Raw genomic sequence first — 379860 nt, 5'->3', positions numbered from 1 at the left:
CTGCTCGCCGGCCGGCGGAAAGGCCGCAAGCCCGCGCTTCAGCGCGCCGGCAGCACGATCCCTATCGTTCAATACGGCGTAAGAGCGGACGAGCCTGAGCCAGCCATTCAAGTCGTCCGGGCTTTCGGAAAGCTTTGCGTCCAGGCCCGTCACCATGGCTTCGATCGCCTGACGTCGATCCGCAGTCCCGGTGGCGATCAGCGGAACTCCGCCATTGGCGGCGATGTGCTGATTGACGAGAGGCAGCCACGGCGCGTCCGCTGGCGACAGCCTGGCAAGTGCCGCAAAGGCCATCAGCGCCTCATCGGGACGGCCCGCCTGCTCCATGCCGAGAGCGATGTAGAACAGGGCGCGCGGGTTTTCAGGTTCGAGCTGAACGATCTGTCGCAGGACGTCGACCGTCTCCTTGTCCACCGAACCCTGCGCCTCGGCTATCAGGGCTTCGGCAAGGCCACCCAGGCGATGAATGCCTGGGCCCAGCAGACGCAGGGCATTGCGGTAAGCCGACCGTGCGTCGGCGATCCGGCCGGCCCTGAGGTAGATTGGAGCGATCACATCCCATCCGCGGCCATCATCCGGCTGGCTCGCGAGGTGGCGCTCGGTTCTCGCGACCAGTATTGCAATGTCCTGGCCAGGATCCTCCAATCGCGCTTGCAACGGCAGCGACGGCATGTCGGGCGAACCCGCAAGACCATAGAGGCCAATGCTCGCCAAAGGCAGAAACGCGGCGATCGCCAACCTCAGCCACCTGTGCGGATGCGGCAACCTGCGGCATTCTTCTTGCTTCTGCTCGCTTGCCTTAAAAAGGCGCCGCGCTGTTTCAGCCCGCGCGTATTCATACTCGTTGCAGCCGATTTCGTTCGCCAGCAATTCCCTGTCGAGTTCGAGAAGTTGATCCCGATAGACCCGGCCGGCTGCGGCCGCACCATCGTTGAACCGGACACGGCCTGACGCAAGTGGATGAAGAAGAGAGGCGATGATGGCAGTCGTGATGACCGCGAAAACAATCCAAATAACCATAACGTCCAGACGCCCTTTTGCGCTTGAACATACCGAGGCCGGGGGTCGGCACATTGATTCCGGTCAACGACGACGAGCTCTTCCATCCCAATTTTTCGGGTTCAGCACGCTTCGCGAAGCAGGTCGACGCTATCGACCAGGACGACCTTGCCTCTGACTTCGACGCCCGATGCCGCGAGCGTCGCAAACGCTCGCGACAGGGCTTCCGGCGCCAGACCCAATTTGCCGGCCAGGATTCTCTTCCGGTAAGGGAGGCGGAACGAGACCCGCGAGGTGGACGCCGAGGCGGGGCAGCGGCTCATCAGGTAGTTTGCCACACGTTGCGCCGCCGTGAGCAGCCGGTCACCGGCAATACAATCCATCGCGCCGAGCAGATGCCTGACCATGATGCGCATGACGTTCCGGTGAATGACCGGATGTTGGTCAGCAAATGCCTGCAACTCCGCAAGCTCGAACAGCGCGACCTCGGCCCCGTCGGCCGACCACGCGCTATAGGCATAGGAGCCGCCGCCTGAGAGAAGATATTCGCCAAACGTGTCGCCCGGCTCGCACACGCAGATATCAGCCTCGCGCCCGGCGGATTCCGATTTTGAAAGTCGGACAAACCCGTTCGTGACGCAGTAGACGAATGATGCCTGCTGGCCCTCGCTTATGATCTTCTCGTCAGCAGCGAAGGTGCGAACCTCAGCCGTTGCGGTGAATTGCTCCACGGTCGCCGGATCCAAACCAGCGAACAGGTCGGACTGCAGAAGGACTGAATTTTTCGCAAGCATCCATCTTCCTTTCGTGTTTGGACCCGGTTGCGGTTAGGGTTTTCTTCGATCGGTTTCGTCCTCGGCGAGAATTCGCCAGGCGGCCCCTTGAAGATCGTCATACTGGCCGCTCTTCAGCGACCAAAGAAATGCCAGCAGTCCCATTCCTCCCATCAGCAGTGCGATGGGTATGAGATAGATCAACATGTTCATGCGGCCTTGACCTCCGCACTCCGGCCGACCCGCCCCCGAATCTGCATAGCCGGACGCTTGCCGAACGCGTTGAGGCGCAGTGCGTTCATCACGACGATGATCGAAGATGTCGACATTGCCACCGCCGCTATGAGCGGCGTCGCCAATCCGGCGATGGCAATCGGCACCGCCAGGACGTTGTAACCGATGGCGAGAGCGAAGTTCTGCCGGATGAGGCTGGCGGAGCTTCGCGCAACGGCGATCGCTTCCGGCACAGCGTCGAGGCGATCGTTAAAGAAAACGAGGTCGGCGGCCTGTCTGCCGATATCGGAGGCCGTGGCCGGCGCCATCGAGACATGGGCCGCAGCAAGGGCAGGAGCGTCGTTGATCCCGTCGCCAACCATGAGCACGCGACGCCCTTCGCCGTTCAGCCTCTGGCATTCATCGACCTTCCGTTTCGGCGTCAGAGAGCCCAAAGCCCTGCCGATGCCCAGAGCATGCGCCGTATTGTCGACGACGATCTGACGGTCGCCGGACACGATCAGCGTTTCAAGGCCGGCTGCGTCGAGCTGGCCGATGGCCTCGCGAGCGCCCGGGCGAAGCGTGTCATCGAAGAAGAAGCGGGCAAGATCGACGCCGTTCTGCGACAAGACCACTTCCGAGAACGGACTATCGGCGGTGCGGGGCACGAAGCTTGTTCCGCAGGCAAACGCCGTGTTGCCCAGCCGATAGACATCCGCGCCCTTCCTGGCTTCCAGTCCCCCGCCGGGGATTTCCGTGACGCTGTCGAAGGACATGGGGGCGGTTTCGGCGCCCCGCACCAGAGCCTGAGAAAGAGGATGCCGTGAATGCACGGCCAATCGGCGGGCGATTGCTGTGGTCTCTTCCATGGCGTCCACCTCGACAAGGCGCGGCCTGCCCATCGTCAAGGTGCCCGTTTTGTCAAAGGCCACAGTGTCGGTCTCGGCCAGTCTTTCGAGTGCCGAACCGTCCTTCACCATGATGCCCTTGCGGAAAAGCTCCCCCGCGGCGACGACCTGGACCACGGGCACGGCAAGGCCCAATGCGCATGGGCAGGTAATGATCAGGACCGCAACCGCGACCAGCATTGCCTGTTTCCAGTCTCCGCCGAGGAGGCCCCAGGCAAGAAAGGAGACCAGCGCCAACAGATGCACGGCCGGCGAATAGAGCGCCGCAGCGCGATCGGCGATCCTGCGATAGCGAGCTCTTCCACCCTCGGCGGCTTCCATCAGGCCGATGATCTCCGAAAGAAGCGAATTCTTGGCAATGCGCGTCGCGCGCAGGACGAGCGAGCCGGTCAGGTTCATCGCGCCCGAACTCACCTCGCTGTTACCGGCGACGGCGACGGGGCTGCTCTCGCCGGTGACGATGGAGAGATCCACGTCGCTTTCTCCGCTGACGACTACGCCATCGACGGGAACCCTTTCGCCTGCCGCTATCGAGATTTCATCTCCCACCGCGATCTCTTCTACCGCAATGTAACGTCGGGACCCGTCCGGATTGATCAGCAAGGCTCCGCGCGGCGCCAGCCTTGCAAGTCCGTTGATCGCCGCCCGAGCCTTTTCCCGCATGATATGATCGAGGGTCCTGCCGATCAGCAGGAAGAAGAGCAGCGAAACCGACGCGTCGAACCATGCATGTTCACCGTGATGGATGGTCTCCCACAGTGAAACGGCATAGGAGAGCGTCACGGCGAGAGAGATCGGAACGTCCATGTTGGTGCGCCCGTGGCGGAGCGCATTCCAGGCCGATTTGAAGAAGAAACGCCCGGCATAAACCAGCGCGGGCGCTGCTATCATCGCCGAGATCCAATGAAACATGTCGCGTGTTGCGGCATCTGCGCCAGACCAGACCGATACCGAGAGCAACATGATGTTGGCGGCCGCAAAGCCGGAAACGCCGATCGCCAGGAGAAGCTGATTTCTGGTTCTGTCGTTTTCGGCGGCCGAGGGGGTAAACAGATGCGCGCGATATCCGGCCGAGTTGATCGCTGCGAGGATCTCGGACGGATCGGCGGCATGTGTCTCCATCTCCTCCTGGTAGACGCAGGTTACCCTTCGAGCCGTAAGATTGACGCGCGCCGTCTTGACGAAAGGAAGTGTCAGTAACGCCCTTTCTATGGTCGAAATGCAGCCACCGCAGTGAATGTCGGGAACGCTCAAGTCCAACTGGCGCAGTCCGCCGCCGAGCGGCTGGCTGGCAAGGCGGACCTCTTCGGCACTGGATGACGTCGTGCTGAGAGCAAGCACGCTTTCCGCGTCCATGGTGCAGCAGGTCATCGGTCCAACTCCGTGGTATCGATGCGTTTGGCCTCATGCATGACGACCAAGCCGTCGTTTCGCGAGATGGCCTCGACGATCCAGTCACCCTCGGCCAGGTTGTGATCTGCTTCGAACCGTCCCTCGGCTGTTTTTCTGAGCGTGAGATGGAAGTCTTCGTGATCTCCGACGGGTCGCTTGAAATTCAGCACGACGTCGTCGACGGCCGCAGGCGCGCCGCTCTTGTCGTGAATGTCGTAGCGGATCTGATGCCCTCTTATGGAGAGATCGCCCGCGACGCCGGAAGCGGCCATTGCCTTCATCGCCGCCGCTTTGCGGTTGAACTCCTGACTGGCGACATAGGTATTTTCCACGACCAGACCGCTCCAGCTGGAGGAAGCATAGAAGGCCATGGTGACATTCACCGCGATCACAACAGCGAAGAAAGTCGAGGTCGCAACCAGCATGTGCAGGCCTGTAAAACCTTGGGCAGAGGTCTTCATTTGGTGTCTCCCGGTGCATTGAACGCCGCGCGGTAGGTTGCCCGGTCGGCGCGATCCGTATCTTCGATTACGAACAGAAATTCATTGATCGCGGCTCCGGTGGGCTTGCGTGTAACGAAGACCTTGAGCGTCGTGGCTGCGTCCGGTTCGGCATGGACGGTAAAGCGGCGAGCGTCTTCCTTGCCGAATTCGGGAATGCGCATCGTCGCCCCCTCCAGCCCGACCAGGCCTATGTTCACATCCCGCGGCGTCGGCACCATGTTCAGGATACGAAGCGTGTAGCCATTCCGCAGTGAGCCGTCGCTTTCCAGAACATATTGGGGGTTTCGGTCGTGAACGACGTTGAGTTCAAGGCGCTCGCGAAAGGCGAGGTGGACGAGCATGGCCACACCGACCGATGCCCAGGCGACCGCGTAAAAGACGATTCTCGGACGAAAGACGATGCGCCAGTTGAAGTGCCGGATCGCCGGGACGAAGCTTCCATCCTCGTTTCGAACCCTGGACGGCTGGACGGCCGTTCGCCCTTCGTCGGTCGCCAGTGACATGTTGCTCGCGTATTCGCTCAGCGTGGCATAGGCAATCAGGCCGCGAGGCTTTCCGAGCTTGTCCATGACACCGTCGCAGGCGTCGATGCAGAGCGCGCATGTGATGCACTCCATCTGCTGTCCGTCGCGAATGTCGATACCCATCGGACACACCGCCACGCAGGCATTGCAATCGACGCAATCGCCCACCGGCAAGCCTTTGGCTTGCGCCTTTTTCGCGTGACGCGACCGCTGCTCGCCCCGCCAGTCATGATAGGTGACGACGAGAGAATTCTCGTCGAGCATCGCACCCTGGATGCGTGGCCACGGGCACATATAGGTGCAAACCTGCTCGCGCATGAGGCCGCCGAGCACATAGGTCGTCGCAGTAAGGACGGCGACCGTGGCGTAGGCGGCTGCTGGAGCGCGGCCAGTGAATAGCGAAACAAGCAGGCTCGGCGCGTCGGCAAAATAAAAAATCCACGCTCCGCCCGTGGCGACGCCGATCAGCAGCCAGATCGAATGTTTGACGACACGCTTCCTCAGCTTGGCAAAGCTCATGGGAGCGGCGTCAAGCTTCATTCGCGCGTTTCGATCGCCTTCGATCGCGCGTTCGACGACGAGAAAGAGATCGACCCAGACGGTCTGCGGACAGGCGTAGCCGCACCAGGCGCGGCCGACCGCGGAAGTGACGAGAAACAGGCCGAACCCCGCCATGACGAGGAGACCAGCCACATAATAAAATTCCTGAGGCCAGATTTCGATGAAGAAAAAGAAGAAGCGTCGTGAGGAAAGGTCGATGAGGATTGCCTGGTCAGGCGCGTAAGGACCGCGATCCCAGCGAATCCATGGCGCGAGATAGTAGATGCCGAGCGTGACCAGCATGACGATCCATTTGAATCGACGGAATCGCCCCTCTGCACGCTTGGGAAAAACCTTCTTCCGAGGTGCATAGAGAGGCTGCCGATTGCGACGGGCGTTGACCGGCTCGACGCTGAGCCGTTCGATGCTGTCGGGATCTGGTGCAGTGTAGAGGTTCATGGGACCTATCCGATTTCACCCGACCTTGTCCCATCCGCCGCGCATCCTTTCCTTGATACAGATCAAGACGAAGGTCTTCCCGCCAATGGAAAAGGCCACGCCCTGGAGAGAGGGCGTGGCCTGGAGGAACCGCGGGGAACGAACACCGCTGGGACGTCCTCGACAAGTCTGCAGCTAGCGGCTTGTCTGCTCGTGGTCTTTGAGGCAGGTCAAACTGATGATCGAACTGCCGATCTTTGCCGGATCATCCTGATCGGACGGTGGCGGCAGGGCCTTGGCGCGCGCCGACACACGTGATCGTATCGCTGCGCGCGGCGTGCCGTAGAGATCGAGGATCGGATTGTGGCCGTGAGCCGCCATAGCTCTGCTCCTTACGTTCCGCCGCCAAGCGAATGCACGAAGATCGTCAGTTCCTTGACCGTCGTATCGCCGAGGCGCCCTGCCCAGGCGGGCATGACGCCATGCTTGGGAGAAGCGACCTGGCGGATGATCGCATCCTCGCCGCGGGCCTTCAGCCAGATCGCATCAGCGAGATCCGGCGCGCCCATTTCGGCTTTTCCTTTGGCATCCTCGCCGTGACATGCGGCACAGTTGTCGACGAAGACCTGTTTTCCCGCCTCTGCGAGACCGGGGTCCGACGGTGTATTGGTCAGCCCCCAGACGTAAGCCGCGACCTGCCTTGTCTGGATGGGATCCAGAACATCGACAAAGGGCGGCATCTCGGAAGCATGAGTGTCCGTATCCCCGTCGAAGCGAATCCCATGCGCGATCGTCGTCTGGATGGCATCCAGGTCTCCGCCCCACAGCCAATCGTCGTCGTTGAGGTTCGGAAATCCAGGACCGCCGCTTGCTCCCGAGCCGTGGCATGGCGCACAATTCACCTTGAATGCTGACGCGCCGCCGGCGATTGCGAATTCGCGAAGGGCAGAATCGGAATCGATTTCCTGTACCGTCTTGGCGGCGATCAGATCATGAAATTGCATTTGCGATGCCTTGGCCTGGTCCAGGTTCTGCTGCAGTTCGGCGCGGCTGGAAAAACCGAGCATGCCCTTCGTAGCGTCGGTAATCATCGGGATCGCGGGATATGCGATCGCATAGCCCAACGCCCAGACAATGGTGGCGTAGAAGGTCCACACCCACCAGCGGGGCATCGGATTGTTGAGTTCGCGGATGCCGTCCCATTCATGTCCGGTCGTTTCGACGCCGCTAAATTCATCGATATGTTTTTCCGACATCTCAATCATCCTTCAAGGGAATATCGGCGGCCTCTTTCGCCGTCTGCTTGCTGCCTGGGCGAAGGGTGAACACAACCACGCCGACGAAGAATGCCGCCATTGCCAAAAGGCCCCAGCTGTCGGCGAAGTGTCTCATTGCAGTGTAGGTTTCCATGGATCACCTCACCGGTAGCCGGTCGCATCGTCGTAGGTCGAGAAATCGACCAACGTTCCGAGCATCTGCAGGTAGGCCACTAAGGCATCCATTTCGGTCAGCGCAGCGGGATCGCCGTCGAAATCGCCGGTCTTCGTCTTCGGATAGCGGGCAAGCAGGGCCGTCGTATCTGCGTTCGGATCGGCTTGGGCCTTCATGTCGGCTTCCGCATTCGCCAGCATGTCGTCGTTATAAGGTACGCCCACGTCCTCGTTGGCCTTCAGGTCCATTCCCACGTCCTTGACCGTGACCCGTTGCTCTTTGAGGAAGGCGTAACTCGGCATGATCGACTCCGGCACCACTGCCCGGGGATCGGCGAGATGCTGGACATGCCATTCGTTGGAATAGCGTCCGCCGACGCGGGCCAGATCCGGCCCGGTTCGTTTGGATCCCCATTGGAAAGGATGATCGTACATGGACTCGGCCGCGAGCGAGTAATGGCCGTAGCGTTCCACCTCGTCGCGGAACGGTCTGATCATCTGGCTGTGGCAGAGGTAGCAGCCTTCGCGGATGTAGATGTTTCGTCCGGCCAGCTCGAGCGGCGTATACGGCCGCATGCCTTCCACCTTTTCAATCGTGTTCTGCAGGTAGAACAGCGGTGCGATTTCGACGATGCCGCCGATGCTCACGACGAGCAGCGAGCCGACGAGAAGAAGCGTCGCGTTCTTCTCGAGAATCTTATGTTTATCAAGTATCGATGCCATGTCTCACCTCACTCGGCAGGCTGTGCTTGGGGCACGAAAGTGGTTGGGATCGCAGCTTCGTCACGCACGCGGCCGCGGATCGTCATGAACACGTTCCAGGCCATGACGAGACCACCCGCCAGGTAAAGCGTTCCGCCCACCGCGCGCAGCACGTAGTAGGGGAACATGGCCGCGACCGTCTCCGCGAAGGAATAGACGAGGAAGCCCTGGGAATTGTACTCGCGCCACATCAGCCCCTGCTGGATGCCGGCAACCCAAAGCACGGCGGCGTAGATGACGATTCCGAGGGTTGCGAGCCAGAAGTGCCAGTTGACCATCCGCGGGCTGTAGAGGCGCTCGCGTCCCCATAGCTTCGGCGTCAGATAATAGATCGCGCCGAAGGTGATCATTCCCACCCAGCCGAGCGCGCCGGAATGCACATGACCGATCGTCCATTCTGTATAATGGCTGAGCGAATTGACTGTCTTCACCGACATCATCGGACCTTCGAAGGTCGACATCCCGTAAAAGGCGATGGCGACGATCATCATGCGAATGATCGGATCGGTGCGGATTTTGTCCCAGGCGCCCGAAAGGGTCATGAGACCGTTGATCATGCCGCCCCAGGAGGGCATCCAGAGCATCACCGAGAAAACCATGCCGAGTGTCTGGGCCCAGTCGGGCAGTGCCGTGTAATGCAGATGATGGGGCCCGGCCCAGATGTACATGAAGATCAGTGCCCAGAAGTGGATGATCGAAAGCCGGTATGAATAGACGGGTCGGTTGGCCTGCTTCGGCACGAAGTAGTACATCATGCCCAGGAAGCCGGCGGTGAGGAAGAAGCCGACGGCGTTGTGGCCGTACCACCATTGGGTCAGCGCGTCCTGTACGCCCGAGAAGGCGGAATAGCTTTTGGAGCCGAGAAACGACGCCGGAACCGCCAGGTTGTTGACCACATGCAGCATCGCGATGGTGACGATGAAGCCGAGATAGAACCAGTTTGCCACGTAGATGTGCGGCTCTTTGCGCTTGAGGATCGTCCCAAGATACACGGCGAGATAGGCGACCCAAACGATGGTCAGCCAGAGGTCGACGTACCATTCGGGTTCGGCATATTCGCGGGCTTGGGTGATTCCGAGGACATATCCGGTCGCAGCCATCACGATAAAAAGCTGGTAACCCCAGAATACGAACCAGGCGAGGTTCCCGCCGAAAAGACGTGCGCGGCAGGTGCGCTGCACGACATAAAACGACGTCATGATGAGGGCGTTGCCACCGAAGGCGAAGATAACCGCCGACGTGTGAACCGGCCGCAGCCTTCCGAAATTGAGATAAGGCGCAATGTTGAGGTCGGGAAAGGCCAGTTGCAGCGCGACGATCACGCCCACCAGGAAGCCGACCACGCCCCAGAACACCGTGGCGATCAAGCCATAACGCACCACTTCGTCGAAATAGCCGGATATGTCGACTTTGCGTTGCTGGCCTGCCGGTGAAAAGTCAACGTTCCTGACCAGCAGCAAAGCGCCGATGACGAGGCAGAGGCAAAGTATGCCCATATGGATCGCAAAGAGATGATCATGGGCGAATGCGGCTCCTAGCAACGCTAGAAACGCCGCGACCGTGATCACCATCGTTTCCGTTGTGTAATTCATGATGTCGTCCCCAGTGCACAGACGACCGCGTCGCGGCCGGCTTTCTCGGCAGGACTGTCACGAAGCTGCGAATTACTCCTTGATCTACATCAACGAGCGGACAGTAAGACCGGCGCGGACCGCCGCAGTTACAAACTGTTACAAACTTTCACCCGTTGGCACCGTCCGCTCATTCCGGTGTGACGCAGGGGCGTTCTAGTACATGTCCTGACAATGGGGGACACGACGATGCTGATGCAGAAAAACCAAGCGTTCGAACATGCCGAAATGACGAACGAAACGATCTATGCCGGTCGATCTTTGTCCGCGCTCTTCCTCTCCTCCGCAATGGAGTCCATTTCCGCCGGGAGAGCCATCTGCTGGGAGGGCGACGAGGCGAAACATCTCTTCCAGGTCGTGGAGGGGGTTGTTCGTCTCTATCGCATCGTCGGGGAGGGCCGCCGTGTGATAACCGCGTTTTGCTTCGCCGGCGACCTGATCGGTGCATCGCTGCAACGCGATTTCCTCTTCACCGCGGAAGCCGTGACCGAATGCCGGATTCGCCGCGTATCCCGGAAAAGCTTCCACGACGAAGTCGCCCGGTCGGATGCCCTTCACACCGCATACATTTCCCTGCTCTGCCAGGAGACGGCTGCCGCACACGAACAGATGGTACTGCTCTCGAAGAAGAATGCGGAAGAGCGCCTGTGCAGTTTCATCGCGAAGCTTGTATCCCGCCGCAATCCCCAGGCGCGGCAGAGCCTGCTGCGCGTCCCCATGAACCGGCAGGACATTGCAGACCATCTCGGTTTGACCATTGAAACCGTGTCTCGCACCCTCACCAAACTTGCATCGCGAAACGTCGTCGTTCCAGAGGGCAGGCATGACTTGCGAATCGTCAATCGCGCCCTTCTTAAGCAGTTGTCCGGCGACGCTGATGATTTTTCGGAGAAATCCTGTCATAGGGTCAGCTTGCACTGACGTAACGAAGCCGCAGGATCGACGTTCATGCCTCACCGCCTCATATCACCGCGAACCGTATCGTCCCAGGAACTGGATGCCATGGTGCACGTGCTGGACGGAGCCGACATCCTGATCCATCGTTTTGAGGGAACTGTCACGCATTGGTCCATTGGCTGCGAGAACATGTATGGCTGGGCAAGAGAGGAAGCGGTCGGGGAGGAGGTGCACGAATTGCTGGCGACGCAGTTCCCCGAACCGGTGGAAAACATCCGCAACCAACTGAAGTCGCGCGGCTTCTGGCAGGGTGAAATCATTCATCGTCACAAGAGCGGGCACGAGATTCATGTTGCCTCCCGTTGCGTGCTGGTCAATTTGCCGGATGGCGATCTTGCCGTCATCCAGACAAACAGCGACGTCAGCGCGTTGAAGCGAGCGCAAGAGGTAGTCAAATCCCGCGAAGCGCATCTGAGCTCGATCCTGGACACCGTGCCGGATGCCATGGTGGTGATCGATGACAAGGGAATGGTGCTTTCGTTCAGCAAGGCTGCCGAGAAGCTGTTTGGAATGTCTTCCGATCAAATTTGCGGCCGCAACGTGAGCAACCTGATGCCGAACCCCTATCGCGATGCCCACGACGGCTACATCGACCACTATATCGATACGGGCGAGAAACGTATCATCGGCTACGGCCGTGTCGTCACCGGTCAGCGGGCCGACGGTTCGCAATTTCCGATGGAACTCCACGTCGGCGAAGCGACGGCAAACGGAGAGCGGATATTCACCGGTTTTATCCGCGATCTCACCAGCCGTTACAAAATCGAGGAAGATCTTCGCCAGTCACAGAAGATGGAAGCTGTCGGGCAGTTGACCGGAGGCATCGCGCACGACTTCAACAACCTCCTCACCGTCATCAGCGGCAATCTCGAAATGATCGAGGACAAACTGCCGCCCGGCAACCTTCGTGAAATGCTGGGAGAGGCTCAGGCCGCGGCGGAGGACGGAGCTGTTCTCACGGCTCAACTGCTCGCTTTCGGTCGCCGACAGCCGTTGAATCCGAAGCACGCCGATCTTGGTCAAGTTGTGAGCGGCTTCTCGGATCTGCTCCGTCGAACGCTCGGCGAAAATATCAGGTTGTCGACCGTCATCGATGGATCTGGCCTGAACGTCCTTGTGGACAGCTCGCAGCTCCAGAATGCCATTCTGAACATCGCTTTGAACGCAAGGGACGCCATGCCCAGGGGCGGCAGTCTGACGACGACGATCTCGCGCGTCTATCTCGATGCCGACTATGCGAAAATGTATCCGGAGCTACGCAGCGGCAATTTCGTGCTGGTCACGATGACGGATACCGGTTCCGGCATGACGGAGGAGGTCAGGAAGCATGCGATTGAGCCATTTTTCACGACAAAGGAAGTCGGCTCGGGCACAGGTCTCGGACTGAGCATGGTCTACGGCTTCGTCAAGCAATCGGGTGGGCATCTGCAGATTTACAGTGAGGTGGGGCGCGGCACGACAGTCCGGATATATCTCCCCGCAACCAATGGCGGGAAGCCTCAAGAGGCGGCACCGGACCATGGCGCGGGTGAGAGCCAACTGCCGCAAGGGGACGAAGTCGTGCTCGTCGTCGAAGATGACGCCCGTGTTCGCCGCGTAGCCGTCGCCAGGCTCGCCTCGATGGGCTATACGGTGCGCGAAGCCGAAAACGGTCACCGCGCGCTCGATCTCCTCAAGGAAAACACTGACGTCGCGCTGCTTTTTACCGACATCGTGATGCCGGGCGGGATGACGGGTGACGAGCTCGCAAGAGAGGTGCGTATTTTACGGCCGGACATTGCCGTGCTCTTCACGTCGGGATATTCCGAACCGGGTCTCGCGGGCAATGATACGGTTCCGGGCGCCCGGTGGCTGCGCAAACCCTATACCGCCAAGGAGCTGGCGTTGAGGATCCGCGAACTTCTCGACGCAAGGTGACATCTGTCGGCGGTGCAAGCTCACCCGCTCTTGCGCCTTCGCCCGCGCGGTGCGTGTGGTTTCTCCCGCGTTTGACCCGCATCAAAGAACCGGCGTCCTGCATGTCTTAAAAAACGTCCGCGAGGCCGAACCGGACTCGGAGAACAGGAGATATGCAAATGCGTTTGAAATTCGGTCTGATCGCTGCAACGGCAGCCTTGATCGCTTCGGCTGCACCGTTGATGGCTGCTGACCACCAGGTTCAGATGCTGAACAAGGGCGCGGACGGCGCGATGGTGTTTGAGCCCGGCTTCCTGAAGATCGCTCCGGGCGATACTGTCACGTTCATTCCCACGGACAAGAGCCACAACGTCGAGACGTTCAAGGGTCTCATTCCCGATGGCGTTCCCGAGTTCAAATCCAGGCCGAGCGAGCAGTATCAGGCGAAGTTCGATATTCCGGGCGCATATGTCCTGAAGTGCACGCCGCATGTGGGCATGGGCATGGTTGCATTGATCCAGGTCGGCGACAACCCGGCCAACCTTGACGCGATCAAGATCGCCAAGGTGCCGAACATGGCGCGCAAGAGGCTGGATGCCGACCTCGCGCAGATCACCCCGGCTCAGATCACCCAGTGATTGACCGACAGGTGCGGACGGCACGCTTGCGCGCCGTCCCGCACCGTCGCGTTCAGCGCGTGCTGCTTCGCGATTATCGGCACGGCAGCTCGCGGCCGTGTCGCATTGCTCAGGCCGCCTCCGTTTGCGCAGCTGCATCGGGACGCGACGGCGGTTCGTCCTTCATTGCCCGTTGAAGCAACCTGATGATCTCCCGCTCCGACTTGATATGCCGGCGCATCGAACAGCAGAACGAACGCAGCTGATATCCTACGGCTTCCCAGGAGAGCCGGCAGCGCCCCTCGCTCAGGGTTTCCAGCGTGAAGACGAGGTGTTGAGCCGCATCATGATCGAATAGGCGACCGGCTTGCCGGTGTTCCCTCGCATCGGACAGCTCCTCGACCTCCATGATCAGTCCGAGCGCAGACGAGACCAAGTGCTCTTCGAGCTGGTGAGTCGTCAGCAATAGCGGGATCAGACCGCGTGAAAGACGGCGGCAGAGGCCTTCATCGATATGGCAAGGCAGAAAGTCGGCAATTGCCTGCAGCACGTCGCACCACGACATAAGCTGCTCATAGCAGCTCTCGAGTTCTCCGAAACTGTCCGGGATTGGGTTCTTCATCCTATTACCTCTGCAGCAACAAGCTGGCGGGCCATGGCAGCGCGCCGAGCAAGGGCTGGTTTCTCGCTCAAGCGGCCTTGCTGTGCGTGCGTCCGTGCGAACCGAAATAGGCGTCGAATGCCGCGGCAACGGCGCGGACCATGAACCGTGCGTCTTGAGACACGACAATCCGATCTCCGCAAATCGCCGCGACGCCATCGGCGACAAGCTCACTGAGCCGATCGTTTCGGTCGATGAGGAATTCGATGTCAAAACCCGACTCTTTGCTCAATCCTGCGAGATCGACTTCGAAATCACACATAAGCCGTTCGATTATTTTGGCCCGGAGCTTATCCTCCTCGGTGAGAAGATATCCCTTGGCTGTCGGCAGGATGCCGGAAGCAACCCGCTCCTGATATAGCCCCAATGGCACATGGTTCTGGACATAGCCGATCGGCAGCCGCCCGATCGCCGAAGCACCGAGGCCGATCAGCGTATCGCAGTCATCCGTCGTGTAACCTTGGAAATTCCTTCTCATCGTGCCGTTGCGCGCAGCGATCGCGAGTTGATCGTCCGGCAGCGCAAAATGATCGAGCCCGATGCGCGCATATCCGGCCTTCGCAAGCTCTTCCGCGATGGCTTCGGCCTGCTCGTTTCGCTGTTTTGCATCCGGAAGCGACGCTTCATCTATGAGGCGCTGGTGCTTCTTGAAGGTCGGTATGTGCGCATAACCGAAAACGGCGAAACGCTCCGGACGCAGCTGCGCGGCCAGTCTGACGGTGTCGATGCAGGATTGCACGGTCTGTTTCGGAAGGCCGTAGATCAAATCGAAGTTGATACTGGAGATGCCCACGGAGCGTAGCCCGCTGACCGCAATCTCCGTCTGTTCGAAGGATTGTGTTCGGTTGATCGCGGCTTGCACGATCGGGTCGAAGCTCTGAACGCCGAGGCTTGCGCGATCGACATCGCTTTCACCGAGCGCCTCGATCATTGGAGCAGCCAATGTGCGTGGATCGATTTCTACCGCGATGCTCGTATCTGCCTCAAACCGGAAGGCGCTCCGCAGCTTGGCCATGATTGCGGCAAACTCCTGCGGCTTCATGATCGTGGGGGTGCCGCCACCGAAATGAACGTTCTTAACGGGGACGTCGTTTCCGGCCGCGAAGGATACAAGCTCGATCTCCTGGCTCATGACATCCAGGTATTCGCGAACCGGACCATCCTGCCGGGTGATGCTCGTGTGACAACCGCAGTACCAGCACATCGAGCGGCAGAACGGGACGTGGAGATAGACGGAGACGGGTCCGGCTTTTGCGATGTTGGCGAGTCCCCTCGCATATTCATCCGGCCCCACCGTGGCTGAAAAGGCTGGCGCCGTTGGATAGCTCGTGTAGCGCGGGAACCGCGCGTCGCCATACTTGGCGACCAGACAGTCGGACATTGTCGCATCCTTTGACAAAACAGAATGGTTTATGACGTCGAAGCGCGCGATCTTCCTTGTTCTAGGTCAATGTTGGCGTCCACCGGGGAAATCGTCGTCCATCTCAGCTCGGCGTCAAAGTCGGCCCGCTGATCCATCCGCTCGCGGGCAACGCGTTCCGACACACGCCGTCATGCCCCCAAGTTCCATGAGTTGCCGCACGGCAAATGATGTGGAGTTGACCGAGGTCAAAGTGTCTTTGTGCTGATCTCGTACCTTGAGAGGGAGCAGCACTGGCCGGCAGCAGTTCATGCAACGCAGGCTCCTGCTCAACGGAGATGCCGGCTCAAAGGAGATGAAAGTGCCGCACGATGTCGTCACAGCAAGCCTGAATGCGCGAGATAAGTCTGGGCGCATCGATGTGCGTTTCGGCGCAGACATGAAAACCGTCATTGTCTCCAGGCGCGCGCTGCTCTCCGTAGCCTCGCCACCTCGCGCAACCGAAGTCCGTTTCCTTCAATATGTCGACGCGTTCTGCGAAATCGCGGCGAGCGGCCTCGGTTCAAAGGAGGCCGGCGGTGACGTGGTCATGATCACTGCAAATGATGTCCGCAGATGGCGTCGCGCGTGGCAATCGTCCGAAATGGCGGGGATACGAACCGCACATCGCTCGATGCCGCCGGACGCAGCGTCGTCAAAGCGCGTCGCATAAATTTGCGCCGCGCCGCTCGGCATTCCGGAAGTTTCATTCCGGCACTTTCGTCATTTCAGGATCATTGGCGTTGCCTTCCAGCGTAGGCGAGCAAGCCGCGTTCGTCGCCATCATATTCGTCATCGTCGCCGGAGAGTTGCACCAGCATTCCATATTTCACGATGCGAACGCAATGACGGCCGGCCGATACCAGGATCCCCTTGTTCGCCAGCTTCGTCATCATTCGCGATACGGTTTCGATCGTCAGGCCGAGATAGTCGGCAATGTCGAGCCGGGTCATCGGCAGCTCGACAATGGCATTGGACCGGCTATGGCCCGGGTCACGATGAAGCTGCTTCAGCAGGAAGCTGCAGACCCGCTCCTCGGCGTTCTTGCAGGACAGCAGCACCATCTGGTTCTGGGCGGCGGCCATCTCGTCGCGAAGGCGGGCAAAGACCTCTGGCCGCAGCGCCGGCGAGTTGCCGACTTCGGCCTCGAAAGCCTTGCGCGAGAGGCGGCGGACCCTGGTGTCGGTGATGGCTTCGGCGCTGTAGAGATAGTGGTTCTTCAAAGACACGCCGACGATGTCGCCAGCTTGCAGAAAGCCGGTGATGACCCGGCGGCCATCGGAGATGATCCTGAAGATGCGCAGGTTTCCTTCCACCACTTCGAAGAGGTGTTTGGCGGCGTCGCCCTCGAAGAACAGCGATTCCCCGGCTGCCAGACGTTCGACCGGCTGCTTGTTGAAAAGCGCCTGCAGGCAGCTCTGTTCGGAGCCGAGAAGCACCGCATTGGCGATTTCCAGCGCGTGATGAAAATTGGTTGTCTGCAGCATGACCGTTCCCTCTGTGCTGTCGATGAGGACAACTAACCCGACGCTGGTGACACGCTGATGCCACGCGTGTTAAAGACGGTGCCATTGGGTAACAGTCTGTAACAAGCAGCGGCTTGACGGATGGGCGATGGCAACACTTCAGCATGACGCGCATCTTCTCGTCGTTGACGACGATCCGCGCATTCGTCAGATGCTGACGCGCTATTTCGAGGGCGAGGGTTACACCGTCTCTTCCGCTTCTGACGGCATCGAGATGCGGGTACGCCTGCGTCAGCAGAGTTTCGATGCCATCCTGCTTGACCTTGTCCTTCCCGGCGGCACGGACGGGCTTGATCTTGCCCGCGAAATTCGCGCCCAATCCGATGTTCCGATCATGATGCTGACGGGCCGCGACGACGTCGTCGACCGGATCGTCGGTCTGGAAGTCGGCGCCGACGATTACATCGCCAAACCCTTCCATCTCAGAGAAGTCCACGCACGGTTGAAGTCGATCCTGCGCCGCCGGCAATCTTCGGCACGCAATGCCGAGCCGGTCAGCGAGGAGATCATCGGTTTCGAGGATTGGAAGCTCAATCTCAGCCGCCGGCAGCTTCTCGATCCCGACGGCGCGGAGATCGAGTTGACGACCGGCGAATTCGACATGCTGGCAACCTTCGTGCGGCATGCCGGCCGGGTGCTAACCCGTGACGTGCTGATGGATCTGACCCGGGGCCGAAACCTCGAAGCCTTCGACCGGACGATCGATGCCCAGATCGTCCGGCTGCGCCGCAAGATCGAAACAGATCCGAAGAGACCGCAATTCATCAAGGCCGTACGCGGCGTCGGTTACGTCTTTACTGCCAGGCTGGATTGACGAGTTCAGGACATGGTGACGCTTGCGGCGGCCACTTCCGTCGTCGTCCGCCGATGGTTTCGTGAAGCAGTTGCATCGTCAGATGTTTTTGCGCACGGGATAGGATGACTCCGGCCCGCACTCCTCGACATATCGCAAGAGACGAGATCAGGCCGGCGTGCGTAATGTGCCATGAACGTCGTCAAGAACCGCTTTGCGATGAATCAATGCGCCGCCGGGCGCCGCCTTCATCATCCCCGCCGAACAAACATCGCGAAGGGATGAGATCATGACGAACAAACTGATGAAGGCCGCAGTGGTGCGCGAATTCGGCAAACCGCTCGCAATCGAATGCGTGCCGGTGCCTGTGCCCGGGCCGGGCGAAATTCTGGTGAAGGTCGTCGCATGCGGCGTCTGCCATACCGATCTGCACGCAGCCGAAGGTGACTGGCCTGTCAAGCCGACGCCGCCCTTCGTTCCAGGCCATGAGGCAGCGGGCATCGTGACCGCCCTCGGTCCCGGTGTCACTGATTTCAAGGAAGGCGATGCGGTCGGCGTCGCCTGGTTGCACGATGCCTGCCTTCGCTGCGAATATTGCGAAACCGGCTGGGAAACGCTCTGCGAACACCAACACAATACCGGCTACAGCTGCAACGGCGGCTTTGCCGAATATGTCATCGCCTCCGCCGCCTTCGCCGCCCGCCTTCCCAAAAATGTCGACTTCGCCGAGATTGCGCCGATCCTCTGCGCCGGCGTCACGACGTATAAGGGCTTGAAGGAAACCGAGGCGCGCCCAGGTGAGTGGGTGGCGATATCGGGGATCGGCGGGCTGGGCCACGTCGCGATCCAATATGCCAAGGCGATGGGCCTCAAGGTGGTTGCGCTCGACGTCGCCGCCGCCAAGCTCGACCTTGCCCGCCAGGTAGGCGCCGATCTCGCACTCGATGCGCTTTCCGAAGACACGATCGAAAAAGTGCTGAAGGTGACGAGCGGCGGAGCGCATGGCGTGCTTGTCACCGCCGTCTCGCCGCCCGCCTTCTCGCAGGCCCTCAGTATGGTACGCCGCAAAGGCACCATTAGTCTTGTCGGCCTGCCGCCGGGCAATTTCCCGACACCGATCTTCGACGTGGTGCTGAAGCGCATCACCGTGCGTGGTTCGATCGTCGGGACACGCCGCGACCTCGATGAAGCGCTCGCCTTCGCCGCAGAAGGTCGCGTCCGAGCCGAGATCGCCACCGCGCCGCTCGATGACATCAACGACATCTTTGACGGGCTGAAGGCGGGAACGATCGAGGGGCGCATGGTGCTCGACATCGCCGGACAGGCGAGCGCAGTCGCAACTCCGGGGCAGTCCGCGGCATAGCCGGCCGCTGCGCAGCGTTCCCGCCGGCCGAAGCGGCGGGGACACAGGCGGCGCGTCGCCCAATACCCTGTTCATCTGCCCGCACCGTTTTCCTTGCCTTTTTGATTTTGACGCTGATCAAAGCATTTCGCTTTCATCGCAGTTACCTTCGTTCCACTGGTTTCGTCGGCAAATGCCGACGCGTTCGAAAGCTTCAGAGCGCCACCAGCATGATCCCAAACCTGTCTTTGTCAGGAGTTGAAAATGCTCGTTCAAGCCATCATGACCTCACCGCCGATCACCGTAACGGCATCCTGTTCCGTTGCCGACGCCGCGAAGTTAATGCTCGACAACAGGATCAGCGGCCTGCCGGTCGTTGATGCGAACGGAGCGCTCGTCGGCATCGTCAGCGAAGGCGATTTCCTGCGCCGCAGTGAACTGAACACGGAGCGCAAGCGTTCCTGGCTGCTCGAATGGCTGACCAGCCCCGGCAAGATCGCCGACGAATATGTCCGCGCGCACGGGCGACGGGTCGAGGAAGTGATGACCGCCCCGGTCAGCGCGATCGCGCCAACCGCCTCGATTTCCGACGCCGTCAGGCTGATGGAGCGCCAGGATATCAAGCGTCTGCCCGTCGTCGCCAATGGCAGGCTCGTCGGCATCGTTGCCCGCTCCGACCTGCTGCGCGCACTCTCGCAGGCCCTGCCGGCCGCCGCCGTTTCCGCAAACGATGCGCAGATCCAGGCGGCGATCGACGCCGAGCTTGGCCGGCAGAGCTGGAGCCGCAATGGCTTCATCCATTGCCGGGTGACGAACGGCGTTGCCGAGTTGAACGGCACCATCTTCGACGAACGCGAACGTCTCGCCGCGAAAGTCGCGGTCGAGAATGTTCCGGGCGTGACGTCGATCAAGGACCAACTCGTCTGGATCGATCCCTATTACGGCGTCGCAATCCCGCCGCCGGAGAGCGAAGCCAGACAGGCCTGAATTCGAGGGAAGATCATGGAACACCCGGCTCCCAACGTTCGCATGGCGCAGCTGCTGGCCACCTCGATGCTTGCAACGTCGGCACCGTTCGTACTTCTCGTTCCCGACATGGAAAAACTCGTCGTCGCATCGGAAGGGTGAGGGGTCAGGACGTCAAATGCCGAAAAACCTGTTCGGTTTCGTGCTCCTCATGGGTCGCCATCATCAGATCGCGATCGCCGCCCTTTCGATCCTCCTCTTCCTCGCCGGTACGGCGCCGCTTGAGGTGCAAAGGCGCATCATCAACGCGGCCACTGGGGGCGCTTCCTACCAGGCCATCCTGATTCTTGTTTTCGCTTACCTCGGCCTCGCCCTGCTGGAAGGTCTGACAAAGCTGGCGCTGAACCTCTATCGCGGATGGATCGGCGAGGTCGCGATCCGCTGGCTTCGCATGGGCGTGCTCGCCGCATCCGAGTGCTCTCGCGAATCTCCCGTCGATGCGCTCGCCGAAGGTGTCCAGCTTTCGATCGTCCTGGCCGAGGCGGAACCCGTCGGCGGCTTCGTCGGCACCAGCGTTTCGGAGCCCCTCCTGCAGGCCGGCATCCTGATTGCGGTTGGCGGTTACATGATCTACCTGCAGCCGCTGATGGCGCTTGCCGTCGCCGTCGTCTTCTTGCCGCAGATCGGCTTCGTGCCGCTGATGCAAATGGCGATCAACCGCCGGGTCGAGACCAAGATCACGGTGATGCGACACGTCAGCGAGGGCATGGTTCGGCACGTCGTCACCAGCGATGCTCTCGATGCCCAGAGCGGCCGGGTGCAGCGGCTCTTCTCGACCAATATGAGCATCTACCGGATCAAGTTCACCATGAATTTTCTGATGAATCTGATGACGCAGGTCGGCTATGTCGGCATCTTCGCGCTCGGGGGCTATTATGTCGTCACCGGCAAGACCGAGATAGGAACCGTCGTCGCCTTCATCTCCGGTCTGTCCAAGATCACTGATCCCTGGGGAGAACTGGTTGACTGGTATCGCGATCTCAAAGTCACTCAGGTCAAATACGCCCTGATCCGCGATGCGAGCGATGCCGCCACCACTTTGCGGGGCGAAGGCGTCTCCAGGGACGAAGTGCCGGCGCTGACGCGCTAAAGGCTTGAATCGCGGACAAGGTTGCCTGTTCGGGTGTCCTCCGCCTTCCCGATCTCGTTTCTACGAGTGTCACGGAATTTCTGAGGATGCCTTACGGCCACCTACGACAACATCCGTCCCGTTCGGCGCAGGTTATCGTGCCATCCCAAGGCTTCTTCGATCAGATGCGGCGTATGCCCGCCGCGCAGCAGCGCCCGCCGATGATAATCCGCGAGTAGCTCGCGGTAGCTTGGGTGCACACAATTGGCAATAATGACTTTGGCGCGTTCCCGCGGCGCCAGTCCGCGAAGATCGGCAAGACCGATTTCGGTAACGAGGATGTCGACATCATGCTCGGTATGATCGACATGGCTGACCATCGGCACGACGCGTGAGATCGCCCCGTCCTTGGCAAGCGATTTTGTCACGAAGATCGACATATAGGCGTTACGGGCGAAATCGCCGGAGCCGCCTATACCGTTCATCATGTGTGTGCCGCCGATATGGGTCGAGTTGACGTTGCCGTAGATGTCCAATTCCAATGCCGTGTTGATCGCGATGATACCGAGCCGGCGGATGACTTCGGGATGGTTGCTGATCTCCTGCGGCCGCAGCACCAGCCGCTGCTTGTAATGCCCGATCTCGGAAAGCACGCTGCGATGCCTTTGCGCCGAGAGCGTCATGGAAGATCCGGAAGCAAAGGCGAGCTTGCCGGCATCGATCAGATCGAAGGTCGAATCCTGCAGCACCTCGGAATAGAGGGTGAGATCGTGGAAGGGCGTCGCGGTGAAGCCATAAAGCACCGCATTGGCGATCGTTCCGATGCCTGCCTGCAGCGGCTGCAGCCTTTCCGTCAACCGGCCACGCCGCACCTCGTGCGACAGGAATTCTGTCAGATGGCCAGCGATCGCGTTGGTCTGCGCATCCGGCGGCGCCACCGTAGAGGCACTGTCGCTGCTTTGCGTGACGACGATTGCCGCAATCTTTTCCGCAGGGATAGGAATGAACGGTACGCCGATGCGGCAGTCGGGCGCCACGATCGGGATTGCCTCGCGGCTCGGCCGCTTGGTCGGAATGTAGACGTCGTGGAGTCCCTCGAGAGCTTCCGGCTGAGAGAGGTTGATCTCGACGATCACTTTCGGGGCGAGAATCGCGAAACTCGCCGAATTTCCGACGGAGGTGGTCGGCACGATGCCGCCATCTTCTGTAATCGCGGTTGCTTCGACGACGGCGACGTCGACTGGCGGGACTTGTCCGCTGCGCAGGGACTCGACGGTCTCGGAAAGATGCTGGTCGATGAACATCACCTCGCCGGCATTGATCGCCTCGCGCATGACCGGGTCCGATTGGAAAGGCAGGCGCCGCGCGACGGCATGCGCCTCGACGAGGGTTCGATCGAGATTGTGGCCAAGCGAGGCGCCAGTCATCAGCGTAATCCTCAGCGGATCGCGCCTTGCCCTTTCCGCCAGCGCCAGCGGCACGGCCTTGGCCTCGCCGGCCTGCGTAAAGCCGCTCATGCCGACGGTCATCCCATTGGTAATCAGGAGCGCCGCTTCCTCGGCGCCGACAATACGATCCCAGAGCTTCGCGCTGCGGAGACGGTTTCTGAACATAGCGAGCGATCCTCAATGCGACATTGGAACGGGGAGGTTGATGTCCCTGACGGCGTCTCGGCCGTCATGTCATTCTGGCGGCGTAGCGGCCTTGCACATTGACACGGCTCAAAAACCTGACGGGGATCGTGCGGGGGACATGGCGATACCTTCGCCGGCGTCACAAAACTCTTGGAATTCGCTTTATTGACCCGGATCAACGACGTCCCGGCTATTGCGGCCTATCGCTGTTCATGTCGATGAAACCAAGTGGAGAGAAGGCTATGAACAACATTGCGTTGAGACAGGCCATTCTGGACGAACTCGAATTCGAGCCAAGTGTCGATGCGGCCAATATTGGCGTGGCCGTTGATAATGGCATCGTTTCCCTCACCGGACATGTCCGCACGTATTCGGAGAAGGAGGCGGTCGAGCACGTGGTCAAACGCGTGAAGGGGGTTCGCGGCATCGCCCAGGAAATCGAGGTTCGTATCTTTGGCGCTCGCATCACCGACGACGACGATATCGCGCAGCGGGCGGTAAAGATGATCGACTGGAATGTCTGCATCCCGAAGGAAGCGGTGCAGGTGCGGGTCCTCAAGGGTTGGGTAACCTTAACCGGCGCGGTCGAGTGGCAATATCAGAAGGACGCTGCGTCAGATGCCGTCAAAGACCTGGCCGGCATTGTCGGCCTCTCGAATCTGGTCGAGGTTAGACCCAAGGCCAGCGCGGCCAACGTCAGGAAACGCATCGAGGATGCTTTCGAGCGCGATGCGGAGTTGCAGGCCGAGGCAATCCGAGTCGATGTTTCCGGCGGCAAAGTGACGCTGAAAGGCAAGGTCAGGACCTGGGCAGAACGACGCGCTGCCGAGCGAGCCGCTTGGTCGGCGCCCGGGATCACCACACTCGATGATCAGCTCTCGGTCGGTTGATCGACGTCTGACATCGATGGCGGCCCCCTGGCCGCCATCGGAGCGCTGAAACAGGTTATATTTGTCATGGACACGATACCCACCCGGACGGGAGAAGCACTGCTTGCGGCGGCGGGCAGCCCTCCGCCCTATCATTCCGACCGTGATTTCCGGCTTGAGCGAAGCACGGATGATGAATGGCGAATCGTCATTCTGTCGGCCCGCGCCCGAGCGTGGGTCCACGAACAGTTCTGTGGTCCGCTATGCCAATGTCTGGGTGACAGCATCGCCCTCGACATGCTGAGCGCCGATCGTTTTCTCAAGCAAGCGCACGATCAGGGCCTTCGAACGGAGTTCGTTGGGCGAAGCGGCAAAGATCTGTACTGATCAATGAAGAAGATCACTGTCTGATGCGGAAGAAAAGCTGTCGCTGTCGTCTGAACCGTTGACGGCAAAGCCGAAACCGGCGCCCGCGAAGGTTCTCAACACTTGCTCGCGAGAGAGCGTTTTCGCAAATTTCCTTGCCCAGAGGCACCGTCCTGCGCACCGGCGCCGTGCGATGTTGGCTCGTCCCGATCCACCTGCCTCAAAGCCTCGTGTTGCACCTATGCATGGGCGATTTTGCTCTGCCGTCTCACGGAGATTGCCCGGGCATCGCGGCGAAACACACATTGACGGCGATCAATGCCGCGTTGCCCGTTATCGGCTTTGATCGGTCCGTTGCCGAACGCGAAGTTCGGTTATTGCGGCGATCGTCTGCCGACCCCGCCGCGAAACGGTCCCACACGTTACGACAGAGGAGCAAGAACATGGCCAACACAGCCACCAAACTGCCGATCAAGACCGATGAGAAGAACAAGACTCCGCAGAGGGGCCTTTCCACCTTCGAGAGCCTGCGCTCGGAGATCGATCGGCTCTTCGACGATTTCACGCCGAGCTTCTGGCATCGCCCCTTTTCGAGACTGTCCTTCGACAAGGCGCTCTCGACGATCGTCTCTCCGGCCGTCGATCTCGTCGAGAGAGACAATGGTTATGAAATCACGGCTGAACTGCCGGGTATCGACGCCAGCAATGTCGACGTGAAAGTCACAAACGGCATTCTCGCCATCACGGCCGAAAAGCAGGAGACCAAAGAGGAGAAGGACAAGGAGTATCATCTTTCCGAACGCCGTTACGGCGCCTTCCACCGCGCATTCCAGCTTCCGCCGAGCGTCGACAGCGCCAAGATCGATGCGTCTTTTGCCAACGGTGTGCTGACGGTAAAGCTGCCGAAAAGCAACGACGCCCTGAAGAGCGAACGCAAGATCCCGATCAAGGCGGGCTGACTCTTCCGATGCGGGCGCGCCGTAACGGCGCGCCCTCTCTTGGGACGATTTCCTTGATGAAGATCAAGGCGAGGCTGCCGGACATCCCGTCCTATGAGGGCATGAACCACGCCGCTCAAATCCGCTGCGATGAGACAGGGCTTTCGCAAGCCGAAGCCGAAGCGCTGCTGCGTCGCTTCGGCCGCAACGAGTTGCCGAAATCAATTGCTCCCGGCTTCCTGCTCGTCTTCGCGCACCAGTTCCTGAGCCCGCTGATCTACATCCTGATCTGCGCCGCGGCGGTTTCCGCCATTGTCAGCGACCTAAAGGACGCGGCCTTCATTGCGGTAGTCCTCATTCTCAACGGCGCGATTGGCGCTTTCCAGGAATACTCGGCCGGCAAGGCTGCCGCTGCCCTGCGTAATCTCGAACAGCCCAGCACGCTGGTGATCCGCGATGGAATGCAGCAGACCATTGCCGCAACCGACCTTGTTCCGGGAGATCTTCTCGTGCTGGAATCCGGTAGGCGCGCGCCGGCCGATCTCACGCTCTTCGCCTGCGACGACCTTCAATGCGACGAATCCCTGCTGACGGGAGAATCCGTGCCGGTGCGCAAGTTCGCAAACGGCAGCGGCTCCTCCCAGGTCTTCGCCGGAACCATGATCGTCAGAGGGCGCGGTCGCGGCCGCGTTTCGGCGACAGGGTCGGCCACCGAACTCGGCAGGATTGCAACCAGTATCGGCGAAAGATCACGTTCGCAGCCACCGTTGCTGATCCGGCTTGAGTATTTCTCGCGCAACATTGCCTACTCGGTCGCCGTTGCCACGGCCTTGCTTCTTGCTGCCGGCCTGGCGCGGGGCCTTTCACTTCACGATCTTTTCCTGATGAGCGTCGGTCTTGCCGTCAGCGCGATTCCCGAAGGTTTGCCCGTCGCCATCACCGTTGCGCTGGCGATCAGTATGCGCCGCATGTCGAAGGCCAATGTCATTGTCCGCAACATGACGGCCGTTGAAGCGCTCGGCTCGTGCACGATGATTGCCACCGACAAAACCGGCACCCTGACCATGAACGAGTTGACGGTGACGGAAATGATCCTGCCGGAAGGAACCCGCCTCTTCTTCGACGCCGGCCATGACCTCGATCGCTGCGAGTTGCACGCACCCGGCGTCACCCGCGAAGTTGCTGCCGAAAGAGCCTTTTCGCTGCTGAAGGCTGCCGCCCTGCCGAATGAGGCGACCCTTCAGCAGCAAGCTGATGGCTGGAGCGGCACCGGCGACACCGTCGACATCGCACTGCTGGCGGCGGCCCGAAAGGCCGGCATCGATCACAGGCATCTGCGCGCCGATTTTCCCGCCCTCAGCGCCATTCCCTATGAGCCGGACCTGCGTTATGCCGCCTCCTTCCACGACGCGGAAGACAGCGTCCATGTCTTCGTCAAGGGCTCGCCCGAGACGGTGCTCGCCATGGCCGATCGAATGGACACAGGCAAGGGTTTCGTCGCTCTCGACAAGGCAGCGCTGATCAAACAGAAGGAAGAACTTGCCGGCCGCGGTCTGCGCGTGCTCGCCTTCGCCTATGGCGAGATGGCAGCGGCTTCCGACGACATCTATGGCCGCCATCATCTCGTCAACCTCGTCTTTCTGGGCTTCGTCGGTATGAAGGATCCGATCCGGCCCGAAGTACCCGATGCCATTCGTCGCTGCCGCACCGCGGGCATCGCGGTCGCCATGATAACCGGCGACGATCCCCGCACGGCGACCGCCATCGCCGCCGAAGCCGGCCTGGATTTCGACGACGACCAGATCGCAACCGGCGCCGAAATCGCCAAAGCGGAGCAGGAGGGGGCGGCGATCCTCGATGCTTTGACCGCCCGCACGCGGCTCTATGCGCGCGCGCAGCCGGCACAGAAGCTTTCGATCCTGCTGTCGCTGGCGCGGCAGGGCCATTTCGTCGCCATGACCGGCGACGGCGTCAACGATGCGCCGGCGCTGAAACACGCCCATGTCGGCGTTGCCATGGGTCACAAAGGCACGGATGTCGCCAAGGACAGCGCCGACATCATCATCACCGACGACAATTTCTCCTCCGTCGTCGCCGGTATCGGCGAGGGCCGGGTCGCCTATGCCAATATTCGCAAGGTGATCTTCATGCTCATCTCGACCGGCGCGGCTGAAGTGCTGCTCTTCATGCTGGCAATTCCGCTCGGCCTGCCGATGCCGCTGCTGCCGGTGCAATTGCTGTGGTTGAACCTGGTCACCAACGGCATCCAAGATGTCACGCTCGGTGCCGAAAAGGCCGAAGGCGACGAATTCTGCCGTCCGCCACGCAAGCCCTCGGAACCGATCCTCGACCGGCTGATGTTGCGCCGTGTGCTGCTTTCCACCCTCGTCATGGGTCTTGGTGGTTTTGCCATCTTTTACTGGCTGCTGCAGAACGGCTATTCGGAAGGGGCGGCTCGCAACATGCTGCTCCTGCTCTTCGTCCTCTTCGAGAACGTCCAGACCTGCAACAGCCGCTCGGAATATCAGTCTCTCTTCAGGCAAGGTTTTGGCGGTAACCTGCTGCTGCTTGCCGCTGTGCTCGTCGCCCAGGCGGTCCACATGCTCGCTATGCACCTCCCCTTCCTCAGCGACATACTCTCCCTGCAACCGGTATCTCCTAGCGAATGGGCAACGCTTCTGGCGCTCGCCTGTGCTCTGCTTGCGGTCTCCGAGGTGGACAAATGGTGCCGCAGGCAGCACCGCGACAACTGACGACAAGACGCGGCGGCCCGCCATAGCGATAAATGGCGTGCGTCCGTGAAATCCCATCATGCAGTGGCCAGCGATGACCCATCGGCTCAGGGCTTCAAGACAGCCGCCCCGCTCAATCGGCCGGCACGCAGGTCGTCAAGCGCCGTATTGGCTTCGGCAAGCGGATAGACGGTCGTGTGGGTCCTGACGCCTGCCTGTCGGGCAATGGGGAAGAATTCCTCCGCATCTTCACGCGTCAGATTTGCGACCGAAACAACGCTTCGCTCCCCCCAGATCAGCGCATAAGGCATGGCCGGAAGCTCACTCATGTGGATACCTCCGCAGACGACCCTTCCGCCCTTCCGCACCGCCTTCAGTGCAGCCGGTACGAGTTCGCCGACAGGTGCGAAGATGATTGCGGCGTCGAGCATGACAGGCGGAGCCTCATCCGAACCCCCTGCCCAGGCAGCGCCAAGGCCGAGCGCAAAACCTTGCGCTGCAGCGTCGCCGCTGCGTGAGAAAGCGTAGACCTGACGACCCTGCCAGCGGCATATTTGCGCGATGATATGGGCGGCTGCGCCAAAGCCGTAAAGCCCGATCCGGGCGCCGTCTCCAGCCTTCTTCAGCGAGCGCCAGCCGATCAGTCCCGCGCATAGCAGCGGCGCAAGAGCGACCGGATCGGCCTCGCTGTCGAGCGCAAATGCGTAAGCTGCATCGGCAACGACATGGGTGGTAAAACCTCCGTCGCGCGTATAGCCGGTAAATTGCGGCTGGTCGCAGAGATTTTCCTCTCCGCTGCGGCAGAACGAGCAGCGGCCACATGTGTGGCCGAGCCAGGGTACGCCGACCCTTTGCCCTATGCGTGACGCCGCGACACCTTCTCCGACCGCCTCGACGACGCCGACGATCTCATGGCCGGGAACGAGGGGAAGCTTCGGGTTCGGAAGATCGCCGTCACAGACGTGAAGATCCGTCCTGCAGACGGCGCAGGCTTCGACCTTCAACATCAACTGGCCTTTGCCCGGCGCGGGATCGGCGCGCTCCACCAGACGTAAAGGGGTCCCGATCGCCTCCAAAATCATCGCCTGCATCAGCGTCTCCTCATTTCGCAAACCGTTACGGTCTTGAAAACGCGACGATCGGCATGGACGAGCGTCAAGCCTACGTCCTGCCCATTCTCGTTCGCCGTTTTCGTCATGTGACGGTGGGGTAGATTGATCCTTCTCAATGCAACGGCAGCCCGATGTCACATGGTATATAATTGAAATGAAATATTGGGCGCGGAGGCCACTTATGAATGACCCTGTGAACGAGGCATGGATGCCGAGCATTTCCCCGGAGACCGTCCGCTATCTCATCCTCAAGGCTAAGGAGTTCGACGTCAAGGATGTCATCACCGAGCCGGATCCGGGCTCGAACCCGAGCGACGACAACATGATCGGAGTGCTGGAAGATCATGACGACGATCCCGTCGAGACCGAACTCAGGAGTGCAATCTGGGCTCTCAACGAAGACGAACAGATCGATCTGGTCGCCTTGGCGTGGCTCGGTCGAGGCGATGGGAATGTCAATGATTGGGATGAGCTTCGCAGCCGAGCAGCGGATGCGCACAATAGACGCACAGCGGCCTATCTTCTCGGCACGCCTCTCCTGCCGGATTATCTCGAGGAGGCGCTCGACCAGTTCGGTGAGACGTCCACAGACGATGCGCTGGGCCGGCTCTGACATTGCCGGCGCATGATTCGAAATGAACGGCAACGACATAGACGGCACAGGTACCTTCCGCGATGGATGGACCGGCACGTCTGGACCATCAGATGATGACATCATTGGTAACGACAGAAGCATTCCAGCGCCTCAGCCTCGCGCTTGCGATCGGCATCCTGGTCGGTATCGAGCGCGGCTGGCAGGATCGTGAGGCCGCGCCAGGCAAAAGGGTGGCGGGAATCCGCACCTATGGCCTGTCAAGTTTCCTGGGCGGCTTCTGCGGTTTCCTGCAGCCCGTCACGGGGCCAATTCTGCCGACGGCTATCTTTGTTTCCTTTTGCGTCACAATCCTCGTTTTCAGCCGCATGCAGGCAACACATGACGAAGACTACAGTGCAACCGGCACGATTGCCGCAATAACGGTCTTCGCACTGGGTTTCGGCGCGGTCGTTGCAGATATGACGGCAACGGCAGCAAGCGCGGTTGCAATAACGGCCCTTCTCGCCGCGCGGGAACCCTTGCATGGATTTCTTCGGCGCCTGACCTGGCTCGAGCTGAGGGCCGCCCTGATCCTGCTGACGATGACGGTCGTCATCCTCCCGATCCTGCCCAATGAGCCGGTCGATCCCTGGCAGGCGATCAATGTCTTCGAGCTTTGGATGATGACGATCCTGGTGGGAGCCGTTTCCTTTGTTGGTTATATCCTGATCAAGATTGGCGGCGCCCGTGCCGGAATCCTGTTGACCGGCGCCAGCGGCGGTATCGTCTCGTCGACAGCCCTGACGCTTTCCTTTGCCCGCCAGTCGATACAGATGCCCGCCCTCTCACCGCTCCTTTCAGCCGGAGCGATGCTGGCGGGAGCCGTTTCTCTCGCCCGGGTGCTTTTGATTTGCGGCCTCATTGCACCGGCTGTACTCAAGGAGCTGGCTCCATCGCTCGCTCCCGCTGCCATGATCTTCGCCATCGGAGGCGGCCTTGCCGCATCGTTGCGGCGCCCGGACGAGAGCACTGATTTTTTGCCGCGAAACCCGCTTGAGGTCATGGTCGTGCTGCGTTTCGCGCTTGTTCTCGCCGTCGTGACCGTCCTGACACGCTTGACCCTGATCGCCTTCGGAACCCAGTCATTGGTCGCCCTTGCGTTCATCACGGGACTGGGCGATCTCGATGCGATAACACTTGCCGTGGCGAAACTGTCATCCATCCAGGTGCCTGCAGATGCAGCCGCTCGCGCCATAGCGGTCGCGGCGTTCGCCAATATGCTTGCGAAGGCCGTTCTTGCGGCAAGTGTTGGGAGCATCGCCTATGCAATTCGTTTCGCGATCGCAGGCTGTGTCGCGACTTTTGCCGGGATTGCCGGCTTGGTTCTGGCATGAGTGCTTCTTCGCGTATCAATTACCGCCCCCCAATAACCTTCGCGGTTATTCACCGCATTTGGCCTCTTTCGCTCGCGGCTATCGCAATCACAGGCCTCATCGTCGGCGGTCTGTTGCGGTGGTGGCATGGCGATCTGCTTTTCTGGTCCACCACCGCTCTGGTCAGCGCGACGATCACTGTCATCGTCGCGCTTTCTGTTGATGTCGCACTCAGTTTGAGACGGGGCGACGTCGGCCTGGATCTCATCGCTGCCCTGTCCATGAGTGCTGCGCTCTGGTTTGGCGAATATTTTGCCGGCGCCATCGTTGCTGTCATGTATGCAGGTGGGCAGTTTCTGGAAAGCTTTGCTCAAAGGCGCGCAGAGAGCGGTATGAGCGAACTTCTGTCTCGCGCCCCCCGTAGCGCTGTTCGTGTCACCGCATCCGGCCTGTCCGAGGTTCCCATCGCGGCACTTGTCCCGGGAGACAAGCTGCTCGTCCGAAAGGGCGACGTGGTCCCTGCCGATGGCAAGGTTGTAGCCGGTCACGCGCTCTTGAACGAGGCGGCTCTCACCGGCGAGCCGTTGCCGGCGCGGCGGGAAAGCGGTGAATTGATCATGAGCGGGTCTTCCAATCTCGGCGATGCTTTTGAAATGATCGCCTCCGGCTCAGCAAGCGAAAGTACATATGCCGGAATAATCCGCATGGTGAGCCAGGCCCGAAGCTCGAAAGCGCCAATATCGAGATTGGCCGACCGCTTCTCCCTCGCCTTCCTGGCGATGACCCTGGTGATCGCCGGCCTGGCCGCGTGGTTGTCGGGCGATCCCACACGGATTGTTGCGGTTCTGGTCGTCGCGACACCTTGCCCGCTGATTCTCGCCGTTCCCGTCGCACTCGTGGCGGGAATGTCGAAAGCTGCCCGTGCAGGCGTCCTGGTCAAAGGAGCTCATGTCCTCGAGGTCCTCGCGACCATCTCGGTCGTCGTCTTCGACAAGACAGGCACGCTGACGACTGGAGAGCCTGCTGTTGTCAGAATCGAGACCGATCGGGATGCCGAGGAGATTTTGCGTCTCGCTGCATCCGTGGATCAAGCCTCTGGCCACGTGATTGGTCAAACGATTGTCGAAGAAGCGAAGCGACGTGGCCTGAGGCTTGCCAAACCCGCCCAACTCGCAGAAGTGCCAGGAGAAGGCATCGAGGGATATGTGGGCGGACACAAGGTAGCCGTTGGCGGATGGGATTTCATTGCCGGCAAGACAAGGCCCGCCACTCGCCCTGGCCCGAAGGACAACAGCACGGTCACAGCCTATGTCGCGATCGATGACGCTCTCGCCGGTACGATCGTCATGGCCGACCCGGTTCGCAAGGATGCTGTCCCGGCGATCGCGGATCTTCGACGTTTGGGCGTCAAGCGGCTTAGCCTTGCGACCGGTGACAGGGCCGAAGTCGCGGACGCCGTCGGCCTTGCTCTTCGTCTTGATCAGATCAGTGCCGAGCTTGAGCCGGCCGAGAAAGTTCAGAGGGTGACGGCGGAAAGATCCTACGGGCGCGTCATGATGATCGGTGATGGCGTCAACGATGCACCTGCACTTGCTGCTGCCGACGTCGGTGTTGCCGTTGGCCGGCGCAATCTTGCCGCCGCCGCTGAAGCGGCGGATGTCGTGTTGCTGCGGGATGACCTGGGGCAGATTGGAACTCTGCTGCAAACCGCGCGGCGGTCCCGTGCGATCGCTCTTCAGAGTGTCGCTTGCGGTGTCGGTCTATCGGTGATCGCGATGGTTTGTGCGAGCCTGGGATACCTCACGCCTGTCCAGGGCGCCCTTCTCCAGGAGGTGATCGATGTTGCCGTGATCGGCAACGCACTTCGTGCTCTCTAGTTAGTGGCAAAAGAGAGCGGGCATTTCAAGGCGCGTCAACAGTGACCGTGTGACCCCACCCAGAACGAATTCGCGCAGCCGCGAATGACCGAACGCGCCGGCGACCAGCAAATCAGCTTTGCGTTCCAGCGCCGCAGCTTGGATGACGCCGGCTGACGGTTCTCCGTTCGCCTGGACGGCCGTGACATCGACGGCAAGGCCGGCCTTTCGAAGTGCAGCCGCAAGGTGGTCTCGCCTGCGCTCGTCAATCTGCTTGTCGTCCGTCACGGAAATCAGGACGACACGCGAAGCCTGTTCCAGCAGGAATCTGGCACCTGTCAGTGCCCGCGCGACGGTGGCTCCCCCATCCCAGGCGACGGCGACAGCATCGATCCGCCCGCAGAAATTGTCCGTGGGAAAAAGCAGGAGCGGTCTACCGCTTTCAAACAGCACGCTCTCGATCAGCGGCCTCATTATTTCGGATGCTTCCAGAATCGAAAGATCATATGCGCGCGACAGCTCGGCAAGAGCTTGGGCGACAAACGGTTGCCTCGCGTCGAATGGCTGGATCTCAACCTCGATCTCGGCTTGCTTCGCATAGTCACGCAGCGTCTGCTCGAGAACGGCGCCATTGTCTCTGCTGACGTGCTCGGCATCCGCACGCATTTTTTCCACGTCAAGAAATGACGGAAGTCGCGGTTGCACGGGTTCAATTCTGACCAACGGTATACTTGCCGTTAAATCAGCCTTTTGGTGAAGGGAAACAGCGACAGCATTCTGAAGGAGCGAAAAGGAGCTTGCGTCGGGATAGGTGACGAGGGGTAAATGAAATTGCGCTTTCATGGGTGATGTCCTCCCGATGATTGGAGCTAGCATCGCCTGTTCGTGCGGCCCGCGCTTTGACGAAAATCAAGGTGATAAATCGCAGAAGCGCGAGCATGATTTGAATGTCCTCACGAAGGAGGGAGCCAGCGATGACTTTCAAATCCATCCTTACGCATTTCGATATCGATGCCCAGCCCGATCATCGCTTCACCTTTGCGATAAACCTCGCTGAGCGTTGCAATGCCGAACTCGCCTGCATATCCGCGGCCCAGCCGCTATTCGTGATCGAGCCAAGCATCGGACCGACATCCGGAACCAAAATCATGCGTGAAGAGATGGAGGCGGTCGAGACGCGACAACGCGACCTGCACGAGCGGATCATGCGACATGCGCCGTTCAGGAACCACGTCTCCTGGCAGACAAAGGCTGCCGACCCGGCAACCTTTGTCGTTGAAAATGCACGAGCGGCCGACCTTATTATCCTCTTTGATGTCGAGAAGGGTCAGGCACGCGATTACCGACGCACGGTTAACATACCGGACGTTTTGCTGTCGGCGGGCAGACCGGTGCTGCTACCTTCGGCCTCCCGGGCTCCTCTGGAAGCTCAGACGATTGTGATTGCCTGGAAGGACACGAAGGAATCGCGGCGGGCAATTGTCGACGCGATGCCTCTGTTGATCTTGGCGCAAGACGTGGTCGTCCTTTCGATCGAGGAGAGCCACCCGATCGATGAGCAAGCGCTGAATGATGTTGTTCGGTTTCTCTCCCGCCATTCGGTTCCAGCCCGGAGCATCATCGAGCCGCGACAGACAGGCGATGCAGGGATGACGATCATCGAAGCTGCAGATAGGTTGGCGGCAGATCTGATTGTCGCAGGCGCATATAGCCACAATCGATTTCGCGAACGTGTCTTCGGAGGGATCACCCGCACGCTGCTCCATAACAACGCCATCAACCGGCTTTTGTCGAATTAACCGGTACTCCAAGGCGGGGAGAGTCTCGCCTCTGTGGGAGTTTCAGTCATTGCGCTCCATCAACGACAGGGTGTGATCAGGTGGTAATATATGAACTTGTCGCGGCAAGGAGAGTTACCGATGAGCTACATCCTGAAAGACTTGACGCAAGCAGAATGCTTCGCCGTTCTTGAGCATTCCCGGTTTGGCCACCTGGCCTGTTGCAAGGATGACAAGCCCTACTTGGTGCCGATCTACTTCGCTTATGCAAAGGGTGTGATCTACAGTTTTTCCATGCCCGGCCGGAAGGTCGACTGGATGCGCGCGAACGAAAACGTCTGTTTGCAAATCGACCAGCATGGAACGGGCAAGGGCTGGACGAGCGTCGTCGTCGATGGGCGCTTCGAAGAGTTTCCGGATACAGACCTTTGGCGCAATGAAAGGCTGCAAGCCTGGTCGTTGCTGCAAAAACACTTCGATTGGTGGGAAATCGGTGCCTTGAAGCCGCAGCCGCAGGCAACGGCCTCGGAGTCCGAGCACATATTTTACGGCATATTTGTCCGTGAGGTTACCGGTCGAACGGCGCTTTCCGTTGATTGAAAGCCGGGCCATTGATTGAAAGCCGGGCCGTTGATTGAAAACCGGGGGAGGACGCCCGGGATGAACCCGGGCGTCTTGCTCAATGGGCGAGGAACAGGGGAATTTTTGTTTCCTCCAGCATCGATCGCGTTACACCGCCAAAAAGACGCTGCTGAAGCCGGGGATGATTATATGCGCCCATGACGATCATGTCGGCAGCGACATCGGCGGCATGCTGCCGCAGCACCTCATCGACGCGGCGGCCGCCGCTTGCGACGCAATCCACATCAACTTTCACCCCGTGGCGTGCCAGAAAGGTGGCAACGTCAGCGCCTGGTTCTTCACCATTCGCCGATGATGATGCCAGCGGATCGACGAGCGTGATATGCACCGATTCAGCAGCCTGCAGGAACTCGATCGACTGACGTGCCGCGCGCGAAGCCTCGTCGCTGGAGTCCCAGGCCAGCAGGATCGCTTTTGGAGCAAGCCCGACATTGGACTTTCTCGGGTTGATCAGCATCGGTGTCGGCGACCGGAACAGGGCACCATCGATAACCCTGCGCCGCAGTTCCTGGTCACGGGCGGCCTGAGGGCCGACCAGGACGAGATCGGCATAGAGTGCCCGCTCTGCAATATCTTCGTCCGCCCAGGCGAATTCGGTGTAGATCTCCTGCACCTCGAAAGAGACCTCGCTCCTTGCGAGGACTGCTTTGATCTCGGAACTCTTATCGGCCAGGCGATCGATTTCGCGCTGACGTTCTTCGACCCAGACCGTCGAGACAACCTCGTAGGAACCGATAGGGGGCGCTGCGCCCATCGAAATCGCCATTGCGGTGAGATGGGCGCCGTGGGTTTCGCAAAAGTCGATGGCGCCCTTCAAGTCTTCGTCGAAGTGATTGACGCCGAGGACGCTCAAAACAGTTTTGATGGTCATGACCAGTTGCCTCTCTTGTTGGAATTGACCAACCCTAATCTCCCTTGCTCCCCCATTCATTGATCTGCCGCAAAGCGGTCGGTGTTCCCGCCGGCTAGGATGTGTAAACAATTGGGGGCAGGCCATGTCAGATCCAGTTTTATATTTTCACGGTGCAGCCGGATCGGTGACCGGCTCCTGCTTTCTTTTGGACCATCGTGGTGTTCGGATCGTGATCGATTGCGGCATGTTCCAAGGATCGAAAACGGAGAAGGAGCTGAACTATCGTCCTTTCCCTTTCGAGCCGGCCGCCGTTGACGCTGTCATTTTGACCCACGCACATATCGATCATTCGGGCCTAGTCCCCAAGCTGGTGAAGGCAGGGTTTGCCGGACATATTTACTGTACCGCTGCCACCTTGGACCTGTGCGGGATCATGCTCCAGGACTCCGGCCATATCCAGGAATCGGAGGTCGAGCAGCTCAATCGCCGCAATCGCTGGAGATCACGCGACGCCATAGAACCAATTTACAACGCGGATGACGCACGAGTCGCGATGACGCAATTTCAAGCCGTCGCTCATAAGGAATGGCACGAGCTCTCTGGCCACCTCCGCTTCCGGTTCTGGGACGCCGGCCATCTTCTCGGCTCCGCATCGGTCGAAATCGAGCTTTCGGGAACGGATGAACCGACCCGAATGCTGTTTTCGGGCGATATCGGGCCTCAGCATAAATTGCTGGAGGCTGCACCCGAAGCGCCCCAGGGGTTCGACTATGTCATCTGCGAAAGCACCTATGGCGATCGCGAGCGGGACGAAGTTTCGGATGAAGCACGGCGCGGGCTGCTCCTTGAAATTGTGCTGAAGGCCCATCATCCAAGCGGCGCTTTGCTGATCCCGTCCTTTGCGGTCGAACGAACCCAGGAGCTTCTGGCTGATCTCAACATCCTGATGGACGAAGGCAGTCTGCCGCGCTGTCCGATCGTGATCGACTCGCCGCTCGCGTCGCGCGCCACTGCGATATTCAAGCGTTACGCGCGCGCCATGGCGAACGGAAATTTGCTGGTCAAAGCATTGAATTCGAAGAACGTGCGCTTCACGGAAACCGCCGAGCAATCGAAGGCGCTCGACCTTATCCGTGGCTTCCACATTATCATCGCGGCAAGCGGAATGTGCGAGGCGGGCCGGATTCGCCATCGGCTCAAGAACTGGCTTTGGCGCGATGAGGGCAGTGTTCTCATCGTCGGTTTTCAGGCGGAGGGAACGCTCGGACGTCTACTCCAAGACGGAGCGCGCACGGTCAGGATCCAAGGCGATGAAATCGTCGTGCGTGCAACCATTCACTCTCTGGAGGCGTATAGTGGTCATGCCGATGCGACCGAATTGATGCAGTGGGTGGCAGCGCGCAAACCGGTTCGAACAGGATTGTTCCTGGTTCATGGCGAAGATGCAGCGCGCGACCAGTTGAAATCCCGTTTGGCATTGGAGCAGCCGGATATCACGATCCTTATCCCCTCGCTCGATGCTTGTTACCGCCTGACGCGGCAAGGCGCGGAACTCTTGGGCCCTGCTTCCCCGCGCCCGCGTCTTGCACCACAAGAGGTTGGCCATCCTGATTGGCACAATGAGTACCAGTCGATCGTTATCGACTTGGAAGAGCGCTTGCGCCGTCGACCTGATCGGAAGGGACGAGCGGTGATCCTGCGTCGGGTGAAAAGAGCGCTCGATGATGAAATGGGAGAACAATGATGTTGGTTACAGATCGTGACTGCCAGAGCGGAGGAGCGCGATTTGCCGTGCCGACGCTCGGCGAAATCGAAGGAAAACTTCTGGTTTCGGAAGTGGTCGCTACCAGCTGCCTGCGGCACCTTTTCGCTCACACGAACGATGCCGTTGTGCCTGCCATCAAACGCCGGATCAGACGATCGCTCGAAACCCGCTGCCAGGCGGAAAAGCTCTGCCACGATGATACGGAAGCGGCCGTGGAATATGCTTTTCAACTGGTGGAGGCGGCGGCCGAAGCGGCCGGCAGGAAGCGGACGGTTTCATCGAAACCTGGCGGCTGCGAGACGATTCGTCGGCTGAGGGAGATGCATGGTCCTTCCGGTCGTTAGGTTGGAAGGGAGAATAACCGGCGTGCATATGTTCCATGCCTTCGACTGTTCTGGCGATACGAGTTCGGAGCCGTTTGCTCCGAATTCGATCGTTGAAGATGGCGTGCCAGTGCTCAATGCGACAGCAGGATAGGCAAGCTGATATTGGTCAGCACGGCTTGAGTAGCGCCGCCGAGCACGAATTCGCGCAGACGCGAATGGCCGAACCCGCCCATGACGAGAAGGTCTGCCCGCAATTCGAAGGCTTTGGTCTGCAGCACCTCTCCGACTGGTTCGCCGCGCGCACGCACGCGCGTCGCCTCCGCGACGACACCGCTCTTCAGCAGATTCTCCACCAGATAATCGCCGGTCTCGAATTCCACCGGCTTCTCGTCGATGACGGAAAGCAGGCAGACCTTGGAAGCCCGTTCCAGGAAAAACGAGGCATCATGTGCCGCCCGTGCGGCAGCGCGGCTGCCATCCCAGGCGATGGCGACGTGATCCATCCGGCCGCCGAAAGGTGCGGACGGATATAGGATGAGCGGCCGACCTGACGCAAACAGCACCGCCTCGACGATCGGACGGGAGATCCCGGCCGATTCCAGAAGCACGAGATCGTAGGCGCGCGATGCTTCCGAAAGGACCTCGACGACGAAAGGCTCCGCAGTCTTGATCTCGCGCGTGCGCACATCCACGGAAGCGCCTTTTGCCGCATCGACCGCCATCCGGGTCAGCGCCGAGGCACGCTTGCGGCTGAGCGCCCCGGCATCCCGCGCCATCTTCGCCGCATCGATGATCAGCGACGACAGGGCATTGGACACGTCGGGAACGGTAATCTCCACCGCACAGACGGTCAGCGTCGCCTGCATGTGGTGCGCAAGTGCGACGGCGTTGGCGATCATGAATTCCGAGGTTGCATCCGGATAGGTGAGGAGCGGAAGAAAGAGGTGTTGCTTCATGCTGATCTCCAAACGGAAAGAGGCGAGAGCTGATATTCGCCACACTCTCGCACCGCCCTGGAATTATGAATTGACGTACGTCAAAGAGGGCGCCTTCTGCGTGACGACGGTGTTGATCGATAGGCTTGCCGGCGCAAGCTATGGACCGATCAAGCTATGCTTGCCGGCTTGCTTTTGACATGCGCACTCTGCCGCCATGCAAGCAGATCGTCCGCGCCAATTCGGATGCGCCCATCCGGTTCGACGTCGCCGCAATCATATTTCGCGGAGGCAATCCGGCTGAACAAATCGATATTTTCCTGAAGCCGGCTTTCGTCGCAGCGTCGTGGTTCTGCGACCTCCTGAAGAGCTCCCCTGTCAATGACGACCATCTAATTTGCGCCGCCCGCATCCATCGCAAGCAACGCTTCCTCGCCGGACGACTTCATCATTCCACTGATCAGTTTTAATGGCATCACCCTATCTCCCGACCGATTGATCTCTTTGGAAAACCTGCCGCAGGAATGTTGTTGGACTGCCTGGGCAAGTTGCCGGACCTTATCCCTGCTCGAAAAGCATGCCTTGATACACATCAAAGGAGACGGCTTGCTGAACGAATGGCAAGGTCCTGCAGGGTGGGAGCTACGCGTGGGCGGCGGAACGCTTCCGGCAGGCCGCTTGCGCAGCCCGCCGGCGCCTCGCGCTCCTCACGCCTCAACGATCACAGCCGTCAGCCGCTTGACCACCGGCAGCACCAGTAGCAGGACAGGAAAGGCGATCGCCTAGGAGAGCAGCCATGCCGAGGGCCACATAGCAAGGGCAGGCGCGGTCAGGCCTTGGGCTCTCACGATACTGATCGCCGAGACGACTGACGTCATCAGCAGCGAGAGGATGAACGGCATGATGATCGTATTGTAACGTTTAGGGAGTTTGCCTTTGAGCATTTCGATCTCCGTAAGGTGCCGATCAGACAATTGCGCAGCGCCGAACGGCGGGTTGCGCGTTGATTGACGTAAACGCTTACGGAGCTTCGATCTGAAGCAACGCCGTCTCTATGGCCGAAAATGTCTTGCCGTTCAAGTCCGCCTCACCTCCTTCCGATCGTCTTTGCCAATTCCTCAACGAAAGGAATTATCCTTGTTGCCGCAATCAGCGATTCGGCTCCAGGACCTTCAGCCAATGACCAGAGCAAGACGCCGCCGCATCATCCGGACCAGACGAACCCTGACCGGGCTCGCCCTCGTCGGCTCGATTTCGTTTCTCGCCGGTATGACTGATGCAACCGGTCTTCTGCTCACCGGCGATTTCGTTTCCTTCATGACCGGCAATACGACGCGGGCCGCACTCGCCTTGAGTGAGGGCAATCTTTATCACGCGGCAGTCCTGGTCTCTGCCATCATCGTCTTCGTGCTCGGCAATGCGGCAGGCATCGTCATCTCTCATCTTTCGCAACGCCGCATCTTCGTGGTGCTTGGCTGCGTCGGCCTCGTCCTGGCGCTCGCCTCGATGATGACGGTGCAAAACATGCTCTTCGCCCGGTTCTACCTGATCGTTTTTTCCATGGGCATGGTGAACGCCGCCGTCGAGCACATCGAAGGCCTGCCGATCGGCCTGACCTATGTAACCGGTGCCCTGTCGCGCTTCGGCCGCGGGATCGGCCGCTGGATCATCGGTGATCGTCGTGTCGAATGGACGATCCAGATCGTACCCTGGGGCGGCATGGTGCTTGGTGCAATCGTCGGCGCCGTCCTGACGCGGCTGACCGGAGCGCATGCGCTGTGGCTGGTCTCCCTCTTTGCCATGGCGCTGGCGCTTGTCGCCATGCTCATCCCGCGGCCGCTCCAGCGCCGCTTCAATCAGAAGATCCCGCCGCACGGATCGGTCGTGCGGCGCGCGAAATAGACCGTCGCATTCCTGTTACCGTCGAATCGGATAGAAGGGACCGCCGCCAATCCTCAAGGAGTGGGTCTTGTTCCTGATTTCGAAGCTTGTCTGGATTTTTGCTCAGCCGCTGTCGCTGGCATTCTTCCTCGTCTTCTTGGCCCTCATTGCCGGCCTTCTGCGCTGGCGTATCTTAAGTATCCTCGGCGCAGCTGGTTCGGCCCTCATCCTTTTCGTTACGCTCTACACCACGGCTGGCAACCTCCTGATGCAGGGTCTCGAGCAGCGCTTCGCAAAGCCGACCGCCGATCCCGACAACCTGCAATGCATGATCGTGCTCGGCGGCGCCTTCGAAAACGAGGTGAACACGGCGCGCCACGGCATAGAATTCAATGGCGGAGCCGACCGCTTCGTCGAAGCTCTGCGGCTCGCGCAAAAATTTCCGCAGTCGCGCATTCTGGTATCGGGCGGCGACGGCTCGATCTCGGGCATCTACGAAGGCGATGCGGCGGCATCCGAGCGGTTCTTCCCGCTCTTCGGCGTCGGCAAGGATCGCCTGATCGAGGAGAGACAATCGCGCACGACCTTCGAGAACGCCGTCAACACCAAGGAATTCCTGGCAAGCCAGGGGCTTTCCCATTGCCTGCTGATCACCTCGGGTTTTCATATGCCGCGATCCGTCGGCATCTTCCGCAAGCTCGGCATCGATATCGTGCCCTGGCCGACCGATTATCGCACCGACGGCCAGGTGAGACTTGGATTGGATTTCACCCAGCCGAACCTCAATGCCCAGAACTTGGCAACCGCCATCCGCGAATGGTACGGCCTGGTCGGCTATTATCTCGCCGGCCGCACGTCGGAACTTTATCCGCAATAGAGCGCCGCGCGTCCAACAGGACGCGCCAAGGACGCTCGATCGCTTTGACTTTGCGCATGACCCGAATATCGATTCCGATTTCGGGTCATATGCTGAGCTATTTCTTCGAGATGGTGACGAATTTCGTGCCGCGGACGCGGGCCGTCACGATGCAGGGATCGCCCTCCGTGCGGTCGCAGAAACGCGGATGCATCTTCATCGCCAGCACCATGTTGCCGAAGCGCTGGACGAAGTCGTAACCATAGATCTGCGCCGTCGCGATCATGAAATAACCGCCTTCGGCAACCTGCAGGTAGAAATTATAGGTGCAGCCGTCGTCATTGCATTGCGGCCCCTTCTGCCCGTCGCAGGTCAGCTGACCCTCATTGACCACCGCGTCGATCAGACCGTCATTGTTGATGTCCTGCCGGGTGACGAAGCCGTCGGCAAATTCGGCCGTCTTGCACTGCTCCTGGAAATGTTTCTTCTCGTAGATCTCAGGATCGGAAATCAGCGATTGCTGGCCGAAGGCGACAGCCGGCATGACAAGCAGCAGGACGATATTCAGAACGGCGAGCACCAGCGTTTTCACGGCTTTCCTCTTTGGATAAAGGCTCTGTGGCCCAATGCATGTCGCCAAAACTGTGCAGCGGTTCTAGGACAACGACATGCATCACGTAAAGACTCTAGCTTTATGGCGCCCCCGCCTTGCGCCGCCCTTGCCGCCGTGGTTCTGTTCTCGAGAACAGAATGATTTTAGGCCTAATTGGCCTAAAATCTGAATCCTGTTGTCAATTCAAGAGTTAGAGCATGATGTCATGAGAAAACCGCTCACACTTTTCGGCATCATGCTCTGAACGTCTGCCGGTTCGGGGTTCGCATGTCCTTGCTCGTCTATCTCGATTATGCCGGCATTGCGCTGTTTGCCGCGACAGGCGCGCTCGCCGCGTCACGCAAGCAATTGGACCTCATCGGTTTTTTGTTTTTCGCCATGGTGACGGGAACGGGCGGGGGTACGGTACGTGATATCGTGCTCGGCCGCGTTCCGGTCTTCTGGGTGCTGAACCCAGGCTATATCCTCGTCTGCTGCATCATGGGCGTCATCGTCTTTTTCACCGCCCACCTGCTGGAATCGCGCTATCGTCTGCTGATCTGGCTGGATGCGATCGGCCTTGCCGCCTATTGCGTGATCGGCGCCGCCAAGGGCCTTGCCGCCACCGGCTCCCCGACCATCGCGATCGTCACCGGCACGCTGACGGCGACCTTCGGCGGCATCCTGCGTGATCTGATGGCAAACGAGCCTTCGGTGCTGTTGAGGCCGGAAATCTACGTGACCGCGGCCCTCATCGGCGCCGGTGTGTTCACGGCGGCCAATGCGCTCGGAATGCAGCTCTATCTGGCGTCTGCCTGCGGCGTCGTGGCGGCCTTTGCGGTGCGCGGCGGAGCCCTGTGGTTCGGCTGGACCTTCCCGACCTACAAGCACAAGCCCGGCCGGCATCCCGACGATGTCATGTGAAGCGGCGGTGTCGTCAGCCCTGCTTTGCCCGCAGCCGGATCACCACGTCGACATGAGCGATCTCCATGCCCTCTGGCGGTTCCGGCAGATTGCCGATCGTCAGGTTGCTGACGGGAATGTCGAGCACCTCGTTCTCGCCTTCGATGAAGAAATGGTGATGGTCGGACACATTGGTGTCGAAATAGGTCTTGGCGCTTTCGACGGCGAGGACGCGGATCAGACCGGCTTCCGTGAACTGGTGCAGCGTGTTGTAGACGGTTGCCAGCGAAACCGGCACACCGGCGGCAACCGCCTCCTCATGCAGTTCCTCGACGGTCAAATGCCGGTCGCCCTTGGCAAACAGGAGGTCGCCGAGCGCCACACGCTGGCGGGTAGGGCGCAGTCCTGCACCGCGCAGCCTTACCTCTATTGCGATCGGGAGCGTACCCGTCATCAAGACCAACTCCGGTTATTCTGGCATAAAGCAATCATGTTTCTTCAAGCGGTATAACTTTTGCACCGGAGCCTTTCAATAGTTCAATGAGGGCAAGAGCCTGATAAACGCGGCAAAAACCGGCTTTTGACGCAAATAGGTCTGGTCGCGGCCCTGGCCTTCCTGTATGCGACCACCAAATAATGGCGCAAGCCTGGTCCGGGGCGATGAATGAAGCTGCCTTGCTCGTGCTTCATTTTCTGAAGAACTTGGACTACACGTTCACATCCATCGGCTTCACGCGGGGGGAAAAAGAAACTTTATGACGACCAGACAGTCCAGCTTCTCGTACGACGAACTCATCGCTTGCGCACATGGCGAGCTGTTCGGCCCCGGCAATGCGCAGCTGCCCCTGCCGCCCATGCTGATGGTTCATCGTATCACCGACATTTCCGAAACCGGCGGAGCCTTCGACAAGGGCTACCTCAGGGCCGAATATGACGTGCGCCCCGACGACTGGTATTTTCCCTGCCATTTCGAAGGCAATCCGATCATGCCGGGCTGCCTTGGTCTCGACGGCATGTGGCAGCTGACCGGTTTCTTCCTGGGCTGGCTCGGCGAGGAAGGCCGCGGCATGGCGCTTTCGACAGGTGAAGTGAAATTCAAGGGCATGGTCCGGCCGCATACGAAGCTGATCGAATATGGCATCGACTTCAAGCGCGTCATGCGCGGCCGTCTGGTCCTCGGCACGGCCGACGGCTGGCTGAAGGCGGACGGCGAAACCATTTATCAGGCGGCCGACCTTCGCGTCGGTCTATCGAAAGACAAGACGGCCTGAAACCGCATTTCGAGCGACGGACGAAAACAACAAAGGTTTGATCAGATGAGACGGGTAGTTGTCACGGGTCTGGGTGTCGTGTCCTCGATCGGAAACGACGCGGCCGAAGTCACCGAATCCTTGCGGCAGGCAAAGTCGGGTATCTCCTTTTCGAGCGATTTCGCCGAACATGGTTTCAAATGCCAGGTATGGGGCAGTCCAAAGCTCGGTTCGGCGGAACTTGCCGAACTGGTCGACCGCCGCGCCATGCGTTTCCTGTCGCAGGGCGGCGCCTGGAACCATGTCGCCATGAAGCAGGCGATCGCCGATTCCGGTCTCGAGGACAAGGACATCGGCAACAACGAGCGCACCGGCATCATCATGGGTTCCGGCGGTCCGTCTACCCGCACCCTGATCGAGGCTGCCGAGATCACCGTGAAGAACAACAGCCCGAAGCGCATCGGCCCCTTCGCCGTGCCGAAGGCGATGTCCTCGACCGCATCGGCGACGCTTGCCACCTGGTTCAAGATCCACGGCGTCAATTATTCGATCTCGTCGGCCTGCTCGACCTCGGCGCATTGCATCGGCAATGCCGCCGAAATGATCCAGTGGGGCAAGCAGGACGTGATGTTTGCCGGCGGCCACGAAGATCTCGACTGGACGATGTCCAACCTCTTCGACGCCATGGGCGCCATGTCCTCCAAATATAACGACACGCCGGACAGCGCCTCGCGCGCCTATGACGTCAACCGCGACGGTTTCGTCATCGCTGGCGGCGCCGGTGTGCTGGTGCTCGAGGAACTGGAGCGCGCCAAGGCCCGCGGTGCAAAGATCTATGCCGAAATCGTCGGTTACGGAGCAACTTCGGACGGCTACGACATGGTTGCCCCCTCGGGCGAGGGGGCTATCCGCTGCATGCGCCAGGCGCTCGCCACCGTCAAAGGCGACGTCGACTACATCAATACCCACGGCACCTCGACGCCGGTCGGCGACAGCAAGGAAATTGGCGCCATCCGCGAGGTATTCGGCTCCAGGATTCCGCATATTCAGTCGACCAAGTCATTGACCGGCCATTCGCTGGGTGCTGCCGGCGTGCAGGAATCGATCTATTCCCTGCTGATGATGCAGCAAGGCTTCATCGGCGAAAGCGCCCATATCGCCGAGCTCGATCCGGAATTCGAAGGCGTGCCGATCGTGCGCAAACGGATCGACGACGCGAAGATCGACATTGCCCTCTCCAACTCCTTCGGCTTCGGCGGCACCAACGCCACGCTGGTCTTCCAGCGTTATAACGGATAACAACATGTCGGGAATCATGCAGGGTAAGCGCGGGCTTATCATGGGCGTCGCAAACAACCACTCGATCGCCTGGGGGATTTCGAAAGCTCTCGCCGCACAGGGTGCGGAACTCGCCTTCACCTATCAGGGCGATGCGCTCGGCAAGCGCGTCAAGCCGCTGGCTGCCGAGGTCAATTCGGATTTCGTGCTGCCCTGCGACGTCGAGGACATCGCCTCGGTCGATGCCGTGGTCGACGCGCTCGGTGAGCGCTGGGGCAAGCTCGATTTCATCGTCCACGCCATCGGTTTCTCCGACAAGAACGAGCTGAAGGGTCTCTACGCCGATACGACGCGGGAGAATTTCAGCCGCACCATGGTCATTTCCTGTTTCTCGTTCACCGAGATCGCCAAGCGCTGCGCTCCGTTGATGGAAGATGGCGGTGCGATGCTGACGCTGACCTATAATGGTTCGACGCGCGTCATCCCGAACTACAACGTCATGGGTGTTGCCAAGGCCGCGCTCGAGGCCTCGGTGCGTTATCTCGCCGCCGATTACGGTCCGCGCGGCATCCGCGTCAACGCCATTTCCGCCGGCCCGATCCGCACGCTTGCCGGCGCCGGCATCTCTGATGCGCGCGCGATCCTCTCCTGGAACCAGCGCAATGCGCCGCTGCGCAAGACCGTGACCATCGATCAGGTCGGTAATTCGGCGCTCTACCTGCTCTCCGACCTGTCCGCCGGCGTCACCGGCGAGATCCACTTTGTCGACGCAGGGTTTAACGTCACCTCCATGCCGACGCTGGAAACGCTGCGCAAGGCGGATGTCGAATAAACAACGACCCGATTGAAACTCAAAGGCCGTGCGCAGATGATGCGCACGGCCTTTTTGTTGTATCGGTTGGGATGATCGGTATCGAAGCCGCTTGAGCCCTATTTCTTCGCCCACAGCACCTTGAAGCGGGCGTTGCGGCAGGTTTCACCGCTTTCCCTGAAATTCGCTGCCAGAACCGGCTCGTAAGGCAGGCCGCGATTGGCGACGAGCATCAGGCGGCCGCCGCCGCGCAGGGCGGATGCGGCGGTCTTGATCATGGCCTGGCCGAGCGAAGGTTCGGCGGCGTGACCTTCGTGGAAGGGCGGGTTCATGATGACGAGATCGTATTTGTCCTTGACCGGTTCGCCCGCCAGATCGTGCCAGAAGAAGCGCGCAGGCGCGTTCGGGCAGTTCTCCGCCAGATTGTCCCTGGCCGCCTCCAGAGCCGCGTGATCGGCCTCGTAGAGGTCGAGGCGGGTCAGTCCACGCGATCTCCGCGCCAGTTCCACGGAGAGATAGCCCCATCCGGCGCCGAAATCCGCAACGTCGCCGGTGAAATCCTCAGGCAGGCGCGAAGCGAGCAGTTCCGATCCGGCATCGATCCGGTCATGCGAGAACATGCCGGCGGTCGCATGGAAACGGCCGTCGACGCGCACCGGCGCCTTTGCCAGCTTCGAGATGATCTCGCCGGCATCGGCAGGGCGGCCGAACCAGAAGGCGACACCGTGATATTTCGGCATATGGTCGACGGCGAGATTGAAACCTTCCAACCGCTTGCGCAGCGGCTGGATGCCGTCTTCCTTCGCACCGGCGACGACGATCAGGGCGCCGACCCGTGTGCGCGCGATCGCCGCGGCGAGGTTGGCTTCGTTCTCGCCCTTGTGCTTCGTGCAGAGCACCAGAGCCGCATCGTAGTCGTCGCCGTCGATCTCCGGCTTCGCTTCGATCCGCTGCGCCAGCAGCTGCCGATAGAGCGGCCGGAAGCCCTGGACGGCGCTGAGCGAGGCGGCAAAGCCGTCCGGCAGCGCAAAGCCTGCCTCGGCGCCGAGGAAGAGCACACGCTCGCCCTCGCCGGGCGCCTCGACAGTGCCGCTGGCAAAGGGATGGAACAGGGTCTTCAGCGTCTCGCGGCTCATGGATCTCGTCTCGACTTCGGATACAAAAAGGGCGCGGAAGATTCCCGCGCCCGGAATCAAATCTGGGAGATGCGGCTTATTCGGCCGCTTCTTCCTTCTTCTTGTCGTTCGCAATTTCCTGGCCGGTGGCCTGGTCGACGACCTTCATCGACAGGCGAACTTTGCCGCGTTCGTCGAAACCGAGCAGCTTGACCCAGACCTTATCGCCTTCCTTGACAACGTCCTGCGTCTTGGCGACGCGTTCGGAAGCAAGCTGCGAGATGTGGACGAGGCCGTCACGGGCGCCGAAGAAGTTCACGAAGGCGCCGAAGTCGGCGGTCTTGACAACAGTGCCTTCGTAGATCTGGCCGATCTCAGGTTCGGCAACGATCGAGTGGATCCACTTGCGGGCCGCTTCGATTTCCTTGCCGGAGGAGGAGGCGATCTTGACGGTGCCGTCGTCCTCGATGTTGATCTTTGCACCGGTCTTTTCGACGATTTCGCGAATGACCTTGCCGCCGGAGCCGATGACTTCACGGATCTTGTCGACCGGGATGTTCATGACTTCGATGCGCGGAGCGAATTCGCCGAGCTGGCCGCGGCTTTCGGTGATGGCCTTGGCCATTTCGCCGAGAATGTGGGCGCGACCGCCCTGGGCCTGGCCGAGGGCAACCTTCATGATCTCTTCGGTGATGCCGGCGATCTTGATGTCCATCTGCAGCGAGGTGATGCCGTCGGCGGTACCGGCGACCTTGAAGTCCATGTCGCCGAGGTGGTCTTCGTCACCGAGAATGTCGGAGAGGACGGCGAAGCGATCGCCTTCCAGGATCAGACCCATGGCGATACCGGCAACCGGCTTGGCCAGCGGAACGCCTGCGTCCATCAGAGCGAGCGAGGTGCCGCAGACGGTTGCCATCGAGGACGAGCCGTTCGACTCGGTGATCTCGGAGACGACACGCAGCGTGTAGGGGAACTGCTCAGGCGTCGGCAGCATCGGACGGATCGCGCGCCATGCGAGCTTGCCGTGGCCGATTTCGCGGCGACCCGGGGAGCCCATGCGACCGGTCTCGCCAACAGAGTAGGGAGGGAAGTTGTAATGGAGCAGGAAGCGCTCCTTGTACATGCCCGTCAGGCTGTCGACATACTGCTCGTCTTCGCCGGTGCCGAGGGTGGCAACCACGATCGCCTGCGTTTCACCACGGGTAAACAGCGCCGAACCATGCGTACGCGGCAGAAGGCCGACTTCCGAAACGATCGGACGGACGGTTTCGAGGTCGCGGCCGTCGATGCGGCTCTTGGTGTCGAGGATGTTCCAGCGGACGATTTTCGCCTGCAGATGCTTGAAGATCGCGCCGACTTCCTCGGCCGTGTACCTGGCTTCGCCTTCCTCGGGGAGGAAGTGTGCCTTCACCTTCGCCTTGACGGCATCGACGGCGGCGTAGCGGTCGGCCTTCTGGGTGATCTTGTAGGCTTCGCGAAGTTCACCTTCGGCAAGGCCGAGCATTTCGGTTTCGAGAGCGGAGTAATCTTCCGGCTGGAAGTCGCGCGGCTCCTTGGCGGCAACTTCGGCGAGCTTGATGATCGCGTCGAGAACCGGCTGGAAGCCCCTGTGGCCGAACATGACGGCACCGAGCATGACGTCTTCGTTGAGTTCCTTGGCTTCGGATTCCACCATCAGCACGGCGTCATAGGTGCCGGCGACGACGAGATCGAGGCTCGATTCGTCCATCTCGTCGAGATGCGGGTTGAGAACGTATTCGCCGTTGATGTAGCCGACGCGTGCACCACCGACCGGGCCCATGAAGGGAACGCCGGACAGCGTCAGCGCGGCCGAAGTGGCGACCATCGACAGGATGTCCGGATTGTTTTCAAGGTCGTGCTGGATGACGGTGACGACGACCTGCGTGTCGTTCTTGTAGCCTTCCGGGAAGAGCGGGCGGATCGGGCGGTCGATCAGGCGGGAAACGAGGGTCTCGTTCTCGCTCGGACGGCCTTCGCGCTTGAAATAGCCGCCGGGGATCTTGCCGGCTGCATAGGTCTTTTCCTGGTAGTTGACGGTGAGCGGAAAGAAGTCCTGGCCGGGCTTCGGCGCCTTGGCCGAGACGACGGTGGCAAGAACGACGGTTTCGCCGTAGGTGGCGAGAACCGCGCCGTCGGCCTGACGGGCAATCTTGCCGGTTTCAAGCTTCAGCGGGCGGCCGGCCCACTCGATTTCCACGGTGTGTGTATCAAACATGTCTTGTCCTTCAATGCGGGAGCACGCGCCATCGCCGATATCAAGGCGCAGCGCACAGTCGACCGCAATCAATGTGACGTATCACGGGCAAGACAACGGGAGGCTTTTCATTCCTCGGGTTCCCGGGAAATCCGAAGATTTCCAGCAACCCGAAGGTTCCCTGGGGAACCGGGCCAGCACTCACTGATGAGCCTTGGCCGAAAGCATCCGGCAATCCTGCCCCATGACAGGTCAACGGTTGGTTTGGCAGATCCGGCCCATCCGGGTCTGCCGGTCGTTCCACCGCTTAGATAGGGCGCGGCTGGAACATTTCATCGGGAGCCTTGTCCCGAAACAGATCCGGCGGACGCTCGGAAGCGCCCGCCGGACAATCTTAGCGGCGGATACCCAGGCTGGCGATCAGCTTGGAATAGCGGCCTTCATCCTTCTTCTTGAGATAATCAAGAAGCGAGCGGCGGCTCGAAACCATCGTCAACAGGCCACGGCGGGAATGGTTATCCTTCTTGTGGTCCTTGAAGTGTTCGGTCAGGTTGTTGATGCGTTCGGTCAGGATCGCGACCTGGACTTCCGGAGAACCGGTATCGCCTTCAACGGTCGCATATTCCTTGATCAGCGCAGCCTTGCGCTCAGCAGTGATCGACATCGGGTGATCCTTTCTAAGAGAGGAGATAAAGGTCGCCAAAAGCCGGGATGTCGTCCAGCTTTGGCCGCGAATGCAATCGGGCGTACCCGATGCTGGCGCTGCCTATAAACCATTCAGGCAGCAAAGGGAAGAGGCGTAAAACTGTGCCTCTCTAAAGCGCGTCGCGTCAATCCGGATTCATGCGACGCGCTTTAGGTCTTTGATTTATGCATGTCGTTATCCCCAAAACCGCTGCGCACTTTTGGGCGACATGCATTGGGATAGCCGATCAGCCGAAGACGCGCTTCGGGCGAAACTCGCCCTGGCCGATTTCGCCGATTGCGATCAGCTTGCCGCGGGCCGTCGCATAAGCTTCGCTTTCGGCAACCGGCGCATCGCGGCCACGCACCAGGATCGGGTTACCCATCTTCAGCCGGTGTGCCTGGTCGTCATTGATGACCAGATGGGGCAGGGACGAGAGCGCTTCGCAGGTGTCGATCAGCAGCGCGTCGAGGGCCGCAAGCCGCTCGTCCATATCCTCGATCGCCTCCAGTGCCACGAGATCGGCAAGCGGCACCATGGCCTCTTCCGCAAAGGGCGCGACGAAGGTGCGTCGCAGCCCCGACACATGGCCGAAGCAGCCGAGCTCTCGGCCGAAATCGCGCGCGAGCGCTCTGACATAGGTGCCCTTGCCGCATTCCACTTCGAAATGCGCGCGATCGGCATCCGGGCAGGCGAGCAACGTCAGCCGGAAGATATCGACCTCGCGCGACGGGATTTCGACGGCTTCGCCTTCGCGCGCCAGATCATAGGCGCGTTCGCCCGCTATCTTGATAGCGGAAAACTGCGGCGGCACCTGGTTGATGGTGCCGATATATCCAGGCAGGATATCGCGGATCTGCTGTTCGCTTGGGCGCTTGTCCGAGCTTTCGGTCACCTCGCCCTCGAGATCGTCCGTCGCGCGCTCTTCGCCCCAGCTCACGGTGAATTCGTAGATCTTGCGGCCGTCCATCACATAGGGAACGGTCTTCGTCGCATCGCCGAGCGCGATCGGCAGCATGCCGGAGGCGAGCGGATCGAGCGTTCCGGCATGGCCGGCCTTCTGTGCCTTGTAGAGCCACTTGATCTTGGAAACGGCTTCCGTCGAGCCGAAATCCACCGGCTTGTCGAGGATCAGCCAGCCGGAAATCGGCCGGCCCTTGGGTTTGCGTGGTTTGGACATGCGTCTCTTCTGTTTATTGTTCGTCATTATCGCCGTCGAGGTCGCGTTGGACCTCGGGCGAACGCAGCAGCTCGTCGATCTTCTTGTAATTGTCGAAGCTGGTATCGTCGCGGAAGCGCACCTCCGGCATGTATTTCATCTGCCGAAGCTGCGGCCCGAGCCGGCCGCGGATGAACTTCGCATGACGGTTCAACGCCTCGATGACCACGCTATGGTCGGAAACGCCGAGCGGCGTCACATAGGCGGTGGCGATCTTGAGATCCGGCGACATGCGCACTTCCGAGATCGAGATCACGGTCGCCTCGATGACGTCGTCGCGCACTTCGCCGCGTTGAAGCACCTGGGTGATAGCGGCGCGAACCTGTTCGCCAACGCGCAGCATGCGCTGCGAAGGCGCGGAGGAAGTTGGTCTGGTCATTGTTATCTCTATTTGCCGATGCGGCTGGGAATCGAACCCGTCAAAGGAGAGCGTCCATGACTCTTTTGTTCCAAAAGGTCAAGTCGGCAGATGCCCGAACGCCATCCGCCGGCTGGCGAATGGCGTTCGGGCTGATATATCGTGCGCAGCGGTTTAGAGCGTGCGCGTGATGTGTTCCACGCGGAAGCACTCGATGACGTCGCCGGCGCGCATGTCTTCGTAATTTTCGAAGGCCATGCCGCATTCCTGACCCATCGGCACTTCGGAGACTTCGTCCTTGAAGCGCTTGAGGGTCTTGAGCTTGCCTTCGTGAACGACGACGTCGTTGCGGATGAGGCGGACGCCCGCACCGCGTTCGACCTTGCCTTCGACGACACGGCAGCCTGCGACCTTGCCGACCTTGGTGATGTTGAACACCTCGAGGATCTCGGCGTTGCCGATGAAGGTTTCGCGGCGTTCCGGAGACAGCAGGCCCGACATCGCTGCCTTCACGTCATCCACGAGGTCGTAGATGATGTTGTAGTAGCGGATTTCGATGCCTTCGCGTTCGGCGAACTGGCGTGCCTGCGTATTTGCACGAACGTTGAAGCCGATGATGGCCGCGTTCGAGGCTTCGGCGAGCGAGATGTCCGACTCGGTGATGCCGCCGGCGCCAGAATGGACGATGCGGGCGCGGACCTCGTCGGTGCCGAGCTTCTCCAGCGCGCCGGCAATCGCTTCGATCGAGCCCTGCACGTCACCCTTGATGACAAGCGGGAACTCCTTGATGCCGGCGCTCTGGCGCTGCATCATCATCTGTTCCAGCGAACCGCGCTGTCCCGACTGGCGGGCAGCCGCCTTGTCGCGGGCCAGACGCTGACGGTATTCCGAGATCTCGCGGGCGCGGCTTTCGCTTTCGACGACGGCGAACTTGTCGCCGGCCTGCGGCGTGCCGGACAGGCCGAGCACTTCGACCGGCATTGCCGGACCGGCTTCCTTCACATGGTCGCCCTTGTCGGTGACGAGCGCGCGCACGCGGCCCCAGACGTCGCCGGCGACGATGATCTGGCCAGGACGCAGCGTACCCTTCTGGACGAGCACGGTCGCGACCGCACCGCGGCCGCGGTCGAGCTGGGCTTCGATGACAGTGCCTTCCGCCGTCCGGTTCGGATTGGCCTTGAGGTCGAGAATTTCCGCCTGCAGCAGGATCGCCTCGAGCAGCTTGTCGAGGTTCTTGCCGGTCTTGGCCGAAACTTCGACGTCGAGCACTTCACCGCCCATGGATTCCACGAAGACTTCGTGCTGCAGCAGCTGGTTACGGACCTTCTGCGGATCCGCTTCGTGCTTGTCGACCTTGTTGATCGCAACGATGATCGGAACACCGGCCGCCTTGGCGTGGTTGATCGATTCGATCGTCTGCGGCATTACGCTGTCGTCGGCTGCGACGACCAGGATCGCGATGTCGGTCGCCTGGGCGCCGCGGGCACGCATAGCCGTGAAGGCGGCGTGGCCGGGGGTGTCGATGAAGGTGATCTTCTGGCCGTTCTGCTCCACCTGATAGGCGCCGATATGCTGCGTGATGCCACCGGCTTCACCGGCAACCACGTTGGCATGGCGGATGGCGTCGAGCAGCGAGGTCTTGCCGTGGTCGACGTGACCCATGATGGTAACGACGGGCGGGCGCGAAACCAGTTCGCCATCTTCGTCGGACACGTTGAAGATGCCGAGTTCGACGTCGGATTCCGATACGCGCCTGACCGTATGGCCGAATTCGCCGGCGATGAGTTCGGCAAGATCGGCGTCGATGACGTCGCCCGGCTTCATCATCTGGCCTTCCTTCATCAGGTACTTGATGACGTCGACGGCGCGTTCGGACATGCGCTGCGACAGCTCCTGAATGGTGATGGTCTCAGGCAGAACGACTTCGCGGGAGATCTTCTCGCGGGTTTCCTGCATCTGGCTGCGGCGGAACTTCTCCTGCCGGCGGCGCATCGCCGAAAGCGAACGGCCACGAGCATTGTCGTCGCCATCTGCGTCAGCGGTGGTGATCGTCAGCTTGCCGCGGCGGCGCTCTTCTTCCGTCTTCGGACGCGTCGTGACCGGCTTTGCCGGTTCCGGGCGAACGACACGGCCACGGGCCGGACCGCCGCGCGCAGCGCCGCGATCGTCATCCTCGGTGTCGTTGCGACGGCCACGGACACCGGCCGGTGCGGCGGCGCCCGGCGCCGGACGGGCGTCAGCGGGTGTTGCGGCATCGGGCCGGCGCGCAGCAGGCGCCGATGATGCCGGCCGCGGAGCGTTGGAGCGAGCTTCGGCCACAGCAGGAGCCGGTGCGGCCGCGGCGGCTGCCGGTTCGGCAGCAGCGGGCGCTTCCGCCTGTCGGACAGCCTCTTCGGCGGCCCTGCGGGCTGCTTCTTCCGCTTCGGCCGCCTTGCGGACAACCTCTTCGGCCGCACGGCGCTTTTCTTCCTCGGCGCGGCGAATGGCGTCCTGGGCGTCGCGCGCCTGGGATTCGGCCAATGCGCGGCGGCGGGCGTCCATCTCTTCCGGAGACAGATGGTTCAGCACCACCGGACGCGGACGATCGTTCGAGCGCGGCTGCTGATAGGGCTGCTGCGGACGCTGATTGGTCTGGCTGTTGTTGCCCTGCTGAACCCGCGGTGCCGGCGTCGGCTGCTGCGGGCGTGCCTGCACGGGTGCAGGCGCCGGTTCGGCTGCGCGGACGGGCGCGGGAGCGACAGGTGTGATCGGCTTTTCGTCTTCCGGGCGCATCGGGCGCCGCTTACGGGTCTCGACGACGACCGCTTTGGTGCGACCTCGACCCATATCCTGGCGAACGGTGCCCTGGCTCATCCCCGATGGTTTCAGGGTAAGCGTCTTTTTGCCCGTCACGCTGATTGTCTTGTCGTCGTTACTATCGGTCATTCGTTCCCGTTCCTTCGGACAGGGAGCGATGACTAGATCAGACCCTGTCGTTCAATACTGTCGATCAATGAGAATGGGACCGGCCGATGCCGGTGACCACGTCATTGTTTTTGCCGGCCAGCGCCGCCCGCTGCCCGGGACTGACCGCCAATACGGTACTGTTCGAGCATCTTTGCGCGCTTCACTACACCCTCACCCGCCTGCCCTGCAAGCACTGCGGCATGGATAAAAGCATTCTGGCCCATCAGGCCTTCCATTTCGCTCTCCGAGAAGAGACGGAAGGAAGGTATCTCCTCCTCGGTCTCCATTCCGAGGTGCCAGGCCTTGCGGGCCTGGTCGATTTTCCGGACGCCGTCGTCCGCTGCTTCAGTCGAGTGGAACACCGCAAGCGCTGCTCCGCTTCTGACCGCGGCATCCACTTTCGCGGACCCGCTGACGAACTGGCCGGCTTTCCGCGCCATGTTCATCATCTGCATCAATTGCGCCGCAAGCAGCCGATCGACGCTCGCGCCGAGATCGTCCGCCGCCTTCACATCCATTTTCAGTGCGCGGGCGAAGAGCTTCTTCGCCACCGCCCGGTCGACCAGCGACCGGTCGATTTTCACCCAGCATCCGCGTCCCGGAAGCTCGCGCTTCAGGTCGGCGACAATAGTTCCATCGGGAGCGGCAACGAAGCGGATCAACTCTTCCGGCGATCCGCTTTCGCGCGTCACGATGCACATGCGTCCGTTCACGTCATAACCTGCAAGATCGTCGTCCTCATCAGGGAGAGCGTCCGGCTCATGCACGGTCATCATGCTTCTTGTTCGGCTTCGGTGACCTCTTCTTCGGTCCCCTTCGCCAGGTCCTCTTCGGTAATCCAGCCGGCCGAGAGGCGGGCCTGGACGATCATCTGTTCCGCCTCGACGCGCGAGACGTCGAATTTCGAGAACAGACCCTCGAACTTCTTCGTTTCGCCGTTCTTGCGCTCCGTCCAGCCGACGAGATCGTCGGCCGCACAACCGGCAAAGTCCTCGATCGTCTTGATGCCGTCTTCGCCGAGCGCCACCATCATCTGGGCGGTCATGCCGTCGATTTCACGCAGTTCGTCCTGGACGCCGAGCGCCTTGCGCTTCTCGTCCATCTCGGCTTCGAGACGCTCGAGGAATTCGCGGGCGCGCTGCTGGATTTCCTGCGCCGTCTCCTCGTCGAAACCGTCGATCGAGGAGATTTCGTCGAGATCGACATAGGCCAGTTCTTCAACCGCGGCAAAACCTTCGGAGGCCAGAACCTGGCCGACCATCTCGTCGACGTCGAGCGAATCCATGAACAGGTTGGTGCGCTCGTTGAATTCCTTCTGGCGGCGTTCCGATTCCTCGGCCTCCGTCATGATGTCGATGTCCCAGCCGGTCAGCTGCGAGGCCAGCCGGACGTTCTGGCCGCGGCGGCCGATCGCAAGCGACAGCTGCTCGTCGGGAACGACGACTTCGATGCGCTCGGCATCCTCGTCGAGAACGACCTTGGCGACTTCGGCCGGCTGCAGGGCGTTGACGACGAAGGTCGCCGGGTCCTGGCTCCACGGAATGATATCGATCTTCTCGCCCTGGAGCTCGCCGACGACGGCCTGGACGCGCGAACCGCGCATACCGACGCAGGCGCCGACCGGATCGATCGAGCTGTCGTTCGAGATCACCGCGATCTTGGCGCGCGAACCCGGATCGCGGGCGACCGACTTCACCTGGATGATACCGTCGTAGATTTCTGGCACTTCCATGGTGAACAGCTTCACCATGAACTGCGGATGCGTGCGCGACAGGAAGATCTGCGGGCCGCGCTGCTCGCGACGGACATCATAGACATAGGCACGGACGCGATCGCCATAGCGCACGTTTTCGCGCGGGATCATTTCGTCGCGGCGGATGATACCTTCGCCGCGGCCGAGATCGACGATGACGTTGCCATATTCGACGCGCTTGACGGTACCGTTTACGATTTCGCCGACGCGATCCTTGAATTCGTCGAACTGGCGGTCGCGCTCGGCTTCACGCACCTTCTGCACGATCACCTGCTTGGCGGACTGGGCGGCAATGCGGCCGAAATCCATCGGCGGCAGCGGGTCGGCGATGAAGTCGCCGAGTGCGGCGTCCGGATTGCGGTCGCGGGCCAGCTCCAGCGGGATCTGCGTCGAATAATCCTCGGCCTTGTCGACGACTTCGAGCAGGCGCTGCAGGCGGATTTCGCCGGTCTTCGGATTGATGTCGGCCCGGATGTTGGACTCGGTGCCGTAACGGGAGCGTGCCGCCTTCTGGATAGCGTCGGCCATTGCGGCCAGCACGATCTCGCGGTCGATGACCTTTTCGCGCGCCACTGCATCTGCGATCTGCAGAAGTTCGAGCCGGTTCGCACTGACTGCCATTGTCTTGTTTCTCCGTCTTTACTCCAGGGTTCCCGTCCCTGGAGCGGTCTGTTGATCGGTTATTCTTGGTCGTCCGCTTCGTTCTGGTTGGCGGCCTGTGCTTTTGCCAGCTTGTCGGCGCGCAACGCATCGCGGATCAGGTCGTCGGTCAGAATGAGCTTCGCATCGCTGAGCGCCGTAAAGGGAATGGTGACCTTCTGCTCTTCCCCATAGGCGACCTGGTCACGCTCGAGCGTGAAACCATCTGCGCCTGCTTCGACGATCTTGCCGCGGAAGCGCTTGCGATTGTCGATCAAGATCGACGTCTCGCATTTCACAAGGTGGCCCTGCCAGCGGACGAAATCGGATTTCCGCACCATCGGACGATCGATGCCGGGCGAAGACACCTCGAGATGATACTCTTTATCGATCGGATCTTCCACATCGAGGACGGGAGAAATCGCCATCGAGATTTCTTCGCAGTCCTGAACCGTCATCGTGCCGTCGTTGCGTTCGGCCATGACCTGCATCGTCGCGCCGTTCTGGTTCAGCATGCGGACGCGGATAAGCCGGAAGCCCAGGCCGACGAGGACGGGTTCGATGATATCGGCAAGACGCTGGTCGAGCCCGGTTTCGGTAATCAGCCGCGGCTCAAGTTCGTTGTCTGCGTTTGTCATGTCCGACAAGCGGTGCGCTCCTCGCAATTTCAAGCTGTTCGGGCGATCGCGCTAATAAAAAAGAGCGGGTCCTTGCGGCCCACTCTTCATCAAGCGATCAAGAATTTGAGAGGCATATAGTCGGGTTTTTCCGAAATTGCAAGGTCCGCGACCGATTCCGCCAATTCGCTTGCCGCGCGTGAACAGGCCTATGGCCAGCGCCGGTCTTGCGCATATATTGCCGCTGGGGCGCAATAACAAAAGCGGGAGAAATCGTGGCCTACACTTCCTCGACATTGGCGCCTTTGCGGCACGATACCTACCGCACCATCTGGTTCGCGAGCCTTTCCTCGAATTTCGGCGGCCTGATCCAGGCGGTGGGCGCTGCCTGGATGATGACGACCATTACCGCCTCGGAGGACATGGTCGCGCTGGTGCAGACCTCGACGGCGCTGCCGATCATGCTGTTTTCGCTGATATCGGGCGCGCTGGCCGATAATTATGACCGTCGCCGGGTCATGCTGACGGCGCAATGCATGATGCTCACGGTTTCGGCGCTGCTGACGGCCTCGGCCCTTCTCGGCTGGATCACACCCTGGTTGCTGCTCTTCTTCACCTTCCTGATCGGCTGCGGCACGGCGCTCAACAATCCCTCCTGGCAGGCCTCGGTCGGCGACATGGTGCCGCGCGCCGATCTGCCGGGCGCCGTCACCCTGAACAGCATGGGCTTCAACATCACCCGCAGCGTCGGCCCGGCGATCGGCGGCGTCATCGTCGCCGCTGCCGGCGCGGCCGCGGCCTTTGCGGTGAACACGGTGAGTTACTTCGCCTTGATCTATGCCCTGCTGCGCTGGCGGCCGGCCACGCCGGTCTCGACCCTGCCGCGGGAGGCGCTCGGCAGCGCCATCTTTTCCGGCCTGCGCTATATCTCGATGTCGCCCAATCTCGAAAAGGTCCTCGTCAGGGGCCTGCTCTTCGGCATCGGCGCCAGCTCGATCCTGGCGCTGCTGCCGGTCGTTGCCCTCGATCTCGTTGCCGGCGGGCCGCTGACCTATGGTTTCATGCTCGGCGCCTTCGGCATCGGCGCGATCGGCGGCGCGGTGATGAATGCGAGGCTTCGCCAGGTGCTTTCCAGCGAGACGATCATCCGCATGGCCTTTGCCGGCTTCGCGCTGAGCGCCGTCATCGCCGCCGTGAGCCCGAGTGCCGTCCTCACCTCCGCCGGGCTGCTCGTCTCCGGCGCCTGCTGGGTCTCCGCACTTTCGCTGTTCAACACCATCGTCCAGCTTTCGACGCCGCGCTGGGTGGTCGGCCGGGCGCTGTCGCTCTACCAGACCGTCACCTTTGGCGGCATTGCCGGCGGCAGCTGGCTGTGGGGCGTTGCCGCCGATCGTTATGGCGTTGCCGATGCGCTGCTGATGTCATCGGTCGTCATGCTGCTCGGCATCGCGATCGGCCTGCGTTTTTCCATGCCGGCCTTCGCTTCGCTCAACCTCGATCCGCTGAACCGCTTCATCGAGCCGGCCCTGAGCCTCGACATCACGCCGCGCAGTGGCCCGATCGTCATCCTTGTCGACTACGAGATCGCCGATACCGACCTTGCCGAATTCATGACGCTGATGGGTGAGCGCCGCCGCATCCGCATCCGCGACGGCGCCCGCAATTGGGCGCTGATGCGCGATCTCGAAAATCCCGGGCTCTGGACGGAGACCTACCATACGTCGACCTGGGTCGAATATATAAGACACAACCAGCGGCGCACGCAGGCCGATGCCGAAAACATCGACAGGCTTCGCGCGCTTCACCGCGGCGAAGGTTTGCCGCATGTTCACCGCATGATCGAACGCCAGGCTATTCCGCCTGATAACGACGTCTTCCACAAGGCGCCGATCGATCTGCATCATTGAGAACGGCCATGTACAGGTTCAGGCTCGCCCGCCAATCCGATCTTGCCGCCATCGTCCGGCTTCTGGCCGATGACGATCTCGGCGGCGCCAGGGAGATCGTTACCGATCCCGTCGACGCACGGTATCTCTCGGCCTTCGCGGCGATCGAGGCGGACGCCAATCAGCTGCTGGCCGTCGCAACCGACGCGGCCGATCGTGTCGTCGGCTGCCTGCAGCTGAGCTTTCTTCCCGGCCTTTCGAGAACAGGCATGTGGCGCGGTCAGATCGAAAGCGTGCGTGTTGCCAGCGACCTTCGCGGCTCGGGCCTCGGCTCTGAATTCATCGCATGGGCGATCGCCCAATGCGTCGAGCGTGGCTGCGGCCTCGTGCAGCTGACATCGGACAAGACGCGGGCGGATTCAATCCGCTTCTACGAGAAGCTCGGTTTTCTGGCCAGCCATGAAGGGCTGAAGCGCAGTCTCTGAAGCCGGTTACTTCAGCTTGCCCTTCATCGTCGCTTCGGGAAAACATGTCGGCTTCATGCCGTTCTTGGCCTGCCACTGGCCGATCGAACGCCGCGTCTTGTAGCCTGGCAGACCATCGGAACCGCCGACATCATAGCCCTGCCGTTCCAGCGCCTTCTGCATGGCGGCGACATCCGAGCGCAACATCTTGCCGACATCGCCCCATCTGCCCTCAAAGGCGCCGCCATTATAGGCGATCCGATCGGCGAGATTGCCGATATAGAGCGCGTAGAGATCGGAATTATTATATTCCTTGATGATGTAGAAATTCGGCGTGACGATGAATTCCGGCCCGTCGCGGCCGGCCGGCACCAGCATCATGCCTTCAGCCTTCATCTCGCTGGAGGGAAACCCCTTGCCGGAGATGCGGTCGATGCCGAGCGAGGCCCAGTGCGACAGCGGCTTTGCCAGATCGGGCCCCTCCTGCGCGCAGGAAACCGCCTCCGGGATCGACACCTCGAAGCCCCAGTCGCGGTCGCGCTGCCAGCCCTTCTTGACCAGGAAATTGGCGATCGAGGCGAGCGTATCGGGCACCGAGGTCCAGATGTTGCGATGGCCGTCGCCATCGAAATCCACGGCATATTTCAGATAGCTGGTCGGCATGAATTGCGGCTGGCCGAGTGCGCCCGCCCACGACCCCTTGAAATCGGCCGGTGCGACATCACCGCCATCGAGAATATGGAGTGCGGCCACCAGCTCGGTACGGAACATCTCCTTGCGCGTCGACATGAAGGCCTTGGTCGCCAACACCTCGATTGCCGAGTTCGGGATCTTCGCCGCACCGAAGCCTGTCTCCCGGCCCCAGATGGCCAGCACGATCGAGCCGGGCACGCCATAGGTCTTCTCGATGCGTTTCAGCGTTGAACCGTATTGCGCCGCAAAGCCGCGCCCCGTTGCGGCAAGCTTCTTCAGCCGGTCCTCGTTGAAATAGGGACCGGGCGAGGAAAATTCGGCCTGCGTCTGCTTCTGCTCCTTCGGCGGCGGGAAGCCGGGCGGGGCAAGATCGGGCAGGTTCCAGTTCAGCGTGATGCCGGAAAAGGCAGCCTGGAAGGTCTTCTCGGAAATCCCGCCCGCCTTCGCTTCCGGCCAGAGGTCTTTCCGTACCCATGTCTCGAACTGCGCTTCGACATCGGCTTTCGAAGGGGCTGCGAGGGCGGAGAGGGGGAGGAGGGCGGTCGCTAGGGCGAGTGCGAATAGCCGCCGTGGAACATCTTTCGGCATAGGCAAACCCCTCATATCACTGTCCGCGCCCGAAGGGCCGCCGCGAGCGTTCCCTCGTCGAGGTAGTCGAGCTCGCCGCCAACAGGCACACCATGCGCCAGCCGGGTGATCTTCACGTCCAGCCCCTGCAACTGGTCGGTGATATAATGCGCCGTCGTCTGCCCCTCGACGGTGGCGTTGACGGCGATGATCAGCTCGCGGATACCGCCTTCGCCGACCCGGTCGATCAGCCCGCGAATGTTGAGATCGTCGGGCCCGACCCCGTCGAGCGGTGACAGCGTGCCGCCGAGGACGTGATAGGCGGCGTTCATCGCGCCCGCGCGCTCCAGTGCCCAGAGATCCGATACGTCCTCGACGACGATGATGACGGATTGATCGCGCTGCGTGTCGGTGCAGACGGTGCAGGGATCGACCGTATCGACGTTGCCGCAGCGCGAGCAAATCTTCACCTTGTCATAGGCCTCGCCCATCGCATTCGACAGCGGGCCGAGCAACTGGTCCTTCTTCTTGATCAGATGCAGTGCCGCCCGGCGCGCCGAGCGCGGCCCGAGGCCCGGCACCTTCGCCAGAAGCTGGATGAGTTTTTCGATTTCGGGGCCGGTGACTCGTTTTGCCATGCGCCGTTCTTAACTGATATGGAACGGAAACGGAATCGCGGAAGGATTGGCCATCCCATGAAAATCCTGGCGCTGTGCACCGGCAATCCGGAAAGACTGCCGGGCAAGAGCTACAAGACCGGCATCTTCAAACATGCCGTCAACGGTGCGGTGATGATCGATGCCGAAGGTCTGGTCGGCGATGCCATCTGCAACCGCAAACACCATGGCGGTGTCGATCAGGCTGTTTATGTCGAGGGATCGCTGACGCTCGACTGGTGGAGCACCGAGCTCGGTCGGCCATACGAGCCCGGCACTTTCGGCGAAAACATGGTGATCTCGGATCTCGACAATCGCGATGTCGCCGTCGGTGACCGCTTCGTGATCGGCGCTCTCGTCCTCGAAGTCACCGCGTGCCGCATCCCCTGCGCCACGTTTGCCGCCAGGATGGCCGATCCGAAATTCGTCAAACGTTATACCGCCGCCGCCCGTCCCGGCATCTATTGCCGTGTCATCCGGAGCGGCGTGGCCAAGGCCGGAATGTCGGTGGAATGCACGCCCTTTCACGGAGCCAAGATCACCATGCCGGAGCTGATGGAGACTTTCGGTCGACGGCTTCGGGCGGCAGATCGGGCGCGATATCTCGCCGCCCCAATTCACTACAAACTGCGGGCTATGTTGGAATCCGAGAGCGACGAAGCGCGCTAGATCGGACTTTGGGCCTTGAATAGGTGCGCCCGTCTCAGAACGGCAGCTTGAAGCCCGGCGGGATCGGAAGGCCGGCGGTCAGAGCCTTGGTCTTTTCGGCGGCGAGCGCCTCGGCCTTGTCCTTGGCGTCCTTGTGAGCGGCGACGATCAGGTCCTCGAGGATCTCGACATCGTCTTCCTTGAACAGCGACGGGTCGATCTTCAGGCTCTTCAGCTCGCCCTTGCCTGACATGACGACGGCGACGAGGCCGCCGCCCGCCTTGCCTTCGGCCGTGAGCTCGGCGATCTCCGCCTGCATCTGCTCCATCTTGGCCTGCATTTCCTTGACTTTGCCCATCATGCCCATGATGTCGCGCATCGTCTCGCTCCTTGTTGAACTTTTAGAATTCTATGTCGTCGCCGGGCAGGATGTCACCTTCAAGGGATTCGGCGGCAGCCGGCGGCGTCGCCTCGCCTTCCTCGTCCGGTTCGGGCGCCCGCACGCGCACGTCGATGATCTTGGCGCCCGGAAAATGCGCCAGGATCGCCGCGACATCGGGATCTTGACGCGCATCGCTGACGCGCTGTTCCTGTGCCTTGGCTTCCGCCTCCACCATCGTCGGCCCGCCCTCTTCGCGGCTGGTGCTGACGATCCAGTGGATTCCGGTCCATTCCTTGAGCTTGACGGCGAGTTCGTTAAGCAGCGTGTTCGGGGCGCCCTCGGTGAGGTTCACGTCCAGCCGGCCCGGCTCGAGCCGCACCGGCCGCACGAAGTTGCGCACCAGTGCTTTCAATTTGACATCGCGCTTCTCGCCCGCGAGGTCGACGATGTCGCCGATCGAATTGACACGCACGAGCGGCTTCGGAGCCTCTGCAGGCTTTGCCTCGGTACGGCCGATATTCTGCGGTTCGGGATTGGGCACGGCGCGCAGCATCGCCGTCGGCCCTGAGGGTAGTGGCCGTGGTGTCGGCTCGGGTGCGCGCGCCGCGACACTGCTCTGATAGGGGACCCGCGTTCCGCTGCCGCCGCCGTTGCCGGAAGGCGAAGGGGAGGGCCGCGGACCGGCATTGTCGCCGGAAAATTCGGCAAGCCGCCGCGCCGCATCCTCGGGCGCTGGCAGGTGTGCGGCATGTGCAAGTCGGATCAGCACCATCTCGGCTGCTCCTGCCGTCCGCGACGAGCCTTCCGTTTCCGGAATGCCCTTCAGCAGCATCTGCCAGATGCGCGACAGCGTCGTCACCGCAACACCCTTGGCGAATTCCGCCGCCTTGGTGCGTTCGATCTCGCTGAGCGACGGGTCGTTTGCCGCATCCGGCACATATTTCAGCCGCGTCACCAGATGGGTGAAATCGGCAAGGTCGGTCAGCACCACCACCGGATTGGCGCCGGCCTCGTACTGGCTCTGGAACTCGCCGAGTGCGGCGGCCACGTCGCCTTTGATGACGTGCTGGAAGAGATCGACGATCCGGGCACGGTCGGCAAGTCCGAGCATGCCGCGCACGGCTTCCGCCTGCACGGCGCCGGCGCCATGGGCGATCGCCTGGTCAAGCAGCGACAGGCCGTCGCGCGCTGAGCCTTCGGCAGCACGCGCAATCATCGCCAGCGCATCCGCTTCCGCCTCGATGCCTTCCTTGGCGGCGATAGTTGAAAACAGCCCGACAAGATCGGAGGCGCTGATGCGGCGCAGGTCGAAGCGCTGGCAGCGCGACAGCACGGTGATCGGCACCTTGCGGATCTCGGTGGTGGCGAAGATGAATTTCACATGCTCCGGCGGCTCTTCGAGCGTCTTCAACAGGCCGTTGAAGGCCTGCGTCGACAGCATGTGCACTTCGTCGATGATATAGACCTTGTAGCGCGCCGAAACCGGTCGGTAGCGCACCTGCTCGATGATCTCTCTTATATCGTCGATACCGGTATGGGAGGCGGCATCCATCTCGATCACGTCGACATGCCGGCCTTCCATGATTGCCTGGCAGTGTTCGCCGGGCACGCGCAGATCGATCGTCGGCTTGTCGATGTCGGCTGTCTTGTAGTTCAGCGCCCGCGCCAGGATGCGCGCCGTCGTCGTCTTGCCGACGCCGCGCACGCCGGTCAGCATGTAAGCCTGGGCGATGCGGCCGGTTTCGAAGGCATTGGTGAGGGTGCGGACCATCGGCTCCTGGCCGACCATCAGGTCCGTGAAATCCTTGGGGCGGTATTTGCGAGCCAGCACCCGGTACCCGGTGCCCGTCGAGGCGGCATCTTTTGATTGTCGCTCGGTGTCGCTCATCGCCCTGCTTGTCGCCCGGATCGTCGGGCACTTCGTGGAGAGAAGGTGGGAGGCTGGCACGATGACCCGTGCCGGGCTCGTTAGGGCTGCTTCCTTCCGGACCTGACCCGGTTGGCGAGTGGCTCGTCCACCACCAACCTCCCGGATGCACATATCGGCAATATCGTCATCAAAAGCAAGCCAACATGCAAAAAAACTGCTAGTCGTTGGAAAACATGAGGAGAATGCCCTTTGAACGGTTTCGTGCTCGACCCCCGGCTGGAAAACGATAGCGTCAGCATCATGGTTACCGGTCTCTGCGATCTGAGATTGTCGAGGGATGCCCGCTGGCCCTGGCTCATTCTTGTGCCGCGCCGGGCCGATATCACCGAAATCTTCGAACTGACGCCGCTCGACCAGGTGCTGCTCGCCTTCGAGACGGAACTGGTCTCCAAAGCCCTGAAGGAGATCACCGGCGCGACAAAAATCAATGTCGGGGCTCTTGGCAATATCGTCCGCCAGCTTCATGTTCATGTCATTGCCCGCTTCGAAGGCGATGCCAACTGGCCGGGTCCCGTCTGGGGCTTCGGGAGCGCGGAACCCTACGAAGACGGAAAGAGAGATGAATTCACAGTGAAGCTGCGGGAAGCCCTTTCATCATGAGTCATTCGCTTTTCGATTCGGATGTGCCGCATCCGGAACCCAGCAATCTCACGGCCTTTGCCGCCAATGACCTCAATCGCGATTCCGAGCATCGCGACGAACAGTCCGTCGAAAAGGCGCTGGCCAAGGACGGCACCCATATCTTCGCCTTCGCCGGGGATAAGCTGGTGCTGAAGCATGACGGCCAGGTGCTTGATCCGCTCTTTGCCCGCTATGAGCTCCAGGAATTGCAGCCGGATTGGGATGAGACGGTGCTTCTCGGTTATCGTAAATCAGGCGAGCCGCGCCTTGCCGTTCCCGTCGGCATCGGCGTCGACGACCTCACCAGCCAATACAAGCCCGCCGATGGTCGCACGCTGTTTCGCGAAATGCTGATCGACGAGGTGTTGCTCGGCGAATTCGCCCAGGCCGCCAGCCTCATCCGCTGGAATGGCGACAACCGCTTCTGCGGCCGCTGCGGCTCGGCGATGGAGATCCACATCGGCGGCTACAAGCGTGTCTGCGCCGCCTGCCAACACATGATCTTTCCCCGCACCGATCCCGTCGTCATCATGCTGACGATCGACGAGAAACGCGACCTCTGCCTGCTCGGCCGCAGCCCGCATTTCGCGCCCGGCATGTATTCCTGCCTTGCCGGCTTCGTCGAACCCGGCGAGACCATCGAGAATGCCGTGCGTCGCGAAACGCTGGAAGAATCCGGCATCCGCACCGGCCGCATCCGCTACCACGCCTCGCAGCCCTGGCCGATGCCGCATTCCCTGATGATCGGCTGTTACGCCGAGGCGAAATCCACCGAAATCAACCGCGACGAGACGGAACTCGAGGATTGCCGCTGGTTCACCCGCGAGGAAACGATCGAGATGCTGGAACGCCCGAGCGCGACAGGCAAGGCCTCGCCGCCGAAAGGGGCGATCGCCCACCGCCTGATGCGCGACTGGGTGGAGTGGAAGCGCTAGCGTCATGCCGGTCGCCCGCTCGGAACGGCTGCTGACGCTGCTGCAGACGCTCCGGCGTTACCGCCGGCCGGTGACCGGCACGGTGCTGGCTGAGGAGACCGGCGTCAGCCTGCGCACGCTGTATCGCGATATTGCCAGCCTGCAGGCGCAGGGCGCGATGATCGAAGGCGAAGCCGGCATCGGTTATGTGCTGAAGCCGGGGTTCATGCTGCCGCCGATGATGTTTTCAGAAGAAGAGCTGGAGGCATTGGTGCTTGGCTCGCGCTGGGTGGCTCGCGCCGCCGAGCCGCGCCTTGCCGGCGCCGGCGCCGACGCGCTGGCCAAGATTGCCGCCGTGCTGCCGGCCGATATGCGGGAGATGATCGATTCGGCAGCCCTTTTCGTCGGCCCCAAACGCCGGGACGAGGACAAGGCCGATGTTTCGGCCATCCGCAAGGCGATCCGTCTGGAGCGCATCCTCGAACTGCATTATGGCGACGAGCAGGGCCGAATCTCGCGCCGTCGCGTCTGGCCTTTTGCGCTCGGTTATTTCGAGCATGTCCGTGTCCTCATGGCCTGGTGCGAACTGCGCCAGGATTTCCGCCATTTCCGCACCGACCGCATTATCGACATGGCGTTGCATGAGGTGCGTTATCCGCGCCGCCGCACGGTACTGCTCAAGGAGTGGCGTGAGACGCAGGACGTTCCGGTCGAGAACTAACGCTGCTGCCAGAAACTGTCAGTAGGCAGGGTTATTATGAGTACCATTCCACCAGGAAGGAGTACTGATCATGGTAACGCCTCCAGCCATTCATTTGACCAACGACCGCTTTACGGGCGACACCTTTGCCGATGTCATTTCGGCCGAAACTTTTGCCGATGTCCGCCAGTCGGCGCGCTCCGGCCTGCTGCATCTGGTCATCAATATTTTCAGGTTTCCCAAGGGGAACCGCACCAGCCTCGACCTTGAAGCAACGCCGGATTACCTAAAGCGCGACCTCGGCTTCATCGACGGACGCGGCCCGCACTGCGAGGACCGTTTCCCGCTTTAGGTCGCCTATCCCTTCCAACAATCTGCCTGACGAGAACGGGGCGTTGCGATCGCTACGCCCCGTCGCACCCTGCTGCCATGAATTGGCAGCAGGCGATCCCTCGCGGATTTATTTCACAACAACGGGAGAACCGAAATGACCAGCCCCAATCTCATAATCCTTTACGTCAAGGACCCGGCCGAAAGCGCCAGTTTCTACCGGAACCTCTTGAACCGCGAACCGGCCGTGGAAGCGCCGAATTTCGTCGCTTTTCCGCTCGAGGGCGGCTTCACGCTCGGCCTCTGGCGGCGCAGCAAGGTCGAGCCGCAGCCCTCCGCCATCGGCAACCGCGGCGAAGTGGCTTTCATGGTCGAGGGAGAAAATGCCGTCGCCAGGCACTATGAGGACTGGCGTCAACGCGGCCTGCCGATCGCCCAGGAACTGACCGAGCTGGATTTTGGCCCGACCTTCGTCGTGCTCGATCCTGACGGTCATCGCCTGCGCGTCTGTGAGCCGGATAAATAATCGCCGAATGACGAGGTCTGTTTAAGAACGGGGCCTGTTTAAAGCAGGCCTCGCATCGCGTGCCCCTTGTAGACGCCGAGAATCCTCACTTTCTCGGAGAAGAAGCGCAGTTCCTCCAATGCCCGGCGCACGTTCGGATCGTTCGGATGGCCTTCGATATCGGCGTAGAACTGCGTCGCCACGAATTTTCCGCCGAGCTGGTAGCTTTCCAACTTGGTCATATTGATATTGTTGGTGGCAAAACCGCCAAGCGCCTTATAGAGCGCGGCCGGAATGTTGCGGACGTTGAAGACGAAGGTGGTGACGACCTTTTCTTCCGCCGAATTCCGTTGTGCCCATTCTTCGTCACGGGACAGGATAACGAAACGGGTGACGTTGTTTTCAGTATCCTCGACATTCTCGGCGATGATCTCCAGACCGTAGAGATCGGCGGCAAGGCGCGGTGCCAAGGCGGCCATCGAGCGGTCGCCGGTTTCCTTCACGAGCTTTGCCGCCCCGGCCGTATCGCCGGCGATCACCGGCTTCCAGCCATTGGCGCGAACGATCTTGCGGCACTGGCCGAGCGCGTGGATATGGCTGTGCACCGTGCGGATCTCGTCCTTGGTCACCCCGGGCAGCACCATCAGCTGGAAACGGATCGGCATGAAATATTCGCCGATGATGTGCAGCCGCGATTCCGGCAGCAGATGGTGGATATCGGCGACGCGCCCGGCAATCGTGTTCTCGATCGGGATCATCCCGATGTCGGCGTCGCCGTTGTCGACCGCCGTGAACGCATCCTCGAAGGTCTGGCAGGGCAGCGGCTCCATGGTCGGAAACATGTCGCGGCTGGCCATGTCGGAATTGGCGCCGAACTCGCCCTGGAAGGCGATCCTGTTGGTCTTGATATTCATGATGGTTCCGTCAATTCGACTTTGCGGAGAGGATGCGCCGCGCTTTTTCGAGGTCGGCGGGAGTATCGACACCAAGCGGAACCGTGTCAACGATCTCGGCATCGATGCGCATGCCGGCCTCCAGTGCCCGCAATTGCTCCAGCGATTCGCGCTTTTCGAGCGTCGACGGACCGAGCGAGACGAATCGTTCAAGCGCTGCCCGCCGATAGGCATAAAGGCCGATATGGTGGTAGAGAGGCCCCTGACCGTAAGGCGCGGTTGCCCGGGTGAAATAGAGCGCATGCAGACGGGCGTCGGAAAGCGGCGAGCCGACGATCTTGACGATGTGCGGCGCGGTCTTGTCCTCCTCATTGTCGATTATGGTCGTCAGCGTCCCGATATCGACCGCCTCGTTTTCGAGAGGGCGCAAGGCTGCGCGCACCGTTTCCGGATCGATCGTCGGCAGATCGCCCTGGACGTTGACGATGATTTTCGCCTTTCCGTCCGGATCGACTTTCGTCAGCGCCTCGAAGATCCGATCGGAACCCGACTGATGATCCGTGCTGGTCATGACGACCTCGAAGCCGGCCGCGGCCACGGCATCGAACACTTGATCATCGTCGACGGCGACGACGACCCGGCCGATGGCCGCTTCCCTGGCGCGCAGCGCCACCTGAACGATCATCGGCAGGCCGCAAATATCGGCAAGCGGCTTGCCCGGAAGCCGAGTGGAGGCCATGCGCGCCGGGATCAATACGAGCACGCCGTCTAAATTTGAATCACTCATTGTTCGGGCCTTCTATTCCGGGCTGAAAAGTGTCAAAAAGTCTCACGCACAAGACCATTTAGACAGTTGCAACGATCCACCAAAAGACATAGGTTCCGCGCGATTTCAAGATGGTCCGGTTTATGGTCTGCCGGCTGCAAGGGGAGCATTGCAGATGAATTCATACGTCAATACGGCCGTGGGGGCGCTGCTCGGGACGATTTTCGTTCTGATGTCTGTCTCCATCGCGTCCGAAGGGATCTTCCATTCCGAAGCGCCGGAAAAGGAAGGTTTCGCGATCGTTGCCGAAGAGGCGCCTGCCGCTGGTGGTGAGGCTGCGCCTGCCGTTGCCGTTCCGATCGCGCAATTGCTCGCTTCTGCAGATGCCAAGGCCGGTGAAACGGTCTTCAAGAAGTGTCAGGCCTGTCATGACGGCACCAAAGGGGGACCGAACAAGGTCGGTCCCAACCTCTTTGGTGTCGTAGATCGCCCGATCGCCTCGCATGAAGGCTTCGCCTATTCCGCTCCCATGAAGGATTTCTCCAAGGGCGGCAGCGAGAAGTGGACTTTCGAATATCTCAACAAGTTCCTGCTGGCGCCGAAGAAGGACGTTCCCGGCACTGCGATGGGCTTCGCCGGTCTGGCGAAGGATCAGGATCGCGCCAACGTCATCCTCTACCTGCACACGCTGGCCGATTCGCCGGTGCCGCTGCCGGATCCGAAAACCGCGACGCAGTGACGCAGCAGGACAATCGCATGGTATGGAAGCCCGGCCCGCAAGCCGGGCTTTCGTTTTGCGGAGATCCGCCAAGCAATTCCAGGCAAAGCGCGAAGTGGTTTTGCCGGGAATCGCGTAAAAAAGCTGAACCGCTCTAGGCGCCGAGGAAATAGGCCCAGAGCGAGACCGTGATGGCGCCGAGCGCCGTCGTCACCGTGATAGTCGAGGCGGCAAGGCTGTGACCGACGCCGAAGCGGTTGGCGATCAGCCAGGCGTTGACGCCCGTCGGTACGGAGGAAGTCAGCACGATCGCTGCCGTCCATTCGGGGCTGAGGCCGAGGAGATGGCTCGCCGCCCACACGCAACCGGGCAGCAGTAGCAGCTTGCATGTCGAGGTGACGCTGGCGATGCCGACATTGCCGGAGACGCCGTATTTCTCCAGCGCCATGCCGAGCGATATCAGCGCCGCCGGACCGGCGATGCCGGCGATCTGCCCGACGACCGATGCCACCGCCGTCGGCATGGTGAGACCGGAAAGATGCACGGCCATGCCGGCCGCAAGCCCGATCACCAGCGGGTTGCGCACGAGATTGATGGCGATCTGGCGTAGCACGAACATCATGCTGCGGTCGCTTTTGCCGTCGATCTTGCGCTCGGCATGCTCCATCAGCACCGTGCCCGCGACCATCATGACAGGCAGATGCACGGCAAGCAGGATCGACAGCGCCACCAGCCCCTCGTCGCCGACGGTACGCTCGACCAGCGGCAGTCCGATAAAGACATTGTTGGCGAAGGCCGAGGAAACGCCGGCCAAGACACCGATGCGTTCGTCGCGGCCGAAGAGCCGCGTGGCGGCGAGATGGCCGGCCGTCCAGGTGATGGCGACGCCGGAAAAATAGACGATCCAGAGCCGGAAGGGCGAGGCGCCATGAAAATCCGCCTCGGCGATGGTGCGAAAGAGCAGCAGCGGCACGGCGATCTTGAAGACGAATTCGCCGAGCGCATCGCCGACATTCGATGCCATCAGGCCGCTGCGGACGATCACCCAGCCGATGAGAATCAGGAGGAAGATGGGAAGGACGTCGAGAATGATGGCTGACATGAGGGAGGTTGCTCTGCGCGGGGAGTATCCGACATCTACAGCGTCGCGCGCTTTTCAGATGCGCAAAGGACACTGCAGCACTTTGAATTCCTGCATAATTCCGTAAAGCGGAATCGATTTACGGAATTATTGAGTACCAGCAAACTGTTTGGATTGAAAAGGCCATCACCGCCCGATCCGGCAGCCGGGGCACCCAAAGGCAAAAAAAGCGGGCTCAGCCCGCTTTTCCGCTCCGGCCCTGCCGGATATCCGGATCACAAAGCTGCCAGTTCATCCGTGGTCAGCATCGCGCCGGTAAGATCGAAGGGTCATCCCTCGTGCGCCCGGCTGCAACTGAAAGCTGCTCATGCCGGTCTTCCTGCGAGTATTTCTAGATTTTGAAAATGACAGCGACATGACGAATAGGCGGCACTTTTGCGAAGAAATAGAAGCGTCGTCCCATTTATCCTTCCAAACCGCGGAAATTTCGCTAAGACCAAACCCCGGCTATCACAAATCCGGGGACTTCCCTTTTCATGACAAGATTCGATGTTCTGACAGTCGGCAACGCAATCGTGGATATCATTGCCCGTTGCGACGACCAGTTCCTCATTGACAACCAGATCACCAAAGCGGCGATGAACCTCATCGATGCCGAACGCGCCGAACTTCTATATTCGCGCATGGGACCGGCGCTCGAAGCCTCCGGCGGCAGCGCCGGCAATACCGCGGCGGGCGTGGCTAACCTCGGCGGCAAGGCTGCCTATTTCGGCAATGTCGCCGCCGATCAGCTCGGTGACATCTTCACCCACGACATCCGCGCCCAGGGCGTCCACTATCAGACCCGGCCCAAGGGCACTTTCCCGCCGACGGCGCGCTCGATGATCTTCGTCACCGAGGACGGCGAGCGTTCGATGAACACCTATCTCGGCGCCTGCGTCGAGCTCGGCCCCGAAGACGTCGAGCCCGACGTCGTCGCCGACGCCAAGGTCACCTATTTCGAAGGTTATCTCTGGGATCCGCCACGCGCCAAGGAAGCGATTCTCGACTGTGCCCGCATCGCCCACGAAAACGGCCGCGAAATGTCGATGACGCTGTCCGACAGTTTCTGCGTCGGCCGCTACCGCGGCGAATTCCTCGATCTGATGCGCTCCGGCAAGGTCGATATCGTCTTCGCCAATCGCCAGGAAGCGCTGTCGCTCTACGAGACCGATGATTTCGAGGAGGCGCTGAACAGGATCGCCGCCGATTGCAAGATCGCTGCCGTGACGATGAGCGAGCATGGCGCCGTCATCCTGAAGGGCAACGAGCGTTTTTACGTCGATGCGATCCGGATCAGGGAAGTTGTCGATACGACGGGCGCCGGCGACCTCTTCGCCTCCGGTTTCCTCTATGGCTACACCCAGGGGCGCTCTCTGGAGGATTGCGGCAAGCTCGGCTGCCTGGCCGCCGGCATTGTCATTCAGCAGATCGGCCCGCGCCCGATGACCTCGCTTGCCGAGGCCGCCAAACAGGCAGGGCTTATTTAAAGGCTTCGCCGGGATAGGCGCCCCAGATCTCCGACTGCGCCACCCAGCCGGAGGCACCTTCGGTTTCGGCCCGGCACCAGTCGCCGTTGCATTCGCCGATCGTGATCATCACGCCGGGTTCCAGCTTGGCGACGATCGAGGCGGAGGGCAGCGCCTCGCGGCGCAGATTGACATAGACGCCCTTGCCTTTCGTCTTCATCCAGGGGGCGGCGATCGCCGCGCGCTGACCCGATAGCAGCGACTGGTTGACCCAGCCTTCGGTCCCGTCGGCATCGCGGATGCGGCGCCAGTTGTCGTATTCCTGGATGATTTCCACCGGCAGGCCGGATTTCAGGTACATCCACGAGACGGCGTAATCCGTTCCCGGGCCGATGCGCAGATTGACGCGCTTGGATTTCAGGGTGACGAAACGCGGCAATGGCAATCCGCTTGGACCTTTGGCCGCCTGCGCATGGGCGAATTCGACGGTTCCCATGGATGTAGCCAGAGCGATGGCAAGGGCGAGGCAGGACTTCAGAACTTTGCTGCGCATGGAGGTTTCCGTTTGCTCGAATTCGCGGGCAGGCCCGGCCTGCTCGCGGTCCGGGCTCTGACATTCCCCGGCTGCACCGCGAGTTTTGTTTGTCTTCGCGTGCGGGTCTGGTAGAAAATGCCCGGAATGGGAAAATTATCACCCCTCTTGGTTAAAGACCTCTGAACAAGGCACCACAGCCAGCCATGACAGCGAAGAAAAAACCGAAGGTCTACATCACCCGCAAGCTGCCCGATGCCGTCGAAACCCGCATGCGCGAGCTCTTCGACGCCGAGCTGAACATCGACGATGCGCCGCGTTCCGTTCCCGAGCTTGTCGCCGCGGTCAAGACCGCCGACGTGCTGGTGCCGACCGTCACCGACCGCATCGACGCGGCGCTGATCGAACAGGCGGGGCCACAGATGAAGCTGATTGCGAGCTTCTCCAACGGCACCGATCACATCGACGTCGAGGCGGCGGCGCGCAAGGGCATCACCGTCACCAACACGCCGAACGTCCTGACCGAGGACACCGCCGACATGACCATGGCGCTGATTCTCGCTGTTCCGAGAAGGCTTGGTGAGGGGGCGCGTGTGCTGACCGACAAGCCGGGCGAATGGGCCGGCTGGTCTCCCACCTGGATGCTCGGCCGGCGCATTCACGGCAAGCGCATCGGCATCGTCGGCATGGGCCGCATCGGTACGGCGGTGGCCCGCCGCGCCAAGGCGTTCGGCCTGTCGATCCACTATCACAACCGCAAACGCGTCAATCCAGCCGTCGAGGACGAGTTGGAGGCGACCTATTGGGAAAGCCTCGACCAGATGCTCGCCCGCGTCGACATCGTTTCGATCAATTGTCCGTCGACGCCGGCGACCTTCCACCTGATTTCGGCGCGCCGTCTGGCGCTGCTGCAGCCGACGGCCTATCTCGTCAACACCGCGCGCGGCGACGTGGTCGATGAGGCTGCGCTGATCAAATGCCTCAGGGAGGGCCGGATTGCCGGCGCCGGCCTCGACGTCTTCGAAAACGAGCCTGCCGTCAACCCGAAGCTCGTCAAACTCGCCAATGAGGGCAAGGTCGTGCTGCTGCCGCATATGAGTTCGGCGACGATCGAAGGCCGCGTCGATATGGGCGACAAGGTCATCATCAATATCCGCACCTTCATCGACGGTCACAGGCCGCCCAATCGGGTGCTGCCGGGGCGTTGAAGCCGTGCATTTGATTTAGACGGGGCGAATCGTCGGCGCAATGGCCTTGCGCATCTCGATGAACGTCGTCCGGGCAAAGCCGGGATGCGCTTTCTCGGCGGTTCTGGAAAATCCCCAGGCGGCAAAGACGGTATGATTTTCCGTGAGCTCGATCCGCGTTTCCAGCCGCAAGGCGGGAAGGTCGAGCGATGCGGCCGTTTCCTCGGCAATCGTCAGCAGCCGCTTGCCAATGCCCTTTCCCTGCGCTTCGGGCAGAACGGCGAGTTTGCCGACATAGAGACAATCGGCCTCCGGCCGCAGGAAGAGGCAGCCGATCAGCTTTTCGCCGTCGATGGCGACATGGCCGATCTCGGCCCTGGCCTTTTCGGCTAGTGACTCGGTCGTGAGCTTGAGCGCCGAGGATGGCGGGTCGATCCTGCCGTTCATGGAAGCGAAGGCGGCGAGGATGAGCGCGAGCAGTTCGTCCCAGCGCGTGAAGCTCTGGTCGAGAGGGACGATTGTCATCCGGTCTGCCTCTCCCGCGTGCGGCGTCTTCTGTAGCGGACCGTGTCGAAGCGGGCCGAGAGCGCGTCGTAGAGCAGCAGCCGTCCGACCAGTGGTTCGCCGGTGCCCGTGATGAGCTTGATCGCTTCCATCGCCATCATCGTGCCGATGACGCCGGTCAGCGCGCCGATGATGCCGGCCTCGGCGCAGGCAGGAATGAGCCCCGCCGGCGGCGCTTCCGGAAAGAGGTCACGATAACAAGGGTAGAGTGTTCCGTCCTCGGTACTCTCATAGGGCTTGAGAACCGTCAGCGAACCGTCGAAACGGCCGACGGCGCCGGTGACGAGCGGAATGCGCGCTTCCTCGGCCGCATCGGCGGCGGCATAACGCGTGTCGAAATTGTCGGAGCCGTCGATCAGCAGATCGAAGCCGGAGAGCTGACGGCGGGCGGCCTCCGGGGAAAAGCGTTCCTCGAAGCGGATCAGCCGGACATGCGGATTGAGCCGGGCGATGGCGAAGGCAGCACTCTCCGTCTTCAACTCGCCGATCGTTCCGGAATCATGGATCACCTGGCGCTGCAGGTTGGAGAGCGACACCCGGTCGTCGTCGACGATACCGAGCGTGCCGACGCCGGCTGCGGCCAGATATTGCAGGATCGGCGCGCCGAGGCCGCCGGCGCCGATCACCAGCACGCGGGCGGCTTTCAGCTTCTGCTGGCCGGCGCCCCCGATCTCGGGGAGCAGGATGTGGCGGTGATAACGGGCGATTTCGTCCGAGCTGAGCGGTTCCATGGCACCGATGTTATCATGACGGCCGACGTCGGGAAAAGCTGCCTCGGTCATTCGAACACCCGTCCCTCCGCCACCGTGAAAAACTGCGCCCTGTCGCCCAGCGCCGAAAACATCGAGCGATCCGTTCCGGTCATGAAGGCCTGGCCGCCGAGCCCGTCGATGAGATCGAACAGCGCGGCGCGTCTATTCTCGTCGAGATGCGCTGCGATTTCGTCCAGCAGCAGGATCGGCGCATGGCCGGTGAGATTGCCGACGAGGCGCGCATGCGCAAGCACCAGGCCGACAAGCAATGCTTTCTGCTCGCCGGTGGAACAACGCTCCGCCTCCATCGCCTTTTCGCGGTGATGCACGATGAGATCGGCCCGGTGCGGCCCCTCGAGCGTGCGCCCTGCGCCGGCATCGCGATAGCGGCTCTCTGCCAGCATCGCCGCGTAATCGTCCTCGAGGTCGACCGAGGGGCGCGAAAATTGTCCGTCCATGAAGCCCGAGAGCTGCAGCGATGCCGAAGGGAAGGGCGAAGTCTCCCGCGTTTCTTCGATCAGCCGGGTCAGCAGGCCGAGCATCTCCTGGCGGGCGAGCGCCATGGCGATGCCGAGGCTTGCCATTTGCTCCTCGATGCCGGCGAGCCAGGAGGGATCGAAGCGGCCCTCGTCCAGCAATTTGTTGCGGCTGCGCATGGCGCGCTCGAAATCGCTGGCGCGGCGGCCATGGGCGGGATCGAGCGACAGCACCAGCCGGTCGAGAAAACGGCGCCGGTCGGAAGAGGCGCCGGTAAAGAGGCCGTCCATCGCCGGCGTCAACCAGAGAAGGCGCAGGTGGTCGGTCAACTCGTCGGCAGTCTTTGCCGGGGTGCCGTTGATGCGCAGCCTGCGGGTGGTGGTCTCCTCGCCTGTTTCGATGCCGGTGCCGATCTCGACGTCGCCCTCCATGCCGTCGAGTGCGGCGAAGATCGAAAAGCCGCCAGCCGCGCCGACCCGGGTTATATCGCCATAGGCGGCGCGGCGCAGACCGCGGCCGGGCGAAAGCAGCGAGACGGCCTCCATGAGATTGGTCTTGCCGGCGCCGTTGTCTCCCGTGAGCACGGCGTGTCGACCGTCAAGGGTAAGGGCCGCCGCCGCATAATTGCGGAAGTCGGTCAGCTTCAGACGGGAAAGAGAAACCTTGTGCGGCATCGAATGTCCGGAATCGTGAAGCGTGACAGCTAAGCCTAAGCGGCGTTGATGGCAAGGCTGACAGCTTGACGGCCGTGGATCGCGTGCCCTGGTGGTGTCGCACCGAGGCTTGGGGGCCACATGGGGATAAGTTCAGGGCGCGAAATACCGCGGGGGCATATTTTCCGGCAGATCCCGTGACCGAGGTCCTGGCGTCCGGCACCCTTCCGATGTAACGGTCAGCATGCCGCCCTCTAATCAGCTAAAAATACAACCTGAGAGAGGATGATCCGATATCGCTGGACCGATACCGTCGACGGTCACGCTCAATGTCGTCAAGCGCCAGATATTCGGGCTTTTGCCGCATTCCCTTGAGGCCACTGACGTAACGTAAGGTCCAAAAAAAGTCGGTTGAAATTTGCAACTGTAGGGTTGAGTTATCCCGTGAAAACGATATGGTAAACGAACCGTTTACGTATCAGAGAGTGATGAAGTGCCAGATCCGGTTGATATTATCGTTGGTCGCAACGTAAGACAGTTTCGCGCTCTTCGCCGTGTTTCCCAGCTCGAGCTTGGCGAAGCACTCGGACTGACTTTCCAGCAGATCCAGAAATACGAAAAGGGGACGAACCGCGTTTCCGCCAGCAAGCTGCATCAGATCGCGGTTTTTCTCGATGTCGATATCTCTGCTCTTTTCGAGGGAGCCGGCATATCGCAATTCGGCAGCCGTATCGAACTCAGCCCCGACGCCTATGCGCTTGCGCTGAGCTACGACAAGCTGAGCTCACCGGCAGGCAAGGAAGCGGTCAAGACCATTGTCACCCTCATGACAGGCGAAGCGGCAGAAACCGCCGTCTGATCCCCGCTGCCGGCTCACCGAAAAGCACGATCTGTTCCGGGCCTGAATTATGTCCGGATAGATATGGCTATGCAGCGGTTGGGGAACGGCGTGCATCAGGACAAAGACTGGACGCAGGTCACCTGAATGAGGTTCGATATCGCGTTTTAGTGAATCTCGCATTCGTGCAGCGCCATCAGCAGGTCGTCCTGCGTCTGGTGGCCGGCATGATAGAGGTCGATCGCGATGCTGGCGATCGAAAGGCCCTGCTGGCTGCGAAGCTTGATATTGCGCTCGGCGCACCATGTGTAGATGGCGCCGGCGAGAACGTCGACGTCTTCGGACTGAGAGGAAAAGGCTGGCGCCATGGTCGATACCCTTGGTTTGGTTGTTCCCACTAGAGCATTTCCGTTTTTCTCCGATTCACGGAAATGCTCTATCTTTTTGTTTATTCCCGGCAAAAGCGTTTCACGCTTTGCCTGGCAAAACCGCTGCGCACTTTTGCTGCAATTGCTCTAAAGCACGTCGCGTCGAGCAAAGGATGCTCTATCGCTTCGAACCTGGGCATCGTCCCTTCCGAATATCGCTTCCGGTTTTCGGTGTTGTGCGCTGACGGCAGAGACTGAATTCATTTGGAAAACTTGCAAGCGGCATCATCTGGCTGCGTTAATGCAAGTCGTCTTCCCTCGCGCCGCCGTGTCGTTCTGGAACAGATTTCCCGGCACGAACGGCGAATGTCGCAAATTGGGACTCGCGCAACAAAAAGCCGGAGACGTTTCCGTCCCCGGCTTTAGAGATAGGCGTGTCGATCGCCGCTCAGCCTTCGAAGAATTCCTTCATCCGGGCAAAGAAGCCCGTCGATTCAGGATTGTTCTCCTTGGAGGAAAGCTGCTCGAATTCCTGAAGCAGTTCGCGCTGGCGCTTGGTGAGCTTCTGCGGTGTCTCGATCTGGATCTGGATGTAGAGGTCGCCCGTCTGTGCCGAACGCAGCACCGGCATGCCCTTGCCCTTGAGGCGGAACTGTTTGCCGGCCTGCGTGCCCTCGGGCACGCTCACGCGCGACTTGGTGCCGTCGAGCGTCGCCACGTCGAAGGTGCCGCCGAGCGCGGCCGTCGTCATCGAGATCGGAACGGCGCAATAGAGATCGGCTCCGTCGCGCTGGTAGAATTCATGCGGTTTGACGGACAGGAAGATATAGAGGTCACCGGCCGGTCCGCCGCGGGCGCCGGCTTCGCCTTCGCCCTGCAGGCGGATGCGCGTACCGTCCTCGATGCCGGCGGGAATGTTGACCGAGAGCGAACGCTCTTCCGTCACCCGGCCCTGGCCATGGCACTTCGGGCAGGGGTCGGGAATGATCTGGCCGCGGCCGTGGCAGGTCGGGCAGGTCCGCTCGATCGAGAAGAAGCCCTGGGCCGCGCGCACGCGTCCCGATCCCTGGCAGGTGCCGCAGTTCTTCGGCTGTGTGCCGGGCTTGGCGCCAGAGCCCGAACAGACGTCGCAGGTGATCGACGTGGGAACGCGGATCTGCGCCGTCTTGCCGGAGAAAGATTCTTCCAGCGTTATTTCCATGTTGTAGCGAAGATCGGCGCCGCGCTCGCGGCCGCCCGACGAGCGCTGGCGCGCGCGCCCTCCACCCATCATCTCGCCGAAGATATCCTCGAAAATGTCGGAGAAGCCGCCGCCGGCAAATCCGCCGCCACCGCCGCCCATGCCGCCCTGCTCGAAGGCCGCATGGCCATAACGGTCATAGGCCGCCCGCTTCTGCGGGTCCTTGAGCATCTCGTAGGCTTCGTTGATTTCCTTGAACTTGCGTTCGGCGTCCTTGTCATCCGGGTTCTTGTCCGGATGGAATTTCATCGCCAGTTTGCGGAAGGCGCTCTTCAGCTCTTTCTCGTCCGCCGTCTTGGCTACACCCAGAGTTTCGTAATAGTCCGCTTTTGCCATTAAGGATTAAACCCCGGAAATGGATTTCCGGCTGCCATGGTGAGCAGCCGGATCAGGTGTTGAAGCATAACCACGCCGTCGCGGATTACGCGGACTTCTTGCGGTCGTCGTCCTTGATTTCCTCGTAGTCGGCATCGACGACATTGTCGCCGCCTTCCGCGGAGGCATCGCCGGCAGCGCCGCCTTCGGCCTGCTGTGCTTCATAGATCGCCTGGCCGAGCTTCATCGACACTTCCATCAGCGTCTGGGTCTTGGCCTTGATGTCGTCGGCATCCGGCTCGGAGGCTTCCGAAGCCGTCTTCAGCGCGGCGATCGCATCCGAGATCGCGGTGCGGTCGGCCTCGGAAACCTTGTCGCCGTAATCCTTCAGCGACTTTTCTGTCGAATGGATCAGGCTTTCGGCCTGGTTCCGGGCTTCGACGGCCTCGCGGCGCTTCTTGTCCTCGGTGGCATGGGCTTCAGCATCCTTGACCATCTTCTCGATGTCGGCGTCGGAAAGGCCGCCGGAAGCCTGGATGCGGATCTGCTGTTCCTTGCCGGTGCCCTTGTCCTTGGCCGAAACCTGCACGATGCCGTTGGCGTCGATGTCGAAGGTGACTTCGATCTGCGGCATGCCGCGCGGCGACGGCGGCAGACCGACGAGGTCGAACTGGCCGAGCAGCTTGTTGTCGGCGGCCATTTCGCGCTCGCCCTGCGAAACGCGGATGGTGACGGCCTGCTGGTTGTCTTCGGCGGTCGAGAAGGTCTGGCTCTTCTTCGTCGGGATCGTCGTGTTGCGTTCGATCAGACGGGTGAAGACACCGCCGAGCGTTTCGATGCCGAGCGACAGCGGCGTCACGTCGAGGAGCAGCACGTCCTTGACGTCGCCCTGCAGAACGCCGGCCTGGATGGCGGCGCCAAGCGCCACGACTTCATCCGGGTTGACGCCCTTGTGCGGCTCCTTGCCGAACAGCTGCTTGACGACTTCCTGGACCTTCGGCATGCGGCTCATACCGCCGACGAGAACCACTTCGTCGATTTCGGCGGCGGTAACGCCGGCATCCTTGAGGGCTGCCTTGCACGGCGCGATGGTGCGCTGGACGAGATCGTCGACCAGGCTTTCGAGCTTGGCGCGGGTCAGCTTCAGCGTCAGATGCTTCGGACCGGAGGCGTCGGCGGTGATGAACGGCAGGTTGATTTCGGTCTGCTGCGAGGACGACAGCTCGATCTTAGCCTTTTCGGCAGCTTCCTTGAGGCGCTGCAGGGCAAGCTTGTCGTTCTTCAGGTCGATGCCGTTGTCCTTCTTGAACTCGGCGACGAGATATTCGACGAGACGCATGTCGAAGTCTTCACCGCCGAGGAAGGTATCGCCGTTGGTGGACTTCACTTCGAAGACGCCGTCGCCGATCTCAAGGATCGAAATATCGAAGGTGCCGCCGCCAAGGTCGTAGACAGCGATGGTCTTGCCGTCCTTCTTGTCGAGGCCGTAGGCGAGGGCTGCAGCGGTCGGCTCGTTGATGATGCGCAGGACTTCAAGACCGGCGATGCGGCCGGCATCCTTGGTTGCCTGGCGCTGCGCGTCGTTGAAGTAGGCGGGAACGGTGATGACGGCCTTTTCGACCTTTTCGCCGAGATAGGATTCGGCGGTTTCCTTCATCTTCTGAAGGATCATCGCGGAAATCTGTGCGGGCGAATAGCCCTTGCCATTGGCTTCGACCCAGGCATCGCCATTGTCGCCCTTGACGATGGTGAAGGGAACGAGGTGCTTGTCCTTCTCGACGGTCGGATCTTCGTAGCGGCGGCCGATCAGGCGCTTGACCGCAAAGAGCGTGTTCGTCGGGTTGGTGACTGCCTGGCGCTTGGCCGGCTGGCCGACGAGGCGTTCGCCATCATCGGAAAATGCCACCATGGAAGGGGTCGTGCGTGCACCTTCCGCATTCTCGATAACCTTGGCGTCCTTGCCGTCCATGACTGCGACGCAGGAATTTGTCGTTCCAAGGTCGATACCAATTACTTTTGCCATGTCATTCTCTCCTTGAAGCAAGCTGTCGGAACCCCGAGAAGGCATTTCCCTGACAGCCCCTTACGGGATGGGTCTACTTAAGATTACGCAATCGTGATTGCGGTGATGCGGCGTATATAAGGAGCGGTTTTCTGGACTGCAAGGCGAGAAATGGCCCGGAATCCGGCAAAACGAATGTGTTGCATTCAATTTTGACAGTCGCCGGGAAAGAGCTTGCCTCATGTCCGCAAAGCGGTCGATATCTAGAGCATCGGCCTTGCGCCGGGCATGCAGCAAAGGATCTCACTGGCCCATGATCAGATCGAGCAGCGTCGTGCGCCGCGGTTGCACGGAAGAGGTCGTCTGCGGCCCGCCGACATCGCCCGGCGGCACCATGCCCTCATAGCCGGAACCGCCGCCTTCGGCAATGTCCGCAGGCGGAACCGGGCCGTTGCCGGAGGGCGCCGCCGGCTGCCGGGCAGGCGCTTGCGGATAGCGGTTTGCATTGTCGTTGCCGCCGAAGACGCCGGAAATGATGCCGCCGATCGTCGACGGCGGCGCCTCCGCCGTCATCGGTTGCCCGCCGCCCGACTGTGCACTACCCCCTTGTCCATCACCGGGGGCCGTCTGTGCCATCGGCTGACCACTGTTCGGATCGGCAGTCAACTGGCCGTTGCCGAAGAGCGGCGCCGGCGAAAGACCTTTGTGGGCGGCGATCATGAATTCCTTCCAGGCCTTTGCGGGCAAGCCGCCGCCGGTCACCTTCTTCATCGGCTTGCCGTCGTCATTGCCGAACCAGACGCCGGTGGTGAGGTTGCTGGTGAAGCCGACGAAGAGCGCGTCGCGCGAATTCTGCGTCGTGCCGGTCTTTCCGGCGGCCTGCCAGCCGGGGATCTTGGCGCTCTTGCCGGTGCCGTTGTCTATGACGCCCATCATCATTGCATCCATCTCGGCGACGATCTGCTCGGAGAGCACGCGCGGCGGGCTGTCATAGGTATTTTCGTACAGAACCTTGCCCTCGGCGGTCGTCACCCGGCGGATGACGTGCGGCGTCGCCTTGTAGCCGCCGTTCATGAAGGCGGCATAGGAGGCAGTGAGTTCCATCAGCGACACTTCGGACGTGCCGAGCGCGATCGAGGCGTTCGGCTGCAGTTCGCTTTCGATGCCGAGCCGGTGGGCAAGCTTGATCACCTGATCCGGCCCGTCATACATCACCAGCTGGGCGGCCACCGTGTTCAGCGACTTGGCAAGCGCGGTCGCCAGCGTCACTTCGCCATTGTATTTCTTCTCGTAATTTTCCGGTGTCCAGTCGCCGATCCGGATCGGCGCGTCATTGAACACCGAGTAGGGCGTCAGCCCTTTCTCGAGTGCGGCGGCATAGACGAAGGGCTTGAACGAGGAACCCGGCTGGCGCTTCGCCTTGACGGCGCGGTTGAACTGGCTCGTCGCATAGTCCCTGCCGCCGACCAGCGCCCGGATCGCGCCGGTGCCGTCGATCGAGACGAGGGCCGCCTGCGAGGCGTCGAGCTTGCCGCCCTCCTTGTCGAGCACGTCGACCAGCGATTGCTCGGCCTTCTTTTCCAGCGATTTGTCGATCGTCGTATCGACGATGACGTCTTCCTTGACGTCGCCTATCAGGCCCGGCAGCTCGTCCATCACCATGTCGGCGACATAGTGCCCGGCGCCCGACCAGTAACTCTTGGCCGAAGCCGGGGTCTGCGACATCGCGGTCTTGACTTCGGAATCGGTGATGAAGCCCTGTTCGCGCATTGCCGCGAGCACAAGCTGTGCGCGTGCATTCGCCGCTTCCGCATCGCGGGCCGGCGAAAGCCGCGACGGCGCCTTGAGCAGGCCGGCCAGCACCGCGGCCTCGCCGAGGTTCACGTCACGCGCCGATTTGTTGAAATAGCGGCGCGAGGCCGCCTCCACGCCATAGGCGTTCGATCCGAAGAACACCCGGTTGAGATACATCGCAAGGATCTGGTCCTTGGTGTATTTCTGCTCCAGCCAGAGCGAGAGCAGCACCTCCTGCACCTTGCGTTCCAGCGTCCTCTCAGGGGAGAGGAAGAGGTTCTTGGCAAGCTGTTGTGTCAGTGTCGAGCCACCCTGCACCATGTGGCCGGCCGTGAAGTTGGTCACTACAGCCCGGCCGAGGCCGAGCGGATCGACGCCGAAATGCGAATAGAAACGCCGATCCTCGATGGCGATGACGGCTTCCGGAATATAGGGCGACATGTTTTCGAGCGACAGCGCCTCGCCGCCGGTGGCGCCGCGATTGGCGATGACGCTGCCGTCGACGGCGGTGATCTTGACGTTCGGCGGCCGTTCCGGGATCGCCCATGTGCTGGCGCTCGGCATGCGCGAGCCATAATAAACCACCAGCCCGGCAACGCCGATGCCGGCCCAGATGAAAAGCACGACGCACCAGTAGATCACGCGGCGCATGAAACCGAAAAGGTCGCCGCCGTCACGCTCCCGCGGCTCGCGCCGCCGCCGGGGGGCGGCACGCTGCGGCGGCGGTTTTGAACCGCCGCGGCGCTGGGATCGGCTGCCGGCGATGCGATCGTCGGCATCGAGCGAAAATTCGTCATCGTCGCGTGCCGGGCGGCCGCTGAAGGACGGTTCTATTCTGTCGCCTGATCTGCCTCTGCCTGCCATCGCGGACCGGTCATACCCCATGTTCGATCGCGAAGCTTGGCTTCGCACAACGGTGCACTTGCGGGCGCCGTGATCATCCGACTGAACTGTAAATGCGGCGATTTAACGGGGTGTTAATAATGGAAATCAAAGCAGATCGCGCAGGTAAAGCGCGTCGCGTCAAACCGCATTGATACGGCGCGCCGTAAGTCCCAAACCGCCACAGATTTCTCTGCGACATGCATTGGCCTTCAAAACTGCCGGGCCTCGTAATCGTCGAGCGTTTCCGGGTCCTGCTTATATTCCCACTCGCCCAGATGAAAGCGGCGCCAGATCTGGCCGGAAGGATTGAGCTTCGCCCCATCGGTAAGGCGGACAGGCAGGAGTGGGTTGTGTTTATGCCAAACGGTAACATCTGTGGCGGCTGCCCGGGGGGCGAAAAGCCCCAGGAAAGCCAGGTAGTCTTGCGTCATCAGGGTCCAGCCTCGAACGGATTACGATCAATCCGCAACGCCACGAAATTGCAATAAACAACCCCGCAACACAAGAGCATCACGATACCCTCACATCAAATTGTCGTCGGCCTCTTGCGCGCATCCATGCCAATTTTCATGACTGTCGCAAATCTGACATAGCGCGCGCCGATTTGCGCTCGCCGGCGAGGCGGGCAGACGCACACAGGCGTCATATCTGCGCAGGCGGTAACGGTCGATTCGACAAAATTGAATGAAGCCGGCCTTGGAGAAATCCGGGGATGGAGGAAAGCCGGCTGAGGATGGCTCGTGGCCGTGACGCGGAAATGCACACGCTGCTTTCGGCGTTGCGTTGAACATCTTCCGTCTGGTCGGTGGAACCAATAGGCTCGGCGATTGTTTAAGGAGAAGCGGGACAACCCCTCACGTCCCGCGCATGATCGGCCGTCTCCCCTCAACACGCGCCGATCGACATCAGGCCCGGTGCATCCCTCATGGGAGCGCCGGGCTTTTTCTTGGATGGTTGCCTTGGCTGGCAAATCTCGAGAGAGGACGGCGCTGCCGCCCCTTCCGTTTCATTGGTCGCAGGAGGGATCGCCGGGGCGGCAATCAAAATCCCTGCGGCCCGGTCTGCGATCATCGCCTCTCCGGTCGGCTCCTTGCCGGTCGTACCTTTGCCGATCGTCTCGTTGCCGATCGTCCCTTTGATTGACGCCGCGCCGATCCCGGTCACCATCACGCCAATCTCGGTCGCGATCCCGCTCGCGCCAGTTCCGGTCGCGATCCCGGTTATCCCGCTCGCGATTTAGGTTATCCCGGTCGCGATCTACGTTATCCCGATCGCGATCCCAATCCCGGTTGTCGCGGTCGCGGTAATAATAGTCCGGACCGCGGCTCCAGCGGTCACGCTCGCGATAGAAATCGCGGTTGCGGTAATAGCGGTCCCAATAATTATCGACGCTGAAGCGGATAACCGGAATGCCCAGCGGACGGTAATATTGCGGACCGACATAGATGCGGCGTTGCTGGTAGAGGGCCTGCACGTACTGGCCGGAGACCCAGCCGCGGCCGCCGTAGAACTCGACGTCGCACCAGTTGACGTCGGAAAGGCATCCGCGGATCTCGACCGAGGAACCGGCCGGTATGACTGCGACGGCGGGATATCGGGTGCTCGGACCCGCACGCATGTTGACGTTCGCCGTCGAGTAGCCCTCGGCAGCCTGCGCTATGGCGGGCGCCAGCATGAACAGGCCGGCCGCTGCAATTTTAACAAAGAGATTTTTCACGCTTCTCAGTCCTCGTTGGCACGTTTTTCAGGCAGCAATTGGCCGTGTTTCCGTGGCATGTGCCCTTGAAACAAAAGATAGAGCGATCGCCCGCAGCTGTTAGGGCGCTATCATTCATCTTATCTTTCAATGACTTATATGTCGCCCGCGATGAACGTAGCTTGAACGGCAAATCCGCGGCGCCTGAAGCTGCAACCAACGTTTCCGACTGGAGTTGGTGCCGTTAACGCCCCGTTAACCTTTCGCGGGCAGTCTCATTGCAATACCGCTTTCTCCTTGACCACGGATGAACTGGCACTGAGATGAGCGGACGACGAAAGGCCGGTTCGAACCGGCCTTTTTGTTGTCGCGATTTTCGCATGGCGCATCCTGAAGGCGCGCCTTTCCCTCTCAGGCGGCGAGCGCCTGCAGGATCCGTACCCAGGAGCGGATGCCCTTGTGGTAGGAGACAAGCTCGTATTTCTCGTTCGGCGAATGGATGCGGTCGTCACTGAGGCCGAAGCCGACCAGCAGAGATTCCATGCCGAGCATCTTCTGGAAGTCCCCCACGATCGGGATCGACCCGCCCATGCCGATGACGATGGCGGGTTTCGGCCATTCGTCGGACAGCGCGTTCTTCGCCTTGGTCAGAACCGGCGAATCATAGGAAAGGTGGATCGCCGGCGAGCCCCCATGCGGATGGAACTCGACCGAGCAATCGGCGGGAATCTTCGTGCTGATATAGCTGCGGAAAGCCCTGCGGATGGCGTCTGGATCCTGCGTGCCGACAAGCCGGAACGAAACCTTGGCCGAAGCCTTGGCGGCGATCACCGTCTTGAAGCCTTCGCCGGTATATCCGCCCCAGATGCCGTTGATTTCGGCGGTCGGCCGCGCCCAGGTGAGTTCCAGCACCGAACGGCCCTTTTCGCCGGACGGAATGGAAAGGCCGACTTCGCCGAGGAAGCTCTCCGCGGTCCTGCCGAGCGTCTCCCAGGACGCCTTGATATTGTCGGGCGTTTCCTCGACGCCGTCATAGAAGCCGTCGAGCGTGATGCGGCCCGTCTCGTCATGCAGGCCGGCAAGAGCCTCGACGAGAATATGGATCGGATTGGCCGCAGCGCCTCCGAACAGACCGGAATGCAGGTCGCGGTCGGCGGCCGTCACGACCACTTCCTCGCCGACAAGGCCGCGTAGCGCTGCGGCGATTGCCGGCGTGTCGCGGTCCCACATGCCGGTATCGCAGACGAGTGCATAATCGGCCTTGAGCTCGGCGGCATTGGCTTCGAGGAAGGGCTTCAGGGATGGCGAGCCGGATTCCTCCTCGCCCTCGAAGAGAATGGTGATGCGGCAGGGAAGCTCGCCGTTGATCTCCTTATAGGCGCGGCAGGCCTCGACGAAGGTCATCAACTGGCCTTTGTCGTCCGAGGTGCCGCGGCCGGTCAAAATCTTGCGGCCCTCGCCGAGATCCTTGATCGACGGCTGGAACGGATCGTTTTCCCAGAGCTCGATCGGATCGACCGGCTGGACGTCGTAATGGCCGTAAAAGAGAACATGCGGTGCATCGGAAGCAGCGCCGGCATGGTGGGCGACCACCATCGGATGGCCGGGCGTGTCGCGCACCGAGGCCGTAAAGCCGAGCCCTTCAAGATAAGCGACAAGCCATTCCGCCGCCTTTCGGCATTCGGCCTTATAGGCGGGATCAGTGGAAATCGACTGGATGCGCAGAAGTTCGAATAGCTTGTCGAGGCTCGATGGAAGGTTCTGGTCCGCGCGCGCAAGCACCTGATTGATATCGGTCATTTTCGACTCCTTTTGAAATTCGGCCGGACGATAGACCAAACCAGGAAGGCAGGCGAGGCGGAAAAACGAAAAATCGGCGGCGCGAAAGCCGGCGCGGCATGGATCAATATCAGGAAGATTTACTGAATAATATAGAAGAGAATACTAATTCAATTTACGGTTATTTAGCATAACCTAAATAACCTGACCGAATTCAGCTGTGGGAGGGGCAGATGTTTTCGGTCATCGCATGTATTCGGGACAATCACGATTGGCGGCTGGTGATTGCGGCGGCAGCGGTCTGTCTGGTCGGCGCGATGGCGGCGATGCTGCCGCTTTCCCGCGCCCAGGAATGCGATGCCGGGCGGCGCAAACTCTGGATTGGCGCATCGGCATTTGCTTTCGGCACCGGCGTATGGGCAACGCACTTCATTGCGATGCTGGCTTATGACGGCGGCATGCCGATCGGCTACCAGCTGGGCCTGACGGCGCTTTCCTTCCTCTTGTCGGTTGCCGGTTCGTGGGCGGCGATCCTCGTCGCTTCGGAAAGCCGCGGCAGGTTTTCTCGCGTGCGCGGCGGCGTTCTGATGGCGCTCGGCATCGCCTCCATGCACCTGACCGGCATGCAGGCGATCGAAACGCCGGCGGTAATCGTTTATGATCCCTTCATGACGCTGACTGCGGTTCTCGCAGGAGCGCTGTTGTCGAGCGCCGCCTTCCACGCCTTTTTCGAATTGAAGGGACCGAGGCGGCTCCTCGCCTCGTCCATCACTTTCGTCCTCGCGATCTGCGCTCTCCATTTCATCTCGATGGCCAGCATCACCCTCGTACCGGATCCCGGCAAAGAGGTTCCGGCAACGGTGCTCGACGCCAGCCTGCTCGCCGCGATCGTCGTGGCGGCGGCGACGACGCTCATTCTGATTGCGCTCGCGGTGGTCTTTATCGAAAGCCACCTGACGGATCTGAGGGGGCTCGCGAATGCCTCGCAGGAAGGACTGCTGATCCTGCGGGAAGGCCGGATCATCGATGCCAATGAACGCTTTCAGGGGCTTTCCGGCTGGAAACTTGCCGATCTTGCCGGCAAGGCGCCCTCGGCTGTTTTGACCGCTATTCAGGGGGCTGGGCAGAACAAGCCAGGCGAAACGCTGCTCAACACCAGGAACGGCAGGGAGATCGCCGTCGAAGTGACCGCGAGCAGGATTGTTTATCGCGGGCACAATTGCGAGGTGCTGGCGGTGCGCGATCTCACCGAGCGCAGGCAGGCCGAGGAGATGATCGAGCACCTCGCCCACCACGACGTGCTCACCGATCTGCCGAACAGGTCATTGTTCGATACCCGCATCCGGCAGGCGTTGCAGATGGCCGAACGAAAGAACAGCGAGGTTGCCCTCTTCTATCTCGACCTCGATCGCTTCAAAGCCGTCAACGATATCTTCGGTCATGCCGAAGGCGACCGCATTCTCGGCAAGGTCGCCTCGATCCTGCGCCGCGTGGCCGATGAGAGCGATACGATCGCCCGCCTCGGCGGCGATGAATTCGCCATCCTTCAGCCCGCCGGACAGCAGCCGGCAGCGGCGCAAAAGCTTGCGGCGGCGATACTCGACGAATTCGCCGCCGAGATGGACACGGCGCGTGACCCCACAGCCGTTGGTGTCAGCGTCGGCATCGCACTCTATCCGGCGGACGGCGCTGCTGCTGAAGAACTCTGCAACAATGCCGATATTGCACTTTACCGCGCCAAGCATGACGGTCGCGGCAAGGTCTGTTTCTTCGACGCGGAAATGGATAAGGCGGCACGGAACCGCCGCCAGATCGAAAGCGAACTGCGCCATGCGATCATCCGCAACCAGATCCATGTCAGTTATCAGCCGATCCTCGATGCGCTGAGCGGCGAGATCGGCGGCTATGAGGCCCTGATGCGCTGGAACCGGCCAGGTCACGGCTTGACCGAGCCCGATATCTTCATCCCGATCGCCGAGGAAAGCGGCTCGATCGTCCAACTCGGTGAATGGGTGTTGCAGCAGGCCTGCAGGGAGGCCGTGCGCTGGCCGCTGCCGTTGATGATCGCCGTCAATCTCTCGCCGGTGCAATTCATGCTGCCGAACCTCTGTGAGCGGATCGAGGCGATCCTCGCCGAAACCGGGCTTGCACCCAGCCGGCTGGAGCTCGAGATCACCGAGGCGGCCCTCATGCGCGATCGCGACCGGGTGATGACGATGTTGCTGCGGCTGCACAAGCTCGGCGTGCACATCGTCATGGATGATTTCGGCACCGGTTTTTCCTCGCTTTCCAACCTGCGTTCATTCCCTTTCGACAAGATCAAGGTCGACCGCAGTTTCACCGGCCTGCTGGAACATGATGCGGCGGCGCGCTCGATCGTGCGCGCCATCATTGGTCTTGGCCACAGCCTCGGCATGCCGGTGGTGACGGAGGGCGTGGAAACCGAAATGCAGCGCCGGATCGTCGTCGAGGAAGGCTGCGCGCAAGTACAGGGCCTTTTGCTTGGCAAGCCGGATATCGAACCGAGCGTCAAGCTTGCCGCCCACGAAAACGTCCTGACCGCGCAGATTGAAACCGGCGTGTTCTCGTTGCGACACGCACACAGTGCCGGCGAATGAGCTTCTTCACAGCGCCTTGGCGTTTTCCAGAAGCCGCCGGATATATTCGAGCGTCAGCTCGCGCTCGAAGACCCGAAAACCTTTAAACAGCGCAAGGTCGGCCTCCCGCGCGATCTCGATCGCCTCGGCCTCCATGGCGCGGGCCTTCGGCGTCAGGAAGAGCAGTTGCGCCCGCCTGTCGGAGGGATGTGGACGGCGTTCGATCAACCCGTCGCGGACCATGCGCGAAAGCGTATTGGCCATGGTCGCCTGCTCGATATCGACCCGCTCGAGAAGCTGTTTCTGGGTCAGCCCGTCTTCGGCCCAGAGTTCCAGCAGAATGGGGAATTGGCCCGGAGAAAAACCCAGACCGACCGCGCGCTGGTGCAGCGAGCGGGCAAAACCCTTCGCCAGTTGGCTGGCAAGGTAGGCTCCCGAATCCATGCGGTTAAATCCCATGATTGCAAGTTAGGCTCAAAACCATGCTGGAGACAATGCAGCAAATCGCAGGCGATGCTTCATAAGATGCAAGCCGCGACGATAATTTCGAGTGGCTGGAAAAAACAAAAGTCGCCATGGCCTGGAGGTTGGCCATGGCGACTTTAAAGTGGGGACAAAGGCCCGGAGAGGGGGATAAGGCCTTTGTCCAAGCCTGACGCGGCGGGGGACAAGCCGGTAATCAGACCCGCGGCGCGATCAAGCGCCGGTGACATGGATTTGTGGCTGCGAATGTGGTTTTTCAAGGGAGAGCGATCGTTACAAATCGGTAACAGTTTGGTGAGCAGGAATAGACAGCGCTGCGCACGCTGAATCCTTTTTGCGCGCCGAACTTTATATGGACCTCGTCCAATGCCCGCGCTATCCATGCACGCATGAAAAAAGGCGATCACCTCTTCCTAATCGATGGTTCCGGATTCATCTTCCGGGCGTTTCATGCATTGCCACCGCTGACCCGCAAGACGGACGGCTTGCCGATCGGCGCCGTGTCCGGTTTCTGCAACATGCTGTGGAAGCTCTTGAGGGATGCACGCAATACCGATGTCGGCGTGACGCCGACACATCTTGCCGTCATCTTCGATTATTCTGCCAAGACGTTTCGCAAGGATCTCTACGACGCCTACAAGGCGAACCGCTCCGCCCCGCCGGAAGAGCTCATCCCGCAATTCGGCCTCATAAGAGAGGCGACCCGCGCCTTCAATCTGCCCTGCATCGAGACCCAAGGTTTTGAGGCCGACGACATCATCGCCACCTACGCCCGCCAGGCCGAGGCAGCAGGCGCCGATGTCACCATCGTCTCCTCCGACAAGGATCTGATGCAGCTCGTCAGCCCCAATGTCCATATGTATGACAGCATGAAGGACAAGCAGATCGGCATTCCCGATGTCATCGAAAAATGGGGCGTGCCGCCTGAAAAGATGATCGACCTGCAGGCGATGACCGGTGATTCGGTCGACAATGTCCCCGGCATTCCCGGCATCGGCCCGAAAACCGCCGCCCAGCTCCTCGAGGAATACGGCGATCTCGACACGCTGCTCGAGCGCGCCACCGAGATCAAGCAGGTCAAGCGCCGCGAGACGATCCTCGCCAATATCGACATGGCCAAGCTCTCGCGCGACCTCGTGCGGTTGCGCACCGACGTGCCGCTGGATCTCGATCTCGACGCGCTGGTGCTCGAGCCGCAGAATGGCCCGAAGCTGATCGGCTTCCTCAAGACGATGGAATTCACCACCCTGACGCGCCGGGTCGCCGAAGCCTGCGATTGCGATGCCAGCAGCATCGAACCGGCGGTCGTCCACATCGAATGGGGCGAGGCGGCCCACGGCCCCGATCTCAGTGCGGCGGAACCCGAACCCGTTGCCGGCGGGATCCCCGAAGTCTCGGGCGAATCCGTGCCGGTGCCGCCGCGCGCCAAGGCGAAGGCTGTCGTCGAAGGCGCCTTTTCGCCCGCCGATCTTGCCAAGGCGCGGGCTGAGGCCTTTGCGACGCTGCCCTTCGATCATACGGCCTATGTGACGATCCGCGACCTGGCGACGCTCGACCGGTGGATCGCCGATGCGCGCGCGACCGGCCTCGTTGCTTTCGATACCGAGACGACCTCGCTCGATGCGATGCAGGCCGAGCTCGTCGGCTTCTCGATGGCGATCGCCGACAATACGGCCGATCCCACCGGCACGAAGATCCGCGCCGCCTATGTGCCGCTCGTCCACAAGAACGGCGTCGGCGATCTGCTCGGCGGCGGCCTTGCCGAAAACCAGATCCCCATGCGCGATGCCCTGCCGCGGCTGAAGGCTTTGCTGGAGGACGAATCGGTTCTCAAGGTCGCCCAGAACCTGAAATACGATTACCTGCTGATGAAGCGCTACGGCATCGAGACCCGGAGTTTCGATGATACGATGCTGATCTCCTACGTGCTCGACGCCGGCACCGGCGCGCATGGCATGGATCCGCTCTCGGAAAAATTCCTCGGCCATACTCCGATCCCCTACAAGGACGTGGCCGGCAGCGGCAAGGCGAACGTCACCTTCGATCTGGTCGCCATCGACCGCGCCACCCATTATGCCGCCGAAGATGCCGACGTGACGCTGCGCCTCTGGCTGGTGCTGAAGCCCCGGCTGGCGGCGGCAGGGCTGACCAGCGTCTATGAGCGGCTGGAGCGACCGCTATTGCCGGTGCTGGCGCGCATGGAAGCGCGCGGCATCACCGTCGACCGGCAGATCCTGTCGCGCCTGTCCGGCGAGCTGGCCCAGGGGGCCGCGCGCCTCGAGGACGAGATCTACGTGCTGGCCGGCGAGCGTTTCAATATCGGCTCGCCGAAGCAGCTGGGCGACATCCTGTTCGGCAAGATGGGCCTTGCCGGCGGCAGCAAGACGAAAACCGGCCAATGGTCCACCTCCGCCCAGGTGCTCGAAGATCTGGCTGCCGCCGGTTTCGAGCTGCCGCGCAAGATCGTCGACTGGCGCCAGCTCACCAAGCTGAAATCGACCTACACCGACGCGCTCCCCGGCTATGTCCACCCTGAGACCAAGCGGGTGCATACCTCCTATTCGCTGGCATCGACGACGACGGGGCGCTTGTCGTCCTCTGAGCCGAACCTGCAGAACATTCCCGTGCGCACCGCCGAAGGCCGGAAGATCCGCACCGCCTTCATCTCGACGCCCGGCCACAAGCTGATCTCTGCCGACTACAGCCAGATCGAGCTGCGCGTGCTTGCCCATGTGGCCGAAATCCCGCAGCTGACCAAAGCCTTCGAGGACGGCGTCGACATCCACGCCATGACGGCGTCGGAAATGTTCGGCGTGCCGGTCGAAGGCATGCCGGGCGAGGTCCGTCGTCGCGCCAAGGCGATCAATTTCGGCATCATCTACGGCATCTCGGCCTTCGGCCTTGCCAATCAGCTTTCGATCGAGCGTTCGGAAGCCGGCGACTACATCAAGAAATATTTCGAGCGTTTCCCCGGCATCCGCGACTATATGGAAAGCCGAAAGGCCATGGCGCGCGACAAGGGTTATGTCGAGACGATCTTCGGCCGCCGCATCAACTATCCGGAAATCCGCTCGTCCAATCCGTCCGTGCGCGCCTTCAACGAGCGTGCGGCGATCAACGCGCCGATCCAGGGCTCGGCTGCCGACGTCATCCGCCGGGCGATGATCAGGATGGAGCCGGCGCTTGCCGAAGTCGGCCTTGGCGATCGCGTCCGCATGCTGCTGCAGGTGCATGACGAACTCATCTTCGAGGTCGAGGATGACGATGTCGAAAAGGCGATGCCGGTCATCGTCTCGGTCATGGAAAACGCCACCATGCCGGCGCTCGAAATGCGCGTGCCGCTGAGGGTCGATGCGCGCGCCGCCACCAATTGGGACGAGGCGCACTAATGCATGTCGCCCAAAAGTGCGCGGCGGTTTTGGGACAACGACATGCATCAAACAAAGACCCGAAGCACGTCGCATCAATCAGATTCGACGCGACGCGCTTAGCCACCTCTTCAAAATTGGCAAAGATTTTTCCGCTTAGCGCAAGCCATTGAAAGTGCAGCAATTTGCCACCAGGAGCCGTGTCGGAACGGTACGGAAGGAAGGAACTTATTAACCTTCCTTTTCTATCCCGGTAGGGTCGTAATTTGCCAAGCATGAGTGAGTAGCGGACGCATGCGTTTTCCCAGAACCAATTTGACGGACGCCGGGGACTTTTCCAGCGGGATTGAAACTGAGCTTCCGGAGGAAAATCCAGGAGAAAAGCCGGCAGCGCCCATTTGGCAGAGCAATTTTTCCCTCGCGCCGAATGTTCGTTTCACCCGCACGCCGGAAACGCTGATCAGCAAACGGCGCGCGCCGAATGAGCCCGGTCGCGATGATTCGCAGCTTGCACAGCAGGCGATACGGATAGAGCCGGTTGCCGTCGACGTGCCGTTCGATATCTATCTGCCGGAGCCGGAGGAAATTTCCACGGCACCCGACATGGTCGAACTGCAGCAGGCACCGTTGCCTGATGAGGTCCGCGCGCCTGCCTTCCGCGCCACCGCTGAGCTTTCCTCCATTTCGGATTTCGCCTTCTGGGAAGTCATGGCCTTCGAAGAGGCCGAGCCGGTTCGCGCGCCCCCCGTGATCTCGTTCCCGAAGGCTGAGGCCACGCCCGAATCGATCACTTCGCTGTTCAAGATCATGGAATGGCGCCCCGGCCGGCCGGCTGTCGCTCCCGTGCCCTCCCGCCCGGTCTCGCCGCCCGCTGCGATGTCCGCAAAGGTCGCCGTGCGTCCTCCGGCCGCCCCATCCCTGGAAAAGCCGAGGCGCATTATTGTCGAGGCGCCGGTCGTGCAGGCTCAGATTGCACCCGCACCCCAGGTCACGCCAGCCCCTCAAATTGCATCAGCCCCTCCGGCAGCGCCCGCGCCGCAGCGTACGCCGCCTGTGGCTGCGGTTCTACCGTCGCCGCGTCTGGCCGTGAGGCCCGAAAGGGTCGACGCATCCGGCTACGAATTCCCGCCGCGCGCCCTGCTGCAGGAACCGCCGGAACGCCTCGGCGAGATCATGTCGCAGGAGACGCTGGAGCAGAATGCCGGGCTCTTGGAAAGCGTGCTGGAAGATTTCGGCATCAAGGGCGAGATCATCCATGTCCGTCCCGGCCCCGTCGTCACCCTCTATGAATTCGAGCCGGCGCCAGGCGTGAAGTCGTCGCGCGTCATCGGACTGGCCGACGATATCGCCCGCTCGATGTCGGCGCTCTCGGCCCGTGTCGCCGTCGTCCCCGGACGCAACGTCATCGGCATCGAATTGCCGAATGTGACACGTGAAACCGTTTATTTCCGCGAGATGATCGAAAGCCAGGATTTCGAGAAGAGCGGTTACAAGCTGGCGCTCGGCCTCGGCAAGACGATCGGCGGCGAGCCGGTGATTGCCGAGCTCGCCAAGATGCCGCATCTGCTTGTTGCCGGCACCACCGGCTCGGGCAAGTCGGTCGCCATCAACACGATGATCCTGTCGCTGCTCTATCGCATGACGCCGGAACAGTGCCGCCTGATCATGGTCGACCCGAAGATGCTCGAACTCTCCGTCTATGACGGCATCCCGCATCTGCTGACGCCCGTCGTCACCGATCCGAAGAAGGCGGTGATGGCGCTGAAATGGGCCGTGCGCGAAATGGAGGAGCGCTACCGCAAGATGTCGCGCCTCGGCGTGCGCAATATCGACGGTTACAACGACCGCGTGGCGCAGGCCCGCGAAAAGGGCGAGGCCATCCACGTCATGGTCCAGGTCGGCTTCGACAAGGGCACCGGTGCTCCGATCGAGGAAAGCCAGGCGCTGGACCTGACGCCGATGCCCTATATCGTCGTCATCGTCGACGAAATGGCTGACCTGATGATGGTCGCCGGCAAGGACATCGAAGGCGCGATCCAGCGCCTCGCCCAGATGGCCCGCGCCGCCGGCATCCATCTGATCATGGCCACACAGCGCCCATCGGTCGATGTCATCACCGGCACGATCAAGGCAAACTTCCCGACCCGCATTTCCTTCCAGGTGACCTCGAAGATCGACAGCCGCACCATCCTCGGCGAACAGGGCGCCGAACAACTGCTCGGTCAGGGCGATATGCTGCACATGCAGGGCGGCGGGCGCATTTCCCGCGTCCACGGTCCCTTCGTTTCGGATTTGGAGGTCGAAAAGGTCGTCGCCCATCTGAAAACACAGGGGCGCCCCGAATATCTCGACACCGTCACCGCCGACGAGGAGGACGAGACGGAAGAGGAGGAAGCCGGCGCCGTTTTCGACAAGAGCGCCATGGCCTCCGAGGATGGCAACGAACTCTACGAGCAGGCGGTCAAGGTCGTCATGCGCGACAAGAAATGCTCCACCTCCTACATCCAGCGCCGCCTCGGCATCGGTTATAACCGCGCCGCCTCATTGGTGGAACGCATGGAAAAGGAAGGCCTCGTCGGCCCGGCCAACCACGTCGGCAAGCGCGAGATCGTTTCTGGGCGGGGCGACGGGGATTGATCGGCAGGAGCCGCGCCATCGCGGCTCAGCGTGAGGGCGCGGCATTCCAGTGGCCGAACATCACCCCGCGACTGCGGAACGGGCGGCGCGTTTGTGCACGATGGCAAGCAGGCCTCCGAGAAAGATCGTTCCGAGGATGAAGAGAAATGCCGCGGCAACGATGGCCGGGCTGATGTTTTCGCGAATGGACGAGAACATCTGGCGCGCGAGCGTCAACTGGTTTGGGCCGGCGACAAACAGGGTCAGCACGACTTCATCAAGCGAGGTGGCAAAAGCAAGCACCGCGCCCGACAGTACACCCGGTATGGCGAGCGGCAGCGTTATTTTCCAGAAGACCTTTGCTGGAGAAGCGCCCAGGCTCGTCGCCGCCCGTTCGACTCGATAGTCGATGCCGTCAAGCGACGCGGTGATGCTGATCAGCACGAAAGGTACGGCGACAACCGTATGCGCTATGATGACGGCCGCAAAGGTGTTCGGAAATCCGAGCTTGGCAAACAGAATTTGAAGCCCGACTCCGAGCACGACCGCCGGAACGACCATCGGCAGAAGGAACATTGTCCGCAGTGTAGAGCCGAAGACAATGCGCCTGCGCAATGCAAGTGAGGCCAGCATGCCGAGCACGGTTGAAAGCAGTGTGGTCCCCGTGCCGATCAGCAAGCTGTTGACGATGGACCGCCGCCAGGCGTCCGCGTTTGCGAGTTCCGCAAACCAGCGGGTCGAAAAAGAAGGGATGGGATAGGACAGGAAACTGCTGGAGGTAAATGCGATCGGAAGGATCGCCAAAAGCGGGGCCAGCAGAAAAATCACCGTTGCCGCACCATACAGAAATTTAAGCAAACGAACTGTCATGTCAGGCACCTGCCGTCTTCGTTGAGAGCCGGCCATAGACGCCGTAGAACACGATGGTCGCGGCGAGCAGCACGATGCCGAGCGCGCCGGCCATCCCCCAATTGGCGGAGCCGGTGGCATAGAAGGCAATCACCGAACTGATCATCTGGTCTTTGGGCCCGCCGATGAGCGCCGGCGTGATGTAGTAACCGAGGGCTGCCATGAAGACGAGCAGTCCACCGGAAGCGATACCGCGCAATGTCAGAGGCAACAGGATTTGCAGGAAGGCCCGGATCGGCCGCGCGCCGAGAGAGGCTGCCGCCGGCATGAGATTTCGGGGGATTGCGATGAGGACACTGTAGATCGGCAGGACCATGAAGGGCAGCAGAACATGCGTCATGGCGATAATGACGCCCGTTCGGTTGAAGAGAAGCGGCAACGGGTCGCTGAAGAGGCCGAGCGACATGAGGAAGGAATTGATAAGTCCCTTGTCCTGCAGGAGGATGTACCAAGCCGCGGTGCGCACCAGCAACGACGTCCATAGCGGCAGGAGCACCGCGACAAGGAGGAGCTGTCGCCGCCAGCCGCTGGAGGCTGCGATCAGCATCGCATATGGCAGGCCGATGAGGCATGTTGCCACGGTCACGACAGCAGCCACAGTGAATGTTCTGAGAAGAATCGCCTGATTGGCCGACTCCCCGGCCGGCATCGCCACGATCGCTCCCGATGCGTCATGCTGAAGATCGACTGCGGCTAGGAGATTGCGATCGGTATAAGGATAGGTCGCCTCGGCAATGGCCCGCCAGAACGAGGGATCGTTCCATCGTGAGTCCACCTCTCCAAGTTTTGTCGGTTCGGCGCTGCCTTCCACGGCGGCGACGGTCTTTCGCATCAGCGTGCGGAAGCCCGGCTGGGCGCTGTTAAGTCTTCGAACCACCTCGCCCAGATTCTGATCGTCGTCGATCGATTTCAGGTCTTCGACAAGCGCAATCTGCATCTCGTCGGAGGACTCGGAATTACGGTTCCAGGCGGAGATCGCGGCCGTCGTCCGGGGCAGGTTTTGGCTGACGACCGGATCGGACACCGCCTGCTCAAGCACCGTCAGAAGTGGCCAGATGAAGAAGACACCCAGGAACAGAGTAAGAGGAAGGACAAGAGCGAAGGTGCCGATGCTTTGACGGAACGGACTCATGCCGCAATCACCCAACAATCGTCCGGTGCGAAATGAGCCACCACATCGGCGCCCGCTGCCCACTCCGCCGATCGCCTGTCGGTCCGGACTATGAAGCGGAAGGCATCGTGGTCAAGCTGCACCCGCAGGTGATCGCCCTGGTACACGCTGTCGAGTATTTTCGTCGGCAAGGCATTCGTCGCAGACCCAGTCCCGCGGGCCGCAAGAGAAATCCGCTCAGGACGGACCGAAATATGGACGCGGGTTCCGACGGAGAGGGAGCCGCTGCCCGATACGATCAGATGCCGCCCATCGGCGAGCTCGACCGAGGCCCCGGTTTTTCCCGTCGCCGTCACCGTTCCTTCTATCAGATTGGTTTCGCCGATGAATTCGGCGACGACGCGCGTTTGCGGGCGATCATAAATATCGCGCGGCGAGCCGATCTGCTCGATGTTCCCATGATTGAAGACTGCAATCCGATCGGACATGGTAAGCGCCTCGGCCTGATCGTGGGTCACGAACACCACGGTCAGCTCCAGCCGCTTGTGCAGCGCGCGGATGTCGAGTTGCATCTGTTCCCGCAACTGTTTGTCAAGCGCCCCCAGCGGCTCGTCCATCAGCACAACGGCCGGCTCGAACACCAGAGCGCGGGCAAGTGCCACACGCTGCTGCTGACCACCGGAAAGCTGGGCCGGCTTTCGGTTGCTCATTGCAGACAGTTGCACCATGTCGAGCGCCCGTTTTACTCGACCTTCGATCTCGCTGCGTCCGATACCGCGCATCTTCAGCGGAAAGGCGATGTTGTCGGCAACCGACATATGCGGAAAGAGCGCATAGTTCTGGAAGACGACGCCCATTTCGCGCCGATACGGTGGCAGATGGTCGATACGGCGGCCGTCGAGAAAGATGCTGCCACCGGTGGGGTTTTCGAAACCCGCCGCCATCATCAGCAAGGTTGTCTTGCCGGAACCCGACGGTCCGAGAAGGCTGACGAATTCGCCCCTCTCGATGTCGAGCGACAGGTCTTTGACGACCTGAAGCGTGCCAAAGGATTTGGAGACTCTTTCAAAGCGTATGCGCGGCGTAGCCACGGCGGCCCTCCGTTCGGATTGTCTGTTCTCAAGGAGACGAAGTGACGAGGATAGGCGGAAGCCCCCATGGATCCTCGGCAGGAGCGATCCGTGGGGGCGATATCGTGCCGCTACTGTGCCAGCCAGGCGTCAAATCTTTTGGTCAGCGCTTCCGAATTGTCGATCCAGAAGTCCGTATCAAGGCTGACGGCTCCCTGCATGTTGGCCGGGGTCGTCGGCAGGTCGGCCAGTTGATCGGGCGGCAGGGTCTTGCCGGCTTCGGTGTTCGTGAGGCCGTAGGCGATATATTGCGGCAGCTTTGCCTGATTTTCCGACTTGCTAGCGAAGGCAACAAAGTCAAAGGCCGCATCCTTGTTTTCAGCGCCCTTCAGGACGACCCAACTGTCGACGGCGTAGATGCTGCCCGGCCAGACAACCTTGAACTTCCTGCCTTCCGAGCGGTTGATGCCGGTGATGCGGCCGTTATACGCGCTGGTCATGGCAACCTCGCCGGAGGCAAGCAGTTGCAGTGGCTGGGCGCCCGAGGTCCACCAGACCAGGCTCGGCTTCAATGCGTCGAGCTTGGCAAAAGCACGGTCGATGCCTTCCGGCGTCGCCAGGACCTCGTAAACCTTATCGGCCGGCACGCCATCGGCCATCAGCGCGGATTCGAGTGTGTATTTCGGCCCCTTGCGCAGGGCGCGCTTGCCGGGGAATTTCTTCACGTCCCAGAAGTCGGCCCAGGATTCCGGGCCCTTGGCAATCTTTGCGCCGTCATAGGCGATCGCAGTCGACCAGACGATGGAGCCGACGCCGCAATCGCTTACGGCGGAAGGGAGGAATGCATCCTTGCCGCCGAGCTTGCTCCAGTCCACCTTTTCAAAAAGACCGTCGGCACAGCCGAGCGCAAGCTCATCCGCCTCGACCTCCACCGCATCCCAGGAAGGATTGCCAGCCTTGACCTTCGCCTGAAGGACACCGATGCCGCCATCCCAGGCCTCATCGAGCAGAGGCTTTCCGGTATCCTCGGCGAAGGGTTGGAAAAAAATCTTTCGTTGAGCATCCTGAAAGTTGCCGCCCCAGGAAGCTATGGTGAGGTCCCTGGCCACGCTCGGCCCCGTAGCAACCGCCAGTGACAGCAATCCCAGAGCTGCAATCGTCGACGTGTTCTTGAGTTTCATTCGCTTTCCCCTGTTTGTTGAGCATCTGCCCGATGCTTGGTTGACAACCACGATCTTCGGGATCGGTGGCGATCGCCGGCCGCGTCCGTGGGGTAGGCAAGGCCGGCTTCAACGGGCTTGCCGTGTGTCATCTCCAACAGGCGGACGGTTTTGCTGCGAACAATGCTGGCGTATGTCCCAAGGGGCGGAAAGGCGCTTTTTGTTGCCCCCGGTGGACACGTCGATGCACCACTCCCAACCGGTGTTTCCGGCCAGGCGTTGCACCCGCCGGCAAATTCGACACGACTCGCCTATGAAAAGGTCGGATATGGCAATTGCCAATCGACAGGTTAGTGGTGCACCATATGCACCACCGTGCACCACTCTTCGTTACACCCAAGTTCCGAAGCCTATGGCATATGGATGTGTACACGGCATTCCGATTTTGGTTTTCCTTTGGGGGACGGGATTGCGCAGAGGGAAATCGTTAGCAGATGAACCGGAAGGTGCTCAGAAACGCGGACGTTTACCGCCGTTATCCATGGTGCGCGCCTTCGAGGCGGTCAGCCGGCTGGGCTCAATGCGCAGGGCCGCAGACGATCTCAATCTCAGCCATACCGTCATATCCCGCCACGTCCGTAACCTCGAAGCCTGGCTTGGCACGCGGCTTGTCGATGCCGGACCGCGCGGCATCAGGCTGACGGCGGAAGGCAGGGTTTTTGCCGAGACCGTGGGAACGGCTTTCGACCTCATTGCCAAATCGACGGCGGAATTGCGCCCAGCAGTCAACCGCACTGTCTTGCGCATCTGGTGCGTGCCCGGCCTCGCAACGCGTTGGCTGACACCGCGCTTCAATCAGCTCCAGCTTGCCTTGCCCGGGATCGATTTCGTGATGCGCGCGACCGATCTCGAACCGGATTTCACGCGCTATGAGGCCGATGTCGACATCCGCTACTCGGAGGAGCCAAGAGGGAATGTCCGTTGGATCCTGCTGGAAAGGCCTCGCATGTTTCCGGTCACAAGCCCCGAATGGATCAGCAGGAATGCGCCAATACGCACCCTCGACGATCTGGTGCGCCAACCGTTGATCCACGAGGAAAGCCGCGATCAATGGCGGCAATGGTTTCGCAAGGCTGGCTTCGAGCATGAAGTAATTTTGAATGGTCCACGGCTGTGGTCGGCCAATCTGACGGTCGACGCGGCTGTCGCAGGCCAAGGAATAGCCCTTGCCACGCGTTTGATCGCTGCAGACGACCTGCGTGCCGGGCGGCTCGTCGAATTGCTCGGAACGGATGTCCGGCTTGGAGGCTATTACTTCGTCGGATCGCGAGAGCGCTGGAATGAGGTGACATTGGCGCGTTTCCGCGCATGGATGCAACAGTCAATCGGTGAAACCATGGGCGGTCACGCCTCTGATGAAACCAGCCGGCCGGGGTGAAAGAGCAATCCAGCAAAAGTGTGCAGCGATTTTGCCAGGCAAAGCGTGAAACGCTTTTGCCGGGAATTGCGTGAAAACAAAAGAGATAGAGCAATTCCGTGATTAGAAGAAAAACGGAATCGCTCCAGGAGAGGGCCGGACACGCTTTGAAGATAGGGGCGCAGCTCAATTTCACAGCCTCAAGCTTGCCAGTCGCAGCGTCTCGCGAACAAACGTGGTCTTTCCGCCGGTGTAAAGGCCCCAATCGCCGTCTGCCTCCGCGGCCAGCCTACGTTTCAGATCGGCATAGGCTTTGGCTCGCTCCGGGTGATCCCTGAGATAATCGCGAAACAGAATGCGCTCTCGATGTGCGCGATTATCGGGTCCGCAAAGATAGAGCTTGAAGCCATAACCTTCACAATCGCGCGTGAAGGCCCATCGTTGTTCACCGGTATCGCCGTGGAAGACGAAATTCGCAGCGCGCACGGCCTCGATCGCCACCAGCAGGACGTCGTCGGATATCACGACGGCATCGAGGTCGATCTTCGGCTTGGCCGCCAGGCCGGGCACGGACGTACTGCCGATATGATCGGTGGAAAGCACGAGGTCGCCGAGCAGGATGGACACCTCGGCGCTGATTTCGGCAAAGAGCCGCGGCCAGGAAGGATCGTAGTCGACCACTCTGATGGCGCGCATGCCCTGCCTCTCCCGTCAGTGCGTCTCCGCCAGCAATCCCTCGAGGATCGCGATCATCTTCTGCTTGGCCTCTTCGAGCGAGCCGCTATTGTCGAGTTCCGTCACGTCATATTCGCCGCGCACCGTCAGCGGTCCGCGGGCGAGCCGGGCCATGATATCCTCATGCGTCTCGCGTCCGCGCGCCTCCAGCCGGCCGACGAGCACTTCGGGGCGGGCGGTGACGTTGATGACCTTCAGCCGCGGGAAGGCGGCCTGGAAACGGTGAAGCGCCGAGCGCGAGCCGTTGGCGACGACGACATGGCCTCTGGACAGCGCCACCGAAACCTCGGCGGGAATTCCATATTTCAGGCCGTGCGCCTCCCACCAGACGGCAAAGGAGCCTGATTGCTCCATGGCGGCGAAGCCTTCGAGGGAGATGGACAGATGATCCTCGCCGCCGGCGTCACGGTGACGGGTGATGACGCGGCGGGTGAAATGAACGTCGGTGCGGCCGGTGAAATGCCGGGCGGCAAGGTTCATCAGGGTATCCTTGCCGGCGCCGCTCGGCCCGACGACGACGACCATGATGCCGCGCTCGGCTCCGGCTCCGGGATGGGGTTCGTGCGGCATCATGCGACACGGCGTCCTTGGCGCCAGACGGAGCGTGTCACCGGCACGCCATGCGCGCGGTGGACGCGGACGAGATCGGCGCGCAGTCCCGTCGCGATCCGGCCGCGATCGTCGAGGCTGACGGTGCGGGCGGGCGTCGACGTCACCATGGCGATCGCCCTCGGCAGGCTGATGCTCTCCACCTCGTCGGCGAGGATGAAAGGCGCGTGCAGCAGGCTGAGCGGCACGTAGTCGGAGGAAAGCACGTCGAGCACGCCCATTTCGGCAAGATCGCGGGCGGCAATGTTGCCGGAGTGGGATTTGCCGCGCACGATGTTCGGCGCCCCCATCAGCACGCTCATGCCATGTCCGTGCGATGCCCGGGCGGCATCGAAGCTGGTCGGAAATTCGGCCAGGCGCACGCCGTTGTCGATCGCCTCGTCGACATGGGAGAGTGTGGCGTCGTCATGGCTTGCCACGGTGATGCCGCGCTCGGCGCAGACCTTGGCGATGGCGTTGCGGTGCGGCGTCGAATTGCGGGCCGACTCTGCCTGGCGCTTGGCGACAAAACGGGCGAAGGCCTCGTCGCTCAGGCCGCGCTTCTTCTGGTAGTAGAAGATATATTGGTCCATCGTCTGGAACTGACGCTGGCCGGGCGCATGATCCATCAGCGAAACGAGCCGCACATGCCGGTCGTTTTCGAAATCGGCGAAATGTTCGAGCACATTGTCGGCCGAGACCTCGCAGCGCAGGTGGAGCAGGTGCTCGGCGCGCAGCCTGCCCTCCTTCTCCGCCGACTGGATGGCATCGGCCATCTCACGCATCTCGCCATGTTCGAAGCCGCCGTCCTCATCCGCACCCATGCGCAGGCAGTCGAACACCGTGGTGATGCCCGAGGTGACGATCTGGGCGTCGTGCGCCTGGACTGCGGCGGTCTTGTTCCAGCGTATGCCGGGACGCGGCTGATAATGGCCTTCGAGATGATCGGTGTGCAGCTCGACGAGGCCGGGAATGACATAGTCGCCTTCGAAATCTTCGCCGGCTACCGAGCTGCCCTCGGAGATGTCGGCGATCTTGCCGTCTCGAATGAGGATCGATCCTGAGAGGATGTCATCCTCGAGAACGATGCGGGCATTGGAAAACACGGTCTCTTTGCTCATCTCGTCAGGTCTTTCAGCGTTTGGCGCCGGCAAGCGGCAGCCAGGAATGAACTTTGAACGGGGCACCGCGCGTCTCCTCGGTGAAGACGGCAAGGCCGGAAATCGGAAGCGGACGGCCGGTGAAATCGGCAAAACGCTCGGTCAGAATCGCTTTCATCACCGCGGCGCGCGCTTCGGGCACCTGGCCGGTCAGCGTCATGTGAAAGCCGAAATCCTCCATGACGTAGGGATAACCCCAGCGCTGCAGATGGGCGCGCTGGCTGTCGCTGAGCTTATCCGGGTTGCGCCGCGCCATATCGGCCTCGGAAAGCGCGGCACGGAACGGTTCGAACGACCTTACCACCTTCGCGGCGAAATCCTGAAGAGGTTGATGAAGAGAACCGGGAACGAGGGCAAAAAAACGGCCGAGCTGGCCGAGCACGAGTTCCGGAATCTCGAAGGCTGGCGTGCGCTGGGCAAAATCCTCGGCAACCCCCAGGAGATCCTTCTCGGTGACGGAGGCAGCGAGCGAAAACGGCGCCTTGATCGTGGCGTGAAAGCCGTAGCGGCGCGGGTCGGCGGTCAGCTCGAACTGCTCTGCCGCACCCAGTTGCTCATGGTCCGGTGCCGGATAGGTCTCGCCGGTGAAAGCGTCGCGGCCGAGCCAGAGCGAGGCCGCGCCGGTCAGGGGATGATCCTTCGGCGGCGAGAAATAGAGAGCGTAGCGCAAGGCTTTTATCCTGGGGATCTTCGAAACGGGGGAGCGCAATGTGCAGTGATTTGGCGGCGAACCGCAAGCAGGCTCCGGCTAAAAGATTTCCGTGACAGAATGATGATGGCGGCAGCGCCGCCACCGCCTTTGATGGGTGGATCAGTGGGTTTTCGTGCCCATCAGCTGGTGGCGCAGCGCGTTCGAGGCTGTGTCGAAAAGGAAGACGACGATCAGGATCAGGATGACCATATAGGCGACATTTTCCCAGTTGGCGTTGGTGCGCATGGCCTCCCAGAGTTTGAGGCCGATGCCGCCGGCGCCGACAGCGCCGATGATGGTCGCACCGCGCACGTTCGATTCCCACTGGTAGAGCGTCTGGCTGACGATGACGGGAACGATCTGCGGCATAATGCCGTAACGATGAACGAGCACCGTCTGAGCACCTGTCGATTTGATGCCCTCCCGCGGCTTGTTGTCGATATTCTCCAATCCTTCGGAATAGAGCTTGCCGAGCGTGCCGGTCTCGGTGAGGAAAATCGCGCCGCTGCCGGCAAGCGGGCCGGGGCCGAAAGCGCGCGTCAGGAACAACGCCCAGATCAGCATGTCGACCGAGCGCAGGAAATCGAAGAAGCGTTTCAGGATCTGGTTCAGCAGCCGGTTCGGCGTGATGTTGCGTGCTGCCATGAAGGCGAGCGGAAAGGCGGCGAGAGAGCCGAGCAGCGTTCCGAGGAACGCCATGACGATCGTCTGGAAAAGTTTGGTCCAGACGTCGCCGTGCTGCCATTCGCTGTTGTTCCAGATATCGTCGAAGGCGAGCGACAGGTTGGACTGGTCGGGCTTGATGCGCGGGCCGGAGACGATGAGGCTGACGACCTCGCCGACCGGCTTGTCGAAGAAGGAGGATTGTGTGTCGAAGATGAAATTCGCCCAGCCGATGAAACGCTTGCGGATCTTCACCCGGTCGACGGATATGCTGACATTGCCGGCAAAGCCGAGATCGGCGAGCACGTTGTCGTCATAAACCGTCATCCAGCCGGGCACCGGCCCGACGACTTTCGGCGCACCGCTGGAAAGCTCGACCGGGACGCTGACGCCGTGGGCGGTGACGATCGTCTCGCTCTTCGAGACGGAGATGCTGCGGCTGGTGCCGTTGATCGAAACGCTGATGCTGCCGTCGGGATTGTTGACCAGCCAATCCGGATGCGGATTGTCGCCGAGCGGCGAGAAACGCGGATAACGCACCTCGATCGAGCCGTCGTCCTGGATGCGGAGTTCCGGCTGGACGTCGTAGCTCACCCATTGGCTGAGATAGATGCCGACGCGCTCCCAATGCGCTTCGGCAAAGAGCTTGGGCAGGTCGAAGAACCAGACGGCGTAGAGGCCGTAGAGCAGCGTCGCCATAAGGATCATCAGCCCACCGAAACGCTGGCGGAACGAGCGATGGAAATATTCCGGATAGCGGGTCTCTATCTCGTGCATGCGGTTTGCGTCGATCACCGTCATGGCGGCCTCAATGTTGCAGGAGGAAGGCGTGCTCGCCGACAAGGCGGCGGCGCAGCCAGGCGGAGAACTGGTCGACGGCAACGATCGTCACGAACAGCAGGAGGACGAGCGCCATCGTCTTGGCGCCGAATCCCCGCGAGATCGAAAGCTTCAGCTCCTCGCCGATGCCGCCGCCACCGACGGCGCCGATGATGGTCGAGGCGCGCACGTTGATCTCCAGGCGTAAGAGCGCGTAGGAGGTGAAATTCGGCAGCACCTGCGGCAGGGCGGCGAAGCGCACGCGCTCCCACCAGTTGGCGCCGACGGCTTTCATGCCCTCATCGGGCTTCATGTCGATATTCTCGGCCACTTCGTAGAAAAGTTTGCCGAGCGCCCCGACCGTGTGCAGGCTGATGGCAATGATGGCGGCGACCGGTCCGATCGACAGGATCGCCGAAAACAACCCGGCAATGACGATCTCGGGGAAGGCGCGCAGGAACTCCATCAGCCGCTTGGAGAAGATGCGCAGCACCCATGAATTCGTCAGGTTGCGGGCGGCAAAGAAGCTCAAGGGAACGGCGAAGACGAAACCGATGATCGTCGAGATCAGCGCCACGTTGATGGTGACGATCATCAGCTCGAAATATTCGGGAATGTAGAAAGTGCCCCAGACGTAGACGCGGCCCCTGTCGAAATTGAATTCCTCGCCGCCCTTGTCGTTGACGCTCGCAATGTCGAACAGCGCCCGCCAGACGTCGTTCCAATCCTTGGGGATGAGCCAGCTCAGAAAGTCGAAGAGATGCGGTAGGCGGTCGAAGAAATGGCCGGCATTGCTCTCGTCGGCGAAGCGGACGGAGCTTGCGAAAGCCGCAATCAGAATGACCAGGCCGAGGATGGTGTAGAAGCGACGTTTGGCGACCATCCGATCCCAGGCGGTGCCGATCTCCTTGGTGCTCTGCATGTGCGGCTGTGCATCGGCAATAGTCATCAACGCCTCGTCCGGTTACAGGGCGGCCGTTTCCGGCCGCCCGCATTCAAAGATCCGATCAGCCGCCGATGGCAGCTTTGCGGACTTCAACGACAGCGTTGTAGAAGTCGTGCTTGACGGGCGAGTAGCCCTGGTAGTCGCCGCCTTCGATAGCCGCGAAGCACTTGTGATCCTTTGCCGGCAGAGCCGTGAAGAAGGCTGCAAGCTTCGTCTGCCACTCCTGACCGAGAGCGTTGCGAACGACGAGCGGGCCGTTCGGGATCAGCGGCGAACGCCAGACTTCGACCAGCTTGTTCGGATCGACGGCGCCCTTGTCGACTTCCTTGCGGAAGGTGCCGGAGGTGTAGCCGTCCTTGAAATCGCCAATGCCCGACGAGTCGTCGACGGCGATGTCGACCTTGCCGTCATAGGCGGCGAGCAGGTTGTTCTCATGGCCGCCGTTGAACTGGGTCGAGGCGAAGAACTTGTCGTTCGGCATGCCGGTGTCCTTCGGGATCTGCGTCAGCGGAACGAGGTAGCCCGAGGTGGAATCCGGGTCGGCATAGCCGAGCTTCTTGCCCTTGGCGTCCTTGATGGACTTGATGCCGGAGGACTTCAGCGCGAGGCCGATCGAATAGTAGCCCGTCGAGCCGTCCTTCTGCTGCGTCGTCAGGATCGGCGTGACAGCCTTCGGATCCTTGATGTAGACGGCGGCATAGCCGGAGGCGCCGAGTTCGGCGAAGTCGAGCGTGCCGCCGAGCAGGCCCTGGATCACGCCGTCATAATCGGCGGCCGGGAAGAGCGAAACCTTCTCGAAGCCGAATTCCTGCTTCAGGTGGTCGGCAAGGCAGGCATAGTTGCGCAGGCGGTCGGTTTCGTTTTCGCCGCCGAGGATGCCGATGCGGAATTCCTTGAGGTCGGCAGCATGAGCAGCGCCGGCGAGCGCGAAGAGCGCCGTTGCTGCAAAGAGTGCTTTCTTCAACATATGTCTCTCCTATTGACCGGTGTCCCCGGTCTTCCCGTTACGAAGAAGTGTGCCCTTGACGCGGGCGCTCGATCGCGGCCGCCTCTCTCAGAGACCGGCCAGCGCCAGCGGTTGGGTGCCGGCGGATTGATTGTCTGCCCGCTCGGGGGCGATATTGATGGATGTCGAGGTCACCGTTTCGTCGATGCCGGCGCCGTCCTTGTCCGTCCCGTAGATTTCCTTCACCGCCTCGGCGGTGAGCTCCGAGGGCTTGCCGTCGAAGACGACGCGGCCGCCGGCCATGCCGACGATGCGCTCACAATAGCTGCGGGCGGTATCGAGCGTGTGGAGATTGGTGATGACGGTGATGCCTTCGCGCTCGTTGATATCGCGCAGCGCATCCATGACGATCTTGGCGTTCAGCGGATCGAGCGAGGCGATCGGCTCGTCGGCGAGAACCATCTTCGGGTTCTGCATCAGCGCCCGGGCGATTGCCACGCGCTGCTGCTGGCCGCCGGAAAGCGTGCCGGCTGCCTGCAGCGCCGTCTGCTCGATGCCGAGGCGTTCGAGCGCGGCGATGGCATGCACACGTTCCTCACGGGTGAAGATGTTGAGCAGGCTCATCAGCGTCGAGCGGTGGTTGAGGCGGCCGAGCATGACGTTGGTCAGAACGTCGAGGCGCGGCACCAGGTTGAACTGCTGGAAGATCATCGCGCAGTCGCGCTGCCAGTTGCGCAGCGCCCGGCCGCGAAGCGCGGAGACCGCGACGCCGGCGAAATGAATGGAGCCGGAGCTCGGTTCCTGAAGGCGGTTGATCATGCGCAGCAGCGTCGACTTGCCGGCGCCGGAGCGGCCGATGATGCCGACCATCTGGCCCTGGGGAATGGCGAGCGTGACGGAATCGACGGCGAGCTTTTTTCCGAAACGACGTGTGACATTCTTCAGCTCGAACATCATGCTCTTCCCTTGCGATCCAGGCCTTGGTCAGCATCGCATTAGTCCCGCTTGATGAACCTCGCGTGTCACATTTGTGTAAGTCCTGTCACAATTCTCCGCCCCTATATCGGGGGTTTAGCCGCCGTAGCGGGACAGGAAATCTTCCGCGCTCAGGTTGCGAAAATCGGCTAGCGCCAGGCGCAGCCGATCGTGCTCCCAGTCCCACCATGCAAGCCTGTCCATCCGTTCGCCGATCTCTTTCGGAAAGCGCTCGCGAATGAGCTTGGCCGGCACGCCACCGACGATCGTGTAGGGCGCGACGTCTTTCGACACGACGGCGCCGGCGCCGATGACCGCACCGTTGCCGACGGTCACACCCGGCAGGATGGTCGCACCGTGGCCGATCCAGACGTCGTGGCCGATCGTCACCCGGTTTGCGCGGCGCCAGGCGAAGAAGTCGGTCTCCATGTCGCCGTCCGGCCAATAGTCGACGGCGCGATAGGTGAAATGATGCAGCGTCGCCCGCCAGGTCGGATGGTTGGTGGCGTTGATGCGCACGGCGGCGGCAATATTGACGAACTTGCCGATCGTCGCGCACCAGACGGAGCCGTCCTGCATGATGTAGGAATAATCGCCGAACGTAGCCTCGCTGATGCGGCACCGTTCGGAGACCTCCGTATACCGCCCGAAGGTGGAATCGCTGACGGATGCCGTCTCATGAAAGTAGGGTTCGATACCAAGCTTGCGGCTCATGCGGCGATCTTTCTCGGTGAGAACTGCTGGACGTCGAGGATCCGGTCGGCGACCGCCTCGCGCACTTCCTCGTCGTGGAAGATGCCGAGAAGGGCGACACCCGCCTTCTTCTTTTCCGCGATCATGCCAACGACGACGGCACGGTTCCTGGCATCGAGCGAGGCTGTCGGTTCGTCGAGAAGCAGGATCGTGTGTTCGGTGATGAAGCCGCGGGCGATGTTGACGCGCTGCTGCTCGCCGCCGGAGAAGGTGGCGGGCGGAAGCTGCCAGAGGGCTTCCGGCAGGTTGAGCCTGGCCAGCAGAGCGCCGGCCTTTTCCCGTGCCGTGCCGGCGTCCTCGCCGCGCGCCACCAGCGGCTCGGCAACCACGTCGATCGCCGCGACGCGCGGCACGGTGCGCAGGAACTGGCTGACATAGCCGAGCGTATGGCGCCGCACCTTGAGCACGGTGCGCGGATCGGTGGCGGCGAGATCGACGATGCGGCCGTCGTGGCGGATGAGAATCTGGCCGGTGTCGACGGCATAATTGCCGTAGATCATCTTGAGCAGCGAGCTCTTGCCGATACCCGACGGGCCGCCGAGCACGACGCATTCGCCAGACGCGACCGAGAAGGCGACATCGGAGACGACGGGCAGCCTGATGCCGTCGCGCAGATGCATGGTGAAGCTCTTCGAGACTTCGGAAACGACGAGGGGCGTTGCCATTTTTCTTCTTCCTTGGATTCGGAGCTCAGACCTGCAGGATCGAGGAGACGAGCAACTGCGTATAGGGTTCGCGCGGATCATCGAGCACGCGGTCGGTGAGCCCGTGTTCGATGACGTAGCCGTCCTTCATCACCATCATCCGGTGCGACAACAGGCGGGCGACGGCGAGATCATGGGTGACGATGATGGCCGAGAGACCGAGATCGTTGACGAGGCCGCGCACGAGATCGAGCAGGCGCGCCTGCACCGAGACGTCGAGGCCGCCCGTCGGTTCGTCCATGAAGACGAGGCGGGGGCCGGTGACGAGGTTGCGGGCGATCTGCAGTCGCTGGCGCATGCCGCCGGAAAAAGCGCGTGGCTGGTCGTCGATGCGATCGGCGTCGATCTCGACGCGCTCGAGCCAGTCGATCGCCGAGGCGCGGATCTTGCCATAGTGGCGGTCGCCGATCGCCATCAGCCGCTCGCCGACATTGGCGCCGGCCGAGACCGTCATGCGCAGGCCGTCGGCCGGATTCTGGTGCACGAAGCCCCAGTCGGTCCGCATCAGGAAGCGCCGCTCGGCCTCGTTCATCCGGTAGAGATCACGGTAGCTGCCGTCGCGCATGTGATACTCGACGCTGCCGGTGCTCGGCAGCAGCCGGGTGGAGAGGCAGTTGAGCAGCGTCGTCTTGCCGGAGCCGGACTCGCCGACGATGGCGAGCACTTCGCCGGGCCAGAGCTCGAAGGAGACGTCGCGGCAGCCGATGCGGTTGCCGTAGAATTTCGAAACGTCATGGACTTTGAGAAGCGGAATATCGCTCATTCTGCAGCCTCCCGGGCCAGCATCTCGCCGGCATGTCCCTGCGCCCGGCGGTCTTCGCAATGATCGGTGTCGGAGCAGACGAACATGCGCCCGCCCTTGTCGTCGAGAACCACTTCGTCGAGATAGACATCCTCGGCGCCGCAAAGGGCGCAGGGCTTGTCGAAGCGCTGGATATCGAAGGGATAATCCTCGAAATCCAGGCTGACGACGTCGGTATAGGGCGGAACCGCATAGATGCGCTTCTCGCGCCCGGCGCCGAAGAGCTGCAGCGCATCCGACATGTGCATCTTCGGATTGTCGAATTTCGGCGTCGGCGAGGGATCCATGACATAGCGGCCGTGGACCTTCACCGGATAGGCGTAAGTGCGCGAGATCCGGCCATTATGGGCGATGTCCTCATAGAGTTTCACATGCATGAGCCCGTATTCTTCGAGCGCGTGCATCTTGCGGGTTTCGGTCTCGCGCGGTTCGAGGAAACGCAGCGGCTCGGGGATCGGCACCTGGTAGACCAGCACCTGCCCGGCAGCGAGCTTTTCTTCCGGAATGCGGTGGCGCGTCTGGATGATCGTCGCATCCTTGGTATGGGTCGTCACCGCGACATTGGCGACCTTCTGGAAGAAGGCGCGGATGGACACGGCGTTGGTCGTGTCGTCGGCACCCTGGTCGATGACCTTCAGCACGTCATCCGGTCCGATGATCGAGGCCGTCACCTGCACGCCGCCGGTGCCCCAGCCATAGGGCATCGGCATTTCGCGCGAGGCGAAGGGCACCTGATAGCCGGGAATGGCGATCGCCTTCAGGATGGCGCGGCGGATCATCCGCTTGGTCTGTTCGTCGAGATAGGCGAAGTTGTAGCTGGCCAGATCGCTCATTCGGCGGCTTCCTTCATGTCTTCGCCGCCGTTGCGGGCGGCTTCGAATTCGCGGCGCATGCGGCGGACGAGATCGAGTTCAGCCTGGAAGTCCACATAATGCGGAAGCTTCAGATGCTCGACGAAGCCCGTCGCCTGGACGTTGTCGGAATGCGAAATGACGAATTCCTCGTCTTGGGCCGGCGCGGTGATATCCTCGCCGAGCTCTTCGGCGCGCAGCGCCCGGTCGACCAGCGACATCGCCATCGCCTTGCGTTCGCTCTGGCCGAAGACCAGGCCGTAGCCGCGGGTGAATTGCGGCGGCGCCTTGGCCGAACCCTTGAACTGGTTGACCATCTGGCATTCGGTGACCTGGATTACGCCAAGCGAGACGGCGAAACCGAGTTCCGGCACGTCGAATTCCACCTCGACATCGCCGATGCGGATTTCGCCGGTGAAGGGGTGGTTGCGGCCATAGCCGCGCTGGGTGGAATAACCGAGCGCCAGCAAGAAGCCCTCGTCGCCGCGGGCAAGCGCCTGCAGGCGCAGATCGCGGGTCATCGGGAATTCCATCGGCTCGCGGGTCAGGTCGCCGATTTCGTGATCTTCGGGCATGTCGCCATCGGCTTCGATCAGCCCCTCCTCACCGAGGATTTCGGAGACGCGCATGACGCGGCCGGTCTCGGCTGGGCGCAGCGCGGGCTCTTCGATCGCCTCGTCCGAAAGCAGCGAGGGATCGAGCAGGCGGTGGGTATAGTCGAAGGTCGGCCCGAGAAGCTGGCCGCCCGGCAGATCCTTGTAGGTCGCCGAAATGCGGCGCTCGATCATCATATCAGCCGTCTCGAGCGGCTTGGAATAGCCGAAACGCGGCAGCGTCGTGCGGTAGGCGCGCAGCAGGAAGATCGCTTCGATCATATCGCCGCGCGATTGGCGCACGGCGAGCGCTGCGAGCGTGCGGTCGAAAAGCGAGGCCTCGGCCATGACACGGTCGACGGCGAGCGCCAGCTGCGCCACGATCTGGTCGATGCCGACCGCCGGCAGCGAACGGTCGCCGCGGCGGCGGTCGGCGAGCAGCCGGTGGGCATTGGCGATGGCGGCCTCGCCACCCTTGACGGCAACATACATGAGCTCAGATCTCCGTTGCTGTGATCTTGGTGGTGCGGGGCAGGCAGAGGAAACGTTTGCCCGCCGTCAGCACGATGTCGATGCCGCGCGGAAAGAGCGCGCGGTTCTCGGTCCAGAGCCGCAGGAAGGTCTCCGGCAGACCAACGGGGGCGATCTCCGTCATGCTCTGAATGCCCGGACCCATCAACGCCAGCCTGCGGCCACCCTCGAGTTCGGCGAGCTCGATGACGACGGTCGTCGAGCGGTCGGGATATTCCTGCGTGCCGGATGCAAAGAGGCCGAAGGAGGAAAGGGTGATGCCGGCCTCGGTGAAGGCAAAGCGCGCCTCGGCCTTTTCCGTGGTCAGCGGCGCGCCGGTATGGAAGCCAAGCCATTCCGGCACGGCGGATTTCGCCAGTCCCTGCGAAAGCCAGACCGGCGTGTCGTGGTCGCAAAGCGTCAGCGCGATCGCGCCGGCGGCGATGCCGAGTGGCGTCGGCGGCGCGGCATCGGGCTGAACGGTCTGGATCGTGCCGGGGCGGGCCATGCCGTCCATCAGCATCTTGAAGACGCTCTGGGCGTGGAAGACCGGCTCGGCAAAGCCGCCGGTGAGAGCTTCTGTCTTCAAACCCATCAGTTGTCTCCCCGCACCATGGTGAAGAAATCGACGCGGGTGGCCGCCGTCTCGTCCGCCTTGCGGCGTTCGGCATCGGCGATCCGCTCAGTGATCGGCAAAAGCAGCGCCTGTTCGACGAAATCCTTGGTCGCGTCTTCCTGCCAGAGCGCGTCGAAGATCGCCGCCAACCGGGCCTTTTCACGGTCGGTGCCGAGCGCCTGGGCATGGCCGACCGCGCCGGATTCGAGCCGGACCGTGGCCCGCGTCACCGTCACCTCGCCAAGATTGAAGGGAGCGCCGCCGCCGCCGATGCGTCCGCGCACCATCACCAGCCCGGTCTCAGGTCCGCGCACCTGATGTGCTACGGGCTTTTCCGGCAATGCGTCCCAGACCGCCTGAAGTTCGCTGCGTTCCGCCCGCGCCAGCAGATCGGCGGCGCGTTTGCGCCCGGATGCCGTCTGTGACGCAGCGTCGTTTCTGTCCGCTGAGATCATCGCCGCTTCCCTTCAAATGTCTATTGATATAGACAACCATACAAGATACACTTAGCCTTAAATCGATGTCGTGACAAGCGTGTGACATCGTGGGTGTAAATGGCGGGGCGGAATGGCGGGATTGAAGCAGGTGCAAAGACAGACCGGCGTGGCGCTCTGGCGTCAGATCGCCGATCGGATTCGCGAGGCGATCAGCAGCGGAGCTTATGACGAAACGGATATGGTGCCGCCGGAAACTGTCCTGGCGCTGCAATTCGGCGTCAACCGGCATACGGTGCGCAGCGCGCTTGCGGCACTGGCGCAGGAAGGAATCGTGCGTGCGGTGCAAGGCCGCGGCACGCTGATCGAGCGCAAGGAGCGTCTGAATTTCCCGATCACCAAGCGCACGCGCTTCAGCGCCGGTATCGGCGATCAGGCGCGTGAGATGCGCGGCCTTCTGCTTGATGAGGCGAGGGAAGAAGCGAGTGCCGAGATCGCCCGTTGGCTGCACCTGAAACCGGGAGACCAGGTGATCCGCCTGGAAACCTTGCGTCAGGCGGACAAGCGGCCGGTTTCAAGGGCAACGAGCTGGTTTCCCGCCGAGCGTTTCGCCGGTATCGGTGCGGCCTATCGGAAGGGGGAATCGATCACCAAGGCTTTCGCCGAACTCGGCCTGTCGGATTATGTCCGCGCGACCACCGAAGTGACGGCCGCGCATGCGGGTGCCGCCGACATGGCCGACCTCGAACTCACCCCCGGCGCGATCCTGCTGATCACCAAGGCGATGAATACCGATCTTGAGGGTGTCCCGGTGCAATATTCGATCAGCCGCTTTGCGGCCGACCGGGTGCAGTTCACGATTGAGAACTGAGATCGGAAATTGAGGAAAGGCGTGCCGACCTGTTTCGGCGGCACGCCGTACCGAATTCAGTGTGCGCCGGACATGTCGCCGAGCACTTCCTTGGAGGCGACGGTGGAATCCGCCTTCAGCGTGTAGACTATCGGAACGCCGGTCGCGAGGTTGAGCGCGAGCACGCCTTCCTTGCTCAGCTTGTCGAGCACCATGACAAGCGAACGCAGCGAATTGCCGTGTGCGGCGACCAGCACCTTTTCGCCCCTGAGCACCCGCGGCAGGATTTCTGTGAGGTAATAGGGCCAGACCCGGGCGCCGGTGTCGCGCAGGCTTTCGCCGCCGGGCGGCGGCACGTCATAGGAACGGCGCCAGACATGCACCTGTTCCTCGCCCCATTTGGCGCGGGCATCGTCCTTGTTGAGGCCGGAGAGATCGCCATAGTCGCGCTCGTTCAGCGCCTGGTCGCGGATCGTCTGGAGATCGGGCTGGCCGACCTTGTCGAGGATGAGCTTCAGCGTGTGCTGCGCGCGCACCAGCGCCGAGGTGTAGGCGATGTCGAATTTGATCCCGTATTCGGCGAGCGCTTCACCGCCTGTTTTGGCTTCCTGGATGCCGAGCTCGGTCAGATCGGGATCCTTCCAGCCGGTGAAGAGATTCTTCAGGTTCCAGTCACTCTGGCCATGGCGAACGAGGACGAGGGTACCGCTCATGAATATGCCTCCGTAGTATCGTTATGAGGAAGAAAGCCCGAGCACGTCGAGCATGGAATAGAGACCCGGCTTCTTGTCGCGCGCCCAAAGCGCTGCCTTGATGGCGCCGCGCGCGAAAATCGACCGGTCGGCCGCACTGTGCGACAAGGTGACGATTTCGCCTTCGCCGGCAAAAAGCACGGAATGCTCGCCGATGACGGAGCCGCCGCGCAGCGTCGCAAAGCCGATCGTGCCTACCTCGCGGGAACCGGTATGGCCGTCGCGCACCCGGACCGATTTCGAGGCGAGATCGATGCCGCGCCCCTTGGCCGCCGCCTCACCGAAGAGAAGGGCGGTGCCTGAGGGCGCATCCACCTTGTGCTTGTGGTGCATTTCCAGGATCTCAATATCCCAGTCGGCCGGGTCGAGCGCCCGCGCTGCCTGCTCTGCGAGCACGCTGAGCAGATTGACCCCGAGGCTCATATTCCCCGATTTGACGATGCGGGCATGGCGAGCGGCTGCGGCGATCCTGGTATTGTCGTCGGCTGAACAGCCCGTCGTGCCGATGACATGAACGATGCGCGCCTGTGCGGCGAGGCCCGAGAATTCCACTGTTGCGGCAGGCGAGGTGAAGTCGAGCACGCCTTCGGCATCGAGAAAGGCATTGAGCGCATCGTCGCCGATGATGACGCCTGTCGGGCCGAGACCGGCGATCTCGCCGGCATCCTTGCCGACGAAGGGCGAGCCGACGCGCTCGACTGCGGCGTGCAGCCTCACGCCCTCGATCGAATGGATGAGCCGGATCAGCGTCTGGCCCATGCGCCCTGCCGCGCCAACCACCACCAGTTTCATCGCAGCATCGTTCATCTCAGTCTCACCAGGTCAGTTTGAATCGGAGGCCGAAGGCCTCTGCAGATTGTTGAGGCGAGCGTAAAGACCGTCGCTGACCTTCGCAAGCGTCTCGTGATTGCCTTCCTCGACGACGCGGCCCTGCTGCATGACGACGATCTTGTTGGCGCGCACCACGGTCGAAAGCCGATGGGCGATGACGACGACGGTGCGTCCGGTCATCGCTTCGTCGAGCGCCTTCTGCACGGCCGCCTCGGATTCGGTGTCGAGGGCGGAGGTCGCCTCGTCGAGAAGCAGGATCGGCGCATTGCGCACCAGGGCGCGCGCAATCGACAGCCGCTGGCGCTGGCCGCCCGATAGCGTCACGCCGTTTTCGCCGACCGGCGTCTCGTAACCCTGCGGTTGCGCCGAAATGAAATCATGCGCATAGGCAAGCCGCGCCGCCTCTTCCACCTCGGCATCGGTCGCTTCCGGCCGACCGTAGCGGATATTGTCGCGGATCGTGCCTTCAAACAGGTAGGGCTGCTGCGAGACATAGGCGAGCTGCTTACGCAGCGACTTCTTGGTGATGTGGGCGATGTCCTGGCCGTCGATCAGGATTTCTCCCTCGCGCGGATCGTAGAAGCGCGGAATGAGGCTGATGACGGTGGATTTGCCGGCGCCCGATGGGCCGACCAGTGCTGTGGTCGCGCCACCCTCGGCAATGAAGCTCACCCCGTTGAGCACGCTCTCATTGCCGTAGGCGAAGGACACATTGCGGAATTCGATCCTCGCCTGCGTCACCGTCAGCGGCTGGGCATCCGGCAGGTCGCGCTGGCGCGGTTCCATGTCGAGCAATTCGTAGATCATCCGCGCATTGACGACGGCACGCTCCATCTGCACCTGCAGGCGCGCAAGCCGGCGGGCCGGGTCATAGGCAAGCAGCAGCGCGGTGACGAAGGAGAAGAAGGCGCCGGGCGGCACATTGAAGTAGATCGAACGGTAGGCGGCGTAGGCAAGCACGCTGGCGACGGCAAAGCCCGCGAAGCTTTCCGTCAGCGGAGACGTGCGTTCGGAAAGCCGGGCAATCCGGTTCGCCCGGCTTTCGGCGCCCTCGATGAGTTTGTTGACCTTGCGCTCCAGTTCGTCCTCCATCGTGAAGGCCTTCACGATGGCGATGCCCTGGATCGTCTCCTGCATGGCGCCGAGAACGTGGCTGTTCAAATGCACGGCCTCGCGGGTGGCCGAGCGCAGCCGCTTGGACACATAGCGTAGGGCATACAGCAGCGGCGGCGCCATGATGAATACGGCAAGGCTGAGCAGCGGATCCTGCAGGATCATCACGCCGAGCAGCGAGATGAAGGTCAGCAGGTCGCGCACTGTCGAGGTGATCGTCAGGTTGAGCACGTCGCGGATGCCGCTGACGTTCTGGCTCACCTGCGCGGCGATATGGGCAGAGCGCGCCTCGCTAAAGAAGCCGACCGAAAGCGTCATCAGATGCGAATAGAGCCGGCGCTGGTAACGCGCGACGATATTGTTGCCGACCTTGGAAAGCGCCACCGCCTGGCCGTAGCTCGCAAAACCGCGCAGCACGAAGGCGATGAAGATCGAAAGACAGATGATCCAGACGACGTCGGCGCGGCGGTTGGCGAAGGCCTCGTCGATGATCGCCCGCATGATCCAGGCGGTAAACGCGGTCGAAAGCGCCACCACGATGAGACAGACGATCGCAAAGACATAACCCCAGAGATGGTCGCGGCCGTTTTCAGCAATGATGCGTTTCAGGATGCCGGTTACGGTATCGCTGCTGACGCTCTGCGCTCTGCTTTCCGCCGCTTCCAAAAATGAGGTTTCCTGTCTCGGACCAAGCGCCCCGCGAAGGCGACGCGCACTTTAGCCGGGGTCTATAAAGAGTTGGGACCGGTTTGGCTAGAGCGCCGCGCGTCCCCGCAGAGGACGCGCCAAGGACGCTCTAGCGCCGCCAGCGGCGGCCTTCCGTCGAGACGCCGAAGTTCGCCGGCATCCGTGCGTAGGAGGAAAGCCCGGCAAGTGCTGCCAGCGGATGCGTCACCACATAAGTCGGGATGGTGCGAAGCAGCGCGGTATGCGGCGCCTTGTCCTCGAAGGCAATGCGGAATTCCGGCTTCTTCAGCGCCGGGATGATCTTCTGCGAGATGCCGCCGGAGAGATAGACGCCACCGCGCGCCATGAACACCATCGCCATGTCGCCCGCCACGCGGCCGAGATAGGTGGCAAACAGCGAGACGGTCTCGATAGCCGCCTTGTCGGTGCCGGCAAGCGCGTGCGAGGTGATATCGGCGGGATCCTTCATCGTCGGCTGGATGCCATCGACGATGCAGATGGCATTGTAGAGATTGACGAGGCCGCGGCCGCAGAGGATTTGCTCGGCCGAGACGCGGCCCTCGATCGTCTCGATATGCGGGAAGATCTCATAGTCGCGCTTGCTGCGCGGTCCGAGATCGACATGGCCGCCTTCGCCGGGGACCGGGATCCAGCTGTGCTGGGCATGAACGAGCCCGCCGACGCCGAGGCCGGTGCCAGGTCCGAGTACGACGCGCGAGGCGATCATGTCGCCGGTGGCGTCGCCGATGCGTTCGCGGTTTTCATCCGACAGGGCGGCGATCGCCAGCGCCTGCGCCTCGAAATCGTTGACGACCAGCACGTCCTCCATGCCGAGGCCTTCGATCATCGTCTTTGGCCGCACCACCCAGTCGCAATTGGTCAGCGGGATCTCGTCGTCGTTGATCGGGCCGGCGACGGCGAGGATCGCCGAGCGCGGCTGTACGGCTGTCTTGTCGAGCACGCCTTTCTGGATCGCTTCGTCGATCGTGGCGAAGTCAGCCGTGCGTACGTTCGGAAACTGCTTCGGTTCGGCATAGGCATCGGTCAGGATGGAGAAGCGGGCATTGGTGCCACCGATATCGCCGATCAGGATCGGGAAAGGCAGCGGAGCGGTGCTGTTATTCGGTTTTGGCATGGCCGGTCCCGTGCTGATCAGGCTTCGAGTGTGGGAAGAAGTTTTATAGCGGTCGCGTGGTTGAGCGCCATCGGAATATCATAGACGATCGCAAGCCGCATCAGCGCCTTTACGTCGACATCGTGCGGCATCGGCGTCAACGGGTCGACGAAGAAGATCAGGGCATCCACCTCGCCGGTCGAAATCAGTGCGCCGATCTGCTGGTCTCCGCCGAGCGGCCCGCTTTTCAGCCTGACAACGTCGAGGTCGGGGGCGGCATCGAGCACACGTCCGCCGGTCGTGCCGGTGGCGACGATCTTCCAGCGGGAGAGAATGTCCCGGTTGGTGCGGGCGAATTCCGCCATGTCGTCCTTCTTCTGGTCATGCGCAATCAATGCAAGGCATTTGCCGCCGGCCATCAACCCCTCCGCCCGAACAATTCAATCGATTTGATGGCTTCTATACCAAGAGTTTGCGATTTGAAAGACAACGCACCCCAGGCCTGTTTCATTGGATCGCCGGCTTGTCGTTCGGAACCGGACCGACATCGGGCAAAGCGCCGTCCGTGCCGGCGGCGGGTTCCGCGGCCGGCGCGGCAGTGAGCGCGCTTGCAGCGGACGGTCCGCCATAGGTGGCGGCCTGCATCGAGGCGACGGAAGCACCATCGAGCACGGCGGCGCAGGCCTTCGGCAGGTCGGAGACCATCATCTCGCGCGGCGGCTTCGGCGGCTTGGCACCGGGCTTCGGCGGTTTCGGCGGCGCCCAGGGCGCCGGCGTGAACCACCAGGCGAGCGATTTGTCGCAGCCGTCGCCGGCAGGAACAGGAGCCTGCGGCGTGCATCCGGCAGCACCGGGCGGGCATTTGATGCGGATGTGGAAATGCGAGTCATGGCCATATTCCGGCCGGAGCTTGCCGAGATTGGTGCGGTCGCCCGTCCAGGTGTCGCACATCTTCTTCTTGATCGCCGGGTTGACGAAGATACGCTCCACCTCGGGGTAGCTTGCCGCCAGCATCAACAGACGCGCCCGCGATTGCGTCCAGACCTTCGGGTCGACGGTCAGGAACTTTTCCTTCTGCAGCATGGTGGTGAAGGGCAGATCCTCGCGCTCCTCGGCGGTCATCCGGCGCGCCGGCATCGGCGTAAACCAGACATCGGCATCGAGGCCGATCTGATGGGAGGCATGGCCGTTGAACATCGGCCCGCCGCGCGGCTGCGCAATGTCGCCCACGAGAAGGCCCGGCCAGCCGGCATATTTGACCCCATCCTCAGAAAGACGTTCGAGCAGCGCGATCATCGCCGGATTGCCCCAGCGGCGATTGCGCGAAAGCCGCATCGCTTCCCAGGTCGGCCCGTCGGCCGGCAGCGCCACCGCACCTGTCATGCAGCCCTTTGCGTAAAAGCCGATCGGCTGCGCCGGTCCCTGCGTCGGCAGGCTGGCGGCGCCGAACTGCCCCTTGGCGCTGCCCGGACTCGGTGTCTTCTGCTGAGCTCCGACATCGCCGGCGGCAAGGCTTGCGCCGATTGTGCCGGCAAGCGTCAGTTTGCCGAATGTCCTGAAAGCCTGAGCGAAGCCGAAAGCCATGCTATTTCCTTGAACCGCTGCCGAAGTGATTTGCGTCAAATCTATCGTGAAAAGCGATTTTGGTGAATCGATGTTTTGGCTGGTGGTGGGAAGCGGCGGTGACGGATCGCCGCAGAGTTGCGCCGCATATTGCGAAGGCGACGCATCGAGGCGAGACGATGGCTCAAAATTTCGCGAGCCCGGCAAAAACCAAACTCTCTCCTGTTTTTCGCCCCTATTTTTCGTATTGTCGAATCAATGAAAAAACAGGGGAAAGCGTGAATGACGGCTCTATGGTCGAAGATCGGTCTGTTTCTGTCGCTTGCTGCTGTGGCGCCACTGACGGCAACGGCCCAGGACCAGCCGTTTCAGATCGGAAGCTCGGTCGTCAGCCAGATGAAGTACAAACCGGGCTTTGCGCACTTCGACTACGTCAATCCCGATGCGCCGAAAGGTGGAGATCTCCGTCTTTCCGCAAGCGGCGCCTTCGACACTTTCAATCCTCTGCTTGCAAAGGGCCAGACAGCCGTAGGTCTGTCGCTTGTTTACGACACGTTGCTGAAGCCGGCCGATGACGAACTTCTCGTCTCCTACGGCCTGCTTGCCGAAGGCCTCTCCGTTCCCGATGACGTGTCGAGCGCGACCTTTCGGCTGCGGAAGGAAGCGAAATGGGCCGATGGTCAGCCGGTAACGCCCGAAGACGTCATCTTTAGTCTGGACAAGACCAAGGATTTGAACCCGCTTGCCGGCAATTACTACCAGCACGTTGTCAAAGCGGAAAAAACCGGCGAGCGCGACGTCACCTTCATCTTCGATGAGAAGAACAATCGCGAACTGCCGAACATTCTCGGCCAGTTGATGGTCGTCCCGAAACATTGGTGGGAGGCGCCCGGACCGGACGGCAAACCGCGCGACATTACCAGGACGACGTTGGAACCCGTGATGGGGTCCGGACCTTACAAGATCGCTTCCTTCTCGCCCGGCGCCACAATCCGTTATGAACTGCGTGGCGACTATTGGGGCAAGGACCTCAATGTGAATGTCGGCCAGAACAATTTCCGCAACGTCATCTACACCTATTTCGGTGATCGGGACGTCGAGTTCGAAGCTTTTCGCGCCGGCAACAGCGACTATTGGCAGGAAACCACCGCTGCCCGTTGGGCGACGGGATATGATTTTCCCGCAGTGAAGGAAGGACGGGTCAAGAAGGAGGAGGTTGCAAACCCGCTGCGCTCCACCGGCATCCTGCAAGCGCTGGTGCCCAATATGCGGCGTGACCTCTTCAAGGACATCAGAGTCCGCGAAGCCTTGAACTACGGGTTCGACTTCGAGGAACTGAACCGCACTGTCGCCTTCAACAGTTACAAACGCATCGACAGCTATTTCTGGAACACCGAGCTTGCCTCTTCCGGCCTGCCGCAGGGCAGGGAACTGGAAATTCTGCAGGGCATGAAGGACAAGGTGCCGGCAGAAATCTTCACCACGCCCTATACCAATCCGGTCGGCGGCGATCCGCAGAAGAGCCGTGACAACCTCCGCAAGGCAATCGCGCTACTGAAAGACGCTGGCTGGGAGCTGAAGGGCAATCGCATGGTCAACAGCAAGACCGGCCAGCCGATGAGTTTCGAGATCCTGTTGTCGAGCCCGATGTTGGAGCGCTGGGCGGTGCCTTATGCCAGCAATCTCAAGAAAATCGGCATAGATGCGCGGGTTCGGACGGTCGATGCCTCGCAAGCTGTCAACCGCGAACGCAGCTTCGACTATGATATGATCTGGAATGTCTGGGCTGAGACCATGAACCCGGGCAACGAGCAAGCCGACTATTGGGGATCCGGCTCTGTCAACCAGCAGGGCTCTCGCAACTACGCCGGTATTGCTAACCCGGCGGTCGATGAGCTCATTCGCATGATTATCTTCGCGCCGAACCGCGATGAACAGGTTGCTGCGATCAAAGCCATGGACCGCGTATTGCTGGCAAATCACTACGTCATCCCGCTGTTCTACCGTGATACCTATAACATCGCCTATTGGAACACGGTCACGCATCCGGCCGAATTCCCGGCCTACAGCCTTGGCTTCCCCGATGCCTGGTGGTCGACCTCGGCAAAATGAGCGGGCTTGCAATGAAGGGGCCCTCGGCTCCAAATGGCACGAGCGAATCACGACAAGCCGGCAGGGCCGGCAAGGGAAGGCTGGCGGATTGAGCGGCATTAGAGTGGACGGCGGGCAGACAGGAAAAACATTCCCGGAGGCTGAAGGCTGATGGGCGCCTATATCCTTCGCCGCCTGCTTTTGATGGTTCCAACCATTGTCGGCATCATGGCGATATCCTTCATCGTCATTCAGTTCGCCCCAGGCGGTCCCGTCGAGCAGGTGATCGCCCAACTGACCGGTCAGGCCGATAGTGCTGACCAGCGACTGTCCGGCGGCGGCGATCTTCTCGGCGGCACCGGCAGCGATGAAGGCTCAAAATATCGCGGTGCCCAGGGGCTTGATCCGGAACTGATCGCCAAGCTCGAAAAACAGTTCGGCTTCGACAAGCCGCCGCTGACCCGTTTCGGCGAGATGATGTGGAACTACATCCGCTTCGATTTCGGCGAGAGCTTCTTCCGCAACACCTCGGTGCTCGAGCTCATCAAGGAGAAGCTGCCGGTGTCGATCTCGCTCGGCATCTGGATCCTGATCTTCTCCTATGCCATCTCCATTCCGCTCGGCATCCGCAAGGCGGTCAAGGATGGATCGACCTTCGATGTCTGGACATCGGGCGTCATCGTCGTCGGCTACGCCGTGCCGAGCTTCCTCTTCGGCATTCTCCTGATCGTGCTTTTTGCCGGCGGCTCCTTCTACGACTGGTTTCCGCTGCGCGGCCTGGTCTCCGATAATTTCGACCAGCTGGCCTGGTGGCAGAAGCCGCTCGACTATTTCTGGCACCTGACCCTGCCGTTGATCTCGCTTTCCCTGTCCGCCTTTGCCACGACGACGCTGCTGACCAAGAATTCCTTCATCGAGGAGATCAAGAAGCAATATGTCGTCACCGCCCGCGCCAAGGGCCTGAACCAGCGCCAAGTGCTCTACGGCCATGTCTTCCGCAACGCCATGCTGATCATCATTGCCGGTTTTCCCGGCGCCTTCATTTCCGCTTTCTTCACCGGCTCGCTGCTGATCGAAAACATCTTCTCGCTGGATGGCCTCGGCCGTCTCGGCTATCTCTCGGTCATCAACCGGGATTACCCGATCGTCTTCGCCACCCTCTACATCTTCTCGCTGCTCGGCCTCTTCGTCAGCCTGGTTTCCGACCTGATCTACACCTGGATCGATCCGCGCATCGATTTCGAGCGGAGGGATGTCTGATGGACGCCGCCGCAAACCCTGCCGTCACCACGCCTGTCAAGCCGCCGCGCAAGGGCCTGCTGTCGCCGACCAACATCCGCCGCTGGCAGAATTTCCGGGCAAACGGCCGCGGTTATTGGTCGCTGTGGCTGTTCCTGGTGCTGTTCGTCCTCAGCCTGTTTGCCGAGTTCATTGCCAACGACCGGCCGATCATCGCCTCCTACAAGGGCGAGATCCTGTTTCCCGTGCTGGTCGACTATCCCGAGGAGAAGTTCGGCGGCTTCCTCGCCGAAACCGATTACCGTTCCTCGGTGATTGCGGATGAGATCGATGCCAATGGCTGGATGATCTGGCCGCCGATCCGCTATTCCTACCGCTCGGTCAATTCCAACATTCCCCATTCGGCACCCACCGCCCCGTTCTGGCTGATGACCAAGGAGGAGCGCTGCGCCGGTTATCCGCAAGGCGTGAACGATCCCGATTGCACCTTCGGCAATCTCAACTGGCTCGGCACCGACGACCAGGCGCGCGACGTGCTGGCGCGGGTCATCTACGGTTTCCGCATATCGGTGCTCTTTGGCCTGATGCTGACCATCTGCTCGGCGATCATCGGCGTGACGGCGGGTGCGGTGCAGGGCTATTTCGGCGGCTGGACCGATCTGCTGCTGCAGCGCTTCATCGAGATCTGGTCGTCGATGCCGGTGCTTTACATCCTGCTGATCATCGCGGCCCTCCTGCCGCCCGGCTTCTTCGTGCTGCTCGGCATCATGCTGCTCTTCTCCTGGGTCGGCTTCGTCGGCATCGTGCGCGCCGAATTCCTGCGGGCCCGCAATTTCGAATATGTCCGCGCCGCCCGGGCCCTCGGCGTCAACAATCGCACCATCATGTGGCGCCACCTGCTGCCGAACGCCATGGTGGCGACGCTGACCTTCCTGCCCTTCATCCTCTCCGGCTCGATCACCACGCTGACCTCGCTCGATTTCCTCGGCTTCGGCATGCCGCCGGGCTCCCCCTCGCTCGGCGAGATGATCGCCCAGGGCAAGACCAACCTTCAGGCCCCGTGGCTCGGACTGACGGCTTTCTTCGCCATGTCGATCATGCTGTCCCTGCTGATCTTCATCGGCGAAGCCGTGCGCGATGCCTTCGATCCGAGGAAGACGTTCCAATGAGTGACATGAAAGAACCGCTGCTTTCCGTCCGCGATCTCTCGGTTGCCTTTCATCAAGGCGGCGAGACCTCGCTGGCCGTCGATCACATCTCCTTCGATATCGCCAAAGGCGAAGTCGTGGCGCTGGTCGGCGAATCCGGCTCCGGCAAGTCGGTCTCGGCCAACTCGATCCTGCGGCTTTTGCCCTATCCCTCGGCAAGCCATCCTTCCGGCGAAATCCTGTTCAAGGGCAAGGACCTTCTGAAGGCGTCGGAGCGGGCGCTGCGGGAAGTGCGCGGCAACGACATCACCATGATCTTCCAGGAGCCGATGACCTCGCTCAATCCGCTTCATACGATCGAGAAGCAGATCGCCGAGATCCTTGCCCTGCACCAGGGACTCACCGGTGAGCCGGCGCGCCAGCGTGTGCTGGAACTGCTGAATCAGGTCGGAATCCGCGAGCCGGAGAAGCGGTTGAAAGCCTATCCGCACGAACTCTCCGGCGGCCAGCGCCAGCGCGTCATGATTGCCATGGCGCTCGCCAACCGGCCGGAGCTGCTGATCGCCGACGAACCGACCACGGCGCTCGACGTCACCGTACAGGCGCAGATCCTCGAATTGCTCCGGCAGTTGAAGGCCGTACATGGCATGTCGATGCTGTTCATCACCCATGATCTCGGCATTGTCCGCAAATTCGCCGATCGCGTCTGCGTCATGACCAAGGGCAGGATCGTCGAAACCGGAACCGTCGAGGAGGTTTTCGCCAACCCGAAGCACGAATATACCCGGCATCTTCTCGCTTCCGAACCGCGCGGCGAGCCGCCGCTCGCCGATCCGTCGAAGCCGGTGGTGATGGAAGGGTCCGATATCCGTGTCTGGTTCCCGATCAAAGCAGGGCTGATGCGTCGCGTCGTCGATCATGTGAAGGCGGTCGACGGCATCGATCTGTCGCTGCGCGCCGGCCAGACGCTCGGCGTCGTCGGCGAGTCCGGTTCCGGCAAGACCACGCTCGGCCTGGCGCTCACCCGGCTGATTTCCTCGCAAGGACGGATCGCCTTTGTCGGCACGGATATAGCCGGCTATTCATTCAGCGAGATGCGGCCGCTGCGCAACCAGTTGCAGGTGGTCTTTCAGGATCCCTATGGCTCGCTCAGCCCCCGCATGTCGGTTGGCGATATCGTCGCCGAGGGGCTGAAGGTGCACGAGCGCTCCTTGACCGCGGAGGAGCGCGACCAGCGTGTCTGCTGGGCGCTGGAGGAGGTGGGTCTCGATCCCCTGACCCGCTGGCGTTATCCGCACGAATTCTCCGGCGGCCAGCGCCAGCGCATCGCCATCGCCCGGGCCATGGTGCTGAAGCCCCGTTTCGTCATGCTCGACGAGCCGACCTCCGCGCTCGATATGAGTGTCCAGGCCCAGGTGGTCGATCTCCTGCGCGACCTGCAGAAGAAACACGATCTCGCCTATCTCTTCATCAGCCACGACCTCAAGGTGGTGAAGGCGCTCGCCAACGATGTCATCGTCATGCGTTTCGGCAAGGTGGTGGAACAGGGGCCGTCAGCGGAAATCTTCCGCGCGCCGAAGGACGATTATACCCGGGCGCTGATGGCCGCCGCTTTCAACATCGAGGCGGTGCCGACGCCCGCTGTGCAGCAATAAAGAAGATCATGTCCGCAAGTCCTCCTGTTCTCGTCGATATCAAGTTCAATGCCGAAGGCGTCGTCCGCGTGCTGAAGACGGCCTTTGCCGATCGCGGCAGCATCAATCTCGCCGATCCGGCCAATCAGGCACGCGATCTCCGCGCGGTCGAATACGCGCTTCTCTGGAAGCCGGATGCCGACCTTTTTGCGCGGGCGCCGAACCTCAAGGTCATCTTCTCGGGCGGTGCCGGCGTCGACCATATCATCGGCATGGCCGGCCTGCCCGAGATCCCGATCGTCCGCTTCGTCGACCGCAGTCTGACGACCCGCATGAGCGAATGGGTGGTCATGCAGTGCCTGATGCATCTGCGCGGGCAATACGCCCATGACAGCCATCAGCGGCGGCGCGAATGGGCCAAGCTGATCGCGCCTGAGGCAGCGGAGGTGACGGTCGGCGTCATGGGCCTCGGCATTCTCGGGCAGGATGCGGTCGCCAAGCTGAGAGTGATGGGCTTCAACGTCATCGGCTGGTCGCGCAGCCGCAAACAGATCGATGGTGTCGAAACCTTCGATGCCGGCGGATTGGATAGTTTTCTCGCAAGGACGGATATCCTCGTCGGTCTGTTGCCGCTGACGCCCGAAACCTCCGGCTTCTATAACGCAGGGCTGTTTGCCAAGCTGCGCCGCAACGGCGCGCTCGGGCAGCCGGTTTTCATCAATGCCGGCCGCGGCAAGAGTCATGTCGAGGCCGATATCGTTTCCGCCATTCGTGACGGTACCCTCGGCGGCGCTTCGCTGGATGTCTTCGAGGTGGAGCCGCTCACCGCCGACAACCCCTTATGGGAATTGCAGAACGTCTTCATCACGCCGCATGACGCGGCCGTCTCCGAAGAAAATGCGCTGTTTCGCCATGTCGAGACCCAGATCGCCCGTTTCGAGCGCGGCGAGCCGCTGCAATTCGTGGTCGACCGCGCCGTCGGCTATTAGAGCCGCGCGGAACCTTCCAGACGGCAACCCGTTTTCTCCTTCGAGTTCTTGACGGCCGGATCGGTCCGTCAAGACAGCCGAAGGAGACGATCATGGCGCATCAGACGGAAACACGCTGGGAAAAGTCCGATGGCAAGCTTCACAAGGAAGAGCAGATCCCGCCAGCAAAGGCCAGGCAGGGCCGCACGGGCTATCGCATCCTGCTGGTGCTGCTCGCGGCTCTGGTGCTCGCTTTCGTGGTCTGGATACCGGTCGAGATCTGGGGCCAGCGCGAGGCAAACGACGTGGCGCCGCAGCAGCCGGGCCAGCAGTTGCAGTCGCAACAGTCGGGCACCGCGCCAGCGCCGAGCCTTCAGAACGGCACTGCGGTTCCGACCGAGACTCAGAACACGACGCCGGCCGCCCCTGGTGTCGCGCCTGCGGCACCGGCCCAACCCGCCGCACCTGCCCAATAAGCGTGAGGATGCGCGCTCGCATCCCGCCGCCGTGCAGGCTGCGGGGTGCCTATTGTTTTATCTGGACTTTGTCTGCTGATTTTTCGATAAGAAGGCGCACGAGCCGGTTTCGTGCGCCGGCCGGGAACGTGGCACGACCCGGGAATTTGGCAGCGCCTGACCGGAGTGGACAGGGGCGGGAATTTCATGGCCAAGACGGATATCGCAAGACGCGTTTACAATCACGCTTGGAAACTTGATCCGATCATCCGCAGCCTGATCGATACCGATTTCTATAAGCTGCTGATGCTGCAGATGATCTGGAAGCTCTATCCGGACGTGAACGCCTCCTTCACCCTCATCAACCGCACCAAGCGCGTGCATCTTGCCGAGGAGATCGACGAGGGTGAATTGCGCGAACAGCTCGATCACGCCCGCACGTTGCGACTCTCGAAAAAGGAGATGATCTGGCTTGCGGGTAACAGCTTCTACGGCCGCGCCCAGATCTTCGAGCCGGAATTCCTTGCCTGGCTTTCCAATTTCCAACTTCCCGAATACGAGCTGTCGAAGAAGGACGGGCAATATGTTCTGGATTTCCACGGGCCGTGGAGGGAAACGACCATGTGGGAGATCCCGGCGCTCGCCATCGTCAACGAGCTGCGCTCACGCTCGGCGATGAAGGCGCTCGGCCCCTTCACCCTCGATGTGCTCTATGCCCGGGCCAAAGCGAAGATGTGGTCGAAGGTCGAGCGGTTGAAGGAACTGCCGGGCCTACGCATCTCCGATTTCGGCACCCGCCGCCGTCACAGTTTCCTCTGGCAGCGCTGGTGCGTCGAAGCGCTGAAGGAAGGCATCGGCCCGGCCTTTGCCGGCACCAGCAACGTATTGCTGGCTATGGATTCCGATCTCGAGGCCGTCGGCACCAATGCCCACGAGCTGCCGATGGTGGCCGCCGCCCTTGCCCAAACCGATGAGCAACTGCGCAACGCGCCCTACAAGATCCTGCGCGACTGGAACAAACTCTATGGCGGCAATCTTCTGATCGTCCTGCCGGATGCCTTCGGCACTGCCGCCTTCCTGCGCGACGCGCCGGAATGGGTCGCCGATTGGACCGGCTTCCGCCCGGACAGTGCTCCGCCGATCGAAGGCGGCGAGAAGATCATCGACTGGTGGAAGAAGATGGGCCGTGATCCACGCCAGAAGCTGCTGATCTTCTCCGATGGCCTCGATGTCGATGCCATCATCGATACCTACCGGCATTTCGAAGGCCGTGTGCGCATGAGCTTCGGCTGGGGCACGAATCTGACGAACGATTTTTCCGGCTGCGCGCCGATCGAAATCTCCGGCCTCAACCCGATCTCCGTCGTCTGCAAGGTCAGTGACGCCAATGGCCGTCCGGCGGTGAAGCTCTCCGACAACCCGCAGAAGGCGACGGGCGAACCGGCAGAGGTCGAACGCTACCTGAAATTCTTCGGCGCCGAAGACAGGGTCGATCAGACCGTTCTCGTATAGCTCCGGGACGAGGTGCCGCCATCCCGTGGCGCATTGGTATGCCCCGACATCGCATCCTCGATCGACCAACCGAAGCGCCAGGCGTCGAACATCGAGTACCATTCCTGAAAATCGGTGATCGGCAGGATATCCGGCTTCGACATCGGATTGTCGGCCAGGCTGCGGCCACGTGCACGGTCCCGTGCGCCACGCTCCTGCATCTCAAGCAGATTCTCGAACATCATTACCCCCCGGGTCTTCATCCGATGCATTTATGCAATCATGCTAATAAAGCATTGTCGAGTCCTGATGCGATGATTTGGGTTTTTCACAGGATTAGCCCCAATGCGGTAATCCAGGGATGGCGGAGCCCGAACTGGCCGAGCGTGACAACGCTCGGCTTGCGCTCCATGAACGCCTAGTGACGGGGAGGCTCGGCTTCCTGGCTGGGGTCCGCCGCCGAGCCTCCCGGCTTGCCGACCTTGAACCAGCCGGCAGCGCCGACAAACTGCCGCTTTCCGGCAGGCGTGATCCAACCCAGATGACATCAATGGCTAACGACAGGTTAATATCCACCGGCCTCGTCCCGATCCTACGCAATCCTGCAACGTAGGCTCGCGGCATTCCTCGGGGTTTCAGGCCGCCAATCTGCGAAACCGGGTTCTGATCCGGTCGAGATAGTAGTGGCCGGGAGACGGCGCTGCCGTCATCGCATGGGCTTCGGAGGAGGGCACGCCTTCGAACAGACGTTCCTCGCCATTCTTGAAACAAATCCTGAGCCGCCCGTCATCCTGGCTGAAATAGACGGATTTGATGATCTTCGACTTTACCGAAAGTTCTTCCACCTGTTTTACCTCTGTTTTTTTAAATTTGGCAGACGGTAAACCCAAACGTGCAAAGACGCGGTGAACTCGCATGGTAAAAAATCAGGAATCTTTCGACGTTTGAAACCCGCAGCACCATCGCAGCGCCGGGTTCGAAAGCCTCGAACGCACGCTTGTGAGCGGTGTACTTCGTTGCCCTCTCTCGCCCGCGTCCCGCACACGCAAAGGCCTGTGTCAGTCATTTGATCCGTGAAGCCGGAAACAAGATCAAGCCCGATCAGATTTTGCCAATCCGGCGGAGAACGCCGTCAGCAGAGCCCTTCCCGGGCCCCAATCCTCAAGGCCGCTTTGCCCGTTGATATGGCCGAAAGGGCCGATCTCGACAAGGCCGCTGCCCCACAGATCGGCTCGTGCACGGGCATAGCCTGGCGTGCCGAAGGGATCATCGGCGCTTGCGATAATCAGAGTGGGAAAGCGCATTCGTTGCAATGGCGGATCTGCGAATCCGGCGGCCTCCTCAGGGAATGATACGGACTGCGGATCGGGGACCGCTACAAGAAACGCTCCGGCAACGGCAAGTGAGGAAATCTGCTGCCAATGAGCGACCAGCAGACAGGCAAGGCTATGAGCGACGAGCAGGGGAGGGGTTGCCGATGCGCCGACGGCGCGCTCCAGGGCTGAAATCCAGTCCGCTAAGTCGGGCTTTTCCCAATCGGCCGGTCGAAAACGCCGCATTTTGGGGTTCGACCTTTCCCAGTGCGTTTGCCAATGAGCCTCGCCCGAACCGCCAATCCCCGGCAATATAATGATGTCCCTCATGTCTTTTCCTCTGATCATCCGTGCAGGTGAAAATGATGCATTTTCATTTGCTTCGGAATGAATGATCATCGGAAAACCGCGCCGCTCTCCGATGATTTCAAGGTGATCCCATGGCTTTTCAGGAAAACAATCGGGTTTTGCTCGACCCAACCGATATCGCCATTATTGAAGCGATGCAGGAAAACGGCCGCATTGCGATTTCCGAACTCGGCCGACGGGTCGGGCTCTCTCAGCCGGCGGCATCGGAACGGGTCAAACGACTGGAAGACCGCGGCATCATTACCGGTTACTCCGCTCGTATCGACCCTGCCGCTCTGGGAATTGGAATGACGGCTGTGCTTCGCCTGCGCACGACGCATGAGCATATCAAACCCTGTCTGAAACAGTTCGCCGAGATGCCGCAAGTCATGGAAGTATTGCGCCTGACCGGAGAGGACTGCTTTCTCTTGAAGGTGCTGGTTCCGTCGCCAGGAGAGCTGGAAACGATCGTTGACACGATCGCGCGTTTTGGGGCCGTGACGACATCCCTGGTGTTGCGCGGCGAGAATCCGAAGCCGATTGGACGCGCCCTGCTGCAGCGCGTTTGAGAATATGTGGACGACCAGTGAAGCGCGCCGCCAAAAACGCTGCCGCATCCCGCTCGCGATATGGTTTGAAATCTATATTGAGAAACGAGGATATGGCGGACAGGGTGGGATTCGAACCCACGGTACGCTTTCACGTACACACGCGTTCCAGGCGTGCGCCTTAAACCACTCGGCCACCTGTCCTTTTTTGGCGTTCGCGCCCGGATAGGAGCAAATCGTCGGAACGGCGCGATATATACCGATGAATTTTCGCCGATCAACCGAAATCTAACAGTTTTTTGACTTCTTTCGATAAAACTCGCCGCGGCCCGTCCATTGTGCTTCACCTCATCGATGACTATGTAATTCTCCGAGGTGGAGAATGGCGCGGCCGGCCGGAATTGTCCGGCATATCGAGCGTCGGAGGAATTGATGCGTTTCCTGTTGCGTCTGGCGAGTCTTGTCGCGCTTGCGGCGGCCGTTATTGCCGGGACCATCGATTCGATCCAATCGGTTGCGGCCTCCTCCGTGGTGATGACGCCGATCTCCGATGCCTGGGAGGATGTGAGCCCGACCACACTGACGTCGCTGCAAGCGGCCCTTTCCTATTATGTCCACCCGCGTTTCTATACCTTCATCTTCCAGTGGCTGATGCTCCAGCCGGCCTTTGCCGTTTTCCTGGTAATCGCACTGCTTCTGTGGATGATCGGCTACAAGAAGCCGCCTATCGCCGGTCGCTTCACCGCATAGAAAAGGCGGTTTCGCCCGCACCATCCGGCGAGAAATCCGCATGGGCATCGGCCCTCTACAGCCTCGATATTTGCCACCGGATTGGCTAGAAAATCTGCATCCTGACGGAAAGAATGTCCAAAAATCAGCCCCGAAGAGCGGATTTTCGGCAATTGTTGCAAATCTTTACCAGCTGAAAAATTTCTGGTGAATTTTTCCGTGAGCCATGCAAGGATGCGCGCAGCCAGGCCTCCGGGGGGAGGTCGGTGGTTCCGCAGACATGCCCGGAAAGGGCTTGCGGGAGGACCCCTAACGAATAGCAACAACAGGGCTGCACAATGAAAAAATCCCTTCTCACTCTCTTTGCCGTGGCTGCCATGTCGACGACGGCGCTTGCCGCCGATGTCAAGCCGGCGCTGGTTTACGGCACCGGCGGGAAGTTCGATAAGTCCTTCAACGAGGCGGCCTACAACGGTGCCGAGAAGTTCAAGGCCGAGACCGGCATTGCCTATCGCGATTTCGAGCCGACGGGCGACACCCAGGGCGAGCAGGCCATCCGCAACTTCGCAAGCCGCGGCTTCAATCCGGTGGTTGCCGTTTCCTTCGCCTGGACGTCGGCCATCGAGAAGGTTGCAGCCGAATTCCCGGACACCAAGTTCATCATCGTTGACTCCGTCGTCGACAAGCCGAACGTCCGCTCGGTTGTCTACAAGGAAGAAGAAGGCTCCTACCTCGTCGGCGTTCTCGCCGGCATGGCGTCGAAGTCAGGCAAGGTCGGCTTCGTCGGCGGCATGGATATTCCGCTGATCCGCAAGTTCGAATGCGGCTACGAGCAGGGCGCACGCTCCGTCAAGGCCGATATCGAAGTCTTCCAGAACATGACCGGCACGACGGGCGCTGCCTGGAACGACCCGGTCCGCGGCGGCGAACTCACCAAGAACCAGATCGACCAGGGCGCTGACGTCGTCTATGCGGCAGCCGGTGCCACCGGTCTCGGCGTTCTGCAGACTGCGGCCGACAACAAGAAGCTGTCGATCGGCGTCGACTCCAACCAGAACTACCTGCATCCGGGCTCGGTCCTGACCTCGATGGTCAAGCGTGTCGACCTCGCCGTCTACAATGCCTACAACGACACCAAGAACGACAAGTTCACCGGCGGCGTTCAGGCGCTCGGCGTCAAGGAAGACGGTGTCGGCGCTGCGATCGACGAGCATAACAAGTCGCTGATCACGCCGGAAATGCAGGCTGCCGTCGACAAGGCCAAGGCCGACATCATCGCGGGAACCGTCAAGGTTCACGATTACACCTCGGACAACGCTTGCCCGAAGTGATCCGCGCCCGAATGTGATCGACGATTGAGATCGGGCGTATGGCGGAGGGGATTTTCGCCATACGCCCTTTTCTTATTTGGAGCCTGCAGTGACAGATAAGCCCGCTATCGAGCTTGTCGGCATCGACAAGAAGTTCGGTGCCGTCCACGCCAACAAGGACATCAACCTCACCGTTGCCAAGGGGACGATCCACGGCATCATCGGCGAAAACGGCGCCGGCAAATCGACCCTGATGTCGATCATCTACGGTTTCTACCATGCCGACAGCGGCGAGATCCGCGTCAACGGCAATCCCGTCACCATCCGCGACAGCCAGGCGGCGATCGCCACCGGCATCGGCATGGTGCACCAGCATTTCATGCTGGTCGATAATTTTACGGTGCTCGAAAACATCATGCTCGGCGCCGAAGGCGGCATGCTGTTGGCCAGAGGCGTCGCGTCGGCCCGGGCCGAGCTCAAGCGGCTGGAAACGGAATATGGCCTGGAGGTCGATCCCGATGCGCTGATCGAAGAGCTTCCTGTCGGCCTGCAGCAGCGTGTCGAAATCCTGAAAGCCATGTATCGCGGCGCCGAGATCCTGATCCTCGACGAGCCCACCGGCGTGCTGACGCCGGCGGAAGCCGATCATCTTTTCCGCATCCTCAAAGTGCTGCGCGACCAGGGCAAGACGATCATCCTCATCACCCACAAGCTGCGCGAGATCATGGCGATCACCGACACGGTCTCGGTCATGCGCCGCGGCGAAATGGTCGCCACCCGCAAGACGGCGGAGACGACGGTGGAAGAACTCGCCGAGCTGATGGTCGGCCGCCGCGTGCTGCTGCGCGTGCAGAAGGGCGAGGCGAACCCGGGAGCCGCCGTCCTGTCCGTCCGCAACCTGACGGTCAAGGACAATCGCGGCGTCACCATGGTCGACAACGTCTCCTTCGACGTGCGCGCCGGCGAAATCGTCGGCATCGCCGGTGTCGCCGGCAATGGCCAGTCCGAACTGCTGGAGGCGATTGCCGGCATCCGCAAGCCGACCTCCGGCGAAATCCTTCTCGACGGCAAGACGATCGACAAGGCCGATCCCGCCCGCCTGCGCGACCTCGGCCTCGCTCATATCCCCGAGGACCGCCACCATATGGGCCTGGTGCTGAAATTCGAGGAGTACGAAAATTCCGTACTCGGCTACCATCGCCGCCCGGGTTACAGCAAAGGTCCGCTGCTCGATCTTGAAGCGATCCGCAAGGATGCGATGGAGAAGATCGAGAAATACGACATCCGCCCGCCGAACCCGCGTCTGAAGACGGCGAATTTCTCCGGCGGCAACCAGCAGAAGATCGTTGTTGCCCGTGAGATCGAACGCGATCCGAAGATGCTGATCATCGGCCAGCCGACACGCGGCGTCGATATCGGCGCCATCGAATTCATCCACCGCCGGATCATCGAAATGCGCGACGCGGGCAAGGCGATCCTGCTCGTCTCCGTCGAACTTGATGAAATCCGCGCCCTTTCGGACCGTATCCTTGTCATGTTTGCCGGCCATGTCGTCGGCGAGAAGACGCCCGATGCCGGTGAACAGACCCTCGGCCTGATGATGGCCGGCATTGCCGCGTGAGGCCTTTATGAGCACAGCTTCCGTTCCGCTACCAAACTGGATCAACTACGGCCTCATCCCGCTTTTGAACCTTATCGTCGCCTTCCTGATCTCCGGCTTCGTCGTCTGGCTGATCGGTGAGAGCCCGCTCGATGCGCTGTCGCTGCTGATCCAGGGCGCGCTCGGCAATGGCGAAGGCATCGGCTTCACGCTGTATTATGCGACGAGCTTCATCTTCACCGGCCTCTCCGTCGCGGTGGCGATCCACGCCGGCCTTTTCAACATCGGTTCCGAAGGCCAGGCCTATATCGGTGGCCTCGGCTGCGCGCTGGTGGCGCTTTCGCTCGATCGTTACGTGCCATGGTATGTGACGATGCCGATCGCGGTCGTCGGCGCCGGCCTGTTTGGCGCAGCCTGGGCCTTCATTCCGGCCTTCCTGCAGGCAAAACGCGGCAGCCACATCGTCATCACGACGATCATGTTCAACTATATCGGCGCCGCACTGATGGTATACCTCCTGGTGCATGTGCTGATCGTGCCGGGCAAAATGGCGCCGGAAACCCGGACCTTCCTCGACGGCGGCCAGTTGCCGAAGCTCGGCTGGGTCATGCAGCTGTTCGGCGCCAAGCTGGGGGCTGCCCCGTTCAATGTCTCCTTCATCATTGCGCTCGTCGTCAGCTATCTCGTCTGGCTGCTCGTCTGGCGCACCAAGCTCGGTTTCGAGATGCGCACGCTGGGCGTCAGCCCGACGGCTGCGGCCTATGCGGGTATCCCCTATGCCCGCACGGTCATCATCGCCATGCTGCTGTCCGGCGCGCTCGCCGGCATGATGGCGTTGAACCCCGTCATGGGCTCGTCGGCCCGCCTGCAGGTGGAATTCGTCGGCGGTGCCGGCTTCGTCGGCATCGCGGTCTCGCTGATGGGCCGCAACCATCCGCTCGGCATCATCATGGCAGCGATTCTCTTCGGCATCCTCTACCAGGGCGGCGACTGGATCTCCTTCGAAATGCCGAATATCACCCGCGAGATGATCCTCGTCATCCAGGGTCTGGTGATCCTTTTCGCCGGCGCGCTGGAATATATGTTCCGACCGGCGATGGTGCGTCTCTACCAACAGTTCAAGCGCGGTTAAGGAGCGGGCGATGGATTATTACGACATATTCATCAGCGTCCTGAGCTCGACCATCCGCCTGTCGATCCCGCTGATCTTCACCGCTCTTGCCGGTCTGTTTTCGGAGCGCGCCGGTATCTTCGATATCGGCCTCGAGGGCAAGATGTTGGGCTCGGCCTTTGCCGCCGCCTGCGTTGCCTATCTCACCGATTCGGCCTGGCTTGGGCTCGGCGCCGGCGTTATCTGCTCGGTGGCGCTGAGCCTGGTGCATGGCTTTGCCTCGATCACCAACCGCGGCAACCAGATCGTCTCCGGTGTCGCGATCAACTTCTTCATCGCCGGCATCACCATCGTGCTCGGCCAAGCCTGGTTCGGCCAGGGCGGCCGCACGCCGCAGCTGTCGCCGGATTCGCGCTTCGCGCCGATCATCCTGCCGGGCGCCGATGCCGCGCGCGACATACCGATCATCGGCCCGATCTATGCCAATGTCATTTCTGGCAACAATATCCTCACCTACCTCGCCTTTCTTGCCGTGCCCTTCTCCTGGTGGGTGCTTTACCGCACGCGTTTCGGCCTCAGGCTCCGCGCCGTCGGCGAAAACCCGGGTGCGGTCGATACGGCTGGTATCTCGGTCGCCTGGCTGCGGTACCGCGCCGTCATGTGTGCCGGCATTCTCTGCGGCTTTGCCGGCACCTATCTGGCAATCGCCCAGTCCGCCGCCTTCATCAAGGACATGTCGGCCGGCAAGGGCTACATTGCGCTCGCTGCTCTGGTCTTCGCCAAGTGGAAGCCGGTGCCGGTCATGTTTGCCTGCCTGCTTTTCGGCTTCCTCGATGCGCTGGCAAATTTCATGCAGGGAAAGCAGGTGCCGCTGATCGGGGAGGTGCCGGTTCAGGTCTTCCAGGCGCTGCCCTATGTCCTGACCTGCGTCCTGCTTGCCGGCTTTATCGGTGTCGCGACTCCGCCGAAGGCAGGTGGCGTGCCCTATACGAAGGAGCGTTGATATGTCTCACGATCTGTTCGAAGCCGCCCGCGGCGCCATGGCCTTTGCCCATGCGCCCTATTCGAAATTCCCGGTCGGCGCGGCGATCCGCGCCGAGGACGGCAAGGTCTATACCGGCGCCAACATCGAAAACCTCTCCTTTCCGCAAGGATGGTGCGCCGAGCCGACGGCGATCGGCGCCATGATCATGGGCGGCGCGAAGAAGATCGTCGAAATGGCGGTCATAGCCGAAAAACTGCCGCTCTGCCCGCCCTGTGGCGGCTGCCGCCAGAAGATCTCGGAATTCGCCTCGAAGGAGACGAGGATCTACCTCTGCGATGAGGCGGGCGTGAAGAAGACGATGACGATGGAAGAGCTTCTTCCCTTCAGCTTCGAGACCGAACTCGGATGAAGGCGACGGTCAGCCTGCTCGCTGCATTGCTTGGTGGGATCAAGCCGCGCCACGGCATCGTGCTCGGCTCCGGTCTCGGCTCTCTCGTCGGTGAGCTCGACGGCGCCGTGCGTGTTCCCTATCGCGACCTGCCGGGCTTTCCCGTCAGCGCCGTCTCCGGCCACGCAGGCGAAGTCGTCGCCGGCCGCCTCGGCGGTGTGCCTGTCATCATGCTCTCCGGCCGCGTGCATTATTACGAGAAGGGCGATGCCAACGCCATGCGCCTGCCGATCGAGGTGCTGAAGGCGCTCGGCGTCGAAGTGCTGATCCTGACCAATTCGGCCGGATCGTTGCGTGACGACCTGCCGCCCGGTTCGGTGATGCAGATCACCGACCATATCAACTATTCCGGCATGAACCCGCTGATCGGCGAGGAAAGCGATCAGCGCTTCGTCGGCATGACCAATGCCTATGATGCCGGCCTTGCCGCGGCGATGCAAAGGGCGGCGGCAAAGCTTAAAATCGACCTGGCGCAGGGTGTCTACATGTGGTTCTCCGGTCCCAGCTTCGAAACGCCGGCCGAAATCCGCATGGCGCGCATCCTCGGTGCCGATGCCGTCGGCATGTCGACGGTGCCCGAGGTGATCATCGCAAGAATGCTGGGCCTGAGGGTTGCCGCCGCCTCCGTTATCACCAACTATGGGGCAGGCATGACCGGCAATGAGCTCAGCCATGAGGAAACCAAGGACATGGCGCCCGTCGGCGGCGCCCGTCTCGCCGCCATACTGAAAGACATGATTGCCGCTAGAACAGGATGATTTTAGGCCGGGTCGGCCTAAAATCTGAATCCTGTTCTACATCATAGAGTTAGAGCATGATGTCATGAGAAAACCGCTCACACTTTTCGGCATCATGCTCGAGAGGAAGCGAAGATGAATAGCCATTCCAACCGGGAAACGGCGGCGGTCGCCCTTTCTCTCCTCGATCTCACCAATTTGAAGGATGATTGCACCGAGGCGCAGATCGACGCGCTCTGCGCCCGCGCGCAGACGCCCTACGGCAACAGCGCTGCAATCTGTATCTGGCCGCGGTTTGTCGCCCAGGCCCGCAATATCCTCGGCACCGGGCATGCCGTGCGTATCGCGACCGCCGTCAACCTCCCCTTCGGCGATATGGAAGTGGCCGATGTCGCCGCCGAAGCACGCGAGGCGATTGCCGATGGCGCCGATGAGATCGATCTGGTCATTCCCTACCGCAAGCTGCTCGCCGGCAACGAGAAGGCGGTGACCGACATGGTCAAGGCCGTGCGCGCCGAATGCGCCAACCCCGTTCTGCTGAAGGTCATCATCGAGACCGGCGAGCTGAAGGATGCGGCATTGATCCGCCGCGCCTCCGAACTCGCCATCGAAGCCGGCGCCGATTTCATCAAGACATCCACCGGCAAGGTTGCCGTCAACGCGACGCTCGAAGCCGCCGACATCATGATCCGCACTATTCGCGAAAGCGGCCGCAAGGTCGGCTTCAAGCCGGCCGGCGGCATCGGCTCGGTGGCCGATGCCGCACTCTATCTGAGCCTTGCCGAAACCATCATGACACCGGATTGGGCGATGCCGTCGACATTCCGCTTCGGCGCTTCCGATCTGCTCGACGATATCCTGGCGGTTCTGAGCGGAATCCAATCGGCCTCTGTTGCGGCGTCGAGTTATTGAAATGATTCCGCAGGAAATCATCCGGCGTAAGCGCAATGGCGACGAACTCGACGCCGCCGATATCAGCGCCTTCATCGCGGCGCTCGCCGCCGGCCGACTGTCGGAAGGCCAGGTCGGCGCATTCGCCATGGCCGTCTGGTTCAAGGGCATGTCGCGGGCCGAAACCGTGGCTTTGACGCTGGCGATGGCCGACTCCGGCGACAGGCTGCAATGGGCCGATATCGATCGCCCGATCGCCGACAAACATTCGACCGGCGGCGTCGGCGACAATGTTTCGCTGATGCTGGCGCCGATCGCCGCCGCCTGCGGCCTGGCTGTTCCGATGATCTCCGGGCGTGGCCTCGGCCATACCGGCGGCACGCTGGATAAGCTCGAATCCATTCCCGGCTATATGATCACCCCCGATGCGGACCTGTTCCACAAGGTCGTGAAGGAGGCGGGATGCGCCATCATAGGCCAGACCGGCGCCTTGGCGCCGGCCGACGGCAGGCTCTATGCCGTGCGCGACGTGACTGCCACCGTCGATTCCATTCCCCTCATCACCGCCTCGATCCTCTCGAAGAAACTTGCGGCCGGGCTCGAGACGCTGGTGCTCGACGTCAAGGTCGGCAACGGCGCCTTCATGGTCGAGCGCGACCAGGCGGAGATCCTGGCGCATTCGCTGGTGGAGGTGGCCAATGGCGCAGGCGTGAAAACCTCGGCCCTGATCACCGATATGAACCAGCCGCTTGCCGATAGTGCCGGCAATGCGGTCGAAATGCGCAACTGCCTGGATTTCCTGGCGGGCCGAAAAAGCGACACACGACTTGCGACCGTCGTTCTTGCCTTCGCCGGCGAAATGCTGGTGAAATCCGGCATTGCCGCTTCGTCTGATGAAGCCGAGAGGATGGCGCGTCAGTCCCTGTCATCGGGCAAGGCGGCCGAGGTCTTCGCGCGCATGGTGTCCATGCTTGGCGGCCCGGCCGATCTCATCGAAAACCCCGACCGGTACCTGGCCAAAGCGCCTGTGGAAAAACCTGTCCCGGCCGCCCGGTCCGGCTGGCTTGCTGCCTGCGATGCGCGTGGTATCGGCGTCAGTGTCATCGATCTCGGCGGTGGTAGACGCCATCCGGCTGACCGGATCGATCATCGCGTCGGCTTCTCCGACCTCCTGCCGCTCGGAACCCGCGTGACCGCCGGCGAACCGATCGCTCTCGTTCATGCCGCCGACGAAGCCGCGGCGGAGAGGGCAGCTGCAGCACTTGCCGCGCACTACCGCATCACCGAGGACAGACCGGAGTTGACGCCGGTGATTGCCGGCCTGATCTGATGCGATTTACTGCTTGAGGCTGAGCGAACCGTCGGCGACGGAATAGGAGGCGAGCTTCTGCAGGAAGCTCATGCCGACCAGCGTCGTCGTCAGCGCATCGTCCTTGAGGACGAAGGCTTCGACATCGCGCACACGAATACCGCCGATTTCGATCCGGTCGAGCGTCACATGCGCGGCTTTCGTCTGGCCGTTCGCAGTGTTCACCCCATAGCGGAAATCGAGCTGGCTGGCGGTGAAGCCCAATCGGCGGGCGAGCGTCTCGTTGAGCGCCACATAGGTCGCACCGGTATCGATCAGGCCCTGCACCGGTTTGCCGTTCATCTTGAAGCTGCCGGTATAGTGGCCCTGCGCATCGGCCTGCAGGCGGATCGCATTGCTGCCGGAGACCGGCGCGGATGTTGCGGGCTTGTCGCTCTCGGTCGATAGGTAATTGGCAGACAATGCATCAGCAGGCTGCTGGCTGGAGCCTTCGAGGAAGGAAGGCACTTGTGTGGCGAGCACCGCGGCGATGCTGGCGAAAAGGACGGTACGCACGAGCATGAAACAGAAATCCTTCCTGTATAAACCCGGCTTCATGCAGGGCCTCATGCTCCAAGCTTGCTAAGCCTCAAGTGCTGACAAGTTGCTAATATCGATAATGAAAAGGCCCGGAATGAACCAGCCGGGCCGTAAAGTCTTTCGATTTGGTAAAGAAAGGCTGAAACTATTTGGTGCCGTACATGCGGTCGCCGGCATCGCCGAGGCCGGGCACGATGTAGCCCTTCTCGTTGAGATGACTGTCGATCGATGCGGTGAAGACCGGAACATCGGGATGGGCGGCGCGGAAGTTGCGGATGCCTTCCGGGGCGGCAAGCAGGCAGAGGAAGCGGATATTGTGGGCGCCGCGCTCCTTGAGCTTGTCGATTGCCGCGATCGAGGAATTGCCGGTTGCAAGCATCGGGTCGACGACGATGATCAGGCGCTCGGCCACGTCCTCCGGCGCCTTGAAGTAATATTCGACCGGCTGCAGCGTCTCGTGGTCGCGGTAAACGCCGATATGCGAAACGCGGGCGGAAGGCACGAGATCGAGCATGCCTTCGAGCAGTCCGTTGCCGGCGCGCAGGATCGAGGCGAAGACCAGCTTCTTGCCCTCGAGGATCGGCGACTCCATCGTCTGCAGCGGCGTTTCGATCGTTTCCATCGTCAGTTCGAGATCGCGGGTCACCTCGTAACAGAGCAGCGTCGAGATTTCGCGCAACAACCGCCGGAAACTCCCCGTCGATGTCTCCTTGCGTCGCATGATGGTGAGCTTGTGCTGCACCAGCGGGTGATCGATGACCGTGACGCCGTCCATGGGGAAGCCTTTCATTCTTTCTATCGACTGTTTCTTTCACGGAAATCGGCCCGACTGCAAGAGTGGAGGCCAATCTTCCCCAGCCTCTCGTCCTTAAATCCGGGCAAGCAGGGCCTTGCGTGTCTCCTCGTCGACGAAGGCCGCTTCGATCGCCGTTTGCGTCATGCCGTTGATCTCGGCGTCGCTGAAGCCGAAGGCTCCGGCGGCAAGTTCGTATTCCCGCTCCAGCGAGGTATGGAAGAAGGGCGGATCGTCCGAGCTGATCGTCACCCTGACGCCTGCTTCCTTCAGCCGGCGCAGCGGATGGGAGGCGAAATCGGGAAAGACTCCGAGCGCGATATTGGAGCCCGGGCAGACCTCGAGCACGGTGCCGAGATCGGCAAGCCGCTTCACCAGATCGATATCCTCAACGGCGCGCACGCCATGGCCGATGCGCGAAGGACGCACCGCATCGAGCGCGTCGGTAACGCTGAACGCGCCGCAGACCTCACCGGCATGGATGGTCAGCCCCAGGCCGGCATCCCGGGCGATATCGAAGGCACGGGCGTAGTCGGCGACGCGCCCCATGCGCTCCTCGCCGGCAAGGTTGAAGCCTGTTATCAGAGGATTGCCGGCCTTAACAGCATATTCGGCAGCACCTATCACGCTCTCCGGGCCGAAATGCCGCTCGCCGGTGACGATCAGCCGAGCCTCGATGCCGCTCTTTTCCCTGGCCCGCCGGATGCCTTCGCAGATACCTGACATATAGGCGTCGGCCCCCAGTCCGATGCGCTTGCCGTGGTCGGGCGAAACGATGAGTTCGCTGTAGATCGTATTGATGCCGGCGAGTTCGTCGAGATAGGTCTCGGTTAGAAGCGCATAGTCCTCTTCGGTTCTGTAGACCTCGGAAATCTTGTCATAACATACGAGGAAGCTTGCGAAATCATGCCAGACATAGGCCCCGTCGCGAAGCTCCGCGCTGATGTCGACGCCGTATTTCCGTGCCTGCGCCGCGGTCAGAGCTGGCGGCGCCGCACCCTCCAGATGGCAGTGCAGTTCGACCTTCTTCAAATGCGATGTCACAGAAAACTCCTTCCGTGCGGTCCGGTTGGAATGCCCAGATGCCGTGCGATACTCTCGCCAATATCGGCATAGCTGCGGCGCACGCCGATCGAGCGCGACCGGATGCCGGGGCCGTAGGCGATGACAGGCACGCGCTCGCGCGTATGGTCCGTGCCACGCCAGGTCGGATCGCAGCCATGATCGGCGGTGAGCACGACGAGATCGCCAGGCTTCAGTTTCTTATGGACTTCGGGCAAGCGCGCGTCGAAAGCTTCGAGTGCCGCGGCATAGCCCGGCACATCGCGGCGATGGCCGTAGATCATGTCGAAATCGACGAAATTGGTGAAGACGAGATCGCCGTCCTCAGCCTCGTCGATGGCCGCGAGCGACGCATCCATCAGCGCCTCATTGCCGTTTGCCTTGATGACCCTGGAAATGCCCTGATGTGCGAAGATGTCACCGATCTTTCCCACAGCATGCACATGCCGGCCGTGTTCGATCAGCCGGTCGAGCAGTGTCGGCTCGGGCGGCAGCACGGAGAAGTCACGCCGGTTTCCGGTACGCTGGAAGGTAGAGGCGGACTGACCGATAAAGGGTCGGGCGATGACGCGGCCGATATTGTGGGAATCGAGCAGCCCCCGGGCCAAACGGCAAAACGCCAGCAGGCGATCGAGGCCGAAATGCTCCTCGTGCGCCGCGACCTGGAAGACGGAATCCGAGGACGTGTAGCAGATCGGCTTGCCGGTGCGGATATGGTCCTCGCCGAGCCGGGCGATGATCTCCGTTCCCGAGGCATGGCAATTACCGAGAATGCCGGGCACATCGGCCGCCATGCACAGCGCCTCGATGAATTCGGCAGGAAAGGCGTCGCCCTCCATCGGGAAATAACCCCAATCGAAACTGACAGGTGTTCCCGCGATCTCCCAATGGCCTGACGGCGTATCCTTGCCGCGGGAGATTTCGGTGGCGGCGCCATAAATGCCGTAGACCTTCTCCGGGATAGGCATGCCGGCCGGAAAACGGCCTGAGGCGGATCGCGCGATCTGCATGAGCCCGAGTTCCGACATATTGGGCAGGGAAAGCGGTCCTTCGCGCAAACCAGCGCGGTCTCCGGCTCCGGCGGCGCAGAACTCGGCGATATGGCCGAGCGTATCGGCGCCCTCGTCACCATAGGCCGCCGCATCCGGCGCCCCGCCGACGCCGAAGGAATCCAGAACGAAAAGAAAGGCACGCGCCATTTTACACCCGAAAGAGCCGATCGCCGCAATATCGAAGGCGGTTGAGATCCAGCCATATAATGCTGGGGCCGGCTTGGCAAATTGCAGCGCCGCGCATCTGTTTCAGACGCGCAAAGGACGCTTCAACACTTCGCAGAGAAGAAGGGAAGGGCGGTCAGCAGTCGCCGCAGGGGATCGAGTCGCCTTGCCGCTGGCGATAGTAATAGCTGCGGCTGATGGTGATCGTGCGCATGCCGTCCGGCATGAAGTTCGGCGCGAACAGGAACATCGTATAGGGAATGCTGACCTCGGTGCGGACCAGGAAGCTGTTTGCCGTCTTCATGTCAGACGGCACGTTGCTCACTGTGGCGTTCTTGGCATAGGGCACAGTCCCGTCCTGGGCCCAGGACCAGAGCACTTTCGCATTGGCGCCGGCGTCGATGGTAATCCCGGTGATCTTCATCGTCAGCGTCGTCGCGCTGTAGGGCACGAAGATCGTGGTTGCGACCGATGGCATCTGCGCGAGCGCGCTCTTGGTGACAGACTGCTGCTGGGTGATGAGGTCGGCCACCGACCCCGCGGCGCGCGTCACACGCTTGCTGACGCTGAGGCCGATCGTGATTTCGAAAGCACCGATATAGAGCATGACGAGTACGGGAAAGAGGATCGCAAATTCGATCGCTCCGGCACCTTTGCGGTCTCGGATGAGTCGCCGCGCCGTCAGTACGAGTCTGGTGAATGGGTTGCGCAGCGCCATTATGGATACTGCTCGTTCTGGAAGGCCGCGGTCGCGACGATCAGATATTGGCTGGGCATCGAACCGTCGGAGGGACGTATCGTGGTGATATAGGGCCTGACCAGATCCGTGATGATTTCCCAGCGGTAGTAGGCGCGCACCATGTTGATGGTGCCGGCGCCACCTGGCGCGTATTTGAAGGCAGCCGGGTTGATGTCGGCATATCTGTCGGTGGAAAGCTTGGGGATCGTCGTCGGAATGGCCGAGAAAGTGCTGAACGTCTGTACATCCAGATACAGCTTGCTCGGCGTGGCGACCTCGCTCGCCGAGCAGCTGATCAGGATCGAGATTTCATCGCAGAAAGCCTGGCGGAATTGCGCCTGGTTCATATCGGTCGTGCGGCCGAGATTGTAGGTGATCTGCCCGGTCCGCATCCGGCGGCTCATCGTATCGACGGCGTTGGACACGAGTTCCTCGGCGGCGAAGGCGACGAAGGTTTCGAGGATTGCGAAAATCACCAGAAAATAGGGAATGGCGAGCAGGGCGAATTCGATCGCCGCTGCGCCATCGCGCGAACGGGCGAGACCGCGAAACCATGAGAAACGGATTGGCGCGGAGACGCGCGCTTTATCCGTCTTCTGATCAATTACCGTCATTACCTGGATCCGAGCGACATTCTCCGTCCGCCACACTAGGAGCCGTTCGTTGATTTTCCGTTTCAACCTGACACGACGATTTTAACGAATGGTCGAAGAACTGAAGTAAACCGATCAGGGCGAGGCGGCGGCGGTGGTCGCTTGCTGTGCGTGCTGCTCGCAATTCGGCGTGCACGACAGCACGGAGCGCTCGGTCTGCCGATAGACGCGCACCGTATTGCCTTCGTCAATCGACACCAGGATGCGTTCGTCGAGGATCGCATTGCCGTCGGCATCGAGAAGGACCAGATTGGTGGTGCCGAAGCTGCGTCCCGTCAGCACGATGGTCTTGGCGTCGGCGACGGTCGCATCGGCGACCTTGGCGTTGCCGACGATGACCTTGCTGACGGGGCGGTCGAGTTTCAATACGCGCGCGTGATCCATATAAACACGCAGCATGTCATCGTCTGCGGCCGCGGAAACTCCCGAAACACCGAAAACGGCGATCATGCCGGCAAAGAAAATGGTTTTGCCGCTCGATGACATTTGGTCCTCTTTCACGATCACAGCGCAATATCCGCATAGAATGGAAAAAAATGGTGAACGAAGCCTTAAGCCTGGCATCCTGTTCCGAGATGAAGCGCAATGATCCGATTTGGCACGGGTTTAGAGTGGTACACGTCTCGGTTGGAGGTGGAATCTGCGCTATTTCCGGATGAACGCACCTGTTATTCCAGGAATATCATTAAATATTGAGGTAAGTGTGCAAGAAAATACTGACTCTACAAAGGCCTGTTGCCTCATTCGCATCTCGTTAACTCTTTTCCTTAAGCCGATGGAAACGGCCATTCGCTAGGTTGCAGTCATCCGATCAACGGCAACAGTTGGCGGACGTGCTGAACATCAACTGGAGTTAGGAGTTACCATGACCAAGCTTTTTAGCCGTTTTCTGAAGGACGAATCCGGCGCGACCGCAATCGAATACGGCCTGATCGCCGCTCTCATTTCCGTAGCGCTCATCACCGGCGCAACGAGCCTGGGCAACAGCATCAGCACCACGTTCAACAATCTCAGCACCAAGATGAATACCGGCGTTACCGCGTCGAACTAAGACAAAGGCCGTCGGGCGGCGACCAATAATACGGCCGGATTCGCTCTGACCGATCTATCGAGTGGGCTCACAGGCTGAACGGCCGTGAGCCTTTTCGCATCAAGTCACGATCGGGGTATACGCATGATCGCAACTGCAGTCTTCGTGATACTGCCATTCTGCCTCGCTATGGCCGCGTTCTCGGATCTGTTCACCATGACGATCCCGAACCGCGTATCTCTGATCCTCATTGTTTTCTTCTTCCTCCTTGCACCGCTCTCTGGCCTGGCCTTGGGTGCGATCGGCATGCATCTTGCGGCCGCTGCCATCGTCTTTTGCGTCTGCTTCGCTCTTTTTGCATTCAATGTGATGGGCGGCGGCGACGCCAAACTGTTGAGCGCCACCGCTCTCTGGTTCGGCCTGAACCAATCCCTCGCCTTCCTGATGCTTGATGTCGCCGCCATCGGCGGCCTGATCACCTTGCTGATCTTGCTGGTGAGAGCGCAATCGAACACCATCCTGGCCATCGGCCTGCCGGTTCCGAATTCGGTCCTTCTCGCCAAGAAGATCCCCTACGGCATCGCGATCGCGATCGGCGGCTTCATGGCCTTTCCTTCGTCGCCGCTGTTCCTCGCCGCGTTGGAAAGCCTGAAATAACGGCATTTTAAATGCTCGTTAACTTAAAATGTAAGCGTTCCATTAACCATAATTATACCAATTGCTGAGCATTCTGCAGGGCGAACATATCGTGCCCTGAGGAATGATCGATGAAACCGGCCCGCCTTATAATCCTAGCTGTCGCCGTGGTGGCGGCCGGCCTTGCCGGCCTCTTGGCGATGCAGATGGCAGGCCGTGGTGGTGTCGTCACCCAGGTCCAGTCGGTCATCGAGAAGGAACCGACCGTCAACATCCTCGTCTCGAGCGCCAATCTGCCGGTCGGCGCAAGGCTGGATGAAAAGTCGATACACTGGATGGCCTGGCCGCAAGGCGGTGTCGTCCCGGGCCTCATCACCGAAGCCGACAAGCCGGATGCGATCAAGGATCTGCAGGGCGCCGTCGTGCGTCTTCCGATCTTCGAAGGCGAACCGATCCGGCCGGAAAAGGTTGCCGATTCCAACAGCCGCATCCTCTCCTCACTGTTGCCGGCCGGCAAGCGCGCCGTCGCGACCGAGATATCGGTGGCAACAGGCGCCGGCGGTTTCATCCTGCCGAACGACCGTGTCGACGTCATCATGGTCCGCAAGGGCGCTGAGGCCGACAAGCTCATAACCGAAACCGTGCTGAGCAATGTCCGCGTTCTCGCCATCGACCAGCAGATCCAGGAAAAGGACGACGGTTCGAAATCGGTGGTAGGCACGACCGCGACGCTCGAGCTCACGCCCGACCAGACGAAGGTTCTCGCCGTCGCCCAGCAGATGGCGGACCGGCTGTCGCTGGCGCTGCGCTCGGTCGCCGATGCGCAGGAGCAGGATACCAGTGCAGCCGACTATCTCCTGAGCGGCGACAACGGCAGTGCGATCATTCAGGTCATCAAATCAGGCGCCATCGTCACGGATGCCAGCGCAGCACCGAAGGCGGAGTAAAAGGACGTGCAAATGGGCAATTCAACGCGGCGCGGCGGACTTCTCCTGACAGGTTGCCTCTCGCTGGTAATCGGCGTCTCCGGTATAGTGCCGGCCTCGTTCGTTCCAGTTCTCGGGGCAGGCGAGGCGCGTGCCGATTCCGAAAGTCTGATCCGCATCTCGCAGACCGGCCCTGATGCCCATCGTCGGCTGAAGCTCGGGCTGAACAAGGCCGTCGTCGTCGATCTGCCGGAGGATGCGCACGATATCCTCGTATCCGATCCGACCATGGCCGATGCCGTGACCCGCACCTCGCGGCGAATCTACTTGTTCGGCAAGAAGGTCGGCCAAACCAATATCTTTGTCTTCGGCGCCGGCGGGCAGGAGATCGTCAATCTCGACATCGAGATCGAGCGCGACGTCTCCGGTCTCGAAGTCAATCTCCGCCGCTTCATTCCCGACTCCCGCATCAACGTCGAAATCGTCTCCGACAATATCGTGCTGACCGGCACCGTGCGCACGCCGCAGGATGCCACGCAGGCAGCCGATCTGGCGCAGGTCTTCCTGAAAGGCGGCGAGGCGACGACCAGAACCGAGACGGCATCCGGCACCGGCGGCGACAGCTCGGTGGCGCTCTTTGCCGAAGGCCGTCAGACCTCGCAGGTCGTCAATCTCTTGCAGATCGAGGGTGAGGATCAGGTCACCCTCAAGGTGACGATCGCCGAGGTTCGCCGCGAGGTGCTGAAGCAACTCGGCTTCGACAATCTGGTTTCCAGTTCTTCTGGAATGACCGTCGCCCAACTCGGCAGTCCGAGCGCCGACGTCGCGACATCGACGGTTGGAGGCGGCCTGGCGGCGCTCTTCAAGAGCTCGATCGGCAAATACGACATTTCGACCTACCTCAACGCGCTGGAACAGGCCAAAGTCGTCAAGACGCTCGCCGAGCCGACGCTGACGGCGATATCGGGCCAGGCCGCGACCTTCAATTCCGGTGGCCAGCAGCTTTATTCGACGACCGACAGCGACGGCAACGTCACCGTCACGCCGTTCAACTACGGTATCAACCTGGCCTTCAAGCCGGTCGTGCTGTCCTCGGGACGAATCAGCCTGCAGATTAAGACCAATGTCTCCGAGCCGGTGGCCGGCAGCGGCAACGCCACCTACCAGCGCCGTTCGGCGGAGACTTCGGTGGAACTGCCGTCGGGCGGCTCGATCGCGCTGGCCGGCCTGATCCGCGACAATGTTTCTCAGACGATGGGCGGCACGCCCGGCGTCTCGAAGATCCCGCTGCTCGGGACGCTCTTCCGCCAGAAGGGTTTCGAGCGTCAGGAAACCGAGCTCGTCATCATCGCAACGCCCTATCTGGTGCGTCCGGTGGCACGCAATCAGCTCAACCGGCCGGACGACAATTTCAGCCCTGAGAATGACGGTGCGACCTTCTTCCTCAACCGTGTCAACAAGGTCTATGGCCGCCGCGAGGCACCCGTCGCCGACGCGCAGTTCCACGGCTCGATCGGGTTCATCTACAAATGAGCGGGGCACGATCGGCAGCAATGGCACAAAACAGAGATCAGGCGATGGCCCATATGAATTCGACGACACCCCGCCTCGGACTCTCGAAGGCGCTTCTGGCGGCAGCCGGCGTTTCGGTGGCGATCCTTTCCGGATGCGCCGGCCCCCATGACCAGCTGACAACAGGCGGCATCCCCGACGATTACCGCGCCCGTCACCCGATCATCGTGACGGAAGCGGAGCAGACGGTGGATATACCCGTCGCCTCGACCGATCGCCGCCTGACCATCGCGCAGCGCGACCTTATTCGCGGTTTTGCCGCAAACTACCGCATGCGCGCCTCAGGCCCGGTTTACGTGCTGTCGCCGCAAGGTTCGCCCAATTCGGCGGCGGCCTACCAGCTGCGCAACCAGGTCCGCGCCGAACTGGCCTCGAGGGGGATCGCAAGCTCGAAAATCGTCAACACCTCCTATGCCGCTGCCGGTTCAGGCGATGCGGCGCCGATCCGGCTGAGTTTTACCGGCACCACTGCGGTCACCACGCAATGCGGCCAGTGGCCGAAGGACATCTCGAGCGATCTGACCAACCAGAATTACTATAATTTCGGCTGCGCCTCGCAGAACAACCTTGCCGCCCAGATCGCCAATCCGGAGGATCTGGTGGCGCCCCGCGGCATGACCCCGATCGATGCGCAGCGGCGCAACAATGCCATCCAGGAATACCGGACGACGACGTCGACGATCGAAGATATCGCCGACAGCAACAGCGGCTTCTGAGGCGGAACGGGACGATGAGCGCGATCGAATACGAAATCAGGAATCCCAGCGAGCTTCGCATCGCCGATGAGGCGGTGCGCATGGCGGATCTGGAAAATATGCGGCCGCTGCCGCGTATCTCCGTCCACGCCTTCTGTGAGAGCGAGGCCCTGCAGCAGGTCATGGAACGCTGCGCCAATGATCGGCGCGTGGCGAAGGTCAGCATGCGCATCACCAGCGGCGGCATTGCCGCTGCCGCCAATATGTTTTCCGGCGCCCCGACCCCGAACCTCATCATCCTCGAGAGCAAGACCAATGCCGCAAACCTGCTCGGCGAACTCGCGCCGCTCGCTGCCGTCTGCGATCCGACGACCAAAGTCGTCATTATCGGTTATTACAACGATATCGGGCTTTATCGCGAGCTGATCCGCAACGGCATTTCCGAATACATGGTCCAGCCCGTCGCCATGCCTGATATCCTGGCGGCGATGGCCTCGATCTTCGTCGATCCGGAAGCCGAGCCGCTCGGCCGCAGCATCGCCTTCATTGGTTCGAAGGGTGGCACCGGCGCTTCGACCATCGCGCATAATTGCGCTTTCGGCATTTCCAATCTCTTCTCCACCGAGACGATCCTCGCTGATCTCGATCTGCCCTATGGCACGGCCAACATCGACTTCGACCAGGATCCGGCGCAGGGCATCGCGGAAGCGGTCTTCGCGCCTGATCGTCTCGACGAGGTCTTCCTCGATCGCCTGCTGACGAAGTGTTCCCAGCATCTTTCCCTGCTTGCTGCACCCTCGCTGCTCGACCGCGCCTACGATTTTGACGGCCAGGCCTTCCAGCCGGTGCTCGATGTCCTGCAGCGCAGTGCGCCCGTTACCGTGCTCGATGTGCCGCATGCATGGTCGGAATGGACGCGGTCGGTGCTGTCGAGCGTCGACGAGGTGGTCATCACAGCGGTTCCTGATCTCGCCAACCTGCGCAACGCCAAGAACATGCTGGATGCGCTACGCAAGATGCGGCCAAACGACAAGCCGCCGCATCTCATCCTCAATCAGGTCGGCATGCCGAAACGTCCGGAGATTTCGCCGTCGGATTTCTGTGAACCGCTGGAGATCGATCCGATCGCGATCATCCCCTTCGACATCAATCTTTTCGGCAATGCCGCCAATAGCGGCCGGATGATCTCGGAAGTCGACCCGAAATCGCCGACGGCGGAAACCTTTTCGCAGATATCGCACATCGTCACCGGCCGTGTCGCGATCAAGAAGGCGAAGAAGGGCGGCCTGCTGGGCCTCCTGAAGCGCAAGTAGACAAAGAGCAATTCCAGCAACAGCGGTTTTGCGTCCGGAATTGCGTGAAGACAAAAAGATAGAGCAGATTGGATCGAGCGGTATGTTTGGAAAACGCGGAAACGAAGGTTTCGGAAAGGCCGGAGGGGCGATTGCTCCCCCGCCGCCGGCTCCGGCCGCCGTCCCCGCGGCCTCTTCACCCTCCGTTCTGGTCGAACCGTCGCGCGAGCCCGCTCGCCAGCAGGTGACGCCGCCGCCGATGCAGACGCCGCAGCGCAAGCGCCCCGTCCGCACCGATGAATATTACGACACCAAGGCGCAGGTCTTTTCCGCGCTGATCGATACGATCGATCTCTCGCAGCTTTCCAAGCTCGACGGCGAAAGCGCGCGCGAGGAAATCCGCGACATCGTCAACGACATCATCACCATCAAGAATTTCGCGATGTCGATCTCCGAGCAGGAAGAGCTGCTCGAGGATATCTGCAACGACGTGCTCGGCTACGGCCCGCTGGAGCCGTTGCTGGCGCGCGACGATATCGCCGATATCATGGTCAACGGCGCCGGTCAGACCTTCATCGAAGTCGGCGGCAAGACGATCGAATCGGAAATCCGCTTCCGCGACAATGCGCAGCTTCTCTCCATCTGCCAGCGCATCGTCAGCCAGGTCGGCCGCCGCGTCGACGAATCGAGCCCGATCTGCGACGCACGCCTGCCTGACGGTTCGCGCGTCAACGTCATCGCGCCGCCGCTGTCGATCGACGGACCGGCGCTCACCATCCGCAAGTTCAAGAAGGACAAGCTGACGCTCGATCAGCTCGTCCGTTTCGGCGCGATCACGCCGGAAGGCGCGACCGTGCTGCAGATCATCGGGCGCGTGCGCTGCAACGTCGTCATTTCGGGCGGCACCGGCTCGGGCAAGACGACGCTTCTGAACTGCCTCACCAATTATATCGACAGGGACGAGCGCGTCATCACATGCGAGGATACGGCTGAACTGCAGCTGCAGCAGCCGCATGTCGTCCGTCTCGAAACGCGCCCGCCAAATATCGAAGGCGAGGGCGAGATCACCATGCGCGATCTCGTCAAGAACTGCCTGCGCATGCGTCCCGAGCGTATCATCGTCGGCGAAGTGCGTGGACCTGAAGTTTTCGACCTCTTGCAGGCGATGAACACCGGTCACGACGGCTCGATGGGCACCATCCACGCCAATACGCCACGCGAATGCCTGAGCCGTATCGAATCGATGATCGCCATGGGCGGCTTCACCCTGCCGGCAAAGACGGTGCGCGAGATCATCTCCACCTCGGTCGACGTCGTCATCCAGGCGGCGCGCCTCCGCGACGGTTCGCGCCGCATCACCCAGATCACCGAGGTGATCGGCATGGAAGGCGACGTCATCATCACTCAGGACCTTATGCGCTACGAGATCGAAGGCGAGGATGCGGGCGGCCGCCTGATCGGCCGGCACATGTCGACCGGCGTCGGTAAGCCGCATTTCTGGGATCGCGCCCGCTACTTCAACGAGGAAAAGCGCCTTGCCGCCGCCCTCGACGCGATGGAAGCGAAAACGAAGGAATAGGCGAGATATGTTCGGGTTCGATCCGATAGTGCTGGCAATCGTCGTCCTCGCCGCCGTCTCCGCGGCGGCGGTCGCCTATACCCTGATGTTTTCCCGGATCGAGGCCGACAAGAAATCGGCAAGCCGTATCAACCGCGTCAAATCGGCCGAAAGCGACCGGGTCAAGGTCAAGGCTGCCCGCGATCGGGTACAGGAGCTGTCGAAGCGCCGCAAATCGGTGCAGGACAATCTGAAGGATCTGGAAAAGCGCCAGCACGAAAAGACCAAGAAAACCCTGTCGCTGAAATCCCGGCTGGTGCAGGCCGGCCTGTCGATCTCGGTGGCGAAATTCTATCTCTTCAGCGCCATCTTCGCCTGCGTGTTGCTGCTCGTGGCCCTGGTCGTCGGTACTTCCTTGATGGTCATGGTCGGTATCGCCGTTGTCGCCGGTCTCGGCCTGCCGCGCTGGATCCTCGGTTTCCTGATCAAGCGCCGCCAGAACAAGTTTCTCAACGAGCTCCCCAATGCGCTTGACGTCATCACCCGCTCGATCAAATCGGGGCTGCCGCTCAACGATGCGATCCGTCTCATCGCAACCGAAGGCACAGAACCGGTCAAGAGCGAGTTCCTGCGGGTGATCGAGGCGCAGCAGGTGGGACTCAGCATCCCCGACGCCTGCGCCCGTATGACGACCCACATGCCGCTCCAGGAAGTCAACTTCTTCGCCATCGTCATCGCCATCCAGTCGCAGGCTGGCGGCAATCTGTCGGAAGCGATCGGCAACCTCTCCAAGGTGCTGCGTGAGCGCAGGAAGATGAAAGCCAAGGTCTCGGCGCTCTCGATGGAAGCCAAGGCGTCTGCCGTCATCATCGGCGCTCTGCCCTTCATCGTCGCGACTCTCGTCTACCTCACCTCGCCGAACTACATGATGATCCTTTTCACCGATCCGCGTGGCCATTTCATCATGGGCGTCTCTGCGATCTGGATGTCGATCGGTATCTTCGTCATGCGTAACATGGTCAATTTTGACATCTAGCCGGAAGGAAGCACCATGTCGCAGGATCTTGCCGCAACGCTGACCAATCCGAGCATGCTGATTGCGCTCTTCGTCGCGATCGCCGTCTTCGCCACCTTTTACACGATCGCCATTCCATTTTTCGAGCGCGGCGATCTCAACAAGCGCATGAAGGCCGTTTCGACCGAGCGCGAGCAGATCCGCGCCCGCGAACGCGCCCGCATGAACATGGAAACCGGCGCTGGCAAAGCCTCACTCAGGAGCCAGAACAACCGCTCGGTCCGCCAGATCGTCGAGCGTTTCAATCTGCGTAAGGCGCTCGTCGACGAGAATACGGTCAACAAGCTGCGCGCCGCCGGTCTCCGTTCGGAGAATGCGCTGAATACCTTCCTCGTGGCGCGTTTCCTGCTGCCCTTCCTCTTCTCGACGCTTGCCGCCGTCTGGGTCTTCGGCCTCGGCAATCTCGCCGGACGGGGCATGCCCATCCGCCTCTTTGCCGTCATCGGCATCGGTTATCTCGGTTTCTACGCGCCCAACATCTATATCTCGAACCGCATGGGCAAGCGCCAGCACTCGATCAAGCGCGCTTGGCCGGATGCGCTGGACCTGATGCTGATCTGCGTCGAATCCGGCATCTCGATCGAGGCCGCGATGCGGCGCGTGTCGGAAGAACTCGGCGAGCAGTCGCCGGCGCTCGCCGAGGAGATGGTGCTGACCACGGCCGAGCTCTCCTTCCTGCCGGATCGCCGCGTGGCGCTCGAAAATCTTGCCACCCGCACCCAGATCGAGCTGGTACGCTCGGTAACTCAGGCGCTGATCCAGGCCGATCGCTACGGCACGCCGGTCGCGCAGGCGCTGCGCGTTCTCGCCCAGGAAGGACGCGATGAGCGCATGAACGAAGCGGAAAAGAAGGCGGCCGCCCTGCCGCCGAAACTGACGGTGCCAATGATCCTGTTCTTCCTGCCGGTGCTGATCGCCGTCATTCTCGGTCCGGCTGGCATCCAGGTGGCAGACAAGTTCTGACGGTTGAGCTGGAAACAGGCTACCGCTTTCGGCAGAAGGCGATGTGCATCAAGGACTATTGGTCTGATCCGCAGTCAGCCAACGCGCGTGACCGGCGCCGGCATAGCTGGTAAACGGGATGAGAGACTATCGCAGGCGCGGATGCAACCGCAGGCCCCCTGGCGCTCATTCAATCCAAAGGGAGGTTCTCCGATGTCTTCTGCAGGCATTTTCATCAGCATCATGGCAGCCTTGGTGGTCGGTGCGATGAGCCCCGGCCCGAGCTTCGTCGTCGTTTCCAGGATTGCCATCTCGCGCTCACGGCTGGATGGTCTCGCGGCGGCACTCGGCATGGGCGCCGGCGGCGTCGTTTTTGCGGTCCTGGCGCTTGCCGGCCTGACGGCGCTGCTGTCGCAATTCGAATGGCTCTATGTCCTGCTGAAGGTCGCTGGCGGCGCCTATCTCGTCTATATCGCCGTCAATATCTGGAGGAGTGCCGGTCAGCCGCTCGAGATCTCCGATGCCGCCAACGGCAATCGCGCGCCCATGCGCAGCTTCGTGACCGCGCTGCTGACCCAGATCAGCAACCCGAAGACCATTATCGTCTATGCCAGCATCTTTGCCGCACTTCTGCCGAGGACGGTTCCGTTCAGTCTCATTGTGGCGCTGCCACTCGGTGTCTTCGCCGTGGAGGCGGGCTGGTATTCGATCGTCGCCCTTGCCTTTTCGGCACGCCACCCGCGGCGGCTCTATCTTGCCGCCAAGCACTGGATCGACCGCACGGCAGGTGCCGTCATGGCCGGCCTCGGCCTACGGCTCATTCTTGCGGGCGTGAGTGATCGGTAGGATGTCGCGCGATTGACTTCGGGTGCTCTCAAGCTTGGAGGAGATCCGGTCAGTTCGTATTGCTGTCGCCCGGCGTCTTGTCTTTGGCGGCGAGCTTCTGCCAGGAATTCTGCTGCGACAGCATCCCTCTGAGATAGGCGACGTTGGCATCGGCCTGCTGCGGCGAAAGTTCGCGCCGCGCGATCTGCTCGGCTTCCGGGAAGCGTCCCTGCAGGCCGACGACGAGGGCAAGGTTCTGCCGGACGCGGCTGTCGGCCGTGGGTTGGCCGGCGGCGGAGCGCAGGTAGGTTTCGGCCGTGCGCAGATCGCCGGTCAGCACGTAAGACATGCCGAGGTTGGACAGAATGGAAGGCTCGTTCGGCTGGATGTCGAGCGCGTCGCGGTAGCGCTGCCGGGCATCGCTTGCCCGGCCCATCTGATCGAGGATCGCGCCTTCGGCCGAGATCAGTCTCCAGTCCGGACGGTCCGGCGTCTGGGCGCGGCCGATCGTGTCGAGTGCCTGCTGGAACTGACCGGCCGCTGCCTGTGCCTTGCCATAGGCGGCCAGCACGGTACGGTCGCCCGGGTTGGCGATCGCCACCTGCTGCATGACGGCGAGCGCCTGCGTGTCGCGGCCGTTCATCCGCAGCAGATTGGCATAGCTGACGCCGGTGATGGGATCGCGCGGATTTTTTTCATAGGCCTGGCCGAGCCGGTCCGTCGCCGAGCGCAGTTCTGTCGCGTCCATCTCTTCAACCGGCTTGGTGAGCTTCGGCACCGAGCCTGTGGTCATCCGGTCCTTGGTCGTCGAACAGCCGGCAAGGGCAAGGACGAGCAGCGATGCCGCCGCACCCTGCAGGATACGATTCGTGAATGTGGTGGCGAGTGAGGCAGGCATGACGCGTTCCTGATTCCGAAATCGGCGCCTGACCTCGAAGCGGAACAGGGAAAGGTTTGACGCAATCTTCGCTCCAGCAATAGTCTGTTAACCCTAACAGACCGTTAAGGAACGATTCCTTACGACCGCCGAAGGACAATCATGGCCCCCTATCAGTTCATCGAAAGACCGACCCCATTCAACACGAAGGGCGGTTCGACGCTGCCGATCTTTGCCGTCACGCCTGCCCATATCGAAACCGGCACGATCGATCCGATCGCGCTCGATTGGGCGCGCAGGGCGGGCTATAAGGCCGAAAGCGGGTCGCTGCTGTTGATCCCGACGGCCGAAGGCCATCTCGGCGGCGCGCTTTACGGTCTCGGCACCAATCCCTCCGAGCAGCCTTACATCACCGGCAGGCTCGCCCGCACGCTGCCGGCCGGCGACTGGCACATCGAAACCGCGCCGCTGACGGCCAATCGCCTCGCTCTCGGCTTCGGGCTCGGCAGCTACCGTTTCGATCGTTACAAATCCGAAAAATCACCAGCGGCGACGCTGATGATCCCCCGCGATGCCGATGGCGCCGACATCAAGCGCCAGCTTGCCGGCGTCTTTCTCGCCCGCGACCTCATCAATACGCCGACGAACGACATGGGGCCGAACCAGCTCGAGGCCGTTTTCCGTGGCCTGGCCGCACATTACAAGGCGGAGGTATCGGTAATATCGGGCGACGACCTGCTCACGCAGAACTTTCCGCTGGTCCATACCGTCGGCCGCGCCAGTGCCGACGCGCCGCGCCTTCTCGAGCTGCGCTGGGGCAAGAAGGGTCATCGCAAGGTGACGCTGGTCGGCAAAGGCGTCTGCTTCGATACCGGCGGTCTCGACATCAAGCCTGCGGCCTCCATGCTCTTGATGAAGAAGGATATGGGCGGCGCGGCGAATGTGATGGGGCTTGCCCTGATGATCATGGACGCCAAGCTGAAGGTCGACCTGCGCGTCATCGTGCCCGTGGTCGAAAATGCCATCTCGTCCAATGCCTTCCGCCCCGGCGACATCTACCGGAGCCGCAAGGGTCTGACCGTCCAGATCGACAATACCGACGCCGAAGGCCGTCTGATCCTTGCCGATGCGCTGGCCTATGCCGATGAGGAAGAGCCCGAGCTGCTGATCGACATGGCGACGCTGACAGGTGCAGCCCGCGTTGCGTTGGGTCCGGATCTCCCGCCGTTCTTCACCGATGACGCCAATCTGGCGCATGACCTGACCGAAGCGAGCCTGGAAACCGATGATCCGATCTGGCGACTGCCGCTCTATTCCGGCTACGAAAAGGATATCCGCGCCAAGTTCGCCGACCTCACCAATGCCCCGGCCGGTGGCATGGCGGGGGCAATTACCGCGGCCCTTTTCCTCAAGCGTTTCGTCAGCAAGACGAAGAGCTGGGCGCATTTCGACATTTACGGCTGGGCCCAGTCCGAACGGCCGCATTCGCCGGGCGGTGGCGAGGCACAGGCGATCCGCGCACTCTTTCACCATATTCGTCAGAGCCTGCGCTGAGGCCATGCGCAAAAGGCGCTGAGGCGTCGCGTGTTCACGCGCTGCGCCTCGCCGCCGATCATTAAAATTTTATTCACCTTGCCATGCGGCAGTTCCCGGCCGCCCTTGCATGTGTATGGCAACTGCCGGAAAATGGAACGTTAGCGTAACGATCTTCCGGAGGGGCCGTGCCGATCGAACTGACCGCCTCGCAGGCGCTGGGGCTCTGGCATGGCGTGGCGCTCGATCAGGTCCGCCACGACGACCGCGATTTGACGTTGCGCCAAATGGCGATCCTGCTGCATATTTATCTGGTGCCGCCGCCGCACACGGTGCGCGGGCTTGCCGCCACGCTTGAGGTCACCAAGCCGGTCATCACCCGCGCCTTGGATACGATGGGCGAGATGGGTCTGGTCGATCGCGTGCGCGACGATGCCGACCGGCGCAACGTGATCATCAAGCGCACCGTCGGCGGCGCGCTTTATCTGGAAAAGCTCGGCGATCTCGTGCGGGATCAGGGCCGCCGGCTGCCGCTCTGAAAGGAATGCCAATGACGATGCTCGACCGCCGCCTGCATGCCTACAGGCCGGATCTCGCGGAAGCGGGGCTTGAAGGCAAGGTAGAGGCTTTGCGCTTCGTGGAAGGTGCGGCGGCGCGCGTCGCCGTTCCGGTGGCAGCGTTGCGGCCCGCACCGGATCTTGCGCGCGGCATCGATACCGAGCTGCTCCTCGGCGAAGAGGTGACGGTTTTCGATCGCGCCGACGGCTGGTGCTGGGTGAAAGCCGCCTCGGACGGCTATGTCGGTTATATCGAGGCAGACGCGCTCGTGGAAGGCAGGCCGGCGCCGACCCATATCGTCACCGTGCAGCGCAGCTTCCTCTATCCGGAACCGGAACTGCGCAAGCCCCACCAGGCCATCCTGTCGATGGGAAGCCGCGTTCACGTCGCCGGCGAGGCGGAAGCGCGCGGCAATCGCTATGTCGTGCTCGAGGACGGGACGGCGATCTTCGCCAAGCATGTCCAGCCGATCGGCGCGCTCGACGGCGCCGATTATGTCGGCATCGCAGCCCGTTTCCTGGAAACGCCCTATCTCTGGGGCGGACGGTCCGGCCTCGGCATCGATTGCTCCGGTCTCGTCCAGCTGGCGATGCTGATGACAGGCAGAGCCGCACCGCGCGATACCGACATGCAGGCGGCGGGCCTCGGCGAGCCGATCGACCGCTCCGACATCCGCCGCGGCGACCTGGTATTCTGGAAGGGCCATGTCGCCCTCTTCGAGGATCCGGAAACCATCCTCCACGCCAACGGCCATAGCATGACGGTGGCGCGCGAGAATTTCGAGGCTGCCGTCGAACGCATCGGCTGGCTCTACGAACAGCCGACCGGTTATCGCCGGCCGATCAGCTGATCAGATATCCGGCGGCTGCGGCCAGGATCTCACGCCGCCCGTCCAGTCCTCGAAGGCTTTCGATAGTCTCAGCACCAGCATGTCGTCGAAGCGCGGCCCGACGATCTGCAGGCCGATCGGCATGCCCGAGCGAGAGAAACCGCAATTGATCGAGGCGGCCGGCTGCTCCGACATGTTCCACGGCACCGTGAAAGCGATATGCTCGAAGGGCAGGGCCGGATCATTGGTCGGCGATGCCCATTCGGCCGGATAGGAGATGATCGGATTGGTCGGCGAAAGCAGGGCGTCGATCTCGGTGAACAGCCGTCCGCAGCTCTTGCGCATTTCGATCGTCTGGTTGAACCCCTTGACCGCATCGACGCCGCGGATGTCGGCGCCGCCCTTCGCCCAATCCCTGATATAGGGCAGGATGCTGTCGCGGCGTTCTTCGTCGAGATCGGCGATATCGCCCCAAAGCCGGGACCGCCAGAAATTGTCGAGCCCATCCAGCATCGCGCGTGTCAGCACCGGCTGGACTGATACAATGGTCGCGCCGGCCTTCTCGAAGCATCTCGCCGCCGCTTCGACCGAGACCCTGATCTCGTCCTCCACCGCAAGCCCGCAGCCGGCATCGAGCATCAACCCGATCGTCATGCCCGACATGTCGATGTCAAGATCCATCCAGTTGAAATCGTTCGGCGGCAGGCTGGTGCCGTCGCGCCAGTCCGGCCGCGACAGCGTTGCCATCGAAAAGGCCGCATCCTCGACCGTGCGCGCCATCGGCCCGACGCAGCGCCCGACATAATAGGGATCGGCCGGAATGCGCCCATGGCTCGGCTTGAAGCCGAAGATGCCGGTCCAGCCGGCGGGAAGGCGCACTGAGCCGCCGATATCGGTGCCGATATGCAGCGGCCCGTAGCCGGCCGCTGCGGCCGCTGCGGCCCCGGCGCTCGATCCGCCGGGATTCTGTGTAGTGTCCCAGGGATTGCGGCTGAGAGGATGAAAGCTCGAAAGCCCGGAGGACAGCATGCCGTAATCCGGGCAGGTGGTCTTGGCGAAGATCACTGCGCCATCTTCCCGCAGCCGGGCGGCGGCCGGCGCATCGGCGTCAGCCGGTATCAGTTCCATCGCCTTCGTGCCGAGCGGCACCGGTTGGCCCTTGGTGGCGATCAACTCTTTCAGCGTCACCGGGATGCCGTCGAGGGCGCCAAGCATTTCGCCCTTCGACCAGCGCTCGGTCGAAGCTTTCGCCTGCGCGCGCGCCGATTCCGGATCGTAGAGGTAGAGTGCCGAAATCGAAGGCTCCCAAGCGGCGATATGGTCTTCCAGGGCGAGCCAATAATCGAGGGGAGAGAGGCTCTTATCGGCGAAGCGCTGCCTGAGTTCGCGGATGGTAAGGTCGGTTTCGGTCATGGCATGGTCTTTCGGGCTTTTCGTCTTGGGAGGACATCAGCGGCTCGCCTCGCGCGGGTCGAGCAAATCACGCAAACCGTCGCCGAGCATGTTGAAGCCGAAGACGGTGAGCGCGATGGCAAGACCGGGCAGGATCGCCAGCCAGGGGGCGAGCGCCAGATAGGTTTGTGCATCGGCAAGCATACGGCCCCAGGTCGGCGCCGGCGGCGCCATGCCGAGACCGAGGAAGCTGAGACCCGCTTCGGTCAGGATCGCCAGCCCCAGCTGGATGGCGCCATGGACGATGATCTGGCTCATGATATTCGGCAGCACATGGCGCAGCGAAATGGTCAGGCGCGTATTGCCGATCGCGCGCGCCGCCGTCACATAGTCGCGGCTCCAGGCCTGTAGCGAGGTCGCAAGCGTCACCCGGGCAAAGACCGGGATCATGAAGACGGCGATCGCGGTGATTGCGGTGAACCGTCCCGGCCCGAGAAAGGCGCCGAGCACCATGGCCGACAGGATCGGCGGCAGGGCAAAGATGACGTCGCAGATCCGCATCAGCAGCGCTTCGAACGGACCGCGGATCGCCGCCGCCGAAACGCCGGCGATCGAACCCAGCGTCCCGCCGATCATAACCGCGGTAATGGCGATCGACAGTGAATTCCAGCAGCCTGCCATCAGCATCGACAGCACGTCGCGGCCGAACTGGTCGGTGCCGAGCAGGCCGAAGGCAAGCGGCGGCTGCAGTTTGTGGATGATCTGCATTTTCGCCGGCGGCAGCGGCGTCCACACAAGCGACAACAGCGCCACGGCAACCAGCAGGCCGATGATGACAGCCCCTGAAATCAGGTTCATTCGCCGGCTAAGTCTAAAGGTCCGGCCGCCGCTGGTGATGGCGGTGGATACGATCGGTGCCATCGTCAGGCCGCCTTTCTCATCCTGGGATCAATCGCCAGATAGGAGAGATCGACGACGAAGTTCATCACGATGACGAGGCCTGCGAAGAACAGCACGACATCCTGCATGACGATGATGTCGCGCTGGGAAAGCGCCTGCAGGGCGAGCCGACCGAGGCCGGGCAGGTTGAAGACGTTTTCCACCAGCACCGCGCCGGCAACGAGAAAGGTGAATTGCAGCCCGATCATGGTGAGGATCGGGATCAGCGCGTTCGGCACGATATGACGCCACAGCACCGCACGACGAGAGAGCCCTTTCGCCACGGCGGTGCGGGCAAAATCCTCATGCATGGTGTCGAGCACAGCTGAGCGCGCCACCCGCGTCAGCACGCCCGCCTGTGGCATCGCCAGCGCGACGGCGGGCATAACGAGCGCCTGCAATGCCTGTAGGATACCGGCGCTCCAGCCGGGGAAGCCGCCGGCCGGCATCAGCCCGAGCATCGTCGAAAACAGGATGATCAGGAGCAGCGCCACCCAGAAGGCGGGCACGGCGATGCTGATCTGCGAAAACAATGTTGCGATGATATCGAAGAGACCGCCGCGGCGCGAAGCGGCCAGCACGCCGAGCGGCAAGGCAATCGCCACCGAAAGCGCGATCGCCATCAGCGCCAGCGGCAGCGTCACCGTTAGCCGCTCGAGAATCAAACCCGCGACCGGCACGCCATAGGTGAGGGAATTGCCGAGATTGCCGGAGATCACGCCGGTCAGCCACTGCCCGTAACGCAGCAGCAGCGGTTGGTCGAGCCCGAGATCGTGGCGCAGTGCCGCAAGCGTTTCAGGCGTTGCCGAGGTGCCAAGCATAATCGAGGCGGGATCGCCGGGCAGAAGGTCCATGACTGCGAAGATCAGCAGCGAGACGACGACGAGCGTGACGAGGAGACCGGCGAAGCGGCGGGCGAGGAGGGTGATCATATCGGATCGAGCACCGCGGCAATCGAACGCGGCACGCCCCCTCCGCCCTCACGCGGAGCCCCCGACGCGCCGGCGGCGAGTTTGGCGAGAACGCCAACTCCACTCGTCATCCCAGGCCTTGAGCCTGGGATCCATGCCACTGCTGTTGATGGATGTGGTGTGGATGCTCGGGTCAAGCCCGAGCAAGACGGAGTTTGGAGTTGGCGGGAGGAGCCAATCAGGGCGCAGATCCCCGTGTCAGAAATGCCATCCACCAGCGAAACCAGACAATCCCGGCCCAGATTGACCTCACTTGGCGAGGGAGGGAGAGAGCTGCGCGCCATATCGACCAAATGTATGTCGGATCTCTCCAAGGCCTTCACCTCATCACATCCCGCCCCTAACCTACCGCTCTCACTCGTCCCAGGACACGCCCGAGAGTACGTTGGAGGGGATCGGCTCGTTCTCCCACAGCCCTTTCAGCTTTTTGTCCCAGACGCCGAGTTTCGGCATGACGAAGAGATAGAGCGCCGGCACGTCCTCGGCGAGGATCTTCTGCGCCTCGCCGTAGATCGCATTCTGCGCGGCGGGATCGGTCGTCTCCTGCACCTTCTTCATCAGCGCGTTGAAGGCAGGGTTCTTATAATTGAAATAATAGGGATCGCGGGCATAGATGTCGATGTCGAGCGGTTCGGCATGGGCGACGATCGTCATGTCGAAGTTGCGGTCCTTCATGATGTCCTGGACCCATTTCGCCGGAAATTCCGTCGGTTCGATATTCATCGTCACGCCGATCTCGGCAAACATCGCCTGCATCACCTGGGCGCTGCGCGGCGCATAGGCCATCTGCGGGGATTTGATCGTGAAGGTGAAACCGTTGGGATAGCCGGCTTCGGCGAGCAGCGCCTTCGCTTTCGCGACGTCATAGGGCAGCACATTGGTCATGTCCTGATAGCCCGGATCGTTCGGCGTGTAGTGGCTGCCGATCGGCGTGCCGAGGCCGGACCATGCGCCGTCGATCACCGTCTTGCGGTCGATCGCCATCATCAGCGCCTGGCGCACGCGTTTGTCGTCGAACGGCTTCTTGGCATTGTTCATGCCGGCAACGACCTTCAGCTCAGTATTGCCGATCCTGGTAACGAGCCTCGCATCGCCGTCGAAGGAGCTCATCAGCTCGGGCGCGGCAAATTCCGGAAATGCGTCGAGATCGCCGGATTTCAGCGCAGCCGCCTGCGCCTGCGGATCGGCGATGAAGCGGAAGGTCACCTTGTCGAGCTTGGCGGCCGCATCCTTGTTCCAGTAATCGGTATTCCTGGCGAGTTCGACCTTGTCGCCCTTCGCCCAGCTTGCGAATTTGAAGGGACCGGTGCCGATCGGCGTCGTCTTGTCGTCGGCCGCCGTCTTCGGGGCGACCATTACCGAGGCCGGCCAGCCGAGCCAGTAGATCAGGCTGCCGGTCGGCGCCGAGAGATGCAGCACCAGCGTTTCGGCATCGGGCGTATCGATCGAGGCGATCGAAGCGAAGAAGCGCTTTTGCGGATTGACCGAATCCGCGCCGCGGGCGCGGTCGAGCGAAAACTTGGCGCTCGCGGCATCGAAGGCCTCGCCGTCATGGAATTTGACGCCGGTCTGCAGCTTGAACGTATAGGTCAGGCCATCGGCAGAAATCTCCCAGCTTTTCGCCAGCTGCGGCTGGACCTTGCCGGCTTGGTCGATCGTCACCAGCCCCTCGAATACGTTCTGCCAGGTTACCTGACCGATCGCGACGGGTGCGGCGATCGTCGGATCGAGGCCGGTCGGCTCGACGCTCATGCCGAGATTGAGGGCGGTCTTCGCCGCTTCCGCCGGCGCCGTCGCCGTCATCACGAGGCCTGCCGAAAGCGCAGCACCGAGGGAAAGCCGCCTGATGAAACGCGAAGGCGCAAACGAAAGCTTGATCATCATGTCCCCTGTCTGGCCATGCTCGGTGGCGAAGGCCTTTTGCGAATAAAGTGGCATTATGCCAGTGCACACACAATGACGATTTTGTGTGCTCAGTGTAGCCGAAAAAGCTACACCTGAAATTCGCGGGCAATGCAAGCTTGGAGCGTCAGTCTTTCGTCTCGCCTCGGCGGTTCGTGCGCTCCCGCATGAACCTTTCGATGAAGTCGAGCAGTTTCGTCGCGGCAAAGGACAGCTGCCGGTCCGGCGCGACACAGAGATCGACATGGGTGCGGATGCCGGTTTTGCCGGCAAGCGGAATGGCGAGAAGCTGACCCGCTTCGATCTCGCGACGGACGGTGAGCGCCGGCAGCAGCGTCGCCGCAGCCCCGCTGAGCACGAGTTCCTTCAGCATTTCGAGCGAGCTGGTGACGAAGACGGGATCGAGGCTCAACCCCTCCTTCTCGAACAGCGCGTCGAAAGCCTGGCGGAAACCGAAGGATTGGTCGGGCAGCGCCAGCGCATGATCGGCGAGCTCCCGCACCGCGATCTCGGTATGCGCGGCGGCCGGATGCTGCGGCGTGACGATGAGATCATAGGCGATCTCGGAGCGCAGCCGCACCTTGGTGCCGGACATGGGAGGTGCAAACAGCGTCACCGCAATATCCGCCTCGGCGCTGTTGACGGCATCGACGGCCTGCCGCGCACTGGTGATCGTCACGGTAAAACGCAGCTTCGGATATTTCAGGCTGAATTCGGCAAGCGCCGGCGCCAGCAGATTGGCGACGGTGGCGCCATTGGCATAGATGCTGACACGGCCGCGCTGCAGGCCCTTCAGGTCTTCGATCAGCTGCTGCACGTGATCGAGTTCGCGCAGCGTCCGGCCGGCGCGGGCGGCAAGCAGCTCGCCGGCGGCCGTCAGCTTGACACCGCGGGCGCTGCGCTCGACGAGCGGCGCGCCGAAGTGATATTCGAGGTTCTCGATCTGCCGGCTGATCGCCGTCGGCGCGACATTGAGGTTCTCGGCCGCCTGGCGCATGGAATTGGTCCTGACCAGCTCGTCGAAATACATCAGCGCCCGGATCTGCATTCACGTCTCTCCGCCATTCGGCATATTCGGTCTGCCGGTTCGGACCCTATTCGATCAATGACCATTCGGATAGCGGTCGCACCAAGCCTTTTGCGCGCCTTCGACCGGCAGTGCGGTCGCCGCGTAGACGCCACGGGCGATCGCCCGCGCCATGACGATAGTGGCGAGATGGCAAAGCTCCATCAGGCTCGCCATGTCGTCTCTTCGATGCCTGGCCGTCGATGCGGCAAAGACGGTGTCGCCGTCGAGCGGCAGGTGCGCCGGCAGCAGTGCCCGGGCAAAACCGTCATGGCCGGCAAGCGAAAGCCGATGCGCCTCGGCCTTGGTCAGCTGCGCGTCGGTCACGACAACGCCGATCGTCGTCGCGGTCGTGTTCATGCCCTTGAGCCGCATCCGGTGGTCGGCCACCGCAGGCATGCCGAGCCCGCCGAATTCGCCGTCCTTTTCGAAAGGTGCGGCCCAGAAATGTGGACCGTCGCCGATCGTTGCCGAGCCGAGCGCGTTGACCGCGACAACAGCTGCAACGCGGTGTCCGGCGCTGCTGACGGCGCTGGCCGAGCCGAGCCCACCTTTGAAGGTGGCGGTCGTCGCCCCCGTGCCGGCCCCTGTCGTGCCGAGCGCGAAGGCGCCTTTGGCCGCTGCCTTCAATGCCGCATAGCCCATGTCGCGATAGGGCGAGTGGAGCCCCCAATCCTTGTCGCCGCCGTTCAGCAGATCCATCAGGATTGCCTGCGGCACGATCGGTATGCGCACCGACCCGACGGCAAATCCGCGGCCGAGTTCGCGCAGGCCCGCCTGCACGCCGCCGGCCGCATCCAGCCCGAAAGCCGAGCCGCCGGAGAGCACGAAGGCATCTACGGCATTGACGGTCATCGACGGATCGAGCAGGCCGGTGTCGCGCCCGCCAGGCGCCCCGCCGAGCACGGTACCGGAGGCGACGGCCGGTTCGTCGAAGACGATGACGGTGACGCCGGAACCGAGCGCAAGGTCGGTCGCGTGGCCGACGGAAACGCCTTCGATGTCGGTGATGAGGTTGAGAAGATCGGGCAAGGGCGGATCCTTATGCAGAAAGGCCGCCGATAGGACTGCAATTGCCCTCAAAAAACAAGACCGGCCCCATTTGGCGGGACCGGTCGGACATCGGGAAAAGCCGTGAATGTCAATCGTGGCCTCATGCCCTCAGGCATGAAGCGGCTTCGGATGACGGCGGGTCATCAGGTCATGAATGGCCAGCCGCACCTCGTCGGGCGAGCCGAAACGCTGCTCGTCGAGGTCGTGGACATGAAATTTCACGGCGATGAACTTCAGCCGGTCTTCATCGGGAATGACGATCCCGACGGGAACGCCTGCATATTCGATAACTTGCTTCTTCATAGATAGAACTCCTGCCGCGCGACATGCGCAGCCATGGCGAATTGACTTGTCTGGTACCGTTGAAAGGAGGACGAACGTCACATTCGACAGCTCGGGCGGGAGAGGGCGCCCGGACGGTCATTGCCAAGCACAAATCGCCCAGGCAGATCGGCGAGAATATCGATGTCTATCATGTCTCGTTCCTTGCGTTGGCGTTGCACTTGAGTGGTCCCGGAAGAGCCCGGGGCCGGTGATGGCTGTCTTCAATAATCCACTAACTTGGTAGAGATTACCCGATAGCCTGTCAGAAACATATTCCGAAACGTGTCAAAATATCGACGATCCGAATAAATTCATTCCGTCGTAACCCGAACTTACAGAAAGAAACATATCAGCTCTTCGTAAAATTCGCATGACAGAATCAGAGTTTGATCGATCACCGCGGCAGACATAGGAAGCCTTGCCGTATCAGGCAATGGCCCATTTCATTAAAAATCGAAACGCCTCGAAATGACCGATTTGGTTAACGCCGGAAGCGCTGTGTCACCAGCCTTCGGCGAGCACCTTCTCCAGCATGTCGGCGAAGAAATCCGCGCTTTCGATGGCGAGGCAGAGCGGCGGTTTGATCTTCAGCACATTCTGGTGATCGCCGGTCGGCTGCATGATGACGCCGAGTTCGAGAAGCCGGTCGCAGATGGCAGCGGTCTCTTCCATCGCCGGCTCCAGCGTCGTTCTGTCGCGGACGAATTCGAGGCCGAGATAGAGCCCCATGCCGTGCACGGCGCCCGCGATCGGATGGCGGTCGATCAGCGCGGCGAGCCGCGCCTTCAGATGATCGCCGACCGTCCTGGCGTTTTCCTGCAGTTTTTCCTCGGCCATGATGTCGAGCACCGTCATGCCGGCGACGCAGCTGACGGGGCTGCCGCCGGTGGAGGAAAAGAACGCGCCTTCTTTCTCCAGCGATTGGGCGATCTCCCGCGTGGTAATGACGGCGCCGAGCGGATGGCCGTTGCCCATGCCCTTGGCGATGGTGATGATGTCGGGCACGACCCCTTGCTGCTCGAAGCCCCAGAAATAATGCCCCAGCCTGGAATAACCGACCTGCACCTCGTCGGCGATGCAGACGCCGCCGCGGGCGCGTACCTGCGCATAGATGTCCCTGAGATAACCGTCCGGCAGCGGAATACCGCCGGCATTGCCGTAGACCGATTCGCAGATGAAGCCCGCAAGCCCGTCGCCGCTGGCGTCGATCGCCTCCAGCACCGGGGTTACGGCGCTGAGATAGTGCGCTGCCGTATCGGCACCGCGGAATGCGCCGCGATAGATATTCGGCGACACCACGGCATGCACCCAGTCCGGCCGAGTGGTGAGAGCCTGCGGGTTGTCGGCGATCGAGGTGGAGACGGCATCGCTCGCTGCCGACCAGCCATGATAGGCTTCGAGCAGGCACAGCATATTGCGCGCGCCGCTATGGGCTTGCGCCAGCCGAAGCGCCAGATCGTTCGCCTCCGAACCGCTGTTGACCAGGAAGACCGCGTCGAGTCCATCCGGCGAAAGGGCGGCGAGGCGTTCGGAAAATTCCGTGATCGCGGCATAGTGAAAGCGGGAATTGGTGTTGAGCCGCAGCCATTGCGCGCTGATCGCCGCCGCGAACTTGGGATGGCCATGGCCGAGAATGGTGACGTTGTTGACCATGTCGAGATAGGCGCGGCCCTCGACATCGAACAGGTGTTCCCGCCAGCCGCGCTCGATCTGCGGCGGTGCCGCGTAATAATTCTTCTGCGGCCTTGCGAGATGCGCCTGCCGCCTGGCGCGCAGTCCTGCAGTATCAGGTTTCGGCGCATCCGCTCCGGGGCTGAGAAGGAGTGACGGCGAAGGGCAGAGCACCGACCAAGCCGCCGCCTCGCGCGGTGTGGCAAAGAGCGGCGGTTCGAGACCGGCGACACTGCAAAACTGGACACGCAGCCCGCCGAGCGACGAAGCCTCTCCGAAAACCGTGCCGAGCGGATCACCGCCGGCAACCTCGGCGCCATCCTCGACCGAGAGGTCAAGCCCATCGAGATGCAAGGTGATGCTGTCGCCGGCGAGCGTCAGATGCTGGTCCTTCCAGCCGATCCGGCCGGCAAAGGGGGCCGCAACCGCGCTGCCTGCAGCAAGGCAGATATCGATATGCAGCGCGCAGGTCGCTTGTTCCTTCGCATTTCCCAGGCTCGCGCGGGAAAGCCGATATTCGCCGTAGCGCGTTGCCGCCGTGCCGTTTTCGGTCGCGGCGCGGGCAAGCAGCCGCCAGTCCATGTCGGCATTCAACCAGTTGCCGGCGGAAAAATGCGGGCTGCGCACTCCAAGATCGACATAGGCGATCTCGGCGGGATCGATGTCGGGCAGCAACGGCAGCCATCCCGATGCTTCCGGGGCGGCGACGTCGAGGCCGGCCGCTTTGAGGATTGCCGCTTCCATGAGTTCGAAGGGAACGGACATCGCCGCATCGAAGATCGCCCACTCGTGCGCGAGATTGCCGCGGACATAGTCATTATCGGGATCGACCGAAATCTGCTGCTCGCCGCTGGCGACGAGAATGACGGCGCGTGCGACGACTAATGGCCAGAGCGCCTTCAGCTCCTCCTCGGTCAGCGGATAGATCGCCTGATAGGCGGTGACGGCGGGCAGGACATGAAAAGGGTCGCCATCCGTCTGATGCAGCAGCGAAGCGCAGGTGACGGCGAGGTCGCCGACCAGCCAGCCGCGGATGATGTCGCCGAAATCGATCACCCCGTCAGGGACTATGTGACCACGGGTATTGCGGTGACCGACGACATTGTCGCCGGTGACGTCGTGATGCACGGCCTGCAGCCGGAGCGATGGCGCCAACGGCTGGATGCGACGAATGGCCATCACCATGGTCTTGGCGATCCGGTCGCGCGCCGCACTGTCGGTGATCGCAGACAGCAGCTGCACCGCGACCGGTCCGGCGCGCCGGAGATCCCATTGCAGGCTGCGGTCGAGACCGGGATGGTTGAAATCGGCAAGCGCCTGGGCCAGCCTCGCGCAGAGCGCACCAAGTGCTGCGACCGAAGCCGGCGCCAGATAGGTCAGCTCCGTCAGCCCCTGGCCTTCCAGGTATTCGAGCAGCCGCACCTGGTAGCCCTGCCCGCGCACGGTCAGGACGACGATCTCCCGCCCGTCATTCGTGGAGATCACGTTCGGAACGCGCGGCGCATCTTGCCTGCTTTTGAGATGATGGATCGCCGCGTTCTGCGCTTCGAGCTCGCGGGTCTCGTAGGCAGCATGGCAGATCTTCAGGACGTAGCGACCGCGATCGCTATCGACGCGGTAATTCCGATCCTGCTGGCTGCCGAGTTCGGTCAGCGTGCCGGACAGGCTGTAATGGGCAAGAAGGATCTCTTCCGCATCCGCAACGGTAACGTCGGGACGCGGCAGCGCCATGCGGTCAACCAGCACCTCGTCGGTCATGACACCCCCTCCCGCAGCATGATTCGATTACCTCACGCGATAATCAAATACTTGCTGCTGGCAGGCAACGGGAGATTGTCGTTTGCCAGCAGAAGAGATGTAGCTCTTTGCCCGCGCTCAACCCATGCGTTCGGAGGCGTAGCTTCCGGGGCTTGCCGGGAAGACCACGGTGCGGTTGCCGTTGATGAAGGTGCGGTGATGGATATGGGCGTGGATGGCGCGCGCCAGCACCTGACTTTCGACGTCGCGGCCGATCGAGACATAATCGTCGGGCGACTGCGCATGGGTGATGCGCGCCGTGTCCTGCTCGATGATCGGGCCTTCGTCGAGATCGGCGGTGACGTAATGCGCCGTCGCCCCGATCAGCTTGACGCCGCGGCCATAGGCCTGCTTGTAGGGATTGGCGCCCTTGAAGCTCGGCAGGAAGGAATGATGGATGTTGATGATCCGGCCGGACATCTTCTGGCACATCTCGTCCGACAGGATCTGCATGTAGCGGGCGAGCACGATCAGTTCGGTGCCGGTCTGCTCGGCCACCTCCATGATCCGGGCCTCGGCCTGCACCTTGTTGGCCTTGGTGACCGGGATATGGTGGAAGGGGATGTCGTGGTTGACCACGACCTTCTGGTAGTCGAAATGGTTGGAGACGACGCCGACGATGTCGATCGGCAGCGCGCCGATCTTCCAGCGGTAGAGCAGGTCGTTGAGACAATGGCCGAAGCGCGACACCATCAGCAGCACCTTCATGCGCTTCTCGCTGTCGTGAAACTCGTAATCCATCTCGAAGGGCGCGGCGACGGCTGTAAAACCGGCGTCGATATCGGCCCCCGAAAGCCCTTCTTCCGAAATGAAGCTGACGCGCATGAAGAACTTGCCGGTATCGAGATCGTCGAACTGCGAGCTGTCGATGATGTTGCAGCCCCTCTCCGCCAGATAGCTCGAAATCGCCGCAACGATGCCGCGCGTCGATTTGCAGGATACCGTCAATACATAGTTTCTCATGTCTCTCCCTCTTCCTTCTTCAAGGCCGCAGCCGTGCTTAGATCAAAGCCTGTGCCGCGAATAGGCCGGCGCGCTTTCATTCCTGCGACAAATTGCAAGAGAAACCATCACGCTTCTGCAAGTTCTCTCATTGCCAAGTCTGAAGCTTAGGAGAAGTTGCGCAAAAAACTGTACCGTCAGCGCCGCTTGGATGCGTATTCTCGCCTTCGGTACGGAAACAGCGCTAAAGCGCGGCAAACGAATCTGACAGAATCGATGCGCGTTAGGCCGGCGGGCGGCTCGCCACGGCCGCTTTCCGGCGCGGCGTGGTGATTTCATGGATGATCGCGCCGCCGATCGACGAGAGCACCAATGAGAGGATCACGAAGAGCACCGGCTGCTGCAGGATGCCGATCGGCAGGCGATCTGCTGCCACCCTCAAGAAGGCGAGCGTGAAGGCGTGGGTGATATAGATGCTGTAGGAGCAGTCGCCGAGATAGTTCAGCCATCCCAGGACCGGCAGCCTGGAAAAATCGATGGAGACGGCGCCGTAAATGATGAAGATCGCCGGGATTCCCCAGGCATAGAACCGGCTTTCCGGCTGCATCAGCGCCTCGTTGATGAAGAGAAACGCAAAGCCCATGGCGAGTGCCGCCCAAGCCCAGCGGTTCGGCAGAAGCATCTTCTGCCCATAGAGCCAGGCGAGCACGACACCGGCGAGAAATTCCAGGATGATCGGCTCGCCGTAGAACCGGGTCACCGTCGATTCCGGCAGCAGCCGGCAGGCCACCAGAATGACGGTAAAGACGGCAAACATCGCCGGGATGCGGCGGACTTCCGAAAGCGGCAGCAGCAGCGCGAACACGAAATAGAAGAACATCTCGTAATTCAGCGTCCAGCCCGGAACGACGACTGGAGTGATCGTGCTGGGATCGGCGGGATTGCTCCATGGCAGGAAGAACAGTGAGGCGACGAGGTGCGGCAGGTCGAACACCGTCGATTTCAGCAATGACGGGGCCACCAGCGCCACCGCGGCCGAAAACAATGTCGCCAGCCAGTAGAGCGGCACGATCCTTCTGATGCGCCGGCGGGCGAAATCGATCGGGCTCATTGCGCGACCGCTCGTCGTCAGCCACATCACGAAACCACTTAAAACGAAGAAGATATCGACGCCGGTTTCGCCATAGATGAAGGCGGTGGCGTCGACGGCCGGATTGACCTTGGCGAGCTGCAATATCGCATGGAAATAGACCACCATCAGCGCCGCGATGGCGCGCAGATATTGAAGCTGGACAAGCATCGAGCGTCTTGCTCCCTAGCATGATGCCGAAAAGTGTGGGCGGTTTTCGGACGACATCATGCTCTATTTCTTTGATTTAGAACAGGATTCAGATTTTAGGCCAATCCGGCCTAAAATCATCCTGTTCTAGGGCTCGCGCGGGCGCCGGTCTCAGCCGCGCCGCTGCGGTCAACTCAATACATTTGTCGGACGACCCTGCCGGATGCGCGGGTTGTCGTGGAAACGCATATATCCGACGACGAACCACAGGAGACCGGCGATCTTCATCGAAAAGACTGCGGTTCCCCCGATCATCATATTCAGAAAAATGAAAAGAGAAAGTGAATGGGCGCAGCGCCGCTGCGCCGCCGTGCGTCCGGCGGGAAAGAGGCAGACGAACAGCCACAGGGCGATGACGCCGAAGATCGTCGCGGCATAGATCAGGTAGACATAACCGCTATCGGCGAACTCGGCGACCCGGTCGACCGAAAGTCCGAGGATGGCGAGCGGATCGAGTTCCATGATCTTCTTCATCGTCAGGTTGATGCGGCCGGTGAAATTGTCGCCGGTCGCGTTGGGTTTCAGCACGTAGACGAGGAAGCCCGCGGCGACGATCAGCGGCATCAGCGCCAGATTGAAATTCTTCGGGATCTTCGGAAAGACGAAATAGCCGACGATGCAGGCAAAGCAGAAGATCAGCATCGTGCGCGTGTCGTTCGTCACCAGGATCAGGACTGCCGTGCTGATCATCAGCAACCGGTCCCAGCGGCCAAGCCTCTCCCACATCGAAATCAGGTAGACCGCGATCACCCCGCAGAAATTGGCCAGCGACACCTGTTCGAGGAAGATCGAGGAGGAACGATGGTCAATGATGCCGAAGGAGAAGCGTTCGGGAAAGCCGAGCGCATTCTGGAAAAGGCCTGTCGTGTTGTAGCTCAGCGGCAGCAGCCCGCGCGTATTGGCGAAATAGTCGGACGGATGGACGATGCTGACATAGAACGGCACGCTGACGATCTCGAAAATCAGGAAAATCATGACGACGAGGCTTGCCCAGCGAAAGACGAGCTTCATCGTCCTTTCGTTGCTCCAGCCGCCGAGCCCGGTGAAGCAGAAGATGATCAGCACGTTGCGGAAATGATCGATGAACAGCATGCGGTTGAGGACGCTGACATAGATGGTCACCACGAGCGTGAACAGCAGGAACAGGAAGGCTGGCAGGTCGGTTTCGTAGATCCCCTTGTGCAGGATGTAGATGATGGCGCTCGCCATGATCAGGCCTTCGCTGGCAGCGACATGCGTCAACGACAGCGGCATGATGTTGTGGTTGATGAAGGCGAGAATGCCGTTGTAGAGCACCGAGAGCAGGCCGAGCCAGAGCACCAGGTAATCGGTGCGCGACGCCGCCCCGGCAGCATCGAGCCGGTTGCCGGCGGCAGTAAAAGGCGCTGCCTTCTGGTCGACGACCGCCATGGTCAATTCCCCACAGGCTTGACGGCGGAACAAGTGCCGGCATCGGCTTTTGCCGATTGGGCGAGAAGCCGCATCTGCGGCCGCGCGGGGCCCTTTCGCGGCTGGACGTTGAACGGCTCGTTCGCGGGCCACCAATCGCCCGCCGCCCAATAGGACCAGCCGAGCCAGACGTCGCCATTACCTGTCATGGTGGCATAGATTTCGGTCAGCCCGCTCATGCAGTCCTTGTCGGCGGAGGCGCCGAATTCGCCGAGAAAGCCGCGTTTGTGGTTCCGCTTCAGCCAGGCGGTGACCCCGGCGATCGCCTCGACTGCGGCATCGGCACCTTCGCAGGTCGGATGGGTTCCGGAGGAATCGGCGTCGAGATACTGGTGGACCTCATAGGCGTAGAAATCCAGCGGATCGCGCACGCCGAGCATCACAGTGCCGTTGGCGCCGCCGATCACGTCCTTCTCCCAGCTTGCCGCGCCGCTCCATGCAGTGCCGGGCACCAGGATGAGGTTGCGCGCGCCGACCGCGCGGATACTGCGGATCGCGGCATTGGCCGCATCCAGCCAGTCCGTCGCCTTGATGTCGTGCGGTTCGTTCATCAGGCCGAAGACAATGCCCTCCTGATTGGCGAATTCGACGGCGAGCCTTGCCCAGAAGTCACCGAAGGCGGCATCCGTTGCCGGCGCCGTGCCGACCTGGGTCTTGTCGTAATAACCGAAATTATGCGGGTCGAGCAGAACGGCCATGCCGCGCTTGCGGATCAGGCCGATCGTGCCTTTGATCCGCTGGAGCTCGTCCTCGTCGAGCCGCCCGCCGAGTGCGGGCTGCAGCCGTTCCCAGCGGAAGGGCAGCCGGATGATCGTCATGCCCTTTTCGGCGAAATAGCCGATCGTCTCTTCACTGGGATAGGTGTAGTTGGTGCCGTAGGTACCGCCGCGCTCGCCATATTCACCGCCGGAAAGATTGACGCCGCGGTAGCAGGGCGCCCCGGCCGCAAGGGCCGGCGACGGGACGAGAGCCGCCGCAAGCAGCAGCGCTGTCAGATGTCGTGTCGTCCTCATGGCATCCTCGCAATCGCGGAAAATCGCAACGTCGGCGTCGCTCCAGATTATTTTAACGGTCCGTTAGCTAAGAATTTCTAAAGTCTCGGCACCTCGGCTTCAGTCTTTCACGCTGGGCGGGACACGAGTGCGCGTATGAACCAGTATGACAGGAACAGGGTAAGCCGGCTCCCTGGCTGGCGCAGTTATGAGCCGCCTCAGACTGCGCCGGAAGGCGTACGCATGCGCAGTCCTGTCGTCCGCCCGGATGATTACGCCCGTCCGGCGCCTGAACCGACCCCACCCCCTTTCGTGCCACCGGCAAGCATGGCGGAAAGCCGTCAATATGAGCGTCCGGCGCCTCCGCCTCCGCCGGCAAGAGAGCCCGTCGTCGACGCGCCGTCGAACGCAGCCTCCGCACCTGCCGCACCGCTTCTCGACCTCCGCTCCAGCATCGCCGCGATCTGGAGCCGGCGGCTGGTCGTGCTGGGTCTGGCGCTGCTCGGCGCGGCTGCCGGCGCTGTGGTGGCACCACGGATCGCTCAGAAATTCACCGCCGTCAGCAGCCTCTATTTCGATCCGCGCCAGATCGGCCTTGCCGATGCCGGCGCGCAATCCTCCGGACCCTCGCCGGAAATGATCTCGACTCTGATCGACAGCCAGGTGCAGATCCTGACCTCGGGCAATGTGCTGCGCCGCGTCGTCGAGACGATGAAGCTCGACCAGGATCCGGAATTCACCGGCGGCCGCACCGATGGCGCCGCCGTGATCGGCGCCCTGCAGAAAGCACTTGTGATCACCCGCCAGGCCAGCACCTATGTCGTCACGCTTGCCGCCACGACGAATGATCCGGAAAAATCCGCAAGGCTTGCCAACCAGGTCGTCACCGCCTTCACCGAGGAGGAGAACAACGCCTCGAACGGCATTTACGAAAACACCTCCTCGACGCTCGACGGACGCCTCGACGATCTGCGCCAGAAGGTGCTGGAAGCCGAGCAGGCCGTCGAAACCTTCCGCGCCGACAACGACATGGCTGCGACCGAGGGCAATCTGATTTCCGATCAGCGGCTCGTCTCGTTGAACACGATGCTGGTGACGGCACAGGAAAAGACCATCCAGGCGAAAGCGCGCGCCGATGCCGTCGCCAATCTCCGCGTCGAGGACATCGTCGCCGGCAACCAGACGGAAGGCGGCGTCACCTCGCCGCTCGTCAGCCTGCGTCAGCAATATGCCACCCAGGCGGCCGCCGTCGGCAGCCTCGAAAGCCAGATGGGCACGCGTCATCCGCGCCTGCAGGCGGCCCGCTCCTCGCTCCAGAGCATATCAGGCGAAATCAAGGGCGAATTGCAGCGGCTCGCCACCTCGGCACGGGGTGAATACGAGCAGGCAAAGGCCGCCGAAGACAGCATCGCCAAGGAACTTGCGGTGCAGAAGGCGCTGCAGGCGAGTACCTCGGACAAGCAGGTGGAATTGAACGAATTGCAGCGCAAGGCGACTGCGGCGCGCGATATCTACGAGACGGTTCTGAAACGCTCCAGCCAGACGAGCGAGGAGCAGAACCTCAGCCAGAGTAACATTCGCGTCATCTCGCCGGCCGAGCCGCCTGTTAAGGCCGATGGTCCGGGGAAGATGATCCTGCTGGTTGCCGGCATCATCGGCGGTTTTCTCGCCGGTTTCGTCGTCGGTGCCGGGTTTGCCATCCTTGCCGGCCTCTTCGGCCATCCCGTCATCAGAAGTTATTTCAGGAAGTCGCCGGCTTCGGCCGCTTGATGACGGTCTTCGGTTTTCCTACATCTGGAGAGCGCCCATAGTCGGCAGGAGAGCTCCGTGCGGCTTTTGATGATTCTGATATCGCTCGTTGCCGTGTCGAGCCTCGCCCCGGCATCCGCCTCTGCCGTCGACTGGACGAAATCCGTCGATTCCGGCGTTCAACCCCTCTATCCCTACAAGGGTCTTCCCGGCGTCAAGGCGCAGCCGGAGAAGAAGGAGGAAGAATCGTATAATTGCCGCACCGAAACCGTTCAGGTCCGCCGCCGTTATGATGAGATCTTCCGTTCGGGCGGCATGCCAACGCTGATGTATGTCTGCGAACGCGACGGCTTCATCTCGATGGACGACAAGGTGCCGCTGCGCGGCCATTATCAGCCAGTGCGCTGAGGGGATCTCCTCGGGCGGCAATGTCGTGCCGTTGTGTCAGATCCGCGTCGACGCAAGATCGATCAGCATCGCCGCCATTCGCTCGATATCGGCCTCGCTCATGTCGTGATAGCTCGACGGGTTGATCGCCCGCTTCGGAATACTCCAGGCGTTGACGTTCTCGGCCAACTCGCGGGTGCTGCCGGGCAGGGCCGAAAGCTCCTTATTAGATGTCCTGGTTGTGAAGCCAAAGGCCGCGAATGCGCGGCCTCTGCCGATGATCCCGGCGACTGGCGCGCAAAACCTCTAAAAACCGCCTCCGCCTCCACTGGCATTCTTCTTGCATTGTTACTAATATTCTAACTCTCAGGGAGAAAATGCCATGCAATGGAACACATCGGCGGATTTTGCGCCTCTTGTTCTCTTTCTCGGCGGCCGGCAAAAGTACAAGATCGTCAGGACGATCCGGGACGCAGCCGAAGTTCTGATGATGGACTGGCCGTTTGAAGATGGAGAGGAATACGTCGTGGCCGTAAAGGCCTGCGCCGATGCCATCACCGGGCAGATCGAGACGGGCGAGCTGAGGGAATTGCTCCTCAGCGCCGCCAGAGAAGCCGGCCTGGGCGTTTTGACCGTTATTCCCGACAGCGGGAAGACGACGCCCCACATGGCCGCCTGAAAAGCCGGAACCACGCCGCCATGCGTTGGTCGAAGCCGCGCTGATGCCTATCCGGATGCCGCTACAGCGAATCGCCCGATAAGGGAAACGGCCCTCGCATCCCTGGTTCGTAGACTGCGCTCTCCGCCGTTCGAGCGTCTCCCGAGTGCCGAAGGTGCATCCTTCCGCTTTACGAAGGGCGCCAAGCAGGCGCAGTTGATCCGAACAGAAGCGACTGATCCCGATAGGACGGTGCTGGATACCGATGGCCGATGGTTGCCGACAGAGGCTGGCGCCTCGCACCAAGAAAAAATCCCACTTCGGATTCCCGAAATTCCCCCGCTTCGGGATTCCGAAATTCGTGGCATTTTCAGCGGTCTCGCCGTGAGAAAATATTCAATAATTTCAATCCGGCAACCAATTTCGGGATTCCGAAGTGCTCTATAGATTATGGTGGGAGTTCCCATGATCGCGGTGCGAATGTCCTGTCGGGCTTGATGATTTCCGACAGATCAAAAGAGGGCGGTTCGCCCTCGGGTCGCGGCTTGAGTTCGCAACCGCGAGGTTTCCAGCGCCGGCGCTTCCGGCATCGGCAACATGGGACTAGGCATCTAAACTAAGCTGGAGCGAAGTGCCGTCCGCTTCGACCTTAGGCTTGCGTTTTGTTGCCGCACGGCGCGGCGGCTTGGGGGTTTTCGGTCGAGTGTCGGAGCCGATCTCGTCTGACTCGGGGCTGGGCGGTAGCAGACCGGCCGCAGGTGCGGTAACCGCTGCATCAATGATCGGCGTGAGGGATCGCATTTCAAGGGCCGGCTTGGCGGCTGACACCACGCGGGCCTGTGGAGGCTCAGGGCGGCTGTCAGCGGATGCGGCGTATCGGATCATCGGCAAGACTCCATTTTGTTCGCTTTATGTTCGCATTTGGGGATGAGGGAGTCAATGGAGGGCAGCTCTCCAGAGCGGCAGGATATGCATTCTGGAATTGAGGATTTCGGCGCGTTCTTGGGAGCTATCTAGCGGCCAAGCCCTAAGCGCATCGTGATTCGCCTTTGTTACAAGGCATCAAATGCGCAACCTATCTGAAAAGGCTTAACTCCTTGATCTTGGTAGCGATCAAGAATGGAATGGTGCCCAGAAGAGGACTCGAACCTCCACACCCTTTCGGGTACCAGCACCTGAAGCTGGCGCGTCTACCAATTCCGCCATCTGGGCGACGGAGAGCGATGTAAGGGGGCGGCTCCTGACTGTCAACTGGGTTTTTGAAGTTTTCCTGACAGTTGGCGAAAAAGCAGCCGATCACATGCGGGAGAGAGCCGCAGGATAGGCATAGCGCTCCGGTTGGTGCGCCCTATATAAAGGAAATACCGAAAGGATTGCATCATGGCCGTTTCTCGCACGCTTCTGCTCGCCGGTCTTTTGGCTGTTCTCGCACCCGCCATCGCCGGGGCCGATTCGCTGAAGCTGGGCAAGCCAGGGGTCGGTCCGCTCAACACCGGCTCCACGCTTTGCGATTTTCGCGGCTGCTTCGGTTTCGGGCCGCAGCAATGGCATCGTCCGGCCTATGTCCAGCCGAATTACCGGCCGAGGGGCGCGGGGCCGACCTATTACCTGCCGGGCGCTGCCGGACGGCCGCAACTGACCTATGATCCGCCGCCGGTGCGCCGCGTGCAGCCGAAGGATCCGAACAAGCATATCGCCTGGTGCACCAACGAATACCGCTCCTACAATCCGAGGACGGATCACTTCCTCACCTATGAGGGTGTCTACAGGGTCTGCCGCTCGCCTTTTCGCTGAGGCCGCTCGCGCTGGCGCCGAGCTCTGCTCAGCTTTCGAGCGAGGCTCGGTCGACGTGGCCGAGATCGCGGCCGGGCTCGACGATGTCGCGGACCCGCTGCTTCAGCTCCTTCGGCCCGGGAAAGCCGCCGTCGCGCTTGCGCTCCCAGATGAGATCGCCGTTGACGCGGATCTCGAAATTGCCGCCGGTGCCGGGGATCAGCGCCACTTCGCCGAGGCTGTCGGAAAAAGTATACAGCAGCTCTTGCGCCATCCAGCTGGCGCGCAGCAGCCAGTTGCACTGGGTACAGTAGAGGATCGAGACACGGGCTTTTTCGGTCATGGCGATTTCCTTTCGTTTGACGAGATTTAAGCTCTGTGGTGCGCATGCGCAATCGCCCCTTACACAAGCGTCTTGCGTGCTGCCCGCCGGCATGATCTCTTCCCGTCGTCGGCCATATCAGGGAAAGTCCATGCGCGTCGCAGTCATCGAAAACATGAGGAATACCGGCCTCGGCGCGCTTGCCCAGGCCCTCGACGAGGCGGGCGCTGACATCGAGTGGTTCCGGGTGTGGCAGGATGGCATCCTGCCGCGGGATGTAGTGGGCCATGACGCGCTGGTCGTTCTCGGCGGCGAGCAGAGCGCGCTGGATGATGAGACACACGCCTATCTGCCGGAGCTCGCGCGGCTCACGCGCCGCTTCGGCGATGCCGGCAAGGCGGTGCTCGGCATCTGCCTGGGCAGCCAGATCCTCGCCCGCGCCTATGGCGCCGACAATCATCTGGGAACCGCCCGCGAATTCGGCTGGCATAAGATCGGCGTTACCGCCGAGGGCCGGGCCGATCCGGTGCTGTCTTCGCTGGGCGGCGAGTTCACCATCTTCGAATGGCATGCCGACACGTTTTCCCTGCCCGAGGCGGCGGTCCGTCTTGCCTCGAGCCCCGTCGCCGAAAACCAGGCGTTCCGCATCGGCCGCGCCGTCTATGGCACGCAGTTCCATTTCGAGGCCAATTCAGCGGTCGTCGAACAATGGAAGGCTGAATTCCCCGAGACGATCGCGCGCATCGCCCCCGGCTGGCTGGAGAGCCACGCCGAACTGGCAGCAAGACATGGGCGTGCAGCCGATGCCGCCGGCCTTGCCATTGCGCGGGCCTGGGTCAGCCTGATCGAACGGCAAGAGGTCGAAATTCTGTCGCAGGCTTCGGCGTGAGGGAGTGATGTCATGCCGGCGAGCGAACGCGAGAAAATGGCGGCAGGTGAATGGTATTGCTGCCTCGATGACGAGCTCGATCACTTGCGCCGGCAGGCGCGCTTGGCCGTCCACGCACACAATACAATGCCGCCGGATGAGCGCGGCGCGATGGCGCCGGCCCTGAGGGCGCTGTTTGCGCAGGCAGCATCGGATGTCTTCATCGAAGCGCCGTTTCACTGCTCCTACGGCATCAACATCACCCTCGGCGAGCGCGTCTATTTCAATGCCGGCTGCACTATCCTCGATTCCGGCCGGGTGACGATCGGCGATCGCAGCATGTTCGGCCCCGGCGTGCAGATCTATTGCGCCGAGCACCACAAGGATGCTGCACTTCGCAGCACCGGCATCGAGATCGCCCGGCCGGTCACGATCGGCAACGACGTCTGGATCGGGGGAAGCGCTGGAATCCTCGGCGGCATCACGATCGGCGAGGGCGCGATCGTCGGTGCTGGCGCGGTGGTGACCAGGGATGTGCCGGCCGGCGCCACCGTGGTCGGCAACCCGGCCCGCATCCGGTAGTTCGGACGATGCAACATTAACTATCCCTAACGGTCGACAGAATTCGTTCGCCGGCTACAGACCATCGCTGGCCCGTTCGTCGTAGCGTTGCCGCGCGGCGATAATGCCGGCCTGGTTCTGCTCGGTCCACAGCACCAGCGAACGGATCGTCTCGTGCAGGGTGCAGCCGAGCGGCGTCAACGCATAGTCGACCTTCGGCGGCACGACGGGATAGACGGTGCGCTCGATGATGCCGTCTCGCTCCAGGTGCCTGAGCGTCGTCGTCAGCATGCGCTGGCTGATGCCGTCGATATTCCTCTTCAATTCCGTGAAGCGAAGCGTGCGTTTTTCGAGCAGCGCAATGACGAGCAGCGACCACTTGTCGGCGATCCGGTCGAGGATCTGCCGGACCTCGCACTCCTCGCGCGCATCCCATTGCAGGACGTCGTAGTCCTTGCCGGGCAGGACGCTATCGTCCTTGCCGGGCAGGACGTTGTCGTCCTTGCCGGTGCTGCAAATGTCACTCGGTGAGTTTGAAGTGCCTTCTTCCATGGGGCCGGATCATGTCTTAACTAAGCTTTGGTTACAAGAGGGAACTAAGGCATGAAAAGTAACTTCATGCCTCGCCCCGTTGTTTCAGCGTGTCAACCGAAGGAACGGATTTCATGTCCAACCCATCTTCCCAGACCAAGACAAGTGAAGGCCGCATGAACGCCCGCGTAGCCGGTGCGCTGATCGTGCTCTGCGGCGCGATCTTCCTCGAAGGCATCGATGTCGCCATGCTCAATATCGCGCTGCCGGCGATCCGCGCCGATCTCGGCCTGTCGACAACGACGCTCAGCGCCGTCGTCAGCGCTTATGTGCTGGGTTATGCCGGCTTCATGCTGCTGGGCGGCCGGGCCGCCGATATCTTCGGCAAGAAGCGGGTCTTCCTGACGGCGCTGACGATCTTCCTCGCCTTCTCCGGCCTCGGTGGTTTCGCGAGCGAGGGCTGGATGCTGCTTGTCGCGCGTTTCGTCACCGGCGCCGCCTCCGCCTTCATGACGCCAGCAGGCCTTGCGCTCATTACCGCCAATTTCCCGGAGGGGCCGCAGCGCAACAGGGCGGTGATGATCTATGCATCGACGGCCTCGGCCGGCTTCTCGCTCGGCCTCGTCGCCGGTGGCCTGCTTGCTGCCATCGACTGGCGCTGGGTATTCTTCGCGCCGGTGGTGCTGGCGGCGATCCTGCTTGCCGTCGGCCCTCGGCTGATCACAGACAGGGATGCGGGAACCGCCCGGGGAAAATTCGATATATCAGGCGCGATCGCGCTGACCGGCGCCATGCTGCTGGCCGCCTATGGCGTCATCCGGCTCGAGCATCCGGGCGAGGGTACGGAATGGACGATCGCCGCCTTTGCAGTGAGCGCGCTGCTCTGGCTTGCCTTCATCCTGATCGAGCGCGGCTCGTCCGCTCCGCTGGTGCGCCTTGGGATCCTGCGTTCGGCCGCGCTGATCCGCGCCAATCTCGGCGCCCTGCTGTTTGCCGGCTCTTTTTTCGGCTTCCAGTTCATCGCCTCGCTTTATCTGCAGGAACTGCTCGGCTGGACGCCGATGCAGACGAGCTTGGCGCTGATGGCGATCGGCATCGATGCGGTGGTCGCGCCGATCCTGACGCCGCGGCTTGTCGACCGCTTCGGCAATGTCCGCGTCATCCTCGCCGGTTTCCTGCTGGCGCTTGCCTGCTATGGGCTGTTCTTGCGCATGGGCTTCGATTGGACCTATGCCGCCATGTTCCCGTCGATGCTGCTGCTCGGCCTTGCCTTCGCGCTCGGCTATGGCCCGCTGACCATCGTCGCGACCGACGGCATTGCCGAGGACGAGCACGGGCTTGCCAGCGGGTTGGTCAATACAGCAATCCAGTTCGGAGCCGCACTCGGGCTTTCCGGCGTCAGCGCGATCGGCGCCTATATGCTGGGTGACGAAGTCTCTCCAGAAGCGCGGCTGGAATCCCTGCGTGTCGCCCTTCTGGTGCCGCTCGCCGCCGCCGCGCTTGGCGCGCTGGTGATGGCGACGGGCTTGCGCGGCCGTGACGGCTCCCGCCGCGAAGCCGTCGCTTAAGGCGCTCGACAAGGCCACCCATTTCGCGGCGGCCTTGCCGTCCGCAGTGGCCTTGTCATCTCGACAGCGGCGAAAGCTCCGCTAGATCAAAGGGCAAAACGGGAGGAAAATCATGAGCGAACTGAATCTACCCATGCAAGGCGGCTGCCGTTGCGGCCAGGTGCGGCTGAAGATCAGCGCCCCGCCGCTGCTGACCATGGCCTGCCATTGCACGGGCTGCCAGAGGATGACCGCGAGCGCCTATTCGCTGAGCGCCGCCATTCCCAGCGAAGGCTTCGAGGTCACGAAAGGCGAGCCGGTGATCGGCGGCCTGCACGGCGTTACGAAACATTATTTCTGCCCGCATTGCATGAGCTGGATGTTCACCCGGCCGGAAGGCATGGACTGGTTCGTCAATCTGCGCGCGACCATGCTCGACGACCCCAGCTGGTTCACGCCCTTCATCGAGACATGGACGAGCGAGAAGCTGTCCTTCGCCGAGACCGGCGCGGTGCACAGCTACGCGGCGCTGCCGGAGATGAACGCCTATGAGGGGCTGGTGAAGGAATATATGGGCAGGGGGTGAACGCTCAGAAGCCCTGGAAGAGAAAATCTACGGCGCTGGTGATGGCATCGCTTTTGCCCGATAGATCTGCGACTATTTTTCCTATTTCCGCCGTCGGGATCGATGCCATGCGCTGGGTGGCCATGACATAGGCTTCACCCTCGATGGCAAAGCGTGGGTTCAGTCGCGAGATCGACCAGCTCAGCTCTTGCACCGGATGCAGCGGGACCATGACTCGCGAAGGCAGATCGTCAAGCAGATTGGCTTGAAGATCGATGGCCAGGACATTCCCGCTTTTAAGGCGATAGACGTGAAAGCGTGCCATTAAAACTGACGGTATTTGGCGAATGGCAAGCCGTGCTTTTCAACATATTCGTTTTCCAGCCGGATAGCCTCGGCGTTCTCGATACGCCATAGCCGCTCGCGCTCGGCCTTTATTGCCTGTGCGATGCCATCTTCCGCCGCCCGAGATATGTTAATCTGGAGTTCGCGCGCCTCGGAGAGGAGACCTTCATCGAGGGACAGGTTTGCTGCTTTTCTTGGCCGCTGAGCCACAGCGATCTCCTCAATTTTATGCGCAGATCATATGCGCATAAAATGTCGTTGAGAAGCGTTATTCGTCGCCCATCTTCAGCGCCGCAATAAACGCTTCCTGCGGAATCTCCACCTTGCCGAACTGGCGCATACGCTTTTTGCCGGCCTTCTGCTTGTCGAGCAGCTTGCGCTTGCGGGTGGCGTCGCCGCCGTAGCATTTCGCGGTCACGTCTTTGCGCAGCGCCGAGATTGTCTCACGGGCAATGACGTTGCCGCCGATCGCCGCCTGGATCGGGATCTTGAACATGTGCTTCGGGATCAGCTCCTTGAGCTTCTCGCACATGTCGCGGCCGCGCTTTTCGGCGGCCGTCCGGTGCACCATCATCGACAGCGCGTCGACCGGCTCGCCGTTGACGAGGATCGACATCTTCACGAGGTTGCCCTCGCGGTGGTCGGTCAGCGCGTAATCGAAGGAGGCATAGCCCTTGGAGATCGACTTCAGCCGGTCGTAGAAATCGAAGACGACTTCGTTGAGCGGCAGGTCGTAGGTCAGCATCGCGCGCGTGCCGACATAAGTGAGCTCGATCTGGATGCCGCGCCGGTCCTGGCAAAGCTTCAGGATGCCGCCGAGATAATCGTCCGGCGTCAGGATCGTCGCGCGGATCCACGGCTCATGGATTTCGGAGATCTTGACGACATCGGGCATGTCGGCCGGATTGTGCAGTTCGCGCTCTGTGCCGTCGGTCATGTACATCTTGTAGACGACGGAGGGTGCGGTGGCGATGAGGTCGAGGTCGAACTCGCGCTCGAGCCGTTCCTGGATGATTTCGAGATGCAGCAGGCCGAGGAAGCCGCAGCGGAAACCGAAGCCGAGGGCGGCCGACGATTCCATTTCGAAGGAGAAAGAGGCGTCGTTGAGGCGAAGCTTGCCCATGGCGGCGCGCAGATCCTCGAAATCGGCGGCATCGACCGGGAACAGGCCGCAGAACACCACCGGCTGCGCCGGCTTGAAGCCCGGCAGCGCTGCGGCCGTCGGCCGCTTGTCCTCGGTGATCGTATCGCCGACGCGGGTATCGGCCACTTCCTTGATCGAGGCGGTGATGAAGCCGATCTCGCCGGGGCCGAGGCTGTCGACAGTGACCATCTTCGGTGTCAGCACGCCGACGCGCTCCACCTGGTATTTTGCATCGGTGCCCATCATCCGCACCGTCTGGCCCTTGGTCAGCACGCCGTCGATGATGCGCACGAGAACCATGACGCCGAGATAGGTGTCGTACCAGCTGTCGACGAGCAGCGCCTTCAGCGGCGCCTTGTCGCCGCCTGGGCTCTTCGGCGCCGGCAGCTTGTGGACGATCGCTTCCAGCACATCGGGAATGCCGAGGCCGGTCTTGGCCGAAATCAGCACCGCCTCCGAGGCGTCGATGCCGATCACTTCCTCGATCTGTTCCTTGATGCGGTCGGGTTCGGCGGCCGGCAGGTCGATCTTGTTGAGAACGGTGACGATCTCGTGGTTGTTGTCGATCGCCTGATAGACATTGGCGAGCGTCTGCGCTTCGACGCCCTGGCTGGCGTCGACGACGAGCAGCGAACCCTCGCAGGCCGACAGCGACCGCGAGACTTCATAGGCGAAGTCGACGTGGCCGGGCGTGTCGATCAGGTTGAGAATGTATTTCTCGCCATTGTTTGCCTGGTAGTGCAGGCGCACGGTCTGGGCCTTGATGGTGATGCCGCGCTCGCGCTCGATATCCATATTGTCGAGCACCTGCTCGGACATTTCGCGCTCGGCAAGCCCGCCCGTCGTCTGGATCAGGCGGTCGGCCAGCGTCGATTTGCCGTGGTCGATATGGGCCACGATCGAAAAATTGCGGATATGGGAAAGCGGAGTGGTCGAATTGGTGCTCATGCGCGCCATATAGCAGCGCCGCCCCTTGCCGCAAAGCGGTAATTAGCCCGCTGTTTACGCTATTTTGCAGCTTGTCGGACGCGTGTCAGACCGGCCACGTCTCCAGCCGCCAGGCCGAATCCCAGAACATCCATTCATATTGCGAGGCCCGCACGAAGACATCGGTCATCTGGGCACGCTCCACCGGCGATGCGGCGCGGGCGGCGATGTCGGTCAGCGCGATCACTTCACGGGCGCCGGCGGCAAATTGCGGATCGCCATAGGTGTTGATCCAGGTCTGGAAGGCATTGCCCTCGATAGCAGGCCGGTTCTTGATCGCTTCGCCAACGTGCCAGTAGATCCAGAAGCAGGGGAGGATGGAGGAAAGCGCAACCGCGTAGGAACTGTGATAGGCGGTGGCAAGCAGGAAGTTGGTATAGGCAAAGCCCGCAGGCGAGGGTTCTGCGGCTGAAACATCCGCCGACGTGATGCCGAACTGGGTGAGGAAGCCGGCATGCAGGCCCTGCTCGACGGTGATGGCCTTCTGCGCCGAACCGAGGAAGCGCAGCACCTGCGCATTGTCGGGCGCCTTGGCCGCAACGATGGCGAGGCATCGCGCATAATGCTTCAGGTAGAGCGCATCCTGAAGGATATAGTGCCGGAAGACCTCCGGCGGCAGCGTGCCGTCCGAAAGGCGCAGCAGCAGCGGCAAGGCCTCGATTTCAGCCATAACAGGGGCGATCCTGTCCCAGGCGGCAGCTGTGAAGCTTCCCGTCAGGTCCGTGCTCTGCGTGCTGGCGTCCATCATTGCCTCCTACCTCGATTGCGCCGTCATATATCGACGCTGCCGTGGTGAAAGCAAGGCGGGTTTCGCCGCGCGAGGAGACTTGATTCCATCATCGGATAATGTATTTCTCTTATAGTAGAATCATGGATTGAGAGATGGAACCGGAACTCGAACAGGCGATCGGCATCCGCATCCGCACGCTGCGGGTCAAAAAAGGTCTGACGCTGGATGATCTTGCCGCGGCCTCCGGCGTCAGCCGCGCGATGATCTCGCGCATCGAGCGGGCGGAGGCGAGCCCGACCGCCTCGCTGCTGGCAAGGATCTGTGCGGCGCTCGGCCTGTCGCTGTCGGCCTTCTTCGCGGAGGAGGGACAGCAGGCCTCGCCGCTTGTTCGCCGGCAGGAGCAGCAGGTCTGGCGCGACCCGGAGACCGGTTATATTAGGCGCTCGATCTCCGCACCCGGCACTGCCTCCGATGTCGATATCGTCGAGGTCGAATTCCCCGCTGGCGCGCGTGTCAGCTTCCCCCCGCATGCCGCCTCCCACGGCATGACGCAGCATATCTGGCTGTTCGATGGCGAGCTGGAAATGACGGCGGGTGAAACGGTCTACCGGCTGCGGCCGGGCGATTGCCTCTTCATGCCGGTCGGCGAGGGTCACATCTTCCACAATCCCGGCAACGCGCCGGCGCGTTATTGCGTCGTGCTCGATCGCGGCGGCCGATAACAGCATCTATTCAGGAGAGCAGCATGCCCGACATTCGTACCCTTTCCGCCGACGAGGCCCGAGCCGCCGTGCCGGCGCTGTCGCAGGTGCTGGCCGATTGCGTCGCAGGCGGCGCCTCCGTCGGCTTCATGCAGCCCTATGGGCCTGAAGATGCCGAGCCCTATTGGCGCGATGTCGCCGATGCCGTCGCCTCCGGCGGCAACCTGTTGCTGGTCGCCGAACTCGACGGCAGGATCGTCGGGACCGTGCAGGTGGGGGCCGCGCAGATGCCGAACCAGCCGCATCGCGGTGATCTGAAGAAGCTGCTGGTGCATCGTTCCGCCCGCGGCAAGGGCCTCGCCCGGCTGCTGATGGATGCCGCCGAGCGCGAGGCGGCCAAGCGTGGCAAGACCCTGCTCGTGCTCGATACGGCAACCGGCAGCGATGCCGAGGCGATCTATCCGCGCCTGGGCTGGCAGCGTGTCGGCGTCATTCCCGATTATGCGCTGTGGCCGGAAGGCGGATTCTGCGCCACCACCCTGTTCTACAAGCGGCTTGCCTGATTGCCCCGGCCTCGCTCAGGCCGGCCTGGCGAAGACGGGAAGCGCGCCGCCAAGCGTCGCGCCCGCCGTCCATTGCGCAGCATTCCAGCCGAACTGCCGCGCCGCTTCGATATTTTCGGCCATATCGTCGATGAAGGCGATTTGGCCGGGCGCCACGCCGGCGCGTTCGGTCGCCAGCCGGAAGAAATCGGGCGAAGGCTTGCTGTGCCCGAGTGCTGCGGAATAGATGATGTCGTCGAAATGCGCGTCCAGGCCGGCCTGCTCCATCAGGTAGCGCGCCCGCCTATGCTCCTGGTTGGTCGCCAGGAAAAGGGTGATGCCGCTTTGCCGGAGGATAGCGAGCTCTTCCAGCAGATTGCGGTCGAGGCGGGAATCGTTTTCGAACCAATAGTCGATCAGCGTTTCGGCGCTGAGATGCGGCGCGATCTTTGCGAGCACGCCGGTGAGCCTGGGTTCCAGCGCCGCGCGGCCGACAATGATCTCACGCCAGTGGGTCTGAAAGAATTCCTGCTGCAGCAGGTCGACACGCAGGCCGAGATCGCGTTCCAGATAGGTGAAGTGCGGCAGCCCGTCGGTCGGTCGACCATGAATGAGCACGCCGTCGACATCGACCATCAGCACTTTCATGCGGAAAATTTCCTCGTTCTCAAAACACCGGCGAAGGTGGCGTCATATAGCTTGACGATCAAGAGCGCCGTTCCGCTTTTTTGTCGCGGCCGAGCCGTGTAAGTCTCGATTGTCAATCAAGGGGCAGGATCTGAAATGCGCGTCATCTATTCCGAAGACCACAAGCTGCGCGATGCCAAAACGGAACTGCATGCCGGCCAACTGGTGACGCCCTTCGAGGCGCCGTTCCGTGCCGAATGGATCCTGGCGGCGGTCAAGGAGGCGGGCTTTACCGACGTGGTGGCGCCCGATGCGCACGGGCTGGAAACGGCGCTGAAGGTGCATGATCCCGCCTATCTGGATTTTCTCGCCAGCGTCTGGGATCGCTGGGTGGCCGCCGGCTTCACCGGCGAGGCGATCGCCAATTCCTTTCCCGTTCGCCGCACCAGCCAGCGCGTGCCCGACAATATCGTTGGCGCGATCGGCCATTATGCCAATGCCGCCGACACCTCGATCACCAAGGGGTCCTACGAGGCGGCGATCGCCTCCATGCGCTGTGCCGTCACCGGCGCCGACTGGCTGGCCGAGGGCAATCGTTTCGCCTTTTCGCTCTGCCGCCCACCCGGCCACCATGCCGGCATCGATCTCTTCGGCGGCTACTGCTTCATCAACAATGCGGGCGTCGCCGCACAGCGGCTGCGCGATCATGGTGCGGCGAAGGTTGCGGTGCTGGATGTCGATTTCCATCATGGCAACGGCACCCAGGATCTCTTCTATCACAGAGGCGATGTCTTCACCGCCTCTCTGCATGGCGATCCCATGCACGCCTTTCCCTATTTCCTCGGCCATGCCGACGAGGAAGGCGAGGGGGAGGGCGTTGGTGCCAACCGCAACTATCCAATGCCACCGGGCACGCCCTTTGATGTCTGGTCTTCGGCGCTAAACGATGCGCTGGCGCGGATCAAAGACTTCGGCGCCGAGGCGATCGTCGTGGCGCTTGGGGTCGATACCTTCGAGCGCGATCCGATCTCCTTTTTCAGCCTGACTTCCGATGATTTCACCCGCATGGGCGCGATGATATCAGCCGCCGGCCTGCCGGTGCTGGCCTGCATGGAGGGCGGTTACGGCGTGCCGGAAATCGGCATCAACGTCGCCAACGTCCTCAAGGGTCTGGAAGCCTGATCACTGCCGATGACCGATGAGACAGTTCCCTCCGACATCCCGACACCCCGCATGCTGAGCTGGGCGCGCAATTCCGCCATCTATCGCCTGGAGCGGCGGATGATGACGGAAAAGCAGCTGTTTGACGCCATCACCCGCAAGGCGAAGGAGAAATTCGAAGATATCAGCGCGGCGCAAGTGAAAGCCGTTGCCGATTTCGCCGTCAAATTTGCCTATGACAACAAGGTGCTCGACGATAGCGCCTATGCGGAGATCAGCACCCGCTCTGCCGTGCGCGGCGGCAAATCAAAACGCGCGATCGCCCAGAAACTTGCCGTCAAGGGCGTCTCCAGCGACAAGGTCGAGGCAGCACTTGAGCAGGCCGACGATCTCTATGCGGCCGCGATATTTGCCCGCAAACGCGCCTTCGGCCCTTTCCGCCGGGTCGAGCTCGACGACAAGCGAAAGGCTAAAGAGCTTTCAGCCTTCGCCCGCAACGGCTTCAGCTTCGACATCGGCAGGAGGGTCTTCGACATGAGCTTCGAAGACGCCGAAGAAGTCATCCTTGCTGGCCGCCGGTGATATTGCATCACCATCGGCGATCGCCTGGTTAAAGCGTGAACTCGATCTCCCGCATCACCTGTCGTTTCCTGGCATTCCCCAGCATCAGCGCTCTTGATCCCGGCATGAAAAGTTTGAATTTGGTTCTCCCCCGTCTTCGGCTTAGAACCGCGCCAGGATCGGGGGCCACATGGACATCAAGACTATCGAGACCGGGACGGATGGCGCAGCTTTGATGCCGCAGCCGGGTATGGCGTCGTCTTCGGGCGGCCTGGCGGCCGGTGTCGCGATGTGCCTGATGTCGATGTCTTCGATCCAGTTCGGCGCGGCGCTGTCGTCCCCGGCCATTGCGATCTATGGCGTTGCCGGCGCCACCTGGCTGCGGCTTGCTTTCGCGGCGATCATCCTGGCCGTTGTCGTCAGGCCTTCACTCCTGCGTTATAGCGGCGCCCAGTGGCGGGCGACCCTGCTGCTCGGCACGACGACCGCCGCCATGACGCTGTGTTTCTTCGCGGCGATCCAGCGGCTGCCGCTCGGCCTGGCGATCGCCATCGATTTCCTCGGGCCGCTCTCGGTCGCCGTCTTCGGCTACGGCCTGACCTGGCGCCTGCTCTGGCCGTTGATTGCTGCGGCCGGCATCCTCTTCCTCGCCCATGACGGCGAAGGCTGGGTCGGCAATCTCCCCGGCGTCCTCTTCGCTCTCGGCTCGGCTGTGGGATGGGCGGTCTATATCCTGCTGACGAAGAAGGTCGGGGCTGCCTTCAAGGGGCTGGAAGGCCTGTCGATGTCGCTGATCGTTGCCGGCCTCGTCGCAACCCCCTTCGGCCTTGCCGAGACAGGCGGCGCCTTCACGTTGAAGGGGCTGGCGGAGGTTCTCGGCCTCGCCATCCTCGTACCGCTCTTGCCCTATGCGCTGGAGATGGTGGCGCTGCGGCGCATGCCGTCGGCCTCCTTCGGCATCCTGATGAGCCTCGAACCGGCGCTCGGCGCGCTCGCCGGCTTTCTGATCCTGGCCCAGCCGATGACCGCGCTGCAGATGCTGGGTACCGCGCTCGTGGTGGCGGCCAGCGCCGGCGCCACCGCCTCGGCGGCGAAAACTTAGCATAAAGATTTAGAATATAGATCAGGCGGGTGTGCGCTTGGGATCGTCGAGCGCCGGATTGTAGAACAGCGAAAGCGTCAGGCTCTTGGCGATCCGCTCCGCCGTCGCCATGAACCAAGCCTTGGCCTCCGGCGATGGAGCGATGTCGTCCAGCGTTGCGGCAAACAGCGACAGCCATTTCGGAAAGAGCTCAGGCGTCAGGTTTGCAACACCTGTATGCGCCTGCACCGGCTTGCCGCCATAGGCGCCGCTGCGGAAGGCGACGGCCGACCAGAAGCTCTTCATCTTCGCCATATGCTGCGGCCAGCGGCCGGATAGCCTGGCGTCGAACACCGGGCCGAGATCGGGATGCGCCAGCACGCGGGCGTAGAAAGTCTCGACCAGCCTATCGATGAAGGCTTCGTCGACGCCCATTTCCCGCATTTCGGCCTCCGCCCTTTCGCGGATCGCCGCGATATGGGCGGGGCGGCCCTGAATGTCATTGTCCATTCGAAAACCCCGGCGCCGCGTGATGCGGCAGCCCTCATATAGGTGTTTATCGCAACGAGCCAAAGTCGTCCGTGCCCGCTTGCGGCAATCTGTCAGCATTCTTCCCCGCGCCCTTGACCGTCATCGCCTGCTTCTTTAGATTTAGAATAATTCTAAATTTTGGAGAAAGTCATGCTGGCGCGGTTTTTCAGATCCTCGAAACGATCTTTCGAATCACTGTCCGAGCAGGAGATCCTTGCCCTCGGGATTGCCTCCGAGGAAGACGATGCCCGCATCTATCTCGCCTATGCCGACAGGTTGCGTCGCGAATTTCCGGCTTCGGCCAAAGTCTTCGAGGATATGGCCGAGGTCGAGGATACGCATCGCAAGTCGCTCATCGAAATCCATCGCCAGCGCTTCGGCGAGCGCATTCCGCTGATCCGGCGCGAACATGTGCAGGGCTTCTACGAGCGCAAGCCCGACTGGCTGAGGGCAAATCTTTCGCTGGACGCGATGCGGCAGGAATCCGAGGCGATGGAGGAGCAGGCCTATCGTTTCTATGTCGAGGCGGCAAAGCGGACCTCGGACGCCTCGACGCGTGAGCTTCTCGGCGATCTCGCCCTTGCCGAACAGGGGCATGAAGATATCGCCCGCATGCTGGGCGACAAACATACGCCTGAAGACGTCAAGCGCGGCGAGGACGAGACGGTGCATCGGCAATTCGTGCTGACCTATGTGCAGCCGGGTCTTGCCGGGTTGATGGATGGTTCGGTCTCGACGCTGGCGCCGATCTTCGCCGCCGCCTTTGCCACGCAGGATACCTGGCAGACCTTTCTCGTCGGCCTGTCGGCCTCCGTCGGCGCCGGTATCTCGATGGGCTTCACCGAAGCCGCCCATGACGACGGCAAGATTTCCGGCAGAGGCTCGCCGGTCAAACGCGGCCTTGCCTGTGGCATCATGACCGCGCTCGGCGGCCTCGGCCACGCGCTGCCCTATCTGATCCCGCACTTCTGGACGGCAACGATCACCGCCGCCATCATCGTCTTCTTCGAACTCTGGGCCATCGCCTTCATCCAGAACCGCTACATGGAAACCCCCTTCCTGCGCGCCGCCTTCCAGGTGGTGCTCGGCGGCGGTTTAGTGCTCGGCGCGGGGATATTGATTGGCAACGGGTGAGTTGCGATCGGCGAAGCCGAGCAATCGATTCAGTGAATCGATTGCAGCGACGAACGCCCTGAGCCCAAAGCGAAGGGCCGGGAGACGGTGTGGCATCCCAAACCAACAAAACGAAAAAGGCCGGCAAACCGCCGGCCTTTCCATATTCTCTGTTGACCCTTAGCGCAGCGCGCCGACCAGAACGTCGCGGCCGTTCTCGATGGTGACCCAGCGGCCGGAATTGTAGCTCGACTGGCGCTTGACGAAGGAATAGGGCGTGCCGAACCACGGCTTGACGTCGGAGGCGAGGTTGTCGAGCACGAAATCGCCCTCGGCGGTGCGCAGCGTCAGCACGGCATGGCCCTCACCATCCGGCTTGCGCACGACGGTCATCAGCAGGTCGGCGGCCGAAAAGCCGCGCTGGATCAGCATGCGACGCTTCAGCAGCGCGAAATCCTCGCAGTCGCCGGCGGTGGTCGGATAGGCCCAGACTTCGTCCTTGCCGTAGATTTCCTTGTCGGTCATCGGCGTGATCGTGCGGTTGACCGTGGCGTTGACCGAGCGCACCAGCGACCACTTTGCCGGGGTCATTTCAACCGGGCCGGCGTTGCGGTTTGCGCCGCATTCATTGCGGTGGATCTGACAGAAATCATAGTGCCCGATGGGCTGTGAAGTGGCATTGCCCGTTACCATTGAAGCATTTCTGCTTGGGGCCGGTATGGCGGCCGTTGCCATCGCAAATACGGCCATCATGGCCACAAAGACACCCTTGATCCGCACGCCCGCTCTTTCCTTGCATCGCCCCTTATTTATTAACAAAGTGTTAATGGAGAGGGCCGGAAAGAGTCAATCGTTACTTATTGGGAGGACCTTGCGACCCGCCGACATGGTTAAAATGCAACGGGTTGGGAACCTGCATCAGGCGAATTTATACGCCGATGCCATTCAGGCGGGCATCTGCCTATTTGTTGATGAACGGATGATGCCTTTGACGGCGCTCAAGAGAAGCGCGATATCGCCGGGGCGCGACAGGCGGTGGTCGCCGTCGCGGATGAAGGTCAGCACCACGTCGTCGGCGGGAAGGTGTTCGACCAGTTTCATCGCATGTGCATGCGGCACGTCGGGGTCCTTCATGCCCTGGAGGATGTGCACCGGGCAGCCTGTCTCGATGATGCCGTCGAGCACCCGGTTTGCGCGGCCGTCCTCGATCAGCGCCCTGGTATAGATGTTCGGTTCCGGGCTGTATGGCGAACGCTCTTCGAAATAGCCGCGCTCGGCCAGCGACTTGCGCTCCTTGGCCTTGAGGTTCGGCTCGATCAGCTCGGAGGTGAAGTCGGGTGCGGGTGCGATCAGCACCATGCCTGCAAGCTTTGGGCCCTCGAGCTTCGGGCCGCCTTGCCGCGCAAGCTCCTGCGCCAGCCTGAGCGCGATCCAGCCGCCCATCGAGGAGCCGACGAGGATCATCCGATCGGGGGCGATATGGCGGATGACGGCAAGCGCCTCCTCCAGCCAGCGCGAGATCGTGCCGTCGCCGAAGCTGCCGCCGGAAAGTCCGTGGCCGGAATAGTCGAGGCGGATGCAGGCGACGCCCAGTTCCGCCGCCAGCCCGTCGAGTTCCACCGCCTTGGTGCCGCTCATATCGGAGCGGTAGCCGGACAGCCAGACGAGCGTCGGCGCGCCATTGCCGGCCTGCGCCGGGCGGACGATCATGGCGATCTCACGCGCTGCTTCGCCTTCGCCGACCGTCAAGAACTGCGGCTGGGCATCGGGCATCTGATCGGACATCGGCGAAACTCCTATTGTTTTGGCCTATAAAACAGATTCTTGGCAGGCTGACAGCGGGTGATTTTTCCGCTAAAGGATGATATTGACTCCGTTGCAGCGATGACGCGACACGTTTGTGCACCCTGATTGGGAGCGCGATGCTGCAACGTTCCGAAACAACGCGAGGAGAATACGACCATTCGCAGACCTTTTAAAACCGACGCGCCCGTGAAGGACGGACCGCGCTCGAACCGTGAAATCCGCATTCCCAAAGTTCAGCTGATCGCGGCTGACGGACAGAATATGGGCGTCGTGCCTACCGACCAGGCCTTGAAGATGGCGGAAGAAGCCGGCCTCGATCTCGTCGAAATTTCCCCCAATGCCGAACCGCCGGTGTGCAAGATCCTCGATCTGGGCAAGCTGAAATATGCCAACCAGAAGAAGGCTGCCGAGGCGCGCAAGAAGCAGAAGATCGTCGAAGTCAAAGAAATCAAGATGCGCCCGAACATCGACACCCATGATTATGAGGTGAAGATGAAGGCGATGGGTCGCTTCTTCGATGAAGGCGACAAGGTCAAGGTGACGCTGAAGTTCCGCGGCCGTGAAATGGCCCACCAGGAACTCGGCATGAAGCTTCTGCAGCAGGTCAAGGCCGATACGATCGAGTTCGCCAAGGTCGAAGCCGAGCCCAAGCTCGAAGGCCGTCAGATGATGATGGTGCTGGCGCCGAAGTAAGCGCCAGGCACTTTTTCGCCCAAGGCCGTCCGCAAGGGCGGCTTTTGTGCTTTCTGCCCTTATTGCTTCAAGAAGGGTGTTTTCGGAGGTTGCGAAGATTCCTCCGCGGCCCCGTTGCACTTTCAGGACGCTGCGGTTATAAGCGCGCGTCCGAACTGACCGGCAGGGCATGCCGTGGCAGTTTCGAATGCTTGCGGAACGGTTCGTCGCCGATGCCGCGGATCAACAACAAACGCTCCCGCACCTTGTTGCGACGGCCGGAGAACCGGACTTCGCGAGAAGGGCTTTTTTGATAAAGCGCGCAGGGAGGACAGAAGGAGTAGCAAAATGCCCAAGATGAAGACGAAGTCCTCTGCCAAAAAGCGGTTCAAGATCACCGCGACCGGCAAGGTCAAGGCTGCCGCTGCCGGCAAGCGCCATGGCATGATCAAGCGTACCAACAAGTTCATTCGCGATGCACGTGGCACCATGGTTCTCGCAGAACCGGATGGCCGCAAGGTTATCAAGAATTACCTGCCGAACGGTCTCTGAGACTCGTCCGCGAACGCTAGATTTAAGGAGATCATGATATGGCACGTGTAAAAAGAGGCGTCACCTCTCACGCCAAGCACAAGAAGGTTCTGAAGGCCGCAAAGGGCTTTTACGGCCGCCGCAAGAACACCATCCGTACCGCCAAGGCCGCTGTCGACCGTTCGAAGCAGTACGCCTACCGCGACCGCAAGGTCAACAAGCGCAACTTCCGTGCGCTTTGGATCCAGCGCATCAACGCCGCTGTGCGCGAATTCGGCCTGACCTACGGCCGCTTCATCGACGGCCTGAACAAGGCTGGCATCGAAGTCGACCGCAAGGTTCTCTCCGACATGGCGATCCACGAGCCGGAAGCATTCGGCGCGTTGGTCAACGCTGCCAAGAAGGCTCTTGAGTATCTCAAGGAAGCCGGCACGGCGAACGAGTTTGAAGGCGCGGTCAAGTAACCAGCGCTTCCCAAGCTTTGAATTTTTGATTTTGGGAAACCCGCGCTGGTTTGGGCTAGCGCGGGTTTTTCTTTCTTTATATTCCTGGCGCCGGCCGGCGCCGCCTGCCTCCCGATCGCCCGCCTGATACTGGACGGAAAGAAGTGACAATGTCAGATATCGACCAGCTCAACGCATCGCTGCTCGCCGAAATCGCCGCCGCCAATGACGAGATGGCGCTCGAAGCCGTGCGCGTTTCCGCCCTCGGCAAGAAGGGCTCGATCTCCGAACTCCTGAAGACGCTCGGCGCCATGACGCCGGAAGAGCGCCAGACCAAGGGCGCGGCGATCAACGTTCTGAAGAATGCGGTGACCGAGGCGCTCGCCGCCCGCAAGACAACGCTCAAGCAAGCGGCGATCAATGCCCGGCTGAAGGCCGAGACGGTCGACGTCAGCCTGCCGGTGCGCTCTTCGCCGGCCGAACGCGGCCGCATCCATCCGATCAGCCAGATCGTCGACGAGATCACCGCGATTTTCGCCGACATGGGCTTCTCGATCGCCGAAGGTCCCGACATCGAGACCGATTATTACAATTTCACCGCGCTGAATTTTCCCGAAGGCCATCCGGCCCGCGAGATGCACGACACCTTCTTCTTCAACCCGGATGAGAATGGCGAGCGCAAGGTGCTGCGCACCCATACCTCGCCGGTGCAGGTGCGCACCATGGAGACGCAGAAACCGCCGATCCGCATCATCATTCCCGGCAAGACCTATCGCCAGGACAGCGATGCCACGCATTCGCCGATGTTCCATCAGGTCGAAGGCCTGGTCATCGACAAAAAGGCCAATGTCGCCAATATCCGCTGGGTGCTCGAGGAATTCTGCAAGACCTTCTTCGAGGTCGACAGCGTGACGATGCGGTTCCGCCCGTCTTTCTTCCCGTTCACCGAGCCTTCCTTCGAGGTCGATATCCAGTGCGACCGTTCCGGCCCGATCGTCAAGTTCGGCGAAGGCACCGACTGGATGGAGATCCTCGGCTGCGGCATGGTTCACCCGAACGTGCTGCGTTACGGCGGCCTCGATCCGGACGAATATCAGGGTTTTGCCTGGGGCATGGGCCTCGATCGCATCGCCATGCTGAAATACGGCATGCCCGACCTGCGCGACTTCTTCAACGCCGACGTCCGCTGGATGACGCATTACGGCTTCCGCCCGCTCGACATGCCGACGCTGTTCGGCGGCCTCAGCGCTTGAACGGAGAATTGGGACGATGAAATTCACGCTCTCCTGGCTGAAAGAGCATCTGGAAACGGATGCCGGCCTCGATGAAATCTGCACGCGCCTCACCGAAATCGGGCTGGAGGTCGAGGATGTCGACGACAAGGCGGCATTCAAGCCCTTCGTCATCGCCAGAGTTGTCTCGGCGGAAAAACATCCGCAGGCCGATCGTCTGAAGGTGCTTATGGTCGATACCGGTTCCGGCGCGCCGGTGCAGGTCGTCTGCGGCGCGCCGAATGCGCGCGCCGGCCTCCTCGGCGCCTTCGCAGCACCCGGAACCTATGTTCCCGGCATCGATGTGACGCTCGCCGTCGGCAATATCCGCGGCGTCGAAAGCCGTGGCATGATGTGCTCCGAAAAGGAGCTTGAGATTTCCGACAGCCACGATGGCATCATCGATCTGCCCGAGGATGCGCCGGTCGGTCAGAGCTATGCGGCTTATGCCCATCTCGACGATCCGGTCATCGAGATCAACCTGACGCCCAACCGGCCGGATTGCACCTCGATCCACGGCATCGCCCGCGATCTCGCCGCTTCCGGCCTTGGCACGTTGAAGACGCGGCCCGCACCGTCCTTCGCCGTCGAAGGCGAGACGCCGGTGAAGCTGACGCTCGATCTCGACGATCTCAAGCTTTGCCCGGGCTTTGCGCTGCGCCTGGTGCGTGGCGTCAGGAATGGCCCAAGCCCGCGCTGGATGCAGCAGCGGTTGATCGCCATCGGGCTGCGGCCGATCAACGCGCTTGTTGATGTCACCAATTACATGACCTTCGATCAGGGCCGGCCGATCCACGTCTTCGATGCCGCCAAGATCAACGGCAACCTGACCGTCCGCCGCGCCGTCGATGGCGAGACGGTGCTGGCGCTCGACCAGCGCGAATACAAGCTCTCGCCGAACAACGTCGTCATCTCCGATGACGATGGCATCGAATCGATCGGCGGCATCATGGGTGGTGAACATTCCGGCTGCGACGAAAACACCGTCGACGTGCTGATCGAATCCGCTCTCTGGGACCCGATGAACATCGCCAAATCAGGCCGCAGCCTCGGCATCATCACCGATGCCCGCTACCGCTTCGAACGCGGCGTCGATCCGGAATATATGGTCCCCGGTCTCGAACGCACGACGGAATTGGTCCTGGAGCTGTGCGGCGGCACGGCTGCCAAGGCCGAGGTCGTCGGCTACGAGGGTTACCAGCCGAAGATCGTCGATTTCCCCTATTCCGAGGTCAAGCGCCTGACGGGCCTCGACGTTTCGAATGACGAAAGCGACACGATCCTCACCCGTCTTGGTTTCAAGGTTCTTGGGAATAGCGATATCGGCTCTTCGTCTGTCCGAGTCGCCGTTCCGTCCTGGCGTCCCGATGTCGACGGCAAGGCCGATCTCGTCGAGGAGGTCATGCGCATTCACGGCGTCGACAATATCAAGCCGGCGCCGCTCGAAAGCCATGCGGCCGTCAACGGCAAGATCCTGACGACGCTGCAGATCCGCACCCGCCTCGCCAAGCGGGCGCTGGCGGCGCGCGGCATGCTCGAAGCCGTCACCTGGTCCTTCATTCCGGAAGACCAGGCCAAGCTGTTCGGCGGCGGTTCGCCTGCCCTCAAGCTTGCCAACCCGATCGCTGCCGAAATGTCGGATATGCGTCCCTCGCTGCTGCCGGGCCTCTTGACCGCTGCCCAGCGCAATGCCGACAAGGGTTATGCCGACGTCGCCCTGTTCGAGGTCTCCGGCACCTATGAGAACGACAGGCCGGACGGCCAGCGCCGGGTGGCCGGCGGCATCCGCCGCGGCACGGCCTCGCTTGCCGGCGCAGGCCGCGCCTGGTCGAACGCCGCCAAGGGCGGCGGCAAGCCGGTCGATGTCTTCGACGCCAAGGCCGACGCGCTCGCCGTCATCGAAGCCTGCGGCCTGCCGATGGGCAATATCCAGATCGAGCAGGGCGGGCCGGAATGGTATCATCCGGGCCGCTCCGGCACGATCAAGATGGGGCCGAAGGTCGTGCTCGGCTATTTCGGCGAATTCCATCCGCTGACGCTGGAAGCGCTCGATGTCTCCGGCGCGCTCTGCGGCTTCGAAGTCTATGTCGACGCCATGCCGGACGCCAAGCGCAAGGCGACGCGCACCAAGCCGGCGCTCGAACTGTCGCCCTTCCAGGTGGTGCGGCGCGACTTCGCCTTCGTCGTCGACAAGACTGTTGAAGCCGGCGCCATCGTCAAGGCGGCGACCGGCGCCGACCGCAAGCTGGTGACCGGCGTCAATGTCTTCGACATTTTCGAGGGCGCATCGGTCGGCGACGGCAAGAAGTCGGTGGCGATCGAGGTTCAGATCCAGCCGGTCGAGCGCACGCTGACGGATGAGGATTTCGAGGCGCTGACGCAGAAGATCGTCGCCAGCGTCACGAAATTCACCGGCGGCGTCCTCAGAAGCTGAGCTTTACAGCCTTCGACAAAAGACAATGGACCGGTCGCGATAGCGGCCGGTCTTTTCACAGATGCAGATGGAAGAGTTTGCTGACGATCATCCAGCGGCCGTCGATCTTCAGCAGCGAGAGATAGTCGGTAAAGCGCATTCCGGCGAAATCGTCGGTCACCTTGACGCTTGCCGCATCGCCTTCGACATCGACGCTCTGGATATCCATGTAGGGCTGCGTGCCGGGCGGCGCCGGCTCCTCCGCCAGGATCGCAGCGATGAACTCGTCCCGCGTCAGCCATTCGACGGCATTCTCATAATGACCGATGATCGCGCTTTGCGGATGAAAGGCCTTTTTCAAGGCTGCCTCATTGGCGAAGGCCATGCCTTCGACATAGAGATGAACCGTCTGTTCGACTGCCTGCCTGTCCGACATGTTTTCATCCCGTTCTCCGAGATGGCGTTAGATAGTTTCGCCAATCCCGAAGACAAGCCCGGCCGGTTGCATCAGGCCGGGCTTGCCCGCTCACAGGTTTGTCATCGCAAGCGAGGCGTCCGAATAACGTTTGCCGGCAACCTGCCCGGCCGGGATGATCTCTTCAAGCCGCGCAAGTTCCGCCGGGCTGAGCACGATATCGGCGGCCGCGGCGTTCTGTTCGAGATGGTGAAGCTTGCGGGCGCCGGGGATCGGCACGATGTCGTCGCCCCGGCTTAACACCCAGGCCAGCGCCAGTTGCGCCGCCGTCACGCCCTTTTCGCCGGCAAGCCGCTCGAGTGTTGCGACGAGGGCGGCATTGGCGTCGAAATTTTCCGCCTGGAAGCGCGGCACCTGGCGGCGGAAATCGTCCGCGTCGAGATCCTCCGCCTTGCGGATTGCCCCGGTCAGGAAGCCGCGGCCAAGCGGACTGTAGGGCACGAAGCCGATGCCGAGTTCGCGGCATGTCGCAAGCACCTCCTCTTCGGGATCGCGCGTCCAGAGCGAATATTCGCTCTGCAGGGCGGCAATCGGATGGACCGCATGGGCGCGGCGGATCGTGGCGCTGCCGGCTTCCGAAAGCCCGAGGGCGCGGACCTTGCCTTCCCTGACCAGTTCCGCCATGGCGCCGACGGTCTCCTCGATCGGCACGTTGGGGTCGACCCGGTGCTGGTAGAGGAGGTCGATGGTCTCGATGCCGAGGCGTTTCAGCGAGGCCTCGGCGACATCACGCACATGCTCGGGGCGGCTGTCGACGCCGGTGATGGCAGCGGTGCCCGGCTTGCTGGCATCGATCTTGAAGCCGAATTTGGTGGCGATCACCACGCGGTCGCGGAACGGCTTCAGCGCTTTGCCGAGAAGAACCTCGTTGGTAAAGGGGCCGTAGACCTCGGCGGTGTCGAAGAAGGTGACGCCGAGATCGATGGCGCGATGCAACGTCCTGATCGATTCCGCATCGTCGCTGGCGCCATAGGCAAAGCTCATGCCCATGCAGCCAAGGCCGACGGCAGAGACCGTCAGTTCGTTTCCGAGTTTCCGGGTTTTCATGATGCGCTCCTTTTGAGCTGATTGTGAACCGCTTGATCGCTTGCGGTACGGGCAGACCATATTCCTGGCGCATCAATCAGAAAATACATGCAGTTTCTAACAGGCTGTTCTATCATTTCGATCAATGAACAGAACACAGCTCTCGCAACTCGCCGTTCTTGCCGCCGTCTCGGAACATCGCAGCTTCCGAGCTGCGGCGAAGGAACTCCTCGTCGCGCCCTCGGCCGTCAGCCATGCGATCTCCAGCCTCGAGGAAAGTCTGGGTGTCAGGCTTCTGGCGCGCACCACCCGCAGCGTCGCGCCGACCGAGGAGGGTCGCCTGCTGCTCGAAAGACTGCGGCCGGCGCTCGAAGAGATCGGCATTGCCTTGGAGGCCGTCCGCGACACGCGCGGCAAGCCCGCCGGAAATCTGCGCATCACTGCGCCGCGTTTCGCCTCCGATATCCTGCTTGCCCCTCGCCTCGGCGACTTCCTCAACCTCTATCCCGATATCACTTTGGAGATCGCCAACGAGGACGGCTTCACCGATATCGTCAAGGAGGGTTTCGATGCCGGCATCCGGCTGGAGGAGAGCCTGGAGGCCGATATGATCGCGGTCAGGATCTCTCCCCATCTGACGACGGTGATTGCCGCTTCGCCCGATTATTTCGAGCGCTATCCGAAACCGGAGCACCCGCGCGATCTCGTCCGTCACCGCTGCATCAAGCGGCGCTTCACCAATGGCTCGATCTATCGCTGGGAATTCGAGAAGGATGGGCAGGAACTGGTCGTTTCGGTCGACGGGCCGCTGATCGTCAGCGAGGATCGCCTCGCCTTGCTGGCAGCGCTGAACGGCGCCGGTCTTGCCTATCTCTTCGACATGCGGGTGCACGCCGAGCTGGCGGCCGGCAGTCTGGTGCGGGTGCTGGAGGATTGGTGCGCGCCCTATCCCGGCCCGTTTATCTACTATCCCACCCGGCGGCAGATGCGCCCGGCACTGCGCGCCTTCATCGATTTCTTCAAGCTTGCCGAGAAGGATTCGGGCGGCCGATAAATATTGGGACAGCCGCCCGTTGGCATCATGTCATCAGGCAGCTTTCGCCTTCTGGTTTGCTGCTGTCGTGGCGAGCTGGGAGAGGGTCTTGTCGGTGGCCGTTTCTTCCTGCAGCGTCTGGTCGAGCAGGCGGACGGCATCCTTGAGGCCGAGCGTTGCGGCCCAGGTCTTCAGCGTGCCGTAGCGGGCGATTTCATAATGTTCGACGGCCTGGGCAGCCGAGATCAGACCGGCATCGAGGGCCGATGTGCCCTTGAATTCCTCCATGATTTCTTCGCCCTCGGCCAGAATGCCCTGGATCGCCTCGCAGGTTTTGCCCTGTGCGCGTTTGCCGATCAGTTCGAAAACCTGCTGCAGCCGCTCGACCTGAGCTTCGGTTTCCTCACGGTGTTTTTCGAAGCCCGCCTTCAGTTCGGTGGATTGTGCGGCGCGCGCCATCTTTGGCAGGGCGCGCAAAATCTGCCGTTCGGCAAAGTAGATGTCCTTGAGTGTGTCGTGGAATAGATCTTCCAACGTCTTTTCCTTGGCCATTTTCTCGATCCTTGTTTTGGGAAAAACCGCGAATGCGGCGACACATTAAGAAGCGAGGATCGCGCTAATTGTTCCCGATCGATTTCGGGTGGACTGGAAAAGGGCTCCAGGCGATGATTCCGGCCATCGGTATGGGAGGAAGATAACGTCATGCGAAAGCCGGGTTCGATGAAGGGGCTGGAAGATCTTGGCCGCGTAAGGCTGTCGCAAAACTTCTTCCTTCGAGATTTCCTGCACTCCGAAATCGCCGATTTCTACCGCATCCCCAACATCCCCGAGGATCCCGATCTGGCGATCGAGGCAGGCAAGAGGCTCTGCGAGGAATTGCTGGAGCCGCTGCAGGCGACGTTCGGGCGCCTGCATATCCGCTCCGGCTATCGCTCGCCGGGGGTGAACAGGTTTGGCAACGAGAACAATCTGAACTGCTCGACCAATGCCGCCACATCAGCGCATCACATCTGGGATATGAGGGATTTTGACGGCTGCATGGGTGCTGCGGTCTGCATTGTCGTGCCATGGATGCTCGACCGCTACCGCGATGAAAGCGACTGGCAGCGGCTCGCCTGGTGGATTCACGACCACCTGCCTTATGCCTCGCTCTGCTTCTTCCCGAAGCTCTGGGCCTTCAATATCCAGTGGCACGAACGCCCGAAGCGGGTGATCCAGAGTTATGTCAGGCCACGCGGCATCCTCACCAAACCGGGCATGGCCAATTGGGAAGGCGATCACGCCGCTGTCTACGAAGGTTTTCCCCCGCTCAGAAACTGATGCCCCGCTCAGAAACTGATGCGGTAGCGGATGTGGCCGTCGCTTTCGACATAGCTGTCGTAGAGTGCCCGCGCCGTCTTGTTCTGCTCGCTCGTATGCCAGTAGAGCCGCGACCAGCCCTTGGCTTTCGAGGTGGCGATGAGATCGTCGATCAGCGCCCGCCCAAGGCCCTTGCCGCGCGCATCGGCATCGACGAACAGGTCTTCGAGATAGCAGTCTCTGCCGCGGATCCACGTGCCCTCATGCGTGAGATAGAGTGCAAAGCCCATCATCCTGCCATCGACCTCGGCGACGCGCATCGAAATTGCCGACGCCGGATCGAAGACCCGGCGCCATGTCTGATCGGTGATATCGGCATCGACCGTGACGTCGTAAAAGGCGAGATAGGCCGCCCAGAGCTCGCGCCAACGGGCTTCGTCCTCGGGGCGGGCATCGCGTATGGTCGCGGTCATGGGCTCTCCCTTTCTTCAGCCGCCGGCTTCGTCGAGCAGCGCCATCGCATCATCGGAAAGCGCCAGTGTCGCCGATTTCACCAGGCTTTCAAGCTGCGAAAGGCTGGTGGCGCTGGCGATCGGTGCCGTCACGCCCTTCTTGCGCAGCAGCCAGGCGAGCGAAATTTCCGCCGGGCTGGCGGCGGTCTCGGTCGAAACCTTGTCGAGCGCGGCCAGGATGCGCAGGCCCTTGTCGTCGAGATATTTCGAAACCCGGCCCTCGCGTGCGCGGCCTTCCGTATCGGCCTTGCTGCGGTATTTACCGGTGAGAAAGCCGGCGGCGAGGCTGAAATAGGTGATGACGCCGATATCCTGGGCGATGCAGAGCTCGGCGAGTGGCCCTTCGAAGCTTGCGCGCTCATAGAGATTATATTCCGGCTGCAGGACGTCGTAACGCGGCAGGCCGGCCTTTTCGGCCGCGTCGAAGGACGCCTGGAACAACTTTGCATCATAATTCGAGCAGCCGATGGCGCGGATCTTGCCCTGCTGCTTCAGCTTGGCATAGGCGCCGAGCGTTTCCTCATGCGGCGTATCGGCATCCGGCCAATGCGAGAGATAGAGGTCGATATAGTCCGTCTGCAGCCGGCGCAGCGAATCCTCGACCGCCTTCAGGATATAGGTCTCCTTCAGCGTCTTTCCCTGTCCCATGTCGGAGCCGACCTTGGTGACGATGACGGCCTTGTCGCGGGAAACCCTTGCCTGCCTCAGCCAGCGCCCGATGATTTCCTCGGAATCGCCGCCCTTGTTGCCCGGAACCCATGCGGAATAGACATCGGCCGTATCGATCGTGTTCAGGCCCGCATCGAAGAAGGCGTCGAGAATGGCAAAGGATGTTTTCTCGTCGGCCGTCCAGCCGAACACATTGCCGCCGATGACGATCGGCGCGACCGAAAGACCTGTTTTTCCAAGCCGGCGCATTTCCATGACGCTCTCCAGTAAGGTGATGTGATTGAAATCGCGGATACGGCAGAACGCCGCCCTCGCCCAAACTTAGCGCGATCGGCGCGTGAGGAAAGGCAAACTTCCGTGATTTGAGGTCTCGCCATTGCGCCGCAGCGAAGGCCTGCATATGGTTCGCCGAAATCAGTTCTGGGAGGCTTGGATCATGCTGCGTTTCGGTATCATTTCAACGGCGAGGATCGGCCGCGACAATGTCATTCCCGCGATCCAGGATGCGGAGAATTGCGTCGTTACGGCGATTGCGAGCCGTGATCTCACGCGCGCAAGGGAGGTGGCCGACCGCTTCTCCGTGCCGCATGCCTTCGGCTCCTACGAGGAGATGCTGGCCTCCGACGTCATCGACGCCGTCTACATCCCGCTGCCGACCTCGCAGCACATCGAATGGTCGATCAAAGCCGCCGATGCCGGCAAGCACGTGCTCTGCGAAAAGCCCATAGCGCTGAAAGCCGACGATATCGACGAAGTGATCGCCGCGCGCGACCGTAATCGGGTGGTGGTCACCGAAGCCTATATGATCACCTATTCCCCGGTCTGGCAGAAGGTCCGCGCGCTGATCGCCGAGGGCGCGATCGGTTCGCTCCGCCATGTGCAGGGCGCCTTCACCTATTTCAACCGCGACCCCGCCAATATGCGCAACGTTCCCGAGCTCGGCGGCGGCGGCCTGCCCGATATCGGCGTCTATCCCGTCATGGGCACGCGTTTTTCCACCGGCAAGGAGCCGCTCAGGATCCAGGCGGTCACCGAGCGCGATGCGGATTTCGGCACGGATATCTATTCGAGCGTCAAGGCCGATTTCGGCGATTTCGATCTGAGCTTCTATATCTCGACGCAGATGGCCAACCGCCAGGTCATGGTCTTCCACGGCACCGACGGCTACATCGAGGTCAAGTCGCCGTTCAACGCCAATCGCTGGGGGCCCGAGGAGATCGAGCTTGCCAACCGCAGCCACACCGAATCGCGCATCTTCCGCTTCCAGGACAGCCGCCAGTACAGGCGGGAGGTCGAGGCCTTCGCCCGGGCGGTGACGAACGGCAAGGAAGAGATCGTCACGCTCGAAAATTCGAAGCTGAACCAGAAGGTGATCGACGCGATCTACCGGGCCAGCGAGAAGGATGGCTGGGAAGCAGTTTAGCGCATAACCCCGAAAATCGAGATCGATTTTCGGAAAGGATTATGCGCCAATTTAAAGTGTTAGAGCGTCCTTTGCGCGTCCTCTTGGACGCGCGGCGCTCTAATCACTCAGCGCGGAAGACGAAGCGCGAATAGCCGAAGAAGCTGAAGACCATCGAGGCGGCGGTGGCGATCACCATCGCCGCAAGCGGCTGCAGGGATGGCAGCGACAGCAGAAGCGCTGAATAGAGCCCGTAATTGACGAGCGCTGCCGTCACCCCGACCGAGCCGTAGCGGAAGCCTTCGGCGGCAAGCGAATGGCCGGAGCGATCGAAGGTGAAGGTCCGGTTGAAAGCCCAGGTCGCCGCCATGGCGAAGGCGATCGCAATGAGCCGCGCCAGAAAAGGCCCGAGCGGCGTCAGATGGAGCAGCGCCGACAGGGTGCCGGCATCGACGACGAAGCCCATGCCGCCGGCAATCGCGAAGCGGATGAGCTTTCTCATGCAGCATCCGCCTTGCCGCGGCCGGCGCGCGATACCGGCGCGGCGTGGCTCAGCGGCGTCTTCATCGCACTCGGCGTCTCCAGGCCGATATAATGGATACGAAGCTGTTCGGCGCGGGCGCGCGCAACGGAATCCAGGATGACGCCGGCGGTGAACAGCATGAAGGAAATCATCATCAGCGCCGTCGACAGCACCCAGGTCGGCATGCGGCTGACGAGACCCGTCTGGAAATATTCCGCCAGCACCGGCGCCATGAAGCCGAGGCTCGCCAGCATGAAGGTGGCGCTGATCGCGCTGAAGAAGGCGAAGGGCCGGGTTTCCTTCATCAGCATCGCGAACATCCAGAGGATCTTGGCGCCGTCGCGGAAGGTCGACAGTTTGGAATGCGAACCTTCCGGCCGGCGGCCATAGTCGAGTTCCAGTTCGCTGACCGGCAGCTTCAGCCGGGAGGCATGCACGGACATTTCGGTTTCGATCTCGAAGCCGCCGGATACCGCCGGGAAGCTCTTGACGAAGCGGCGCGAAAAGGCGCGGTAGCCGGAAAAGATATCGGTGAAGTCGGGTCCGAAGATCGTCCTGTAGAGCAGGTTGAAAAGCCGGTTGCCGAGCGCATGGCCCTGACGGCCGGCATCGTCGTGCACGCCGCGCCGGGTGCCGACCACCATGTCGGCGCGCTCGGTCAGCAGCGTGCGCACCAGTTCTTCGGCATCATCAGGCGTATAGGTCCCGTCGCCGTCGGCGATGATGTAGATGTCGGCCTCGATATCGGCGAACATGCGGCGCACGACATGGCCCTTGCCCTGGCGCCGCTCGCGCACGACATGCGCCCCGGCAAGCATTGCCTGCAGCGCGGTGCCGTCGGTGGAATTGTTGTCGTAGACGTGGATCGCGGCATCCGGCAGCGTTGCCCGGAAGCCCCGGACGACAGGGCCGATCGTCGCGGCTTCATTATAGCAGGGAAGCAGGACGGCAATATTCAGATTGTCGGTACGCGATCGGGCCATGACTCTACTCGTTACACTTAAAAGCCGCGCTCAGCCTAAATCATCCGGCGTTAATAAGACCCTATGACGCAGGCAAAATCGGCGGTCGTCGCAACGGCTTTACACTTTCTTGATCGGCGGCGGCTAAGCTTGCCTCATCCGGAAACGAACCGCTAACCACAATGAACGCTGTGCAGCCGATCACCCATGCATCATCCGCGATCGATACCCCTCGGGGCAGGATACGCGACCTGCTGACGCGTCTCTGGCCAACTGTCATCGCTTATAGCGTCATTTTCGCCGCCGTCATTCTCGTCACCAGGCTTTCCGGCGCCACCGATTATGTCGGCCCGGACAATGACGACGGAATGCGTCTCGTCGAGGTTCGCGATTTTCTCGCCGGGCAGGGCTGGTTCGATCTGATGCAATACCGGCTCGGTCTCACCGGCGGCACGCTGATGCACTGGTCGCGGCTGATCGATCTGCCGATCGCCTCGCTGATCTGGTTCTTCGGTCTGTTTGCACCCCGCGAGACGGCCGAGGCGCTGGCGCTCGCTGTCTGGCCGGTATCGCTCATCCTGCCCGCCATGCTCGCCATGGCCGTGGCCGGTCGGCGCATTGGCGGTGTCGCCGGCATGCACATCAGCCTCGGCTTGACCGGCCTTGTCATCTACGCCGGCAACCGTTTCGCGCCGGGCGCCATCGATCATCACAATGCGCAGCTGGCGCTGGTCGCCACGATGATAGCGATGCTGCTGGATCCCGAGCGTCGCGCCTGGAGCTACGCGGTCGCCGGCGTCGCGGCAGCCATCGCCATTGCCATCGGCGCCGAGACGACCCCCTTTGTCGCCGCCGTCTGCCTGACCGTCGCTCTGCTCTGGGCCTGGGAGGGCGAAGATTTTGCCGCTGCTGCGAAGGCCTTCGGGCTGGCTTTGGCGCTGGCGATCAGCATCCTGTTCTTCGCAACGGTACCGCCCCGGCTTTATTCGATGGTCACCTGCGACAATCTCTCGCTCGGCTATTACAGCCTGGCGGCGATCGGCGGCGGTTTGCTGTTGTTTTCGGCGGTTTTTGCCAGCCGCCTCACCCGTCCCTTGCGTTTTGCAGCGCTCGCCGTCGTCGGCGCCGGTGTTTTCGGTTCGGCGATCGTGATCGCACCGCAATGCCTGAGCGATCCGCTGGCCAGTCTCGATCCGATGCTGGTCGAGCTCTGGCTGAAGAATGTTTCGGAAGCGCAGTCGGTTTTCGTCCTCGGGCGCACCGATCCTTTCTCTCTCGGCGCCTTCTATGCGGCCGGCCTCTTCGGCTTCGCCGTCTGCATCTTCCGCATCGTTCAGCGTGACCGCGTGCAAATCCATCTGGTCCTGCTCCTGCTGCTGACGACGAGCTGGGCAATCGCGTTGGTCCAGGTGCGCGGCGCGACCTTCTCGAACCTCATCTCCATCCTGCCGCTTGCGCTGCTGATCATCGATATCAGGCGCATTTCGAACGGCGACAGCGAGAATGTCGCCGCCGCCTTCGTCTACATCGTGACCGTGCTCGCAAGTGTTCCGGCCGCCTGGGCCGTCGGCGGCGGGCTTATCTCGATGCAGACGGAGAATGCCGCGCAGAAGAAGACGGCCGAGCCGGCAAAGAAGATTTCCTGCACATCGCAGGAGGCGCTGGCCCCGCTTGCCGGGCTTCCGGCCGGGCTGGTCTCCGCACCATCGGAAATGGGCGTCCCCATTCTCCGCTTCACCCAGAACCGGGTTCTCTCGGCGCCCTATCATCGCAATCAGGGCGGCATGCTGACGGAGTTGCATATCGGCCTGGCGGAGCCGCAGGAGGCGGAAGCTTTCTTGAAGGGGGCTGGGGTGACCGTGCTAGCCTTCTGCCCCAAAGACCCGCAGACGCGCGAGATCGCCAAGCTGAAGCCGGATGGGCTCTATGCTGCGCTCGGCAAAGGCAATATCCCGCGCTATCTGGAACCGCTGCCGAAACCGGCCGACGCAGGCGTGCAGTTCTTTCGCTATCGGCCGACGACGAATTGACGCGGGCCGTCCTCAGCATGGATGATTGTTAGTTCGAGACGCGCATGGCGCGACGAAGACGCTGGTTGGCATAGAGGCCAAGCACGAAGAGCATGAGGCCGCCATTATAGCCGAGCACGGCATAGACGAATGCCAGAATGGACACCGGACCGGGCGAGGTTATCGCCGCCAGCGCGAATGTCATTCCGATCAGCGCCGCGACCAACGCGATTGCGCTGGCCGAGCGCGTTTGCCCGGCGCTGATGCCCAATGCTGCTGCTGTGAGAATAATCATTTCAGCACCTTCCCAGAGATAACGAGGGGAAGAATAGGAAGCGCCAACTAACAAAGATTTACCGGCGATCTTGCCCGAAAAGCCTTTGTATTGCGGTGGTTAGCAATCCCTTTCGGGTAAAACGCGAATTGTACCTATCCGTTCCGCAACAAAACGGATTTATCGCGTTCGGTGTCGGCCGCCATCGCGGCCGAACTCAGCGGAGCGGCGATGACGTCGGCCCGTTGCCGAGTTCAAAGCCGGGAAAACGGCCTCTGCATCGATGCCGAGCTTCCCGTTTGCTGCTGATCGACATAAAAAGGTGAGATGAGCAACGTCTTCGACGGCGATTCGCCGACCAACCTTGCCGAGTATTCGGTTTCGGAGCTTTCCGGCTCGATCAAGCGCACCGTCGAAACCGCCTTCGACCAGGTTCGTGTGCGCGGCGAAATCTCCGGCTATCGCGGGCCGCATTCTTCGGGTCATGCCTATTTCGCGTTGAAGGACGACCGCGCCCGCATCGACGCCGTCATCTGGAAGGGCACCTTCTCGCGGCTGAAGTTCCGTCCGGAAGAGGGCATGGAGGTCATCGCCACGGGCAAGGTCACCACCTTTCCGGGTTCTTCGAAATATCAGATCGTTATTGAGACGCTGGAGCCGGCCGGTGCCGGCGCGCTGATGGCGCTGATCGAGGAGCGCAAGCGCAAGCTGGGCGCCGAGGGCCTGTTCGATGCCGCCCGCAAGAAGCGGCTGCCCTTCATGCCGAGGGTTATCGGCGTCGTCACGTCGCCGACCGGGGCGGTCATCCGCGATATCCTTCACCGCATCTCCGATCGTTTTCCCGTACATGTCCTCGTCTGGCCGGTGAAGGTACAGGGCGAGGGGTCCGGCGAGGAGGTGGCGAACGCCATCCGCGGGTTCAATGCGCTGGAGCCGGCAGGTACCATTGCGCGCCCCGATGTGCTGATCGTCGCGCGCGGCGGCGGCAGCCTGGAAGATCTTTGGAGTTTCAACGACGAAATCGTCGTGCGTGCTGCGGCCGAAAGCCGGATACCGCTGATCTCGGCCGTCGGCCATGAGACCGACTGGACGCTGATCGACTATGCCGCCGATGTCCGCGCCCCGACGCCGACCGGTGCCGCGGAAATGGCGGTGCCGGTCAAGGCGGAGCTCGAGGCGCAGGCCGCCGCTCTCGCCGCACGCCTGCAAGGCTGCATGAACCGGCAGATGGATCAACGCCGTCAGTCCGTCCGTGCCCTGATGCGGGCATTGCCGTCGCTCGATCAGCTTCTCGCCTTGCCACGCCGGCGTTTCGACGAAGCGGCTGCCGGCCTTGGCCGCGGGCTGGAACTCAACACCATCAACAAGCGCCGCGGCTTCGAGCGCGTCGCCGCGCATCTGCGCCCCGATGTGCTCTCCAATCGCATCGCCGAACGCCGCCAGACGCTGAACGAGCGGATCGTGCGGGCCGAGCGTATGGTCGAACGGCTGATCGACCGTTCGAAATCGCGCGTTGAGCGCGCCGAAGCAATCCTCGCCTCGCTGCCTGCCCGGCTGAAGACCCAGACCGACCGCGGCCGCGAACGGCTCGGCAATCTTTCGCGCCATGCCGATACGGCGATCCGTCACCAGCTGACCCGTGCGCGCGCCGAGCTTTCTTCGCAGGACCGCGTGCTGCAGTCGCTCTCCTATAAGAATGTGCTGAAGCGCGGTTACGCCGTCATTCGCGATGAGGATAACAGGCCGGTCTCGCAGGCTGCTCAAATTTCCGCCGGCATGGGCATCGCCATCGAATTCGCCGACGGTCGTGTCGGCGCGATGACCACGGAAGGCGGCACACCGCCGGCCGGTGCCAAGAAGCGCAGCGCAAAACCCGCAGAACCGCAGAAACAGGGAAGCCTGTTCTGACGATGCGGATCCTGCTGGTGCTTGCCCACCCATTGCCGGACAGTTTTGCCGCCTCCGTGGCGCGCACCGCCCGCCAAGCATTGGAAGCCGCCGGGCATGCCGTCGATTTGCTCGATCTCTACGCCGAGAATTTCGATCCGCGTTTGTCCGAGACCGAGCGCCGCGGCTATTTCGACGTGCCCTACGATAGTTCAGCCGTGGCCGGCATCGTGGACCGACTGAAGGCCGCCGACGGCCTCGTTCTCGTTTTTCCGCAATGGTGGTTCAATTTCCCTGCTGTCCTGAAGGGCTTCTTCGATCGCATCTTTGCGCCGGGGGTCGCCTTCACCCATGATGCCGCCGGAGGCCGTATTGTGCCGCAGCTCACCAATATCAGGCTGCTCTACGCGCTGACGACGACAGGTTCGCCCTGGTGGCTGGTGCGTCTCTATATGGGCGATCCGGTGCGCCGGCTGTTGAAGCGCGGCATCGCCGCCTTCTGCTCGAAGCGGTTGAATTTCCGGATGCTCAGCCTGCACGACATGGACCGTGCCACCAATGCAAAGCGGACGGCGCATCTCGATCGCGTGCGCAAGCTGCTATCGGCGATCCGATGACTCGGCGTCCGAAAGGAACTTGCGCGGCAGGCACCGTCGCGAGCCCTTTCAGTCAGCGTGATGAGCACGGTCCTGCGGTCAGCGCTTCATACTGTCAGCGTAGGATGACGCCGCTCAGGCCCATTCGCCCTGCCGCATCACCGGAACCCGCGAACCATCCGGCTTGATCCCGTCGATATCGACCTTGCCGGAGCCGATCATCCAGTCGATATGGATCAGGCTGGAATTGCCGCCCTGCGCCTTGATCTGCTCCTGGCTGAGCGTCGCACCGTTCAGGAAGCATTTGGAATAGCACTGGCCGAGCGCGATGTGGCACGAGGCGTTTTCGTCGAACAGGGTGTTGTAGAACAGGATGCCGCTGGCCGAGATCGGCGAGGAATGCGGCACCAGCGCCACTTCGCCGAGCCGGCGCGCCCCCTCGTCGGTATCGAGCACCTTGTTCAACACCTCCTCGCCGCGCGATGCCTTGGCCTCGACGATCCGTCCGCCCTCGAAACGCACCTGAATATTGTCGATCAGCGTGCCCTGATGCGAAAGCGGCTTGGTGCTGGAAACATGGCCTTCGACGCGCAACGCATGCGGCGTGGTGAAGACTTCCTCGGTGGGGATGTTCGGATTGCAGGTAATGCCGTTCTTGGCGGTGGAAGCGCCGCCATGCCATTCATGCCCGTCGGCAAGGCCGACCGTCAGGTCCGTCCCCGGTCCTTGGAAATGCAGCGAGGCGAAACGTTCGCCGTTCAGCCAGGCGGAGCGCTTGGCGAGATTGGCATTGTGTTCGGCCCAGGCGGCGACCGGATCGCTGACATCGACGCGCGAGGCGGCAAAGATCGCCTTGGCAAGCTTGGCGATCGCGATCAGTTCCGGATCGTCGGGGAAGACCACCTTGGCCCAGGACGGGTTGGGATAGGAGACGATGTTCCAGTTGATGTCGAAATTCGAGATCTTCTCCAGCGCCGGCTTGTAGGCGGTGGAGTTGGCGCGATTGGCGCGGCCGACCTTGCCGGCATCCTGCTCGGAAAGCAGCATCGGATTGTCGCCGGCGACGGCAAGACGGGCCGCCCCGTTGGCATAGGCCTTGGCCATGCCCTCGTAGAGCCAGCCGGAAGCGCGGTCGAAGCTCTCGTCGCCGCCATATTGATAGCGCGCCAGCGTCGTTTCCTCGTCGGAATAGAAGGCGGTGACCAACCCGGCGCCGGCCTGATAGGCGTGTTTGGTGATCAGGCGCACCAGCGGCAGCGCCACGACAGGCGCGGTGACCACCAGATCCTGACCCTTCTGCAGCTGCAGCCCGACCTTGACGGCGACTTCCGCAAGCTTTTCCAGCTTGTCGGGATCAACGGTGTTCTGGCTCTGGGGCATGAAAGTCATGGTTCAACCTGCCTTCTGTCATTAACGGTGAGAGGCTGGAAGACTTAGACCCGTTTGCGGCGAAAATGAAGCGTATCGCCGCCAAATTGCAAGCGGTCGGATGGACGTCCGGCCGCAGCGCGGGCTTCAGGCGGCCGCCTCCAGCCTGAGCAGGATCGAGTTATGCTTTTCGAGGAATTCGACCAGCCGCTGCGGGTAGTCCGCACTGACGGCGGCCTTGACGCTTGCCCGTTCGGACAGCGCCTTGCGCCAGTGCCTCACCCGCTCCAGCCCTTCGAAGATGCCGCTGTCGCCGAGCGTGTCGAAGAGATCGAAATAACGAAAGACCGGCGCGAACACGGCGTCGACCAGGCTGAAGCCGTTGCCGGCGAAATAAGGCCCGTCCGTCAGCACCGTCTCGATTGTCGCGAATTTGGCGATGAGCGCCTTGCGTTTGATTTCCAGCTGCGAGGCATCCTCGGCCGTTTCATAGCCCCAGAGATCGGAAAGCACGGACGAGCCGAATTCCATCCAGCCGCGATGGCGGGCACGCGTCAGCGCGTCTTTGGGATGCAAGGCGACGCCAATCTGCGTTTCCTCGAGATATTCGCAGATGACGCTGCTTTCGAACAGCACGGCCTCGCTGCCGTCCTCCTCTTCGATCCTGAGCAGCGGTACCTTTCCGAGCGGAGAGATCTTCAGGAACCAGTCCGGCTTGTCGGCAAGATCGATGTTGATGCGTTCGAAGGGCACGCCCTTTTCGAGAAGCGCGATCGCGGAACGCTGCACATAGGGGCAGAGGTGATGGCTGACGAGAGTAAGCTTGCTCATGGCGGTCTCCACGGGATGATAATAGATGTAATTGCATGTAATATCACTTGCGGCTGAATTCAAGGTAGATGTAATTGCATTTATGTCCGAAAAAACGCCGAATCCGAGCGAAGCTGTCACCTCTGCCTGGACGAGCATCATGCGCGCCCGCGAGCGCTTGCTTGGCGCGATTGAAGCCGACCTGAAAGCGGCAGGCCTCCCGCCGCTTGCCTGGTACGACGTGCTGTGGGAATTGGCGCGCTCGGAAGACGGCAGGCTGCGCCCCTACGAGATCGAGGAGCGGACCTTGCTGGCGCAGTATAATCTTTCCCGGCTGATCGACCGGCTGGAAAGCGAGGGCCTGGTCCGGCGCGAAACCTTCGCCAGCGATGGCCGCGGCCGCTGGGTGGTGATGACGGATGCCGGCCGAAAGCTTCGCGAGCGCATGTGGGCCGTCTATGCCAGATCGATCGAGACCCATATCGGCTGCAGGCTTGCCGAAAGCGAGGCGAAGACGATCGCCGGCCTGCTCGACCGCTTCTTATAGTTTCAATCGCCAGAGCATCGGCATCCTGTTCTGATCAGGCAATCAGCGGCGCGGCGACGGCCTTGAGCACCGTCAACGCATCCTTCGGATCGATCCGCACCTGCAGCCCGCGCTGCCCGCCATTGATGAAGACCAGCGGCTCGGCAAGGGCGGCTTCCTCGATCGCCGTCGGCACCGTCTTCTTCTGGCCGAACGGGCTGATGCCGCCGACATGATAACCTGTCAACCGCTCGGCATCGGCGGGCTTCATCATGTTGGCCGATTTGCCGTGAAAGGCGTTGGCGAGCTTCTTCATGCTGACCTCGCGGTCCGACGGTACGACGACGCAGACCGGTTTGCCGTCCACCTCCGCCATCAGCGTCTTCAGCACCCGGTGCGGCGCCTCGCCGAGCGCTTCGGCCGCCTGCAGCCCGACGCGCTCGGCATTGGGATCGTAATCATAGGCATGGACCGTGAAGGCGATACCTGCCTGCGAAAGAAGCTGTGTCGCGCGCGTGGTCTTGGACATCTCTCCCCCTGAGCTCAGCGAGCCGTCTGTCAGCCGCCGAACGTACCGGCGTAAATCTCCGGCTTGAAGCCGACCAGCAGCTTGCCTCTAGCCTCCAGCACCGGCCGCTTGATCATCGACGGCTGGTCGAGCATCAGGGCGATCGCCTTTTCCCGGGTCAGGTTCTCACGCTCGGCATCGGGCAGTTTGCGGAAGGTGGTGCCGGCGCGGTTGAGCACGGTATCGAGGCCGGCCTTGTCGATCCAGGCTTCGAGATGGGCACGGTCGATACCGAGCGCCTTATAATCGTGAAACTCATAGGCGACGCTATGTTCTTCCAGCCAGCTGCGGGCCTTCTTCATCGTGTCGCAATTCTTGATGCCATAGATGGTGACGGCCATGCCCGATCGATCTCCCTGTGATGACAGCGAGATAACATGCAGGCCGGCCGGCGCAAACGCCGTGCGACGTTTTATCCCCTGCGCGCCGATGGTCACCGCAGGCAAAACCCCGCTCAATTTTCCAGCGTCCCGGCCTTGCGCGACGCCTGGCTTGGGTTCTCGCAGGCGATCTTCATCAGGTCGCCGCGCCGCCGCACCAGCCGGTCGGAGGTTCGGGTCAGGATCAGCCCGTCCTGCGGCGCGGTGAGCTCGATGCTGCCGCCCGGCTGCCCCGGCCGGGTGAGGATCGTCGCAAGACGATCGCCTTCCGCAACCCTCTCGCCGATATTGCGATGGAAGAGCACGGCGCCACCTTCTCCAGCGCGAATGATCTCGACATTGTCGAGCGGCACGGCCGGCCCGTAAAACGTCGTTGACGCTTGCTTCCTGTCGCCGACGATCCCCCGTGCCTCCAGGAAGCGCCAGAGCCCGTCCGCATCCTTTTTCGCCAGCACCGGATCGACGTCGCGCTTGCCGCGCAGTTCGACGGTGACGGAGAGTTTGCCGGGCAATCGGGAGCGGCGCTCGCCGGGGACTTCATATTTCCATGCAAAGCCGACGGCCTCCTCGAAGGCCGAGCTTTCGCCATCCGAAAGCAGCACGGCCTCCATGTCGAGCGCGCTGGCGAGATCGGCCGCCTCAGGCCAGAAGGCCTCGTCGATGTAGGCATATTGCAGGGATTCGTCGTCGCAATGCAGGTCGAGCACGAGGTCGGCCCCGAGCGCCATATGCAGCAGTTGCCGCTTCAATCTGTCGGTAGCCGGGGTGTCATCGAGGTCCTCGATCAGTGAGGCCCGATCGACAAGGGAGATCAGCGGGAAATCCCGGTTGAAATTGGTGCGCGAGCCCAGGTCGAAACGGCCCTGCAATTCGCCGAAATGCGACTGCGCCGCACCGATCGGATTGGCCTGCGGCACGATGGTGACATCGCCGGCGATCCCGCCCTGGCTTTCCGCCTGCCGCAGCCGCTCGCAGAGGAAATGCAGCAACACCGTTCCAGGCAGCTCGCCGGCATGCAGGGCCGCCTGGATATAGGTCTTGGGCGCCTCCGGATCGTGGCCCGTAAAGCGCAGCACCGGCAGCCGCCACTCCGTTCCCGGCGTATCGCCCGGGATGATGATCTCTGAAATGTCCATGCCGCTTTCGCTCCCGTTTGCGTCAATGCCGGAACAGGCCTTCAGAGCTTTATGCGCGGAAATCAGGCAAGCGCAAGCCGCGATCCATCATTGCCCGCAGCCGAGCAGCGGCCAGCGATCGATGACCCGATGTTCGGTCTTTCCGAGAACACTGTGGACGAGCAGGAATTCGGCGGCCGTCCATGAAACCGGTCTGTCGAGGCTTGTCGGCGGCACGGCCTTGCGGTCGTAGAGCAGCGTCATATGTGGCGTGAAATGCCGGCTTATATTGTGCCGCAATCCGGCATTGTGCATGCCGACACCGAGTTGGACATGCAGCCGTGTGAGCGGCTTTCGTCCGCCTTCACCGCAAAGCACGAGTGGCCGCGCCTTGCCCTCCCGCTTGAAACTCATGATCCTGTCGAAGGTGATCGTGATCGGTGCGCTCTCCACCGTCGCGCCGGCCTGGCGCGCCGCAAAGACCGCGTCCTCCGGTAATTCTTCATAGTCATCGATGCCGATGATCGTCACGTGCAGCGTCGTCAGGCGTGGTCTTGCGGAAAGAGAGAAAGCTTTGCCATGGTCATCGGCGATCGCGGCCGCCTGCCGTTCGACGGCATCGGGAGGGCAGAGAGCGAAGAAAAGCCGGTGTCTGCCGGTGTAACTTTCGTTCGGCCGCTCGCGACGATTCTTGTCACACTCGAAATCGAGGGAAATCTGGTTCATAGGCCCTCACGGTCGTCATGACCTGACGCGTCGTTTCCAAAACGCGACGGAGGATATTCTCAACAGGACCGCACCTCAAGAACAAAAAGAGAACACAATGTCCCGATATGCTTGGCGTTAAATTCATCCGAACCCTTGCCCGGCGCCGGATGAAGTGGACTTTCGAAAAGCCCGGTACGCGCAAGAAACGGGTTGAAACAGCGGCCGTCTCATACGATTTTGAAGGCAATCGAACATGCGGAGGCTGTCATGGCTGAGACAACGCACCACTATCTCATCTTCGAAACCGCGGGCGGTTTCTGCGGCATCGCCTGGAGCGATGCCGGCATCACCCGTTTCCAACTGCCGACCAAATCAGCGGAAGCGACCGAACGGCTGCTGCTGCGCCGCCTACCGGATGCCGAACCCGGCGCGCCGACGCCAGCTGTGCTAGAGACGGTTGCCGCCGTGAAGCGCTATTTCCAGGGCGAGGAGACGGATTTTTCCGGAGTCGAACTCGATCTTGCCGGCCAGGATGCCTTCTTCCGGGATATTTATGCGGCGGCACGGCGTGTCGGCTGGGGCCGCACGACCACTTACGGCGCGCTGGCGAAGGAGCTTGGCGCCGGGCCCGAGGCCGCCCGCGACGTCGGCCAGGCGATGGCGAAAAACCCGGTCGCTCTGATCATCCCCTGTCACCGGGTGCTTGCGGCCGGCGGCAAGATCGGCGGCTTCTCCGCGCCCGGCGGTTCGACATCGAAGGCCCGCATGCTGGAACTCGAAGGCGTCAATCTCGCACCGCCGCCGCCCGCCCAGCAGTCCCTGGGTTTTTAGGCGGCGGAGGCTTTTCGTTTCCGCAATTCCGGACGCGAAACCGCGCTACACTTTTGCGGGAATTGCTTTGGCAGCAATCTCAGCCGCTCAATGCGGGCTGGCTGTCGGCCGGATGATGATCTCGCTGACATCGACGTCATCAGGCTGGCTGACGGCGTAGAGGATCGAATTGGCGATCGCCTCGGGGCTGATCGTGATCGCCCTGAAAGCCTTCATCGCATCCCGCGCGGTCGGATCGGTGATCGTCTCGGCCAGTTCCGATGTCGTTGTGCCGGGAGAGATGACGGTCACCCGGATGCGGTCGGTCTCCTGTCGCAATCCGTCCGAGATCGCCCGCACCGCGAATTTCGTCGCGCAATAGACGGCAGCCGTCGGAGAGACGCTGTGGCCGCCGATCGAAGACAGGTTGATGATCTGCCCCGACCCCTGCGCTTTCATGATCGGAAGCGCTGCGGCAATGCCGTAGAGAACGCCCTTGATGTTGACGTCGACCATCCGGTCCCATTCGTCGACCTTGAGGGCATCGAGCGGCGAGAGCGGCATGACGCCGGCATTGTTGACGATCACGTCCAGCCGTCCGAATTCGGATCTGGCAAAGCCTGCGAAGGCTTCCACCTGCGAGCGGTCGGTGACGTCAAGCTGTCGCAGGCGCACCGTCCCGCCCTTTGCGGCGATGTCGTCGGCAAGTTCCTTCAGCCGATCGGTGCGACGTGCGCCGATCACGATATGCGCGCCGGCCGCAGCCAGCACCCTGGCCGTAGCCTCTCCGATGCCGCTGCTGGCCCCGGTGATGGCAATGACTTTTCCTTTGATATCAGACATTTCAAGCTCCATTGCAGGTTGAGGTTTTCGTGGCGGTCAGCTTGGGAAATCGGCGCTGAGCGTCGTCTCCGCCCAGGTGTCGAAATTTGCGCGCAGCGCATCGAGCCGTTCGCGGGCGATTTTCAGGGCGGGTGCACCGAGCAGGAGGCGAAGCGGCGGCTCGTCCGCCTCGAATGCCGATAGGATTGCCGTTGCGGCTCGGGTGGGATCACCCGGCTGCTTGCCGGAGACCGAACGGGTGGCCTGGCGCCGCTTGCCTGCGGTCTCGGCGTAATCGTCGATGATCGTGGCGGATTCGACCATCGACCGGCCGGCCCAATCCGTTCGGAAGGCGCCGGGTTCGAGGATCGTCACATCGATGCCAAGCGGGTTGACCTCATGCGAAAGCGATTCCGACAGGGCTTCGACCGCAAACTTGGTGGCGTGGTAGTAGCCGGTCGCCGCAAACGCGACGAGCCCGCCAAGCGAGGAGACATTGAAGATATGCCCTTGCCGGCGTGCACGCATGCCCGGCAGAACCTGCTTGGTGACATCGATCAATCCGAAGACATTGGTTTCGAACTGGGCGCGTATTTCGGCATCCTCGCCCTCTTCGATCGCCGAGAGGTAGCCGTAGCCGGCATTGTTGACCAGGACGTCGATCGCCCCGAAATGCGTTTCGGCGTTACGAACCGCGCCGGCGACGGAGTTGCTGTCCGTCACATCGAGGGCAAGGGCAAGCGCACGGTCCCCGTATTCTGTCGTGAGATCTGCCAGGGTCTCGGGTCTGCGCGCCGTCATGGCGGCGCGCCAGCCTCGGGCGAGGACGGCTTCGGCGAGTGCCCGGCCGAGGCCGGACGATGCGCCTGTTATGAACCAGATGGGTGTTGGGGAAGACATGATCGTCATCCTTTCCGGCCTGTAAATGCGGCCTTACTCCTTGTGATGTTTCCTTGTCAGACGGCGCGTCATTTGCGGCGAAGCACCATGCCGGCGTGATGGAGGGTATTGCCGTCCACGAAATCGCCGTCGGCCGTAAAGCCCGTGTCATCCCAGTATTCGATGTGCCTTCCGGTGACTTCGTAACGTCCTCGGTAGGCGCTTTCACGGTTTCCGCGGGCTTCGTCGTAACGGCCATTGGGCAGAAGTTCGTGGCGGATACGGCCGTCATCCGTCACCCACATGCCGACATAGGGATGCTGCTGCATTCTGTTCTCGCTTGTTTGTTGCTGCTGAGGGGCTCGGTCATTCACGGCATCGGCGGCAGACGAACCGATCGCCGTGCCGGCTAAGGTGGTTGCGGCGAAAAAATGCAGAACAGGACTGTTGGAAATGTTGCGCATCGATTTTCCTCTCGAAACCTCCGTTGACCTCGACTTGAAAGATAGCGTGGCCATCCGCGGTGATTAAGTTGCCAATCCAGGATGCCTTGGTTAGATATGCTAACCAATGGCCGATGATCTCGAAGGCATTTCAGTCTTTCTTGCGGTGGCGGAGGCGCGGAACTTCCGGCTCGCCGGCGAGCGGCTTGGCGTCACCCGCTCCGCCGTCAGCCAGGCCCTGCAGCGCCTGGAGGATCGGGTCGGCGTTGCCCTGGTCCAGCGCACGACGCGCAGCGTCAGCCTGACGGAGGCCGGCGAGGTGTTTTTCGACGCGGTTCGTCCATCGGTCCGCCAGGTCAGGGATGCGATGCAAACGGTCAGGGAAATGCAGGCGCGCCCGAGCGGCTTGCTGAGGATCACCGTTTCCTCGATCGCCGAGAACTTCCTGTCCGGCACGTTGCTGGCCGGCTTCATGGAAGCCTGCCCCGACATCAAACTCGATATCACCATCACCGATGACGAATTCGATATCGTCGAGGCCGGCTTCGACGCCGGCGTCCGGCTCGGCGAAGTGATCGAACAGGATATGATTGTAATCTCCGTCTCCGAAGAGCAGCGGCAATGTGCGGCCGCATCCCCCAGCTATCTCGAGCGCCGTGGCCATCCCCGCCATCCCCGCGAACTGCAGGATCACGCCTGCATCGGTTGGCGGCCGCGCCCGGATACCGCACCCTATCGCTGGGAGTTCACCGAAAATGACCGTGACTTCGACGTCGCGGTCGACCCCGCCGTCACGACCAACGACATGGGAATGATGATCCGCATGGCCTGCGCCGGAGCCGGCATCACCTTCGGCATGGTGGAAACCTTCCAGCCCTATGTGGAACGCGGCGAACTCGTGCCGCTGCTGGAGGGTTTCTGTCCGCCCTTTCCGGGCTTCTATCTCTACTATCCCAGGCGCCAGAGGCAGCCACTGAAGCTGCGCGCATTGGTCGATTATATCGGCAGGTCCCGTAGGCGGTAATGCGGTCTGCGCCCCCTCAGGCTTCCCGCACCGTCTCGAAGCCTGCGGCTTGGGCTGCTTTCATAAATTTGCGGTCAAAGGTAACGAACTCTTCGCAATGGGCCGCTTTGGTCAGGTGCAACGCATCGGCAAAATCCATTCCGTTCTCAGTGAGATCGAAGGCAAGAGCAACGATCGCAGAATCCTCGATCGTCACCGTGGACAGCCCGCCGAAGGCGCGAAGGGCACGAGCGACCTCTGCACTGCTGTAGCCATAGACGCTGCGCAACACCCATTCGGCCTCCAGCACCACCGTCACGGCGACAAAAACGGCCTGTCCGTCAATGATGTCACGGGCGCGGACAGATTGATCCGGATGATCGCCCGTGAGATATCGGACGACGAGATTGGTATCAATCGCGATCATGACGGCGGCGGGCTTCGGCCAATAGGCCGGCTTCCATATCGTCCAGAGTTTTGGGCTCGCCGCTGAAGGGAAGCATGCTGAAGACATCGGCTGGGTCTGTCGGCGCAAAGGCAGGGGCCTGCTTCAGCAGCACCCCTTCCGCGGTTTCCTCAACAATCAGACGCGTTCCAGCGGCCCACGCCCGCCGTTGGCGCACGGCTTTGGGAAGAATGACCTGTCCCTTCGTGGAGACGGTGGTAATGAGGCTTTCAGCCCGTGTCATCTTTTGCCTTTCTTGGTAAGACGAAAGTAAGATAGGTGTATCGCTTTCGTTATTCAAGAACTATCGCGGATGCCAGCAGCAGCCGTCCGACAGGCGATTTACATAGTCTGTAGCCTGTGGCTGAAGATTGCCCACGGCACTGGGTTTTGGTATTCCCGAGCCTCGCGGATCAGCGGTCGTCTTCATGCCGGCTCTCCCGGTTGCCGCTCTGATCCACCCCATTGTCGGAGAACATATGCTGGACGACGTCTTTCCCGTTCCGACCAGAGCCTTGATCCGCCAGGGCGGGCGCGCCTGTTTCTTTCGGCTCGTCAACACCAGCCCCCTGTTGATACAGGTGCAATCGGGAACGAAGATCGTCATGGCCGATGATAAGGCTCTGCGCCTCGAGGCGGACGCTTATGGCTTGCTGCCCGACTATCGTCCCCTGACGATGGAGAACATTCCCAAGGCGCCGCAGAAGTATCAGACCCTGGCGCTGCCCGTTCCGCGCCAGCTTTTCGAGGAAGCCTATAGCAGGATGGGATCGATCGCCGTTCCATCGAGGCCTGTACCGGCAGGCACCTCGAAGCTGCCGGAGGAAGCCGCGGCATTGTTTGACTATTGCTGTCAGCCCGGCAATCTGACGAGGCTTCCCGGCGCGATTGCCAAGGCTCGTTTGATGGAGCTGATCACCTGGTTTGCGCTCTGTGGAGCGGTGCTCGGCCAGAACCAAAGTCCTCGGATCGAGGATCGGCTGCGGCAGATGATCGAAAGCGATACCGCCTTTGCTTGGACGCTGGGGCAGGCGGCGCGCTCGTTCAACATGAGCGAAGCGACGCTGAGGCGCAAACTGGCCGCCGAGAACACCGGCTTCAGTGAGATCCTGAGCGATACAAGGATGAACCGCGCCTTGGGCCTCATTCAAACCACAACCCTGCCGATGGCGCAGATTGCCTTTGAGGTCGGTTACGATTCGCCGTCTCAATTCGCGGCGCGGTTCAAGGAGCGGTTTGGCGTCAATCCACGCCATGTGCGCGGCGGCTCCGAGCGTTTTGAGCGGATCGGGGCAGAAGTTGAGCATACCGGGGCAGATATGGTCGCACGCTGACGGTAATTCTCCTGCATCATCAACCGCAGGAAAACAGCATGCGTTTCATCACAGCAGCACTTCTCGCCGCGTCCATCTTCGGCGCGACGGCCGCACAGGCCGAAATGAAGCTCACCTCGAAGGACTTGACCCCCGGCAAGGCGATGGCCGATGCGCAGGTCTTCAACAGCTTCGGCTGCTCGGGCAAAAACGTCTCGCCGGAACTGACCTGGTCGGGCGCTCCTCAGGGAACCAAGAGCTTCGCCATCATGGCTTACGATCCGGATGCGCCGACCGGCTCGGGCTGGTGGCATTGGTCGGTGTTCAACATTCCCGCAAATGCCTCGGAGATCGCCACCGGCGCCAGCGGTGACAAAAAGCTTCCCGTCGGCACTATCGAAGGTCACACCGACTTTGGGACATCAGGCTATGGCGGCGCATGCCCGCCGGCCGGCGACAAGCCGCACCACTACCAGTTCACCGTCTACGCGCTCTCGGTCGACAAGCTCCCGCTTCCCGATACTGCGCCGGCCGCCATGGTTGGCTTCTATGTCCGGGCAAACACGCTCGACAAGGCTTCCGTCGAGGTCACCTACGGCCGCTGAGGCCGGCTCAGGACCGCCGGCCGAGGTAACTGAACCTCGGCCGGTCGTTCCTATGCGGGCTTATTCTGCAAACCTAGGCCGTCACTGCTTCCCAACAAATCAACGGACCGTCTTCGGCATCGATACGCTCGCCGGTGCGGATGAATCCATTGCGTTGGAGGACACGCTGTGAGGCGATATTCTCCCACCCGGTCTCTGCAGAGATCAGCGCCACGCGAGGGTCGTTCCACGCCCACTCCAGCAATTGCGCAATGGCCCGCGTGGTGGATCCAAGACCCTGGCGGGACGGCGCAACCCCATAGCCGATATGGATGTTTCCATCTTGCGGAACCCGAACAATGGAGCAGAGGCCGACGATCTCGCCATCCTCGACGATCATCCAGGCCGACGGCGAAAATTCAGCGTTTATCTCAGTCGCGAGACGGTTCAACATCCCCAGTATCTCCGGAGGCGCAATCGCACTGTCCGGGACAAGGCGCAGATGACGCGGCGCAATGCCCTTCAGCAGCGCTTCGAAGTCATGAGTGGTTAGTTCGATGATCATGGTCTTCTCGACATTAGACATGCGCCAGCTTTGGGCGCGCTAAGGCCGAGCGGTAGAGTGAGGATCAGCTCTCGGTCACGATGCCGAGCGCCTTCATCCCTGCCGCCACAGCCGGTGAGTTCTGGATCGTTGCGACGGCAAACAAAGGCATTCTCCTCTAAGACTTAGATGCGAATAGCAGTCCGATGCGAGGACCGCAAGATATTCGGCGACCTCTCAAGCCGGCCGATAGATCTGTGCCACCGCGCCACCTGGAAAGGCCTTCGTGGCCGCGCTCGCCCTAGGAAGCGCCAGATCGACAAGGTCCGACAGCTCATGATCATTATTGCCGTCTGCCCTAGATAAGACTTGCGTGTAAGCGGTCGTTGGAAGTTTTCGCTAGTCCATGCCAAACCGCAAGATCGGTCGAGCACCTCATGGCCATCAGCGGCTAGATGGAGCCGCCACGGAGGAGGGACGATGAAGGCGACGCTTCAAAACTATCAGGCCCGGATGCGGCGGGTGCTGGACTATATCGACCGGCATCTCGACTGTGATCTGGACCTGGAAACGGTGAGCCGTGTTGCGGCCTTTTCGAAGTTTCATTTCCACCGGCAGTTTGCGGCGACCTTCGGATTGTCAGTGCATCGCTATGTCAAGCTTGCCCGGCTGAAGCGCGCTTCGCACCGGCTGGCCTACAGGGACGCCCAAAGCGTCACCGAGATAGCGATGGATGCCGGTTACAACGCACCGGATGCCTTCGCCCGCGCCTTTCGGCAACGGTTCGGGCAATCGCCTTCGTCGTTCCGGAAGTCTCCCGACTGGGAGCCGTGGCTTGCGGCCTTCGGGCCTCTCGACAACGCAAGGAGCAAGCTCATGCAGAAGACTTTTACCACGGACGATGTGAAAATTCGCGATGTGCCTCCCACGCCGGTGGCGATCATGGAGCACCGGGGCGACCCGGCGACGCTCGGCGCCACCATCCAGCGGTTCATCGCCTGGCGCACGGCCGCTGGCCTGCATCCCAGAACAAGTCCAACGTTCAATGTCTGGCGTTCCGAGCGGCGCCCTGCGTCGCCTGCCGATTACAGCGTGGATCTTTGTGTCGGGACCGGCCAACCGATCGAGGCGGACGGCGGAGAGGTCAAAGCCGGCGTGATTCCTGGCGGACGCTGCGCGGTGCTGCGTGTCGTCGGCAACACCGACAATCTGGAGCCTGCCGCACTCTATCTTTATCGCAACTGGCTTCCGGCCAGCGGCGAAGAAGCACGCGACTTCCCGATCTATTGCCAGCGGCTGAGCTTCTTCCCCGAAGTGTCGGAGCATGAGGCGGTGGCGGACCTGTTTCTGCCGCTGAAATAGTGCCCGGGGGCTTGGCTTTTGAAAGCATCTTCTTCCAAGGAAGAAGTAAGAAACGGCGCTACCCTTCCAGTGCCCCGATCATCTCCACCCGCGTCGCATGCCGGCCGCCCTCGAACTGGGCGGTCAGGAACGCATCCACTATATCGAGCGCCAGCCCTTCGCCCACTACGCGCACGCCGATCGACAGCATGTTGGCATCGTTGTGCTGGCGGATCATGCGGGCTGAGAATGTGTCGGCGCAGACGCCGCAACGGATGCCCTTTACCTTGTTCGCCGCCATCATGATGCCCTGGCCGGTGCCGCATAGGATGACGCCAAACCGGCAATCGCCGGAGGCGACGAGCCGCGCCGCCGCCTCGCCGTGCTCAGGATAGTGTGTGCTCTCCGGTGTCGTCGGTCCGATGTCGACCACCACCCAGCCCTGCGCTGCGATATGAGCGGCAATGACCTGCCGGAGCTGAATGGCGGCGTGATCGCTGGAAAGCACGATGCGATTGCCGGCTGTCATGGAGAAGTCGTTCCGTTTCCTGAGGCAATTGGGCGGCGGTCGGATCGGCTCGGCATCACTCCCACTCGATCGTACCGGGCGGCTTCGACGTGACGTCGTAGACCACGCGGTTGATGCCGCGCACCTCGTTGATGATGCGCGTTGCGGCGCGGCCGAGGAATTCCATGTCGTAGTGGTAGAAATCCGCCGTCATGCCGTCGACCGAGGTGACGGCGCGCAGCGCGCAGACGAACTCATAGGTGCGCCCGTCGCCCATGACGCCGACCGTCTGCACCGGAAGCAGCACGGCGAAAGCTTGCCAGATGGCGTCGTAGAGGCCGGCCTTGCGGATTTCGTCGAGGTAGATCGCATCAGCCTCGCGCAGGATCTCCAGCTTTTCGCGGGTGATGCCGCCGGGGCAGCGGATCGCCAGGCCGGGGCCCGGGAAGGGGTGGCGGCCGATGAAGCTGTCGGGCAGGCCGAGCTCGCGGCCGAGCGCGCGCACCTCGTCCTTGAAGAGCTCGCGCAACGGTTCCACGAGCTGCATCTTCATGCGCTCCGGCAGGCCGCCGACATTGTGGTGCGATTTGATCGTCACCGACGGGCCGCCGGTGAAGGAGACGCTCTCGATCACGTCGGGATAAAGTGTGCCCTGGCCGAGGAAATCGGCGCCGCCGAGCTTCTTGGCCTCTTCTTCGAAGGTCTCGATGAACAGCCTGCCGATGATCTTGCGCTTGGTTTCCGGGTCGCTGACGCCTTCGAGCTCGCCGATGAAGCGGTCGGAAGCATCGACGTGCAGCAGATGCAGATTGTAGTGCTCGCGGAACATGGCGACGACATTGGCCGCCTCGTCCTTGCGCATCAGCCCGTGGTCGACGAGGATGCAGGTCAGCTGGTCGCCGACGGCCTCGTGGATCAGCAGGGCTGCGACGGAACTGTCGACGCCGCCCGAAAGCGCACAGATGACGCGCTTGTTGCCCACCTGCTCGCGGATCTGCTCGACCGCCTTCTGGCGATAGGCCGACATCGACCAGTCACCCCTAATGCCGGCAATGTTGTGAATGAAGTTGCCGATCAGCTTGGCGCCATCGGGCGTATGCACGACCTCGGGATGGAACTGAACGCCGTAATATTTGCGCTTCTCGTCGGCGATGAAGGCGTAGGGCGCGTTGGAGGAGGTGGCGACCACCTCGAAACCATCCGGCAGCGCCGTGACGCGGTCGCCATGGCTCATCCAGACCTGATGACGCGAACCGGAGGACCAGAGGCCCTCGAACAGCTGGCAATCCTTGTCGACATCGAGGAAGGCGCGGCCGAATTCGCGGTGATGGCCGCTCTCGACCTTGCCGCCGAGCTGCATGCACATCGTCTGCTGGCCGTAGCAGATGCCGAAGACCGGCAGGCCGCTGTCGAAGATGATGTCAGGCGCTCGCGGCGATCCCTCGTCCACCGTCGAAGCGGGGCTGCCGGACAGGATCACGGCCTTCGGCTGCAGGCGCTTGAAGCCCTCTTCGGCCGATTGAAAGGGAACGATCTCGCAATAGACGCCAGCCTCGCGCACGCGTCGTGCGATGAGCTGGGTCACCTGGCTGCCGAAATCGACGATGAGAACGGAGTCGGGATGTGCTGTCTGGGTCATGGCGAGGCTTTAATGAAAAGCGCTTCGCCTTGCAATGCGGGAAATCGGCGGCATCGGGTTTTTATTGTTCCGATTGTCCCCGCGCGTCTGAAAGACGCGCGGCGCTTTGGGGCCTAGAACCAGAAAACCCCGTCCTCCAGCGCCGTGAACAGGCTGTCGACGCCGTAGGAAAGCTTGCGGTCGACGATGTGCAGATATTCGGTCCAGCCCGAAATATGCTGCAGCTCGACCGCGCCGTCGGAAATGCCGCGAAGGCCGATCAGCGGCAGCTTGTAGCCCTGGCAGGCGCGCAGCACCGCAAACGTCTCCATGTCGACCATGTCGGCGTCGATATTGGTATAGGCGGCGCCCGAGATGACGTTGCCGCCGGTGGAAAGGCTTGCTTCCGGAATGCCGGGAATGCGCAACGGCAAATCGAGCACCGCGGGCAGGTCGAGAAAGGGTGTCTTGCCCTTTTCGAAGCCGAGCGGCGAGGCGTCCATATCGCGGTAGGAAACCGAGGTCACCTGATAGATTTCGGTCTGCTCCAGTTTCGCCGAGCCGGCTGAGCCGAGCGAAACGACGAGATCGGGCAGGTCGTCGGCGGCATCCAGCCGCCCTAGCGCCTTGGTCAGCGCCACCGCCGCCTCGACCGGGCCGACGCCGGTCATCAAAGGTTCGATGCGCGAACGCAGGAAGGGACCGTATTCGGCCTCGGCCGCCATGACGAACAGGATGGATTTCCCCGCGACCGATTTCAGTTCGAACTTCATCCCGTTATTCCTTCCCTACCGCGGATCACCATCATCGTTCCGGTCATGGAGGCGATGAGTTTGGCCGGCCCGTCGCTGATCGCGTAGCCTCGCCCGTCGGCGACGATGATGGTGGAGCCGGGTTTGGTGATTTCCCCGCGAAACAGGAAACGATCGCCACGCCCCGGCGACATGAGATTGACCTTGAACTCGATCGTCAGGATCGAGGCTTCGGGGTCGATGACGCTATAGGCCGCAAAGCCGCAGGCCGAATCGAGCGCCGCGGAAATGATGCCCGCATGCAGGATGCCGTGCTGCTGTGTCAGTTTAACGTCGAAGGGAAGCTCGATCTCGACGACACCGTGCTCGACGCGCGTCAACTCCGCGCCGATCGTCTCCATCGCCGCCTGCCGCGCAAAATTACGGCGGATTCGTGCGCGGAAATCGCCCCTGTCAGTCTCGCTCATGTCTGCCCCTCTTGCAGCCGCGAAAGTGGCATGGTGCGCCGGATTCGACAAGCTGGACATTGCCGAAATCGGTCCGGGCGGCGATGGAAAGCTGCGTCCGTGTCGCCGAGGCAACCTTTCACCTTTCCCTTGCCGTGCAAGCCGGTACGGCTGGCCAGTACCGCTGGCCAGTACCGCTGGATTGTGGCGATCCGATGCGAAGACGATTGCAGCTTCGCGCGGTGCGCGTATTCTCCGCATCGGATCGCGAAATGATGGAGCGCCGGCATGACGACGATATCGCAATCGGTCCGGAATTTCGAGACCTGGCTGGCCGGCGAACTCGGCGACGATCTCGTCAAGGACGATCTGCGCGAGAAGCACGAGAAGATGCGAAGCGGGGATTTCGTCTTCCTGCGCGCCACCTATTGGCGCTGGTGCGAGATCATCCTCGATATCTGCCCGGAACTGTCAGGCGCGCCTGAGGTGCTGGCGATCGGCGATACGCATCTGGAGAATTTCGGCACCTGGCGAGATGTCGAAGGCCGGCTCGTCTGGGGCGTCAATGATTTCGACGACGCGGCGGTGATGCCCTATGCATTTGATCTCGTTCGTCTTGCGGCAAGCGCCATCCTGGCCCGCGGCGACGACGGTCCCTCGGCTCGCATGATCGGCGAATTGATCTTGAGCGGCTATCGCAGGGGCCTTGAAAATCCATTGCCCGTCATCCTCGAGCGCGACCACAAATGGCTGCGCAAGGCGCTGATGCTGCCAAATTCCGAACGCCGGGAATTCTGGGAGAAATACGAAATGTTGCGTCCCGGCAGCAAGCTGCCACCATCAGCCTATGTCATGGCGCTCACCGGCGCGCTGCCGTCCGGGACAGGGCCCTTCGTGCCGAAGCCGCGCAGCGGCGGCACCGGCAGTCTCGGCCGGCCGCGTTTCGTCGCCTATGCCGAGTGGCAGGGTGGGCCGGTGCTGCGCGAGGCAAAGGCGCTGCTGCCGTCCGTCTGGTCGCTTCGCCAGAGGAAGCAGGACGTGGCGATCCATGCGGACGAGATCGCCAATGGACGGGCGCGCTCAGCCGATCCTCACTACCGGGTCTCCGGCCGCATCCTCGTGCGCAGGCTCTCGCCGAACAGCTGCAAAATCGAAATCGCCCGGCATCCCGAGATCCTGCTTTCGCCGACGATGCTGGAACTGATGGGCTTCGAGATCGCCAATTGCCATTCCAACGATGCGGCGGCGGTTGCGGCGATCCTGAAGGACTTGGCGGTGCGGGGAAACGAATGGCTGCACGAGGCGGCCAGGGCCGCGGCATCGAGCGTCAGCGCCGAGCAGAAAGCCTATTCGCGCGCCGGCTAAAGCAATGCCAGCAAAAGTGTGCAGCGGTTTCGCGTCCGGAATTGCGCTTCTCTGATTTAGATCCGCACGATGTGCTGATCCCAGGCGACGTCGCTGCGGGTCGACAGGAAATCGCCATCATAGGAAGAAACGGCAAAGCCGCTTCTTGCCGGGGCGATGCCCGCCGCATCGGGAACGACGGTCTCGGCCAGCACCTTGCCCGACTTTGCGTCAAGGGTCACCGAGGCGCCGCCCTTTGGCGAGGTGATGCCGACGAGGCCCTCGCTGCGATTGACGGCGATCGCCCCGACGTAGTTGGCAAGCCGGCGCGTCGTCTCCTCCGGCAGATCGATGAAGGAGAGATCTTCGCCTTTGGCGAAATGGCCGACAAGCGGCGGCAAATCCTTGCGGTGGCCTTCATACTGGCAGGCGAACCAGATGCGGCCGTCGCCGTCGAGATCGACGTGGCGGGTGGAGAGTTCGGCCCATTCCGCCGGCAGCACATGTTTTTCGACCAAGGCCCCGGTCGCCGCATCGATCAGTGTCAGCGACGGCTGCATCTCGCCGAGATTGAGCTTGGTGCGGCCGAAATCCGGATGTGTCTCGATGCCGCCATTGGCGACGATCAGAAGGCGTCCGTCGTCGGACACGGTCATGTCGTGCGGACCGATGCCGTAGCTCTCGAATTCGCCGATGCGGGTGAAGCGGTCGGTGGCGTCGTAGAGGCCGATCATGCCGCGATTGCCGTCGAAGTCGTTCTCGCTGGCATAGAGCAGGCGGCCATCGGGGGAAAAGGCGCCGTGGCCGTAGAAATGCCGGTCCTCCCTGGAGTTGATGACAACAGGCTCGCTTTTATTCCAGGGATCGAAGACCATCGCAAAGGTGCCGGGCCGGCGCGCGAAGGCGACGGTCTTGCCGGTGGCAGCGCTGAAGGCCATGCCGTGGGCGCGGGCGGGAAGCGCCAGCTGATCGACGATCTCGCCGCGCTCGGTCACGGTCGCAATGGCAAAGGAGCCGTCGGCTGTACGAATGCCCGAGGCATAGACCGCGTCAGTCCGCTCCAGGGCCATCAGTGCCCGTGGCGTCAAGGCCGCAAGGAAGCCGAGGCCGGCTGCCTTGACGAAACTGCGTCGGTTGATCGCGGCACTTCGTATCATTGTCTCAATCTCCGTCCGAGAAGGAAAAGCCAGCCGAAAGACCGATCGCTGCGCCATATTCGTCGCTGATCCGGGTGATCAGGTCACGGCTCTCGGCAAGCAGCGTATCGAGCTTGGCCTTCTCCGCATCGCTTGTCGCCACGTCGATGTCGGGATTGAGCTTCGGCACGCTGTCGAGCAGCGATTTGAAGTCTTCGTCGATTGCGGCGGCGATCGGCTGCTTGTCCGGCGGCAGAAGCTCGGCCATGCCGGCCTTCTGCCAGAGCGTGCGCAGGCCCTCCAGATTGGCGGCCATGGATTTCCAGGTATTTTTGGAGCGCCAGTAGATCGCCATGCGCGGCCGCGGCGCGCTGTCCTTGCCCTTGTAGAACTGCTCCAGCCGCTGGTCGCGGACATTCTCCGCACCATGGACGAGAATGCCGAGCAGCGCCGTCACCGCTTCCTTGTTGTCCATGAAATCGTCGCTCTGCGGTCCGGGATGTTTCCAGCTCGCCTGCACGCCGTCGGGCTTTTCCCAGGCGGCGACGACTTCGCCGGCCTCACGCTGGATATTGCCGGCAACCGCCTGGCCGTAAAGGCAGCGGAATCCATTTTTCTGGCCGACGAGATCGTTGGAGCCGTTGCCGTAGAGCACATATTCCAGCGCCGTCAGGCCCTGCAAAGCGACGCTCTTGCCGGCGATCGCATCGACTGTCGCATCCTTCGGATCGGCCTTGGCGATCAGCGCCTGCACCTGCTTGAGGCCGACACCCTTGCGGTCGGGATAAAACAGGATGTGCTCGAAGAGATTGTCCTGGATGACGGGTCCGGTCTGGACGATCTCGACGATCGACCAGTAGCGGATCGTATCGTCGAAGGCGGATTTCGCCTTGTCGAGCGTCTGTTGCGTGCCGTCGGCGCAAAGATCCTTCATCGCCGTCGTCAGCCGGGCGGCAGATTGCTGCATGTTGCGATAGCCCGGGCGGATCACCTCGTCGACGGCGCGCTGCATGACGGCGGGAACGGCATCCTCGTTCAGCCCCGCCGGGGGAGCCGCGGTCTGGGCGGCCGCCGATGTGGCGAGGCCGATCAGAGTGAGGCAGAGCAGGGGGTGCCAAAGGCGCATCAAAGTGACTCCAGGAATGTAATCAGGGCCACCCTGTCGTCTTTAGACAGGGAGGAGAAAGCGTTGCGGGCCTTTTCAGCTTCGCCGCCATGCCAGAGGATCGCTTCGGTGAGGCTCCGCGCACGGCCGTCATGCAGGAAAAAGCTGTGTCCGCTGACAGTCCGGGTCAGTCCTATACCCCATAGCGGCGGCGTGCGCCATTCACGTCCGCTTGCAAGACCGACCTGCTGTCCGTCGGCAAGGCCGTCGCCCATATCGTGCAGAAGGAAGTCGGAATAGGGCCAGATCAGCTGGAAGGATTGGGCCTTTTCGGGCGTATCGCGGCGGGTGACGAACTTCGGCACATGGCAGGAAATGCAGCCGCTTTCGTAGAAGATCCGCTTGCCATGCAGCGTCTCGGGAAAGCTCGCCTTGCGGCGCGCCGGGACGGCGAGATTTTCGGAATAGAAGGTCACGAGGTCGAGAATGGAACCCGGCGCCTCTTCTTTGCCCAGACGTTTCTGCACACCGGTCGGCATAGCAAGGCACTTTTCTTCCGCCTTGGTGCAGTCGCCCTGCGCATTCGGCTGATCGGGTGTCGAGATGCCGATATCGTTGGCGAAGGCATCGGCACTCTGGTCGCGCACCGTGGCGTTCTGCGCCTTCCAGCCGAACCGGCCGAGGGCAATCTTGCCGCTGCGATGATCGCGCACGATCGCCGCCTTTCCCGAAATGCCGTCGCCGTCGGCATCGTCGGGATCGGCATGGGTCAGGATGTCAGCCTCGGGAATGGCCTCGATCAGCCCGAGGCCGATCATCGCCGAGGCGACACGCGGCGAAATCGTCGTCGCCGGATCAAGCGGCCCGTAGGCGGGATTGACGGCCGCATAGCTCGGCCGGCGCAGCGACACGATCTCGCCGTCGCTCAGCGTCACTGGTTCTTCCTGGTAGCTGATCGCCATCCTTCCTTCGGCGGCAAGGCCGGGAACAGCGAGGTCCTGCAGCTGGTGGCCGTAAACCGGATCGGGGAAATTGACGACATCAGATTGCACAATCGCCTTTTCTTCCGCCGGCGTCCTGGCCGCGCGGGAAAGCCGCAGCAGCATCGAAGTGGCGCTCGGGCCTCCTTCCGGCGGTTTGCCGCGGCCATCATTGACATGGCAGCTCATGCAGGAGCGGGCATTGAACAGCGGCCCGAGACCATCGGAGGCTTGCGTCGAGGAGGGAGCGGAAACCCAGAGCTTGCGGAAGAGCGCGTTGCCGAGCTTGAAATTCTGCTCTTCCTCGAAGGGGATGTTGGCCGAAATATGCGAGAAGCTATCCTCGGTGACAGGGTCGATCGAGGTGGTCGCACCCGCCTGCATCGCTTCGTATTGTTCTGCCTTGGAAAAATCCGCCGTCGGTCGGGTCACGTCGGCGACACGTTTCAGATCGGTTTCGGAAAGATCGGTGCGTTTCGCCGGCAGATCGAAACCGGCGGCGATGGCTGCGGAAAAACCGGCAAGCGTGGCGCAGAGGGCTGCGCTGGCGATCAATCGGCGGGCCGGGGCATGCGACATTTCAGGGTCCGGGCCGCTCCGGCTTCGAAGCGGCCCGCCTTTTTGCTTATTTGAAGACGGCGTTAGGATTATCCAAGCTGTCGGAACCTTCAAGCTGAACCGTACCGAGATCGAGTGCGGCAATAACGCGCTGCACCGATTTCGTCTGGTCGATCAGCCCGTCGATGGCAGCCTGGACGACGGCGTTGCCTTCCTTGTTGCCTTCACCGATCATCTGGTCGTACTTCTCGACCGTCTCGCCGCGCTTAGCCATGGCGTTCATCGCGTCGAGCGTCTTGTTGAGCTTGCCTTCCACTTCGGCATCGAGCGCCTTGTCCTTGGCGGCCACCAGATCGTGCAGCGACGGGCCGCTGAGCTTGGTGCCGTCGACGCGGGTATAGTTGCCGGTATAGGCGGCGGCGATGCCGATCGCGTCATTGAGATGCGAGTTGTAGGTATTGTCGGAGAAGCAGTCATGTTCTTCTTCCGGATCGTGCAGCAGCAGGCCGAGCTTCATGCGCTCGCCGGCAAGCTCGCCGTAGGACAGTGAACCCATGCCCGTCAGGATCGCCACCAGGCCGGCCTTCGGATCGGCTTCGACGTTCTTCGTCGCAGCGCCATCCGGCGTCCAGTTGTCGGTCATTTCCTGGAGATCGGAGACGAGCAGGGTGGAGGCGGACTTCAGATATTCGGCGCGGCGGTCGCAATTGCCGTGCGTGCAGTTCTTGAGGTCGTAATCCGTTGCCGGGCGGTCGCCGGCGCCGGGGCCCGTGCCGTTCAGATCCTGGCCCCAGAGCAGGAATTCGATGGCGTGATAGCCGGTCGCGACATTGGCTTCGATGCCGCCGGCCTCGGCCAGCGTGCCGGAGAGGAATTCCGGCGTCAGCTTGGAAGCGTCGACATCCTTGCCGTCGATCTTGATCGTCTTGTTGGCGATGACATTGGCCACATAGAGAGAATTTTCGTCGCTCTCGCTGCCGTAGGAGGCATCGACATAGTCGATCAGGCCTTCATCGAGGGGCCATGCGTTGACCTTGCCTTCCCAGTCGTCGACGATCGGATTGCCGAAGCGATAGACTTCCGTCTGCTGGTAGGGAACGCGCGCCTTGATCCAGGCGTCCCTGGCGGCTTTCAGCGTCGCGTCATCAGGCGCCTTCAGGAAGGCGTCGATGGCGGCGTCGAGCGCCTTTGCCGTCGTCAGCGAATCCTCGTATTTCGCATGCGCCACGTCGGCATAGTGTTTCACCACGGCGGCAGCATCGGTCTCGGCATGCGCGGGAAGGGCGAGCAGGGCGGCGGGGGCAATCGCCAGCACGGCTGCGCGGAATTTGCGGTTGAGCTTCATGATCCTCTCCTGTGACGGGATCTTCCGTCTAATCGGGCTCCGTCTCTTCGCGCAAAAGTAAACTGGTGTCAAACGCTCTAGTTTGGAATGGTTTTAAGGATGGATGGGTGTTGGCAAAGCCGCGCCTTTTGAACGGCATCTGTTTGAAAAGTCGGCAGCATCTGCGCCGTCTCGCCGTCCTGCGCAGCGTCATTCCGCCGCGGGCGTCACGATCCGCTATTGGCCCTGGCTGACCGTCTCAGCCCTTGCGCTGCATGCGGCAGAAGAAGAAGCCGTCCGTATCGGTGGAGGCCGGCGTCAGCGTCACTGTCAGGCCGTCGGAAGAATGCGGACGCTGGGCGTCTTTTCCAAAGAGCTGATCCCAGGCGGGCAGGGCGCTGACGATCTGAAAATCGGGATTGTCGGCCGTGAAGCGGCGCACCTGTTCCTCGTTCTCCTGCGGCAGGACCGAGCAGGTGACGTAGATCAGCTCGCCGCCCGATTTGACGAAGCCGCTCGCCTGCGTCAGCGCATCCTGCTGCTGGGCAGTGCGCTCGTCGAGGTTCTTTGCCGTCAGCCGCCATTTCGTATCGGGACGGCGGCGCCACGTGCCGGTGCCGGTGCAGGGCGCGTCGACCAGCACCTTGTCGCAGCGCCCGGCAAGGCCGGAAAGCGCCCTGGCGTCGTCATGCACCTGGACATTGCGCGTGCCCGCCCGCTTCAGCCGTTCGATGATCGGCGCCAGCCGTTTGCGGTCGGCGTCATAGGCGTGAACCTGTCCCTTGTTCTGCATGGCCGCCGCCATGGCGAGCGTCTTGCCGCCGCCGCCGGCGCAATAGTCGAGAACCTGTTCGCCGTCGCTGGCCAGCACCAGATCGGCGACGATTTGCGATCCCTCGTCCTGCACTTCGAACCAGCCTTTCTGGAACGAAAGCTCGGCTGTGACGTTAGGAAGACGCGAGGCGCCTTCGCCGGCGGCAATCCGGATGCCGTAGCGGGCGATCCTGGCTGCATGCGCGCCGGCCCTGTCGAGCGCCTTGACGACCTTGTCGCGGGACGCCTTGAGGCTGTTGGCGCGCAGATCGAGCGTCGGGCGGGCGGCAAGCGCCTGTGCCTCGGCCAGCCAGTCGGCGCCGAAGGCCTGTTCGAAGGAGGATTGGACCCATTCGGGAATATCGCCGCGGATATGCGGCGGCGCATCGCTAAGCGAGCGGCTTTCAAAGGCCGAGACGGCCTCGGCCGAAAGCGGCGGCGGCGCAAATTTGTCATCCGCCAGCTCGGTGGCAAGACTGTCGGGGGTAAAACCCCATTGGCGGAACATGACGGCATGGGCAATGGCCTGAGCACTGTCGTCGTCCATCAGCCAGGCATGGGAAAGCCGCATGCGCAGGGCGTCATAGACGATGTTGCCGATCGCAGCACGATCGCCGGAGCCGGCGAAGCGGTGCGCAAGGCCCCAGTCCTTCAGCGCGTCGGCGACAGGGCGCTTGCGGGCATCGATGTCCGCGAGCACAGAAATCGCCCCTTCGAGGCGGCCGCCCAAACGCATTCACATGTCTCCTGTTGCCGTGGCGTGCGATGATCCGCAACAGGCGCGACAGTCGCGGGCGGATTGTTCACAAGTCTCAACCGCGTGGTAGCCGCGATTGACGGCAAGAGCAAGGGTTGGGCTCAGCTGATGACCTGGTAGCAGACTTTCGCAGTGCCGGAGCTCACCATGCCGATATTCTGGGCGGCGGCGCGCGACAGATCGAGCACGCGGCCGCGGATGAACGGACCGCGATCGTTGATGCGAACGACGACGGTGCGGCCATTGTTGCGGTTGGTGACTTTCACCTTGGTGCCGAAGGCAAGCGAACGATGTGCGGCAGTCAAGATGGCAGGATTCATACGTTCCCCGGAAGCAGTTTTGGAGCGAAGTGCGTACCATGAAGCACCGCCGCAACCATTGCCAGCAAAACCTTCCGCCGGAAGCATGGAAGAACAGGCTGCAATAGTTGCCGCGGCGATAATAGAACGACGTATTTTCTTCAAAACAGAGTATCCCTCAACTATTGAACTCACGCCCTTGCAGGCGGCGGGGCTTAAATCTGTTAAAAAGTGGCGAAAAAGTGCCGCCATCGTTCACGGAATATTACAATCTGTAACATTCGTGAGTGTTTCGGCGAAATTTTAGAAATCGACGGCAATCGTCAATGTGGAAAAAACATAATGAAATCAGTTAAAATACGAACGAATTTTCCGAAGAAGTAGTTAACGCCCTGGCGTTCACGAAAATCGCAAAAATATTTTTCCGATTTCGCCATATTTGTTGCCACATTTGGGCAAATTCAAAGGCCGTTAACCATAGTATGCGGCGAAAATTGTCCCACCAAAGCGCGAAAGTAGGAATTTCCTACTCATTTTGGGTGAGTAACCCCTGTTTGCAAACAGCAGCCTGATCTAGAGCCTTTCCGGATTAGATTGAAGCATTCTGCCGGAGCAGGTTTTCGTCAGGACAGAGGCGATTGGCGAAGGGCATACCTCTTTGTACGGTCGAGCCGATCGCCTTTGTCCTGGCGCAAAGATGCCCGGCCCTTCGGGTTGGCTGAAACGGGCCGGCTGATCGACCGGCCGGCTTGGCCGTAGAGCTGGGCTACGACGCGCGCCGGCCGGTCGACCATCCGACTCCGTTTGAGCCAACAGAATGCTGCAATCTAACCCGGAAAGGCTCTAGCCGCGCCAGCGTCCGTCCTGCCACAATTGCGCAAGCGACATGGGATAGTTCGGGAAGGAGAATTGGAAGCCGGTGGCCTTGAGTTTCGCATTCGAGATGCGTTTGTTCTCGCCGTAGAAGGAGCGTGCCATCGGTGATAGTTCGGCGGTCTCAAAAGCCTGCTCCGGTGGCGGTTCGACACCCATCAGGCGGGCTGCCTCGACGATCACGTCTTGCGGCGGGGCGGGCCGGTCGTCGGTGACATTATATATACCGCCGAGCCCGCGCTCCGACAGGAAGCGGGTCGCCGCGCCGATATCTTCGACGCGGATGCGGTTGAATACCTGGTCCTTCTTGATCAGCCGGCGCGCCGTGCCCTTTTCCAGATTGCAGAAGGCGTTGCGGCCCGGCCCATAAATGCCGGAAAGGCGCAGCACGGCCGCCGGCACACCGCGCTCCCGGCCCATCGCCAGCCAGCCCTCTTCCGCCTCGAGCCGCTCCTTCGAGCGCCCGGAAACGGGCAGGCAGGGCGTTTCCTCGTTCACCCAGGCGCCCTTATGATCGCCATAGACGCCGACGGTGGAGAGATAACCGATCCATTTGAGACGAGGCAGCAGGCTTGCGCCATCTTTGCCAAGCAGCCGCAGCAGCGGGTCGGCCTGCCCGGGCGAGATCGACTGCACGAGGTGCGTGACATCGGCCAAAGCCCGGCGCAGCCCTTCTTCCATGGTCTCGCCGTCGAAAAGGAATGCGTCGATGCCGTTCTGGCGGAGCACGTCCATCTTGTCTGGCGAACGCGTCGTGCCGGAAATACGCACGCCGTCGCCTGATAAGGCCTTGGCGATCGCCGTGCCGGAATAACCGCAGCCAAAAATCATCACATGCATCAGCCCACTCCCGCCAATCGCCATTCGTTCAAGACGTCGTCATCTCTCTCGTGAGCCCTTTGTGCGGCAAAGGCAGAGAATTCGCCAGCCTCCATCAGCCGTGAAAGCGCCCAGACCGCCATGCCGCGCACGACAGGCGAGGGATCGCTCGCGAGCATGCGACATTGCCCGATCAGCGCCGTCTCGCCGGAATTGCCGGCGGCGATCAGCACGTTGCGGACGAAGCGGTCGCGGCCGATCCGCTTCACCGGCGAGCCGCTGAAGAAGGTGCGGAAGGCGGCATCGTCAAGCGTCAGCAGAAAGGCGATCGACGGTTCCTTCAGCTCTTCCCGCGCCTGCAGCTTCATCTCGGAGGCGGAGCTTGCGAACTTGTTCCAGGGACAGGCGGCAAGACAGTCGTCGCAGCCATAGATGCGATTGCCGATCAGCACGCGCAGATCGGCGTCGATCGGTCCCTTGTGCTCGATGGTGAGATAGGAGATGCAGCGCCGCGCGTCGATCTGGTAAGGCGCCGGGAAGGCAGCCGTCGGACAGATGTCGAGGCAGGCGCGGCAGGAGCCGCAATGATCGTTCTCCGCCGCGTCGACGGCAAGATCGGCAGTGGTGAACATCGTGCCGAGGAACAGCCAGGAACCGTGCGTGCGGCTGACGAGATTGGTATGTTTGCCCTGCCAGCCGAGCCCGGCGGCCGCCGCCAGCGGTTTCTCCATGACAGGCGCCGTATCGACGAAGACTTTCACATCGGCGCCGGCGCGCGCCGCAAAGCGCGTGGCGATCTCCTTCAGCCGGCCCTTGATGACGTCGTGATAATCGCGGTTGCGGGCATAGACTGAGATAGCTGCCTTATCAGACTTGTCGAGGATACCGCGCGGATCTTCCTCCGGAGCGTAATTCAGGCCGAAGACGACGACGGAGCGCACCTCGCTCCACAGTGTGCGCGGATCGCCGCGCCGGTCGCGCGTCTCCGCCATCCAGTCCATCGTCCCGTGGCGCCCGGCATCGATGAACTGGCCGAGCCGTTCCTTGGCTTCGGGGATCGCGTCCGGGCGCGTGATGCGGCAGAGATCGAAGCCCTTGGCGGCAGATTCCGCCCGAACGAACTCGGTCAAATTGTCGCGGCGGCGGCGCTCTTTGTCGTCATTCTTCGGTTCGGGCATGAAGAGCCCTCGTCAGAAATCCAGATCGGCATAGTGTGAAACCGGTGTCAGGCCGCGCACGCGCTCGGTCAGCATCGGCCGGAAAGAGGGACGCGACTTCAGCCGCTGGTACCAGTCCTTGACGACGGGCGCGTCCGCCCACTCGATTTCGCCGAGATAGTCGAGGATTGAGATCGACGCCGCAGCGGCAAGATCGGCATAACTCATCCGCTCGCCCGCCAGCCACTGACGCGAGCCGGCAAGCCAGGTGAGATAACGCATATGCTGGCGGATATTCGCGCGGGCCGTGCGCAAAATCTTCGAATCCGGGGCTCCGCCGCCCTGATCGGCGGTCATCTGCAACTTGTAGACACGCTCGCGGGCGAGCGGCTTGGTCACGTCGTTTTCCATCTTCTGCATGAACCATTCGGTCAGCCGGCGGATTTCCGCCCGCTGAAAGGGGTCTTCGGCGAGCAGCCGCCGGTCGCGTTTCAACACGCCGTGGGTCTCGTCCAGATATTCGGAAATAACGCTCGCGCCGCAGAGCGCGCGCATGCTGTCGTCGACATAGACCGGCAGCGTGCCGGCCGGATTGAGCGCCAGGAAATCCCGGCGCTTCTCCCATGTCTGCTCCTCGATCAGATCCGCCTGATAGCCGTATTCCGCCAGGATCAGCCGGACGAAGCGAGATGCGGATGACATGGGATGATGATAAAGCGTGGGCATCGATACTCGGGCTTTGTGATTGCTGTTACAGGACTGTGTGGCAGCTCAATTATAGCGCCCTAGTCATGACTCATTGGTTGAAGCTATAGGAGCTTGGCCCCGCCAATACAAGCGAATCGGATTTTACCCCATCTGACGATGGCGAAACACGGTCTAACGAACGAATGGAAGCGGCAGCCTGATCGACCCAAGCGCTCAGGCCCGGCCGAACTTTAAACCGGAGACGATGTATGGATTATATAAATGCTGCAATTCTCGGTATCATAGAGGGGATCACCGAATTTCTGCCGATCTCGAGCACCGGCCACCTGATCATCGCCGAGCAATGGCTCGGACACCGGTCGGACATGTTCAATATCGTCATTCAGGCGGGCGCCATCCTCGCCGTCACCATCATCTATTGGCGTCGTCTGCTGGATCTGGTGCTCGGCTGGCGCGAGCCTGAGAATCGCGATTATGCCGCCAAGCTGATCGTCGCATTTCTCATCACCGCAATTCTCGGCCTTGTGGTCAAGAAGCTCGGCTTCGAACTTCCCGAGACTGCAACGCCGATCGCCTGGGCGCTGATCATCGGCGGTATCTGGATGATCTTTGCCGAATGGGCGGCCGCACGCAGGCCACCGCACAAGGAGATCACCTGGCTTGTCGCCATCCTGGTCGGCATCGCCCAGATCGTTGCGGGCGTGTTCCCGGGAACGTCGCGCTCCGGCGCCACCATCTTCGTCGCCATGCTGGCCGGCACGGGCAATCGTGCTGCGGCAACCGAATTCGCCTTTCTCGTCGGCATCCCCACAATGTATGCCGCAAGCGGCTATGAATTGCTGAAGACGTTCAAGGATGGCGGCGCGGCTGGCGAAGACTGGACGGCGCTCGGCATCGCCTTCGTCGTTTCCACCATCGTCGCCTTCGTCGCGGTCAAATGGCTGCTTGCCTATATCAGAAGCAACCGGTTCACGCTGTTTGCCGTCTACCGCATCATTCTCGGTGTCTTGCTGCTCGGCATGGCTGCGACCGGCTTGATCGGTTGAGGCTTCCTTACGAGTCTGCATTCGCGCAAGTCCCGGCGCGAATGCAGTGCCTGTCGGAAGGTGGCGAACGAATACCCGCGCCCCGCCAAGCGTCGATTTTTCAGATAGCTATATTGAGAATAGGCGTCTGCCGCTGCTTTTGAAGCAGGCAATACCGAGCGTTCATTGTGGAGCGCCCTTGTTCGGCGTTCCCGACGGCTTGTCGTTATGAGATGCCGGCGCAGAGGGCCGACCTTTTCGTCAATGGCTGATCGAAGCCGTCGAGCAAGGATCGACGCCATAGGCCGGCGAGCAGTCACCCTTTACCGCCGCGACCGAACCGGGCGCAACGAAGGAGCCTGCCAGGATAATTAGCGCCGCACACGCAAAAAGGAGCGCGATTGACTTGCCCATCGAGAAATGCCTTTCACAGTGATTGCCGCACGCTATCGCAGGCGTTGAAACCGTCCGAAGACGCGCGGGTTTGGTAGTCAGTGGAATGACAAATAGCAATAAACGTTCCTGCTAAATTTGGCGTTAATTCCACAAAATTTCCGATGCGTCTTTTATGCAACGCCGCGTAATATGACCGGCAAACAATCATTTCAAACTTGCGCCAGCTTTGCGTGAAGCCACGACGGCAAAACGCCGTCCGCATTGTCTGCGAACGGCGTTGTCAGAAGGCTGTAAAATTGGTCAGGCGGCCTTGCCGGTGCCGGTGTACTGGCCGTGCGGGCGATAGTGGACGAGGTAGGAGCCGAGCACCGATGCCACCATGGTGGGCGTAATACCGAGGCCCTTCAGAGTGCGGCCTTGCGCCTCGGCTTCCCCGGAGACGACATTGTCGCGCTTCAGCATGCGCACCTGATCCGGCGTGATCGGTGGCGTCACAAAGGGGACCAGCGAGGCGATGCTGCCGATCATTGAAGCGATGCCGAAAGGCAGGGATACCAGTGGGTTCTTGCGGCACGTCACCTTCAGCATCGTCTCGAGACATTCGCGGAAGCTCAGCACCTCGGGCCCGCCAAGCTCATAGATCTTGCCGCCGGCGACCTTGCCGTCGACGGCGCGGGCGACGGCCTCGGCGACATCCTCGACATAGACAGGCTGGAATTTCGTCTTGCCGCCGCCGACCAGCGGCAGGATCGGCGACATGCGCGCCATCTCGGCGAATTTGTTGAAGAAGCTGTCCTCCGGTCCGAAGACGATCGACGGACGGAAGATCACTGCATCGGGCTTGACCGAGAGGATGGCCGTTTCGGCGCGACCCTTGGTGCGGCCATAGTCCGAATCGGATTTCGCGTCGGCGCCGATCGCCGAAATATGGGTCAGCGTCGCGCCTGCCCCGCGCGCAGCTTCGGCGACCGCACGGCCGCCGAATTCCTGCACGGCGTCGAAAGTGTTGCGGCCGGCCTCGTGCAGAATGCCGACGCAGTTGACGACATGGCTCGCACCGTCGACGGCGCGGTCGATCGAGTTGCGATAGCGCAGGTTCGCCTGCACGAAGGAGATCTGGCCGACATTGCCGAGCGGCTGCAGGAAGCCGGCGAGATCGGGACGGCGCACGGCGACGCGGATGTTGTAGCCGCGCTTGGCCAGCGCCCGGACCACGTGCCTGCCCACGAAGCCGGACCCTCCGAACACGGTGACGAGCGGCGGCAGGTTGGCAAGGGTCATGGCAGGCTCCTCGAGAGGCTTGGCGGGATGCTTAATTGGCTCTCGTCTTAGCCCAATCCCGACGCGACGGGAAGGCCCATCGTACCGTCAGTTTTGCGGGATGCGAAGCTGCTCTAGACGCCTTCGACGACGACCATTTCCGCATCGGCCACTTCCTGGCGGATTTTCGCGGCGATCTGGTATTCCGGCGAATTATAGCAGTCGACCGCATGCTGCAGCGAGGGAAATTCGATCACCACGTTGCGCACGCGCGCCTTTCCCTCGAGTTCGGTGAAGGCGCCGCCCCGCGCCAAGAAATTCGCCCCATATTTTTCGAAGGCCGGCTTGGCGGCCGCCACATAATCCTTGTAGCGCTCGGCATCGCGAACGTCGACGCGGGCGATCCAGTATCCCTTGGCCATGGTCTTCTCCCTTTTGTCGTTGAAACGATTAGCGGTTTGCCGGCCAGAGCGCACTCACCATCTCGCTGAGGATGGCGCGGGCGGCCTCTTTCGGATCGGGCGCCTTGACGATCGGCCGGCTGACGACGAGATGCGTCGCCCCCGCCTTCAGTGCGTCGAAAGGCGTCATCACCCGCTTCTGGTCGCCCTTGTCGCTGCCGGCCGGGCGAATGCCGGGGGTGACGATCGCCATGTCGGGGCCGACGATCTCGCGCACCTCGGCCGCTTCCGCCGCCGAACAGACGATACCGCCCATGCCGGCTGCGCGCGCCTGTTCGGCGCGGCGCAGCACCAGGCTGTGCGGATCTTGGCTGTAGCCGGCCTCGGCAAGGTCGTCGGCGTCCATCGAGGTCAGCACGGTGACGCCAAGCAGGCAGAGGCCGGAGCCGGCGGCCGCCTCGACCGCCGCCCTCATCGCTTTCGGATAGGCATGCAGCGTCAGCATCGACATGCCCATCTTGGCGATGTTCTCGACGCCGGAGGCAACCGTGTTGTCGATGTCGAGCAGCTTCATGTCGAGGAAGATCTTCTTGCCGCTTGCGGCAAGATCGCGGGCGAATTCCAGGCCGCCGGCAAAGACCAGCTGATAGCCGATCTTGTAGAAGAGAATGTCGTCGCCGAGCGTCGAAACCAGTCTTTCCGCCTCGCCGATCGTTGGAACATCCAGGCCGACGATCAATCGCTCGCGTGCGTCCATGTGAAGTCACCCCCGCCAGTCTTCGATGGGCGTCCAGTCGCATGTTAGGCCGAGATCCGCAAGGCCGAAAGCATAGAGATTGCCGCCGCCGCCCGGCTGGTCGCGGTCGCGCGAAATCGGTCGGCCGGCCAGATGGCATTTGAGCAGCGTGCCAACGCCGCCATGGCCGACAAAGGCGATGGGTGCAGCCGCATCATGCGTGGCAAGAACGGCGTCGAATGCCTCGACGATGCGGGCCTGCGCATCGACGGCGCGCTCCCAGCCCTTGAAGCTCTGTTCCGGATGGGCGAAGAACCAGTCGGCCGCCTCTTCGAATTGCGGCGGCGGCAGGAAGCCGGTGGCCGAGCGGTCGTTCTCGTGCATGGCGGGCACGACCTCGATGCTTAGACCGGAGGCGACTGCCAGGATCTCAGCCGTCTCGATCGCCTTCGTCTCGTCGCTGGAAATGATGCGGGTCAGCCGCTTGGCCCAATCGCTCGACGCAGCCTTACGAGTGCGTTCGGCGCCGACATCGGAAAGCCCCCATTTCGGCACAGGCACGTTCGCGTCGATCTTGACCTGCGGATGGGTGACATAGATCCCGAACATCTCAGCCTCGCTTGTAGATCCACAGCTGCGCCGGCGGAATGTTGCGGACGACGAAGTCGAAATGCTGAATGTGATAGCGGTCGGGATTGGCGGCGATCGGCGAGATCGCGCCGTAGGAGATTTGCACCACCGGCCGTCCGGCCGGTAGGCGGTCGAGCAGGCTTTCGAGCAGCGACACCCGCATCGCCATCGGGAAGTTCAGCAGCGGAATGCAGGAGATGACGCAATCGAAGGTCCGGTCGCCGTAGTCGCCGAGCGTGGCCTGAAGATCGAAGGCATCGCCATTGATGAAGTGCACGCCGGGATAGGTCCGCAGCAGATGTTTGTGGAAATCCGTCGAATATTCGATTGCGACGAGATTTTCCGGCCGGACGCCGCGGCCGAGGATGGCCTTGGTGATGGCGCCTGTGCCCGGTCCGAGTTCGAGCACCGGCAGCCCGGAATGGATGTCGACAACGCTTGCCATGCGCTTGGCGGTGATCGAGGAGGTCGGCACGATCGAGCCCACCGTTTTCGGCCCCTGCATCATGCCCCGGAAGAAGCGGATTTCGTCATCGAACTTCTTGCCCAGCCGTTCCTTCACCTTGACCCGTAAGCTCATTCTCCACCCATCCGCATGTTGATCGAATGCCCTTAATATGCCGCTTGTCGCTGAAGGGACAAGGATTTTCGCAACAAGGACATCGGCATCAACAACTCATGCCGCTTTTGGGTGGGAGCGAGGCATGAGATCGGCGAGCCTCTGGCTTAAGTGATCGGCGTCGACGGGCGCGCGCAGCTTCTTGTCGGTATTGTCGAAATAGAGATAGACGTCGCGGCCCTTGCTGCGCGCCGCAAGCGGCGCCAGCACCCGCGTCGCATTCTCCGGTTCTCCGCCGGTTGCCCAGGCGCGGATGCGTTGCGCCCAGATGTCGAGGGCTTCGTCCTCATAGCCGCTGACATAGAGCTGTTCGGAACCATGCAGGCGGCAATAGATGAAATCGGCGGTGATATCCATCAGCAGCGGCCATTTCACCGTATCGGCGCAGACGAGGGCGATCTGTTGGCGCCTCAGCATGTCGATGAAGGCGGGTGATCGGAAGCTCTCGTGGCGAATCTCCAGGGCATGGCGGATCGGCTGTCGTCCGTCGATTTCAAGCCAGGCTCGCCCCTTGACGTGTCCGTCGTGCCGCCGGGCCAGGTTTGCCGCCGCTTCGCCGTTATGCGGCAGCAACGCCAGGAAATTTTCGAAAAGATCGGGATCGAAAGCCATGTTCGGCGGGAATTGCCAGAGGATCGGCCCGAGCTTGGGGCCAAGCCGCAGCAGACCCGAGGCGAGGAAATTGGCGAGCGCCGTCTCGATATTCTGCAGCCGCAGCATATGGGTGATGAAGCGCGGTCCCTTGACCGCAAAGACGAAATCATCCGGCGTTTCGTCGCGCCAGCGGCCGAAGCTTTCAGGCCGCTGCAAGCTGTAGAATGTGCCGTTGATCTCGATCGAACGGAAATGCCGGGCGGCGTAGGAAAGCTCCTGCTTCTGCGGCAGGTCTTCCGGGTAGAATTGGCCGCGCCAGGGCGCATAGGTCCAGCCGGATATGCCGATACGCACCGTTCCCGTCTTTTTCGTCATCGGATCCTCCGCTTTGACAGGAGGAAAAACGGAGGCGGGCGGCCTTCGTTCCGGTCAGACGCGCATCGGCATCAGCACGTAGAGCGCATCGTCGCCTGCCGTGTCGCGGATCAGCGTCGGCGAGCCGGCATCGGCCAGCAGGAAGATCGCTTCTTCGCCGGAAAGCTGCGCGGTGATGTCGAGCAGGTATTTGGCGTTGAAACCGATTTCCATCGCATCGGTGTCGTAACCGACGGCGACTTCCTCGGTCGCACTGCCGGAATCGGGATTGTTGACGGTCAGCATCAACTGGCCCTCGGAAAGCGCCAGCTTCACGGCGCGGCCGCGTTCGGAGGAGATGGTGGAGACGCGGTCGACGGCCTGGGCGAAGCTCGTGCAATCGACGCGCATTTCCTTGTCGTTGCCTGTGGGGATGACGCGCTGGTAATCCGGGAAAGTGCCGTCGATCAGTTTCGAGGTCATGACGATCGAGCCGATCGTCAGCCGGATCTTGGCGTCGGAGACCTCGACCGTCACGACAGCCTCGGGATTGTCGACCAGCTTCTGCAATTCGCCGACCGTCTTGCGCGGAATGATGATGCCGGGCATGCCTTCGGAGCCGGAGGGCGCGTCGACATCGGCGCGCGCCAGCCGGTGGCCGTCGGTGGCGACCGCCCGAAGTTTCAGCTCGCCCTTGCTCTCGATCGTGTGGAAGAAGATGCCGTTGAGATAGTAGCGCGTCTCTTCCGTCGAGATCGCGAACTGGGTGCGGTCGATCAGCATCTTCAGGTCGGCCGCCTTCAGCTTGAAGCTATGCGTGAAGGTGCCGGCGGTGAGATCAGGGAAGTCCGATTCCGGCAGGCACTGCAGCGAGAATTTCGAGCGGCCGGACTGCACGGTCATTGCGCCGCCATCGGTGCTGGTGGCAAGCAGCACTTCCGAACCGTCGGGAAGCTTGCGGACGATGTCGTAGAGCAGGTGGGCCGGAACGGTGGTGGCGCCGGGCTGCTCGACGCTTGCCGGCGTCGCCTCGGTGATTTCGAGGTCGAGGTCGGTCGCCTTCATGTCGAGGTTCTGGCCATCGGCCTTGAGCAATACGTTGGACAGGATCGGGATCGTGTTGCGACGTTCGACCACCCGGTGGACGTGGTTCAGCGATTTCAACAGGTTTGACCGCTCAATAGTAATACGCATGGGATGCTACCGCTTTCGACCGTGACTGTCCGGGCGCATCGAGCACCCGAAGAATGCTGTCCCGACTTGAGGTCGGGGGAGTGGACGGGCAAAATGGCAGACTTCAGCATGGCTTTGCAAGAGGCATGCACGGTCGGGCGCCTGCATTTGCGGTTTTCCAGAGCAATGCTCACAGAAATCCGAACCCTTGCCGAAGTGGTGCCGCTCGCCCATAAGGGTTCGATGACGGCGGGACGAAAGCAAATGGCATGAATGAGGAAACCACAGCGGATGCCGCCACCCGGCGAAGCTTCCGCCTGCACAATGCGACGGTGCCGGCGCGGCCGCTGGAGCCGGCGCTCTATCTCGTCGCCACCCCGATCGGCAACCTCGGCGACATCACGCTGCGTGCGCTGGAAACGCTGGCCGGCGCCGATGTGCTCGCCTGCGAGGATACGCGCGTCACCCGCGTGCTGCTCGACCGCTACGGCATCCAGAACCGCCCTTTCGCCTATCATGAGCACAATGCCGACGAGGCCGGCCCGCGGCTGCTGCAGGCGCTCGAAGCCGGCCGGTCGGTGGCGCTGGTGTCCGATGCCGGCACGCCGCTGGTGTCCGATCCCGGTTACCGACTGGCGCAGCAGGCGATAGCGGCAGGTTACCGCGTCATTCCCATTCCTGGCGCCTCCGCGCCGCTCGCAGCCCTTGTCGGCTCCGGCCTGCCGAACGATGCGTTTCTTTTCGCCGGTTTCCTGCCGGCAAAGGACAAGGCCCGCCGCGATCGTCTGGGTGAGCTTGCCGCAGCCCCCGCGACGCTGATCTTCTTTGAATCGCCGCATCGCATCGGCGCTACGCTTGTCGCCGCTGCAGACGTGCTCGGAGCCACGCGATCCGCCTCCGTCTGCCGCGAACTGACCAAGACCTATGAGGAGTTCCGCCGCGGCACGCTTGCCGACCTTGCCGCCCATTATCAGCAGGTGGAAAACGTCAAGGGCGAGATCGTTCTCGTCATCGGTCCGCCGGAGCCGGTCGAGACGGATGAGGCCGACGTCGACGCCGTGCTCGCCGACCTGTCGAAATCAATGCCGACGGCAGGCGCCGCGACCGAGGCGGCCCGCCTCACCGGCTTGCCGCGCAAGGTGCTCTATCAGCGCCTGCTGGAGATCAAGAACGCCGATGGCCGATAGCGACCTCACCGCCATCAGGAGGAAGGCGCTGCGCCGGGGCCGCATGTCAGAATATGTCGCGGCCGCCTTCCTGATGCTGAAGGGTTACCGCATCCTGGCGCTGCGCCACCGCACCCGGCTCGGCGAGATCGACATCATTGCCCGCAAGGGCGATCTCGCCGTCTTCGTCGAGGTCAAGGCCCGGCGGGGCGAAGCTGCGGCGGTCGACGCCGTCTCCATCGCCGCGCAGAAGCGGATAAGGGCGGCAAGCGATCTCTGGCTCGCCCGCCAGGCGGATCAGGCCCGCCTTTCCCTGCGCTACGATATCTTGGCGATCATGCCGGGCCGGCTGCCGCGGCACTTCATTGACGCCTTCTGACCTCTTTCGACCCATCGGATTTCCGGATCGTTAAACTTTTAGTTCCCGCGTGAACCAGCTTCTTACGACTCTCTGCTACCCCAAATCTCGGTAGGGATAACAATTGGGGATTGTTTCATGGCCTGGAAGCTGATGCTTGCGAGTGCGGTCGCCATGGCCGCGCGCTCGGTGCCTTATGCCGTGGCGAAGCCGGCCGGGAAATCCTTCGTTGCCCATGCGAGCGGCCTGCTGCCGCTGAAGTCCACGCCGATCAACCCGGACTGGATCGTCAGCGGCAACCCGCAGGCCCGCACCGCCGAACATTCCCGCGGTCATGACGAGGCGTCGCTGACGGCGATCTGGGATTGCACGGCGGGCGAATTCCGTTGGTATTTCGGCTGGGACGAGACGGTAATGATCCTCGAGGGCGAGGTCCATATCACCGCCGAGGACGGCACCGAACGAACCCTCAGCACCGGCGACGTCGCCTTTTTCGCCGGTGGAACCTGGGCGAGCTGGCGGGTCGACAATTATGTCCGCAAGGTCGCCTTCCTGCGCAAGCCTTTCCCAAAGCCCTTGGCGATCGCCTACCGCCTCCGCAACATGCTGCGCAATGGCGGCAACCAGGGCATCGCCGCCTGAAGATCGACTTCGATTTTCGAGGTTAGTGCTTATCGGGCTGGGGCGGGGCGGTCGTTTCCCCCTTGAGAATCTCGCACGCAAACAGGATCGGATTGTCGAGATCAGGCGCAGTCTGCTTGTTCAACAGAACGGCGACCGCCGCTGCGGCCATGTCTTGAATCGGCTGCTTCACCGTCGTCAGGCGCGGCGTGGTCATGCTGGCGAGCGGGATGCCGTCGAAGCCCATGACGGAAAGGGCTGCCGGTATCGGGATCCCCAGATCATGCGCTGCCCGCATGCAGCCGATCGCCTGCTGGTCCGAACTTGCAAAGATCGCCGTCGGCCGCTCGTTGCGCGCCCGCGCCAGAAGATAATTTCCTGCCGAACGGCCGCTCTCATAGTCGAAAGCCGCCTCGGCAATCAGCGGTGATCCCGCCATTGCCGAGCGGCCGTCCGCCTGGCCGCCAGCCTGCTCGCCAGCCTGCTCGCCAGCCTGCTCGCCAGCCTGCTCGATAGCATCGAGGTAGCCTCTGAGGCGATCATTGGCTGGGACGGAGTGGCTGGGCCCGGAAATGAAGCCGATGCGGCGATGGCCGAGCTGCAGAAGGTGCTCGACGCCAAGGCGAACGCCATTGCGATGATCAGCGGCAATGCCGGAATATCCTGGCATCAGACGGTCGATGACGACGATCGGCAATCCTTTCGGCAGCTTGATCGTATGGAAATCGATGCTCGGAACCAGAATGATCCCGTCGACCTTTCGGCTTGTCAGCTGCTTGATGCGATCAGCCTCTTTGGCCGCATGATCGAGCGACGTCATGACGATGATATTATAGCCGTGATTGGCGGCTGCCTGTTCCACGGACTGGACAAGTTCCGAGAAGAACGGATTGGTCAGATCCGGAATGATGATGCCGATGAGGCGGCTGACCTTGCTGCGCATGCTTCGCGCCGACGGGTCCGGCATATAACCGAGCTCTTTGATGATCCCGGTAACGCGCGCGCGCAATTCCTTCGTCACCGAGGGATGATCGTTCAAAACCCTGGAAACGGTCCCGGTGGAAACGCCCGCAAGCTTGGCAACGTCTCTAATTCCGACCTTTGACATAACGGAAACAGTGGCCCTTCATCTTCGCCTTCACAACACGCCCGGGGCGTCTGATCGAGGCTTCCAGCTAATCGTCTTTGCGGCTCTCGTCAAAGGGCCGAATTTCATTGGGACGGCCCATCATCCATAGCATGAGCACCGCCACACGCAATGGAAACGGTTCATCGTTCACGCTTTTAGATGTTTTCGACGGGGTCGTCCTTGAGGTCATTCGGCCCGAATTCGGCAGCTTGACAATTTTTTGGAGCGTGTTACCCAGATGGCGTTGGAAACGGTTCATTGCCGCGGGCAACTCAGATGGAGCTGAGCCCAGAACCGTTCGGGAGGAGAAAAATGTCCCATTCTATGAAGCGTGAATCCGTCTTGATCAGTGCGCCGCGCCGTACGGCATTGAAGGTCGGACTTGCCGGCGCCCTGGCGTTGGCGCTGTCCTGCGGCGTGTCGCCCGCCTTTGCCGCCGGCAAGCCGAAGGTCGGCCTGATCATGAAGTCCTTGTCCAATGAGTTCTTCAAGCAGATGAAGGCCGGCGCCGACAAATATGCGGCCGAGAACAAGGACAAGTTCGACTTCAAGGCCGTCGGCATGAAGGACGAGCGCGATTTCGCCTCGCAGGTCGATGCCGTCGAAAACTTCGTCACGCAGAAATACGATATCATCGTCGTGGCGCCCGCCGATTCCAAGGCGATGGCGACCCCGCTGGCAAAGGCTGTGAAGGCCGGCGTCAAGGTCATCAATATCGACGTGCCGCTCGATGCCGATGCCAAGAAGAAGGCGGGGATCGATCTCGCTTTCTTCGGCCCCGACAATCAGGAAGGGGCAAAGCTTGCCGGCGATGCACTGGCCAAGGATCTGGGGCCGGGCGCCAAGGTCGTCATCCTCGAGGGCAATCCCGAGGCCGACAATGCCAAGGAGCGCAAGGAGGGCTTCGTGGATTCCGTCAAGTCGGGCAAGCTCGAGCTTCTCGACAGCAAGACCGCCCATTGGGAGACGGAAGAAGCCAATACCGTCATGACGAATTTCCTGACGAAATATAAGGATATTCAAGGCGTGATGGCCGCCAACGACTCCATGGCCCTCGGCGTCGTCAAGGCGCTCGATGCGGCCGGCCAGGCCGGCAAGATCAAGGTTGTCGGCTTCGACAACATCCCGCCGGTTCAGCCGCTGATCAAGGACGGTAAGATGCTTGCCACCGTCGAGCAGTATGGTGCGCAGATGGCGGTCATGGGCATCGACTATGGCATGCGGGAACTGGCCGGCGAAAAATTCACCGGCTGGGTCAAGACCGACGTCAAGCTGGTCACGGCAGCCGATCTGAAATAGTCGGATTGCCAGCCCCAAAAGCAAATGTGGCGCCGGCTGCGGCCGACGCCATTTCCACCAACCGATTGACGCGTTGATCGCTCCGGGTGAGGCTCGTTCGAGCCTCTCCGATGCGCGTTGAGCCGAGGTTTGAAGAGACCATGCATGAGGTCGACGTGTCAGACACAGCAGATGACGACATTCTGAGGCTGGAGGGGATCGGCAAGCGCTTCCCCGGCGTTGTGGCGCTCAGGGATGTCTCCATGCGGATCGGCCGCGGCAAGGGGCACGTTCTCCTGGGCGAGAACGGGGCTGGAAAGTCGACCCTGATCAATCTGCTCGGCGGCGTCTTCAGGCCGGATGACGGCCACATCCTGTTTGACGGCAAGCCATACCATCCTGCCTCGCCGTTGGAGGCGTTCAAGGCGGGCATCCGGGTCATTCACCAGGAGCTGCATCCGCTTTCCAACCTGACGGTTGCCGAAAACCTGCTCTTCGAGCATCTGCCGCGCCGCTACGGCCTGGTGAACTACAAGGAAATGAATAAGAGGGCAGCCGAACTCCTGGAAGAGGTCGGCCTCGATGTGGCCCCGACCACGCTGGCGAGCCGCCTCAGCGTCGCGCAGCTTCAGCTGGTCGAGATCGCCAAGGCGCTTTGTTACGAAAGCAAGCTTCTCGTTCTCGATGAACCGACGGCAACCCTGACCTCCAAGGAGGTCGATCGCCTCTTTGAAATTCTGAAACGCCTGAAGCAGCGTGGCGTCACCACGCTCTATATCTCGCACCGGCTGGAGGAGATCTTCGAAGTCGGTGACAATGTGACGGTGCTGCGCGACGGCCAGCACGTGATCACCCGGCCGCTGGCAGGACTGGCTATTCCCGACATCGTCGAGCTCATGGTCGGGCGGAAGCTTTCGGATCACGGCATCTTCCGCGGCGACAGCGTGGTCTCAGGCGAGGCGCTCGGCGTCTCCGGCCTGAAGGTGACGCGCCATAGCCCGGAACTGTCATTTTCCGTGGCAAAGGGCGAGATTGTCGGTATTGCCGGTCTCGTCGGCAGCGGCCGGACGGAGGCGGTTCGCGCCATATTCGGCGCCGACGCCAAGGCGGCCGGCGAAATTCGCCTGAATGGCGAGCCGGTCGAGATCCACTCGCCGCAGGATGCCGTTGCGGCGGGGCTCTGCCTGGCGACCGAAGACCGCAAGATGCAGGGCCTGATGCTCGATATGAGCTGCGCTGAAAATACCACTATCACCGATCTCGCCAAGATCTCCCGCAACGGCCTGATCAGGCGAAGGGCCGAGGAGGATCACGCGCAGCGCCTCGTGCGTGAGCTGCGGATCAAGACTCCGTCCATCCGTCAGGCCGTCAGGACCTTTTCCGGCGGCAATCAGCAAAAGGTCGTCATTGCCAAATGGCTGTTCCGCGGTCCCAAGGTGCTGATTTTCGATGAGCCGACCCGCGGGATCGACGTCGGTGCCAAGGCCGAGATTTATGAGCTCCTGTGGAAGTTTGCGGCCGAGCAAAAAGGTGTCCTGGTCGTGTCTTCCGATCTGCCGGAACTGATGGGCATCTGCCATCGCATCATCGTCTTTTCCGACGGCAAGATCGCAGGGGAAATAGCCCGGGACCAATTCGACGAGAGCAGGATCCTTTCGCTCGCCTACAAGGAGTACAGCCGTGTCCGCCAACATTGAAGAACAGACCGAGGCGAAAACTGGGGCGAAAGAGGTGAGCGTCTGGGACAAGCTGATCCGGATCTCGATGAAGGAAGCGGGCGTCGCCATCGCCCTCATCCTGATCCTGGCGTTTTTCTCGGCGACGGCGCCCTATTTCGCGACGCCGGAGAATTTTCTGAAGATCTTCGTGCAGATCGCCATCAACACCGTGCTGGCCGCGGGCATGACCTTCGTCATCCTCGTCGGCGGCATCGATCTCTCCGTCGGCTCGCTGCTTGCTCTTTGCACGGTCATCGGTGCGACGATCATGATCAATCCGGCGTTTTCGCCATGGCAGGCGATCGTTCTCGCCTGTCTGGCGTCGATGGGCACCGGCGCCATCCTTGGCGCGGTCAATGGCTGGATCTGCGAGAAGTGGAAGCTTCCGTCCTTCATCGTCACCCTCGGCATGCTGAACGTCGCCAGCGGCCTGGCCCGCGTGGTCAGCGACAACTCCACGATAACAGGCCTGCCGCAGCCTTTCGTCGATTTCGGCAACCTGATCTTCTGGGGCATCTTTCCGTCGATCTTCCTGATTGCGATCGTCGTCGTCCTGATCGGCTGGTTCGTGCTGCGCTACACCGTCTTCGGGCGCTTCGTCTTTGCGATCGGCACCAATGAAGAGGCGGTGCGGCTGTCGGGGCATCAGCCGAAAAGATACAAGATCGCGGTCTTCACGATCTCCGGGCTGACCGCCGGCATTGCCGCCATGGTCTATCTGCTCCGCCTCAATGTCGGCAGCCCGGTTGCCGGCATCGGCTATGAGTTGAACGCCATCGCCGCCGTCATCATCGGCGGGACCAGCCTCTCCGGCGGCAAGGGCTCGATCATCGGCACGCTGGTCGGCGCCTGCATTCTGCAGGTGCTGTCGACGGGACTGCAGTTGCTCGGCGCCGACGACAATATCAAGCCGATCGTCATCGGCGCCGTCATCGTGCTCGCCGTCATTCTCGACAGCTATCGCGGCCGGCTGATGCGCATCCTTGAGACGCGATGATCAGGGTGCCCCGGAAACCTTGATTGGCCGTTGCGTTTGAAATCTGGCCGACCTACATCTGTCCGGCAGTCAGGAAGGGACGGAAATGGCCAAGATCACCAATGTAGCGGTCCAGATGGATCATGTCGCCGGCATCAATATCGCAGGCGATTCCACCTTCGCCATGAGCCTGGAAGCCCAGGCGCGCGGCTACCGGCTCTTCCATTATACGCCCGACCGCCTGAGCTTCCGCGACGGCAAGCTCTTTGCCAGCGTCGAGCCGATGCTGCTGCGCGACGTCAGGGGCGATCACTTCGAGCTTGGCGCGCCGGAGCGCGTCGATCTCGCGACCATGGATGTCGTGCTGCTGCGCCAGGACCCGCCCTTCGACATGGCCTATATCACCTCGACGCATCTGCTCGAGCGCATTCACCCGAAGACGCTGGTCGTCAACGATCCGGCCTGGGTGCGCAATTCGCCGGAGAAGATCTTCGTCACCGAATTTTCCGACCTGATGCCGAAGACGCTGATCACCAAGGACCCGGCCGAGATCCGCCGTTTCCGCGACGAGATGGGCGATATCATCCTGAAGCCGCTCTACGGCAATGGCGGCGCCGGCGTCTTTCATTCAACCCGCGACGACCGCAACCTCTCCTCGCTGCTGGAGATGTTCGGCCAGCTGTTCCGCGAACCCTTCATCGCCCAGCAATATCTGCCCGATGTGCGCAAGGGCGACAAACGCATCATCCTGGTCGACGGTGAATTTGCCGGCGCCATCAACCGCGTCCCGGCCGAGCACGACAGCCGCTCCAACATGCATGTCGGCGGCCGCGCCGAGGCGACCGAACTAACGTCGCGCGAGCAGGAAATCTGCGCCCGCATCGGCCCGGCGCTGAGAGAACGCGGCTTCCTGCTCGTCGGCATCGACGTGATCGGCGATTACATGACCGAGATCAACGTCACCTCGCCCACGGGCATCCGCGAGGTCAAGAAGTTCGGCGGCGCCGATATATCAAGCCTGCTCTGGGATGCGATCGAACGCAAACGCGGCTGACCGGCAAATCATGCCCGTTTTGATCCCGCGGCCGGGTACAACCCGGTCGCCGCGGATATCCAGATATGTTCCTTGATTGTTCTTGTTTTATTCCTGCTTCCATGCCAGATTGCAACCGTTGGCTTTCAAGGGCCGGGGGCGGTATAAGAGTTTGCGGCAAGGGGATGGGTTTATGGTCGCGCGTGTCAGCACGGTGGCATTCCAGGGCATCGAAGGCGTGCCGGTTGAGGTCCAGGTCATGGTCGCGCCCGGCAAAGTCGGCATGCAGATCGTCGGCCTGCCCGACAAGGCGGTGGCCGAGAGCCGTGAGCGCGTGCAGGCGGCCCTCCATGCCTCCGGCCTGGCGCTGCCGGCCAAGCGGGTAACCGTCAATCTGGCGCCTGCCGATCTGCCGAAGGAGGGCTCGCATTTCGATCTGCCGATCGCCCTTGCCTTGATGGCCGCCCTCGGCGCCATTCCCGCCGATGCCCTGTCGGATTTTGTCGTCGTCGGCGAGCTCAACCTCGATGGCACGATCGCCGCCATCGCAGGCGCGCTGCCGGCCGCGATCGGCGCCAATGCGCTCGGCAAGGGGCTGATCTGCCCGGCCGAAAGCGGCGCCGAAGCCGCCTGGGCGGGCGCCGATGTCGATATTCTCGCCCCTCGCAGCCTGATTGCCCTTGCCAATCATTTCCGCGGCACGCAAGTGCTGTCGAGGCCTGAGCCGTCGATCCGCGCCAATGCCGCCAACCTGCCGGACCTTGCCGAGATCAAGGGCCAGGAAAGCGCCAAGCGGGCGCTGGAGGTCGCAGCCGCCGGCGGCCATAATCTCCTGATGGTCGGGCCTCCCGGCTCCGGCAAGTCGATGCTGGCGGCCAGGCTGCCGTCGATCCTGCCGCCGCTTTCGGCCGCCGAACTGCTGGAGGTGTCGATGGTCCACTCGATCGCCGGCCAGCTCTCCGGCGGCAAGCTTTCCGACCGCCGGCCCTTCCGCACCCCGCATCATTCCGCCACCATGGCCGCCCTCGTCGGCGGCGGCCTGCGCGCCCGTCCGGGCGAAGCCTCGCTTGCCCATCACGGCGTGCTGTTTCTCGACGAATTTCCAGAGTTCACGCCGCAGGCGCTCGATGCGCTGCGCCAGCCGCTCGAAGGCGGCGAGTGCGTCATCGCGCGTGCCAATCACCGCGTTTCCTATCCGGCGAAATTCCAGCTGATCGCGGCAATGAACCCCTGCCGCTGCGGCATGGCCGGCGAGCCCGGTCATAGCTGCGCCCGCGGCCCGCGCTGCATGAGCGATTACCAGGCCCGCATCTCCGGCCCGCTGATGGACCGCATCGATATCCGCATCGACGTGCCGGCCGTCTCCGCCGCCGATCTCATCCGGCCGATGGCGGCCGAAAGCAGCGCCGACGTCGCCCGCCGCGTCGCCCGCGCCCGCGAGATCCAGCAGGAGCGCTTCGAAAGTGCCGGCGCAAAAGGCATCGGCACCAATGCCCGCTGCTCCACCGCAATGATCGAGAAAATGGCCGAACCCGACGCCAGCGGCCTGCAGCTGCTGCGCGACGCCGCCGAAAAGATGAAATTCTCCGCCCGCGGCTACCACCGCGTCCTCAAGGTCGCCCGCACCCTGGCCGATCTCGACGGCAAACCGACGGTCGGCCGCATCCATCTCGCCGAAGCGATCTCCTACAGGATCGCCGGGGAGAGGCTGACGGCGGCGGCGTGAGGATGGAAGCGAATAGGGAGTAGCGTAGAGTTTGCTAATTGGCTTGCCTGAATGCCAAACCAGTTCGCATCCTATTCGCTATTCGCTATTCGCTATTCGCTATTCGCTATTCGCTATTCGCTATTCAGCTCCCCAGCCCCTCAAACAGCGCCGTCGAGAGATAACGCTCCGCGAAGGAGGGGATGATGATGACGATGTTCTTGCCGGCGTTTTCGGGACGGACGCCGACCTTGATCGCCGCCGTCAGTGCCGCACCCGAGGAGATGCCGACCGGTACGCCTTCGAGCCGGGCGACGAGGCGCGCCTGTTCGAAGGCTTCGTCATTGGTGACGGTGACGACCTCGTCATAGATGCCGGTGTCGAGGATTTTTGGCGCGAAGCCGGCGCCGATGCCCTGGATTTTGTGCGGGCCGGGATTGCCGCCGGAGAGGATCGGCGAATCCGCGGGTTCGACGGCGATGATCTTGATCTCGGGCTTGCGGCTCTTCAACACCTGTCCGACGCCGGTGATCGTGCCGCCGGTGCCGATGCCGGAGACGACGATGTCGACCGTGCCGTCGGTGTCGTTCCAGATTTCCTCGGCCGTCGTCTTGCGGTGGATCTCCGGATTGGCCGGGTTTTCGAACTGCTGCGGAATGACGGCATCGGGCAGCGACGCTGCCAGTTCCTCCGCCTTGGCGATGGCGCCCTTCATGCCCTTCGGTCCCTCGGTCAGCACCAGCTCGGCGCCGAGCAGCGCCAGCATCTTGCGACGCTCGACCGACATCGTCTCCGGCATGGTGAGGATCAGCCGATAGCCCTTGGCGGCGGCGGCAAAGGCAAGCGCGATGCCGGTATTGCCGGAGGTCGGCTCGATCAGCACCGTCTTGCCGGGGGTGATCTTGCCCTGCGCTTCCAGGCTTTCGATCATCGCGACGCCGATGCGGTCCTTGACCGAGGCGATCGGGTTGAAGAATTCGAGCTTGCCGATCAGGTTCGCCACGACGCCCTTTTCCCGCGCCAGCTTGTCGAAGCGCACGAGCGGCGTATCGCCGATGGTTTCGGTGATCGAGGAATAGATGCGGCCGCGGCCGGGTTTGTGCGACATGGGTGCTCTCCCTTTGAAATCCTGCCCCTGGAATCGAGGGGAGAATAGGGTCAAAGGCCGGTCTAGGCCAGAGCGCGTTCGGCCTGGAGATGCGGTCCGCGGAGAAAATAACCTTTGAAAACCGCTTCTTGCCGAATGTTTATTTCAGGCAGCCCGCGTGGCGATGAAGGCCGCCGTGCCCGCCAGAATACCGGCCGCAACCCGGTTCAGCGCCTGCAAGGCGCGCGGCTCTCTCAGCATCGTCCGAGCCCGCGAGGCAAGCAGCATATAGGGCACCAGCACGGCGATCAGCACCACGAAGGTAACAGCGAGCAGGAGCGCGTAGTCGCGCAAGCCGATATTGCCGATATCGATCAGCGTCGGCACCAGGGCGACATAGAACAGCATCGTCTTCGGATTGCCGAGCGTCACCAGCAGGCCGGAGAGGAAGGACAGGCCGATATTGCTGGATTTGCGCGCCGCGATATCCTGCGGCAGCAATCCCGTCGTCCAGAGCTTCCAGGCGATGTAGCCGAGATAGAGGGCGCCGGCCATCTTGATGGCGATGAACACCTCGGTGAAGGTCTGCGCCACGAAGGCGAGGCCGAGAATGACCGCGGTGAGATAGGTCATGTCGCCGAGCACCAGGCCGAGGCCCATGAAGAAGGTCTCGCGGAAATTCGAGCCGAGCGCGCGTGCGACGATCGCGGTGATCCCGGGTCCGGGAATGGCCGCGGCGATCAACAGCGCTCCGGCATAGGTGATCAGGACGGTGAGGCTCATCTTCTTAACCCACAGGGCTTCTGCCGCCCTCTATAGGCAAGCCTTGCTGCCGCATCAATGCTTTGGCGCTGATCTGTCCATAACCATAAAGAATAGGTTTGCTGAACCATGATCTACTTGGAAAGCGACCCCGCCTTGCTATCTCTCCCTCTGCAAATGCGCGATCAGCGTCCTCCGCGCCTCCCGAAAGGGAGCGCAACGCCGCGGAGATTTTCATCACCAAGGAGAAAATGAATGTCCCCCAGCTCAGCCGAAACCCGCAGGCTTTCGCCGCTCAAGACGCCGTCCAGCCTGTCGACCAACGCCATTACCGATATCTCGGCGGCGCTGACCGCCCTGCTTGCCGATGTCTTCACGCTTTATCTGAAGACCAAGAATTTCCATTGGCACATGTCCGGCCCGCATTTTCGCGACTATCATCTGCTGCTCGACGAACAGGCCGAGCAGATCTTCGCCATGACCGACGACATTGCCGAACGTGCCCGCAAGATCGGCGGTACGACGCTGCGCTCCATCGGCCAGATCGCCCGTCAGCAGCGTCTTTCGGACAATGACGCCGATTTCGTCACGCCCGAGGACATGTTGTCGGAATTGCGCGAGGACAATGCGCAGCTCGTTTCGCTGCTGCGCGAGGTGCATGGCCTTTGCGACGAGCATAATGACGTCGCGACCGCCAGCCTGATCGAGAACTGGATCGACGAGGGCGAGCGCCGCACCTGGTTCCTGTTCGAAACGACACGCCCGCAGAGGTAATAGCGGCAACCGGGCGTCTCAGCCGTCCCCGTCGGGGCGCCCGGCTCTCAGCCCTCGAGCGCCCGCGGCCGCAGCCAGCGCGGCGTCCAGCCGAGATTCATGCCGGCGGCGGCAAGCAGGATAATCGCCGCACCGGCAATCTGCATCGGCTGCAGCGCGTGGCCGAAAGCCAGCCGGTCGACGAGGATCGCGGCGATCGGATAGATGAAGGACAGCGCGCCGGTGAGATGTGTCGGCAGCCTCTGGATCGCGCCGTAGAGCAGCACATACATCAGCCCGGTATGGACGACGCCGACGGTGACGAGGATCGCCCAGCCGCCGACATCCTGCGGCGGATTTGAAAAATCGGTCATCGGCGCCAGCATCAGCATGCCGGTGGCGACCTGGATGAGCGCGATCAGATGCGGCGGCGTGCCTTTCAGCCATTTCGCGGCCAGCGCTGCCAGTGCGTAGAAGAAGGCAGCGCCGAGCGCCATCAGGATGCCGAGGCCGTAGCCCTCCGATATCGCTCCGCCCGCCTCCGGTTTTGCCTCGACGATGGCAATCATGCCGGCGAAGGCGAGCGTCAGCCAGAACAGCTTGGTGGCGGTGATCTTCTCGCCGAGGAAGAGCGCACCGAGCACCAGCAGCATGAAAGGCTGGGTGTTATAGACGGTCGTCGCGATCGAGATCGTCGCATGCGAATAGGAGGCAAACAGCAACAGCCAGTTCAAGACGATGGCGACGCCGCCAAAAATGGCGATGCCGAAGGCGCGCAGCGTGATGATACCGGGCCGCAGCAGCCCGAGAGCGCCGCAGATGACAAGCAAGGTGAGCGCGCCGAACAGGCAGCGCCAGAAGACCACGCCACTCACGGCTTGTCCCGACATGACGACGAACCAGCCAATCGTCCCCGAGATCAGCATCGCTGCCGTCATTTCCACCGTGCCCCGTCTGATGTCGCTGCCCATGATAACCTCCGCCTTCGATGGCATAAGAATATTGCGGCGGTGGGCAGTTTTATATAAAGATAGAAATGAAGATGATCGATATCACCTAATAATAATAGGAAAGCGGGTCGCCATGGCTAATGATGTGCAATTGATCGACGAGATCGACCAGGCCATCCTCGAAGCGCTGGCCGGCAATGCGCGGATCTCGCTGAAGGAGCTGGCACAGCAGGTCGGCCTGTCCTCGCCGAGTGCCGCCGAGCGTCTGCGCCGGCTGGAGGAGCGCGGCGTCATCAAGGCCTTCACCATCGATCTCGATCCTGCCGCCGTCGGTTATTCCCTGCAGGCGATCGTGCGCGTGCGCCCGCTGCCGGGACAGCTGCACATCGTCGAGCGCATCATCCAGGACATTCCGGAAATCGTCGAATGCGACAAGGTGACGGGCGAGGATTGCTTCATCGCCCGCCTGGTCATCCGCTCGATGGCGGAACTCGACGGCCTGCTCGACCGGGTTGCCGAAAGGGCGGAAACCAACACTTCGATGATCAAAGCCTCGCCCGTCAAACGCCGCCTGCCGCCGCTTTCCCGGAAAAGGTAAACGTCGGCAGAACCGGTCCCTTTGCTGGAACTGCTCTAAAAATCCGCCATCGGCGACAGCATCGCCGGAAAATTCGGAATGGCATCGCCAAGCCCGCGCAGCATCAGCCTCGTGCCGCTTTCCAACGGCTGCGCAACACCCGCCCAGCCGAGCTTGTCGGGACGGAAAAGCACCTCGACGGCGGCAGGCGCGATCTCCAGCCCGCCGAGGATTGCTGCAAGCGACGGTATCTCCGCTGCCACCACGTCGAGGAGACTGAAACGACCCGTCTCGTCGATCTTCCAGACGATCGCCGCCTGACGGTCTTCCAGGAAGCTGAGGCGGATATCGGGATCGAGCTGGGTATTGATCAGAAACATCGCCGCATTGACGGTGACACCGAGCGACGTCGAAATCGGGCTTCGTCTTTTCAGCAGCGATTGCAGCAGGGCAAGATCATCCGCATGCGTCGGTGCAAGCAGCCGGGCGGGTGCGGCTGATGCCAAAGGGGCGGGCGCCGCTCCCTCGTATCGGTGCAGCGGTATCGCGCGGAAACCATAGGGTTCGTAGAGAGACGGCTTGTCGGTATAGAGGATGACGGCTTCAAAGCCCTGCCGTTCGCACCAGTCGAGCGCCTTTACCGTCACGTCGCGATAGAGCCCGCGGCCGCGCCATGCCGGCCGCACCGCGCCCGATTGCAGCCCGGCGGCGTGGACGATCCGGCCGTTCAGCACGAAGGGCAGCGCAAAGGCCGAAATATTGGCCGCAAGCTCGCCCTCGGCAGTAAACCAGCCGAAGGGCATGCTGGTGGGATCGGGTCCGCCGAGCTGCTGCAGCGGCCCGATATCGATGCCGAAAATATCCTGAAGCAGGTTGACCAGCGCCGCCCAGCCGGCGGGATCGCCGAAATAATCCTGCCGGAAGGTCAGGCCAGCGCTGTCGAAGCGCCTGGTCATCACACCCCGGTGGAGCCGAAGCCGCCTGCGCCGCGCAGCGTTTCGCTGGCCTCGGTGATCTCCGCTATCCGCACCTGCGTCACCGGTGCGATCACCATCTGGGCAATGCGCATACCGCGCTCGATGACGAAGGGCTCCTCGCCGAGATTGGCGAGCAGCACCTTCACCTCGCCGCGATAGTCGCTGTCGACGGTACCAGGCGAATTCAGGCAGGTGATGCCGTTCTTGAAGGCGAGGCCGGAGCGCGGCCGCACCTGTCCCTCGAAACCCTCGGGGATCTCGAAGATAAAGCCGGTCGGCACCAGCGCCCGTTTGCCGGGCAGAAGCGTCAGCGGTGCTGCCTCGTCGACGGCGGCGCGCAGGTCCATGCCGGCCGCCCCCTTGCTTTCATAGGCGGGCAGGTCGAGGCCTTCCCCATTCGGAAGGCGGATAAGGTTCAGCGTCGGGCGGCTGTGGCTGTTCTGAATATTCATCGAGGTATTAACCTTCGGTCCGCTCAGGCCGTCAAACATGAATTGAAAGTTATCCACGGAGACGTTAGATACGCGGCAACTCAAAGGATTCACAAGTATGGCCGAAAGTCTCGCCGAGGCGGTCTCCCGCCGCCGCACATTCGCTATTATCGCCCACCCGGACGCGGGTAAGACGACGCTCACCGAAAAGCTGCTGCTGTTCGGCGGCGCCATTCAGCTTGCCGGCGAAGTCAAGGCGAAGAAGGATCGCATGCAGACGCGCTCCGACTGGATGAAGATCGAGCGCGAACGCGGCATCTCGGTCGTCACCTCGGTGATGACCTTCGAATATAACGATAATGTCTTCAACATCCTCGACACGCCGGGTCACGAGGATTTCGCCGACGACACCTATCGCACGCTGACGGCCGTGGATGCCGCCGTCATGGTCATCGACGCCGCCAAGGGCATCGAGCCGCGCACGCTGAAGCTCTTCGAAGTCTGCCGCATGCGCGATATTCCGATCATCACCTTCATCAACAAGATGGACCGCGAAAGCCGCGATCCCTTCGAGATCCTCGACGAGGTGGAAGAGAAGCTGGCGCTGGATACGGCGCCGATCACCTGGCCGGTCGGCCGCTCGAAGACCTTCTGCGGTTCCTACAATATTGCCGCCAACACGGTGCGCGGGTCGGATACCGAAATCGAGGGAACGCCGGTCAACGGCCCGCAGAGCGTTGCCGGCCGGTTGCCGGAAAACGAGCGCCAGGCATTCGTCGAGGAGACGGAGCTCGCGATCGAGGCCTGCCGTCCCTTCGACCGCCAGGCCTTCCTGGAAGGCCATATGACGCCGGTTTTCTTCGGTTCGGCGTTGCGCAATTACGGCGTTCGTGACCTCATCAACGCGCTCGGCGATTTCGCGCCGCCGCCGCGTGACCAGGTCGCTGATACCAGGACCGTGCATGCGACCGACGACAAGATGACGGCGTTCGTCTTCAAGATCCAGGCCAACATGGACCCCAACCATCGCGACCGCATCGCCTTTGCCCGCATCTGCTCCGGCAAGCTCGAGCGCGGCATGAAGGCCAGGCTCGCCCGCACCGGCAAGCAGCTCGGCTTGACGGCGCCGCAATTCTTCTTCGCCTCGCAGCGCCAGCTCGCCGACACCGCCTATGCCGGCGACGTCGTCGGCATTCCCAACCACGGCACGCTCCGGATCGGCGATACGCTGACCGAAGGCGAATCCCTGGTCTTCCAGGGCGTGCCGAACTTCTCGCCGGAAATCCTGCGCCGCGTGCGCCTGGAAGACGCGATGAAGGCAAAGAAGCTCAAGGAAGCCCTGCAGCAGATGGCCGAGGAAGGCGTCGTCCAGCTGTTTTCGCCGGAAGACGGCTCGCCGGCGATCGTCGGCGTCGTCGGCGCCCTGCAGCTCGACGTGCTGAAGGAGCGGCTGATGGCCGAATACGGCCTGCCGGTCTCCTTTGAAATGTCGCGTTTCTCCGTCTGCCGCTGGATCTCGGCCGAGCAGCCGGCCGATCTCGACAAGTTCCTCACCGTCAAGCGCGGCGACATCGCCCGCGATCTCGACGGCGACCCGGTCTTCCTCGCCCAGGACGGTTTCTCGCTGCGTTATGAGTCCGAGCGTTATCCCGCGATCAAGATGGTCGCCATCAAGGAATATCACGCCGCCAAGGCGGCGTGAGACCGGGCAATCGTCCGCCAAGCGATTGGGCAAAAACGGCTTGAACGCATGGCTGTCGCACCCCCGTGCTGCGATGGCCATTTGCCGTCAGCCGGCGGCGACGATCTCGATTTCGACCAGCCAGTCGTCGCTGAGCGTTTCGACGATGATGGCTGTGGTCGGTACGGCGCGGCCGCCAAGTGCCCGAAGGCGGGCATCCTGGTTCGCCTCCACAAAGGCACCGTCGCGCAGATAGCTCGTCAGCCGCACGATATTGTCGACGGTCATATCAGCCGAGGCGAGGATGGTGCGCAGATTGGACCAGATGAGCTCCAATTGCCCGTCCAGGTCGACGCCCGCCATTCCCTCTTGATCGAGACCCATCGTGCCGCTGACGAAGAGCAGCCGCGTGGGATGCCTGACCTCCAGCGCATGGATATAGTCGGGGCTCGCCGGATAGATCCCGCTTGCCGGATTGCGTTCGATCATCTCCATGCGATTTGCCTCCCCGAATATTCTGTTGAAGAATGCCAGTATCGGCGATTATTTTTCGGCAAGAAGGGGATTTTACCGAATGACGAAAAATACAGAGGATCTTCGGCAAAGACGTGCGCAGCAGCCGGCCATCGATGTCTTCGACCGAAAAATATTAGCCGCACTCGCCGCCGACAGCAGCCAGAGTTATGCCAGGCTTGGCGAAGCGGTCGGCCTGTCGGCGCCGGCCGTGCATGAGCGCGTGCGCCGTCTCCGGCAATCCGGCGCGATAAAAGGCGTGCATGCCGCGCTGGATGGCGCCGCGCTTGGCAAACCGTTGCTTGCTTTCGTGCATGTGGAGGCGGCCGGCTGGGGCAAGAGCGAGCGGCTGATGCAGGTCCTGCGGTTTCCCGAGGTCGAGGAGATGCATTCGGTCGCCGGCGATGCCAGCGTTCTCTTCAAGGTCCGCACGGCGAGCCCGCAGGACTTGGAGGCTTTTCTGGCGCAGATCCATGCCGTTCCCGGTGTCACCGGCACCCGCAGCTATATCGCCCTTTCCACCTATCTGGAGCGTCCGGTCCAGGCCGGCGTCACCGATAGCTGGCCTGATATGCCGCGGCCGGAATAGACAGGCGCTCTGGTTTCCCGGCTAAGCGTCCTGCCGCTTTAATCCTCGCCCTCGAAGCGCGGCAGGTGCTCGATATTCTCCACCCCTGCCAGGGCCGAGCGGCACCATATCTGTTTCTTGGGCGTCAGGTCCCGCCGCTGGTCGATGCTGCCGACGCGGATGCCGATCGCGCCGCCTTCGCCGTCGGTGCGGTAAAGCGGCGATCCGCAATTCGGGCAGAAGAATTGCCGGCTGAGACCGCCGCTGTCGCCATATTTTGCGTAGCCTCTCGGCTCGCCCGACAGGAGCGTCAAACTGTCCGGCCGCGCCGGTGCGGTGACGCGATAGGCCGAGCCGGTCAGCCGCTGGCAATCGGTGCAATGGCAGATCGAAATCCGCTCTGGATCGATCTCCGCCTGATAGCGGATTGCGCCGCAATGGCATCCCCCGGTGATATGCATCGGTTACTTCCTCAAAGCATGTCGCGCAAAAATGTACTGCGGTGTTGCGATCATGAGATGCGATAAACAAAGAACCAAAGCGTGGCAGGCGAACCTGAAAGATCGCCCCACGCCTCAGTCCGCCGGCTGCGCGCCTGGCCGTGTGGCGTAGAAGGCCTTGGCATCGGCCGTGAAGGCGGCCCGCTGATCGGCTTTGGTATAGAACATATGGCCGCCGCGATAAAGTTTCAGCCCGACGCGGCCGCCGGCGAGCGACGGCGGCAGATGATCGACGACATAGCGGCTGACGCTATAGGGCGTCACCAGATCGCTGTAGCCATGCGCGATCAGCAGATGGAATGCCGGGTTCGAGGCGAGCAGCTGCCGGATGTCGTCGGTGGCGCTGGCCTGGAGGCGGGATCCGCCGCCGCGTCCTCCGCCCCATTCCCAGCGCCGGCTGATATCGCCTTCGAGCAGCGTATAGGTCATCTCCGTCCTGAAGCCGAGTTGGTTGCGGGCGTAATCGGCAAAGGCGCCGCCATAGGCGCGGGTGAAGCCATCGAGGATGGCGTCGTCGCCGCGATCGTAGTCCGATTCCGGGTAGGGATCGGGGGCTGCAAAGGAGGCGTCGTAGGCGCTCATCACCTCGCCGCTGCCCGCGTCGGAATGTTTGACGAAGGAATTGCCGAGGAAGCCGCGGTTGCGGGTGACGATATCCTCGGGAATGCCTGTCAGCTTGGCGACCCTGCCATAGAAGGCGGCGGCCTCGGCACCCGTCGGCGGCGGTCCGGCCAGCGTCGTCAGATAGTCGCCGAGCGCGAAGGTCTCGGCCTGCTTCTGCGTCTCTTCGTCGAAAGCCTTATGCCGGTCGAGTTCGGCGGCCGCCAAAGACGGCAGTTCGAGGGCTGCGCCGAGCGCGAACTGGTCGGCATTGAACATCAGCTGGCCTTCGAGCAAGGGAGAAAGCATCACCGCGCCGGCGACGATGATGCCCTGGCTTTCCTGCAGCGCCGAGGCGACCTTGGCGGCGCGGAAGCCGCCATAGCTTTCACCGAGAAGATATTTCGGCGAGTTGGAGCGGTTGTTGTGCGCGACATAGAGCGCGATCGCCTTGGCGATGCTCTCAGCATCGGCATTGACGTTGTAATAGTTGGAGGCGTCGTCCGCCTTGACCGTCCGGCTCCAGCCCGTGCCGATCGGATCGATCAGCACGAGATCGGTGAAATCGAGCCAGCTCTGCTTGTTGTCGACGAGTTTCGCATTGGCGCCGTCGCGTCCATCCGGCCCGAAATCGAGCACCTCAGGCCCGACCAACCCAAGATGCAGGAAGGCGGAAGCCGCACCCGGGCCGCCGTTGAAGGCAAAGGTCAGAGGCCGGTTCGCCCCGCCATCCCCAGCGACATAGGCAGTGTAGAAGATCGCGCCGGTCTGCGCGCCGTCCTGGCCGAAGAGTTCAAGCGTGCCGGCGGTGGCGGTGTAGGCGAGTTTCCGGCCGCCGATCGTCAGCTCGTGCTCGGTGACGGAATCGGCCGGCAGCAGCTTCAGCACGCCCTCGCGCGCGCCGCTCTGAATATTGGCCCTCGGCTGACCGCTTTCCTGCGCATGAGACAGGGCAGGGGCCAGCATTGCCGCAAGCGCGGCAAGCAGAAACAGGGTTCGGATGCGCAAGATGTCTCCTCCGGCGATGGGAATGAGAGGCTGAGATAGCGTAGCATCCGCGGCCGGCGACGGGCATCAAGAGATGGTGATGGGCCAGTGAATGAACCAGTGAACGAGTGAGCTGAGCGTGCGGCTCAGCCTGTCTTCTCGACCGCATGGACGTTCACTTCGATTGCCCGGCCGGCCTTCCAGCCGTTGATCGCCGCGCCGAGCCCAAGCGCGACGAAGAGGGCGGCGCACCAGGAAAAACTTCCGGTCCAGCCGCGGATGAGACCGACGATGAGTGGGCCGATGGCGGCAAGCAGGTAACCGACGCATTGCGCCATGCCGGAAAGATGGGCGGCGACATCGGGATCGCGCGAGCGCAGCACGATCGTCGTCATGGCCGCGGCGATCAGCCCGCCCTGACCGATGCCCTGCAGCACCGCCCACAGCCAGACTGTCGACAGCGGCGCAAAGAGCAGGCCGAGCAGGGCGGTGACGGCGACGCCGCAGAGGCTCGCATTGATCAGCCGCTGATCGCGGCCGCGCACCGCGATATGCGGCACGATCAGGCAGGAGGCGGCCTGCACCATCACCGACAGGGAAACGATCGCCCCGGCGGTGACGCCGTCGAGCCCACGTTCGCGCAAGATAGGAACCAGCCAGCCGAAGACGCAATAGGCAAGTGCCGATTGCAGCCCCATGAACAGCGTGACCTGCCAGGCGAGCCGGTCGCGCCAGAGGCCTTTGACGTGGAAGCCATTTCGTCTTGCCTGCCGGCCGCTGCGAAGAACCTCAGGCAGCCAGAGCAGGCTGACGATCAGGGCGGGCAGCGCCCAGATGGCGAGCGCGCCCGCGAGAGACCCGCCCAATCCATGCTCGATCGGCAGCGTCAGCCCGGCCGCACTTGCCGCACCGGCGCAAAGCGCCATCGTGTAGAAACCGGTCATCAGCGCGGCGCGCCCGGCGAAATCCCGCTTCACCAGCCCCGGCAGCAGCACGTTGCCGACAGCGATAGAGGCGCCCGCAAGGGCCGTGCCGATGAAGAGCAGCGGCACGGAGGAAAGCCCGCGCAATGCAGTGCCGAGCGCGAGAAGCAGCAGAACGCCGAGCAGCGTGCGCTCAGTCCCGAGGCGCTGGGCAAGACGAGGCGCAAGCGGCGAAAAGGCGCCGAGGCAGACGACCGGAAGCGTCGTCAGCAGGCTTGCGCCCAGCGCGCTGAGGCCGAGCTCCGAGCGGATTTCCGGCAGCAGCGCCGAGGCGCTCGAAAAGACCGGGCGCAGGTTGAAGGCGATCAGCACCAGGCATGCGCCGAGCAGGAAACGACCCGCAGCTCCCCGCTTCGACGTTGCCTGCGGCGGCGGAAGGCTGCCGGTCTCGGCGTCGATCAGCAGTTCGTCGGCCGCCTCGAGCGTGCTGGCAGCATGGTTGAAAGGCGTGTTCATGACAGGATCATCCGGTCGAGTGCGGCAAGAACCGGCGCCATGAAACGGCGCACCGCCGCGTCCGCCTTGTCGGCATCGCCGGTCTCGATGGCGTCGACGATATCGGCATGCGCCTGCATATCGGGTTCCGGAATATCCTTGCCGAGCGTTGCGGCGATGGTGTCGGCGATCGAGGCCGAGAAGAAATCATAGATCTCGATCATCGCCCGGTTGCCGGAAGCGGCGATGACGGCCTTGTGGAAGGCGAGATCGCGTTCGATGAAGGCGGCCTGGTTGCCGCCATCGTAATTGCCGCGTTCGGCAAGCAGCCTGCGCAACTCGGCCACCGTCTCCGGGGTCTTGCGGATAGCCGTCAGACGCGCTGCCTCGACGTCGAGTGCGCATCGCGCCTCGAACTGGTCACGCAAGCTGGCGCGCCGCGCCATCGTCAGCGGCCGGCCGGCATCGCGGGTCGAACGGACATAAGTTCCCGAACCCTGGCGGGTTTCGAGATAACCCTGCGAGACGAGAACGCGCACTGCCTCGCGCACCGTGCCGCGGCTGACGGACAGCATGGCTGACAGCGAGGCTTCATTCGGCAGTTTCTCGCCGACCGCCCAGCGTTTGCCGAGAATGTCGCCGCGAATCGCCTCGATCGCCTCATCGGCGAGATTGGTCTTGCTGAGTGCCCGCATTCCATTACTCATAAAGTCATCCGATGACTTTATGAGTAATGGAATTTCGAAATTCCGTCAATTTGAAATCCGGGCATTAAAAAAGGGTCGCCTCAGCGACCCTTTCCATGAGTTTGGCCTCGAACTGGCCTGGACTGTCTATGCAGCCCCAGGAAGGCGGGGATTAGAGCGAGGGCTGCCTCGCCTTCTTCACCTCTTCCATGCCCATTACGAGGTCCGAAATCTCATTAGACATTGGATCACCTTCCTTTCGTTCTGTTGCTGATGACTTAAAGTTAGGCTGATTCTTCACAGATGCAAGAAGAAATTCCACAGAGGACGCAACCCTGGGCAATGCGGATGTTCACGAGAGAACACAGTGTTTCGCAGAATTTGAAGATGCCGGACGCCACGAAACTGTCATCTTGCGCTTGCAAACCGGCGGCGCGTTAAGCTGTTATTAGCCGCGAGATCAGACAATTTAGAGTATTCCCGTCGGTGCGGCGGCGGGTTCCGGAGCAAGAAAGCCATGTGTCGCTGGGCAGCCTATCGTGGAGACCCTCTCTATCTCGAGGAACTGGTATCCTCGCCTGCCCATTCCCTGATCGAGCAGTCCCATTGCGCCACCCGCGCCAAGACGGCGACCAATGGCGATGGCTTCGGCATCGCCTGGTATGGTGACCGGCCCGAGCCCGGCCGTTACCGTGATATCCTGCCGGCCTGGTCGGATTGCAATCTGAAGAGCCTGGCGCGGCAGATCCGTTCGCCGCTCTTCCTCGCCCATGTCCGCGCTGCGACCGGCGGCGGCACGCGGCGTGACAATTGCCACCCCTTCACCCATGACACCTGGTCCTTCATGCATAACGGCCAGATCTCCGGCTTCGAGCGCCTGCGCCGGCCGATGGAGGCGATGCTCGATGATGAGCTGTTCAATGCCCGCGGCGGCACGACCGATTCCGAGCTGATGTTCCTGCTGGCGCTGCAGTTCGGTCTGCGCGAGGCGCCGATCGCCGCGATGGCTCACATGATCGGTGTCGTCGAGGATCTGGCCGAAAGTGTCATCGGCTCGATCCTGCTGCGCTTTACCGCTGCCTTCTCCGATGGCAGCACGCTCTATGCGATCCGTTATGCCACCGATCGCAAGGCGCCGACGCTCTATGCCTCACCCGTCAGCGCCGGTTATTGCCTCGTCTCCGAGCCGTTGAACGATGATGTCGACGCTTGGGCGGAAATTCCGGACGGTAGCGCCGTCACCATCGGCAAAGACGGCATCGACGTCGCCGACTTCCGGCCGGAGAAGCGCAATGCGGTCAAGCCGCAGCGCCTGGCTATTCCTGCCTGAGCCGCTCTCGGCTAGCTGAGCCGCTCGCGATCAGCGGAGCCGCTGGGCGATCAGCGCTGCGAGCCTTTCGGCAACCTCTTCCTTCGCCAGGTCGGGCCATTGCTCGACGCCGTCGCGGCGGACGAGTTTGACGCTGTTGCGGCTGCCGCCCATGATCCCGGTGGCGGGAGAGACGTCATTGGCGACGATCATGTCGGCGCCCTTCCTCTCGAGCTTCGCCTTGGCATTGCTTTCCACGTCCTGCGTCTCGGCGGCAAAGCCGATGACCAGCTTCGGCCGCATCGTATGATGGCCGACGGTTTTCAGGATGTCCGGATTTTCGGTCAACGCCAGCGTCGGAATGGATTCGCCGGGATGTTTCTTCAGCTTCTGGTCGGCCGCCGAGGCGACGCGCCAGTCCGCTACCGCCGCCACCATCACGGCGACGTCGGCCGGCAGTGCTGCAAGCACCGCATCACGCATTTCCTCGGCCCGTTCCACGTGGATGACGTTGACGCCGACCGGATCGGCGATCGTCACCGGTCCCGATACCAGCGTCACCTCCGCCCCGAGCTTTGCAAGGGCTGCGGCGATCGCATGTCCCTGCCGGCCGGAGGAGCGGTTGGCGATGTAACGCACCGGATCGATCGGCTCATGCGTCGGTCCTGAGGTGACGATTGCCTTGCGCCCCTTGAGCGGCTTTTCTCCGTCGTCGAGCAGGGTTTCGGCGGCCGCCACGATCTCCAGCGGCTCCGCCATCCGGCCGAGCCCTGTCTCCCGGCTTTCCGCCATCTCGCCGGCCATCGGCCCGACGAAGCGGATGCCGTCGGCCCTGAGCATCGCGGCATTCCGCCGGGTCGCCGGATGCGCCCACATGGACGGATTCATTGCCGGTGCGGCAAGCACCGGCCTGTTGGTTGCCAGCAGCACGGTCGAGGCAAGATCGTCGGCAAGCCCGTTCGCCATCTTCGCCATCAGATCGGCCGTGGCAGGGGCGATCAGCACGAGATCGCAGTCGCGCGCCAGCCTGATATGGCCGATATCCTGTTCGTCCTGCCGCGAAAACAGATCGAGGAACACATGGTCCGCCGCCAGAGCACCGACGGCCAGCGGCGTGACGAATTCCTGCGCCCCGCGGGTCATCACCGGGCGCACGCTGGCGCCGCGCTCGCGCAGCCGGCGGATCAGATCCAGGCTCTTATAGGCGGCGATGCCGCCCGAGATGATGATGAGGATGCGTTTTCCGCTGAGAGCCATGGCTTTTTCTACCCGTCGCCTTTTCTGACCGGCCCCGACCCTAAGCCTTTGGCGGAGAACATGCAATCGCGCGGCGAAAGGCATCGGCCGCAGTCGGCGGATGCCGCCCCGTTCATGGACGTCAGCCGCCATTTTCGTGGGGTCAGAGGTTGCTCATCCCGCCGTCGATGACGAGTTCGCTGCCGACGATATAGGCAGCCTCATCGGAGGCGAGAAAGATGATCGTCTTCGCGACTTCGCTGGGGCTCCCGAAGCGGCCGACAGGGATTTGGGACTGGATCTGCGCGGTCATCGCCTTGGAATCGGCTTCCGACGCCCCGAGCTTGCTGTAGAGCGGCGTGGCGATCGGCCCCGGGCTGACGGCGTTGACCCGGATGCCGCGGCCGATCAGTTCGCCCGACAGGGTCTTGGCAAGCGTCAGCAATGCCCCCTTCGTCAGTGAATAGACGCTGGAGTTCGGCATGCCGATATGGGCGTTGATCGAGGTATTGAGCACGATCGCGGCCTGTTTCGAAAAGATCGGCAGTAGCGACTGGATCAGGAAGAACGGCCCCTTGACATTGATCGCTACCGACCTGTCGAAGGCGGCTTCGCTCCACTGTTCCAGCGGCCCGAATTCGGCGACACCGGCATTGACGAAGAGGATGTCGAGCGTGCCGAAAGCCTCTTTCACGGTATCGGCGACGGCCTTTTGGCCGGCCGCATCGCCGGCATCGGCCTGGATGACGATCGCTTTGTCGCCGAGTTCGCGACGGGCGGCTTCGACGCTTGCGGCACTGCTGCCGGTAACGACGACACGGGCGCCTTCGGCAATGAATTGACGGGCGGTTTCGATGCCGATGCCGCTGGTGCCGCCGGTGATGAGGGCTGTCTTGTTCGGAAGACGTGACATGATGCGTTCCTTCAATCGGATGTGGGGCCGCGGCCCCGGGGTCAGTGGGAGAATGTTCCGGAAAAGGCGGCGCGACAATCCGGAGCGGGTCATCGCGCTTGGCTTTCGTCAGGTGCGGGTGATCGAGGCGCCGCCGTCGACCAGCGAAGCCGTGCCGGTGACGAAGCTCGCATCGTCGGAGGCGAGGTAGAGAACCGAGCGGGCAAGTTCTTCGGGAGTTGCGACGCGCTTCAGCGCATGCAGGTTGGTGACGAAGGCCTGTTTGTCGGGCGTATCGTTCATGTCCCGATACATGTCGGTATCGACAGCACCCGGCAGGATGGCATTGACCCGCACGCCCTGCTGGCCGAACTCGGCGGCAAGCGCCTGCGTCAGCCCGATCAGGCCGGATTTGCTGGCGGCATAGGCGGCAACGCCCGGGAAGGCGAAGCTGTAGCCGACGAAGGTCGAGGTGAAGATCACCGAGCCGCCGCCATTTTCCACCATCGCGCCGATCTGGTGTTTGGCGGCGAGGAAGGAGGCCGTCAGGTTGATCGCCAGCGCCTCGCTGAAGCCTGCTTCGGAAACGGCGGTGCTCGGGCCGGCTTCGCCGAGCGTGCCGGCATTGTTGAAGGCGATGTCGAGCTTGCCGTAATGCGTCACGGCGGCCGCGACCAGCGCCTTGTGATAATCTTCCGAGCGCACGTCGCCGGCAATGGCGATGGCCTCGCCGCCCTCTGCCTTGATCTCCGCGACCAGGCTGTCGAGTTCACGCTCGCGGCGGGCGCCGACGACGATCCTGGCGCCTTCGGCGGCGAAGAGCTTTGCCGTGGCGCGGCCGATGCCGGAGCTTGCGCCGGTGACGATCGCGACCTTGTTGTTCAAGCGGTTCATGGTTCCATCTCCTGATCTTGAGGTGAGGCGGCCCCTGCCGTCCCTTTCGATGAAGGGAAGATGGCATTTTCCTTTCGTTCGGATTAGTCTCCAGATTGGGGAACTCGAATTCGGAAAAGCCGAACGATGATCAGGATCGAAGGTATTACGGCTTTCGTCGCCGTCGTCGAGGCGGGCTCGGTCAGCGAGGCGGCTCGGCGCCTGCGGCTGTCAAAATCCGTCGTCAGCGAAAGGCTGGCCGAGCTGGAGAAGTCGCTCGGCGGCATGCTGCTGCACCGAACGACGCGCAAGCTGAGTTTGACGGAGGATGGCGCGGTCTTCCTGGAGCGTGCCGCGCGCATCGTGCGCGAGATCGAGGCGGCTGCGGCCGATATGGCGGAGCGGCGCGGAAGCCTGTCCGGCCCGATCCGCATCGCCGCTCCGGTCACCTTCGGCCGCATGCATCTCGGCCCGGCGCTCTATCCCTTCCTTGCCGAACATCCCGAGATCGAACTCACCCTCGATATTGACGACCGACGCGTCGATGCCGCTTCGGACGGCTATGACGCCATCATCCGCAACGGTCCGATCGCCGATAACAGGCTGGTCGCCTGGAAGCTCGCGCGCAGCCGCCGTCTTGTCTGCGCCTCGCCGGATTATCTCGCGCGCCAGGGAGTGCCGTCGTCGCTTGATGATCTCAACAGCCATCGCGGAATCTTCTATACCAATCGCGGCGTTGCCGACTGGCGCTTCCAAACGCCGGAGGGCGCGGTCGTCGTCCGTGCGAAAATGGCGCTCGGCATCAACAATGGCGACATGCTCCGCGACGCCGCCATTGCCGGTCTCGGCATCGCGCTGCTGCCCGCCTTCATCGCCGGCCCCGCCATTCGCGAAGGCCGGCTTGCCGAAATCGATGTCGGTCACAAGCCGGAGGCCGAATTCATCTACATGGCCCATCCCGAGGGCCGAAACCCCTCCGCCAAGCTCCGCGCCATCGCCGATCACCTGAAGAAGAGTTTTGGCGATCCGCCCTATTGGGATCCGGCGGGCTAGAGCATGTCGCGCAAAGGTGTGCAGCGCTTTTGCAAAACGACATGAGCAAGAACAAAGACCAGAGCCTTTCCGGGTTAGATTGCAGCATTCCTGTTGGCTCAAATGGAGTCGGATGGTCGACCGGCCGGCGCGCGTCGTAGCCCAGCTCTACGGCCAAGCCGGCCGGTCGATCAGCCGGCCCGTTTCAGCCAACCCGAAGGGCCGGGCATCTTTCCGCCAGGGCAAAGGCGATCGGCTCGACCGTACCAAGAGGTATGCCCTTCGCCAATCGCCTCTGCCCTGACGAAAACCTGCTCCGGCAGAATGCTGCAATCTAACCCGGAAAGGCTCTAAAGCGCGAAGAGCGAATCTGAAGGATCGCGACGCGCTTTAGCTCAGCAGGCTCATCAGGTTCTCGGTGACCGGCGAGCGACGTGTCTTCAACATTGCCAGCGCCAGGCGCGCCACAGCCGGCGGCCCCTCGATCGGCCGGTAGGCGACGCCTTCGAGCCTGATCTGCGAAATCGAGGCCGGCACGATCGAGACGCCGAGCTCTGCCGCCACCAGATTGACGACGGAGGAAATCTGCGGCGCCTCCTGGGCCACGGTCAGCTCGAATCCCGCCTTGCGGCAGGCCAGCACGACATCGTCGTAGAGGCTCAAGCCGACGAGCCGGGGAAAGAGGATGAAAGGTTCGTCCGCCAGTGCCGCAAGCGGCAGTTTGCTGCGCCGTGCCAGAGGATGGCTGGCGGGCAGGGCGATCACCATCGGCTCATCCGGCAATCGCCGCAGCCGGACGCCGGCGGGGTCGTCGAGGCTGGGGCGCATGAAGGCGGCGTCGAGCTCGCCGCCTTCCAGCTTCTGCATCAGCGCCAGCGTATTCATTTCCGTCAGCGCCAGCCGGACATCGGGCCAGCGGGCACGAAATCGTCGGATCGTCGCGCTGACCACGGGGTTGAAGGCGGAGGATGCGGTGAAGCCGAGCGACAGCCGGCCGGTCTCGCCGCGATTGGCGCTTTGCGCCGCAAGCTTTGCCTTTTCCGCAGCCGCCAGCGACGCCTTTGCCTCGCCGAGGAAGGCAGCGCCCGCCGCCGTCAATTCGGCGCCGTGCGGCACGCGGTGAAATAGCGCCGCACCCACTTCCCTCTCCAGATCGCGGATCTGCTGGCTGAGCGGCGGCTGCCCGATGCCGAGCTTGGCGGCCGCACGGGTGAAATTGCCTTCCTCCGCCACCGCCAGGAAATATCGCAAGTGCCGCAACTCCATCGTCATCTCCAAAACCTATCGAAATCGCCAGTTTCATATATTGGACAAATGGAGCGGCGTTGACTAGATCGGAGACCGGAAGGATGAAGAGATGCCGACGTCAGCGCATGTATTAAAGACCTCCGAGATATCAGCGACCCCAGGGCAGAAGCACTATCTCGCGCGTGGAACCGGCGCCTATCGCCGCGCCAGCCTGGCGCTCTTCCTTTCCGGTTTCTCCACCTTCTCGCTGCTCTATTGCGTCCAGCCGCTGCTGCCGATCTTCTCGCAGGAGTTCTCCGTCAGCCCGGCCGAAAGCTCGCTGTCCCTCTCGCTCTCCACCGGTTTCCTGGCACTTGCCATCGTCTGTGCTGCCGCCGTCTCGGAAGGCCTTGGCCGCCGCAGCCTGATGTCGATATCGCTGGTCGGCGCGGCATTGCTGACCATTGCCACCGCTTTTGCCCCGAACTGGCACCTGCTGCTTGTCATCCGCGCCTTGCAGGGCCTCGTTCTCGGCGGCGTGCCGGCCGTCGCCATGGCCTATCTCGCCGAGGAAATCGATCCGCGCGGCCTCGGCACCACCATGGGCCTCTATGTCGCCGGCACGGCCTTCGGCGGCATGTCCGGCCGCGTGCTGACAGGTATCTTCGCCGAATATTTCAGCTGGCGTCCGGCGCTCTTTCTGATCGGCGCCATCGGCCTTGCCGCTGCGATCGGCTTCATCGCCCTGCTGCCGCCGTCACGCAATTTCGTCCGCCGGCCGGGCTTCGATCCGCGCTTTCATCTCAACGCGTGGCGCGGCCATCTCAGCAGTCCGGCGCTGCCCTTCCTCTTCGCCATCGCCTTCCTGGCGATGGGCTCCTTCGTGACGATCTATAATTATGCCGGCTTCCGCCTCGTGGCGCCGCCTTACGGCCTCAACCAGACCGAACTCGGCCTGATCTTCACCGTCTATCTCTTCGGCATCGGCGCCTCCTCGATCGGCGGCCTCCTCGGAGACCGGATCGGCCATTTTTCCGTGCTTCTCTTCGGTCTGGCACTCACCGCCGCCGGCAGCGCGCTGACGCTCTTTGCCTCGCTCCCGGTCATCATCCTCGGCATCATCGTGCTCACCACCGGCTTCTTCATGAGCCATTCCATCGCCAGCGGCCTTGTCGGCAGGCTGGCGCATGGCACCAAAGGCCACGCCTCATCGCTCTATATGCTTGCCTATTATGTCGGCTCCAGCTTGATGGGTTCGGCGGGCGGCTGGTTCTTCGCGGTTGAAGGCTGGACCGCCGTCGTTATCTTCACGCTTGCCATGCTGGCGCTGGCCTTTGTCTCCGCCTGTCTTGCAAAGCACCTCGCGAGGAGAACAGCATGATCCGCATAGACCGCCTCGACCATCTGGTGCTGACCGTCGCCGATATTGCCATCACCTGCGATTTCTATGCCCGCATCCTCGGCATGTCGGTCGAAACCTTCGCGGAAGGCCGCAAGGCGCTGAAATTCGGCCGGCAGAAGATCAACCTGCACCAGGCCGGCCGCGAATTCGATCCCAAGGCGAGTCATCCCACAGCCGGCTCCGGCGACCTCTGCTTCATCGCCGAGACGACGCTCGCCGATGTCATCACGCATCTGCAGGCCTCAGGCGTTGCGATCGAAGAGGGTCCGGTCGAACGCACCGGCGCGACCGGACGTCTGCGCTCGGTCTATTTCCGGGACCCCGACGGCAATCTCCTCGAGGTCTCCAATCTGATTGCCTGATGCCTGATAATTCTGGAAAGGGTCTGGATGTCTGCTCCCGCACATCAGCCAAGCCGGAGATAGGGCACGTCTTTCTTCGCCACTTCATCCAGCGCCTCCTCGTAACCGGCATCGGCATACCGCATGACGCCGAGTGCGGTATCGTTGGTCAGCGCATGGTCGAGCCGTTCGTCGGCGGCATCCGTGCCATCGGCGATGACGGTGGCGCCGCAGCTCGTCATATAGCCGGCATAGCCGCCGCCGCCGGAATGAATGACGACGAGATCGGCCATCGACGAGCAGAGCATCATCGCATCGATCAGCGGCCAGTCGGCGATCGCGTCGGAGCCGTCCTTCATCCGCTCGGTCATGATGTTCGGGTGCGCCATGGCGCCGGCATCGAGATGGTCGCGGGAGAAGGCGACCGGGCCTCTCAGTTCGCCGCTCGCAACCAGCGTGTTGACGCGCCTCGCGAGTGCCGTGCGTTCGCCGTGGCCGAGCCAGGCGATGCGGGCCGGCAGCCCTTCGAAGGGAACATGCTCGCGCGCCAGCCGGATCCAGTTGGTGATGATCTTGTTGTCGGGGAACATCTCGAGCAGCAGGTCATCGATCCGGGCGATATCGCTCTCCTCACCCGATAGCGCCATCCAGCGGAAGGGGCCGATCGCCCGGGCAAACAGCGGCCTGAGATAGGCTTCGGTGAAGATCGGAATGTCGAAGGCATTGGCAACGCCGCCCTCCTTGGCCTGCGTGCGGATCAGGTTGCCGTTGTCGAAGACTTCAGAACCCTTCTTCTGGAATTCCAGCATCGCCGTCACATGTTCGACGATCGAGGCGCGGCTTGCCGCCATCAATTGCCCCTGGCCATCGTCGCGCAGGCCCTTGACCTGATCGAGGCTCATGCCTTTCGGCACGTAGCCATAGACGAGGTCATGCGCCGAGGTCTGGTCGGTGACGATGTCGGGCACGATGCCGCGCCGGGCGATTTCGGGATAGACCTCCGCCGCATTGCCGACCAGCCCGACGGACAGCGCCCGTTTCTCCCTCACTGCCGCATCGATCATCTGCAGGGCGGTATCGAGATCGGGTGCGATTTCCTGGAGATAACCGATCTGCTGGCGTTTGCGGGCGCGCTCCGGATCGATGTCGACGCAGAGGATTGCCGCCCCCGCCATGCGGCCGGCCAGCGGCTGCGCCCCGCCCATGCCGCCGAGGCCGGCGGTCAGCACGAAGCGGCCGAGGAGATCGCCGCCGAAGCGCCGCTCGGCAATGCGCATGAAGATCTCGTAGGTGCCCTGGATGACCCCCTGGCTGCCGATATATTGCCAGGCGCCGGCCGTCAGCCCGCCCCAGCAGATCAGCCCCTTGCGCTGCAGCTCGTAGAACACCTCGGCCTTTGCCCATTGCCCGACGATATTGCAGTTCGCCATGATGACGAGCGGCGCCTTGGCATGCGTCCGAACGAGCCCGATCGGCTTGCCGGACTGGATGAGCAGCGTCTGGTCCTCGTCCATTTCGGTCAGCGCCTTGACGATGCCTTTGTGGGCCGCCCAGTTGCGGGCCGCCTTGCCGAGCGCGGCATAGACGATGAGGTTGTCGGGATCCTCGCCGACGGAGAGCACGTTTTCGAGCAGCCGCAGCAGCGCCTCCTGCCGCCAGCCCTTGGCGCGCAGCTCCGGCCCGCCGGGAATCGGAAATTTCGGATGACGTGGATTGGCCTTCGGCATCGTGGGTTCCTCGTTTTGCTCTGCCTTCGATCGTCACTTACTCGGCAGCGATTCCACATAGGCAAGTGCCGCATCGAGCAAACGCCGTCTCAGGGCATCGTCGCCGTAAACCTCGGCACCACCGCGCACCCAGCCATGCATCACCCGCTCGCCCGACAGCATCTGGATCACGCCTGGCAATGCCAGCGCCCAGCCGTCATTGCCCTTGCCGAGACGGATCAGCATGCCGTCATGGCGCGCGCAGCAGAGGAGATTGCCGTTCAGGATGAAGGCCCAGCCGCCGAACATGGATTTTTCGGTAAGGCCCGGCCGATCGCCGAGTTCCTCGCGCATCAGTTCTTCGAGACCGGGATCGCGCGCCATGGCTCAGGCTTTCGTTGCCAGCGCATAACGTGCGATCTCGATCCCCATCGCCTTTTCGACGACGGGATAGACGGTTGGATCGAGCACGCTTGCCGAGAGCGGAATGATGTCCATCGGCACATGCAGGATGAAGACGTGCATGCCGTCCTGAAGCTGGCCGACGCTGAGCGGTTCGCCCTCCGGCGAAAGCGTGGTGATGACGGCCGGGAAAGTGGCAAGCCGCCCGCCATCCGCATCGTCCACGGCCATATATTCGTTCATCACATGCAGCGTCACCGATTTTTCGCCCGTGCCGACGGTGATCGTGCCGATGTCGAAGGCTTCCTTGGTGTAGACGACGTCCTTGCGAGTGATGATCCCCTCGGCAAGGATATGTCCGCCCGTCGTCTTGCAGATCGCGTCGATGACAGCTGATCCGCCGCGTTTCTCCGCCGCGATGATCGCCTCGCCGAGCGCCAGCGCCATCGAGATGCCGCCGAGTGCAGCATGGCTCCTGACATAGGAAGCCCTCAGCGGATTGCGGCAGCTGGCGATGAAGCCGCCGGATTGATCGGCGGCGGCGCGCAGCACCGGCGAGATCTTCGCCGTCGCGCCCTTCACCACCAATTCGATATAGCGATTCTCCGCCCGATTGCCGCCGACGGCGGTCTGGATCATCTGCTCGGGCGAACCGGCCATGCCGATCGAGCCCATGTCGCCCGTGGGATGCGCCCGGATGTCGCCGACCGCATCGACCACCTTGGTGCCGAGGATGGCCGACGGCAGCCAGCCGTTCAGCGTCGAGGATTTGCCGTTCTGGCCGATGATCAGCCCGGAAAGCTTTTCCCCAAGCGCCTCCTGCAGCAACTGCACTGCTTTCACATAGTCGATGCCCTGCATTTCCCAGGGGGTGGTGGAGGCCGGCGCGCCGATTGCGGCCGCGGTGGCGATCCAGTCCTCATCCTGCAACTCGTCGATCGAGACCAGCTCCGGCTTGCCGACATTGACGGCGGCAAGCCCAAGCATCCGTCCATGATCGGCCCAGCCGCCGCCGCCGGCGGCATAGACGGAGCCGCCCTTGACGGCTGCTTCCACGTCCTTCTCAACGAGTATGCGTCCCATCGGTCCTCTCCTGCCTCAAGCTCGTGTCCATCTCGCGCACCGCTTCGAACAGCACGGCGGCGCCAAGCGCGATATCGTCATTCTCGGCCCATTCGTCGGCCGAATGGCTGCGGCCTTCCCGGCAGGGCACGAAGATCATCGCCGCCGGCGCCACCTTGGCGATCCAGGCCGTATCGTGTCCCGCGCCTGAGGCGATGCGCCGGCTTTTTGCGCCGACCCGCTCGCAGGCCGCCTCCAGTGTCGACAGCAGCCCGGCATCGCCTGGCGTCGGCAGATTGTCGGAAACCCGGTTCGGCGTCTTGATCGTCACGCCGTAGGCTCCTGCCAGCTTTTCGACATGGCCGTCGAGCCAGCGGCAGAAAGCCTCCATGTCGGCGCGGATCTCCGCGCGCCCATCGATCAGCAGCGTGACCTTCGACGGCACGACATTGGCGGCATTTGGCTCGATGCGGAATTCCCCGACCGTCGCTGCAAAATGCCCCGGCGTTTTGGCAAGCTCTGCGGCGGCATTGCGGATGTCGAGCACCAGCTGCGATGCCGCCACCAGCGCATCCGCCCGTCGGTCCATCGGCGTCGTGCCGGCATGGTCGGCCCGCCCTTCGACGGTAATCTCGATCCGGGTGATGCCCGAGATCGCGGTGACGATGCCGATATCCTGCCTCTCGGCTTCGAGCACCGGACCCTGCTCGATATGGAGCTCGAGAAAGCCTGCTATATCGGGCCTGTTCTGCTGCATCAGCACATCGGGCCTGCCGCCGACCTCAGCGATGCCCTCGGCCAGGTCGCGCCCGTCGCTGACGCGCGAAAGCCAGGCCTCCGGCAGTTGGCCGGTCATGCCGCGGCTGCCGATGCAGGACACGCCGAAGATGCTGACCTCCTCGGCCAGGAAATCGACGATTTCGAGATCGTGATCGAGCTTGATATCCTGCTCAGCAAGCGCCCGCGCCACCTCCAGCGCCGAGATCACCCCGGCGATGCCGTCGAAGCGGCCGCCGTCCGGCACGGTGTCGGAATGCGAGCCGATCATGATCGTGCCGAGCCATGGTTTCTGGCCTGTCCGCCGGCCGACCAGATTGCCTGCGGCATCGATCCGCGTTTCCAGTCCCGCCGCCTTCATCCGCGCTTCGATATAGGCCCGGCCATCGAGGAAGAGCGGCGAGAAGGCCCGCCGCGTCCAGGGACGCCCCGGCTCGGTCATTGCGGCCAGCGCCTCGATATCGCCAGCGATCCGGCCGGCATTGACGGGAAGATTGCGGCTCATGCGGCAGTTCCTGCCATGACCTGGCGCGGCAGCGGCCGCACGAACCGGCCGGTGCCGGGCTCGGCCAGCACCTTTCCGCCCTCGGCGATCTTTTCGCCGCGCAGATAGGTGGCCGAGACGGTCCAGGGCAGGCGGATGCCGTTATAGGGGCTCCAGCCGACGACGTTGTTGCCGCTCGCGGCGGCATCATAGACGCTGTCGTGCGGCTCCAGCACGGTGATATCGGCGTCCTTGCCCGGTGCCAGCGCGCCCTTGATATGCTCGAGCCGGAAATGCTTCGCCGGGTTCTCCGCCATCAGCTTGGCCGCCCATGTCAGGGGAATGCCGCGCTCGGTGGCGCCTTTGACGAACAGCGGCACCATCACCTCCAGGCCGGGAACGCCGGATGCGTTGGCGAGCATGTCGGGATTGATCTTGCGGTTTTCCGACCAGCTGACGTGATCGGTCGAGACCAGCCAGACATTGCCCTCGGCCACCTTCCGCCAGAGCGTCTCCACCTCGGCGCGCGCCCGTAGCGGCGGATTGATCTTCGCCTTGCCGCCCAAGCGCTTCACGTCGTTTTCCTCGTCGAGCGTCAGGTAGTGGATGCAGCATTCGACCGTTGCCGCAAATCCGTCGCGGCGATAGGCGCGGGCGATATCGTAGCCGCGCCCGAGCGAGCAGTGCACCACATGCGCCGGGCAGCCGGTGGCCGCACCCGTCTCGAAGATCGTGTGCATCGCCAACAGCTCGGTAATCGCAGGCCGCGACAGGCCGTGCGCCCGCCAGTCGGTGATGCCGCTCGCCTTCACCTGCTCCATATAGGTTCGCACCGCCTCGTCGTCTTCATTGTGCACGCCCGCCGTCAGCCCTGTCGGCGCGATCGCCGCAAAGCAGGCGTCGAGCAGGGCCGGCGGAATGCGCGGAAAGCGCTTGGGATCGGTGCCGAAGGTCGAAAACTTGAAGGCGGCAACGCCTGCCTCCACCATCTCGCGGATCCGAGCCGGGCCTTCTTCCGGATCGATGGTGCCGTAAAGCGCGAAGTCGACGCGCGCCTGCGGGCCGGCATGGTCGATCTTCCGCTGTAGCGCCGCAGCCGAGCAGACGAGATTGCCCTCGTCATAGGGCATGTCGACGATTGTTGTCACGCCGCCGGCCGCCGCCGAGCGCGTCGACCAGATGAAATCCTCCTGGTCTTTCTGCGAGAGTGAATGCACCTGCGCGTCGATCGCGCCGGGCAGGATCAGCGCTTTTCCGAGCAAATGCCGTTCGCGGCCCGCCGGCGGCACGCCGAGGCCGACCTCGGCGATCTTGCCGTCGCGCACGGCGACATAGCCCTGTTCAAGAATGCGGTCCGGCAGCACCACCGTGCCCTGCAGAACGAGATCGAAGTCCATGCCGCTTCCTCCCTAAACTGAAATCAGAGTGCTGCCGGCTCGTGATGGGTCAGCCGCTCTTCGACACGCTCCAGCGAGCCGAGGGCGAAGAAGTCGTCGAAGGAGGCGATCGGAACCTGCTCGGTCAGCTTCGAGACGAAGTCGTCCGAACCGAGCTCCTCCTCGATCGCCTCCACTTCCGCCGAAAGCGGCCGGTCGACAACATAGAAATCCGCATGTTTGCGCACGACCTCGTAGAGCATGGCGGCAACACCCTTCGGTTCATCGCCGAGTATGTCGATCGCCTGAGCCGACAGCAGCGCCTCGAGGGCTGCGAGGCGTTTCAGCGCCCGCATCTGCCGGTCGAAGCGCTCGATGACGAGCGGCAGGAAGGCCGCCTCGTCCTCCAACCCGGCTGCGACGACCAGCGACTGGGCCGAAACAGGATTGGACATCGACAGCACGCGCGAGAAGATCTCGCCGGCAAGCTTGATGATCGGCCCGAAACCTGTGGCGATCCGCCCCGGCGGCACGAGATTGACCGGCAGGTCGCGCCGCTGGCCGTTGCCAAGAATGACGCAGCGATTGAAGGCGTTGCGCGCCGCATGCGCCATGCAGAGCGCGGCCGATTCGAGCAGGATCGTTACATCGAGCGGCAGCGAACCGCCCGACGTCATCACCCGGCCCTCGACGACGACGGGATTGTCGTCCGAGCGGCCGGTGGCGGCAAGGATCTTGTGGCCGGTCGACAAAAGGTTTTCGATCACCGCGCCGAACACCTGGGCGATCATGCGCAGGCTGAGCGGATCCTGCACATGGGTTGCGACCGGCCAGTTCCATTCCTCGGAGGCATTGCAGAGCCAGGCGCCGATCAGCGCTTCGCGCGCCGTGCCGACATGGCGGACCGCCTTCCAGGGATCGCGGGAAGCGCCGAGCGCGCCGGCCGCCATCATCGCCGTCGCCAGCAGGATGCGGATCGAGGCCGCGGCATTGCGCGTTGTTTCCGCCGCCGAGGCAAAGCTCACTGCATTGATGCTGAGCGAGGCGAGGCTGTCGCGCGGCGCCATCCGCATCGGTTCCAGCCCGGCCGCCCGGAAGGCCTCGGCCGCCTGCATCCGGTTGCCGCGGTAGATCGCTTCGCCGACGCCGGTCAGCACCGCGCCGATCTGTCCCATCAGCCCGATATCCGCACAGCCGATGGAGCCGGTGCGGCGCACGACCGGGATGAGATCGGCCTCGAGCATCCGGATATAGGCCTCGATCAGCTCCGGCGTGCAGCCGACCTGGCCGGTCAGCGCCGTATTGATGCGGATCGCCATGGCATTGCGCACGATGTTGCAGGAAAAGGGTGTGCCGGTGCCGAAATGATGGGCCCGCACCAGGCCGAGATTGAAAGTGTCGAGTTCGTCGGCCGACCACTCCACATCCTTCATGGCGCCGACGCCTGTCGTCGAGCCGTAGACGGGCATGCCGGAGGCAATCGCATCCTCGACGATCTCGCGGGCGATCGCGATGCGGGCCATGCCTGTCGCCGAAGCCGAAATCGCAGCCTTGCCCGCACCAATCGTCACCATCTCGGCAAAACCGAGCGGTCGTCCGGAAAGTTCGATGCCAAGGCGTTCGTGCTTCATGTGCCTATCTCCTTGAAAATGAGACTAAGCGAGCCCTCCGTCACATGGGATATCCCAAATGCCGAACACAGCATGTTTTTGGCAGACGGTCAGCTCAGCATCCAGGCAATATAGAGAAGCGTCAATGCGATGATCCACAGCGCGATCCTGGCCGAGCGATTGTGGCGCGCCTCGGTCTTGCCGATCGCATCCGCCGTCTGCGCATCGAAACGCAGCCCGTGCTCGCTCATATGCAGAAGCTGGTGGTGGAATTTTTCGGTCTTCGCCGCAATTTCCGGCACGGCTTCGGCGAGCTTGACCGCCGCCTTCAGCCCGTCCTTGATATCGGTGGCGATCCGCTTCGGCCCGAGATTGGTGCGGATCCAGTCGCCGACGACGGGCTCGGAGGCCTTCCACATGTTGAAGCGCGGATTGAGCATGCGCGACACGCCCTCGACCACGACCATGGTCTTCTGCAGCATCACCAGTTCCGGCCGCGTCGCCATGTCGAACAGTTCGGTCACTTCGAACAGCAGCGTCAGCAGCTTGCCCATCGAGATCGTCTCGGCCGGCTGCCCGTGGATCGGCTCGCCGATCGCCCGGATCGCCTGGGCAAAGCTCTCGACATTGTGATGGCCGGGCACATAGCCCGCCTCGAAATGCACCTCGGCGACGCGGATATAGTCGCGGGTGATGAAGCCGTAGAGGATTTCGGCGAGGAACCGCCGCTCCTTCTTGCCCAGCCGCCCGACGATGCCCATGTCGACGGCGACGATCATGCCGTCGGCATCGACGAAGAGATTGCCCGGATGCATGTCGGCATGGAAGAAGCCGTCGCGCAGCGTGTGGCGCAGGAACGACTGGATCAGTGTATCGGCAAGCAGGTTGAGATCGTGGCCGGCCGCCCGCAGGCCCTCGACGTCGGACATTCTCGTGCCGTCGATCCACTCCATGGTGATGACGTCGCGCCCGGTGCGCTCCCAGTCGACCTTCGGCACCCGGAAGCCCGGGTCTTTTTCGGTATTCTCGGCGATCTCGGAAAGGGCGGCCGCCTCCAGGCGAAGATCCATCTCCACCTTGGTCGTCTGCTCCAGCGTCTTCGTCACCTCGACCGGCCGCAGCCGTCGGCTGAACGGCAGGAAACGCTCCTGCATATGGGCGACGAGATACATCGCCTCGATGTCATGGGCGAAGCGCTGGCGCACGCCCGGCCGCACGATCTTGACGGCTACCTTCTTGCGGCCCGCCGATGTCTCGACCTCGGCCGGATGCACCTGGGCGATCGAGGCGGCGGCGATCGGCTCGCCGAAGCTCGCATAGAGCTCGCCGATCGGCCGTCCAAGCGAGCCTTCGATATTGGCCTTGGCGGCGGCCGAGGGAAAGAAGGCCATCCGGTCCTGAAGCTGCGACAGGTCGTTGGCAAATTCGACGCCAACGACATCCGGCCGCGTCGCCAGGAACTGCCCGATCTTCACATAGGAGGGGCCGAGCCGCTCGACCGCCTGCGCCAGCCGGTCGCTGCGGGCAATCGCCTTGGCGCGGTTGCGCGCAAACACGCCGACGAAGGATTTGGCAAGGCTGATCGGGGGCGGTAGGCCCTCCGACGGCAGCGCCGAGATCACGCCTTCGCGCACAAGAATCCAGCCGACCCGAATGAGCCTGAAATATGCCCCGAAAGTGCTCATGTCCTGTGTGATTCTCGCGCGACGCTATCCGAAAACCGCTCTACATTTTTCGCCGTCATGCGTCAGAGCTTCCAGCCGGAATGGAGAGCGGCGATGCCGCCGGTATAATTGGTGTAGGTGACGCGCGAAAAGCCGGCCTGGCGGATCATGGCCGCAAAATTCTCCTGGTTCGGGAACTTGCGGATCGATTCCACCAGATATTGGTAGGGTTCGGCATCGCCGGTAATCGCCTTGCCGAATTGCGGAATGGCATTGAACGACCAGGCGTCGTAGATCTTGTCGAGAAGCGGCATATCGACTTCGGAAAATTCCAGCACCAGCAGCCGTCCGCCGCGTTTCAAGACGCGATAGGCTTCCGACAGCGCGACGTCGATCCTCGGCACGTTGCGGATGCCGAAGGCGATCGTATAAGCATCGAAGCTGCCGGCCTCGAAAGGCAGTTCCTCGGCATTCGCCTCGACGAAGGTGAGATTGCCGGAAAGCTTCTTCTTTTCCGCCCGCTCGGCACCGACGCCGAGCATCGAGCCGTTGATGTCGAGCACGGTGGCATGCGCCTGCCGGCCCGAAGCCTCGACGATGCGGAAGGCGATATCACCCGTGCCGCCGGCGACGTCGAGCACCTTGTAACCCGGCTCCTTGCGCGGGTTCAGCGCCGAAATCATCGCATCCTTCCAGGCGCGGTGCATGCCCATCGACATGACGTCGTTCATGATGTCGTAGCGCTTGGCGACCTTGTGGAACACCTGGTTGACCAGGCCCTGCTTCTCGCCGTCAGGCACCTCGCGGAAGCCGTAGGAGGTCTCCATGCCGCCATCGGCGGAAGTGCGGCTTTCTGACATCAGACTGCTCCATTCCTGAAGATTCAGGCGCGGCGGCCATAGCGAAAGACCGTGCGCGACGTTATCTATGGACCGCGTTCTCCGCGGCACACTGGCGCTATAGCGCACATCGTCGTCGGTTGAAACACGTTAGATATAGATGGGTTAAGATGCCGGAATTGCCAGAAGTCGAAACGGTGAAACGCGGCCTGACGCCGGCGATGGAAGGCACGCGCATCACCAGGCTGGAACTGCGGCGCGGCGATCTGCGCTTCCCCTTTCCCGACGCTTTCGCCGACAGGGTTTCCGGCCGCACTATTGTCGGCCTTGGCCGCCGCGCCAAATATCTGCTGGTCGACCTCGACGACGGCAACACGCTGATTTCCCACCTCGGCATGTCCGGTTCCTTTCGCATCGAGGAGGGCCGCATCGAGGAGGGGGTTGCCTCCGCTGCGCCAGGCGAATTCCATCATGCCCGCTCGAAGGACGAGAAACACGATCACGTCGTCTTCCATTTGCAGGGTGCAAGCGGCCCGCGCCGCGTCGTCTATAACGATCCGCGCCGTTTCGGCTTCATGGATATGGTGGGGCGGGCCGATCTTGCCGCCCATCCCTTCTTCCGCGATCTCGGCCCGGAGCCGACGGGAAACGAACTCGGCGCCGCCTATCTCGCCGAACGCTTCCGCGACAAGGCGCAGCCGCTGAAGAGCGCGCTGCTCGACCAGAAGAACATTGCCGGTCTCGGCAATATATATGTCTGCGAGGCGCTGTGGCGCTCGCATCTTTCGCCGGTCCGCGCCGCCGGCTCGCTGGTGACGGCGGCCGGCAGGCCGAAGGCGCAGCTCGACCTGCTCGTCGCCTCGATCCGCGACGTCATCGCCGATGCGATCGCGGCCGGCGGATCGTCGCTGCGTGACCATATCCAGACCGACGGATCGCTCGGCTATTTCCAGCATTCCTTCTCCGTCTACGATCGCGAAGGTCAGACTTGCCGCACGCCCGGCTGCGGCGGTACGGTCGCCCGCATCGTCCAGGCGGGTCGCTCCACCTTCTATTGCGCCGCCTGCCAGAAGTAAGAGTGAGAAACCGGGAGAACAGCATGACCTACGAGACCCTGATCGTCGAAACCCGAGGCAATGTCGGCCTCGTCACGCTGAACCGTCCGCAGGCGCTGAATGCCCTGAACTCCACCGTGCTGAAGGAGCTGAAGGAGGCCTATGCCGGCTTCCACGCCGATGAGACGGTCGGCGCGATCGTGCTCACCGGTTCCGAGCGCGCCTTTGCCGCCGGCGCCGATATCAAGGAAATGCAGGCGCTTCAGTTTGCCGACATCTATAAGAGTGATTTCATCAGCGGCTGGGATGATGTCGCCAAGGCGCGCAAGCCTGTCATCGCTGCCGTCAGCGGTTTTGCGCTCGGCGGCGGCTGCGAGCTCGCCATGATGTGCGATTTCATCATCGCCTCGGAGACGGCGAAGTTCGGCCAGCCGGAAATCACCCTCGGCGTCATTCCCGGCATGGGCGGGTCGCAGCGGCTGACCCGCGCCGTCGGCAAGGCGAAGGCGATGGACCTCATCCTGACCGGCCGGATGATGGATGCGGCGGAAGCCGAACGATCGGGACTCGTTTCGCGTGTGGTGGCGCCCGAGCGTCTGCTCGACGAGGCTTTTGCCGCGGCCGAAAAGATCGCCTCGCTGTCGCGTCCCTCGGTCCTGATGGCCAAGGAGGCAGTCAACCGCGCATTCGAGACGACGCTGGAGGAGGGCTTGCGTTTCGAGCGCCGGCTGTTTCACAGTCTCTTTGCCACCGACGACCAGAAAGAAGGCATGGCGGCCTTCGTCGAGAAGCGCAAACCGGCTTTTACGCACCGTTGAATGTTTTTCGGCGCTTGCCGGTGGTAAAGCTTGAAAATCCGCGTTGACGTGGGCCGGCTTTAGAGTTATATGCCCGCCCACGGTTCGGAAAGCCGGTTTGGTTTTCCGCGATTGCTCCCGCATTGCTGGATTTTGTGGCCGCAGGGCCCGCGGTAATGGCGGAGTTTGTTCGAATTCTTGAGAGAGGCATCCATGGCCAATACAACTTCGGCGAAAAAAGCGACCCGCAAGATCGCCCGCCGTACCGACGTCAATAAGGCTCGTCGCTCGCGCGTTCGTACTTTCGTTCGCCAGGTCGAAGAGGCCATCGCATCCGGTGACGCCGCCAAGGCGAAGGAAGCTTTCCTGGCGGCTCAGCCCGAGCTTGCCCGCGCCGCCAGCAAGGGTGTGCTGCACTCCAATACGGCATCGCGCAAGGTTTCGCGCCTGGCTGCTCGTGTGAAGGCTCTTTCGGTCACCACGACCGCATAATCTTCCTTTAACGACTTCCTCTTTATGATTAGCCCGGTAATTTTACCGGGCTTTTTCGATTCCGCCAATCAGCCCCTGCATGGTTAATCTCACGACTGTTTCGTGTCAGTGCCATGACAGGAAAAATTGTTTAAAAACAATGGCTTGCGCTAGGATGCTTTCACGCCGCGCGACTCTACCCCACGCTTTCGGGGTCAGGGGTGAGTCAAGAAGATTTTTATTTTTTTTCTTTCCATGCGTGTCAAAATAGCCCGAACGGGGAATCTCCTTGATTCAAAAGCGATTCTTTTTTGACGCTGGTGTGACGCCCGAAAAGGGCAGGCGGAGTCAATGGCCGCTTCTTAATTTTGCGTAAAATTCATCGTTGATATTGCCTTTTGATCCTGCCTAAATGGCTTTCAACAAAGGGCGCGGACATCACCTGCAGAGGCTCGGTCTTAACTGCCACGTCGGCAGGGCGATAAGTTTGTGCCCTTTGTTACGGAGCATTGCGTTTCCGTTTTTTCAAGCACTTGACGGATTTGGGCCGTAACGTGGCTGTTACGGAGCGGAGATGTTTTGTGCCTTCAGCGGCCACACGTTTAAGGCGAGACCGCAGGAGAGGGTTAAAGTGATATTGCGTTCGGGCTGGTCGGCCGAAAACGAGGATCGACCGCCAGCCTGGCACGGAAAGCCGCTGAAGGTTCCGCATGAATGCGGTCCCTGCAACGGAATTCTGTTGCCGGTCCCTTCGGGGGCAGTGTTTGAGTGAACCGGCAGGTGAGCGGCTTCATGAGGATGCCGTCAGCCCGCCAAAGCGGGGAATGATCGGGCGGCTATTTTAGCGGAAGCCGCCCGGTGGAATTGAAAGGCGGCATTATGCACATGAATACGATGACGACGGGCGGGCTCGACAATGGGGATGCGGCACCGCAGACGTTCGGCACCATTCGCCTGGAAGTGGGGGAAGCAAAGGCGGACATGAAGCACAGCATCTTGTTTGAGCGCGTCAGCGCGCGCTTGAAGGCCCAGGTCGGTCCTGACGTCTATGCCAGCTGGTTCGCCAGGCTGAAGCTGCATTCGGTATCGAAGAGCGTCGTTCGTCTCTCGGTTCCCACGACCTTCCTGAAGTCGTGGATCAACAATCGTTATCTCGATCTCATCACCGGTCTGTTCCAGGCCGAGGACCCGGAAATTCTCAAGATCGAAGTCCTGGTGCGCACGGCAACGCGCAGCGGCACCAAGGCGCTCGACGAGGCGGTTCAGCCCGAGCCGGTCGTTGCCCCCCAGATGCGCCGCCCGACGAGCGCCCAGCCGGCCGGTCAGGCCGTCCAGCAGGCGGTGTCGGCTGTTGCTGCGGCAAGGCCCGCAAGCTTCGGTTCGCCGCTCTTTGGCTCGCCGCTCGATAGCCGCTTCACCTTCGATACCTTCGTGGAAGGCAGCTCGAACCGGGTCGCGCTTGCGGCTGCCAAGACGATCGCGGAAGCCGGTTCCGGCGCCGTGCGCTTCAATCCGCTCTTCATCCATTCGACGGTCGGCCTCGGCAAGACCCATCTGCTGCAGGCGGTCGCCAATGCGGCGGTGCAGAACCCGAGAGCGCTGCGCGTCGTCTATCTGACGGCCGAATATTTCATGTGGCGCTTCGCCACCGCAATCCGCGACAATGATGCGCTGACGCTGAAGGATTCGCTGCGCAACATCGATCTCCTGATCATCGACGACATGCAGTTCCTGCAGGGCAAGATGATCCAGCATGAATTCTGCCATCTCCTCAACATGCTGCTCGACAGCGCCAAGCAGGTCGTCGTTGCTGCTGACCGTGCGCCCTGGGAGCTGGAGTCGCTCGATCCCCGCGTCCGTTCGCGCCTGCAGGGCGGTGTCGCGATCGAATTCGACGCGCCGGATTACGAGATGCGTCTCGAAATCCTCAGGCGTCGCCTTGCTGCAGCCCGGCTCGAAGATCCATCACTCGAAATTCCGGCCGAACTGCTCCAGCATGTCGCCCGCAACGTCACGGCCAGCGGCCGCGAACTCGAAGGCGCCTTCAACCAGCTGGTCTTCCGCCGCTCCTTCGAGCCGAACCTGTCGATTGAGCGCGTGGACGAACTGCTCGCCCATCTGGTCGGCTCCGGCGAGCCCCGCCGGGTGCGCATCGAGGATATCCAGCGCATCGTCGCCAGGCACTACAACGTCTCGCGCCAGGAACTGGTCTCGAACCGCCGCACCCGCGTCATCGTCAAGCCGCGCCAGATCGCCATGTATCTGTCGAAGACGCTGACGCCGCGCTCCTTCCCGGAGATCGGCCGCCGTTTCGGCGGTCGTGATCACACGACCGTGCTGCATGCCGTGCGCAAGATCGAGGAACTGATTTCGGGAGACACCAAGCTTTCGCACGAAGTCGAGCTTCTGAAGCGGCTGATCAACGAATAATCGACGATTCTCTTCTGAATTCGACGGCCGGAAGCGATTCCGGCCGTTTTCCTTTATAAGTTTTTTATTCTATACCTCCGGCGCATCCAGTGCATGTCAAAGACTGAAGCGCTGAAATGAGCGCGTGGGAGGAATGAATGAGTTTCGAAAAGATCGCCGTTCTCGGCCTGGGCAAGGTCGGACGGCTGGCGGCGACGCTGTTGCATGAAGGCGGCTTCGAGGTGATCGGCGTCGATGCGCAGCTGCCGCTGAGCGACGTCCCCTTCAAGTGCCGCACCGGCGATATTTCAGATCCCGCGGTGATCGGCGAACTGCTCTCCAGTGTCGAGGCGGTGCTCTCCTGCCTGCCTTATCATTTGAACATCGAGTTGGCGCGCGCCGCCCATCTTGCCGGCATTCATTATTTCGATCTGACCGAAGATGTTCCCACAACCAATTTCATCATCGAACTGTCGAAGACCGCCCGCGGCCTGATGGCGCCGCAATGCGGCCTGGCGCCGGGTTTCGTCGGTATCGTCGGCGCAAGCCTGGCCGACGGCTTCGATCGCTGCCGTTCGATCCGCATGCGCGTCGGCGCCCTGCCGCAGCACCCGACCGGGCTGCTCGGCTACGCCTTCAACTGGTCGCCCGAGGGCGTCGTCAACGAATATCTGAACGACTGCGAGGTGATCGAGGGCGGTGTCCGCAAGCTGGTCTCGCCGATGGAATGGCACGAGACCGTCTATGTCGGCGGCGTCAAGCTCGAAGCCTTCACCACCTCGGGCGGTCTTGGCACCATGTGCGACACCATGCTCGGCAAGATCGACAATCTCGATTACAAGACGATGCGTTATCCCGGCCATATGGAGCTGATGAACTTCTTCTTCCACGAACTGCTGATGCGCGACAAGCGCAAGCTCGCCGGCGAGATCCTGACCAACGCCAAGCCGCCGGTTGAAGACGATGTCGTCTATGTCCATGTCGCCGCCGAAGGGACGGAGAATGGCAGCCTGCGCCGCAAGGAATTCGTGCGCGCCTATTACCCGATCGAGATTGCCGGCGCCCGCCGCACCGCAATTGCCTGGACGACCTCGGCCTCGGTCGTGGCCGTCATCGAAATGGTCCGCGACGGCCTGCTGCCGGCGACCGGCTTCCTGCACCAGGAGCATATTCCGCTGGAGATGTTCTTGAAGACGCCGACCGGCAGCCTGTTCAAATCAGGCGCGACCAGCCACGGCTGATAAATGCGCTCCAGCGCGGCGGCGATATCGATGCCGCCGCGTTGTAAATTCGCACGTCGTATTGATGTCAGCAGGCGAGATCGGCGACGACGGAGTCGAGGATCAGCATGCCGGACGGCGTGCAGCGCAGGCGTGAATTGCCGATCCGCTCGATGAATTTGTGTTCCAGCAGGAATTCCTCGCGTTTCGGGTCGAGGTCGCGGCCCGAAAGCTGCTGCCAGCGGGCAAGATCGACACCTTCCCGGAGCCGCAGCCCCATCAGCAAGAGCTCGTCGGACTGTTCCTCGAAGCCGAGCCGCTCCTCGTCGAGAATGCCGTGGCCGTCGCGCTCGACCATGTCGAGCCAGGCTTCCGGCTTGCGCTCGGTCGCCGTGGCGATCTTCTCCGGGCCGCGTGTCAGCCGGCCATGGGCGCCGGGGCCGATGCCGGCATAATCGCCGTAACGCCAGTAGGTCAGGTTATGCCGGCTTTCGGCACCCGGCCGGGCGTGATTGGAAACCTCATAGGCCGGCATGCCCTCGCGCGCGGTGATCTCCTGCGTCGCCTCGTAGAGCAATGCCGATTGCTCGCCGTCCGGCACGACCAGCTTGCCCGCCTTGTGCAGGCCGTAGAAGGGCGTGCCTTCCTCGATGGTCAGCTGATAGAGGGAGAGATGGTCGACCGCATAGGAGATAGCCTCCTTCAGCTCTTTCTCCCATTCCTCGACCGTCTGCTGCGGCCGGGCATAGATCAGATCGAAGGACATGCGGGGAAAAATGTCGCGCGCCAGCCGGATTGCTTTCAGCGCGTCGGCGACATCATGCAGACGGCCGAGGAATTTCAGGTCCCGATCATTCAGCGCTTGCACGCCGAGCGAGACACGATTGACGCCGGCGGCCCGATAGCCGCGGAAGCGGTCGGCCTCGACGCTCGAAGGGTTGGCCTCCATGGTGATTTCGATGCCGGCAGGCACGTGCCAGTGCCGGGCAATGCCGTCGAGAATGGCCGAGACCGTTTCCGGCTTCATCAGCGAGGGCGTGCCGCCGCCGAGGAAGATGCTGGTGACCGTCTTCGGCCCGCTCATCGCCCGCACCGTTGCCATCTCCTTCAAGAAGGCAGCGGTGAAGCGCTCCTGATCCACCGGCTGGTGGCGCACATGGCTGTTGAAATCGCAATAGGGACACTTCGCCGCACAGAAGGGCCAATGCACGTAGACGCCGAAGCCGGGCTCACCGGTATCGGGCAAAAGTGCTGCATCGCGCGAGCTGCTTGGCGTGTCTGATGTGCCCACGTACCGACCTTATGCCTCCAGGCAGGTTTCGACGAAGAGTTTGAAGGCGCGGGCCCGGTGCGACAGCGCTTGCGGCTTGCCGACGTTCCAGCCGTGTTTTTCCTCGCCGCTCATTTCGCCGAAGGTGATGTCGTAACCCTTAGGCTGGAAGACCGGATCGTAGCCGAAGCCCTGGGTGCCGCGCGGCGGCCAGACGACGCTGCCTTCCACCTCGCCACGGAACAGCTCCGTGTGCCCGTCCGGCCAGGCGAGGCAGAGCACGCTGATGAAACGTGCGGTGCGCTGTTCCGGCTTCGTCGCGCCGGCATCCTGCAGCGCCTTTTCCACCTTGGCCATCGCCATGTCGAAATCGCGCGTGCCGTCGGCCCTCTCCGCCCAGTTGGCGGTGTAGACGCCGGGATCGCCGCCGAGCGCGTCGACCACCAGTCCGGAATCGTCCGAAAGCGCCGGCATGCCGGCGGCATTGGCCGAGGCCACCGCCTTGATCGTCGCATTCTCCTCGAAACTCGTGCCGGTCTCGTCAGGCTCGACGAAATTCAGCTCCGCCGCCGATTTGGCGGTGAAGCCGAGCGGCCCGATCAATTCCTGGATCTCGCGGATCTTGCCGGCATTGTGGCTGGCGACGACGATGGTCTTCGTTTCAAGCTTGCGCATTCAGATATCCTGTTCGATGCCCCAGATTTTAGCCTCTGCGCATTCCAGGCTGTTGCCGGCCGGATCGCGGAAATAGATCGAGCGGCCGCCGTTCGGCCAGCGCACCTCGGATTCGATCGCCACATCAGCCGCCGTCAGCTTCTCGGCCATGGCGTCGATATTGCGGCCGGATACCCGGAAACAGGCATGGCCCTGGCCGGTGGTGCCGTGCGGCGGCACCTGCAGGGCATCAGGCGCCGGCGGCTTCACCGTTTCCTCGGGGTTGAAGATTAACAGAACGCCGGGCCCGCAGCGGAAGAAGACATGCCGGTTGGCGGCGCGGGCGATCTTCTCCAGTCCGAGGACGTCTTCGTAAAACGCCTCGGCCTGATCGAGATCCCGCGCATAGAGCGCCGTTTCCAACATGCCTTCCAGCATGGGGTTCATCCTTCGACGGCTTGCTTCTGCAGCGCCACCAGTTCGCCGATGCCGTTTCTGGCAAGCTGCATCAGCGAGGTGAATTCGCCCTCGCTGAACGGCGTGCCCTCGGCCGTGCCCTGGATCTCGACGATCCCGCCGGTGCCGGTCATGACGAAGTTCGCATCGGTCTCGGCCGAGGAATCCTCGAGGTAATCGAGATCGATCACCGGCTGGCTGGCGAAGATACCGCAGGAGATGGCGGCGACATGATCCTTCAGGACCCGGTCAACCTTGATCATGTTGCGGCTTTCCATCCATTTCAGGCAATCGTAAAGCGCAATCCAGCCGCCGGTGATCGAGGCGGTCCGCGTGCCGCCATCGGCCTGGATGACGTCGCAGTCGAGCGTGATCTGCCGTTCGCCGAGCGCCTGCAGGTCGACGACGGCGCGCAACGACCGGCCGATCAGCCGCTGAATTTCCTGGGTGCGGCCGCCCTGCTTGCCGGCGGCGGCCTCGCGCTTCATCCGTTCGCCGGTCGCCCGCGGCAGCATGCCGTATTCGGCGGTGACCCAGCCCTTGCCGGTATTGCGCAGCCAGGGCGGCGTCTTTTCTTCAAGGCTGGCCGTGCAGAGCACATGCGTATCGCCGAACTTGACCAGGCAGGAGCCTTCCGCATGCTTGGAAAAATTGCGCTCGAACGAGACCTTGCGCATCTGGTCGATTTTTCTGCCTGAAGGCCGCATTCTTATCTCCTGGGGTTTGTTGACCGCTTCTACGATTGGCGGCGCCTATTTGCAAATTCCCTTTTGCCACGGGTGCGAGTTTGACTTACTTTTCGGGAAGTATCATCAGCGCGGGTTCTTAAGCTTCATGGGCATCAGGTCGACGTCGGTTTCGGATGCTGTTGCCGCACTGGACGAGCGCTCCAGGGAAATTTTTCGGCGCATCGTCGAAGGCTATCTGGAAAGTGGCGAGCCGCTCGGTTCGCGCAACCTGTCCCGTCTTCTGCCGATGTCGCTGTCGCCGGCCTCGGTGCGCAACGTCATGAGCGATCTCGAAGAACTCGGCCTGATCTATTCGCCGCACGTCAGCGCCGGACGGCTGCCGACCCAGATCGGCCTGCGTTTCTTCGTCGATGCCTTCATGCAGGTCGGCGACCTCTCTGCCGAGGAGCGCGCCAACATCGACCGGCAGGTGCGGGCCGAAAGCGGCGGCAATCCGGTGGAATCGATGATGAACGAGGCAAGCCGCATGCTGTCCGGCATTTCGCGCGGCGCCGGCCTCGTCATCACCTCGAAAAGCGATCCGGTGCTGAAACATGTCGAGTTCATCCGGCTCGAACCGACCAAGGCGCTGGCCGTGCTCGTCGGCGATCACGATCAGGTGGAAAACCGCATCATCGAGCTGCCGGCGGGCGTCACCTCCTCGCAACTGACCGAGGCGGCGAATTTTCTCAATGCCCATATGTCCGGCCAGACGCTGCCGGAACTCCGCAAGCAGTTGAGCCGGCTGAAGGATGACGTCCGCCACGAGCTCGATGCCCTGTCGCGCGATCTCGTCGAGCGCGGCATCGCTGTCTGGGCCGGCAGCCCGGACGAGGGCAAGCCCGCGCAACTGATCATCCGCGGCCGCGCCAACTTGCTCGAGGGGCTGGCCGGCGCCGAGGATCTCGACCGGCTGCGCTTGCTGTTCGACGATCTCGAGAAGAAGGACAGCCTGATCGAGATTCTCAATCTCGCCGAAACCGGTTCCGGCGTGCGCATCTTCATCGGTTCGGAAAACAAGCTCTTCTCGCTGTCCGGCTCGTCGCTGATCGTCGCGCCCTATCGTGACGATGACGATCGCATCGTCGGTGCCGTCGGCGTCATCGGCCCGACGCGGCTCAATTATTCCCGCATCGTGCCGATGGTGGATTACACCGCCCAGCTCGTCTCCCGCCTTTCGCGCAATCAGCTTTGACGCCGCAACTGGCGAACGTGCGGAATTTTCGCTTCTTTGTCACGCAGACTTGATTTTTTTCGGTCAAACCTCGATATCGGGCGCATCTGAAGACACCAACCGGAGACCGTCATGACCGATGACACGACGAAAAACGGACCTGACGCAACTGCGGCCGATGCCGCAGCCGACGCTGCCGCCTACGTCGAGAACGATATTGCGCAGGAAGAGGCTGCCCAGCCGGACCCGCTCGAGCTTCTGAAAGCCGAAAACGGTGAGCTGCGCGACCGCTATCTGCGCCTTGCCGCCGAGATGGACAATCTGCGCCGGCGCACCGAGCGCGAAGTGAAGGACGCCAAGTCCTATTCCGTCGCGGGTTTTGCGCGCGACATGCTCGCCGTCTCGGACAATCTGCGCCGCGCGCTTGATGCCATCTCTCCGGAGACCAAGGCCGCGGCCGATGCCGGCCTCAGCACCCTGATCGAAGGTGTCGAGATGACCGAGCGCGCCATGCTGTCGGCTCTTGAGCGCCACGGCGTTCGCAAGCTGGAGCCGGTCGGCCAGAAGTTCGATCCGAATTTCCATCAGGCGATGTTCGAGGTGCCCAACCCCGACGTGCCGAACAATACGGTCGTCCAGGTCGTGCAGGCAGGCTTCACCATCGGCGAACGCGTGCTGCGCCCGGCCATGGTCGGCGTCGCCAAGGGCGGCCCCAAGCCGGCCGAAGCCGAAACCAATTCCGTCTTCGACGAGAAGGACGCTTAAGGACGTTTCCCTTCCGCTCAGGAAGGGAAACCAAAGCTTCAGATGCGGGCGAAACGTTCGATCAGCAGATCGAAGAAGCCGTCCGCATCGACATGGCGCATGACCTTGGCATTGCGCTTGCGCTCGGTCACATGCCACCAGTCGACGACGGTCATGCCGACGGTGAGTTCGGACCGGACCTCGATCTCGACATTGCAGTCCCGACCCCTGAAGAGCTCCGGCTTCAGCAGATAGGCGATCACGGTCGGGTCGTGCAGCGGCCCGCCGTCGGAGCCGTATTTCTCGATATCGAACCGCTCGAAGAATTCCAGCATCTCGACCATGGCCTTAACAGGCGCCGTGCCGATTTCGGCCATGCGCTTCACCCGGTCCTTGCGGGTCAGCAATTGGTGAGTGACGTCAAGCGGCATCATCACGATCGGCACGCCTGAGCGAAAGACGATATCGGCGGCCTCGGGATCGACATAGATGTTGAATTCGGCGGCCGGCGTGATGTTGCCGCCCTCGAAGAAGCCGCCGCCCATCATCACCAGTTCGCGGATGCGGGGAACGATGTCGGGCGCCTTCTGGAAGGCCAGGCCGATATTGGTGAGCGGCCCGAGCGTGCAGAGCGTCACCGTGCCTGTCGGCTCGCGGCGCAGCGTCTCGATGATGAAATCGACCGAATGGTCGGGCTGCAGCGCCATCGTCGGCTCGCTGAGGTCGGGCCCGTCGAGGCCGGTCTTGCCGTGCACATGTTCGGCCGTCACCAGATTGCGGGCGATCGGCGCGTCGGCGCCGGCGAAAACCTTTGTCTCCCGCCGGCCGCAGAGCTCGCAGACGATGCGCGCATTGCGGCTGGTGAAGGAAAGCGGCACGTTGCCGGCGACCGTCGTGATCCCCAGCACCTCCAGCTCCTCGGGACTGCCGAAGGCCAGCATGATGGCGGCCGCATCGTCCTGGCCGGGATCCGTGTCGATGATGATCTTTCTTGCGCTTGCCATTCCGATCGTTCCATCCTCGCGGGTGCGCTTTGCCTCGGCATGCACCGATTTGTTCATTTCCCGTCACAAATCAGCACAGTCCGTGCGGGCATGTTTTGATGCGAGGCAGCCGCCGCTTTGTCAAGCAAGCAGCCGGCGGCACCGCTTTAAAATTGTGAGGTGGCGCCGGCACGTCGCACCGTGCCTTGCAGCACTGGACTGCTCTCCCCATATTAGCGGCATCCGGACGCTGCGTTTAAGGTCCGGGATGGTCGCTTGCATCAAGGACTTGAAAAGAGATGAGCCGCATTACCCCTTTCGCCAGCCCGCTGCTTCTGGGCTTCGATGCCATGGAAAAGACGCTGGAGCGCATTTCCAAGGCGAGCGACGGATATCCGCCCTACAATATCGAGCGCATCGCCGCCGACAACGGCGCCCCGGAACGTCTGCGCATCACCCTTGCCGTCGCCGGTTTCAGCGAGGAGGAACTCGATGTCTCCATTGAGGAGAACCAGCTTCTGATCCGCGGCCGCCAAGTGGAACAGGGCGAACGGGACTATCTCTACCGCGGCATCGCCGCCCGCCAGTTCCAGCGCACCTTCGTTCTTGCCGACGGCATGCAGGTGCTCGGCGCCGGCCTGAAGAACGGTCTGCTCTCCGTCGATCTAATTCGTCCGGAACCCGCGCGCATGGTCAAGAAAATTAACATTTCGGTTTCACAGTAGCACAACGGTTTGTCGAACCGTTGGTCCCTTCTTCCGGAGGAACAGGAATGTTGATGAAAGAAGCCACGTCTCACTTGACCAAATCCGAGCTTGCCCACATCGGCAACGGCGAGGTCGCCTACATCAGAAAAATGCGCACCGAAGAGGTCGCCAAGTGCTTTCCCGAGGCGCCGGATATCGATCCGAACGTCGATCTCTGGGCACTCTTCGGCGCCGACGGCACGCCGATCCTCTTGACGGACAACCGCTCCAGCACCTTTTTCAAGGCTGCCGAGGACGAACTGAAGACGGTCAGCCTGCACTGACCGTCAGATGGTGTCCGTCGCGTTTCACCGCTCTTGCAGTGCGCGGTCGCTTATCCGATTTTGCTGCGGTCGGGGCTGATGTCACGATATATGCGCGTAGCCTGCTTTCGACGTTTTCCGTGCGATGATGTTGGAAGCTCCAGGATTCGGTATCAAATCCCACCAGACTGACAGGGTTATGGCAACTGTGCGCCAGTAGGAGAGATTGGCGTCGGGTTGGATTAGTGACCGCATTGGGGCCGTAAGCCGACTGGCAGCTTTTTGGCGCTCACACGCGATAACAGACATCCAGCGAGGAAAGATCAGCGCCATCCCTGACCGATGCGGACGCTTGATCACTATGAGCGTTTCTTCCGCTTTGCGGCCAAAAGCGGTGAGCAAGCGGTAACTATGCGACCAAACACCAACTGTTCGAGTAAGATCTTCAGCTTCGACGGATTTGGGTCTAGAGAGCATTTCCCCGACATCTGAGTTAGTATTGCGACTGAGGAACCGAATTCAGCCACAGGAGAGCTGGTGTGGACGTTGCCGCTTGGTTGCGAGGAATCGGTGTCACAGCCCTTGAATAGCGTCGACCTCTGATAGTGGTGAAGCCTGCCGTCCACTTTTGCCTCGCGCTCCTTGATCGGAAAAGTCGAGATGGGTCGATACCCGAAATTCGAGAATGCTGAACAAGATTCGGGAGCACGCCAACAAGCAGAAATCGCATGAGCTTGATCTCTGCTATGGAATTTCAGCATAGCGGATGATGCTCTGATTTTGGACGTTGGCGACTAATTCATCAGAGCGAGACAAAAATCGGCGGAGCAAAGGTGAGGAATTTGAATCGTTGTATCCTAAGGTGAGATCAATTGTCGGAGGCACACCCTCAAGTGCTCTAGCAACGACATTTGGCGTCAGCATATTTTGCGCATAAAGCGGAATAAGCGTTATTCCACCTGTAGACACGACGAGCGACATTGCTGACGGCAGGCCTTCGCCTTCGTACTCTGCCTTGAGGGTGATCCCAACGTTCGACGCGTAATCTTGGATCACGGATTGCAATACGGGAGAAATTCTAGCCGAACTGACGTAAGTTTCGCGGGCAAGGTCCTGCGGCCGGATCTTTTTGCGCGACGTCAAGCGATGGTCCGCCGGCAGTACGGCGATCAGTGGCTCCTTGGCTAAAAACTTGAAGGACACACCAACACTCTGCGTCTCGGGGCGAAGGAACGCGACGTCCAGCTTGCCTCGCATCAGTGCCAGAGCAAGGTCCGGGGAAGACTGACTGGACAATATGATTTCAACCTCCGGCGCTTCCTCACGAATAATGCGCAATGCATGGGGTAGCCACACGACCTCTTGCCCTGCGAGAAAACCGATAGTGAACGACTGCTTTTCTGGCCGTTCTGCCCGCCGGGCCCCTTCCGCAGCCGCCTCGACTTGCAATAACGCCAGCCGCGCGTGATCAAGAAACACTTTACCGGCGGCGGTGAGCGTCACGCCGCGCGACTGCCGTTCCAGCAGCTTTACACCGACTTCGGTTTCCAGATCGCGAATTTGCCTGCTGAGTGAGGGCTGGGACGTGTGAAGCCGCCGCTCTGCTGCGGTCAGTAAGCTTCCCTCCTCCGCAACAGCAACAAAATAGCGCAAATGCCTCAGCTCCATCGGATCCTCGCTATACCTTTAAGGCATAGCTCGAACGTACAAGGTATTTGTCTTCGATAGAAGGGGGATTTAATTAACGTCGCAATTTCGGGATACAATCGAACGCGCCTCACCGGAGTATTTCGCCTGCGCTTCGAAAAGAAAGATGAGGCATGCGTGGCAATATTGCGTTGATTATTGCAGTGGCGCGTGGATGAATGGCTCTAATTGATTATTTTGACCTTCAAAGGAATGTTTAACAGCGCAGAGGGAGAGACTCGATGCCTACAATCACTACCACGGACGGCGTAAACATCTTCTACAAGGACTGGGGCTCAGGCCAGCCGATCGTTTTCAGCCACGGCTGGCCGCTGTCGGCGGACGATTGGGACGCCCAGATGACCTTCTTCCTTCGCCAGGGCTACCGGGTGATCGCCCACGACCGGCGCGGCCACGGCCGATCCGACCAGCCCGGCACCGGCAACGACATGGACCACTGGGTTGCCGACCTCGCGGCCCTGACCGAGCACCTCAACCTGCGCGACGCGATCCACATCGGCCACTCCACAGGTGGCGGTGAGGTGGCTCGCTATGTCGCTCGCCACCCGGAGCGCGTCTCGAAGGCGGTACTGGTCGCTTCCCTGACGCCGAACATGTACCGGAGCGAGGAAAACCCGTCCGGTCAGCCGCCGGAGTGGTTCGATGCGATCCGAGCGGGCGTGCTGGGCAACCGGTCGCAGTTCTTCCGGTTCGTCCCTGAGAACCCGTTCTACGGTTACAACCTCGACGGGGCCGAGCCTTCGGAGGCGATCATTGCGAACTGGTGGCGCCAGGGCATGGCCGGTGGTGCCCTGGCTCACTACGCGACTGTCGACTCTTGGCTGGAAGATTATACCGAAGACCTCAAGAAGATCACCGTGCCGGTGCTGGTGATGCATGGCGAGGCCGATCAAGTCGTCCCCTTCGCAAGTTCCGTGCCGCGTGCGGTCGACCTGCTCAAGAACGGGTCGCTGAAGACCTACCCGGGCTACCCCCATGGCATGCTGACCACACATGCAGATGTCCTCAACCCCGACCTGCTCTCGTTCATCAGGTCTTGACGACATCGACCGGACCGCGGCCTTCATCCAACGTCGGCCGGACGATCTGTCACCCGGCAGTGCCGGGTGACACCTGTTGGTGCTGGTACGTGGAGCGTCCCCGGAGGGTGCTTCCGACAGTGGCAATTTGCTTGGCGCGTAGTGAAAGATGCAACTTGTCGCGCTTAAATTTTTCGTTGCGGTGGCCGATTACTCCACCGGCCGAAATGGCTCGGCGTCTCGGCTTCGACATCTGGGAATTAAGAGCGGGGGGATGTCCGTCGATTTAATGTCGGAAGTACCACCGGCTTCCGAAGTGCTCATTATAGGCGCTCAGCTCGATGGCAGCTTTTGGAACACTGACCATAGTGTCTGAACGGCTGAAATGAGGCGCAAAGCGGTCATGAATGCAGAGAGCGCCAACGGCAGCTGAGAGCCATCAGCAGTCATTGGTGCCACTTGTGACGTGACGGAATACCAGAAAGTTCCAGCAGCCCCGGGCAATCCTTCGCGCCGCCGAACATTGCGTCTGTCCGCCGACTTTCCTTGAGCCTCAGATCTTCCTGAACGTCAGATAGGCCGAAGAGCGGCCCTCGCGCCGGGCCTTGGTCTCGTAGCGCGTGCTCGGCCAGCCCGCATAGGGGGTGAGCCAATCCGCTGCATTCTCGGCCACCCAGTCGAAGCCGCCATGGTCGCGGCATTTGAGCAGCGTCCAGTTCACATAGGTGTCGATGTCGGAGGCGAAGCAGAACAGGCCGCCGGGCTTCAGCACGCGATGAAAGCGGTCGAGATTGGTCTTCGAGACGAAGCGCCGCTTCCAGTGCTTCCGCTTCGGCCAGGGATCGGGATAGAGCAGATCGATCTGATCGAGCGAGGCGTCCGGCAGCCAGTCGAGCAGCTGTGTCGCGTCGTCATTATAAACGCGGATATTGGACGTGCCGGTCTCGCCGATGCGCGACAGCAGCTTCTGCATGGAATTGACGAAGGGCTCGACGCCGATGAAGCCGGTCGACGGCGTCTCCAGGGCGCGGTGGATCAGATGTTCGCCGCCGCCGAAACCGATTTCCAGCCGCAAGCGCTCGACCGGAACCGGGAAGAGGGACGTCAGCGGCGCCGGGGGCGCCGCCGAGAGATCGATCAGGAATGCCGGCAGCAGGCTGTTCAGCGTCTCGGCCTGCTGTTCGCGCAGAGCCTTGCCTTTGCGGCGACCGAAAAAGGCTTCGGTCGCCCGGCCGCGACGTTCCATATCCGTCATGCTTTATCTCAGGCCTTTACGCTTTCCTTGAGCGCCTTCACGAGGTCGGTGCGCTCCCAGGAGAACGAGCCGTCGCGGCCGGCCTTGCGGCCGAAATGGCCGTAAGCGGAGGTCTTGGCGTAGATCGGCTTGTTGAGGTCGAGATGGCGGCGGATACCGGTCGGCGAAAGGTCCATGTTCTTGCGGATCGCTGCCTCGATCTGATCCTCGGTAACCTTGCCGGTGCCGTGCAGGTCGACATAGATCGACAGCGGCTGGGCGACGCCGATCGCGTAGGAGATCTGGATCGTGCAGCGGTCGGCAAGGCCGGCGGCGACGACGTTCTTGGCAAGGTAACGGGCGGCATAGGCGGCCGAACGGTCGACCTTCGTCGTGTCCTTGCCGGAGAATGCGCCGCCGCCATGCGGAGCGGCACCGCCGTAGGTGTCGACGATGATCTTGCGGCCGGTGAGGCCCGCATCGCCGTCCGGTCCGCCGATGACGAACTTGCCGGTCGGATTGATGTACCACTTGCAATCGTCAGCGATCTTCAGCTCGCCCAGCGCTTCGCGGATATAGGGCTCGACGACGGCGCGAACCTTGTTCGAATCCCAGCTCTCGTCAAGATGCTGGGTCGACAGCACGATCGAGGTTGCTTCCGACGGCTTGCCGTCGACGTAGCGCACGGTCACCTGGCTCTTGGCGTCGGGGCCGAGCTTGGCGACTTCGCCGTCGCCCTTCTTGCGGGCGACTGCCAGCAGCTGCAGGATCTTGTGGGAATAATAGATCGGGGCCGGCATCAGGTCCGGCGTTTCGCGGCAGGCGTAACCGAACATGATGCCCTGGTCGCCGGCGCCCTCGTCGCCCTGCTGGTCGGCGGCGCTGTCGACGCCCTGCGCGATGTCGGCCGACTGCGAATGCAGCAGCACGTCGATCTTGGCCTTCTTCCAATGGAAGCCGTCCTGCTCGTAGCCGATATCCTTGATGGCGCGGCGCGCGGCGGCCTTGAACTTCGACGGGTTGATGACGTCCTTGCCGTCCTTGTCCTTCTTCATCAGGCTCGGCGGCAGGCGGACTTCGCCGGCGATGACGACGCGGTTGGTCGTCGCCAGCGTTTCGCAGGCAATGCGCACGCCCCACGGATTGACGCCGGTCTTGGCCGCTTCGCGGTAGACCAGATCGACGATCTCGTCGGAGATGCGGTCACAGACTTTGTCCGGATGACCCTCGGCAACAGATTCGCTGGTAAAGAGATAATTCGCGCGCATTTCGGGATTCCCCTCAAAGAATAAAAGCCAGCTAGTAGGTACTCAGTTCGAGGCTTGATGACAAGCGCAGAAGGACATAAATATATCTTTATATCTGCGGCAAAGTGACAAATTTTGCCCCAAAAACGCAGAAAAGGCGGCCTTTCGACCGCCTTTCGAATTCCACGCCTGATGTGGTTCAGTCGGCGTCGGCTTCAGCCGCAAGCGCCTTCACCAGCTCCACGACCTTGCGGCGAACCTTGGGATCGGAAATCTTGACGAAGGCGCGGTTGAGCTGCAGGCCTTCCGAGGAAGACAGGAAATCGACGACGTAATTCGAGCTGGAGGCCTCGGCCATGCCGCCCATGGAGCCGGTATGTTCGCCGGGCGCGTCCTCGAAGAAAAAGGAAACCGGAACATTGAGAATGTTCGAGATGTTCTGCAGGCGGCTTGCGCCGACGCGGTTGGTTCCCTTCTCGTATTTCTGGATCTGCTGGAATGTAATGCCGAGACTTTCGCCCAGTTTCTCCTGGCTCATGCCAAGCATCGTTCGGCGGAGACGAATACGGCTGCCAACGTGGATGTCGATGGGATTTGGCTTCTTCTTGTTTTCAATCATGGTCGTGCCCTAGCTAAGAATTTCAACTGTTTCTAACCGGCATGCCCCTGATCCATCCCAAAACGCCACGTTGCAGGCGGTAAGAACCCACCTTCAAACATACGCTAAGAACGCCGATTGTCATCACTATGCAATTTTAGGGGTTTTTGGTCAATTCAACCCGGAAATAAAACCTCTACGAGAAATTAGCGCAATCAAAATGAGCAGCGACTCGGTCAACCAGAAGTATGTTTGCCGGGGGATTGGCGTTCCGTCCCCTTCGCCGAGCCTATCAAGAGTTGCATCGATAAAGCCGGTTTGCTCGAGATCGAGACCGGCGATAATTTCCCCATGTGCGTTCACCAGCGCCGAAATGCCGCTATTGGCATCACGAATCAACGGCAGGCCGGTTTCGACAGCCCGGACCCGCGCCTGCTGGAAATGCTGATAGGGTCCGGGTGTCGCGCCGAACCAGGCATCATTGGTGATATTGAGGATCGCATTGGCGTCTTTGATGTCGCCGGTCATTTCATCGGGGAAAATAATCTCGTAGCAGATCAGCGGATAGAGATTGAGCCCGCCGGGCAGCGCCAGCAGGTGCCGGCTTGCCGCGGCCGAAAATCCTCCCGGTATCTCGACGACATTCTGGATGCCGAATTCGGTGAGCACGTCCTCGAACGGCAGATATTCGCCGAAGGGCACCAGATGCACCTTGTCGGAGGCGGCGATGATCTGGCCGCGGCCGTCGATCACGTAGATGGAATTATAGTAGCGCGCAGGCGTGCCCGGTCCCATCTCCTCGGCGCGGACGGCGCCGGCGATCAGGATCTGGTTGTCGTCGAGCGTATCGGCGATCCGCGTCAGCGCATCCTGATTGTCTGTCAGGATGAAGGGGATCGAGGTTTCCGGCCAGACGATGATGTCGGGCTTGCGTCCGCCATTCCTCGGCGCTTCGGCCGACAGCTTCAGATGCGTCTCGAAGATCGCATTGCGGTCGGCGTCGTTGTCCATCTTCGCCGCCTGATCGATATCAGGCTGCACCAGCCGCACCACCGGCCGCTTGTCCTCGGGCAAGGCTTCCGGCCGCGGCGCGAGATGGAGGGCATAGGCCCCGTAACCGAGATGGGCGGCAAACAGCGCCACGGCGAGCGCGATGCCGCCGCGTGCATCTTGGCGTGTCCCGGCAAGCGCCGGGGCGGAAAAGATGAAGACGGCAAGCGCCGTCACCCCCATCGCCCCGATCACATGCGCCGACTGCATCATCAGCGGAACGGGCATCATGCCGTAGCCGATGGCGTTCCAGGGAAAGCCGGTGAGGATCACGCTTCGCAGCCATTCCATCAGCCCGAAGCCGGCCGCCAGCGCGGCGATCCGCCCCATGCCATCCGACCAGAAGATGCGGGCAAGGGCGGTCGCCAGCCCGTAGAAGATCGCCAGACAGGCCGGCAGCCCGAGGATGGCTAAGGGCAGCGCCCAGGCGAATTCCTCCTGATCGACCAGCAGCGCATGGCCGAGCCACCACAGGCCCGCGACGAAATAGCCGAAGCCGAACAGCCAGCCGGTTGCAAATGCCGGCCACAGCCTGCCGACCAAGCCGCTTTCAGGCGAAGCCGCCACCCCGTCGATCAGCCAGACGAGCAGCGCGAAGGAGATGAACATTGCCGCGAAAAAGCCGATGGGCGGCAGCGCCAGAACCGCAAATGCTCCGGCGGCGATGGCCAGCAGCGACCGTTTGAAACCCCAGACGAGGATAACCCTGTCCGCAAGCCGCTCCATGCGCACTCCCATCAAACCGCGAATCAACCCGTTCGCAGTCTTTCAAAAAAGCGGCTCTTTGTCCTGTTAATGGATGTTAATGCATGTCGCCCGGAGATGTGCGGCGGTGCCGGGACAACGACAGGCACAAAAACCAACAACTGAAGGGCATCGCATCAATCAAATGGAATGCGACGCTCCAACCTTCACGCATCGTGCTTTCCGAAAATCGATTCCAATTTTCGGGCCGAAGCGCTAGTTGGCAGCCGATTCCGCCGGCCGGTCGTCGCCGGTCTCGGAGCCGGGAGTGGAGTCGCCATCCGCCTTGGCGCGGCGGCGCATCGCATGGCGCTTGCGGGTGATACGCAGCCGCTTGATGCGGCGCGGATCGGCGTCGAGAATATGGAATTCGAAGCCGGGCAATGCCTGGACGACCTCGCCGCGCACCGGGATGCGGCCGAGCGCCGAGAAGATCAGCCCGCCCAGCGTATCGACCTCGTCGACCTGCTCGCTGATGTCGAAATCCGGCCCGATCGCTTCGGCGATCTCTTCCAGTTCGACACGAGCATCGGCGATGAAGACGTCTTCGGCGACGCGCTTGAACATCACCTCTTCGTCGTCATGTTCGTCGTCGATGTCGCCGACCACCATTTCGACGATGTCCTCGTGCGAGGCGAGCCCGTCGGTGCCGCCATATTCGTCGATGACCAGCGCCATCTGGGTGCGGTTCACCTGCATGCGGCGCAACAGGTCGGACGCCAGCATCGACGGCGGCACGAACAGGATCTTGCGGATGATGCCGGCCTCGGCCAGCGTCTTCTGCAGGTCGACGCGGGCGAGATCGAAATTTGGCTTGGCCGAACGCGTGGGCTTCTGGATGTTCTCAGGCGCAACCTCGATCGCCGGTACGCCAGCGGCCGGTTTCGCCGGGCCGCGGCGCTTGTTGCGCGCCTGCTTGGCGACATAGGAGAGCAGGTCGCGGATATGCACCATGCCGCGCGGATCGTCGAGCGTATCGGCATAGACGGGCATGCGCGAGCGGCCGGATTCCTCGAACAGGATCATCAATTCGCCGATGGTGATGTTCTGGTCGACCGCCTCGATATCGGCGCGCGGCACCATCACGTCGGCGACGCGCACCTCGCGGAAGCGCAGGATATTGTGCAGCATCGCCCGTTCGTCGGGCGAAAAGGCGTCGTCGCCGGCCGCATCGGTCATCAGCGCGTCGGCGAGATCCTCGCGCAGTCGCGAGCCCTGCTGCGGGCGAAGGATGCGCGCGGCGCGCGACCAGAAGGATTGGGATCGGCCGGATGGCCGACTACTACTGCCCGCCTCGTCCGAAGAGGAGGATGGCTCGGAGTCCTTGGCGTCTGCCGCCGGCTTCGTCGTAAAGTCGCTCATGGTTCCATTTTAAGGTCTTGACCCTCGTAGGGATCAGATAGGCCGAGCTGCGCCAAAATGCGAGTCTCCAGCCCCTCCATAATTTCGGCTTCAGCACTATTCATATGGTCGTAGCCGAGAAGATGCAAGAAACCGTGCACCAGAAGATGGGTCAGGTGGTCGTCGAAACTCTTTTCGAGCTCGTGGGCTTCCCGCTCCACCGTCTCCCGGGCGATGATGATGTCGCCGAGCATCGGACCGGGCATTTTGCCGGGCTGCACCGGAAAGGCCGGAAACGACAGCACATTGGTCGCCTTGTCCTTGCCGCGCCATTCGGCGTTGATGTCCTGGATCGAGGCATCGTCGGTAAAGACGAGCGAAACCTCGGGCGGCATCTTGGGGAAGGGCTGCTTCTCGCTGTCGCGGAGATAGATTGCCGCAGCGCTGAGCACGCGTTCGCAAAACGACAGCAGCGTCTCCTCGCCGGGCCAGCCGATATCCTCGACGCTGATCTGGATGTCGAGTTCGGCCATCAGTCCTGCCGGCTGACGTCTTCGGCTTCGACGGCATAGGTGGAATCATAGGCCCTGACGATGCGCCCGACCAGCGGATGGCGCACGACATCGGTATCCTTGAAGCGCACGATCGAGATGCCCTCGACGCCGTTCAGAAGCTGCAGCGCCTCGACGAGGCCGGATTTGACACCGCGCGGCAGGTCGATCTGGCTCGGGTCGCCGGTGACGATCATGCGCGCATTTTCGCCGAGACGCGTCAGGAACATCTTCATCTGCATCGATGTCGTGTTCTGCGCTTCGTCGAGGATGATGGCGGCGTTGGCCAGCGTCCGGCCGCGCATGAAAGCGAGCGGCGCGATTTCGATGACGCCGGCGGTGATCGCCCGATCGACCTTGTCGGCCGGGATCATGTCATAGAGCGCATCATAGAGCGGGCGAAGATAGGGATCGACCTTTTCTTTCATGTCGCCGGGCAGGAAGCCGAGGCGCTCGCCGGCTTCGACCGCCGGACGCGACAGGATGATCTTTTCGACCGCCCCGCGCTCCAGGAGCTGGGCGGCATGGGCGACGGCGAGATAGGTCTTGCCGGTGCCGGCCGGGCCGACGCCGAAGACCAGCTCGGCACGCTCCAGCGCCCTGATATAGGCGTCCTGGGTCGGGGTGCGGGCGATGATCGTTTTCTTGCGGGTGGAAACCTGTGCCATCGTCAGCTTTGCCTTGCGCTCCATTGTGGGCAGGCTGAGCTGATCGTCGGCGGCGACCGCCATGCGGATTGCGCCCTCGACATCGGATCTTTCCACGCTGCCGCCTTTCTGAAGCTTTTCATAGAGATAGTCGAGCGTGCGCCGCGCCTGGTTGGTGGTCACGATATCGCCTGTGATGACGACCGAATTGCCCCGCGCCCGCGCATCGATATTGAGCCGTTCCTCGAGCAGCTTGAGGTTCTGGTCGAATTGACCGAAGAGCTCGCTAGCGAAGCGGTTGTTCTCGAACGTCAGGACGAAGTGATTGGTATCGCTCGGCGTGCGGGGGTGGCGCGGTGAAGAAGAAACCAATTCTTGTCCGTTCAAGCGGTCGGGCTCCTTGGGTTAAACCGCAGCCTCTGCGCGTTCGGCAAACAGGCTGTTCGTTCCGGTTCCGGTGATTCGCACTTTAATAATGTCACCGATTTGCGATGCTTTTGCATCAACATTCACGGATTGAAGCCAGGGAGAACGTCCGATCAGTTGTTCCGGCATGCGACCGGGCTTTTCGAGCAACAGGTCGATCTCTTTGCCGATGCAGGATTCGGCAAATTCCTGCTGCTGCTTCAGGAGAAGCGTTTGCAGGCGTTCCAGCCGTTCTGCCTTGATCTCTTCCGGCACCTGGTCCTTCAGTTCCGCGCCGGGAGTGCCCGGCCGTGTCGAGTATTTGAACGAGAAGGCCTGTGCATAACGAACCTCCTCCACAAGCCTGAGTGTATCCTCAAAATCCTTGTCTGTCTCCCCCGGAAAGCCGGTGATGAAATCGCCAGACAGGGCGATGTCGGGCCGCACCGTGCGGATGCGCTCGATCAGCGTCAGATATTCGGCCGCCGTGTGGCGTCGGTTCATCGCTTTCAAGATACGGTCCGACCCCGATTGCACCGGCAGGTGCAGATAGGGCATCAGCGCTCTCAAGTCGCGATGGGCGTCGATCAGCCGGTCGTCCATGTCGCGTGGATGGCTGGTGGTATAGCGCAGCCGCGCCAGGCCGGGGATCTCGGCAAGGCGGTAGAGCAGGTCGCCGAGGCTCCACGCCTCGCCACCCGGCCCGGCGCCGTGCCAGGCATTGACGTTCTGCCCGAGCAGGGTGATCTCGCGCACCCCGCCCTCGACGAGCTTTTCAGCTTCCTCGACGATCTGGGAAACCGGCCGCGACACTTCCGAGCCGCGCGTATAGGGCACGACGCAGAACGTGCAGAACTTGTCGCAGCCCTCTTGCACCGTCAGGAAAGCGGTGACGCCGCGGGCGCGGATTTTTCGGCTCTCTGCGATCGGCAGATGCTCGAACTTGTCCTCGATCGCATATTCCGTATCGACGACGCGTTGACCCTGCTTGGCCCGGCGCAGCGCCTCCGGCAGGCGGTGATAGGTCTGCGGGCCGATGACGACGTCGACGGCAGGCGCCCGGCGCAGGATCTCCTCGCCTTCGGCCTGGGCGACGCAGCCGGCAACGCCGATCATCATCTCCCGGCCATCCGCCGCCTTCTTCTTTTTCATCTCGCGCAGCCGCCCGAGCGCCGAATAGACCTTCTCGGCCGCCTTCTCTCTGATGTGACAGGTGTTGAGCAGAACGAGGTCCGCCTCTTCCATGTCTTCGGTCGGCTCATAGCCGTCACGGGCGAGCGCATCGCTCATGCGCGTCGAATCGTAGACGTTCATCTGGCAGCCATAGGTCTTGATGAAGACCTTGCGGCTGTTGCTGCCGTCGGGGATTGCCTCCGGGGCCTGGAGAAGGGCGCTGTCCTGTGTCATGGCGCGCTATTTAGTGGTTTTTGCCGCCCGAGAAAATCGAAATCTTGTTTCAGGAGATTTCCCTCCCGCGCAGGCGGCTGTTCAGGAGGTTGCGGATGCGCAAGGCGATCGTCGCGCTCACCTCCTTGCGATTGGTCTCGGTGCGGTAATCCACCGCCTCGCCGAAGGAAACCTCGGCGTCGATGGCGCCGCATCGGACGATATCGAGGAGATGCGGCAGGAGTTCGATATCACCCGGCCAGGCGGCGAGCGGCCTGTGATAGCGGCCCATGGCGATACCGTGCACGCGGGTATAGGCAACCGCCACCGGCTGCACCACGACGGTTCCCGTTGGCGAATAGGGCACGGCCATCGCGGCGGCGCCGAACAGCGAAGACTTGACCTCCAGCAGCCGGTTGCCGTCCGAGGTCGTGCCCTCGGGGAAGAGCACGACGATCTCGCCGTCGGCCATGCGCCCGGCGATCTCGTTTGCCTGGTGACCGGTCTTGCGCCTCTCCTCGCGCACGACGAAGACGCTCTTCTGCAGCTTGGCGAGCGTGCCGAAGATCGGCCAGTCGCGCACCTCGATCTTGGCGATGAAGGCGACGTCGGCAACGGCCGACATCACCATGATATCCATCCAGGACGAATGGTTGGAACAGAGCATCAGCGGCCGGCGGTCTTCCAGCCTGCCGGTCACGCGGACGCGGATGCCGAGGCAATAGCAGACGATGCGGTGCCAGATGCGCGGGAGCCTGCGGCGCAGCCGCCAGTCGAAATAGAGCGCCAGCAGCTGCAGCGGCATCAGCACGATGCTGGCCGCGAGAATGACGACAGCGGCCAAGGCGATGCGCAGCCAGGCGATCAAATGCTGGTCTCCCGGGCTGCCATTGCTTCAGAGGTCTTCCTTCTTCAACGGAACGCCGTAGAGCTCCAGACGATGGTCGACCAGCCGGAACCCATGCTCGCGGGCAATACGCTCCTGCAGCGCCTCGATCTCGGGCGAACGGAATTCGATCACCGTGCCGGTCTTCAGGTCGATCAGGTGGTCGTGATGTTCTTCCGGCACCGTTTCGTAGCGCGAGCGCCCGTCGCGGAAATCGTGGCGGGCGATGATGCCCGCGTCCTCGAACAGTTTCACGGTGCGGTAGACGGTCGAGATCGAGATCTTCGCATCGACCTTCACCGAGCGGCGGTAGAGTTCTTCGACGTCGGGATGGTCTTCCGAGTCTTCCAGGATGCGCGCGATCACGCGGCGCTGCTCGGTCATGCGCATGCCGCGTTCGGTGCAAAGCTCCTCAAGGGTCTTGGCTACATCAGACATGGCCCGCCTTTAAAGAAATTCGTGTTTCGACAACGCCGCACGGCGTTCGCGCCGGCCTGCATGTCATCTCGCTGACAGGGAACTACCGAAGAACGCGCTTCATGACAAGCGCCGTGGAGAGGGCGCCGTTTTCCTGCTTGTAGTAACCTTGGCGCTCGCCGACTTTTTCGAAGCCGAGCTTGCGGTAGAGGCCAAGCGCTGCGGTATTGCCGTTGTCGACCTCGAGAAACATGCTCTCGCCGCCGCGGGCGCGCGCCTCGCGCATCGCCGCCTGCATCAGCCGCCAGCCAAGCCCGGCGCGGGCGACCTTCGCCTGCACGGCGATCGTCAGGATCTCCGCCTCGCCGGCGACATGGCGGGCAAGAATGAACCCCGGAAGCGGCTTTTTCAGGATGGCGTTGGTCTGGCGCGCGACGAAGCCGAACACGGTGTCCTGCATCAGCAGGCCGTGAAATTCACCGTCGCCCCAGGGCCGGGCGAAGCGCTCGCCGTGCAGGATGGCGACATCGCGGCAATCCTCGCGCTCCATGGCGATGATTTCGAATTCCGGTTTCAGCGTCAGATAGGCTTCCAGCATCGTCATACTCGTCGGGCAATCGCATACCCGGCCTGCGGCTTGGCATCGGGTCCGCGCAGATAAAGGGGCTTCGGCTTTCCGGAATCGGGGGAGGCGGCAGCACCGAGGCGCGCCACCACGGAGATCGGGAATCGGTTGGCGTGATCGCCGCCGGCATCCGCCTTCAGCAGCGGTGTTGCCGAACCGGTGATCTCGCCGTCGAAGCCGGCGGCAAAAGCCTGGGCCTCCCCAATGCTGACCGCCCGGGGGGCGTCGAGCGGAGAACCGTCGGCTGCAAAGGATTGGAGATAGATTTCGTCCCGCTTGGCGTCCATTGCCGCGAGCACCGCGCGATCAGGCGTCTTGTCGCGCTGGGCAGCGGCCATGACTTCGAGCGTGGTAACGCCGACGGCCGGCACATTGAGGGAAAGCGCAAAACCGCGGGCTGCGGCAACACCGACGCGGATACCGGTAAAGGAGCCGGGACCGATGGTGACGGCAAGCCGGTCGATATCAGAAAGGGCAAGTCCCGCCTGATCCAGCGCGCGATCGACGATACCAATCAGATGTTCAGCATGCCCCTTGCCGATCATGTCCGATGCCTCCCCCAGCATCGTATTCCTGCCGCTGTCGTAGACGCCGGCAGCGCAATCTACACCTGCCGTGTCGAGCGCCAGAATGATCATGCCATCAATTTCCGAATAAACCAGTGTCGCCTATCGATAAATTCGCCTGGCCGAACCTGAGATGAACGACAGGGACGAATTCAAGATTTTTAAGCGGCAATCACTTCCTGCACTTCCGGAACGAAATGGCGCAGCAGGTTCTGCACGCCGTGCTTCAGCGTTGCCGTCGAGGATGGGCAGCCGGCGCAAGAACCCTTCATGTTCAAATAGACCTTGCCGTCCTTGAAGCCGCGGAAGGTGATGTCGCCGCCGTCCTGGGCAACGGCCGGGCGCACGCGGGTCTCCAGAAGCTCCTTGATGGTCAGCACGATCGATTCATCGCCTTCGTCGAAGAATTCGTCGCCGGCATCGGCGTCTTCGGAGAGGATGGAGGCATCGCCCATAACCGGCTTGCCGGACATGAAGTGCTCCATGATCGAGCCCAATATAGCCGGCTTAAGATGCTGCCATTCGGCATTGTCCTTGGAGACGGATATGAAATCATAGCCGAAATAGACGCCGGTGACGCCGGGGATTTCGAACAGGCGGGCGGCGAGCGGCGACGCTTCAGCTTCTTGCGCGCTGCGGAACTCGGCCGTGCCGTTTTCCATCACCACCTTGCCCGGCAGGAACTTCTGCGTGGCGGGGTTCGGCGTGGCTTCGGTCTGAATGAACATCTGGTTCTCCATGCGGACGGCCCGTCGGCTCCGCCGTCTTTAGAATTCTTCAAAAGAAGATAAGCCCATTGCCTGAGCTAATCAAGAGACTTGTACTCAAGAAAAGCTAGCAGAGGGCGTCGATTTCCTCGTTGGTCAGCGTATCCGGCAGCACGGTGACCGGGATCGGAAAGGCGGCGGCGCGGCCGGCGACCGACGAGACCAGCGGCCCCGGGCCTTCCTTGGCCGAACCGGCGGCCAGGACCAGGATCGCCACGTCGCGGTCTTCCTCGATCACGGTATTGATCTGTTCGGCCGCACTGCCCTCGCGGATGACGATCTCGGGCTCGATACCGATCGTTTCGCGCACGATCTGGGCGATCTTGGCAACGACCGCCTCGGCCTCCTCGCGCGCTTCCGCCCGCATGATCTCCTCGACTCCAAGCCATTGCTGGAAATCCCCGTCGGGGATGACGTAGAGCAGCACCAGCCCGCCATTGGAATTCTTCGCGCGCCGGCCGGCATAATGAACGGCGCGTTGGCATTCGGGTGTACCGTCGATCACCGCCATGAATTTGCGGCGATGACCTTCGAGCCGTGAGAGTCGTTTCGATACCATGGCGCGGACTCTGACACCCGAAGCGGGAAATTTGCAAGCCCAGTTTTTGCCCTGATGTCCGAGAACAAAATCCTCTTCTCCCGCGGCGGGGAGAAGAGGAGATCTATCTCAGTAGAGGAAGCCGATGACGTCGCGCACCTGGCGCATCGTCACCTCGGCGCGTGCCCTGGCGCGCTCGCCGCCCTGGCGCAGGATCGCGTCGATATGGCTGGTGTCGTCCATCAGCCGGCGCATTTCGCCGGTGATCGGCGCCAGCACCTGGATGGCGAGGTCGACCAGCGCCGGCTTGAAGACGGAGAATTGCTGGCCGCCGAATTCGGCCAGCACATCCGCCTTCGACTTGTCGGCAAGTGCGGCATAGATCGCCACCAGATTGTCGGCTTCCGGACGGCCCTGCAGCCCGTCGACCTCGCTCGGCAAACCGTCCGGATCGGTCTTTGCCTTGCGGATCTTCTTCGAGATCGCGTCCTCGTCGTCCATCAGGTTGATGCGCGACAGGTCGGAAGGATCGGATTTCGACATTTTCTTGGTGCCGTCGCGCAGCGACATGACCCGCGGCGCCGGTCCGCCGATCAGCGGCTCGACCATCGGGAAATAGGCGTGCACCGGCTCGTTGCCGACGGTGATGTCGATGCCGTAGTCGGTCCTGCCGATATGCTCGGCATAATCGAGGTTGAACTTCATCGCGATGTCGCGGGCAAGCTCCAGATGCTGCTTCTGGTCCTCACCGACTGGCACATGGGTGGCGCGATAGACGAGAATGTCGGCCGCCATCAGGCTCGGATAGGCGTAAAGCCCGAGCGAGGCCTGCTCGCGGTCCTTGCCGGCCTTATCCTTGAACTGCGTCATGCGGTTCATCCAGCCGATGCGGGCGACGCAGTTGAAGATCCAGGCGAGTTCGGCATGCTGCGGCACGGCCGACTGGTTGAAGACGATATGTTTTTCCGGATCGATGCCGGCGGCGATGAAGGCGGCGGCGATCGAGCGCGTCTGGCTCGGCATGTCCTCATGCACGAGCTGGGCGGTGAGCGCATGCATGTCGACGACGCAATAGATGCAGTCATTGCCTTCCTGCAGCGCCACGAACCGGCGGATCGCGCCGAGATAATTGCCGAGATGCAGATTGCCGGTCGGCTGCACGCCGGAGAATACGAGTTTCTTGAATTCGCTCATGTCGTCCTCAATAGGCTGGTGGAGGGCCCACAGCGCCGCGCGTCTTTTCAGGCGCGCAAAGGACGCTGTAACAGTTCAAATTGCTGCGTTATGCGGCAGGGTTTTCACCCATGTTGCTAACGCCGCGGCTTATGCACGGCCGCCCGGTCGCAATCAAGGGGTTCAGGCCGCGTGATGCTGGATCAGATCGAAGGTGTTGCCGTAGGGATCCGCAAAGACCGCGACCGTGCCGTAGAGCTCATGGCGCGGCGCCTCCAGAAAACGCACGCCGGCGGCCAGCATCGCGGCATGGTCGCGCATGAAATCGTCGGTCTTCAGAAAGAAGCCGACACGCCCGCCCGTTTGATTGCCGATTGCCGCCCGCTGCGCCGCATTTGCCGCCTGCGCCAGCAGAAACGCCGCTCCGTCTTCGCCCTTGGGCTTCACCACCACCCAACGTTTGCCCTCTGGCTGTCGCTCATCCTGCAGGCAGTCGAAGCCGAGGGCATCGCAATAAAAGGTCTTGGCGCGGTCGTAGTCGTCGACCACGAGGGTGACGAGGAAAAGCGACTGGATCGTCATGTCTATCTCCCGATTGAGACGTTTATTCCATTTTGGATCGGAAATATCCGTTATTTTAAGCCGAATTGATCAAGCTATTTACTCACAATTGAGTATATAATTTCACAGAAAAGCTTTTTTTGAACTGAAAATCCTCCGCCTGATGCCGGTGCCGTTGGGGTCGCCGGATAGCCGATCGGAGCGACCATGCAGAACGCAACTTTGCTCGCCATGGCAGGCCTTTTCGCCCTACAATCAGCAACGGGTGCTGTCGGTCAAGAGATCAAAAGGCACGCCGTCCATCTTCCCCAACATGAGGCGCGCACCGCCTACACCGTGCAGACCGTCAGCGTCCGGGCCGGCTGCTTTCCCGAACGGCTGCGGGCGATCCTGTCGCATATTGCCGCAAAGACCGGGCGACGCCCGGTAATAACCTCTGGCCACAGACCGCATCCCCGCCGCCATGGCTCCCTACATGGGAAATGCCTGGCGGCCGATATCAGGATGCCCGGTCTCTCGGAACGCACCATCATCGCGGCGGCAAGAAGTGCGCCCGGCATCGGCGGCATCGGCACCTATTGCAATGGCATCGTCCATGTCGACGTCGGACCGCAAAGGCGCTGGGTCGACTGCTAGAGCGCCGTGCGTCCTTTCGGACGCACAAAGGACGCTCTAACACTTTCAATCTTCGCATCGCGCTTTCCGAAAATCGATTCCGATTTTCGGGCCGATGCGCTACAGCGCGATTACGCGTCTTCTGCCGGGGCCGGCTTGCGGTTCAGATTGCGCCTTATCATGCCGAGATCCGCCCCGCCGATCAGGAAGGCGGCGGCGAAATAGACCAGCATGGCGATCGCAATCAGCAGTCCGAGGGCGCCGATCTTGGTGAGAAGCGGCGCGCCGGAGGCGAGCCACGGCGCCCAATATTGCTTGAGGAAGACGATGGCCGCCCCCATGACGGCTGCGGCGACGACCAACAGGGCGGCGCGTTTTGCCAGCGCCCATTCCCATGTCAGATGGCCGCGGCGCAACAGCGTGGTGAACAGCAGCACGGTGCTGATCCAGCCGGCGGTGGCTTCGGCAACGGCGATGCCGGGCGCGCCCATATAGGGGAAGAGGGTCAGCGCCGTGGCGCAGTTGGTGGCGACTGCGATGGCCGAAAAGCGCATCGGCGTCTTGGTGTCCTCGCGGGCATAAAACCCCGGCTGCAGCGCCTTGATCAGCACGAAGGCCGGCAGGCCGATGCCGTAAATCGCCAGGATCGCGCCGACGACGGCGGTGTTTTCCTGATGGAAGGCGCCGCGCTCATAGAGCACGCGGATGATCTCGTCGGAGAGGATCCAGAGCGCGAAGGCGGCGGGAATCGTCAGGAACAGCACGAATTCGATCGAGCGGTTCTGCAGGTTTCCAGCCTCGCGCAAATTGCCGCCCTTCAGCGCCCGGGCAAGCTCCGGCAGAAGCACGACGCCGACGGCCACACCGACGACGCCGAGCGGCAGCTGGTAGATGCGGTCGGCATATTGCAGCGCTGCGATGGCGCCGTCGCGCGAGGAGGCGATCGCCTGGCCGATCAGCTGGTTGATCTGGGTGATGCCGCCGGTCACCGCGGCCGGCACCGCCAGGATCAGCAGCCGCTTGACGTTGGGCGTCATCTTCGGGAAGCGGAAGCCGATGCTCATGCCGGCCGCAAGCACGCCGACATAGACGACGGCGAGCTGCAGCACGCCGGCGGCAAGAACGCCCCAGGAGAGATACCAGGCCGTCGCCAGCGGATCGGCGCCGGTATAGAGCGCATAAAACAGCGCCCCGATCATCACCACGTTGAGGAAAACCGGCGCGATGGCGGCGGCGAAGAAATGATGCAGTGAATTCAGCATGCCGCTCATCATCGCCGTCAGCGACATGCACATCAGATAGGGAAACATCACCGCCGCCATGCGGATGGTGATCGAGAATTTGTCGGGATCGTCGGCAAAACCCGGCGCGATGACGAAGCGCACCAAGAGCGGCATGGCAAGCTCCATCACGATGGTGATGAGCAGCAGCACCGAAAACAACACGCCGAAGACTTCTTCCGAAAAGCGCTTGGCGCCCTCCGTGCCGTTCGCCTCGATCTCCTTGGCAAAGAGCGGCACGAAGGCGGCGTTGAAAGCGCCCTCGGCAAACAGCCGGCGGAAGAGGTTCGGAAAGCGGAAGGCGGCGTAGAAGACGTCGGCCATCGGTCCGGTGCCCAGCGCCGCCGCCATCAGCGTTTCACGGGCGAAGCCGAAGATGCGGCTGCCGAGGGTGGCGCCGCCGACGGTCGCGAATTTCTTGACGAGGCTCATGCGTTGGGGCTCATGCTCATATGGGGGAACCGGCTTTCTTTTCGGCGGAAGTCGGGGTCCGGGCGGTGGCGGCCGGCGCGATGATGCCGGAAGGCATGCGCTCGCGCAGCTCGTCTTCCTCCTCGGCCATGACCGCCTTCATCCGGGCGGTGATGTTGGCGCGCTTGCTGTCGCCGGAGATTTTCTGGCCGACCAGATCGGTGACGTAGAAGGTGTCGATCACCTTCTCGCCGAAGGTGGTGATGCGGGCCGACTGGATGTCGAGCGACAGATCGGAGAGCACGGCGGTGATTTCCGACAGCAATCCCGGCCGGTCGAGGCATTCGACCTCGATGACCGTGAACTTGTTCGACAGGCTGTTGGTGATGTTGACCGACGGCGGAATGACGAAGGCCTTGCTTTTCTTGCGGTTGCGCGTGCGCGTGGCGATGACCTCGGGCAGCCGCTTGCGGCCGGAAAGCACATCCTCGATCATCCGGCCGATCGTCGCGGCCCGGCGCAGCTCGTCGGCATCGTCGGGAAATTCGCGGCTGACATGGATGGTGTCGAGCGCCCGCCCGTCCGATGTCGTGAAGATCTGCGCGTCGACGATGTTGGCGCCGGCCGCGGCACAGGCGCCCGCGATGACGGCGAGCAGCCGCGGATGGTCGGGCGACAGCACGGTGATCTCGGTGATCGCATGGAAACTGTCGGTCCGCACCGTGGTGGCGAGCGCCTGGCCCGCTTTGTCGGCCTGACGGATGAAATTCGCGTGGCGAATCTGGTCTTCCAGCGGCACGGAGAGCAGATAGGGCTGGTAGTGCAGCTTCGTATAGGTGTTGCGGTCCTTCTGGCTCCAGTCGGCAAGGGCCGCATGCAGCGCCTCGGCGGCGGCATTGGCCCGCTCCTTGCGGGAAACCTCGGAAAAGCCGCCGGCGAGCAGCAATTCAGTTTCATAATAGAGGGTGCGCAGCAGCTGGCCCTTCCAGCCGTTCCAGACGCCCGGACCGACGGCGCGGATATCGCAGATCGTCAGGATCAACAGCATCTTCAGCCGCTCGAGCGACTGCACCCGGTCGGCGAAATCGGTGATCGTCTTGCGGTCGGTGAGGTCGCGGGTCTGCGCCACCATCGACATCGTCAGATGTTCCTCGATCAGCCAGACGACGATTTCGGTCTGCTTCTGCGACAGGGCGAAGCGGGCGCAGAGTTTGCGGGCGACGCGGGCGCCGGCGATCGAATGATCCTCCTGGCGGCCCTTGGCGATGTCGTGGAGAAGAACGGCGAGATAAAGCGCCTCGCGGTCCTCGATGCCCGAGATCAGCTTGTTGGCAAGCGGATGCAGCTCCTCGGCGCGCCCCTTGTCGATCTCGGAGAGAATGTCGACGGTGCGGATCAGATGTTCATCGACCGTATAGTGGTGATACATGTTGAACTGCATCATCGCGACGATCTTGCCGAATTCGGGGATGAAGCGGCCGAGCACGCCGGCCTCGTTCATGCGGCGCAGGATGAGCGCCGGATCGCGCTTCGACGTCAGGATCGACATGAACAGGCGGTTCGCCTCGTCGTTTTCCCGCAGGCTATTATCGATCAGGGCAAGCGACCGGGTGACGCGTTTCAGCGCGTCCGGATGGAATTCCAGCCCGTTGATGTCGGCGACGTGGAAGAGCCGGATGATGTTGACCGGATCGCGCTTGAAGACTTCCGGATCGGCGAGCGCAATGCGGCCGCGGTCTTCGACGAATTCGACGCTGCCGGCGATCTTGCGGTTGCGATGGGTGAAGCGGCTGATGACGCCGGTCAGGCCGGGGATCGTCTTCGCCTGCTGGTCTTCGAGCGCGGCGCAGAGGATGCGCGTGAGATCGCCGACATCCTTGGCGACCAGGAAATAGTGCTTCATGAAGCGCTCGACGGCCGAAAGGCCCGGGCGGGTGTGATAGCCGAAGGCTTCGGCGATCTCGCGCTGGATGTCGAAGGACAGGCGCTCCTCGGCCTTGCCGGTCAGGAAGTGCATATGGCAACGCACCGCCCAGAGAAAATCGTCGGCTTTCTCGAGCAGACGGTATTCGTGTTTGGACAGCACGCCGAGCTTGACCAGCTCCGCCTGGTCGCGCACGTGATAATAATATTTCGAGATCCAGAACAGCGTGTGCAGGTCGCGAAGCCCGCCCTTGCCTTCCTTGACATTCGGTTCGACGAGATAACGTGTGTCCCCGGCCTTGCGGTGGCGCTCGTCGCGCTCGGCAAGCTTGGCGGCGATGAATTCCGGGCCGGTGCCGGTGACGATCTCCTTGTCGAAGCGGGTCTCGAGTTCGGTTTCCAGCCGCTGCAGGCCGCAGATATAGCGCATCTCGAGGATAGCGGTGCGGATCGTCATGTCGGATTTAGAAAGCGCGATGCATTCCTCCACCGTGCGGGTGGCGTGGCCGACCTTGAAGCCCATGTCCCAGAGCACGTAGAGCATGAATTCGACCGCCTTGTGCGTCTCTTCGGCCGGTCTCGGCAGGAAGAGGAAGAGCAGGTCGATATCCGAACCCGGCGCCAGCGTGTCGCGGCCATAGCCGCCAACGGCGGTGACCGCGAACTTGTCCTTCTGCCGCGGAAAGATATGGGCGGTGGCAAAATTGTAGAGGACGGTGATGATCTGGTCTTGCAGCCAGGAAATCCGGTAGGCGCAATTGAGCCCACCGCCGTCGGCCAAGAGGGCGGCGCGCGCCTTCTGCCGGCCTTCCGCGCTCGCCTTTTTCAGCACCGCCAGAAGATCGGCGCGCAGGAGGTCGGGCCGGTTGCTGTTGGCCTCGGCAACGGCGTCGCACTGCTTCTGCAGCAATTCGACATCGAGGATATTGGAGAAATCGAGGTCGCGCATCGCTGTCGCCGGGGCGGTTTCCTGTTCATGCCGGACTGCCGGTTCACGGTCTGCCGCTTGTTTCGTCTGCATGCGCTATAGCCCCTTTGCCCGGCGATTGACACGGGCTTTCATACTGCAAGAACCTTTAAATTTGGCGAAATGGTGTTGGTTCACGGCAAGAGGCGAGGGCGCTTTGACGCAAGGCGCGGGCTTTTTGCGAAAACTTCAGCTGGCGGCCCGCGCATTCAGCAAATGCAGCACCTGGCGTGTCTCGCCCATGATCTCCTCGATCGTCTGCCTGTCGCATTCGCGATAACCCGCCTTGGCGATCGCGGAGCCGAGCTCGCAGATCACGGCGCAGCAGCGGGTGATTTTCAGCATGCCGATCGGCGAGGTCCAGCCACGCGCATTGCGGTCCTTATCGGCGCGCCGCATCGTGTCGAGCATGGAGCAGATGAGCGAGAGGCGCTCGGTTTCGCGAACCAGTTTTTCCATGAACATGGCGCGCCGCTCCTATTTCAGTTTCTTCTTGAGGTCGTAAAGTGCGTCCATTGCCTCGCGCGGCGTCATATCGTCAAGGCTCATCGCCTTCAGCGCCTCCTCGACCTTGGACGGGCCGCGGGCCGTGTCCTCGCGGCGCACCGCCACCTGGAAGAGCGGCAGGTCGTCGATCAGCTGGCTCGCCGGGTTTTTGCGGTCAGCATCTTCCAGACGGGTAAGCACGTCGCGGGCCCGCGCCACGACCGAGGCCGGCAGCCCGGCAAGGCGCGCGACCTGGATGCCGTAGGAGCGATCCGCCGCCCCCGGCCCGACCTCGTGCAGGAAGATGACGTCGCCGTCCCATTCCTTGACGCGCATCGTGGCGTTCGACAGCCGGCCAAGCTTTTCCGAAAGCACGGTCAGCTCATGGAAATGCGTGGCGAAGAGGCCGCGGCAGCGATTGACCTCATGCAGGTGTTCGACGGCCGCCCAGGCGATCGACAGGCCGTCAAAGGTGGCGGTGCCGCGGCCGATCTCGTCGAGGATGACGAGCGAACGGTCGCTCGCCTGGTTGAGGATCGCAGCCGTTTCCACCATCTCGACCATGAAGGTGGAGCGCCCGCGCGCCAGATCGTCGGAGGCGCCGACGCGGGAGAAAAGCCGGTCGACGATGCCGATATGGGCTGATGTCGCCGGCACGAAGGAGCCCATCTGCGCCAGGATAGCGATCAGCGCGTTCTGGCGCAGAAAGGTCGACTTGCCGCCCATGTTCGGGCCGGTCAAGAGCCAGATCGCCCCGTCCCGGTCGCCGGTCTTCGGCGACAGATCGCAATGATTGGCGACGAAGGGCCCGCCCGCCTGCCGCCGCAGCGCCTGCTCGACGACCGGATGGCGCCCGCCCTCGATGGCAAACATCTTCGAGCCGTCGACCTGCGGGCGGCAATAGGCCTGCTCTTCGGCGAGAAGCGCCAGGCCCGCGGCGACGTCGATGACGGCAAGCGCCTTCGCGCCCGATTTGATCGCCTCGGCTTCCGCAACCACGGCCGCCGTCATCCTGTCGAAGGCTGCAAGTTCGATCGAAAGCGCCCGGTCGGCGGCATTGGCGATGCGGCTTTCGAGATCGGCAAGTTCGGTGGTGGTGAAGCGCATCGCGCTCGCCATTGTCTGGCGGTGGATGAAGCGCGCCTTGGCCTCCGCCGTATCGGTCATCGGCGCAGCATTGCCGGCGGTGACCTCGATGAAATAGCCGAGGATATTGTTGTGCTTGATCTTCAGCGACCGGATGCCGGTTTCCTCGGCATATTGCAATTGCAGGCCGGCGATGACCCGGCGCGACTGGTCGCGCAGCGCCCGGACCTCGTCGAGTTCGGCGCTGGCGCCGTCGCGCAGAAAACCGCCGTCGCGTTTCAACAGCGGCAATTCATCGGCAAGCGTTTCGGCAAGCAGCTTTTCCAAGGCTGCGGGAAGCGCCTGCAGCCCGGACAATGCCTGGCCGAGCTCTTCGGGCAGCATCGCCTTGTCGAGCAGGCCTGCAAGTCCCGCCGCCGCTTCCAGGCCCTGGCGGATCGCCCAGAGATCGCGCGGGCCGCCGCGGTCGAGTGCGAGGCGCGACAGCGCACGCGGCATGTCGGGCACATGTTTCAGCGTGTCGCGCAGATTGCCGCAGAACAGGGGTTCGTCGATCAGGAAACCGATCGAATCGAGCCGCGCATTGATACGGGCAGGGTCGGTCAGCGGCGACATTAGCCGCTCGGCGAGAAGCCTGGCGCCGCCGCCGGTGACGGTGCGGTCGATCGCTTTCAAGAGCGAACCATTGCGATCACCCGAAAGCGTGCGGGCAAGTTCCAGATTGGCGCGCGTGGCGGGGTCGATGAACAGCGTCGAAGCCGCACTTTCCCGCTCCGGTTTTCCAAGCGGCGGGCGCTCGGCGATCTGCGTCTTCTCGACATAGGCGACGGCAGCTGCCGCTGCCGCGAGTTCGGCGCGCGAGAAGGTGCCGAAGCCGTCGAGCGTCGCGACGCCGAAATAACGGGCAATCCGGCCCTCGGCGCTGGCGCTGTCGAAGAGCACGGAAGGCTGCGGTACGGCTGTCCGGCCGAGCACGTCGAAGACCGGCTTGAGCTCTGGATCGTGGAAGATCGTGTCGGGCAGGATGAGTTCGCGCGGATCGATGCGCAGGATATCGGCCAGCAGCCGAGAGGCTTCGGTTTCGGCAAGCCGGAAGACGCCCGTGGAAATATCGATCCAGGCAAGCGCCAGCAAGGGCTCGGCCCCGCCGCGAATGCGGGTCAGCGCCATCAGATAGTTGGACTCCGAGGGCGAAAGCAGCTTTTCCTCGGTGATCGTGCCGGGGGTGACGAGGCGGATGACGTCGCGCTTGACGACGGATTTCGCGCCGCGTTTTTTCGCTTCGGCCGGATCCTCGATCTGCTCGCAGACGGCGACGCGGAAGCCGAGCGAGATCAGCTTCTGCAGATAATCGTCGGCCGCATGCACCGGAACGCCGCACATCGGGATATCCTGGCCCATGTGCTGGCCGCGCTTCGTCAGCGTGATGCCGAGCGCGCGCGACGCTTCCAGCGCGTCCTCGAAGAACAGCTCGTAGAAATCGCCCATCCGGTAGAAGAGCAGCGAACCCGGATTGTTCGCCTTGATCTCGATATATTGCTCCATCATCGGCGTCGCCGAGGCACGGCTTTCCGCCGTGGCGAGCTCGGCAGCCGAAAAGGCTTCATTCCCTGTGTCTATTCGTGCGTTCACGGAGGTGGAGTTTTTCCCAAAAAAACAGGTGCCAACCCTATCCGCCCGCCGCTATAGATGACAACAGCATTTGAGGAAGAGCAAAGCGTCGCCCACAGGACGTTGGAGGATTTATGCCCGATATCGATAAGAAGGACCGGCCGGTGACCTCTGTTACCGACCAGGAGGCGCTCGAATTTCACGCCATGGGCCGGCCCGGCAAGCTGGAGATCAACCCGACCAAGCCGATGGCGACGCAACGCGATCTCTCGCTGGCCTATTCGCCGGGTGTTGCCGTGCCGGTGAAGGCGATCGCCGCCGATCCGCAGACGGCCTATGATTACACGGCGCGCGGCAATATGGTCGCCGTCATATCCAACGGCACGGCAATCCTCGGTCTCGGCAATCTCGGCGCGCTGGCTTCCAAGCCCGTCATGGAAGGCAAGGCGGTGCTCTTCAAGCGCTTCGCCGACGTCGATTCCATCGACCTCGAGATCGATACGGAAAATGTCGACGAGTTCATCAACTGCGTGCGCTTCCTCGGTCCTTCCTTCGGCGGCATCAACCTCGAGGATATCAAGGCACCGGATTGTTTCGTCATCGAAAGCCGGCTGCGCGAGCTGATGGACATTCCCGTCTTCCATGACGACCAGCATGGAACGGCCATCATCGCCGCTGCCGGCCTGATCAACGCGCTGGAGCTGACCGGCCGCGACCTGAAGACGACAAAGCTCGTCTGCAATGGTGCCGGTGCTGCGGCGATCGCCTGCGTCGAACTCATCAAGGCGATGGGGTTTGCCCCTGACAATGTCATCCTCTGCGACACCAAGGGCGTCATCTACCAGGGTCGCACCGAGGGTATGAACCAGTGGAAATCGGCGCATGCGGCAAAGACCGACGCACGCACGCTGGAAGAGGCGATGCAGGGCGCGGACGTCGTTTTCGGCCTGTCGCAGAAAGGTGCGTTTTCGGCCGAGATGATCCGCTCGATGGCCGAGCGGCCGATCATCTTCGCCATGGCCAATCCCGATCCCGAGATCACGCCGGAAGAGGTCGCCCGCATCCGCGACGACGCCATCATGGCGACGGGCCGGTCGGACTATCCGAACCAGGTCAACAACGTCCTCGGCTTTCCCTATATCTTCCGCGGCGCTCTCGATGTCCGTGCCTCGACAATCAACGATGCGATGAAGATCGCCGCTGTCAATGCGCTGGCAAACCTGGCCCGCGAGGACGTGCCCGATGACGTTGTCGCCGCCTATCAGGGCAACCGGCCGCGTTTCGGGTCGCAATACATCATTCCCGTTCCCTTCGATCCCCGCCTGATCTCGGCGATCCCGGTGGCAGTCGCGCAGGCTGCGATCGAAAGCGGCGTCGCCCGCAAGGTCATCACCGACATGGCGGGTTATGCCCGCGAGCTGTCGGCACGCCGCGATCCGATCGCCTCGACGCTCGCCAGCCTCTACGAGCGTGTCCGCCGCCGCCCGAAGCGGATCGTCTTTGCCGAGGCCGAGGAAGAACAGGTCCTGCGCGCAGCTCTTTCCTATGCCAACCAGCAGCTCGGCACCGCCATCCTGCTCGGCCGTGAGGATCTGATCCGGGCGACGGCGGAACGCGCCGGCATCGATCTCAACCGGCCCGGCCTCGAGATCGTCAATGCCCGTATCTCCACCCGCATTGAGGCCTATGTCGATTATCTCTATGCGAGGCTGCAGCGGCACGGTTATCTCTATCGCGATGCCCAGCGGTTGATCCACAACGACCGCAACCACTTCGCCGCCACCATGGTGGCGCTCGGCGACGCCGACGGCATGGTGACGGGCATCACCCGCAATTATTCGACGGCGCTCGAGGATGTACGCCGCTGCATCGACGAGAAGCCCGGCCACCGCATCATCGGCGTGTCGCTGGCGCTCTGCCGCGGCCGCACGGTCTTCGTGGCCGATACGGCGGTGCACGACATGCCGACGGCCGAGCAGCTTGCCGATATTGCCGAGGAGGCCGCGGGTCTGGCGCGGCGCATGGGTTATTCGCCACGCGTCGCCCTGCTTGCCTATTCCACCTTCGGCCATCCCTCGGGCGAACGCTCCGAGCGGGTGCGCGAGGCTGTGAAGATCCTCGACAAGCGTCGCGTCGATTTCGAATATGACGGCGAGATGGCGGCCGACGTCGCTCTGAACCGCAAGGTGATGGAGCAATATCCTTTCTGCCGCCTGTCCGGCCCGGCCAACGTGCTCGTCATGCCGGCTTTCCACTCGGCCTCGATCTCGACCAAGATGCTGCAAGAACTTGGCGGCTCCACGGTGATCGGTCCGATCCTCGTCGGCGTCGACAAGCCGGTGCAGATCACCGCGATGGGCGCCAAGGATTCCGACATCGTCAACATGGCGGCGATCGCCGCCTATGGGGCGGGTTCGTAAACGCGCCTCTTGCGACATATGAGACGGCATTCCGTGCCCGGCCGACTGCCCGTCGGCCGGGCACAAGTTTTCGTGGCAGCTGATGAAGTCTGCTCTTCCGATAAGTCATACTTTTGATACAATAGGCCTGTAGGGGGCGGCATAATTTGCCCGCAGGGACATTGAAAGACCGCGGGCAATCGATGCGGTTTTGCAGCTCAGTTGTTTGATATCAGCCGGTTGGTGTCCCATGCCAGAAAACGCATCCGCCAATTTCATCGCCCGATTTCAGGGGGCAACCTTCGACGATATGGTCGAGGCTCTGACCAGGGGGTTCGGTTCGTTCGATGCATGGCGCAATGGTCGGGAGAAACCGCTCGACTGGAAGGTTGGCTTCTGGGGTGATGAAAGATTGTCGCTGGTCAGCAACCAGGATTCCGGCGGCTGGGGTGCAAGAACGGCCCATGGAACGCCGGAAACGCTGGCAATCATCATGCCGCGGAGGGGCGCTCTGGATGTAACGCTGGGTCGGAACGTGATCCAAGGGACACCTGGGCGGCTCTTGTTGATGAACAATCTCGAGCCGGAACGGGTTTCCGTACGGGCAGCGCCTCACCGGTCGGATACACTGAGCCTGAACTGGACGATCATCGCTCAAACCGTCGCCTCCATACTGGAGACACCCCTGACCGGGCCAATGGACCTGGCGCCGCTCGTCGATCTTTCCACCGCAGCCGGACAGTTGATCGGCAGCCTCGCCCAAACGATCATCATCGGCATGCGCAACAACGGGCCGCTCCTTCACTCGCCAATCGCCATGTTGAACCTGACCCAGGGGTTTGCCGATCTGCTGGTGCGCTCGGTTCCTCATCGGCTCTCGCACCTTCTCGACAGGAAAATCCACCTGATCGCACCCCGGCATGTCCGTCGGGCAGTTGAATTCATGCATGCGAACATCGCACAGCCGTTGACGATGCAGAGCGTCGCGGAGGCGGCCGGCATTTCTATTCGCGCGCTTGAAAGCGGTTTTCGTGCCTTCAAGGGAACCACACCGGCTGCCTACCTCAGGACGATCCGCTTGCAGGCGGTGCGAGAGGATCTGCGCGATCCTTCAAACCGGCAGCCATTGCGGGACATCTGCTTGAAGTGGGGATTCTTTCACTTTGGCCGCTTTGCGGCAACCTATCGGGCGGCCTATGGAGAGAACCCGTCGGACACCAGAAGGCGAGCCGATCTGTGACGGACGATCGTCACTCGAAGTAGACCAAGTTAGCTCGCGAAGCGGCCGGCGTCGGCGCCGTAATAATTCAGGTAGCGGTCGGAAATGCTGGCGATCGGCAGCACGATCAGCACGTCGGTCGTGTTGAAGGCATGGTCGATGACCGCGCTGGAGCCGACCATGGCGCCGAGGCGCAGATAGCCCTTGATCAGCGGCGGCAGGGCCATCAGCGCCCGCTTCGGGTTGATGGCTTCGACCGGCATCAGGTCCATGTTGCGGGCGAGGTCCGGTAGGGCGCCGACGGCCCATTCGTTCTTCGCCAGCACATTGTGGTAGAGGAAGGACAGTGCCAGCGCATGGCTTTCCAGATAGACGCCGGGGAAGGAAGCGCAGCCGAACATGGCGCTCACGCCGTGCTTCAGCGCATAGGCCCAGTTGCCCTGCCACAGAAGTTCGACGGTGCGCTTGGTGCGATATTCCGGCAGCACACAGGAACGGCCGAGTTCCATGAAGCGCTTATCCGGATGTTTGGCAATGAGGCCCTCGATCTCGAATTCGGAAGCCGAGTAAAAACCGCCATTGGCGATGGCGACATCCTGGCGCAACAGCCGGTAGGTGCCGACGATCTGGTCTTCCGGATCGCCCTCGATTGCACGGTCGAGAACGAGAAGATGGTCGCAGAAAGCGTCATACGCGTCGACGTCGCGCTGGCGGCGCATGGCCTCCAGCGGCAGCTGCGCCTTCATTTCGTCGACGAAGACGCGGTAGCGCACAGCCTGGGCGGCATCGATCTCTCGTGCCGTGCGGGCCAGGCGAGTCTCCAGATTGCCGATGCGGCCGAGAATGTCGCCGTCCTTCTGTGCAGCAGCCGTCGAAGGTCGCGCAGCCTCCGCCGTGGTGTCACGATTCAGGATGTCGATGGCGGACATGGCGATTCTCCCGTTGCCGGCTTATCGACGCCATAAAACACTTCTATACGACAGGAAAGTGACATTTTGAATTTCCCAAACGCAAGGAGCGTACCGGTTTCGACGCGCCTTACCGCGCCTCAGCACGGCGGGCGGAAAGTGCGGCGACAGCCTGAACTTCGGTCAGCAGCCGCACCGGGTCGACCGGCTTAACCATGACGCGGTTGGCGCCGTTGAGCAAGACCTGCCGGCGTGATTCGTCGCTCTTGTCGGCGGTGAGAACGATCACCGGCACCGGGGCAAGATCGAGCCGTCTTTCATGGCCCCGCAGGCGCCCCAGCATGTCGATGCCGTTCCCGCCCGGCATCGACAGGTCGCTGATGATGATGTCGGGCCGGGCATTCGCTTCGCAGAGCGCATAGTCGAGCAGCGACTCGAAATCCTCGACATGGCGCACCTTGTGCCCGCCCTTTTCCAGGACGACGCGCACCAGCATGGCATTGATCGGATCATCCTCGCCGAGCAGGATGCTGAGCCCGCTCGCCGCAACCAGCGTCTCCGTCACCGAAAGGCCGAAGCCCGGCTGGTTGTCGTTCAGCGCGTCGCGTTTCTCCATGCCGCGCATGCGCCCGCGCAGCACGTCGATCAGCGACTGCTCGCGCAGCGGCCGGATCAGCCAGGCGTCGAAGAGGTCGAGCGGATGGGCGCTGCGCTCTTCCGGATTGACGAGCAGGACCTTGCGCAGGCCAAGAGCGGCGATGTCGGCGCGGTCGGCAAGATGGGCGGAAAATTCCGCCGACATCCGGTGGTCGATGATGATATCCGTCGGCCGCTTTCCGCTCTTTGCCAAGCCTAGCAGCGTTGCCCGCGCCGTTTCGCCATCGCCGACGAGATGGCAGAAGCCGCCGAGTGTGCTGATCGTCTCGGCAATGGCGGTGCGGGCCGCACCTGCCGGCGCCAGCAGCACGACGCTGTTGCCGGCAAGCAGCGTGTTTCGCCGGTCGGGGCGCTCGCTGCCGATGTCGACGGGGAAGCGGATGGTGAATTCGCTGCCTCTGCCCTTTTCGCTGGCAACCGTCAGCGCGCCGTTGAATTCGCGCATGATGCGAGCGGAGATGGCAAGGCCGAGCCCGGTGCCGCTGCTCTTGTCGGCAAAGGTCCCGCCCTGCTCGAATTCGCCGAAGACGCGCGCCTGTTCCTCGGCCGTCATGCCGGGACCGCTGTCGGTCACGGTGATCAGCAGATCGCCGGCGTCGAGCGACACGCGGATGAAAACGCCGCCGACCTGGGTGAATTTCACGGCATTGCCGATGACGTTGAAGAGAACCTGGCGCAGCCGCGCCGGATCGAAGCTCATATTCTCCGGCACGTCGGACGATACGGTGGCGCCGATCTCGATACCCTTTTCATGCGCCCGGTGGGCGAGCATCTCGACGACGCTTTCCAGAAGCTTGCGCAGCGATTCCGAGCGCGGGTGCAGCGCGAAGCGGCCGACTTCGATGGTGGAGAAATCGAGCAGGTCCTCGACCAGCTGGGTCAGCGCGTGGCCAGACTGGCGGATGTTCGCCAGATAGTCCTGCTGCTCCTGCGTCAGCCGCGTCTCGGCGATCAGATGCGTCATGCCGAGAATGCCGGAAAGCGGGGTGCGCACCTCGTGGCTGACGGTGGCAAGCAGCCTGGATTTGGCGGCGCTGTTATATTCGGCCTTCTGCCGCGCCTCCTCGCGGCCCTGTGCGATCAGCCGCTCGTCGGTGACGTCGCGGGCAACGCTCTGCAGCAGCAGGCGACCGTTTGCCGGGTCACGGGTGACGACGTCGCGCCAGAGGAAGATGCGCTGGCCCTCCGGCGTCGAGATCTCGACGTCGTAGCAGTGCGGGATCGGGCCGGGGCGGAAGGCAAGCCCGATCTCCTCACAGGTTTTGCCCTCCGGACGCAGCCGCCCGGTCAGGCGGCGAAACGTGTCGTTGGCGGAGATGATGCGCCGGTCCATGGTGCGGCCGAGGGTGATGTCGCCGAGCACGTCGTGCACGTCGGCAAACAGCTTTGCGCCATCGTTCGAATCCGTGGATTTGCCGTTGCGCCGTCCGGCCGTGCGCGACCGTACCATCAGCAGGGCGTAGCTGGCGATGACGGCAAGGCCAAGAACGACGAGACCGCCCGAAAGCAGCAGCGGATCGCCGGCATGGGCAAGCAGCATCAGGATCGTTGCGGCAAGCAGGCCGGCGCCGCCCAGCCAGTAGAACAGCAAGCGCCGCGTCGCGGCAGGCCCGTTCTGGCAGTCTTCGGTTCCCCGGGGTGCCGATGCTTTCGGTCGTGAAAAGATGGCCCCGATCCGCTCTTCATGCGGCTTGGCGGCGGGTCCACCGAAGGCGGCGGACAATCTTTCGTGCAACTGTCCCAGGTTGTGCATGGTACCTGGATAACATGAGGCCTCTTCCGAATGCCTTCAGGAATTCGATAAGATTTTAGCGGCCGGTCTTTTTCGGCAGCAGCAACTCATCGAGAATGACACAACCGGCGCCGATGGTGATGAAACTGTCGGCGAGATTGAACACCGCGAAGGACCAGCTTTCGGTGTAAAAAAGAATGTAATCGATCACATGCCCATAGGCGAAGCGGTCGACGAGATTGCCGATCGCCCCGGCGATGATCAGCGCATAACCGAGATGGGCGAGCCAGCGGTCCTTCGCCGTGCGGTACCACAGCCAGATGACGAAGGCGACGATGACGAGCCGCATGCCGACGATGAACCAGCCGTCCATGCCCGACAGCATCGAAAAGGCGACGCCGAGATTGTAGGTGCGGTAAAGCGCCAGCATCGGAACGACCGGCACGACCTCCTGCAGCGGCAGGTAGTGATCGACGGCGATCTTGACGATCTGGTCGATAAGAACGGCGACGACGATGAAGAAAAGAATCGGCGCCGGGCGCGAAAACAGCGCGGGGCGTGCAAGCGTCTGTTCGGTCATTTGCCCTCGGCAAGTGAGAGGAGATGGCGGCGCGCCTCGAAAAGCATGACGGCGGTGGCGACGGCGAGGTTCAGGGAATCGGCGCGGCCCTGCTGCGGAATGCGGGCAAGCGCATCGGCTTCCCTCGCCAACTGGTCCGGCAGGCCGGATTGTTCATTGCCCATCAGGAGCACGACGGGCTTTTTCCGGTAGTCGATCGTGCGGTAATCGACCGCGCCGGCCAGATGCGTCGCGACGATGGAAACGCCGGCCGATTTCCGCCAGGCGATGAATTCCTCGGGGGTCGCCCGCGCCACCGGAACGGCAAAGACCGAGCCCATGGTGGCCCGCACCGTTTCGAGCGAGAAGGGATCGGTCGTTTCTCCCAGCAGAATGATGCCGGAAGCGCCGGCCGCATCCGCTGTCCGGATGATCGTGCCGAGGTTGCCGGGGTCGCGCACCCGGTCGAGCGCCACCCAGGTCTCGCCATCCCTTGGCCGAATATCCCGCAGCGGCTTCCAGCGCTGCTCGAAAATGCCGACGACCATCTGCGGATTGTCGCGGCGGGTGATCGAGGCGATCACCTTTTCGCTGACTTCGAGCACCAGCCCGCCCGAGGCAACGGTCCTGGCCGCCATCTGCTCGACCAGCGGCTTGCCCTTGGCGGCCTTGGCATAGACCAGCGTGCGGATCGTCCAGCCGAGTTCGATCGCATCGATGACGAGCTTCAGTCCTTCGGCGAGGAAAGTACCGCTTTCCTCGCGCGACTTCTTGTTCGTCAGCGCCTTGATGTCCTTGATGATCGGATTGGCGAGCGAGGTGACTTCCTTCACCTGTCCGACCCTGCGCGGTCCCTGATCGTGGAAGTCCTTGCTCATTTCGGCACCCAGCGGGAAAAGAGGGAAGTGGAAAGGGCGCGGCCCTCAGTCTTGCCGTCAGTGCCGGCTTCGCGAATCACCAGCTCGCCGGATTCGACCACGCCGCCGGCGCCGCGCATCGTCTCGCGCATCAGCTCGTGGATCGAATAGAAGCTGGCGCGGATCGAATAGGCCGTCAGCACCAGGCCCACCGCCTTCGGCGACAGGATCTCGCGGCAGATGTCGAGCATCAATGGCAGATGCTCGAACAGATGCCAGACCTCGCCATTCGGGCCGCGGCCGAATTTCGGCGGATCGGTGAGGATGATGTCGTATTGGCTGCCGCGGCGTTCCTCGCGCAGGATGAATTTCATCGCATCCTCGCAGATCCAGCGGATCGGCAACTTCTCCATCCGCCCGAGCGCCTGGTTTTCGCGCGCCCAGCCGATCGCCTTCTTCGAGGCGTCGACATGGGTGACCTCGGCGCCGGCAGCGGCGGCAACCAGCGAGGCGACTCCAGTATAACCGAAGAGATTCAGCACCTTCAGCGGCCGACCGGCCTTTTCGACCTGCTCCTTCATCCAGCTCCAGTGCACGATCTGCTCGGGGAAGACGCCGACATGACGGAAAGAGGTGAAGCGGCCGAGAAAATCGACGCCGAGCAGATTGAGCGGCCAGGTCTCGCCGAGCGCTTCTTTCGGAAAGCGCCAGCGGCCGGTGCCTTCCTCGTCGGTATCGCCGGTGAAGACGGCATCGACCTTTTCCCAGACATGGGCCGGCAACGATGGCCGCCACAGCGCTTGGGCCTCGGGACGGATGATGCGGTAAGGGCCGTATTGCTCCAGCTTTTCGCCATTGCCGCTGTCGATCAGGTGAAAGTCGCCGGCGCCGAGCGATTCGAGGATGACAGGCACGCGCTCAGCCGGACGCTCGCCGCTGCGCGTCATCAGGGGGCGCATGACGGCAGCCTGCGCGGCAGCCTCGCGCACAGTCTCGCGGGTCGCCGGTGGCCGCGCGACCGGCTTTGGCGGCCGGCCGGCCCGATCGTCCCTGCGGCTTTCACCGGAGGGACCGGATGTCTTCTTCTGGCCCGGCCGGCGTTCTCTTTGTTTCAACGTGCTCTTCCGCGTCTCTGTCGGGGTGTCTTTAGGCTATGCAGTAGCCCAGAAGACCGTGCCGGATCAACTGCGCGCTGGCCGGCCCCCGCGAGTGGGCGGGTTCTGCGGGCACAGCGCCTATTTCAAGCCCTCGGACGCCTCTCTTCGAAGCCAGCTTTCCGCCGCATAAAGTGCAGCGACATGCATCGACTGCATGATGACGGCGCCGGATTGCAGGTCGCTGAGGATGGCGGCAAGATCGGCAAACAGCAGCTCGACCTTCTCGCCAGGGTCGAAACGCGGTTCGCCGGCCCGGCTCAGACCGAGCGCCAGCCAGCTCGTCACCGCGTTGCTGTGGCTGGCCGCATTCGGATAGGAGGTGAGCAGCTTGACGAAGGTCGAGGCTTCATAGCCGGTCTCTTCCCGCAGTTCGCGCTGTGCCGCCGCCAACGCCGCGTCGACGGTCTCGCCGTGGCCAGTCTTGCCATCGTCTGGTTCGACGCCGCCGGCGACGAGGCCGAGCACGATCTCGCCGCGGCCGTGCCGGTATTCCCGCGTCAGCAGCACCCGCCCGTCGGGCATGACAGGGATGACGTTGATCCAGTCGGGATAATCGAGCACATGGAATGGCGCGATGACGATTCCGTCGGCGGTGACACAATCGTCGCTCCGCACCCGGATCCAGCGGTCCTCATAGGTGATGCGGCTTGCCGTCACGCTCCAGGGCTTCAGTTCGTTCATCGGCCAATTCCTCGCTCGGTATGGTCACGCAGATAACATTCCCCTCCGCCTTGGCAAAGCGCTTTCCCGCTGGATAAGTTGAGCGAATCGAAGATGGGGCTGCCGAATGGATTTCACCGGCGAAGAACGCATCGCCGCACCGCGGGACGTCGTCTGGGCAGCGCTCAACGATCCCGAGATCATGCGCGGCTGCATTCCAGGCTGCCAGGGCATCGAGCGGCTGTCGCCTGATGTCTTCGAGGCGACGATCAAGGTCAAGTTCAGCCTGCTGTCGGCCACCTTCCACGGCTCGCTGACGCTTTCCAATGTCGATGCGCCGAGGAGCTATACGCTGTCGGCCGAAGGCAAGGGCGGTCTTGCCGGTTTCGCCAGGGGCAGCGCCGATGTCGTACTCGAGCAAAGCGGCGTCGAGACCATCCTGCACTATCGGGCGAGGGCCGAGCTCGGCGGAAGGCTTGCCCAGTTCGGTGCCCGCCTGCTCGATTCGACCTCGCAGAAGCTCGCCGAAGGGTTCTTTTCGGATTTCAACGCCGCTGTCGTCGCGAAGATGACGGCGGGGTAGGCTTGGCGCGAGCACAGGGTTTGTTTAAATCGACGTCATGACGTGGACCATCAGGCCGCCGCGGGCGGAAGACCAGGAAATGCTCGCGGAGATCTATCTTTCCGTGCGCCGCGAAACATTTGTCTGGGTCGATCCCGGCAAGTTCCATCGCGAGGATTTCGCCGCCCATACCAACGGCGAGACGGTCTTGGTCTGCGAGCATGCGGATGGCAGTGTCGCCGGCTTCCTGTCGCTCTGGCCGGAGGACGATTTCATCCACATGCTCTACCTGAGACCGGAATTCCAAGGGAAGGGCGCCGGCACGGCGCTGCTGCAGGCGCTGCCGGAATGGCCGCAGCACCGGTACCGGCTGAAATGCCTGGTGAAGAACCGGCGGGCGAAGGCGTTCTACCTCTCCCACGGCTTCCAGGTGACGGGCAATGGCGCCTCGCCGGAAGGCGACTATGAGGAACTGAGTTTTTTTCCGGTTTGACGGCGCCCAAAGCCGTTGAAATCGAGCCGATCTTACCGCGACGGCAGCTGCCCGGCGATTTCTTCGGCGCGGTTCTTGTGACGATCGGCCTCACCCTGCCAGCGGATGGCTTCCTTGGCCTCGGTGCGGGCGCGCTTGCGGTGTTTGCCTTGGCTGAACCAGGTGGCGGCCGAGCCGATCAGCATGCCTGATATCAGCGCGATGAACAGGAAGACGAAGAAGGGCGCGGAAACCGCAAGCACCTGGTCCTCCGGCCGGAACGGATTGAAGGCGAGCGTGACGCTCTGCCGGTTGGCGACGCAGAAGACGATGAGGATGACGCCGAGCGGCAGCAGAATCAGCAGGTTGACGATCTTCTTGGCCATTTGAGGTCTCCACGCGGCATATTGCGCCGGTTTTTTTGAAGGGCGCGTTTGATGCTTGGCAGGATAGGAAAACGGCTCTCGAATTCAAGTGCGGTTTCGCCGCAGGCGGCAGCCGCTGCTCAATCCTCTTCGTCGGCCTGGCCGGGATTGAGCCGCTCACGCAGCTCCTTGCCGGTCTTGAAGAAGGGAACCCACTTCTCCTCGACGAACACCGTATCGCCGGTCCGCGGGTTGCGGCCGGAGCGGGAAGGGCGATTCTTGACCGAAAAGGCCCCAAAGCCGCGCAATTCGACTCGGTTACCCGCAGCCAGTGCATCCGTGATCTCGTCGAGAACCGCGTTGACGATATTTTCGACGTCGCGGTGATAGAGATGCGGGTTGCGTGCCGCAACTATCTGCACCAATTCGGACTTGATCACAGTCGCCCCCTTAAATTATTGATTTCTTATCAATCGCGGCCAACCTGCCAAACTGAAAGCAGCCCGTCAAGAAGCAACTTTGGGGGCAGGATTCCATTAATATCCTGGGTTTTCATGAGATCATCATAACCGAAGATCGTAATCAACCGCGAAACAGCCCCAGCGAGCAGAAACGGCGTATTGCTCTTCTTGTCCCAGTCGACCATCGGCAGGTCGGCATCGACGCCGCGCGATTTGAGATAGGCGCGGATTTCGGGCTCGCCGCCGATCGTATCGACGAGTTTCACCTTCAGCGCCTGGCGGCCGGTATAGATTGTGCCGTCGGCGAGTTTCAGCACCTCGTCGCGCGGCAGCTTGCGCCGGTCGGCGACCAGGTCGACGAACCAGTTATAGCTGTCGACCACCATGTTGCGGATCATCGCCTTGGCCTCTTCGCTCGCCTCATGGAAGGGCGAGGGCTCGGCCTTCAGCGGCGAGGACTTGATCTCCTGCAGCGAGACGCCGATCTTGTCGAGCAGCGGCTGGATCTGCGGATACTGGAAGATGACGCCGATCGAGCCGGTGATCGAGCTGTCGCCGGCAATGATCGTATCGCCGGCGGTGGCGATCATGTAGCCGGCGGAGGCGGCAAGCGTGCGCACGTCGGAGACCACAGGCTTCTTGGCTGATATTGCCCGGATGGCGTTGAAGATTTTTTCGCCGCCATAGGTCGTGCCGCCGGGCGAGGAGATCGAAATCACCGCCGCCTTCACCTGGTCGCTGGTCTCGACCTTCTTCAGCCGCTCCAGAAGCTCGTCGTCGTCGACGATCAGTCCCGATATCGTCACATGGGCAATATGTGGGCGCTGCGTCCCGGCATCGCCGACGGCGAAGTGGTAGAAGGCGAAACCAAGCGCCACGATGAGGGCAACGGCAATGAGGCGCCAGAAGCCGAGCTTGCGGCGCAACCGCCGGCGATCCGCGATGATCGAACTGTCCATAGAAACCTCCAGCGCTGGCCCGGCTTCGGCATGCCGCCGAGAGGTCCGGTAAAATAAGGCGGCCGCGGCGCGTACGAATGCCACTTTTTGATGTTTTTCCGTTTTGTTGCTTGTTGCAGAAAAAATTCCATATTGGCAAGCCAATGTAATAATGCGAAACGAACTGTGATTGGCGGCCGGCTTTGTTAGAGAGGCGCGGCGATCACCGCACATGGACGAGGCCTATGCTCGACACCCTGAAGAACAACGGAAATGCCGCCTTTACAGGGTCCGGCAGAAGCGCCTATGGCGACGCGTTGTTCCATTCTGCCCGCGTGCGCCGGCTGAAGATATTGCTGCCGGTGGCCGCCCTCATCGTCGCGGCAGGCCTCACCGCGGTGGCGTTGATCAGCATCTATCTGCCCGAGAACATCAAGATGGAAGGCGCCAAGATCGAAAACGGCAAGGTCGTGATGGAGAAGCCGGCGATATCAGGACGCAATTCAGACGGCATCAACTATTCGATGCTGGCCGAAAGGGCTTTGCAGGATATCCGCAATCCCGATCTCATCACGCTCGAGACCATCAAGGCCGCCGTGCCGATGAATGACGGGCTGATCGCGCGCGTCGTCGCCTCGACCGCCGATTACAATCGCGCCACCGACAATCTGCATATGACGGCCCCCTTCACCCTCGTGCTGAGCAGTGGCCTCAATGCGCAGTTCCAGTCCGCCCGGCTCGACATCAAGGGCGGAAACATGCGGAGCGACGATCCCGTCACCATCACCAAGGACAATGCCTCCATTGTTGCGCGGACGATGGAGATAACCGATAAGGGGCGGGTGATCACATTCGAGGGGAATGTTCGCATGAATGTCGATCCATCCACCATCCATAAACAGGGCACTTAACCAGCCGGGTCACCATGACAAAAGATTGTCGCATATCCACTTGCAAGACTGGCATGGCATTCATTGCCGGCGCATTTGCCCTTATCCTGACGGCTTCGGGCGCGCCCGCGCAGCAGGCGGCCACGATGTCGGGCATGAAGCTTTCCAACGACCAGCCGATCCAGATCGAAAGCGACAAGCTGGAGATCCACGACCAGGAGCACACCGCGCTCTTCACCGGCAAGGTCAAGGTCGTCCAGGGCACGACGACGATGCAGTCCGGCAAGATGACCGTCTATTACAAGGACAAGGCGGCAAAGCCGGCCGCTGACGGGGCGCAACCTGCGGCCCAGCCGCAGCAGTCGGGCTCGCTTGCATCGGGAAGTGCTGATATCGACAAGATCCTGGTGACCGACAAGGTCCTCCTGACCTCGGGCACGCAGACGGCGACTGCCGATGACGGCAATTTCGACATGGCCTCGCAGACATTCATCCTCACGGCGGATGAGGGAAATAAGGTTATTCTGTCGGATGGGCCGAACGTCTTTACCGGCTGCAAACTGACGGTTCACATGCAAACCGGCCAGGCGGAGCTTGAAAGCTGCGGCGGGCGTGTCCAAATTCAGCTCGATCCGAAGTCGCAGCCGAATACGCAGCAGAAGCAGAACTGAGAAGCCGGCCTCCCACGTGAAATTATCATCGCTATCCACCATGTTCGGCAAGCCCGGGCCACAAGCTGCGGGTACCGCCGACAAGAGCCGTTATCAGGGAACGCTGATCGCGCGCGGTCTGACGAAGACCTATGCGACGCGACGCGTCGTCAACGGCGTCTCGCTGGTGGTGCGCCGCGGCGAGGCCGTCGGACTGCTCGGCCCGAACGGCGCCGGCAAGACCACCTGTTTTTACATGATCACCGGCCTCGTGCCGGTGGATGAAGGCACGATCGAGATCGACGGCAACGATGTCACGACCATGCCGATGTATCGCCGCTCGCGTCTCGGCGTCGGTTACCTGCCGCAGGAAGCCTCGATCTTCCGCGGCCTGACGGTGGAAGAGAATATCCGCGCCGTCCTCGAAGTGCATGTGAAGGACAAGGCCGAGCGCGAGCAGAAACTGAATGAGCTGCTGGAGGAATTCCATATCCAGAAGCTGCGCAAGAGTGCCGCCGTCGCCCTGTCGGGCGGTGAGCGCCGCCGCCTCGAAATCGCGCGTGCGCTCGCGACCGATCCGACCTTTATGCTGCTCGACGAACCTTTCGCCGGCGTCGACCCGATCTCTGTCGCCGACATCCAGAACCTCGTTCACCACCTGACGGCGCGCGGCATCGGCGTTCTCATCACCGACCACAATGTGCGCGAGACGCTGGGCCTCATCGACCGGGCCTACATCATCCATGCCGGCGAGGTACTGACCCATGGCCGGGCCAACGACATCGTCAATAATCCTGAAGTGCGTCGGCTTTATCTCGGCGACAATTTCAGCCTCTGACGCCGGATCCGGATGATTTTGGGCCGGATCGGCCTGAAATCTGAATCTGGATCGAAATCCAGGAATGAGAGTATGATGTCGTTCGAAAACGGCTCATACGCGCCGGCCGCTCGCCCAGGCGACTCCGTTTGAGCCAGCAGATTGCTTCAATCTGACCAGGAAAGCCTCCAGCCGCAGAAATTCACCTTGTTGGCATAGTTCCGCTTGACCAAATAGAATAAAAAAGCAATTTTTGGGCCAACTTGGATTTCCGTGGCCTGAGGCCTTGATCAGACACGGTTTCCCGGAGGAATTGAGGGGAGTTTCGCGTCCGTCATGGCACTGTCCGCCAATCTTTTCCTGCGCCAGACCCAGTCCCTGGTGATGACACCGCAACTGATGCAATCCATCCAGTTGCTGCAGATGACGCATTTTGAACTCAACCAGTTCATTGCCCAGGAAGTGGAGAAGAATCCGCTGCTCGAATTCCCGTCGAATGACGGCGAGGCCGGCGGCGAGCGCGGCGAGGCCGAAGATGATCAGTATGGTCATCAGCCGGAGGATGCCGGTTCCGACGACGGCTACGACAACCGCACCGACGCGCTCTCCAGCGACTGGTACGATAATGGCGGCAGCGCCAGCACCAGCCGGCTGAACGACGAACTCGACGCCAACTACACCAATGTCTTTCCCGATGACGGTGCCCCGCAGCGCCTCGATGCGCCGGAGCTCGTCAGCCAGTGGAAATCGATGCCGGGCAGCGGCGAGGGCGCCGATTACGATCTCGACGATTTCGTCGCCGGCCAGGTGTCGCTGCGCGATCATCTCGGCCAGCAGATCCCCTTCGTCCTGCCTGACATGGCCGACCGGCTGATCGCGCAGAATTTCGTCGACCAGCTCGATGACGCCGGTTACCTGCACGCCGATATCGTCGAGGCGGGCGAGAGGCTGGGCACCAGCGTCACGCAGGCCGAGCGCGTGCTTGCCGCCCTCCAGACGCTCGATCCGCCGGGTGTTTTCGCCCGCAGCCTTGCCGAATGCCTGGCCATCCAGCTCAGACAGAAGGATCGGTACGATCCCGCCATGCAGGCGCTGGTCGAAAACCTCGAACTTCTGGCGCGGCGCGACTTCGCCACGTTGAAGCGGATATGCGGCGTCGACGAGGAAGATCTTCTCGACATGCTCGGCGAGATCCGCCAGCTCAATCCCAAGCCCGGCAGCGGTTTCGAGGCGGGTGTTTCCGAAGCGATCATGCCGGACGTGGTCGTCAGGTCCTCCTCGGAGGGCGGCTGGCTGGTCGAGCTCAATCCGGATACGCTGCCGCGCGTTCTGGTCAACCAGTCCTATTTTTCCCGCGTGACAAAGAACGGTGAGGATCACGCCTTTCTCGCCGATTGCCTGCAGAGCGCCAATTGGCTGACGCGCAGCCTCGACCAGCGGGCAAAAACCATCATGAAGGTGGCAAGCGAAATCGTTCGTCAGCAGGACGCCTTCCTGCTGCACGGCGTCGACCACCTGCGGCCGCTGAACCTGAAGACGGTCGCCGAGGCGATCAAGATGCATGAATCCACCGTCAGCCGCGTCACCTCGAACAAATATATGCTGACGCCGCGCGGCCTCTTCGAACTCAAATATTTCTTCACCGTCTCGATCAGCGCCGTCGAGGGCGGCGACAGCCATTCGGCCGAGGCCGTCCGCCACAAGATCCGCGCGCTGATCATGCAGGAGAGCCCGGACGCAGTGCTTTCCGACGACGATATCGTCGACATGCTGAAGAAGGGCGGCGTCGATCTCGCCCGCCGCACGGTTGCCAAATACCGGGAAGCGATGAACATCGCCTCCTCGGTCCAGCGTCGCCGCGAGAAGCGGGCGCTTGCCAAGGTCGCTGGCTTCTGAGGCGGCATACTTCGAGCTTGATCGAAGCATCCATCTCCAAATCCCCGCTATTACGCTGATGTCTTGAACCAACATCGAATGCCGACCATGCAGCCGCAAAATGCCAGCTTTGCCAGAGAGCTTGTCCTGCTGCTGGTGCTGGCGACCCTCTGGGGTTCCTCCTATACCTTCATCAAGATCGGCGTCGAGACGATTCCGCCCGTGACGTTGATCGCCGCACGCACGCTGATTGCCGGCGGTCTTCTGCTGGCCGTCCTCCGCTACCGGCGTGTCCGCCTGCCGCGCGATCACGCGACATGGCGCCGGTTCCTGCTTCAGGCCTGCCTGAACAGCGTCGTCCCCTTCACGCTGATCGTCTGGGCGGAACAATCCGTCGATGCCGGATTGGCGGTGATCCTGAATTCGGCAACGCCGATCTTCACCTTCCTGTTGACCGTGCTGATTACCCGCCATGAGCAGGTGACGTCGCGAAAACTTTGCGGGGTCATGGCCGGGCTCGCCGGCATCTGCCTGGTCATCGGCATCGAAGCGCTCGGCGGTCTCGGCGAAAACCTGATGGCGCAGCTTGCCATCATCCTGGCGACCATTTGTTATGCAGGTGCCGCGATATTCGGCAGAAACTTCAAGGGGCTCGATCCCGCCGTGCCGGCCGCCGGCTCGTTGATCTCAGGCGCGGTCATCCTCTTGCCCGTCAGCCTCGTCGTCGACCGGCCGTGGGAACTCGATCCGTCGGCGGCATCGATGCTGGCGCTGCTTGGCCTCTCCGCCTTTTCGACGGCGCTGGCTTTTGTGATCTATTTCCGCCTCGTCCAGACGCTGGGTTCGGTCGGCACCACCTCGCAAGCCTATCTCAGAGTGCCGATCGGTGTTGCGATCGGCCTGGTCTTTCTCGGCGAAAGCCTCAGCCCGACAGCCTGGATCGGCCTCGTCTGCGTCATGTCCGGTGTGGCCGCCATGACGGTCCCCGCAAAGGCGGGCACAACGAAAGCGCGAAGTGCTTAAAGCCGATCAGATGGCGATTCGCGATGGACCTGCCTCACCGCGCCTTCCATGCACGTTTATCGAGCATCACTTATCGGGAATTTCCACGCTATTGACTTTTTGGTAACCTCTGGCTAGAAGCGCGCCGCAATCGATGCCGTGAACGGCGTCTGGAGTTATCCCCATCATCCCCAAGGCACCAAGGACCCGCAGGCCTAAGCCGATCTTGCTTGAGATTGCGCGAAGTGCTTGGATGAACCTGAGGCTTGGCGTAAACTGATACCCGCAAACGACCATAAGAAGGGAAACTCCATGAGTGTGCGTGTATCCGGGAAACATATGGAAATTGGTGAATCCTTCCGTCAAAAGATCGAGGACCAAATTGGTATGGCCATCACGAAATACTTCGACGGGGGGTATTCCGGCCAAGTGACCGTGGAAAAAGCGAGTTCTCGTTTCTCCGCAGACTGCAAGCTTCATCTCGACAGCGGGGTGGTGCTGCATGCAGCCGGCGAGGCGACCGATCCGCAGCTTGCTTTCGACGCCGCTTCGGAGCGCATCGAAAAGCGCCTGCGCCGCTACAAGCGCAAACTGAAGGACCATCACGCCGGAAACCACCTGAATGGTTTTGCAGAAGTCGCCTACACGGTCATGGATTCTGTTCCTGATCACGAAGATGAAATTGCCGACGATTTCGCTCCGGCGATCGTCGCCGAAAGCACGAAGCAGCTGAAGACCATGTCGGTCGCCACCGCCGTAATGGCGCTCGACATGACCGATGAGCCGCTTCTCCTGTTCCGCAGCCCCGGCAAGGAACATCTGAACATCGTTTACCGTCGGCACGACGGAAATATTGGCTGGATCGATTCAGCCAATATCAAAGGCTGAGATCAGGGTGATGAGCGGCGGTGTTGCCGCCGCTCCTTGCATCATCTGATCCCGGCGACAGAAGGAAAAAGAAATGGCATTGGCAGATTTGCTCCATCAGGATGCGATCATTCCCGCCCTCAGAGTAAATTCCAAGAAACAGTTGCTTCAGGAATTGGCTGCAAGAGCCGCCAGGATCACCGGGCTTTCCGAGCGGGAGATCTTCGACGTCATCCTGCAGCGCGAACGCCTGGGCTCCACCGGCGTCGGCAACGGTATCGCCATTCCCCACGGCAAGCTGGTCAACATCCATTCGATCGTCGGCATCTTCGCCCGGCTGGAGCAGCCGGTCGATTTCGAGGCGCTGGATGACCAGCCTGTCGATCTCGTATTCCTGCTGCTGGCGCCGGAGGGCGCGGGCGCCGACCATCTCAAGGCTCTGTCGCGTATCGCCCGCGTCCTGCGCGATCACGATCTGGTCGCCAAGCTCCGCGCAACCGATTCCGCCTCGGCGATCTATGCCTTCCTCAACGAAGAGCAGACGTCGAACGCCGCTTAACGCCGTATCGATGAACGCTGACATGTGAAAAGGCGCCGGGTTCCCCAGGCGCCTTTTTCAGGATGAGCGGCTGAAACGATCAGAATTCTTCCCAGCTGTCCTGGGCGACGGCCGCCGAACCGCGCGACGGGGCGGCTGCGTGGCGAACCGCAGGCGCGGCCACCCGATGCGAAGAGGCCGCGGCAACAGGCGCGCGCATCCTTTGCGCGACGGAGGCGAGTGCGGCGGAGTTACCCCCCGAGACGCTGAAGCGGGTGGCGAGCGTCTTCAGCGTCTGCGCTTCGTCATTGAGGACCATGCTGGCGGCGGTCGCTTCCTCCACCATGGCCGCATTCTGCTGCGTCACCTGGTCCATCTGGTTCATGGCCTGGTTGATTTCCTTCAGGCCGACAGCCTGTTCGCTGGCCGATGCCGAGATTTGCCGGATGAGGTCGTTGATGCCCATCACCTGTTCGGCGATCTTGTGCAGCGTGCCGCCGGCGCGCCCGACGAGATCGACGCCTTCCTTGACCTGGACAGCCGAGGTGTTGATCAGCGTCTTGATTTCCTTGGCGGCATTGGCCGACCGTTGCGCGAGTTCGCGCACCTCCTGGGCGACGACGGCAAAACCCTTGCCGGCCTCTCCGGCACGCGCGGCCTCGACGCCGGCGTTGAGTGCCAGGAGGTTGGTCTGGAAGGCGATCTCGTCGATGACGCCGATGATCCGCGAAACCTCCGTCGAAGACTGTTCGATCCCTTGCATCGAGGCAATCGCCTTCTGCACCACTTCGCCGGATTTTTCCGCATCCTGGCAGGCGAGGTTGACGTTGTCGGCAGCCGTGCGCGCATTCTCGGCGCTGGAATCGACCTGCGCGGTGAGCTCGTTGAGCGCGGCCGCCGTCTCTTCCAGGCTTGCCGCCTGCTGTTCGGTGCGCTTGGCGAGGTCGGAAGCGCTGCTGCTGATCTCACCGGTGCCGGAGCCGATATTGGCGACGCTGAGGTTCATCGTGTTGATGGTCTCTTCCAGGCTCGCCAGGGCGGCGTTGAAATCCTGTTTCAGCTTGCCGTATTCGCCGGGGAAGTCGTCGGTGATGCGGTGAGCGAGATTGCCCTGCGACAGCTCGGAAAGGCCGGCGCCGACGATCGAAACGATATGGCGCTGCAGCGATAACGATTCCTGGCGTTCCGATTCCGAGCGGCCGCGCTCGGCTTCCGCAGCCTGACGCTCTCGGGCCGCCTCGTCCTCAAGGCGCCGGCTGTCGGCGAGCTTGAAGCGGAAACCTTCGAGCGCCTTGGCGACCGAGCCGATTTCGTCGCTGCGCTCCTGGGCGGCGACCGGTTCGGCATATTGGCCGTCGCTGAGCGCCTTGACGCTGGCGACGAGACCGCCGAGCGGCCGCTGCACGAAAGAGCGGACGGCGAAATAGAGCGCCAGCATGACCGCGCCGAGCACGATCAGGCCATTGACGATCATCATGTAGGTCTGGTCCTGCACCGGGGCGTTGATCGCCGTGTGCGGGACGTCGACGAGCACGACCCAGGTGGCGTTGACGCCGGGAACCGCGAAGGGATAGACGACGCGGTCGAAGGGAGCGAGGCCGTCATATGTGAGGTTGCTGACGAGGCCGGGCTGCTTGCTCGACAGCGCCGTCTTGACGATGTCGGCGCCTTCGCCGCTATATTCCTTGGTCATCAGGTCGGGGATCGGCGCGACGATCCAGTTGCCGGCCTGCGACAGCAGCGTGACGCGGCCCGAGCCGAAAGGATGCAGCGCCTGCAGCTTGTCGGTGAGCGACTTCAGCGAAATGTCGACGCCGGCGACGCCGATCATCTTGCCAGCCGACATGACCGGATAGGCGATCGAGGTCAGCAGCGTCGGAACATCCGTTCCTTCGGCCATATAGGGCGTCGTGATCGCGCCCTTGCCGCTGTCGGCGGCGAGCTTCCACCATTCGGCGGTATAGTCATTGTCGAAGGTCGAATACTGGATGCCGCCATCCTTGGTCTTCGACCAGTAGGGCGTGAAGGCGCCGTTCTTGTTCGTGCCTTCGTCATTATTGTTGGCGATCTCGGTGGTCTTGCCATCCAGCGCGCCGAGCTGCTCGCAGAACCAGCTGCCGAAGGCGAAGGCGTTCTGTTCGAGATTGGCCTTCAGCTCGTTGATCATGCCCTTGCGATCGAGCGACTTGCCTTCATGGCCGCGGCCGACGACGCCCGACATGGTGCGCGCGGCGCTGGCGAGTTCGCCGACATTGGCGGCGATTTCATTGGCGATCGATTTTGCCTCGAGGTTGGCCTGATCCATCGTCAGGATCTGGACCCGATCCCGGGTCTGACCGATGAGGAAAAAATTCGAAACGATGAGAACAAGCGCGATGGCGATGCCGGTGATGACGATGAGTTTCGCCGCAAGCGATTTCATTCGAAAAATGAACATGAGGTCCTCGGACAAGGATGCGCCGAACGGGCATTCTCCGGCGCAGGAGCGAAGGCATCGCCCCGTCATGGAGCCGCCGCGTGGTTGCCGATTCCTGAAAGCGCGAGGAACCTGCGACCGCGGGCAACATCGCCAGAGATCTCTTAAATTTGAATGAAACTTGCTTGATCAAGGCAAGGAAAACCGCCGGAACACCCTGAATTACCGGGGGTTTTGCCGGCGGCTTCGCAAAGGGACGCTTCCTATATTCTGTCTGCGACTTCCTCGCTCCAGGGGATCGAAGGTTGCGCGCCGGCCTTCAGGCACGCGAGCGAACCGGCGACGGCCGCACGGCGCAGCGCCGAGGCAAAATCGAGGCCGTCGTCGAGGCTGGCAGTGAAATAGCCGCAGAAGGTATCTCCCGCGCCGACCGTATCGACGGGTTCGATCTTGAGGCCCTGTGCCCGTGAAATTGCCCCGTCGCGAATGGCGATGACGCCATCGCCGCCGAGCGTCACGATCAGCGTCTGGCCCGTCTCCGCATGCAGGCGGGTAAGGGCGGCCTCGCGCGCTTCAGCGTCCATGCCCTCCTGGCCGGCCAGCCGCTCGAACTCGGTCTCGTTGGCAATGACGATATCGGCGAGCCGGCCGAGTTGGGCCGCATCGGGGATGAGCGGCGCAAGGTTGAGGATGCTGGTGACGCCCTTGGCGCGGGCTGCCGACAGCGCGCGTTCGACGGCGGCCGCCGGCACTTCGAGCTGCAGCATCAGGAGATCGCCTTCGTTCATGCGGCCGACCGCTTTCTCGGCATCGGCAGGCGTGACCAGGCCGTTGGCGCCGGGAACGACGGCAATCATGTTTTCGCCGTCGCCGCCGACAAGGATCAGCGCCGTGCCCGTGGGGCCGTCGACATGCTTGACGAGAGAAAGGTCGGTGCCGGCATCATCGAGCAGGGCCAGCGCATCCGCGGCGAAGCCATCCTTGCCGACGGCGCCGGCCATATGCACATAGCGGCCGGCGCGGCGCGCTGCCAGCGCCTGGTTGGCGCCCTTGCCGCCGGCGGCCGTGGCAAAGCCGTTGCCGGCCACCGTCTCGCCGGGCTTCGGCAGGCGCTCGGTCGTGGCGATGAGATCCATGTTGATGGACCCGAAAACTGTGATCATCAGGGTGTCCCGTCTTTTGGAGCCTGCAAGCGACGTCATGGCGAAAACTAGGCGCGGTTTTCGGACGGCGTCATGCTCCTGCTGTTTCATGCGGGCGAGACACTGCCCGAAGCGGTCACTCCTCGTCAACCACCCGGAGCTTCAGAAGACCGGTGCGGCTTTCCACCGATTTGGCCGCGGCTTCGCTGTCGCGGGCAGGCTTTGCCTCGCCGCCGCCCGCCTCGAATTCCAGCGCTTCGATCCTGGCGCCGCGCTTGGTGAGCTTGTCGGCTGACGTGACCACCATGTCGATATCCTTCTGCGCCATGGCGAAATGGCCCTGCAGCTTGCGCACCCGCTCGTCGAGCCGGCCGAGATCGTCCATCAGTATCGCCACCTCGCCCTGAATCAGATGCGCCTGCGCCCGCATGCGCTGGTCCTTGAGCACGGCCTGGATGACCTGGATCGACAGCATCAGCAGCGACGGCGAGACGATGACGATGCGCGCCCGGTGCGCCTTCTGCACCACGGCCTCGAAGTGCTCGTGGATCTCGGCGAAGATCGATTCCGAGGGCACGAAGAGAAAGGCCGTATCCTGGGTTTCGCCCTGGATCAGATATTTCTCGGAAATGTCCCGGATATGGATCTCCATGTCGCGGCGGAACTGCTGGCCGGCGATCTTGCCGGCCTCGGGGCTGCCGGCGTCGCGGATCGCGTTCCAGGCTTCGAGCGGAAATTTCGCGTCGATGACAAGCGGCGGCGCGTCGTTCGGCATGCGGATCGTGCAGTCCGGCCGTGAGCCGTTGGAGAGCGTCTGCTGGAAGGTGTAGGCGCCCATCGGCAGGCCGTCGGCGACGATCGTTTCCATCCTCGACTGCCCGAAGGCGCCGCGCGTCTGCTTGTTGGACAGAATGGCCTGCAGCCCGACGACATCCTTGGCGAGGCTCTGGATATTGTTCTGCGCCGCATCGATGACCGCCAGCCGCTCCTGCAGCCGCCGCAGGTTCTCATGCGTCGATTTCGTCTGTTCGGTGATCGTCGAGCTGACGCGCTGCGACATGCCGTCGAGGCGTTGGCTGATCGTCTGGTTGAGTTCGCTCTGGCGCGCGCCGAAGACCTCGGTCATCGCCGCAATGCGGCCCTGCATCTCCGCCTGGATCTTCAAAAGCTCGGCCATGCGCGCTTCGTTTTCCCCGGCGCGGAAGCTCGCCTCCTCTGCCTGTTCGCGGCGAAGGCTGGCGCCGCGCAGCAGAAGCACGATCACCAGCAGGACGAGGGCGGCGAGAACCCCGCCGCCAAGCGCCAGCATGGCCGGACTGATCGAGGCAAGGGAAAGGGCGAGCGATTCGGAATGGACGGTCATACCGCGAGCATAACAGAAGACACGGCAATATATAGATCAAAACGTGAACAGAATTGCCGGCCCTTACGATCTTCACAGGCTGCTGCTCTTCCCAGCTGATGAAGAAGAAATCGCCGCCCGATTTAACGATTGCTCAACCATATTCGCCAAAACCTGTGGCGCAGAAATTCCTTCCCGCGCCTTGCGCCAAGTACAGAGACCCTCCATGACATCCCAGCAGACCGACAGTGCCCTCAGGCAGCGCCTCGATTTCATCGAACTGGATGAGGCGGCGCGCAGGTCGATGCGGGATCTGCGCCCCGTCATATCGGAACTGATCGGCGGCGCCCTCGATAAATTCTACGCCAAGATCGCCAGGACCCCTGCGGTCGCAGGCTTTTTCGCCGATAAGAACCACGTCGGCCATGCCAAGAAGCGCCAGCAGGATCATTGGGCCAATCTTGCCGGCGGTGCATTCGACGAGAGCTATGTCGACGGGGTCACGGCGGTCGGGCGGACGCATGCCCGCATCGGGCTGGAGCCGCGCTGGTATATCGGCGGTTACGCCATCGTCATGTCCGAACTCGTCAAGGGCATCATGGAGAAACAGTGGCCGTCGGTCTTCGCGCGCCGGCAAGGCAAGCAGCTGGCCGAGAAGCTGTCGGCCGTCATCAAGGCCGGCATGCTCGACATGGATTATTCCATCTCGGTCTATCTCGAGACGCTCGAAGCCAAGCGCCGGGCCCTGGAAGAGGAGCGCACCCGGGCCGAATCCGACCAGGCAGTCGCGCTGGAACAGCTGCGCCGCGGCTTGGAAGCGCTGTCGCGCGGCGATCTCGAAGCCACCCTGCCGTCCGATCTGCCGGGCAATTTCAGGCAGATGGCCGAGGATTACAACCGCGCCGTCAGGGCGCTAAGCCAGTCCTTCGCCTCCGTGCGCGACACCTCCGGCCATATCATGAGCGGCGCCGACGTCATTGCCAATGCGACCAACGATCTGGCGCTGCGCACCGCCCAGCAGGCGGCCGGTGTCGAGGAGAGCTCGGCGGCGCTGCAGCAGCTTTCCGTTAGCGTCGGCCAGACGGCCGCCAATGCCGAGAAGGCTTCGGCCGCCGTACGCGAGACGCAAGAGAAGGCGAAGAATTCCGGTGAGCTCGTCACCAGCGCCGTTTCGGCGATGGCCGGCATCGAGAAATCCTCGACCGGGATCTCCAAGATCATCGGCGTCATCGACGAGATCGCCTTCCAGACCAACCTCTTGGCGCTGAACGCCGGTGTCGAGGCAGCCCGTGCCGGTGATGCCGGCAAGGGTTTTGCCGTCGTCGCCCAGGAGGTCCGCCAGCTCGCCCAGCGCACGGCGGATGCGGCCAAGGAGGTCAAGAACCTGATCTCGCAGAGCTCGACCCAGGTCAATCAGGGCGTCGGCATCGTCTCCAGCACCGGCGAGGCGCTGAACGACATGATCAGTCGTATCGACATCATCAACCGTTTCGTCGCCGATATCGCCGCCGCCGCCCGCGATCAGGCGACCGGCGTCAACGAGGTCAGCGTGGCGGTCCGCAACATGGGGGCGATCACCCAGCAGAATTCGGACATGGTCGAGCACTCCTCAGCCGAAACCCGCCGCCTCAAGGACGAGGTGGAGAAGCTGATCGAGCTGCTGCGGCGCTTCCGCGCCCGGCCGGAGGGCCATTCCGCCCTCGCTGCCCGCCGGGCGGCCTGAGGAGAATATGGCAAAATTCCAGGCGGGGATGCAAAAAAGCGTATTCCCCGCCTGCCGGATAATTCCATAGTCGGAAAAGATGGGTTATGGGAACGCCATGACCATCAAGCCACTCATCATTCTTCCCGATCCTATTCTCCGCCAGCTGTCCAAGCCGATCGAGCGGGTGGATGCCGACCTGCAGCGTCTTGCCGACGACATGCTGGAAACCATGTATGACGCACCGGGCATCGGCCTTGCCGCAGTCCAGATCGGCGTGCCGCGCCGCATGCTCGTCATCGACGTCTCGCGCGAGGGCGAGGAAAAGCAGCCGCAGGTCTTCATCAACCCGGAGATCGTCACATCGTCCGACGAGCGCTCCGTCTACGAGGAAGGCTGCCTGTCGATTCCGGATTATTATGCCGAGGTCGAGCGCCCGGCCGTCGTCTCGGTCAAATATCTCGACCGCAACGGCAAGGAACAGACGGTTGAAGCCGACGGCCTGCTCGCCACCTGCCTGCAGCACGAGATCGACCACCTGAACGGCGTGCTGTTCATCGATCACATCTCACGTCTGAAGCGGGAGATGGTCATCAAGAAGTTCACCAAGGCGGCGAAGTCCAAGGCGCTCTGAGCAGCACGTTGAAAACTTATCGGCAAAGCACTATGATATCAGTGATATCATGATGGAGGCGCCGCATGGGTGATTTTCTGATCAGGAATATTTCCGAGGCGATGAAGCGAGACATTGCGGAATCGGCGCAGCGGAGCGGAAACAGCCTTTCTGACGAGGCCAAGGAACTTTTGCGGGAAGCGCTGAAAAGGAAAAACGAAGCAAAGCCCGAGACTTTGTCGGCCTATGAAGCAATACGCGCCGCTTTTGTCAGCGAAAACGCAGTGGACGATGAATTTGCCGCAATCATGGACGAAATCGAGGCCGCGCGGAAAAAGGATTTCGGCCGGCCGTTCGAGGATTTCGAATGATCGTTCTCGATACCAATGTGGTTTCCGAGTTCGCCAGGCCATATCCAAGTGAAAAGGTGAAGGCTTGGATATTGCGGCAGGATAGCTCGCGAATCTGGTTTTGCACGGTCGGCTTGATGGAGCAGATTTATGGAGCCGAAAGGGTTTTCTTGAAGACCGGATCGGACCGCTTCTTCCGGGCTATCGAGAATTTGGTAAAAGGCCAATTTCGTGACCGCATCGTTGGCTGGGATTTGGAAACGGCTATAGTGACTGGTCGCTTGCGGGCGAAACGCGAAAGCATCGGGCGGCCGATTTCGGTCCAGGACGCCATGATCGCCGCTATCTGCCTTGCCAACGGTGCGACGCTCGCCACCCGCAATGTCAAAGATTTCGAGGGGCTTGATCTCAAGCTCGTAAACCCGTTTGAAGACGGCTGATCCTCAATTGGCGAGATAGAATGTCTCTTCGCATCATCTTCATGGGAACCCCCGAGTTCTCGGTTCCGACCCTGCGCCTGCTCGTCGATGCCGGCCACCGGATCGTTGCGGTCTATACCCAGCCGCCGCGGCCGGGCGGGCGGCGCGGGCTCGATCTGCAGAAATCGCCGGTGCACCAGGCAGCCGAACTGCTCGGTCTGCCGGTTTTCACCCCGGTCAATTTCAAGGACCCAGAGGAGCGCGAGAGGTTTCGCGCCCTCAATGCCGATGTCGGCGTCGTCGTTGCCTACGGATTGTTGCTGCCGGAAGCGATTTTGAACGGCACGAGGGATGGCTGCTACAACGGCCATGCCTCGCTGCTGCCGCGCTGGCGGGGTGCCGCACCCATCCAGCGGGCGATCATGGCGGGCGATGCAAAGACCGGCATGATGGTGATGAAGATGGACAAGGGTCTCGATACCGGCGCAGTGGCGCTGACCCGCGAAGTCGAGATCGGCCCGAACATGACGGCTGGCGAGCTGCACGACCGGCTGATGCTCGTAGGCGCCAAGGCGATGGCGGAAGCCATGGTGAAGCTCGAGATGAACGACCTGCCGCTGACGCCGCAGCCGGAAGAGGGCGTGCTCTATGCCGCCAAGATCGACAAGGCCGAGACCCGCATCGATTTCGCCAGAAACGCCAGGGACGTGCACAATCACATCCGCGGCCTGGCGCCGTTTCCGGGCGCCTGGTTCGAGCTTGCGATCGGCGGCAAGCCGGAGCGGGTGAAGGTGCTGGCCTCCGAGCTGGCCGAAGGGCAAGGCACATCAGGCGAATTGCTGACGGACGATCTCGTCGTCGCCTGCGGTTCGGGCGCGGTGCAGCTGACCAGGCTGCAGAAGGCCGGCGGCAAGCCGCTGGCCGCGGCCGATTTCTTGAGAGGCACGCCGCTTGCGGCCGGCACGAGGCTTAGCTGATGCCGCGTTTCCGCATGACCGTCGAATATGACGGCGGCCCCTATGTCGGCTGGCAACGCCAGGAAAATGGTCCCTCGGTGCAGGGCGCGATCGAAGCGGCGGTGCTGTCGCTGACCGGCGAGACGGTGTCGGTGCGCGGCGCCGGCCGCACAGATTCCGGCGTCCATGCCATGGGCCAGGTCATCCATGCCGATCTTTCGAAGGACTGGTCGCCCTACAAGCTGCAGAATGCCTTGAACGCGCATCTGCGGCTGGCCGGCGAGCGCGTCTCCATTCTCGACGTCGAGGCGGTTCCCGAATTCTTCGATGCTCGGTTCTCGGCGCTGCGGCGCCATTATCTCTACCGCATCGTCAGTCGCCGGGCGCCGCTGGCGCTCGAAGCCGGCAAGGCCTGGTGGGTACCGAAGGCGCTCGACCACGAGGTCATGCACGCCGCCGCTCAGAGGCTGGTCGGCCGGCACGATTTCTCCACCTTCCGCTCGGCCCATTGCCAGGCAAACAGCCCGGTGCGCACGCTCGACCGGCTGGATGTGACCCGCAATGGCGAATTGATCGAGATCCGCGCCACGGCGCAGAGTTTTCTCCACAACCAGATCCGTTCCTTCGCCGGCACGCTGAAGCTTGCCGGCGAAGGCAAATGGACGCCCGACGATGTCGAGGCGGCGCTTCAGGCGCGCGACCGCAAGGCCTGCGGTCCGGTGGCGCCGCCCGACGGGCTCTATTTCATGCAGGTGGATTATCCCGACGTCATCACCGACCGCCGCCGGCCGATCAGCGATACCGATGATGACGCCGATCTTTCGTAGGCCTGATCAGGCGGGATAGATGCCGAGGAAGTGCTGAAGATATTCCGAAAGGATCATCGATGGCACCAGCAGCACCAGCGTCATCGCCCCGACCATCAGTGCGTGACCGTGGCAGATCATCCGCAGAATGCGCGCCAGTGCGAAGACCTGCGCCAGCATGAAGGCCAGCAGCAGCAGCGAGACGAGGCCGACGGAGCCGGGCAGGAAGACCACCATCGCCAGCAGCAGCCCGTTGATGTAGGAGAGGGGCACGCCGAGCCAGTTGACGCTGACGACGACGGGGGCAAAACGCTCGCCCATGCGGAAAGCAAGCAAGAGCAGCCCGGCAAAGACCAGCGGCACGAACCAGTTGGCGATCTCGACGAGGCCGAGCCTGAGATAGAAGGCAACATCGACATCGGCTTCCGGCGGCATCGACCGCAGGAAGGCCTGCCGCCACCAGAGCCAGGAAATCCCCATCGGCGGCAGGCACCAGGCCATTGCCCAGAATGAGCGGTTGACGCCGCGCTCGGACATGTCGAGGTAGCGGAAGCCGCGCGGATCCAGCCGGATCAGCAACCAGAGGCCGGCCAGGTAATATTGAACTTCCCTAAAGCCCGGCATTGGCGAACCAGCGGGCGATGAAGGTCTCGTAGATCGCCGTCAGCATCTCCAGATCGGCGACCGCGACGCGCTCGTCGACCATGTGCATCGTCTGGCCGACGAGGCCGAATTCGACGACCGGGCAATAATCCTTGATGAAGCGCGCATCCGATGTGCCGCCGGTGGTCGAAAGCTTCGGCGACTGGCCGGCGACGCTTTCGACGGCCGAGGACAGCGAGGCGATCAGCGCATTGTTGCGCGTCAGGAAGACATGGCTCGGCCGGTCGGCCCAGACGATGTCGTATTTCACCGGTTGACGGCCCGGTCGCAGCGCCCCGTCCCCGGCGGCGGCTTCCAGCCGGCGCAGGATTTCGGCCCGCAGCGTCTCGACCGTCCAGCTGTCGTTGAAGCGGATATTGAAGCTCGCCGACGCCTTGGCCGGGATGACGTTGGTCGCCGGATTGCCGACATCGACCGTGGTCACCTCGAGGTTCGACGGCTGGAAGTCGTCGGTGCCGCCATCGAAGGCCGGATCCATCAGCGCCTGCGTCAGCTGCAGCATGCCGCGCACCGGATTGTCGGCAAGATGCGGATAGGCGGCATGGCCCTGGACGCCATGCACGGTGATCTTGCCCGACAGCGAGCCGCGCCGGCCGATCTTGATCATGTCGCCGAGCCTGTCCGGATTGGTCGGCTCGCCGACCAGGCAGGCATCCCAGCGCTCGCCGCGTTCGGCGGCCCATTGCAGCAGCTTGACCGTGCCGTTGATCGCCGGCCCTTCTTCGTCGCCGGTAACCAGGAAGGAGATCGAGCCGGCCGGCGGCCCGTTTTTCTCGATATGACGGGCGACGGCGGCGATGAAACAGGCGATGCCGCCCTTCATGTCGACGGCACCGCGGCCGAAAAGCTCGCCTTTCGAAATCTCGGCGGCAAAGGGCGGATGCGTCCAGGCGGCTTCGTCGCCGACCGGCACGACATCGGTATGGCCGGCAAACATCAGATGCGGGCCGTCCTTGCCGAGGCGGGCATAGAGGTTTTCGATATCGGCTGTTCCCTCTTCGCTCGCCTTCACCTTGTCGATGGCAAAGCCGAGCGGCGCAAGCATAGCCTCCAGCGCTGTGAGCGCGCCGCCTTCGGCGGGCGTCACGGAAGGGCAGCGAATCAGCGTCTGGAGATTGGCGACGGGATCGGTAGCGGTCATGGCGGTCGAACTATCCGGCGGGAATGGCAAAGACATGGCAAGGCAGGGCTGCCTCGCGTAAAAAGACGCCGTCTGTTTACCGGATCAATGTCCCGGTGTCATCAATCTCTGAGCAGCTCGTTGATGCCGGTCTTCGAGCGGGTCTGTTCATCGACGCGCTTGACGATGACGGCGCAGTAGAGATGCGGCGCCGGCTTGCCGTTGCCCATCGTCGCATTGCCTGACGGCATCGAGCCGGCGACGACGACGGAATAGGGCGGCACTTCGCCGTAGGTCACCTCGCCGGTGGCGCGATCGACGATCTTGGTCGACTTGCCGATATAGACACCCATGCCGAGCACCGAGCCTTCGCGGATGATGCAGCCTTCGACCACTTCCGAACGGGCGCCGATGAAGCAATTGTCCTCGATGATCGTCGGGCCGGCCTGCATCGGTTCCAGGACGCCGCCGATGCCGACGCCGCCGGAGAGATGCACATGCTTGCCGATCTGCGCGCAGGAACCGACCGTCGCCCAGGTGTCGACCATCGTGCCTTCGCCGACATAGGCGCCGAGATTGACGAAGGAGGGCATCAGGATCGCATTCGGGGCGATATAGGCCGAGCGGCGCACGACGCAGTTCGGCACGGCGCGGAAGCCGGCGGCGCGGAAATGGTTCTCGCCCCAGCCTTCGAATTTCGAAGGAACCTTGTCCCACCAGGTGGAATTGCCCGAGCCGCCATTGACCACTTCCATGTCGTTGAGGCGGAAGGACAAGAGCACGGCCTTCTTCAGCCACTGATTGACCGTCCAGGCGCCGTCGGCACCGCGCGTCGCGACACGGACCGTGCCGGCATCGAGCAGATTGAGTGCTGCCTCGACCGCATCGCGAACCTCGCCCTTTGTCGACATGTTCACATTGTCGCGATTGTCGAAGGCGGCTTCGATGGTCTTTTCGAGGGATGCGAGGTCGGTGGCGCTCATGAGAATTCCTTAAACTTCGATCTTTATCGTGGAGACGGCGAAGTCTCCGGAATTGCGGTTGGCGGGGGTCAATCCTGCTCTACAGCATGAACCCGTAGAACGGAATGATTTTTCCGACAAGATCATATCTGGATTCAAGGCGTTATAGCGACATATCCGGCTTCTTGGCCGGCAATACTGAAAGGCATTACGATATGGCGAAGGGACGAAACGGCGGTTCGCGGCGCAAGGATGGCGTATGGGACCCGCTGAAGAGCAGCTCGACCGACAGGCAGCGTGCCGAAGCCGTGCCGAAGACGCCGCAGACGATGTCGCCGGCCTACCGTCTTGCCTATGTCGACGAGGATTTCCTTTGCCGCGAGGAATTGCGGCCGATCCGCCTGCAGCTGGAGCTGCTGAAGACGGAGATGATGTTGACCGAACGCGGCATCAAGTCGACGGTCGTCATGTTCGGCGGCGCCCGCATTCCCGCCCCCGGCCAGAGCGCCTGGGCAGCCCGCAACGATATCCAGCGCGTCAACCTGGAGGCGGCCTCCGTCTATTATGACGAGGCGCGCAAATTCGCCCGGCTCTGCTCGAAATATTCTGCCACCTTGAATTTCCACGAATATGTCATCGTCACCGGCGGCGGCCCCGGCGTGATGGAGGCCGGCAATCGCGGCGCCGCCGACGAAGGCGCCCCGTCGATCGGCCTCAACATCGTGCTGCCGCACGAGCAGGCGCCGAACGTCTATGTGACGCCGGAGCTCAGCTTCAACTTCCACTATTTCGCCATCCGCAAGATGCATTTCATGGTGCGCGCCAAGGCGATCGCGGTCTTTCCCGGCGGCTTCGGCACGCTCGACGAATTCTTCGAATGCCTGACACTGATCCAGACCGGCCGCATGGAGCGCCTGCCGCTGATCCTCTTCGGCGAGACCTTCTGGCGAAGCATCATCAATTTCGATGCTTTGGCCGAATTCGGCACGATCGCGCCCGACGACGTCAAGCTGATCAGCTTCGTCGATACGGCCGAAGCCGCATGGAAGATCATCCAGGATTTCTACGAACACCGCGAATAAGGACAAGAAACGCGGCGTTTCGCCGAACCTCCCACTCTTTCCCCGCCGGAGCGGGGAAAGATATCGGTTTGTCCGGCCTTACAGAAGCGGCCGGTCCGGCATGTCGTCGATCGAGATGACTCCGTCCTTGTTGCGGTCCATCCGGGTGAACAGCTTGTCGATGGCGGCTTCGGCTTCCTGTTTGGAGATCTGGCCGTTCTGATCGGTGTCGACCCGGTGCATCATGATCGAGGCACGCATGATGTTGCCGCCATGGCGCATCCAGCGATGTCCGTCGCGACCCTCGTGGCCTTCGCGAGGCGGCCGTCCCTGGTCGTCATTGTCCGCCGTCTCGGCTGCGGCGTTCGCATCCTTGTTTTCCCCAGCCTCCTGCTTGCGCTGATCTCTCATCGCCTGCATCTGCGCTTTCTGGTACGCTTGGATTTCGCCCGGGGTCAGCGAGCCGTCATTATTGGTGTCGATCGCAGCGAAGACCTTGTCGATGCCGGCGGTCGCCTCGTCCTTGGAGATCTGTCCGTCCTTGTTGGTGTCGAACTGCTTGAGCATGCGGACATAGGTGATTTCGCGGAAGGCGGCAGGTCCCCCACCGTGCATGGGACCGTGCCTGCCGGGATGCTGACGCGGCCCGTCACCGGGTGCGGCATAGCCTGCTCCGGCGGCTGCGCCGAAGATGAGGGTGGAAGAAAGCGCTGCCAGTATCAGCTTGTTGCGGTACATCGTGTTTGCCTTTCGTAAGGTGTCCCCTCACGAAAGAAGCTACGGCAGCAGCCCCGAAAGACCCAATTAAACATCGGTAAGCTAAGTGAAAACTTCGTAATCAATGCATGTCGCCCAAAACTGTGCAGCGGTTTTGGGACAACGACATGCATCAAATAAAGACTGGCTGTCAGCCGGTAATCTTGCTGAGGAAGGCGGCGAGGTCGTCGGTGACGAAATCGATATGATCCTCTTCGCCGCTGGTCTTTTCCCACCATTCGACGACCGTCTCTTCGAGATTGCGCGGCACCAGCAGCACGGTCTGCATGCCGAGCGCTTTGGGCACCGTCAGGTTGCGCGGCAGATCCTCGAACATGGCCGCCTTGCCGGTTTCGACGCGCTTCAACGCCGTGAACTTGTCGTAGGTCGCCTGCGCCGGCTTCGGCACGTAGTCGGCGGCGACGATGTCGAAGATATCGTCGAAATGCTCGAGAATGCCGAGCGCCTCCGCCGTCATTTCGGCATGCCTGACGCTGCCATTGGTGAAGATGAACTTGCGCCCCGGCAGCGCCTTGATCGCCTCGCCGAGTTCCGGCTGCGGCGTCAGCGCCGAATAGTCGATCGCATGCGCCTTTTCGAGGAAGTCGTTCGGGTCGATGCCGTGATGGATCATCAGGCCCTGCAGCGTCGTGCCGTGGTCGAGGTAATATTGCTTCTGCAGCTTGCGCGCCTCTTCCCGCTCCATCTGCAGGAGCGCCGCGACATAGGCCGTCATGTTTTTGTCGATCTGCGCGAACAGATTGACATGATGCGGATAGAGCGTGTTGTCGAGGTCGAAGACCCAGTCTGTGACGTGCGCGAAATCGGCTTTATCAGGTTTGCGGTCGATCTTTGTCATGGCGGTCTTATGGCACGGCTGTTCGCCCAAGGAAATCGACAAGAAGAAATAGACGCCCGATTTTCGGCGGACGGCTGGGGCCGAGGATGCTAGAAAGCCGGCATGCTTTTCGAACGCCCCGATGACGATACGCTCTATGACGCCCTGATCGCGCGCAGCGCCGATTATGAGGGCCAGGCCTATGTCTGCGTGAAGACGACGGGCATCTTCTGCCGGCTGACCTGCCCGGCACGCAAGCCGAAGCGGGAAAATACCATCTTTTTCGACACGATCGCCGCCTGCATGCATTCCGGCTTCCGCCCCTGCCGGCGTTGCAGGCCGCTGGAGCAGCCGGGCAGGGAGCCGATCGTCGACGCACTGCTGGCAGAGCTCGATCGCGCGCCGCAACTGCGCTGGAGCGAGGATGAACTCGTGCGCCGGGGTCACGATCCCTCGACCGTGCGCCGCGCCTTCAAACGGGCGCTCGGCATGACCTTCCACGATATCGTCCGCTATATCAGGCTCGGCGAGGCGGCGCGGCAACTGGCCAATGGGGCGCGTGTCATCGATGCGCAGCTCGATGCGGGATATGAATCCCCAAGTGGTTTTCGAGCGGCTTTTCAGCGGCTCATCGGCAAGGCGCCGGCGCTGTCGCAGAACCGCGAACTGCTTTTTGCCGACTGGTTCGACACGCCGCTCGGCCCGATGATCGCGGTTGCCGACAAGACGCACCTGCATCTCCTCGAATTTCATGACCGTAAGGCGCTGCCGACCGAGCTCGAGGCGTTGCAAAAGCGCGTCCGCTCCTCGGTCGCAATCGGCCGCACGCCGGCGATCGACCAGATCGAGGCTGAGATCAGGGACTATTTCGAGGGGCGGCTGACGGTCTTCGAGACGCCGTTGGCGCTTGGCGGCACGGCCTTCGAAAAACATGTCTGGGCAAAGCTCATTGATATCCCTGCCGGCCAGACGCGCGCCTATGGCGATCTCGCAAGAGAGATGGAACGGCCGGAAGTGGTGCGCGCCGTCGGCCGTGCCAATGGCGCCAACCAGCTCGCCATCATCGTGCCATGCCATCGCATCCTCGGCGCGGACGGATCGCTGACGGGATATGGCGGCGGACTATGGCGCAAGCAATGGCTGCTGCGGCATGAACAGAAAATCAGCGCGCAAGCAGCTGACCAGGCACCTGATCAAGTACCTGATATGGAGGAGACAGCATGAACCAGAACGAAAAGGCCAAGGCATTCGGCGCATTGCATCGGAAGGGCGACCCGGTCGTTCTCTACAATATCTGGGATGCCGGGACGGCCAAGGCGGTTGCTGATGCCGGCGCCAAGGCGCTGGCGACGGGAAGCTGGTCGGTCGCTGCTGCCCATGGTTATGCCGATGGCGAGAAGTTGCCGATGTCGGTGCTGGTCGAGACCGCGAAATCCATCACCTCGGTCATCGACCTGCCGCTTTCGGTCGATTTCGAGGGCGCTTATTCGGCCGAGCCTGAGGGGGCTGCGGCCAATGTGGCAAAACTGGTGGAGGTCGGTGCGGTCGGCATCAATTTCGAGGATCAGGTGGTCGCCGGCAGCGGGCTCTATCCCATCGACAGGCAGGCGGCCCGCATCCGCGCCATTCGCGCCATGGCCGAAGCCAAAGGCATCGCTTTCTTCATCAACGCCCGCACCGACCTCTTCCTCGCCGAGAGCGATCTTGCCAAACATGCCGGTCTGGTGGATGAGGCGATCGAGCGCGGCAGGGCCTATGCGGCGGCCGGCGGCAGCGGCTTCTTCGTGCCGGGTCTGATCGATCCCGCCTTGATCGAGAAAATCTGTGCGGCATCGCCGCTGCCGGTCAACGTCATGATGAGGACGGGCGCCCCTGACGTGAAAACGTTGGCTGGGCTCGGCGTCGGCCGCATCAGCTATGGTCCGGGACCTTACCGGTCGATGATGGACAAGCTGAAGCAGGAAGCGGCGGCGATCTATAGCCAGCTTTGACGCCGATATCCCTGGCGATAGTCGCGAGATCAGGACGATGCGCCCTTCGCAGCGAAGGGCGCAAGCCTCGATCAGGGAACGATCAGCGTTCCGATGCCGTGCTCGGTGAAGATCTCGAGCAGCACGGAATGCGCGGTCTTGCCGTTCAGGATGACGACACCCTGGACGCCGGCCTTGATCGCATCGATGCAGGTCTCGACCTTCGGGATCATGCCGCCTGAAATCGTGCCGTCGGCGATCAGCGCATGCGCCTCGGCGACGGAAAGCTCCTTGATGAGCTGGCCGTTCTTGTCGAGCACGCCGGGCACATCGGTCAGGAAGAGCAGCCGGGTGGCGTTCAGCGCGCCGGCGATGGCGCCGGCGAAGGTATCGGCATTGATATTGTAGGTCGCGCCGTCGCGGCCAGGCGCCACCGGCGCGATGACCGGGATCATCTCGGAGCGGGCGAGCAGATCGAGCAGCGTGCGGTCGACCTCGACCACTTCGCCGACGAAGCCGAGATCGAGCACGCGCTCGATGTTCGAATCCGGATCCTTCACGGTCTTGCGTGCCTTTTCGGCGAAGACCATGTTGCCGTCCTTGCCGCAAAGGCCGATCGCCCATTCGCCCGTCTGGTTGATCAGCGCGACGATTTCCTTGTTGATCGAGCCGGCGAGCACCATCTCGACGATCTCGACCGTCTTCTGGTCGGTGACGCGAAGCCCGCCTTCGAATTTCGATTCGATGCCCATCTTGTTCAGCATGGCGCCGATCTGCGGGCCGCCGCCGTGAACGACGATCGGGTTGACGCCCGATTGCTTCAAGAGCGCGATGTCGCTGGCAAAGGCCTTGCCGAGCTCGGGATTGCCCATGGCGTGGCCGCCATATTTCACGACAATCGTCTTGTTCTCGTAACGCTGCATGAAGGGCAGCGCCTTGGCCAGAAGCCGTGCCTGCAGTTCGCTTTCGGTTTCGTTCATGGGAACCCCGCAGAATTGATCGCGGCCTTTTATCGCAAGTTTCTGACAGAGGGAATAATCCAGAGGGTAATAGTTTTTCGTATCTGGCGCGGAGCCGGAGCACTTCGCCGCCCGGCGCACGCAAGCTTGAGATGAGGAACGCCATGCAAGGCGATGAGATCGCAGACCTGATCGGCCGCGTCGCACTCGGCGACCGCAGGGCTTTCGTGGCCCTCTACAACCAAACCGGACCGAAACTTTTTGCGGTCTGCCTGCGTATCTTGAAGGATCGCACGGAAGCCGAAGAAGCCCTGCAGGAAGTCTATATCAGCATCTGGCAACGGGCTCGGAGCTTCCAGGCTGCCACGGGTTCGTCGTCGGCGTGGCTGGCCGCAATCGCCCGCAACCGGTCGATCGATGCGCTGCGGGCGCGCAAGCCTGTCGCCGACGAACTCGACAGTGCCTACGATCTTGCCGATGCCGGACCCGACCCGGAAATGCAGACGGTGACGAAGGATGAAGGAAGGCGGATTGACACCTGCATGGAAGAGTTGGAAGCTGATCGTGCGGTCGCGGTGAAACGGGCTTATGTCGAAGGGCTGAGCTATCAGGAACTGGCCGATCAGTTTGGTGTCCCGCTGAACACGATGCGGACCTGGCTCAGGCGCAGCCTCTTGAAACTGAGAGAGTGCATGGAACGATGACATCGCCCGACAAAAGCAAGGGAGACCGCTCCCGCGACGAGGTTCTCGCCGGCGAATATGTGCTTGGCGTCCTGTCGCTGCAGGACCGCCGGGTGGTGGAAGAGCGCATGCGCCACGATCGGCCTTTCGCGGCGATCGTCAGCCGCTGGGAAACCAATCTTTCCGCCTTCAATGACGAGTATGAAGGTGTTGCTCCGAACCGGGAAACCTTCAAGCAGATCGAGGCGCGGCTTTTCGGCGATAGCCAAAAGGCCGCATCCTTTTCGCATGGGCTCTGGAATTCCGCCGTTTTCTGGCGCTCGCTGAGCTTTGCTTGCGTCATCGTCGCCGTCAGTGCCGTCATCTTCGCCTCCGGCGTGGTGCCGCAGCCGCAGGGGCCGGCGCCTTTGGTGGCGTCGCTTTCGGGCCAGAACAGCACCATCAATCTTCTTGCCTCCTATGAGCTGCAGAGCGGCCGGCTGAAGATCGTGCCGGTCGCGGCCGGCAAGCCGGAAGAGAAGTCGCTGGAACTCTGGCTGGTGCCCGGCAGCGGCCTGCCGAAATCGCTCGGCGTCTTCCAGCCGGGCGAAAGCGGCGAACTGGTCATTCCCGCCGATCTGCGCAGCCATATCGCCGATGGTGCAACGCTCGCCGTCAGCCTCGAGCCCTTCGGCGGCTCGCCGACCGGCCAGGCGACCGGCCCGGTGATCGCAAGCGGCCCCCTGCACCGGCCATAAAATCACGCCGGCCGTAAAAATCATTTTCTCCTGTCTGAAACTCTTCGGCGCGGACCGTCGTAGTTCGAAATGTCCGGACGACGCTCAGGCATAAAGCCGGCGGATGGGGTCCGGTGAGGAGAAAATCATGATCAAGTCCGTATTGCGCGGCTTCGCGCTCGCCACCGCCATGTCGGCTGTCGCCTTTGCTGCCGCCAAGAACCCGATGGTCGGCGGTGCTGCAATGTTCGACAGCAAGAACATCATCGAGAACGCCGTGAATTCCAAGGATCACACGACGCTGGTCGCAGCCGTCAAGGCCGCCGGCCTCGTCGGCACGCTCGAGGGCAAGGGTCCCTTCACCGTCTTCGCGCCGACCAACGAAGCTTTCGCCGCCCTGCCGAAGGGTACCGTCGAAACGCTGCTGAAGCCGGAAAACAAGGCGACGCTCACCAAGGTTCTGACCTGCCACGTCGTTGCCGCCGATGCGATGGCCAAGACCGTTGCCAAGATGATCAAGGATGACGGCGGCGAGCACGACATCAAGACCGTCGGCGGCTGCGTGCTGAAAGCCCGCGAAAGCAAGGGCAAGATCACGCTGACCGATGAAAACGGCGGCGTTTCCCATGTGACCATCGCCGACGTCAAACAGTCGAACGGCGTCATCCACGTCGTCGACAAGGTGCTGCTGCCGAAGATGTAAGTCTCGTATCGACGAAGGCATGGGGCGCTGTTGAGGCGCCCCTAACGCAAATTGACGAGGTGGCTATTGGGCCGCTTCCGCTCTCGGGAAGACGAGGGAGACACTCATGCCGGTGCCAGGGGACGAGCTTACTTCAACCTCGGCGCGGGCATTCTGTTTCAGCGACTGTACGATCATCGCGCTCAGTTTTCCCGGCTGCGGCCAAGTCACATCTTGGGGAAGGCCGACCCCGTTATCAGCAACGGTGATCCTGCACCCGGTATCGCTGACGACACAGCGGAGCGTGATTTCGCCGCCATCACGCCCCACGAAGGCATGCTTCAGCGTATTGGTGAGGAGTTCGTTGATGACGAGGCCGGCCGGCATGGCGACATCGACCGAAACCGGCCAGGTATCGACCTTCATGTCCAGCCGGATCCCTTCCACCGCGTGGGCCGCCATCACCGAGGCGGCAATCTGGCTGACATAGGTGCCAAGATCGACAGTGGCGCCTTTCTCTTCGTCTGACAGCGAGCGATAGAGCAGGGCCAAGGCTTCAATCCGCCCGGCAAGCCGTGCAAACCTCTCGCTTTCCTCATTCTGTTGAGCGTTGCGCGCCTCCATTCGGATGAGCGCCGTGATCATCTGAAGATTGTTCTTCACGCGATGCTGAAGTTCCCGCAGAAGGACATCTTTCTCCGTCAGCAGTTCGCTGAAGCTCTCAGCGGCCGTCGCCTCATTGCGGGCAGCAAAGGCCACCAATCGGAAGAGTGGCGTGTCGTCATCGTCGACGATCGTATTCGACCAGACATCGACAATGACGGTGCTGTCGGGTTCGGCCACCAGCGAGAAGGCGCCAATATAATCCTCCGCAGTTGTCACAGCGGCCGTGAGCGACGCCTCTCCGGAGACAGCGGTGGAGTTCAGCTTAATTTCCGGCCAAGGTTTTCCCTGGACCTCGATTGCCTCAAGCGCCGTCAGCCGTTCGAATTCGAGGTTGACGTAAATCAGCAGCTCGTCGCCACTGAGTTCTGAGACAGCCACTGCGAATGGCACATGATCGAGAAAGTGTCGAAACCGGTCGTCATCAAGGGCTTCGGCAAGATGGGGCAAGTTGCCGACGCCTTCCGGCGAAATCGGCTGGTCTTTGCTATCGGTCATCAAATCTTACTCTTGGACGCGGCTGCTCCCGCACAGCAGGAGAACTAGGGTTGCTTTAAAACCTGCGGGGACGCAAGCGTTGATCGGCGGCACGTCCGCCGATTGCCGGCCACAGGATGATTTAGGCCCGGTCATAGGTAAATGACGTCAGCAGGGTCGTGACGAAATTGCTCGCCCTTTCCTTGACCAGCACTTCCGTCCATTCATCTGTCCCGCGCAGCCGCAAATCCGTGTAGATGCTGTCGACGGCCGCTTCTTCGATACGCTTGATATGGGTCCTGAACGACGCTTCGCCGCCGCCGTGATACATGTCTCTGATCACCATGCGCAGGATCTCCTGAATGGCGATCTGCCAGGCGGTATTGATCGATTGAAGTTCGTTCGCAGTCTCTGCCATTGACGCTTCCTTGGTGCGAGTGAATGCCAGCACGCCTTCGGCATGCTGCAGCGCGCGATCTGCAAGCCCGTCATTTCAGATGCGGTTTAAATCCCGAGCCTTGTCGATCGGGTTGTGATCTCAGCGGGCCCTGGCGCGTTTGGCAATGAGGGCCGAGGTTGCCGATACCCGGTCACTCTGTTCCCTAGCAAGCCGGGCTTCCCGAAGCCGCAACGTCTTCGCCTGTTGCGATTGGGCGTCGGATTCAAGCTCTTCGGCCGCCTGGTTCTTCGCGAAGAATTGGGTCTGGACGTTGCCGAAGGCAATCTCCGCCCGCTGGCGAGATTTGCTGTATGTCTCAGTCATGTTGGCTCCGATATTGGAGGGCTCGACGCGCGAGCGAAAACAAAAAAGGCCAGGCAAATCGCCTGGCCTTGGATTGATAACGTGCTTCCGGCAGTGCCAGTACATCCGTGGTCAAAGGGAAGCAGATACCGATTTAAGCGTTCTGGAGATTGCAGGCGGACATCTTGCCCGACTTGTTGTCGCGCTCGAGATCGAAGCCGATCTTCTGGCCTTCGACGAGTTCGCGCATTCCGGCGCGCTCGACGGCGGAGATGTGAACGAAGGCGTCATCGCCGCCATTGTCAGGCTGAATGAAGCCGAAGCCTTTGGTGGAGTTGAACCATTTAACTGTGCCAGTGGCCATGATGATGAACCCTTTCATAGCAATATTGAAGAACCGCAACGCCAAGGCGATGCGGATGATGATAGCGATTTTTGAAAGGAAGTTCGTTCAGAGCGCGGTGCCAATCGCGCGATAACCAAGCCAGCAAGCAAAATTCGATGCTCGCTATCTAGCTCATCAAGCTTGCGTCGTCAACCGTTAGTTTTCCGATTGCGCTGTCTTCAACTTATGGGTGCCGCGGAGACCTTTACACCAAACAGGGCTCCGCGTCCGGGGCGCGTGCGCCTTCTACTTCCAGCGGGCGATGCCGACGGTTTCGCCAATCGCCTGGCGCAGATCGTCCAACCCATCGCCCTTTTCCGAGGAGGTGGAGAGCACGCCGGGATAGGCGGCCGGGCGCTTGCGGATCTTGTCGGCTGTTTCGGCCAGCAGCTTCGGCACGCCGGCCGCCTTGATCTTGTCGGTCTTGGTCAGCACGATCTGGTAGGAGACGGCAGCCTTGTCGAGCAGGTCGAGCACGTCGTCGTCGTTCTTCTTGATGCCGTGGCGGCTGTCGATCAGCACGTAGACGCGCTTCAGCGTCGCGCGGCCGCGCAGATAATCGAAAACCAGCTTGGTCCACTTGTCGACCTGCTCCTTCGGCGCCTGCGCATAACCATAGCCCGGCATGTCGACGATCGCCATCGGCGGCAGGTCGCCGCCTTCGCCGGAATAGCCGTCGGGAACGAAATAGTTGAGTTCCTGCGTGCGTCCCGGCGTGTTCGAGGTGCGCGCCAGGCCCTTCTGGCCGACCAGTGCGTTGATCAGCGAGGATTTGCCGACATTCGAGCGCCCGGCGAAGGCCACCTCCAGCGGCCCTTCCGGCGGCAGGAAGTTCAGGGATGGCACGCCGCGGATGAAGATCCATGGGTGGCCGAAGAGCGGCTTTTCGGTGTCGGGCATGCGGGCTCTGCAATCTCTGGGTTGGGTGTCTTACCGGGCTTCATGGTTTTGTGGGCAGATGTCAAGCTTTAGAGGCGGCTTGCAGGGTCTTACCCTGCGTCCTTCTCCGACGCCCGGGAAAGAAAAGCCCCGCCGGAGCGGGGCTTGGCAGGCGTCATTTCGATGGCGCTTCTTTTCGTCGGAACAGGCCCTTCAGATTGTCGAAGAGTTCGACCTTGACGCCGTGGCGCCTCATGATCACCGACTGCTGCAGCACCGAGAGCGTGTTGTTCCAGGCCCAGTAGATGACGAGGCCGGCCGGGAAGCTTGCCAGCATGAACATGAACACCAGCGGCATCCAGTTGAAGATCATCGCCTGGGTCGGATCGGGCGGGGTCGGGTTCATGCGCATCTGCACGAACATGGTGATGCCCATGATCAGCGGCCAGACGCCGAGATGCAGCAAGGTCGGGGCCTCGAAGGGCAGCAGGCCGAACAGATTGACGATCGTCGTCGGATCGGGCGCCGAAAGATCCTTGATCCAGCCGAAGAAGGGCGCATGCCGCATCTCGATGGTGATGTAGATCACCTTGTAGAGCGAGAAGAAGATCGGGATCTGCAGCGCCACCGGCCAGCAGCCGGCGATCGGATTGATCTTCTCGTCCTTGTAGAGCTGCATCGTCGCCTGCTGCAGCCCCATGCGGTCGTCGGCGAATTTCGCCTTCAACTCCTCCATCTTCGGCTGCATGCGTTTCATGTTGGCCATCGAAGCATATTGCTTGCTGGCGAGCGGGAAGAACAGGAGCTTGACGACGATGGTGGTGCACAGGATCGCCACGCCGAAATTGCCGAAGTAGCGGAAGAAGAAGTCCATCAGCTTGAACATCGGCTTGGTGATGAAATAGAACCAGCCCCAGTCGATCAGACGGTCGAACTTCGGGATCGAGTAGCTCGCCTCATAGCCGTCGATGACGGGCACTTCCTTGGCGCCCGCAAAGACGAGGTTCTTCAGCTCGATCGATTGGCCCGGCGCGACGGTGAAGGCATCTTCCTTGTAGTCGGCCTGATAGCGCGGCTGACCGTCGGGAAAATGCGAGAAGCTTGCCTCATAGGGACTGGTCTGCGGCGGAACGATCGTCGCGGCCCAGTATTTGTCGGTGATGCCGAGCCAGCCGCCGGTGGATTTGGCCGGCTTCACGGCTTCCTTCTCGGCGGCGGTATATTTGGTTTCCACCAGGCCGTCATCGCCGATGACGCCGATGAAGCCTTCATGCAGGACGTAGACCGACGGCGTCGTCGGCTTGTTGTAGCGCGTGACGCGGCCGTAGGAATTCAGCGAGGCGGGCGCCTGGCCGGCATTCTCGATCTTGTCGGCGACGGTGAACATGTAGCGTTCGTCGACGGAGATGGTGCGGGTGAAGGTCAGGCCCTTGTCGTTCGTATAGGTCAGCGTCACCGGCGTCTTTTCGGTGAGCTTGGCGCCCTCAGGTGCGGTCCAGAGCGTCGAGGGACCGGGAACGCTGCCCGTCGCATCGCTGCCGATATAGCCGAGTTCGGTGAAATAGCCGTCCTTGGTCTCGGCCGGGCTGAACAGCGTGATGATCGGGCTCGAGTCGTCGACGGTCTCGTGATAGCCCTTGAGCTTCAGATCGTCGAGGCGGGCGCCGGCAAGGTTGATCGAACCGGAAAGTGCCGGGGTATCGATGACAATGCGCGGCGACTTCTGCAGCGCTTGCTCGAGCGTCGCCGTCGCGGCCGCCTGGCTGGAAGGGGCCGCACCGCTCGGCTGGGCCGGCGCCTGACCGCTTGCTGCGGGCTGCTGCGCCTGCTCGGTCTGCTGCTGCGCCTTCTGGGCTTCCTGCGCCTTGCGCTGGGTCTCGATGCGCGGATTCATATAGAGAAACTGCCAGCCGAGGACGATCAGCACCGAGAGAGCGATCGCAATGAAGTAATTGCGGTTGTTTTCCATCATACGTTCCTGGGGCGTCCGTCTCCGGAGCGCCGGTGTTTCGGCCTGGTTTCCACGCGGGATTTCAGTTCCGCGGCCAATTCTTTGAAGGACGCCTGAAGCACGTCCCTGCGCGCGACAACCACATAGTCGTGTCCGGGCTGCATTGCAAACCCCGCATGAAGCCGCACCGCCTCTTTCAGGCGGCGGCGCATACGGTTCCGTTCGACCGCGTTGCCATGTTTTTTGGTGACTGTAAAACCGACACGGGCTTGGCTGTCGGGTTCCTTCCGGTCGAGGACTTCGAGAAGGAAGAGGCCGCCCCGGCGTTTTTCGCCCTCGCGCGCGGCAAGAAACTGCGGGCGGCTCTTCAGCCGCCCGACAGTGTGTTTCTTCTCACTGGTCGTCAATTCGCCCGCCATCTCTTACCGGGCAATCCGGCCTTAAGCCGAAAGACGCTTGCGGCCCTGCGCGCGGCGGGCAGCGATGACCTTGCGGCCACCCTTCGTGGACATGCGCGCACGGAAGCCGTGGCGACGCTTGCGAACAAGCTTGGATGGTTGGTAGGTACGCTTCATTTATTTGAATACCGCGGAGTGCGGCCCTTCTTGAATTTGCATAATGCAAGGAGCGTTGTTTTTCGAACGGGCGAGCCAAAAAGGCTGAGTGACCGGACGTGCGGCGGCTTATACGGATGAAGCCTTAGAAAGTCAATTATACCCGATAATTTCACTTTGCGCCGTCGGCCCGAAGTAATTTTCGCACTCTGGTGTTAAGAATTTCCGCTTGCTCCGAGCGGTTGTAATTTGGTGCCGCAAGCGATCGATAAGCCTGGTTTGCAGGGGGTTACGTCCCGCGACCGCGTCCAACAGGGATAATTTTCCCTCGGCATAATCGTAAATATTGGAAATCTAACTTTAATAAATGTCGCCGATATTCAGCGCATGGGCTGGAATTTGCTTTCCAGGCAGTGGCGTAGCTAGGAGGGCATTGCATTGAAGATCCGTGGCAAAATTAATCTGCTGGTGTGCGTGATGGGCGCGGTCGCGCTTCTGATCGGCGCAACGGCATTGTCCGCGATGCACGAATACAGTCGCAACCTGACGGCTTACGAACAGGCCGCCACCCGCGCCTATGCCGGCGAACGTCTCAACCGTTTCGTGACGGCCGTGGTGATGGAATCGCGCGGCATTTATGCCGCCAAGACGATCAAGGATACGCCGAATTTTGCCAAGGGCCTGCTGGCCGGCCTCGACGAGATCGACAAGGTCATCGCGGGCTGGGCGCCGCTCGTTCCCGAGGATGAGAAGGACAGTTTTGCCAAGCTTGTCGCCCGCGCTGCGGAATTCCGCACCTTCCGCGCGGAAACGGCCCGCCTCGGTACCGAGGTCGGCCCCGAGGCCGCCAGCCAACAGGGCAACAATGAGGCCAACCGCGCCAACCGCAAGGCGTTCCAGGCGGAAATCGACGCGGTCGTCGCCATCGACAAGGCCGCGCTGCAGACCGTCAACGCCGAGATCGAAAGCTTCCGCTCCTGGGTGCTGATGCTCGTCCTCAGCATCACCGGCATCGGCATTTCGGCCGGCATCGGCATGGGCTTCTACATCGGCACCAGCCATCTGAGCCGCCCGATCAAGCGCGTCACCCATGCGATCAAGGAGGTTGCCGACGGCAATTTCGAGGCCGAGGTTCCTTTCGCCGGACGCCAGGATGAAATCGGCGAGATGGCCGCAGCGGTCGCCGTCTTCAAGGCGAACGGCCTTGCCATCAAGCGCCTGAACGCTCAGGAGGCGGCGATGCGCGCCAAGAGCGACGACCTGCAGTCGAGCATGTCCGTCGTCGTGGCTGCGGCCGCGGCCGGCGATTTCGGCCACCGCATCGATAAGGACTACGAGGACGAGAACCTCAACCAGTTCGCCGGCAACATCAACACGCTGCTGGCGAGCGTCGATGCCGGCATCGGCGAGACCCGCCGCGTCATCGCAAGCCTTGCCGAAGGCGACCTCACCCAGACGATGCGCGGCAGCTTCCAGGGCGCCTTCGCCGAATTGCAGCAGAACGTCAACAATACCTTCGTCACCCTGCAGGCGACGATGCGCGAAGTGCGCGAGACGACGGAAGCGATGAACGGCAACACCGCCGAACTGCGCAATGCCAGCGACGACCTGTCGAAGCGCACCGAGCAGCAGGCGGCTGCCCTCGAACAGACTTCGGCCGCCCTCGATGAGATCACCGCTGTCGTCCAGAATTCCACCGAGCGGGCGCATGAAGCAACCATCATGGTGTCCGAAGCCAAGGAGAATGCCGGCCGCTCCGGCGTCGTCGTGCGCAATGCCGTCGAGGCCATGGGCCGCATCGAGCAGGCGTCGCGCGAAATCAGCCAGATCATCAACGTCATCGACGAGATTGCCTTCCAGACCAACCTGCTGGCGCTGAATGCCGGCGTCGAGGCCGCCCGCGCCGGCGAGGCCGGAAAGGGCTTCGCGGTGGTCGCCCAGGAAGTGCGCGAACTGGCCCAGCGTTCGGCAACCGCGGCCAAGGACATCAAGGCGC

383 protein-coding genes, 2 tRNA genes, 1 other RNA gene and 1 pseudogene (1 of these 387 cut by a window edge) are annotated in these 379860 nt (G+C 62.0%); 160 read left to right on the top strand and 227 right to left on the bottom strand.

Features of this window, described 5'->3' with window-relative positions; translation table 11 throughout:
* From ccmI to ccoN, 11 genes are all read right to left on the bottom strand, one after another.
* Window positions 1-1020: c-type cytochrome biogenesis protein CcmI (gene ccmI, locus FHT75_RS15370; RefSeq protein ID WP_183844862.1), on the bottom strand; the 1020-nt coding region annotated here is incomplete at its 3' end.
* Window positions 1021-1121: 101 nt separating this feature from the next.
* Entirely contained in the window at window positions 1122-1793 is a 672-nt protein-coding gene (locus FHT75_RS15365; protein WP_047617299.1) for a Crp/Fnr family transcriptional regulator, read from the bottom strand.
* Between the two features lie 33 nt (window positions 1794-1826).
* Complete coding sequence (ccoS, locus tag FHT75_RS15360) at window positions 1827-1985, bottom strand: cbb3-type cytochrome oxidase assembly protein CcoS (protein WP_028757950.1); 159 nt, start codon at window positions 1983-1985, stop codon at window positions 1827-1829.
* Window positions 1982-4264 (bottom strand): cation-translocating P-type ATPase, encoded by a 2283-nt coding sequence (locus FHT75_RS15355; protein WP_183844863.1) that lies wholly within the window; start codon window positions 4262-4264, stop codon window positions 1982-1984. Before FHT75_RS15355 ends, ccoS begins: the two co-directional genes overlap by 4 nt.
* Window positions 4261-4746: a FixH family protein gene (locus tag FHT75_RS15350; RefSeq protein ID WP_183844864.1), complete on the bottom strand. Its 486-nt coding sequence runs from the start codon at window positions 4744-4746 to the stop codon at window positions 4261-4263. The genes FHT75_RS15355 and FHT75_RS15350 overlap by 4 nt, the downstream gene beginning before the upstream one ends.
* Entirely contained in the window at window positions 4743-6311 is a 1569-nt protein-coding gene (ccoG, locus tag FHT75_RS15345) for a cytochrome c oxidase accessory protein CcoG (RefSeq protein WP_183844865.1), read from the bottom strand. Before ccoG ends, FHT75_RS15350 begins: the two co-directional genes overlap by 4 nt.
* A 174-nt stretch (window positions 6312-6485) precedes the next feature.
* A complete protein-coding gene (locus tag FHT75_RS15340; RefSeq protein ID WP_028757954.1) occupies window positions 6486-6671 on the bottom strand; it encodes a hypothetical protein in 186 nt (61 codons plus the stop codon).
* 11 nt (window positions 6672-6682) lie between these two features.
* Window positions 6683-7546, bottom strand: a complete 864-nt coding sequence (gene ccoP, locus FHT75_RS15335; protein ID WP_028757955.1) for a cytochrome-c oxidase, cbb3-type subunit III — start codon at window positions 7544-7546, stop codon at window positions 6683-6685.
* Between the two features lies 1 nt (window position 7547).
* The gene (locus FHT75_RS15330; protein WP_017969139.1) at window positions 7548-7700 is read right to left on the bottom strand and encodes a CcoQ/FixQ family Cbb3-type cytochrome c oxidase assembly chaperone; all 153 of its coding nucleotides are present in this window, start codon (window positions 7698-7700) and stop codon (window positions 7548-7550) included.
* Between the two features lie 8 nt (window positions 7701-7708).
* Window positions 7709-8443 (bottom strand): cytochrome-c oxidase, cbb3-type subunit II, encoded by a 735-nt coding sequence (ccoO, locus tag FHT75_RS15325; protein ID WP_097631138.1) that lies wholly within the window; start codon window positions 8441-8443, stop codon window positions 7709-7711.
* Window positions 8444-8451: 8 nt separating this feature from the next.
* Window positions 8452-10074, bottom strand: a complete 1623-nt coding sequence (gene ccoN / locus FHT75_RS15320) for a cytochrome-c oxidase, cbb3-type subunit I (RefSeq protein ID WP_097544496.1) — start codon at window positions 10072-10074, stop codon at window positions 8452-8454.
* A 228-nt stretch (window positions 10075-10302) separates the two neighbouring features.
* Between ccoN and FHT75_RS15315 the strand changes: the two genes are divergently transcribed.
* From FHT75_RS15315 to FHT75_RS15305, 3 genes are all read left to right on the top strand, one after another.
* Entirely contained in the window at window positions 10303-11034 is a 732-nt protein-coding gene (locus FHT75_RS15315) for a Crp/Fnr family transcriptional regulator (RefSeq protein ID WP_183844866.1), read from the top strand.
* A 27-nt stretch (window positions 11035-11061) separates the two neighbouring features.
* Window positions 11062-12987 (top strand): PAS domain S-box protein, encoded by a 1926-nt coding sequence (locus FHT75_RS15310; protein ID WP_028757959.1) that lies wholly within the window; start codon window positions 11062-11064, stop codon window positions 12985-12987.
* Between the two features lie 158 nt (window positions 12988-13145).
* Complete coding sequence (locus tag FHT75_RS15305) at window positions 13146-13604, top strand: pseudoazurin (protein ID WP_063473412.1); 459 nt, start codon at window positions 13146-13148, stop codon at window positions 13602-13604.
* A 109-nt stretch (window positions 13605-13713) separates the two neighbouring features.
* Here the strand turns inward: FHT75_RS15305 and FHT75_RS15300 are convergent, their stop codons facing one another.
* Window positions 13714-14205: a hypothetical protein gene (locus FHT75_RS15300; RefSeq protein ID WP_063473411.1), complete on the bottom strand. Its 492-nt coding sequence runs from the start codon at window positions 14203-14205 to the stop codon at window positions 13714-13716.
* Window positions 14206-14272: 67 nt separating this feature from the next.
* Complete coding sequence (hemN, locus tag FHT75_RS15295; protein WP_183844867.1) at window positions 14273-15625, bottom strand: oxygen-independent coproporphyrinogen III oxidase; 1353 nt, start codon at window positions 15623-15625, stop codon at window positions 14273-14275.
* 289 nt (window positions 15626-15914) lie between these two features.
* Here hemN and FHT75_RS15290 point away from each other — a divergent pair, with 289 nt between their 5' ends.
* Complete coding sequence (locus FHT75_RS15290) at window positions 15915-16316, top strand: hypothetical protein (RefSeq protein WP_244604851.1); 402 nt, start codon at window positions 15915-15917, stop codon at window positions 16314-16316.
* A 61-nt stretch (window positions 16317-16377) separates the two neighbouring features.
* Here the strand turns inward: FHT75_RS15290 and FHT75_RS15285 are convergent, their stop codons facing one another.
* The gene (locus FHT75_RS15285; protein ID WP_028757963.1) at window positions 16378-17130 is read right to left on the bottom strand and encodes a Crp/Fnr family transcriptional regulator; all 753 of its coding nucleotides are present in this window, start codon (window positions 17128-17130) and stop codon (window positions 16378-16380) included.
* 127 nt (window positions 17131-17257) lie between these two features.
* On the opposite strand from FHT75_RS15285, the gene FHT75_RS15280 reads away from it, so the two are divergent.
* From FHT75_RS15280 to FHT75_RS15265, 5 genes are all read left to right on the top strand, one after another.
* Window positions 17258-17983 (top strand): response regulator, encoded by a 726-nt coding sequence (locus FHT75_RS15280; protein WP_028757964.1) that lies wholly within the window; start codon window positions 17258-17260, stop codon window positions 17981-17983.
* Between the two features lie 268 nt (window positions 17984-18251).
* Entirely contained in the window at window positions 18252-19325 is a 1074-nt protein-coding gene (adhP, locus tag FHT75_RS15275; RefSeq protein ID WP_168333946.1) for an alcohol dehydrogenase AdhP, read from the top strand.
* A 243-nt stretch (window positions 19326-19568) separates the two neighbouring features.
* Window positions 19569-20291 (top strand): CBS domain-containing protein, encoded by a 723-nt coding sequence (locus FHT75_RS15270; protein WP_168333945.1) that lies wholly within the window; start codon window positions 19569-19571, stop codon window positions 20289-20291.
* Window positions 20292-20306: 15 nt separating this feature from the next.
* Entirely contained in the window at window positions 20307-20432 is a 126-nt protein-coding gene (locus FHT75_RS36265) for a hypothetical protein (RefSeq protein WP_280949747.1), read from the top strand.
* A 16-nt stretch (window positions 20433-20448) separates the two neighbouring features.
* A complete protein-coding gene (locus FHT75_RS15265) occupies window positions 20449-21420 on the top strand; it encodes an ABC transporter ATP-binding protein (protein ID WP_097595812.1) in 972 nt (323 codons plus the stop codon).
* A 101-nt stretch (window positions 21421-21521) separates the two neighbouring features.
* Here the strand turns inward: FHT75_RS15265 and FHT75_RS15260 are convergent, their stop codons facing one another.
* Entirely contained in the window at window positions 21522-23012 is a 1491-nt protein-coding gene (locus FHT75_RS15260) for an acetyl-CoA hydrolase/transferase family protein (protein ID WP_168333944.1), read from the bottom strand.
* 263 nt (window positions 23013-23275) lie between these two features.
* Here FHT75_RS15260 and FHT75_RS15255 point away from each other — a divergent pair, with 263 nt between their 5' ends.
* From FHT75_RS15255 to FHT75_RS15240, 4 genes are all read left to right on the top strand, one after another.
* Window positions 23276-23923, top strand: a complete 648-nt coding sequence (locus FHT75_RS15255; RefSeq protein WP_063473405.1) for a BON domain-containing protein — start codon at window positions 23276-23278, stop codon at window positions 23921-23923.
* Window positions 23924-23989: 66 nt separating this feature from the next.
* Window positions 23990-24289, top strand: coding sequence for a hypothetical protein (locus FHT75_RS15250; protein ID WP_063473404.1), 300 nt, complete (start codon window positions 23990-23992; stop codon window positions 24287-24289).
* Between the two features lie 422 nt (window positions 24290-24711).
* The gene (locus FHT75_RS15245) at window positions 24712-25227 is read left to right on the top strand and encodes an Hsp20/alpha crystallin family protein (protein WP_047617325.1); all 516 of its coding nucleotides are present in this window, start codon (window positions 24712-24714) and stop codon (window positions 25225-25227) included.
* A gap of 56 nt (window positions 25228-25283) precedes the next feature.
* Window positions 25284-27959 (top strand): cation-translocating P-type ATPase, encoded by a 2676-nt coding sequence (locus FHT75_RS15240; RefSeq protein WP_183844868.1) that lies wholly within the window; start codon window positions 25284-25286, stop codon window positions 27957-27959.
* A gap of 86 nt (window positions 27960-28045) precedes the next feature.
* Here the strand turns inward: FHT75_RS15240 and FHT75_RS15235 are convergent, their stop codons facing one another.
* Window positions 28046-29029, bottom strand: coding sequence for a zinc-dependent alcohol dehydrogenase family protein (locus FHT75_RS15235; protein ID WP_168333943.1), 984 nt, complete (start codon window positions 29027-29029; stop codon window positions 28046-28048).
* 202 nt (window positions 29030-29231) lie between these two features.
* On the opposite strand from FHT75_RS15235, the gene FHT75_RS15230 reads away from it, so the two are divergent.
* From FHT75_RS15230 to FHT75_RS15220, 3 genes are all read left to right on the top strand, one after another.
* The gene (locus tag FHT75_RS15230; RefSeq protein WP_168333942.1) at window positions 29232-29663 is read left to right on the top strand and encodes a DUF3775 domain-containing protein; all 432 of its coding nucleotides are present in this window, start codon (window positions 29232-29234) and stop codon (window positions 29661-29663) included.
* Window positions 29664-29755: 92 nt separating this feature from the next.
* On the top strand, window positions 29756-31018 hold the full coding sequence (locus FHT75_RS15225) for an MgtC/SapB family protein (protein WP_168333941.1): 1263 nt from the start codon (window positions 29756-29758) through the stop codon (window positions 31016-31018).
* A complete protein-coding gene (locus FHT75_RS15220; protein WP_168333940.1) occupies window positions 31015-32874 on the top strand; it encodes a heavy metal translocating P-type ATPase in 1860 nt (619 codons plus the stop codon). Before FHT75_RS15225 ends, FHT75_RS15220 begins: the two co-directional genes overlap by 4 nt.
* On the opposite strand, the gene FHT75_RS15215 is transcribed toward FHT75_RS15220, so the two are convergent.
* On the bottom strand, window positions 32875-33696 hold the full coding sequence (locus tag FHT75_RS15215) for a universal stress protein (protein ID WP_168333939.1): 822 nt from the start codon (window positions 33694-33696) through the stop codon (window positions 32875-32877).
* A gap of 131 nt (window positions 33697-33827) precedes the next feature.
* Here FHT75_RS15215 and FHT75_RS15210 point away from each other — a divergent pair, with 131 nt between their 5' ends.
* Window positions 33828-34652 (top strand): universal stress protein, encoded by an 825-nt coding sequence (locus tag FHT75_RS15210; protein WP_168333938.1) that lies wholly within the window; start codon window positions 33828-33830, stop codon window positions 34650-34652.
* 120 nt (window positions 34653-34772) lie between these two features.
* On the top strand, window positions 34773-35231 hold the full coding sequence (locus tag FHT75_RS15205) for a pyridoxamine 5'-phosphate oxidase family protein (protein ID WP_097544488.1): 459 nt from the start codon (window positions 34773-34775) through the stop codon (window positions 35229-35231).
* Between the two features lie 79 nt (window positions 35232-35310).
* On the opposite strand, the gene FHT75_RS15200 is transcribed toward FHT75_RS15205, so the two are convergent.
* Window positions 35311-36144 carry a universal stress protein gene (locus FHT75_RS15200; protein ID WP_097544487.1) on the bottom strand — a complete coding sequence of 278 codons (834 nt, stop codon included), beginning with the start codon at window positions 36142-36144 and terminating at the stop codon, window positions 35311-35313.
* Between the two features lie 124 nt (window positions 36145-36268).
* Here FHT75_RS15200 and FHT75_RS15195 point away from each other — a divergent pair, with 124 nt between their 5' ends.
* Window positions 36269-37870 carry an MBL fold metallo-hydrolase gene (locus tag FHT75_RS15195; RefSeq protein WP_183844869.1) on the top strand — a complete coding sequence of 534 codons (1602 nt, stop codon included), beginning with the start codon at window positions 36269-36271 and terminating at the stop codon, window positions 37868-37870.
* Window positions 37870-38235, top strand: coding sequence for a hypothetical protein (locus tag FHT75_RS15190; RefSeq protein ID WP_168333936.1), 366 nt, complete (start codon window positions 37870-37872; stop codon window positions 38233-38235). Before FHT75_RS15195 ends, FHT75_RS15190 begins: the two co-directional genes overlap by 1 nt.
* Window positions 38236-38348: 113 nt before the next feature.
* On the opposite strand, the gene FHT75_RS15185 is transcribed toward FHT75_RS15190, so the two are convergent.
* Window positions 38349-39173, bottom strand: a complete 825-nt coding sequence (locus FHT75_RS15185; protein ID WP_029868358.1) for a universal stress protein — start codon at window positions 39171-39173, stop codon at window positions 38349-38351.
* Here FHT75_RS15185 and FHT75_RS35655 point away from each other — a divergent pair.
* Window positions 39172-39351 carry a hypothetical protein gene (locus tag FHT75_RS35655; RefSeq protein WP_183844870.1) on the top strand — a complete coding sequence of 60 codons (180 nt, stop codon included), beginning with the start codon at window positions 39172-39174 and terminating at the stop codon, window positions 39349-39351. The two genes, FHT75_RS15185 and FHT75_RS35655, sit on opposite strands and share 2 nt — an antisense overlap.
* A 508-nt stretch (window positions 39352-39859) precedes the next feature.
* On the opposite strand, the pseudogene FHT75_RS15180 reads toward FHT75_RS35655, so the two are convergent.
* Window positions 39860-40096 (bottom strand): annotated as a pseudogene (locus tag FHT75_RS15180) (DUF2798 domain-containing protein).
* A gap of 235 nt (window positions 40097-40331) precedes the next feature.
* On the opposite strand from FHT75_RS15180, the gene FHT75_RS15175 reads away from it, so the two are divergent.
* Window positions 40332-41054: a YoaK family protein gene (locus FHT75_RS15175; protein ID WP_029868356.1), complete on the top strand. Its 723-nt coding sequence runs from the start codon at window positions 40332-40334 to the stop codon at window positions 41052-41054.
* A gap of 67 nt (window positions 41055-41121) precedes the next feature.
* A complete protein-coding gene (locus tag FHT75_RS15170; RefSeq protein ID WP_029868355.1) occupies window positions 41122-41910 on the top strand; it encodes a YdcF family protein in 789 nt (262 codons plus the stop codon).
* 97 nt (window positions 41911-42007) lie between these two features.
* Here FHT75_RS15170 and FHT75_RS15165 read toward each other — a convergent pair whose 3' ends face one another.
* Window positions 42008-42481 carry a hypothetical protein gene (locus FHT75_RS15165; protein WP_029868354.1) on the bottom strand — a complete coding sequence of 158 codons (474 nt, stop codon included), beginning with the start codon at window positions 42479-42481 and terminating at the stop codon, window positions 42008-42010.
* A 288-nt stretch (window positions 42482-42769) separates the two neighbouring features.
* On the opposite strand from FHT75_RS15165, the gene FHT75_RS15160 reads away from it, so the two are divergent.
* Window positions 42770-43405, top strand: a complete 636-nt coding sequence (locus tag FHT75_RS15160) for a trimeric intracellular cation channel family protein (RefSeq protein ID WP_063473397.1) — start codon at window positions 42770-42772, stop codon at window positions 43403-43405.
* 13 nt (window positions 43406-43418) lie between these two features.
* On the opposite strand, the gene irrA is transcribed toward FHT75_RS15160, so the two are convergent.
* Window positions 43419-43838 (bottom strand): iron response transcriptional regulator IrrA, encoded by a 420-nt coding sequence (gene irrA, locus FHT75_RS15155; RefSeq protein ID WP_047617346.1) that lies wholly within the window; start codon window positions 43836-43838, stop codon window positions 43419-43421.
* 301 nt (window positions 43839-44139) lie between these two features.
* Between irrA and fabA the strand changes: the two genes are divergently transcribed.
* Genes fabA through fabI form a run of 3 tightly spaced genes read left to right on the top strand, consistent with a single transcriptional unit; the run spans window position 44140 to window position 46744 of the window.
* Window positions 44140-44655: a 3-hydroxyacyl-[acyl-carrier-protein] dehydratase FabA gene (gene fabA / locus FHT75_RS15150; protein ID WP_047617348.1), complete on the top strand. Its 516-nt coding sequence runs from the start codon at window positions 44140-44142 to the stop codon at window positions 44653-44655.
* 45 nt (window positions 44656-44700) lie between these two features.
* A complete protein-coding gene (gene fabB, locus FHT75_RS15145; RefSeq protein WP_047617350.1) occupies window positions 44701-45933 on the top strand; it encodes a beta-ketoacyl-ACP synthase I in 1233 nt (410 codons plus the stop codon).
* A gap of 4 nt (window positions 45934-45937) precedes the next feature.
* Window positions 45938-46744, top strand: coding sequence for an enoyl-ACP reductase FabI (gene fabI, locus FHT75_RS15140; RefSeq protein ID WP_063473396.1), 807 nt, complete (start codon window positions 45938-45940; stop codon window positions 46742-46744).
* A 98-nt stretch (window positions 46745-46842) separates the two neighbouring features.
* On the opposite strand, the gene FHT75_RS15135 is transcribed toward fabI, so the two are convergent.
* The 9 genes from FHT75_RS15135 to rimP all read right to left on the bottom strand — a co-directional run bounded on the left by FHT75_RS15135 (window position 46843) and on the right by rimP (window position 58300).
* Window positions 46843-47859 (bottom strand): class I SAM-dependent methyltransferase, encoded by a 1017-nt coding sequence (locus FHT75_RS15135; protein WP_063473414.1) that lies wholly within the window; start codon window positions 47857-47859, stop codon window positions 46843-46845.
* A 76-nt stretch (window positions 47860-47935) separates the two neighbouring features.
* The gene (gene pnp / locus FHT75_RS15130) at window positions 47936-50074 is read right to left on the bottom strand and encodes a polyribonucleotide nucleotidyltransferase (protein ID WP_047617635.1); all 2139 of its coding nucleotides are present in this window, start codon (window positions 50072-50074) and stop codon (window positions 47936-47938) included.
* A gap of 373 nt (window positions 50075-50447) precedes the next feature.
* Window positions 50448-50717, bottom strand: coding sequence for a 30S ribosomal protein S15 (gene rpsO, locus FHT75_RS15125; RefSeq protein WP_047617353.1), 270 nt, complete (start codon window positions 50715-50717; stop codon window positions 50448-50450).
* 268 nt (window positions 50718-50985) lie between these two features.
* On the bottom strand, window positions 50986-51918 hold the full coding sequence (truB, locus tag FHT75_RS15120; RefSeq protein ID WP_063473395.1) for a tRNA pseudouridine(55) synthase TruB: 933 nt from the start codon (window positions 51916-51918) through the stop codon (window positions 50986-50988).
* A gap of 13 nt (window positions 51919-51931) precedes the next feature.
* The gene (gene rbfA / locus FHT75_RS15115; protein ID WP_047617355.1) at window positions 51932-52336 is read right to left on the bottom strand and encodes a 30S ribosome-binding factor RbfA; all 405 of its coding nucleotides are present in this window, start codon (window positions 52334-52336) and stop codon (window positions 51932-51934) included.
* Window positions 52337-52489: 153 nt separating this feature from the next.
* Window positions 52490-55240: a translation initiation factor IF-2 gene (infB, locus tag FHT75_RS15110; protein ID WP_097544483.1), complete on the bottom strand. Its 2751-nt coding sequence runs from the start codon at window positions 55238-55240 to the stop codon at window positions 52490-52492.
* Between the two features lie 101 nt (window positions 55241-55341).
* Complete coding sequence (locus tag FHT75_RS15105) at window positions 55342-56037, bottom strand: RNA-binding protein (RefSeq protein WP_088930316.1); 696 nt, start codon at window positions 56035-56037, stop codon at window positions 55342-55344.
* Complete coding sequence (nusA, locus tag FHT75_RS15100; protein WP_047617359.1) at window positions 56034-57635, bottom strand: transcription termination factor NusA; 1602 nt, start codon at window positions 57633-57635, stop codon at window positions 56034-56036. Before nusA ends, FHT75_RS15105 begins: the two co-directional genes overlap by 4 nt.
* A gap of 59 nt (window positions 57636-57694) precedes the next feature.
* Window positions 57695-58300 (bottom strand): ribosome maturation factor RimP, encoded by a 606-nt coding sequence (rimP, locus tag FHT75_RS15095; RefSeq protein ID WP_047617361.1) that lies wholly within the window; start codon window positions 58298-58300, stop codon window positions 57695-57697.
* Window positions 58301-58497: 197 nt separating this feature from the next.
* Here rimP and FHT75_RS15090 point away from each other — a divergent pair, with 197 nt between their 5' ends.
* Both FHT75_RS15090 and FHT75_RS15085 read left to right on the top strand, forming a co-directional pair.
* Window positions 58498-60177 (top strand): MFS transporter, encoded by a 1680-nt coding sequence (locus FHT75_RS15090; protein ID WP_176707318.1) that lies wholly within the window; start codon window positions 58498-58500, stop codon window positions 60175-60177.
* 8 nt (window positions 60178-60185) lie between these two features.
* Window positions 60186-60641: a GNAT family N-acetyltransferase gene (locus FHT75_RS15085; protein WP_063473530.1), complete on the top strand. Its 456-nt coding sequence runs from the start codon at window positions 60186-60188 to the stop codon at window positions 60639-60641.
* Window positions 60642-60647: 6 nt separating this feature from the next.
* Here the strand turns inward: FHT75_RS15085 and FHT75_RS15080 are convergent, their stop codons facing one another.
* Window positions 60648-61901: a lytic murein transglycosylase gene (locus FHT75_RS15080; RefSeq protein WP_088930315.1), complete on the bottom strand. Its 1254-nt coding sequence runs from the start codon at window positions 61899-61901 to the stop codon at window positions 60648-60650.
* Between the two features lie 11 nt (window positions 61902-61912).
* Window positions 61913-62518: a recombination mediator RecR gene (gene recR, locus FHT75_RS15075; protein ID WP_047617368.1), complete on the bottom strand. Its 606-nt coding sequence runs from the start codon at window positions 62516-62518 to the stop codon at window positions 61913-61915.
* A 57-nt stretch (window positions 62519-62575) separates the two neighbouring features.
* Here recR and FHT75_RS15070 point away from each other — a divergent pair, with 57 nt between their 5' ends.
* The gene (locus tag FHT75_RS15070) at window positions 62576-63205 is read left to right on the top strand and encodes an MOSC domain-containing protein (protein WP_063473529.1); all 630 of its coding nucleotides are present in this window, start codon (window positions 62576-62578) and stop codon (window positions 63203-63205) included.
* A gap of 34 nt (window positions 63206-63239) precedes the next feature.
* Here the strand turns inward: FHT75_RS15070 and FHT75_RS15065 are convergent, their stop codons facing one another.
* The 3 genes from FHT75_RS15065 to ffs form a co-directional block, all read right to left on the bottom strand.
* Window positions 63240-63563 carry a YbaB/EbfC family nucleoid-associated protein gene (locus FHT75_RS15065; RefSeq protein WP_063473528.1) on the bottom strand — a complete coding sequence of 108 codons (324 nt, stop codon included), beginning with the start codon at window positions 63561-63563 and terminating at the stop codon, window positions 63240-63242.
* 22 nt (window positions 63564-63585) lie between these two features.
* Window positions 63586-65454, bottom strand: a complete 1869-nt coding sequence (locus tag FHT75_RS15060) for a DNA polymerase III subunit gamma/tau (RefSeq protein WP_063473527.1) — start codon at window positions 65452-65454, stop codon at window positions 63586-63588.
* 45 nt (window positions 65455-65499) lie between these two features.
* Window positions 65500-65596, bottom strand: an RNA gene (gene ffs / locus FHT75_RS15055) — signal recognition particle sRNA small type.
* A gap of 89 nt (window positions 65597-65685) precedes the next feature.
* On the opposite strand from ffs, the gene FHT75_RS15050 reads away from it, so the two are divergent.
* From FHT75_RS15050 to FHT75_RS15030, 5 genes are all read left to right on the top strand, one after another.
* Window positions 65686-66096 (top strand): HIT domain-containing protein, encoded by a 411-nt coding sequence (locus FHT75_RS15050; RefSeq protein WP_028755666.1) that lies wholly within the window; start codon window positions 65686-65688, stop codon window positions 66094-66096.
* Window positions 66093-67052, top strand: coding sequence for an NAD(+) diphosphatase (gene nudC, locus FHT75_RS15045; RefSeq protein ID WP_028755667.1), 960 nt, complete (start codon window positions 66093-66095; stop codon window positions 67050-67052). Before FHT75_RS15050 ends, nudC begins: the two co-directional genes overlap by 4 nt.
* Before the next feature lie 4 nt (window positions 67053-67056).
* The gene (locus FHT75_RS15040; protein ID WP_028755668.1) at window positions 67057-67752 is read left to right on the top strand and encodes a helix-turn-helix transcriptional regulator; all 696 of its coding nucleotides are present in this window, start codon (window positions 67057-67059) and stop codon (window positions 67750-67752) included.
* 70 nt (window positions 67753-67822) lie between these two features.
* Entirely contained in the window at window positions 67823-68083 is a 261-nt protein-coding gene (locus FHT75_RS15035) for a hypothetical protein (protein ID WP_028755669.1), read from the top strand.
* Between the two features lie 135 nt (window positions 68084-68218).
* Window positions 68219-68587 (top strand): VOC family protein, encoded by a 369-nt coding sequence (locus FHT75_RS15030; protein WP_017962745.1) that lies wholly within the window; start codon window positions 68219-68221, stop codon window positions 68585-68587.
* Window positions 68588-68625: 38 nt separating this feature from the next.
* Here the strand turns inward: FHT75_RS15030 and FHT75_RS15025 are convergent, their stop codons facing one another.
* Both FHT75_RS15025 and FHT75_RS15020 read right to left on the bottom strand, forming a co-directional pair.
* A complete protein-coding gene (locus FHT75_RS15025; protein ID WP_028755670.1) occupies window positions 68626-69480 on the bottom strand; it encodes a prephenate dehydratase in 855 nt (284 codons plus the stop codon).
* 10 nt (window positions 69481-69490) lie between these two features.
* Window positions 69491-70246: a 3-deoxy-manno-octulosonate cytidylyltransferase gene (locus FHT75_RS15020; RefSeq protein ID WP_028755671.1), complete on the bottom strand. Its 756-nt coding sequence runs from the start codon at window positions 70244-70246 to the stop codon at window positions 69491-69493.
* Between the two features lie 154 nt (window positions 70247-70400).
* On the opposite strand from FHT75_RS15020, the gene FHT75_RS15015 reads away from it, so the two are divergent.
* Window positions 70401-70964, top strand: coding sequence for a c-type cytochrome (locus FHT75_RS15015; RefSeq protein WP_028755672.1), 564 nt, complete (start codon window positions 70401-70403; stop codon window positions 70962-70964).
* 133 nt (window positions 70965-71097) lie between these two features.
* On the opposite strand, the gene FHT75_RS15010 is transcribed toward FHT75_RS15015, so the two are convergent.
* Complete coding sequence (locus tag FHT75_RS15010) at window positions 71098-72045, bottom strand: AEC family transporter (RefSeq protein ID WP_028755673.1); 948 nt, start codon at window positions 72043-72045, stop codon at window positions 71098-71100.
* Window positions 72046-72560: 515 nt separating this feature from the next.
* Between FHT75_RS15010 and FHT75_RS15005 the strand changes: the two genes are divergently transcribed.
* Complete coding sequence (locus FHT75_RS15005; RefSeq protein ID WP_028755674.1) at window positions 72561-73553, top strand: adenosine kinase; 993 nt, start codon at window positions 72561-72563, stop codon at window positions 73551-73553.
* Here FHT75_RS15005 and FHT75_RS15000 read toward each other — a convergent pair.
* Window positions 73546-74085 carry an SH3 domain-containing protein gene (locus tag FHT75_RS15000; protein ID WP_028755675.1) on the bottom strand — a complete coding sequence of 180 codons (540 nt, stop codon included), beginning with the start codon at window positions 74083-74085 and terminating at the stop codon, window positions 73546-73548. The genes FHT75_RS15005 and FHT75_RS15000 overlap by 8 nt on opposite strands.
* Window positions 74086-74270: 185 nt before the next feature.
* Between FHT75_RS15000 and FHT75_RS14995 the strand changes: the two genes are divergently transcribed.
* Window positions 74271-75272 (top strand): 2-hydroxyacid dehydrogenase, encoded by a 1002-nt coding sequence (locus FHT75_RS14995; protein WP_028755676.1) that lies wholly within the window; start codon window positions 74271-74273, stop codon window positions 75270-75272.
* Between the two features lie 15 nt (window positions 75273-75287).
* On the opposite strand, the gene FHT75_RS14990 is transcribed toward FHT75_RS14995, so the two are convergent.
* From FHT75_RS14990 to recF, 3 genes are read right to left on the bottom strand one after another with little or no spacing between them, the layout of a single operon-like run.
* Window positions 75288-75776 carry a GNAT family N-acetyltransferase gene (locus tag FHT75_RS14990; protein WP_028755677.1) on the bottom strand — a complete coding sequence of 163 codons (489 nt, stop codon included), beginning with the start codon at window positions 75774-75776 and terminating at the stop codon, window positions 75288-75290.
* Window positions 75773-76597 carry a molybdopterin-synthase adenylyltransferase MoeB gene (locus FHT75_RS14985; RefSeq protein WP_028755678.1) on the bottom strand — a complete coding sequence of 275 codons (825 nt, stop codon included), beginning with the start codon at window positions 76595-76597 and terminating at the stop codon, window positions 75773-75775. The genes FHT75_RS14990 and FHT75_RS14985 overlap by 4 nt, the downstream gene beginning before the upstream one ends.
* Window positions 76594-77718 carry a DNA replication/repair protein RecF gene (gene recF / locus FHT75_RS14980; protein ID WP_028755679.1) on the bottom strand — a complete coding sequence of 375 codons (1125 nt, stop codon included), beginning with the start codon at window positions 77716-77718 and terminating at the stop codon, window positions 76594-76596. The genes FHT75_RS14985 and recF overlap by 4 nt, the downstream gene beginning before the upstream one ends.
* A gap of 472 nt (window positions 77719-78190) precedes the next feature.
* On the opposite strand from recF, the gene FHT75_RS14975 reads away from it, so the two are divergent.
* Entirely contained in the window at window positions 78191-78556 is a 366-nt protein-coding gene (locus tag FHT75_RS14975) for a helix-turn-helix domain-containing protein (protein ID WP_028755680.1), read from the top strand.
* Between the two features lie 146 nt (window positions 78557-78702).
* Here FHT75_RS14975 and FHT75_RS14970 read toward each other — a convergent pair whose 3' ends face one another.
* The 7 genes from FHT75_RS14970 to FHT75_RS14940 form a co-directional block, all read right to left on the bottom strand.
* Complete coding sequence (locus FHT75_RS14970) at window positions 78703-78903, bottom strand: hypothetical protein (RefSeq protein ID WP_003544370.1); 201 nt, start codon at window positions 78901-78903, stop codon at window positions 78703-78705.
* A gap of 448 nt (window positions 78904-79351) precedes the next feature.
* Window positions 79352-80479 (bottom strand): molecular chaperone DnaJ, encoded by a 1128-nt coding sequence (gene dnaJ / locus FHT75_RS14965; RefSeq protein WP_028755681.1) that lies wholly within the window; start codon window positions 80477-80479, stop codon window positions 79352-79354.
* Window positions 80480-80564: 85 nt separating this feature from the next.
* On the bottom strand, window positions 80565-82481 hold the full coding sequence (gene dnaK, locus FHT75_RS14960; RefSeq protein ID WP_028755682.1) for a molecular chaperone DnaK: 1917 nt from the start codon (window positions 82479-82481) through the stop codon (window positions 80565-80567).
* A 282-nt stretch (window positions 82482-82763) separates the two neighbouring features.
* Window positions 82764-85118: a transglycosylase domain-containing protein gene (locus tag FHT75_RS14955; RefSeq protein WP_028755683.1), complete on the bottom strand. Its 2355-nt coding sequence runs from the start codon at window positions 85116-85118 to the stop codon at window positions 82764-82766.
* 230 nt (window positions 85119-85348) lie between these two features.
* Entirely contained in the window at window positions 85349-85570 is a 222-nt protein-coding gene (locus tag FHT75_RS14950; protein ID WP_028755684.1) for a hypothetical protein, read from the bottom strand.
* Window positions 85571-86145: 575 nt separating this feature from the next.
* On the bottom strand, window positions 86146-86856 hold the full coding sequence (locus tag FHT75_RS14945; RefSeq protein WP_183844871.1) for an SH3 domain-containing protein: 711 nt from the start codon (window positions 86854-86856) through the stop codon (window positions 86146-86148).
* A 390-nt stretch (window positions 86857-87246) separates the two neighbouring features.
* Complete coding sequence (locus tag FHT75_RS14940; protein WP_183844872.1) at window positions 87247-88635, bottom strand: dipeptidase; 1389 nt, start codon at window positions 88633-88635, stop codon at window positions 87247-87249.
* Window positions 88636-88847: 212 nt separating this feature from the next.
* Between FHT75_RS14940 and FHT75_RS14935 the strand changes: the two genes are divergently transcribed.
* Window positions 88848-91232 carry an EAL domain-containing protein gene (locus FHT75_RS14935; RefSeq protein ID WP_183844873.1) on the top strand — a complete coding sequence of 795 codons (2385 nt, stop codon included), beginning with the start codon at window positions 88848-88850 and terminating at the stop codon, window positions 91230-91232.
* 6 nt (window positions 91233-91238) lie between these two features.
* Here the strand turns inward: FHT75_RS14935 and FHT75_RS14930 are convergent, their stop codons facing one another.
* Complete coding sequence (locus FHT75_RS14930; RefSeq protein ID WP_028755688.1) at window positions 91239-91655, bottom strand: MarR family winged helix-turn-helix transcriptional regulator; 417 nt, start codon at window positions 91653-91655, stop codon at window positions 91239-91241.
* 428 nt (window positions 91656-92083) lie between these two features.
* On the opposite strand from FHT75_RS14930, the gene polA reads away from it, so the two are divergent.
* Complete coding sequence (gene polA / locus FHT75_RS14925) at window positions 92084-95083, top strand: DNA polymerase I (protein ID WP_028755689.1); 3000 nt, start codon at window positions 92084-92086, stop codon at window positions 95081-95083.
* Between the two features lie 273 nt (window positions 95084-95356).
* On the top strand, window positions 95357-97699 hold the full coding sequence (locus FHT75_RS14920; RefSeq protein WP_183844874.1) for a DNA translocase FtsK: 2343 nt from the start codon (window positions 95357-95359) through the stop codon (window positions 97697-97699).
* A 60-nt stretch (window positions 97700-97759) separates the two neighbouring features.
* Here the strand turns inward: FHT75_RS14920 and FHT75_RS14915 are convergent, their stop codons facing one another.
* From FHT75_RS14915 to FHT75_RS14900, 4 genes are all read right to left on the bottom strand, one after another.
* Window positions 97760-98548 (bottom strand): ABC transporter permease, encoded by a 789-nt coding sequence (locus FHT75_RS14915; protein ID WP_028755691.1) that lies wholly within the window; start codon window positions 98546-98548, stop codon window positions 97760-97762.
* 1 nt (window position 98549) lies between these two features.
* Window positions 98550-99719 carry an ABC transporter permease gene (locus FHT75_RS14910; protein WP_028755692.1) on the bottom strand — a complete coding sequence of 390 codons (1170 nt, stop codon included), beginning with the start codon at window positions 99717-99719 and terminating at the stop codon, window positions 98550-98552.
* On the bottom strand, window positions 99716-100789 hold the full coding sequence (locus FHT75_RS14905; RefSeq protein WP_028755693.1) for an ABC transporter ATP-binding protein: 1074 nt from the start codon (window positions 100787-100789) through the stop codon (window positions 99716-99718). Before FHT75_RS14905 ends, FHT75_RS14910 begins: the two co-directional genes overlap by 4 nt.
* A gap of 110 nt (window positions 100790-100899) precedes the next feature.
* On the bottom strand, window positions 100900-101949 hold the full coding sequence (locus tag FHT75_RS14900) for an ABC transporter substrate-binding protein (protein WP_028755694.1): 1050 nt from the start codon (window positions 101947-101949) through the stop codon (window positions 100900-100902).
* Between the two features lie 307 nt (window positions 101950-102256).
* Between FHT75_RS14900 and FHT75_RS14895 the strand changes: the two genes are divergently transcribed.
* Window positions 102257-103366, top strand: coding sequence for a LysR substrate-binding domain-containing protein (locus FHT75_RS14895; RefSeq protein ID WP_244604852.1), 1110 nt, complete (start codon window positions 102257-102259; stop codon window positions 103364-103366).
* Window positions 103367-103537: 171 nt separating this feature from the next.
* Here the strand turns inward: FHT75_RS14895 and FHT75_RS14890 are convergent, their stop codons facing one another.
* From FHT75_RS14890 to phnG, 15 genes are all read right to left on the bottom strand, one after another.
* Window positions 103538-104041, bottom strand: coding sequence for a GrpB family protein (locus FHT75_RS14890; protein ID WP_063473525.1), 504 nt, complete (start codon window positions 104039-104041; stop codon window positions 103538-103540).
* Between the two features lie 15 nt (window positions 104042-104056).
* The gene (phnN, locus tag FHT75_RS14885) at window positions 104057-104650 is read right to left on the bottom strand and encodes a phosphonate metabolism protein/1,5-bisphosphokinase (PRPP-forming) PhnN (RefSeq protein ID WP_174824512.1); all 594 of its coding nucleotides are present in this window, start codon (window positions 104648-104650) and stop codon (window positions 104057-104059) included.
* The gene (locus tag FHT75_RS14880; protein WP_047617404.1) at window positions 104650-105789 is read right to left on the bottom strand and encodes an alpha-D-ribose 1-methylphosphonate 5-triphosphate diphosphatase; all 1140 of its coding nucleotides are present in this window, start codon (window positions 105787-105789) and stop codon (window positions 104650-104652) included. The genes phnN and FHT75_RS14880 overlap by 1 nt, the downstream gene beginning before the upstream one ends.
* Before the next feature lie 13 nt (window positions 105790-105802).
* A complete protein-coding gene (locus FHT75_RS14875) occupies window positions 105803-106498 on the bottom strand; it encodes a DUF1045 domain-containing protein (RefSeq protein WP_028756292.1) in 696 nt (231 codons plus the stop codon).
* 141 nt (window positions 106499-106639) lie between these two features.
* Complete coding sequence (gene phnE, locus FHT75_RS14870; RefSeq protein WP_063473524.1) at window positions 106640-107983, bottom strand: phosphonate ABC transporter, permease protein PhnE; 1344 nt, start codon at window positions 107981-107983, stop codon at window positions 106640-106642.
* Between the two features lie 7 nt (window positions 107984-107990).
* On the bottom strand, window positions 107991-108950 hold the full coding sequence (gene phnE / locus FHT75_RS14865; RefSeq protein WP_063473523.1) for a phosphonate ABC transporter, permease protein PhnE: 960 nt from the start codon (window positions 108948-108950) through the stop codon (window positions 107991-107993).
* Between the two features lie 58 nt (window positions 108951-109008).
* A complete protein-coding gene (gene phnD / locus FHT75_RS14860) occupies window positions 109009-109914 on the bottom strand; it encodes a phosphonate ABC transporter substrate-binding protein (RefSeq protein ID WP_097595811.1) in 906 nt (301 codons plus the stop codon).
* Between the two features lie 87 nt (window positions 109915-110001).
* The gene (gene phnC / locus FHT75_RS14855; RefSeq protein WP_063473521.1) at window positions 110002-110847 is read right to left on the bottom strand and encodes a phosphonate ABC transporter ATP-binding protein; all 846 of its coding nucleotides are present in this window, start codon (window positions 110845-110847) and stop codon (window positions 110002-110004) included.
* 117 nt (window positions 110848-110964) lie between these two features.
* The gene (locus FHT75_RS14850; protein WP_183844875.1) at window positions 110965-111582 is read right to left on the bottom strand and encodes a DapH/DapD/GlmU-related protein; all 618 of its coding nucleotides are present in this window, start codon (window positions 111580-111582) and stop codon (window positions 110965-110967) included.
* Window positions 111579-112286, bottom strand: a complete 708-nt coding sequence (gene phnL, locus FHT75_RS14845) for a phosphonate C-P lyase system protein PhnL (RefSeq protein ID WP_028756930.1) — start codon at window positions 112284-112286, stop codon at window positions 111579-111581. The genes FHT75_RS14850 and phnL overlap by 4 nt, the downstream gene beginning before the upstream one ends.
* A gap of 25 nt (window positions 112287-112311) precedes the next feature.
* Entirely contained in the window at window positions 112312-113088 is a 777-nt protein-coding gene (gene phnK, locus FHT75_RS14840) for a phosphonate C-P lyase system protein PhnK (protein ID WP_028756929.1), read from the bottom strand.
* Entirely contained in the window at window positions 113085-113960 is an 876-nt protein-coding gene (locus FHT75_RS14835) for an alpha-D-ribose 1-methylphosphonate 5-phosphate C-P-lyase PhnJ (RefSeq protein ID WP_028758164.1), read from the bottom strand. Before FHT75_RS14835 ends, phnK begins: the two co-directional genes overlap by 4 nt.
* Window positions 113957-115063 (bottom strand): carbon-phosphorus lyase complex subunit PhnI, encoded by a 1107-nt coding sequence (locus FHT75_RS14830; protein ID WP_183844876.1) that lies wholly within the window; start codon window positions 115061-115063, stop codon window positions 113957-113959. Before FHT75_RS14830 ends, FHT75_RS14835 begins: the two co-directional genes overlap by 4 nt.
* A gap of 4 nt (window positions 115064-115067) precedes the next feature.
* Complete coding sequence (gene phnH / locus FHT75_RS14825; protein WP_028756089.1) at window positions 115068-115676, bottom strand: phosphonate C-P lyase system protein PhnH; 609 nt, start codon at window positions 115674-115676, stop codon at window positions 115068-115070.
* Complete coding sequence (phnG, locus tag FHT75_RS14820) at window positions 115676-116152, bottom strand: phosphonate C-P lyase system protein PhnG (protein WP_028756088.1); 477 nt, start codon at window positions 116150-116152, stop codon at window positions 115676-115678. The genes phnH and phnG overlap by 1 nt, the downstream gene beginning before the upstream one ends.
* Before the next feature lie 112 nt (window positions 116153-116264).
* On the opposite strand from phnG, the gene phnF reads away from it, so the two are divergent.
* Window positions 116265-117002 carry a phosphonate metabolism transcriptional regulator PhnF gene (gene phnF / locus FHT75_RS14815; protein WP_028756087.1) on the top strand — a complete coding sequence of 246 codons (738 nt, stop codon included), beginning with the start codon at window positions 116265-116267 and terminating at the stop codon, window positions 117000-117002.
* A gap of 56 nt (window positions 117003-117058) precedes the next feature.
* On the opposite strand, the gene FHT75_RS14810 is transcribed toward phnF, so the two are convergent.
* The 6 genes from FHT75_RS14810 to mepA all read right to left on the bottom strand — a co-directional run bounded on the left by FHT75_RS14810 (window position 117059) and on the right by mepA (window position 123062).
* Window positions 117059-117694, bottom strand: coding sequence for a 2,3-bisphosphoglycerate-dependent phosphoglycerate mutase (locus FHT75_RS14810; RefSeq protein ID WP_028756086.1), 636 nt, complete (start codon window positions 117692-117694; stop codon window positions 117059-117061).
* Window positions 117695-117715: 21 nt separating this feature from the next.
* Complete coding sequence (gene dapB / locus FHT75_RS14805) at window positions 117716-118540, bottom strand: 4-hydroxy-tetrahydrodipicolinate reductase (RefSeq protein ID WP_028756085.1); 825 nt, start codon at window positions 118538-118540, stop codon at window positions 117716-117718.
* Between the two features lie 15 nt (window positions 118541-118555).
* Window positions 118556-120343 carry an ABC transporter ATP-binding protein gene (locus tag FHT75_RS14800; RefSeq protein ID WP_028756084.1) on the bottom strand — a complete coding sequence of 596 codons (1788 nt, stop codon included), beginning with the start codon at window positions 120341-120343 and terminating at the stop codon, window positions 118556-118558.
* Window positions 120344-120473: 130 nt separating this feature from the next.
* Window positions 120474-121499 (bottom strand): glucokinase, encoded by a 1026-nt coding sequence (locus FHT75_RS14795; RefSeq protein WP_028756083.1) that lies wholly within the window; start codon window positions 121497-121499, stop codon window positions 120474-120476.
* Window positions 121500-121516: 17 nt separating this feature from the next.
* A complete protein-coding gene (locus FHT75_RS14790; protein ID WP_028756082.1) occupies window positions 121517-121897 on the bottom strand; it encodes a methylglyoxal synthase in 381 nt (126 codons plus the stop codon).
* 88 nt (window positions 121898-121985) lie between these two features.
* Window positions 121986-123062: a penicillin-insensitive murein endopeptidase gene (gene mepA / locus FHT75_RS14785; protein ID WP_183844877.1), complete on the bottom strand. Its 1077-nt coding sequence runs from the start codon at window positions 123060-123062 to the stop codon at window positions 121986-121988.
* A gap of 261 nt (window positions 123063-123323) precedes the next feature.
* On the opposite strand from mepA, the gene FHT75_RS14780 reads away from it, so the two are divergent.
* From FHT75_RS14780 to pncB, 7 genes are all read left to right on the top strand, one after another.
* Complete coding sequence (locus FHT75_RS14780; RefSeq protein WP_028756920.1) at window positions 123324-125153, top strand: extracellular solute-binding protein; 1830 nt, start codon at window positions 123324-123326, stop codon at window positions 125151-125153.
* A gap of 150 nt (window positions 125154-125303) precedes the next feature.
* Window positions 125304-126392: a microcin C ABC transporter permease YejB gene (locus tag FHT75_RS14775; RefSeq protein WP_047617429.1), complete on the top strand. Its 1089-nt coding sequence runs from the start codon at window positions 125304-125306 to the stop codon at window positions 126390-126392.
* Entirely contained in the window at window positions 126392-127540 is a 1149-nt protein-coding gene (locus FHT75_RS14770) for an ABC transporter permease (protein ID WP_048338287.1), read from the top strand. The genes FHT75_RS14775 and FHT75_RS14770 overlap by 1 nt, the downstream gene beginning before the upstream one ends.
* On the top strand, window positions 127537-129174 hold the full coding sequence (locus FHT75_RS14765) for an ABC transporter ATP-binding protein (RefSeq protein WP_028758176.1): 1638 nt from the start codon (window positions 127537-127539) through the stop codon (window positions 129172-129174). The genes FHT75_RS14770 and FHT75_RS14765 overlap by 4 nt, the downstream gene beginning before the upstream one ends.
* An 8-nt stretch (window positions 129175-129182) precedes the next feature.
* On the top strand, window positions 129183-130142 hold the full coding sequence (locus FHT75_RS14760) for a 2-hydroxyacid dehydrogenase (RefSeq protein WP_063473513.1): 960 nt from the start codon (window positions 129183-129185) through the stop codon (window positions 130140-130142).
* A 92-nt stretch (window positions 130143-130234) separates the two neighbouring features.
* Window positions 130235-130597 (top strand): hypothetical protein, encoded by a 363-nt coding sequence (locus FHT75_RS14755; RefSeq protein WP_047617436.1) that lies wholly within the window; start codon window positions 130235-130237, stop codon window positions 130595-130597.
* A 186-nt stretch (window positions 130598-130783) separates the two neighbouring features.
* Window positions 130784-132088, top strand: a complete 1305-nt coding sequence (gene pncB, locus FHT75_RS14750; protein ID WP_063473512.1) for a nicotinate phosphoribosyltransferase — start codon at window positions 130784-130786, stop codon at window positions 132086-132088.
* Here pncB and FHT75_RS14745 read toward each other — a convergent pair.
* From FHT75_RS14745 to FHT75_RS14735, 3 genes are all read right to left on the bottom strand, one after another.
* A complete protein-coding gene (locus tag FHT75_RS14745; RefSeq protein WP_028758180.1) occupies window positions 132070-132309 on the bottom strand; it encodes a CrpP-related protein in 240 nt (79 codons plus the stop codon). The genes pncB and FHT75_RS14745 overlap by 19 nt on opposite strands.
* A 393-nt stretch (window positions 132310-132702) precedes the next feature.
* The gene (locus tag FHT75_RS14740; RefSeq protein WP_028758181.1) at window positions 132703-132912 is read right to left on the bottom strand and encodes a KTSC domain-containing protein; all 210 of its coding nucleotides are present in this window, start codon (window positions 132910-132912) and stop codon (window positions 132703-132705) included.
* A 246-nt stretch (window positions 132913-133158) separates the two neighbouring features.
* Window positions 133159-133779 (bottom strand): RBBP9/YdeN family alpha/beta hydrolase, encoded by a 621-nt coding sequence (locus FHT75_RS14735; RefSeq protein ID WP_063473511.1) that lies wholly within the window; start codon window positions 133777-133779, stop codon window positions 133159-133161.
* A gap of 41 nt (window positions 133780-133820) precedes the next feature.
* Here FHT75_RS14735 and FHT75_RS14730 point away from each other — a divergent pair, with 41 nt between their 5' ends.
* Window positions 133821-134297: an Lrp/AsnC family transcriptional regulator gene (locus FHT75_RS14730; RefSeq protein WP_028758183.1), complete on the top strand. Its 477-nt coding sequence runs from the start codon at window positions 133821-133823 to the stop codon at window positions 134295-134297.
* A 93-nt stretch (window positions 134298-134390) separates the two neighbouring features.
* Here the strand turns inward: FHT75_RS14730 and FHT75_RS14725 are convergent.
* Window positions 134391-134480, bottom strand: a tRNA-Ser gene (locus FHT75_RS14725).
* A 228-nt stretch (window positions 134481-134708) separates the two neighbouring features.
* Here FHT75_RS14725 and FHT75_RS14720 point away from each other — a divergent pair.
* The 9 genes from FHT75_RS14720 (at window position 134709) to deoA (ending at window position 143417) form a co-directional block, all read left to right on the top strand.
* Window positions 134709-135026: a hypothetical protein gene (locus FHT75_RS14720; RefSeq protein ID WP_028759164.1), complete on the top strand. Its 318-nt coding sequence runs from the start codon at window positions 134709-134711 to the stop codon at window positions 135024-135026.
* A 317-nt stretch (window positions 135027-135343) separates the two neighbouring features.
* Window positions 135344-136336 carry a BMP family protein gene (locus FHT75_RS14715; protein ID WP_003544460.1) on the top strand — a complete coding sequence of 331 codons (993 nt, stop codon included), beginning with the start codon at window positions 135344-135346 and terminating at the stop codon, window positions 136334-136336.
* Between the two features lie 88 nt (window positions 136337-136424).
* Window positions 136425-137936, top strand: a complete 1512-nt coding sequence (locus FHT75_RS14710) for an ABC transporter ATP-binding protein (protein WP_048338302.1) — start codon at window positions 136425-136427, stop codon at window positions 137934-137936.
* A 7-nt stretch (window positions 137937-137943) separates the two neighbouring features.
* Window positions 137944-139047: an ABC transporter permease gene (locus tag FHT75_RS14705; protein WP_047617449.1), complete on the top strand. Its 1104-nt coding sequence runs from the start codon at window positions 137944-137946 to the stop codon at window positions 139045-139047.
* Window positions 139048-139057: 10 nt separating this feature from the next.
* Entirely contained in the window at window positions 139058-140029 is a 972-nt protein-coding gene (locus FHT75_RS14700) for an ABC transporter permease (RefSeq protein ID WP_048338271.1), read from the top strand.
* A gap of 1 nt (window position 140030) precedes the next feature.
* Window positions 140031-140420 carry a cytidine deaminase gene (locus tag FHT75_RS14695; protein ID WP_028757711.1) on the top strand — a complete coding sequence of 130 codons (390 nt, stop codon included), beginning with the start codon at window positions 140031-140033 and terminating at the stop codon, window positions 140418-140420.
* Window positions 140417-141217 (top strand): purine-nucleoside phosphorylase, encoded by an 801-nt coding sequence (locus FHT75_RS14690; RefSeq protein ID WP_028757712.1) that lies wholly within the window; start codon window positions 140417-140419, stop codon window positions 141215-141217. The genes FHT75_RS14695 and FHT75_RS14690 overlap by 4 nt, the downstream gene beginning before the upstream one ends.
* Before the next feature lie 114 nt (window positions 141218-141331).
* Complete coding sequence (deoC, locus tag FHT75_RS14685; RefSeq protein WP_047617458.1) at window positions 141332-142108, top strand: deoxyribose-phosphate aldolase; 777 nt, start codon at window positions 141332-141334, stop codon at window positions 142106-142108.
* Between the two features lies 1 nt (window position 142109).
* Complete coding sequence (gene deoA, locus FHT75_RS14680) at window positions 142110-143417, top strand: thymidine phosphorylase (RefSeq protein WP_028757043.1); 1308 nt, start codon at window positions 142110-142112, stop codon at window positions 143415-143417.
* 6 nt (window positions 143418-143423) lie between these two features.
* Here the strand turns inward: deoA and FHT75_RS14675 are convergent, their stop codons facing one another.
* From FHT75_RS14675 to FHT75_RS14645, 7 genes are all read right to left on the bottom strand, one after another.
* Window positions 143424-143993, bottom strand: coding sequence for a TIGR02281 family clan AA aspartic protease (locus FHT75_RS14675; RefSeq protein WP_028756112.1), 570 nt, complete (start codon window positions 143991-143993; stop codon window positions 143424-143426).
* Between the two features lie 127 nt (window positions 143994-144120).
* Window positions 144121-144750, bottom strand: a complete 630-nt coding sequence (gene upp, locus FHT75_RS14670; RefSeq protein ID WP_012759721.1) for a uracil phosphoribosyltransferase — start codon at window positions 144748-144750, stop codon at window positions 144121-144123.
* A gap of 93 nt (window positions 144751-144843) precedes the next feature.
* Window positions 144844-145812, bottom strand: a complete 969-nt coding sequence (locus tag FHT75_RS14665; protein WP_028757044.1) for an adenosine deaminase — start codon at window positions 145810-145812, stop codon at window positions 144844-144846.
* Window positions 145809-147029: a phosphopentomutase gene (locus FHT75_RS14660; RefSeq protein ID WP_028757045.1), complete on the bottom strand. Its 1221-nt coding sequence runs from the start codon at window positions 147027-147029 to the stop codon at window positions 145809-145811. Before FHT75_RS14660 ends, FHT75_RS14665 begins: the two co-directional genes overlap by 4 nt.
* Before the next feature lie 154 nt (window positions 147030-147183).
* A complete protein-coding gene (locus FHT75_RS14655; RefSeq protein ID WP_028757046.1) occupies window positions 147184-147765 on the bottom strand; it encodes a TadE/TadG family type IV pilus assembly protein in 582 nt (193 codons plus the stop codon).
* Window positions 147765-148400 (bottom strand): TadE/TadG family type IV pilus assembly protein, encoded by a 636-nt coding sequence (locus FHT75_RS14650; RefSeq protein ID WP_028757047.1) that lies wholly within the window; start codon window positions 148398-148400, stop codon window positions 147765-147767. The genes FHT75_RS14655 and FHT75_RS14650 overlap by 1 nt, the downstream gene beginning before the upstream one ends.
* A gap of 114 nt (window positions 148401-148514) precedes the next feature.
* Window positions 148515-148925, bottom strand: a complete 411-nt coding sequence (locus FHT75_RS14645; protein ID WP_028756117.1) for a pilus assembly protein N-terminal domain-containing protein — start codon at window positions 148923-148925, stop codon at window positions 148515-148517.
* Between the two features lie 379 nt (window positions 148926-149304).
* Between FHT75_RS14645 and FHT75_RS14640 the strand changes: the two genes are divergently transcribed.
* The 10 genes from FHT75_RS14640 (at window position 149305) to FHT75_RS14595 (ending at window position 159011) form a co-directional block, all read left to right on the top strand.
* The gene (locus tag FHT75_RS14640; RefSeq protein WP_047617466.1) at window positions 149305-149490 is read left to right on the top strand and encodes a Flp family type IVb pilin; all 186 of its coding nucleotides are present in this window, start codon (window positions 149305-149307) and stop codon (window positions 149488-149490) included.
* A gap of 123 nt (window positions 149491-149613) precedes the next feature.
* Window positions 149614-150126: a prepilin peptidase gene (locus FHT75_RS14635; RefSeq protein ID WP_028757049.1), complete on the top strand. Its 513-nt coding sequence runs from the start codon at window positions 149614-149616 to the stop codon at window positions 150124-150126.
* 110 nt (window positions 150127-150236) lie between these two features.
* A complete protein-coding gene (gene cpaB, locus FHT75_RS14630; protein WP_047617469.1) occupies window positions 150237-151052 on the top strand; it encodes a Flp pilus assembly protein CpaB in 816 nt (271 codons plus the stop codon).
* A 12-nt stretch (window positions 151053-151064) separates the two neighbouring features.
* Window positions 151065-152564, top strand: coding sequence for a type II and III secretion system protein family protein (locus FHT75_RS14625; RefSeq protein WP_028757051.1), 1500 nt, complete (start codon window positions 151065-151067; stop codon window positions 152562-152564).
* The gene (locus tag FHT75_RS14620) at window positions 152561-153319 is read left to right on the top strand and encodes a CpaD family pilus assembly protein (RefSeq protein ID WP_028757052.1); all 759 of its coding nucleotides are present in this window, start codon (window positions 152561-152563) and stop codon (window positions 153317-153319) included. The genes FHT75_RS14625 and FHT75_RS14620 overlap by 4 nt, the downstream gene beginning before the upstream one ends.
* A gap of 14 nt (window positions 153320-153333) precedes the next feature.
* A complete protein-coding gene (locus FHT75_RS14615) occupies window positions 153334-154611 on the top strand; it encodes a CpaE family protein (RefSeq protein ID WP_028756123.1) in 1278 nt (425 codons plus the stop codon).
* A gap of 82 nt (window positions 154612-154693) precedes the next feature.
* Complete coding sequence (locus FHT75_RS14610) at window positions 154694-156169, top strand: CpaF family protein (protein WP_028756124.1); 1476 nt, start codon at window positions 154694-154696, stop codon at window positions 156167-156169.
* Between the two features lie 7 nt (window positions 156170-156176).
* Window positions 156177-157184, top strand: a complete 1008-nt coding sequence (locus tag FHT75_RS14605) for a type II secretion system F family protein (protein ID WP_063473510.1) — start codon at window positions 156177-156179, stop codon at window positions 157182-157184.
* Window positions 157185-157199: 15 nt separating this feature from the next.
* On the top strand, window positions 157200-158186 hold the full coding sequence (locus FHT75_RS14600; protein WP_047617477.1) for a type II secretion system F family protein: 987 nt from the start codon (window positions 157200-157202) through the stop codon (window positions 158184-158186).
* A 192-nt stretch (window positions 158187-158378) separates the two neighbouring features.
* Entirely contained in the window at window positions 158379-159011 is a 633-nt protein-coding gene (locus FHT75_RS14595; RefSeq protein WP_047617479.1) for a LysE family translocator, read from the top strand.
* Window positions 159012-159060: 49 nt separating this feature from the next.
* On the opposite strand, the gene FHT75_RS14590 is transcribed toward FHT75_RS14595, so the two are convergent.
* Window positions 159061-159888: a tetratricopeptide repeat protein gene (locus tag FHT75_RS14590; RefSeq protein ID WP_047617481.1), complete on the bottom strand. Its 828-nt coding sequence runs from the start codon at window positions 159886-159888 to the stop codon at window positions 159061-159063.
* Window positions 159889-160029: 141 nt separating this feature from the next.
* Here FHT75_RS14590 and FHT75_RS14585 point away from each other — a divergent pair, with 141 nt between their 5' ends.
* The 3 genes from FHT75_RS14585 to FHT75_RS14575 all read left to right on the top strand — a co-directional run bounded on the left by FHT75_RS14585 (window position 160030) and on the right by FHT75_RS14575 (window position 162808).
* Entirely contained in the window at window positions 160030-161421 is a 1392-nt protein-coding gene (locus FHT75_RS14585; protein ID WP_063473509.1) for a leucyl aminopeptidase family protein, read from the top strand.
* Between the two features lie 167 nt (window positions 161422-161588).
* Window positions 161589-161939 carry a MarR family transcriptional regulator gene (locus tag FHT75_RS14580; RefSeq protein WP_047617485.1) on the top strand — a complete coding sequence of 117 codons (351 nt, stop codon included), beginning with the start codon at window positions 161589-161591 and terminating at the stop codon, window positions 161937-161939.
* Between the two features lie 11 nt (window positions 161940-161950).
* A complete protein-coding gene (locus FHT75_RS14575; RefSeq protein ID WP_063473508.1) occupies window positions 161951-162808 on the top strand; it encodes an NlpC/P60 family protein in 858 nt (285 codons plus the stop codon).
* Here FHT75_RS14575 and FHT75_RS14570 read toward each other — a convergent pair whose 3' ends face one another.
* The 12 genes from FHT75_RS14570 to FHT75_RS14515 all read right to left on the bottom strand — a co-directional run bounded on the left by FHT75_RS14570 (window position 162809) and on the right by FHT75_RS14515 (window position 178645).
* Window positions 162809-164200, bottom strand: coding sequence for an amidase (locus FHT75_RS14570; RefSeq protein ID WP_183844878.1), 1392 nt, complete (start codon window positions 164198-164200; stop codon window positions 162809-162811).
* 36 nt (window positions 164201-164236) lie between these two features.
* Window positions 164237-165100: an ABC transporter permease gene (locus FHT75_RS14565; protein WP_063473506.1), complete on the bottom strand. Its 864-nt coding sequence runs from the start codon at window positions 165098-165100 to the stop codon at window positions 164237-164239.
* A 2-nt stretch (window positions 165101-165102) separates the two neighbouring features.
* Window positions 165103-166050 (bottom strand): ABC transporter permease, encoded by a 948-nt coding sequence (locus tag FHT75_RS14560; protein ID WP_047617492.1) that lies wholly within the window; start codon window positions 166048-166050, stop codon window positions 165103-165105.
* Window positions 166051-166443: 393 nt separating this feature from the next.
* Window positions 166444-167970: an ABC transporter substrate-binding protein gene (locus tag FHT75_RS14555; RefSeq protein WP_176707317.1), complete on the bottom strand. Its 1527-nt coding sequence runs from the start codon at window positions 167968-167970 to the stop codon at window positions 166444-166446.
* Window positions 167971-168118: 148 nt separating this feature from the next.
* A complete protein-coding gene (locus FHT75_RS14550; protein ID WP_063473505.1) occupies window positions 168119-169039 on the bottom strand; it encodes a LysR substrate-binding domain-containing protein in 921 nt (306 codons plus the stop codon).
* A 54-nt stretch (window positions 169040-169093) separates the two neighbouring features.
* Window positions 169094-170089, bottom strand: a complete 996-nt coding sequence (locus FHT75_RS14545) for a P1 family peptidase (RefSeq protein ID WP_063473504.1) — start codon at window positions 170087-170089, stop codon at window positions 169094-169096.
* A gap of 129 nt (window positions 170090-170218) precedes the next feature.
* Window positions 170219-170413, bottom strand: a complete 195-nt coding sequence (locus tag FHT75_RS14540) for a hypothetical protein (protein ID WP_003544544.1) — start codon at window positions 170411-170413, stop codon at window positions 170219-170221.
* Between the two features lie 522 nt (window positions 170414-170935).
* Window positions 170936-173863, bottom strand: a complete 2928-nt coding sequence (locus FHT75_RS14535) for an aminotransferase (protein ID WP_063473503.1) — start codon at window positions 173861-173863, stop codon at window positions 170936-170938.
* A 117-nt stretch (window positions 173864-173980) separates the two neighbouring features.
* Window positions 173981-174865: a formyltetrahydrofolate deformylase gene (purU, locus tag FHT75_RS14530; RefSeq protein ID WP_183844879.1), complete on the bottom strand. Its 885-nt coding sequence runs from the start codon at window positions 174863-174865 to the stop codon at window positions 173981-173983.
* 262 nt (window positions 174866-175127) lie between these two features.
* Window positions 175128-176144, bottom strand: coding sequence for an acyltransferase family protein (locus tag FHT75_RS14525; protein ID WP_028757900.1), 1017 nt, complete (start codon window positions 176142-176144; stop codon window positions 175128-175130).
* Between the two features lie 168 nt (window positions 176145-176312).
* Window positions 176313-177593 (bottom strand): hypothetical protein, encoded by a 1281-nt coding sequence (locus FHT75_RS14520; RefSeq protein ID WP_063474854.1) that lies wholly within the window; start codon window positions 177591-177593, stop codon window positions 176313-176315.
* Between the two features lie 2 nt (window positions 177594-177595).
* The gene (locus FHT75_RS14515) at window positions 177596-178645 is read right to left on the bottom strand and encodes a glycoside hydrolase family 5 protein (protein WP_063474853.1); all 1050 of its coding nucleotides are present in this window, start codon (window positions 178643-178645) and stop codon (window positions 177596-177598) included.
* Between the two features lie 135 nt (window positions 178646-178780).
* Between FHT75_RS14515 and FHT75_RS14510 the strand changes: the two genes are divergently transcribed.
* Together FHT75_RS14510 and FHT75_RS14505 are read left to right on the top strand one after the other, a co-directional pair.
* The gene (locus tag FHT75_RS14510; protein WP_028757898.1) at window positions 178781-180394 is read left to right on the top strand and encodes a GumC family protein; all 1614 of its coding nucleotides are present in this window, start codon (window positions 178781-178783) and stop codon (window positions 180392-180394) included.
* A gap of 57 nt (window positions 180395-180451) precedes the next feature.
* Complete coding sequence (locus FHT75_RS14505; RefSeq protein ID WP_028757897.1) at window positions 180452-180781, top strand: hypothetical protein; 330 nt, start codon at window positions 180452-180454, stop codon at window positions 180779-180781.
* Between the two features lie 36 nt (window positions 180782-180817).
* On the opposite strand, the gene FHT75_RS36260 is transcribed toward FHT75_RS14505, so the two are convergent.
* Window positions 180818-180949 (bottom strand): hypothetical protein, encoded by a 132-nt coding sequence (locus FHT75_RS36260; protein WP_254960412.1) that lies wholly within the window; start codon window positions 180947-180949, stop codon window positions 180818-180820.
* 193 nt (window positions 180950-181142) lie between these two features.
* On the opposite strand from FHT75_RS36260, the gene FHT75_RS14495 reads away from it, so the two are divergent.
* Complete coding sequence (locus FHT75_RS14495) at window positions 181143-181439, top strand: DUF982 domain-containing protein (protein ID WP_028756405.1); 297 nt, start codon at window positions 181143-181145, stop codon at window positions 181437-181439.
* 1104 nt (window positions 181440-182543) lie between these two features.
* Here FHT75_RS14495 and FHT75_RS14490 read toward each other — a convergent pair.
* A tRNA-Leu gene (locus FHT75_RS14490) sits at window positions 182544-182630 on the bottom strand.
* Window positions 182631-182798: 168 nt separating this feature from the next.
* On the opposite strand from FHT75_RS14490, the gene FHT75_RS14485 reads away from it, so the two are divergent.
* Window positions 182799-183212: a BA14K family protein gene (locus FHT75_RS14485; RefSeq protein ID WP_063474852.1), complete on the top strand. Its 414-nt coding sequence runs from the start codon at window positions 182799-182801 to the stop codon at window positions 183210-183212.
* A gap of 28 nt (window positions 183213-183240) precedes the next feature.
* Here FHT75_RS14485 and FHT75_RS14480 read toward each other — a convergent pair whose 3' ends face one another.
* On the bottom strand, window positions 183241-183534 hold the full coding sequence (locus FHT75_RS14480; RefSeq protein WP_028756410.1) for a SelT/SelW/SelH family protein: 294 nt from the start codon (window positions 183532-183534) through the stop codon (window positions 183241-183243).
* A 130-nt stretch (window positions 183535-183664) separates the two neighbouring features.
* Here FHT75_RS14480 and FHT75_RS14475 point away from each other — a divergent pair, with 130 nt between their 5' ends.
* Complete coding sequence (locus FHT75_RS14475) at window positions 183665-184402, top strand: type 1 glutamine amidotransferase (protein ID WP_063474851.1); 738 nt, start codon at window positions 183665-183667, stop codon at window positions 184400-184402.
* A 12-nt stretch (window positions 184403-184414) separates the two neighbouring features.
* Window positions 184415-184963, top strand: coding sequence for a sugar O-acetyltransferase (locus tag FHT75_RS14470; protein WP_183844880.1), 549 nt, complete (start codon window positions 184415-184417; stop codon window positions 184961-184963).
* 54 nt (window positions 184964-185017) lie between these two features.
* Here the strand turns inward: FHT75_RS14470 and FHT75_RS14465 are convergent, their stop codons facing one another.
* Window positions 185018-185494 carry a winged helix-turn-helix transcriptional regulator gene (locus tag FHT75_RS14465; RefSeq protein WP_080759944.1) on the bottom strand — a complete coding sequence of 159 codons (477 nt, stop codon included), beginning with the start codon at window positions 185492-185494 and terminating at the stop codon, window positions 185018-185020.
* A gap of 113 nt (window positions 185495-185607) precedes the next feature.
* On the opposite strand from FHT75_RS14465, the gene FHT75_RS14460 reads away from it, so the two are divergent.
* Both FHT75_RS14460 and FHT75_RS14455 read left to right on the top strand, forming a co-directional pair.
* Entirely contained in the window at window positions 185608-187041 is a 1434-nt protein-coding gene (locus FHT75_RS14460; RefSeq protein ID WP_048338495.1) for an MFS transporter, read from the top strand.
* Window positions 187042-187153: 112 nt separating this feature from the next.
* The gene (locus FHT75_RS14455) at window positions 187154-187606 is read left to right on the top strand and encodes a GFA family protein (RefSeq protein ID WP_028757882.1); all 453 of its coding nucleotides are present in this window, start codon (window positions 187154-187156) and stop codon (window positions 187604-187606) included.
* Window positions 187607-187610: 4 nt separating this feature from the next.
* Here the strand turns inward: FHT75_RS14455 and FHT75_RS14450 are convergent, their stop codons facing one another.
* The 4 genes from FHT75_RS14450 to tenA all read right to left on the bottom strand — a co-directional run bounded on the left by FHT75_RS14450 (window position 187611) and on the right by tenA (window position 190806).
* Complete coding sequence (locus FHT75_RS14450) at window positions 187611-187910, bottom strand: CcdB family protein (RefSeq protein ID WP_063474850.1); 300 nt, start codon at window positions 187908-187910, stop codon at window positions 187611-187613.
* Entirely contained in the window at window positions 187910-188140 is a 231-nt protein-coding gene (locus tag FHT75_RS14445) for a type II toxin-antitoxin system CcdA family antitoxin (protein WP_063474849.1), read from the bottom strand. The genes FHT75_RS14450 and FHT75_RS14445 overlap by 1 nt, the downstream gene beginning before the upstream one ends.
* A 58-nt stretch (window positions 188141-188198) precedes the next feature.
* Window positions 188199-190031, bottom strand: coding sequence for a translation elongation factor 4 (gene lepA / locus FHT75_RS14440; protein ID WP_028757881.1), 1833 nt, complete (start codon window positions 190029-190031; stop codon window positions 188199-188201).
* Window positions 190032-190107: 76 nt separating this feature from the next.
* Complete coding sequence (tenA, locus tag FHT75_RS14435) at window positions 190108-190806, bottom strand: thiaminase II (RefSeq protein WP_063474848.1); 699 nt, start codon at window positions 190804-190806, stop codon at window positions 190108-190110.
* A 137-nt stretch (window positions 190807-190943) separates the two neighbouring features.
* Between tenA and FHT75_RS14430 the strand changes: the two genes are divergently transcribed.
* Complete coding sequence (locus FHT75_RS14430; protein ID WP_047617517.1) at window positions 190944-191513, top strand: helix-turn-helix domain-containing protein; 570 nt, start codon at window positions 190944-190946, stop codon at window positions 191511-191513.
* Window positions 191514-191536: 23 nt separating this feature from the next.
* A complete protein-coding gene (locus FHT75_RS14425) occupies window positions 191537-192055 on the top strand; it encodes a GNAT family N-acetyltransferase (protein ID WP_028757878.1) in 519 nt (172 codons plus the stop codon).
* A 15-nt stretch (window positions 192056-192070) separates the two neighbouring features.
* Here the strand turns inward: FHT75_RS14425 and FHT75_RS14420 are convergent, their stop codons facing one another.
* Window positions 192071-192682 carry an HAD family hydrolase gene (locus FHT75_RS14420; protein WP_047617519.1) on the bottom strand — a complete coding sequence of 204 codons (612 nt, stop codon included), beginning with the start codon at window positions 192680-192682 and terminating at the stop codon, window positions 192071-192073.
* A gap of 135 nt (window positions 192683-192817) precedes the next feature.
* On the opposite strand from FHT75_RS14420, the gene FHT75_RS14415 reads away from it, so the two are divergent.
* The 3 genes from FHT75_RS14415 (at window position 192818) to FHT75_RS14405 (ending at window position 195485) form a co-directional block, all read left to right on the top strand.
* Complete coding sequence (locus FHT75_RS14415; protein ID WP_097594986.1) at window positions 192818-193843, top strand: histone deacetylase family protein; 1026 nt, start codon at window positions 192818-192820, stop codon at window positions 193841-193843.
* Window positions 193844-193852: 9 nt separating this feature from the next.
* The gene (recX, locus tag FHT75_RS14410; protein WP_047617521.1) at window positions 193853-194404 is read left to right on the top strand and encodes a recombination regulator RecX; all 552 of its coding nucleotides are present in this window, start codon (window positions 193853-193855) and stop codon (window positions 194402-194404) included.
* Between the two features lie 169 nt (window positions 194405-194573).
* Entirely contained in the window at window positions 194574-195485 is a 912-nt protein-coding gene (locus FHT75_RS14405; RefSeq protein ID WP_097543158.1) for an EamA family transporter, read from the top strand.
* A gap of 21 nt (window positions 195486-195506) precedes the next feature.
* Here the strand turns inward: FHT75_RS14405 and FHT75_RS14400 are convergent, their stop codons facing one another.
* Entirely contained in the window at window positions 195507-195974 is a 468-nt protein-coding gene (locus FHT75_RS14400) for a group III truncated hemoglobin (protein WP_028757873.1), read from the bottom strand.
* A 171-nt stretch (window positions 195975-196145) separates the two neighbouring features.
* On the opposite strand from FHT75_RS14400, the gene mbfA reads away from it, so the two are divergent.
* Window positions 196146-197129 carry an iron exporter MbfA gene (mbfA, locus tag FHT75_RS14395; RefSeq protein WP_028757872.1) on the top strand — a complete coding sequence of 328 codons (984 nt, stop codon included), beginning with the start codon at window positions 196146-196148 and terminating at the stop codon, window positions 197127-197129.
* 159 nt (window positions 197130-197288) lie between these two features.
* On the opposite strand, the gene FHT75_RS14390 is transcribed toward mbfA, so the two are convergent.
* Together FHT75_RS14390 and FHT75_RS14385 are read right to left on the bottom strand one after the other, a co-directional pair.
* Window positions 197289-197888: a transglutaminase-like cysteine peptidase gene (locus FHT75_RS14390; RefSeq protein WP_097543159.1), complete on the bottom strand. Its 600-nt coding sequence runs from the start codon at window positions 197886-197888 to the stop codon at window positions 197289-197291.
* A 165-nt stretch (window positions 197889-198053) separates the two neighbouring features.
* On the bottom strand, window positions 198054-198893 hold the full coding sequence (locus tag FHT75_RS14385) for an alpha/beta hydrolase (RefSeq protein WP_097543160.1): 840 nt from the start codon (window positions 198891-198893) through the stop codon (window positions 198054-198056).
* Window positions 198894-199070: 177 nt separating this feature from the next.
* Between FHT75_RS14385 and infC the strand changes: the two genes are divergently transcribed.
* The 5 genes from infC to pheT all read left to right on the top strand — a co-directional run bounded on the left by infC (window position 199071) and on the right by pheT (window position 204265).
* Window positions 199071-199607, top strand: a complete 537-nt coding sequence (gene infC / locus FHT75_RS14380; RefSeq protein WP_080759946.1) for a translation initiation factor IF-3 — start codon at window positions 199071-199073, stop codon at window positions 199605-199607.
* Between the two features lie 327 nt (window positions 199608-199934).
* On the top strand, window positions 199935-200138 hold the full coding sequence (gene rpmI, locus FHT75_RS14375; RefSeq protein ID WP_003570998.1) for a 50S ribosomal protein L35: 204 nt from the start codon (window positions 199935-199937) through the stop codon (window positions 200136-200138).
* Window positions 200139-200176: 38 nt separating this feature from the next.
* A complete protein-coding gene (rplT, locus tag FHT75_RS14370) occupies window positions 200177-200581 on the top strand; it encodes a 50S ribosomal protein L20 (protein ID WP_027682113.1) in 405 nt (134 codons plus the stop codon).
* Between the two features lie 149 nt (window positions 200582-200730).
* A complete protein-coding gene (gene pheS, locus FHT75_RS14365; protein ID WP_063474843.1) occupies window positions 200731-201813 on the top strand; it encodes a phenylalanine--tRNA ligase subunit alpha in 1083 nt (360 codons plus the stop codon).
* 16 nt (window positions 201814-201829) lie between these two features.
* Window positions 201830-204265: a phenylalanine--tRNA ligase subunit beta gene (pheT, locus tag FHT75_RS14360; RefSeq protein ID WP_097594985.1), complete on the top strand. Its 2436-nt coding sequence runs from the start codon at window positions 201830-201832 to the stop codon at window positions 204263-204265.
* Window positions 204266-204320: 55 nt separating this feature from the next.
* Here the strand turns inward: pheT and FHT75_RS14355 are convergent, their stop codons facing one another.
* Window positions 204321-204680 carry a nuclear transport factor 2 family protein gene (locus tag FHT75_RS14355; RefSeq protein ID WP_028757866.1) on the bottom strand — a complete coding sequence of 120 codons (360 nt, stop codon included), beginning with the start codon at window positions 204678-204680 and terminating at the stop codon, window positions 204321-204323.
* 90 nt (window positions 204681-204770) lie between these two features.
* Window positions 204771-205766, bottom strand: a complete 996-nt coding sequence (locus FHT75_RS14350; RefSeq protein WP_063474841.1) for an aldo/keto reductase — start codon at window positions 205764-205766, stop codon at window positions 204771-204773.
* 124 nt (window positions 205767-205890) lie between these two features.
* On the opposite strand from FHT75_RS14350, the gene FHT75_RS14345 reads away from it, so the two are divergent.
* A complete protein-coding gene (locus FHT75_RS14345) occupies window positions 205891-206799 on the top strand; it encodes a LysR family transcriptional regulator (RefSeq protein WP_047617531.1) in 909 nt (302 codons plus the stop codon).
* 33 nt (window positions 206800-206832) lie between these two features.
* Here FHT75_RS14345 and FHT75_RS14340 read toward each other — a convergent pair whose 3' ends face one another.
* Window positions 206833-207330: a ferritin-like domain-containing protein gene (locus tag FHT75_RS14340; protein ID WP_028757863.1), complete on the bottom strand. Its 498-nt coding sequence runs from the start codon at window positions 207328-207330 to the stop codon at window positions 206833-206835.
* Between the two features lie 150 nt (window positions 207331-207480).
* On the opposite strand from FHT75_RS14340, the gene FHT75_RS14335 reads away from it, so the two are divergent.
* Window positions 207481-208098 (top strand): hypothetical protein, encoded by a 618-nt coding sequence (locus FHT75_RS14335; RefSeq protein ID WP_048338480.1) that lies wholly within the window; start codon window positions 207481-207483, stop codon window positions 208096-208098.
* A gap of 8 nt (window positions 208099-208106) precedes the next feature.
* On the opposite strand, the gene FHT75_RS14330 is transcribed toward FHT75_RS14335, so the two are convergent.
* Both FHT75_RS14330 and FHT75_RS14325 read right to left on the bottom strand, forming a co-directional pair.
* The gene (locus FHT75_RS14330) at window positions 208107-208550 is read right to left on the bottom strand and encodes a GNAT family N-acetyltransferase (RefSeq protein WP_048338481.1); all 444 of its coding nucleotides are present in this window, start codon (window positions 208548-208550) and stop codon (window positions 208107-208109) included.
* Window positions 208551-208565: 15 nt separating this feature from the next.
* The gene (locus tag FHT75_RS14325) at window positions 208566-209513 is read right to left on the bottom strand and encodes an aldo/keto reductase (RefSeq protein WP_048338482.1); all 948 of its coding nucleotides are present in this window, start codon (window positions 209511-209513) and stop codon (window positions 208566-208568) included.
* Window positions 209514-209694: 181 nt separating this feature from the next.
* Between FHT75_RS14325 and FHT75_RS14320 the strand changes: the two genes are divergently transcribed.
* Entirely contained in the window at window positions 209695-210681 is a 987-nt protein-coding gene (locus FHT75_RS14320) for a Gfo/Idh/MocA family protein (protein ID WP_097543258.1), read from the top strand.
* Window positions 210682-210784: 103 nt separating this feature from the next.
* On the opposite strand, the gene FHT75_RS14315 is transcribed toward FHT75_RS14320, so the two are convergent.
* Together FHT75_RS14315 and FHT75_RS14310 are read right to left on the bottom strand one after the other, a co-directional pair.
* Window positions 210785-211162, bottom strand: coding sequence for a GtrA family protein (locus FHT75_RS14315; RefSeq protein ID WP_097594984.1), 378 nt, complete (start codon window positions 211160-211162; stop codon window positions 210785-210787).
* On the bottom strand, window positions 211159-212166 hold the full coding sequence (locus FHT75_RS14310) for a glycosyltransferase (RefSeq protein WP_097594983.1): 1008 nt from the start codon (window positions 212164-212166) through the stop codon (window positions 211159-211161). The genes FHT75_RS14315 and FHT75_RS14310 overlap by 4 nt, the downstream gene beginning before the upstream one ends.
* Before the next feature lie 161 nt (window positions 212167-212327).
* Here FHT75_RS14310 and FHT75_RS14305 point away from each other — a divergent pair, with 161 nt between their 5' ends.
* Window positions 212328-214175, top strand: coding sequence for a hypothetical protein (locus FHT75_RS14305; protein ID WP_183844881.1), 1848 nt, complete (start codon window positions 212328-212330; stop codon window positions 214173-214175).
* A gap of 28 nt (window positions 214176-214203) precedes the next feature.
* Here FHT75_RS14305 and FHT75_RS14300 read toward each other — a convergent pair whose 3' ends face one another.
* Entirely contained in the window at window positions 214204-214449 is a 246-nt protein-coding gene (locus FHT75_RS14300) for a hypothetical protein (RefSeq protein ID WP_063474837.1), read from the bottom strand.
* Window positions 214450-214755: 306 nt separating this feature from the next.
* On the opposite strand from FHT75_RS14300, the gene xseA reads away from it, so the two are divergent.
* Together xseA and FHT75_RS14290 are read left to right on the top strand one after the other, a co-directional pair.
* Complete coding sequence (xseA, locus tag FHT75_RS14295) at window positions 214756-216336, top strand: exodeoxyribonuclease VII large subunit (protein WP_063474836.1); 1581 nt, start codon at window positions 214756-214758, stop codon at window positions 216334-216336.
* Window positions 216337-216338: 2 nt separating this feature from the next.
* The gene (locus tag FHT75_RS14290; protein WP_063474835.1) at window positions 216339-216932 is read left to right on the top strand and encodes an NAD(P)H-dependent oxidoreductase; all 594 of its coding nucleotides are present in this window, start codon (window positions 216339-216341) and stop codon (window positions 216930-216932) included.
* Window positions 216933-217046: 114 nt separating this feature from the next.
* Here FHT75_RS14290 and FHT75_RS14285 read toward each other — a convergent pair whose 3' ends face one another.
* The gene (locus tag FHT75_RS14285) at window positions 217047-218300 is read right to left on the bottom strand and encodes an aminopeptidase (protein WP_183844882.1); all 1254 of its coding nucleotides are present in this window, start codon (window positions 218298-218300) and stop codon (window positions 217047-217049) included.
* A 126-nt stretch (window positions 218301-218426) separates the two neighbouring features.
* Window positions 218427-219110 carry a glutathione S-transferase family protein gene (locus FHT75_RS14280; protein WP_063474833.1) on the bottom strand — a complete coding sequence of 228 codons (684 nt, stop codon included), beginning with the start codon at window positions 219108-219110 and terminating at the stop codon, window positions 218427-218429.
* A gap of 82 nt (window positions 219111-219192) precedes the next feature.
* On the opposite strand from FHT75_RS14280, the gene FHT75_RS14275 reads away from it, so the two are divergent.
* Window positions 219193-219636: a MarR family winged helix-turn-helix transcriptional regulator gene (locus FHT75_RS14275; protein WP_063474832.1), complete on the top strand. Its 444-nt coding sequence runs from the start codon at window positions 219193-219195 to the stop codon at window positions 219634-219636.
* A 34-nt stretch (window positions 219637-219670) separates the two neighbouring features.
* Here FHT75_RS14275 and ybaK read toward each other — a convergent pair whose 3' ends face one another.
* The 4 genes from ybaK to FHT75_RS14255 form a co-directional block, all read right to left on the bottom strand.
* The gene (ybaK, locus tag FHT75_RS14270) at window positions 219671-220144 is read right to left on the bottom strand and encodes a Cys-tRNA(Pro) deacylase (protein WP_063474831.1); all 474 of its coding nucleotides are present in this window, start codon (window positions 220142-220144) and stop codon (window positions 219671-219673) included.
* 29 nt (window positions 220145-220173) lie between these two features.
* Window positions 220174-220524, bottom strand: a complete 351-nt coding sequence (locus FHT75_RS14265) for an ArsC family reductase (RefSeq protein ID WP_063474830.1) — start codon at window positions 220522-220524, stop codon at window positions 220174-220176.
* 113 nt (window positions 220525-220637) lie between these two features.
* Entirely contained in the window at window positions 220638-221699 is a 1062-nt protein-coding gene (locus FHT75_RS14260; RefSeq protein WP_063474829.1) for a succinylglutamate desuccinylase/aspartoacylase family protein, read from the bottom strand.
* Window positions 221700-221786: 87 nt separating this feature from the next.
* Window positions 221787-222404: a 2'-5' RNA ligase family protein gene (locus FHT75_RS14255; protein ID WP_063474828.1), complete on the bottom strand. Its 618-nt coding sequence runs from the start codon at window positions 222402-222404 to the stop codon at window positions 221787-221789.
* A 249-nt stretch (window positions 222405-222653) separates the two neighbouring features.
* Between FHT75_RS14255 and FHT75_RS14250 the strand changes: the two genes are divergently transcribed.
* Window positions 222654-223217 (top strand): methylated-DNA--[protein]-cysteine S-methyltransferase, encoded by a 564-nt coding sequence (locus FHT75_RS14250; RefSeq protein WP_063474863.1) that lies wholly within the window; start codon window positions 222654-222656, stop codon window positions 223215-223217.
* Between the two features lie 87 nt (window positions 223218-223304).
* Here the strand turns inward: FHT75_RS14250 and FHT75_RS14245 are convergent, their stop codons facing one another.
* Genes FHT75_RS14245 through FHT75_RS14235 form a run of 3 tightly spaced genes read right to left on the bottom strand, consistent with a single transcriptional unit; the run spans window position 223305 to window position 225361 of the window.
* The gene (locus FHT75_RS14245; RefSeq protein ID WP_047617653.1) at window positions 223305-224039 is read right to left on the bottom strand and encodes an SDR family oxidoreductase; all 735 of its coding nucleotides are present in this window, start codon (window positions 224037-224039) and stop codon (window positions 223305-223307) included.
* 36 nt (window positions 224040-224075) lie between these two features.
* Window positions 224076-224927: an oxidoreductase gene (locus FHT75_RS14240; RefSeq protein ID WP_176707360.1), complete on the bottom strand. Its 852-nt coding sequence runs from the start codon at window positions 224925-224927 to the stop codon at window positions 224076-224078.
* 59 nt (window positions 224928-224986) lie between these two features.
* Entirely contained in the window at window positions 224987-225361 is a 375-nt protein-coding gene (locus FHT75_RS14235; protein WP_080759945.1) for an Atu4866 domain-containing protein, read from the bottom strand.
* A gap of 106 nt (window positions 225362-225467) precedes the next feature.
* Here FHT75_RS14235 and FHT75_RS14230 point away from each other — a divergent pair, with 106 nt between their 5' ends.
* Window positions 225468-226364 (top strand): LysR family transcriptional regulator, encoded by an 897-nt coding sequence (locus FHT75_RS14230; RefSeq protein WP_063474827.1) that lies wholly within the window; start codon window positions 225468-225470, stop codon window positions 226362-226364.
* Between the two features lie 16 nt (window positions 226365-226380).
* On the opposite strand, the gene FHT75_RS14225 is transcribed toward FHT75_RS14230, so the two are convergent.
* Both FHT75_RS14225 and FHT75_RS14220 read right to left on the bottom strand, forming a co-directional pair.
* On the bottom strand, window positions 226381-226770 hold the full coding sequence (locus FHT75_RS14225; RefSeq protein WP_063474826.1) for a type II toxin-antitoxin system VapC family toxin: 390 nt from the start codon (window positions 226768-226770) through the stop codon (window positions 226381-226383).
* On the bottom strand, window positions 226757-227032 hold the full coding sequence (locus FHT75_RS14220; protein ID WP_063474825.1) for an AbrB/MazE/SpoVT family DNA-binding domain-containing protein: 276 nt from the start codon (window positions 227030-227032) through the stop codon (window positions 226757-226759). Before FHT75_RS14220 ends, FHT75_RS14225 begins: the two co-directional genes overlap by 14 nt.
* 235 nt (window positions 227033-227267) lie before the next feature.
* Between FHT75_RS14220 and FHT75_RS14215 the strand changes: the two genes are divergently transcribed.
* On the top strand, window positions 227268-228122 hold the full coding sequence (locus tag FHT75_RS14215) for a helix-turn-helix domain-containing protein (protein ID WP_063474824.1): 855 nt from the start codon (window positions 227268-227270) through the stop codon (window positions 228120-228122).
* Window positions 228123-228160: 38 nt separating this feature from the next.
* Window positions 228161-228706 carry a YbhB/YbcL family Raf kinase inhibitor-like protein gene (locus FHT75_RS14210; protein ID WP_063474823.1) on the top strand — a complete coding sequence of 182 codons (546 nt, stop codon included), beginning with the start codon at window positions 228161-228163 and terminating at the stop codon, window positions 228704-228706.
* A gap of 73 nt (window positions 228707-228779) precedes the next feature.
* Here the strand turns inward: FHT75_RS14210 and FHT75_RS14205 are convergent, their stop codons facing one another.
* The gene (locus tag FHT75_RS14205; protein ID WP_047617562.1) at window positions 228780-229271 is read right to left on the bottom strand and encodes a GNAT family N-acetyltransferase; all 492 of its coding nucleotides are present in this window, start codon (window positions 229269-229271) and stop codon (window positions 228780-228782) included.
* 438 nt (window positions 229272-229709) lie between these two features.
* Between FHT75_RS14205 and FHT75_RS14200 the strand changes: the two genes are divergently transcribed.
* Window positions 229710-230591, top strand: coding sequence for a GyrI-like domain-containing protein (locus tag FHT75_RS14200; RefSeq protein ID WP_063474822.1), 882 nt, complete (start codon window positions 229710-229712; stop codon window positions 230589-230591).
* Between the two features lie 58 nt (window positions 230592-230649).
* Here FHT75_RS14200 and rpiB read toward each other — a convergent pair whose 3' ends face one another.
* The 4 genes from rpiB to FHT75_RS14180 all read right to left on the bottom strand — a co-directional run bounded on the left by rpiB (window position 230650) and on the right by FHT75_RS14180 (window position 233915).
* A complete protein-coding gene (gene rpiB, locus FHT75_RS14195) occupies window positions 230650-231099 on the bottom strand; it encodes a ribose 5-phosphate isomerase B (protein WP_063474821.1) in 450 nt (149 codons plus the stop codon).
* 55 nt (window positions 231100-231154) lie between these two features.
* On the bottom strand, window positions 231155-232717 hold the full coding sequence (guaA, locus tag FHT75_RS14190; protein ID WP_183844883.1) for a glutamine-hydrolyzing GMP synthase: 1563 nt from the start codon (window positions 232715-232717) through the stop codon (window positions 231155-231157).
* A gap of 113 nt (window positions 232718-232830) precedes the next feature.
* Window positions 232831-233469: a 5'-methylthioadenosine/S-adenosylhomocysteine nucleosidase gene (locus FHT75_RS14185; RefSeq protein ID WP_183844884.1), complete on the bottom strand. Its 639-nt coding sequence runs from the start codon at window positions 233467-233469 to the stop codon at window positions 232831-232833.
* Window positions 233466-233915 (bottom strand): PaaI family thioesterase, encoded by a 450-nt coding sequence (locus FHT75_RS14180; RefSeq protein WP_003544704.1) that lies wholly within the window; start codon window positions 233913-233915, stop codon window positions 233466-233468. The genes FHT75_RS14185 and FHT75_RS14180 overlap by 4 nt, the downstream gene beginning before the upstream one ends.
* Window positions 233916-234182: 267 nt before the next feature.
* Here FHT75_RS14180 and FHT75_RS14175 point away from each other — a divergent pair, with 267 nt between their 5' ends.
* Window positions 234183-235259 (top strand): DUF2252 family protein, encoded by a 1077-nt coding sequence (locus FHT75_RS14175; protein WP_063474819.1) that lies wholly within the window; start codon window positions 234183-234185, stop codon window positions 235257-235259.
* A 56-nt stretch (window positions 235260-235315) separates the two neighbouring features.
* Here FHT75_RS14175 and FHT75_RS14170 read toward each other — a convergent pair whose 3' ends face one another.
* The 6 genes from FHT75_RS14170 to FHT75_RS14145 all read right to left on the bottom strand — a co-directional run bounded on the left by FHT75_RS14170 (window position 235316) and on the right by FHT75_RS14145 (window position 242318).
* Complete coding sequence (locus tag FHT75_RS14170; protein ID WP_063474818.1) at window positions 235316-236395, bottom strand: DUF1513 domain-containing protein; 1080 nt, start codon at window positions 236393-236395, stop codon at window positions 235316-235318.
* 4 nt (window positions 236396-236399) lie between these two features.
* Window positions 236400-237500: an imelysin family protein gene (locus FHT75_RS14165; RefSeq protein ID WP_063474817.1), complete on the bottom strand. Its 1101-nt coding sequence runs from the start codon at window positions 237498-237500 to the stop codon at window positions 236400-236402.
* Entirely contained in the window at window positions 237500-239038 is a 1539-nt protein-coding gene (locus tag FHT75_RS14160; protein WP_063474816.1) for a di-heme oxidoredictase family protein, read from the bottom strand. The genes FHT75_RS14165 and FHT75_RS14160 overlap by 1 nt, the downstream gene beginning before the upstream one ends.
* 46 nt (window positions 239039-239084) lie before the next feature.
* Window positions 239085-240362, bottom strand: coding sequence for an imelysin family protein (locus FHT75_RS14155; protein WP_063474815.1), 1278 nt, complete (start codon window positions 240360-240362; stop codon window positions 239085-239087).
* Window positions 240363-240600: 238 nt separating this feature from the next.
* On the bottom strand, window positions 240601-241890 hold the full coding sequence (locus FHT75_RS14150) for an RsmB/NOP family class I SAM-dependent RNA methyltransferase (RefSeq protein ID WP_063474814.1): 1290 nt from the start codon (window positions 241888-241890) through the stop codon (window positions 240601-240603).
* 122 nt (window positions 241891-242012) lie between these two features.
* Window positions 242013-242318 (bottom strand): septal ring lytic transglycosylase RlpA family protein, encoded by a 306-nt coding sequence (locus tag FHT75_RS14145; RefSeq protein WP_244604868.1) that lies wholly within the window; start codon window positions 242316-242318, stop codon window positions 242013-242015.
* On the opposite strand from FHT75_RS14145, the gene FHT75_RS35840 reads away from it, so the two are divergent.
* Window positions 242218-242517 (top strand): hypothetical protein, encoded by a 300-nt coding sequence (locus tag FHT75_RS35840; protein ID WP_244604869.1) that lies wholly within the window; start codon window positions 242218-242220, stop codon window positions 242515-242517. The genes FHT75_RS14145 and FHT75_RS35840 overlap by 101 nt on opposite strands.
* A gap of 536 nt (window positions 242518-243053) precedes the next feature.
* Here the strand turns inward: FHT75_RS35840 and FHT75_RS14140 are convergent.
* From FHT75_RS14140 to FHT75_RS14130, 3 genes are read right to left on the bottom strand one after another with little or no spacing between them, the layout of a single operon-like run.
* Window positions 243054-243923 (bottom strand): SDR family oxidoreductase, encoded by an 870-nt coding sequence (locus FHT75_RS14140; RefSeq protein WP_063474813.1) that lies wholly within the window; start codon window positions 243921-243923, stop codon window positions 243054-243056.
* Window positions 243923-245080: a tRNA epoxyqueuosine(34) reductase QueG gene (gene queG / locus FHT75_RS14135; protein ID WP_063474812.1), complete on the bottom strand. Its 1158-nt coding sequence runs from the start codon at window positions 245078-245080 to the stop codon at window positions 243923-243925. Before queG ends, FHT75_RS14140 begins: the two co-directional genes overlap by 1 nt.
* Before the next feature lie 12 nt (window positions 245081-245092).
* Complete coding sequence (locus FHT75_RS14130) at window positions 245093-245785, bottom strand: glutathione S-transferase family protein (protein WP_028758378.1); 693 nt, start codon at window positions 245783-245785, stop codon at window positions 245093-245095.
* A gap of 230 nt (window positions 245786-246015) precedes the next feature.
* Between FHT75_RS14130 and FHT75_RS14125 the strand changes: the two genes are divergently transcribed.
* Window positions 246016-246813, top strand: a complete 798-nt coding sequence (locus tag FHT75_RS14125; RefSeq protein WP_097543185.1) for an undecaprenyl-diphosphate phosphatase — start codon at window positions 246016-246018, stop codon at window positions 246811-246813.
* A 675-nt stretch (window positions 246814-247488) separates the two neighbouring features.
* Here FHT75_RS14125 and FHT75_RS14120 read toward each other — a convergent pair.
* From FHT75_RS14120 to dnaN, 7 genes are all read right to left on the bottom strand, one after another.
* On the bottom strand, window positions 247489-248469 hold the full coding sequence (locus FHT75_RS14120) for a complex I NDUFA9 subunit family protein (protein ID WP_028758381.1): 981 nt from the start codon (window positions 248467-248469) through the stop codon (window positions 247489-247491).
* Window positions 248470-248582: 113 nt separating this feature from the next.
* Entirely contained in the window at window positions 248583-248870 is a 288-nt protein-coding gene (locus FHT75_RS14115) for a DUF1330 domain-containing protein (RefSeq protein WP_028758382.1), read from the bottom strand.
* Between the two features lie 28 nt (window positions 248871-248898).
* On the bottom strand, window positions 248899-249606 hold the full coding sequence (gene pyrF, locus FHT75_RS14110; RefSeq protein ID WP_028758383.1) for an orotidine-5'-phosphate decarboxylase: 708 nt from the start codon (window positions 249604-249606) through the stop codon (window positions 248899-248901).
* Between the two features lie 6 nt (window positions 249607-249612).
* Window positions 249613-250194, bottom strand: a complete 582-nt coding sequence (locus FHT75_RS14105) for a histidine phosphatase family protein (RefSeq protein ID WP_028758384.1) — start codon at window positions 250192-250194, stop codon at window positions 249613-249615.
* A gap of 1 nt (window position 250195) precedes the next feature.
* Entirely contained in the window at window positions 250196-250795 is a 600-nt protein-coding gene (pmtA, locus tag FHT75_RS14100) for a phospholipid N-methyltransferase PmtA (RefSeq protein WP_028758385.1), read from the bottom strand.
* Between the two features lie 96 nt (window positions 250796-250891).
* Window positions 250892-251803: a DUF72 domain-containing protein gene (locus FHT75_RS14095; protein WP_097543186.1), complete on the bottom strand. Its 912-nt coding sequence runs from the start codon at window positions 251801-251803 to the stop codon at window positions 250892-250894.
* A gap of 54 nt (window positions 251804-251857) precedes the next feature.
* Window positions 251858-252976, bottom strand: coding sequence for a DNA polymerase III subunit beta (gene dnaN, locus FHT75_RS14090; RefSeq protein ID WP_028757665.1), 1119 nt, complete (start codon window positions 252974-252976; stop codon window positions 251858-251860).
* A 93-nt stretch (window positions 252977-253069) separates the two neighbouring features.
* Here dnaN and FHT75_RS14085 point away from each other — a divergent pair, with 93 nt between their 5' ends.
* The 4 genes from FHT75_RS14085 to FHT75_RS14070 all read left to right on the top strand — a co-directional run bounded on the left by FHT75_RS14085 (window position 253070) and on the right by FHT75_RS14070 (window position 255121).
* Window positions 253070-253228 carry a hypothetical protein gene (locus FHT75_RS14085; RefSeq protein ID WP_164735984.1) on the top strand — a complete coding sequence of 53 codons (159 nt, stop codon included), beginning with the start codon at window positions 253070-253072 and terminating at the stop codon, window positions 253226-253228.
* Window positions 253225-254142: a 16S rRNA (cytidine(1402)-2'-O)-methyltransferase gene (gene rsmI / locus FHT75_RS14080; protein WP_097543188.1), complete on the top strand. Its 918-nt coding sequence runs from the start codon at window positions 253225-253227 to the stop codon at window positions 254140-254142. The genes FHT75_RS14085 and rsmI overlap by 4 nt, the downstream gene beginning before the upstream one ends.
* Window positions 254132-254500 (top strand): YraN family protein, encoded by a 369-nt coding sequence (locus FHT75_RS14075; protein ID WP_097594978.1) that lies wholly within the window; start codon window positions 254132-254134, stop codon window positions 254498-254500. Before rsmI ends, FHT75_RS14075 begins: the two co-directional genes overlap by 11 nt.
* 117 nt (window positions 254501-254617) lie before the next feature.
* Complete coding sequence (locus FHT75_RS14070; RefSeq protein ID WP_028757730.1) at window positions 254618-255121, top strand: cupin domain-containing protein; 504 nt, start codon at window positions 254618-254620, stop codon at window positions 255119-255121.
* A 22-nt stretch (window positions 255122-255143) separates the two neighbouring features.
* Here FHT75_RS14070 and FHT75_RS14065 read toward each other — a convergent pair whose 3' ends face one another.
* On the bottom strand, window positions 255144-256208 hold the full coding sequence (locus FHT75_RS14065) for a LacI family DNA-binding transcriptional regulator (RefSeq protein ID WP_183844885.1): 1065 nt from the start codon (window positions 256206-256208) through the stop codon (window positions 255144-255146).
* Window positions 256209-256541: 333 nt separating this feature from the next.
* On the opposite strand from FHT75_RS14065, the gene FHT75_RS14060 reads away from it, so the two are divergent.
* From FHT75_RS14060 to FHT75_RS14040, 5 genes are all read left to right on the top strand, one after another.
* A complete protein-coding gene (locus FHT75_RS14060) occupies window positions 256542-257528 on the top strand; it encodes a sugar ABC transporter substrate-binding protein (RefSeq protein ID WP_047617597.1) in 987 nt (328 codons plus the stop codon).
* 140 nt (window positions 257529-257668) lie between these two features.
* Window positions 257669-259204, top strand: coding sequence for a sugar ABC transporter ATP-binding protein (locus FHT75_RS14055; RefSeq protein ID WP_183844886.1), 1536 nt, complete (start codon window positions 257669-257671; stop codon window positions 259202-259204).
* On the top strand, window positions 259188-260222 hold the full coding sequence (locus tag FHT75_RS14050; RefSeq protein WP_028757442.1) for an ABC transporter permease: 1035 nt from the start codon (window positions 259188-259190) through the stop codon (window positions 260220-260222). Before FHT75_RS14055 ends, FHT75_RS14050 begins: the two co-directional genes overlap by 17 nt.
* Before the next feature lie 85 nt (window positions 260223-260307).
* Entirely contained in the window at window positions 260308-261255 is a 948-nt protein-coding gene (gshB, locus tag FHT75_RS14045) for a glutathione synthase (protein WP_183844887.1), read from the top strand.
* A 172-nt stretch (window positions 261256-261427) separates the two neighbouring features.
* A complete protein-coding gene (locus FHT75_RS14040; RefSeq protein ID WP_183844888.1) occupies window positions 261428-262960 on the top strand; it encodes a YifB family Mg chelatase-like AAA ATPase in 1533 nt (510 codons plus the stop codon).
* A gap of 124 nt (window positions 262961-263084) precedes the next feature.
* Here FHT75_RS14040 and cysK read toward each other — a convergent pair whose 3' ends face one another.
* On the bottom strand, window positions 263085-264047 hold the full coding sequence (gene cysK, locus FHT75_RS14035) for a cysteine synthase A (protein WP_132573773.1): 963 nt from the start codon (window positions 264045-264047) through the stop codon (window positions 263085-263087).
* 144 nt (window positions 264048-264191) lie between these two features.
* A complete protein-coding gene (locus FHT75_RS14030; protein ID WP_132573771.1) occupies window positions 264192-264809 on the bottom strand; it encodes a LysE family translocator in 618 nt (205 codons plus the stop codon).
* A gap of 234 nt (window positions 264810-265043) precedes the next feature.
* Here FHT75_RS14030 and FHT75_RS14025 point away from each other — a divergent pair, with 234 nt between their 5' ends.
* Entirely contained in the window at window positions 265044-265562 is a 519-nt protein-coding gene (locus FHT75_RS14025; RefSeq protein ID WP_028757396.1) for a Dps family protein, read from the top strand.
* 47 nt (window positions 265563-265609) lie between these two features.
* Here FHT75_RS14025 and FHT75_RS14020 read toward each other — a convergent pair whose 3' ends face one another.
* Window positions 265610-266512 carry a DMT family transporter gene (locus FHT75_RS14020; protein WP_183844889.1) on the bottom strand — a complete coding sequence of 301 codons (903 nt, stop codon included), beginning with the start codon at window positions 266510-266512 and terminating at the stop codon, window positions 265610-265612.
* 112 nt (window positions 266513-266624) lie between these two features.
* Between FHT75_RS14020 and FHT75_RS14015 the strand changes: the two genes are divergently transcribed.
* Window positions 266625-267089: an Lrp/AsnC family transcriptional regulator gene (locus tag FHT75_RS14015; RefSeq protein WP_183844890.1), complete on the top strand. Its 465-nt coding sequence runs from the start codon at window positions 266625-266627 to the stop codon at window positions 267087-267089.
* A gap of 35 nt (window positions 267090-267124) precedes the next feature.
* On the opposite strand, the gene FHT75_RS14010 is transcribed toward FHT75_RS14015, so the two are convergent.
* Window positions 267125-268024 (bottom strand): GNAT family N-acetyltransferase, encoded by a 900-nt coding sequence (locus FHT75_RS14010; RefSeq protein WP_183844891.1) that lies wholly within the window; start codon window positions 268022-268024, stop codon window positions 267125-267127.
* A complete protein-coding gene (dut, locus tag FHT75_RS14005) occupies window positions 268024-268497 on the bottom strand; it encodes a dUTP diphosphatase (protein WP_183844892.1) in 474 nt (157 codons plus the stop codon). Before dut ends, FHT75_RS14010 begins: the two co-directional genes overlap by 1 nt.
* Before the next feature lie 97 nt (window positions 268498-268594).
* Here dut and FHT75_RS14000 point away from each other — a divergent pair, with 97 nt between their 5' ends.
* Window positions 268595-270178: a peptide chain release factor 3 gene (locus FHT75_RS14000; protein ID WP_132573759.1), complete on the top strand. Its 1584-nt coding sequence runs from the start codon at window positions 268595-268597 to the stop codon at window positions 270176-270178.
* Window positions 270179-270265: 87 nt separating this feature from the next.
* Here FHT75_RS14000 and FHT75_RS13995 read toward each other — a convergent pair whose 3' ends face one another.
* On the bottom strand, window positions 270266-270652 hold the full coding sequence (locus tag FHT75_RS13995; protein WP_097594971.1) for a RidA family protein: 387 nt from the start codon (window positions 270650-270652) through the stop codon (window positions 270266-270268).
* Between the two features lie 25 nt (window positions 270653-270677).
* On the opposite strand from FHT75_RS13995, the gene FHT75_RS13990 reads away from it, so the two are divergent.
* Window positions 270678-271259, top strand: coding sequence for an Lrp/AsnC family transcriptional regulator (locus FHT75_RS13990; RefSeq protein WP_097543263.1), 582 nt, complete (start codon window positions 270678-270680; stop codon window positions 271257-271259).
* Between the two features lie 38 nt (window positions 271260-271297).
* Here FHT75_RS13990 and FHT75_RS13985 read toward each other — a convergent pair whose 3' ends face one another.
* The 4 genes from FHT75_RS13985 to FHT75_RS13970 form a co-directional block, all read right to left on the bottom strand.
* Window positions 271298-271699, bottom strand: coding sequence for a GFA family protein (locus FHT75_RS13985; RefSeq protein WP_132573757.1), 402 nt, complete (start codon window positions 271697-271699; stop codon window positions 271298-271300).
* A gap of 114 nt (window positions 271700-271813) precedes the next feature.
* Window positions 271814-273346, bottom strand: a complete 1533-nt coding sequence (locus tag FHT75_RS13980; RefSeq protein WP_132573755.1) for a S10 family peptidase — start codon at window positions 273344-273346, stop codon at window positions 271814-271816.
* Between the two features lie 125 nt (window positions 273347-273471).
* The gene (locus tag FHT75_RS13975; RefSeq protein ID WP_132573753.1) at window positions 273472-274764 is read right to left on the bottom strand and encodes a CynX/NimT family MFS transporter; all 1293 of its coding nucleotides are present in this window, start codon (window positions 274762-274764) and stop codon (window positions 273472-273474) included.
* Window positions 274761-275438 carry a FadR/GntR family transcriptional regulator gene (locus FHT75_RS13970; protein WP_048338196.1) on the bottom strand — a complete coding sequence of 226 codons (678 nt, stop codon included), beginning with the start codon at window positions 275436-275438 and terminating at the stop codon, window positions 274761-274763. Before FHT75_RS13970 ends, FHT75_RS13975 begins: the two co-directional genes overlap by 4 nt.
* Window positions 275439-275946: 508 nt before the next feature.
* On the opposite strand from FHT75_RS13970, the gene FHT75_RS13965 reads away from it, so the two are divergent.
* Window positions 275947-276759: a class II glutamine amidotransferase gene (locus FHT75_RS13965; RefSeq protein ID WP_132573751.1), complete on the top strand. Its 813-nt coding sequence runs from the start codon at window positions 275947-275949 to the stop codon at window positions 276757-276759.
* 30 nt (window positions 276760-276789) lie between these two features.
* Here the strand turns inward: FHT75_RS13965 and coaBC are convergent, their stop codons facing one another.
* From coaBC to FHT75_RS13950, 3 genes are all read right to left on the bottom strand, one after another.
* Window positions 276790-277995 carry a bifunctional phosphopantothenoylcysteine decarboxylase/phosphopantothenate--cysteine ligase CoaBC gene (gene coaBC, locus FHT75_RS13960; protein WP_132573749.1) on the bottom strand — a complete coding sequence of 402 codons (1206 nt, stop codon included), beginning with the start codon at window positions 277993-277995 and terminating at the stop codon, window positions 276790-276792.
* A 142-nt stretch (window positions 277996-278137) separates the two neighbouring features.
* Complete coding sequence (locus FHT75_RS13955; protein ID WP_183844893.1) at window positions 278138-278887, bottom strand: SDR family oxidoreductase; 750 nt, start codon at window positions 278885-278887, stop codon at window positions 278138-278140.
* A 108-nt stretch (window positions 278888-278995) separates the two neighbouring features.
* A complete protein-coding gene (locus FHT75_RS13950; RefSeq protein WP_025570545.1) occupies window positions 278996-279760 on the bottom strand; it encodes an SDR family oxidoreductase in 765 nt (254 codons plus the stop codon).
* 126 nt (window positions 279761-279886) lie between these two features.
* Between FHT75_RS13950 and FHT75_RS13945 the strand changes: the two genes are divergently transcribed.
* Entirely contained in the window at window positions 279887-280792 is a 906-nt protein-coding gene (locus FHT75_RS13945; protein WP_047617239.1) for a LysR family transcriptional regulator, read from the top strand.
* Between the two features lie 369 nt (window positions 280793-281161).
* Here the strand turns inward: FHT75_RS13945 and FHT75_RS13940 are convergent, their stop codons facing one another.
* Window positions 281162-282037 (bottom strand): LysR family transcriptional regulator, encoded by an 876-nt coding sequence (locus FHT75_RS13940; protein WP_047617293.1) that lies wholly within the window; start codon window positions 282035-282037, stop codon window positions 281162-281164.
* Between the two features lie 91 nt (window positions 282038-282128).
* Here FHT75_RS13940 and FHT75_RS13935 point away from each other — a divergent pair, with 91 nt between their 5' ends.
* Window positions 282129-283379, top strand: a complete 1251-nt coding sequence (locus FHT75_RS13935; protein ID WP_047617237.1) for an MFS transporter — start codon at window positions 282129-282131, stop codon at window positions 283377-283379.
* Window positions 283376-283762, top strand: a complete 387-nt coding sequence (locus FHT75_RS13930; protein ID WP_025570552.1) for a VOC family protein — start codon at window positions 283376-283378, stop codon at window positions 283760-283762. Before FHT75_RS13935 ends, FHT75_RS13930 begins: the two co-directional genes overlap by 4 nt.
* Window positions 283763-283806: 44 nt before the next feature.
* Here the strand turns inward: FHT75_RS13930 and FHT75_RS13925 are convergent, their stop codons facing one another.
* The 8 genes from FHT75_RS13925 to ubiE all read right to left on the bottom strand — a co-directional run bounded on the left by FHT75_RS13925 (window position 283807) and on the right by ubiE (window position 293682).
* Window positions 283807-285468 (bottom strand): urocanate hydratase, encoded by a 1662-nt coding sequence (locus FHT75_RS13925; RefSeq protein ID WP_132573747.1) that lies wholly within the window; start codon window positions 285466-285468, stop codon window positions 283807-283809.
* Window positions 285469-285501: 33 nt separating this feature from the next.
* Window positions 285502-285831: a TfoX/Sxy family protein gene (locus FHT75_RS13920; protein ID WP_047617233.1), complete on the bottom strand. Its 330-nt coding sequence runs from the start codon at window positions 285829-285831 to the stop codon at window positions 285502-285504.
* A 3-nt stretch (window positions 285832-285834) separates the two neighbouring features.
* Entirely contained in the window at window positions 285835-286932 is a 1098-nt protein-coding gene (locus FHT75_RS13915; protein ID WP_132573745.1) for a DUF917 domain-containing protein, read from the bottom strand.
* A complete protein-coding gene (locus FHT75_RS13910) occupies window positions 286913-288193 on the bottom strand; it encodes a Zn-dependent hydrolase (protein ID WP_183844894.1) in 1281 nt (426 codons plus the stop codon). The genes FHT75_RS13915 and FHT75_RS13910 overlap by 20 nt, the downstream gene beginning before the upstream one ends.
* The gene (locus tag FHT75_RS13905) at window positions 288190-289569 is read right to left on the bottom strand and encodes a dihydroorotase (RefSeq protein ID WP_132573741.1); all 1380 of its coding nucleotides are present in this window, start codon (window positions 289567-289569) and stop codon (window positions 288190-288192) included. The genes FHT75_RS13910 and FHT75_RS13905 overlap by 4 nt, the downstream gene beginning before the upstream one ends.
* Before the next feature lie 23 nt (window positions 289570-289592).
* Window positions 289593-291179, bottom strand: coding sequence for an aromatic amino acid lyase (locus tag FHT75_RS13900; RefSeq protein WP_097543222.1), 1587 nt, complete (start codon window positions 291177-291179; stop codon window positions 289593-289595).
* A gap of 89 nt (window positions 291180-291268) precedes the next feature.
* The gene (ubiB, locus tag FHT75_RS13895) at window positions 291269-292843 is read right to left on the bottom strand and encodes a 2-polyprenylphenol 6-hydroxylase (RefSeq protein WP_183844895.1); all 1575 of its coding nucleotides are present in this window, start codon (window positions 292841-292843) and stop codon (window positions 291269-291271) included.
* Between the two features lie 62 nt (window positions 292844-292905).
* On the bottom strand, window positions 292906-293682 hold the full coding sequence (ubiE, locus tag FHT75_RS13890; protein ID WP_063474780.1) for a bifunctional demethylmenaquinone methyltransferase/2-methoxy-6-polyprenyl-1,4-benzoquinol methylase UbiE: 777 nt from the start codon (window positions 293680-293682) through the stop codon (window positions 292906-292908).
* 149 nt (window positions 293683-293831) lie between these two features.
* On the opposite strand from ubiE, the gene mutM reads away from it, so the two are divergent.
* From mutM to FHT75_RS13865, 5 genes are all read left to right on the top strand, one after another.
* Window positions 293832-294737: a bifunctional DNA-formamidopyrimidine glycosylase/DNA-(apurinic or apyrimidinic site) lyase gene (mutM, locus tag FHT75_RS13885; RefSeq protein ID WP_063474779.1), complete on the top strand. Its 906-nt coding sequence runs from the start codon at window positions 293832-293834 to the stop codon at window positions 294735-294737.
* A 23-nt stretch (window positions 294738-294760) separates the two neighbouring features.
* Window positions 294761-295534 (top strand): enoyl-CoA hydratase, encoded by a 774-nt coding sequence (locus FHT75_RS13880; protein WP_063474778.1) that lies wholly within the window; start codon window positions 294761-294763, stop codon window positions 295532-295534.
* A 192-nt stretch (window positions 295535-295726) separates the two neighbouring features.
* Window positions 295727-296005 carry a 30S ribosomal protein S20 gene (rpsT, locus tag FHT75_RS13875; RefSeq protein WP_003544819.1) on the top strand — a complete coding sequence of 93 codons (279 nt, stop codon included), beginning with the start codon at window positions 295727-295729 and terminating at the stop codon, window positions 296003-296005.
* An 858-nt stretch (window positions 296006-296863) separates the two neighbouring features.
* Window positions 296864-298414 carry a chromosomal replication initiator protein DnaA gene (gene dnaA / locus FHT75_RS13870; RefSeq protein ID WP_047617290.1) on the top strand — a complete coding sequence of 517 codons (1551 nt, stop codon included), beginning with the start codon at window positions 296864-296866 and terminating at the stop codon, window positions 298412-298414.
* A gap of 137 nt (window positions 298415-298551) precedes the next feature.
* Window positions 298552-299634 carry a saccharopine dehydrogenase family protein gene (locus tag FHT75_RS13865; RefSeq protein WP_047617221.1) on the top strand — a complete coding sequence of 361 codons (1083 nt, stop codon included), beginning with the start codon at window positions 298552-298554 and terminating at the stop codon, window positions 299632-299634.
* Window positions 299635-299701: 67 nt separating this feature from the next.
* Here the strand turns inward: FHT75_RS13865 and hemW are convergent, their stop codons facing one another.
* Genes hemW through rph form a run of 4 tightly spaced genes read right to left on the bottom strand, consistent with a single transcriptional unit; the run spans window position 299702 to window position 302700 of the window.
* Window positions 299702-300904, bottom strand: coding sequence for a radical SAM family heme chaperone HemW (hemW, locus tag FHT75_RS13860; protein WP_047617219.1), 1203 nt, complete (start codon window positions 300902-300904; stop codon window positions 299702-299704).
* Window positions 300905-300913: 9 nt separating this feature from the next.
* Complete coding sequence (rdgB, locus tag FHT75_RS13855; RefSeq protein ID WP_047617217.1) at window positions 300914-301558, bottom strand: RdgB/HAM1 family non-canonical purine NTP pyrophosphatase; 645 nt, start codon at window positions 301556-301558, stop codon at window positions 300914-300916.
* On the bottom strand, window positions 301559-301984 hold the full coding sequence (locus FHT75_RS13850; protein WP_063474777.1) for a VOC family protein: 426 nt from the start codon (window positions 301982-301984) through the stop codon (window positions 301559-301561).
* On the bottom strand, window positions 301981-302700 hold the full coding sequence (rph, locus tag FHT75_RS13845; protein ID WP_011650181.1) for a ribonuclease PH: 720 nt from the start codon (window positions 302698-302700) through the stop codon (window positions 301981-301983). The genes FHT75_RS13850 and rph overlap by 4 nt, the downstream gene beginning before the upstream one ends.
* Before the next feature lie 127 nt (window positions 302701-302827).
* Between rph and hrcA the strand changes: the two genes are divergently transcribed.
* The gene (hrcA, locus tag FHT75_RS13840; RefSeq protein WP_047617213.1) at window positions 302828-303916 is read left to right on the top strand and encodes a heat-inducible transcriptional repressor HrcA; all 1089 of its coding nucleotides are present in this window, start codon (window positions 302828-302830) and stop codon (window positions 303914-303916) included.
* A 111-nt stretch (window positions 303917-304027) separates the two neighbouring features.
* Window positions 304028-304660, top strand: coding sequence for a nucleotide exchange factor GrpE (gene grpE, locus FHT75_RS13835; RefSeq protein ID WP_047617212.1), 633 nt, complete (start codon window positions 304028-304030; stop codon window positions 304658-304660).
* Between the two features lie 38 nt (window positions 304661-304698).
* On the opposite strand, the gene FHT75_RS13830 is transcribed toward grpE, so the two are convergent.
* Window positions 304699-305643 carry a nucleoside hydrolase gene (locus FHT75_RS13830; protein WP_063474859.1) on the bottom strand — a complete coding sequence of 315 codons (945 nt, stop codon included), beginning with the start codon at window positions 305641-305643 and terminating at the stop codon, window positions 304699-304701.
* A gap of 278 nt (window positions 305644-305921) precedes the next feature.
* Here FHT75_RS13830 and FHT75_RS13825 point away from each other — a divergent pair, with 278 nt between their 5' ends.
* Entirely contained in the window at window positions 305922-306347 is a 426-nt protein-coding gene (locus tag FHT75_RS13825; RefSeq protein ID WP_047617210.1) for an Hsp20 family protein, read from the top strand.
* A 47-nt stretch (window positions 306348-306394) separates the two neighbouring features.
* A complete protein-coding gene (locus FHT75_RS13820; protein WP_008524631.1) occupies window positions 306395-306652 on the top strand; it encodes a DUF1150 family protein in 258 nt (85 codons plus the stop codon).
* Between the two features lie 723 nt (window positions 306653-307375).
* Here FHT75_RS13820 and FHT75_RS13815 read toward each other — a convergent pair.
* The gene (locus FHT75_RS13815) at window positions 307376-308299 is read right to left on the bottom strand and encodes a LysR family transcriptional regulator (protein WP_063474776.1); all 924 of its coding nucleotides are present in this window, start codon (window positions 308297-308299) and stop codon (window positions 307376-307378) included.
* A gap of 260 nt (window positions 308300-308559) precedes the next feature.
* On the opposite strand from FHT75_RS13815, the gene FHT75_RS13810 reads away from it, so the two are divergent.
* Window positions 308560-309378 (top strand): alpha/beta fold hydrolase, encoded by an 819-nt coding sequence (locus tag FHT75_RS13810; RefSeq protein ID WP_047617206.1) that lies wholly within the window; start codon window positions 308560-308562, stop codon window positions 309376-309378.
* Window positions 309379-309910: 532 nt separating this feature from the next.
* On the opposite strand, the gene FHT75_RS13805 is transcribed toward FHT75_RS13810, so the two are convergent.
* From FHT75_RS13805 to FHT75_RS13730, 16 genes are all read right to left on the bottom strand, one after another.
* Window positions 309911-310612, bottom strand: coding sequence for a tRNA (guanine(46)-N(7))-methyltransferase TrmB (locus FHT75_RS13805; RefSeq protein ID WP_047617202.1), 702 nt, complete (start codon window positions 310610-310612; stop codon window positions 309911-309913).
* Between the two features lie 8 nt (window positions 310613-310620).
* Window positions 310621-311859 (bottom strand): methionine adenosyltransferase, encoded by a 1239-nt coding sequence (metK, locus tag FHT75_RS13800; RefSeq protein WP_018485328.1) that lies wholly within the window; start codon window positions 311857-311859, stop codon window positions 310621-310623.
* 178 nt (window positions 311860-312037) lie between these two features.
* Entirely contained in the window at window positions 312038-312457 is a 420-nt protein-coding gene (locus FHT75_RS13795; RefSeq protein ID WP_028757650.1) for a helix-turn-helix domain-containing protein, read from the bottom strand.
* 150 nt (window positions 312458-312607) lie between these two features.
* Complete coding sequence (gene lnt / locus FHT75_RS13790) at window positions 312608-314212, bottom strand: apolipoprotein N-acyltransferase (RefSeq protein ID WP_063474775.1); 1605 nt, start codon at window positions 314210-314212, stop codon at window positions 312608-312610.
* Window positions 314213-314446: 234 nt separating this feature from the next.
* On the bottom strand, window positions 314447-315592 hold the full coding sequence (locus FHT75_RS13785; RefSeq protein WP_047617198.1) for a hemolysin family protein: 1146 nt from the start codon (window positions 315590-315592) through the stop codon (window positions 314447-314449).
* Window positions 315589-316104 (bottom strand): rRNA maturation RNase YbeY, encoded by a 516-nt coding sequence (ybeY, locus tag FHT75_RS13780; protein ID WP_028757285.1) that lies wholly within the window; start codon window positions 316102-316104, stop codon window positions 315589-315591. Before ybeY ends, FHT75_RS13785 begins: the two co-directional genes overlap by 4 nt.
* Window positions 316104-317156 carry a PhoH family protein gene (locus tag FHT75_RS13775; RefSeq protein WP_028757284.1) on the bottom strand — a complete coding sequence of 351 codons (1053 nt, stop codon included), beginning with the start codon at window positions 317154-317156 and terminating at the stop codon, window positions 316104-316106. The genes ybeY and FHT75_RS13775 overlap by 1 nt, the downstream gene beginning before the upstream one ends.
* 18 nt (window positions 317157-317174) lie before the next feature.
* On the bottom strand, window positions 317175-318581 hold the full coding sequence (gene miaB / locus FHT75_RS13770; protein WP_063474774.1) for a tRNA (N6-isopentenyl adenosine(37)-C2)-methylthiotransferase MiaB: 1407 nt from the start codon (window positions 318579-318581) through the stop codon (window positions 317175-317177).
* Window positions 318582-318630: 49 nt separating this feature from the next.
* Complete coding sequence (locus tag FHT75_RS13765; protein WP_047617195.1) at window positions 318631-319428, bottom strand: lysophospholipid acyltransferase family protein; 798 nt, start codon at window positions 319426-319428, stop codon at window positions 318631-318633.
* A 27-nt stretch (window positions 319429-319455) separates the two neighbouring features.
* A complete protein-coding gene (locus tag FHT75_RS13760; RefSeq protein ID WP_007633774.1) occupies window positions 319456-319884 on the bottom strand; it encodes a Fur family transcriptional regulator in 429 nt (142 codons plus the stop codon).
* A gap of 82 nt (window positions 319885-319966) precedes the next feature.
* Complete coding sequence (locus tag FHT75_RS13755) at window positions 319967-320467, bottom strand: GNAT family N-acetyltransferase (protein WP_174824480.1); 501 nt, start codon at window positions 320465-320467, stop codon at window positions 319967-319969.
* Complete coding sequence (tsaB, locus tag FHT75_RS13750) at window positions 320464-321126, bottom strand: tRNA (adenosine(37)-N6)-threonylcarbamoyltransferase complex dimerization subunit type 1 TsaB (protein WP_063474773.1); 663 nt, start codon at window positions 321124-321126, stop codon at window positions 320464-320466. The genes FHT75_RS13755 and tsaB overlap by 4 nt, the downstream gene beginning before the upstream one ends.
* Before the next feature lie 89 nt (window positions 321127-321215).
* Complete coding sequence (locus FHT75_RS13745) at window positions 321216-321782, bottom strand: NifU family protein (protein ID WP_028755485.1); 567 nt, start codon at window positions 321780-321782, stop codon at window positions 321216-321218.
* 106 nt (window positions 321783-321888) lie between these two features.
* Complete coding sequence (locus FHT75_RS13740) at window positions 321889-322380, bottom strand: universal stress protein (RefSeq protein WP_028755484.1); 492 nt, start codon at window positions 322378-322380, stop codon at window positions 321889-321891.
* Window positions 322381-322488: 108 nt separating this feature from the next.
* Window positions 322489-323553: a tryptophan--tRNA ligase gene (gene trpS, locus FHT75_RS13735; RefSeq protein ID WP_028755483.1), complete on the bottom strand. Its 1065-nt coding sequence runs from the start codon at window positions 323551-323553 to the stop codon at window positions 322489-322491.
* A gap of 162 nt (window positions 323554-323715) precedes the next feature.
* Window positions 323716-324114 carry a VOC family protein gene (locus tag FHT75_RS13730; protein ID WP_028755482.1) on the bottom strand — a complete coding sequence of 133 codons (399 nt, stop codon included), beginning with the start codon at window positions 324112-324114 and terminating at the stop codon, window positions 323716-323718.
* A 186-nt stretch (window positions 324115-324300) separates the two neighbouring features.
* On the opposite strand from FHT75_RS13730, the gene FHT75_RS13725 reads away from it, so the two are divergent.
* Entirely contained in the window at window positions 324301-324729 is a 429-nt protein-coding gene (locus FHT75_RS13725) for a YcbK family protein (protein ID WP_049810846.1), read from the top strand.
* 110 nt (window positions 324730-324839) lie between these two features.
* Here FHT75_RS13725 and murJ read toward each other — a convergent pair whose 3' ends face one another.
* From murJ to mutS, 4 genes are all read right to left on the bottom strand, one after another.
* Window positions 324840-326420: a murein biosynthesis integral membrane protein MurJ gene (gene murJ, locus FHT75_RS13720; protein WP_028755480.1), complete on the bottom strand. Its 1581-nt coding sequence runs from the start codon at window positions 326418-326420 to the stop codon at window positions 324840-324842.
* Window positions 326421-326436: 16 nt separating this feature from the next.
* Window positions 326437-329343 (bottom strand): [protein-PII] uridylyltransferase, encoded by a 2907-nt coding sequence (locus FHT75_RS13715; RefSeq protein WP_028755479.1) that lies wholly within the window; start codon window positions 329341-329343, stop codon window positions 326437-326439.
* A gap of 135 nt (window positions 329344-329478) precedes the next feature.
* A complete protein-coding gene (locus tag FHT75_RS13710) occupies window positions 329479-329754 on the bottom strand; it encodes a hypothetical protein (RefSeq protein WP_028755478.1) in 276 nt (91 codons plus the stop codon).
* 12 nt (window positions 329755-329766) lie between these two features.
* Window positions 329767-332493, bottom strand: coding sequence for a DNA mismatch repair protein MutS (gene mutS, locus FHT75_RS13705; RefSeq protein WP_028755477.1), 2727 nt, complete (start codon window positions 332491-332493; stop codon window positions 329767-329769).
* Between the two features lie 113 nt (window positions 332494-332606).
* Here mutS and FHT75_RS13700 point away from each other — a divergent pair, with 113 nt between their 5' ends.
* On the top strand, window positions 332607-334892 hold the full coding sequence (locus tag FHT75_RS13700; RefSeq protein ID WP_028755476.1) for an NADP-dependent malic enzyme: 2286 nt from the start codon (window positions 332607-332609) through the stop codon (window positions 334890-334892).
* 229 nt (window positions 334893-335121) lie between these two features.
* Window positions 335122-336111, top strand: coding sequence for a helix-turn-helix transcriptional regulator (locus tag FHT75_RS13695; RefSeq protein WP_028755475.1), 990 nt, complete (start codon window positions 335122-335124; stop codon window positions 336109-336111).
* Between the two features lie 29 nt (window positions 336112-336140).
* On the opposite strand, the gene FHT75_RS13690 is transcribed toward FHT75_RS13695, so the two are convergent.
* From FHT75_RS13690 to FHT75_RS13665, 6 genes are all read right to left on the bottom strand, one after another.
* Window positions 336141-337019: a GNAT family N-acetyltransferase gene (locus tag FHT75_RS13690; RefSeq protein WP_028755474.1), complete on the bottom strand. Its 879-nt coding sequence runs from the start codon at window positions 337017-337019 to the stop codon at window positions 336141-336143.
* 109 nt (window positions 337020-337128) lie between these two features.
* A complete protein-coding gene (locus tag FHT75_RS13685) occupies window positions 337129-339408 on the bottom strand; it encodes an ATP-binding protein (RefSeq protein WP_028755473.1) in 2280 nt (759 codons plus the stop codon).
* A 55-nt stretch (window positions 339409-339463) separates the two neighbouring features.
* Window positions 339464-339967, bottom strand: a complete 504-nt coding sequence (gene lspA / locus FHT75_RS13680) for a signal peptidase II (RefSeq protein WP_028755472.1) — start codon at window positions 339965-339967, stop codon at window positions 339464-339466.
* Entirely contained in the window at window positions 339964-340824 is an 861-nt protein-coding gene (locus tag FHT75_RS13675; protein WP_028755471.1) for a TrmH family RNA methyltransferase, read from the bottom strand. Before FHT75_RS13675 ends, lspA begins: the two co-directional genes overlap by 4 nt.
* Window positions 340821-341918, bottom strand: a complete 1098-nt coding sequence (locus FHT75_RS13670) for a class I SAM-dependent methyltransferase (RefSeq protein WP_028755470.1) — start codon at window positions 341916-341918, stop codon at window positions 340821-340823. The genes FHT75_RS13675 and FHT75_RS13670 overlap by 4 nt, the downstream gene beginning before the upstream one ends.
* A 120-nt stretch (window positions 341919-342038) precedes the next feature.
* The gene (locus FHT75_RS13665) at window positions 342039-342641 is read right to left on the bottom strand and encodes an NUDIX hydrolase (protein WP_028755469.1); all 603 of its coding nucleotides are present in this window, start codon (window positions 342639-342641) and stop codon (window positions 342039-342041) included.
* A 106-nt stretch (window positions 342642-342747) separates the two neighbouring features.
* Between FHT75_RS13665 and FHT75_RS13660 the strand changes: the two genes are divergently transcribed.
* Window positions 342748-343203: an SRPBCC family protein gene (locus FHT75_RS13660; RefSeq protein WP_028755468.1), complete on the top strand. Its 456-nt coding sequence runs from the start codon at window positions 342748-342750 to the stop codon at window positions 343201-343203.
* A 37-nt stretch (window positions 343204-343240) separates the two neighbouring features.
* A complete protein-coding gene (locus FHT75_RS13655) occupies window positions 343241-343675 on the top strand; it encodes a GNAT family N-acetyltransferase (RefSeq protein WP_028755467.1) in 435 nt (144 codons plus the stop codon).
* A 32-nt stretch (window positions 343676-343707) separates the two neighbouring features.
* Here the strand turns inward: FHT75_RS13655 and FHT75_RS13650 are convergent, their stop codons facing one another.
* The 3 genes from FHT75_RS13650 to sppA all read right to left on the bottom strand — a co-directional run bounded on the left by FHT75_RS13650 (window position 343708) and on the right by sppA (window position 345439).
* Window positions 343708-344040: a LapA family protein gene (locus FHT75_RS13650; protein WP_028755466.1), complete on the bottom strand. Its 333-nt coding sequence runs from the start codon at window positions 344038-344040 to the stop codon at window positions 343708-343710.
* A gap of 119 nt (window positions 344041-344159) precedes the next feature.
* Complete coding sequence (locus FHT75_RS13645; protein ID WP_003544934.1) at window positions 344160-344459, bottom strand: integration host factor subunit beta; 300 nt, start codon at window positions 344457-344459, stop codon at window positions 344160-344162.
* 29 nt (window positions 344460-344488) lie between these two features.
* Complete coding sequence (gene sppA, locus FHT75_RS13640) at window positions 344489-345439, bottom strand: signal peptide peptidase SppA (RefSeq protein WP_028755465.1); 951 nt, start codon at window positions 345437-345439, stop codon at window positions 344489-344491.
* Between the two features lie 224 nt (window positions 345440-345663).
* On the opposite strand from sppA, the gene lptC reads away from it, so the two are divergent.
* The 7 genes from lptC to ptsN all read left to right on the top strand — a co-directional run bounded on the left by lptC (window position 345664) and on the right by ptsN (window position 352078).
* Window positions 345664-346329 carry an LPS export ABC transporter periplasmic protein LptC gene (lptC, locus tag FHT75_RS13635; protein WP_025554407.1) on the top strand — a complete coding sequence of 222 codons (666 nt, stop codon included), beginning with the start codon at window positions 345664-345666 and terminating at the stop codon, window positions 346327-346329.
* 14 nt (window positions 346330-346343) lie between these two features.
* On the top strand, window positions 346344-346979 hold the full coding sequence (locus FHT75_RS13630) for an LptA/OstA family protein (RefSeq protein WP_025554405.1): 636 nt from the start codon (window positions 346344-346346) through the stop codon (window positions 346977-346979).
* A gap of 40 nt (window positions 346980-347019) precedes the next feature.
* On the top strand, window positions 347020-347796 hold the full coding sequence (gene lptB / locus FHT75_RS13625; RefSeq protein ID WP_025554404.1) for an LPS export ABC transporter ATP-binding protein: 777 nt from the start codon (window positions 347020-347022) through the stop codon (window positions 347794-347796).
* A gap of 315 nt (window positions 347797-348111) precedes the next feature.
* Window positions 348112-349671 carry an RNA polymerase factor sigma-54 gene (rpoN, locus tag FHT75_RS13620; RefSeq protein ID WP_025554403.1) on the top strand — a complete coding sequence of 520 codons (1560 nt, stop codon included), beginning with the start codon at window positions 348112-348114 and terminating at the stop codon, window positions 349669-349671.
* Window positions 349672-349749: 78 nt separating this feature from the next.
* On the top strand, window positions 349750-350673 hold the full coding sequence (locus FHT75_RS13615) for a DMT family transporter (RefSeq protein ID WP_183844896.1): 924 nt from the start codon (window positions 349750-349752) through the stop codon (window positions 350671-350673).
* Window positions 350674-350964: 291 nt separating this feature from the next.
* Window positions 350965-351540, top strand: coding sequence for a ribosome hibernation-promoting factor, HPF/YfiA family (gene hpf, locus FHT75_RS13610; RefSeq protein WP_025554397.1), 576 nt, complete (start codon window positions 350965-350967; stop codon window positions 351538-351540).
* A gap of 73 nt (window positions 351541-351613) precedes the next feature.
* Window positions 351614-352078 carry a PTS IIA-like nitrogen regulatory protein PtsN gene (ptsN, locus tag FHT75_RS13605; RefSeq protein ID WP_003570770.1) on the top strand — a complete coding sequence of 155 codons (465 nt, stop codon included), beginning with the start codon at window positions 351614-351616 and terminating at the stop codon, window positions 352076-352078.
* Between the two features lie 79 nt (window positions 352079-352157).
* On the opposite strand, the gene FHT75_RS13600 is transcribed toward ptsN, so the two are convergent.
* The 3 genes from FHT75_RS13600 to FHT75_RS13590 form a co-directional block, all read right to left on the bottom strand.
* Window positions 352158-354494, bottom strand: coding sequence for a methyl-accepting chemotaxis protein (locus FHT75_RS13600; RefSeq protein WP_183844897.1), 2337 nt, complete (start codon window positions 354492-354494; stop codon window positions 352158-352160).
* A gap of 242 nt (window positions 354495-354736) precedes the next feature.
* Entirely contained in the window at window positions 354737-355636 is a 900-nt protein-coding gene (locus FHT75_RS13595) for a ribokinase (RefSeq protein ID WP_025554389.1), read from the bottom strand.
* Window positions 355637-355751: 115 nt separating this feature from the next.
* Complete coding sequence (locus tag FHT75_RS13590; RefSeq protein WP_025554388.1) at window positions 355752-356978, bottom strand: DNA recombination protein RmuC; 1227 nt, start codon at window positions 356976-356978, stop codon at window positions 355752-355754.
* 205 nt (window positions 356979-357183) lie between these two features.
* Between FHT75_RS13590 and FHT75_RS13585 the strand changes: the two genes are divergently transcribed.
* The 6 genes from FHT75_RS13585 (at window position 357184) to truA (ending at window position 361824) form a co-directional block, all read left to right on the top strand.
* The gene (locus FHT75_RS13585; RefSeq protein WP_025602812.1) at window positions 357184-358680 is read left to right on the top strand and encodes a globin-coupled sensor protein; all 1497 of its coding nucleotides are present in this window, start codon (window positions 357184-357186) and stop codon (window positions 358678-358680) included.
* A gap of 97 nt (window positions 358681-358777) precedes the next feature.
* Window positions 358778-359293 carry a peptide deformylase gene (gene def, locus FHT75_RS13580; RefSeq protein ID WP_025554647.1) on the top strand — a complete coding sequence of 172 codons (516 nt, stop codon included), beginning with the start codon at window positions 358778-358780 and terminating at the stop codon, window positions 359291-359293.
* Between the two features lie 65 nt (window positions 359294-359358).
* Window positions 359359-359643 (top strand): FitA-like ribbon-helix-helix domain-containing protein, encoded by a 285-nt coding sequence (locus FHT75_RS13575; RefSeq protein ID WP_025554648.1) that lies wholly within the window; start codon window positions 359359-359361, stop codon window positions 359641-359643.
* Complete coding sequence (locus FHT75_RS13570) at window positions 359640-360062, top strand: type II toxin-antitoxin system VapC family toxin (protein ID WP_025554650.1); 423 nt, start codon at window positions 359640-359642, stop codon at window positions 360060-360062. The genes FHT75_RS13575 and FHT75_RS13570 overlap by 4 nt, the downstream gene beginning before the upstream one ends.
* Window positions 360063-360082: 20 nt before the next feature.
* A complete protein-coding gene (fmt, locus tag FHT75_RS13565) occupies window positions 360083-361018 on the top strand; it encodes a methionyl-tRNA formyltransferase (protein ID WP_025554652.1) in 936 nt (311 codons plus the stop codon).
* Window positions 361018-361824 (top strand): tRNA pseudouridine(38-40) synthase TruA, encoded by an 807-nt coding sequence (gene truA, locus FHT75_RS13560; protein ID WP_025554654.1) that lies wholly within the window; start codon window positions 361018-361020, stop codon window positions 361822-361824. Before fmt ends, truA begins: the two co-directional genes overlap by 1 nt.
* A gap of 6 nt (window positions 361825-361830) precedes the next feature.
* Here the strand turns inward: truA and FHT75_RS13555 are convergent, their stop codons facing one another.
* The 3 genes from FHT75_RS13555 to dapD all read right to left on the bottom strand — a co-directional run bounded on the left by FHT75_RS13555 (window position 361831) and on the right by dapD (window position 364569).
* The gene (locus FHT75_RS13555) at window positions 361831-362427 is read right to left on the bottom strand and encodes a hypothetical protein (protein ID WP_025554655.1); all 597 of its coding nucleotides are present in this window, start codon (window positions 362425-362427) and stop codon (window positions 361831-361833) included.
* Window positions 362414-363607: a succinyl-diaminopimelate desuccinylase gene (gene dapE / locus FHT75_RS13550; RefSeq protein ID WP_025554657.1), complete on the bottom strand. Its 1194-nt coding sequence runs from the start codon at window positions 363605-363607 to the stop codon at window positions 362414-362416. Before dapE ends, FHT75_RS13555 begins: the two co-directional genes overlap by 14 nt.
* A 101-nt stretch (window positions 363608-363708) precedes the next feature.
* The gene (gene dapD / locus FHT75_RS13545; RefSeq protein WP_028755464.1) at window positions 363709-364569 is read right to left on the bottom strand and encodes a 2,3,4,5-tetrahydropyridine-2,6-dicarboxylate N-succinyltransferase; all 861 of its coding nucleotides are present in this window, start codon (window positions 364567-364569) and stop codon (window positions 363709-363711) included.
* Window positions 364570-364763: 194 nt separating this feature from the next.
* Here dapD and FHT75_RS13540 point away from each other — a divergent pair, with 194 nt between their 5' ends.
* Entirely contained in the window at window positions 364764-365630 is an 867-nt protein-coding gene (locus FHT75_RS13540; protein WP_025603433.1) for an LOG family protein, read from the top strand.
* Window positions 365631-365708: 78 nt separating this feature from the next.
* On the opposite strand, the gene FHT75_RS13535 is transcribed toward FHT75_RS13540, so the two are convergent.
* Both FHT75_RS13535 and FHT75_RS13530 read right to left on the bottom strand, forming a co-directional pair.
* Complete coding sequence (locus tag FHT75_RS13535; protein ID WP_025554967.1) at window positions 365709-366347, bottom strand: EF-hand domain-containing protein; 639 nt, start codon at window positions 366345-366347, stop codon at window positions 365709-365711.
* Window positions 366348-366516: 169 nt separating this feature from the next.
* Window positions 366517-367224: a pyrimidine 5'-nucleotidase gene (locus FHT75_RS13530; RefSeq protein ID WP_028755463.1), complete on the bottom strand. Its 708-nt coding sequence runs from the start codon at window positions 367222-367224 to the stop codon at window positions 366517-366519.
* A gap of 102 nt (window positions 367225-367326) precedes the next feature.
* Here FHT75_RS13530 and FHT75_RS13525 point away from each other — a divergent pair, with 102 nt between their 5' ends.
* Window positions 367327-368427 carry a bifunctional transcriptional activator/DNA repair enzyme AdaA gene (locus FHT75_RS13525; protein WP_025554814.1) on the top strand — a complete coding sequence of 367 codons (1101 nt, stop codon included), beginning with the start codon at window positions 367327-367329 and terminating at the stop codon, window positions 368425-368427.
* Window positions 368424-369194, top strand: a complete 771-nt coding sequence (locus FHT75_RS13520; protein ID WP_025554812.1) for an isocitrate lyase/phosphoenolpyruvate mutase family protein — start codon at window positions 368424-368426, stop codon at window positions 369192-369194. Before FHT75_RS13525 ends, FHT75_RS13520 begins: the two co-directional genes overlap by 4 nt.
* A gap of 71 nt (window positions 369195-369265) precedes the next feature.
* On the opposite strand, the gene argB is transcribed toward FHT75_RS13520, so the two are convergent.
* Window positions 369266-370153, bottom strand: coding sequence for an acetylglutamate kinase (gene argB, locus FHT75_RS13515; protein ID WP_025554810.1), 888 nt, complete (start codon window positions 370151-370153; stop codon window positions 369266-369268).
* 143 nt (window positions 370154-370296) lie between these two features.
* Here argB and FHT75_RS13510 point away from each other — a divergent pair, with 143 nt between their 5' ends.
* The 3 genes from FHT75_RS13510 to FHT75_RS13500 all read left to right on the top strand — a co-directional run bounded on the left by FHT75_RS13510 (window position 370297) and on the right by FHT75_RS13500 (window position 372234).
* Window positions 370297-370836, top strand: coding sequence for a sigma-70 family RNA polymerase sigma factor (locus tag FHT75_RS13510; RefSeq protein ID WP_025554809.1), 540 nt, complete (start codon window positions 370297-370299; stop codon window positions 370834-370836).
* Entirely contained in the window at window positions 370833-371552 is a 720-nt protein-coding gene (locus FHT75_RS13505; protein WP_028755462.1) for an anti-sigma factor domain-containing protein, read from the top strand. Before FHT75_RS13510 ends, FHT75_RS13505 begins: the two co-directional genes overlap by 4 nt.
* Window positions 371553-371679: 127 nt before the next feature.
* A complete protein-coding gene (locus tag FHT75_RS13500) occupies window positions 371680-372234 on the top strand; it encodes a fasciclin domain-containing protein (RefSeq protein WP_028755461.1) in 555 nt (184 codons plus the stop codon).
* Between the two features lie 63 nt (window positions 372235-372297).
* Here the strand turns inward: FHT75_RS13500 and FHT75_RS13495 are convergent, their stop codons facing one another.
* The 8 genes from FHT75_RS13495 to rpmH form a co-directional block, all read right to left on the bottom strand.
* Entirely contained in the window at window positions 372298-373374 is a 1077-nt protein-coding gene (locus tag FHT75_RS13495; protein ID WP_049810845.1) for a sensor histidine kinase, read from the bottom strand.
* A 121-nt stretch (window positions 373375-373495) separates the two neighbouring features.
* A complete protein-coding gene (locus tag FHT75_RS13490; RefSeq protein WP_024323874.1) occupies window positions 373496-373771 on the bottom strand; it encodes a hypothetical protein in 276 nt (91 codons plus the stop codon).
* 120 nt (window positions 373772-373891) lie between these two features.
* Window positions 373892-374116 carry a hypothetical protein gene (locus FHT75_RS13485; protein ID WP_003556111.1) on the bottom strand — a complete coding sequence of 75 codons (225 nt, stop codon included), beginning with the start codon at window positions 374114-374116 and terminating at the stop codon, window positions 373892-373894.
* Window positions 374117-374249: 133 nt separating this feature from the next.
* Window positions 374250-374459 carry a cold-shock protein gene (locus FHT75_RS13480; protein WP_003545000.1) on the bottom strand — a complete coding sequence of 70 codons (210 nt, stop codon included), beginning with the start codon at window positions 374457-374459 and terminating at the stop codon, window positions 374250-374252.
* Between the two features lie 267 nt (window positions 374460-374726).
* Complete coding sequence (gene yihA, locus FHT75_RS13475; RefSeq protein WP_028755459.1) at window positions 374727-375380, bottom strand: ribosome biogenesis GTP-binding protein YihA/YsxC; 654 nt, start codon at window positions 375378-375380, stop codon at window positions 374727-374729.
* Window positions 375381-375534: 154 nt separating this feature from the next.
* A complete protein-coding gene (gene yidC / locus FHT75_RS13470; protein WP_028755458.1) occupies window positions 375535-377328 on the bottom strand; it encodes a membrane protein insertase YidC in 1794 nt (597 codons plus the stop codon).
* Window positions 377328-377729: a ribonuclease P protein component gene (rnpA, locus tag FHT75_RS13465; protein WP_028755457.1), complete on the bottom strand. Its 402-nt coding sequence runs from the start codon at window positions 377727-377729 to the stop codon at window positions 377328-377330. Before rnpA ends, yidC begins: the two co-directional genes overlap by 1 nt.
* Window positions 377730-377750: 21 nt before the next feature.
* A complete protein-coding gene (gene rpmH, locus FHT75_RS13460; protein ID WP_008524438.1) occupies window positions 377751-377885 on the bottom strand; it encodes a 50S ribosomal protein L34 in 135 nt (44 codons plus the stop codon).
* A gap of 417 nt (window positions 377886-378302) precedes the next feature.
* Between rpmH and FHT75_RS13455 the strand changes: the two genes are divergently transcribed.
* Window positions 378303-379860: the 5' portion of a methyl-accepting chemotaxis protein gene (locus FHT75_RS13455; protein ID WP_028755456.1), read on the top strand. The gene runs 440 nt beyond the window's last position; 1558 of the gene's 1998 nt are visible here — the first part of the coding sequence; it begins with the start codon at window positions 378303-378305; its stop codon lies beyond the right edge, outside the window.

Origin of the sequence: Rhizobium sp. BK112 (assembly GCF_014193215.1) — a bacterium.
In the GTDB taxonomy this organism is placed as follows: domain Bacteria; phylum Pseudomonadota; class Alphaproteobacteria; order Rhizobiales; family Rhizobiaceae; genus Rhizobium; species Rhizobium anhuiense.
Note: the sequence above shows the minus strand (reverse complement) of the source record. Positions and strands in the feature narration are given on the sequence as shown.

Bases quoted from the DNA above. Each gene is read 5' to 3' on its own strand.
- FHT75_RS15070 (WP_063473529.1), top strand. From the start codon at position 62,576: ATGAAAATCCTGGCGCTGTGCACCGGCAATCCGGAAAGACTGCCGGGC.
- deoA (WP_028757043.1), top strand. From the start codon at position 142,110: ATGATTCCGCAGGAAATCATCCGGCGTAAGCGCAATGGCGACGAACTC.
- FHT75_RS14550 (WP_063473505.1), bottom strand. From the start codon at position 169,039: ATGCAGATCCGGGCGCTGATGTATTTCGACGAGCTGGTCAGGACCAAT.
- mbfA (WP_028757872.1), top strand. From the start codon at position 196,146: ATGCTGGCGCGGTTTTTCAGATCCTCGAAACGATCTTTCGAATCACTG.
- ccoP (WP_028757955.1), bottom strand. From the start codon at position 7,546: ATGTCGGAAAAACATATCGATGAATTTAGCGGCGTCGAAACGACCGGA.
- dnaN (WP_028757665.1), bottom strand. From the start codon at position 252,976: ATGCGTATTACTATTGAGCGGTCAAACCTGTTGAAATCGCTGAACCAC.
- FHT75_RS13600 (WP_183844897.1), bottom strand. From the start codon at position 354,494: ATGTTCATTTTTCGAATGAAATCGCTTGCGGCGAAACTCATCGTCATC.
- FHT75_RS15200 (WP_097544487.1), bottom strand. From the start codon at position 36,144: ATGACCATCAAAACTGTTTTGAGCGTCCTCGGCGTCAATCACTTCGAC.
- phnC (WP_063473521.1), bottom strand. From the start codon at position 110,847: ATGTTCGAGCTGAAGAATGTCACACGTCGTTTCGGAAAAAAGCTCGCC.
- FHT75_RS14095 (WP_097543186.1), bottom strand. From the start codon at position 251,803: ATGACGAAAAAGACGGGAACGGTGCGTATCGGCATATCCGGCTGGACC.
- phnL (WP_028756930.1), bottom strand. From the start codon at position 112,286: ATGGCAACGCCCCTCGTCGTTTCCGAAGTCTCGAAGAGCTTCACCATG.
- FHT75_RS14940 (WP_183844872.1), bottom strand. From the start codon at position 88,635: ATGACCGATATCAATCAGGTGCTTGCGCGCGCGGACCAGAACCTTCCA.
- FHT75_RS14280 (WP_063474833.1), bottom strand. From the start codon at position 219,110: ATGAGCAAGCTTACTCTCGTCAGCCATCACCTCTGCCCCTATGTGCAG.
- FHT75_RS15290 (WP_244604851.1), top strand. From the start codon at position 15,915: ATGCAACGCAGGCTCCTGCTCAACGGAGATGCCGGCTCAAAGGAGATG.
- FHT75_RS14935 (WP_183844873.1), top strand. From the start codon at position 88,848: ATGTTTTCGGTCATCGCATGTATTCGGGACAATCACGATTGGCGGCTG.
- FHT75_RS15255 (WP_063473405.1), top strand. From the start codon at position 23,276: ATGAACAACATTGCGTTGAGACAGGCCATTCTGGACGAACTCGAATTC.
- FHT75_RS14325 (WP_048338482.1), bottom strand. From the start codon at position 209,513: ATGGAAATGCGCCGGCTTGGAAAAACAGGTCTTTCGGTCGCGCCGATC.
- FHT75_RS14065 (WP_183844885.1), bottom strand. From the start codon at position 256,208: ATGTCAAAGGTCGGAATTAGAGACGTTGCCAAGCTTGCGGGCGTTTCC.
- FHT75_RS15350 (WP_183844864.1), bottom strand. From the start codon at position 4,746: ATGAAGACCTCTGCCCAAGGTTTTACAGGCCTGCACATGCTGGTTGCG.
- FHT75_RS13915 (WP_132573745.1), bottom strand. From the start codon at position 286,932: ATGGGACGCATACTCGTTGAGAAGGACGTGGAAGCAGCCGTCAAGGGC.
- deoC (WP_047617458.1), top strand. From the start codon at position 141,332: ATGAATAGCCATTCCAACCGGGAAACGGCGGCGGTCGCCCTTTCTCTC.
- FHT75_RS13850 (WP_063474777.1), bottom strand. From the start codon at position 301,984: ATGAACCCCATGCTGGAAGGCATGTTGGAAACGGCGCTCTATGCGCGG.
- FHT75_RS14010 (WP_183844891.1), bottom strand. From the start codon at position 268,024: ATGACCAGGCGCTTCGACAGCGCTGGCCTGACCTTCCGGCAGGATTAT.
- hemN (WP_183844867.1), bottom strand. From the start codon at position 15,625: ATGTCCGACTGTCTGGTCGCCAAGTATGGCGACGCGCGGTTCCCGCGC.
- FHT75_RS15330 (WP_017969139.1), bottom strand. From the start codon at position 7,700: ATGGAAACCTACACTGCAATGAGACACTTCGCCGACAGCTGGGGCCTT.
- FHT75_RS14890 (WP_063473525.1), bottom strand. From the start codon at position 104,041: ATGCGCGCCATCAGAGTGGTCGACTACGATCCTTCCTGGCCGCGGCTC.
- FHT75_RS15195 (WP_183844869.1), top strand. From the start codon at position 36,269: ATGTCAGATCCAGTTTTATATTTTCACGGTGCAGCCGGATCGGTGACC.
- FHT75_RS14245 (WP_047617653.1), bottom strand. From the start codon at position 224,039: ATGTCTGATATCAAAGGAAAAGTCATTGCCATCACCGGGGCCAGCAGC.
- FHT75_RS14205 (WP_047617562.1), bottom strand. From the start codon at position 229,271: ATGTCTAATGTCGAGAAGACCATGATCATCGAACTAACCACTCATGAC.
- upp (WP_012759721.1), bottom strand. From the start codon at position 144,750: ATGGACGGCGTCACGGTCATCGATCACCCGCTGGTGCAGCACAAGCTC.
- FHT75_RS14610 (WP_028756124.1), top strand. From the start codon at position 154,694: ATGTTTGGAAAACGCGGAAACGAAGGTTTCGGAAAGGCCGGAGGGGCG.
- FHT75_RS14620 (WP_028757052.1), top strand. From the start codon at position 152,561: ATGAGCGGGGCACGATCGGCAGCAATGGCACAAAACAGAGATCAGGCG.
- FHT75_RS14715 (WP_003544460.1), top strand. From the start codon at position 135,344: ATGAAAAAATCCCTTCTCACTCTCTTTGCCGTGGCTGCCATGTCGACG.
- FHT75_RS14125 (WP_097543185.1), top strand. From the start codon at position 246,016: ATGGATTATATAAATGCTGCAATTCTCGGTATCATAGAGGGGATCACC.
- FHT75_RS13695 (WP_028755475.1), top strand. From the start codon at position 335,122: ATGCCAGAAAACGCATCCGCCAATTTCATCGCCCGATTTCAGGGGGCA.
- FHT75_RS13650 (WP_028755466.1), bottom strand. From the start codon at position 344,040: ATGGCCAAGAAGATCGTCAACCTGCTGATTCTGCTGCCGCTCGGCGTC.
- rpmI (WP_003570998.1), top strand. From the start codon at position 199,935: ATGCCCAAGATGAAGACGAAGTCCTCTGCCAAAAAGCGGTTCAAGATC.
- FHT75_RS13500 (WP_028755461.1), top strand. From the start codon at position 371,680: ATGATCAAGTCCGTATTGCGCGGCTTCGCGCTCGCCACCGCCATGTCG.
- FHT75_RS14230 (WP_063474827.1), top strand. From the start codon at position 225,468: ATGGCCGATGATCTCGAAGGCATTTCAGTCTTTCTTGCGGTGGCGGAG.
- FHT75_RS13555 (WP_025554655.1), bottom strand. From the start codon at position 362,427: ATGCCGGGCTTTAGGGAAGTTCAATATTACCTGGCCGGCCTCTGGTTG.
- FHT75_RS13685 (WP_028755473.1), bottom strand. From the start codon at position 339,408: ATGCACAACCTGGGACAGTTGCACGAAAGATTGTCCGCCGCCTTCGGT.
- ubiB (WP_183844895.1), bottom strand. From the start codon at position 292,843: ATGAGCACTTTCGGGGCATATTTCAGGCTCATTCGGGTCGGCTGGATT.
- FHT75_RS14200 (WP_063474822.1), top strand. From the start codon at position 229,710: ATGAAGGCGACGCTTCAAAACTATCAGGCCCGGATGCGGCGGGTGCTG.
- FHT75_RS13700 (WP_028755476.1), top strand. From the start codon at position 332,607: ATGCCCGATATCGATAAGAAGGACCGGCCGGTGACCTCTGTTACCGAC.
- FHT75_RS14810 (WP_028756086.1), bottom strand. From the start codon at position 117,694: ATGAGCGGTACCCTCGTCCTCGTTCGCCATGGCCAGAGTGACTGGAAC.
- FHT75_RS15190 (WP_168333936.1), top strand. From the start codon at position 37,870: ATGTTGGTTACAGATCGTGACTGCCAGAGCGGAGGAGCGCGATTTGCC.
- FHT75_RS15225 (WP_168333941.1), top strand. From the start codon at position 29,756: ATGATGACATCATTGGTAACGACAGAAGCATTCCAGCGCCTCAGCCTC.
- FHT75_RS13595 (WP_025554389.1), bottom strand. From the start codon at position 355,636: ATGATCACAGTTTTCGGGTCCATCAACATGGATCTCATCGCCACGACC.
- FHT75_RS14780 (WP_028756920.1), top strand. From the start codon at position 123,324: ATGACGGCTCTATGGTCGAAGATCGGTCTGTTTCTGTCGCTTGCTGCT.
- FHT75_RS13530 (WP_028755463.1), bottom strand. From the start codon at position 367,224: ATGACAAAGATCGACCGCAAACCTGATAAAGCCGATTTCGCGCACGTC.
- FHT75_RS13825 (WP_047617210.1), top strand. From the start codon at position 305,922: ATGAGCCGCATTACCCCTTTCGCCAGCCCGCTGCTTCTGGGCTTCGAT.
- FHT75_RS14385 (WP_097543160.1), bottom strand. From the start codon at position 198,893: ATGTCCGATCAGATGCCCGATGCCCAGCCGCAGTTCTTGACGGTCGGC.
- FHT75_RS14330 (WP_048338481.1), bottom strand. From the start codon at position 208,550: ATGACCGCGACCATACGCGATGCCCGCCCCGAGGACGAAGCCCGTTGG.
- FHT75_RS14705 (WP_047617449.1), top strand. From the start codon at position 137,944: ATGAGCACAGCTTCCGTTCCGCTACCAAACTGGATCAACTACGGCCTC.
- phnN (WP_174824512.1), bottom strand. From the start codon at position 104,650: ATGCCGCACGAACCCCATCCCGGAGCCGGAGCCGAGCGCGGCATCATG.
- pnp (WP_047617635.1), bottom strand. From the start codon at position 50,074: ATGTTTGATACACACACCGTGGAAATCGAGTGGGCCGGCCGCCCGCTG.
- FHT75_RS14340 (WP_028757863.1), bottom strand. From the start codon at position 207,330: ATGGCCAAGGAAAAGACGTTGGAAGATCTATTCCACGACACACTCAAG.
- FHT75_RS14515 (WP_063474853.1), bottom strand. From the start codon at position 178,645: ATGAGGACGACACGACATCTGACAGCGCTGCTGCTTGCGGCGGCTCTC.
- ccoS (WP_028757950.1), bottom strand. From the start codon at position 1,985: ATGAACATGTTGATCTATCTCATACCCATCGCACTGCTGATGGGAGGA.
- FHT75_RS15340 (WP_028757954.1), bottom strand. From the start codon at position 6,671: ATGGCGGCTCACGGCCACAATCCGATCCTCGATCTCTACGGCACGCCG.
- FHT75_RS14180 (WP_003544704.1), bottom strand. From the start codon at position 233,915: ATGAGCGAGACTGACAGGGGCGATTTCCGCGCACGAATCCGCCGTAAT.
- FHT75_RS15215 (WP_168333939.1), bottom strand. From the start codon at position 33,696: ATGAAAGCGCAATTTCATTTACCCCTCGTCACCTATCCCGACGCAAGC.
- rnpA (WP_028755457.1), bottom strand. From the start codon at position 377,729: ATGGCGGGCGAATTGACGACCAGTGAGAAGAAACACACTGTCGGGCGG.
- phnH (WP_028756089.1), bottom strand. From the start codon at position 115,676: ATGGGTTTGAAGACAGAAGCTCTCACCGGCGGCTTTGCCGAGCCGGTC.
- FHT75_RS13525 (WP_025554814.1), top strand. From the start codon at position 367,327: ATGCTTTTCGAACGCCCCGATGACGATACGCTCTATGACGCCCTGATC.
- FHT75_RS14895 (WP_244604852.1), top strand. From the start codon at position 102,257: ATGGCAATTGCCAATCGACAGGTTAGTGGTGCACCATATGCACCACCG.
- FHT75_RS14930 (WP_028755688.1), bottom strand. From the start codon at position 91,655: ATGGATTCGGGAGCCTACCTTGCCAGCCAACTGGCGAAGGGTTTTGCC.
- FHT75_RS15315 (WP_183844866.1), top strand. From the start codon at position 10,303: ATGCTGATGCAGAAAAACCAAGCGTTCGAACATGCCGAAATGACGAAC.
- FHT75_RS14130 (WP_028758378.1), bottom strand. From the start codon at position 245,785: ATGCCCACGCTTTATCATCATCCCATGTCATCCGCATCTCGCTTCGTC.
- FHT75_RS14055 (WP_183844886.1), top strand. From the start codon at position 257,669: ATGCATGAGGTCGACGTGTCAGACACAGCAGATGACGACATTCTGAGG.
- fabI (WP_063473396.1), top strand. From the start codon at position 45,938: ATGTCGGGAATCATGCAGGGTAAGCGCGGGCTTATCATGGGCGTCGCA.
- FHT75_RS14990 (WP_028755677.1), bottom strand. From the start codon at position 75,776: ATGACAATCGTCCCTCTCGACCAGAGCTTCACGCGCTGGGACGAACTG.
- FHT75_RS13730 (WP_028755482.1), bottom strand. From the start codon at position 324,114: ATGACGATCCAGTCGCTTTTCCTCGTCACCCTCGTGGTCGACGACTAC.
- FHT75_RS15310 (WP_028757959.1), top strand. From the start codon at position 11,062: ATGCCTCACCGCCTCATATCACCGCGAACCGTATCGTCCCAGGAACTG.
- FHT75_RS14915 (WP_028755691.1), bottom strand. From the start codon at position 98,548: ATGACAGTTCGTTTGCTTAAATTTCTGTATGGTGCGGCAACGGTGATT.
- FHT75_RS15135 (WP_063473414.1), bottom strand. From the start codon at position 47,859: ATGAGCCGCGAGACGCTGAAGACCCTGTTCCATCCCTTTGCCAGCGGC.
- FHT75_RS15245 (WP_047617325.1), top strand. From the start codon at position 24,712: ATGGCCAACACAGCCACCAAACTGCCGATCAAGACCGATGAGAAGAAC.
- FHT75_RS14730 (WP_028758183.1), top strand. From the start codon at position 133,821: ATGGCTTTTCAGGAAAACAATCGGGTTTTGCTCGACCCAACCGATATC.
- FHT75_RS14495 (WP_028756405.1), top strand. From the start codon at position 181,143: ATGCAATGGAACACATCGGCGGATTTTGCGCCTCTTGTTCTCTTTCTC.
- FHT75_RS13575 (WP_025554648.1), top strand. From the start codon at position 359,359: ATGGGTGATTTTCTGATCAGGAATATTTCCGAGGCGATGAAGCGAGAC.
- FHT75_RS14910 (WP_028755692.1), bottom strand. From the start codon at position 99,719: ATGAGTCCGTTCCGTCAAAGCATCGGCACCTTCGCTCTTGTCCTTCCT.
- recF (WP_028755679.1), bottom strand. From the start codon at position 77,718: ATGCCGCACAAGGTTTCTCTTTCCCGTCTGAAGCTGACCGACTTCCGC.
- pmtA (WP_028758385.1), bottom strand. From the start codon at position 250,795: ATGAGCTTACGGGTCAAGGTGAAGGAACGGCTGGGCAAGAAGTTCGAT.
- FHT75_RS15285 (WP_028757963.1), bottom strand. From the start codon at position 17,130: ATGCTGCAGACAACCAATTTTCATCACGCGCTGGAAATCGCCAATGCG.
- FHT75_RS14265 (WP_063474830.1), bottom strand. From the start codon at position 220,524: ATGGCCGTCACCATCTATGGCATCAAGAATTGCGACACGATGAAGAAG.
- nusA (WP_047617359.1), bottom strand. From the start codon at position 57,635: ATGGCAGTCAGTGCGAACCGGCTCGAACTTCTGCAGATCGCAGATGCA.
- FHT75_RS14210 (WP_063474823.1), top strand. From the start codon at position 228,161: ATGCGTTTCATCACAGCAGCACTTCTCGCCGCGTCCATCTTCGGCGCG.
- guaA (WP_183844883.1), bottom strand. From the start codon at position 232,717: ATGACCCAGACAGCACATCCCGACTCCGTTCTCATCGTCGATTTCGGC.
- FHT75_RS14830 (WP_183844876.1), bottom strand. From the start codon at position 115,063: ATGTATGTTGCCGTCAAGGGTGGCGAGGCCGCCATCGCCAATGCCCAC.
- FHT75_RS14770 (WP_048338287.1), top strand. From the start codon at position 126,392: ATGGACGCCGCCGCAAACCCTGCCGTCACCACGCCTGTCAAGCCGCCG.
- truB (WP_063473395.1), bottom strand. From the start codon at position 51,918: ATGTCCAAACCACGCAAACCCAAGGGCCGGCCGATTTCCGGCTGGCTG.
- FHT75_RS14900 (WP_028755694.1), bottom strand. From the start codon at position 101,949: ATGAAACTCAAGAACACGTCGACGATTGCAGCTCTGGGATTGCTGTCA.
- FHT75_RS14565 (WP_063473506.1), bottom strand. From the start codon at position 165,100: ATGGCACCGATCGTATCCACCGCCATCACCAGCGGCGGCCGGACCTTT.
- FHT75_RS13900 (WP_097543222.1), bottom strand. From the start codon at position 291,179: ATGAAGCACGAACGCCTTGGCATCGAACTTTCCGGACGACCGCTCGGT.
- FHT75_RS13585 (WP_025602812.1), top strand. From the start codon at position 357,184: ATGACATCCCAGCAGACCGACAGTGCCCTCAGGCAGCGCCTCGATTTC.
- FHT75_RS14950 (WP_028755684.1), bottom strand. From the start codon at position 85,570: ATGACGCAAGACTACCTGGCTTTCCTGGGGCTTTTCGCCCCCCGGGCA.
- FHT75_RS13805 (WP_047617202.1), bottom strand. From the start codon at position 310,612: ATGACGGATATGGAACGTCGCGGCCGGGCGACCGAAGCCTTTTTCGGT.
- FHT75_RS15235 (WP_168333943.1), bottom strand. From the start codon at position 29,029: ATGCAGGCGATGATTTTGGAGGCGATCGGGACCCCTTTACGTCTGGTG.
- lspA (WP_028755472.1), bottom strand. From the start codon at position 339,967: ATGACCGAACAGACGCTTGCACGCCCCGCGCTGTTTTCGCGCCCGGCG.
- FHT75_RS14755 (WP_047617436.1), top strand. From the start codon at position 130,235: ATGGCGCATCAGACGGAAACACGCTGGGAAAAGTCCGATGGCAAGCTT.
- FHT75_RS15175 (WP_029868356.1), top strand. From the start codon at position 40,332: ATGACCAGAGCAAGACGCCGCCGCATCATCCGGACCAGACGAACCCTG.
- ccoO (WP_097631138.1), bottom strand. From the start codon at position 8,443: ATGGCATCGATACTTGATAAACATAAGATTCTCGAGAAGAACGCGACG.
- FHT75_RS13760 (WP_007633774.1), bottom strand. From the start codon at position 319,884: ATGTCTGATGTAGCCAAGACCCTTGAGGAGCTTTGCACCGAACGCGGC.
- FHT75_RS14790 (WP_028756082.1), bottom strand. From the start codon at position 121,897: ATGGCCGGCGGCAAATGCCTTGCATTGATTGCGCATGACCAGAAGAAG.
- FHT75_RS14525 (WP_028757900.1), bottom strand. From the start codon at position 176,144: ATGCTTGTCCAGCTTCAATATCTGCGCGCCATCGCGGCGCTGATGGTG.
- mutM (WP_063474779.1), top strand. From the start codon at position 293,832: ATGCCGGAATTGCCAGAAGTCGAAACGGTGAAACGCGGCCTGACGCCG.
- FHT75_RS13905 (WP_132573741.1), bottom strand. From the start codon at position 289,569: ATGGACTTCGATCTCGTTCTGCAGGGCACGGTGGTGCTGCCGGACCGC.
- FHT75_RS15185 (WP_029868358.1), bottom strand. From the start codon at position 39,173: ATGAAGCAACACCTCTTTCTTCCGCTCCTCACCTATCCGGATGCAACC.
- recX (WP_047617521.1), top strand. From the start codon at position 193,853: ATGACCGATGAGACAGTTCCCTCCGACATCCCGACACCCCGCATGCTG.
- ubiE (WP_063474780.1), bottom strand. From the start codon at position 293,682: ATGTCAGAAAGCCGCACTTCCGCCGATGGCGGCATGGAGACCTCCTAC.
- FHT75_RS15035 (WP_028755669.1), top strand. From the start codon at position 67,823: ATGGTAACGCCTCCAGCCATTCATTTGACCAACGACCGCTTTACGGGC.
- FHT75_RS14675 (WP_028756112.1), bottom strand. From the start codon at position 143,993: ATGAAGCCGGGTTTATACAGGAAGGATTTCTGTTTCATGCTCGTGCGT.
- tenA (WP_063474848.1), bottom strand. From the start codon at position 190,806: ATGGACGCCAGCACGCAGAGCACGGACCTGACGGGAAGCTTCACAGCT.
- FHT75_RS13505 (WP_028755462.1), top strand. From the start codon at position 370,833: ATGACATCGCCCGACAAAAGCAAGGGAGACCGCTCCCGCGACGAGGTT.
- FHT75_RS14150 (WP_063474814.1), bottom strand. From the start codon at position 241,890: ATGCGTTTGGGCGGCCGCCTCGAAGGGGCGATTTCTGTGCTCGCGGAC.
- FHT75_RS14460 (WP_048338495.1), top strand. From the start codon at position 185,608: ATGTCCAACCCATCTTCCCAGACCAAGACAAGTGAAGGCCGCATGAAC.
- FHT75_RS14700 (WP_048338271.1), top strand. From the start codon at position 139,058: ATGGATTATTACGACATATTCATCAGCGTCCTGAGCTCGACCATCCGC.
- FHT75_RS14570 (WP_183844878.1), bottom strand. From the start codon at position 164,200: ATGACCGAAACCGACCTTACCATCCGCGAACTCAGGCAGCGCTTCGCC.
- FHT75_RS15025 (WP_028755670.1), bottom strand. From the start codon at position 69,480: ATGAATATCAAGACCAACAGGATCGCCTTCCAGGGCGAGTTCGGCGCC.
- FHT75_RS15020 (WP_028755671.1), bottom strand. From the start codon at position 70,246: ATGAGTGATTCAAATTTAGACGGCGTGCTCGTATTGATCCCGGCGCGC.
- FHT75_RS13985 (WP_132573757.1), bottom strand. From the start codon at position 271,699: ATGCATATCACCGGGGGATGCCATTGCGGCGCAATCCGCTATCAGGCG.
- FHT75_RS14640 (WP_047617466.1), top strand. From the start codon at position 149,305: ATGACCAAGCTTTTTAGCCGTTTTCTGAAGGACGAATCCGGCGCGACC.
- FHT75_RS14350 (WP_063474841.1), bottom strand. From the start codon at position 205,766: ATGAAAACCCGGAAACTCGGAAACGAACTGACGGTCTCTGCCGTCGGC.
- FHT75_RS13925 (WP_132573747.1), bottom strand. From the start codon at position 285,468: ATGCCGAAGGCCAATCCACGTCATCCGAAATTTCCGATTCCCGGCGGG.
- yidC (WP_028755458.1), bottom strand. From the start codon at position 377,328: ATGGAAAACAACCGCAATTACTTCATTGCGATCGCTCTCTCGGTGCTG.
- FHT75_RS13755 (WP_174824480.1), bottom strand. From the start codon at position 320,467: ATGACGATGCTGGAAGCCTATCTGACGCTGAAACCGGAATTCGAAATC.
- FHT75_RS35840 (WP_244604869.1), top strand. From the start codon at position 242,218: ATGGCAGGATTCATACGTTCCCCGGAAGCAGTTTTGGAGCGAAGTGCG.
- FHT75_RS14140 (WP_063474813.1), bottom strand. From the start codon at position 243,923: ATGCATGTGATGATTTTTGGCTGCGGTTATTCCGGCACGGCGATCGCC.
- FHT75_RS14850 (WP_183844875.1), bottom strand. From the start codon at position 111,582: ATGAGCCGCAAGCTTGGTATCGAACCCTACTTTCATGAGACGGCATCC.
- FHT75_RS14220 (WP_063474825.1), bottom strand. From the start codon at position 227,032: ATGACACGGGCTGAAAGCCTCATTACCACCGTCTCCACGAAGGGACAG.
- FHT75_RS14420 (WP_047617519.1), bottom strand. From the start codon at position 192,682: ATGAAAGTGCTGATGGTCGATGTCGACGGCGTGCTCATTCATGGTCGA.
- recR (WP_047617368.1), bottom strand. From the start codon at position 62,518: ATGGCAAAACGAGTCACCGGCCCCGAAATCGAAAAACTCATCCAGCTT.
- FHT75_RS15230 (WP_168333942.1), top strand. From the start codon at position 29,232: ATGAATGACCCTGTGAACGAGGCATGGATGCCGAGCATTTCCCCGGAG.
- FHT75_RS13630 (WP_025554405.1), top strand. From the start codon at position 346,344: ATGACAAAAGATTGTCGCATATCCACTTGCAAGACTGGCATGGCATTC.
- rpoN (WP_025554403.1), top strand. From the start codon at position 348,112: ATGGCACTGTCCGCCAATCTTTTCCTGCGCCAGACCCAGTCCCTGGTG.
- FHT75_RS14405 (WP_097543158.1), top strand. From the start codon at position 194,574: ATGGACATCAAGACTATCGAGACCGGGACGGATGGCGCAGCTTTGATG.
- FHT75_RS13540 (WP_025603433.1), top strand. From the start codon at position 364,764: ATGGCGAAGGGACGAAACGGCGGTTCGCGGCGCAAGGATGGCGTATGG.
- FHT75_RS14775 (WP_047617429.1), top strand. From the start codon at position 125,304: ATGGGCGCCTATATCCTTCGCCGCCTGCTTTTGATGGTTCCAACCATT.
- FHT75_RS14920 (WP_183844874.1), top strand. From the start codon at position 95,357: ATGCGTTTTCCCAGAACCAATTTGACGGACGCCGGGGACTTTTCCAGC.
- rpmH (WP_008524438.1), bottom strand. From the start codon at position 377,885: ATGAAGCGTACCTACCAACCATCCAAGCTTGTTCGCAAGCGTCGCCAC.
- FHT75_RS15080 (WP_088930315.1), bottom strand. From the start codon at position 61,901: ATGCCGAAAGATGTTCCACGGCGGCTATTCGCACTCGCCCTAGCGACC.
- FHT75_RS14105 (WP_028758384.1), bottom strand. From the start codon at position 250,194: ATGTTCGGGATCTATGTCACCCATCCGCAGGTCAAGATCGACGCGAAC.
- rpiB (WP_063474821.1), bottom strand. From the start codon at position 231,099: ATGACAGCCGGCAATCGCATCGTGCTTTCCAGCGATCACGCCGCCATT.
- FHT75_RS15265 (WP_097595812.1), top strand. From the start codon at position 20,449: ATGCCGAAAAACCTGTTCGGTTTCGTGCTCCTCATGGGTCGCCATCAT.
- nudC (WP_028755667.1), top strand. From the start codon at position 66,093: ATGAGTCATTCGCTTTTCGATTCGGATGTGCCGCATCCGGAACCCAGC.
- FHT75_RS13995 (WP_097594971.1), bottom strand. From the start codon at position 270,652: ATGGAGATGATCGAACGCAATCCGGCAAGCGGGATCTATCCGGCGAGC.
- FHT75_RS14160 (WP_063474816.1), bottom strand. From the start codon at position 239,038: ATGTCGCATGCCCCGGCCCGCCGATTGATCGCCAGCGCAGCCCTCTGC.
- FHT75_RS13945 (WP_047617239.1), top strand. From the start codon at position 279,887: ATGATCAGGATCGAAGGTATTACGGCTTTCGTCGCCGTCGTCGAGGCG.
- FHT75_RS14650 (WP_028757047.1), bottom strand. From the start codon at position 148,400: ATGACGGTAATTGATCAGAAGACGGATAAAGCGCGCGTCTCCGCGCCA.
- FHT75_RS15160 (WP_063473397.1), top strand. From the start codon at position 42,770: ATGTCCTTGCTCGTCTATCTCGATTATGCCGGCATTGCGCTGTTTGCC.
- FHT75_RS13495 (WP_049810845.1), bottom strand. From the start codon at position 373,374: ATGACCGATAGCAAAGACCAGCCGATTTCGCCGGAAGGCGTCGGCAAC.
- FHT75_RS13930 (WP_025570552.1), top strand. From the start codon at position 283,376: ATGATCCGCATAGACCGCCTCGACCATCTGGTGCTGACCGTCGCCGAT.
- FHT75_RS15105 (WP_088930316.1), bottom strand. From the start codon at position 56,037: ATGATGACCGTGCATGAGCCGGACGCTCTCCCTGATGAGGACGACGAT.
- FHT75_RS14040 (WP_183844888.1), top strand. From the start codon at position 261,428: ATGGTCGCGCGTGTCAGCACGGTGGCATTCCAGGGCATCGAAGGCGTG.
- FHT75_RS13955 (WP_183844893.1), bottom strand. From the start codon at position 278,887: ATGTCACGTCTTCCGAACAAGACAGCCCTCATCACCGGCGGCACCAGC.
- hrcA (WP_047617213.1), top strand. From the start codon at position 302,828: ATGGGCATCAGGTCGACGTCGGTTTCGGATGCTGTTGCCGCACTGGAC.
- hpf (WP_025554397.1), top strand. From the start codon at position 350,965: ATGAGTGTGCGTGTATCCGGGAAACATATGGAAATTGGTGAATCCTTC.
- infB (WP_097544483.1), bottom strand. From the start codon at position 55,240: ATGACCGATAGTAACGACGACAAGACAATCAGCGTGACGGGCAAAAAG.
- FHT75_RS15060 (WP_063473527.1), bottom strand. From the start codon at position 65,454: ATGAGCGACACCGAGCGACAATCAAAAGATGCCGCCTCGACGGGCACC.
- FHT75_RS14170 (WP_063474818.1), bottom strand. From the start codon at position 236,395: ATGATACGAAGTGCCGCGATCAACCGACGCAGTTTCGTCAAGGCAGCC.
- FHT75_RS15280 (WP_028757964.1), top strand. From the start codon at position 17,258: ATGGCAACACTTCAGCATGACGCGCATCTTCTCGTCGTTGACGACGAT.
- FHT75_RS13950 (WP_025570545.1), bottom strand. From the start codon at position 279,760: ATGAACCGCTTGAACAACAAGGTCGCGATCGTCACCGGCGCAAGCTCC.
- FHT75_RS13520 (WP_025554812.1), top strand. From the start codon at position 368,424: ATGAACCAGAACGAAAAGGCCAAGGCATTCGGCGCATTGCATCGGAAG.
- FHT75_RS14060 (WP_047617597.1), top strand. From the start codon at position 256,542: ATGTCCCATTCTATGAAGCGTGAATCCGTCTTGATCAGTGCGCCGCGC.
- ptsN (WP_003570770.1), top strand. From the start codon at position 351,614: ATGGCATTGGCAGATTTGCTCCATCAGGATGCGATCATTCCCGCCCTC.
- FHT75_RS13655 (WP_028755467.1), top strand. From the start codon at position 343,241: ATGACGTGGACCATCAGGCCGCCGCGGGCGGAAGACCAGGAAATGCTC.
- dnaK (WP_028755682.1), bottom strand. From the start codon at position 82,481: ATGGCAAAAGTAATTGGTATCGACCTTGGAACGACAAATTCCTGCGTC.
- FHT75_RS15300 (WP_063473411.1), bottom strand. From the start codon at position 14,205: ATGAAGAACCCAATCCCGGACAGTTTCGGAGAACTCGAGAGCTGCTAT.
- FHT75_RS13970 (WP_048338196.1), bottom strand. From the start codon at position 275,438: ATGCGGGCACTCAGCAAGACCAATCTCGCCGATGAGGCGATCGAGGCG.
- FHT75_RS15000 (WP_028755675.1), bottom strand. From the start codon at position 74,085: ATGCGCAGCAAAGTTCTGAAGTCCTGCCTCGCCCTTGCCATCGCTCTG.
- FHT75_RS14880 (WP_047617404.1), bottom strand. From the start codon at position 105,789: ATGAGCAAAGAGACCGTGTTTTCCAATGCCCGCATCGTTCTCGAGGAT.
- FHT75_RS36265 (WP_280949747.1), top strand. From the start codon at position 20,307: ATGGAACACCCGGCTCCCAACGTTCGCATGGCGCAGCTGCTGGCCACC.
- dapE (WP_025554657.1), bottom strand. From the start codon at position 363,607: ATGACCGCTACCGATCCCGTCGCCAATCTCCAGACGCTGATTCGCTGC.
- pyrF (WP_028758383.1), bottom strand. From the start codon at position 249,606: ATGGACGCACGCGAGCGATTGATCGTCGGCCTGGATGTTCCAACGATC.
- phnK (WP_028756929.1), bottom strand. From the start codon at position 113,088: ATGAGCGATATTCCGCTTCTCAAAGTCCATGACGTTTCGAAATTCTAC.
- mepA (WP_183844877.1), bottom strand. From the start codon at position 123,062: ATGGCTTTCGGCTTCGCTCAGGCTTTCAGGACATTCGGCAAACTGACG.
- FHT75_RS14115 (WP_028758382.1), bottom strand. From the start codon at position 248,870: ATGGCCAAGGGATACTGGATCGCCCGCGTCGACGTTCGCGATGCCGAG.
- FHT75_RS14625 (WP_028757051.1), top strand. From the start codon at position 151,065: ATGGGCAATTCAACGCGGCGCGGCGGACTTCTCCTGACAGGTTGCCTC.
- phnE (WP_063473523.1), bottom strand. From the start codon at position 108,950: ATGACTATTGCCGATGCACAGCCGCACATGCAGAGCACCAAGGAGATC.
- truA (WP_025554654.1), top strand. From the start codon at position 361,018: ATGCCGCGTTTCCGCATGACCGTCGAATATGACGGCGGCCCCTATGTC.
- FHT75_RS14560 (WP_047617492.1), bottom strand. From the start codon at position 166,050: ATGATCACCCTCCTCGCCCGCCGCTTCGCCGGTCTCCTCGTCACGCTC.
- FHT75_RS13480 (WP_003545000.1), bottom strand. From the start codon at position 374,459: ATGGCCACTGGCACAGTTAAATGGTTCAACTCCACCAAAGGCTTCGGC.
- FHT75_RS14355 (WP_028757866.1), bottom strand. From the start codon at position 204,680: ATGTCGGACAGGCAGGCAGTCGAACAGACGGTTCATCTCTATGTCGAA.
- FHT75_RS14155 (WP_063474815.1), bottom strand. From the start codon at position 240,362: ATGAAGCTCAACCGCAAATTCCGCGCAGCCGTGCTGGCGATTGCCCCC.
- FHT75_RS14400 (WP_028757873.1), bottom strand. From the start codon at position 195,974: ATGGACAATGACATTCAGGGCCGCCCCGCCCATATCGCGGCGATCCGC.
- irrA (WP_047617346.1), bottom strand. From the start codon at position 43,838: ATGACGGGTACGCTCCCGATCGCAATAGAGGTAAGGCTGCGCGGTGCA.
- dnaA (WP_047617290.1), top strand. From the start codon at position 296,864: ATGCACATGAATACGATGACGACGGGCGGGCTCGACAATGGGGATGCG.
- FHT75_RS13490 (WP_024323874.1), bottom strand. From the start codon at position 373,771: ATGGCAGAGACTGCGAACGAACTTCAATCGATCAATACCGCCTGGCAG.
- FHT75_RS14575 (WP_063473508.1), top strand. From the start codon at position 161,951: ATGACGATGCTCGACCGCCGCCTGCATGCCTACAGGCCGGATCTCGCG.
- FHT75_RS14510 (WP_028757898.1), top strand. From the start codon at position 178,781: ATGAACCAGTATGACAGGAACAGGGTAAGCCGGCTCCCTGGCTGGCGC.
- FHT75_RS14240 (WP_176707360.1), bottom strand. From the start codon at position 224,927: ATGACGATCATGTCTTCCCCAACACCCATCTGGTTCATAACAGGCGCA.
- FHT75_RS13785 (WP_047617198.1), bottom strand. From the start codon at position 315,592: ATGAGCGACTTTACGACGAAGCCGGCGGCAGACGCCAAGGACTCCGAG.
- fabB (WP_047617350.1), top strand. From the start codon at position 44,701: ATGAGACGGGTAGTTGTCACGGGTCTGGGTGTCGTGTCCTCGATCGGA.
- FHT75_RS14485 (WP_063474852.1), top strand. From the start codon at position 182,799: ATGGCCGTTTCTCGCACGCTTCTGCTCGCCGGTCTTTTGGCTGTTCTC.
- lptC (WP_025554407.1), top strand. From the start codon at position 345,664: ATGCTCGACACCCTGAAGAACAACGGAAATGCCGCCTTTACAGGGTCC.
- FHT75_RS14795 (WP_028756083.1), bottom strand. From the start codon at position 121,499: ATGCCAAAACCGAATAACAGCACCGCTCCGCTGCCTTTCCCGATCCTG.
- grpE (WP_047617212.1), top strand. From the start codon at position 304,028: ATGACCGATGACACGACGAAAAACGGACCTGACGCAACTGCGGCCGAT.
- FHT75_RS13590 (WP_025554388.1), bottom strand. From the start codon at position 356,978: ATGACCGTCCATTCCGAATCGCTCGCCCTTTCCCTTGCCTCGATCAGT.
- FHT75_RS14985 (WP_028755678.1), bottom strand. From the start codon at position 76,597: ATGACCGAGGCAGCTTTTCCCGACGTCGGCCGTCATGATAACATCGGT.
- FHT75_RS14275 (WP_063474832.1), top strand. From the start codon at position 219,193: ATGTCCGAAAAAACGCCGAATCCGAGCGAAGCTGTCACCTCTGCCTGG.
- FHT75_RS14025 (WP_028757396.1), top strand. From the start codon at position 265,044: ATGTCCCCCAGCTCAGCCGAAACCCGCAGGCTTTCGCCGCTCAAGACG.
- FHT75_RS14415 (WP_097594986.1), top strand. From the start codon at position 192,818: ATGCGCGTCATCTATTCCGAAGACCACAAGCTGCGCGATGCCAAAACG.
- FHT75_RS14645 (WP_028756117.1), bottom strand. From the start codon at position 148,925: ATGTCATCGAGCGGCAAAACCATTTTCTTTGCCGGCATGATCGCCGTT.
- FHT75_RS14720 (WP_028759164.1), top strand. From the start codon at position 134,709: ATGCGTTTCCTGTTGCGTCTGGCGAGTCTTGTCGCGCTTGCGGCGGCC.
- FHT75_RS15365 (WP_047617299.1), bottom strand. From the start codon at position 1,793: ATGCTTGCGAAAAATTCAGTCCTTCTGCAGTCCGACCTGTTCGCTGGT.
- FHT75_RS13675 (WP_028755471.1), bottom strand. From the start codon at position 340,824: ATGAGCAAGGACTTCCACGATCAGGGACCGCGCAGGGTCGGACAGGTG.
- FHT75_RS14955 (WP_028755683.1), bottom strand. From the start codon at position 85,118: ATGGCAGGCAGAGGCAGATCAGGCGACAGAATAGAACCGTCCTTCAGC.
- FHT75_RS13510 (WP_025554809.1), top strand. From the start codon at position 370,297: ATGCAAGGCGATGAGATCGCAGACCTGATCGGCCGCGTCGCACTCGGC.
- dapB (WP_028756085.1), bottom strand. From the start codon at position 118,540: ATGAACGATGCTGCGATGAAACTGGTGGTGGTTGGCGCGGCAGGGCGC.
- FHT75_RS14285 (WP_183844882.1), bottom strand. From the start codon at position 218,300: ATGACTTTCATGCCCCAGAGCCAGAACACCGTTGATCCCGACAAGCTG.
- lptB (WP_025554404.1), top strand. From the start codon at position 347,020: ATGTTCGGCAAGCCCGGGCCACAAGCTGCGGGTACCGCCGACAAGAGC.
- FHT75_RS14695 (WP_028757711.1), top strand. From the start codon at position 140,031: ATGTCTCACGATCTGTTCGAAGCCGCCCGCGGCGCCATGGCCTTTGCC.
- FHT75_RS13615 (WP_183844896.1), top strand. From the start codon at position 349,750: ATGCCGACCATGCAGCCGCAAAATGCCAGCTTTGCCAGAGAGCTTGTC.
- yihA (WP_028755459.1), bottom strand. From the start codon at position 375,380: ATGCCCGACACCGAAAAGCCGCTCTTCGGCCACCCATGGATCTTCATC.
- FHT75_RS14260 (WP_063474829.1), bottom strand. From the start codon at position 221,699: ATGGACATTTCAGAGATCATCATCCCGGGCGATACGCCGGGAACGGAG.
- FHT75_RS14300 (WP_063474837.1), bottom strand. From the start codon at position 214,449: ATGATTATTCTCACAGCAGCAGCATTGGGCATCAGCGCCGGGCAAACG.
- pheS (WP_063474843.1), top strand. From the start codon at position 200,731: ATGTCAGATATCGACCAGCTCAACGCATCGCTGCTCGCCGAAATCGCC.
- metK (WP_018485328.1), bottom strand. From the start codon at position 311,859: ATGCGCGCGAATTATCTCTTTACCAGCGAATCTGTTGCCGAGGGTCAT.
- rplT (WP_027682113.1), top strand. From the start codon at position 200,177: ATGGCACGTGTAAAAAGAGGCGTCACCTCTCACGCCAAGCACAAGAAG.
- FHT75_RS13965 (WP_132573751.1), top strand. From the start codon at position 275,947: ATGTGTCGCTGGGCAGCCTATCGTGGAGACCCTCTCTATCTCGAGGAA.
- FHT75_RS14450 (WP_063474850.1), bottom strand. From the start codon at position 187,910: ATGGCACGCTTTCACGTCTATCGCCTTAAAAGCGGGAATGTCCTGGCC.
- FHT75_RS14535 (WP_063473503.1), bottom strand. From the start codon at position 173,863: ATGACCGACGAGGTGCTGGTTGACCGCATGGCGCTGCCGCGTCCCGAC.
- FHT75_RS14590 (WP_047617481.1), bottom strand. From the start codon at position 159,888: ATGCCTGCCTCACTCGCCACCACATTCACGAATCGTATCCTGCAGGGT.
- FHT75_RS14655 (WP_028757046.1), bottom strand. From the start codon at position 147,765: ATGGCGCTGCGCAACCCATTCACCAGACTCGTACTGACGGCGCGGCGA.
- FHT75_RS14175 (WP_063474819.1), top strand. From the start codon at position 234,183: ATGACGACGATATCGCAATCGGTCCGGAATTTCGAGACCTGGCTGGCC.
- queG (WP_063474812.1), bottom strand. From the start codon at position 245,080: ATGCCCGAACCGAAGAATGACGACAAAGAGCGCCGCCGCCGCGACAAT.
- FHT75_RS14835 (WP_028758164.1), bottom strand. From the start codon at position 113,960: ATGAGCGATCTGGCCAGCTACAACTTCGCCTATCTCGACGAACAGACC.
- xseA (WP_063474836.1), top strand. From the start codon at position 214,756: ATGAGCAACGTCTTCGACGGCGATTCGCCGACCAACCTTGCCGAGTAT.
- FHT75_RS14540 (WP_003544544.1), bottom strand. From the start codon at position 170,413: ATGAAGAAGCAAGTTATCGAATATGCAGGCGTTCCCGTCGGGATCGTC.
- FHT75_RS15040 (WP_028755668.1), top strand. From the start codon at position 67,057: ATGCCGGTCGCCCGCTCGGAACGGCTGCTGACGCTGCTGCAGACGCTC.
- FHT75_RS13795 (WP_028757650.1), bottom strand. From the start codon at position 312,457: ATGATTGAAAACAAGAAGAAGCCAAATCCCATCGACATCCACGTTGGC.
- lnt (WP_063474775.1), bottom strand. From the start codon at position 314,212: ATGGAGCGGCTTGCGGACAGGGTTATCCTCGTCTGGGGTTTCAAACGG.
- rsmI (WP_097543188.1), top strand. From the start codon at position 253,225: ATGAATGAGGAAACCACAGCGGATGCCGCCACCCGGCGAAGCTTCCGC.
- FHT75_RS14660 (WP_028757045.1), bottom strand. From the start codon at position 147,029: ATGGCGCGTGCCTTTCTTTTCGTTCTGGATTCCTTCGGCGTCGGCGGG.
- adhP (WP_168333946.1), top strand. From the start codon at position 18,252: ATGACGAACAAACTGATGAAGGCCGCAGTGGTGCGCGAATTCGGCAAA.
- FHT75_RS13910 (WP_183844894.1), bottom strand. From the start codon at position 288,193: ATGAGCCGCAATCTTCCCGTCAATGCCGGCCGGATCGCTGGCGATATC.
- cysK (WP_132573773.1), bottom strand. From the start codon at position 264,047: ATGTCGCACAAACCCGGCCGCGGCCGCATCTATTCCTCGATCACCGAA.
- FHT75_RS15015 (WP_028755672.1), top strand. From the start codon at position 70,401: ATGAATTCATACGTCAATACGGCCGTGGGGGCGCTGCTCGGGACGATT.
- FHT75_RS14185 (WP_183844884.1), bottom strand. From the start codon at position 233,469: ATGAAGTTCGAACTGAAATCGGTCGCGGGGAAATCCATCCTGTTCGTC.
- FHT75_RS13710 (WP_028755478.1), bottom strand. From the start codon at position 329,754: ATGTTCATGGAAAAACTGGTTCGCGAAACCGAGCGCCTCTCGCTCATC.
- FHT75_RS15205 (WP_097544488.1), top strand. From the start codon at position 34,773: ATGAGCTACATCCTGAAAGACTTGACGCAAGCAGAATGCTTCGCCGTT.
- FHT75_RS14320 (WP_097543258.1), top strand. From the start codon at position 209,695: ATGCTGCGTTTCGGTATCATTTCAACGGCGAGGATCGGCCGCGACAAT.
- FHT75_RS13920 (WP_047617233.1), bottom strand. From the start codon at position 285,831: ATGGCGCGCGATCCCGGTCTCGAAGAACTGATGCGCGAGGAACTCGGC.
- FHT75_RS14335 (WP_048338480.1), top strand. From the start codon at position 207,481: ATGCGAAAGCCGGGTTCGATGAAGGGGCTGGAAGATCTTGGCCGCGTA.
- rdgB (WP_047617217.1), bottom strand. From the start codon at position 301,558: ATGCGCAAGCTTGAAACGAAGACCATCGTCGTCGCCAGCCACAATGCC.
- FHT75_RS14075 (WP_097594978.1), top strand. From the start codon at position 254,132: ATGGCCGATAGCGACCTCACCGCCATCAGGAGGAAGGCGCTGCGCCGG.
- FHT75_RS15270 (WP_168333945.1), top strand. From the start codon at position 19,569: ATGCTCGTTCAAGCCATCATGACCTCACCGCCGATCACCGTAACGGCA.
- FHT75_RS13535 (WP_025554967.1), bottom strand. From the start codon at position 366,347: ATGTACCGCAACAAGCTGATACTGGCAGCGCTTTCTTCCACCCTCATC.
- ybaK (WP_063474831.1), bottom strand. From the start codon at position 220,144: ATGTCCAAGACCACGCGCGCGACACAGCTTCTTTCGCAGGCAGGTATC.
- FHT75_RS14600 (WP_047617477.1), top strand. From the start codon at position 157,200: ATGTCGCAGGATCTTGCCGCAACGCTGACCAATCCGAGCATGCTGATT.
- FHT75_RS13820 (WP_008524631.1), top strand. From the start codon at position 306,395: ATGTTGATGAAAGAAGCCACGTCTCACTTGACCAAATCCGAGCTTGCC.
- FHT75_RS14085 (WP_164735984.1), top strand. From the start codon at position 253,070: ATGGCAGACTTCAGCATGGCTTTGCAAGAGGCATGCACGGTCGGGCGC.
- FHT75_RS14000 (WP_132573759.1), top strand. From the start codon at position 268,595: ATGGCCGAAAGTCTCGCCGAGGCGGTCTCCCGCCGCCGCACATTCGCT.
- FHT75_RS14310 (WP_097594983.1), bottom strand. From the start codon at position 212,166: ATGGCCCGATCGCGTACCGACAATCTGAATATTGCCGTCCTGCTTCCC.
- FHT75_RS13865 (WP_047617221.1), top strand. From the start codon at position 298,552: ATGAGTTTCGAAAAGATCGCCGTTCTCGGCCTGGGCAAGGTCGGACGG.
- FHT75_RS13485 (WP_003556111.1), bottom strand. From the start codon at position 374,116: ATGACTGAGACATACAGCAAATCTCGCCAGCGGGCGGAGATTGCCTTC.
- FHT75_RS14425 (WP_028757878.1), top strand. From the start codon at position 191,537: ATGCCCGACATTCGTACCCTTTCCGCCGACGAGGCCCGAGCCGCCGTG.
- FHT75_RS13935 (WP_047617237.1), top strand. From the start codon at position 282,129: ATGCCGACGTCAGCGCATGTATTAAAGACCTCCGAGATATCAGCGACC.
- argB (WP_025554810.1), bottom strand. From the start codon at position 370,153: ATGAACGAAACCGAAAGCGAACTGCAGGCACGGCTTCTGGCCAAGGCG.
- FHT75_RS15010 (WP_028755673.1), bottom strand. From the start codon at position 72,045: ATGTCAGCCATCATTCTCGACGTCCTTCCCATCTTCCTCCTGATTCTC.
- FHT75_RS14165 (WP_063474817.1), bottom strand. From the start codon at position 237,500: ATGCGCCTTTGGCACCCCCTGCTCTGCCTCACTCTGATCGGCCTCGCC.
- pncB (WP_063473512.1), top strand. From the start codon at position 130,784: ATGGCCAAGACGGATATCGCAAGACGCGTTTACAATCACGCTTGGAAA.
- FHT75_RS13740 (WP_028755484.1), bottom strand. From the start codon at position 322,380: ATGGTATCGAAACGACTCTCACGGCTCGAAGGTCATCGCCGCAAATTC.
- FHT75_RS14235 (WP_080759945.1), bottom strand. From the start codon at position 225,361: ATGCGCAACATTTCCAACAGTCCTGTTCTGCATTTTTTCGCCGCAACC.
- FHT75_RS13810 (WP_047617206.1), top strand. From the start codon at position 308,560: ATGCCTACAATCACTACCACGGACGGCGTAAACATCTTCTACAAGGAC.
- cpaB (WP_047617469.1), top strand. From the start codon at position 150,237: ATGAAACCGGCCCGCCTTATAATCCTAGCTGTCGCCGTGGTGGCGGCC.
- FHT75_RS14290 (WP_063474835.1), top strand. From the start codon at position 216,339: ATGCGGATCCTGCTGGTGCTTGCCCACCCATTGCCGGACAGTTTTGCC.
- FHT75_RS14995 (WP_028755676.1), top strand. From the start codon at position 74,271: ATGACAGCGAAGAAAAAACCGAAGGTCTACATCACCCGCAAGCTGCCC.
- phnF (WP_028756087.1), top strand. From the start codon at position 116,265: ATGGCGGGATTGAAGCAGGTGCAAAGACAGACCGGCGTGGCGCTCTGG.
- FHT75_RS35655 (WP_183844870.1), top strand. From the start codon at position 39,172: ATGCTGATCTCCAAACGGAAAGAGGCGAGAGCTGATATTCGCCACACT.
- FHT75_RS14585 (WP_063473509.1), top strand. From the start codon at position 160,030: ATGGCCCCCTATCAGTTCATCGAAAGACCGACCCCATTCAACACGAAG.
- FHT75_RS15250 (WP_063473404.1), top strand. From the start codon at position 23,990: ATGGACACGATACCCACCCGGACGGGAGAAGCACTGCTTGCGGCGGCG.
- FHT75_RS14020 (WP_183844889.1), bottom strand. From the start codon at position 266,512: ATGGGCAGCGACATCAGACGGGGCACGGTGGAAATGACGGCAGCGATG.
- FHT75_RS14120 (WP_028758381.1), bottom strand. From the start codon at position 248,469: ATGACCCTTGCCAACCTGCCGCCGCTCGTCACCGTGTTCGGAGGGTCC.
- FHT75_RS14475 (WP_063474851.1), top strand. From the start codon at position 183,665: ATGCGCGTCGCAGTCATCGAAAACATGAGGAATACCGGCCTCGGCGCG.
- ccoN (WP_097544496.1), bottom strand. From the start codon at position 10,074: ATGAATTACACAACGGAAACGATGGTGATCACGGTCGCGGCGTTTCTA.
- FHT75_RS14470 (WP_183844880.1), top strand. From the start codon at position 184,415: ATGCCGGCGAGCGAACGCGAGAAAATGGCGGCAGGTGAATGGTATTGC.
- FHT75_RS15210 (WP_168333938.1), top strand. From the start codon at position 33,828: ATGACTTTCAAATCCATCCTTACGCATTTCGATATCGATGCCCAGCCC.
- FHT75_RS13745 (WP_028755485.1), bottom strand. From the start codon at position 321,782: ATGTTCATTCAGACCGAAGCCACGCCGAACCCCGCCACGCAGAAGTTC.
- miaB (WP_063474774.1), bottom strand. From the start codon at position 318,581: ATGACACAGGACAGCGCCCTTCTCCAGGCCCCGGAGGCAATCCCCGAC.
- coaBC (WP_132573749.1), bottom strand. From the start codon at position 277,995: ATGGCTCTCAGCGGAAAACGCATCCTCATCATCATCTCGGGCGGCATC.
- fabA (WP_047617348.1), top strand. From the start codon at position 44,140: ATGACGACCAGACAGTCCAGCTTCTCGTACGACGAACTCATCGCTTGC.
- pheT (WP_097594985.1), top strand. From the start codon at position 201,830: ATGAAATTCACGCTCTCCTGGCTGAAAGAGCATCTGGAAACGGATGCC.
- FHT75_RS14465 (WP_080759944.1), bottom strand. From the start codon at position 185,494: ATGGAAGAAGGCACTTCAAACTCACCGAGTGACATTTGCAGCACCGGC.
- FHT75_RS14255 (WP_063474828.1), bottom strand. From the start codon at position 222,404: ATGAACCAGATTTCCCTCGATTTCGAGTGTGACAAGAATCGTCGCGAG.
- FHT75_RS15240 (WP_183844868.1), top strand. From the start codon at position 25,284: ATGAAGATCAAGGCGAGGCTGCCGGACATCCCGTCCTATGAGGGCATG.
- rph (WP_011650181.1), bottom strand. From the start codon at position 302,700: ATGCGGCCTTCAGGCAGAAAAATCGACCAGATGCGCAAGGTCTCGTTC.
- dnaJ (WP_028755681.1), bottom strand. From the start codon at position 80,479: ATGGCAAAAGCGGACTATTACGAAACTCTGGGTGTAGCCAAGACGGCG.
- FHT75_RS14250 (WP_063474863.1), top strand. From the start codon at position 222,654: ATGGCTGAGACAACGCACCACTATCTCATCTTCGAAACCGCGGGCGGT.
- FHT75_RS13880 (WP_063474778.1), top strand. From the start codon at position 294,761: ATGACCTACGAGACCCTGATCGTCGAAACCCGAGGCAATGTCGGCCTC.
- FHT75_RS15355 (WP_183844863.1), bottom strand. From the start codon at position 4,264: ATGACCTGCTGCACCATGGACGCGGAAAGCGTGCTTGCTCTCAGCACG.
- FHT75_RS14735 (WP_063473511.1), bottom strand. From the start codon at position 133,779: ATGATCATTCATTCCGAAGCAAATGAAAATGCATCATTTTCACCTGCA.
- polA (WP_028755689.1), top strand. From the start codon at position 92,084: ATGAAAAAAGGCGATCACCTCTTCCTAATCGATGGTTCCGGATTCATC.
- FHT75_RS15065 (WP_063473528.1), bottom strand. From the start codon at position 63,563: ATGCGCGACATCATGGGCATGATGGGCAAAGTCAAGGAAATGCAGGCC.
- FHT75_RS13660 (WP_028755468.1), top strand. From the start codon at position 342,748: ATGGATTTCACCGGCGAAGAACGCATCGCCGCACCGCGGGACGTCGTC.
- FHT75_RS14430 (WP_047617517.1), top strand. From the start codon at position 190,944: ATGGAACCGGAACTCGAACAGGCGATCGGCATCCGCATCCGCACGCTG.
- FHT75_RS15220 (WP_168333940.1), top strand. From the start codon at position 31,015: ATGAGTGCTTCTTCGCGTATCAATTACCGCCCCCCAATAACCTTCGCG.
- FHT75_RS13665 (WP_028755469.1), bottom strand. From the start codon at position 342,641: ATGAACGAACTGAAGCCCTGGAGCGTGACGGCAAGCCGCATCACCTAT.
- FHT75_RS13725 (WP_049810846.1), top strand. From the start codon at position 324,301: ATGCAGAACGCAACTTTGCTCGCCATGGCAGGCCTTTTCGCCCTACAA.
- phnG (WP_028756088.1), bottom strand. From the start codon at position 116,152: ATGATCTCAGCGGACAGAAACGACGCTGCGTCACAGACGGCATCCGGG.
- trpS (WP_028755483.1), bottom strand. From the start codon at position 323,553: ATGAGCGAATTCAAGAAACTCGTATTCTCCGGCGTGCAGCCGACCGGC.
- FHT75_RS15030 (WP_017962745.1), top strand. From the start codon at position 68,219: ATGACCAGCCCCAATCTCATAATCCTTTACGTCAAGGACCCGGCCGAA.
- FHT75_RS14520 (WP_063474854.1), bottom strand. From the start codon at position 177,593: ATGGCGGTCGTCGACCAGAAGGCAGCGCCTTTTACTGCCGCCGGCAAC.
- FHT75_RS14595 (WP_047617479.1), top strand. From the start codon at position 158,379: ATGTCTTCTGCAGGCATTTTCATCAGCATCATGGCAGCCTTGGTGGTC.
- FHT75_RS13715 (WP_028755479.1), bottom strand. From the start codon at position 329,343: ATGCAGACGAAACAAGCGGCAGACCGTGAACCGGCAGTCCGGCATGAA.
- FHT75_RS14225 (WP_063474826.1), bottom strand. From the start codon at position 226,770: ATGATCGCGATTGATACCAATCTCGTCGTCCGATATCTCACGGGCGAT.
- rpsT (WP_003544819.1), top strand. From the start codon at position 295,727: ATGGCCAATACAACTTCGGCGAAAAAAGCGACCCGCAAGATCGCCCGC.
- FHT75_RS14615 (WP_028756123.1), top strand. From the start codon at position 153,334: ATGAGCGCGATCGAATACGAAATCAGGAATCCCAGCGAGCTTCGCATC.
- FHT75_RS14305 (WP_183844881.1), top strand. From the start codon at position 212,328: ATGAACGCTGTGCAGCCGATCACCCATGCATCATCCGCGATCGATACC.
- FHT75_RS14345 (WP_047617531.1), top strand. From the start codon at position 205,891: ATGAACAGAACACAGCTCTCGCAACTCGCCGTTCTTGCCGCCGTCTCG.
- FHT75_RS13940 (WP_047617293.1), bottom strand. From the start codon at position 282,037: ATGGAGTTGCGGCACTTGCGATATTTCCTGGCGGTGGCGGAGGAAGGC.
- sppA (WP_028755465.1), bottom strand. From the start codon at position 345,439: ATGGACAGTTCGATCATCGCGGATCGCCGGCGGTTGCGCCGCAAGCTC.
- FHT75_RS14455 (WP_028757882.1), top strand. From the start codon at position 187,154: ATGAGCGAACTGAATCTACCCATGCAAGGCGGCTGCCGTTGCGGCCAG.
- dut (WP_183844892.1), bottom strand. From the start codon at position 268,497: ATGAATATTCAGAACAGCCACAGCCGCCCGACGCTGAACCTTATCCGC.
- ybeY (WP_028757285.1), bottom strand. From the start codon at position 316,104: ATGGCCGAACTCGACATCCAGATCAGCGTCGAGGATATCGGCTGGCCC.
- rpsO (WP_047617353.1), bottom strand. From the start codon at position 50,717: ATGTCGATCACTGCTGAGCGCAAGGCTGCGCTGATCAAGGAATATGCG.
- purU (WP_183844879.1), bottom strand. From the start codon at position 174,865: ATGAGAAACTATGTATTGACGGTATCCTGCAAATCGACGCGCGGCATC.
- FHT75_RS13975 (WP_132573753.1), bottom strand. From the start codon at position 274,764: ATGAACACGCCTTTCAACCATGCTGCCAGCACGCTCGAGGCGGCCGAC.
- FHT75_RS14480 (WP_028756410.1), bottom strand. From the start codon at position 183,534: ATGACCGAAAAAGCCCGTGTCTCGATCCTCTACTGTACCCAGTGCAAC.
- FHT75_RS14555 (WP_176707317.1), bottom strand. From the start codon at position 167,970: ATGATCAAGCTTTCGTTTGCGCCTTCGCGTTTCATCAGGCGGCTTTCC.
- FHT75_RS15305 (WP_063473412.1), top strand. From the start codon at position 13,146: ATGCGTTTGAAATTCGGTCTGATCGCTGCAACGGCAGCCTTGATCGCT.
- FHT75_RS14745 (WP_028758180.1), bottom strand. From the start codon at position 132,309: ATGTTCGAGAATCTGCTTGAGATGCAGGAGCGTGGCGCACGGGACCGT.
- FHT75_RS14215 (WP_063474824.1), top strand. From the start codon at position 227,268: ATGCTGGACGACGTCTTTCCCGTTCCGACCAGAGCCTTGATCCGCCAG.
- FHT75_RS14635 (WP_028757049.1), top strand. From the start codon at position 149,614: ATGATCGCAACTGCAGTCTTCGTGATACTGCCATTCTGCCTCGCTATG.
- def (WP_025554647.1), top strand. From the start codon at position 358,778: ATGACCATCAAGCCACTCATCATTCTTCCCGATCCTATTCTCCGCCAG.
- murJ (WP_028755480.1), bottom strand. From the start codon at position 326,420: ATGAGCCTCGTCAAGAAATTCGCGACCGTCGGCGGCGCCACCCTCGGC.
- FHT75_RS13570 (WP_025554650.1), top strand. From the start codon at position 359,640: ATGATCGTTCTCGATACCAATGTGGTTTCCGAGTTCGCCAGGCCATAT.
- FHT75_RS14970 (WP_003544370.1), bottom strand. From the start codon at position 78,903: ATGGCGCCAGCCTTTTCCTCTCAGTCCGAAGACGTCGACGTTCTCGCC.
- fmt (WP_025554652.1), top strand. From the start codon at position 360,083: ATGTCTCTTCGCATCATCTTCATGGGAACCCCCGAGTTCTCGGTTCCG.
- FHT75_RS13815 (WP_063474776.1), bottom strand. From the start codon at position 308,299: ATGGAGCTGAGGCATTTGCGCTATTTTGTTGCTGTTGCGGAGGAGGGA.
- FHT75_RS13830 (WP_063474859.1), bottom strand. From the start codon at position 305,643: ATGGCAAGCGCAAGAAAGATCATCATCGACACGGATCCCGGCCAGGAC.
- FHT75_RS13690 (WP_028755474.1), bottom strand. From the start codon at position 337,019: ATGTCCGCCATCGACATCCTGAATCGTGACACCACGGCGGAGGCTGCG.
- FHT75_RS14690 (WP_028757712.1), top strand. From the start codon at position 140,417: ATGAAGGCGACGGTCAGCCTGCTCGCTGCATTGCTTGGTGGGATCAAG.
- tsaB (WP_063474773.1), bottom strand. From the start codon at position 321,126: ATGATCATTCTGGCGCTCGACACGGCAGGTGTAGATTGCGCTGCCGGC.
- FHT75_RS14765 (WP_028758176.1), top strand. From the start codon at position 127,537: ATGAGTGACATGAAAGAACCGCTGCTTTCCGTCCGCGATCTCTCGGTT.
- FHT75_RS14605 (WP_063473510.1), top strand. From the start codon at position 156,177: ATGTTCGGGTTCGATCCGATAGTGCTGGCAATCGTCGTCCTCGCCGCC.
- FHT75_RS15005 (WP_028755674.1), top strand. From the start codon at position 72,561: ATGACAAGATTCGATGTTCTGACAGTCGGCAACGCAATCGTGGATATC.
- FHT75_RS15085 (WP_063473530.1), top strand. From the start codon at position 60,186: ATGTACAGGTTCAGGCTCGCCCGCCAATCCGATCTTGCCGCCATCGTC.
- lepA (WP_028757881.1), bottom strand. From the start codon at position 190,031: ATGGCGCGCATGAGCACCAATTCGACCACTCCGCTTTCCCATATCCGC.
- rbfA (WP_047617355.1), bottom strand. From the start codon at position 52,336: ATGACCAGACCAACTTCCTCCGCGCCTTCGCAGCGCATGCTGCGCGTT.
- dapD (WP_028755464.1), bottom strand. From the start codon at position 364,569: ATGAGCGCCACCGACCTCGCATCCCTCGAAAAGACCATCGAAGCCGCC.
- FHT75_RS14760 (WP_063473513.1), top strand. From the start codon at position 129,183: ATGTCCGCAAGTCCTCCTGTTCTCGTCGATATCAAGTTCAATGCCGAA.
- FHT75_RS14070 (WP_028757730.1), top strand. From the start codon at position 254,618: ATGGCCTGGAAGCTGATGCTTGCGAGTGCGGTCGCCATGGCCGCGCGC.
- FHT75_RS15260 (WP_168333944.1), bottom strand. From the start codon at position 23,012: ATGTTCAGAAACCGTCTCCGCAGCGCGAAGCTCTGGGATCGTATTGTC.
- FHT75_RS14015 (WP_183844890.1), top strand. From the start codon at position 266,625: ATGGCTAATGATGTGCAATTGATCGACGAGATCGACCAGGCCATCCTC.
- FHT75_RS14145 (WP_244604868.1), bottom strand. From the start codon at position 242,318: ATGCTTCCGGCGGAAGGTTTTGCTGGCAATGGTTGCGGCGGTGCTTCA.
- FHT75_RS14315 (WP_097594984.1), bottom strand. From the start codon at position 211,162: ATGAGAAAGCTCATCCGCTTCGCGATTGCCGGCGGCATGGGCTTCGTC.
- phnE (WP_063473524.1), bottom strand. From the start codon at position 107,983: ATGACGGTGATCGACGCAAACCGCATGCACGAGATAGAGACCCGCTAT.
- phnD (WP_097595811.1), bottom strand. From the start codon at position 109,914: ATGTTGAAGAAAGCACTCTTTGCAGCAACGGCGCTCTTCGCGCTCGCC.
- FHT75_RS14030 (WP_132573771.1), bottom strand. From the start codon at position 264,809: ATGAGCCTCACCGTCCTGATCACCTATGCCGGAGCGCTGTTGATCGCC.
- ccoG (WP_183844865.1), bottom strand. From the start codon at position 6,311: ATGAACCTCTACACTGCACCAGATCCCGACAGCATCGAACGGCTCAGC.
- gshB (WP_183844887.1), top strand. From the start codon at position 260,308: ATGGCCAAGATCACCAATGTAGCGGTCCAGATGGATCATGTCGCCGGC.